This window comes from Corynebacterium gottingense (assembly GCF_007559235.1).
Lineage (GTDB): Bacteria > Actinomycetota > Actinomycetes > Mycobacteriales > Mycobacteriaceae > Corynebacterium > Corynebacterium gottingense.
Map to the genome: position 1 here is coordinate 228,537 of NZ_VMHH01000001.1, position 349,153 is coordinate 577,689.

The window sequence follows — 349,153 nt, forward strand, 5'->3', positions numbered from 1 at the left end:
TCATCGACGACTTCAGCACCGGCAACCGCGACGCCGTCCCCTCCGGGGCGACGTTGGTAGAGGGCCATATTTCCGACGTCATCGACCGCGTCCTGTCCGCCGGCGACGTCGACGGCGTGCTCCACTTCGCCGCCCGCTCGCTGGTCGGCGAATCCATGGAGGTTCCCGCCGAGTACTGGCGCGACAACCTCGAGGTCTCACTCACCTTGCTCAACGCGATGCGCGCACACGGCGTGCGCTCGCTCGTGTTCTCCTCCACCGCCGCCACCTATGGCGAGCCGGAGGCAGTGCCCATCACCGAGGACGCCCCAACCCGCCCCACCAACACCTACGGGGCAACGAAGCTGTCCATCGATTACGCCATCACCTCCTACTGCCAGGCCTACGGCATCGGCGCGACGAGTCTTCGGTACTTCAACGTTGCCGGCGCGTACGGCGACTACGGCGAGCGCCACCGCACCGAGACGCACCTCATCCCCATCGTGCTGCAGGTCGCCCTCGGCCAGCGCGACGCCATCAAGATGTACGGCGACGACTGGCCCACCACCGACGGCACCTGCGTGCGCGATTACATCCACGTGAGGGATCTTGCCGACGCCCACGTGCTCGCACTCGAGGCGAATACCTCAGGCACCCACGAGATCTACAACCTTGGCTCCGGCGACGGCTACTCCGTCCGCCAGGTCGTCGAGATGTGCAGGGAGGTCACCGGCCACGAGATCCCGGCCGAGGTCGCGCCTCGCCGCGCCGGCGACCCGGCCGTGCTCATCGCCTCTTCGGACAAGATCAAGCGCCAGCTGGGCTGGAACCCCACGCGCACCGACCTGCGCACCATCGTCCAAGACGCGTGGGACTTCACCTCCGCCCGCCACGGGGGTGCTTGAGTCACGCCGCCTGCTCGCGGAGCAGGTCGTCCCACGACTCGCGGCACCCGGCGAGTGCCGTGTTGACCATCCCCTGCCCCTCGCCGATCGTCATCAGCTGGCGCTGCACCGCGGACAGCGAATGGCCCGGCACCTCGTCCTGGGCCGCCCGCAGCGCCGCGAACGCCCACGGCTCCAGGTCCGACGCCGTCGCTGCGAGCGCCCACAAGCTCAGCGCATTCGCACGGATGACACCCGTAAAGTTTCGCGCGATGAGCAGCAGCGTCTGAGCGGCCGTCGCGGAGTGCTCGAGGACGTCCTCGACGAGACAATCGCGCAGCTTGCTGCGGGACAGCAGCGAGGCCAGCAGGACAATCTCCTCGTCGTCGCGGAAGCAGTCGCTCAACTGCAGCGGTCGGCGTGACGTCCCCGCCGGAAACTCCGGGTTGCCCGCGCCGCCATGGATGAGGGTCACGCAGCCGTCCTCGATCAGGTTGATGGCGTCCCACCTGTCGCCGCAGCCCTCGTCGGCGCCTGCCGGGTGCGGCGCAAGTTGTTGGACGAGGCGGCGACCGGAGTGATACGCGGCGTCGTAAAGCGCGCGGCATCGGCGCAGGTCACCGGAATTGTCGGATTCGAAGAAGAGGTGCATGTCCTCGCGACGAAGCTCTGGAAGCATGCCATTGTCGAGCAGTCCCCGCATGGTTGGCGCGTGCACGATCGACGGCACGGTGCCGGAGAAGTAGGAGGCGGGGGCGGCGGTGCGCTCGTGGTGTGCGGGGAAGAGTTGAGGGCTGGTGGCGTCGAAAAGCAGGGTGTAGGGCGTGCCCGCGGCGATCTCGGAGACGTGCCAGCACGCGGCGAGCGGCGGGAGGTCGAGTTGGGTATCCAGAGACTGCAGGAAGTAGGCGGTTTCCATCGCCAAATCCGAGTTCGGGATGCGGGTGATGATGACGGCGAGGTGGAGGTCCTGGTGGGCGTCGAAAAGCGCGCGTAGCCCGAACGCGATCTGCTCCTCACTCGCCAGATCGGCGCGCACGATCGGACCAACCGTGTACGAGGTGGCATCCTCGTCGGCGTGGCTCAGACCGATGAGGACGAGGGATTCTTGCGGGTAGAAGCCGAGCGCGCCTGGGATGCAGGCGATGAGTTCGGCGGGGCCGTACGGCGGGTTGTAAGGGCGGTGGTCATTGGCGTCAAAGTTTCGTGATTGCTTCATACATATTGGACGCAAAAAGCACCGCCTCGGTTCCCTCGTACGGGAAACTTCTTTGCTGCGGTATCATTATTGCCACCTTGGCGCGGGACGCGTGGAATAGTTTCACCCCTGGCGTAGTTGTCTTTGATAATGCGAAAAGGTACGCCACCCGGCATTTGTCCGGGCAATGTGGCGTACCGCGAGATCAATTGGGAGGAAGCACATGTCTGATACGTCTCGCATGTATGAACTGGAATACCCGGCGCCCTCGGTCGGCGAAGAATCCGCGAACGGCCCGGCGCTCGTGGTGGCAATGCAGGGTTACGCCGACGCCGGCCACGCCGTCGAGGGAGCCGCCGAGCACCTCAAGGCTGCACTGGACTCCCGCACGCTCGCCACGTTTAGCAACGACGAGCTCATTGACTACCGCTCGCGGCGCCCCGCGGTGACCATTGCGCAGCACGAGATCACGGACATCGATGACCTGCAGCTGGACCTGCGTGTACTTCGTGACGAAGCAGGGCGCTCCTTCCTTCTCCTGTCCGGCCCCGAGCCCGACTTGCGGTGGGAGGCGTTCAGCGAGGCCGTGAGCGACCTGGCGCAGCGCTTCGGCGTCGCGCAGACGATTTGCCTCTACGCGGCGCCGATGGGCGCCCCGCACACCCGCCCGCTGGTCGTCTCGGCGCACGGCAACAGCAGCGAGCTGGTGGGCAACATGTACACCTTCGACGGCATGGTCACGGTGCCCGGCTCTGCTTCGATCCTCATTGAGCGCGCCCTGCACAAGCGCGGCAAGCCCGTCGCCGGGTTTACGGCGCACGTGCCCCACTACGTGGCGTCGTCCCCGTACCCGCACGCGACGTTCCAGCTGCTCCAGTCCATCGAGGATGCGACCAAGCTGAAGTTCCCGCTGCGCGCGCTGGAGTCGGACATCACGCGGGTGTCGCAGCAGCTGGCCGAGCAGATGGCCGGTTCCGACGAGATCGCCCACGTGGTCCACGCGCTGGAGGAGCACTACGACAAGGAGATCAGTGACTACCGCGAGCGCCACCCGCAGGCCATGATGCCGGGCGAGGCGCAAGTACCCAGCGGCGAGGAGATCAGCGACGCGTTTGAGAACTACCTCACCGCCATCGAGGACCGCGACCGCGTGCTCGGGCAGGACGAACAGCAGCTGAGCCTGCCGTTCGGCGACGACGAAAACAATTTGCTGATGGACCACTTCCTCATCGACCCTGAAGACACGGACGACGACGAGTAGGTTTCGCCCCTCGGCTACGGTGGTGAGCGTGACTTTATCTGACATGCTCGCCGATCTCGCCGACGTCCCCGCACCGCTTCTCGACGAAGCCGCGTGGGACTCCTTCCTCTCCTGGACCTCGTCCCGCGGTATTTCGCTCTACCCGGCTCAGGAAGAAGCGTCGCTCGCGCTGCTCGCCGGTGACAACGTCATCCTCGCCACCCCCACCGGCTCCGGCAAGTCCATGGTGGCCAACGCGGCGCACTTCATCGCCCTAACCCGCGGGCAGCGCACGTTCTACACCGCGCCGATCAAGGCGCTGGTCAGCGAGAAGTTCTTCGCGCTGTGTGAGATCTTCGGCGCCGAAAACGTCGGCATGATGACCGGCGACGCGACGGTCAACGGGTCCGCGCCGATTATCGCGGCAACGGCGGAGATCGTCGCAAATATTGCCCTGCGCGAGGGCAAGGACGCGAAGATCGACCAGGTGGTCATGGACGAGTTCCACTACTACTCCGAGCCCGACCGCGGCTGGGCCTGGCAGGTACCGCTTCTTGAGCTGCCGAAGGCGCAGTTCCTGCTGATGTCTGCCACCCTCGGCGACACCGCTTGGCTGGAGAAAGACCTCACCGAGCGCACGGGCCGCCAGACCACCTATGTCGGCGGGTCCGAGCGCCCCGTCCCGCTCGATTTCCACTACGTGTTCACCCCGGTCCACGAGACGATCGAGCAGCTTCTCGACGATGGCAAGGCCCCCATCTACGTCGTCCACTTCTCCCAGCGCGAAGCTACCGAGCGCGCCCAGGCGCTGACCAGCCTGAAGATCATCACCGACGAGGAGAAGCGGCGCATCGCCGAAGAGATCGGCTCGTTCCGCTTCACCACAACCTTTGGCAAGACGCTGTCCAAGCTGGTGCGGCGCGGCATCGGTATCCACCACGCCGGTATGCTGCCCAAGTACCGCCGCTTGGTGGAGCGGCTCTCACAAACCGGCCTGCTCAAGGTGATCTGCGGTACCGACACGCTGGGCGTGGGCATCAACGTGCCGATCCGCACCGTGGTGATGACCGGCCTGGCCAAGTACGACGGGACGCGCCAACGCATCCTCAAATCCCGCGAGTTCCACCAGATTGCCGGCCGGGCCGGGCGCGCCGGCTACGACACGGAGGGCACCGTCGTCGTGGAGGCGCCGGAGCACGAGATTGAGAACGTAAAGCTGCGCAGGAAGGCCGGCGACGACCCGAAGAAGCGCAAGAAGCTGCGGAAGAAGTCCGCCCGCGACGGCGAGGTCTCCTGGTCCGAGGACACGTTCAACCGGCTCACCACCGCAGAGCCGGAAGAGCTGACCAGTCAGTTCAGCGTGTCCAACTCGATGCTGCTCAACGTGGTGGCCCGCCCGGGCGACGGCTATGAGCACATGCGACACCTGCTGCGCACCAACCACGACTCGCGAGCGAAGCAGAACCGAGACATCCTTACCGCGGTCGACTTGTTCCGCGGGCTGATCAACGCGGGCGTCGTCGAGCGCACGCCCGACTCGCCCGCATTCCGCCCCTACACGCTCACCCGGGAACTGGACCGCGACTTTGCGCTCAACCAGCCGCTGTCACCGTTCGCGCTCGCGTTCCTCACCATCTTGGACCCCGAGTCCGACACCTACGCGCTCGACGTCATCTCGACGTTTGAAGCAATTCTCGACGACCCCCGACAGCTCCTCCAGGCGCAGCAATCCGCCGCCCGCGGCGAGGAAATCGCCGCGCTCAAGGCGGACGGCGTGGACTACACCGAGCGAATGGCGCTCATCGAGGACGTCACCTATCCGAAGCCGCTTGCTGACGAACTCGACGAGGCATTCGACACATTTTGCCAGGGCAACCCGTGGGCGAAAGAGTTCGAGCTCGCACCGAAGTCCGTCGTGCGCGACATGATCGAGCACGCCATGACGTTTTCCGACCTCATCGCCACGTACGGCCTCGCGCGCAGCGAGGGAGTGGTGCTGCGCTACCTCACCGACGCGTGGCGCACGCTGTCCCATTCCATCCCCGAAGCCAACATGAACGAGGAGCTCGAGGACATCATCGTGTGGCTCGGGGAATTGATCCGCCAGGTGGACTCGTCGCTTATCGACGAATGGGCGCACATGGCCGACGAAGACTCCCCCATCGACCAGGCGACGCTGGACCGCGAACTGGCGTTCGGCGTCGAGGACCCGAACGCCCTCACCGCCAACCGGCGCGCCTTCACCATCATGGTCCGCAACGCCTTCTTCCGCCTCGCCGAGCTTTTCGCGCTGGAGAAGGAGCGCGAGCTGGATGAAATGTTCGACTACCTTGACCCGGACGCGCGCCCCGACTTCCCCGCCGGGATGGACGACTACTTCGACGAGTACGACGACGTGGACACCGGTCCCGACGCTCGCGGGCCCGAGTACTTCCGGCTTGGCGACACCACCGGGCGCACCTGGGAGGTCACCCAGATCCTCAAGGACCCGGAGGGCGACAACGCGTTCCAATTCCACGGCGTGGTGGACTTGGACGCCTCCGATGAGGCGGGAGAAGTCCGGCTCCGATCTTTGGAATTGCGGGAGGGGTAGCTCTTTTGGGGGTAGCGTGGCGTCGATAAGCATGCCCCTTTTCTGTGGATAGACAGGTACGTGAGCTCGGCCTTTCTTGCGCGCCGCTGCATAACTTGAACAATATGCAGTGCGTAAAATTCATTCAGCGAACGTGAAGTTCGCCTCACTAGCGTGCGGTACATTGTTGTTCCAAACACAATCCGATAATTTGTGAGGAGTAACACAATTGACTCGTGCGCTCGTGATCGGCGCAGGCATGACAGGCCTGTCCACCGCATGGTTCCTGCAGGAATACGGGTACGACGTTGAGGTCGTAGACAAGATCGGCGTCGCGGGCGGCTCCTCGTGGGGCAATGCCGGTTGGCTCGCGCCCGGCAAGACGATCCCGTTGTCCAACTCCAGCCTCTGGGCATACGGGCCGACCGCGCTCTTCGACCGCAACGCCGCGCTCTCTGTTCCCGTGCGCGTCGCCCCGAAGCTGTGGGCGTTCTGCGCACAGTTCATGGCGCACGCCACGCAGCGCGCATGGGACAAGACCATGGCCGGCCTGACCCCCGCCGACATGGCCTCGCTCGCCGCCTTCGACGACCTCGAAGCGGGCGGCGTGACCTCCAAGTCCTACCGCTCGCCGTACATTATCGGCTTCGAGTCGCAGTCACAGGCCAAGGGCTTCCTCAAGGAGGTCGACGGGGCCATCCGTCACGGCCAGGAAATCCCGTTCGAGCCGATTTCGCTTGACGACGCCCGCGAGCACGCCCCCATGCTCACCGACAATGTCAAGGCCATCTACCGCATGCAAGGCCAACGCTTCATCGAGCCGGGCCCCTACTGCCAGGCCATCGCCGACTCGTTCACCGCGCGCGGGGGCACCATCACCACTGGCGCCGAAGTGACCAAGGTGACCTCCACCCGCAAACCTGCCGTGCAGCTGTCCACCGGCGAATGGAAGCCTGCCGACGTCGTCGTGATCGCCACCGGCGCGTGGATGCCCGCACTGGCGCGCGAGCTGGGCGTCACCACCATGGTGCAGGCGGGGCGCGGCTACTCGTTCAGCGTGGAGACGCAGACCGTGCCCGAATGCCCCGTCTACCTGCCGGAGCAGAAGATCGCCTGCACGCCGTACCAGGGCCGCCTGCGCGTGGCGGGCACGATGGAGTTCCGCGGCCCCGACGAGGCGTTCCAGCCGGGCCGCGTCGCCTCCATGATCCACGCGACGAAGCCGATGTTCCGCGGCATCGACTGGGACGACCGCCAGGACGAGTGGGTCGGCTCGCGCCCCGTCACCCCGGACGGCCTGCCGCTCGTCGGCGCGACCAAGGTGCCCAACGTGTACACCAACGGCGGCCACGGCATGTGGGGCATCGTCCTCGGCCCGGTGTCGGGCAAGATGCTGGCAAAGCAGATCGCCACCGGCGAGGTGGACCGCACCATCGAACCGTTCGACCCGCTGCGCAGCCCGTTCGCCGGCCTGTAGGCCAAACCCTGCGGGCATGCGTGCTGGCGCCAGGGGCGCTGGCGCTCGCGGTGGCTAGTGCGTGGGTCTTCGGTGCGGCGCGCGGGCGGTGTGGTCGGTGCCGGTTGGGGTGGCGTTTCCGTATGGTGAGACGTAGTAGATTCTTCCGTCCCGCCGTTCGGTGTGGCCCCGGGCACCGGTCGCGGCTTGCGAGTTGTGGTACTGGCACAACCAACCAAGGTTGGCGGGTGTGGTATCGCCGCCGTGGCGGTGTTCGCTCATGTGGTGGGCGTGGCAGCGTGTGGCTGGTACGGTGCAGTCTTTCCAGGTGCACGTGGTGGCGTCGGCAAGCATGATCTCGCGGTGTTTCGCCGAGGCGAAGCGCGCTTGATAGGCGTTGACGGGCCCGTCCATCGCGCCGATGAGGATGATGCTGCCGAGCCCTTCGAGTTGCATGCGCACGAATTCTTCCCCGGTGGTGATCACCCCGTTGGCGAAGTGGACCTCGACGTCGTCGCCGGTGCCGGTGATGATGCGTTGGTAGTCGCCGAGGTCCAGGTTGGCGGTAACCCGCACGAGGTAGTCGGCTTTGGGGCAGTCGTTTGCCAGCCAGCCGGTGATGTTGTCTTTTGCTGCGTCGTAGACGCCTTGGATGGCCAGGGCGGGACCGGTGATGCGCAGGGTGGCCATGCCGTCGCCGTGGTGGGTCACGCGCGCGGTTTCGGGGCGCGGGGGTGCGGGTTGGAGTTCGGCTTTCAGTTCGTTGGCAACGCGGGTGATGTGGGTCAGGTCGCCGGGAGTGTTGCACAGGGTGTCGATGTAGGTCCAGCGTGCGGTGGTGTCGGTGATGGTGCGGGCGCTGCGGGCGATGTAGGCGAGGGTGTCCAGGCGGTGCTGGTGGTGCTCGGCGCCGGTGTGGGCGCGGCGTTGGTAGGAGGTGTGGCTGGTTGTGCCACACAGTACGGTTGCGGCGGTGTGGAGTTGGCGGGCGCGGTCGCGTGGCAGGCCGAGGGCGGTGAGGTCCTCGAGGGGCATGCCAGCGGCCGCCGCGACAAGTTGCATGCCGCGGCGGTCGATGGATACGAGGTCTGCCAGTGCGTTCATGGCAGCCACGTTACCGGCTCTGAGCTGGGGAAACAACGGGTTGTGAGGTTTTACCCATTTTCGGCCTGGGAGGGAACCGCGGGCCGGTTTGGTGCGTCTAAATAGGGTTGGGGGTTTGCGTAGCGTCGATAAGCGAGCTGCTAGCGCGCTGCCTCGATCTCGATGGCCTGGGCAACGGCTTGCACGACGGCGCCGACCTTGACGCCCTCCCAGATCTGCTCCTTGGTCAGGCCCTCCTCGCGCAGCGTGTTCGCGTGGGCGACACTGCAATGCTCGCAGCCGTTGATCGCGGAAACGGTGAGGGACCACAGCTCGAAGTCGGCCTTCTCCACGCCCGGCTTGGAGATGATGTTCATGCGGAGGCCGAACTTAACCTGCGCATAGTCGTCGCCAAGCCAGCCCTTGGCGCGGTAGCCGACGTTGTTCATCGCCATCACGGTGGCGGCGCCGAACGCGGCGTTGAGGGCCTCCTCGGAGAGGTGCTCCTTCGCCTCGTCGGTAATTTCGGAGATGACGGTCGCGTTGCGGGTCGCGGCGGCGGCGGCGACGAGCGCACCCCACAGCTGCTGCTCGCTCAGCTCGGTCGAGCGGGTCAGCGAGCCGAGGTTCAGCTTCTGGTCCTTGGCGTACTCCGGCAGAGCGCCGCGCAGGTTATCAATAGACATTGGGTGTCCTTTCGGGTGATTGGTGGTGAGTAGACGAGCGCCCCGCCACTCCAGCGGTGCGGAGCGCGGGGCGGCTTCGTGCGAAGAATCGCGCTACTTCAGGGCGTCCTGAACCACGGCCATCTTGTCGATGTTCTTGGTCGGATCGTTCTTCTGCCAGTCGCAGGCGCAAACCTCCTCGGACTGCAGCGCGTCGAGGACGCGCAGGACCTCGTCGACGTTGCGGCCGACAGCGTCCGGGGTGACGGACACGAACTGGACGATGCCATCCGGGTCGATGATGAAGGTCGCGCGGTCGCACACGCCGTCAGCGTTCTCGACGCCGAGAGCGCGGATCAGGTCGTGGCGGACGTCGGCGAACATCGGGAACGGGATGTCCAGCAGATCCTCGTGCGTTGCGCGCCAGTTGAAGTGGGAGAACTCGTTGTCCGTGGAGCCGCCGAGCACCTGGGTGTCGCGGTCCTCAAACTCCTCGTTGAGCTTGCCAAAGGCGGCAATCTCGGTCGGGCATACGAAGGTGAAGTCCTTGGGGTAGAAGAAGACAATCTTCCACTTGCCCTCGTACTTGTCCAGGGAGACCTGCTCGAAGTAGTCGTCCGGGGAGGACGCGTCGGCTTCCTTGAGGTTGCCGCCCTTGAGCGCGGTCAGGTTGAACTCCGGGAAACGCTCCCCAACAGTCATGATCGGCATAGTGATTCCTCCATATAACTAGGGTGAATATGCGTACTGTGACGCAGTGAGTCACGAACACGTTCTCACGTCTTCTGCCACCCGAGTATGCCACAGCCCACCCGGAAGCTCAACAACAAAACCTATAAAGGTGCGGTATGGTGATAGGCATGAGCAATAAGGAATATAAACCGACGCTCGCGCAGCTGCGCACCTTTGTCACGATCGCGGAGCACAAGCACTTCGGCACCGCCGCGGCCAAGCTCGGTATCTCGCAGCCGTCGTTGTCGCAGGCCCTCGTCGCGCTCGAGGGCGGGCTGGGTATCCAGCTCATCGAGCGTTCGACGCGCAAGGTCATCGTCACCGCCGCCGGCGAGGAGCTCCTCCCCTACGCCACAACGACCCTCGAGGCCGCCGATTCCTTCGTCGCCCACGCGCAGGGTGCCCACGGCGTACTCAACGGCCCGTTGACCATCGGGATGATCCCCACGGTCGCCCCGTACCTTCTGGCGGATCTCCTGCCGCGTCTGCGGTCCGAGTATGAGAACCTGCAACCGCGCATCGTGGAGGAACAGACCGAGCGTTTGCTTGAGCAGCTTCGCGACGGCCGCATCGACCTCGCCATCCTCGCCCTCCCCACCGAGACTCCCACGCTCACCGAACTGCCACTTTACGACGAGAAATTCGTCGCCGTCACCCACGAGGATGACGCGCTCGCGGGACGTCGCGACCTGCCGCTCGCAGCCCTTGAGGAGCTCGACCTGCTGTTGCTTGACGACGGCCACTGCCTCCGCGAACAAATCGTCGACCTGTGCAAGCTGGCGAATGTGTCTCACCCCGCCGCCAACCAGTCGGTGACGCGGGCGGCGTCGCTCACCACGATCATGCAGCTCGTCGGAGCTGGTTTCGGCGCAACGCTGGTGCCCAAGTCCGCCGTCGCGAGCGAGTGCACCCGCCCCGGTATCGGGCTGGCGACCTTCGCCACCGGCGTTGGGGCGCAGCGGACCATAGGGCTTGCGTACCGGGCGTCGTCAAGCCGCGCTGAAGAGTTCGAGGCCCTGGGCGAACTAGTGAAAGCCGCGTACGCCGAGGCCGCCGCGCGCGGAGATGCAGCGCTCACGCAATGAGCTACTAAGCTGGTCCAGCAGTGATGAAGAAGGATCCAGACAATACGGACGCGCCAAGCCCACTGAGCCCACTGAGCAAGGACGAGCTGTACCGCCAGCTCGACTCGGTGCCGATCAACCAGGAGCGCCGGTTCCGGCGGCGGCTTTCCAAGGCCAAGGCGCCGCAGGCGCTCGCCGCGATCGGGGCGGACATTGCGGAGGCGGCGCGTGGCGTCGAGAAGCGAAATGCCCTCGTGCCCGCCATCGAGTACCCTGACCAGCTGCCCGTTTCCGCGCGGCGCGACGACATCATGGAGCTGATCCGCGACAACCAGGTCGTGATCATCGCTGGCGAGACGGGCTCGGGCAAGACCACGCAGATTCCGAAAATGCTGCTGGAGATGGGGCGCGGGCGACGCGGGCTGATCGGACACACGCAGCCGCGCAGGATCGCGGCGCGCACGGTGGCCGAGCGCATCGCCGACGAGCTGGGGCAAACGATTGGCCAAACCGTCGGCTACGCCATCCGCTTCGACGACAAGGTGTCGGACTCTACCGCCGTGAAGCTGATGACGGACGGCATCCTCCTCGCGGAGATGCAGCGCGACCGTTTTCTCAACGCCTACGACACGATCATCATCGATGAGGCCCACGAGCGCAGCCTGAACATCGATTTCCTCCTCGGATACCTCAAGCGGCTCCTGCCGAAGCGGCCGGACCTCAAAGTCATTGTCACCTCGGCGACGATCGACCCGGAGCGCTTCGCCGCGCACTTCGCGGCCGCAGACGGCACGCCCGCGCCAATCATCGAGGTCTCGGGCCGCACCTACCCGGTGGAGATCCGTTACCGGCCGCTCGTCGAGCAAGTGGAGACGAAGTCGGGCACGAAAGACGTGGACATCGACATGATTGACGGCGTCGTCGATGCCTGCAAGGAGCTCATGGGCGAGGGCAAGGGCGACATCCTCTGCTTCTTCTCATCAGAGCGCGACATCCGCGACTGCATGGAGGCGCTGGAGAAGCAGCACTGGCGCGGCGTGGAGGTCGTGCCGCTGTTCGGGCGCCTCTCCAACGCGGAGCAACACCGCGTGTTTTCCCCGCACTCCGGCCGCCGCATCGTGCTGGCCACCAACATCGCGGAGACCTCGCTGACCGTGCCGGGGATCCACTACGTGGTGGATACCGGGCTGGCCCGTATCTCTCGCTACTCCACCCGCACGAAGGTACAGCGCCTGCCCATCGAGGAGGTTTCGCAGGCCAGCGCGAACCAGCGATCGGGCCGCTCCGGACGTACCGCCGACGGCATTGCCATCCGCCTGTACTCGGAGGAAAACTTCGAGGCGCGGCCCGAGTTCACCGACCCGGAAATCCTGCGCACCAACCTGGCCAGCGTCATCCTGCAAATGATTTTGCTGCGCCTCGGCGACATTTCCGAGTTCCCGTTTATCCAGCCGCCGGACCACAAGGCAGTGCGCGACGGTCTCCTGCTCCTCCACGAGCTGGGTGCGATCACCGACAAGGAGCGCGGCGGCGCACCCGTCTTGACGGACATCGGCCGCGACCTCGCGCGCATCCCCGTCGACCCGCGCATGGCGCGCATGCTCGTCGAGGCCAACACCCTCGGCGTACTCGATCGCGTCACCGTGATCGTCGCCGGCATGACCATCCAGGACGTGCGCGAACGCCCCCTGGAGTACCAAGCACAGGCTGATCAGGCGCACGCACGCTTCAAGGACAAGACGTCCGACTTCCTCTCCGTGCTCAAGCTCTGGGACTACATCAACGAGTCCCGCGACGAGCTGTCGGGCAACGCGTTCCGCAAACGGATGAAGCGCGAGTTCCTGCACTACATGCGCATCCGCGAGTGGTATGACCTGGTGCGGCAGCTGCGGGATGTGGAAAAGCAGTTGGGGTGGATTGTGCGGGCGTCGCAAAGCACTCAAGCCGACGGCGAAGCAGACGCAGACGCCGTGCACAAATCGCTGCTCACGGGCCTGCTGTCAAACATTGGCGCGCGCGACGGCAACTCAAAGGAGTTCCAGGGCGCGCGCGGCACCCGCTTCCTCGTCTTCCCCGGCTCGAGCCTGAGCAAGAAGCCGCCGGAGTTCCTCATGGCCGCGGAACTGGTGGAGACCTCGCGGCTGTGGGCCCGCGACGTGGCCAAGATCGAGCCGCAGTGGGTGGAACGCGCCGCGAAAGACCTGCTCAAACACAGCTATTCCGAACCGGTGTGGTCGCGCAAGCGCTCCGCGGCGATGGTGCACCAGAAGTCAATGCTTTACGGCGTCACGATTGTGCGCGACCGGCTCGTTCCGTACCACAAGGTGGATCCGGAGGCGGCGCGCAGCATGTTCATCCGGCACGCGCTGCTGGAGGGCGATTGGAACCGCCACCACACGTTCATCGAGCACAACGACGCCCTGCTCGCGGAAGCCTCCGAGGTAGAGGAAAAGGTCCGCCGCCGTGGCCTCGTGGTCGATGAGGACACGCTGTTCGAGTTTTACAACGCCAAGCTGCCCGCCGACGTGACCACCGCGCGGCACTTCGACTCCTGGTGGAAGAAGCAGCGCCGCACAGACAAGCACTTCCTCGACTTCGACCCGGAAACGCTGCTTGACGACACCGGCACCGACACCTCAGCCACCGCCTTCCCCGAGACCTGGCGACAGGGATCGATCAACTACGACCTGCGCTACAAGTTCGAGCCCGGCGACCCGTTCGATGGCGTCACGGTCGAGGTCCCGGTCCCGCTGCTCGCAGGCCTGAGCCCGGACGGCTTCGATTGGCTTGTGCCGGGGCTGCGCGAGGAGCTCATCACCGAGCTCATCCGCTCGCTCCCCAAGGCCATTCGCACCACCGTCGTCCCCGCGCCTGACTTCGCGCAGCGCGCCCTGCCCCTCCTCGAGGACGGGCAGCCGCTTGTCGACGCCCTCGCGTCCGCCCTCCAGTCACTGGGGGCCTCCGGGGTCAACGGGACAGACTTCTCGCCGACTCGACTCCCGGCGCACCTGATTATGACGTATGCCGCGATTGACAAGCGCGGCAAGGTCGTCGACCACGACAAGGACCTTGCCGCGCTGAAGAAGCGACAGGCGGGTAAGATCCGCTCGTCTGTGTCGAAGGCGAGCCGGGCAGCGGAGTCCAAAGCCGTGGCGAAGTGGACGGCGGACTCCCTGGGCGAGGTGCCGGCGACGGTGCAAACCACCATTGATGGCAATAGCGTCGACGCGTTCCCCGCGCTGGAGGCTACCCGCGACGGCGTGCGCGTCACGGTCTTCCCAACGAAGGCTGCCGCGGACGCGTCGATGATCACCGCGACCCTCACGCTGCTGATCCGCGAGATTTCGGTGTCTGCGCAGCAGATGACCAAGGGGTTGCCGCTGCGGCAGAAGGTGGCGGTGGACCAGTACCCGCACGGTGGCGCGAAGGGGCTCGTGGAGGATGCGCGGGTGGCCGCGATTCGCGACCTGATGATGCAGCACGGCGGCCCCGTGCGTACTCCGGAGGAGTTTTCGGCGCTCGTGGCCAAGGTGTCGCCAGAAGTTCCTGGCGCGGTGCGGCGCATGGTGGTGGGCATCGCCCCTGGGCTCGTCGCGTACGCGAACATGGCGCAGGAGCTGTCGCAATGGGAAGGTCCCGCGATTGATGACATGCGTTCGCAGCTCGAGTTTTACCTCCCCCGCAACGCGTTGACCAGGCACGGACTGACCCACCTCCAGCACATGCCGCGCTACATCGAGGCTATCCGGATTCGCCTTGAGGACATGCGCGTGGATCCCGACCGCGATGCGGACCGGCAGGCAATTGTCGACGGCGCGAAGTCGTACCTTGCCGCCAAGTTGGCCAAGCTCCCCGCCGGGCGGGAAAAGACTCGCGCCTACAAGGACGTGTTGTGGAGGATTGAGGAACTGCGCGTGAGCGTCTTCGCGCAGCGCCTTGGCACGCCGAAGCCGGTCAGCGCGCGGCGCATTGAGAAGATGGTAGACAAGCTGACCTAGCGGCGTGAGCTACAGACTCAACCGGCTCAGAAGTCCTCTTTGTCGCGCCGTCGCATCAGACGAATCTCTGATTCGAAGTCGTCGGCGCTCTCGAACGACTTGTACACGGACGCGAAGCGCAGGTAGGCGACCTCGTCAAGCGCGCGGAGCGGTTCGAGCACCGCGAGGCCGATTTCGTGCGCGGGGATCTGTGAGCTGCCGTGGGAGCGCACGATCTCCTCGACCTGTTGCGCGAGTCGTTTGAGCGCGTCGTCCGACACGTCGCGCCCCTGGCAGGCACGCCGCACGCCGACGATGAGCTTGTCACGGTCAAACGGCTCGCTGATCCCGTTGCGCTTCACCACCGTCAGCACTGCCTTTTCCACGGTGGTGAATCGCCCCCCACATTCGGTGCACTCACGACGCCGGCGGATTGCTGATCCTCCTTCAATGATGCGGGAGTCCATCACGCGCGAATGATCGTTGTGGCAAAACGGACAGTACATTGCAGGCTCCCGCTCCTCGCTGTTCTGGGTACGCCCCGGGGACGTGCTCCCGGGCTTGCCTCCTCAATGTACCGTCCCCCGTGCCGCCTCCCTTAGCGGGCGCCAGCGACGTATTGGGCGGAGACTTGGTGGCTCATCGACGCGGTGTCGTCCGAGAACGCACCGCCCACGATCGACCCGATCACCAGCGCGGCGCTCAAGCCCAGTCCCACGAGCACGCTCTCGCGCTTTTCGCGGTGGGATTCGAACCGATCGTCCGCTCGGTCTGGCCACTGCGCCGGATCACCCCTCCCCACATCAACGGCCATTATCGAACTACTGAGCGTTCGAACATGCTCAGCCCCACACCGCCGAACACCACGGGTTTCAATGTCCCACTCGTCAGCACGAGCCGGCATGGAAGCCACCTCGAAGCGAGTAGTAGAAGCACCGTAAGTACCATTTTGCATCATCGTCATGAGTTCATTCCTTTCACGTTCACCGCAATCTTACGAACCGAACCAACACTGTCGAACGGAATACCGTTCAGGCGTTCGATGTCGGCCGCATGTTCGATTTATAGCAGCCGCACCAGTACTTGTCTAGCGGGCGGGTTAGGAACTCGAACATGTTTGCCCGATCTGGTAGGTTGTGCAGTGCGTAGTTAGCGCGAATACACTCACACACAGTCACCACCAAAGGAGCACCTCATGGCCCGCAAGAAGGCTGATGCCAAGGATTTGGACATCTCGACACTGTCTGATCGTCAGCGGCGAATTTTGGAAGTAATTCGGGACGCCGTCGTCCTTCGCGGCTACCCGCCAAGCATTCGCGAGATCGGCGACGCAGCTGGGTTGCAGTCCACCTCGTCCGTCGCCTACCAGCTCAAAGAGCTTGAAAAGAAGGGCTTCCTGCGCCGCGACCCGAACAAGCCTCGCGCGGTCGACTTGCGCCATCTCCCCGACGCACCCGGCAAGAAGCCGAAGCCGAGCACGGACACAAACGTGCCGGAGGATGCGTCGACTCCGCGCTACATCCCAGTGGTCGGCCAGATTGCCGCCGGGTCGCCGATCCTCGCAGAGGAGAACGTGACGAGCTACTACCCGATGCCGGAGGATCTTCTCGGCGACGGCGACCTGTTCATGTTGCAGGTCGTCGGCGAGTCGATGCGCGATGCCGGCATCCTCCCCGGCGACTGGGTCGTCGTTCGCTCCCAGCCCGTGGCAGAGGAGGGAGAGTTCGTCGCAGCCCTGCTCGACGGCGAGGCGACGGTGAAGGAGTTCCACAAGGATTCCAGCGGCGTGTGGCTCCTCCCCCACAACGATGCCTACTCGCCTATTGACGGCACCAATGCGGAAATCATGGGACGCGTCGTCTCCGTGTTCCGCACCATGTAGCACCTCCACCCTGAACACACGCCCGCAGCGATCCCTCGCGCGGGCGTTTTGCTTGTTTGTAGCTCACCTCCGCTTATCACCTTCAACCACTGTGACGATTTCCGGATATGTGGCGGGTGCTGCCCCCGCTTCGGGGGAGTCGGGCACAACAACAACCAATCGGGCACCAATCAATGCGACAATGACAGGTATACGTTTTCCCGTCTTACATCCCGACATACTGAAGGAGCGCCGTGTACGCAGAAGAACGCCGGCGACAAATTGCCTCCCTCACTGCGGTTGAAGGTCGAGTCAATGTCACTGAGCTGGCCGAAAAGTTTGGAGTCACCGCGGAGACGATCCGTCGCGACCTGGCTGTGCTCAATGATGAGGGCATTGTCCACCGCGTGCACGGTGGCGCCGTAGCGAGCCAATCCTTTCTCACCACCGAGTTTCCGCTTGAAGCCCGCTATCGCGCCGCGTCCACGGCCAAGATGGCGATCGCCCGTGCAGCGCTCCAATTCCTCCCGGACCGGCCGGACCGATCTCTCTTCCTCGACTCTGGCACAACCATCAATGGTCTGGCCGAGATTATTGCCAAGCACCCCTCGGCCAAAGATTGGCACATCGTGACCAACTCGCTGCCCACCTCCCTCGACCTGGCAAGCGCGGGTTTGGAAAATGTGCAGCTACTGGGTGGAACCGTTCGTGCGATCACCCAAGCGGTCGTCGGAGACATCGCGCTTCGCTCCATCGCCATTCTGCGCGCCGACGTCGCCTTCATTGGCACCAACGCATTGACCATTGATCACGGGCTCTCCACGGCCGACCCCCAAGAGGCCGCGATCAAGAAGGCGATGGTCACAAACGCGCACAAGGTGGTGGCGATGTGCGACTCGACCAAGCTCGGAAACGACTACCTGGTGAGCTTCGCCCGCCTGAGCGAAGTCGATGTGCTGGTGACCGACTCGGAGGCGCCAAAGTCCTTCATCGATGAACTCGTCGCACACGGCGTCGACGTCATTACCGCGTCCGAGTAAGCCCGTTTTCCCCCTCACTCGTGTGAGATCGCTTCCGAATGGTTGAAAAATCACACCCATTCGGACATACTTGGGGGGTGGCGCTTAGTGCCCGGCATCGCCAACAGACTCGCTGCGTAGGGGCGCTCTCGTGCCTCACCCCACTACATCAACAGTAGGGAGCGAATCCATGATCATCACGTTAACGCCGAACCCGAGCATCGACGCCACACTCAACGTCGATGCCGTGGCGCGCGGCGAAGTGGTCCGCGCCACCGATGCCAGACGCGAAGCCGGGGGTAAAGGCATCAACGTCGCCAACGCTGTTGCGCTGACTGGCAAGGACACCCTCGCGATCGCGCCGTGTGGACCACACGACCCATTCATCAGCGCTGTCGAGCGCGCGCGCATCCCGTTCGCACCAGTGCCCATCCAGGGCAACGTGCGCACGAACACTGCGCTCACCGAGCCGGACGGCACCACCACCAAGATCAACGAGCGTGGTGCCGAGTTGTCGGGCGAGGAGCAGCGTGGCGTCGAAAAGCAACTGCTCAACCACGCACGAAACGCCGACGCTGCAGTGCTGGCTGGTTCGCTGCCGCCTGGTGCGGCGCCGGACTGGTACGCCGAGCTTGTCGCTTCCCTGCGCAAGGCTTCGCCGGATCTTGTCATTGCTGTGGACACGTCGGATGCGCCGCTGCAGGCGCTCGGGCGCAAGCTCGACGGTGCGGCACCGACCATCATGAAACCGAATTCGTTCGAGCTGGCCCAGCTCACCGGCGCGGACGGGCACGAGCTCGAGGCCGCCGCCGAGCGCGGCGAGTACGATGCCATCATCGCCGCAGCGCGCGCCCTCGTGAAACGAGGTGTGCAGGAGGTGCTGGTCACGCTCGGTGGCGCCGGCGCGTGCCTGGTCACGGCCAACGGCGCGTGGGCGGCCTCCGCTCCCCCGATCACCGTTCGCTCCACCGTTGGCGCGGGCGACAGCTCGCTCGCCGGCTACGTGATGGCGCGAGTCGAGGGCCTCGAGCCCGCGGATTGCCTCCGCCGGGCCGTGGCCTACGGCTCGGCCGCTGCCTCGATGCCGGGCACGGGGATTCCTTCCCCGTCCGACCTGGACGTCGAGCGCACCAAAGTCTTCAGTCTTTCCAACTAATTCAATACCCATATCCTTCGCTACAGAGTAGGAACTCCTATGAACTCCCCACTCATCACACCTGACCTGGTCAGGCTGGACGTGGACTTCGGCTCCTCGCCCGCGGACGTCATCCAACACCTTGCCGGGCTCATAGAAGCCACCGGGCGCGCGACCGACGCAGGCCCCATCGCTGAAGCGGCGACTGCCCGCGAAGCGAAGGCCGGCACCGGTGTCAACGGCCGTGTGGCCATCCCGCACTGCCGCGTCGCTACGGTCAACGAGCCCACCCTTGCCTTCGCGCGCCTGTCCAATCCGGTTGATTTCTCCGGCCCCGACGGCGATGCCGAGCTGGTCTTCCTCATCGGCGCCCCCGAGGGCGGCGGCAAGGAACACCTGAAAATCCTGTCCAAGCTGGCCCGCGCGCTGGTCCGCGGTGACTTTGTGGAGAAGCTTCGCAACGCCAGCACCGGGCAGGAGCTTGTTGACGCAGTGCTGGAGGTCGTCAACGCCGAACCGAAAAAGAAGAAGCCGAAACCGGCCACGACCGATGGCGCCGCAGCCGCCGGCAGCACGGCCGTCACCGCGGGCGCTGCAGGTACCTCGGACGATTCCGGCGCGAAGCAGGACGTCATCCGCATCGCTGCGGTCACCTCGTGTGCGACCGGCATTGCCCACACCTACATGGCGGCTGACGCGCTCACCCAGGCAGCCGAAAAGCGCGATAACGTCGAGCTCATTGTGGAGCCGCAGGGGTCGTCCGGCGGGGACCCGCTCGAGCAGTCCTTCATTGATAGCGCCGACGCAGTCATCTTTGCCCACGACGTGGCCGTGCGAAACAAGGGCCGCTTTGCCGGCAAGCCGGTCGTGGACTCCCCGGTCAAGCGCGGCGTGAACGAACCGGACGCGATGATCGACGAGGCCATCGCCGCGGCGAAGGACCCGAAGGCCCCTCGCGTCGCGGCTGCCTCCGAGTCAGCCGGCGAGGACTCCGCAACCGGTTCCTCCGGCGAAAGCTGGCCGAAGCGCCTGCAGCAGGCGATCATGACCGGCGTGTCCTACATGGTGCCGTTCGTCGCCGCGGGCGGTCTCCTGCTCGCGCTCGGCTTCCTGCTCGGCGGCTACGACATGGCCAACGGCTGGCAGGCGCTGGTCACCCAGTTCACGCCGTGGGATCTGCCGGGCCACGAGGTGACGGTTGACGGTGTCACGGCAACCTTTGAGCGCTCCGGGTGGGCGCTCTACCTCGGCGCCGTGCTCTATGCCACGGGCCAGATGGGCATGCAGTTCGTCGTGCCGGCCCTCTCCGGCTACATCGGCTACGGCTTGGCCGGGCGCCCCGGTATCGCACCGGGCTTCATCGGCGGCGCCATCTCCGTCATGGTCGGTGCCGGCTTCATCGGCGGCCTGGTCACCGGCCTGCTCGCCGGCGTGATCGCGTACTGGATCCAGACCTGGAAGGTGCCGCGCTGGCTCGGCTCGCTCATGCCGGTGGTGATCATCCCGCTGCTCACCTCCCTCATCGTCGGCCTGTTGATGTTCCTCCTGCTGGGTCGCCCGCTCGAGGCGCTCATGCTGGGGCTGACCGACTGGCTGTCGTCCATGACGGGGTCGTCGGCAGTACTGCTTGGCATCATCATCGGCCTGATGATGTGCTTTGACCTTGGTGGCCCGGTGAACAAGGCGGCGTACCTGTTCGGTACCGCGGGCCTGTCCGCGGGCACGGACGCCAGCTTCGAGATCATGGCGACCGTCATGATCGCCGGCATGGTGCCGCCAATCGCGCTGTCCATCGCGACCTTCCTGCGCAAGGAGCTGTTCACTCCGGCCGAGCAGGAGAACGGCAAGTCCGCGTGGCTCCTGGGCCTGTCCTTCGTCTCGGAGGGCGCGATCCCGTTCGCAGCAGCTGACCCGTTCCGCGTCATCCCCGCGATGATGCTGGGTGGCGCTACCGCGGGCGCGGTCTCCATGGGCCTGGGCGTGGGATGCCAGGCGCCGCACGGCGGCGTGTTTGTCATCTTCGCCTACGACCCGTGGTGGGGCATGGTGATCGCGCTGGCCGCGGGCGTACTCGTGGCCACGTTGGCCGTAATTGCCATCAAGCGTTTCTGGCCCAACAAGGAAATCCAGAAGGCCGCTGTTGACAAGGCTGCGCAGGAAAACACCGCTTCGGCGGGCGCGCAGCAGGTAGCGGCATAACCAACCCGGTGCCTACACTGGTACCCAATAAATCAGCACTCAACCAAAGTATTTTCGAAAGGACCTCATTATGGCTTCCAAGACCGTCAAGGTTGGCTCCACCGTCGGACTGCACGCACGCCCGGCAACGATCATCTCCGACGCCGCAGGCGAGTTTGATGACGAGATCATCCTGACCCTCGTCGGTGGCGACGAGGACGACGAGACCGACGCCGCGTCCTCCCTCATGATTATGGCGATGGGCGCGGAGCACGGCGACGAGGTCACCGTCACCTCCGACAACGCCGACGCCGTTGAGAAGATCGCCGCGCTGATCGAGCAGAACCTCGACGAGGAGTAGCCTCCCCGCGATCGCACAACTTAAGGCCCCTGGCACCTTCCCAGTGAAGGTCCAGGGGCTCTTTCGTGCTTATCGACGCCCCCGTAATCCCCTCCTTACCGGTACTGGCCCTCCCCGACCGAGTTGTACAGCCACCGCATGAGTGGGTAGCCGACGATGATGCCCACAGACCCGATGGCGATCCCCTCGAGCGTCACGGAGCCGACGGTGAAGGACAGGTTGCCAATGCCCACGATCAGCGCGACCGCGGCGGCAGTGAGGTTGACCGGGTTGGTGAAGTCCACGTTGTTGTCCTGCCAGATGCGCACGCCCAGCATGCCGATGAGCCCATACAGGACCAGGCACGCGCCGCCGAGAACGCCGACGGGAATCGTGAAGATGATGGCGCCGAACTTGGGCACGAACGCCAGTGCGATGGCAAAGCACGCTGCCACCCAGTACGCCGCCGTGGAGTACACCTTCGTCGCCGCCATCACGCCGATGTTTTCCGCGTACGTGGTCGTTCCGGAGCCGCCGAAACCGCCGGCGAGGGTGGTGGCAATGCCGTCGCCGATAAGTGCCCTGCCCTGCAGGTCATCCAGGTCTCGGTGGGTCATCTCGGAGACCGCCTTGACGTGCCCGACGTTTTCGGCGATGAGCACCACCATCACGGGCAGCGTGACCAGGATGGCAGAAAGGTGGAATTCCGGCGAGTGGAACTGCGGCAGGCCGATAAGGGGCGCGGCGGCGATGGTGTCCAGGGCGTCGTCGGCAAGCCCGCCCGTGGCTGCGGCGTAGGCCCAGCCCACGATCACGCCGATCAGGATGCTCAGGCGCGAGATCATCCCGCGGGTCGCCACGGTGATCAGCACGATCGCCGCGAGGGTCACGCCAGCGACGGCCGGCTGTGCTTGGACGTTGCTCACCGCGGTCGGCGCGAGGTTGAAGCCGATGAGGGCGACGATAGCGCCGGTGACGGTGGGCGGCATGACCGCGTCGATCACGCGCTTGCCGGCCACGTGCACGACCGCGCCGACGGCGATGAGGAGCAAGCCTGTCACCAGCACCCCGCCCAGCTGCGCGCCGATGCCGTACTGCTGGGAGGCGGACAGCGGCGCGATGAAGGCGAACGAGGAGCCAAGGTAGCTGGGCAGCCTGTTCTGGGTGATGAGCAGGAAGAGGATCGTGCCCAAACCTGAAAAGAGCAGTGTCGTGTTGACGGGGAACCCGGTCAGGGTCGGCACGAGCAGGGTCGCGCCGAACATGGCCACGACGTGTTGCATGCCGATGCCGATGGTGCGCGGCCAGCTCAGCCGTTCGTCGGGTGCGACGACGGCACCGGGTTTCACGGTGCGGCCGTCGCCGTGCAGGGACCAACCGTATGAAGTATTCACGCCTGGCAGTCTAGGCAGGTGTACCTAGCTGGTTCCAATCGTTTACGCAGGCACTCGCCCGCTTACGCGACTACGAATTCCGCGTACTGGTCGGCGAGCACCTGGGGCAGACGGACGTCGATACGCGTGCCCTGCTCCTCGTACTCCTCGCGGCGCACGGTGCCCTCCTCGTGGACGTGCGAGACGACGTCGCCGCGGGTGTACGGGACGAGCATCTCCACGTGGGCGTCGAGGGTGTTGAGGAACAGCTCGACCTTGCCTTCCAGCTCGGGGATGCCCTCTCCAGTAAGAGCGGAGACGAAGACAACATCGTGGCCGGAGGAATCGAAGGCGTGGCGCAGCTCTGCAAGCACGAGCGGATCAGCCTCGTCGATCTTGTTCACCACGACGATCTCCGGCGGGATTTCCTCGCCGGATTCGCGAGTGATCTCTGCCAGGACCTCGTTGACCGCCTTGATCTGCTTCAGCGGGAATGGGTCCGAGCCGTCCACCACGTGCAGCAAGAGATCCGCGTTCGTGACCTCTTCCAGCGTGGACTTGAACGCCTCGACCAGCTGCGTGGGCAGGTGGCGCACGAAACCGACGGTATCGGTGAGGACAACATTGCGGCCGTCCGCCAGCTGGGCGCGCCGCGTCGAGGGGTCCAGGGTGGCAAACAGCGCGTCCTCCACCAGCACACCCGCGTCCGTCATCGCGTTAATCAGCGAGGACTTACCCGCGTTGGTGTAGCCAGCGATGGCAATCTTGGGCGTGGTGGAACGCTGGCGCCGCGCGCGCTTTACCTCGCGCGCCGTCTTCATCCCCTTCAGCTCGTGGCGCAGGCGCGCCATGTCCGCGCGCAGGCGGCGACGGTCTGCCTCAATACGAGTCTCACCAGGTCCGCGGAGGCCCACGCCCCCGTTGGAGCCGGCGCGGCCGCCCGCCTGGCGGGACAGGTTGCCGCCCCAACCACGGGTGCGCGAGAACAGGTACTCCATCTGCGCCAGCGAGACCTGTGCCTTACCTTCTCGGCTCTTCGCGTGCTGGGCGAAGATGTCCAGGATGAGCATGGTGCGGTCGATGACTTTGGTCTTCAGTGCCTCCTCCAGCGCCACGATCTGCGAGGGCGAGAGCTCACCGTCAAAGACCACCGTGTCCGCGCCGGATGCCTGCACGATCTCGCGCAGCTCCCCGACCTTGCCGGCACCGATGTAGGTGCCCGGGTCCGGCTTGTCGCGCTTTTGGTAAATCATCTCCACGACTTCCGCGCCCGCCGTCTCCGACAGCGCGGCGAGCTCGCGCATGTTCGCTTCCATCTCCGCGGTCGTGCCCTCGAGCCACGCGCCAACGAGGATCACTCGCTCAAGGCGCAGCTTGCGGTACTCAACTTCGTAGTCGTCTTCGAGCTCGTCAGTACGAATCTCGGTGTGCTGTGTCACCCTGCGGAACGAGTTGCGCTCCTCCAAGTCGAGCGCGCCGGTGGTCGGAGCGTCAGCGCCGGGCTGCGGCGAGTTGTGCCGGAACGCCCGCTCGAGCAGCGCATCACGCGCCGCATCCTGGTCGCTCTGGTCGTCCTGTGCTCCCTGAGCACCCTGGGTGTAGAACGTTGAGGTCATTCAGTCCTTCTGGTCAGAACTTCCGGGCCGCGTGGGTTCGCGCGCCCAGCGCATTCCGAGGAATGCTTACGTTGTAGTTTACGTGTTTCCTCCAACGCCGTGTGCATGCGGATCATTCCGTGCGCACATTGCTTTTCGACGCCACCGTGACCCCGCAGTTCTCACCCCGGTGCATACGCCGACTAGGCTGTGCTTCATGAGCGAAACTCTGAGTACCCGAGCCCAAGCGGCCACCGCGAGCAACGGTGCCCACCAGGACCTTGCTGCGATCGGCCTCGGTTTTTCCAAGTGGCAGGAAGCAGTCGAGCAGGCAATCGCCACCAACCGCCTCGCAGTCACGGGCGAGGTCCGTGGCGGGCAACTGATTCAGTACGGCGACCCGTCGGGCGCGCAGCTCAACATCCTGGCTGTTGAGCCGTTTGCCACCTTCGCTGGCTTTGCGTCGCAAACACGCACGTTTGCGCACATCACCCCGCTCAACGACGTCGTCGCACTGGCCGACGTTGTTGATCCGCACGGTAACACCATTTCCTCCGTCACCGTGAATCTGGCACAGGGCCCGCTGATCGTCGACGAGCCGACGCTTCAATGGCAGGAGCTGGGCATCACCGCACTGATGTTGGACCAGCAGCGTTTCGATTCCACCGACGCGTACCTGGCGGCCAACCCAGGTGCAGTCCTCGGCGCCGTGACCTCCCCTGGTGCGGAAGCCGTGGGCAACGGCGCGGCCACCACCCCTGACGCAGCGGCGCAGCTTTCCGCACGCGTCCTCGACGCGGAATACCGCACCTCCGAGCTGACCGGCCAGCGCTTCATCCACGCATCCGTGGATGGTGCCTTCCCGTTCGACGTGTGCCTGCCGGACGGCGAGCTCCCGCAACGCGACTCCGTCATCGCCGGTACCGCGGTGCTCGCCGGTTCCATCCCCGCTCCGAGCGGCGGCGGGTGTGGCGGCTGTGGCGGTTCCTGTGGCTGCGGTGGGCACTAGGGATACAGACATTCGGTCCCGGCGACCCCGTTGACCCCGTTGACCCCGTTGACATGGTCCCCACACGCCGATCGAGGAGGTGACCGCACATGGATCCATCACGAAAAGACTTGCTCCGCGCCTTGTGGGGCGCGCTGTTGTTCGCAGTGGCAGTCCTGCTGGTGATCTTCCTCCGGCTCCCAGGGCTCATGCTCACGCTGCTCCTCATCCCGCTCGCGCTCGCGATACACCGCCGGTACGACACGAATCCGGAGATCGCGTCGCTGAAGGCGTCGCTGCGCATCGCGCGCGACGACATGGAGGAGATCCTCCAAAGCTACGACGATCTCAAGTACGGCACGTCCACGCAGTCCGTCGCAGATCGCACGCTGCACTACCCGGCGCTGGCCAACGGCGACGTCTCGCAGCACGCCATCAGCGAGTTCCTGCTGCGCACCTCCTCGGCGCGCCGCTTCATCGCGCGCATTGACGGCTACCTGGAATCCCCGGACATTGACCGCTTCCAGCTAGAAAAGCTCATTGGCATTGCCGACGAGCGCGCGCTCGAGCTTTCCGAAGCGTGGGACGACGCCCGGCGCGTCGCGCGCCAAATCGGGCCCGCGTAGCGCTGCGAGCGCAACCCCCTACAGCAACTGCTGCAGCTGCGACGGCAGTGTGATGCCCAGCCGAGGCGCGACTGCGACTGCGCCGCCGACGAGGAGCCCGAGCGCGGCGAGCACCCCAAGTGCGATGGCAACTGCCTTTCCCGCCGAGCTGGCCTGCTCCGTGTTTTCTGCTCTCGCCGGGACCGCTGGGGGCGCCGCGGTGTCGGCCAGGGGCTCACCTGCGGGTGAAGGGCCGTCGCCGTGACGCGTGCCGACGCCTCCTTGCTGGTTCACGTCCGCTTCCGTGGGGAAGCTGACCGTTACGTTGCCGCCCTGCGCGCACGCCTTGTCTGCCTGCTTCGTCGCGGCGACGTTTGCGCGCTCGTAGGCGATGGCTGCGGGGAGGTCGACGACGCGCGGTGCTTCCTCGTTAAACCTCCTGATCTGGTCCTGCGTCAGGTCCAGCTGTTCATTGGCGGAGAAAACCTTGCCCGGGTTCTGGGCGAACTCATCCCATCCTTCGTAGCCCATTTCGGCCCACGCTGCGTTTGCGGTCTCTCCCGGGAAGAGCTCAAACTCCCAGGAATTCGCCCTCCCGGACTCCACACGTTGCAGGTACGCGTCGGTTCGGGCTTGCGCTGCGACGATGTCCGTGATTGTTCCGGCCGTATCGGGGCCGTATGCGTCCTCGAGCGACGCAACTTCGCGTTCGTACTCTGCTTCGACGTCTGGGGCGACGTCGGTAAAGTTTTCGTAGCTGATCAAGGTCTCTACCACGGACTCGTTTGCTGCTAACGCATCGAGGCGCTTGAGTTGTTCGGGTGTGAGCGTGGTTTTACTCGCAACGATGAAGAGTCGCTCCAGCGCCACGGTGTCATACAGCGCGTACGCCTTGGCCTCGTCTTCGGTGAGGCTGACAAAGCAAGACTGCGCGCCCAGTAGCCCCGAGTCTTCCAGCGGGCCGACATCGGCGGCGTTGGCGGGTGGCGCCACTGCGGCCACTGCAACCACTACGGCCATCGGGGCGGCCACGCTGGCGAGCCGCCGGGAACTGGGTCGCTTGGTGTCCCGGTGATCGTCGTGAAGCGGACGTGCAAACGAGGCTGCGAGGTGCATTGCGGCTACTTTCAAGGAGCTTCTACTGCGCGCCGGAGGGAGAAACGGCGTCCGCAGCGGGACCGGGAAGGATGAGATCTCCGTGCGCCACGATACGCGAGGGGCCCGTCATGCGCGCGGTTTGCTCCGAATTTACTGAGTCTTCGCTGATTGCAACTTCCACCGCACCGCCGGGGACGCGCACAGTGACGGTCCCAGCCGCCTCGCCTGCGGCACGCAGCGCGGCGGCCGCGGCGGCGACGGTGCCAGTCCCGCAGGAGCGGGTCTCTCCTACGCCACGCTCCCAGACGCGCATGGAACACTGCCCGTCGCGCGCCTCGGTGAGGAGCTCCACGTTGACGCCCTCCGGGAACACGGCAGCGTCAAACTCGGGGGCGGACAGCTCCATGGCTGCGAGCTCCTCAGCGGTCATGCCGGGCACGACCGCGGCGAGGTGCGGGTTCCCCACATCGACGGCGACGCCTTCAAAGGTGCGCGATCCGATAGTCGCCCAAGAGTCAGCCCCAACCCGCACGGCGCCCATGCCCACGGCAACGACGGCGTCGCGCTCGTCAAAGCGCTCGACGTGGATCCGCTTCACTCCTGCGCGGGTGTGCACGTCAAAGTCGTCGGCGGGTTCGAGGCCCTCGGCCTTGAGCACGTGGGCGAATGCGCGGATGCCGTTGCCGCACATCTCAGCGATCGAGCCGTCGGCGTTGCGGTAGTCCATGAACCAGGTGCCGTCGATACGCACGACGCGCAGCAGGCCGTCGCCGCCGATCCCGGCGCGGCGGTTGCACAGCCAGGCAACCTGTTCGGGGGCGAGGTCGAGCTGATTGTCGACGTCTACGAGTACGACAAAGTCATTTTCTGTCGCGTGGGCTTTGATGAACTGTTGCGGCTGAGTCATGGTTGCGAGTCTAGACGCAGCGCGCCCAGCGCCTGGTCGAGCGTCTCTCCCGACGCGGCGTCGAGCCACGCGATGCGGTGGTCCCGGTTGAACCACGAGCGCTGGCGGCGCACGTAGCGGCGCGTGCCGGTCACCGTGCGCTCGACGGCCTCGTCGCGGGAAAGCTTGCCTGCCATCATGTCAAGAACCTGGGCGTAGCCGATGGCGCGCCCGGCGGTGGAGTCGCGGACGAGCCCGTCACCGATGAGCGATTCAACCTCGTCGATGAGGCCGCGCTCGAACATGAGGTGCGCGCGTTGTTCCACGCGCGGGTTGAGCCACTCGGCGTTCGTGCGCAGCCCCACGATGCGTGTCCCCCAGCGCGGCGGCGCGTCCTTTGGCGGCTGGGACGCCTGGAAGGGCTTCCCGGTCAGCTCGATGACCTCGAGCGCGCGCACCGTGCGTCGCGGGTCCTTGTCCTCGATGACGCGGGCGGCTTCGGGGTCGATCGCGGCGAGCTCGTCGTGCAGCGCGTCGGTGCCGATGGCGAGCCTGCGGTCCTCGTACTTTTGGCGAACTGCGGGGTCGGTGGGCGGGAACGTCCAGGCGTCGATAAGCGACTGCACGTACAGCATCGAACCGCCGACGAGGACGGGGACCTTGCCGCGCGCCATGATCTCCTCAACGGTGGCGACGGCGAGTGCCTGATACTCGGCCACGGACGCGGTCTTGGTGACGGGCCAGATGTCCAGCAAGTGGTGCGGGATGCCGCCGCGCTCTTCGGGGGCGAGCTTGGCGGTGCCGATGTCCATACCCCGGTAGAGCTGCATGGAGTCGACGTTGACCACCTCCCCGCCGACGTGCGAAGCGAGCGCGATGCCCAGGTCGGACTTTCCGGACGCCGTGGGGCCAACGACAGCGATCGGGCTGACCGAGCTCTCGGGGGCGTGAGTCATGCCACCTCCCACAGCGCAACGTAGCGGCCGACGCCAAGCGACGCGTCCGAATCAACCAACTGGCTGCTCACCCGGTTGAGCCGGGCGAGTTCGAACCACAGCACCGGCTCGAGCACGCCGAGCTCCTCCAAGTTCTCGGGCAGCGCGACATCCTCGCCGTCGGCGAAACGCCCCATTGCGCGGTGCAGTTCCGGAGCTCCGTAGATGAGCGCGAGCGGCGCGCGCTCGGTCAGGCCCGCCGACCCGTCCGCCACGACGATGGTGAGCACGCCTGGGTCAGGTGCTCCCACGTGGCTGCGCACCTCACGCACGCGGGTGCTTCGGCCGGCCAGCGAGGGTTGCGCGAGCGCGTAGCGGGCGACGAGCTCCGGCAGGTAGTTTCCCTCGCCGACGCTAACCTGTGGTGCGCCCCACGCGGCGAAGGAGCCAGTATGGGCGGTGTAGTGCTGCTGGTTGCGCGGGCAGACAATGTCAATGGTCGCCGCTGTTTCTCGGGCACCTGAGGCGCCGAGGGCGTCTACCGCCTGCCCAACCGCCGTGCCGATCGCGCCGAGCAGCCGCCGGGAAGGTTCGTGGGCCGCGGCGAGGGCGTCAACCAAGGCCGGCGACCCCGGCATGATGAGGACCTGTGCGCTGTGTTTCACCCGCACCACTCTAGTTGGCGTGCTCGGCGCGCAACCGGGTGGGAGGTCCGCTCCCGGAGCAAGGTTTGGCCGCGCAGCTGCCGGTACCCCTGTAAAGTTTGAGGAAGCACTCGCCACGCGGCGCCCTGCAACGGACGCCGCGTGGCACTGGCAGCCGCGTCGCGCGGCACTTTGAACGTAGGGAAAGGACCTGCAATGACCTCATCGGACCAGACACCGAAGCCAGCTCCGAAGCCCGGGGCGACCCCCGCTCCGAAGCCGGGCGTGAAACCTTCACCGGCCGCGATGCCGAACCGCTCGCCCAAGCCCGGTCCCGTGCCTGGTTCCGCAAACCCGCAGGCTGCCACCCCGTCCCCCGTCCCGCCGAAGACGCCTGCGGTGCCCACCGCTGACCCGTCCAAGTTTGGTCGCATCGATGAGCACGGCGCGGTCTTTGTCACGCGCGGTGGCACGGAGCGCCAGATCGGCTCCTGGAAGGCAGGGACACCGGAGGAAGGCCTGGCGCACTACGGCCAGCGCTTCGACGACCTGGTCACCGAGGTCGAGCTGATCGAATCCCGCCTGGCAGCCCACCCGGACGACGCCGCGCAGCTTCGCCAGCGGGCCGAGGCACTGAAGTCGACGCTGGACGAGCAGGCGGTCATCGGCGACCTGGACGCCCTGGACGCGCGACTGGACGCGGTCATCGCGGCATCGGACGTCGCCGGCCAACAGGCCCAGGAGGCGAAGGCGCAGCGCCGCGCCGACGCCATCGCCAGGAAGGAGGCGCTCGCGGCGGAGGCGGAGGAGCTCGCCGAAAGCTCCAATGAGTGGAAGGCCGCGGGCGATCGCATCCGCGCCATCCTCGAAGAGTGGCGCACCATTCGCGGCATCGACCACAAGACGGACGACCAGCTGTGGAAGCGCTACTCACGCGCCCGCGACGCGTTCAACCGTCGCCGCGGCTCCCACTTCGCCGAGCTGGACCGCAACCGCGCCGCCGCCAAGCGCGCCAAGGAGGAGCTGGTCGTGCGCGCCGAGGCCCTGCAGGACTCCACCGATTGGAACGAGACCGCGCGCGCGTACCGCGACCTCATGAAGGAGTGGAAGGCGGCCGGCCGCGCCCCGCGCGACGCCGACGACAAGCTGTGGGCCAAGTTCCGGGCGGCACAAGATAAGTTCTTCGGCGCCCGCGACGCCGTCAACGCCGAACGCGACCGCGAGTTCGAAGCGAACGCGCAAGCCAAGGACGCGCTGATCGCAGAGTACGAGCCGCTCATTGACCCGTCGAAGGGCCTCGGCGGCGCAAAGGCGAAGCTGCGCGAGCTGCAGGACAAGTGGGATGAGATTGGCTACGTCCCCCGCGGAAAGGTCCGCGAGTACGAGGACAAGATCAGCGCGCTCGAGCGCCGCGTCGCAGATGCAGAGGAATCCCGCTGGCGCAAGACCGACCCGGCAGCACAGGCCAAGGCTAACCAGTTCCAGGTCAAGGCAGATGACCTGACCAAGCAGGCTGAGGCTGCAGAACAACAGGGCAACGCGAAAAAGGCCACAGAGCTGCGCGAGCAGGCCGCCCAATGGCAGGAGTTCGCCGACGTGGCGTCCAAGGCGGTCAGCGACAACTAGGACAACTAGTGCTCACCCCGCAACTCTTCGCGCCCCGGCCCGACTCCTCCGCACCACACGCTGCCGCAGACGACGCGGCACACGACGCGGCGGCCGCCGTCGTCGGGGCGTACGCCTTTTCCGCCACCCTTGCCATCCAGGACATCACTGGCATGGCCACCTCAGGCGTCACCGCGTCGCACATTGCGAAACGCTTAGAGCCGTCAGCTGAGTCGACTGCGTACCTCTTCGCGCTCACGGATGCGCGCGCACCGCGCCCCGTCACCGACCTCGGATACCCCGAGTTGTTCGCAGCCGACCTCGAGCACGTCCAGGCGTGGGTCTTCGTCTCCCTGCCGCTCCTCGAGGACCTCACCGTCATCGAGGCAAACATCACCCTCGACGCCGCGATCGCACCCCTACCAGGAGAACCCGTCCCGGACGAACCTTGGCGTGCCGCACTTTCGCTTGTCGACGCCCTGTCGACCCAACTCGAGCGCCCCACCCGACACATCTGGGTAACCCACGCGCCAGGCGAATTTACCCCACCGGCCGCCGAGGAGTTCGGCTACGCGCCCGCGTTCCGCGAGGATCAGGCGACGTTTCCGGTCGAGCACATCTCGGCACTCCCCGCTCCGGCCGGTGACATCCAGGTCGTGGAGGGCCCCGGCTTCCGCACGAACCGCACCGGCGCGCCGGGCGAGGCGCAGCAATTCGGCCGGTTGCTTACCGCAGCCTCACGCGACTACCCGCGCGGCGACCTGCGCCTGGACACCATCGAGTGGGACCTCCAGCGCATCACAGACGCGGGCGCCAGGCTGACCGACCGCGGCGGTTTGCAGCTCACCGGGATCGTCCGTGTCGCGGGCGAGATCGCCGGTCTGTGCGAGGTTGTCCGCTACCTTTCTGATGACCCGAAGGTCTGTGAGCTTGGGCTCGTCTACGTGCTGCCCGAGCATCGCGGTCGCGGTCTCGGCGCGGGGCTCATTCGCGCCACGCTCGAGCACGCGCGGGATGTGTGGGAGGGCCTGGAGACCGCCTACTGCTCGTACCCCGACGGTTCCGCAGCTGCGGAATCCATCATGAGGGCGCTCTCTGCCGAGTCTGCCTCCGCCACGACAGCGTGGCAAAAGCTCGAGGAGACGGATTAGCTGCGCGGCCGGTAGAGTGCGTTCGCGGCGGACGACGTTGCCGCCGAGCCGACCAGCACCAGAATGGTGTAGAGGATGCCGGTGATGCCCAGCATCTGCAACAGCCACCCGAAGAAGAGGGCACCGACGACGGCGCCGCCGATCGAAACAACCCAACGCATACACAAGTCCTTCCATGTGGGGAACAGGTAAAGTCTGGCCCTCCACCGTACCGATTCTCCGCTCCGCGCGGGTCGCCCCCGGTCAGTCCACCTAGTCCGAGGGGTGCTGGCGGTGGCGTTCGGCGGCCCGGGCGCGGCGATCGTCGATAAGCAGCGGGTTCTCGCTGTATCCCTGGGCCTGGCGGGTGGCTTCCTGCTGGGCCTTGGCCACGTCGTCGGTGTCGTCGAGCAGCGCGCGGCGCTCACCGGCCGCCCGCTGGGCTGCGTCGCGGCGGGTGATCACCGGGATGAAGGCGAACGTGGCCACTGCAACCGCGAGGATGGCCAGGTAGCTGCCCGGGCCGTGGTGAAATCCCTGGTCAAACGCATCGCTTGTGCGGCGAAGCCACAGCGCGAGCACAGACGCAAACAGTGCGACCGTCGTGAGCATCCACGCGGGCGCGGCGAAGACGAAGCGGCGGGTGGCCAGCGCCACCGTCGTGAGCACGCCCAGCCCGGCCAGCGACAGCCACAGGAACACGGTCTCCGTGAGCTTCGCCTGAACGCTTGCCGACGCCTCCGTAACCCCCACGAACTGCCAGCCGCTCACCCCGCCCGCAAACGGGAGGAAGAGTGCAATGAGGTACACCACGACGCAGCCGGCAAGCACCCAGAACCCCGCGTTGACCGGGATGGTCGCGCCAGCCGCCTTCTCGGCGCGCGCGGCCTGCTTGGCATCGCCGCCCTTGTAGGTGTGGGCGGCCGCGCTCTGCTCCGCGAGCCGATTGTCCTCCGGGTGTGGTGCCTGCGCCATGGTGGCCTCCAATGAGTGTGCGTGGAAGTGGTTCGGGCAGTGAGTCTAGTTGCAGCCGCACGCGCCGCCCGCTGCGGCGGTGCCGGTTGCGGGGTCCGCGTTAGTGGCGGGGCGGCCGATCGTCGGCAAGCCCAAGCCCACCCCGACCGGCGCCGTGGTGGGCACCTCACCTGCGGCCGAGTTATCGCCCGCCTTGGTGCGGCGGTGCGAGCGCACACCCGAATCCGCGATGAGGAAGTGGGGCTTGGAGTCAGTCACGGTCACGTGGACGATGTCTCCCGGGCGGATCTCGCCGTCGATGTTGCCCTCGGGTGTGAAGTGCACGAGTCGTCCGTCACGGGCACGGCCGGACATGCGGTGGGTCCGGTCGTTTTTGCGACCCCCGTCGGCCTGGACAAGCAACTCCTGGTCGGTGCCCACCAGCTTGGCGTTCTCCTCCTCACTAATACGCTCCTGCAAGGCGACGAGGCGCTCGAACCGGTCCTGCACGACCTCTTTCGGCACCTGGTCCTCCATCTCCGCGGCCGGGGTCCCGGGGCGCGGCGAGTACTGGAAAGTAAACGCCGAGCTGAAGCGCGCCTGCTCCACCACGTCGAGGGTGCCCTGGAAGTCCTCTTCGGTCTCGCCGGGGAAGCCGACGATGATGTCAGTGGTGATCGCCGCGTGCGGGAGCTTTTCACGCACCTCGTCGAGAATGCCGAGGAACTTCTTGGTGCGGTAGGAGCGGCGCATGTCCTTGAGCACCTTGTCCGAGCCGGACTGCAGAGGCATGTGCAGCTGCGGGCACACGTTCGGCGTCTCCGCCATCGCGTCGATGACATCAGAGGTGAACTCGGCTGGGTGCGGAGAGGTGAAGCGCACGCGCTCGAGCCCCTCAATGTCGCCGCAGGCGCGCAGGAGCTTGGAAAACGCGGAACGGTCGCGCTCCAGGTCCTCATCAACAAAGTTCACGCCGTACGCATTCACGTTCTGGCCCAGGAGCGTAATTTCGGACACCCCCTGGTCCACCAGCGCCTGGACCTCTGCCAGGATGTCGCCGGGTCGGCGGTCCGCTTCCTTGCCGCGCAGGCTCGGCACGATACAGAAGGTGCACGTGTTGTTGCAGCCGACGGACACGGACACCCAGCCCGCGTACGAGGACTCGCGCTTCGCCGGCAGTACCGACGGGAAGACCTCGAGGGACTCGACGATCTCCACCTGCGCCTCGTCTTCCACACGAGCGCGGTCCAGCAGCGCGGGCAGCGCCGACAGGTTGTGGGTGCCAAACACGGCATCGACCCAGGGGGCCTTTTCCAGGACCGTGTCCCGATCCTTTTGCGCCAGGCAGCCACCGACAGCGATCTGCATGCCGGGGTGCGCTTCCTTGGTCTTCTTCAACTGGCCGAGTGTGCCGTAGAGGCGCTTGTCCGCGTTTTCGCGCACCGCGCACGTGTTGAACACCACGAGGTCGGCTTCGGTCTCCTGCTCCGCGGCGACGTATCCGGCGCGTTCAAGCATGCCGGAAAGTCGCTCCGAGTCATGCACGTTCATCTGGCAGCCGAAGGTGCGCACCTCGTAGGTGCGGCCGGCTCCACCGCTGGTCACTTCTTGCCCCTGAAGATTCTGTTGCTGCGTCACGGTTGCACAGTGTATCGCCGCCAACGCCCGCAGCATAACCGGGAATTCCACCACCCGCGCCGCTCGAGTTACCCACAGTTTGGGGGAGGTTTACACAAAGTTTCACAAAAGCATGTCACAGATCACTTGGATCAGCTAAATGTTATATGCATGACACAGGCTACTGAACCCATGATTCTCATGGAGGGCGTGCAGAAGTATTTCGGTGACTTCCACGCCCTGACTGACATCAATCTCACCGTTCCCAGAGGCGAGGTTGTCGTTGTGCTTGGCCCATCCGGGTCCGGCAAGTCAACCCTGTGTCGCACGATCAACCGCCTCGAAACCATCGAGGAAGGCTCGATCCACATCGACGGCAAGCTCCTTCCTGAGGAAGGGAAAGACCTTGCCAAGCTGCGCGCCGACGTGGGCATGGTGTTCCAACAGTTCAACCTGTTCCCGCACCTGACCATCCGTGACAACGTCACGCTCGGCCCCATCAAGGTGCGCAAGCACAGCAAATCGGACGCAGTCAACCGCGCGAACGAGTTGCTCGACCGGGTTGGCATTGGCAACCAGTCAGGCAAGTACCCGGCGCAGCTTTCCGGCGGTCAGCAGCAGCGCGTCGCTATCGCGCGTGCCCTGGCCATGGACCCGAAGGTCATGCTTTTCGACGAACCCACGTCCGCCCTCGACCCCGAGATGGTGGGAGAAGTCCTGGACGTCATGAGCGAACTCGCCGCATCCGGCATGACCATGGTCGTAGTCACACACGAAATGGGCTTCGCCCGCAAAGTGGCGGACCGGATCCTCTTCATGGCTGACGGCGAGATTGTGGAGGACTCCGACCCAGAATCCTTCTTTACCAACCCGCAGTCGGATCGTGCCAAGGACTTCCTGGCCAAAATCCTTCCGCATTAACCCCCTACGCCCTTCCCTTCCCCTCATCCCAATCCCAAAGGAGACCACTTATGAACCGCATCTTCCGCGCCCTGGCAACCACGTCCATCGCAGCGCTCACCGCCACCATGCTCGTCGCGTGCGGCGGCACCTCGAGCGAGAGCGGCGACGGCCTACTCGCCCAAATTGAGGCGGGCAACGTCACCCTGGGCACCAAGTATGACCAGCCGGGCCTCGGCCTGCGCGAAGCAGACGGCTCCATGACCGGCCTGGACGTGGAAATCATGACCTACGTGGTCAATTCCATCGCCGATGCGAACGGCTGGGAGCACCCTGAAATCACCTGGCGCGAAACCCCATCAGCGCAGCGCGAAACCCTGATCCAAAACGGCGAGGTCGCCGCCATCGGCGCAACCTACTCCATTAACTCTTCTCGCGCAGAGGCCGTGAGCTTCGGCGGCCCCTACCTGCTCACCCACCAGGGGCTGCTCGTGCGCAGCGAGGGTAATGACATCAACGGCCTGGATGACCTTGACGGCCGCATCCTGTGCTCCGTCACCGGCTCCACCCCGGCGCAGAAGGTCAAGGACGCGCTCCCCGGAGTGCAGCTCCAGGAGTACGACACTTACTCCTCGTGCGTCGAGGCGCTGCGCAACGGCAACGTCGACGCGCTGACCACAGACAACACTATTTTGGGCGGCTACGCGGCCCAGTCCCCGGGCGACTTCAAGGTCGTGGAGCTGGAAAAGGACGGCGAGCCGTTTACCAACGAGCACTACGGCATCGGCGTGACCAAGGACGACACCGAAACCGTCGACGCCATCAATACCGCGCTCGAGGCTATGTACGAGGACGGCTCCTTTGACACGTTCGTCAACGAAAACCTCGAGGGCGGCGTAGGTGTCGAGCAGGACAAGCCGGGCGACCTGTCCTTCCTGGAGCAGTAGGCGCTCCCCACGCGCCCGCGCGCCCCGCACCAGCCCCCAATCTACTCACCGCACTGCACCGAGGAGTCAACTATGGACGCCCTATGGGCCGACCTGCTGCCAAAGCTTTGGCCCGCATTTTTCACCACAATCCGGCTCACCGTCTATTCGGCCATCGGCGCGATGCTCTTAGGCACGCTGCTGACGGCAATGCGCGTCTCGCCGGTCGGTGTGTTGCGCGGGCTCGCCACCACCTACATCGAAACGGTGCGAAACACCCCACTCACCCTGGTTGTGCTCTTCTGCTCGTTCGGTCTGTACCAAAACCTCGGGCTTGAACTGGCCAGCAGGGACTCCTCGACGTTCATCGCGGACCAGAACTTCCGCCTGGCGGTGCTCGGCTTCATCCTGTACACCAGCTGTTTCGTCGCCGAGTCGCTCCGAAGCGGCATCAACACCGTCCACTTCGGCCAGGCCGAAGCTGCCCGCTCATTGGGCTTGAGCTTCGGGCAAATATTCTCGCTCATTATTTTCCCGCAGGCCGTCCGCGCGGCGATCGTGCCACTGGGCAACACGCTGATCGCGCTGACCAAGAATACGACCATCGCGTCAGTTATCGGTGTCGCCGAGGCATCGCTGCTGATGAAGTCCACGATCGAGTTCCACGCCAACGAGCTCTTCGTCGTCTTCGGCGTCTTCGCCGCCGGGTTCCTCATCCTCACCCTGCCGATGGGCCTCGCCCTCGGCTGGCTTTCTGACCGATTGGCGGTGAAGCGCTAATGTCCGTACGCGCAACAGTTCTTTACGACGCCCCCGGCCCCAACGCCGTCAAACGCAACTACATCTACACCGCTGTCACCATCGCCGTCCTCGCTGCGGCCGCGTGGTGGGTGATGAGCACGCTCGCCGGCAACGGCCAGCTCGAGGCCGCAAAGTGGACCCCCTTTGTCCAGGCCAACACCTGGACCACCTACATCTTGCCTGGACTCCTCGGCACACTGAAAGCAGCTGCGCTCTCCATCGTCTTCGCCATCGTCTTCGGCGTGATCTTCGGCCTCGGCCGACTCGCCCAAACCAAGGTGGTGCGCTGGTTGTGCGGCGTGATCATTGAGTTCTTCCGCGCCATCCCAGTGCTCATGCTCATGATCTTCCTGTACCAGCTCTTCGCGGTATTCAAGATCGTTCCTCCGAAAGGGCTCGCGTTCTGGGCCGTCGTCATCGCGCTGACGCTCTACAACGGCGCCGTCATCGCCGAGATCCTTCGCGCCGGCATCAAGTCGCTCCCGCGCGGGCAGTCGGAGGCAGCGCAGGCCTTGGGCATGTCGCACTGGCAGACCATGTGGCAGATCCTGCTCCCCCAGTCCGTCGCCGCAATGCTGCCGGCGCTCATCTCTCAGATGGTCATTGCGCTGAAGGACTCGGCACTGGGCTACCAGATCGGCTACATCGAAGTTGTCCGTTCGGGCACTCAGGTCGCGTCCGCAAACAAGAACTACATCCCTGCGCTCATCGTCGTGGCCATCATCATGATCGCCATCAACTTCCTGCTCACCCGCTTGGCGTCACGCGTTGAACACCAGCTTCGCGCAGGTCGCGCGCGCCGCAACCCCTTTGCCAAAGTTCCCAAGCAGCACAACCAGGGCCTGGAAACCAAAGACAACGTCAACGTGGACTGGCACAACCCCAACTACACCAAGGTTGCCAACCCCGACGAGTAGACGCGGGGCATCGCCTCTCGACGCCACGCCCACGTCACTCACTCTCCATCGAGCTCCGCGAGGCGCTGCTCAAGCACCTCGCGGCCCAGACGCAGCGCCATCCCCTCGGGGAAGCCGCGGCGCGCCATCGCGCCGACGATGCGTCGCAACACCTTGTCGTACTCGGCCCGCCCGTCGGGGCGGTGCCTCACCTGGCGGGCCTTCTTCTCTGCCACCGCCCGCGCGGTGGCCTCCTCGTCTGCTTCACTGAGCTGCGCTAGGGCCTCGGCCCGATCGGCCTGAGCCACGCCCTTTTGCTGCAGCTCCCTGTCCAGGAACCGCGATGACTTCCCGCGCCGTTTCGCGCGCTGCCGCACCCACTCGTGGGCGAACGCGGCGTCGTTGAGCAGCCCGGAACCTTGTAACTGGTCAAGAACGTCCTCAACGAGCTGTGGCTCGAACTCCGCGCGCAGGAGGCGGGAGCGCAGCTCGTCGCGGGAGCGCGCCCGCTGGTCGAGCAGCCCCAGCGCCCGCTTTCGCACTGGGGCCAGGGCCTCCTCCCGGGTGCGGTCGAAGAGCTGGTTGCTCCCCTCGCCGCGTTCGTAGGCCTCGACGGCCTCCTTGAGCTGCTCAAGTTTTTCCGGGTCAGGCTGGGCCGCCCCCCGATCGCGTGGGCCTGCCACTACTTCGCGTCAGCGGCGGACGCACCGGCCGGGGCACCGTCGCCGACCTCGTCGTCGTCAAAGTCGACGTTGGGGACCATGTCCACTGGATCGTCGCTAAGCTCATCGCCCTCGCTGTTGTTGGACTTGGCGTACGCGCCGACGCCGAGGGCCTGGAAGATCTTGTCCTCGATCTCGTTGGCCAGGTCCGGGTTGTCCTTGAGGAAGTTGCGGGCCTTCTCCTTGCCCTGGCCGAGCTGGTCGCCCTCATAGGTAAACCAGGAGCCGGACTTCTTGACGATGCCGTTGTCGACGCCGAGGTCAATGATGGAGGACTCGCGGGAGATGCCCTCGCCGTACATGATGTCGAACTCGGCGATCTTGAACGGCGGCGAGACCTTGTTCTTCACAATCTTCATCTTGGTGCGGTTACCAATGGAATCCTGGCCGTCCTTCAGGGTCTGGATTCGGCGCACGTCACAACGCACGGAGGCGTAGAACTTCAGCGCCTTACCGCCGGTGGTAGTCTCCGGCGAGCCGAACATCACACCGATCTTCTCGCGCAGCTGGTTAATAAAGATCGCGGTGGTGCCGGAGTTGTACAGCGCACCGGTCATCTTGCGCAGCGCCTGCGACATCAGGCGGGCCTGGAGGCCGACGTGGGAGTCGCCCATCTCGCCCTCGATTTCCGCCTTCGGCGTCAGCGCTGCGACGGAGTCAATCACGATGATGTCGATGGCGCCGGAGCGCACCAGCATGTCCGCAATCTCCAGGGCCTGCTCACCGGTATCCGGTTGGGACACCAGCAGGTTATCGGTGTCCACACCGAGCTTGCGCGCGTACTCCGGGTCAAGCGCGTGCTCCGCGTCAATGAACGCGGCAATACCGCCGGCGCGCTGGGCGGAGGCGATTGCGTGCAGTGCCACCGTCGTTTTACCGGAAGATTCCGGCCCGTAGATCTCTACGACACGGCCGCGGGGCCAGCCTCCGATACCGAGGGCGACGTCAATCGCAGTATTGCCCGAAGAAATGGACTGGATTGGCGGACGGTTATCGTCTCCAAGACGCATAATGGCGCCCTTGCCAAAGTCCTTCTCAATCCGAGCCATCGCCGCATCGAGCGCGTTTTGACGTTCGTTGCCGCTATTCGCGGCAGCCTTCTTCTTCGCAGCCATGTTGTTCTCCTTTATGTCTTTCGTAGGTTCGCACGCGGCACCGTGGCCGCCCTTTATCTAATTAGACGCACGACCATAGGGGTGCGGTTCCCTCTGCCACCAATCTTTTTCTCCTGTGGCGCTGACTGGCACTCTACGGCAGGGCGCGGACACGCAACGACTATACACGCATAGGTGTTCGAGTACACGTCGCGACACCCAAGTGGGCCCACCCCCTCCACGGCGCACCGCCGACAAAGGGCCGCGCGCTACCTCCCAGGCCGGTCTACGCCCAGGCGGCGCTCCTGCGGCACGTCAAAGGAGTCACACAGTCGCTCCCACGCCGCCTTTGGATCGACCCCGCTTTCGATCATCTCTGCAGCCGTTTCGCCCTCCGCGGAAATCACCTGGGACTGGATAATCCAACCGGCGCGATCCGAGCCGAATTCGTCTTCCACCAACTGCCGAAATTCCGTCAAACGCATGCCGTCTAACCTACACGCGCGCCGCTCCCTCCCCGCATCGCACGAGTTGAACAGCGTTCACTAAGGTTTCACCCATGAGTACACACACCACCCCGGCAGCCAATGCGGGGTCCAAGCCCGGTATCACCGCCGTCGACATTGCCTACATCGCCGTCTTCGCGGCCATCTTCTGGATCCTCGGTTTTGTCTCCATCCCCGTCGGCACCGCCGGCGTACCGATCGTCCTGCAAAACGCCGCCGCAATCCTTACCGGCCTGGTCCTCGGCGCTCGCCGCGGCACCGCCTCCGTCGTCCTCATCCTGCTCATCGGGCTCGCGTTCCCGGTCCTCGCGGGCGGTCGCACGACCCTCTACGCGCTCGGATCCCCCACCGCGGGCTACCTCGTCGGCTACATCATCTCCGCGGCCGTCGCCGGGGCGATCGCCTACTCCGCGCTCCGCTCGTCCAAAGCCGGACGAGTCATCCCCTTCCTCGTCGCCGGCTACCTCGGTCTCGCCCTGCAGTACCTCTTCGGCGTCTTCGGCCTCATGCTCCGTGCCGATCTCATCTTCGGTGCCGCCTGGCTCGCCCAGGTCCCCTTCTTGCCCGCCGACGCCGCGAAGATCGCCGTCATGGTCATCATCGCGCTCGCCGTCCACGCCGCGTTCCCCGACATGCGCCGCCGCTAATGCCCACTATCGAATTTCGCGGCGCCGCCGTCTCCTACGACGGCCGCACAGTGCTCGCGCCCCTCAACCTCACGCTCACGGAGCGCCGCATCGGCATCATTGGCTCCAACGGATCCGGCAAATCCACCACCGTCCGCCTCATCAACGGCCTCATCACGCCGTCCGAGGGGCAGGTGCTTTTCGACGCCATGTCACCCTCCACCGACGGCAAAACCATTCGCAAACGCGTGGGCTTTGTGTTCTCTGACGCGGAGTCGCAGATCGTCATGCCGCGCGTGCGCGACGACGTCGCGTTTTCCCTTCGCCGCTTCAAACTTCCCCGGCAAGAAGTGCGCGACCGCGTCGACGCAGCGCTCAAACGATTCGGTCTAAGTGACAAGGCTGAGTCGTCCCCGCACACACTTTCCGGCGGCGAAAAACAGCTTCTCGCACTGGCCTCGGTCTTGGTAATCCGCCCGGAGACGATCATCGCCGACGAGCCAACGACCCTCCTGGACCTGCGGAACCGACGCCGCATCATCAGGGAGCTCGACGCGCTGGACCAGCAGCTGATCGTCGTCACCCACGACCTGGACATGCTGCGCGGCTTCGACCGAGTCATTTGCATCAATGACGGCGAGCTGGCGTACGACGGGAACCCCGACGAAGCGATCGCTTTCTACACCGAGCTCATGGAGCAGACATCGTGATCCGTACGCTCCCCCTCGGCGTCTACGTCCCCGGCGACTCGGTGCTGCACTGCGCGCATCCGACGGCGAAGTTCGTCACGCTGCTGGTCTTCATCATCGCCGTCACATTGCTCCCCACGCGCCCGTGGCACGCACTCGCCGCGCTCGGGCTTGTGGTCACCCTCTACGCCGTGGCGGCCATCCCGCCGCGCATTGCAGCGGAGCAGGCGCTGCCAGTGCTCCCCCTGTTGGCGTTCCTCTCCGCGTTCCTCTGGTGGCAAAACGGTCTCGCCTCAGCTGCCGCTACGTTCTTCGGGCTCTTGTCCACAATCGCCGCAGCGAATCTACTCACGCTCACCACCACGGTGGAGGCGCTTTTAGACGCGCTTGATCGCAACCTTGCGCCACTCCAGCGTTTCGGGGTTCCCGTAAACACAATCAGCCTCGCCATCGCCTTGACGATCAGGCTCGTCCCACTCATGCTGGCAACAGCCAATGAGGTTCTGGAAGCGCGCAAGGCGCGTGGGCTCGGGCTCTCCGTCACCGCGTTTGGCATTCCTCTGGTGATTCGTGCCGTCTTGCGAGCGCGCATGATCGGAGAAGCACTGATGGCCCGCGGCGCGGCAGATTAACCGCGCCGCGGGCCATCAATGGGGACGTTTGCGCCACGCTCTCGCGCCGGCGCCCTCCTTAGTTCTCGCCGCGAAGCTCACGCATGCGCTGCGCGACAGCGTCGTCGCTGACGTTCGCGCCGTTACCGGCTGCACCCTGCGCGTTGCCGACCGCACCCTGCGCGTTCTGCTCGATGGCAGGCTTGGAACCGGAAGACAGCTCGCCGGACATCTCCGCGCGGATCTGCTCGAGGCGGCCGTGGCCCGCCATCTGGATGCCGGCGCGCTCGACCTCGGCCATACGGCCCTGGACTGAGTTCTCTGCCAGCTCGGCGGAGCCGAGTGCCTTTGCGTAGCGGCGCTCGATCTTGTCGCGCACCTGATCCAGGTTCGGTCCGGAGGCGGTGATGGAGTTCATGGACTGCATGGTCTCCGAGACCTTCTCCTGCATCTTCGCCTGCTCCAGCTGGCTGAGCAGCTTGGAGCGCTCTGCCACCTGCTGCTGCAGGTGCGCAGCGTTGCGCTCAACGGCCTGCTTTGCCTGGGTGGCCTGCTGCAGCGCCTGGTCGTGCAGCTGCTTCGTTTCCTCGATGCTCTGCTCCGCGGTGACGAGCTGCGCTGCGAAGGCCTCGGCCGCATTCTCGTACTCCTGGGCCTTCTGGGCGTCTCCACCCTCGCGAGCCTTGTCCGCCAGCTGCAGTGCCTGCTTGGTGTTCGCCTGCAGCTTCTCCACCTCTTCCAGGCGGCGGTTCAGCTGCATCTCGATCTGGCGCTGGTTACCAATCACCGCCGCAGCCTGCTGCGACAGGGCCTGGTGCTGGCGCTGCGCCTCACCGATAGCCTGCTCGATCTGCACCTTCGGATCGGCGTTCTCCTCGATCTTGTTGTCAAAGAGCGCCATGAGGTAGTTCCAGAACTTCGCAAACGGGTTAGCCATAGTACTTCAAGAACCTTTCGTTACCTGTCAGTCACACTAATAATCCAACACTCTAGTGTGCTGGGCCGAGTTATGCTTCCGCTGCGGCCGGTGAAGTTGTTGCCAATTCCTCCTGAATGGAGTGCAGCGACATGTTCGCCACGACCTCCATCAGCAGCTCCGCCACCGATGTATCCAACGCGGTGCAGATTGCCGCGAGCAGCTCAGAAGAGACCTCCTTGCGGCCGCGCTCCAGCTCGGAGAGGTAGCCAGAGGACACACGCGCCTGTTTTGCCAGCTCGCGCAGCGTCACGCCCTTATCGGCGCGGTAGGCGCGCAGCGACATGCCGAGGGCCTCGCGCAGCAGCGGCTCGCGCTCCTGCGCTTCCGGGGCGAGGGAGCGCCCCGCCGCGCCGTCGAGCGCGGCGGGCTGGATCATCGGTGATTCATGTACGAGAGTTGTAGTTGCCATCACGAGTACTAACGGTCCTCCCCTTGTGTTTGTTCCCGGACTTCGTTGTACAGGGCCGACAGCGCCGCGCCCACCGCCGCCTCGCGGATGTCCTGGCGCGATCCCCGCAGCGGCTCGGTGCCACCCGCGGCCAGGGCGAAGCTCCGTCGCGGACCCGCGACGCCGACCCACACCTCACCAACCGGGTGCCCGTCCTGCGGGTCGGGTCCGGCAACGCCAGTCAGCGCGACGCCGTAGTCCGAACCACAGACTCGGCGCGCGCCTTCGGCCATGGCGCGCGCCGTAACGGGGCTAACGGGGCCGTTCGCTTCCAGCACCGCGTGCGGTACCCCAGCCAGCGACTCCTTCAGGTCCGTCGCGTAGGTGACCAGGCCACCCCGCAGCACTGCTGAAGCGCCCGGCACCTGCGCCACGGTCGCGGCCGCGAGGCCTGCGGTGAGGGATTCACAGAAGGCGAGGGTGGCGGGGGCGTCGATAAGCAATGCGACGAGCTCACGCTCCATTGTTGGCCTTTCGCGCGTCCACGAGATACTGCACGCCCGTGACCACGGTCACCACGACGGCGATGAGCATGACCGTAAGCGTCGGGATGTCCATCCATCCGGGCAGCGGGCACAGGTACATGCCCACGCCGACGGTCTGCAGCACCGTCTTGAGCTTGCCGCCCTTGGAAGCTGGAACGACGTGGCCCTGGCGCAGCATCCACATGCGCCAGAACGTGATGCCCAGCTCGCGGACGATGATGACCACCGTGATCCAGACGGGCAAGGAGCTCGCGATGTTGAGCGTCACCAGCGCAGTGATCATCAGCGCCTTGTCCGCGATCGGGTCCGCGATCTTGCCAAAATCGGTGACAATATTGCGCGCGCGGGCGATGTCACCGTCGAGCTTGTCCGTGATCATGAGCGCCACGAACAGGCCAAAGGCCCACCACCAGTGTTGCGTGAGCACAAGCCACGCGAACACGGGGATAAACAGAATTCGCAGCGACGTCAGAGCGTTCGGCAGATTCCAATTGGACTGAGTCTTCACAAAAACCAGCCTACCTACCCATTCGCCGTGGCCTAGACTGCCACCCATGAAGTATTTTGCGTTTACCTATACCTACGGCGAGGACACGGCGCTTGTCGACGCCACCCGCCCCGCCCACCGCGAATTCATCGCCAGCCAGCTGTCGCTGGGACGGATCGTCGGCTCCGGCCCGTACGCGGGCGGCGAGCAGGCACTCATCATCCTGCAGCTGCCGGACACCGCCACGGTCGCGGACGCCGAGGAAATCATGGACACGGACCCCTACACCGAGAAGTCCGCGCTCGCGTCCCGCGAGGTCCACGAGTGGAACCCGGTGAGCAATATCTTCGCCGGGAAGTAAGCCGGCGTTTCGGCCGGGACGCCCCTCGTCCCTACTTCTTACCGCCGCGGGCGACGTGCAGGTGATCCGTCTCCCGCGAACCCGTGGCGGTGTGATCGCCCTTGCCGGAGGTAGCCGGATCATCGACCCACTCGATGTGGTGACCGTGCTTGTCCACCTTGCGGCGGTTGCCATGGTCGTCATAGTCGATGTGGTAGCTCGTCTCGTTCGGATCCACCTTGCCGGCCTTCACGTCGGCCCGATCCTTAAGCATCGACGCCACCGCAGTGACCACGAGTACGCCCACAATCACCACCAGCGAGGCCACAGTGCCAACCTCCGGTACGGCCAGGCCCTCGCCCCCGTTAATGAACGGCAAGTTGTTCTCGTGCAGTGCATGTAGCAGCAGCTTCGCGCCGATGAAGCCCAGGATGATCGCGAGCCCGTACGGCAAGTACACGAGCTTGTCCAGCAGGCCGTTGAGCAAGAAGTACAGCTGACGCAAGCCCAGCAGCGCGAAGGCGTTTGCGGTGAAGACCAGGAACGACTCCTGGGTGATACCGAAGATAGCCGGAATGGAGTCGAACGCGAACATCACGTCGATAAACCCGATGGACAGCAGCGCCACAAACAGTGGGGTCACTGCCTTTTTCCCCGCCTCAGTCTTCGACATGAGTCGGTCGCCGTGATATGACTTGGTCACCGGAATGACCTTACGCAGCGTCTTCACCACGAACATGTCATTCGGGTCTTCGTCGGGTTGGTCTGTCGCCTCGTCGTAGACGAGTTTGATCGCCGTATAGATCAGGAAGGCCGCGAACAGGTAGAACACGTCCGACCAGGCCTCGATGATCACCGCACCCAGCAGGATGAACAGGAGGCGGAAGACCAGCGCCATGACGATGCCGATCAGCAGCACCTTTTGCTGGTACGCCCGAGGGATTTTAAACGCGCCCATAATCAAGGCGAACACGAACAGGTTATCCACCGACAGTGAAAGCTCGGTGATGTAGCCCGTGAAGAACTGTACGCCGTGCTCGGCGTCCCAGAGCCACCAAACGATGCCGCCAAAGATTGCGGCCATCGTCATGTAGAAGGCGGCCCAACCTCCGGACTCTTTCATCGTGGGCTCGTGCGCATTTCGCACGTGCGAGACGAAGTCAAAGACGAAGAAGCCGAGAATCACCGCTGAGGTGATGAGCCAGATATACAGGGGCACATGCATAGAAATATCCTCCGGTCAGAGTTCGAACAAAGATGACCGGAGGTCTCCCCCACCCAGCGCGGGGCGGCCCAGACCGGGGCAATCGCTTACCGACGCTTCCGTGTTGACGGTCCAGGCGCTTACGGGGTACTCCCCTCCAAGCTCGTCCAACAATACACCACCCTGTGCACCGCGCGAGTCACGGCTACACAGCGAACGGGTCCTCGTCAGCGTCAAGGTTCAGGCGGAGCTCGATAGCGGAAGCAACCTCGCGCGCCACATCCACTCCACACTCGGCTGCGACGAATGCCGCCGCCATATCCGTCCCGGCCGACACTCCGGAAGACGTCCACCGATCGCGGTCATGCACCCACCGGGCAGATTTGCGCCAGTCGATGTCGCACCCGAAGCCAGTGGCCCATGCAAATGCCCGCTTGTTACTGGTTGCCGCATATCCCTCAAGGAGTCCCGCTGCGGCGAGCAGGGCCGAGCCCGTACACACCGACATGAGCACGCTCGCGCCATTCGCCATCGAGGTGAGACTTCGAAGAAATTCTTCGTCATGGGCAAGCGTTCGCGTCCCGAGCCCTCCGGGGATAAGGAGCACGTCGCCGCTTTTCTGCGCGTAGGAGCCATCGACCTCGAATCGCACACCCTGGGACGCGCCCACCGGTCTCCCATCCGGCGAGAGTAGCTCGGTGTCCCACCCTTCAACCTTGGACAATATCTCCAACGGCCCGGCCACATCGAGTAGTTCGAATTCCTCAAACAGGACGATCGAGAATCTCCTCGAGCTACGGTGCGACATCTAGAACGCCCCGCCAGTCGGGTTGTAGGTCGCCTCCACCGTGCGGGTGTCGTCGCCCGATGCGTCTGGGGCGTCGCTTGGCGACGGCGCGTCGTCGTCAAGCGACTGCTCCTTGGGTGCCTCCGCGGGGTCCGCGCCCTTGATCATCCAAATGATGGTCTCCAGTTCCTCGGGCTTGACCAACACTTCGCGGGCCTTCGAGCCCTCGGACGGGCCAACGACGCCGCGGGACTCCATGAGGTCCATGAGGCGGCCCGCCTTGGCAAAGCCGATGCGCAGCTTGCGCTGCAGCATCGACGTCGAGCCGAGCTGGGAGGTGACAACCAGCTCGACGGCCTCGAGCAGGTCGTCGAGGTCCTTTCCAATGTCGTCGTCGATGACCTTCTTCTCTGCCTGCTTCTCCTCGGTGACACCCTCGACGTAGTCGGGCTCGTCCTGGGACTTCGCGGCGTCGACCACTGCCTGAATTTCCTCGTCGGTGACGAAGGCGCCCTGCATGCGTTGCGGCTTGCCGGCACCCTGCGGGATAAACAGGCCGTCGCCCATACCGATGAGCTTCTCGGCGCCGCCCTGGTCCAGGATGACGCGGGAGTCAGTCAGCGAGGAGGTGGCGAACGCGAGGCGCGAAGGCACGTTGGTCTTGATCAGGCCGGTGACGACGTCCACGGACGGACGCTGCGTTGCCAGCACGAGGTGAATGCCTGCCGCACGCGCCTTCTGCGTGATGCGCACGATCGACTCCTCGATCTCCTTCGGCGCGGTCATCATCAGGTCGGCGAGCTCATCGACCACGCACACGATGAACGGGTACGGGCGCATCTCGCGCTCCGAGCCGGGTGGTGCCTGGATGTCGCCGCTGCGGACCTTCCGGTTGAAGTCCTTGATGTGGCGCACGCGCGCCTGCTTCATGTCCAGGTAACGCTGCTCCATCTCCTCGACCAGCCACTGGAGCGCCGCCGCGGCCTTCTTCGGCTGCGTGATGATCGGGGTGATCAGGTGCGGGATGCCCTCGTAAGGAGTCAGCTCGACCATCTTGGGATCCACGAGGATCAGGCGGACGTCCTCCGGGGTCGCGCGAGTCAACAGCGAGACCAGCATGGAGTTGACGAAGGCGGACTTACCGGAACCGGTCGAGCCGGCCACCAGCAGGTGCGGCATCTTCTGCACCGAGGACGCGATGAAGTCGCCCTCGATGTCCTTGCCCAGGCCGATAAGCATCGGGTCCTCGTCGGTGGCCACCTTCGGCGCGTCGAGCACGTCGCGCAGTCGGACCATCTCGCGGTCGCGGTTCGGCACCTCGATGCCCACGGCGGACTTGCCCGGGATCGGGGTGAGGAGGCGTACGTTGTCCGTGGCCACGGCGTACGCAAGGTTGGACTGCAGGTTGGTAATCTTTGACACCTTCACGCCTGGGCCGAGCTCGACCTCGTAGCGCGTCACTGTCGGGCCGCGCGAAAATCCGGTGACCTGGGCGTTGACCTTGAACTCCTCGAAGACGTCAGTAATCGCCTCGATCATGCGGTCATTCGCCTCGGTCCGCGTCTTCGGAGCGCTGCCCTGGATGAGCAAGTCTGTCGACGGCAGCGCGTAGTCCGAGTTGCGCTGAATCTTGCGCGCACGCTGCTGCGCCGGGTCGACGCTTGCTGCCTCCACCTCGGACTTCGGGGTTGAGGCCGGAACCGCGGACGCGTCGACACCGGAGCGAGCGACGATCGCCTTGCGCACGGCTTCGCGGGAGCTGCTCACTGCGTCACCGGCTGCCTCAGCGGCGGCACCCGCCACGGAAGCGCCCGCGCCAGCAGCAGCGCCCGCCGCCGCAGTGGAACCTGCGGCCCCTGCAGCCTTCGCCGCGCCTGCGGCCCCGGCTGCAGCGCCTGCAACGCCGCCCGCGGCTTCCGCGGTGCGCTTCAGGACCTTGGTCTCCCCGTCGTCACTGTGTTTGCGTGCGCGGGTGGTGCCGCGCTTCGAAGACGCCGGGGAAGGATCGTCGTGTACCTCGGGCTCGGCAGGAGCGTCGAAGGCCTCCGTGACCGGTTCGCCGAAGTCGTCCACCCGCTGTCGGTCGAACGCCTCGGTCGGATCGGAGTGCTGCTCGTCCGTCGGGTAGTTGTCCATCGGCGTGCGGCGGCGCGGGCGGGTTCGGCGCAGACGCTCTCGGCGCGCCTCCTCGCGGTCGGACCGGTCAGCGCGGTCAGATCGGGCGGGGCGTTCCCGTCGCTGCGCGGGCCGACGGTTGTAGCGGCGCTCGCGTCCTTCGGCGATGTCGTCCAGGTCCCGTTCGACGTGGCCGTACAAATCGTCGTCCAAGCCGTCAGCGTCCTCATCGTCAACGTCGTCATCGCTTGGGTTTCTGGTGGCGTCGAAAAGCTCGGAAATGCGCGCGACGACGTAGTCGTACGCCTGGCGCACGGTAATACCGGTGGTTTTCAGCGCGCCGTACACGATCACGAGTGCGAGGAGCGGGATCGCAACGTACGAGGAGAAGCCCTTGGCCAAAAGGCCGCCGGTGTATGCGCCGATGACACCTCCGGCGATGCGGCGCGTCTCCCAATCTGCGGGGTTGCCGGCGAAGACGTGGACGAGTCCGAGCATGGCCACCGCGATAATGCCCAGGCCCAGCGAGACCCGGTTGCGGACGTCCCGCGGCGTGCGCACATTGAGCATCAACGCGATGGCGATCCCGACGAGGAGGACCGGCAGGATGAGCGCGCCAGCGCCGATTACCCAGTGGGTCACTGTGGCGATGAGCTCGCCGATCGGACCGGCAATGTCCAGCCACACCGATGCACCGATGACCGCAGCAAGGCCGATAAGGAGTAGCCCCCACGCATCCGCGTGCTCGGCTATGCTGTCACGACCGCGCCGCGGGAGGCCCCTGCCGTCGTCGCCGAGTTCGGCCTGCTCGCCACGATCGTCATAATCGTCGTAGTCGTTGTGGTCGGCGTAGTCGTTATGGTCGTCGCCGCGGCGGGCGGATCGCTTTGCGCTCCTCGTACGGGTGCGTTGTTGCACGTGCTCCTCTTCATCATCAAACGGGTCAAAGCTGTCGTCGAGTTCTTCGTCGGTGGCGTACCGGCCACCGCGACCACCGCGACCATCACGGCCACCGCTGACGCGACGGGACAGGCCCCCGAACACGCCCCTCACCCCGCGCGCCGCAGAGCTTGCTGCCGCGCCGATGGAGCGACCGACCACGCTGGTGGCCGAGCCGACGCGCTCGTCGGCAGTTTCCGCGGCCACCATTGATGATGTCGGCGGGTGCGTCAGCGACACGGGGCCATTGCGCCGCGTCGACGACCCGCTCGAGCGGGGACGCGTTGAGCGTGGTGCGGAATTTTTGACAGACATGGCTGTCACTCTAATACCTCGAGTCACATACTTCCCATAGGCAACTCGGGGTGGCGCGGAAAAACCTCGCCGCATCGAGGGGAGCCACTCCCCCATTGGCCCCTTAAGAAACCGACTATCCGACGGACATCTCGTAGCCCTCGAGCAGTTCCTCGTTGTCCACCCGCACCTTTGCCACTGCGGCACGGCCGACGACCCACAGCAGTAGCTCGCTCGGGTCACCGAAGACGCGGACGACACGATCGCCCTGGTCCGAGACACCGGACTTGTCGCCAAGCGTGACGGGCGGCAGGTGCTCCGGCGTGAGAATCACCGGGACCGGCGCCTTGCGCAGCGTCACCTTGCCGTAGCTGGTCGCGGAATTGAGCAGGCGCTCCTGCGCGGCGGCGCTGAGCTCCCTCGGTTGCACATCGGTGCCCTGCGCGCGGCGGACGTCCTCGTGGTGGACAAAGTTTTCGCCCGTGTTCAGCGGCGCAAAAAAGGGCGCGGCGAATTTGCTCGGACCTGCGAGCCAATCCTTGATGTTGTCCTCGTACGGGCGGTTCCTGGCCTTGTCCATCTCCTTGCCCAGCCTCTTGGCCAACGGCGAGAAGAAGTTGCCAAACCCCCACGGAAGGCGGTGTTCACGCACGTACAGGTGCGCAGCAAGGTCGCGGGTGGTCCAGCCATCGAGCAGCGTCGGAGCGTCTGGACCCAACTGCAGAAGGAGGGCACCAAGATTTTCACGTTCACGAGAAGCTAACGACATGGTGCCCACCCTAGCGTTCTTTTAGCTCGCAGAACTAGAGAGCCGGTGCTCGAGGCTGGCGAACGCCTGAATGATGGGAGTAAACGGTGCGATCTTGGCGTCAGCGGTAACGAGTTTGCCGCCCTTGGCCCAGCCCAAGTCGGTCACCTGCTGGCCGTCGACGTAGCAGGACCCCACACCACCTTTGAAGTTCATGGAGCACAGCATCTGGTCCGCATCAAAGTCACCGATGACGCGCACTCCCCGGACCTCGCTGTTGCGGAAATTCGGGTCCCCGAACTTGATCACGTCGTACATCCTCCAGGCCGAGCCATACCCCGGCTCGTGCGGCGCCTCGGTGCCTTCAGGCAGCGGGTGTCCGCCGGTCCAGTCGGTGTCGTCGTCTGTGTCGTCAGCGTGGGCAGCGGGCGCGAACAGAATTGTGGCGGCGATCATTACAGCGGTGGTCTTTGTGAAGGTCGTCATAGACCATTTTTTATACACACCTGTCAGGAACGCCGCAACCCCCTCGGTCCGAACTTGCAGGCCGAGGGGGTTGGCGTCGCTAAGCGAATTGCGGCTACAGCGACTCGCGGGTGAGCTCGATGTCGTCGTCCTCAACCGGCAGGTTATCCGCGGCCATCGGCACAACGGTCGGCAGAATGACCGGCTCGCGCTTGTACTTCTGCTCAATCGCGCGGGAGACCTTGCGACGCAGCTGCTGCACCATACGGTACGGGTCGTTCTCGCCCTCTGCGGCGAGGTCGCCCATCACGCCCTCGACACGCTCGACGAGCTTCTTGTTGAAGTCGCGGTCGTCGTCGGAGAAACCGGTGGTGGACACGCGCGGGGCCTCCAGCAGCTGACCGGTGCGGTCATCGATTACACAGGTGATGGACACAACGCCGCCGGATGCGAGCGAGCTGCGGTCTGCCAGCACGTCCGGGTCGACGTCGCCCATGGTCTCGCCGTCAACGTAGAGCTGACCGACCTGGTACTGGCCGACCACCTTGATCTTGCCGGCGTGCATGTCCACCACCACGCCGTTCTGCGCGAGCGCGGTGTGCTCCGGTCGGACGCCGGTGGAGATCGCGAGCTCCTTGTTTGCGCGCATGTGGCGCCACTCGCCGTGTACCGGCATCGCGTTCTTCGGCCGCGCCGCATTGTAGAGCTGCAGGAGCTCACCGGCGTAGCCGTGACCGGACGCGTGGACGTGCGCCTCGCTGTTGGTGATCACCTTCGCGCCAATCTGCGCAAGGTTGTTGATCACGGCAAATACGGCTTCCTCGTTGCCCGGGATCAGAGAGGAGGACAGGATGATCGTGTCGCCGTCGCGGACCGTGATCTGACGGTGCTCGCGGCGCGACATGCGCGACAGCGCAGCCATCGGCTCGCCCTGCGTGCCGGTGGTGATGAGCACCGTCTTGTGCGGCGCCATCTTGGCGGCCTCTTCGATCGGGATGATGGTCCCCTTCGGGGCCTTGAGCAGGCTCATCTTCTCCGCGATCTCCATGTTGCGCAGCATGGAGCGGCCGTTGAACGCGACCTTGCGGTTGTTCGCCACGGCGGCGTTGACCGCCATCTGCACGCGCGACACGTTGGACGCGAAGGACGCGATGACCACGCGCTGTTTCGCCTGCGCAACGAGGCGGGTCAGGGTGTCCTCGATGCCGGCCTCCGAAGCGGAGATACCCGGGATCGTGGCGTTGGTGGAGTCGCAGAGGAAGAGGTCCACGCCTTCGTCGCCAAGCCTCGACAGCGCGGGGATGTCGGTGGGCTTGCCGTCGTACGGGGTCTGGTCCACCTTGACGTCGCCGGTCATGACGACGTGGCCGGCGCCGGTCTTGATGGACACGCCCAGGCACTCCGGGATGGAGTGGCCGACGTGCCAGAAACGCAGGCGGAACTGGCCGAGGGTCACCTCGGAGTCCTTGTTCACCTCGTGCAGCTTCGGGCGCTGGCGGTGCTCCTTCGTCTTCGCGGCGATGAGCGCGTTGGTAAATCGCGAGGAGTAGATCGGGATGTCCGGGCGCAGCTTGAGCAGCCACGGGATGGCGCCGATGTGGTCCTCGTGCCCGTGCGTGACCACGAGGCCCTCGACCTTGTCCAGCTTGTTTTCGATGGGGCCGAAGTCCGGCAGGACAAGGTCCACACCCGGTTCGCCGGAATTGGGGAAGAGCACGCCACAGTCCACGATGAGCAGCTTGCCGTTGTACTCAAAGACCGTCATGTTGCGGCCGATCTCAGAAATGCCGCCAAGCGCGTAGATGCGCAGCGTGTCCTTCGCCGGCTTCGGCGGGGCGGGCAGGCGCTTCGTCAGATCCGCGCCCTGCATGGACTTCACCGGGTTGCGGCGGCCACCGCCACCGCCGCCACCGCGGCCGCGACGGCGCCTGCCGCGGCCGTTGCCGCCACGGCCGTTGCCCTGGTTGCCATTGCCGTTGCCATTGCCGCCGTTCTTGGCGTGGCCACCGTTGCGACCACCGCCGTTCTTGCCGTTGCCGCTTCCGTGGTCGGCGTCGTTGTGACCGTCGCCGTGGGACTCGTTGTTGGGGGTCTGCTGGGACGGCGCCTTGAACGCGGGCTGCTGCTCAGCAGGCTCCGGCGGGCCCGCCTTGCGGGTCACCTTGCGGGAGCGATTACGGGGTTCGTTCATACTTAGAGAACTCCAGCCTTTTCCATATCTTCACGGAGCGCCTCAAGCTGCGCCTGGGTTGCGTCAACCACCGGCAGGCGCGGCGCCCCTACGTTGATGCCCTGCAGTCGCAGGGCTGCCTTTGCAAATGTTGCACCGCCGAGCGCTGCTTGCTGTCGAGCAAGCACGGTCAGGGTGTTGGCGTTGATTTCCCGCGCGCGGGCGAGGTCGCCTTCCTCGAAGCTTGTCACCATGTCACGCATTGCCTGCGGAGCCGCGTGCGCCACGACGGAGATCATTCCGGTCGCGCCAACGGACAGCCAGGGCAGGTTGAGCGGGTCGTCCCCGGAGTACCAGGCCAGGCCCGTGCTCTGAATGAGCGGAGCGGCCTCAAAGAAGTTGCCTTTCGCGTCCTTTACCGCCTGCACTGTCTCGAGTTCAGCCAGCTTAGCAATGGTCTCCCCAGCAATGGGGATTCCGGAGCGGCCGGGAATGTCGTACAGGCAGATCGGCAGGTCGGTCGCTTTGGCCACGGCGGTGAAGTGGGCCTTTACGCCTGCTTGGGAGGGCTTGGAGTAGTACGGGGTGACTACCAGCAGTGCGTCCGCCCCGGCATCGCGCGAGGCCTGCGCCAGCGCGATCGAGGTTTTCGTGTTGTTTGTGCCGGCTCCCGCAATCAGCGTTGCGGAGTCACCCACCTCTTCCTTGACCGCCTTGAGCAGGGCCAGCTTTTCCTCCACCGTGGTGGTCGGGGATTCGCCGGTTGTGCCTGCGAGGACAAGCGAGTCGATTCCATGATCTACAAGGTGGGCTGCCAACTTTCGGCCTGCATCACAGTCAAGTTCTCCGTTGGAATCAAACGGCGTGACCATTGCGACGCAGACGGTGCCAAAGACTTCTGCACCGAGGTTAGCTTTCATAGATGTGCCCATGAGCACACAGACTACCCTCTTCGTTAACGCAAGTGCTTATCGACGCCCCTCTGCAACCCCGCCCCTACCGCACGTAGGGGCTGGTGGCCATCCGCGTGCCGTCGGCAAGCTCACTGATCAAAAAGTCACTGAACAACACTGGTGCCTGGCCGCGCAGCAGCTCCAGGCACTCGACGGCGAGCGTGCGGATCTCCACGTCTGCATGCTCGGACGCCCGTGAGGCGATGAACCCGCGCCACGCGCGGTAGTTTCCGGTGACGACGAACCTGGTTTCGGTCGCGTTGGGCAGGATCGCGCGCGCGGCTTGGCGGGCCTTCTTCTTGCGCAGCAACGCGTTCGGCTCCGAGGCCATGTTTTCTTCCAGGGCCTGCAGCAGCTCGTCGTATACAAAGCGTGAGTCGTCCACCGCGCGCAGGAACATGCGCGAAAGTTCCTCGTCGTCCGCGATGATGTCGGGGACGACAACCTCGTTGTCGTCGCTGTGCACGAAGCGCTGCGACAGCTGGGAGAAAGAGAAGTGCCGGTGGCGGAGCAGCTCGTTGCCCGCCGCGCGCGACAGTCCGCGGATGTACAGGGTCGCGGTGGCGTGTTCGAGCAGCGCGTCGTGCCCGACGTCTAGGATGTGGTGCAGGTAGGCGTCGTTCGCCGCCGTGTGCGGGTTGGGCCGGTCAAAGGTCTCGTAGCAGGCCCGGCCCGCGAATTCTACGAGCGATTCCGCGTCGGTGGCCGTGGGGTCGGCCTCCCACGCCACACCCGCGGGGGCGCGGAACTGGGAGGCAGCGATGAGTTGGACGTCCAGGTGCGAGGAAACGGCCATGTCGCTACAGCCCCAGGTAGTCGTCCAGACCGATGGTCAGACCGGGACGGTCTGCGACGCCACGCACGCCGGTAAGCACGCCAGGCACGAAGGATTCGCGCCCGTAGGAGTCCTGGCGGATGGTCAGCGACTGATCGGTCGTGCCGAAAATGACTTCCTCGTGCGCGACCATGCCCTGCATGCGCACCGCGTGGACCTTCACGCCATCGACGTCGGCGCCGCGGGCACCGTCGAGCTGTTGCTCGGTGGCGTCCGGCATGGCACCCAGACCGGCGTCGCGGCGGGCATCGGCAATGCCCTGCGCCGTCTTCAGCGCAGTGCCGGACGGCGCGTCGAGTTTGTTCGGGTGGTGCAGCTCGACGACCTCGGCCGAATCGAAGAACCGGGCCGCCTGTCGAGCGAACGCCATGGTCAGCACCGCGGAAATTGCAAAGTTGGGCGCAACGAGCACGCCCACCTCCGGGTTGTCGGCGCACCAGGCGCGGACCTGGTCGTACCGGGCTTCATCGAACCCGGTCGTGCCCACCACGCAGTGGATGCCGTGAGTGATGCAGTACTCCAGGTTGTCCATCACGGACGCAGGCGTGGTGAAGTCCACGATGACCTCCGCGCCACGCTCGGCGAGGACCTCGAGCGAGTCGCCGCTGCCGACCTCTGCAACCAGCTCCAGGTCCTCAGCCTTGTTCACGCCGGCCACCACAGCGGTACCCACGCGCCCCTTCGCTCCGAGCACTCCGACCTTGATCACCTTGTCCGCCATGCTGGCCTCCTCGTTTCCGCTTGCATTGTTCCCTCGCAACTCTAGCCCGCGCGGCCAAGCCCGGGCACACTGGCGGGTATGCGTATTTCAGTCCTTGCTCGCTGTGTTCAGGACCAGCAGCGCGCGCTCGAGTTCTACCGCGACGGCCTGCCCTTTACCCGGTTCAACGTGGATGATGTCGCCGCCGATGGGCGAGGTCAAAGCCGCAGTGTTCGACGACCAGAACGGCCACTACATCCAGCTCGTCGAGGGCGCGTAGCAATTCGCTTCTCGACGCCCACACCCTCCCCTTCCCCATATACTGGCACCATGCAACAGTCACGTCAGCACCACGCGCCCCATGTCTCCCACGCCGCCGCAGTCGCCAGCGCCGCCCTCGCCTGCACTCTCGCGCTGACCGCCTGCTCGCCGGAGTCATCCGATGAGGCTCCCACCCCCTCGAGCGCAGCCACTCCGACGTCTGCGGCGGAGGTTGCTTCCAGCGAACGCCCGGAGGGGGACGCGGGGGCGTCGGTAAGCGCTGTGCCTGAGACGCAGCCTGAAACTCGGGCTGAGACTCGGGCGCAAAAGCTGTCCGCGGCGAGCGATGGCGGGCAGTTCAGCACGGAGCAAGTCCGGGTCACGCAGCCGCAGCCGGCTGACTTACAACTGCAGGATGTGCGCGCGGGCTCCCACGGCGATATTGACCGCGTCGTCTTTGAGTACGCGGGGACGGGCTTGCCGAGCTACGTGGCGGGGTACGTCGATACGCCGCGGCAACAGGCCTCTGGGAACGTGATGGAGGTGCCGGGCGCGGCGCACCTCGAAGTGAATGTGCAGGGCACGGCCGGGGATATGATGCGCACCGACGCGCCGATCACGGTGATGGGGAGTAAGGGCGTCGCGGCGGGCAACATTGCGGACGTGTACCTGGGCTCGATCTTTGAGGCCGATTCCCAGTTCTTTATCGGGTTGGACGGCCAGCGCGAGTACAAGATCTACACGCTTGAGAACCCGACGCGCGTCGTGGTCGATATTGCCCGGTAAGCGGGGCGGGGGCGCTACAGGAAGCAAATACTGGCAGTTATGTCATCGTTTCCTATCATTCGCCTGCCTACACGCTCGGCACGCGGAACCGTCGCGGGCATTGCCGCGACTTCCCTCCTACTCGCCGGTTGCGCCAACGAGGGTGACAGCGGCTCGGAGACCGTTACCATCCAATCGACGACACAGGTCACGGAGGACTCGGATGCGCAGACCCACGATCCCGACGCGAGTGTGGTGGCTACAACCGGCAGGCCCGGCGACAAGGTAGCGCTTGCGCCGCTGACCAAAGCGCTGGTCACACCGTCAGCCGTGGCACCGGTGCACCAGCCCGCCCAGGCGGCCGGCGGAGGCATTCCGGGAAGTGAGTACTGGAACCCGGGCATGCCCGAGGTCCTCCTCCGTGACGTTCGAGCGGCAGAGCACGAGGGGTTCGACCGGCTGGTCTTTGAGTTTTCGGGGGACCCAGAGGTCGTCGAGAAAGCTATGACGTATAAAGATGCCCCGGACCAGCAAGGCACCGGAGACATTGAACCCGTCAAGGGAAATGCGTTCCTTCCAGTTGTGCTGCGACGGGTGGCAGTGGTTGATACACCCGAGGGGCGCCAGTTTGTTGGTCACGGCAGTTTAGGCGTGGCAGCCGGCAACATTCTTGATGTATTCAACTCTGGTGGCACGGAAGGCGATTCGCTCTTCTACGTGGGTCTGGACTCCGAGCGCGACTTCACGTTCCAAATGCTTGAGAACCCGACGCGCGTAGTGCTCGACTTTCCCAAGTAGGCGCAACCCCTCTTCATCCGCGGGCACCCCTCCATCGGGTGCCCGCTTTTGCATGTGCACTGTTGGTAGTCGGGCGAGGGGAGGTCGCCTGAGTTATCTGCAACACACTTTTTCTTGCGAGAGAGCGCTATTACCCCGTATCGTTCTGTATGATCTAGAACAATTCCATGAATCGATCTTCTCGTTGGCGCATACATCGCCAGCTGTGAAAGGCACCCAACAATGTTTGATCCCTACAGACGCCCCACAGTGGCCGTCATCGGCGCCGGCCCTGCTGGCGCTACCGCTGCCGCAGAATGCGCATTCTCCGGCTTTGACACCACCCTCTTTGACAAGCGCGAAGCAATCGGCGGCCACCTGGCGGCGCCCGATGCGGAACCTGTGTCCAAGCGTCTCCACTACCGCACGCCGTACCTCAAGGTGACCAAGGTGGACGGTTCTGCTGCTGCCGCCGCGCGCCACCTCGCCGCGGCAGTGCAGGCGGGCGGCGCGGAATTCCGCCCGCACACCACGGTCACCGGTGCTGCGTTTGATGAAGGCGAAGGCCAGTGGGAGGTGACCTTCATCGATGCACAAGGCGGCGAGCACACTGAGCGCTTTGACATTCTCGTCCGCGCCACCGGCGAGGCATCGCCGTGGATCGCAGTCCCCGGCCGCCCAAACATCTCGGTCGATGACCTCTACCTGCACCACGGCGTGGAAGTTGTCGGTCTGCCGAACGCGCTGTTTGTCGACGGCCCCTACCCCACCGATTCCAGCCTCAAGCGACACCCCTTGGCCGTGCTCGAAGCGCGCGGCGATTACGCCCGCCGCTACGCCCGACAGCTAGAAATCCGCGGGCCCGGTGCGCTGACCGTCAAGCGCGACAAGTGGCTCGTGCAACCTGGCGCCGTTCGCGGCATTCGCTCGAAGCTGTCCGAGTTCGATGCGACCGTCCACGAGTTCAAGCGCGCATCTCACTATGCCGACGACGCCCGCCGAACCGCCCGAGCCACCGCAGCGGCACACTAACCAAGCCCGAAGGAGACACCATGACTACCGTCCACCCGTCGACGAAGAACGAGTCCGCTGCCGACGCGGGGCTCAACGCAGCGCAGGAAGCGGCTCAGGGCCACGTCGCCGAGCCGCAACCCGGCCTGCCCGAGCTCGGCCCGGATTCCATCCTTTGGGATCGTTTTGGCGACTGGCGCTCCGCATTCGTCGCCCTGGCCGCAGGCGTGCTGCAGATCGCGCACCGAGACATCAGCCGTTCCCTGGTCCAGCAATCCAACGTGTTTGATAACGAGGTCGCGCGCCTGGTCCGCTCCGCATTCCCAATCATCCGCGCAGTGTACGAAGGGCCCGAGGTTGGCTCAATGATCCGCGACTTCCACAAGGACATTAAGGGCACCCATCCGGATGGCTCGCGTTACCACTCGCTGAACCCGGAGGTCTACTACTGGGCACACGCGACGTTTGCCGCGATGCCGTACCAGCTTGCCGGCAACTTCATGCCGGATATGACCAAGGCGGAGAAGGATCAGCTCTTCCAGGAGTGTCGCACCTGGTACAGCTTCTACGGTGTCGCCGAACCCGAAAGCGCACCGAAGACGTACGACGAGTATGTCGAATACATGGACCGCATGATCGACGAGCTCGGCCCCAGTGAGACGATCGAGCGCTCCCGCATCATCAATGGTCTGACGCTCGACACACCGGACCCGTCGGTGCCGAAATGGGCGTGGAAGCCGGTTGCCCCCTTCGCCTCCAAGCTCCTCCTCTGGGTGGCTATCGGCATGATCCCCGACAAGCTTCGTGACAAGCTCGGCTGGGAGTGGACCAAGAAAGATGCCCGTCGCCTCAAGCTGCTTTCTACGGGCACACGCGCTGTATTCTCAGTCCTCCCGCGCAAGGCGCGCATGGTACCGATCGCATCCCGCGCGTACGAGAAAGCCGAAGCCGAGGGCGGCTTCCACTACTAACGGCTTCCACCGCGACGAGAGTGCGCCAGGTTTCGTCCCGAGACCCGGCGCTTTCTTTATGCACTGCGCCCCGACGTGAGCATTATCACCATGTATCCGTGTGGTGGCTCAACGTATGGCCGAAGTTCCGCACAGGCGGAAAAACCGGCAGACCAAAAGTTCCGTACAAGTGGAAAAGCCGGGCTCCAAAAGTTCCGCACAAGCGGAAAAACTTGGCCTCCAAAAAATTCCGCACAGACGGAAAACTCGGCCTCAAAAAATTCCGCACAGGCGGAAAAGCTGGGCCCGAAAAATTCCGCACAAGCGGAAAAGCCGGGCCCGAAGAATTCCGCACACGCGGGAAAGCCGGGCCCGAAAAATTCCACACACGCGGAAAAGCTGGGCCCGGTCTTCCCAACCTCGTGTACTCCGTGCGATCAAAAATTCCGCACAGGCGGAATAGCTGGGCCCCAAAAAGTTCCGCACAGGCGGAAAATTCAGAGCCCAGTCAAAACTCTCTGCTCGCCCAATCTACGGAACTGTCAGGCGAACCGACGGCGCATTAAACCCTTGTCCGTAGAGCGTCACCATCTGCATGGTCACGTTGTTCAGCGAAATCTCATTCATTAACATGTCGGGCACTTCTACATTGGGAACGGGACGCTTCTCGGGTACACCGAGCTGATCGAGGACCGAGTTGAGGTCACCGCTGAGATCGACCGTCACTGGGATGGTCGGAAGATCACGCACAGCGGGCGTCGCAGTCAAGCCTGTAGCCACGACTTTCACCGGCCCATTCGTTACTGTCGTATCAACGTTTCCCGTGGTCAGGTTCCCACCACCCATGCCGGGAATCTTAAGACCCAGGTTGTGCCCAACCAGCCGATCGCCGCTCAGCACCAGCGCTCGTTGCTGCTGTCCTCCCACGTTGACATAGTCCAGCGTCGCGTGCACATTACCGGTCAGCGTGACTTTGTCCGCAGTCACAGTACTCGGCGCCGCGGCCGGGGCCAGCCCCGAGGGAATTGCGCTCGTACCTATCGACGCCCCCTCGCCCACCCCCGGAGCCGCCGGGGCCGCAGGGGCCGAACTCTCCGGTGCGGGCTGCGTCGGCGCCGGCAGGCCCGGAACATTGGGGACCGACGGCGCTGGCAATTTCGGAATCTCCGGCAACTGGAGCTCCGGGGCCGGAAGCTTTGGAAGCTCCACCTGCGGGAGCTGCGGCGCTGCGGGGGCCGCCGGTTCCTGCGCAGATACGACCCCAGTGTCGCTGAGCAGCAGTGCGAGGACCGCGCTCGTAGCAGCGACGGCCACGACCGAATTCAGCGTGGAACCTCCGCTCCACTTCGAGCTTCCCCCGCGCTGTTCGGTCTCGGATTCCTCGGGTTCGGACTCATCGAAGGCGTCCTCGGCGAACGGATCGAAGTCCTCCGGCTGCTCCGGTGCGTCGGCAGCCGACGCACGTTTCGTGTGCTTCCCTTTGCGCTTCTTCGCGCTCTTCTCGCCCGGCTCCCAGCCCAGCGCAAGGGCGCCGCCGACAATGCCAAACAGCGCGCCCACAACGAAGCCGCCGAGGTTCGAGGTCGGCAATGAGATCACAGACACGATGATGGCCAGCACACCCAGGTACACCGCGGTGGCGGGCTGCAACCAGCACCCGAGGCCGAACATGAACATCAGCACGCCGATGAGCAGGGTGGATACGCCGGAGACGGTGGAGATCATCACCAGGATGTCGGAGACCTCAACCGTGATGTATGCCGGCGCCGCGATGACGAAGCCGGAGATCATCATGAGCAGGCCCGGAATGAACGGGCGATTCTTCCGCCACTGATTGAAGCGGTGTGCCAGTCCCGGTGTGTCGTGGGTGGCGGTGTCGTGGTCGTCGATAAGCATGTGCTCCTCGTCGCTACTTGAGGCCGCAGGCATTGTCACTCCCCTTCACCACGGTCACACCAACGCCTGACGCGGAGAGGTACTCGGCGCCGATGGACGTAGTGGTGATGTCGTCGGCGCTGAGCGAGACCTTGTTGGAGTGCAGGCCCCAGGTCCCAGGCGCGGCCTGCGCGTTAACCTGCTGGGCGTCGATGCCGACGCTTGCGTCGGTGAGCTGGAGTGCGCCCTTAATGTCGTTGGCACCCACGACGAGGTTGCGGACCTCGACGCTGTTGTCGCCGTTGGCGCGAAGAGCGAGCGTGCCCTCGCCGACCATCGGGAGATCCGGCAGCGTGGCGGAAAGGCACAGGTTGGAAGCGTACGCGTGGCCAAACTTCAGGCGGGCGACCGGAATGGTGTCATCTTCCTTCATCGGCTCACTATCCACAAACAGCGAGAAGTCCTCGCCGTCCAGGTGCGTCATGCTGACCTTGAAAAAGGTGCCCGATAGCGCCAGGTTTGCGGTCAGGCCTCCCTGCGCGACAGCGACGCCAGTGGCCCCGAACGCCAAGAGACCGGTGGTCAGGGCGACCGCGGTCTTCTTCCAGTTGAATTTCCCCATGGGGGCAACCTTTCATCGTTGTGCAACCGTTTTAACCAATGCACCCTCAGGTGCTGCGGGGAGTGCTGAGGTTGGGCCTGAGACTTCCGCCAAAACGACACGCTCTTGTATGAGTTGCCACACATTAACACGGCTGCGGTGGCCCAGACCAAACCGAATCTCATGACGTCCGCCACATACACCCAAAGTTGAAAATACCGGACACCCCCGCGGTCGCACTGCGAACCACTACCCGCACATAAGGTAGGTGCCCACACCAGATCCTCGCCGTCACAGCCCCAGAACGCCCGCAGAACGCCCACGTTTCAGCCGGCGCCTCGACACGGCAAAATCCTTAGGGCCGGAAAATTATGTGATCCCCACCCGGCCAACCGTGCTCCTGTGCTACCGTTCACATATCAATCGAGATGTCTACAAGCACATGAAATGAGGCAACTGATGTCCACGCCAGTTTCCGCCAACTCCTCAAAGAGCGGTAAGCGCGAGCTCCGCCGCTCCCCACTCGGCCCGGACTCGCTCCTGTGGAAGTGGGGTTCTGACCAGCGCATCCAGCTCCTTCGCGGGTACACCGGCGTCATGCAGAACATGCACCCAGCCATCGGCCAGTCGCTGCTGGACCACTCCAAGTTTTTCGACGAGCCGTTCGCCCGCCTGGAGCGCTCCACCCCGCAGATCATCATGTCCATCTACGACGACGGAGACCTGGGCAAGCAGATCCGCGACTACCACACCACCATCAAGGGCACCCTGCGCAACGGCGAGCGCTACCACTCCATGAACCCCGAAACCTTCTGGTGGGCGCACGCTACGTTTGTCTACCGCGTCATCTACGCCCAGGAGCTCTTCGGTACCCCCTTCACCCACGAGGAGAAGGACCAGATCGTGCGCGAGGGCGTGACCTGGTGGGACCACTACGGCATGTCTGAGCGCCCGGTCATCGACAACTACGACGACCTCGTGGCGTACATGGACGAGATGGCCGACACCGTCCTCGAGCGCAACGAAACCGTCGACTTCGCCCTGCGAACCGCCCGCGACGAGATGATCACCCCGCCGGAAGGCGTCTCCCCGAAGGTGTGGAAGATCATTTGGAAGCCGATCATGCGCAGCGTCATCTGGCTCACCTACGGCACGATCCCCGCAAAGGAGCGCGCCATCCTCGAGCTCGACTGGTCCGCAAAGGACCAAAAGCGCTTCGACCGCATTGCCAAGCTGGTGAAGAAGGTCTTTGACATCCTCCCGGAGGACAAGCGCTACATGGAGCCGGGCCGGTCCCAGATGATCAAGCACGGCATGATCTCCGGCGAGTACAAGGAGCCGAAGGACATCCGCCCGTACCAGGGCAACGGCGACGAGGACCCAGAAGCAGAGCTCAAGGCCGCAGACGGCCTCACCGTCTCCGCACGCAAGCAGCGCAGCACGCTTGACGACGATGCCGACGCCGTCGCCGCCCGCCGCGCAGCCGGCTGCCCGTTCTAACCAGGAGTGAGCGCAAACTTCATGCCAATTCATCGTTTGAAGGAACAGCCGCTCCCGGAACATTTCCTGGAAATGCTGCTCAACTTGACCACCAACCGCGCGACGGGCTCGCTCGACGCCAGCGAGCGCCAAGATGTCACGTCCCCCTTCGTCGACCAGCCCATCGGCTGGGTCGGGGCCGGCACCGCCGCGGACGTCGATGAGGCGTTCCGCCGCGCCCGCACCGCCCAACGGGAGTGGGCCGCGCGCGACATCGCAGACCGGGTCGCTGTGCTCGAGCGCTTCCACGACCTGGTGTACCGCGAGCGGGAGCTGCTCGCGGACATCGTCCAGCTTGAAACCGGCAAGGACCGCACCGCCGCGTTCGACGAAGTCCTCGACGTCATGAACAACGCCCGCTACTACGCCAACACTGCGGAGCGCCTGCTCACCACTTCGAGCCGGGCGGGAGCGTTCCCCCTGATTACCAAGACGGCCGAGCAGCGCGTGCCCAAAGGCGTCGTCGGCCAAATCAGCCCGTGGAACTACCCGCTCGCGCTCGGCGTCTCAGACGCGGTGGCCGCCCTCATCGCCGGCAACGGCGTCGTGGCAAAGCCGGACTGGCAGACCCCGTTCTCCAACCTCATCTCGCTCCACCTGCTCATCCAGGCGGGCCTGCCGCGCGACCTCTTCCAGATCGTCACCGGATCCGGCGAAGAGGTCGGCGGCGCGATCGCCGCGCAGTGCGACTACCTCATGTTCACCGGCTCCACCAAGACCGGCAAGCTGCTTGGCAGGACGGTCGGCGAGCGCCTCGTCGGGTTCTCGGCAGAGCTCGGGGGCAAGAATCCGATGCTAATTGCCCCGGACGCTGACGTCGATAAGCATATTGACACGATCGCCACCGCCTGCTTTTCTAACTCCGGCCAGCTTTGCGTGTCTATTGAGCGCATCTACGTGCCCGACGCGCTCTTCGACCGCTTCATCGCCGCATTCCGGCGCGCCGCGGAGTCCATCACCCTGGGCAAGGGGCTGAACTGGGATTACGAGATGGGCTCGCTCATCAACCAGGCCCAGCTCGACCGCGTGCAAGCATTCGTGGACGATGCGTTGGCCAAAGGCGCAACCGTAGTGACCGGTGGCAGGGCGCGCCCGGACATCGGTCCCTTCCACTTCGAACCAACCATCCTCACCGGCCTCGGCGAGGGCACCGACCTGGCCACCCAGGAAGTCTTCGGCCCGGTCGTATACGTCCAGCGCGTGCGCGACATGGACGAGGCCGTCAAGCTGTCCAACGCAACCTCCTACGGCCTGAACGCCTCCGTCTTCGGCGCGCCGAAGACGGCGTGGGCCCTCGCCCAACGCATCGAGTCCGGCAGCGTGACCATCAACGACGGTTACGCCTCCACCTGGGCCTCCATCTCCACCCCGCTCGGCGGTGTGAAAGAATCCGGCCTAGCCCGCCGCCACGGCCCCGAGGGCCTGACCAAGTACACGGAACCAAAGAACATCTCCCAGCAGCGAATCATGCCGATGCGAGGCCCCGCGCAGCTCCCCCGCCGCTACTACGGCACGCTGCTCACTACGGCGCTCAACCTGGGCAAGAAGCTGCGGTTCCTCCCCTAGCGTTCGCATTCGCTTATCGACGCAACAACGCCTCCCCACCAGCGCGCAGCCGGTTCGGGGAGGCGTTTGCCGTCGCGGGGTCGACCTACTCCTCGACGGGGACCAGGGAGATCTTGCCGCGGTTGTCAATGTCGCGGATCTCCACCTCAACCTTGTCGCCGACGTTGATCACGTCTTCAACATTCTCAATGCGGGTGTTGCCACCCAGGTTGGAGATGTGGATCAGGCCGTCGGTGCCCGGCAGGATGGACACGAAAGCGCCGAAGGCAACCGTCTTCACCACGGTGCCCAGGTAGCGCTCGCCCACCTTCGGCATCTGCGGGTTCGCAATCGCGTTGATCTTCTCAATTGCGGCGTCGGCAGCCGAGCCCTCGGTCGCAGACACGTAGATGGTGCCGTCGTCCTCGATGGTGATCTCCGCGCCGGTTTCCTCCGTGATGGAGTTGATCGTCTTACCCTTCGGCCCAATGACCTCGCCGATCTTCTTCACCGGAACGGTCACCGTCGTGATCTTCGGGGCCAGCGGGTTCATCTCGTCGGGGCCCTCGATGACCTCGGACATGGTGTCCAGGATGGTCTCGCGGGCCTCGTAGGCCTGCTCCAGCGCGCCGGCGAGGACGTCAGACGGGATGCCGTCCAGCTTGGTGTCCAGCTGCAGGGCGGTGATGAACTCGCTGGTGCCGGCGACCTTGAAGTCCATGTCGCCGAACGCATCCTCTGCACCCAGGATGTCCGTCAGGGTGACGTACTCGGTCTCGCCGTCAACCTCGCCGGACACCAGGCCCATGGCGATGCCTGCCACCGGCGCCGCCAGCGGCACGCCCGCGTTGTACAGCGACAGGGTCGACGCGCACACGGAGCCCATCGACGTCGAGCCGTTGGAGCCCAGCGCCTCGGAGACCTGGCGAATCGTGTACGGGAAGTCATCCTTGGACGGGATGACCGGCAGCAGCGCGCGCTCGGCCAGCGCACCGTGGCCGATCTCGCGGCGCTTCGGGGAGCCGACGCGGCCCGTTTCGCCCGTGGAGTACGGCGGGAAGTTGTAGTGGTGGATGTAGCGCTTCGTATCCTCCGGGTGCAGCGAGTCGATGTGCTGCTCCATCTTCAGCATGTCCAGCGTGGTCACGCCGAGGATCTGGGTCTCGCCGCGCTCGAACAGTGCGGAGCCGTGTGCGCGCGGCACCAGCTCGACTTCCACCTCGAGGTCGCGGATGTCGGTGACCCCGCGGCCGTCGATACGGAAGCCCTCGGTGAGGATCTTCTCGCGCACAATCTTCTTCTGCACTGCGTTGTACGCGGCGCGGATCTCCTTGGACATGGCGGTGACCTCAGCGTCATCGTCGTCCACGTCAAACTTATCCAGGAGCGTCTCCTCGATCTCCTCCATGTACTCGTTGGAGGCGTCCTCGCGCTCGGCCTTGGACTTGATGGTCATGATCTTGGCCAGCTTCTTCGCGGCCTTCTTCTCCACCTGCTCGTAAACCTTGTCGGTGTACGGCGGGAAAAGCGGGAACTCCTTGGTCTCCTTGCCCACTTCCTGAGCCAGGTCGGCCTGCGCCTTCGCCAGCGTCTGAATGTACGGCTTCGCAGCCTCGAGGCCCTCAGCAACCGTGGACTCCTTGGGCGCCGGGTAGCCGTCCTTGACCAGCTGCACGACGTTCACGCCAGCGCCGGCCTCCACCATCATGATGGCAACGTCTTCCTCGGTCTTCTTACCGCGCTTGCGCTCCACCATGCGGCCTGCCACGACCATCTCAAACAGCGCGCGCTCGTGCTGCGCAGCGTTGGGGAAGGCGACCCACTGTCCCTCCGGGTGCTTATCATCCGCAATCAGCGCCATGCGCACACCGCCGACGGCGCCGGAGACCGGCAGCCCGGACAGCTGCGTAGCCGCGGAGGCACCGTTGATGGCCACCACGTCGTAGTACTCGTCAGGCGCCATGGACATGACAGTGATCACGCACTGCACTTCGTTGCGCAGCCCCTTGGCAAACGTCGGGCGCAGCGGGCGGTCGATCAGGCGGCAAGCCAGGATCGCCTGTGTGGTCGGGCGGCCCTCGCGGCGGAAGAACGAGCCCGGGATACGGCCGGCGGCGTACATGCGCTCCTCCACGTCGACCGTCAGGGGGAAGAAGTCGAAGCCCTCGCGCGGCTGGTTCGACGCGGTGGTGGTGGCCAGCATCATCGTGTCATCGTCCAGGTAGGTGGTCACCGACCCGTCCGCCTGGCGGGCGAGCTGACCGGTCTCAAAACGAATGGTGCGGGAGCCAAAGTCGCCATTGTCCAGCGTGGCAACCGCCTCAGTAATCCCGAACTCCTCGTCCACGTGAATGTCGTACGAGTTCTTGGGCGTAAAGGTGCTCAAAAGATCTCTCTCCTCGAGTCTCGTCGTGGCGGTCATCGGTGCCGCCGGTTCGTATGCGTTCATCTACAACGGCAAACATCATACCAGCTCGACCGTGCAAGGCACGCTTCTCTGCACCTCCCCACCGCGCACAAAACCCGCCGCCTCGTCCCGGGAACGTGTCGGCGGACAGCGTCCCGATTCGAAAGCGGCGGGTTGGTGCGTCTCCGCCCGGTAACACCGGGCGGGCTCTCAGCTGTGCTTAGCGGCGCAGGCCCAGGCGAGCAATGAGGTCGCGGTAGCGCTCAACGTTGTTCTCGCGCAGGTACTTCAGCAGACTGCGGCGACGGCCGACCAGCAGCAGCAGACCACGGCGGGAGTGGTGATCGTGCTTGTGATCCTTCAGGTGCTCGGTCAGGTTGTTGATGCGCTCGGTCAGCAGCGCAACCTGCGCCTCCGGGGAACCGGTGTCGGTCTCGTGGACGCCGTACTCCTTGAGGATTTCGGCCTTCTTCTCAGTGGACAGTGCCATGAGTATGCTCCTTATATTTCAGTCCGCATTCTTCGGTGTTCTCATGCCCTGCGGGACTGCTGCGAACCACAGTCTGTGCCCCGGAACGCTCCGGTGACAGGGCCAGCGGAACATACTACCGGAGCGCTACCGCCCTCCCCAAATCGCGCTACTTCGCGGCCGCGTCACGCCCCGGGGTCCGCTGTGCAAGCCCGGTCAACCGGCGCATGAACTCGGCGAGGAAGCGCTCGACGTCCACGCCCACCGCCACGTGCCCGGTCTTCGCCGCGTCATTGAGCCGGGCTTCGTCGCCAATCGTGCGCCCCCGCGTCTCGCCCTCCGTGTCCGTCTTCAGGTTGATGTCCAACGTCTCCACCAGGTTCGGGTCCGCCGCCACCGCCACGGCGAGCGGGTCGTGGAGTCCGCACCCACCCAGGTACGGCGCGGTGGTCTCATAGGCCTTGATGTAGTAGTCCGTCGCGGTGGCCAGGAAGTCGCCGCCGGTCGTGCCCAGCGCCTTCCACTCCGCGGTCTCCTTGGATGTCAGCAGCGTTTGCAGCGTCACATCCAGGCCAACCATCGTAATGTCCTTCGCGTTGCGGAACACTAGGTCAGCGGCCTCGGGGTCCTGGTTAATGTTGGCCTCGGACCACTGCGTCACGTTGCCGGGCACGGTGAGCGCTCCACCCATGATCACGATGTGCGCGTTGTCCGCAAACGTCGGGTCCGCCTCCATCGCCGCGGCCACCGTGGTGAGAGGACCCACAGGCACAATCACCAGCTCGTCGCCGTACTGGCGCACAGACTCCACCATGAACTCCACGGCGGACTGCTCCTCCACCGCACGCGAGGCGTCCGGAATCTGTGCCTCGCCGATACCGTTCTTGCCATGGATGAACTCGGAGATCTCCATGACCTCGAAGGAATCGCGGGCGCGCGCGTGGTCCGGCCCCGCGTAGACCGGGATGTCGGTGCGGCCGAACAGCTCCAGGATGGCAAGCGAATTCCTCGTTCCGGTGGGGACCAGCACATTGCCGTAGGTCCCCGTCACGCCGATGAGGTCCAGGTCCTCGGAGCCGAGTGCGTACGCAATCGCCAGCGCATCGTCGATGCCGGTGTCCACGTCCAGGATGAGCTTGCGTGCCATGGTTGGGTCCTTTCGCTGCGAAGACTGTCGTGCCCCCGACAATAGCGCGCCCCTACTCCGCGGCGAGGATCTCCCGGGTACGCGCGACGTCGCGAGCCATACTCTCCAGCAGCTCGTCCACCGAGTTGAACTTCACCATGTCGCGGACCTTGTCCACAAACTCCACGCGCGCCATCCGTCCGTACAGATCGGCGTCGCGATCCAGAATGTAGGACTCGACGCTGCGGCGGGTATCACCAAAGGTCGGGTTCGTGCCCACCGAGATCGCCGCCGGGTAGCGCACCCCGGGCTCGATGTCGCCGTCAATGGGGGCGTCATCAATGATGGTGACCCAACCGGCGTAGACACCATCCCCGGGCAGCGCCGACATCTCCTCGACGTACTGATTCGCCGTGGGGTACCCCAGCTCGCGCCCACCCCGGCCCGCGCCGCGCTCGATGACGGAGATCACCGAGAACGGCCGGCCCATGTAGTCCGTCGCCAAGCCGATATTCCCGGCCGTGAGCTCGTCGCGGATGGCGGTCGAGCAGATGCGCACGTCGCCGTCGTTGAGCAACTGCACGATGGTCACCTCGAGGCCGTGGCGCTCGCCCAGCTGCGCCATCGTCTGCGCGGTGCCGGCGGCGTCCTTGCCAAAGGTGAAGTTTTCGCCCACGACCACCTCGAGGGCGCCGAGCCGCCCCTGCAGCACCTCGGTGACGTAGTGCTCAGGACTGTCGCCTGCCAGCTCCTCGCGGAAGTCGATGACCAGGAGGTAGTCCACGCCGAGCTCCGCGATCTGCCGGGCACGCTCCTCAATGGGAAGCAAGGCGACGGGGGCACGATCGGGGGCGAAAATACTCACCGGGTGCGGGTCGAACGTCATCACCACGCACGGCACGCCACGCTCGCGCGCCCTGTCCACGGCGGTGCTGATGAGCAGCTGGTGCCCGCGGTGCACGCCGTCGAACACGCCGATGGTGACCACGCAACCGCCGTCCGCCTTCAGATGTGCTGGGACGCTTCCAAGCCCGTGCAAAATATCCACGCGCAATAGCGTACGGCATACTGGAAAACCATGACCGATCCCCTCGCAACCTCTGGAATCGTCGTGGTAGACAAGCCCGCGGGCATGACAAGCCACGATGTTGTAGCGAAGCTGCGCCGCGCATTTTCCACCCGCAAGGTGGGGCACGCCGGCACGCTCGACCCGATGGCCACCGGCGTGCTTGTCGCCGGGATCGAGCGCGGCACCAAGCTGCTCGCCCACCTCGTCGCGCACGACAAGCGCTACGAGGCCACCATCAGGCTCGGCCAGTCCACCACCACCGATGACGCGGAGGGCGAGCTCACTGCGGAGCATGACGCAGCAGCCATCACCGACGGGCAGATTGCCGCCGAGATCACTGCCCTGACCGGCGACATCATGCAAAAACCCACCGCGGTCTCCGCCATCAAAATCAACGGCAAGCGCGCGCACGAGCTGGTCCGCGAGGGCAAAGACGTGGACATCCCCGCCCGCCCGGTCACCATCTTCGCCTTCGACACCCACGAGGTCAGCAGGCAGGGCTCGCTTATCGACGTCACCGTGACCGTCCACTGCTCCTCCGGCACCTACATCCGCGCTCTCGCCCGCGACCTGGGCGCCGCGCTCGGCGTCGGCGGTCACCTCACGCAACTCCGCCGCACCAGCGTTGGCGCATTTTCGCTTGCCGACGCCACGCCGCTCCCCGTCCTCCAAGACTCCCCCGCTCTTTCGCTCACCCTGGACGAGGCGCTCACTCGCGCCTGGCCGGTGCTCCCGGTCAGCGACGACGAGTACCAGGCACTCGCGCTGGGGAAATGGCTCGAACCGCGCGGGCTGCAGGGCGTGCACGCCGCCCAGGGGCCGGACGGACGCGTCGTGGCCCTGGTCAAGGAGAAGGGCAAGCGCCTGTCCACGGAGTTCGTGGCTCGCCCGGCAACCCTGGGCTAAATCGCCTACTCCACGAAGACGGAGGCGATGATGTAGCCGTCGCCAGCTACCCAGCGCCCCTCAAACAGCGGTGCCGGGGTGGGCCGGGCCAGGATGTAGGACGAAAACGTGCCGTCGGTGCGCAGCACGATGTCGGCGTCCTCGAATCCGAGCCAGCGGCGCGTCATGGGAAACCAGCACTTGTACGTCGCCTCTTTGGCGCAGAAGAGGAGCTTGCTGGCCCACTCGAAGCCTTCTTCCTCCAGCTCGCGCAGCATCGCCCGCTCGGTGGGCCTGGCGATGCGGGGCACCACCTCGCTCGGCAGCGGGACCGCGGGCTCGACGTCGAGTCCCATGGACCGTACGTGCCGTGTCGGTGCCGCCACCGCCGCGCGAAAGCCGGTTGTATGCGTGAGCGACCCGGTGTAGCCGTGCGGCCACAGCGGCATCCCGCGCTCGCCGCGCAGAATCACGCCCGCGTCGCTGCAGCCCAGCTCCTTGAGCGCCTCGTGGGCGCACCAGCGCGCGTCGCCGAACTCGCCCTTGCGCTTGTCCACGGCGCGGCTGACAAGCTCTTGTTCACTGGGGTGGAGATCCTCGTAGTGGGTCAGGTCTCTGCGCTCATTCGTACGCAGGTACACAAACCGGGCCTCGGGGGGAAACAATGCCAGGTTCTGCATCTAGGCCCCCAGTTCCATGACCGGGTACGGGAACTGCACCCCTGCAGGGTGGCGCTGCCACTCGCGCGGGTACCCGAGCGAGACCTCGATGTGGTCCACGCCGTCCACCTCCACGACGCCGGGCATGTGCAGGTGCCCGTACACCACTGCGCGGGCGTTGTAGCGCTTTGGCCAAGATCGCGTATGCCTCGTCCCGCACCACAGCGCAATCTCGGACCACTGCATCCGCAGCGTCGGCTCCTGCACCAGCGGCCAGTGGTTCACCATGATGGTGGGCCCGCTGATTCGTGAGAGCCGCTTCGTGGTGTACGCGAGACGATCCCAGCACCACGCGCGCACGTCCACAAACGGGGCGATGGCGTACTGGTCCGTCATCACGATGTTCTTTTCCTTCGCCGCCTCGATGGCCTCCTCGACCGTCATTCCGGGGCCACGGAATGAGTAGTCGTACAGCGTGAACAACGGGGCGACGGTAACGCCACCGAAGACGGGGAACTGGTCCTCTGGGGTGACCACACCCAGCTCGCGCATGGACTGCACCAGTGCGGTGTACTTATCGCGGCCGCGGTAGCGGTCCGCGCTGCGGGCGAACAGCTCGTGGTTGCCCGGCACCCAGATCACCGTGTCGAACCTTCCGGCCATCTCCGCCATCACCTGCACGATCAACTCGTGGCGTTCCGCCACGTCTCCGGCCACAATCAGCCAGTCCGACGGGTCCGCGGGCTGGATCTGGGCGATCTTCGGCCCGTTCCGCTTCACCGCTGCGTGCAGGTCGCTCACTGCCCAGAGGGTGGTGGTCATGCGCTCGCCTTTCGGGTCTTGCGCTCTGCTCCTGTCTGTGCCCATTCGTCGCCCCGGAAGCGGATGACCACGCCGACCAGGCGCAGCAGCACCGAGGCGAGGTGCCCGGCCCAGATGCCGACCAGGCCCCACCCGAACGCCACCGACAGCAGCGTGAGCGGGAGGAAGGCGCCAAGTACGGAGGCGATGGTGATGTTGCGAAGGTACGCCGCGTCGCCGGCCCCGAGCAGCACCCCGTCCAGGGCGAAGACGACGCCGCCGGTGACAATCATGGCGATGAGCAACCACCACGGGATGGTGAGGGCGTCGTGGACGGCTGGGTCCTGGGTGAAAATGGACTGCAGGGGGGCGTCGAAAAGCGTGAAGACCAACGCCAAGACCACGCCGAAGCCGACGGAGAACCGGGTGGCCTGCGCGCCGACGGAGCGTGCCTCAGCGACGCGCCCCTTGCCCAGCGAAGCCCCGGTGAGCGTTTGCGCGGCGATGGCCATCGAGTCGAGGACGAGCGTGAGGAAGTTCCACAGCTGCAGGAGGATCTGGTGCGCGGCAAGCGTCGCGACGCCAAACCGGCCGGCCACCGCCGCCGCGGCGAGGAACGAGATTTGGAAGGACAGGGAGCGCAGGATCAGGTCGCGCCCCAAGACGAGCTGCTCACGCATCACGCGCCAGCGCGGCCCCCAGCTGCCGGCGTGCTCGCGGAGCAGCATGGTGAGGAAGAGCGCGGCCGTGATGCCCATGCCCAGCAGGTTGGCCATCGCGGAGCCGATCAGGCCGAACTTTCCCACCAAGATGGGCAGCGCGATCGCGCCCGGAATGAGTCCGCACAGTGTGAGGAGGAACGGAAGCCGCGTGTTTTGCACACCTCGCATCCAGCCGTTGCCCGCCATGATGATGAGCGTGAGCGGGATGGCAAACGCGGAGACATGCATCCACCGCGCGGACTCCTGGGCCGTGGCCGCGTCATTGGTGAGCGCCAGCGCGATCGGCTGCGCGAACAACCAGATGATGGTGGCGAGCGCGAAGCCGACGCCGAGCGCCACCCACGTGGCCTGCACGCCTTCCGCCACGGCGGCCTCGCGCTTCCCCGCGCCGAACAGGCGGGAGCTGCGCGCGGTCGTACCGTAGGACAAGAACGTGAGCTGGGTGGTCACCGTGGACTGGATCGTGGTGCCTGCGGCGAGGGCCGCCAGCTCCGCGGTGCCCAGCCGACCGACCACGGCGGTGTCCAGCAGCAGGTAGAGGGGGTTGGCCGCCAGCACACCCAGTGCCGGCAGGGCCAGGGCGAGAATCTTGCCAGGGGTGACCGTCGCGTCGTTGCGTTGCGCCATCACGGCAGCGTGCACTCTCCTTATCGGTTAGCGTTCGGGAAGTTTTGGGCTGCTGGCTCGTGTTGGGAGGCAGCGCGCTCTTCGCGCGTAGGCAGCGCAGCGATCAGGTCCCGCACAACCATGTCCTGCGATCCGTACGCCGTGTACCCCGCGGCCGGGATGTGCCCGCCGCCCCCAAGGGCCTGGGCCAGCTTGGATACGTCGATCACAGTCGAGCGCAGCGACACCGCCCAGTGCTTCGGGCCGTTCTGCTTGAGCACCATACCCACGTCGGAGCCTTCCAGCACGCGGGCGTAATCAATGATGGTTTCCACCGTGGTTTGGCTCATGCGAGCCAGCGCCTCCGCCGGAATGGTGAACACGCTGACAACGAGCCCCTCCTGGCGGAAATTCTGCAAATCCGCCAGCACTCCGCCCATGATCTGCAGGTCGCGGGGGCTTGCTTTGTCGATCAAGTCCATGGTGAGTTGCCGGGTGTCCAGGCCGTATTCCATGAGCTCGGCGGCAAGCGTGTGCATTCGCGGTGTCCCCCAGCGGAAGCTGCCCGTGTCGGTGACCAGCCCGGCGTACAGGCAGTACGCGATCTCAGAATCCAGCTCCACGCCAAGGTGCGTGAACAGCTCGCGGATAATGGTCGTGGTGGACTCAGCATCTGCGATGAGGTTGTGGGCACCGAAACCCGGGTTGGTCTCGTGGTGGTCGATCACCACGACCCGGTCGCGCTCGGCGTCGATCTGCTCGCGCAGCAGGCCGGTGCGGTCCACGGACGCGCAGTCCACGGTGACGATGAGGCCGTCTGCGGGCAGGTGCGACCCGTAGGTGATGTCGTCCACACCAGGCACAGTTCGCAGGTTGCCCGGGTGCGGATAGGTCTGCCCGATGTAGACACGGGCGTCCTTGCCCAGCTTGCGCAGCCCCGCCGCCAGGCCGCACGCGGAGCCGACTGCGTCGGCATCCGGCTTGATGTGCGCTACGACGGAGATGCGCTCCGCGCCGCGCAGCACTTCGGCGACCTGCCCCAGCTGCTCCCCGACTGCCGGGGTGTCCGCGAACAGTCCGCCCATTACTGCCCGGACTCTGCGTCGCCGCTGATCTTGTACGGGTTACCGTCTCCGGCCGGAGTCGCGTTGGCGCGCAGACGCGCGGTCTCCGCGTCGCGGGCGCGCGCCCGGTTCAACAGCTCCTCCATGCGCGCGGAGGCCTCCGGCACGGTGTCGAGCTCGAACGCGAGCGTCGGCGTGAAGCGCACGGCGAGCTGGTCGCCGACCTTCTTGCGCAGCTGGCCGCGGGCGCGGTGGAGCGCCTGCGCCGCCCCGTCGAAGTCCGGCTCTTCGTCGATGTCGCGACCACGCACTGTGTAGTACACAGTCGCGTCGTGCAGGTCGCCGGTGACGCGAACGTCGGTGATGGTGACCAGCTCCAGACGCCGGTCTTTGACCTCTCGCTCAATCGCAGACGCCACGATCGCGTGAATCTGCTTGGCAAGGCGCTGTGCGCGCGGGTTTTCAGCCATGTCATCATCTCCTTCTTCGCGTAAGCGTCTCTAGTCTAGACGCTCGCATGTGCTTATCGACGCCACGCTGCCCGCACCCCAGCGTCATGCCGGGGCCGGGCAGCGTGCTTCCCTCTTTCTGCGCGTTATGCGCTAGTCGCGGGGAACCTCGACCATCTCGTAGACCTGGATCTGGTCGTCCACCTGGATGTCCGGGTAGGACAGGACCATACCGCATTCGTAGCCCTTGGCCACCTCGGTGACATCGTCCTTCTCGCGACGCAGCGACTCGATCGTTGCATCCGGGGTGATGACGTTGCCGTCGCGCACGAGGCGCAGCTTCGCGCCGCGCTTGACGTGGCCCTCGGTGACCATGCAGCCGGCGATGAGGCCGACGGAGGATGCCTTGAAGATCTGGCGGATCTCCGCGGCACCAACCTCGCGTTCCTCGTAGATCGGCTTGAGCATGCCCTTGAGTGCGGCCTCCACCTGGTCGATGACCTCGTAGATCACCGAGTAGTAGCGGATCTCCACGCCCTCGTTGTTGGCCTCCTCGGTCGCCTTGCCCTCAGCGCGAACGTTGAAGGCGACGATGACCGCGTCGGAAGCGGCAGCCAGGACCACGTTGGTCTGGGTGACGGCACCAACACCGCGGTCGATGATGTTCACCTCGACCTCGTCGTCCACCTCGATCTTGAGCAACGCCTCCTCCAGGGCTTCCACCGAACCGGCGTTGTCGCCCTTGAGGATGAGGTTGAGCTGGCTCGTCTCCTTGAGCGCCTGGTCCAGGTTCTCCAGGGAGACACGCTTCTTCGTGCGCGCCTGCATCGCTGCGCGGTGGCGGGCGTCGCGCTGCGCCGCAATCTGGCGCGCCACGCGGTCGTCCTCCACCACGAGCAGGTTGTCGCCCGGGCCGGGAACGCCGTTGAGACCCTGCACCTGCACCGGACGGGACGGCTCGGCTTCCTGCACGTCGTTGCCCCACTCGTCGACCATGCGGCGCACGCGGCCGAAGTTGCCGCCGACGACGATGGAGTCGCCGACGCGCAACGTACCGCGCTGCACGATCACGGTGGACACCGGGCCGCGTCCGCGGTCCAGGTGGGACTCGATGGCCACGCCCTGCGCGTCCATGTCCGGGTTCGCGGTCAGCTCCAGCGCAGCGTCGGCGGTGAGCAGGACGGCCTCCAGGAGGTCGTCGATACCCGTGCCCTGCTTCGCAGAGATGTCGATGAACATGGTGTCGCCGCCGTACTCCTCGGGGATGAGGCCGTACTCGGTGAGCTGGCCGCGGATCTTATCCGGCTGTGCCTCCGGCTTATCCACCTTGTTCACGGCAACCACGATGGGCAGGTCCGCCGCCTTGGCGTGGTTGATCGCCTCAACGGTCTGCGGCATGACGCCGTCATCCGCAGCGACGACCAGGATGGCCAAGTCGGTCGACTTCGCACCGCGGGCACGCATGGCGGTAAACGCCTCGTGACCAGGGGTATCCAGGAACGTGATCTTGCGCGGCTCGTCCTCGAGGGTGACCTCGGTCTGGTACGCGCCGATGCCCTGGGTGATGCCGCCTGCCTCGCCGCGGCCCACGTTCGCCTTGCGGATCGAGTCCAGCAAGCGAGTCTTACCGTGGTCGACGTGGCCCATCACGGACACGACCGGAGGACGCTGCTGGAGATCCTCGTCGTCGCCTTCGTCCTCGCCGAACTGCAGGTCGAAGGACTCGAGCAGCTCGCGGTCCTCGTCCTCAGGCGAGACGATCTTCACCTCGTAGTTGATCTCCGCGCCCAGGAGCTGGAGGGTCTCCTCCGGCACCGACTGGGTCGCCGTGACCATCTCACCGAGGTTGAACAGCGCCTGCACGAGTGCCGACGCCTCCGCGTTGATCTTCTCCGCAAAGTCGGACAGGGTTGCGCCCTGGCGCAGGCGCACGGTCTTGCCGTCGCCGTCCGGGAGACGAACGCCACCGATGACGTTCGGCTTGTGCATCTCCTCGTATTCGGCCCTCTTCTGGCCCTTGGACTTGCGACGACGCCCCGGTGCGCCACCCGGACGCCCGAATGCGCCCGCGGTGCCACCGCGACGACCGCCGCGTCCGCGGAAGCCACCGCCGCCGCCACGGTTCGGGCCGCCCGGGCCACCACCGCGTCCGCGACCGCCGCCACCGTTGCCGCGTCCACCGCGGGTACCGGCAGCCTTCGCCGGCATCTGCTTCGGCGACGGAGCTGCAGCCATATCAGCGGGCGACGGACGACGGCCGCCACCAGCACGAGTTCCGCCCTGGCGCTGACCGCCTTGGCCCTGGCCACCCTGACCCGGGCGCTGTCCGCCCTGGCCGCGACCACGGCCACCACCTTGGTTGCCCTGGCCCTGGCCGCCACGGCCGCCACCGGGGCGCGGCGCCGGGCGCGGAGCGGAGGTGTTGGACGAGAACGGGTTGTTCGCCACCTTCGGACGACCGCCAGGCTTTGCCACCGGTCGCGGCATCGAGCCCGGCGTCGGCGCAGCGCCCTGGCCCGGCTTCTTCGCCGCAGGCTTCGGCGCGCCAGGCTTCGGGGCGCCAGGCTTGTTCGCCGCAGGCTTCGGTGCACCAGGCTTGGGAGCGCCCGGCTTCGGGGTGCCACCCTGCGCAGCCGCAGCGCCCTGGCCCGGCTTCTTCGCCGCAGGCTTCGGCGCACCCGGTTTCGGGGCGCCAGGCTTGTTCGCCGCAGGCTTCGCGGCCCCCGGCTTCGGGGCACCGCCCTGCGCAGCCGGAGCGCCCTGGCCCGGCTTTTTCGGCGCACCCGGCTTCGGGGCACCAGGCTTCTTTGCGGCAGGCTTCGCGGCCCCCGGCTTGGGGGCACCGGGCTTCGGAGCGGCCTTCGCACCGCTGTCGCCCTCGGCCTTCCCACCGGATTCCTTCTCCTGGTAGTAGGCCGTCATCTTCTTCACCACTGGCGACTCAATGGTCGACGAAGCGGTCTTTACAAACTCGCCTTGTTCCTTCAACGTGGCGAGCAGTTCCTTGCTAGTAACGCCAAGCTTCTTGGCAAGCTCGTGTACGCGTAACTTTCCGGGCACGTGTCTCCTTGTTGTTGTGCTAGGAGACGGTGCCCGCCGAACCCGTGGCTCGTGCGGCTACCGACCCCTAGACGTGGTCATTGACTTTCATCGCTGATGCTGCTTCACGGTTGTGTACTCATCAGTGTTCGGTCTTCCTTACTTGCGTTGGGTCGTTCGCCAGATTGGCGAGGTACGTGTGTACATGACCTAGGTCCGCCGGAGCGGACAGACGGAACGCCCTGCCGAAGGCACGGCGTTGCTCCGCCAGCTCGACTGCTTCCCGCGTCGGCGTGATCCACGCTCCCCTGCCGGGCAATGACCGGCGTGGGTCGGCGAGGATCCGGCCGGGCGCCTCGGGGTCCTGAACGAGTCGCAGTAGCTCGGTGTCGGGCAGCACGTCGCGGGTAGCAATGCAGGTACGAGTACGGATGGGACGCTTGCGCGTAACGCTCATCCACAACCCTTCCTGTTGCTCGACGTACAGTCCTGCCCACACCCAACTACTGCGACCGGGAACGCGACACGTCTCGGCGCACGGGAAATAAGCCGCGTCCTAGCCTACGCCATTGCGGCGCTAAACAATACTTACGGCGGTCAGCAGGGTTCCTGCCGGCCCCGGGGCATTGCTTCTCGACGCTCATGCGCTCCCCAGCTACGCCCCGCTACTCCGCGGCTGCGTCCGTATCGGCGTCGGAGTGGATGTCAATCTTCCACCCCGTGAGTCGCGCTGCCAGACGGGCGTTCTGGCCCTCCTTGCCGATGGCCAGCGACAGCTGGTAGTCCGGCACGGTCACCCGAGCCATCTGCGCGTCGCGGTCCAGGATGTCCACCTTGACCACTTTGGACGGCGCCAGCGAGTTGCCCACATAGGTGGCCGGGTTCTCGGAGTAGTCGATGATGTCGATCTTTTCCCCGCCCAGTTCCTTCATGATGTTGGACACACGCGCGCCGCGCGGGCCGATGCAGGCACCCTTTGCGTTGACGCCCTTGACGGTGGCACGCACCGCGACCTTGGAGCGGTGGCCGGCCTCGCGAGCGATCGCGATGATCTCCACGGAACCGTCCTCTACCTCGGGCACCTCGAGCGCAAACAGGCCGCGCACCAGCTCCGGGTGCGTGCGCGACAGGTTGACCTGCACATTGCGCTCACTCTTGTTCACGCCCACCACATACGCCTTGACGCGGTCGCCGTGGGTGAGGCGCTCGCCCGGAATCTGCTCAGCGGGCAGGAGAATGCCGTCCTGCGGATCCGCCTCGGTGCCCAGCTGGACGATGGTCAGGCCGCGTGCCTCCGCGTTGGCGTCGCGCTGCACCACGCCGGAGACGACGTGGCCCTCGAACTCTGAGTAGGCGGTGTAGACACGCCCTGCCTCCGCTTCGCGCAAGCGACGCTTGATGGCGTCGCGCACCGCGGGAGCGCCGATACGGGAGAAGTTGACCGGCGTGCTGTCGTACTCAGAGACGACCTCGCCGTCCTCGTCCAACTCGCTGACCATGACGTGCACATCGCCGGTGTCTGGGTCGATGTCCACGCGAGACTTGGTGTTTTCGTCCGGCTTCCCGTCACGGTAATCCAGGTACGCAAACAAAAGCGCGCTCGCGATGGTGGTGAGCAGGTCGTCGACAGCGATGCCCTGCTTGTCCTCAATCACTTTGAGCGCGTTCAAGTCAATATTCACTTGTTGTTCCTTCCAGGTAAGCCGGGTGAGCCCCGGAGCTTACTCGTCTCCTACTTCTTCGTACGCAGCGTCGACCAGCTCCTGCTCGGCAGCCGGTGGCGCTTTGAACTCAATTTCTACCACTGCCTTCGGCATTTCGGAAACCAGGCGGGTTTCCACGCGCGGCTGCTTGGCGCCGCGCTCGATGAGCACGACACGATCCTCAGCATCGTTGAGCGCACCGATGCGCCACGTCTCCTTCTTTCCGTCGGCGTCCAGCAGGGCGACGGCTCGGCCGCGGTTCCGGCGCCAGTGCCGCGGCGCGGTCAGCGGCATGTCCACCCCGGGCGTGGTCACTTCGAGGGTGTAGCCGGCGCCGAAGTTGAGGTCCCCGGCGGACTCGTGGGCGTCGAAAAGCTCACTGAGCTCGTTGGAAACGACCTCCAGCTCGTCCAACGTGGGGTGCTCGTCGCCGTCGAGGGCGACGACCACCTGTGATTTCTTGCCGGCGCGCACGGCGCGGATCTGCTCAACATCCAGGTCGTGGTTGCGCGCGATGGGGGTGACAATGTCCTCGAGCTGCTCGGGTGTAGGAAAAGCCATGGCCCCCACCCTATCGTGTACGGTTTTGCGGGTGAAGAAACTCGTCGCCCTTGCTATGTCCGCCCCCGTCGCGCTTTCGCTCGCATCCTGCGACGCGCTCGATGTGGTCGGGCCGCGCCCCAACGCCGACCTCGTCGCGCTCGCCCAGCAGGCAGTCGCCGATGAGCAGGCGCTTGGCGACGCCCCGCTCGCCCACACCCGCGCCATGCAGGCGCAGCAGCTGTTCGACGAGGTTGAGCGCCTCTGCGGCACCACCGAGTCCGGCGAGTTGCCGAGCACCTGCAAGGTGGAACGCACGCCCGGCGAGTCGGCGGGCAACCCCGACGAGGTGTCCGCGGCCGACCACGCGGCGGACGCGCTTACGGAGGCAGCCGCAGACGTGCCGGAGGAATCCGTCGCGCTGGTGACTGCCCAGGCGATCGATCTGCGCGTGGCAGCTGGAGCGGAGCCCGCTGCAGACGCAGACAGCGCAGACTCCGAGATCACCAACGAGGCCGACCTGGACGCCGCCCGCGAGATGCTGCGCCGGGAGTACGCGGCGCAGTACGGCTTTTCCATGGCCACTGCGTACGCGGACGACGCGCTTGACCAGCGACTCGAGGCGCTGCGCGACGCCTCCGACGAGCGTGTGCGCGCCCTCGTCACCGCGCTCGAGCCCAGCGGCGACGTCCCGGAGGCCGCCCCGGGCTACGTATTCGAGGGCGTCCCGGCGCCTGCCGACGTCGCCTCCGCCGGCGCCTACGCGCAGACCCAGCAGCAGGCGCTCACTGACCAGTGGCGCGCCACCGCCGCCAACGCCGAGGGCCCCCAGTTCCGTCGCCTGGCTATTCAGCTCGCCGCAGAGTCGCAGGGGGCGTAGCCCAGCCAGGTTGGCAGGGCGGGGGTGGCCGCCCCGGGCGCTACTGCGCCAGCTGCTCCGCGACCAGCTCGCGGACCTTCTCCACGACCTCGTCGGCCGGCACCTCGAGCGTTTCGCCACCACGGATACGCAGCTCCACGTTTCCGTCCGCGAACGCGCGACCCAGGATCACAATGAACGGCATGCCGAGGAGCTCGGCATCCTTGAACTTTACGCCTGGGGAAACCTTCGGGCGGTCGTCGAAAAGCACCTCGAGCCCGGCATCTGAGAGCTCAGCGGCGATCTGATCGCCAGCCTCGAGCGCTGCCTTGTCCTTGTTGGCCACCGCCACGTGGACCTGGTACGGCGCGATCGCGACCGGCCAGACCAGCCCCTTGTCATCGTGGCGTTGCTCGGCCACCACCGCCATCATGCGAGAGACACCGATGCCGTAGGAGCCCATCGTCGGCACGGCGCGCTTGCCGTTCTCGTCCAGGATCTGCACGTCCATGGCCTCGGTGTACTTGCGGCCCAGCTGGAAGATGTGGCCCAGCTCGATACCGCGCGCCAGCTGCACAGTGCCGTTGCCCTCGGGCGCCGGGTCGCCCTCGCGGACCTCGGCGGCCTCGACGAAGGCGTCGACGGTGAAGTCGCGGCCGGCGACCAGGCCCACCATGTGCTTCTGCGGGGCGTCCGCGCCGGTGATCCAGCTGGAGCCCTCGACCACGCGCGGGTCCGCGAGCACCCGCACGCCGTTGGCCTGCAACGCGCGCGGGCCGACGTAGCCCTTGACCAGGAAGTCGGTGTTCTTGAAGTCTTCGTCGCTGGCCAGCTCGAAGGTCGCCGGCTCGAGCGCTGCCTCCAGGCGCTTCTCGTCCAGTTCGCGATCGCCTGGCAGCAAGACCCCGGTCAGCTGCGGGCCGACCTTGTTGCCGTCCTCGTCCACCGCGCGCGGGTCGTCGACCTTGATCACCATGCACTTGAGGGTGTCGGAGGCCTGGACGGGCGCGCCGTCAACAAGCACCTGCTCCTTGTTGGCCCACTCCACGAGCGCATCGATGGTCTCGGAGGCCGCGGTGTCGTACTCCTGCGCCTCCGGCTGACCCTCGATCGGGGTCGCGGCCGGCGGGACCGTGACAACGGCTTCCACGTTTGCGGCGTAGTCGCCCTCGGAGGAGACGACGAAGGTGTCCTCGCCGTTTTCGCTGTACGCGAGGAACTCCTCGGAGGCCGAGCCGCCCATCGCGCCGGAGGTGGCCTTACAGATCTCGTAGCGGATGCCCACGCGGCCGAAAATGCGCTGGTAGGTCGCGCGGTGCTTCGCGTACGACGCGTCCAGGCCCTCGTCCGACATGTCGAAGGAGTAGCTGTCCTTCATCACAAACTCGCGGCCGCGCAGGATGCCCGCGCGCGGACGCGCCTCGTCGCGGTACTTGGTCTGAATCTGGTACAGCGTGACCGGGAAGTCCTTGTAGCTGGAGTACAGATCCTTCACCGTCTGCGTGAACATTTCCTCGTGCGTGGGGCCGAGCAGCATGTCGGCGCCCTTGCGGTCCTTGAGGCGGAACAGGTCGTCGCCGTACTCGTCCCAGCGGTTGGTCGCCTCGTACGGCTCCTTCGGCAGCAGCGCGGGGAAGAGCAGCTCCTGGCCGCCCATCGCGTCCATCTCCTCGCGCACAACGCCCTCAATCTTGCGCATCGTGCGCAGACCAAGCGGCAGCCACGAGTACACGCCCGGCGCGGCACGGCGGATGTAGCCGGCGCGAACGAGCAGCTTGTGGCTGGGGACTTCGGCGTCGGCGGGGTCTTCGCGCAGGGTGCGCAGGAACAGCTGAGAGAGGCGTGTAATCATGCGCACAATCCTAGCGCTAAGGTTGTGAGCCATGCTGATCGTCCTCCCACCTTCCGAGACCAAGGCGCCCGGCGGCCAGGACGCACCGATGAGCGTGTCCTTTCCCGCGCTCGACCCGATCCGCACCGGCCTCATTCGCGACCTCACGGCGCTGCCCGTCGAGGAGATGATGGCCGAGCTGAAGATCCCCGCTTCCAAGCGCGCGGAGGCGGAGGAAAACCTGCACCTGGCTCAGGCCCCGGTGATGCCTGCCATCTTCCGCTACACGGGCGTGCTTTTCGACGCCCTGTCCGCCCCCACCCTCCCCACTGCCTGCCTGGAGCGCTTAGCGGTCGGCTCCGCGCTCTTTGGTGTCGTGCGCGCCGGCGATATGATCCCCCGTTACCGGCTCTCCGGCGGTGCCCGCCTCGGCGGCGCCACGCTGAAGTCCCGCTGGGGCACCGCGATTACCGACGTCCTCGCAGACTTCCCCTTCGTCGTCGACCTCCGCTCCGGCACGTACCAAAAGCTCGGCCCCGTCCCCGGCGCGGCCACCGTGCGCGTCGAATCCGTGCAGCCCGACGGGTCGCGCAAGGTGGTCAGCCACTTCAACAAGCAGTACAAGGGTGAGCTTGCCCGGGCCCTCGCGCTTGGCGACGCCACCGTGACCTCCCCCGACGATGTCGCCCACGTCGCCCACGCCGCCGGCTTGACCGCGGAAGTGCACGGCACCCAGGTCACGCTGGTCGTGTGAGGTGCATTTCCGTGAGGTCGAGCATGCGGGTGACGGCGGTGAGGAACGCGTGGGCGTCGGCAAGCAACTGCTCCGGCGACACGCGAACCACGACATAACCGGCGTTCTGGAGGTGCTTCTCGCGCTCCCGTTCCTCGCGGATCGCTGCGTCGGTCGGGGCGAAGGTGGTGCCGTCGTATTTTTGCGCGCCGTCGATCTCCACGATGAGGCGACCGCGCAGCAGGTCCGCCATGTACAGGTTGGGCGGGACGGCAATGCGCGCGTTGACCTGCCAGTCGCCGATGCCTGCCTGTAGCAGCAGCGCGCGGGCGTAGGACTCGTAGGGCGACAGGGAATTGTCCACCGCGTGCGCGATCACCCGGCGTAGCGTCTCGATGCCCCGGATACGACCCAGCCTGGCTGCATGCTCCTCGACCCGGTGCCGTGGTATGCCCTCGCGGAGAAGCCAGTCCATCGCGACGAGTCCTTCTGCGAAGCCATGACGCAAAGCGATCTCGAACACGGTGGTCAGCGGATCCGTCGTGCGGAGACGATCGAAGCTGCGCGGTGCAGTATTTCCTGGCGACCTATCCCGGTACACCACACCCGGCGGCCACTGCTTCCGAGACGGCGCCTTCCCTCGCTGTGCTACTAGCTCCACTGGTTCCGGTGTCGTGGCAATTACCCAGATATCGAGGAGTCGTGCCGCCGATCGCCCGGACAACACGGCTTTCGGCACTGTGCAACCGACCGAGTACGCCTCCAGCCACCGCTTCTCGTGGTATCGCAACTCCTTCCATTCCGTCACGCTGATGAAAAACCGTGTTGACACCTTATGGAACGCCACCGGGTGCCTCCGGTATGCGAGCCAATCGTGTTCACGCTTCCTGTCCATGAGCTTGTTCGCCAGCTCTCGCTTCCTCCCCGAATCCATACTGGTGTTTCTATCAGATGTCGTCTGTTTCGTCTATCTGTCGGGGGCTCTTCTTCCATAACAAGGGTGCAAATGGCGCTAGCTCCGTTTGGCCGTCGGGTGGAATCACGACCTGGGGTTTCTCGCCGCGACGTTTTGCAAATGGCGCTAGCTCCATTTGGAGTTCGCGCCAACTCACGAACTGGGGTTTCTCGCCGCGACGTCTTGCAAACGGCGCTAGCTCCGTTTGAAGTTCGCGCCAACTCGCGACCTGGGGTTTTCCACACGCCCGGCGCACAAATGGAGCTAGCTCCGTTTGTCAGCCGCACCGCCTCCCGCCTACGCTCACCTCATGCAAGCCCGCAAGTACTACGCCGCCACGGTCTTCGTCTACCTCGCCACGCTGGCGTACATACTGCTGCGTTGGGACTCCATCCCGGACCCGATCCCGGTGCATTTCGACATCGCGGGCAACCCCGACCAGTACACGCCAAAGACGTTTTTCGGCGCGACCGCCTTACTCTGGATCGGCGCAGTCATCTCAACCGCAGTCGCCTGCTGCGTGCCGCCACGCGCCATGGTTCGCCGCACCACGGATGTACCGAGCACCTCCCCGATCCCGTTTTCGGAGGCCAACGCGGCACGTGTCGAACTACTCACCGATAAGACGGCCACCTTCGTCTCCCAAACCATCTTTGGCATGGCGGTGTGCATGTGCCTGAGCGCGCTCTCGTCAGCTCACCTCACTCCGTTCAACTGGCTGCTCCCCGCAGTCTGGATCGTGTTCACCATCGGCGTCGTGGTGCTCGCTATCGCGTTGACGCTCAACACCGGCAAGCAGGTCCTGGCGCTGCCCACAGACGAGGACGAGCAGATCCGCAACGAGCACTTCCGCTACGCCGGCGGCATGGGCGTCTACAGCGAGTCGCAGGACCCGGCGCCGATCGCGGTATTCCCGTCCAACCCAGGCAAACTCCAGATCAACACCGCGCACGAGCAGGGTCGCCGCTACCTGTGGCGGGCTGGCATCGCGATCACAGCGTCCGCAGTGGCCTGCATCGTCTTCGCCGCCGTCATGTAAGCGAGACTGATATGCGCCCGTTCCACCTCCTCGTCTCCATGCTCGCTGCCGTGGCCCTGTCCGCCTGCCAGTTTCCCGGACAGGACCAGCCGACGGTGACCAAGATCGTCGACGGCGACACCCTCGACGTTGACCGCGACGGGGAGACCGTGCGCGTCCGCCTGCTCAACATCGACACTCCTGAACGGGGTGAGTGCCTCTACCAGGAGGCCACAGACCGGCTTACCGAGCTCGCCCCGCCGGGCACCCGCGTGCACCTCGAGCACGACGAGGAGCGCCAGGACCGCTACGGCCGCGAGCTTGCCGCTGTCTTCGCCGGCGACGTATTCGTCAACGAGCAGCTCGCCACCGAGGGTTTGGCCCGCGCAGTCACCTACGAGCCGAATCACGCCTACACCTCGCGCATGGAGTCCGCCCAGGCCCGCGCCCGTACTACCCACCTTGGTATCCACGCCGTGCCGACCGAGTGTTTGCTCCCCACCGATACTGCCCGTCGCGCGTACGAGCTCCACGCCGAGGACGCGCAGCACCAGGCGTTTTACCGCGACGCTGCCAACGCCGCCCCCAACTTCACGTACAAAGACCAGGCCCTGGAGTTCATCGACGGCCTAGACTAGGGCCATGGAGCAATTGCTTATCGACGCCCACGAGATCCTCACAAACGCCAACCACGTCGAAGTGTTTACCGGCGCCGGCATGAGTGCCGACAGTGGCATCGCCACGTACCGGGATGCGGAGACTGGGGTGTGGGAGCGTGTGGATCCGGTGGCGATGGCGTCGATAAGCGCATGGCACGACGACCCGGAGACGATGTACGCCTGGTACCTCTGGCGGGCTCAGCTGTCGCAGCGCGCCGAGCCGAACGCCGGGCACCGGGCAATTGCGGCATCGCGCGGGATGACGGTGACGACGCAGAACATCGACAACCTGCACGAACGCGCGGGCAGCGAGGATGTCGTGCACCTACACGGCTCACTATTCGCCTTCCGTTGCACCGACTGCGACACCCCGTACGAGGAGCCGATCGCGCTGCCGGAGGAGCCGGTTGAGCGGATCGCGCCGCCGGAGTGCCCGGTGTGCGGCGGGCTCGTGCGCCCGGGCGTGGTCTGGTTCGGCGAAGCGCTGCCGCAGGACGAGTGGGCCGAGGCAGAACGCCGCATGAAGACTGCGGATGCGCTGCTTATCGTCGGCACCTCTGGCGTGGTCTACCCCGCCGCGGGCCTGCCACTAATGGCGCACGCGCGAGAGATCCCGATCGTGGAGGTCACGCCGCAACCGACGGACCTCTCGCACCTGGCCGACGTGGTCGTGCCTGCCACCGCGGCGGAGGCGCTGCCGCGGATCCTGCAGGGGCGGATCAATAGTGGTAGCGAGCTTGCAGAATAATGAGCGTTTCGCCTTCAAGGATGTAAACCAATCGGTGCTCTTCGGTGATGCGCCGTGACCAGGCTCCGGCAATACCGTATTTCAGCGGCTCCGGCTTACCAATCCCCTCGAATGGATCACGCATCATGTCTTTGAGCAGTTGATTCACCCGTTTCAGGATCTTCCGATCCTTCTGCTGCCAGTAGAGGTATTCCTCCCAAGTGTATGGCGTTCAGGCGAGCTGCATTCATGCATCCAGGTCGATGTCATGCGTGACGGCTTGACCACTACGCGCCTGTTCGTTGGATTCCAAGAGCCGACGCGCGTTCGCTGGAGAGCGGAAGAGATTCGCGGTCTCCACCCAGGAGGAATAGTCCTCCGCGGACATCAGCACCGCGTTACCGCTACGGGAAACGATCTCGACCGTGTCCCGGTCTTGGTTCACCTTCTCAATGAGAGGGAGCAGGGTTCGGCGCGCCTCCGAAGCACTGATAGTCATTTGCTACCTCCAGATCGTTGTACCACCCATGATTCGCCCTACCGAGCCCGCAGCACAGTAAACGTCGCGTCGCGAGCGACCTGCTCCACCTCGCCGAAACGGCGCTCCACCTCCCCGCGGTAGCGCAGGTGCGAGTTATGCACCACGTACAGATCGCCGCCGGTGGCGAGCAGGCGCGCGGCGGCGTCGAGGAGGTGCTGGACGAGCGTGGCGTCGATGGTCGTGCCCGCGTGGAAGGGCGGGTTCAGCGCAATGGTGTCGAAGGACGCGTCCGGCAGCTGCGAGCCGGCATCGTCCCAGGTGGCCTCCAGGCCGATGACGCGGGCAGAAAGGACCGCGTCTGCGTCCGAATCTGTGGCGATCGCACCTTCGAAACCCCTGCTCACCGAACCGTTGCCGCACCCGAGGTCCAGCAGGCGACCAGGCTCCTGGGGCAGGCACGAGCGCAGCAGCTCGCCGCCGCGGTCCGGCTTGGCGCCGGAGAAGACGCCGCCGATGGCTACCAACCCCCGCTGCGAAACTGGCTCGTACGTGACCTCGCGCGCCCCCGACGCCACCAGGCACCGGAACTTGCCGCGCCCCCGCGATCCGTGGACGTCATTGAAGGAATCTGCCAGCACCGAGTTCATGCCGCGAGAAAGGTGCTTGTTGTTCGCCCCGAGAACCAGGCGCGCCTCCGCGAATCCGGCGCCGGCGATGGAGCGGGCAAGGTAGTCGAGCCGGGCCAGGGACTTCGTCATCTCGCCGAGCCCGACCGCGACGCCAGCACCGGAACCCAGGCCGGCGAGCAGCTCGTCCAACCGCACGTCGCCTGCAATCTCCGCGCCGAGCGCCAACGCGGCCTGACTACGCGCATAGTCCGGGTCCAGAAACAGCACGCAAGCACCCGTCGCCACGGCCTGACGCGTCAGATCCAAGGTCGGGTCGTAGCAAACGAGCAAGGTATCCGGCACCCCACCGTCAACTGCGGTGTCCCAGATCAGGCTATCCAGCGCTCGCAAGACCAGCGACCTCCCCAATCACGTACACGGCGGGCGAGGCGATCCCTTCGGACTCCATCGTATCGGCCAGCGTCGACGCGGTTGCGCGCACGACGCGCTGCGAGGCAGTCTCGCCTTCCTGCACGGCCACTGCCGGCGTCGAAGGGGGAAGCCCTGCGCTCACCAGCGTCGAGGCGATTTCGCGGACGTGGCGCACGCCCATGATCACGCAGATGGACCCGCCAACCCGCGCGAGCGCCTCCCAATCCACCAGCGACTCCGGGTTCGACGGCGCAAGATGCCCGGAAACCACCGTGAAGGAGTGCGTCACCCCGCGCTGGGTCACGGGCACACCCGCCGCTGCGGGTACTGAGATCGCGCTGGTCACGCCCGGCACCACTCGGCACGGCACCCCGGCGGCCGCGCACACCTGCAGCTCCTCGAAACCGCGGCCAAACACGTACGGGTCCCCGCCTTTCAGGCGAACGACGCGCTTGCCCGCCAGCGCGTGTTCCACCAGCAGTTCATTGGTGCGTTCCTGGGCGACCTGTTTGCCGTAGGGGAGCTTGGAGACGTCGATAAGCTCCTTGCTCGACACGTCCAGGAACTCCTCAAGCTGGCTGGCGGGGCCGAGGTGATCGGTGAGGATCACGTCGGCGGCTTCGAGCGCGCGCAGGCCGCGGATGGTCAGGAGGTCCCATTCGCCCGGGCCCCCTCCGACGAGTGTGACTTCTCCGATGCTCATAGGCTCCCAGTCTAGGCTGGGACCATGCATCAACCCACGCTTGCCCACACGTTCGCCGACGCGCTGCCGGACATGGCGGTGCCGCTGCCTGGCACGCAGGTTCCGGGCGCGGAGCTCATCGTGCTCAACGAGCCGCTCGCCCGCGAGCTCGGCCTCGACCCCGAGTGGCTGCGCAGCCCAGAGGGCGTGGCGTGGCTCGCCGGATCCGCAGGCGGGCACGCCACCGCGTATTCGGGCCATCAGTTCGGCCAGTTCGTGCCAGTGCTTGGCGACGGCCGCGCGCTCCTCCTCGGCGACACCAATGGACGCGAAATCCAGCTCAAGGGATCGGGGCTCACCCCGTTTTCCCGCCCCGGCTCCGACGGGCTCGGCGCCATCGGCCCGATGCTGCGCGAGTACCTGATCAGCGAGTTCATGCACGCCATCGGCATCCCCACCACGCGCTCGCTCGCGGTGCTTCGCACCGGCGAAACGGTCGTCCGCCAGCAAGGCCCGGTGCCCGCGGGCATCGTCGTGCGCGTCGCCACCTCCCACCTGCGCGTCGGTTCCCTGCAGTACGCGGCGCAGCAGTCGCGCGACCTGGTCGGCGACGTCATTGCCGCCGCAGGCTTCGACGGGCCCGCGGAGCTGCTGGATACCGTGATCGACCGCCAGATCGATCTGGTCAACCGGTGGATGCGCGTCGGCTTCGTGCACGGCGTGATGAATACGGACAACGTGGCACTGTCCGGCGAGACGATCGACTACGGGCCGTGTGCGTTCACGCAGCGGTTCGACGGCGCGGCGTCGTTCTCTTCCATCGACGCGCAGGGCCGCTACGCCTTTGGCAACCAGCCGGGCATCCTGGCGTGGAACATGGTCCGCCTCGCGGAGACGCTGCTGCCAGAGCTGGGCCAGGAGCGGGCCCAGGAGATCCTGTCCACGCTGCAGGCGCGGTGGGACAAGACCTGGAGCCACTACGTCGGCGCGCACGCGGAGGGTTTGATGCTCGCGCAGGACATCACCACGTACAACCGGGAACACGGAATGCCTTTCGGCGGCACCGAGCCCAACAAGGACGGCACGTATCCGGGCCCCATCTATATTCCCCGCAACCACATGCTGGACGCGGCGATCACGGCGGCGGAACGCGACGGGGACGTCGCTGCCTACCTCGCGCTGCTGCAGGCGGTGACGCATCCTTACGACGAGGCCGCCGGCGAGGAGTGGATGGCCCTACCGGAAAAGCCGGGGCCGTTCCGTACCTTCTGCGGTACGTAAACGGCCCCGGCCTGGTCACGCCGGTGGGGTGACTACTTCTTGTCCTCGAGCTTCAGCGTCTTCTCGGTCCAGGCCCACTGCTTGTCGTAGGCCTCCTTGTTGTCCTTGAGGGACTTGCCGTAGGTGGGGAACATCTCGTGGAGCTCCTCGCGCCACTCGATCATCCGCTCACCGAAGCAGCGCTCGAGCAGCTCGAGCATCGCGGACGGGGTGATGGATGCGCCCGGGGACGCACCGAGAATGCCGGCGATGGAGCCGGACTGGTCGTTGACCAGCGCCGTGCCAAACTCGAGGGAGCCGAAGGACGGTGCCGGCGCGGGCTTGATCACCTGCACGCGCTGACCCGCGACGACAACCTCCCAGTCCTTCGGATCGGCCTCCGGGTAGTACTCGTGCAGGACGTCCATCTTGCCGTCGAAGTCGCGGAAGACCTCCTCCACCAGGTACTTGACCAGGCCGAAGTTGGTGGCCGCAACGCCCAGGTAGGACGGGATGTTGTCCGGGCGGATGGACTTGAACAGGTCCAGGTACGAGCCCTTCTTCAGGAACTTCGGGGTCCAGCCGCCGTACGGGCCGAAGAGCAGAGACTCCTCGCCGTCGATGACGCGCAGGTCCAGGTGCGGCACGGACATCGGCGGGGCACCGACCTTCGCCTTGCCGTAGACCTTTGCCTTGTGCTGGGCGACGAGCTCCTGGTTGGTGGTGCGCAGCCACATGCCAGAGATGGGGAAGCCGGCGTAGCCGCGGACCTCGGGCACGCCCGCCTTGCGCAGCAGGTCCAGGGCGTATCCGCCCGCGCCGACGAAGACGAAGCGCGCGCGGGTGACCTTCTTGTCACCCGTGTGCACGTTGCGCACGGTGACCTTCCAGAAGTTGCCCTCGCGCTTGAGGTTGGTCACATCGTGACCGTAGCGGATTTCGGTGCCCGCCTGGGTGGCTGCGTCGAAGAACTGGTTACACAGCGCGCCGTAGTTGATGTCCGTACCCGCGTCGGTCCAGGAGATCGCGACGGGCTCGGCATCAAAGTCGCGGCCCTTGGCCATCAGCGGCAGTTTCTCGGCGAACACGTCCTGGTCGTCGGTGAACTGCATGTTGGGGAACATGTGGTTTGCAGATAGCGCGTCGTAGCGGCGACGCAGGTAGTCAATCTGGTCGTCGCCCTGCGCGAAGGAGACGTGCGGGACCGGGTTGATGAACTCGCTCGGATCGCCCAGCACGCCGTGCTCGATCTGGTGGGACCAGAACTGGCGGGAGACCTGGAACTTCTCATTAATCGCCATCGCCTTGGAGACGTCGATGCGGCCGTTCTTCTCCGGCGTGTAGTTCAGCTCGCACAGCGCGGAGTGTCCGGTGCCGGCGTTGTTCAGCGCGTAGGAGGACTCCTGCGCAGGCCCCTCGAGGCGCTCGTAGATCACCTGGGTCCAGTTTGGCTCGAGCTGGCGGAGCATAGCGCCGAGTGTCGCGGACATGATACCGGCGCCGATGAGGAGGACGTCCACCTCATCGTCGTAGCGGTTGGCTGCTGTATCAGACATCGTGATTTCCCTCATTCACTGTGTATTCATTGCGAGTGCACCTCGCCTTCACGTCACCCATCCACAATACGCCAGTTGCCTCCGCCATTGTCCACCCATACCCCCGGATAATGGTACGATGTTTGGCCTGCGTGGCACGGCTTTCACGCTTCTCGACGCCACCGTGCACCCCACCCCCTTCGCTAGGATCAGTGACATGACAAAGACCCCGGAGAACACCCCCGCAGGCGCTTGGGACGGCGTGACGTCGACAAGCATGAGCCCCGACTGGTACCCCGACGTGCTCGGTGACGGATTTGAATCCGCGTTCCTCCCGCAGGGCAAGGACCCTGATACCGGGAAGGGCACGCGCGCCACCATTGTGCGAACGAGCCTCAATGCGGACGCGATTGATCCGACAAAACCCGCGATCCTCTGGGTACACGGGATGAGCGACTACTTCTTCCAGACTCACGTCGCCGAGGAATTCACCGCCGCCGGGTACGCCTTTTACGCCATCGACCTGCGCAGGTGCGGGCGCTCGCGGCAGAACGGCGAGTACTGGCACTACACCGAGGACCTTGCCAACTACTTCCCCGAGCTCACGGACGCGCTGCATGTCATCGCCGCCGAGCGCGGCGAGGGCGCGAAGGTCGTCCCGCTCGCGCACTCCGCCGGCGGGCTCATCACCTCGCTGTGGGCGGACTGGCTGCGCCGGGAGCGGCCCGCGGACCACGCGCGGCTGGCGGGCCTGATGCTCAACAGCCCATGGATCGACATGCAGTTCTCTCCCCTGCTGGTCAAGACGGTCAAGCCGGTCCTCAAGGTGGGCGGCGGCATGCTCCCGCGCGTGCCTTTGCCGGGAGGGTCCCTCTCCACCTACGGCGAGTCGCTGCACGTGGACCACAACGGCGAGTGGGACTTCAATACGAAGTGGAAGCCGTTAGGCGGGCACACGAAGTACGCGGGCTGGCTCAAGGCGATTGTGGATGGCCAGGAACGGATCCACTGCGACGACGTGGATACCGGAGTCCCGCTGCTCACCCTCGTGTCCTCCCACTCCTACCTGGGCAAGGAGTACTCCCCCGCCGCGGACACTGCCGATACGGTGCTGGACGTCGACCAGATCCGCACGTGGGCGCCGCACCTTGCTCAGGACTGCGTGATCGCCACCATCGACGGCGCGCGCCACGACGTCTTCTTGTCCGGGAAATACGCTCGCGAGTCCGCGTTCAAGGCGTGTACCTCCTGGTTGGACGAGCTGCCGCACCACTAAGCCGCCCCAAAACGCCTCTCAAATCCCAATTGTCCCAAACTCAACATAGACGTATATATAGAGGAGTCATCGCATGACCGATCAGCACACCGAGCACACTGAGCACACCGAGCACACCGAGCACTATGACCTCATCATCGTCGGCGCCGGCTCCGGCAACAGCGTGCTCACGCCGGACTTCGACGACAAAAAAGTCGCCATCGTGGAAGAGGGCACGTTTGGTGGCACCTGCCTCAACGTCGGCTGCATTCCGACGAAGATGTTCGTCCTTGCCGCCGATACTGCACTCCAGGCCCGCGAGGCCGAGCGGCTCAACGTAGATCTGGAATATCGCGGTGCCGACTGGAAGGCCATCCAGCAGCGCGTCTTCGGGGATCGCGTGGACCAGATCGCGGCCGGCGGCGAGGCATACCGACGCGGCGACGAGTGTCCGAACGTGACCGTGTACGACATGCACGCACGGTTCGTGGGGCCGAAGACGTTGGTGACGGGGCAAGGGGGCGCCGAGAAGCAAATCAGCGCCGACACAATCATCCTGGCCGTCGGCGCGCGTCCATTCATTCCCGAGTGGGCCGAGGGCGTGCCGTTCCACACGAACGAGGACATCATGCGCCTGCCGGATCTGCCGAAGTCGCTCACGATCGTGGGCGGTGGCTTCATCGCCATGGAGTTCGCGCACATCTTTGACGCGCTTGGCTGCGAGGTGACCATCGTGAATCGCTCACCGCTCATGCGCGCACTCGACGCCGACATCCACGAGCGCTTCAACGCACTTGCCACCGAGCGCTTCACCACCCACATCGGCCGTACCGTCACGTCCGCGCGCGGCGACGAGCACTCGGTGGAGCTCACGCTTGACGACGCCACCGTCATCACCTCCGAGGCCCTCCTCATCGCCACCGGACGTGTGCCCAACGGTGACCGACTCGACGCCGCCGCCGGTGGCGTCGAGCTCCGCGAGGACGGGCGCATCACGGTTGACGAGTACGGCCATACCACCGCCGACGGCGTCTGGGCTCTCGGCGATGCCTCTTCCCCGTACCAGCTCAAGCACGTGGCCAACGCGGAGCAGCGCGCGGTGACCCACAACGTCATTGCAGCGATGAAGGATTCCGACGACTTCGTGCCGATGCCGCACCAGCACGTACCTTACGCCGTGTTCACACACCCGCAGATCGCGTCGGTGGGCCTGACCGAGCAGGAAGCTCGCGACGCCGGCCACGACGTCACCATCAAGGTCCAGAATTACGGCGATGTGGCCTACGGCTGGGCGCTCGAGGACACGACTGGTGTGGTGAAGCTCGTTGCCGACCGCCAGTCTGGCAAACTCCTGGGAGCTCACCTCATCGGACCGCAGGCCTCCACCCTGATCCAGCAATTGGTCACCATCATGGCGTTTGACCTGGACTTGCGTGAAATTCCGCGCCGCCAGTACTGGATCCACCCGGCGTTGCCGGAAGTGGTGGAGAATGCGCTTTTGGGCCTCGACCTGGACTTTTGCGAATTCTAGACCCTTCGGCCACCCCCGTTGTGGGGGATGTATCGCTTTCCAGGAAAAACATAGAATCAGGCAGCAAAAACCCACGTCAGATAATGGTTGTGTAACAGGAACCCCAAAAGCCACGATACGAAAGACCTCGTTTTCACGATTCTTGAACTTTTTTCGCGGTTCACTTGTGCATTCCTGCCGGCAATCCATTAGTGTGGTTTTTCGACACCGGGATCCGAGTCCATCGGGCTTGTCATTCGGTCCTAGGAGCTTCGGCCCCTGGATTTTCTCCGTTAATCCCCGGACGTCTTGCAAGTACTATCAGAGAAGGATTTCGTTTCATGCGTAATTTCCGTAAGGCAGCCCTCGCAGGCGCAACCGCAGTCGCCCTGGCTTTCGGCTCCACCACCATTGCCGCAGCTGAAGAGACTGCCGCCCCGGAGACCACCACCCAGACCCCGGCCGACGCTAAGAAGCCGTCCGCTTCCACCAAGATCGGCGCTTCCCTCGACGCCTACGACAAGAACGGCAACGCTACCGGCGCTGACGGCGAGGCCATCTTCGGCTCCGAAAAGCCCGGCTTCGGCGAGCAGCCGGGTTGGGCAAAGGCTTTCTACGCCACGACCATCTTCGCCGCTGTCTCCGCACTGGTCGGCCTGGTCGTCGGCCCGGCCTACAACTTCGTTGTCCACGGCCTCCCGAACATGTAAGTCGCGGAATTCCGCACACAACAACTAACGACTTTCTCGAAAGAAGGAACATCAATGCGTAACTTCCGCACCGCAGCAGTTGCATCCGCAACCGCACTGACCGTCGCTTTCGGTGGCGTCGCCGTCGCGTCCGCTGAGACCACGGAGACCCCGGCCACCACCGAGGCTTCCTACGAAAAGCCGGCGAACCGTCCGAAGGCCGAGACCGAGAACAAGGACAACTCCGTCGCATTCAAGGGCTTCGACGGCCGCGAGGGCGACAAGTCCTTCAACGAGTCCATCTCCGACGGCACCGAGGGCCTCTTCAACGGCAAGGGTTCCTCCCACTACGTCAACGATGCGGATAAGCCGTTCTACGGCGTTGACGCATTCGGCAAGGAGAAGAACGCCGAGGCTCTCCCGCAGTGGGCTCGCATCTGGATCGACGGCACCATCGTCTCCGCGATCGGCGCTCTCGTTGGCCTGGTCATCGCAGGCTTCAACTTCGCTTCCTACAACGGCCTGATCAAGCTGTAAGAAGCACTGCTCAGGACTTCTGAGTCCTAGCAAAGAATTACCTCCCCACCGTCTCGGTGCGGGAGGTTTTTTCGTGTGCTTTGGGGGGTTGTCTCAGCTGCCTGGAACACGAACGTTTTGTCCGCTCCCGTGCATGGCGCTAGCTCCAAGTACGAACTACCGCGGAGGAAACCCCAGGTCGTGGTGTTCCCGCCGACCACATGGAGCTAGCGCCATGTGCAAGGCCACGCCGTCAAGGCGAAGACACAGCCCCGGAGAAGAACCAACCTAGCTCCCCAGCATGAGCTGACCGGCGGCGTACTGCTCGTCCGGGATGGTGAGGATCTCGTTGCCGTCGTCGGTGATCACCAGGGTGTGCTCGAACTGCGCCGTGAATTCCCCGTCTCGGTTCTGCACCGTCCAGCCGTCGTCCCAGATGTCGTATTCGAGCCCTCCGAGGTTGATCATCGGCTCCACGGTGAGCGTCATTCCCGGCTCCAGCACATCACGGTACGTATCGGAGTCGTAGTGCAGCACAACCAGACCGTTGTGGAAGGTAGTGCCCACACCGTGACCGGTAAAGTCCGTGACCACGTTGTAGCCGAAGCGCTGCGCGTAGGACTCGATCACGCGGCCGATCACGTTGATCTCGCGGCCAGGCTTTGCCGCCTTGATGCCGCGCATCGTCGCCTTGTACGTGCGCTCGACCAGGTCCCGGTGTTCCTGCGACACGTCACCAGCGAGGAAGGTCGCATTCGTATCCCCGTGCACTCCGTTCTTGTACGCCGTGACATCGATGTTAACGATGTCGCCTTCCTCAATCACCGTCGTATCCGGAATCCCGTGGCACACGATCTCATTCAGCGACACGCAGCAGGACTTGGTGAATCCGCGGTACCCCAGCGTCGACGGGTACGCGCCGTGGTCGCACATGAACTCGTGCGCAATACGATCGATCTCATCGGTAGTCACACCGGGCTTTACCGCCGCGCCGGCCACAGCAAGCGCGTTTGCCGCAATTTTCGACGCCTCGCGCATACGCTCCACAGTCTCAGCCGTCTGCACGAGCGGCTCGCCGACGTTCTCCTGAACGTCGTCCTTCCACGCGTACTCCGGACGCTCGATGTCCTTGGGCACCTTCCGGATCGGTGTCTGCTTTCCTGGCTTCAACTTTCCTCTTGCACTCATGCGCCCCATGGTAGTCCCCAAGTGCGCAAACCCCGATTCGCGCCAAACCGCGCTACGGGTTGAGGTTGTGCAACATCCGGTCGGTCACCGCGACCGCCGCTTCGGAGCCTCCTCCAAGCACAATGAGGGTGGCAAAGGCGATGTCATCATCAGCCCTGTACCCGGCGAACCAGGAGTGTGAGCCGCCATTGATCTCCGCCTCACCGGTCTTCCCGCGTATATCCCCGCCGGCGGTCATCCCCGTCGCCGTACCGCCCGGGGCCGTCACGGCCGCCATCATCTGCTGTAGCTGAGCGGCGACTTCCGGAGTCATCGGCCCCACCTGGCCGTCCACTTCCGTCTCCTTTCCCTGGATAAGGAACGGGACCGGCATCTGGCCGTGTGCAGCCGTGGCCGCGACCAGAGCCATGCCGAAGGGGCTCGCCAGATCCAAGCCCTGGCCGTAGCCGGACTCGGTGCGGTCCAACGGCTCCTCGCCCTCGGGGATCGACCCGGTGATGGTGTCCAGCCCCGGAATGTTCATGTCCAGCCCGAGCCCGAACTGCTTGCCCGTCTCCTGCAGCTCTCCGGGGGCAAGCTGGGTCGAAATATCGGCAAACGAGGTGTTACAGGAGTGCGCGAACGCAGACTCCAACGAGACGTTGCCCAGGCTGAACCCGGCGTAGTTGGTCACGGTCCTCCCGAACAGGTTCATCGTGCCCGGGCACGGAACCGTTGAACCGGGATTCAGACCCTGCCGCTCCATCCCCGCGGCCGCAGTAATGATCTTGAACGCCGAACCCGGCGGGTACTGCCCCATCGTCGCGACGTTACCGTCCGCGTCGGCAGCGGGAGTCTGAGCCACAGCCAGGATGCCGCCGGTGGACGGGCGGATAGCCACGATCATCGCCTGCTGGCCCGCAACCGGCTCCAGCGCAGACTCGGCTGCCTGCTGCACCCGGTGGTCCAGGCTGATGTGCACGGCGGGCGCAGGCGCGGCGTCTTCGCGCTCCAGCTCCTCATAGGCCGCCCCGTTCTCGTTCACCACGCTCACGTTCCAACCCGCGTCGCCCTCAAGGTCATCGCGGACCAGCTGGCCGACCCGCGCCATGATGTCCGGGGCGAACGCGGGGTCGGCGTTGACCATCGACGCCTCTTCGTTCAGCCGCACCCCAGGGATGCCGTTGAGCTCGTGCTCCACGACCCCCTTCGCGGCCTGGGAGATCATGGCGGCGGAGTAGACGCCACCTGCGCCTTCGAGTTCGTTGGTGAGCTCGCCGGCGTCGCGAAGCGGCACCGCGCGATCCGCCTCGTGGCCCGCAGTGAGGGCCTGAGAGATCTTGAACGCGGTGTCCGGCACGGAGCCGATCGCGTCCTTGTCCACCAAGAGGCGGTAGGCAACGCCGGGGCGCAGGAGCTCGACGCCGTCGGCAGACACGACGCTCGCCTCCTTCGGCGTGATCGAGCGCAGCTCCAGGTGCTGGTGGGCGCCAAGGCGCGGGTGAAGGACGCTCGGCTGCCAACGCACCTGCCAGTTCTCACCCGACTGCGTGAGCGTCATCTGGCCGTCGTAGTTGAGCTCGCGGCCGCGGGGCAGCTTCCAGTTCATGGAGTAGTTGGCCGTGGCGAGGTTTTCCGTCTGGTTCACGCTGGTTATCCGGGCGTCGAGCGCCTCGGCCTGGAGGCCGTCCCAATTCTCGTTGATGGAGGTGGCGGCGGTCGAGGGGTCGTCGACAAGCGCATCGAGCTCCCCCACCTCGCGGGACGCGATCGCTTCAAGCATCTCCTGTGCCACGGGTTGCGCATCGTTGGGGCGCGGGGTGCATGCGGCGAGCGCGGTGGTAAGTACAGCCGCGCCCGTGAGCAGGGCGAGGAGTCGTTGCATGGGATAAAAATAGCAGCGCCGGGCACTCGCCCGACGCTGCCACGCTCACAGCACGCTTCGGTCTAGTTCGTGACCTTGACCTCGGCGCCGCCGTCGCCCTTCTCCATGCCTTCTTCCTCCGCGATTCGGTTCGCGTGGCGGATCAGGGTCTCCACGATGTCGGCCTCGGGGACGGTCTCCACGACCTCGCCCTTGACAAAGATCTGGCCCTTGCCGTTGCCGGAGGCGACGCCCAGGTCGGCGTCGCGAGCCTCACCCGGACCGTTGACAACGCACCCCATCACGGCGACGCGCAGCGGGTACTCCAGGTTCTCCAGACCCGCGGTGACCTCCTCGGCAAGCTTGTACACGTCCACCTGCGCGCGGCCGCACGACGGGCAGGACACGATCTCCAGCTTGCGGGGGCGCAGGTTGAGCGACTGCAGGATCTGGTCGCCCACCTTGATCTCCTCTACCGGGTCAGCGGAGAGGGACACACGAATGGTGTCGCCGATGCCCTGCGAGAGCAGCGCGCCGAACGCGACGGAGGACTTGATGGTGCCCATGAACTTCGGGCCTGCCTCGGTCACGCCGAGGTGCAACGGGTAATCGGTCTTCTCCGCCAGCTGACGGTACGCCTCCACCATCAGCACCGGGTCGGAGTGCTTGACAGAGATGGCGATGTCGCCGAAACCGTACTCCTCGAACAGACCGGCCTCGTAAATCGCCGACTCGACGAGCGCCTCCGGGGTAGCCTTGCCGTACTTCTCCAGCAGGCGCTTGTCCAGCGAACCGCCGTTAACACCGATGCGGATCGGAATCCCGGCCTCGCCCGCTGCCTTCGCCACCTCCTTCACACGGCCGTCGAACTCCTTGATGTTGCCCGGGTTCACGCGGACCGCAGCGCAGCCGGCATCAATGGCGGCGAAAATGTACTTGGGCTGGAAGTGGATGTCCGCGATCACCGGGATTGGGGACTTCGCCGCAATGGCCGGCAGCGCGTCCGCGTCCACCGTCTTCGGGCACGCCACGCGGACGATGTCACAACCGGTGGTGGTCAGCTGCGCGATCTGCTGCAGCGTCGCGTTAATGTCGTGCGTCTTCGTCGTGGTCATGGACTGCACCGAGATCGGGTGCTCGGAGCCCACGCCCACGTTCCCCACCATCAGCTGGCGGGTCTTGCGTCGCTCCGCCAGGGTCGGTGGCGGGCCTTCAGGAATACCTAATCCGATGGGGAGATTCATAGTGCCCAACTCTAGCACCGCACGCGAGCTCAGCCAGCGAGGCGGATCGGGTTCACCACGTCCGCAGCCATAACAAAGAGACCCACCACAAGCAGCGCCGCAGCCATGGCGTACGTCACTGGCATCAGCTTCTGGTAATCCGCCGGACCGCCGGGTCCGAGCCCGCGCAGCCTGCGGACGAGGTCGCGCACCTTTTCATACAGCACCACCGCGATATGCCCGCCGTCCAGCGGAGGCAGCGGCACGAGGTTAAACAGGGCGAGGAAGAAGTTCATGCTGGCCAACATCATCCAGAACATGGACCACAGGTCCTGCTGGACCAGCTCACCGCCAGCGCGGGAGGCGCCGATCACGCTGACTGGGCCGTTGACGTCGCGCTCCGCGCCGAAGATGGATGCCACGACGCCCGGGATCTTGCTCGGGAACGCGAGAATGCCATCGACGGTTGCGTGCAACATTTGACCGGTAAATTTCGCGGTCGCCGGGACCGCCTCAAGCGGCCCGAACTGGCGCATCGCGTCCGCGACCGGCGCACTCGTCACACCGATAGCACCCGCGTCGAACTCCTGCCCACTGGCGGGGTCGATGCGCTTCACGCGCGCAACGGGCACGTCGACGGTGAGCTCCGCGCCGTCGCGGAGGACGTCGAGCGCCACCGTTTCGCCCGGTCGCTCCAAGACGTAATCGCGCACTTCCGTAAACGCGACGATGTCCTGGCCGTTGACAGCCAGCAGCTTGTCCCCCGGGCGGAGGCCGGCTTGCGCGGCGGGGCAGTCGCCCTCACACGGGGCGAGTGTCTCCGCGTCGATCTGGTCGGAGGTGCACGACAGCTCACCCACCGTGGGCGTGCGATCCGCATACGGGTTCGGGATGGCGGCGAGAACGGCCACGAAGTAGGTGATGATGACGCCGATGAACAGGTTCATTACGATGCCGCCGGCCATCACCGCCACACGCTGCCACCACGGCTTTTTGTACATGGCCAGCGGGGCCTCGTCCGGGGCTAGCTCGTCCTGCGCGGTCATGCCGGCGATGTCGCAAAAGCCGCCGAACGGCAGGGCGGCTACGCCGTACTCAGTGTGCCCGCGGGTGACCGACCACACCGTCGGCCCGAAACCGATGAAGTAGCGGCGCACGCGCATTCCGAAGCCGCGGGCCACCGCCATATGCCCCGCCTCATGAAGCGCAATCGACACAGCAATGCCGAGCGCAAACAGGACGACACCAATGATGCCCATGGGCGTTCCCTCTTACTGTTTGCGCGCAAGCGCGTCCGCGGTTTCCGCCGCGCTCCGGCGAGCCTGCGCATCCACCTCGAGGATCTCCTCGACGCTCGTCGGGGTGTGCGCATAGCTGCCCGCGGCGTCAAGCACGGCGTCGATCGTGTCCACGATCTGCGGGAAGCGGATCCTCCCATCAAAGAACGCGTCGACGGCCACCTCGTTCGCGGCGTTGTAGATCGCCGGGTACGGGTCGCCGGCGCTCGCCACCTGGCGCGCAAGCTCCACTGCCGGGAACGCCTCGTTGTTCAGCGGCTCGAAGGTCCACTCCGACGCGGTTGTGAAGTCCAGCGAGGGCTGCGCGCCCGCGACGCGGCCGGGCCACGCGAGGGCGTGCGCGATCGGCATCTTCATCGACGGCGGCGAGGCTTGCGCGATCGTCGCGCCGTCGATGAAGGTGACCATGGAGTGGACGATGGATTGGGGGTGGACGGTGACGTCGATAAGCGATGGCTCCACGTCAAAGAGCAGGGACGCCTCGATGAGCTCGAGCCCTTTGTTCACCATGGTTGCGGAATTGATCGTGTTCATCGTGCCCATCGACCAGGTGGGGTGGGTGACGGCCTGTTCCGGCGTGACGCCCCACATCTGCTCGCGAGTCTGGCCGCGGAACGGGCCGCCGGATGCTGTGAGCACGAAACGGGCGACCTCGTCTCGGCGGCCCGCGCGCAGTGCCTGCGCCATCGCGGAGTGCTCCGAATCCACCGGCACCAGCGCGCCCGGCTTCGCCTCCCGCAGCACGACCTGGCCGCCGGCCACGAGCGATTCCTTGTTTGCCAACGCCAGCACGGCGTCGCTGCGCAGGGCAGCGATTGTCGACGCCAACCCCGCCGCCCCAACAAGCGCGTTGAGCACCACGTCCGCGGCTTGTGATTCGGTGAGCTGCCGGGCCGCGTCCTCACCGCTCAGCACGGCTCCGCCGAGGACCTGACCAACCTGCGCCGCGGCGTCCTCGCGCTGGACAGCGACTTGGCCGGGCTGGAGCCCAAACTCCTTCGCCTGCGTGATGATCGCCTGCGGGTCGCGTCCGCCGGCGGCGATGCCGACCACCTGGAAGGCGTCGCGGTTGTCCTGAATAACCTCGCACGCCTGGGTGCCAATTGATCCGGTTGAGCCGAGAATGACAATTCGTTTCACCCCGCCATTGTTGCACGCCCCGGTGCCGCCGCTCGACGGGTGGACCGACGGCAGGCGGATCGGACGAAAGTTTGCACCTATTAGGGGTACAAAGTCACCGATTGCCACGGAAGTATGACAATATAGTCCACAGAATTGTTTCCTGCTCCGGCTGCGATTCCGTTTGCGCTGCACAAAGCGCACTGCGGAAGGGCACGGGCCGAAGCATTTAGCGCTGACTTGAAGGAGTATGGCAGTGGCCCACGCGAACGAAAAGGCACCTGAGGTGTACAACGGCGTTTCCGAGGCAGACGTCCCGTCTGCACGCTTCGGTTGGAGCGAGCAGAGCCGCGGCACGATCCAGGCCGCCGGTTGGGTGTCCGTTCTGGTGCTCATCGCCTACAACTTTGGTAACCACAAGGGCCACGTTGAGACCATCTGGCTCATCGCCATTGCCGTCCTCATCGCCCTGGGTCTGATCCTGCACGCGACGCAGCCGAAGCTGAACCAGAAGCGCACTGTCACCGCCCACAACAAGCCGCAGGGCCACGTCGAACCGGACTGGTGCTACGACCAGAAGACCCTATCCGGCGCGTACGCCAACCTGGACGAGCGCCAGCTGCGCGCCCTGAACATCGACCCGGCCCGCATCCAGCACCTGCGCGCACCGCAGCAGGCCGTTGCCGCCGGTGACCGCCACGCCACCACGGTCGGCTCCGCAGCCGTGCGCAAGGACGGCGCCGTCCACGTGAACCGCGCAGACCACGACGTCGAGGTCGTCGAGGTCACCCCGCGCGGCAAGCACGCCGCGCAGTAGCCGCAGCAAGGCAAAAGGCCGATCCCGGGAGACGGGATCGGCCTTTTTATGCTCGGGTTGCGGGCGGTCAGTTTCCCCGCGTATTCGCCGTCACACGCGTGCGGGCCCGGCCTACCCCGCCTGCTCGTCGGCAGCGAGCTGGCCGCAGGCTGCGGCGATCTCCTGGCCCTTCGTGTCGCGCACGGTACAGGTGACGCCCTGGGCGATCACGCGGCGGACAAACTCGTCCTGCCGGTCGCGCGGGGACGCGTCCCACTTGGAACCCGGCGTCGGGTTCAATGGGATCAGGTTCACGTGGACGCGGGACCCGAGGGCGTTGTGCAGCTTCTTGCCCAACATGTCGGCGCGGAAGTCCTGATCGTTGATGTCCCGGATCAGCGCGTACTCGATGGAGACGCGGCGACCGGTCTGATCCGCGTAGTAGGACGCGGCGTCAAGCACCTCGGAGACGGCAAAGCGGTTGTTGATGGGCACGAGGGTGTCACGCAGCTCGTCGTCAGGCGTGTGCAGCGACACGGCGAGAGTGACGGAGAGGCCCTCGTCGGCAAGGCGACGGATCTGCGGCGCGAGCCCGACGGTGGAGATGGTGATGTTGCGCTGCGAGATGCCAAACCCATCCGGGCTGGGCTGGGTGATCTGGCGGACTGCGGAGAGCAGGCGGTTGTAGTTGGCCAGCGGCTCGCCCATGCCCATGAAGACGATGTTGGACAGCCGCGAGCCCTCCGCCGCCATCATCGCAGCGGCTGCGCGGACCTGGTCAACAATCTCCGCGGTGGACAGGTTGCGGTCCAGACCGCCCTGGCCGGTGGCGCAGAACGGACACGCCATGCCGCAGCCCGCCTGGGAGGAAATGCACAGTGTGGCGCGGTCCGGGTATCGCATGAGCACAGACTCCAGCAGGATCCCGTCGTGCAGGCGCCACAAGGTCTTGGTGGTGTCGCCCTCGTCGGTTTCCACGGTGCGCACGGGGTTGAGCAGGGTTGGGAACAGCGCGTCCTTGACCAGTTGGCGCTGGGCCTCGGGGAGGTCCGTCATGGTCAGCGGGTCCGCCTCGAACTTGCCGTAGTAGTGGCGCGCGATCTGGTCCGCGCGGAACTTCGGCAGCCCGAGCTCCTTGAGGGCCTCGACGCGTTCCTCTTTGGTTAGGTCCGCAAAGTGCTTCGGCGGCATGCCGCGCTTCGGGGAAAGGAGTTGGATCTTGGATACGTCGCTCATAGTGTGCCCTATTTTGGCACGTAACCCGCGTCTTGACTAATCTACGCGGCCCGTTCGCTGCCAGGGCCGCTAGAGCGGGTTCATGATCGCCGCGGCGTTGAGCAGCATGTAGGTCGCGCTGGCGGCAGGCAGCATCCCGTCCAAGCGGTCCATCAGCCCGCCGTGGCCGGGAAGCAAGTTCGACATGTCCTTGATTCCCAGCTCGCGCTTGAACTGGCTCTCCACGAGGTCGCCCATGGTGGCGCAGAGGACAAGCGCAACGCCCCACACCACGCCCATCCACCAGGGTCCCTGGATGAGGAAGTGCACCACGGCTATGCCGGTGAGCACGCCAAACACCACGGAGCCGGCGAAGCCCTCCCACGACTTGTTTGGGCTGATCGCGGGCGCCATCGGGTGCGAGCCGAACATGACGCCCGCGGCGTAGCCGCCGACGTCGTTGGCTACGACGCAGAGCATGAATGCGGCGATGAAGCGGCTGGCGGGGAGGGCACCTTCGTCGATAAGCGAGATCATCGCGGCGAAACTCCCGAAGAGCGGGATCCACACGAGGACGAAGATGCCCACACCGGTATCGCGCAGGTAGTTCTCGGGCTTGGTGTGGCGGCCGTTGGGGAATAGCCGGTAGAACATGAGGAAGAGGACCGTGAACGCGAACCCCGTGACCAGGCCGGCCGTCTCGTACGTGGCGGAGGCCCACAGCATGATCTGCCCCAGGATGACCAGGAGCGTGCGCGGCTGCTGGTACCCGGCTTCGCGCAGGCGCGTGAGCACTTCCCACATGGCCAGCGCCACCGCCACGGCAACAAGCGGGTACCAGGCCAACGGGCCCACCAACAGCGCACCGATTACCAGCGAGCCGAGCACCACCGCCGTCGTGATCGCGGCGGTCAGGTCGCGCCCCGCATTGTTCTTCGGCGTGGGTGCCTTGAGCCTTAACGACGGCCACCTGGACCTCTCCGCAACCCTCCGGTTGTCAAGATCGCTCTGCTCGTTGCGGTGTGGTTGCACTGGCTCCTCGCTTCGGTCTCGTCCGGCGCCACGGCGCGATGTCCACGGCGTGCCTCAATTGGCGGATAGTTGCGCGACTGTGCGGGAGGTTAGACCTCCATCAGCTCGTCTTCCTTGCGCTGCACCAGCTCATCAATCTGCGCGACGTAGCCCTGCGTGGTCTTGTCCAGGGACTGCTCGGCGGTCTTGACCTCGTCCTCGCCGGCGTCGCCGTCCTTCTGGATCTTCTTCAGCTGGTCCATGCCCTGGCGGCGGACGTTGCGGATGGCAATCTTGCCTTCCTCGCCCTTCTGCTTCGCGTGCTTGACCAGGTCCTTGCGGCGCTCCTCGGTGAGCTGCGGCACCGTGACGCGGATGACCTGGCCGTCATCGGTCGGGTTCACGCCCAGGTCGGAGTTGCGGATCGCGTTCTCAATCTCCTGGAGGGTAGACATGTCGTAGGGCTTGATCAGCAGCATGCGCGGCTCCGGCACGGAGATGGTGGCCATCTGGTTGATCGGGGTCGGCGCACCGTAGAACTCCGCCATGACGCCGTTGAACATTGCGGGGTTGGCGCGGCCGGTACGGATGGTGACCAGCTCCTCGCGGGTGTGCTCCACCGAGGAAGTCATGCGCTCTTCTGCGTCCAACAGGACATCATCAATCATGGTTTACCTACCTTTTGCTCGTTAACGTTCCCCACTAATCTACCAGCGCTCGCCCCGCCTACACTGTTGCCATGCAGCAATCGGCGTTCTCCTTCCGCGCTCCCCTGGCGCCCCCGCCCGTCGACGCCGCTGCCGCTCCGTCCCGCACCAGACTCGCGGGCTGGGACATCCCGGTAAAGGACTCCGTTGACGTCGCCGGCTGGCCCACCACCAACGGCAACCCCGCCCGCAGCTACGTGGCGCGCCGCACGGACGCCATCGTGCCCATGCTTCTCGACGCCGGCGCGACCATCCCCGGCAAAACACTCACTTCCGAGCTGGGCGCCACCTGTTACGCCGAGCGCCCCGGCGTCCCGGTGCTCGAGTCCCCAGCGTTCGCCGGCCGCACGCCCGGCGGCTCCTCTACCGGCGCCGCGGTTGCGGTGGCGGAAGGCCAAGTCCGCGCGGCGCACGGAACGGACGCCGGCGGTTCGCTGCGCGTGCCCGCCGCGGCGTGCGACATCGTCGGCTTCAAGCCCGCCTCGCCCCACGTCGCCGCGCACGGCTTCCTTACCCGCACCGTCGCCGACCAGTGCACGATCTACGGCATGCGCCCCACGCATCCGCGACGCTTGCGGGTCGGGGTGCTTCTCGACGCCCTCCTCGCCCCCTCCCATCTCTCACCCTCCCGCGCGGACGCGGTGGACCAGCTGGCGGGGGCGCTCTCCCTCCACCACGACGTCGTCCCGTTGCGCGCCTACGCCCAGGCGGGCGACACCTTCGCGCACTTCTCCCGCCGCATCAAGCGCTCCTTCACCAGCGTCGACCCGCTGGACAGCGAGTACCTCCAGTGGCTCACGCAGGAGGGGGCGCGCGTCACCCGCGCCCAGATGCGCGGCGTCCGCGAGCACCTGGACGTGCTCCCGCACCTGCTTGCCCGGCAGTGGGACGTCGACGTAGTCCTCTCTCCCACCCTGGCCTTCGACCCGCCGCGATTGGGGTACTTCCCGTCCTTGTCTCCCGAGGAGAGCTTCTACCAGCAGACGGTCTGGTCGCCATGGTGCTCGGTGTTCAACGTCACCGGCAGCGCCGCGATCGCGATCGGAGGCATCCACCTGGGTGTACTCGGGAGCGCGGCGCGCCCCGCCGTCAACGCGACGGAGCTGCTCAACCTCGCCTGGCAGGTGGAAGGGCTCCTGGGTCGCGAGGGGTAAGTGGTGATCCTGGGGCGGCGCGCACATGACGAGAGTGCGTAAAATTTCCCCACTCACCGAAGGGACGCCTAGGCCACCAGGGTCCCAATCTGTTCACCGGCAACGGCGCGGGCGATGTTGCCCTCCTTGAGCAAGTTAAACACCAGGATCGGCATGTTGTTGTCCATGCAGAGGGAGAACGCGGTGGCGTCCGCCACCTTGAGGCCCTGCTCAAGCACCTCGCGCGGCGAGACCTCGGTAAGCAGGTTGGCGTCCGGGTTGGTGCGTGGGTCGTCGTCGTAGACGCCGTCGACGCCCTTGGCCATCAGTAGGACCTCGCACCCGATCTCCAGCGCGCGCTGCGCCGCGGTGGTGTCGGTAGAGAAGTATGGCATGCCCATGCCGGCGCCGAAGATGACCACGCGCCCCTTCTCCAGGTGGCGGGCGGCGCGCAGCGGCAGGTACGGCTCAGCGATCTGCGCCATGTTGATGGAGGTCTGCACGCGGCAGTCCACGCCCTTCTGCTGCAAAAAGTCCTGCAGCGCCAGGCAATTCATGACGGTGCCGAGCATGCCCATGTAGTCAGAACGCGCGCGGTCCAGGCCGCGCTTCTGCAGCTCCGCTCCGCGGAAGAAGTTGCCGCCGCCGATGACCACGGCGACCTCGGTGCCCGCCTTGGCCACCTCGGCGATCTGGGAGGCGACGCTGTCCACCACGTCCGGGTCGATGCCGACCTTGCCGCCGCCGAACATCTCACCGCCAAGCTTGAGCATGACGCGTTTGAATCCGTTGCGGTTGAGGGCGAAATCAGTCACGGTGTGACACTCCTTATGCACAAATGCCGGGTGGTGAATCGAAAGCTTGCGTATTCGCCACCGATTCTAACCAGTTCCCCCGTAAGCAGGTAAACGCACTGCAAAGAACGCGAAAGCGCCCCGCCCCGGTTTCCCGGGGGCAGGGCGCTAGAGCGGAACAGGCTCGACGGGGCTCACGGCATCGTCGATAAGCAAATTGCTTACGCCTGGCCGACCTCGAAGCGCACGAAGTCGGTGACCTCGATGCCGCTCTCCTCCGTGAACTGCTTCACGGTCTTCTTGGAGTCTGCGAGGGACGGCTGGTCCAGCAGGACGACGTCCTTGTAGAAGCCGCCCATGCGGCCCTGGACGATCTTCTCGATGGCAGCTTCGGGCTTGCCCTCGTTGCGGGTGATCTCCTCCTGCACGGCGCGCTCCTTCTCCACGACCTCGGCCGGGATGTCCTCCTGCTTGAGGAAGCGAGCCTTCATCGCGGCGATCTGCAGAGCGACCTGGTGAGCAGCCTCCTCGTTGTCACCGGTGTAGGCAACGAGCACGCCCACGGCCGGCGGCAGGTCCGCGGAGCGCTGGTGCAGGTACTTCGCAACGTTGTCGCCCTCGACGGTGGCGGCGCGGCGCAGCTCGAGCTTCTCGCCGATCTTCGCGGACAGGACCTGCAGCGCCTCGTGCGCGGTCTGGCCGTCCACGTCAGCGTTTGCCAGCTCCTCCTGGGAGTTCGCCTTCACAGCGGCAGCGGCGTCGGCGATCTTAGCGGCGAGGTCCTTGAACTCCTGGTTCTTGGCCACGAAGTCGGTCTCTGCGTTGATCTCCACGATGGTGTTGCCGGAAACTGCAACGAGGCCCTCGAGGGCGTTGCGCTCAGCGCGCTTGCCCACGTCCTTTGCGCCCTTGATGCGCAGGTTCTCAACGGCCTTCTCAAAGTCGCCGTCGGTCTCCTGGAGTGCCTTCTTGCAGTCCATCATGCCGGAGCCGGTGATCTCGCGGAGCTTCTTCACGTCTGCTGCAGTGTAGTTCGCCATGTTGGGGCGATCCTCCTCGTAAGGTTTGTGCAATTTTGGGCAGCTTATCGACGCCCACGCGCCCACAAGCAACCAAAATTGGCTGTGATAAGTAATCGTGTAAAGGGTAGCCGACTTTGCGTGAGTCGGCACGCTAGAAAATGCTAGCAGCCCTTGGATGCACTACACCCCGCGCTTCGCTCGCGTCCCGGCCCAGTGAAGTGGGGCGGACGTGAACCGAAGACGCGGGGTGCATGTGTCAGGGGTGCCGGTTCGGCTTAGGACTCCTTCTCGGAGTTCTCCTCCTGCTCAGCCTTCTTGGCCTTCTCAGCCTCGGCTGCCTGCTCAGCGGCGCGCACTGCGTGCGGCTGCTCAACCGGTGCGACCTCCTGCGGCGCTGCTGCCTCGGCGGCAGCGGCGGCCTTGGCCGCGTCGGCAGCGGAGACATCGTCGGAGGACGCTGCGTTCGCAGCAGCCTCGGATGCCTCGGCCTGCAGCTTGGCGTCGTTGTCGCCTGCTGCGTCGCGGGCGGCTGCCAGCTGGCGCTCCTCGCGCTGCTGCTTACCGGCCACAACTGCCTCGCCCACGATGTGGGTGAGCAGCTTCACGGCGCCGATGGCGTCGTCGTTGCCCGGGATCGGGAAGTCAACCAGGTCCGGATCACAGTTGGTGTCCAGCACAGCGACAACGGGGATACGCAGCTTCTGTGCCTCGTTGACGGCGATGTGCTCCTTGTTGGTATCCACAATCCACAGCGCGGACGGCGTCTTGGTCATCTCAGAGATGCCGCCGAGGACGCGCTCGAGCTTGGTGCGCTCGCGGGTGAGCATGAGGATTTCCTTCTTACCGCGGCCGGCGTAGCCGTCCTCGGCTGCGTCCATCGCCTGCAGTTCCTTCATGCGGGCGATTCGCTTGGACACGGTCTGGAAGTTGGTGAGCATGCCACCGAGCCAGCGGTGGGTCACGTACGGCATGCCGACGCGCTCTGCCTCTTCCTGGATCGGCTCCTGTGCCTGCTTCTTGGTACCGACGAACAGAAGGGTGCCGCCGTGCGCGACGGTCTCCTTGACAAACTCGTATGCCTCGTCGATGTAGGTCAGCGTCTGCTGCAGGTCGATGACGTAGATGCCGTTGCGGTCGGTGAAGATGAAGCGACGCATCTTCGGGTTCCAACGACGCGTCTGGTGGCCAAAGTGCACACCTGCGTCGAGGAGTTCGCGCATGGTTACAACTGCCATGGGAATGTCTCCTTTGGAGAAAATAGTTCGGTTAATACTGGTCAAACGTGCGGGTTTTTATCCCGCACCCTGGCACCGTGCCCGCCTCGCACCCATTTCAGGGACCGTTGCTCGACTGGCGTTTGCCGGCGCGCGGAGTCAGCCTCGCGCAAGGCGCGGACTGCCCGAGTGAGTATACGCACCTCAGGCGCAAAATCCTAATTGCGCTGTGCGGTTGTGGATAACCTCCAGCACCTATCCACAGATTTTTCGTTTAGGATTTCTTTGCACCGTTTGTTGTGATGTAACTGAGGCATGTATCGCTTCACGACGCCACCCCCACCCCTCACCGCCCTCATCCTCGCCACCCTCACGCTCCTCATCTCCTGCCCGCCGGCCCTCGCGTGGGTGGACCCCACCACCGGCACCTCGCACGCTTCCCGTGTGACCCGCCCCGCGGACATCCCGGAGAAGAACTGGCAACCCGGCCACCGCGGCGTCGACCTTGCCGTCCGCCCCGGCGACCCCGTCCTCGCCGCCGGCGACGGCACCGTCCACTACGTGGGCACGATTGCAGGCACACCTGTCGTCTCCATCGCCCACGCGGATGGAATCCGCACAACCTACCAACCCGTACGCACCGAGCTACGCAAGGGGGACCCCGTCGGCGAGGGCGACATCATCGGCGCGCTCGCCTACTCCCCCGCCAACGCGCCCAACCGGCACGACGGCCTGCATTGGGGCGCGATCGTGGGTAAGGAGCGCTACATCGACCCGCTTTCGCTCCTCTCGGCCCCGTTGATCCGGCTCAAACCCGTCCCCTAAACCAACCCCCTACGCCCGTGGATGCGCCTGCTCGTAGACCTTGCGCAGCCGTTGGGCGGAGACGTGGGTGTAGATCTGCGTGGTCTGCAGGCTAGAGTGCCCCAACATCTCCTGCACCACACGCAGGTCCGCGCCGCCCTCCAGGATGTGGGTGGCCGCGGTGTGGCGAAGCGTGTGGGGTGAGACGTCCGCGATCCCGGCGCGCTCGGCAGCCCGCTCGACGATGCGCCGGACCTGACGCTGGTCAATCCGCCCGCCGCGGCTGCCCACGAAGAGCGCGTCGGTGTCGGCGGCGAGCTCTCCACGCCCCTGTGCAAGCCAGTCCTGCACGGCCAGGCTGGCCCGCTCACCAAAGGGCACGGTGCGCTGCTTGTTGCCCTTACCAGTGACCTTTGCCGTCTGTCGGGCGAAGTCGACGTCCGCGGTGTTCAAGCCGGTGAGTTCGCCGACGCGGATGCCGGTGGCGTAGAGCAATTCGAGGATGGCGTGGTCGCGCAGCGCCTCGGCGGGGTGCGTGTCGTCGGCTGTGTCGGCCTCGACGAGGTCACCAGCGCGCGTGGCGCTCACCACCGTGGGCAGTGGCCGCTGGGATTGGGAGGTGACCAGGCGCGCCGCGACGTCGCGCGGGAGCAACCCCTGTTTGGTCGCCCACGTGGAGAAGCTGCGGGCGGTGGCGGTGCGCCGGGCGAGCGTGGAGCGTGCTTTGCCGGCGCGGGAGGCGTCGGCAAGCCAGGTGCGCAACGTCTCCAGCGTGAATTCGTCCAAGGTGGTGACGTAGCTGGACAGGCTGCGCAGGTCCGCCTCGTAGGCCTTCACGGTGTTGCCGGAGCGGTTGCGCACGTCGCGGGCGTAGTCGGCAAAATCCGCGACGGCGGCAAGGAACTGCGACTCGGCACTGAAGTCACTCATGCCCCAGGAGTTTACGCATTCTCCTTGCTGCGCACTGCGCGGGACCACTGCCTGCGCTCACGCTGGACCAGGCCACGCCGCTCGAGTTCCATGAGGAGGTGGACGGTGAGACCCGTGCTCAACCCGGCGTCGGCGGCAATGCGCTCGGCGTCGCGCCCCGGTGAGGCGGCGGGCGGGGTGGCATCAAACACGCGGAGTTCGTTGTGGCTGAGCTGCTGGATTGGGTCTGCCTGAAACTGCATCTCAAGCTGCCCCTCCGCATCGATCTGGCCAATGTGACCGCACTGCTCGTGGATCTGGTCTCCGCTGAGCACCATCGTGGCGTTCCCGGCGCGAATTGCCAGGTTGGTGCCGAGCGAGTTGGGTCCGAGTATTGACCCCGGCACCGCCATCGCCTGCCGGTTGTAGTAGCGCGCCCACTTCAGCGTATTCAGCGCGCCGGAGCGAAAGGCCGCCTCAACCACCACGCTGCCCTGCGTCAGCCCGGCGACGAGCCGGTTGCGCGTGAGAAAGCGGTGCCGATCCGGCGTCACCCCCGGCGGGTATTCCGTCACCAGCGCGCCTCCCGCGGCGACGATGCGCCGGAAGAGCTTTTCGTTGCGCTTCGGGTACACCACCCCGGGCCCGCACGCAGCCACCGCGATGGTCGGCGTGCCCGCCGCGAGTGCGGTCTCGTGCGCCACCGTGTCGATGCCGATCGCCCCGCCAGAGACAACGGTGTAGCGCTGCTTGGCCACCGAGCCCACGAGGTCTTGCGTGGCTTGATGCCCATAGCTACTCGACGCTCGCGTGCCCACAAAGGCCACCGACTGCGCGATCAGCGCCGCCAGGTCGGTCGCACCGCGCACCCACAGAGCGTGCGGGGCCGACCCGTCCGCGATGGCGAAGTCCATGTTTTCCCGGCTGTGCAATGCTCCCGCGACAAAGGACTCCTCGATGCGCTCGCTCGGCCACCCCGCGTGTTCCGGGGTGAGCAGGCTGTAGCCGTGCTCGTGCGCTGTCTCCAGGTCTGCCGCCGGGTGGTCCCAGTCGTACCGGCGCTCCGTCGTGCCAGCCAGTGGGCCGAGCCAGCTCGCCCGGGTGCGGATGCCGTGGGCGATCTCGTTGGCGTCGCGGCCGGCGCGCAGCATCTCCTGGAGGTGGCGGGAGGGGCCCTCGATCACGCGGGAGAGGTAGGCCCAGGACTCAAGGTTGCTGGGCGTCATGCTGCCTCCTCCTCTGGCGCGGGCGCGTGCATCTCCGCAGCCCGCGCGACGTGGTCGATGTCAGGGGTGTCGGCAGCCTCGAGGTCGGCGAGCGTCCACGCCAGCTTGAGCACCTTGTCCACGCCTCGCTGCGTCAGCTCGCCGTGCCCGAGTTTGTTGGAGAGGAAGATCATGCCGGTCTCATCGGCCGGGTAGTGCCTCCGGATCAGTGTCGACGCCACCGCGCCGTTGGTCGCGGCCTCCTCCCCACCGACCCCGGCCTGAGCCCACCGGCTGGCTGCGCGTTCCCGCGCCGCGGCGACGCGGTCGGCGATGACGGCGGACGGCTCGGCATCCTCCGGGCTGAGCACCGCCGATTGCGCCGTCGTGCGCACGTACAGGTCCAGCCTGTCGCGCAGCGGGCCGGAGATGTTGGCAAGGTGCCGCGCCCGCTCCCCCGGTGTGCAGCGGCACCGCGTTGCCTCCCCGCCGCAGGGGCACGGGTTCGCGGCCAGGATCAGCTGGAAGGCGGCCGGGTACCGCACGGTCCGGCGCCCGCGCTGGAGCTGCACCTCCCGCTGCTCCAGCGGAATGCGCAGCGCGTCCAGAACGCGGGCGGGAATCTCGGAGGCTTCGTCGAGGAAAAGCACGCCGTGGTGAGCCTGGCTCACCGCTCCTGGCAGCGGGATGTGCGCCCCGCCGCCCAGCAGCGCCGCCTTGGTCAACGACGGGTGCGGCGCGATAAACGGCCGCTCCTGCACAAGCGCGCCTTTGGCGATCCCCGCGGCCTGGTGCAGCGCCGTGCACTCGATCCGTTCGGCGTCGGTGAGCGGGGGCATGATCGACGGCAGCCGCTCCGCCAGCATCGACTTCCCGGACCCGGGCGGCCCCACCATCATCAGGTGATGGCCGCCGGCGGCGGCGACTTCCATCGCGCGCCGCTCGAGGACCTGGCCGGCGATGTCCACGAAGTCGAGCGCAGCCGCCCCGCTCCCCGAGCGCGCTGAGGTGCCGGGGGCAACGGGGGCGACGGGGTGGAGCGGCGTGGCGTCGAGAAGCCAGCTCCATACGTGCGTGAGCGAATCGGCGGTGAACGTGCGGGGATCGGCGATGAGTGCTGCCTCGTCAGCGTTGGCCGTGGGGACGACGATGGTGTCGATGTCGGTGCGGCTGCGTGCTTGCAGGAGCATCGGCAGGATCGCTTCGACCCTGCGCAGGGTACCGTCGAGGGCGAGCTCACCGAGGAAGAGTGTGCGTCCGATGGTGCGCTGGGTGCGCGGGTCCATGCTGCCCAGTACCGCCAGGGCGACTGGCAGGTCGAAATGCGATCCGGCTTTGGGCAGGTGCGCCGGCGAGAGGGAGACCATGATCTTGGTGCGCGGCCACGGCAGCGATGCGTTGGCGACAGCGGTGCGGATGCGCTCGCGGGATTCCTTCACGGCGGCGTCGCCAAGCCCGACCATGTGGACGCCGGGTAGCCCAGGGCCCACGTTGGCCTCCACGGTGACCGGGTGGGCGACGACGCCCTCAACCGTTGCGGTTTGGGTGCTAGCAAGCGCCATCTTCGATCCCCTCGAAGCGGTGGAAGTGCAGCTGCGTGCCGTCGAAGACCGCCTCAACCACGTCGAAGCGCGCCCACCGTGCCCCAGGCAGGTGATGCTGGCTCAGCCACTGCCCGGCGCAGCGCCGCATCGTGGCGAGCTTGCGGGGTGTGACCGACTCCGCCGCGCCGAACGCTGTGCCGCGGCGCGTTTTGACCTCAAGGAACACGACGGTCCCGTCCGGCGCGCGCAGCACCGCGTCAATCTCGCCCGCCTTCACGCGGGCGCGGTGCGCGAGCAGCTGGTAGCCCAGCTCCTCGTACCACGCGATCGCGCCCGCCTCCCCCGCGTACCCCAGCTCGTACTGGTCATTCAGGCCGATCGGCGGCCCGGAACGCTGGTGCGGGTCGTGGTGTGATGTGCGATGGTGCATGGCCCCTCCTGAGAGTCCGTGTCTGACGGTGTCTTACCGTGTCTTAACGAGCATTGTTTTCAGTGCGGGGGTAAAACCCCGTACTTAGTTAGACTCCGGAAAAGTGGCCGCGGTTCCATCACAAACGAAAAAAGTGGCGCAGGATACTGCGCCACAGGTGTTGCTTCCCGGTCGTCGCCGCCCGATGAGGGAAGCGATCAACCGTGGTGTTTAGCGGTCTGGGAAGGTCAGGTCGGGCTTATCCAGCTCCTCAATGTTCACGTCCTTGTAGGTGATAACGCGGACGTAGCGCACGAAACGCACGGCGCGGTACATGTCCCACACCCAGCAGTCGGACATGCGGACCTCGTAATACACGTCCTTGCCCTCGGTGTGCGGGATCAGCTCGACCGCGTTGGCCAGGTAGAAACGGCGGTCCGTTTCCACCACGTAGGAGAACTGGCTGGCTACGTCGCGGTACTCCCGGTACAGCGACAGCTCCACCTCAGACTCGTAGTTGTCCAGTTCCTCAGCGCTCATGCAAGCACCCCTTTTTCGTAACACTCGATCGCCTGCTTGACGTTTGCATAACTATAGCGGTGTTCCGGGGTCGCGCCGTGGCGGCGCACCGCATCCATGTGCGCCTTCGTGCCGTAGCCCTTGTGCCCCTCCAACCCGTAACCGGGATACTGCTGCGCCATCTGTGTGATGAGACGATCGCGGCTCACCTTGGCCAAGATGCTCGCCGCCGCAATGCACCGCGCCGCGGCGTCCCCGCCGACCACGGGAAGTTGCGCGGCCGGCATACCGGGCACGCGGAAGCCGTCCATGAGCACGTAGCCAGGCTGGATCTCTAGTTGGGCGACGGCGCGGCGCGCGCCGTCCAGGTTGGCGGCCTGGATGCCGCGGTGGTCAATCTCCGCGGCCGGGATATGCACGATCCCGTACGCCAAACTGCACTCGCGAATGGGGTCGAAGAGCAGCTCGCGGCGGCGCGCCGTAAGCCGCTTCGAGTCGGTCAGTCCCTCGAGCTCCCTTACCGGGCGTGTCGGGAGCACGCACGCGGCGATCGTAATCGGGCCAAAGCAGGCACCCCGTCCTGCTTCGTCCACACCGGCTACCGGGCCCAGCCCGGCGTTGTTCAGCGCTACCTCGTAGGTGCGCAGCTGTTTGAGCCTGCGGACACGAGCCATCGACAGCGAACCAGCCTACTGCTGGATGTCCGGGCTCTCCACGCCGCCGAAACGGTTCAGCGGGAAGACGATGCCGAGGACCTTGCCGCGGATGTTCTCACGCGGAATCGTCCCCTCTTCGCCGTCGCCCATGTGGTAGCGAGAGTCGGAGGAATTCGTGCGGTTGTCGCCCATCATGAAATAGTGGTCTTCCGGCACTTCGAGCGGGCCAAAGTACTGTCCACCGCACGCGTCGGAGCCGGTCGACGGGTCCACCGGGTAGTACGAGGGCGTCATGATGTAGTCCTGCTGGATCGGCTGGCCGTCCACCATGACGGCCGGGTCGCCCTCCTGGCAGGACACGGTCTGCCCACCCTCGGCGATGATTCGCTTGACCAGCGTGTTCTCGTCCTTGGGTACGAGGCCCACCCACGAGCCAACTTCCTGCACGCCGCGGATCACCGGGTTGTCGGAGCGGTTGGTCTCAAACCCGGTGTTCCACGAGTCCGTGCCCTTGAAAACGATCACGTCGCCGGGCTCCGGGTCGTCAAAGGCGTAGGTGAGCTTCTCCACGAAGATGCGGTCCCCCGACCCGTTCTCGCCGTGCAGGGTCGGCTCCATTGACCCGGACGGGATCACGTACAGGCGCCCGATGAAGGTCTGGATGAGGAAGATGAACACAAGCGTCAGCACGATGACCATGGGGATTTCCACGTACCACGGCATCTCCTTGGACTCCGAGGATTCCGGCGAATCCAACGAGCCAGACTTCCCTGGCTTGCCCGCCTTCCCCTGAGCGGCACGGTCTTCCGCCCCGGCGCGCGCGCCTGAACCGGCCGGCACAGAGGGCACCGTCGTGTCACGCGGGTACTCCGACTCTCCCCTGCCTGGGTTCGAGCCGCTTACTGGTCCATTCACGTTCGTCACCTCGCATACTCTAGCAGCGCCGGTCGGCCGGTCATACAAAAACGCCCCGCCCACCGAATCGTGTCAGTGGGCGGGGCGCCGGTGCCGCAAACTAGCGACGCTCCTTGATGCGGGCTGCCTTACCGCGCAGATCGCGCATGTAGTACAGCTTCGCACGGCGAACGTCACCCTTGCGAACGACCTCGATCTTCTCGATGTTCGGGGAGTGCACCGGGAAGGTACGCTCAACGCCGATACCGAAGGAGACCTTACGCACGGTGAAGGTCTCGCGGATGCCGCCACCCTGGCGACGCACAACGAAGCCGGTGAAGACCTGGGTACGGGTGACCGAACCCTCGATCACCTTCACGTGCACGTCAAGCGTGTCGCCGGCGCGGAAGTCCGGGATGTCATCGCGCAGCTGACCTGCGTCTACAAGATCAATAATGCCGTTGCTCATATGAAGCAATCCTTTACGTTTAAGGACAGAGGACCCTAGCGGCTTCTCCCAAACGGGCGCTCGGCTGGTTCATGTCGCCTACAACAACTCGAGAAAGCTTACATAAGCCCGGGTCATTTACCAAATCCCGCTCGCTTCAGTGCGTCCGCCATCGACCCGCCTTGAGCCCCTCGCTTATCGACGCCACCGCGCCCCTTCCCGCCGCGACGCTGCTTCCCGCCCCGCTGCTGCTTGCCGCCGGGCTTTCCGGCGGGCTTGCCGCCGCCGCGCTTGGGGTCCTGCCCGGGTTCGTCGTCAAGCCTCAAGCTCAGGCCGATGCGCTGACGCTCAACGTCGACCTCCACGACCTTCACCTTGACCACCTCGCCGGAGCGCACCACGTCGTGCGGGTCCGAGACGAACTGCTTGCTCATCGCGGAGACGTGGACCAGGCCGTCCTGGTGCACCCCGACGTCAACGAACGCGCCAAACGCGGCGACGTTGGTCACGGTGCCCTCGAGGATCATGCCCGGGGTCAAGTCGCTGACCTTGTTCACGCCTTCCTTAAACGTGGCCGTCTTGAACTCCGGGCGCGGGTCGCGGCCCGGCTTATCCAGCTCGGCGATGATGTCGGTCACGGTGGGCACGCCGAAGGTCTCGTCGGCGAAGTCGGCGGGCTTGAGCTTGGTCAGCACGGCACTGTTGCCGATGAGCCCCTTGGTGTCCAGCCCCGTCGCCGCGGCAATCCGCTCAACCACGGGGTACGCCTCGGGGTGCACCGCCGACGCGTCGAGGGGGTTCGCGGCGCCCTGCACGCGCAAAAAGCCAGCGGACTGCTCGAACGCCTTCGGGCCCAGGCGCGGCACCTTGCCGAGCTCCTTGCGCGAGGTGAAGGAGCCGTGCTCGTCACGGTAGGCCACAATGTTCTTCGCAATGGTGGCGCTCACCCCCGCCACGCGCTCGAGCAGCGGTGCGGATGCCGTGTTGAGATCCACGCCGACCGAGTTCACCGCGTCCTCGACCACCGCGTCCAGCGTGCGGGCGAGCGCAGCCTGGTTCACGTCGTGCTGGTACTGGCCCACGCCGATGGACTTCGGGTCGACCTTCACCAGCTCCGCGAGCGGGTCCTGCAGGCGCCGCGCGATGGAGACGGCAGAGCGCAGGGAAACGTCCATGTCCGGGAACTCCTCAGCCGCAATCGGGCTCGCAGAGTAGACGGACGCGCCGGACTCGGAGACCACGACCGGGGTCGGGCGCTGCCCGCCCGCCTGGGCGATAAGATCCGCGACCTCGCCGGCGAGCTTTTCCGACTCGCGGCTCGCGGTGCCGTTGCCCACCGCGATGAGCTCCACACCGTGTTGCGCACACAGCGTGGACAGGGTCTGCACCGCCTGCTGCCACTGGTTCTGCGGCTGGTGCGGGTAGACGATCGTGGTATCCAGGACCTTGCCGGTGCCGTCGATGACCGCGCACTTCACGCCGTTGCGATACCCCGGGTCCAGGGCGAGGGTGGACCGCTGGCCCGCCGGGGCGGCCAGCAGCACGTCGCGCAGGTTCGTCTTGAAGATCTCGAGGGCACCCTCTTCCGCTTTCTCCTTCAAACGCACGCGGGTATCCAGGTTTGCGGAGACCTGCAGTTTCGTGCGCCACCCCCACTTCACTGCCTTGGCCAGCCACTCGCTGTCTTTCACCGGCAGGTCGAAGCGCTCGGCGATCATGCCCTCGTAGACGGACTCGTCGCCCGCATCCAGATCCAGTGTGAGCACGCCTTCGTTCTCGCCGCGCAGCAGCGCCAGGATGCGGTGTGAGGGCAAGGACTCGAACGGCTCGTTGAAGTCGAAGTAGTCCTTAAACTTAGCGCCTTCGGCTTCTTTGCCTTCCACGACGCCAGAGCGCATCGTGCCTGTGGTGTAGAGGCGCTCGCGTACCTCGCCGACCAGGTCCGCGTCGGTGGCAAACCTGTCCACCAGGATTGCGCGGGCCCCGTCGAGGGCCGATTTCGTGTCCTCGAAGCCCTCACAGAGGAACTTTTCGGCCAGGATTGCGGGGTCGGACGTGGGAGCGTCGATAAGCAATTGCTCGAGCTCCTCGAGTCCTGCCTCGCGCGCGATGTCCGCCTTCGTCTTCCGGCGCTTCTTGTACGGGAGGTAGAGGTCCTCCACGCGGGCCTTCGTGTCGGCGTCGAGGATGGCGCGCTTGAGCTCGTCGGTGAGCTTGCTCTGCTCCTCGATCGCCTCGATGACCGCCTGCTTGCGCTCCTCAAGCTCCACGAGGTACGTGTGACGCTCCTCGATGTGGCGCAGCTGCGCGTCGTCGAGGCCGCCCGTTGCCTCCTTGCGGTAGCGGGCAATGAACGGGACCGTGTTGCCTTCGGCGAGCAGCTTCAGCGCCGCCTCGACCTGGGATGGTTGTACGTTGAGTTCTGTCGCGATGGTCGCTGCGAGAGATGTCATTCGTGTGAGTTTAGCGACCGCGTCGTGCCCACCCACTGGGTACCCCGCGGCAGCGCGGCCACCACGGCCTTAGTCGCCTCAGCGTTGCTCAGCGTGGTGCGCCCGGTGATCTCGAGCTGGCACAGCGGCTCTGCGGGCGCGCGCCCGTGCTCCTGCTCGTAGACCTGCTCGAGCATCGACGGCTCGAAGCAAACGGGACCTTTCCGCTCGGTGAGCGTGGCGTTGTCAATGCGGTAGCCGACCTTGGCGAGCTCGCGGCGCAACCGCTTGCGCACCTTCGACCAGCTGCGGGGGTCGAGGAGGACATCGAGGCCGGTGATCACTGGGCGGGAATCGAGGTAAAAGGTGTCCTCGTCGGTGAGCTCGTCGCGCTCGCGTGCGCGGGCGACAAGGTCCGGGCGTACCGCCTGCGTGCGGGAGAGCGATGCTTGCCGACGCCACCGCTCCACCTTGCCGTGATCGCCGGAAAAAAGGACCTCCGGGGCATCAATCCCGCGCCAGCTGCGCGGCTTGGTGTAGCTGGGGGCCTCGAGCAGCCCGTCGGAAAAGCTGTCGTCCTCGTGGCTTTGCGTATTGCCCAGCACGCCCGGGATGAGCCGGGTGACCGCTTCCGCGATCACAAGCGTGGCGACCTCGCCACCGATGAGCACGTAGTCTCCGATGGACACCTCTCGCACGCGGTAGCGCTGCGCCGCGTCCTCAAAGACGCGCTGGTCTATCCCCTCGTAGCGCCCGCACGCGATGACGATATGCCGCTCGCGCGACCACGCCTGAGCATCCGCCTGCGAAAACGGCGCGCCCGCGGGGGTGGGCACGAGCAACAGCGGGGCGTCTGGGTCCTCGCCGTCGCGGATGTCGCGCGCGTCGTAGGGCCGCGGGGCGACCTCGTTGCGTTGGTCGTGACGCACCTTATCGTTCCTGTGCGCCGCGGCGGTCGTGAGCTCGACCATATCGGAGGTGCCCGCGGCGACCGCGTCAAGCGCCGGGCCCCACACGTCCGGCTTCATCACCATGCCGGGACCGCCGCCGAGCGGCGGGGCGTCCACGGACTTGTGATTTCCCTCGCCCCACTGCCGCAAGTCGTGCACACCGACCTCCAGAATCCCCTGCTCAATCGCCTTGCCCAGCAACGCATGCCGCAGCGGCTCCAGGTATTCGGGGAAGATGGTGACGACGTCGAGGCGGAGCTGGGGTGTGCTAGACATCGAGCAGCCCCTCCGGCGGGGTGATAGTCAGGTAGCCCTGCTCCAGGTCCACCTCCGGGACGATGTCCATGACGAAGGGAATGAGCACTTCCCTGCCCTGGTAGTCCACTTCGAGGATCTTGCGGTTCGGGGTGTCCATGACACCGGTGACCTCGCCAATGCGTGCCTTATCCATGCGCACTTCGAGGCCTATGAGCTCGTGGTCGTAGTAGCCGTCCTCCTCCGCGTCACGCTCTAGTGGCTCGGCATAAAACTTCATGCCGCGAAGGCTGTCGGCGGCAGTGCGGTCGGGGATCTCCTCGAAGCTAACCAAGAGGCGCTTTTGATGTGGACGCACCGTCTTCACTGTCAGCCGCTGCTCTTTACCAGCTTGGCGGCCTGTGAGCACTGCCCCGGCAACAATGTGGTCTTCGGATTCCTCCGTCAACAACTCCACGGCAACCTCACCCCGAATACCGTGGGATTTCACTACGCGACCGATAAGCATTTCCATGAAGCACAAGGCTACCAGCGGCGAATGGGGCGACTCCGCCGAGATCAAGCAACGTGGGCTGCCTCTTGTGGCTCCAGGATGTGCGACATAGCGAAGCCATTGAAGGTATACGTAATCTGTGTCACGATGCCGGGCAAGAAGCTGCCGCCGCACCAACCTCGACCGCTTAAGGACGCAACGTGAACTACTTTGAGCAACTCTCCAAAGAGCAAGCCGACAAAGATCATTGGATGACCGTCAAGTGGTGGTGCCCCGGCATGACCTTGGAAGAAGCCTACGAGACGATTCGCGCCCTCCCGATCGACCCCAATTATCTCATCGAGAACCCAACGCAGCCCGAGCAAGAGGGCTGGAACCAATTCAGAGGTGACACATTCATCCAGATTCGCCTGCGCGAGCTGTTTGAGGGCTACGCGATCGAGCACGGCGACCCATACTTTATTGGGTTGATGGGGCAGGCCGGCTTCGAGCGCGACTTTCTCCTCTGGCACGACGCCGAGCTCCGGGAAGCACTCATTTGGCCCCTCTTTTCCCTCGGCGGCACCCAGGAAGTCAGCTTCACCACCATGGAGAAGAAATACTGGCCCGGCTGGGCAAAATCGCTTGCTGCGCTGGTAAGCGAAGGAATGCTGGACCGCGACCGGTTGCTCGATGAGATGCTCAAAGCACTGAACCGAGGGTTTCCCGCCCACCGCGTTCGCTGGTTTACCCAGCATTACGAGGATTTCGCACCGAGCGAGGAGGAAACCACGAAGCGCCAACACCTGCTGATCGCTGCGATGGGTTCGGGCGTGGGCTCTACAACTACGTTCGCAGTCAAACAGCTCTCTCACCTATCGGAGTTGGATGCAGACGGGTTTGTTGCCGCCGCTGCCCACGCCCTGAGTGGTTCAAAGGCGACTGCCATCACGGCGCTGAAAATGCTGGAGAAGATCTCGGCCGAGCGTGAAGACCTGGCCGCGGGGATCGCCATCGCTGCGCAAACCGGCCTCTACCATGCGAAGGACGAGGTCGTACGCCGCAGCGCCGCACTCCTTCGCACGCTGGACAGGGCTGAGCTTATCGACGCCGTCCGTGACACCCTGTCCCCAGTTATGGCACTCGAATTGTTCGGGCCCCAGGACACCAGCAGCGCAGAAGACCCCGGAGTGCCTTCCGCATCGTTAGCGCAGCGCGTTGAGGCACAGCCTGTCACCCCGTGGACGGACGAGGACGCCCTGTTTCGCACCCGCGAGTTGCTCGCCACGCCCGACGCGGTGGGCTTTGCGCTACTCCTTGCCTGGCTGGCTGAAACCGGGCCGCGGGCGTTGGAGATTCTCAAACCGGTGCTGCCGAACAACGGCCCCGCGTCTTTTGTCACCGATGCGCGATGGCTGTTGGCACAATGCCGCTGCTCTCCTGCCGAGGTGAAAGAAGCCAACGCGTTTAGGCTGAAAACTGATCTGAGTAGGGAATCGCTGTTGCGAGTCGTTGCCATCGTGCATGGGCTCCGGCCCACGCGCACGTTGCTCTCGACGCCGACGGACACTTTCGGTCGCGTAGACAACACGGAATTCGCCCGCCGACTTGCCACATACCCAAACCGCGATGACATCTGGCACGACGATGCGCTCCTCGCTCACTTGCGATTGGTGGACTACCAGGACGACAACACCGGTTACGTGCCTGTGCAGGGAGTGCGAGCTGGCTGCGACTGCATCCTGTGGACTCCGCCTGAAGACCGATGCACCCATTGCGGCGCAAGCCGCGTGTGGGTACGCACCGAACAAGGGTGGAAAGACCGGAGCGCAAAGCGCGAGGAGGCGCTGCCGTTTCTGGTTTCCAGCCCGTACAGCGCAACCCACTTACCGGCCGAACGCGCAATCGTCGCCCCGAGCTGTGTGGATGCCTACACCCACGACATGGAGGAAGACCTTGATGGAGGGTTATCGAGCCACCCAGAGAAGCAAGACCCCGGCATCGTTGACGTACTGACCTGGCACCCAGGCACATGGTCTCGGCACACCGCCAGGTTCCTGGGCAAGGCCATGGCGAATGTTGATCCCGAAATGCGCGCAATCGCGGCGGAGCTTGTGGCAACGAGGCTCCCGGAAGCCATCGAGGCGGACACCACTGCGCGCGAATGGGCACAGATAGACAACGTCATCCTTGGCCGTTGGGCTGCCTCGCTTGCCGACGCTGCAACGCTCAACCCAACCTACGTCCGTGGCGTCCTTGCACACCTCCTGCCCCAGCTGGACCATAAGACACGCGACCTCAGCAAGCTCATCGAGCTTTTCCGTAACGTGCGACTCGACACCGGCCCGCGAGAACTCGACGCTGCGCTGTGCGAATGGCTTGACGCCTTCAGCGGCAAATCAAAGGCAGCGCAGGCAGCGGCGGCGCTGCGCAAGGAGGCATAGATGCACTACACGTACACCCGCCCATCCGCCATGACTGACCAGGGCCTCGAGCTTGCCACCAGTGGCGGCACGCGTTTCCACGCAGACGAGCCGCACTTCTTCAGCGGGTTCGTGGAAAACCCGCATATCGTCGCCCGCGGGGTGCTTACCGTCGCAGACTACGCCGCAAAACGCTTCTACACGCCCGTGAATACCGCGGCGATCGCCGCACTTGACCCGGTGGTCACCTCCACCCCAGAAGGTCTGCGGTTCGAATCTTTCTCCGGCTGCTGCAGCGCTTATGCCCGCTTGGATGTCACAGATCTTGACGCACAATCCCACCAGTCGGGCGTGACCAACGTGGACATCAACACCCCGCTGCGCGAAGCGCTTGCGACTGTCACACCGGGCTCGCCACTCCACCTCACCATTGCCGATGACGCACTGCACGTCACAACGATGGACAACGCCCTGGAGGAGAAAAAGGTCAATCTACCGTTGCGGTGGGTGAAAGGGCTTGCAGAATCTCAGCGTCTGAGCTCCACCATGACGTTGCAGCAGGAGCTTACGGGACCGGAGGCAACAAAGTTCATCGCCTCACTGCCGGGGACATCTACACCGAAGTCCGTGCCGTGGGCTACACCAGCCTTACGGGGCTTGCGCCTGGCATCGAGGCCGTCGAAGGGCGCGGTGTGTTTGCCAGGACCGGAACGTTTGAAATCACTCGTCCCCATTCTGCCGTATGTGACCAAACTGTCGGCATACAGCACCGAGAGTGACGGCTCTTCGCAGCCGAGGTCTTCCGCATGGGTTGTTGAGCTGCCCGGTGCGCGGTTCACAGTCGTGCTCAGCCCGATGAAAACCCGCAGCTTTTCCGGTGAGGGCTCATTACTGATGTCCCTGAGCAGCCGACGCGCAGCCGATGATGCTGACCTTATTTCCGCGGTTCTGGCGTTCGATCCCCACATTGACATCTCCCACCTCGCGGCGGAAACCGGACTCACCCCAGACCGAATTGAAGACGCACTCCAATTCCTTGCATCAACCGGTCAGGTTGGCTACGACCTCAGCCTGGGCGCATATTTTCACCGCCCGCTGCCGCTTGACCCGAATGTGGTGGGTAAGCTCAACACTCGCCTTAGCCATGCCGAGGAGCTCTTGGCCGGCAACGCAGTTACCCCTCTCGACGGGCACAACGACGAATTCGCGGTGTGCTCCGGACCCAATACATACACGGTGAGGCTCGATGACGACGCCTCTGCGTTTGCGTGCACCTGTTTCTGGTTTGCGAAGCACAAAGACAGCCGCGGCCCGTGCAAACACGTGCTGGCCGCGCGGGCGTTTCGTGATAGTGCTCGTGAGTAACCATAGATAAGCAAGTTGTCCCGGAGCACCGCAGCTGTCAGTGTGATTTCGGCTGCGGTTTCGTGCCCCTTGCCAAACGCCCGAGAGTAGAGGCGCATACTGCGACGCAGTTGGTTGGAAAAGAGTGTTGCCCCGCATCCCCTGAGGCGGGGCAACGTCGGGCTCATGATGAGCCCCTAGTTAGGCCGCAAGGATTGGCTTACTTCTTTTCAGAGGAGCCTTCCTGCTGCTTCGAGGAGCTGTCGCCCTTCGAGGAACCAGCGTTATCCTGCTCCTAGTTCGAAGAACCAGCGTAGGTATTACCAGAAGATCCTTTTCAGCTCCAAATCCTTGACAGAGCTACCACCATCAGGCGAGCAGTTGTCGTAAATCAGCGTACCGGCCAGGATGCCAGCGGCAATCAGTGTTGCGCGGGGGTATCTAGTAACACCGTGGTGACTATCCAGTAACGGGATGGTGAGTATCGAGTAACGCTTTGGGAGAAGATTCTTCTGACCGCGTGACAAAAGGACACGCGGCATCATCAGAGGAGTCCGATCGTGGCTGATTACCGGACCGTGATGGATCTTGTCTTACAAGGCTGGTCCGTCCGCCAAATCTGCTCGACTGTGCGATGCTCGCATACCACAGTCCAAAACGCCCGCCACACAATGGCGGAACACCAGATCACAACCCGTGCACAACTCGCCGGTATTACTGACGAAGAGATGGCCACATGGTTTTGCTTGGCAATGGTTAGGGCCTCACCGCAGCGTTAGCATTTCCGTCATCTGGTTCCTTGATGGCTCGGCCCAAATTCACGAGAATGACCGTCAGTCCCACGGTGATAAAGAAGTGGCCGAGGCCAACAATGCCAGAAAACATCTCCTTCGATGTAGCCGCCATTGTCATCAAAGATGGAATCCTTCAGCCCGAAAAGCTCGAAGGGGATCGGCAACGATTCCGTCCCCAGAACTCCGTGCCGTAACTCATTGACCAGCCCCAGAAGACGTAGTTAATGCTGACCACGACGAAAAAGCCGGAGGACATCAGCATCATGTTGAGCACGTCCCTGCGTTCAGCCATGCCTCCATAAAAGTGCCAGCACTGGCGTCATCAGCAGCACTAAAGCTCCGCTTATGAGGATCCAACTGGCATTACCTGCAGTCACCGGATCCATTACGTCTCCTTGTAGATTGTCCAAAACTTTCTTTTTATAGCGGTAGACCTACAGGTATTTAACACCTATTAGAGTACAGCTATTTCCTCAATCCAAGGTTAGGATAACCCTCTGCACTGCAGGTTTACACCCCGCAAGGTGGCGAACGCTGCGCGAAAGGCTGGGGCCTGCCCCAGGCTCGAAAGGCTCACCCCCACCAGAGGTGGTTGTATCAACCCGACATAGAAGGAAGCCGTCGCCCCGAACCTGCACCTTACCCCCAAAAAATGAAAATTATTGCTGGGATGTGCACACCGTATTACCGTACTTAACGGTTCAAGAATAACATTCTTCACTTCGGACACTTTGTGCCCATATACTAACCGTCTACTACGTATAAGGAACGCGTACATGTCCGCATCCAGCTCTCCCCCAGCCAGCCCCGCAGAAGAACGGGATATCAAAACCGTGGCCGAACAGGCATCAGCAAGCCCAGAAGAGCTCACCAAAAAGCGCCGCTTTAGCGATGGCTGGAAGCTTTTTATCTGCATTGTGATCGTTGTCGTTGGTGCCTTAGGCTCCTCGCTGGTACAGACCAACGGCGGCAATATTCAGGTCACCGATCTCAAAATCGCCGGCAAGCACGGCGCCACCGTGACCGCGGATCTTTTCCGCCCCAAGGACGCGACACCGGAGAATAAAGCACCGATGGTCATCGTTTCGCCCGGTTTCCAGCGCACCAAGGAAACCCAGGTGTCCAACTCGCTAGAGCTGGCCCGCCGCGGCTTTGTCACCCTAGTTGTTGACCCGTATAACCAGGGGGAGTCGAGTTCGCAGGACCCGGATGATGACGATACCGCCGTGGTCACCGCCATTGATTACGTCACAAATCACCTGGATACGTTCAATTACGTCGATGAGGATCGCATCGGCATTACTGGCCACTCTGCCGGCGGTACCGCGGTGCGCACCGCAGCCAATAAGTACGGCAAAAAGGTCGATGATGCGCTCGAGGCCGCCAAGGATCCGAATAGCGAAGGTGGCACCACCATCACAGACGGTGAGCGCAAGCGCGCCGAGGACCTGGATAAGATCTCCGCGGTCTTTATCTCCGGCTGGCTCAAGAACTTAGACGATAAGAAGTTCGCCCACGTGCACTCCAATATGGCGCTGGGCTATGCCCGCTACGATGAGGGTGGCTACCGCAATATCAACGGCGATGGCGATCTGCGCGATGCCCCAGAGGCTCTCTCCATGGTCAACTCTGGGTTGAAGAAACAAGACCAGGTAGACCGCATTGAGATTGGTCACGGCTACGGGGACATCGATAAGGGCACCTATCGCATTGCCTATAACGATGAAACGCTGCACCCGCTGCAACCGCTGACCCCCAGTGCCATTGCCAGCATCCTCGAATTCTTTGATGACACCCTGGATGCGCCGGTGAAGATGGATTCCGGCAACCAGACGTGGTGGCTCAAAGAAGTCTTTAACCTGGTATCCCTCATCGGCGCCATCGCCATGCTCTTCCCGCTGACCCGCATCCTCTTGCGTACCCGCTATTTTGCCCGAGTGGCGCAAGCGCTTCCGGCGGTACCAAAGCGCCCACGGGGCAAAGAGGCCGCAAAGTTCTGGGCCTTCTTCGTACTTTCAGCAGCCATCGCATTCTTCACGTTCATGCCGCTGGCAAACCTATCGCAGGACGTGTTCTATGATGCCGCGAATAAGGTGAGCACCTGGTTCTTCCCAGCGCGCATGGTCAATTCGGTGGTCTTGTGGGCCATCGTCAACGGCATCGTGGGGCTTATCTTGTTCTATATCACCCGGGATAAGTCCACCTATGCCCGCGGCGAGCGCGCCCGCGCCTGGGGAATCACCATGGATTGGCGCACCTTTGGACGCACGCTATTGCTGGCTTTCACGTTGCTGTTTATCTACTTTTCCATCCTGTCCATCGTCTACCTCGCCTTCCACAGCGATTACCGCTTCCTGGTCGTGGCCTCCCGCCCGCTGACGCTGCGCTGGTTCCTAGTGGCGCTGATGTATGTGCCGGCGATGTTCATCTTCTATCTGGCCAACTCCATTCGCGCCGGCGTGGGCACGCGCTATAGCGATACTCCGAAGTGGCAGACCTATCTCATTGCGGCGCTGGCTAACTCCGTAGGTTTGGCGATGATCTTCGTCATCCAATATTCGGTCTTCGCCGCCACCGGCACGGTGTACTGGACCGATGACTGGCTGTATGTTAATATGCTGCAGTCCATCTTGCCCATGATGATCCTGCTGCCCATCTTGAACAAGATGTTTTATGCCAATACCGGCCGCGTATGGCTTGGCCCCCTTGTTATCGCGCCCATTTTTATCACCATGTCCTTGGGCGGCAGCGTGGCCTATATTCCGAGCCTCGCGTAAGCTTTAAGCCATAGGTGAAATCATCAAGCAGTATTCTGTTGGCTTCACCCGAGTTAAAAATTCGGTCTATCGCGCCGCAAATGCGGAAGGCGCCAGCGTCGAATTTGACCGCGGGGAAGGCCTATTATCACCGATAGAACTTACTGGCCGCCGTCCCCGGACGTACCGCGGCAGACGTGGACGTGGTGACCTCTCGGCGCACCGAGCCGGGGTCTTTTCAGGCGCGCGCAGAAGGCGACCGCGTCAATGAGGACGGCGCCTCCTTGAGCCCCGCCTTCCTTTCCACCCCGGACGGCGTTACCGCCCGCGGGCTCGTGAATAACCTTATCCGCATTTCCCAGGGAAAGACTGCACAGTATCGCGCACCATGGAACACGCCATGATGACGCAGCACGCATGGAGTTTCTTCAAGACCTGCACCTGGCAGACGTCCTCGTGCTTGATGACTTCCTAACAACCCCGATTGATGCTGCCACAGCACACCAGCTGCTCTACATTCTTGCTGAGCGTGAACACCGCGGGTCAACGATTGTCACCTCCCAGTTCACGCCCGACGAGTGGTACAAGTCCATCCCGGATGCTGTCATTGCCGAGTCGATACTGAATCGGCTTGTCGTTGGCGCTGAGATCATCACGCTGGAAGGACCGAACATGCGCCTAGAAGCCAATACGGAGTAACTGCTTACGGTCGACGCCTGGGTGTTATTCGATACTCACCCGGGCGTTACTGGTTGCTCACCACAGCGTTACTAAATCCGTGGTCCTAACAATCAGCGCCAGACCACTAGCAACAGTAGCCAGATCAGCACCAAACTTACCCAGCTGCTGATTGACAGCATCAACCTGCGCAGCCGACTGCGGGTTGAACAGACCAGCTTGCTGCTGGATCTGCGTATTGGCAGCCTGGATCTGGGCGTTCGCCTGAGCAGTAAGGTCAGACAAGCCCGGGATCTGCATCTGAGTAGCCCAACAAATTGGGATCAGCGCCAGCAGCGGCAGGCTAAAGCCACAGCCGTCGCAGCACGCCTACCAGCATTAATACCAATCTTCGCGGTCGCCTCGTTACCAGCACCATCAGTTGCAGTCACCGCATCACCCGGATACATCACATACAGCGCATGAGAAACCCCGCTGCATCACCATTTATGCCAGTACAGCGGGGTTTGCTCGCGGTAGAGGAAAGTTTAGTTCTCCTCGGACTCCTCAGCCTTCTCCTCGGAGGACTCGGAAGCTTCCTCGGACTCAGCCTTCTCGGCAGCCTCGGCGGCGGCAGCGGCCTCAGCCTCGGCAGCAGCCTTGGCCTCTTCCTCTTCCTTGGCCTTCTTACGCTTCTCGGTGATGGCCTCGGCGGTCGGGCCGTTGTTGGCCTCCTCGAGTGCCTCGTTGAACAGCTCGAGCTTGGTCTTCTTCTCCGGAGCGACCTTCAGGGTGCCCTCGGCGCCCTCTTCGCCCTTGTGCTTCTGCCAGTCACCGGTGACCTTCAGCAGTGCAGCAACCGGCTCGGTCGGCTGTGCGCCGACGCCCAGCCAGTACTGTGCGCGCTCGGAGTCGATGCGGATGAGCGACGGCTCTTCCTTCGGGTGGTAGATACCAATGTTCTCGATTACGCGACCGTCGCGACGGGTACGGGAGTCAGCGACGACGACGCGGTACTGTGCGTTGCGGATCTTGCCCACACGCTGCAGCTTAATCTTGACAGCCATGAAAATACTTCCTTTTCGGTCACTGGGCAGTGCAGTCACCCGCCGTGTGCTGGCGGGCCGGTTCAACCCTTCTTCTTTAGCCTGCGCGTGACTGGCCGGTCGACCGCCGCGCTCCCGACCTTCCGGGGCGCGGACCAGACGGGTCCGGCGCGTACGCAGATTGTGCTGTCCCCTGGGGCGGCAAACCACCAGGCAACCCCGCATACATTACCCGGTTGAGCCACATACACCAAAACGAAGTACCACGCCCAACGGGGCCAAGTTTTTTCAAATCGGGCGGTTGAGCCGGTAATGTCTTCAGCGAATTGAACCGGATAGTACCAAAATTTTCATGATGTTGTAGGGGTTTTACGGGCTTATGGGCGAAGGAACGGCGCAGCAGTCACTTACGGCGCGGCAGGCGCAGCAGTCTCCTGGCGCGCACCCCCGCCCGCGCCCCTCGTCCTACCGCGTGGACATCGACGGCCTTCGCGGATACGCAATTGCGCTCGTCGTGCTTTTCCACGTCTTCGTCGGCCGCGTATCCGGCGGCGTGGACGTGTTCCTCCTGCTCTCCGGCTACTTCTTCTTGGGCGGCCAGCTGCGCTACGCGCTGCGTCCGAACCCCAACCTCAATCCTTGGTGGCCGCTCTGGCGCACCATTCGTAGGTTGGTCCCCGCGCTCGTCGTCGTCATCCTGACGGTCCTTATCGCGGTGCATTACCTCACCCCGGAGCTCATGAGCGACGAGCTCGCGGCCCAGTTCACCGCGTCGATGCTCTACTACCAGAACTGGGAGCTTATGGCGCAGGACGCGGACTACGCGGCCGCCAGCCAGGACACGTCGCCGCTGCAGCATTTGTGGTCAATGGCAGTCCAAGGCCAGTTCTACCTTTTTGGCATCCTGTTCGGCACGCTCATCGCTGTCTTGATTACCAAGTGCAAGCTGCCACGCACGCTCGCCCGCCGCGGCGCAGTGATCGTACTCGCACTCATCACCGTCGCCTCCTTCGCGTGGGCGTCCCGCTTCGGGTTTATCGGCACCGGCGCGAACTACTACTCCACGTTCTCCCGCGCCTGGGAGCTCTCGCTCGGCGCGCTCCTCGCGTTCGTCCCGCGCTCGCGCTTCTTCCCGCAGCGCTTCGCCTGGTTGACGTCGGCGCTTGGCGTCGTGTGCATCACGATTACGGGCGCCGTGGTTGCCAATTCGCTCGCGTTCCCGGGCCCAGTCGCGCTGCTCCCCCTCGTGGGCGCCGCGCTGGTGATTCTCAGCGGCAATGACAACCCGATTTCCGCGGTCCTCGCGTCCAAGCCGATGACCTGGCTGGGCGGCATCGCCTACTCGCTGTATCTCTGGCACTGGCCGCTGCTCATCATCGTCACCGTCATCGGCGGCTTTGGCACCCCGCCGGCCTGGGTGGGCACGATTGTCATCATCGTCTCTCTCGCCCTCGCGCACGTCACCCACGAGCTGCTTGAGGAGCCGCTCCGTCAGCACCGGAAGCGCCCGACCGCCACGGACACGCCGCTTCTCGACGCCCGCAGGTCACTCCGCACCCCCGCCGGTGCAGCCCGCGCCGTCGGTGGCGTGATTGTCACCTGCTTGGTCGCCGCTACCTTTACGATTCAACCGCTGTGGAACCAGAAGGTCCAGGAGGCGGAAAAGCCGCTCAATGACACCTTCTACCCCGGCGCCTTGGCGCTGGCGGGGGCGAACGTTCCTGACGTGCCCCCACAGCCGGACCCGAACCTCATCTCCGGTGTCTACCCGCCCGCCGGTACCGACGGCTGCATGGTGTTCCAGAACCAGGACGCCGACACCATGCCGCGCCCCGACTGCGTGTACGGCGACCCAGAGGCGAACACGACGGTAGTCATGGTGGGCGGCTCCCACATCGAGCCGTACGTGATCCCCTTTGACCGCCTGGGCAAGGAACACGGATTCAAGGTGATCCCGTACGTCCGTCAGACGTGCCCGCTCATCCTGGACGCCGCGGAGAGCGGCGAGCTCGTCTCCCAGGTCTGCCAGGAGTGGAGCGTCAACGCGTTCAACGAGATCGTAAACCTGGACCCGGATCTGGTGGTCTCCACCTCGACGCGCCCGGAAGGCCACGCGGGAGACGTGACGGTGTCCGTGGACCACGTCCCGGACTCCTACCTCAACCTGTGGGACGAGCTCGCCGCCAACGACCTTCCCTTCTTGGGATTCCGCGACAATCCGTGGATCTTCGACATTTTCGGGGAGATCATGGACCCGAACGTCTGCGTTGTCGCCGGTCACACTGAGGAGGAGTGCTCCATGGCCACCAAGGACGTCTACGCCCCCGTCGACCCGGCTGCCGAGTACCTCGATGGCTCGCGCAATCAGTTCAGCGTGGACACCGCCGGGTGGTTCTGCGACGCCGAACTGTGCCGCCCCCAGATCGGCAACGTGTACGTCTACCGCGACCAGAACCATATCTCGAACGCGTACATGGCCACGCTGACGCCGCTGGTGTGGCAGGAGCTGCGCCGGGTCTTTGACACGCTGGACATCGCCTACACGCAGCCCGAGCCGGGGCAAGACGGCGAGGGCGCAGCAGGCGCGCCACCCACGGAGTACGTCATCCCGCCGCTGTTCCCCGACCCAAACGCACACGTCCCCGTCGGCGACGGGGAGGCACCGGAGGTGCCGATGGTGGGGCGCGAGTAGGCGTCGATAAGCAGCCCGCTCGGGGCGTTAGCGCACTTTACGACGCTTCCACCCCAGCGCCACAAACGCCTGGCGATCGCCCGCAACGTAATGCTCGGCGAGCGCGAGGGCCTCGGCGAGGCTGCTCGTCTTGCGCTGGAAATTCTCAATCTGCCCGAAGTCGTGTCCCCATCCGACCACGAACCGGCTGCGAAGCGCGCCGCTGTCATTGATCACCAAGACGTAGTCGCCCTCCACAGCGGAATCCATCACTTGGATGAAGTCGCCCTTTGTGGGCAACTCCACCCGGCGCAGCGCGTCCAGGTTATCCGGGTCGAGAGACACGGGCTCGAAGAGGTTTGACTGCATCTGGAAGCGGGAAGGCGCATCCGATGCCCGCTTGGCGCTGTGCCACTGGGCCGCTTCGACCACCGCAGCCGGCGACCGCGCCATTGTGGCGTAGAGGTGCAGCACATCCGGTTCAGCGAGTCCCTCGACCGAGTACACAATGCTGCCTGGGATTTCGTACGTGGCCGAATAGCCGCCCGGGGCCTCACGGATGGTGAGCCAGTAGTACTGCAGGTCCGGCTCCGAACGGCCCGAGTCGAGCGTAATGCTGGCCGCGACCACGAGCTCGTCCGCGCGGGACAAAAGCTGCAACCCCTGCGCGAACGCGGGCACGGTGGCGTCGACCCAGAACTGGGCGATCGTGTTGTTCGCGCCGAGCGTCAATCCGCTGAACGGCGTCTCCTCGCCTCCGGTGGCGTTGTAGAAGACGTGCGCCCCGTTGAGCACGACCGAGACCCCGTACAGGGGTGCAAGGCGCACGATGTTCGCGAGGACCCCGTCGAGCGCGGCCTTGGGCACCCACACACGCGTCATCGCGCGGAGCCCGACCTCGTTGCCGGCGCGCCCGCGGAACGCACCGGGTGCCGGCTGTGCTTGCTGCAGCTCGGAGAAGAAGGCCTTGAGCTCGGCGGGTGCGTCCTCGGCGGTGTCCGCGTGCATCCGGTGGAAGTGCCGGACCGATGCATCGGTCCATGCCTGGGCTCGCTGCGGGAGGATCATGGCAGAGATCTCCGTGAGCTCGTTGTCCCACAGCGACCGTGTTCGAACCGGGGCGTCCTGGCCGAAGAGCGCTTCTGCCTGCGCGTCATCCGCCGTCAGGTAGGTGTGGACGAACGCCACCAGGTCGGCGCCGCTGGAAAACTCACGGGTCACAGTTGAAAGCGGTGCGGTTTCCAGCGTGGCTACCCATCGGCCGTTGCCGGCGCGCCCGTATTCCAGGGCGCCACCTGGGCCGTCGTGGAGCCGCACGAGTGTGCCCTCCGGCAGATGAAGCACCGCGTCGAACCGACGCAGAGGGAGCTCGCCGCGCTCCCCAGCGCTCGTGACAAAGTGGGCGTCTGCCGGCGCAGCCTCGCCCCATGCGAGGCGGCCAAGCAGCGGACTCCGGTCCGCAAACGCCAGGAGCAACTCCCGCGCCTGAGCGTAGCCTGCCACTCGGCAAGTGAGGAAACGATACTGTCCGGCATCTTCCCCGTTCACGTGGCGCCAACGGAGGGTCCACGAGCCGTCGGCGTCGAGGCGTGCAGCCATCGCTTCCGGGCCCTCGGCGTACACCTCGACCCACGCGCCGATGGGGTCGGGCGCACGCAGCGCGTCCTCAAAGGCCACATCAATAGTGCGCTCGCACACCTGGTGCCACAGAGTACCGATGCTATTGCGCAGCCCCGCGAAGCCAACCTCGTGCATTTCCGCCCCGGATCCGTTGACCAGCAACCCGGAGTCGGCCTGAAACACCAGGGCGCGATGCTGAAATGCTAGGTCGACGACACGGTTAAACACCTGGGGATCGTCCATCTGCGCATCAATGGTGAGCACGCGCTGCGCCTTCACGTCGTGCCCCAGCAGGTGCGCAAGCGCACCCGCGAGACCCTCCATCGATGCGTCCTGTTCCTCGAACTGCTCCTGGTCCGCGAAAAACTCCTGCACGTGCCGATGGTGGTGTGCGAGCACGCTGGTCGATGGACGGAGCACGTACAGGCGCTCCGGCGCCCCGTACCGTTGCCCGCCTGGCGCCCCTTCGTCCCCCACGATCCAGTCAAGGGCGCGCATGAGCTCCCGGTTATCCTCCACGTACATCCGGAAGACTTCGTACGCGCGGTCGAGGTCGCGGGTGAGCACGTGCCCGCGCTCGACGGCGCCATTGTTATACCCCCACTCCACTCGGTACCAACCATGGGCATCGTGGCGGAACACGCGGCAATAGTCCTCGGGGCTACGGTTGTCAGTCACTCCGATCCAGTCGCCGACGCCCGCTGTGGCAAACGCTTCCTGGTAGGTGGCCAACGCCTCGTCGCTGTACAACGTCGTCGAGTCACCGGAGTTGAAGCCGAGCATGTACGGACGCCGCGGCAAGGCCAGGTCCGCGGTCCGCACCGATTCCCAGTGCACTGAGTCAATAATGTCGTGTGGAGACTCCGCGGCGTTCAAGAACACGACCGCGACATCGTATTGCGAAAGCCCTGCGACGGCCCGCATGCTCCAACCGGGCCCGTAGGCCTTCAGCAGAAACGAGCCATGATCCGCGTCCTGAGGGATCGCGAGGAGCACCAGCCGCTGGTCGGGGCGCTCGAGCGACTCGACGGTCAGTCGCAGCTGCCAATCGCTGAAGTGCACCATCAACGCTTCCATGAAGGCAACCGGTGACACCGATACCCACCGATGCACGCACTTGTCGCCGTCAAACAGCTCAAGGGTGCACCGCACATCGCCTCCAGCTGCGGCGCCTGAGGGGTTGACCACCACATGTACACCGTCAAGCACCAGCGACACCCCGTAGCGCTGCGCGAGGTTGCCCAGCCGGTCGAGGGTCCGCACCGAGCCACGCCGGCGGACAGAAATCGTCGATAAGGCACGCGCTTCCACGCTGTTTTGCTCAAGCGCGAGCGTATGCGGTGCCTGCTGATTCACCTGCGCAATGAATGCCGCCATCGCTCCCTCTGCCACACCGTTGTGTGTGTCCCGCACGCGGTGCATCTCGCGTATCGACGAATTCGCCCACCTCGCCGCGCGTTCCGGAAGCACCATCGCCGTCACGGTGAGAGCGGCGGGCAATGCCATTTCAGACGACTCCGGGAAGTACTCGAGCAACGCCCCGAGCTCGTTGTTGACATAGGCTTCCGCAACCTCGAGGAGCTCGCCGGCGGTGTCGAAGGTGCGGCTCATACCGCCGTTCAAGGCGTGGCGCATCGTCGCGCGCCACTGCCCGTCGTGGTCCCGCCCAAATTCCAAAGAGAAATTGAGCCGGTCGTGCAGGCGCACCATGACGCCCGCCGGCAGGTCGCGGATCGCCCCGAACCGGCGCAACCTGTACTGGGAGCGTTGCACGAGGTCGCAGGTAGAGAGACGCGGGACGAAGTCGACGTTGGTCCACTCGTACTCACTGAGGGTCGAACAATGATCCGCAAACGCGAGCAGGACGGCGCGGGCTTCCTCGTAAGTCGCAACCGTCAGGGTCCGTAGGTCGGAATTGTCCTCGCGAACGGTCCACACGATTGTGAAACGGCCGTCGTCCAGGAGGTGCATGCGCATCCGGACACCAAACTCGGCGGTGCCATCGCCGAAGTTGTGCACTTGCACCCAGGTGTCCATGTCGGACGGCGCTCGAAGTGCATCCTCAAACGCGCGGTCCAGAGTGTGCTCGCTCACCTGGCACCAGGCTGTTGCGATCGAGTTTGTCACCGCCGAAAATTCGGCGGTCGCACCATCGACGCCAGTGGCGTCGATGTACAGATCCGATTCCCCAATAAACGCCGAGACGCGATGCTTCAAGCACACGACAAAGAGGAAATTCAGCGAGTGGGCATCGAGACCGTTCACCGAGGCCGTTATGAGGCGAGTCGGCGCGAACTCCTGCCGCAGCCCACGCGAAAGATCACGCGCAAACGCCTCCATCTCTGGATCGGGGAGCCGGCGTAGCGCTTCAACATCCGCACCCTTGAGAACCTTCGCCAGTTGGTCGAAGCGAGACGTGACGACGCTATTTGTTCGCAGGAAGTGGAATGGGAACTCCATACCGCACAACCTACAGTGATATAGCGCACACCGCAGGGGGCGAGTGTTACTTCTTCTTCCCCATGCGCTTCATCGCTTCGCCGAAGTCGAGGTTGTCCAGGTCCATGCCGTCCATCCCCGGAGGAAGCTGCTCCTGCAGCTTCTTCAGCTCCTTCATGTCCGGCATGCCGCCGCCCATACCTGGCATCCCGGGCATACCCGGCATCCCTGGCATCCCGCCGCCACCACGGCGCTTCGGCGGCTTACGCTTGCCGTTCTTGCCCTTGCGGCCCTTCGGCTTCTTCTTTGTTGCCGAGCGGCCACCCGGCATCCCCGGCATACCGGGCATGCCACCGCCCATGCCGAACTGGCCGGCCATCTTGCCCATCATCTTCTTCGCCTCAAAGAAGCGCTCCACCAGCTGGTTCACGTCGGAGACCTCGACACCGGAGCCTTTGGCAATACGCTTGCGTCGCGAAGCATTCAGGATCTTCGGGTCCTCGCGCTCCGCCGGCGTCATGCCGCGGATGATGGCCTGGATACGGTCGAGCTGCTTCTCGTCCACCATGTCGGCCATCTGGTTCATCTGCTTGCCGCCCGGCATCATCTTCAGCAGGTTGCCAATCGGCCCCATGCGCCGGATCATGAGCAGCTGGTTGAGGAAGTCCTCGAGTGTGAGCTCGCCGGAAGCCAACTTGGTCGCCGCTTCCTCGGCGTCTTGCTCGTTATAGGTCTGCTCGGCCTGCTCGATCAGCGAGAGCAGGTCACCCATGCCGAGGATCCGGCTGGACATGCGGTCCGGGTGGAAGACGTCAAAGTCGTCGAGCTTTTCGCCTGTCGACGCGAACAGGATCGGCTTGCCGGTCACCTCGCGGATCGAGAGCGCGGCACCGCCACGCGCGTCGCCGTCCAGCTTGGTCAGGACCACGCCGGTGAAATCAACGCCGTCGGCGAAGGCCTGCGCGGTGCTCACCGCGTCCTGGCCGATCATCGCGTCGATGACGAAGAGGACTTCGTCCGGGTTCACGGCGTCGCGAATGTTGCGCGCCTGCGTCATCAAGGTCTCGTCGATACCCAGGCGACCCGCGGTATCGATGATGACTACGTCGTGCTTGGTCTGCTTCGCGTGCTCGATACCCTGCTGCGCCACCGCGACCGGGTCGCCATGGGAGGAGCCCATCTCGTGCTCGTAGGAGTCGATGGACGTACCCGGGTCCGGTGCGAAGGTCTGCACGCCGGCGCGCTCGCCGACGATCTGCAGCTGCTGAACTGCGCCGGGGCGCTGCAGATCACACGCCACCAGCATTGGGGTGTGCCCCTGCTTCGAGAGGTGGTTGGCCAGCTTACCGGCGAGGGTGGTCTTGCCCGCACCCTGAAGGCCTGCGAGCATGATGACGGTCGGCGGGTTCTTCGCCAGGTTCAGGCGACGGGTCTCTCCGCCCAGGATCGAGGTGAGCTCCTCATCAACGATCTTGACAACCTGCTGCGCGGGGTTGAGCGCCTCGGACACGTCCGCACCGAGCGCGCGCTCCTTCACCCGCTTGATAAAGGCCTTGACGACGGTCAGGGAGACGTCCGCCTCGAGCAGGGCGAGGCGAATCTCACGCGTGGTCGCCTTAATGTCGTCCTCGGTGAGCTTGCCTTTTCCGCGCAAGCCACCGAGGGCATCTTGGAGGCGGTCGGACAGTGACTCGAACACGTCAGTACTCCTGTTCGCTTCGTCGATAAGCGTGCTAAAAGCGCTTGCTAAAAATGAACTCGTTCTAGCCTAGTGCCTGGGCGCGAAAGCCCAGAACTCAGCCGGTCTAGCCCAGCAGCGCGTCGACGAAGCTTTCCACCTCAAACGGCGCGAGGTCGTCCGCGCCCTCGCCCAGGCCGACGAGCTTGACGGGCACGCCGAGCTCCTCCTGGACCTGGAAGACGATGCCGCCCTTCGCCGTGCCGTCGAGCTTGGTCAAGACGACGCCGGTGATGTCGACGACCTCGCGGAACACGCGCGCCTGCGCGATACCGTTTTGGCCAACAGTGGCATCGAGCACGAGCAGCACCTCGTCGACGTTGCTCTTCTTCTCCACCACACGCTTGACCTTGCCCAGCTGGTCCATAAGGTCGGTGGAGGTGTGCAGGCGTCCGGCGGTGTCAATGAGCACCACGTCCGCGCCCTCCTGCACGCCGGTCGCGACCGCGTCGAAGGCGACGGACGCCGGGTCCGCGCCCTCCTTGCCGCGCACGGTGGAGGCACCGACGCGGCGGCCCCAGGTCTCGAGCTGGTCGGCTGCGGCGGCGCGGAACGTATCGGCGGCGCCCAGGACCACGGAGTGGCCCATGGACACGAGCACGCGCGCGAGTTTGCCGGTGGTGGTGGTCTTGCCGGTGCCGTTCACGCCCGCAACGAGGATGACGGCGGGCTTGCCCTCGTTCGGCATCGCCTTGATGGAGCGGTCCATGTCCGGACGCGCGGCCTCGATGAGCGTCTCGCGCAGCATCGCGCGGGCCTCGGCCTCCGTGGACACGCCACGCTCCGCGATCTTTTCGCGCAGGTTCTCGGTGACCTTCATGGTCAGGTTCGCGCCGAGGTCCGCCATGATCAGCGTGTCCTCGATCTCCTCCCATGCGTCCTCGTCCAGGTCGCCGGCGGTGAGAATTCCCAGCAGACCCTGGCCGATCGCGTTCTGCGAACGCGACAGGCGCCCGCGCAGCTTGCCAATGCGCCCGGTCGCCGGCTCGATCTCGTCGATGTCTTCAGTGGGCTCGTCATGCTTCTCGACGACCACCTCATCACTCGGCTCCGCGCCCTCCTCACGGGCAGCGTCAGCGCTCTCGGCGGTCACAGCAGCGGCTTCGGCTGCCTCGGTGGCTTCGGTTTCTTGCTCGGTTGGCTCGGCGGGCTCGGTCGGCGCGACGTCCTCCGGGGCCACGACGGCCTCGGAGGCCTCCGGCTCGTCAGTATTCAGCATGACCGTCTCGTCGGTGTCGCTGGGGTCGCTGGGGTCGCTGGGATTGCTGGTGTCGCGGTCGGCGGCTTCCACCGGCGCCTCATTCTGTGCGGGCTCCTCCACCGGCTCCGCAACCGGCTCCGCAACCGGCTCCTCCACCGGCTCCGCGACAGGCTCCGGGGTGGGAGCCGCTGCAGCCTTCGGCTCTTCCTTGGCTTCTGGGGCCGCTGGCTCGTCGCGAAGCACTGGCTCCTTGACCGGCTCCTTCGCGGGCGCGTCGGGGGCGGCGGCGGGCGCAAAATTAAAACCACCCTTGGCCTGGTAATTGCCGGATTTCTCCTGCTGGGTGAGCTCCTTCGGCTCCTCCGTCTTTTCAAAGGAGACAGTCTTTTCTTCTTTCCTGCGGCGCCCGACCACGACGATGCCCACGATGATGAGGACAACGACGATGAGCGCGACGATGATCCACAGCAGTGGCGAGTTCATTGCAAGTTCCATATCCATGGCACCCATAGTGCCAGGCGCGGCGGAGCTAGTCAGCCGCAGGCTGCATACGCTGCGACAGGACGCGCGTCACGCCGTCGCCGCGCATAGTCACGCCGTAGAGCACGTTCGCCACATCCATGGTCGGCTTCTGGTGCGTGATCACGATCAGTTGCGAGTCCTCCCGCAGCTCCTTGAGCAGGGCGATGAGGCGGCGGAGGTTGACGTCATCAAGCGCTGCCTCGACCTCATCCAGCACGTAGAACGGGCTGGGGCGGGCGCGGAAGATGGCCACCAGGAACGCGAGCGCGGTGAGCGACTTCTCGCCGCCAGAGAGCAAGGACAAGCGCTTGACCTTCTTGCCCGGCGGGCGCGCCTCGATCTCGATTCCGGTGGCGAGCATGTCGTCAGGCTCGGTGAGCACGAGCCGCGCCTCGCCGCCCGGGAACAAGGTGTGGAAGACGCGCGGGAACTCGTCCTCGACATCTTTCCACGCATCGGTAAACAGGCGCAGGATCTGCGCGTCGACGTCATTGATCACGCCGGTGAGATCTTCGCGCGCCTGAATCACGTCATCCAGCTGCGTGGACAGGAACGAGTAACGCTCCTCGAGCGCCTTGAACTCCTCGAGTGCCAGCGGGTTCACCTTGCCCAGCGCGCGCAGATCCTTCTCGGCCTGCTTTAGCCGCGCCTGTTCGGCGGCCTCATCGAAATCCTCTCCCGGAGTGTAATCGCGCAGGAGGTCCGGGATGGCAACGCCGAGGGACTCGGTAATCTTCTTCTCGGCTTCGTCGATACGCACCTGCGCCTGCGACTGCGCAATCTCGGAATTGTGCGCGCTGTCGGTGAGCCGCTTGAGCTGCTGCCGGGCCGCCGAGACCTGGCTGCGGGCCTGCTGCAGTCGCGCCTGCAGCTTGACGACGCTCCCCTGCCACCGGTCGCGCTCCTCCGCCGCACGGGACAACGCGTCCTGGATCCGGGCGATCAGGTCGCGGCCCTGCTCGGAGACGGTGCGGACGAGCTCCGCCTGCGCGCGACGCTTCTGCATCGCCGCGTCGTGGCGTGCCTTCGCCTGCTTCTCGTGCTCCGCCTGCCGGCGCAGGGCGTCGCCGCGCCCCGCGCGCTGCTCCGCCTCGGCCTGCGCGGAACGGGAGGCGAGCGTGGCCTCCATCTCCATCGCCTTGACCTGGTTCAGTTCCTGCTGCGCCGCGTCGCGCTGGGCGGACGACGGTTCCTCGCTGGGCGTGTCTTCATCGTTGACGCGGGCGAGCCGGTCGCGGGTCTGCGCCAAGTCCTCGCGGCGGGCGGCGAGCCGGGCCTCTGCCTCCGTGGCGCGCTGCGCAGCACGCTCATGTTCGTGTTTGTTCGCCTGCCACTGCTTTTCCAGCCGCTCGTGGTCACGCTGCTGGCGCTCGGACTCCGCGTCGTATTCGCGCAGTGCCGCCTTCGCGCTCGCGGCGGTCACGCGCGCGTCCTCCGCGGCCAGCTTCGCGCCCTCCAACGTGCCCGAGAGCTCCTCGAGTTGAGCCTGGGCCACGTCGAGTTCCTCGCGGGCGCGTTCGATCTGGGCACTCACTTCCACCGAGGTGGTGGCACCTGTGCCGGCGGCGACCCAACCCTCGCCGACAACGACGCCGTCGCGCGTGACGGCGCGAAGCCGGGGGTCGTCGTCCACCAGCTGGCGGGCGGTGGGGAGGTCGTCGGTGAGTGCGACGTCGACAAGCAAACGCGTTACCGGCCCCAGCACCGACGCGTCGATGCGCAGATGGTCAAGCAGCCAGTCCACCGGGGATTCCGCGTCGAGGCGCCACGCGCTGCCTCCGCTGCGGTCGATCACCACGGTGCGGGCCGCATCCGCGAGGAGCTCGACCGTTTCCGCGGTAACGTCGCCGGCCAATGCCTCCGCGTACTGGCCGAGCGCGGCGGACAGCGCCCGGTCCACGCCCGGTTCCGCGGTAACCATCCCCGCGAGCGGGGCCGCCTCGCTGATGACCTCCGCGGCCGGCTGCTTCGGCGCCTGCTCCTGCAGCGTGGAGATGCGCGATTCCAGGGTGAACACGGCCCGCTCGCGCTCGCGCTGCTGGGCGCGCAGTTGCTCGAGGCGCTTGTCGGCGGCGTCGGACTCCGTGTAGGCGCGCACATGGGCCTCGTCCAGCGGGGCGCGCTGCGTATCCACGTTCGCTACCTGCTCGGCGGCCTCGCGAGCCTCCTTTTCCGCCGCGCGGGCGCGGGTGCGCGTCTCCTCGAGCAGCTCGGTCAGGCGCGCCACGTCCTCCTCGGCCGCGGTGATCGCGCTCTGCTGCGATTCCTCCTGCGCGAGCAGCCGCACCACACCTTCGCGCCGGTCCGCGATCGCGCGCACCTGCGCCATGTGCTCGCGTTCGGCGGCGTCGAACGCTTCCTGCTTCTCCGCGACCTCCTCGCGCAGCGTCTCGAGCCTCTCGGCGGCCTCCTCCGCAGCTTCGAGCGCCTCCGCGTAGTCCTCGTCGGCGAATGCTGCGCGGCGCAGCAGGTCCTCCGGGTCTTGGCCCGCGTAGGGCACCTGCGCGCCCGCGTTCTGTGCGCGCTCAGTGGCGATGCGGACTGTCGCATTAGCACGCTCCGCCAGGGTGGACAGCGTGAACCACACCTGCTGAGCCTGCTCCGCCTGCGGCTGCGCCTCCTCCTGCTCGAACTCGATCTCCGCCTGAGTCTGCTCCGCTTCTTCCAGTGCGGCGGTCGCGGTCTCGACCTGCTCGGCGAGGAGTTCGGCGGCGCGGGTGGCGTCGAGAAGCGTGCTGCGCAGCGTCACCACCTGGTGGCCAGCGAGCGACATGCGGGCCTCGCGCAACGTGGACTGCACGGTGGCGGCACGCTTCGCGGCCTCGGCCTGGCGGGCCAGTGGCTTGAGCTGTTTGCCCAGCTCCTCTGTCAGATCGGTGAGGCGGTCGAGGTTCGCCTGCATGCCGGTGAGCTTACGCTGCGCCTTCTCCTTGCGGCGCCGGTGCTTGAGCACACCCGCCGCTTCCTCGATATAGGCGCGGCGCTCCTCGGGGCGCGACTCCAGGATTTCGGAGAGCTTGCCCTGGCCGACGATGATGTGCATCTCGCGGCCGATACCTGAATCCGACAGCAGCTCCTGGATGTCCATCAGCCGGGCCTTGGACCCGTTGATCTCGTACTCGGACGCACCGTCGCGGAACATGCGGCGCGTAATCGCCACCTCGGTGTACTCGATGGGCAGGTGCTTGTCCGAGTTATCAAAGGTGAGGGTGACTTCCGCGCGGCCGAGCGGCTTGCGGTCACCGGCGCCGGCGAAGATCACGTCCTGCATCTTCCCGCCGCGCAGGTTCTTCGCGCCTTGCTCCCCCATCACCCACGCGAGCGCGTCCACGACGTTCGACTTGCCGGAGCCGTTCGGCCCCACCACGGCGCAAATCCCGGGCTCGAATTTCATCGTGGTCGCTGAAGCGAAGGACTTGAATCCTTTGAGCGTCAGCGATTTCAGGTGCATTGGCGTCAGTGTACCTGCCCAGGCCGCAGCCCGTCCTTAGCGCTCCTCAAAGCCGGAAAGCCCCTTCGGCTCGCCATACTGCACGCCGACAAACTCCACGCGCCCCGGGCGCTTCGCCGTCGACGATTCCTCGTTCAGCAGCGCAAAAAGCTTGTCGACGCTCCCTCGCTCCCCCTCCGCAACAACCTCGACACGCTCGTCGGCGAGGTTCTTCGCGTACCCGCGCAGCCCCAGCTCCAGGGCACGGGACCGGGTCCACCAACGAAAACCCACACCCTGGACGTGTCCATGGACGTGGGCTGTCATTCTCACAAGCTGTTCAGTCATGCCACCACATTAGCCGCGGCTACTGCTCCGGATGATCCGCCACCTTCAGGTCCTCCGCGCTGCGGCGGGTGACGGGGTCGGAGCCATCCCAGTACTCCACGCTCTTCAGCTCCGGGAGCATGTCGCGGTGGAAGACCGGGTCGACACCCTTGGCGCGCTGCTCGTTGTAGTTCTTCAGCAGCTTGAAGGCCACCCCACCGAGCGGGACGATAGCGATGATGTTGATGATTGCCATGGTGCCCGCCATGGTGTCGCCCAGCGCCCACACGAGCGGCAGCGAGCCGAAGGCGCCGAAGATGACAAAGCCGATCACACCGAGGCGGAACAGCAGCATGACGAGCTTCGAGTCAGTGAGGTACTCCACGTTGGCCTGCGCCAAATAGTAATTGCCAATCACGGAGGAGAAGGCGAGGAAGAACAGGATGAAGGTGACGGCGTGGGTGCCCCACGCGCCGACGCTGTCCGCCAGCGCGGACTGGGTCAGCGACGCGCCCTGGATGTCATCGTTGCCGTAGGAAACAGCTGGGCCGAGCAGCACGATGAAGGCGGTGATGGTGCAGACCACGAGGGTGTCAAAGTACACGCCGAGCGTTTGCACCAGGCCCTGCTTGACCGGGTGCGACACGGTCGCGGTCGCCGCCGCGTTCGGCGCGGAGCCCTGGCCGGCCTCGTTGGAGAACAAACCGCGGCGCATGCCCTGGGCGAACGCGACGCCCAGCCCGGCGCCGGCGACCTGCTTGAGGCCGAGGGCGTGTCCGACGATGAGGGCGAACATCCCGGGCACCTCGGTGATGTTCATGATGATCACGAGCAGGCCGATCAGGATGTACGCGATGGCCATGAACGGCACGATGATCTGCGTCACGCTCGCGATGCGGGTCACGCCGCCGAAGATGATCATCGCCGTCAGCGCCGCAACCGCCGCGGCGACGATGCACTTCATGGCGACGGAGTCGGTGTTGAACGAGCCGCCGACTGCCTCCACGATTGAGTTGGTCTGAATGGCGTTGTACACAAAACCGTAGGTCAGCGACAGCGCGACGGCGAAGATGACGGCCAGCGGCTTCCAGTTCAGCCCGCGCGTCATGTAGTAGGCCGGGCCGCCGTGGTAGTTCCCGTCCTCGTCCTTGGTCTTCCACAGCTGCGCGAGCGTGGACTCGACGAACGCGGTAGCGCCGCCGACCAGGGCGATGATCCACATCCAGAACACGGCGCCCGGCCCGCCGACGGAGATGGCCAGCGCAACGCCGGCGATGTTGCCGGTGCCCACGCGGGACGCTGCGGAGATAGTGAAGGCCTTGAACGCGGAGATGCCACCGTATTCCTCATCAAGGTCGCGGCCCTCGCGGTCCTTGCCCTTTGGTGTCTCGGTGACCGCCTTGAGCATTTCAGGCAGGAGTCGGATCTGCACAAAGATGGTGCGGAGGCCGAAGTAGATACCGGCTGCCAGGAGCAGCCAAGGAACGACGTTCCAGATGATGCCATTGAGCGAGTCGTTCACAAACGACGTTGCGGATTCCATGGCGGGAATCTTAATGGGTGATATGAGGAAACTCGCAACGACGATGTACGCTTCCCCACATTCGTGGGCGGGCAGTTAGCCGCGTTGGCACTGGGGGCAGTAGAAGCTGGAGCGCCCGCCCACCACCATCCGTTCGATGGGGGTCCCGCAACGGGCGCACGGTGCGCCCGCTTGCCCGTATGCGTTTAACGAGCGCGAGAAGTACCCCGAGGCGCCGTTGACGTTGACGTAGAGGGAATCGAAACTGGTGCCGCCCTGCTCGAGGGCGCGTGCCATCACGTCCCGCGCGTGGTCCAACAGCGCGATGGTGTCGCGTTGGCACAGCGAGCGGGCGCTTTTCGACGGCCTCACGCCCGCCGCCCACATCGCCTCATCGGCATAAATCGACCCGATCCCGCTCACCACCTCTTGGTTGAGCAACACCGTCTTAATCGCCGAGCGTTTCGTGCGAATCAGGCGCGCCGTTGCGACCGCGTCAAAGTCGTCCTCGAACGGGTCCGGGGCAATGTGCGCGACTGGTTCGGGCACATCGCCGGAAAACGGGGCGTACTGCCACAGCCCGAAGGTGCGCTGGTCCACGAAGTCCAGCTCGAGCGGCTCCCCTGCCACTGCGCTATCGCGGCCGGAACCGCCAAGCAGGGCCCGAATGCGCAGGTGCGGGCTGTCAACGCTGCCCGGAGCGCCGACGAGCATCTGCCCGCTCATGCGGAGGTGGATGACAAGGGCGTCGGCGCAATCCAGCGTGAGCCACATGAACTTGCCGCGCCGCCCGGTGCCGGTAATGGTTGTTCCGGGCAGGACAGCTGCGAGGTCGTGGGTGTTCCCGCGGACCGCGCGGGGGTGCAGCACCTCGACCGCGGTGAACGTGCGGCCGACCACGTGGCGATCGAGCCCGCGGCGGACCACCTCCACCTCTGGCAGTTCGGGCACTTAGTGCTCCTTGGCGGTGCCCGCCACGGCCTCGGGGTGGTCGCGGAGGAACCGGACCGCGTTGCGCGCCGCTTCTTGCTCCGCCAGCTTCTTGCTCGGGCCGACACCGCGGCCACGGGACTCCTCGCCGACGAAGACGTCGGAAGTAAAGGTCTTGTCGTGGTCGGGGCCCACCGAGGTGGCGCGGTACTCCGCCAACGGGGCCTTCAGCTCTGCGAGGCGCTCCTGCAGTTCGGTCTTCCAGTCCTTGTGCTTGCCGGAGACGGTGGCGTGCTGCAGCTTGTCGTCGAACAACCGGAGCACGACGTCCCGTGCCGCGGTGAAGCCGTGCTGCCGGTAGATCGCGCCAAACAGGGCCTCGGTCGTATCGGCCAAGATCGAGTCCTTCTTCCGGCCGCCCGTGGCCTCTTCGCCTTTGCCCAACAGGATGTGCGGGCCCAGGTCAATCTCGCGGGCGATGTCCGCCAGCCCGTAGCGCGACACGATGGCCGCACGCATCGGAGACAGATCGGACTCCGGCCGTGACGGATAGAGCTCGAACAGTTTCGTGGCCACCGACAGCCCCAGCACGGCGTCGCCGAGGAACTCAAGGCGCTCGTTGTTTGGGAGGTGACCGTGCTCGTTGGCAAAGGAGCGGTGCGTCAGGGCGAGGCGCAGGTAATCGTCGTCAAGCTGCACGCCGATGCGCTCGAGCAGCGGCGAGTGGTCCACTGCGGCGAAGGCTTGCGCAAGGGCTTCCTCGCCGGAGAGTTTGTGTTTGCGGGAACGGCTCACAGGAACTTCTCCAAACCGGCCCAACGCGGGTCGACCAGGTTGTTTTCCTCCCCTGACACGCCGTCCGGGTCGGGGACCTCGGTGTCGCCGTCGCACTCTGGCTCGCAAACCGGGTTGAACGGCAGGGTCAGGCCCGCCTCGTCCACAAACGCCTGCTCAAGGTCAACCGTTTCGTCCTCAATCCGGCGGATCTCATCGCCCGAGCCCTGGTCCTCCTCGGCCTCAGCATCGCCGACGATGAAGCCGTTGTCGCCTTCAAACACCTGCGAGATCTGCAGTGTCTTCGTGGGCGTCAGCGTCTTCAAGCAGCGGACGCACTCGCCCTTGAACTGAGCGGTCAGGCTGGCGTCCACGAGCACGCCCGAGCCGAGCGGGGTGATGGTCGCATCCACGTCCACTTCCTGGCCCTCCGGGAGGGCAATCATCTCCGGCCCCACCCTCGACGGGCTCGGGCCGGACAGGTGGACGGTGACTGGCATTCCGTCGCCATGGAGTGCGTCGGCGACATCAACAATGAAAGGATTCTTAGCCATAACAGCCAGTATCCTACTCACGGTTTCCGCGGTCAGCTCGCTGGCTCCGGCCGCTGCGCGGGTAGCCGCGAGGCTCGTAATGGTCCGTCCTTACGTCTCCCCTGCTGTCACCGCGGTCGCGCGACGTACCGGCTGCACCGGCGCCACGGCGCAGCGCGGAACGGTCCGAGGACACAGTGCGCAGGACGGAGGACAACGACTCCTCGAACTCCGCCAGCTTGGAATCCACGTAGTCGTCGCACTCGCCGCGCAGTCGGGACGACTCGGAGTGCGCCTGTTCGACCAAGCGGTGCGCCTCCTCGTCGGCGCGGCGCATGACCTCGGACTCGGAGATGAGGTGCTCCTGCTGCGCAAGGCCCTCGTCGATGGAGCGCTGATACTGCTGCTTCCCGTCCTCCACGAGGCGCTCGGCCTCGGTGTGGGCGCTATCGAGCGCGTAGTCCGCTTCCTCCTGGGCGCGCGAAGTGATGCTCTCCGCGTCCTGCTCGGCGCGGGCGACCAGCGAGGTGGCCTGCGCCTGCGCGTCGCTCAACATGGATTCGGACTGGGACTGTGCGTCCCCGAGGATGTGGTCTGCCTCCGCCTTCGCGTCTCCCACGAGCTGGTCCGCGCGGTTTTCGGCACCAATAAGGATCTCGTCCTGCTTATCCAGGACGTCCTGCGCATCATCGATCTCCTTGGGGAGGGACTCCCGGATGTCGTCGAGAAGCGTGAGCATCTCGTTGCGCGGAACCATGCAGTTGGCGGTCATTGGCACGCCGTATGCACCCTCAACAGTCTTGACAAGCTCGTCCAGTGCTTCAAATACGCGATACATAGCTCAATAGCCTACTGGAATCCGCCCCGCGCGAAGCGAAGGCGGAACCAGTGTCCAACAACAACTACAACAACTGAGGCGGTTAGATGACGCCCTGCGCCAGCATCGCGTCTGCGACCTTCTTAAAGCCCGCGATGTTCGCACCGATGACGTAGTCGCCAGCATGGTCGTACTCCTCCGCGGTGTTCGCCGTGACGTTGAAGATGCCGGACATGATCTGGTGCAGGCGGCCGTCGGTGTAGTCGAAGGTCCAGGAGTCACGCGACGCGTTCTGCTGCATCTCCAGTGCCGAGGTCGCCACGCCACCGGCGTTGGCGGCCTTGCCCGGGCCGAAAGAGATCTTCTTTGCGCGGAAGACCTCCACTGCCTCTGCGGTGGACGGCATGTTTGCGCCCTCCGCCACGTACTTCACGCCGTTGGAGATGAGCTTCTTCGCGTGCTCACCGTCCAGCTCGTTCTGGGTCGCGCACGGCAGGGCAACATCCGCCTTGAGGTCCCAGATGGAGCCGTCCTCGTGGTAGGTCGCGCCCTCCGTCTCCTTTGCGTAGTCACTGATGCGTGCGCGGCGAACCTCCTTGACGTCACGCAGCAGCTCAACGTCGACGCCGTTCGGGGTCTCGACCCAGCCGGAGGAGTCGGACATGCCGACGACCGTGGCGCCGAGCTCCTGTGCCTTCTGCGCTGCATAGATGGCCACGTTGCCGGAACCGGAGACGATGACCTTCGCGCCGTCGAGGGACTCGCCCTTTGCCTTCATCATCTCCTGCGTGAAGTACACGCAGCCGTAACCGGTTGCCTCGGTGCGGACGAGGGAGCCGCCCCAGGTCAGACCCTTCCCTGTCAGGACACCAGACTCGTGCTGGTTTGCCAGGCGGCGGTATTGGCCGAAGAGGAATCCGATCTCGCGGCCGCCCACGCCAATGTCGCCGGCGGGGACGTCGCGGTACTCGCCGATGTGGCGCCACAGCTCAGTCATAAAGGACTGGCAGAAGCGCATGACCTCGCCCTCGGACTTGCCCTTCGGGTCAAAGTCGGAACCGCCCTTGCCGCCGCCGATGGGAAGGCCGGTCAGAGAGTTCTTGAAGATCTGCTCGAAGCCAAGGAACTTGATGATGCCCAGGTTCACGGACGGGTGGAAGCGCAGGCCGCCCTTGTAGGGGCCAAGCGCCGAGTTGAACTGGACGCGGAAGCCGCGGTTGACGCGGATCTCGTTATTGTCATCCATCCAGGGGACGCGGAAGATGATCTGGCGCTCCGGCTCGCACAGACGCTCAATAAGCCCGTAGTCCGCGTAGTGCGGGTCCTTGCCCAGGACGATCTTCAGGGAGTCGAGCACTTCGGCGACGGCCTGGTGGAATTCCGGCTCACCGGCGTTACGCTGGAGCAGCTTGTCGTAGTAGCCAGCGACCTCTTGTTCGATCGAGCTCATGAGCTTTCCTTTCAATACCTGTTAGGCAGTAGGTTTCAGGATCGCGGTTCAGCCTACAGTAGGTTTCGGTCTCGCGATAGAAAACTGCCGAATTTTCATTCTTGGCAGCCAGCTACAATGCCCTCAACATCCCAGCACGCACGGAAAAAGGGGAAATTATGAGCTTGATCACAAATGACGTCGACGGTGTTGAAGCGCCCTCCGCGCGCATCGTTATTGCACCAGACTCGTTCAAGGGCACCGCCACTGCGGAACAAGCCGCACAGTGGCTCGGCGAGGGCGTCCGCAGCGTCATCCGCGACGCCGACATCACCCTCGCACCCATGGCCGATGGCGGCGAGGGCACCTCCTCCATTTTTGCTGGTGAGCGCATCACTCTCCCCACCACGGACGCCGCCGGGCGTCTCACCGAGGCGACCTACACCTACGACGCGGCCACCGAGACCGCCTACATCGACGTCGCCGCAGCCTCCGGCCTCCCCGCCGTCGCTGACCACCCGGTACCGCTCACCGGCGACACCTATGGCACCGGCGTGCTCATCGCGGATGCGGAAACGCGCGGCGCGAAGCGTATCGTCCTGGGCCTTGGCGGCACCGCCACGATCGACGGCGGCACCGGCATCCTCGTCGCGCTCGGCGCGAACCCCATCGACCAGGCCGGCTACCAGCTCAAACCGGGCGGTGGCTCCCTCACACAGCTCGCCGACCTGGACACCGCCAAAGTCAATGTCCCCGCCGGCGCGCTCGAGTGGCTGTTGCTTACCGACGTCACCTCGCCGGCCACCGGCCCCTCCGGTGCAGCCGCAGTGTTCGGCCCGCAGAAGGGCGCGTCTGCCGAGGACGTCGAGCTCCTCGACGCGGGCCTGACCCGTCTGTGCGAGGTGGCTGGGATCGACCCCGCCACGCCGGGGATGGGCGCCGCGGGCGGCCTGGGCATCGGCATCACGTGGCTCTCCACGCTGCTGCACGGCGACGCCAGCCACGTCCACATCACGCCCGGCGCGCGAGCCGTCGCCGACGCGAACGGCGTAGCGGACCTGATCGGAGCTGCCTCCCTTGTGATCACCGGAGAGGGCCGCTTCGACTCGCAGACCGCGAGCGGCAAGGTCGTCGGCGCGATCTGTGAGATGGCTCGCGAGGCAGGAGCAGGCTCCCCCACCGTCGCAGTGGCGGCGGGAAGCTTTGAGGGCGAGCCCGACGGGGGCGTGCTGGCTGTGCAGCTGGAGGATATTGCCGATACCCGCGAGCAGCTCGTCCGCGCGGGCGCGCAGATCGCGGTCGCGTACCTCAACGACGGCGCTACTGGCGCCGAGTAGCCGAGGCATCAGCGAGGGGGCGGCGAAGGGTCAGCGCAGGATCGTGACCATCCACGGGAAGAGCGCGGGCACCTCGAAGCGGTCCTGCTGCTCAAGCGCGACCGGGTCGCGCGGCAGGTCCGCCTTCGGGGTAAGGATGCGCGAGAGGCCCATGGCCAGGCGGTTGTAGCTGTCCACGCCCTCGGCGCTGATGAGGTACCGGTGCACCTCGGCCCCGTCGGCGGCGGGGTCGGTGCCGCGCTCTTCTTCGTAGGCGCGCGTGAAAACGTCGAGCACGGGGGCGTCGAGAAGCACTGGGCCCTGGGCCTCGAGCGATGCGGCGCTGAGCTTGCCACGACGAACGAGAATGTCCAGCGCACGCTGGAACGCATCGCCGATTTCGCCAGCGTGGGCGGACGGGACAAAGACATCGAACTGGATGTGAGGCATGCGATAAGCCTAACCAAGGGGTTACGCTGGGTCGCATGAGCTTTCCGCTGCCCTCGCATCGCGACGCACTGTCCACCATGGCCGACGGGACGATCAAGCAGGTCAACCCGTTTTCCGGTACCCAAGTGTGGACCGTGCCGGGGCGCGGGAACCGGCCGCTGTCCACACCCGCGGCCGACCCGAAGCCGGTCTCCGGGGACGACTTCACCCACGCGTGCAACTTCTGCGAGGCGAAGCAACTGGCCACGCCACCGGAGAAGTCGCGGATGGTGCGCGACGGCGAGGAGTGGCGCATCCTGCGTAACCAAATGCCGCACGAGCTGGAGCAAACACGTGCCGAATTCAGGCGCGTACCCAACCTCTTCGAAATCGTCTCCTACCAGTACTGGAAGGAGAACTACGGCTACGAGATCACCGAGGCCCAGCGCTCGCGTATGGATGGCTACCTGGCAGACCACGAGGGCCGCGAGCACATCTACAACATTGTCCGCACGCGGCTGAAGGCCTCCGGGCACCAGGGCGAGCCGGACGAGGCGACCCTCATGGAGTACGTGCCCGCATATTTTGCGGGCGGGCATGACGTGATCATCGGGCGCAGGCACTACGTTGACGGCGCGGAGAATGACTCACAGCTCGCTGGCTCGGGCACGCTCACGCCGGAGGAACACTTCGGCTTCATCACCTTCACCATCGACGCGCTCGCGGACCTGCTCGACCAGAACCGCTACGCGCCCTACGTGGTGGTGTTTCAAAACTGGCTTGCCCCCGCGGGCGCGTCGTTCAATCACCTGCACAAGCAGCTGGTGGCTATCGACGAGCGCGGGGTCCAAGCCGAGCTGGAGATCAGCAAGTTGCGCCAGAACGTGAACATGTACAACGAGTGGGGCGCGAACTACGCCAGCTACCACAACCTCGTCATCGCGGAGAACGAGCACGCCATTGTGCTCGTCGGCATCGGGCACCGCTACCCCACCGTGAGCGTCTACTCCAAGTCCCCGACCTGCGAGCCGTGGAAGCAGACCCCGGACGAGGTCCGTGGCATGTCCAACCTGCTGCACGCCGTCCACGCAGCGACGGGACCGGAGGTGTCGACGAACGAGGAGTGGCACTACAAGCCGGTGGACCTGGACCTGCCTATGCCGTGGCGGATCAACATCAAGTGGCGTATCTCCACGCTCGCGGGGTTCGAGGGCGGTACGAAGATCTACGTCAACACGCTCTCCCCGTTTGATATTCGCGACCGTGTGGTGACCAACATGTACCGGCTGCGCGAGGAAGGCGCGATCGACCCGGGCATCCGGATTGCGACGGAGTGCGCACCGGCGCGCAACGCGCTGCGCTACAACCCCGCGGTTGGGTGAACGCGGGGCGCACGCGATCGCTCGAGCGCCGCGCAAGGTGGTAAACAGGTAAATACACCCAAACCATCGAGCGTGTGGGTTGACCACACGGAGGAGCAACCTTGAGCGACACGAGCAATATCGCGTCCATAATTGAATCCTACGAGATCGATCCGGCCTGGCAGCGCAGGCTCTACGAGCTGCTGCACGCCAACCCGGAACTCTCGCTGCAGGAGGAGGAAACGCACCAACGCCTCCTGTTGGAACTGAGCTTCCTTGACTGCGAGGTCATCGCGCCGATTGGCAAGTACGGCATCTGCGCTATCTTCCGCAACGGCGAGGGCAGCACGGTCTTGCACCGTGCGGACTTCGACGGCCTGCCCGTGACCGAGCAGACCGGCGTCCCCTACGCGTCGCACAAGCGCGTCACCACGAAGGACGGCGAAGTAGTAGGGACCATGCACGCCTGCGGCCACGACATTCATACCGCCGCACTGATGGGCATGTGCCACTTCCTGGACAACACGCGCGACAAGTGGTCGGGCACGTTTATCGCCCTGTTCCAGCCTGGTGAGGAGATCGGCGCAGGCGCAGAAGCGATGGTGGACGATGGATTGGTGGACCGTATCCCCTTCCCCGAAGTCTGCTTCGGCCAGCACGTCATGCCCGGGCGCGCGGGGCAGGTCATGTCCAAGTCCGGCCCCCAGTTTGCTGCCTGCGACTCCATCCGCATCCGCATCCCCGGCCGCAGCGCGCACGGCTCGATGCCGCACAACTCCATCGACCCCACATACACTGCCGCGATGATCATCTCCCGCATGCAGGCACTGGTGGGCCGCGAGGTGGATCCGAACGACTTCGCCGTGGTCACCGTGGCCAGCATGCACGCGGGAACGACCAACAACATTATCCCGGGCCACGCGGAACTGGTGTTGAACTGCCGCTTCTACAGCGAGCGCACCAAGGCCCGCATCTACGCCTCGATCGAGCGCGTCGTCCACGCCGAGGTGCTCGCCTCCGGCTCCACCGAGGCGCCCACGATCGAGTACTTCGCGCACGGCGAGCTGATGAGCAACGACGCGGTGGTGTACAACAAGGTCCGCGCCACGTTTAATGATGTCTTTGGCACCGATTCCGTCAACGCCGCGCGCAAGACCGTTTCCGAGGACTTCCCGGTGCTGCCGCAGGCCTTCGGCGTGCCGTACTTCTTCTGGCTCATCGGCTGCACCCCGCGCGAGCAGTGGGACAAGGCCGTCGCGGCGGACCGCGTGGAACAGGACGTACCTGTCAACCACATGGCCACGTTCCTCCCCGAATACGAGCCAACGATCAAGGCAGCAACCAACGCCGGTTTGGCCGCGGTGCTGACCTATTTGGCCACTGACGCGCCCGCGAAGAGCCGGTAGGCTCGGGCAACGGAAACTCATTTTGCAAAAGTTCTGGAAGGCAAAGCATGAACAACCCCGCACACGCCCCGTCGCTCGAGACCGCGCTCGGCGGCCACGTCCGCGCGTTCTCCGGTAGCACGCCGGAAAACGCCACGAACAAGAAGTTCTGGACCGGCTTGTCCTCCGCCGTGATGGAGCAGCTGGCGGACAACTGGGATGCCACCCGCTCCAAGTACGCCGCGGGCCGCCAGGCCGCGTACTTTTCCGCCGAGTTCCTGCAGGGCCGCGCACTGCTCAACAACCTGACCAACCTGGGTCTGGTCGACGAGGCACAGCGCGTGGCGCGTGAGAACGGTCACGAGCTGTCGGACGTGCTCGAGGCCGAGCACGACGCGGCACTGGGCAACGGCGGCCTTGGCCGCCTCGCCGCCTGCTTCCTCGACTCTGCAGTCACCCAGGACTACCCGCTAACCGGCTACGGCCTGCTCTACCGCTACGGTCTGTTCCGCCAGGAGTTCGTCGACGGGTTCCAGAAGGAGCACCCGGACGCCTGGAAGGAGTCCTTCTACCCGTTCATCGTGCGACGCGGCTCGGAGCAGCGCATCATCAAGTTTGATGACATGCACGTGCGCGCCATCCCGTTCGACATGCCGATCACCGGATACGGCACCGACAATGTGGGCACCTTGCGTCTGTGGGACGCGTCGCCGATGCACGAGTTCGACTACGACGCCTTCAACCACCAGCGCTTCACCGACGCGATCATGGAGCGCGAAGCGGTCCACGACATCACCCGCGTGCTCTACCCCAACGACTCCAGCTACGCGGGCAAGGTGCTGCGCGTGCGTCAGCAGTACTTCTTCGTCTCCGCGTCCCTGCAGGAGCTGGTAGACAACTACGTCGAGCACCACGGCGAGGACCTCAGCGAGTTCCACAAGTACAACTCCATCCAGCTCAATGACACCCACCCGGTCCTAGGCATCCCCGAGCTGATGCGCTTGCTTATGGACGAGCACGGCATGGGCTGGGAGGACGCCTGGGAGGTCACCTCCAACACCTTCGCCTACACCAACCACACCGTGCTGCAGGAAGCGCTGGAGACCTGGGAAGAGTCCATCTTCAAGCAGCTGTTCTGGCGCATCTGGGAAATCGTGCAGGAGATTGACCGTCGCTACCGCATCGACATGGAACAGCGCGGCATCGGCCCGGAGGAAGCGCACCACTACTCCCCCGTGCACGACGGTTCCATCCACATGGCGTGGATCGCCTGCTACGCGTCGTATTCCGTCAACGGCGTGGCCGCGCTGCACACCGAGATTCTCAAGCGTGACACGCTCGCCTACTGGTACGGCATGAACCCGGAGCGGTTCAACAACAAGACCAACGGTGTGACCCCGCGCCGCTGGCTGCGCATGTGCAACCCGCGCCTGTCCGCGCTGCTGGACCGCCTTGCAGGCAGCGACGCCTGGGTGACCGACCTGTCCAAGCTGCAGGAACTGAGCCGCTACGCCGACGACCCGGCCGTGCTCAAGGAGCTGCGCGAGATCAAGGTCGACAACAAGCGCGACTTCGCCGAGTGGATCGCGGAGCGCCAAGGCGCCGAGATCGACCCGGACTCCGTCTTTGATACCCAGATCAAGCGCCTCCACGAGTACAAGCGCCAGCTGATGAACGCGCTGTACATCCTGGACCTGTACTTCCGCATCACGCAGGACGGCGAGCGTGACATCCCGAAGCGCACCTTCGTCTTCGGCGCCAAGGCAGCTCCGGGCTACACCATGGCCAAGGGCATTATCAAGCTCATCAACACCATTGCCGAGCTGGTGAACAATGACCCGGAGGCCTCGAAGTACATCACGGTCGTGTTCGTGGAGAACTACAACGTCTCCCCCGCCGAGCACATCATCCCGGCGACCGACGTGTCCGAGCAGATTTCCACGGCCGGCAAGGAGGCCTCGGGCACCTCGAACATGAAGTTCATGATGAATGGCGCGCTGACCCTGGGCACCATGGACGGCGCCAACGTGGAGATTGCCGAGGCAGTGGGCGAGGAGAACGCCTACATCTTCGGCGCCCGCGAGGAGCAGCTTCCCGAGCTGAAGCGCAACTACGACCCGAAGCAGGTCGCTGCCGACACCCCGGGGTTGATGCGCGTGCTCGATGCGCTTGTCGACGGCACCCTGGACGACAACGGCAGCGGAGCCTTCCACGACATTCGCACCTCCCTGCTCGACGGCTTCGGCTTCGACGACCCGGACGTCTACTACACGCTCGGCGACTTCGCGGACTACCGCGACACCCGCGACCGCATGGCCGCCGAGTACTACGCAGACCCGGATCACTGGGCGAAGATGTGCTGGATCAACATCTGCGCGTCCGGCCGCTTCTCCTCCGACCGCACCATCCGCGACTACGCGGAGGAAGTCTGGAAGATCGAGCCGCGCCCGGTCAACGCGGAGCACAACGCGTCCACCGCAAACTAGGAGGCGCACACCCCAGCGGTAAGATCATCCGCACCATGATCTTGCTGCTGGACAACCGCGATTCCTACACCTACAACCTCGCCCACCTCGTGGCGAAGGTGACCGGCAGCGAACCCCTGGTGGTCCGCTGCGACGCCCCAGAGGCACCGGAACTCCCCGCGCGCATCCGCGCCGGGGAGTTCTCCCATATCATCATCTCCCCCGGCCCCGGCACCCCGGAGAGCGACGAGGATTTCGGGGCCTCCCGGCGCGCCATCGAGGCCGCAGCGGAGGCCAAACTTCCGCTGCTCGGGGTGTGCCTCGGACACCAGGGACTCGGGCTTTTCGCCGGTGCGCCGATCCACCGCGCCGCACCTCAGCACGGCATGCTGTCCACCCTCACCCATTCCGGCGAGGGCATCTTCGCGGGCCTCCCGCAGGGCATGCACGTGGTGCGCTACCACTCGCTGTGCGTCGTTGATCCCGCAGCCAGCAACCCGCGTTTGGAAGTCCACGCCCGCGCTGAGGACGGCACGGTCCAAGCGCTCAAGGTCGCGGGCCTGAACCACTGGGGTGTGCAATTCCACCCCGAATCGATCCTCACCGAGCACGGCGAGGCGCTCATGCGTAACTTCCTTGGCCTGCCCGGTCCGTGGCGCGTGGCGCGCACACGGCTCGAGGGCGCGCTCGACACCGAGGCGCTCTTCCGCGCGCTGCGCTCCACCCTGCCTGCGACGGAGGTGTTTTGGCTCGACTCCGCTACCGGCGACGGCACCACCATCATGGGCACTTCCGCCGGGAGTCTCGCTGCGGTGTTTGGCGGTGCGGGGAGCGTCGATAAGCTTTCTGCCCAGCTGCAACGCGGGGCAGTCGGGCCGATCCCTGGCGGGCTCGTGGGCTACTGCGCCTACGCGCGCACACCCGGCGCGGGCTGGTGGCTGCGCCCGCACGCGTTTGTGGTCTACCACCACGATGGCGCCGTGGTGGAGTGCTGCGTGCTCGTCGACGAGCACGAGACACCCGAGACCGAACGCTTGATGCAGCAGCTTATCCACGCCGTCCGCACCACCCAGGCGACCCCCACCCCGCGACCGCACGAGGCGGGACCGATCGAACTCGGGACCGGGGCGTGGCGGATGGACAAAGACACGTACCTCGGGCGCATCGCGGACATCAAGGAGGCGCTCGCACGCGGCGATTCCTACGAGGTCTGCCTCACCGACACGTGGGAAACCACAATCACCGGGAGCGGTCTCGACGCGTACTGCCGGCTACGCCGCGCCAACCCCGCGCCGTACGCTGCGTACCTGGACACGGGCACGGAGGAGATCCTCTGTTCCTCGCCCGAGCGGTTCCTCCGCCTCCGCGGGGGCATCGTGTCCTCCAAGCCGATCAAAGGCACGATCGCACGCGAGGAAGACCCGGCGTTCCTGCGACAGGACGCGAAGACGCGGGCGGAAAACCTCATGATCGTGGACCTGCTGCGCAACGACCTGTCCCGGGTGTGCGAGCCCGGGTCGGTCGAGGTACCCAGTCTGATGGCCGTGGAGACGTACGCGACGGTCCACCAGTTGGTCTCTACGGTGACGGGGCGGCTGCGCCCCGGAGTCACCGCGGCGGAGCTATTGCGGGCCACGTTCCCCGGGGGCTCGATGACGGGCGCGCCGAAGGAGCGCACCCTAGAGATCATCGAAAGCCTGGAGGCCGGCGAGCGCGGCATCTATTCCGGCACGATCGGGTACTTTGCGTTCGACGGGACGGCGGACCTGAACATTGTGATCCGCACCGCGGTCAAACGTGGCGAGCAGCTCACTGTGGGCGCCGGAGGGGCAATCGTCTGGGATTCTGATCCCGTGGCAGAGTGGGATGAAAAGCAGTTGAAGGCCGATGCAGTAGTGGAGGCGTTGCAGTGTCCGAAAAGTTCGCGGAGTTCCCGTTAACGGAATACGTCTGGGAGGACGGTTTCCGCCCTCGCCGCTGGCAACCCGGCTCCTACGTGGACAGGTACACCGTCGCTGATTCGTGGCGCCATTCTCGTGGCCGTACGAACCGCCTTGACCTCCACCTCGACCGATTCGAGGAGACCGCGGGACCGCTCCCGGAAGGGTTCGTGGAGGAGATGGTCGCCATGGCCTCCGAGGGCGAGCTGTTCCCCCGCATCGCGTTGTACAAGGGTGAACTCATTTTGCAGCTCCGGTTCGCGCCGCTGCCCCGCGACACCACGAGTCTCACCTACGCAGACGCGCCGGACCCGCGGAAGCACCCGCTAGTGAAGGGTCCCGACTTCATCCCACTTCGCTTGCACCGGCGCGAGTACATGGATACACAAACCGATGACATCGCCATCACCGACAGCTCCGACGCGATGGTTGAAGCATCAAACGGCGCGCTCGTCGCGTGGGACGGTGACACGCTTGTCACCCCAGAGGGTATCTACCTCCCCAGCATCACGCTGCGGCAGGTGACGGAGCGCGCCCGCTGGTTGGGCGTTCCCGTGCGGAAGGAGGCGCTCACCGTGGAGTCGTGCTGCGACCGCCCGCTGTGGTACCTCAATTCACTCCACGGGATTAGCCCGGTGAGCGAGATCCGGACAGCGCAGGGCACGATCATCCCGCCCGCGCACTCGGCGACTGAGCAATGGCGGGAGTGGTGGTGGTCCGGCTTTACGCCCGCGACCGCAGTGCTTCACCGGTAGGCGTATCCAGGCCTGCGAGCTTAGCGGGCGTTGCATCCGCGACGATCTGGCCGCCCTCGGCACCTGCGCCCGGCCCCATCTCCACGATGCGGTCCGCCTGGGCCATCATCGACAGATCGTGCTCGACCACCACGACGGTCTGCCCGGCATCAACCAGCTTGTGCAGCTCCGCGTTGAGCAGTGCGATGTCGGCCGGGTGCAGGCCGGTGGTCGGCTCGTCCAGAATGTAGACGGTGTGGCCGCGGCGCGAATTGCGGGAGCGCTGCAGCTCGGTGGCGAGCTTAATGCGCTGGGCCTCGCCGCCGGAGAGCTCGGGCGCGCCCTGCCCCAGCCGCAAGTATCCAAGGCCGACGGCCTGGAGCGTTTCCACCGCGCGCAGGATCTTCGGCTCGTCGGCGAAGACCGTGGCGGCGTCGTCGACAGTCAGCTCCAGCACCTCGGCGATTGTGCGACCCTCCCACTGGACCTCAAGCGTCTCGTCGTTGTAGCGGGCACCGCCGCAGTCCGGGCAGGTGGTGTACGAACCCGGCAGGAACACGAGCTCCACCTCGATCTTGCCCGCGCCGCCGCAGGTCGGGCACTGGCCTTGCTTCACGTTGTAGGAGAAGCGGGAGACGGTCCACTTGCGGCGCTTCGCCTCGTCAGTGGAGGCGAAGAGCTTGCGCACGTTGTCAAAGAGACCGGTGTAGGTGGCCAGCGTGGAGCGCGGTGTGCGCCCGATCGGCTTCTGCGTAATTTGCACGACGCGGCTGACGCGCTCGAGGCCTTCCGCATGGTCGACGGACCACCCACGCTCCTCGGCAGGGCTGTCCTCGTCGGTCACCATCGTCGCGTTGCGGCGCAGCAGCCCCGCGAGCACGGTGCTGATCAGCGTGGATTTGCCGGATCCGGAGACGCCAGCCACCGCGGTGAACTGGCCAAGGTGCAAGGTGAAGTCCAACGCGTCGATGCTGCGGGCGCGAACACCGGAGAGCACGAGGTCGCCGGCAGGCTCGGTCGGCTCCACCTTCAGCTCAAGTGTCCTATTGCGCAGGGCGCGCGCGGTGGGGGTGTCAGCGTCGTAGTCCGCAACCGGGCCAGAGTAGACCACGTCGCCGCCGCGCTGTCCGGCGAGCGGGCCGACGTCTACAAGCCAATCGGCCTGCGCAACCAGGTCCATGTCGTGCTCGACCAGGAGGACGGAGTTGCCGGCGTCGATGAAGCGACGGCAGATGTCCAACACCGCTCCCCGCTCGGCCGGGTGGAGGCCGGCGGACGGCTCGTCGAGCACGTACGCCACGCCGAACAGGCCGGAGCGCAGTTGCGCCGCCAGGCGGATACGCTGCAGCTCGCCGCCGGAAAGCGTCTGCGCCGGTCGGTCCAAGCTGAGGTGCCCCAGCCCGAGCTCCAGGGCGGAGGTCAGCGAGGGCAGAATCTGCTTGAGCAGGAGCGCCTCTGCGGAGCTGGGGTCCTCCGGGTGCTGCTGCGCCAACAGCTCGTGGGCGCGGTCGAGCGGGAGGGCGCCGAGCTCGTCGATAGGCAACCCTGCGTAGGTGACCTCGAGGGCGCGCTGGTTCAGTCGGCGGCCGTTGCAGGTTTCGCACGTCCGCGACTCCATGAAGGACAGGGTGCGCTTGCGCAGCGAGTCGGACTGCGTCTCCGCGAGCGTCTTGCGCAGGTAGCTCGCCACCGAGCGCCAGGTGCCCTCGTAATTGCGCTGGATCTGGTCCTTACCGCGCAGGGGCTTGACGGTGACCACCGGGCGCTCGTCGGTAAACAGGATCCACTCGCGGTCCTCCTGCGGCAGGTCCTCCCACGGTGAGTCCAGGTCGTAGCCGAGTGCCTGGAGAATGTCATGGAAGTTCTTGCCTGCCCACGCGCCGGGCCACGCCTTGATCGCGCCGTCCTCAATGGACAGCGACGGGTCGGGGACCATCGTTGCCTCCGTCGGCTCGTGGACCACGCCCGTGCCGTGACAGGTGGGGCACATGCCCTCCGGCGTATTCGGGGAGAAAGAGTCGGAGTACAGGCCGTGCGGGTTGTCGCCCGCGCGGGAGTACAGGAGGCGGATGCTGTTGGACAGCGCGGAGATCGTGCCCACGGTCGAGCGCGTGCCGCCGGAGGTGGTGGACTGCTGCAGTGCGACGGTGGGCGGCAGGCCCTCGACCTGGCTCACTTGGGGGTCCACGGCGGAGCCGATGAGGCGGCGCGCGAAGGGTGCGACTGACTCGAGGTAGCGGCGCTGGCCCTCGCCGTGGATGGTGCCGAATGCGAGTGAGGACTTGCCCGACCCGGACACGCCCGTGACCGCCACGAGCTTTCCCCGGGGCATGTCGACGTCGACATTGTTGAGGTTGTGCAGGTGGGCGTCGCGGACAGAGATACTAGACATGCTGCCACCATACGTGCCCCCCGGAAACGCGACATCGCCCCCGGCTAAACGCACGTTTAGGTGCGTCAGCCGGGGCGATGTGGCAGCAGTTCGCGCGGAAGTCTTAGCGCGGGCTGCGGGTATCCTCGCCCAGCTGGTGGACGTGGATGGTGTTAGTGTTGCCGGAGATTCCCGGCGGGGTACCAGCGACAACCACCATGGTGTCGCCTTCGTCGTAGCGGTCCATGCCCAGCAGGATCTCGTCGACGACCTCGATCATCTCGTCCGTGGAGTGGACGTCGCGGCAGAGGAAGGTCTCCGCGCCCCAGGACACGGCGAGCTGCGAGCGCACCTGCGGGTGCGGCGTGAACACTAGAATGGGCAGGTCCGGGCGCAGGCGGGCCACGCGGCGGGCGGTGTCGCCGGAGGTGGTGAAGGTGACAATCGCGCGGGCGTGCAGGTTCTGAGCAATGTCCTTGGCCGAGTACGCCACCACGCCGCGCTTGGTGCGCGGGACGTGCTGGAGCTTCGGCACCTCGCCGGTGCCCTCTGCGGAGCGGACGATGCGGCTCATGGTGCGGACCACGTTATGTGGGTCGACGCCGACGGAGGTCTCGCCGGAGAGCATGACCGCATCCGCGCCGTCCAGCACGGCGTTTGCAACGTCGGAAGCCTCTGCACGGGTCGGGCGGGAGTTCTCAATCATGGAGTCCAGCATCTGGGTTGCCACGATGACCGGCTTCGCGTTCTCGCGGGCGATCTGGACCACGCGCTTCTGCACGGCCGGGACCTCCTCGAGCGGGATCTCCACGCCGAGGTCGCCACGGGCAACCATGACGGCGTCGAATGCGAGGATGATCGACTCAATGGCGTCAACCGCTTCCGGCTTCTCCAGCTTCGCAATCACCGGGACGCGGCGGCCGACCTCGTCCATGATCTCGTGGACCAGGTCGACGTCCGCCGGAGAGCGGACGAAGGACAGCGCGATCATGTCCACGCCCATATTCAAGGCGAAACGCAGGTCGGCCTTGTCCTTCTCGCTCAGGGCCGGCACGGAGATGTTCATGCCGGGCAGCGACACACCCTTGTTGTTGGACACCGGGCCACCCTCTGTCACGCGGCACACGACGTCGTTGCCGTCGACCTCGACGCACACCAGGCCGACCTTGCCGTCGTCCACAAGCAGGCGGTCGCCCGGCTGCGCGTCGTTGGCCAGGCCCTTGTAGGTGGTAGAGACGCGGTCGTGCGTACCCTGCACATCATCGATCGTGATGCGGACGGTCTCGCCGGTCTCCCAGTAGGTCTTTTCGTCCTTGAAGCGGCCCAGGCGGATCTTCGGGCCCTGCAGGTCGGCCAGGATGCCGACGGCGTGACCGGTCTCGTCGGTCGCCTCGCGGACCCAGTCGTAGTTCTTCTGGTGATCAGGGTAATCACCGTGCGAGAAGTTCAGGCGGGCGACGTCCATGCCGTCCTTGACCAGCCCGAGGATGCCCTCCTTGGAAGCCACAGCCGGACCCAGCGTACAAACGATCTTTGTTCTTCTATCCACGATCTCCAACCTATCTGGATGTTGACGAACTCTTCAGGGCGACGACCCCGCCTCAGCCTTCATGACCGGGGCGATTGCCGGGCCCTGCTTCCGGTTTCCAACGGTACTCCTTTTCGTCTTCCGATGACCGTTCGGACACAATCGGACATTCCGCCGTATCTCCCTGCGCTTCCCCGCCGACCGGGCCAGATCCCCTATTCGACTGCACCTGAGCTGCGGTTTCACGTCCCTTGGGCAAGCGCAGGAACAGGACAACCGCGATCAAAAACACAATTGCAGAAACCCAGGTGTTGACTCTCTGCCCGAAAATCATCGTCGCCTCGTCGCTTCGCATGAGCTCTACAAAGAAGCGACCGAACGTGTACCCCGCCACGTAGAGCCAGAACACGCGGCCGTGCCCGAGGCGGAACCGGCGGTCCGCCCACAGCAGCAGCGCGCAGACGAGCAGGTTCCAGACCAGCTCATAGAGAAACGTCGGGTGCACACTGGTCAAGACCTCGCCGGTCGAATGCCCGGTCAGTGGCGCGAACTTCCCGGACTCGTCGACCCGGTAGTAGATGTCCAGCGCCCACGGCACATCCGTCTCCGCGCCGTAGAGCTCCTGGTTGAACCAGTTCCCCAGTCGCCCGATGCCCTGTGCGAGCACAACGCCGGGCGCGAGGGCGTCGGCAAGCGGCGCAAACGGCACCTTGCGGTACCGCATGAGGGCCCACACCGCGAGCGTGCCAAGCGCAACCGCCCCCCATATGCCCAGGCCACCGGCGGTAACGTTGAGCGCCTGCAGAGGGTCCTTGCCGGGGCCGAAATATTTCTCATGGTCCGTGATGACGTGGTAGAGACGGCCGCCGACGATACCCGCCGGGATCGCCACGATGGCCGCGTCCCACACCACGTCCGGGTCGCCGCCGCGCGCCTTGTAGCGCCGCACGCCGAGCCACATCGCCGCGAGGATACCGGTGATGATGCACAGGGCGTAGGCGCGGATCGGCACCGGCCCGAGGTGCCACACTCCTTGCGGCGGCGACGGAATATTTGCCAAATAAAAGGTTTCCACGACACACAGTGTGCCTGAGAGTGCCCCGAATCTCGAACAGGGCCTCGTGCTTATCGACGCTACCTCCGCGACGGGCAGGCCGGGTGCTGCCCAGCTGCCGCAAGCTTCCTGGTTGCCGCCAAGATGTCTCCCCCGTTCATGATCGCCTCGGCGGCCAGCACCGCGTCCGCCCCGCACGCGGCAGCCGCCATCAAGTCCTTCGCGGTCGCGACGCCACCAAGGCTGATCTTGATCACCTCGCTGGGCAGACCCGGCGCGATTTCCGCGAACGCGTCGCGGTTGAGCGAGTTCGTCTCAAACGACCACGAATTCACCGCGATGACGCTCGCCCCGGCCTGAAGCGCGCGGTCCGCCTCCTCTGGGGTGCGCACCTCCGCCATGACCACCATGCCGAGCGACTCCGCGCGATCCAGCAGCGCGGTGAGCCTCGCCTGCTCCAGGATCTCCACCTGGAGGGGAAGCACATCCGCGCCGTAGCAGCGCGCCTCGTGGATCTGGTAGGGGTCAACGATCACGTCCCTGCACACCATGGGCAGCTCCACCGCTTCCCTGGCGGCCGCCATGTCCGCTAGGGAACCGTCGAAACGCAGGCGCTCCGTCTGACACGCGATGAGGTGCGCCCCGCCCTGCTCGATGGCGTGCGCCACCTCCTCGATGGACTGGTAGGTGGCGGCGGTCGGTCCGAACACCGGAGAGTTGCGCTTAATCTCCGCAACCACCCCGCACCCGTGGCGCAGCAGCGCGGCTTTGGCGTCCCGAGTTGGCGCCATGGCGCGGGAGCGGGCCTTAATGTCCTGGAAGGAAACGACAGATTCGCGCTTGGCAACGTCGCGCAGGACGCTGGCGACAACGGTGTTGACCTTGTCGGGCGCGTCAGCCGTGTGCGGTGCCAACATGACTACCTCCAGGAGACTTGACTCTTGTCCATAGAATAGACGGATTGGCCGCTGCGCACGAAATCTCCCCTGGTTACTGGTCCCCTCGGCGCACTGAGTGCTCCGGGCGCACTGGGCGCTCCGGGCGCACTGGGCGCTCCGGCTGGCCTAACTGTTCGGTCGGATCGATGTCTGCGTCCAGCGCGTCCCACAGGACGCGACCCGAGTCCGGACGTGCCTCGAGGTCCTCATGGATCTTCTCGCGGCGCACCGTCTCCTGCTCGTACTTGTTCAGCTTCGCAGAATCCTGTCCCGGCTTGGCCGCCAGCAGCACGCCGCCGACCACCGCAACGAGGCAGCCGAGCAGCGCACCGATCGGCCCGAGCGGTGCCACCGTCGTGGCTGTAATGTCGGCCCATTCCGCAATCACAGCCCCCGATGACTGGGATTGTTGCGCGGTCTGCGCGGTGTCGGACCCCACGCTGAGCAGCGTGTGCACCCGCTCAGGGTCGATCGTGCCGAACAGCGTCGTCGCCGGCGAAATCGCGCCGCCGACGCCCGCGAGCGCGCCGACGATGCCCACCGCGCGCCGACCCCAGCGCCGCAGGGCAACGCCTGCGATCATGCCGACGATGAGCAGCAACGCAACCGCCGTCGTCTCCGTGGACCACTCCGCCCCGCGGATGGCTACGCTGCCTCCGCCGGAGAGGTCGTCCTGGTAGTCCACCTGGATCCATTCCATGCGTGCGAAGGCCCACAGCGCGGCGCCGCCCACTCCGAGCGCGATCGCGCCCGCGCGGGACCAGCCCTTCGTCGGTTGGCTCATGTTCTGCTCCTTTGTAGTCGTGCGCGTCAGAGTAGCTGGTCCGCGTCAAAGCAGGTGCGATCGCCCGTGTGGCAGGCCCCTCCGGTCTGTTCCACCGTGACAAGGAGGGTGTCGCCGTCGCAGTCCAGACGCACCCCCGTCACGCGCTGCACGTTCCCGCTGGTCAGTCCCTTAATCCAGTAGTCTTTGCGGGAACGCGAGTAGTAGGTCCCGCGCCGCGTGGCCAGCGTGTAGGCGAGCGCGTGGTCATCCATCCACGCCATCATGAGCACCTCGCGGGTGTCCGCCGCCTGCACCACTGCCGGAACGAGCCCCGCATCGTTGCGCTTCAGGCGCTGCGCGATCTCCGGGTCGAGCGCGTACTCGGCGGGATTATCGCTGTGCTGGGTGTCCACTTACCGGACCTCCTTGCCGGCTTCCCGCAGCGCGTCCTTCACCGCGGCGATGGAGACCTCGCCAAAGTGGAAGATCGATGCGGCAAGCACCGCGTCGGCGCCTGCATCGACCGCGGGCGGGAAGTGCTCCGCTTTACCGGCGCCGCCGGAGGCGACCACCGGGATCGTCACGGACTCTCGCACCGCGCGCAGCAGATCCAGGTCAAACCCCTCCTTCGTGCCGTCACCGTCCATGGAGTTTAAGAGGATTTCACCCACGCCCAGGTCTTGACCGGTGCGGGCCCACTCCACCGCGTCGATACCCGCCGAGCGCGTGCCGCCGTGGGTGGTGACCTCGAACCCGGACGGCTGTTCCGCGCCGCCGTCGGGGACGCGTCGCGCATCGACGGACAGCACGATGCACTGGGCACCGAACTCCTCGCTGAGTTCACGCAGCAGCGACGGGTTCGCGATGGCTGCGGTGTTCACGCTCACCTTGTCCGCTCCCGCGCGGAGGAGCTCGCGGACGTCGTCAGCAGAGCGCACTCCCCCGCCGACGGTGAGGGGAATGAACACCTGCTCCGCGGTGCGGCGCACGACATCCAACATGGTGCCGCGGCCCTCCTTCGACGCGGAGACGTCGAGGAACGTCAGCTCGTCGGCGCCTGCCTCCCCGTACTTCTTGGCCAGTTCGACCGGGTCGCCGGCGTCACGGAGGTTGGCAAAGTTGACCCCCTTGACCACCCGGCCCTCGTCCACGTCGAGACACGGGATCACACGAATTGCAACGGGCATGAGCGGGCACGTCCTTTCGGGCAGGGCTACAAAGCTATCTACACAATGGACTTCATCGTACTCAGGGTCCGTGCGTGCGCCTCCGGGGTGCCGAGCAGGGCACCGACGGAGCGCATGTGCCAGGGCTTGCCCACGGCGTCGGTCACGCGCGCCCCGGCGCAGCGCGCCAGGCACACGCCCGCCGCGTTGTCCCAGATGTGCGGCGAGAAGCTCACGGCCGCCTGGTAGATGCCCTGCGCCACGAACGCCAGGTCCACCCCGACGGAGCCGGAAATGCGGGGGCGCAGCTCCGTCTCCGCGAGCGCCCCGACAAGTCCCAGGCGCATCCGGGCGGGGAACCGCTGCCGGTCGTCCGAGCCGACGGAGCCTACGCCAACCTGCCACGCGGACGCCGTCCGGCTGTTCACCGGTGGCAATGCCTCCCCGTTGAGCATGACCGGGCCGCCCGCGACGGCGCTCAGCTGCATGTCCATCAGCGGGATGTCTGTCAGCGCGAGGACCGGCTCGCCGCCGACCACTAGCGAGACCAGAATCGCGCAGTTGGGGTTGCCGGACGAGTAGTTCGACGTGCCGTCGATGGGGTCCACGACCCAGCACGCGTGCTCGTTGAGCTCCCCGCCCTGCTCCTCCCCGAAGACGGGCACGCCGGTTTCGGACTCGAGGCGGCGCCGCAGGAGCGCCTCGATGGCTAGGTCCGCTTCGGTGGCGAAGTCCCCCTTCCCCTTATCCAACGCCGGCGCCGCCCCGAGGTGCGCGGTGAAGAGCTCGCGAGCTTGCGCTACCACGTCGCGCGCGGCGTCCATGCACCCGGGAATGTCGACGCCTGTCCCCGCCACATCGGTGTTGGAATTGGGCTGGTGCAACTCGCTCACGTGCGGTGCCCCTTCTCCTTCGTCTCGCAGTTAGTCCTGGGACGCGGGCGTGGCGTGTGCCACCGCGTCGAGCGCTTCGGTCAGCGTGAACTTCTGCTCGTAGAGCGCCTTGCCAATGATGGCCGAGTCGATGCCTTCCTCCGCATAGCTGGCCAGCTCCCGCACGTGGTCGAGTGCGGCGATACCCCCGGAGGCGGTCACCGCAGCGTCGCTCGCCGCCGAGACCTCCCGCAGCAGTTCGATGTTCGGGCCGGTCAAGGTGCCGTCCTTGCTGACGTCGGTAAGCACAACTCGCGCGCACCCCGCCGCATCGAAGTACTCCAGGACCTCCCAGAGATCGCCCCCGTCCGAGGTCCAGCCGTTGCCCTTCGTGCGCCACTCGCCGGCTTCCTCGCGCACCGCCAGATCCACCGCGATCTTGTCACCAAAACGCGCGATGACATCGGCCGCCCACTGCGGGTTCTCCAGCGCTGCAGTACCGATGTTCACGCGACGAGCACCGGTGGCCAGGGCGCGCTCAAGCGAAGCGTCGTCCCGAATCCCCCCGGTCAGCTCCACCTGCACATCAAGCTTGCCGACGATGTCCGCCATCATCTCGTGATTCGACCCCCGCCCAAAGGCAGCGTCCAGGTCAACGAAGTGGAGCCACTGCGCACCCTGCTCCTGCCAGCGAAGGGCAGCCTCCAACGGGTCGCCGTAGCTCTTCTCCGTCCCGGCCTCGCCCTGCTCGAGGCGGACGGCCTGGCCATCAACAACGTCTACGGCGGGCAGCAGTGTGAAATCCATGCACACATGGTAGCAGCGCCGCAGCGCATTTAGCGCAGCGTGTTCACCCAGTTCTCCAGCAGCGCCAGGCCCGCGTCTCCAGACTTCTCCGGGTGGAACTGCGTGGCCCACAGCGGGCCGTTCTCCACCGCAGCGACGAATCGGCAGTCGCCGTGCGTCGCCCAGGTGACCTTGGGGTACGCGATGTAGTCGTCGGCGGACAGCGCGAAGTCGCGCACCCCGTAGGAGTGCACGAAGTAAAAGCGCTTCTGCGGGTCCAGGCCGGCGAACATCTCACTGTTGTCCGCGATGTCGACGGTGTTCCAGCCCATGTGCGGCAGTACCGGCGCCTCGAGCTTCTCCACCACCCCGGGCCACTCGCCGAGCCCCTTGGTATCCACGCCGTGCTCCACGCCACGGTCAAACAGCACCTGCAGGCCGACGCAAATGCCCAACACCGGGCGCGAACCGGCAAGCCGCTGGCCAATGACGCGGCCGCCGTTGAGCCGGTTAATGCCGCGCATGCACGCGTCGAACGCGCCCACCCCAGGAACGAGCAGGCCATCAGCCTCCACCGCAACGTGCGGGTCCTGTGTGACGGTCACCTGCGCGCCGACGTGCTCGAGGGCGCGCTGCGCGGAGCGGATATTGCCCGCCCCGTAATCGAGCAGGGCGACGCTGGGGGCACTGCTCGGCGTCGTCGCGTGGTCCGGGCGCTCAGGAGTGGGGTTCATGGTGGCTCATCTTACCGGTCGCGGCGTCGGTAGCGGCGCGGTGCCTGCACCGACTGGAGCCGGGCGGCGAGGTTGTTCACCTCAACCACGCGGTTGCGGCCCAGCTGGCGGTCCAGCAACGTCACCACCAGGCCGATCATGATGACCGCCGCGGAAATACCGAACATGGGCGAAAACGCCATCGTGGTCAGCAGCATGCCGTAGAAGGTTGAGCCGAGCCCGGTGCCGCCGTCGTAGGCGACGTTCCAAATCGCCGCGGCTTCTGAGGTCTTGGACCGGGGCAGCCGGTAGAACATCATGGTCAGCGCCTCGTTCTGTACGGCGCCGAAGCCGAGTCCGTACAGCAGCGCCGCGAGCACCATCCACCACACAGACAGCTGGAACACCAGGATCACGGCGATGAGGAAGACGCCGAGGGCGGCGGTGATCTGAAAACGAATCATCACGGTACCCGGATACCCCACGCGGTCCATGACGCGGCCCGCGTAGTAGCGCGAGAGCATGGAGGCAAAGTTCATGAACCCGAGCATGAGCCCGCCCAGGGTTGCGCCGGCGACAGGGTCGAGCTCGCGCATCGACGCCGGCAGGAAGTTCGTAATCGCACCGTATGCGGTGGTGACGAACATGAGCGCGAGCGCAGGGACGAGCACCAACCGCCAGATCGGCACGTAAATGTGGTCCGTCTCCGACGTTTCCTTCTCCGGCGGCGGGATGGGCGGGATGCCTTGGCAGGCCACGAGCGCGAGCAGGCCGACACCGCCTGCAATCAAGTAGACAGCGTCGTACCCGATGCGCTGGACCAGGGCCATGCCAGTGGGCAGCGCGATCATCTGTGCCAGGCCAATCATGATGCCCACCACGCCGGTCGCGCGGCCCAGCAGGCGGATGGGTACCAGCTCCGCGACGATCGCCGCCTCAGCTACCGTCAGCGCGCCGAAGCCCACGCCGCGGATCGCGGAAATGGTGAGCACCTCGGGCGCCTCCATCCCGAGGAGGTACCCCACCGCGGGGAAGCCCAGGAGGAACGCGGAGACCGACATCACGGTGGTGTAGCCGAACTTTCGCAGCAGCCGCGGAGTAAACACCTGTGTGGTGACGGTAAAGAGCATGAACACACCGGTCGTGGTGCCGGCGAGTGTCTCGCCCCCGCCAGCGTCAAGGACGGCAGTGGGAACGACGGGCAGGAGCAGGGCCCACGCGCCGAACGCGCACGCCATGGCCACGAAGACCGCTTTGAGACCGCGTGCCTGCCACACGCTTGTTAGGGAATTGATCTCTTCCGTAGTCACAGGACGACGGGAAAAGAAGGACACCTCACACCACCTTTGCCATGTTGAACAGCGCGAACACGAATGCCAGCGCAGCGAGTAGAGCTAATACGATTGTGACGGCCTTTGAGCCGTGTTGATACGCCGACCACACTCCCCCAGCGAGCAGCCCGGCAAGCAGGAAGAGGACGACAACCCACATTCCGGCAGCGACGTTAAACACCTACAGCGCCCCCTTCGTCGACGGCACCCCCGAGATACGGGGGTCGCGCTCCACCGCCTGGCGCAGGCTGCGGGCCACCGCCTTGTACTCCGCCTCCGTGATGTGGTGCGGGTCGCGCCCGTAGCGCACGTTGAGGTGGAGCGTGAGGCGCGCGTTGTACGCCAGCGTCTCGAAGAAGTGGCGGTTGATCACGGTGGCGTAGTGCCCGCCGATGACCTGCCAGTCCATGTGCTCGGGCTCGCCGTGCATGACAAAGTAGGGCCGCCCGGACAGGTCGACGACACCTTCCACCAAGGTCTCGTCCATGGGCAGCAGCATCGATCCGAACCGGCGGATGCCGCGCTTGTCACCGATGGCGTCGATAAGCGCCCAGCCCAGCGTGATGGCGGTGTCCTCGACGGTGTGGTGGGCGTCGATGTGCGTATCGCCCTGGGCACGCACGGAGAGGTCAAACGCGCCGTGGGTGCCAAACGCGGTGAGCATGTGGTCAAAAAACGGCAGGCCGGTGTCAACCTCGACTTGGCCCGTGCCGTCAAGGTTGATCTGCACCGTAATGTCGGACTCGCTGGTCGTGCGGGTCGCGGTGCCGATGCGCTGCGCGGCTGTCGCCGGAGACTCAGCCATGGAAAACCTCCTTCGCTGCGGTGAGAAATGCGTCATTTTCGTGCGGCAGACCGATGGTCGCGCGGAGGTGGCCGGCCACCCCGACGTCGCGAATCAGCACGCCGCGATCGAGGAACTCCTGCCACGCGGCGGGCGCGTTGGCAAACGGCCCGAAGAAAACGAAGTTCGACTCGCTCGGCACGACATCGTAGCCCATCTCCTCCAGCGCCGCCTGGACTCGGTCACGCTCCTGCGCGAGCTTCTCCACGGTTTCCAGGGTCTGCCCCGCGAACCGAAGCGCCACGCGCGCGGCTGCCTGCGCAAGCACCGAGAGGTGGTACGGCAGCCGCACGAGCATCACTGCCTGGATAAACGCCGGCGCCGCCACGAAGTAGCCGAGCCGCCCGCCCGCAAAATCGAAGGCCTTGGACATGGTCCGCGACACCACGAGCTTCTCCGGGTACCGCTCCAGCAGCGTCACCGCCGAAGCGCTCGGCGAGAATTCGGCGTACGCCTCGTCCACGATCACGATGCCCGGCGCGGCTTGGATGAGCCGCTCGATGTCGTCCAGGGTCGTTACGTCGCCAGTCGGGTTGTTCGGCGTGGTGATAAAGATGACGTCGGGCGCATGCTTATCGACGCCCACCAGCGCCGCCTCAAGATCAATCCGGAAGTCCTCACCGCGCGGGACCGCGATGAACTCCGTTTGCGTGCCCGCAGACAGAATCGGGTGCATGGAGTAGCTGGGGATAAACCCCATCGCACTGCGGCCGGGGCCGGCGAAGGCCTGCAGCAGCTGCTGGAGGATTTCGTTCGAGCCGTTGGCCGCCCAGACGTTGTCGCGGGTGACGCGGACGCCGGTTTGGCCGCTGATGTAGGCGGCGAGGTCGCTACGAAGCGCGAGCGCGTCGCGGTCCGGGTAGCGGTTGAGGTTGCCGGCGACGGCGGCAACTTCCTGCACGAGGGCGTCGATAAGCTCCTGCGATGGCGGGTACGGGTTCTCATTGGTATTCAGCGCGACCGGGACCTTGAGCTGCGGCGCGCCGTACGCGGACTTGCCGCGCAGTTCATCGCGCAGCGGCAGCCCGGCGAGCTCGGTGGACGCGGCGAGTGTGCCGTCCTGAAACTGCATGGTTAGCGGCCTCCTTCGAGTCGTGCGCGGATGGATTCGCCGTGGGCGGGCAGCTGCTCCTCGGCGGCCAGGGTGATGATCGCCTGGCCGATCTCCGCCAGCGCGGCCTGGTCGTACTCGATGAGGTTGACCGGCTTGAGAAAGGTGTGGGTGGACAGTCCTGCGGAGAAGCGCGCGGTGCCGGACGTGGGCAGGACGTGGTTGGATCCGGCGGCGTAGTCGCCAAGCGGCACCGGCGAGTACGGGCCGACGAAAATCGCGCCGGCGTTGGTCACGCGCTCCGCGAGTTCCCGGGCGTTCGCGGTGTGGACCTCGAGGTGCTCCGGGGCGTAGGCGTCGGCCACGGCGACCGCGGCGTCCATGTCGCCCACCAGCACGATGCCGGATTGCGCCCCGCCCAGCGCGCTGCGGGCACGCTCGGCATTGAGCGTGGACGTGGAGTGCTGCTCCACCAGCTCGTCGACGCGGCGCGCGAACGCTTCCGAGTCAGTGATGAGGACACTGGCCGCCTGCTCGTCGTGCTCCGCCTGGGAAATGAGGTCCAGCGCGACGTACTCGGCGTTGGCGTGCTCGTCCGCGATCACCGCGATCTCGCTGGGTCCCGCCTCCGCGTCGATACCTACCACGCCGTTGACCAGGCGTTTGGCGGCAGCGACGAAAATGTTGCCGGGCCCGGTGACCATGTCCACCGGCTCGAGCTCGGCTGCGTCGTCGCCGTACGCCATGAGCGCCACGGCCTGTGCGCCACCGACCGCCCAGACCTCGGTGATGCCGAGCAAGGAGCAGGCGGCGAGCGTGGTCGGGTGCGGCCAGCCGCCGAACTCCTCCTGGGGTGGTGTGCACACCACCATGGAGGTGGCACCCGCCTCCTGCGCCGGGATGACGTTCATGAGCACGCTCGACGGGTAGACCGCCTTGCCACCGGGGACGTAGAGGCCCACGCGGTTGATGGGGACGAACTTCTCGGTGATGTGCGCCGACGCCGCCAGCCGCGTCGTGTGCGCCGCTGGCTTCTGCTCCGCGTGGACGCGGCGGATGCGCTGGATGGCCAGCTCAAGCGCGTCACGCACCGCGGGGTCAAGGTCGGCGACGGCCTGCTCGATGACCTCGGCGGGCACGCGCACCGACGCGGGGCGGATCCGGTCAAACTGTTCGCCGTACTCCAGGGCTTTCGCAGCTCCTCCGGTGCGTACGGCCTCCACCATCGGCGCCACGGTGGGCAGGACCGCGTTCACGTCGGTCCCGCCGCGCGGTAGGGCGCGACGCAGCTCGGATGTCGTCGGCGTGGTGTCCCGGAGGTCAGTGACGTGCAGCATGGAAACTCCCAACATCGCTCGCGTTGCTTTGAGGTACGGGGCGCGGCCTTTGCGTGGCTGCGCCCCAGGACGTTTCCAGTGTAGGGGTCGGGACCGCTGCGCGCGGCAAGTTCGTCAGTCAGTTGGCAGCTCGTCCCGCTCCACGACGAGGGACAACGCGTTGGAGGTCCAGTAGATCAGGGAGGAGAAAAATGGGCCGACCAACCATGCAGCGCCGAGTTTGGCGGGAGGCACCATCTCGATCTGCTGGCCGTCGGCCAGGTTCGCGTGGTCCAGCGGGTGCAGCGCGGCGGCGAGCACGTCGCCGGTAACGGCCACCGTCAGGACCGCGGAGACCGCGCAGGCGATGAGCCAACACAGCGAGCCGAGGCCTCCACGGGTGCGTCGAGAAGCGAACTGGCGCAACGCGACGACGGCCAGGACGACGCCGATGGCCAGAGTGATCAGGCTGAACCAGCCGGTCGCGGCGAACTCCACGTTCGCCGGGCTGGCCACCTGGTCGATGGCGAGCCTCCCGTCATCCGCCGTGCCCACGTACGCCGGGCGCAGCCAGCCCCACACGAGGCCGCCGCCAATACCAAGCAGCAGCGCGCACACTACAAGGCCCGCGTCCGCCCCGATCCGGGCTGGGAACCTCGGGATGCGGGGCCGCGACGCGGGCTGGGGTGTTTCTAATGCAGTACTCAATGAGGGGCGCTGACTAGTTGCAGAGCTTCCAGCGGCCATCCTCGCGCTCGAAGAGCTGGGTCTGGGTATCCTCGCCGGAATCATTCTTGGCCGTCACGGACGCGGAGGCGCGGTCGCCGTCAACACGAACGTCCGCCAGGGAGATCTCGGACTTCGGCAGGTCCATGGTCATGCCGGCATCTTCCTGCATTCGCGCCGCTTCCTCGACGGAGTCCAGGGTCATGCCCTGGCGCTCAAGCTCCTCCATCGCCGGGTCGCGCACGGCCTTGCAGGAGTTATCCAGGATGGTGCGGGTCCAGGTGGCGAGCGACTCCGGGTTGGAGACGGCCTCGACGACCTTGGTCATCTCATCGATGTCGCCCTGCGACGCATCCTGGCCACCGGCGATCGGCTCGTGGGTGACCTGCTCGTACTCACCGTCCGCAAACGGGTTAGCAATGGTGGGCACATCACCGTTCTCGCCCTGGTTGTCGGAGCCGGAATCCTTCTCGCCGGAGTGCTTGGCATCCTTCTCCGAGGTCTTCTTCGCGGCGTCCCCACCCTTGGAGTCCTGAGCCTCCTGGCCGTCCTTCTGGTCCTTGTCGTCCCCGGACTTCTTTTCCGATTCCTTCGCGGCGCCGTCGACAGACTCGGTGTTGTCGGCCCCGCTGTCCCCGGCGGCCTCTGCTGCTGTGGACAGACCGCCGCCGTTGGTTTCCTCCCCTGAGCCACACGCAGACAGTGTCAAGGTCAGGGCGATTGCCGTGACGCCTGCTACAGCAGCTTTCGTCGTCTTGGTGGAAAACCTCACGAATTACCTCTCTTCATCTCCCAGACAGTCGGACCGTCCGGGGTCGTATCACTCTTGGACGCGCGAACGCACGCTCGAGATACTTGTAAGTTGTCTCGACCATCCTAACAACACCCAGCTGGGGCAGTCGTCGAGTTGAGGTGACAACATTCTGGGCGCTTCCTGTGAGCAATCGGGGCAACGAACCTTCCGTGCCCAGGCGGCGCCACAGTTACGATGGAGCATTATGCAGTTGACCCGGGACACCATTACCGCATCCGCGCTGCGCATTTTGGCAGAGTACGGGCTCGCGGACGTCTCAATGCGCCGCGTGGCCACCTCACTCGGCGTTGCCCCGGGGGCATTGTATTGGCACATCGAGAACAAGCAGGAATTCATCTCCTGCCTTGCAGCGGAGATTGTGCGCCCAGTTGCAGCCGGCGCCGCGGGGGAGGCGACCGCGCCGGAACAGCTCGCGCGCGCCCTCCGGGAGACTGTCCTGGGCATCCGCGATGGCGCCGAGGTCGTGCTCGCGGCAATGAGCCAGCCGGGGGCGCGCATCCGCGGGGAGCTTTCCACCGTCTTTGAGGAGGCAGTGCGGGGAGTCGCGAACGAGGGCGCTCCGGCAAGTGTCCTTCGCTCGGCGGCGGCGGGCCTGATCACCATGACGCTTGGCGCGGCGACGGTGTATCAATCAGGCGCGCAGCTGGCCGAAGCCACCGGGGAGCCGCCGGTGGTCAACGCCGAGGAAGCGACGCGCGAGCACGAGGAAGGCGTCGCGCTCCTCATGGCGGGGTTGCGCGCGGGAGGCACGGCGGGCGAGGCGGGCGCGTAGCCGGACCGGGCGCGCAAATTTGGCTAGGATCGGGCGACATGACTGAACCTACTGCACCTTCTGATGCACCCACCACCTCCGAGGCACCGATCGTGTGGCCAGGATCCGCATACCCGCTTGGCTCCACCTACGACGGAGCCGGCACGAACTTCGCACTGTTCTCGGGCGTCGCCGATGCCGTCGAGCTGTGCCTGATTGACGACGACGGAGCCGAAACGCGCGTCCCACTCGAAGAGATGGACAACCACATCTGGCACGGCTACCTCCCCGGCATCGCCCCCGGCCAGCGCTACGGCTACCGCGTCCACGGGCCGTGGGACCCGGCTGACGGCAAGCGCTGCGACCCGAGCAAGCTGCTCATCGACCCCTACGCGCGCGCATTCGACGGCTCCTTTGACACCCACTCCGCGCTGTTTTCCTACGACCCGGACGCCGAGGAACCCGGCACCGGCCGCAACGAGGAAGACTCCCTGGGTCACACCATGCTTTCGGTGGTGATCAACCCGTTTTTTGACTGGGGCGACGACCGCAGCCCGCGCATCCCCGACGAGGAAACGGTGATCTATGAGTGCCACGTCAAGGGCATGACGCAGTCACACCCGGACATCCCGGAAAATCTGCGCGGCACCTACGCCGGTATGGCACACCCCGCAATGGTGGAATACCTCAAGGACCTCGGTGTCACCTCCGTCGAGCTGCTGCCGATCCACCAGTTCTTCCAGGACGACCGCCTGAAGGAAATGGGGCTTCGCAACTACTGGGGTTACAACACCTTCGGCTTCTTTGCCCCGGAGCACGACTACGCCTCCACCTCCAACCCCGGCGACGCCGTGGCCGAGTTCAAGCACCTGGTGCGCGCCTACCACGAGGCGGGCATGGAGATCATCCTGGACGTGGTGTACAACCACACCGCGGAGGGCAACCACATGGGCCCGACGATTGCGTTCCGCGGCATTGATAATGAGGCGTACTACCGCCTGGTGGACGATGACAAGTACCACTACATGGACTACACGGGGACGGGCAACTCCTTTAACGTGCGCGACCCGCACTCTCTGCAGCTGATTATGGACAGCCTCCGCTACTGGGTCACTGAGATGCACGTCGACGGTTTCCGCTTCGACCTCGCCTCCACCCTCGCCCGCGAGTTCTCCGATGTGGACCGCCTGGCCACCTTCTTCGACCTCGTGCAGCAGGACCCGGTTGTCAGCCAGGTCAAGCTCATCGCGGAGCCGTGGGACGTCGGCGAGGGCGGCTACCAGGTGGGCAACTTCCCGTCGCTGTGGAGCGAGTGGAACGGCAAGTACCGCGACACCATGCGCGACTTCTGGCGCGGCGAGGCCTCCACCCTGGGCGAGTTCGCGTCCCGCCTCACCGGCTCCTCGGACCTGTACCAACACAACGATCGCCGCCCGACCGCGTCGATCAACTTCATCACCGCGCACGACGGCTTCACGCTCAATGACCTGGTGAGCTACAACGAGAAGCACAACGAAGCCAACGGCGAGGACAACCGCGACGGCGAGAGCCACAACCGCTCCTGGAACTGTGGCGTGGAGGGCCCGACGGACGATCCGGAGGTGCGCCAGCTCCGCGCCCAGCAGCGCCGCAACTTCCTCACCACGCTCCTGTTGTCCCAGGGCACGCCCATGATCGCGCACGGTGACGAGTTCGCGCGCACCCAGGGCGGCAACAACAACGTCTACTGCCAGGACAACGAGATCGCCTGGATGAACTGGGACCGCCTGGACGAGGCGAACGAGCTTCACGACTTCACCAAACGCCTCATTGCCATCCGTAAGGCCCACCCCGTGTTCCGCCGCCGTCGCTTCCTCTCCGGAGGCGCGCTGGGCGAGGACGTGCTGGACCGCGAGATCGCCTGGCTCGTCCCGGACGGGCAGCAAATGGAGCAAGAGGACTGGGACTTCGCCTTTGGCAAGGCGCTCATGGTCTACCTCAACGGCGACGCGATCTCCGAGCCCGACTCGCGCGGCCGCCGCATCACAGACGACTCCTTCGTGCTCATGTTCAACGCCCACTACGAGGACATCGAGTTCCGCATCCCGCCGCAGAAGTTCGGCGCGAAGTGGGAGGTGCTCATCGACACGACCGAGCCCCTGGGCTACCCCGTGGGCTTCGATCCCGCCGACGCGGAGGGCACCCTGACCGTGCCCGCCCGCTCCACCATGGTGCTCAAGCAGATCGAGCCGCCGGTGATGCCGGAGGACTAAGGGGCAGGTGCTTATCGACGCCCCACCGCCCCGGTAGACTAGTGCGAACCCGCATTTGCCTGTGATTGGAGAGTAGTTCACGTGATTTCCGCCCACGGCGCCCTGGTAACGGTGACCAACTCGAAGGTGGTGTGGCGCCCCTCGCCGCTCGCCGCCGCCCTCGCGGGCGAGTCCGACGAGCACAGCGTGGACGTCGCGGACATCACCGAGGTGACCACCGAGCCCGGGGACGGGTGGCAAGAAGGCCGCCTCACCATCACGCTCGGGGCTGGGGACACCAAGGTGGTGCGCTTCGCGCCCGGCGAGGCGTCGCAGGTAGAAGCGCTCGCGTCGCTGGTGGCTGCGGCGCGCCGGGGCGAAGCCCCGGACGTCGATAATGCGGAGGCTTCTGGCGCGATCCCCGGCTTCGATTTCGTGGGGTTCGACGTAGAGACCGCTAACCCAAACTGGGGTTCGATTTGCCAGATCGGGCTGGTCAAGTTCGTGGACGGCGAAGAGGTCGACCGCGTCTCCTGGTTATGCCAACCCCCTGAGAGCTGCAACCAGTTCGAACCGGGCAACGTGGCCATCCACGGCATTACCGCCGATGATGTGGCTGACGCGCCCGGCGTGGCTGATCGCATCGACGCGATGATTGACTTCGTCGGCGATTTGCCGTTGGTCGCGCACAACGCGCAGTTTGACGCCTCGGCGCTGCACAGCGCGTGCGTGGCTACGGGTCACCCGGTTCCGCCCATGCTGTTCGCGTGCACGCTCGCGCAGTCGCGCGCGGAGCGCCTTGACGTGCGCAACCACCGACTGCCCACGCTTTCGGAGTACTTCAGTGTGGGCCTGGACAACCACCACGACGCGTGCGCCGACGCGGCCGCGTGCGCCGGCATCATGCTCGGCCTGGCACGCCGGGCGCACCACACAGGCTCCCTGGCCAGCTTCGTACACAGCAGCGGCTTTGTGCTGGGCACCATCGAGCAGGCGAAGGTCACGCCGGTGACGCGGGACCGCTCCGGGACGCGGAGTGCCGCGCAAGCGGAGCTGCTCGCCGCCGGCGGCGTGCAGGCTGTCGTGGAGGCTGCCGCCGCGCCGCGCGGCAGTAACCAGGCCGGGCCGAAGCGCGGTGGGCAATCCGGCTCGGGCAAGGGTTCGGGGGCCTCGAGCGACGGGCAGCGCGGCCCGGCTCCCTGGCAGTCTGTGGCCACGCCCGACAAGGTCCCCGAGCCGAACGTGGACGCCAGCCCGGATTCGCCGCTGTATGGCCAGCACGTCACGCTTACCGGCGAGTTCGAGCCCTTTGACAAGGGCACGCTCTGGAACGGCATCGCCGAGCACGGCGGCCAGGTGGGCAAGAACGTGACCAAGAAGACGACGCTCCTGGTCGTCGGTGCCTGGAACAGCGTCACCTCGAAAGAAAAGCGCGCCAAGGAACTGCAGGAAAACGGCCAGGAGATCCAGATCTGGCAGGCGGATCGCCTGCTTTCGGTGCTCGGGCTTGACGACGAACCACCGTTCTGACCTACCAATTCCCCCCTCCGTTAAAAAACTTTTCAACTTTTTTGGCAACGCATGGAACCGGGGCGGCAGTTTTTGCGTCTAATAGTGCATGACGCATTTTTCTGACACCCTGGCTCCCCGCGCCCCGGAGCTGCCTGCCTTGCTCATCCCCCGCCTCGCCCGGCGAGACGAGCGTTATTCCACCGGCCCGTACGCGTGGCTCACGCCCGGGCTGTGCTCGTCAACTGCGTACGTCGGCCTGTCGCCCGGCCTGGCGTGCGTGTTTGACACCCCGGCAACGGCCGCGCTCACGCACCAGCAAGTGGGCATGTTGGGCTTTTCGGAGCACCAAGCGTGGAAGCACGCTGCCGCGCGCCTGCTCCGCTTCGCCGAGGAGCGCGGCCCGGAGGAGGCGTTTTGGGTCCGAGACGCGTCGATCGCGCTCGGTGGTGCACCAGGCTCGCTCCCGCGCGGCGTTGAGGTCCAAGCGCTTGGGTGGACGGCCGCGGGGTGGGTGACGCACCCGACAACCTTCGACGTGCTGCACTCGCACTTCACGGAAGTGCTGCGCCCGGAGCACGAATTGCTGTACCACGTTGCTGATGACAACAAGTTGTTCGTCTTCGACGCACCACCGAGGGACGTCGCCGGTGTCATCGGTTGGGAGCGCCTGATGCGGTACTCACTCGGCTTCCCGCTCCTGCTGTGCCGTCCGCGCAAGATACGCCGCTTTTACTAGCCACCTCGCTATGGTGAATGGGGTGTCCCTGTGTCCCCGTTCATTCCAGCTCAAGGAGCAGCACGACCATGCGTCGACCCATCACTTCCACCTACCGCCTCCAGCTGCGCGGCCCGGGGGCCGACCCGGCGGGCCGGGCGTTCGGGTTTGCTGAGGCGCAGGCGCAGATCCCCTACCTGCGCGACCTCGGGGTATCGCACCTCTATCTCTCCCCCATCTTTACCGCCATGCCGGAGTCCAATCACGGCTACGACGTCATCGATCCGACCGAGGTCAACCCCAAGCTGGGTGGCATCGAGGGCCTGCGCGAGCTCGCCCGGGCAGCACACGACGCCGGTCTCGGCATCGTGCTGGACATCGTGCCAAACCACGTGGGCGTGGAGGTCCCGCACCGCAACCGCTGGTGGTGGGACGTGCTCAAGCTTGGCGCGGACTCCGAGTTTGCCACCTACTTTGATATTGACTGGCACGAGGACAACGGCGCCGGCGGCAAGCTCGGGCTCCCGGTGCTTGGCAAGGAGGGCGACGAGGAGCAGCTCCGCCTCACCCACCTGGCCGAGGATGAATTCCCCGCAGGCGCTGCCCCGGGCGGGGAAGATGTCCTGGCCTACTACGACAACTACTTTCCCCTCGCGCCGGGGTCGTACGGCGGTCTCGACGACGACCCGCTCGAGGTCTACCAGCGCCAGCCGTACAAGCTGATGTACTGGCGCGACGGCGTAATCTCGTACCGCCGCTTCTTCTCCGTCGATGGGCTCGCAGGGGTGCGCCAGGAAGACCCACTCGTCTTCGAGCACACGCACCGACTCCTTCGCCAGTTGATCGCAGAAGAGCTTATCGACGGCGTACGTGTCGACCACCCCGACGGGTTGACCAATCCCTTCGCGTACCTCTCCCGCCTGCGGGACCTCGTCGGGCACGACCGGTGGCTCGTGGTGGAAAAGATCCTTGGCGTCAACGAGCCGCTCGACCCGCGCCTGCACGTCGACGGCACCACCGGGTACGACGCGCTGCGGGAACTCGACGGCATCTTTCTCAACCGCTCGGCCGAGGACACGTTAAGCATGCTCGCCCTGCAGCAATCCGGCTCGACCTGGGACGAGGAGGCCATCGCGGCGAGCGAGCAGCAGCTCAAGCACGACGTCGCCTCCTCCGAGCTGGGCGCCGAGGTACGCAGGCTCGTCCGCGCCATCCGCCGCGACAACTTCTCCGCGGTGACCGCGGAAGTCTCGGATGAGCAATTGGCGTCGACAGTGATCGAGCTGGTCGCGGCGATGCCCGTCTACCGCGCCGACTACCGGTCGCTCTCGCGCATCACGTCCAGCGTCATCTCGGACATGGCCAAGCGCTTCCCCTCTCGCCGCAACGCGCTCGACCTCATCGCGGCTGCCTTCCTCGCGTCCGGCGAGGCGAAGAACCGCTTCGCCCAAGTCTGCGGTGCCGTCATGGCCAAGGGCGTCGAGGACACGCTGTTCTACCGCGCGAGCAGGCTCGTGGCGCTGCAGGAAGTCGGCGGAGCGCCGGGGCGCTTCGGCGTCGGGGCGGCGGAGTTCCACTTGCTGCAGGACGAGCGCGCCGGGCTGTGGCCGCACGCGATGACATCGCTGTCCACGCACGACACAAAACGCAGCGAGGACACCCGTGCGCGGATCATCGAGCTCACCGAGGTGCCGAACGACTTCGCCGAGCTGGTGCGGCAGGTTGTTGCGCTGGTGCCGCCGCCGGACAGCGCGACCGGCCACTTCCTCCTGCAGAACATCATCGGCGTCTGGCCGGAGGACGGAGCGGTGACGGACGCACTGCGGGAGCGCCTGCACGGTTATGCCACGAAGGCGGTGCGCGAGGCAGCACTCCACACCACCTGGGTGGACCCGGATGCGCGCTACGAACAGCGGGTGCTGGACTGGGTGGACGCTGTCCTGTACGGACCGGCCGCCGCGCGGGTGAGCGCGTTCGTCCGGCAGCTGCACATCGGGGCGGTCCAGGTGTCGCTGGGCCGCAAGCTGCTCCAGCTGGTCGGGCCGGGCATTCCAGATACGTATCAAGGCCAGGAGTTCGTGGAACTTGCGCTCGTGGACCCGGACAACAGGGCCTTCGTGGACTACACGGCCCGGGCGCAAACGCTCGCGCAGTACGACGCCGCCCGCAGCGGTGAGTCATTCGACGTGGCTCGGTTCCTGTACGGCGAGGTTCCGCCGACCCCCGAGGCGCTGGCGGAGCGCGGCAACCACGCGAAGCAGGCGGTCACGGCGGAGGCGCTGCGGCTGCGCCACGAGCGGCCGGAGGTATTTTCGGAGGGCTCGTACCGGGCCGTGTTCGCGCTGGGTCCCGCGCAGCACCACCTCGTCGGCATGGCGCGCGGTATGCAGGGCGAGGACGCGCAGGTGATTGGGCTCGCCACCCGGGAGCCGCTCAAGCTGGCCAGGACCGGCGGCTGGGGCGAAACGACGGTGGACCTGCCGGAGGGCACGTGGGTCGAGCGCCTGAGCAGGCGGGAGTTTCGCGGGACTGTGCAGGTCGCCGACGTGTTCTCCGCGCTGCCGGTGGCGCTGTTCGTGCGTGCGGGGGCGTGAGGATGGGACTGTGGGGGCGTCGATAAGCATGCAGCGGGGTATGCTGTAGCTTCTGATGAGCAACGAGCAGGAGAAGCGCGCCCGGGCGGGCAAGGGGGCGCGGAAGGCTGAGGCGAGGGTTCCCGACGCGACCATCGCCCGGCTCGGCTCTACCTATTTCAACTGGCTCAATGCGCACGAGGACCCGGCGACGGCGTTCCGCCACGCGCTACACGAGCTGATGCGCGATGCCGCCGTGAACTTCGACCGGGTGGACGTGCGGATCAAGACGTGGCCCTCGCTGAAGGAAAAGGCGCGCAAGATGCGCGACGGCGAACCCGTCTACCCGGAACCGTGGACGGACATTAAGGACATCATCGGGGCGCGCATTACGGTGCTGCACTCCACTGAGATCCCCGCGGTGCAAACGCTGCTGGCGGATGAGTTTGAGGTCCTGCGCAGCGTGGATAAGGCGGAGGAGACGCGCGTGGCCGGCGGATTCGGCTACGGCTCGCACCACCTGGTGCTGCGGGTGCAGGAGAGGTCCGAGGGGCTCGAGGAGTATGTGGGGACTGCCTTCGAGGTGCAGATCCGCACGGTGCTTCAGCATGCTTGGGCCGAGTTCGAGCACGACGTGCGCTACAAACGGGCTGTTGAGGACGTCGACCCGCAGGTGGACCGTGCGTTCACGCTCGCTGCCGGGCTCATTGAGCTGGCCGATCAGCAGTTTGACCAGATCGCCAGGATCACGGATGTGCAACCTACGGAGGGGGCGGACGTGGAGGCGCAGATCGCGCCGGAGACGCTGCCCGGCATCCTCACGGTGCTGCTCGGTTCGCGCTACCCACTCTCGCGGGCGGCGGACTACCGGTTCCTCAACGAGCTGCTGCGCGCGCACGGCCTCGAGCGGGTCTCGCAGGTCGCGGAGCTGCTCAACCCGGCGGACCTTGAGGCGGTAACCAACGGATTGCGCTACTCATTCGTGCCCGGGCAGGTCAGGCTTGTCGACGACCTCCTGCTCAACCGCTACGGCACCGACCACATCGAGCGAACCTGGGACGCCGGCAACCGGCCGAAGGTGCGCCGGGCGCGGCTGACCAAGCGGCTTGCGCAGCTCCGGGCGGCGAACTAGCGGCGCCGACCCAGCAGGCGGTCGGTCTCGCGCCGCTCCTTCTTCGTCGGACGCCCCGCCCCCCGCTCGCGCTTGGGCATCGTGGCGAAAATGTCCATCGGAGGCGGTGGCGGCGAGTGGTCGAGGTAGCACTGCTTGGCCACGGGCGCCCCGACGCGCTTGCGCACGGTTGCCGTGACCTCCAGGTCGCGGTAGCGGTGGTCCTTCCACACGCGCACCGCGTCGCCGGGCACGACCTGCGCGGCAGGTTTCACCGATTGCTCGTTCAGTTTGACGTGCCCGGCGCGCACGGCCTCCGCGGCCTGGGTGCGGGTCTTGAAGATGCGGACGGCCCACAGCCAGGCGTCGATCCGCACTGCCCTCCCATCGGGCCTCCCATCGGGTTGGGTCATTCGCCCGCGCCTTTAGTACTCGTCTTTATGGTTCACGATCTTCTGCACCTTCATCCAGTTGGCCACGCCGCCGACCACGGCGACGACAAAACCGAGGATGAGCAGCGACCATGAGCCTGCGATGAGGCCGAGGGCGACACCGCCGACCACTCCGCCGCCGGCCCAGAGGACGGCGTTCCGGCTGTACTTGCGCACAGCTTCCTTGCGGCGCGCGATGGGGTTATTGAGGCGAGGCTTCATCGTCATGCTGCACAGTCTATCGCGGGATCACGCGCAGCCGGCGTTTGCCGCGGATCAGTCGGTCGTTTCCACCCACCGGTGCCCGGCTTCCTTCGACTCGACGGTGCCTTGGGTGGACGCTGCCAGGTGGGCGTCGACAAGCTCACGCTCCCCCGGGGCGAACCCGAGCGTGTACGTGGCCAGTGACCCGTAGGCGATGTCTACGACCTCGATGCCCGCGTTGCGCAGTTCCGACTCGATGCGTCCGGCCTCGGCGTGCGGCAGGTTGACGGTGATGAGCTCGCGGAGGTTGCGGGTGGCGCGCGCCAGGTCCTCGAGGGCGCCGGTCACCGCGTGCGTGTACGCGCTGACGAGCCCGCCGGTGCCCAGCTTGGTGCCGCCGAAGTAGCGGATGACCACGGCGCATACGTTGACCAGGCCTGAGCCTTTGAGCACCTCGAGCATGGGCGTGCCCGCGGTGCCGGACGGCTCGCCGTCGTCGGACGAGCGCTCGATGGGCTGCGCGCCGTCGACGTGGACGATGAACGCCGAGCAGTGGTGGCGCGCATCCGGGAACGCCTCGCGCGCTGCGTGGATGAACTCGCGCGCCTCGTCCTCCGATTCGACGCGTCCCACCCAGGTGATGAACCGGGAACGTTTAGTTTCAAGTTCGTGGGTGGTCGGCGCGCCCGCGGCGGGCAGCTCGTAGGTGCTCAGCATAGGGGTGAAGTCTACCGGCAGGGGACGTCATTGCAGTGCTCGAGTCGCCTCCTTAGGCTGGGGAACATGAGTGAATCACACAGCACAAACACTGCGAATAATGCTGCGTCCCACACCACCCCGACCCAGTTCGAGGTATGGGCCCCGAAGGGCCAGCAGGTGCGCGTGACCGTCGACGGCGAGGACCACGACATGCAGCCCGACACGGAGCGCGCAGGCTGGTGGGCGCTCGACCCCGCCACCATCGCCCCGCAGCCGGGTCAGCACTACACCTTCTCGCTCTTCGACGGCACCCAGTGGTCCATCCCCATGCCGGATCCGCGCACGCGCCTCCAGCCCGAGGGCGTGCATGGCCCGTCCGAGGTCGTGAGCACCGACTTCGCGTGGAACGATGACAACTGGTCCGGCATCCCCACCAAGGACATGGTGATTTACGAGCTCCACGTGGGCACCTTTTCCCCCTCCGGCACCTTCGCCGGCGTGATTGAGAAGCTGGACTACCTCGCCGAGCTGGGCGTCAACACCATCGAACTCATGCCGCTGCAGCCCTTCGCCGGAACCCGAAACTGGGGCTACGACGGCGTCGACTGGTTTGCCATCCATGAGACGTACGGCGGCCCGCAGGGGCTCAAGGAGCTTATCGACGCCGCGCATACCCGCGGCATCGCCGTCCTCCTCGACGTGGTGTACAACCACTTCGGCCCGGAGGGCAACTACAACGACGAGTTCGGCCCGTACCTGACGGACGGGCTCACCGCCTGGGGCGAGGTCATCAACATCTCCGGCCCCGGCTCAGACGAGGTCCGCGCCTACATCCTGGATGCGGTGCGCCAGTGGCTCGGCGAGTTTCACGCTGACGGGCTGCGCCTGGACGCGGTGCAGACCTACGACGACCGCCTCGCCTTCTCCATCATGGAAGAAATCGCCCGCATCGGCGACGACCTCGCTGCGGACACCGGCGTGCCTCGCACCGTGATCGGCGAGTCCGACCAGAACGACCCGCGCCTGATCAGCGCCCCCGAGCGCGGCGGCTACGGGCTCGAGGGGCACTGGCTCGACGACCTCCACCACGGGATCCACACGCTGCTGACCGGAGAGAAGCAGGGCTACTACGCGGACTACGGCACCACCGAGATCCTCGCGGATACGCTGCGAAACGGCTACCGGTTCCGCAACTCCTTCTCGCAGTACCGCGCCCGCACGCACGGCCGCGAGCTGGACCTCTCCCACGTCGCTCCGTGGCACCTGGTGTCCTACACCACCAACCACGACCAGACCGGCAACCGCGCTGCGGGCGACCGCCCGAGCCAAAACCTCACCCCGACCCAGCAGGTGCTCAAGGCTGCGGTGCTGCTGCACTCCCCGTTTACCCCGATGCTGTTCATGGGCGAAGAGTTCAGCGCGGACACCCCGTTCCCCTTCTTCGTCTCCCACTCCAATGAGCAGATTCTGGAGGGCACCCGCCAGGGTCGCCTCCACGAGTTCTCCCGCCAGGGCTGGGACCACGACGAAGTGCCGGACCCGGGCAACGAGGAGACCTACACGTCCGCGAAGCTGAACTGGACCTTTACCGACGAGCAGCAGCAGGTCCACGACGCCTACAAGCGCCTGATCCAGCTGCGCCGCGAGCACGGCTGCAACCGCGAGGACCTGCGCACGCTGCAGGTGGACAACGGCGAGAAGTGGCTGACCATGGCGGACGGTAGCGCTGACGGAACGGTCGTGCTGGCTGCGAACTTCAGCGACGAGCCGGTCACCGTGCCGGTCGGCGGTACCCTGCTGTACTCGTTCACCCACCCGCAGGTCGGCGATGACGAGACGGTGCTGGACCCCTGGGGCATCGCCTACATCCAGCGCTAGGCAGCGCCCGCTTGGCCCGCTGGGCTAGCTCGGCCCACTGGGCTTGCTCGGCTAGCTGGAGACGATGAACTCGTACTCAGGCGTGCCGGGCGTGAGCTGGCGGCACTCGATGACGGAGTCATCCATGCGCTCCAGCAGCGGCTCCAGGTCGCTCGCGCGGGTGAGCTCCAGGCCGACCAGCGCCGCGCCGGTCTCGCGGTTGTTCTTCTTCAGGTACTCGAACAGGACGATGTCATCGTCCGGGCCGAGGATGTCGGTGAGGAAGGTACGCAGCTGTCCCGGCTCCTGCGGGAAGTTCACCAGGAAGTAGTGCTTGAGCCCGCGGTGCACCAGGGAGCGCTCCATGACCTCCGCGTAACGCAGCACGTCGTTGTTGCCGCCGGAGATGACGCATACGACGGTGGACCCCGGCTGGACCTTCATCCCGGCCAGTCCCGCCACCGACAGCGCGCCCGCGGGCTCGGCGATGATGCCCTCGTTTTGATACAGCGCCAGCATCTCGGTGCACACCGCGCCCTCGTCCGCGCGCAAAAGGTGCGTGCGCCCTTGGTTGTGCTCGATCACCTCGAACGGGAACGCGCCGATGCGCTTGACCGCCGCACCGTCGACGAACGGGTCAATGTCCGTCAGCGTCACCGGACCCCCGTGCTCGAGCGCTGCGGCGAGCGACGCCGCGCCGCGCGGTTCCACCCCCACCACGGCCGTGCGCGGCGACATGTCTGCCACGTACGACACGATCCCGCCGAGCAGGCCGCCGCCGCCGACGGGCACCATGATGGTGTCCAGCTCCCGGCCAAGCCCCGTCAGCTGAGCGAGGATCTCGGCGGCAACCGTGCCCTGCCCGATGACGGTATCGCGGGCGTCGAAAGGCTCGATGATTGTTGCCCCGCGCTCGCGGGCGTCGGCACGAGCCGCCTCCGCCGCCTCGTCGAACGTATTGCCCGTCACGACGAGCTCGACGTTGTCGCCGCCGTGGACCATAATCCGATCGCGCTTCTGCTTCGGTGTGGGCTTGGGCACGAAGATCTTGCCCTGGATCCCTAGCGCACGGCAGGCGTACGCGACGCCCTGCGCATGATTGCCAGCCGACGCCGCGACCACCCCCGCTGCGCGCTGCTCAGCGGACAGGCGAGAGATGTTGTAGTAAGCGCCGCGAATCTTGTAGGAGCGCACGTCCTGCAAATCCTCACGCTTGAGGTACACATCTGCGCCGTACTGCTGCGACAGCCGCGGGCAGTACTGCAGCGGGGTCGGCTCAATCACCGAGGAAATTTTCGCCTGAGCAGCTTGAATGTCGGCAGCGTGGACCGGTTGGTAGTTGCTCGTTGACTGTTCATTGTGCTCGGTGGCTGCGTTCATGGTGGACAAGTCTATCCGTGAACAGGTATTCGCGCGGGCTATCGCCGCCAGTTTTCATTCACCCGCACGGTTCACCAAGTGTTCACCACGCGTTCTCCTTGGAACTACCTGCCCACTTTAGGATGCCCATTACGTTGTTAGCAGTTCCACCCCAGGGCACCGAAGATTCATAACCTGTCCGCCCGATTGGGCGGGCTATGTTTACTTCCGTTCCCTCCGTCTGAAAGGACAGGGGAACTAGTCACTGGCTTCGGTATGGCTTATTCCTGTCCCTGTCTGAAAATGATCCGGGGGGGGTGATGTCGCCGAAGACAGTGACATACTCAAACTGCTAATAGGAACCTGACCCAGCCCAGGTGGTATGAGGTCTCACAGTAATGTGGGTGCCAGTCCAAGTATGTCCGACCAACCCCAGTGATGAAGCTTAAATAGTCCAACTTCTCATTCATCGCTAGGAGGCACACACCCATGGCCTATGACTTCGTCATTGGCGTAGACGTCGGCAAATACTTCCACCACGCCTGCGTCCTCGATCCCCAAGGCAGGCAAGTCCTATCCAAACGCATCAACCAGCATGAAGGCTCACTACGCAAGCTCTTCGGCAAATTCCTCACCGACAACGCCTCGGTCCTGGTCATTGTCGATCAACCCAACAACATCGGCCGATTAACCGTCGCAGTCGCCCAAGACATGGGGGCAGATGTTCGCTATCTACCAGGGCTTGCGATGCGACAGCTCTCTCGCATCCACGTCGGCAACTCCAAAACCGATGTACGCGACGCCTACGTCATCGCCCATGCCGGTCTTAACCTTCCAGATTCCTTGCGCAGTGTCGACCGCGTTGAGGAAGTCTTTATCCAGCTGAAAGTACTCAACGGTATTGACGAAGATCTCGCCCGGGCCTACACACGCCTGATTAACCAGATGCGATCCGCGCTCGTAGGAACCTATCCTGCATTCGAACATGTTCTGCGCGGACAGATGATTCACCGAAAATGGATCCTCCACCTACTTGCGAAATACGGTGACCCCACCAAGATTCGACGCATCGGTAAAACACGCCTAGCAGCCTTTGCGCGCAGTCACAAAGCGCGCAATCCCGAGCCTGTCATCGATGCCATGCTTGCTGCCATCCACGGACAGACCGTGTCCATTGCCGGCGCAGAATACGCCGAACTTGGCGTAGCAATGTCCGCCAAAGACGCACTGGCCAAACTAGAGCATCGCAAGGAAATAGAAGCACAGGTACTCAAGCTCATTCAAGACATTCCTCAAACCGAGATTCTTTTATCCATGCCCGACATCGGCCCACGTAGCGCAGCACAGATCCTCATGACCGTTGGCGATATGTCCGACTTCCCCGATGCAGCGCACCTAGCGTCCTATGCAGGCCTATCACCACGGACAAATCAATCAGGAACGTCCATTATGTCGAATTCGCCCAACCGCGCTGGCAACAAAAATTAAAGAACGCCCTATGGCAATCGTCTTTTGCATCGATCAGATTCCACGAGCGTTCCCGGCAATTCTATGAACGAAAACGCAAAGAAGGCAAAAGACACAACGCCGCAGTCGTCGCACTCGCACGCCGACGCCTCAACGTCCTCTTCGCCATGATGCGAAACGGCGAGCTCTACCGAGACATCCCCACAATCCAGGAGGCCGCAGCAGCCTAAAGCCACCAGACCCCCATCCAAGCCGATTGCACAGCAAGCCCAATCGGCTCCTCAAGGTACCCAAAACAACATCTACGAGACGAAGCAGAAGCCGTTCACACCCCCCAACAAGCCCACCCGCGGAGTTGACAACCTATATAGGAACACCCCCCGACGAGGTGACGAGAATCCCCTCGTCGCTGTCGGACGGCGGTTTCCCGACCGGTGGCCCGGCCGCCGGCAAACCTCACCCGCGGCCGCCCGGGCCCTGTCCATGGCCAAGCCCGGTCTGGTGCCCCCGGCGCCAACGACTTCCGGTGCCGCCCCGGGACGGTGAATTGCCCGTCATCCTCATTCCCGGGACCGGGTCGTCGAACAGCTCATCGGTACCGGGCCTCGAACCACGGGCCCCGGGCGCACAGCGCAGCCGATCGCTTTGACGTCCACCCCGAGATGCGCCACGGATACTCCCGAAACGCCGGCAAAACGAACGCGCTTGCCTGGGAACAGCAGATCTCCGGTTCCATGCTGCTGAATGAGCTGACCATCGGCGACATCACTCGACCGGGCGTTCGGTACACCTTCCTGGGCACGCGGCACGACAATGCCGTGCTCCCCCACTAAAACTCCTTCGTGCGGGAACCCGGCGTCACCAACATCACCGTCCAAGACGTGTGCCCCGCCCACCGCACCGAGCACTACGGCTTCAATTACGACCCTGTCGCCCAGGGCATCGTCGAGGACCCGCTGACCGGGACGGCGTGGCGGGACCACTGCACCGGTACCGGACCGGAGCGATAGTCCTCGACGGACGAGGATCAGGCGCCCGGGGAGCCTCCCGTCCGGCACGTCCACGACTCGGCGTAGCGGCCGCCTTTCGCCAGCAATTCATCGTGCGTGCCCCGTTCTGCGACCGTCCCGTCCTCCGAAAGCACGACGATGAGGTCGGCATCGCGGACGGTGTGCAGGCGATGGGCGACGACGATCACGGTGTGATCGCCGCGCAACGCTTCCATCGTGCCGACAATCGCCCGCTCAGTGGCCGCATCCAGCGAGGACGTCGGCTCGTCGAAAAGCACCACCGGGGAATCCTTCAGAAGCGCCCGGGCGATGGCGACGCGCTGCCGCTCGCCTCCCGACAGCAGCGTCCCCTCCTCCCCCACCGGGTTATCCCACCCGGAAGGCAGCAGCTCCACGATGCGGTCCACCCCGGATCGCCGGGCGGCCTCGCGCAAGCGGTCTCCGTCGCCGGGCCTGGAACCGAATCCGGGGTCGGCGAAGACCACGTTGTCCCGCACGGACGCGTCGAAGAGGAACGTCTCCTGGAACACCGGGGTCACCAGCGAGTTCACGCCGTCGGTGCCGATCCGAGGCAAGGGCACCCCGCCAATGAGGATCTCCCCCGAGTCCGGATCATGAAACCGCGACAGCAGCCGCATGACCGTCGTCTTGCCCGCCCCCGAAGGTCCCACTATGGCGACCAGCACTCCCTGAGGTGCACGGAAGCTGACGCCGTCGAGGACCTTCTTCTCCCCGTACCCGAAGCTCACGCCGCGGAACTCCACGTCATGCCCGTCGGGCAGCTCCGGTGCGGCCGGTTCGGGAAGGGCGGGGATCGCCCGCAGGTCACGCAGCGCAGCCAACGTGTTGCGGCCCGCGCCGAAACCGCCGGACAACGCTCCCGCCGTGGTGATCGGTCCGGTGAACTGGACGACCACAATGAGCATCGACGCCAAATGCGCCGGTGACATCCCGCCCGTCGCGGCGACCGCCACGGCGACGACCACCGCCGCCGTGAACACCGCATGGACGACCGAGCCCAACCGTCCGATGGCCGCGCCTTGCGTCGACGTCGCCTTCGCGAACGCATCGTGTTGGGCCTGGATCGCCTCATCCACCATCGCGTCCGCCGCCGAACCGTCGCCCGCGGCGCGAATCACCTGCTGGCCGCGGGTGAACTCGATCAGCCTGCCGGAGACGGCAGCGACGGCGTCAGCATGCGCTTCGTCCGACTCCCCGCCGACTCGGCCAATGGCCCGGTAGGCGAAGAAGAGCACCGGCGCCGACGCGACGAGAACCAACCCGACGCGCCAATCCACCGCCAGAATTCCGAGAGCGATGACGGTCGGCGCAACCACAGCAGCGATGACGGGCCGCAGGATCACGTGCGGCACGGACGCCGCGAACGCCATGCCCGAAGACGCCATCTCCGAAAAGCGGCCGGCCGTGGACTTGGTGACGTACCCGAGTGGCAACGTCAGCACGCGTTCGCCCAGGGAACGCAGCAGGGACGACAGCACCGCTGCGGAATTCGCCCTGCCGACCGTCCCCGCGGCGAGGGACAGCACCGCATGGGCGGCCGCGAGGCCGGCGATAACGCCGGTGAAACGCCACGCCGTCGCATCATCTCCCACGGCCAGAGCCGACAGCAGCGGCAGCAGCGCGACGAACGCCGCTCCCTGTGCCAGCGCGGCAAGCGCGGCCAACGCAATGAGCCACGCCAGCGTCATCTTCGAGCGCCGATCCGTCATCGACCACAAGTCCCGGATCATCGGTTCCCTGCCTTTTCATCGTCTGCTTCAGTGCCCCGCGGGGCGGATGGTTCGTCGTCGAGCGCGAACGCGCGCCACAGATCCCGGTAACGGCCACCGCGCGCAAGCAACTCGTCGTGGGTGCCCGCCTCCGCGACCGCTCCCCCATCGAGAACGAGGATGCGGTCGGCGTTGCGGATCGTGCTCAATCTGTGCGCAATCACGATCACCGTCCGCGAACGAGCCAAACGCTCGATTGCGGACTGAATGAGGGCCTCGGAAGCCGGATCCGCGTAAGCGGTTGCCTCGTCGAAGATGAGCACCGGCGCGTCCGTGACAATCGACCTCGCGATGGCCACGCGCTGCGCCTCACCACCGGAAAAGGTCACGTCGACGTTGACCACCGAATCCAGGCCCTTCGGCAGCGCCGCGATGACCGTATCGAGGTTCGCGAGCTTCGCGGCCGCCATGATTTCGCCGTCGGTGGCGTCTCTCCTGGCCAGCCGGATGTTCTCCCGCAAGGGCAGCGTGAGCAACTGCGGATCCTGGAACACCACCGACACCGAACGGTGCACGTCGCGCACGGCGATGTCGCGAAGATCGTCGCCGCCCAGCAGCACCGAGCCTTCGACAGGGTCGTGGAAACGCGCCAACAGCCGGGCGACGGTGGACTTTCCGGAACCGGAGGACCCCACCAGCGCCGTGAGGGTCCCCGGTTCGAACGTCGCGGACATCCCGTCGAGGACCCGCGGCCCATCCCCGTAGGAGAAGACCAGGTTCCGAACCTCGAGCGCGCCTCCGTGCACGGGCACCGGCTCGACGGACTCGGTGATCGGCGGCGTGCCCAGCACCTCCGCGATGGACTTCAGGGCGGCGATCCCCGCGATGATGGGTTCGGAGTTCATAGCCACCCTCACGATCGCCGCGGAGAGTCCAAGGCCGAGAACCAGCCCGGCGACGAGACCCTCCGGTTTGCCGCCCGCAGTGTCCCTCAAAGCGAGGCCGGCGCCGCACATCACTGCGAGGACCGTGATCGGGGACGTCACCACGTCGATGAGCCCGAGATAGATGTTCGACTGCCGGGACCAGGCGGACCACGCGCGGACGAACGACGACGCCGCGGCATCGTAGCGGCCCGCGCCCTGGCTGGCGCGTCCGAAGGACTTCATCACCGGGATGCCGCGCACCAACTCGATGACCGCAGCCGTCACTTTTTCAGAGGCTCGTTCGTAGTCGCGCTGAAGACCGGCTCCGCGCGAAATCATCACGCCCATCAGGGCGAAGGTGACCAGCACCGGGACGACCGCCACCGCCGCGATCCGCCAATCGACCGCGACGAGCGCGATGAGGGAAAGCAGGGGAACCAGCACCGCCACCACGGTCTCACCGACGGTGTGGCCCATGAGCTGGTGGACAGCCGCGACGTCCTTCTCAACCGACTCGATGATTCCCGACGAGCGCCGGGCGTCCAGCCAGCCCAACGGCAACTTCCGGATGTGGGCGACCAGCCGGCACCGGAGGTGGAGCTGCAGGTCATTATCCGCCCGGTGCGAGAGCATGCCGGCGGCGCCGTCCGCGGCCATGCGCACCGTTGCGGCGACGACGATGACAGCCACGGCCAACCACGTCCGATGCTCCGGGGCCTCCGGGTACGTCATCGCGATGTCGATGATGCCGACCAGCGAAGCGACGGTAGCCACCGACGACAGGACGGATAACGCGACCACCGCACGCATCCGGGTCCGAATCGGGGCGAGCAGCGACCACGGGCCTACGGTCCCGTCCACGGCGCTCACTTGCCCGCCTCCCCGATCGCGCTTTTCTTCGTGAGAGTGCAGAAATACACCATGCCGGCGCGTGAGACTCCGTCCAGCTTCAGCCCGTTGGCTTCGGCGAGGTCCTCGAGCTCGCTGCCCCGGAACACCCGGTGGCCCGTCTTCTCCATGACGGCCATGTCGACCCGCTCGTTCACGTCGGGATCCTCGACGAACGTCTGCACGTAAGCGATGCCGCCGTCGGCGAGCAGCCCGGAGACCCTGCCGAGCGCGGCTCCCGCATCCTTCATTTGGTGGAGCGCGCCACACACCCAGATTTCACAGGCCCCGCCGGGCTCTCCCGCGAGCGGCGTGAGGATGTCGGCAACGTGGAATTCCGTCCGGGCCCCGAGCCCGTCGGCGGCGGCGCGTTCGCGGGCGATGCGGATCGCATTGGGCGACAGGTCGTAGCCGACGATGTTCGCCCTGCGATAGCGAGACTCAGCGGCGAGCGTGCGGGCGAGCCACCCGGTTCCACAACCGAGGTCGAGGACCCGGGCCGGCGCATCCGGCCCGGGATCCAGCGCACGGAGCTTCCGGTACACGGCAGCGGCGTCCATCGGTTCGCGCGCATAGCGGCTTAGGAACCTCGGCTGGACCTTGTCCTCGTAGGCCGCGAGGAGCCTGCGGTTGTTCTGGACGATCTGGGCGATCGACTTCATTTGGTTCTGTCTCCGGGTGTGTGGGCCGCGTCCACGCGGCGGTTTCGGGTTAGATGCTCGGATTCGCGGGCCGTCATGCAGACTCCCCCGGCCTCGTTTTCACGGCGATGCCCCACGCCGCGAGCACAGCGATACCAAAGAACCAGGCCGCGCAGACCACCAGACCCGCAGCCCCGGTGCCGTTGACGGCCTCGCCGGCCGCGGATACGGGGGTGTGCCCGGCGATTCCGCGCAGGAGGGGACGGAAGTGGTCGGCGGGCATGAGCACCGTGTTGACGAACATCGCAACGATGATTAACGGGATGAGGGCCACGGATCCCTGGGGGCTGGTGATGGAGAACGCGATGTACGTGCCGGTGCATGCGGCCGCCGCGGCAACCATCGCGCCGGTCACCGTGATCCTCCACCACCAGGACACCTCAGGGGGGCTGTCGGAAAGCAAGGCGGCCACCGCCGCGACGACGACCGTCATCGCCATGATCCGGATAAACTCGGCGATGATCCGTGCGGTCGGCACGGCCGCGTACGGTGCCGGCATGGTGATCAACCGCTCGTGGAGGCCATTGCTGCGTTCAACGAACACAGTGGACGATCCCGTGATGGCCAAGATGAACGCCCACGTCGTCACGACCAGGATGACCGCGTTCGGGAGTTCGAACTCTCCGGTGAGCTGCCTGACCAGGCCACCGAACATGCGGTTGACGATGAACAGGTACACGAGCGGAGCAATGAACGTCATGAACCAGAAGTCAGGGCGCCGCAGCCAAGTGTGGACGATGCGCCGCAGATGCACGAAAATGGCGTCGATCATGATTCGCTCCTCAAGGTGAACCGGCGGATGAACAAGACGATTCCGGCGACCGCCGCGACACCGAGCCACAGGGCGGCCTCTTCCCCGGCACTATCCGGGAAGGCATCCGGGGACGCCGCCCTGATCACCTCGATGATCGGCGAAAACGGCATGTGACGTACGACGTCGCGCAGGGAGCCGTCCAAAGCGGTCGCCGGAATGAACGCGGTGGAGAACATGAGCAGCAGCATTTCCAGCGCCTGGATCGATGAGGCTGTCGACACCGGGGCGGGCACCATCAGGATCACCCCGTCCGTGACCAGGGACAGGACCGCGGCGGCGAGCAGTGACCACAGGACTGTCCACGCGACGTCACCGAGAGCCATGTCGAGGCCGCAGGACCACGCGACGACCAGCAGCGCCGCGATCGACGCGGACATCCGCAGCACATCGGTGGCGAGCCTGCCGGCGACATAGCCGCCTGTGGCCCCGGGCAACACGCGCACGCGGTCAACGAGCCCGGATTCGACGTCCTGTCCCACCGCCATCGCCGACGCCGCGGCGGTGAACATCGCCGCCTGGAACAGGCAGCCGCCGAGCACGAAACGCAGGTACCCGAAGCCGGATTGCCCTGCCGAGTACCCAAACACCGCGTACAGGCACAGCAGGAAGAGGGGAGGAACGACGAACATGGAGATCAGCGACGCGGTGTTGCGTCGCAACAGCAGCAGATCCCGACGGAGGAACGCCGCGACCGACGTCGCACTCATCGCGCCGCACCCCCTGCGTTCATCGATATGAATACCTCGTTGAGGGTGGGCGGCGACACGCTCAGCGAATCCGGCAACGCGTCCGAGGCCTCCATCGCCTGCGCCACCGCCTCGAGGACCTGCGGTCCGGGGTCGACGTCGAGGGACACCGACTTCCCCGCGACGCGGGCGCCGTCCAGGCACGTTCCTCCGAGGCAGCGGGCGAACGCCTCCGCCTCGGCGGTGGTGGCAAAGGACACGCGGAGCACGTGCGATCCGAAGTCGCGGCGCAATTCCTCCGGCGTTCCGCTGGCGACGATGCGGCGGTCCTTGAGCAGATGGACGTGGTCTGCCAGCGCCTCCGCCTCTTCCAGGTACTGGGTGGTCAGCACCAGGGTCATTCCGTCGTCCCGCAGTTGCCGGATGAAGCCCCACAACTCTTCGCGGCTGACCGGGTCCAGCCCCGTCGTGGGTTCGTCGAGGAACAGCAACCTGGGCACGACGCACAGCGACGCGGCGATGTCGAGGCGGCGCCGCATGCCACCCGAATAGGCCGACGCCAGCGTCGAGGCACTGTCCGCGAGCGAGAATTGCGCGAGCAGTTCCGTCGCGCGGGCGGCCGCGTCGGCGCGGTCGAGTCCGCGCAGACGCCCGAAGAACTCCAGGTTCTCCCGGCCGGTGAGGTTCTCGTCGATCGCCGCGAATTGGCCGGTGGTGGCAATGTCGGCGCGCACGCCCGCCGGATCCTCTTTCACATCGCGCGAGAAGATGCTCACCTCGCCGGAGTCTGCGGTGATGAGCGTCGACAGGATTCGGATGAGGGTGGTCTTGCCTGCGCCGTTGTGGCCGAGGAACGACACGATCGACCCGGCGGGCACGGTGAAACTCACGCCGTCGAGCACATGCTTGCGCATCCGGGCGCCGCGCTTTCCCTTGCGCCCGCCGTCCGGCGGAGCACCTGCCCCGCCTTCGGGCGCGGTGCCGGCTGTGCCCGCAATCGGGTAGCTCTTCGTGAGGTCGCGGACGACGATCGCCGCACCCCGTTCAGCTTGATCCGTCATCGTTTCTCCTTTTCTTTGGTGTCGCAGTGGGCCGCTGCCGGCAGTGGCCCCGTGGTCGGGTTGTCATGCGGCGTTTCGATATGGATGCCTGCATCGCGGGCGAAGGCGAGGACCGGTTCGAGGAGCCGGGGGTGGCTGACGAGATCCCGGCACCCCGGCGCGACTGGCTTCCCCGCGACCGACGCAACGGTGGCGGCGGCAATGGCCGCGGTCATTTTGTAGGAACCCGGGCCAGTTGCCCGGACGACGGTTGTCTCGGCCGCCGACCCCGCATCGCCCGCGCCGGCGGAGGACAGTGCGATGACCAGCTCGGCGGGTTGCGGAGTGCCGTTCGCCCGCGCCTTCCGCGACGTCACGGCCGCCCCGAGACGGGCGAGCAGACCGGAGACGACGGGCATCGCGTACAGTCTCGACGTGCGGATCTTCTCCACCGACTCATCGGGGAGAGCATCGAAGGCGACGTGGTAGGAAAATCCGAGGATCGAGGGGCACACCCCGCGTACGACGTCGATGTCCGGGCATTCGTAGCCGATTCCGCTTTGCGACGACACCAGGTTGCGCCGCACTTCGACGATGGCGCCGCCGAGCATCGCGCGGTATCCGCCGCGAATGGTCCGGAACATCGACTCGACCGACGCGGCCCCGGATTCCTGGTCGGCGCCAATTCGCAGATCGACCCGCACATCGCGGACCTCTTCGGCCCCCGCAGCGCAGGCCCCGAGCATCAACAGGGCCGTCGACAAGCCCGGGCACAGGCCGAACCCGGTGAGCACGGGAACCCCCTCCCGCCGAGCATCCCCGTCGAGGGCCATGATTGCGCGGCGGGCGTCGATCGAATCGTTGACGTCGATGTACCCGGTGCCTGAGTCGATGCAAGCACGGGCGAGTGAGTCTGCATGCACCTCGAACGGGCCGATGTCGGCTTCGGCCAACCGAGTCGCAGCCGCCACCGCCTCCGCATGGACCCGGCCGTACGGGACGAGGACGTCCCGCCAATTCTCGACGAAGGTGATCCCCTTCTTCGTCTCATCGGCCTTGTCCCGAAGCACGTCGCTGATGGTCCGGATCGTGTTCACTGGTACCTCTTTCGGTTGTCGGCGCCATGCCGGTGCCGGGCGGACCGGGCCCGCATGGCGCGACCCGGAGGATGTGTCTGAAGGGTTGAAGCAACTGGGTGGGGCGCGTCTCCGTACAGGCTCGGAAACGCTCGCGGGCTCGGGGCCCGCCGGTTCCGGGTGCCCGTCAAGTCACTGCGGACACCAGGGCGGCAACGAAGGCCGCGGCGGACGCTGCGGCCGCGAAACCGTCACGCACTCGCCAGGGGTGATCGGTGCGGAAGGTACGCCGCGGATGGCGGCCGAAGTTGCGCATCACCAGGGTCAGGGACAGCTTTTCGGCGCAGCGCACGGCGCTGACGAACAGGGGAAAGGCGATGCGCGCGGGCGTCGTCGCGCGAATGAAGCCGGAGCGGAAAGACTGCCCCGGTCGCATCGAGCGCAATCTAATTGCCCATGTCAGCTGGGGGATTTCGCTGCGCAGGAACGCCGCGATGCTCACCCCGGAAATCGCTATGGTGCACCATGTGTAGGGCACCCGGAGGCGTTGCACCATGGCGTCGAAAAGCTCCTCGACGCGCATACACGCGGAGACCAGGACCGTCCCCGCAAACACGGCCGTCAGTAGCAGTCCGTGATGGATGCCGTGGCGGACAGCCTCCGCCGGATCCCCACTGCCGTAGAACTCGGAGCGCCACCCGAGCAGGCCGAAGAACACCCCGATCAACAGGACGAGGAGGACCTTCCCCGCCGTCGCCCGAACGTCGCGTTCCGCGATCGCAGCGAGTGCGAGGAACGCGACCCCCGTCAGAGCGAGAACGGCGTCTCCGCCGGAGAGCAGCCCGGCGACGAGGACGAGCATCACCGCCGCGACAATCGTGATGGCGTTCAACCCCGCGCGCCTTCGAGCGGCGGATCCACTGGTCCAGGGGCTTTCGTCCAAGGACGTCCGTGCGCCGGCCGCGGGCAGTGCGCGATCCCGCCGGGACGACTCCGGGGAAGCCGGCACGTCGGCTGCGGGACCGGACCAGGCGACCTTCCCTTCGGCGACGATGCTCGCCCGATCCGCCCACGTTCGCGCAGCACGGCGGTCGTGGCACGTGAACACAACGGTTCCGCCGGCCCCTGCGTATTCCGCTAGGGCATCCAGTACGATGCGCGAGCTCGGCGAATCCAGATGCGCCAACGGCTCGTCGAGAAGCAGCAAACGGCGATTGGCCGCCACCGCCAGGAAGATGCCCAACCGTCTTTTCTGTCCGCCCGACAGGACGAACGGCGAGACGGGGTCAAGTGCCCGGGGGCACAAGGCTTCCCGCAGTTTCCGCAGCTCATCGGCGCCGAGTGGTCCGTGCGGGTCCGTGCCGGCCAGCGCGGAGTCGATTTCCGCGGCGACGGTCGCGCGGGTGAACTGGTGCTCGGGGTTCTGGAACGCCAACGACGCGAAGGCGTCGGGGACGCGCCGGGCGGACGCGCCGTCAATCCGGAGGTCCGCTCCCGCCTTCATCTGGCCCGACAGCACCGCCAGCAAGGTGGACTTACCGGCTCCGTTGGCACCGACTAGGGCATGAATCTCGCCCCGTTCCAGTGTCAGATCGGCCCCGTTCAGGATCCTCTCCCCGCCTCGGGCCACGTGGGTTCCGGTCAAGGCCAGCAGTGGAACGGCCTCCGCCTCCGATTCCGGATTGGGACGGTCCGGCACCCCCGTGCCCGGCGTACTGGCGTCCGGCGTTCCGGCGGTCGCGGCCGTCGTCGCAATGCCTTTCACCGCGATGCCATCCGGCGCTCCGTGGGCGGCGACGCTCCCGTCCACATCGAGGATCGTCACCGTGTCGACCCACCCGTCGAACGGGCGGAGGTCGTGCTCGATGAGCAGGATGACGCGCCCCGGGGCCCGCAAATCACGGATAGCGGCGAACAGTGACCGGCGACCATCCTCGTCGACGTGGGCCGCGGGCTCGTCGAAGATCATGACCTCCGGCGCACTGGCCATCGCGCCGGCGATGGCCATCCGCTGGCGTTGCCCGCCCGACAAAGCCCACGGATCCTTCTCCGCGAGCTCTGACAGCCCGAGCTCTGATAGGGCCGCGGCTGATCGCTTGGCGACGATGTCGGCTTCCACGAGGGAAAACTCGAGGGCCATGGATACGTCATCGACGACTCGAAGCGTGAGCACCTGCGTCGCCGGGTCTTGCCCGACGAAGGTGACCCGGTCCCCGTCCACGGGGCATTCGGTGCCGTCGACATCAACGATATGCACGGATCCGGCATGGTCGATGGGGATGTGCGAGGGGATCAGTCCAGCGATGAGGTGGGCCAGGCTCGTCTTTCCGCATCCCACGGGTCCCGTGATGACATTGATCATACCGAAGTCGAAGGAGAGATCCACCATGTCGGGTGCCCATCGCCCATCGGCGTGCCGCACGCCAGCGCCACTGACCCGTAACCGGGCCGGGGCCGTCCCGCGTGTCGCACCGGCGCACGCGGGTGCTCCGCCGGTCACCGGGTGACCCCGCGGCTGCGAAGCCCCTTTGCGACGGCAAAGCCCAGGACCAAAAACACCAAGCTCGATGCCAAGGCTACGGCGAAGCTGATCAGGGTCATGGGCGTGGTCGGCGAGTCGACGCCAACTGCGCGCGGGGCCATCGTTCCCATCAGCGCGGAGAACAACATCGCCGACGCCACGAACTGGGTACGCGTCCACCGCCGGTACAGGGTGACCATGAATGGAAGCTCGATGAGCAATCCTTCCATGATCAGCGCCCCGATCGCGGCGACGCCGAACGGGGTGGTCGCCGCGGACACGACGCCCATGGCAAGGCACGCAATGAGGCTCGCGCCAGGCTTGCGGACGACGATGAGGGGAACGACGCACTGCAGGAACCACAACCCGAGCGTCGCCGCGACGAGATAAACGTGGGCGATGCCGGCGAACACCTGCAGGTAGGTCAAGGGCACGACGACGAGAGACCCCGCGACGCCGATCGCGGCGGCGACGAGCATATCGCGGGTGGATGGTCGGCCACCCGCTGCGACCGGTGCGACGTGTACCAACCGCCCGTCGTCCGTCTGCGACGCCACCGCGTCGCCGTCGCCCGTCCCGTCCGGGCCCGCGTCCCCGACTCCCCCTCCGGAGAGGGGTTCTCTGGTCGATCCACGTTTTCTGTTCATCGTCGCCGCCTCGCTTCCGTTGCCGATTCCCGATCGGGAACCTAACTTGAAACAGTATTAGGTTAGGCAATCCTTAGCCACTTATGCCAGACTCGAATTATTGACTTTGCCCCCGCTCCCCCCCCCATTACGTTGTTAGCCGTTTCACCTCAGGGCACCGAAGATTCATAACCTGTCCGCCCGATTGGGCGGGCTATGTTTACTTCCGTTCCCTCCGTCTGAAAGGACAGTGGAACTAGTCGCTGGCTTCGGTATGGCTTATTCCTGTCCCTGTCTGAAAATGATCCGGGGGTGATGCCGCCGAAGACAGTGACATACTCAAACTGCTAATAGGAACCTGACCCAGCCCAGGTGGTATGAGGTCTCACAGTAATGTGGATGCCAGCGCAAGCATGTCCGACAACCCCAGCGATGAAGCTTAAATAGTCCAACTTCTCATTCATCGCTAGGAGGCATACCCCCATGGCCTATGACTTCGTCATTGGCGTAGACGTCGGCAAATACTTCCACCACGCCTGCGTCCTCGATCCCCAAGGCAGGCAAGTCCTGTCCAAACGCATCAATCAGCATGAAGGCTCGCTACGCAAGCTCTTCGGCCAATTCCTCGCCGACAACGGCTCGGTCCTTGTTATTCCCAACAACATCGGCCGGTTGACCGTCGCAGTCGCCCAAGACATGGGGGCAGATGTTCGCTATCTACCAGGGCTTGCGATGCGGCAGCTCTCTCGCATCCACGTCGGCAACTCCAAAACCGATGTGCGCGACGCCTACGTCATCGCCCATGCCGGTCTTAACCTTCCAGATTCCTTGCGCAGTGTCGACCGCGTTGAGGAAGTCTTTACCCAGCTGAAAGTACTCAACGGTATTGACGAAGATCTCGCCCGGGCCTACACACGCCTGATTAACCAGATGCGATCCGCGCTCGTAGGAACCTATCCTGCATTCGAACATGTTCTGCGCGGACAGATGATTCACCGAAAATGGATCCTCCACCTACTTGCGAAATACGGTGACCCCACCAAGATTCGACGCATCGGTAAAACACGCCTAGCAGCCTTTGCGCGCAGTCACAAAGCGCGCAATCCCGAGCCTGTCATCGATGCCATGCTTGCTGCCATCCACGGACAGACCGTGTCCATTGCCGGCGCAGAATACGCCGAACTTGGCGTAGCAATGTCCGCCAAAGACGCACTGGCCAAACTAGAGCATCGCAAGGAAATAGAAGCACAGGTACTCAAGCTCATTCAAGACATTCCTCAAACCGAGATTCTTTTATCCATGCCCGACATCGGCCCACGTAGCGCAGCACAGATCCTCATGACCGTTGGCGATATGTCCGACTTCCCCGATGCAGCGCACCTAGCGTCCTATGCAGGCCTATCACCACGGACAAATCAATCAGGAACGTCCATTATGTCGAATTCGCCCAACCGCGCTGGCAACAAAAATTAAAGAACGCCCTATGGCAATCGTCTTTTGCATCGATCAGATTCCACGAGCGTTCCCGGCAATTCTATGAACGAAAACGCAAAGAAGGCAAAAGACACAACGCCGCAGTCGTCGCACTCGCACGCCGACGCCTCAACGTCCTCTTCGCCATGATGCGAAACGGCGAGCTCTACCGAGACATCCCCACAATCCAGGAGGCCGCAGCAGCCTAAAGCCACCAGACCCCCATCCAAGCCGATTGCACAGCAAGCCCAATCGGCTCCTCAAGGTACCCAAAACAACATCTACGAGACGAAGCAGAAGCCGTTCACACCCCCAACAAGCCCACCCGCGGAGTTGACAACCTATATAGGAACACCCCCCCAACCGCAGACCACGCTTTTGACAGGCGAACCCAAAGCCGGTCCGAAGCCAGCTCCAAGAAAGGCCTACGCATGTTCCCTTCGCTCCGCCGTCCCCGCTCCCGCGCCCTGCTCGCGTTGCCGGCTACTGCCGCGCTCTCCGCATCGCTGATTGCTGTTGCCCCGGCGGGCGCGGTGGTCGTCGATAAGCCTGTGTACGACCAGGCTAAGGATGCTTCCGCGACAATCTCCCCGATCGGCTCGTACGATGCTGGCGTCTTCGACGAGTCCGGCGCGGAGATCGTGGCCTACCACAAGGCCTCGAAGCGCGTGCTCACCGTGAATGCGAACTCGGGCAAGATCGACGTGCTCGACATCGCCGACCCGACGGCACCCAACAAGGTGGGCGAAGTTCACGGCGGCGACGACACCACGATCAACTCCGTCGCCGTGCGCGAGGACGGCCTGGCGGTCGCTACCGTGGAGCCGGACGAGGACAAGACGAAGCCCGGCGAAGTCATCTTCTTCGACGCCGGCGCGGACACGCCGGGCGAGGTGCTCGGCCGCGTCGGCGTGGGCTCCCTGCCGGATATGGTGACCCTGACCCCCAACGGCCGCTACGCCCTGGTGGCAAACGAGGGCGAACCGGCCGAGGACTACTCGGTTGACCCGGAGGGTTCCATCTCCCTCATCCGCCTCGAGCACGACGTTGCTGCACCGACGCAGGACAAGGTCCGTACCGCCGACTTTTCGGCGTTCGAGGGCACGTTGGCGGACAAGGGCGTGCGCATCTTTGGCCAGGTCGGCGCCTCAAAGACTGAGGCGCAGAACCTGGAGCCAGAGTACATCGCCGTCGACGGCAACAAGGCGTATGTGACCCTGCAGGAGAACAACGCGATCGCTGTCGTGGACATCACCTCCGGCAAGGTCGAGGACGTCTGGCCGCTCGGTGTCACCGACCGCCGCGAGGTGCCTTTCGACGCCTCCGACAAGGACGGCACGACCAACATCTCCAAGTGGCCGATGAAATCCCTCCTGCAGCCGGACTCCATCGCTGCCTACAACGTCGGCGGCGAAACCTACCTGGTTCTGGCCAACGAGGGCGACTCGCGCGACTGGGACGGCTATTCCGAAGAGGCGCGCTTGAAGAAGTTTGGCAAGAAGGACGTCGCCCCGATCTGCGAGGGCTACGCCGGTCTCTCCGCGGACCAGCTCGAGGAGCTGCAGTCCGACGAGCAGCTGGGGCGCCTGAACATGACCACCTCCATGGGCCTCAACGAGGAGAAGGGCTGCTACGACGACCTGCACAACCTGGGCGGGCGCAGCTTCTCCATCTTCACCGCGGATGGCAAGCGCGTCTTCGACTCCGGCTCACAGTTCGAGGAAATCACCTCCCGCATCCTGCCCGAGTACTTCAACTCAAACCACACCGAAACCTCCTTTGACACCCGCTCCGACGACAAGGGCCCGGAGCCGGAGGGCGTCACCGTCGGCGAGGTCAACGACCGCACCTACGCGTTCATCGGCTTTGAGCGCCTCGGCGGCGTGATGGTCTACGACATCACCGACCCGAGCGCTCCGAAGTACCAGGCCTACGTGAACAACCGCGATTTCTCGATCAACATGGAGGCGCTTGCCGACGAGGGCGAGGAGCAGCTTCGCGACGGCCTGTCCAAGGTCGGCGACCTCGGCGCCGAGGGACTTACATTCATCCCGGCCGAGGACTCCCCGAACGGCGAAGCGCTCCTGGCCGTGGGCAACGAGGTCTCCGGCACCACCACGCTCTTCCAGGTGGAATCCCTGCTGGACAAGGCGGAGGAGCCGGAGGAGACGCCGGGTGAGGAGCCTGGCCAGACGCCGGAAGAAAAGCCGGATTCCCCGGATCAGCAGACTGGTGACGAGCAGGAGGGCTCTTCCACCGCAGGCAAGGTTGTCGCTGCGGTCGCAGGCGTGCTCGCTGCCCTGGCGGCGCTCGTTGCCGGAGGCGTTTCCCTGGGCCTGATCCAGAACCCGGTTGACCAGCTGCTCGGTCAGATTCCGGGCGCACCCAAGCTTCCCTTCTAATGGGATTCCGCGAACGTTTGCCCGCGACCAAGTAGTTTTGCGAAGCAAACCCAGCTAAGCTGGAGCTCGTTTTGAACAAATGGATGGTGTGGCACCCTGCACTATCCATTTCGTAAGAAACCTGATACTTTCTCTAACGACATCGCTGTAACCGAGCTGTAATCTCTCAGCCCGATTTCGGCGCAGGACCAAAACTCTCACGAGGAGCTAGAAACTAATGAAGCGTATTTCCACCGCTGCCGTCGCAGCTGCAACCGCACTGGCCATCACGGCAGGACCGGCACTGGCTGAGGACGCGACCACCACCCAGACTGCTACGGTTACCGCTACCCCGACCGAGAAGCCCACCACCGAGGGCACCGAGGACACCGCAACCACCGAGCCGACCGCCGAGGCTCCCGCAGGCACCGAGGGCACTGAGACCGCTCAGCCGACCACCCCGACCCAGCCGGCTCCGCAGCCGAACAACGGTGGCTCGAAGTCTTCCGGCTCCTCCAACGGCCACATCCTCGGCTTCGTGTCCGGCACCCTGGCTGCAGTCCTGACCACCACTCTGATCGTTGCTTCCGACCCGACCGGCGCAAACAAGATCATCGACATGGTCAACGCGCAGTTCCACCTCGGCATCCCGCACCTGAACATTCCGAAGGTATTCTAAGACGCGGCACTTCGGCGGGGCTTTCACTCGAAGGCCCCGCCGATTTTTTCTCTCTACTCCCACTGGAAGGACACAAAGTGAAGGCGACCTACCCCGTTGCTGCTGCCACCGTCGTTGCACTCGCCGTAGCAGGTCTGAGCCCCGTTTCTGCGAAGAGCACTGCCCCAAGCACGACCGAAACTTCCGCGACCACCGATGCGGCTCCGGCAGGCACGGCTGCCACGCCCAGCCCGTCTGCAACCGCGGCACCGAGCCCCTCTGCGTCAGCAACCGGATCCGCCACACCGTCGCCCTCCCAAGACGGTCCTACGCCGGTGACGGTGACGGTGACTGCACCGGCTGTGACCGCAACCCCCACCCCGTTCCGCGCAACGGGTCCGAGCTCGGAGTGGATCAACAAGGGCATTCTTGATGAGCGCGGCAAGGAGATCTTTACCTACATCAACTTCGCCATCACGATGCTTGCTGGCCTGCTCCAAGCACTTTCCCTGGTCGTGGCGTCGAACCCGCGGATGCAGGAGCAACTGAAGGCAATGCTCGCCCAGGCAGGTATCAAGTCCTAGGAGCTGGACGGCCGCGCGGTTTTTTGCGGGGGCGCTGCGGTTGTCGGCGTAGTGGTTATCGGCGTAGTGGCTGCGGGCGTGGTGGTTCTGAGCGCGGCGGGTCGGTGCTCAACGGAGCTAGCTCCATTTGCAGCTGACAGCGCCGCGCGACCAGGCAATTCACCACCCCGCCACCGCCAAACAGAGCTAGCTCCATCCACAACCGACCAACCGGTCCCGGCCGGCGGAGCACAGCTACCCCAAAATCCCCATTCCCATCGTGGCCTTGAGGTCCCCCATGAGGCTTGCTGAGCGCTCCACACGAAGGTGATCGCCCAGGACCATCATCTGGCTGTGGTCCCCGTTCACTAGGTTGAGGAACACATCGGAATCGCCGGGGTTGTTCAGCAGCACGTCTTTGAGTCGCGCGATATTCTCAACCGTGCACTGGTCGGTACGCAACGTCAGACGCAGCGGCAGGCCGGCGCCGTGGCCGGGCCCAAGCTCGGGAACCTTGACGTCGTCGCCGAAGAGGCTCATGCGCTCGTCGCGAATGGTCACGCGGGCCTTGACCAGGATGATGTTGTCCTCAACGATTTGGGGCGCAACGAGGGAGTACACCTTGTTGAACAGGAGAACGTCGACCTGAGCGCCGTGATGGTCCTCAATGGTCACAATCGCCCACGGGGAACCGTCCTTCTTGGAGAAGCGGCGGTCCACACTAGAGATGAGGCCGCCGAGCGTGACCTCCGTGCCGTGGCGCAGCTCGCCCGACAAGACCGTGGTCAGCTCGGTGTCGGTCTGCGCAGCAATCGCCTCCTCGAACCCGTCGAGCGGGTGGCCAGAGACGTACAGGCCGAGCATCTCGCGTTCCAGCGCGAGCTTGTGCTTTTTGTCCCACTCGTCGTCCGGAATGTCCATGGTGAACACGGCCGAGCCACTCTCCTGCCCGTCGTCTCCGCCGAAGCCGGCGAATAGGTCGAACTGACCCTTGTCCGCCGCCTTCTTCGTGGTCAGCACGGAGTCGACCATGTCCTCCTGCACGAGCATGAGCCCCTTGCGAGGGTGCTCGAGCGAGTCGAACGCGCCGGATTTGATTAGCGATTCCGTGATTCGCTTGTTGCAGGCCAACAGATCGATCTTGTCCAAGTAGTCGGAGAAGCTCGTGAAGTGGCCCTTCGTGCGGCGGGTTTCCTTGATTGACTCCACCACCTCGGCACCGACGTTGCGCACCGCGGCGAGGCCGTAGCGGATGTCCTCGCCAACAGCCATGAAGTTCTCTTCCGACTCATTAATATCCGGCTGCAACACCGAAATGCCAAGGTGACGGCAGTCCGACAGGTAGATCGCGGACTTGTCTTTCTTGTCGCCGACCGACGTCAGCAGCGCCGCCATGTACTCAGCGGTGTAATTCGCCTTCATGTAGGCCGTCCAGTACGACACCAGCGCGTAGCCAGCGGCGTGCGACTTGTTAAACGCGTAGGACGCGAACGGCTCGATCGTGCCCCACAGCGCGTCCATCGCTGCCTTGGAGTACCCGTTCTCCTGCATGCCGCCCCAGAACTTGTCGTACTGTTGGGCGAGCACCTCGGGTTTCTTCTTACCCATCGCTTTACGGAAGCCGTCTGCCTCGCCAGCCGTGTAATTTGCCACCTTTTGAGAGATACGCATGATCTGCTCCTGGTACACGATAAGGCCATAGGTCTCGTCGAGAATTTCGCGCAGCGGCTCGTCCAGCTCCGGGTGGATCGGAGTGATGGGTTTACGCCCGTTCTTACGGTCCGCGTAGTCCCAGTGCGCGTTCACACCCATCGGACCCGGGCGGTAGAGCGCCAGCGACGCCACGATGTCCTTGAAGCCGGTCGGCTTCATGCGTTTGAGCAGCTCCTGCATGCCGCCGGAGTCCAGCTGGAACACGCCGAGGGTCTCGCCGCGGGAGAGCAGCTCGTACACGGCTGTGTCGTCTGTATCCAGCGTTTCCAGGTCGAGCGTTTCGCCGCGGTTCTTCTTCACGTTCTCCAGGGCGTCGCCAAGCACCGTAAGGTTGCGCAGGCCCAGGAAGTCCATCTTCAGCAGGCCGATGGCCTCGCAGGCCGGGTAGTCCCAGCCGGTGATGATCGCGCCGTCCGCCGGGCGCTTCCACATCGGGATGTGGTCCATGAGCGGCACGGACGCCATGATCACCGCGCAGGCGTGCACGCCGGCCTGGCGCACGACGCCCTCGAGGCCGCGGGCCGTCTCGTAGATTTTGGCCACATCCGGGTCCGTCTCGATCAGGGATCGCACCTCGGCTGCCTCGGTGTAGCGGGCGTGCTCCGGATCCGTGATGCCGACGAGCGGGATGTCTTTCGCCATGATCGCTGGGGGCAGGGCCGCGTTGATGCGGTCTGCCATCTGGAAGCCGGGCTGGCCGAAGTTCACCTTCGCCGAGTCCTTGATCGCCTGCTTCGTCTTCACGGTGCCGAACGTGATCACCTGGGCGATCTTGTCCTCACCCCAGCGCTCGGCGGCGTAGGTGATCATCTCGCCGCGGCGGCGGTCGTCAAAGTCAATATCAATATCGGGTGCGGACGGGCGCTCCGGGTTGAGGAATCGCTCGAAGAGCAGGCCGTGTTCCATCGGGTCGATGTTGGTGATGGTCAGCGCGTACGCCACAAGCGCACCAGCTGCCGAGCCACGGCCCGGCCCGACGCGGATGCCCACCTCACGCGCGTGCTTAATCAGCTCCGCGACGATGAGGAAGTAGGACGGGTAGCCCTTCATGTCGATGACGTCGATCTCGTATTCAGCGCGCTTGAGGTACTCCTCTGGGACCTCGCTGCCGTCGAAACGCGCCTCAAGCCCGCGCTGGACCTCCTTGCGCAGCCAGCTCGTCGGCGTCTCGCCCTCCGGCACGTCCGCGATTGGCATGCGATCGTGCGGGTGGTCCTCCCAGAGCTCGCCGTAATCGCCGACGCGCTCGGCAATCCACAGCGTGTTGTCGCAGCCGTCCGGCACGGTGGAGTCCCAAATCTCGCGCATCTGCTCCGCGGACTTGATGTAGTAGCCCGTGCCATCGAACTTGAAGCGATCCGGGTCCATCATCGTCTTACCGGTCTGCACGCACAGCATCGCCTCGTGCGCGGGCGCCTGAGATTCCAGGACGTAGTGGCAGTCGTTGGTCACCAGCGGGGGCAGGTCCAGTGCTTTGCCGATGCGCAGCAGGTCATCGCGGACACGGCGCTCGATGTGGAGCCCGTGGTCCATGAGCTCAAGGAAGAAATTGTCCCGCCCGTAGATGTCCTGCCACATCGCGGCAGCCTCCAGGGCCTCGTCGTATTGGCCCAGGCGCAGGCGCGTCTGCACGTCGCCGGACGGGCAGCCAGTGGTGGCGATAATGCCGTCCGCGTGCTCGGCGATGAGCTCGGCGTCCATGCGGGGCCACTTGCCCAGCTGTCCCTCGTAGGAGGCAAGGGACGACAGCTTGAACAGGTTGTGCAGTCCCGTGGCGTTTTCCGCCAGCATAGTCTGGTGGAGGTAGGCGCCGGACGCGGAGACGTCGTCGCGCTTCTGATCCGGGGTCCCCCACAGCTGGCGCTTCTTGTTAAAGCGAGAGGCCGGGGCCATGTAGGCCTCGATGCCGATGATCGGCTTCACGCCAGCGTCGACCATGCGTCGGTAGAAGGCGTTGGAGCCGAACATGTTGCCATGGTCCGTCATGCCCACAGCAGGCATGCCCTGGCGCACCACTTCATCGGCCAGCAGGTCCACCTTGGCCATGCCGTCCAGCATGGAAAACTCGGTGTGGTTGTGGAGGTGGACGAAGGAGGAGTTTTTGGCCATGCGGGTCATCTTAACCCGACTCAAGAAACGGCAAAACCCCCGTGATTACGGGGGTGTGATTCGCCGCGACGGCGCCGTCTACTCGTAACGGAGCGCCTCGATGGGCTGCATCTTCGCCGCCTTCGACGCCGGATAGGCGCCGAAGAACACGCCGGTGGCAAGTGAGAACAGCAGCGAAAGCAACACTGCACCGACCGGGGGCCACACGAATGCGTCGAACGCCGCGGTGGCGATCATGCCGATTGCCCCGCCGAGGATAACGCCGATGACGCCGCCGACCAGGCAGACCAGCATCGCCTCGACGATGAACTGCGTGCGGATGTCGCCGTGGGTCGCGCCGAGCGCCTTGCGCACGCCGATCTCGCGGGTGCGCTCCGTGACCGTAATCAGCATGATGTTCATCACGCCGATGCCGCCGACCAGCAGGGAGATGCCGCCGATTGCGGAAAGCACCGAGGACATGATGCGGAACACGCTGGTCAGTTCCTGCAGCGACGAGGACAGGTCGATGACCTCGGCCTCGTAAGTTTCATTGCCGCGGTACTGCCGGTCCAGGTAGTCCTGCAGATCCTTCTGGAACGTGGCCGCCTCCTCCTCGCCGGAGCTGCGCACCGAGATGGACGTGAACCAATCCCCGTTGAGCCCGATGCGGTCGGCCGCGGTGACGGGAATGTACGCCTCGGCGTAGGACTGCATCCCGCCGAACGCTCCGCCGCCGCCGGCGCCATCCGTCTTGCCGCCGAGCACGCCGATGATGGTGAAAACGGCCGGTTGGCCTTCTTGCACCAGATCGATGCGTTCGCCCAAGGCGGAGGCGGGGTCACCGTCAAACATGGCGTCGACAAGCTCTGGGCTCACCACGGCCACCGGGCGCTGGCCCTGCATGTCCTTATCGGAGATGCCGCGGCCGAACTCGACTTCGCCGCCGCGCATGTCGATGGAGTCCATGAGCGCCGGGTTGATCGTGGTGCTCACTGGGTCCTTGTCGCCGTTTTCAATCTCGCCCATGCCGGAGAGTTCGACGTCGATGCCGGTGATGCGGTCGCCGAACGCGTCGCGCATATCCTGCAGGTCCTGCAGCGTCAGCGAGTCTCGCTCGTCCGTCGGCTGCGCCTGCGACATGGCCGCAAACGGGTCGTCGGACTGTTCCTCTTCGTCGGGGCGCTCGTGCACCACGACCGGGTGCGTCGTCGTGCCCACGCCCTGCAATCCGGACATGACCTGGTTCTCCAGGCCGCGACCGAGGGTCATAATGATCACCACGGCCATGATGCCGATGATGATGCCCAGCAGCGTCAGCAGCGAGCGCAGTTTGTTCTTGTTCAGGCTGGAGACGGCCAGCCGGAGCGATTCTTGGATATTCACGGTGTGTCGTCTCCTTCCTTACATTCCCAGCCCGGCGGGCGTGCGCACGTTGGCAACCCGCCCATCCATCATTTCCACAACGCGCTCCGTTTCTTCCGCGAGCTCCGGGTTGTGCGTAATAAACACCACCGACTTGCCCAGGTCCTTGTGCAACTTGTGGAACAGGTCCATCACCATGCGGCCGGTCTTTGAATCGAGTGCGCCGGTTGGCTCGTCGGCAAGCAGCAGGTCCGGATCGTTGGCCAGGCTGCGCGCAATAGCCACGCGCTGCTTCTGGCCACCGGACAGCTCGTTCGGGTTGTGGTGAATGCGGTCACCCATCCCCATCATCTCCAGCAGCTCCGCGGCGCGCTCCTCGCGCTCCTTCCGTTCCACGCCCGCATACATCATGGGCATGGCCACGTTTTGCAACGCGTCGATGCGGCCGATGAGGTTGAAGTTTTGAAAGATGAAGCCGATGTTTTTGCTGCGGTACGACGCGAGCTCCTTATCTTCCTTGGCGTAGACCGGCTGGCCGTTGAACGCGTACGCACCCTTGGACGGCCGATCCAGCATGCCAATCAGGTTCATCAGCGTCGACTTACCGCAGCCGGATGGGCCAACGATGGACACGAACTCGCTCGGTTTTGCGTGAAAGTCAATGCCGTGCAGCACGGTCAGCTCGCTCGGCTCACCCTCGTTGTACGTCTTCACCACCCCGCGCATGTCAATGAGTAGGCCCGAGTTTGCCATCGGGTTCGCAGGAGCAGGACGCTTATCGACGCCCCCACGTTCCCCACCAACGATCACCGAGCTCCCGCCCCGCTGTTCCCTGGGCTGCGCTTTCGGCGGCTCCTTCGTGGTGGAAACGGCCGGCTGTTCGCCGGTGGCCTCCTCCGCGCCGAAGAAAAACGGGTCGTCGTCCTCTCCGGCCCCGGCCGGTTGGCCGGGCGCTGCTTGCGCAGTGTCGAGTGCGTTGTCGTCGTCTCTGCGGGCGTGTTTTCCTTTTCGGGAGAACTTCTTCAACGGCGCGCTCCCCTACTTTTCCTCGCCGCCCTCGGCGGCGTCCTTCTGCTCAGACTTCGGCGCTTCAGAGGACTTTGTCCCGTCCTTGTCATTCGCACTGTCATTCGCGCTGTCCTTGGCGCCGTCTTTGGCATCGCGTACCTGCTGCGGGTCGAACTTCGGATCGGAGATGTCCACGGTCTCGCCGATTTTGTCGGAGTACTCGTCCGGCCAGTTGATGACGATGTCGCCCGGCTTGAGGTCGCCCCCGGTGATGGCAATGTCCACGTCGTTGGTAGCGCCCGTCTTCACGCTGCGCTCCTCCACCTTGCCGGACTTCGCGTCGTCGCCATCGGTGGCGAGCACCAGGACCTTCTTGTCATTATCGTCGCCGTACACGGCGTCGACAGGCACGTTGAGGGCGTCCGGGGACTCTTCGGTGATGATCTCCGCGCGCACCGTACCGCCGAGCAGGAGTCCCTTCTTGTCGCCGGTGACCTCGATCTCCACGGGGAAGGTCACGCTGCTGGACTGGTCGTTGGCTCCGCCGGCCGCGTTCACGCCTCCGGCCATGCCACCTGCCATGCCGCTGCTCATGCTGCCCGACGCGCTCGGGTCAGCGGCCGGGGCGATGCGCTTTACACGCCCCTTGAATTTCTTGTCGCCGGTTGCGGTCGACGTGAACTCGACGCGGTTGCCCTGCGCGATGTTCGGCACGTCGGCCTCGCGAACCTCGGACTTGATGATCAGGCTGGAATCATCTGCCAAGCTGAGCAGCTTGCCCTGCGGGATGTCGCCTTCCTGCACGTCCACCGCGGTCACGATGCCGGCGAGCGGCGAGTACAGCGTCGCCTCCTGCAGCTGGTACTCCAGCGTGCCGTCGCTCTCAGAGATGCCGGCGCTTTCCGCCTGTCGACGCGCACTGTCCACCTGCCCCTGCAGCTGCTCCCGCTCCTGCTGCGCCTGGGTCTGCGCGGCCGCGAGCGCCGCCTGGGCGTCCTGCAGCGCTGCATACGCTTCATCGACGCTCATCGGCGCACTCGCCGCAGCGTCGGCCCCAGCCGCGCCTGCAGCACCCGCGCCCTGGGCGCCTGCCATGCTGGCGAGGTCCTCCGGGGAGACCGCACCGGCGCCTGCCGCGCCGTCTGCGCCGGCAGCGCCCGGTACGGCTACCGCGCCCGCGCCAGGTGCAGCTGGCGCAGCGGGGGCTGCGGGTGCTGCCGGTGCAGCGGGTGCCGGAGCCTCCGGGGCGCCGCCGCTCGAGCTACCCGGCAGGTGCGAGGAGAGGTTGCCCGCCATCTGGGAAAATACGTCGGCCACTCGGGTTGCGGAACGACCGCCGTTTGCGGCGAGCGCCGCGTTGTATGCAGCCTGCGCCTGATCCACCTGAGCCTGTGCCTGGCGGATGGCCTGGTTCGTGCCGTCGTTAATGGCCTGGTCGTGGGCGTTGAGCTGGGATTCTGCCTGCTGCAGCGCCTGGGTGGCGTCGGCCTGAGCGTTCGCCTGCTGGCGCTCCTGCGCGGCAAGCTGCCGGTCCAGCTGCTCGGTGTCCATAGAGACCAAGAACTGGTCCTTTTGCACGCGGTCACCGGGCTGGACGGCGATCTTTTGCACCTCGGACTGCACCGACGTGGTGATGTTCATTGCCCGAACCGGAGCAATGCTGCCGTTGACCACAACGCTGTCGGAGACGTCTTCCGCCGACGCCACGGTGTAGTCGCCCGGCTGCAAGCCGTCCGCGTCCTTGCTGTTGTCTCCTCCACCGAAGCCGCAGGCAGATGCAAACAGCGACACGGTGGTGATTACCGCGACGGAGCGCAGCTTCAGCGACCGGCGGCGGTTGGTGGTGGCGTGCGGGGTGGCAATTCCGGATTCGGAAACCAAAACTTCTCCTCACAAACGGGCGCGCCAACGGCGTCTTCGGCAAAGCCAACTGAAGAGTCCGGGCGCTTAGGCGTGCAACTTCGTTGAACTATACACGGGCCCGGACCACTTCGGGCCAGCGCATTCCCCCGCTTGGGACCCGAACGACGAGCCTGGATTCTGCCTACGAACCCGCTGAATACACACCCGGGTTCCGCACAGCGATTGCGCCCCACACCGCGTCGGCGGGCAATACCTCGACTGAGCGCACGTGCGACGATTCCGCGAGGCGCGACAGCGTTGCAACGTCCGCGGTCACCACCGCGCCAGCGAGGAGCACAGAAGCCTGCGCCCAGTCCGGCCCAGCGCCTGGCTCGCGCTGAACGGCCCGGCGCGCCTCGCGCTCGCACACCTCGCCCCTTCCTGCGCTCGTCTCCCCGACTGGCTCCGGGGTGTCCTTCGGCGGCAGGCCCTCCGGCACGATCGCGTTGACGCGCGGCACGTCTCGGTACGCAGCTGCCGCCGCGTCGCAGGACTGCGGCGCGTCGAACGCGACCAGGGCGAGGTGGGAGTCGCCCGGCGCGCTCTTCCTCCGCGCGGAGTCAAGCGTCGCCGCGGCGCGTTGCGAGTACTCCTCCGCTGACTCTCCCGAATCGGGGCCGAGCGCGTCGCCTTGCAGCGTCGGTGTGGCGGGCGCGTGAGACATCCCGACGGCGTACAACGCGACGATGAGCAGCGCACACGCCCCGAACACGGCGGCTGCCGTGGCAAGCGGATGGCGCATGCTAGCCCGCCCTCAGCACATCCAGCGCGTGTTGAAGGTCGGCTGGGTACGAGGACTCGACCGTCATGTACTCACCGGTGCGCGGGTGCGTGAACCCGAGCGATTTGGCGTGCAGCCATTGGCGGATCAGCCCGAGGCGCTTGGACAGGTTAGGGTCAGAGCCGTACATGGGGTCGCCCACGCACGGGTGGCCCAGCGCGGACATGTGCACGCGGATTTGGTGGGTGCGCCCCGTCTCCAGGTGCACCTCGAGCAGACTTGCACGGCGGAAGGCCTCGATGACGGAGTAGTGCGTCACGCTCGGTCGGCCGTCGTCAGTCACGGCGAACTTCCAGCCCGACGACGGGTGCCGGCCAATGGGCGCGTCGACGGTGCCCACGATGGGGTCCGGCAAGCCCTGGACGACGGCGTGGTAGGTCTTGTCCACCGTACGTTCCTTGAAGGCACGCTTGAGCACCGAGTAGCCCTGGACGCTCGCGGCGACCACCATCACCCCGGAGGTGCCAACATCCAGGCGCTGCACGATGCCCTTGCGCTCCGGGGGACCCGCGTCCGGCAGCGTGAAGCCCATCGCCTGCAGGCCGCCGAGGACGGTGGGGCCGTCCCACCCCAGGGTCGGGTGCGCGGCAACGCCGACGGGCTTGTCCACCGCGATGACGTCGGCGTCGTCGTAGAGGATCTCCAGGCCCTCGACGTGCTCCGCCACCGGTTCCGGCGCGCGTTTGGGTTCCGGGAGGGTGGCCTCGATGAGGGCGCCGGGGATGACGCGGTCGGATTTTTGGGGCGGTGTGGCGTCGATAAGCACCTGCTCCTGCGCGATCATCTCGGCGGCGACGCTGCGGGAGATGCCGAAGAGTTTGGCCAGCGCGGCGTCGACGCGCATGCCGGCCAGGCCTTCGGGGACGGGGAGGCTGCGGAAGTCACCCGGCATGCGGTGCCTCCTTGCGGTCGGAGGTCAACACCGCCAACGCAAACAGGGCGGTGCCGACGGTGATGCAGGCGTCCGCGAGGTTGAAGACCGCAAACGAGCCCACGGAGATGTAATCCACGACGTGGCCGAACCAGAAGCCGGGGTCGCGGAACAGGCGGTCAATGAGGTTGCCCAGGGCGCCGCCCGCGATCATGGCCAGGCCGATGGCCTCGAAACGCGAGGTCAGGCGCGGGGCGTAGAGCAGCGCACCAACGACGAAAGCGAGCTGGATCGTGGTGAACAGCCAGGTCGAGTTCTGGCCCATGGAGAAGGCCGCGCCCGGGTTGAACAGCAGGTAGAACCGAAACCAATCACCAATCAGCGGGACCTGGTCCCCCGGCTCGAGCCACGAGACCATCAGCTGTTTGATGGCCTGATCCGCCACCGCGATGAACAGCATGACGGCGGCGACGAGCGGCAGGTACCTCCCCCGGCGCGGGCCGCGAGGCGCGGACGCCGGGTCCTGCGTATTGGTGTGACTGTTGTTGTGTTGCATCGCCTGTCAACTGTAGCGGGTCCGGCTCCGCGCGGGCGCACTATCGCCCGGTCTCGGCATGCAGCCGTGGTTGCTTCCGGGTCGTCGCGGTGCGGTAGTTTCAAAGTGTGATGTTTCTGCCTCCCCGAACGCGCTCGGCGCGTCCTGCTCGCCCAGCTCAACGACCCCGTTTCGCCGCCGCCTGCCTGGTGCTCAGCGCAACGCTGCTCCCGCTGACTGCTTGCGGCACCGCGGACGAGGACCCGCTCAAGGGGATTCCGGCGTTTGCCATGGACACCCCGGCCGTGGAGGTCGTTGCCGCGGGCGAGTCCCCGCAGCAGCTCTCCTACCGGCTGAGTGGCGAAGGCGACGCCGCCTGGGACACCACCGTCGCGGTGTCCTCCGGCATCAGCCAGGACGTGCTGTCCGCGGACCAGGCGCACGAGGACCCCGGCCTGCCGAACGTGAGCAGCGTCGACGTCTCCACCACCACCCTCCCGCTCGCAGTCACGGCGGGCAGCGCCCCGGAGCCGGGCGAGGACGAGTCCCCGGCGGACGCTGCGGTGGAGTTCACCGTGGGCAAAGGCAAGCACTCCGACCTGCCGCTGAGCCAGGAGGTCGCGTCCGCGGAGGGGTTCCTCATGCGCTGGCGGGCGCAGTCGACCGGCGCCATCTCCACGCTGAAGCTTATGGCGCCGAACGAGTCCCAGGAACGGGGGCGCCAAGCGGTGGAGCAGTCGCTGCTGGCCATGGCGTCGATGAACGTGGTGCTGCCGGACGAACCGGTCGGCGTGGGCGGCTCATGGACCGTGCGCAACCGCGTCACCGGGACCTCGAACATGCTGCGCACCGCAACCTATACGGTGACCCGGCTCAAGGGCGATGCCGTCGACCTTGACGTCCACGTGGAGGAACGCCCCACCCAGCAGTCGCTGCAGATTGACAACTCTGTCGCCGGGGACCTGGACGGGCAGACGCTCGACGTGGAGAGCACGTCCACGACCTCACAGGGCAGTATTACGCTGGACTTGAAGCACCCGCTGCCCACGTCCGGACAGGTCGCGTCCACCACCCGCCTGGTCTACTCGGGCGAGGACGCCGCCTACCGCGTGGTGCAGGACGTCACGGAGGCCGTGACCTACGGGTCCGACGACGCGTAGCGCTCACCCCAGAGTTTTCAAGGAGTTTCCCATGGTCGCACCGCTGCACATCGGCCTCGATGGCATCTCATTTACTTACCCCGGCGGCAAGCGAGTGCTCACCGACATCTCCTTCGCCGTCCCCTCCGGCTCCGTCACGGGCCTGATCGGCGAGAACGGTGCCGGCAAATCCACCCTGCTCGGCGTCATCTCCGGCGAGCTCACCGCCGATACCGGCCAGCTCATCACCCCGCCAACCACCGGCTTCATCGCCCAGGAAACGTCCCTGCCGTTCACCGAGCCTGCAAGCAAGCTTATCGACGCCGCCGTGGCCGAACTCCGCGACGTCGAAGCCGACATCACCCGCCTGGGGGAGGCCATGGCCACGGAGCAGGACGACGCCGCGTCCGCCGCACTCGCCGCCGACTTCGACCGCGCACTCGCGCGCGCCGAGCAGTCCGGCGTGTGGGAGTTGGATGCGCGCATCGCCACCGTGCTCGCCGGCCTCGGCCTGGCCAACGTTCCCCTTTCCACCCCGCTGGGCGAGATGAGCGGCGGGCAGCGGCGCCGCTTCGCGCTCGCCGCTCTCCTGTTGCGCCCGGTCGAGGCTATGGCGCTCGACGAGCCAACAAACCACCTCGACGACGAGGCCGTGGACTTCCTCATCGGCGAGCTCGAGGCGTTTAAGGGCCCCGTGCTCGTGGCCTCCCACAGCCGCTACTTCCTCGACCGCGCCTGCGACGGGATCGTCGACCTGGATCCCGGCCTTGGCGCGGAAGGCGGGTTCGGCGAGGAGACCCGCCAGGGCGCCCGCTTTTCCGGCGCGTTTTCGGACTACCTGAAGGCCCGCGAGGACCGCCGTCGACGCTGGGAGACCGACTACGCCGCCCAAGAGCACGAACGGGCCCGCTTGGAAAAGGCCGCAGAGCAGGGCGAGGACGACGTCTTCCACTCCCACGAGAACAAGACGGAGACGCGCAGTGCGGCGAAGTTCTACGCCGATAAGGCAGCGAAGACGGTGGGCAACCGGCGCCGCTCCGCGCGACTGCGCCTGGAGGCCTTGGAGCGTGAGGCGATCCCTGCACCTCCCGCGCGCCTGGAGTTTCGCGGGGTGCCGGAGCACACGGCGACGTCGATAGGCGTGCCCGCCGTGGTGACCCGCGGCCTCGCGGTGCCGGATCGCCTCGCCCCGCTGGACCTGAAGCTGCAGCCCGGCCAGCAGCTGCTGGTGGAGGGGCCGAACGGGTCCGGCAAGTCGACGCTGCTGAAGATCCTGGACGGCACGCTCACCGAGTATTCCGGCGAGTGCCTCATCCCGGAGGAGTACAGCGTGGGCCGCCTTGAGCAGGACGACTCGTGGCGCGACCTGACGGTTACCGCGGCCGAGGCGTTTGCCATCCGTACCGGTGGCGGCTCCCCGGACCTCGTGGAGATGGGACTGATGACCGAGGCGCAAGCCGCAACGAAGCTGGAGGACCTCTCGCTGGGCCAGCGCCGCAGGGTTTCCCTCGGCGTGATCCTTTCCACTCCCCCGGACCTGCTGCTGTTGGACGAGCCCACCAACCACCTCTCGCTCGCCCTGGCGGAAGAGCTCGAGCACGCCTTGCTGGGCTTCGCGGGCACCGTGATCATCACCAGCCACGACCGGTGGGTGCGCCGCCAGTGGCGCGAGCGGATCCGCACAAACGACGAACGCGCCAGGATCCTCACCCTGTCCACGATGTGGACCGGCGAGGTATGGCGCGACGAGGTGGACTAGCGGACTACAGGGCCGGGGCCTCCTGGTAATCGCCCTCCGGTGCCTGCTCAGCCGGGGCATCCGCGGCCGGGGCATCTGCGACCGGCGCGTCGGCCGGGGCCTGGTCCCCGGGCACGGTCGGCGCGGCGCCGGCGGTGCACATTGGCGGCACCTGCTCCGGCGGCAGCGTATTCGTCACCAGGGTGCAGGCCCACTCCTGGGACAGCTTCCACTGCCCGTCCTCGAAGACGAACTCCACGTCCTCCGCCTGCTGCGCGGACTGCTGCTCCGGCTGGGTGAAGTTCACGGTAGCCAGGACCGTATTCGGGCCGTAGCCCGGCAGGATGGGGTCCACGACCTGGAAGTTTGCCCCGGACTGCTGCTGGGACTGCGCCATGACGTCGAAAAGCTCGGGCACGCTGTCGCCGCCCTGGACGGTGTTGACGCGCTCGCCGATCGGCAGGGCGGAGTCGGTCGCGCGGGTCAGCACGGCGTTGAGCTCCTCGGCGGTCGGCAGCTCGGCCACCGGGGCGGCCTGCTGGGCGGAGGTCTGCTCGTTGCTGGCGGACCCGCTGGTGTCCGCGCCGGACTCGCCATCATCGGAGCAGGCGGCGAGGCCCGCAGTCAGCCCGAGTGCGGCAACGGCGACGATGAGTTTGTGTGCGTTCACTGATTCTCCTTGCGGCAGCATTTGCTTCGTAGGTTCTCGTTTGCACTTTATTCCACTCAGCGTATCGCCCCGGTATCACCACACCAACAACAACATCTGGCACGCTAGGACTCATGGAACACTTCGTCCTCGTCATCTCCACCGGCGGCACCATCGCCTCCACCACCGACGCCTCCGGCGCGCGTGTCCCCACCCTGACCTGCGAGGAGCTCGTCTCCCGCAGCGGCACCACCGAGCCAGTGCGCACCTACGACGCCGCGAGCCTGGACTCCTCCTCAGTCACTCTCGCCGAGGTCGATACCTTAAGGTCGCTCGTGCGCAAAGCGCTTGACGACGCCTCCGTGACCGGAATCGTCATCACCCACGGCACCGACTCCATGGCCGATACCGCGCTCGCGCTCGACCTTGTCCACGACGACGCCCGGCCCGTCGTGCTCACCGGCGCGCAGCGCCCCGCCGACGCCGACGCGCCCGACGGGCCCGACAACCTGCGCCGCGCCATCGACACCGCCGCCGACCCGCTGCGCCGCGGCCAGGGCGTGCTCGTCCACTTCGGCGGCGACACCCTGCCGGCCCGCGGCCTGTACAAGGCCGACACCGGCGAGCTGCGCGCCTTCGCGCTCGCCTCCGACCGGCCGCTGCCCCGCCCCACTGCCGCTCCCCTAGCCCAACTTGCCGGGTGCAACGTTCCCGTCATCGCCGCGTGGCCCGGTGCGGACGACGCGCTTGTAGACGCCGTTGCCGCCTCCCGCCCGGACGGCATCGTCGTCGCCGCGCTGGGGGCGGGCAACGTCTCCGAGCAGATGGGCACCGCCCTTGCCCGCGCCCTGGACGCCGGGATCCCGGTGGTCATTTCCACCTCCGTGCCGCGCGGCGAGGTCGCGTTTGCCTACGGCGGTGCCGGCGGCGGCAGCACACTCGGCGCGAAGGGCGCGCTGCCGGCGGGCTTCCTGCGCCCGGGCCAGGCCCGCATGGCGCTCGCGACGGCGCTGGCCGCGGGCGTCGACCCGGCGCCGCTGCTCGGCGCGCGCTAGCTAGCCGTCGCGCTCCTCGGCGTCGCGTTCCTCCTCGAACCAGTCGTCCCAGTCCAGCGAGTCGAGCGGGTCCGCAGGCTGCAGCTGTTCGTCCGTCTCGCGCAGGCTCTTGATGCGCCCCGGCCCCGTCGAGCGGGTTTCAAAGCGGACTGTCACCCACCCCTTGCCCGCGCCCTGCACCCAGCCGTGGCCGTACTCGGGGTGGAACACGTCCTGCGTAGCCTGCCAGATTCCCTGCTCGTGCCCGGCCTGCGTATCCACGTCGATCTGCTCCTGGGCCACGTGGTCGCTCACCCCGGTCTCGTAGTCCGTGTCCGCCGAAGCGGGCTTCACGATCGCCTGGTCTAGCTCCGGGAAGAGCACGTCCTGGAGCGAGTGCTCGAGGCCCGAGTAGGAGACGCCGACGAGCCGGATCGGCCCGACCTCGTCCGGGTAGCGCACCAGTTTGAAGGCCGTGGCGAGCAAGGTGCCAGCGTCATCGGTGGCGTATGGGAGCGTGGCTGAGCGCGACTCGATGCGGAAATCCGCCATGCGCAGCTTGACCGTGACGGTGCGCGCCCCGCGGCCGGCGCGAAGCAAGCGTCGGTGCGAGCCCGCTGCCGCCCGCTCGAGCGCGGCGTCAACCTCCGCCTGCGTGGTGAGGTCCTGCGGGTATGTGTGCTCCGACGAGATTTGCTTAGATTTCGCCCGCTGCGCGACCGGTCGGTCATCGATGCCGCGCGCCAGCGTCCACAGCTGCTTCGCCACGACGCCGCCGAGCGAGATGTCCACTTCCTTCTCGCTCAACGCGGCGAAGTCTCCGATCGTCTCGATGCCGGCCGCCGCGAGCTTCCCCTCCGTGACCGGGCCGACGCCCCACAGCTGGCTCACCGGGAGCGGGTGCAAGATGTCCAACTGCTCGTCGTGCGGGATGACAAAAACGCCGTCCGGTTTGGCCAAGCCGGAACCGATCTTGGCGTACTGCTTCCCGCTGCCGGCCCCGATGGAGCTGGGCAAACCGGTCTCTTGCTTGATCGCGTCGCGCAGGTCGTTGGCCCAAGCGCGGACGTGGTCCGGCGTGGCGTCGACAAGCTCCTCTGGCTCTAAGAACGCCTCGTCGATGGAGAGCTGCTCCATCACGTCCACGCGGCGGCGGATGATGTCAAAGACGCGTCGCGACGCCGCGCTATAGACCGGGCGACGCGGCGTAACCAGCACCGCCTGCGGGCCAATGAGGCGGGCGGCACGGTGGGTGGGCATGGCCGAGCGCGCGCCAAACTTACGCGCCTCGTAGCTGGCGCCTGCGACCACGCCGCGCCCGGTGACCCCGGCGACCAGGACCGGGCGGCCTTTGAGGGTGGGCCGGGTGAGCTGCTCGCAGGACGCGAAGAAGGCATCCATGTCGATGTGCAGCACCCAGCGAGTCATGCCCCAAGTCTGCCAATCATCGCTCACAAGTTCCAAATGGCAGGTTGGGGTGGGCACAGCGGTGAGGGCTAGGCGTTCTTGCGCACCCGCGCCGTCACGCCGTCGATCACCTCGTGCACGGTCTGCTCGCCGGACAGTGCGTCGGTGGTGACGGAGAAATCGGTAGCCAGGGTCTCGCCGGCGATGTGCTCGGCGTGGCGCTTGGCCCACCCCTCCTTCTCCGCCGGCACGGAGAGCACCACGGCGATGCGGTCGGAGACCTCGAGGCCCTCGCGCTTACGCGCGTCCTGCAGACCGCGGATTACATCGGCGGCCCAGCCCTCAGCCTCCAGTTCCTCGGTGACCTCGGTGTCTAGGACGACCAGGCCGGCGACACCGTCGTTGGCGTCCACGCGCGCGGTGCTCTCCGGGTTTTCGGCCACGAGGCGCTCCGTGTAGAGCTCCGGGGTAAGCACAATGTCGCCGTCGACCACCACGTCGTCGCCGCGACGCTCGTAGTTGCCCGCCTTCACATTCTTGATGGCACGCTGCACGTCCTTGCCTAGCTTCGGGCCAGCGACCTTCGCGTTCACGACGACCTCGAAGGAACCCGCCGAATCTACGTCCTCGGTCAGCTCGACGGCCTTGACGTTGACCTCGTCACGGATGACCGGGGCGAAGTCGGCCAGGTCATTCGCGTTCGGCAGTGCCACGGTGAGCTTGGGCAGCGGCAGACGGTTGCGCAGCTTGCGGGACTTGCGCACCGAGGAAGCCGCGGAGCACACCGCACGGGTGGCGTCCATCGTCGCCACGAGTGCGTCGTCGGACGGGATGGTGTCCGCCCGCGGATAGTCCGTGAGGTGCACAGAGCGCCCGCCGGTCAGGCCACGCCAGATGACCTCGGAGATGTACGGCAGCAGCGGCGCGGTGACGCGGGTGAGGATCTCCAGCACCGTGTAGAGGGTGTTGAAGGCCTCCGGGTGCGCCTCCTGGCCCTCCCAGAACCGGTCGCGGGAGCGGCGCACGTACCAGTTGGTCAGGGTGTCGGCGAAGCGGCGAACCTCGTCGCAGGCGTCGGCGATGCGGGTGTCTGCAAGCGCGGTGTCCACAGCCGCGACCAGGTCGTGCGTCTTGGCCAGAATGTAGCGGTCGAGCACGTCGGTGGAGTCCAGCGACCAGGTCGCCTCGTGCGAGCTGTAGAGCTGCAGGAACGAGTACGCGTTCCAGATTGGCAGGAGCGCCTGGCGCACGCCGTCGCGGATGCCTTGCTCTGTGACGATGAGGTTGCCGCCGCGCAGAATGGCGCTGGACATGAGGAACCAGCGCATCGCATCCGAGCCGTCACGGTCAAAGACCTCGTTGACGTCCGGGTAGTTGCCCTTGGACTTGGACATCTTCAGGCCGTCGTCGCCGAGCACGATGCCGTGAGCCACGACCTTTTTGAACGCCGGGCGGTCGAACAGCGCGGTGGACATCACGTGCTGGAGGTAGAACCAGCCGCGAGTCTGACCGGAGTACTCCACGATGAAGTCGGCCGGCTGGCGCGTTTCAAACTCCTCCACGTTCTCAAACGGGTAGTGGTACTGCGCGAACGGCATCGAGCCGGACTCGAACCAGCAGTCCAGCACGTCCGGCACGCGGCGCATCATGGACTTGCCGGTCGGATCGTCCGGGTTGGGGCGCACCAGCTCGTCGATGTGCGGGCGGTGCAACGATTCGGGGCGCCGGCCGAAGTCGCGCTCGAGCTCGTCGAGGGAGCCGTATACGTCGACGCGTGGGTACTCCGGGTTGTCCGACACCCACGCCGGCACCGGGGAGCCCCAGTAGCGGGTACGCGAGATGTTCCAGTCGCGCGCGCCCTCCAGCCACTTGCCAAACTGGCCGTCGCGGATGTGCGACGGGATCCAGTCGATCTGCTGGTTCAGCTCAACCATGCGGTCGCGGAACTCGGTGACCTTGACAAACCATGCCGGCAACGCCATGTAGATGAGCGGCTCGCCGGAGCGCCAGGAGTGTGGGTAGGAGTGGACGATAGTCTGGTCGCGCACCACGCGGCCCGCGGCCTTGAGCTCGCGGATGATGTCGCGGTTCGCGTCAAACACCAGCTTGCCCTCGTACTCGGGGACGAGGCTGGTGAACTTGCCGTCGGCGTCGACCGGGATGACCAAGTCGATGTCGTACTTTTCGGTGGTGAGCATATCGTCCTCACCAAAGGCGGGCGCCTGGTGGACCACACCGGTACCGTCCTCGGTGGTGACGTAGTCCGCCAGCAGGATCATGAACGCGTTCTTCGTGTCCTTGAAGTAGTCGAAGACCGGCTCGTACTCTAGACCCTCCAGCTGCGCGCCGGTGAAGGTGGCGACGACCTCCGGGTCCGTGCCCAGCTCCTTGGCGTAGGCGCCCATGAGGTCGGTGGCCAGCAGCAGCTTCGCTCCGGCGAAGCCCTCGACACCGTCCTCGGCAACGCGGACCAGTGAGTACTCCACCTCCGGGTGGACCGCCAAGGCCAGGTTGGACGGGAGGGTCCAGGGGGTGGTGGTCCAGGCGATCGCGGCTGCGTCGTGAAGCTCCGGGTGCTCCTCCCACGTGGTTGCGGCGGCGAAGCCCTCGCGGCCACCGGTGAACGGCATGGTCACCGTCACCGTGGGGTCCTGGCGCTCGCGGTAGGAATCGTCCAGGCGGGTCTCCTGGTTGGACAGCGGGGTGTGCTCCGCCCACGAGTACGGCAGGACGCGGAAGCCCTGGTAGATCAAGCCTTTGTCGTAGAGCTCCTTGAACGCCCACATGACGGACTCCATGAACTCCGGGTCCATCGTCTTGTAGCCGTTTTCAAAGTCCACCCAGCGCGCCTGGCGCGTGACGTAGTTTTCCCACTCGTCCGCGTAGTGCATGACGGACTTTGCACAGTACTCGTTGAAGCGCTCGAGGCCCATGTCCTCGATCTCCGCTTTGTCCTTGATGCCCAGCTGCTTCTCCGCCTCCAGCTCGGCGGGCAAGCCGTGGCAATCCCAACCAAACACGCGCGGCACGTGGTAGCCGGACATCGTGCGGTAGCGCGGGACGATGTCCTTGACGTAGCCAGTGAGCAGGTGGCCGTAGTGCGGCAGGCCGTTGGCAAAAGGCGGGCCGTCGTTGAACACGTACTCTTCGGCGTCTTCACGGTTTTTCAGCGAGGCCTGAAAGGTCCCGTCGCTGTTCCAGTAGTCCAGCACGACCCGTTCCATGTCCGGGAACCGGCTGCTGCCACCAGTCATGTCTACCTTGGGGTAGACGCCACCTACCTCGGTCATCATTCCTCCACGCACGTTGCGGTTCTCGTGCAGGGACGCGGCAAGCCGCGCGGTACCACCCTGCTTGAAGCCAACCGCAGGGCCAGCTCCCGCTTCATTTGTGGTGAAGGAAGTGACGTCTCCCCTTGTTCACGTCCGGTTCTACTTGCCACGGCCCTGCAGCCGCGGGGTTCTTCCGAAAACGCTCCCCGGTGATGGCCGGATCAGCACGTGCGCTGTTGAAGTGCCCCGCCAGTATAACGCACCCCTGGCCGCTGCGGTGCGGAGCATGCTTATCGACGCCAACGCCCCGCCCACGAACCTCATCCCAGGTCCGTGCGCGGGGCGGTGTGAGCGCGTGCTCCGCTACTTCGCGCCGGCGTCGCCGCTCGGTGCGGAGGTTCCGCGGGTCTCCAGCTCCTCAAGCTGGGACTGCAGCAGGGTCTTCAGGCGAGTGCGGTACTCGCGCTCGAAAGTGCGGAGCTCGGCAATACGGTTCTCCAGCGCGGTCTGCTGCTGCTTGACCGTGTTCATGATCTCCGTGTGCTTGCGCTCTGCATCGGCCTGCAGCTTGTGCGCCTGCTCCTCGGCCTGACGGATCTGCGCCTCGGCACGGAAGTTTGCGTCGCTGGTGGTCTCCTGTGCCTTCTTCTCGGCGTCCGCCACGAGCTGCTTCGCGCGGGTCTCCGCATCGGCCAGCTGCTTCTTCGCCTTGGTGTCTGCGTCCGAAAGCTGGCGCTCGGCGGCACCGCGTGCCTCATCCAGCATGGAGCGGGCCTCAGCCTGCGCGTCGCTGGTCAGGCGGTCCGCCATCTCCTGTGCCAGGCCAAGGACCTTGGCGGCCTGGACGTGGGTATCGGCGGAGGCAGCCTCAGCGGATGCCCCGGCAGCCGCAGCTGCGGCAGGCGCGGCGATGGAGGAGCCCTGCGTGGTGCTCTTGGCTGCGGACTCTGCGGAGCGCTTCGCCTCAGCAACACGCTTGTCGGCGTCCTGCTTTGCGGCCTCGGCCTGCTTGCGGGCCTTTTCTACCTCGCTCTTCGCGGTGCGGGCCTCGGCCTCTGCCTTGTCCGTGGCGGTCTTCGCGTCACGCAGCTTCTTCTCGTACTCAGCGCGGAGCTCCTGCTCGACCTGCTTGCGCACAGCAGCCTCGTCGACTGCAGAGGACTGCGACGCGGACGCAGCGGCAGCGCCGCCGGTCGCGGCGCCGCCAGCGGCAAGCTCGTCCACGCGGGCGCGCAGATCATCGTTCTCGTCCTGCAGTTGGGCGAGCGTGTCCTCAACGAGGTCCAGGAACTGGTCGACCTCATCCTCGTTGTAGCCCCGCTTGCCAATCGGAGGCTTACTGAAAGCGACATTGTGCACGTCTGCTGGAGTCAGCGGCATGGGCGTTCCCTTCGAAGTCAGTGACGTACCCGGTTACCCGGGCACAGGATTTCCTCCCACGTTACGGGAAAGCAATCCGTGTTTCTAATAATTTGTAACGCTTTTACCCGACGATTCTAGCCGATACGGAGAGCTCCGCCACGTCGAGTCAATCTATTTATACACGTGAACACGCGGTCTGTGTCGAGTGAAGCGCAAAAAGCGGGGTAAAACCGCACTTATTCAAGGATCTCTACCTCCGGTTGAACTGCAGGTTTCTGCTCTCAGACGAACGGAGTAATGAGGGTGGCGCGAATTACCATCTGCACCACGACGAGGACGACAAACAGCACGATCACGCTGAGGTCAAAACCGATGCCGTTGGACATCCGCAACGGCGGGATCATTCTCCGCAGTGCCTTCACCGGGGGATCCGTCACCACAAAGATCGCCTCCCCAGCGACCATGAACCAGTGGGGCGGGTCAAAGTGCCGGGAAAAGCTTTCCACCATTTCAATGATGACGCGCAGGATCACCACGAACGAATAGAGGCCAACGAGGGCGTACAGTATTGCTCCGAAAATTGCCACGGGAGCCACCATACCTATAGCAAAACGCGCGGGGTGCAACCGCTACCCCGCGCGTGTCACCTCTTCCCGACTAGATGAGGTGCGCTCGACGCTGCAAGTCCTGCTCATCAACGTCAACCCCATCGGGCACGATGGCAAAGACGCGACGGTCGACGTCAAGACGCGACGTCAGGTTGTGCATCGTGCCCCGCAGCGCCATGCACAGGCCGGAGGAGAAGTCGATGAACGCCTTCGCCTGCACCTTGCTCAGGCTGGTCAGGTCCATGATCACAATGTTGCCATCGCGGAAGGGCTCGCCCACCTGCTTCGCGTCCTGGTACGAGTGCAGCATCGGGATCACGACCTGGGCTTCGCGACGCACGCGCGGCTCGGCATAGTCGCGGCCGGCTGCGGAGGAGTAACGGTGCGCACGCGACGGCTCAACATCGCGAACGTCCCGGACCTCATGCGCAGCGTGGGCGGACTGACCCCGGCGGTCACCGCGATCGTCGCGCATGTCCGTACCAACACGGTCATCACGGTCGTATGCGTCATCGTAGTAGGCGTCGTCCTCGCCGTAGGGGCCGAGGCCGAGGAATTCCTTCGCGCTGTCAAAAATAGACATTGATCGTGCTCCTTGATTGCGGTGCTTAAAGTGCCCCTTGTACTGCCCAATGCTGCTCAGATCAAGGCCAGACCGGGACGAAGACCGGACAAATACCGGGCGTGTTATTTGTAAGGTTCGCGCTTAGCCTACGGGCCGCGGACCAACCACAGCTGTTCCGACACGCACCACGTCTGAGCCGTGCGCAATAGCGAGCTCGAAGTCGCCGGACATCCCTGCCGACATCCGCAGCGTACGCCCCAGCTTGGCCGACCACTCGTCCGTCAACTGGCGGACAAGCGCGAACACTTCGCCTGGTTCCGCGTCCAGCGGCGGCACGACCATGAAACCGTCAAAGACGAGGTGTTCCGCGCCCTCGACGGCCCCGACGACGTCCGAGACCGTCTCCTCCGCGGTGACGCCGCCGAATGACGCGTCATCCAGCGCGACGCCGCCGCGGCTGGTGTCGCCGTCTGCAGACACCTGCACCAAACAGCGCAGCACGTTTCCGGCACCGTCCCGGCGGTCGCCGCGCTCGATCGCGAGCGCCATCCCGCGGTCGAGCCCCCGGGCGAGCTTGACGGAGTCCACCGAGTGGACCTCGGACGCCCATCGGGACACGGAGTTGGCCTTCTTGGATTGGATTTGGCCGATCATGGCTATCCCACAGTCCACGCCGTCGGTGGCGAGAGTTTCCGCCTTCGCGCGCGCCTCCTGCTCACGGTTCTCCCCCACCAGGTGGACTCCAGCAGCGGCGAGCGCTTCGACTGTTCCAGCGCCGTGGAACTTGGTCACCGGGAGGAGGGCCACGCTTCCCGGTTCGCGGTGAGCGGCGCGTTCCGCAGCGCGAATCCGGTCTTGCACCGCCTCGAGGTTTGCACGCAGCTGCGCGACGCTGAGGTCGCCGTGCTGTTGCTCGGCATGTTGCTCAGTCATTTATTTCGCCCCCGTCAGCCAAATCACGCCGGCCTGACGCCCCGTCGTGCCCTCGCGGCGGTGAGAGAAGAAGGACTCGTCCGTAATGGTGTCGCGCGGGTCGGCGTCGATGTGCGTCACACCCAGCGAGAGCAGCTGGCGCACGATACCGGCGCGGATGTCCAGGCCCGCCGTCCCCTTGTTCGTGGCGCAGCGGGAACCCGGCAGGTGCGCTTCCACGTCGTCCGCCATCTCCGCGGGGACCTCGTAGGACTCGCCCGCCGCGGCCGGCCCCAAAAGCGCTTGGATGTTGGCCGGCTTCGCCCCCAGCTCCACCATCTGCTGCACGGTGCGCGCCACGATGCCATTGCGCGCGCCCAACCGGCCCGCGTGGACGGCGGCGATGACGCCTGCGTCGTGGTCCGAAAGCAGCACCGGAGTGCAGTCCGCGACCAGCACGCACAACGCAAGTCCGGTCTGGGTGGTGACGAGGGCGTCGGTCGCTTCGACGGGCTCCTCCTGGGGGACGTCGACCACGGTGACGGTGTTGGTGTGGAGCTGTTCCATCCACACGAAGTGCTCTTCGGGGAGGTCGAGGATGGTGGCGAGGCGGCGTCGATTAGCGTGCACCTGCGCTTCGTCGTCCCCGACGTGGAGCGCGAGGTTGAAGCTGTCGTACGGGGACGCAGAAGCCCCGCCGGCACGGGAGGTAAACACCATGCGGACGGGGCGGGTTGTCAGGTTTTCCATGCCAACCAGGCTACCCGGCCCACGCGGCCGGGCGAGCGGTGGTAGTTAGCGCAGGAAATCGGGGACGTCGAGATCGAAATCGTCGTCGCCGCGGTTGTCGCGATCGTCGCGACGGACCTCGCCGCGGTCGCTGTAGCTACGGTCGGAGCTGGTGAACAGGCCACCTCGCTGCGAATCGTAGCTGTGGCGCGGCTGGCGGTCCTCGTAGGCACGCTGGCTGGGCGCGGGCTGGTTGGTCTCCACCGCGCGGTCGTCGAATAGCGAGCCGCGGGACGGGGCCGGGGTGGCCGAGGACGCGCCGTCGATCTGTGCCGCGCTGGAGCCGGACTGCGCCTGGGCAGTCTGGATCTGCGGCTCGCCCTGGCGGGCGGCCTCGGCACGCACGTTGGCCTTCTCATCAAAGCCGGTGGCGATGATGGTCACGCGGACCTCGTCGCCCAGATTGTCGTCGATGATCGTGCCGAAGATGATGTTCGCGTCCTCGTCGGCCTTGCCCTCGACGATGGAAGCCGCGTTGTTCACCTCCATCAGGCCGAGGTCCGAGCCGCCGGCGACGGAGATCAGCACGCCCTTAGCGCCTTCCATGGTGGCTTCGAGCAGCGGGGAGTTGATGGCCTGCTCGGTCGCCGTCATCACGCGGTTGTCGCCGCGCGCGGAGCCGACGCCCATGAGCGCCGAGCCGGCGTCGGCCATGACGGAGCGCACGTCGGCGAAGTCGACGTTGATCATGCCCGGAATGGTGATCAGGTTGGTAATACCCTGCACACCGTTGTAGAGCACCTCATCGGCGGCGCGGAACGCGTCCATCATGGACAGCTCCGCCTCGCCCAGCTGCAGCAGGCGGTCGTTCGGGATGACGATGACGGTGTCGCAGACCTCCTTGAGCGCCTCGATACCCTCGAGTGCCTGGCGGGTGCGGCGCTTGCCCTCAAAGGTGAACGGGCGGGTGACCACGCCGATGGTCAGGGCGCCCATCTTCTTGGCAATGCCGGCGACGACCGGGGCCGCACCGGTGCCGGTGCCGCCGCCCTCGCCGGCGGTCACGAACACCATGTCGGAGCCCTTCAGCGACTCCTCGATCTCCTGCTTGTGGTCCTCCGCGGAAGTACGGCCAACCTCCGGGTTCGCGCCCGCGCCGAGGCCACGGGTGGCTTCGCGGCCGATGTCCAGCTTCGTATCGGCATCCGTAAACAGCAACGCCTGCGAGTCGGTGTTAATGGCGACGAATTCGACGCCCTTCAGGCCTTCTTCGATCATGCGGTTGACGGCGTTGACGCCACCGCCGCCGACACCGACAACGCGGATCATGGCGAGGTAGTTCGCGGGAGAGGTCATGGTGTGGTGACTCGCCTTTCAAACAGTGAGGAGTGGTTTCTTTCTAACGCGTTCCATCATGAATGACACAACGGAGATTTTTGTTTTCTCCCCCGGCGTGTCACGACCCTCAACCTCTACTTTAGAGTTTTGACCTGGGCTTTTACCGCGACGTGACGAGTTCCGGGTTCGAGATATTGAACTCCGTGCCCTCCAGCTGCAGCACGGTCTCAAGCGCGAGCGCCTTATTCATGTTGTCCTCCGCAGCACCCCACGTCACTTGCCGCCCGCCGGCTACGTGCAGCACGTACTCGTACGGCCCGCGCGCCTCCAGAGACTCGACCTCGCCACGGGTTTTATCGCTTATCGACGCCGCGATCTCCACCGCGTGCCGCTTCCCCTCCTCATCACCGATTCCGGGCCCAACCAGCTCCATCGCGCCCGCCGGGGGCTCGGCGACAATGAAGTCCTTGCCTTCGTCGTCGATCAAGTGCGCGCCGTCATCCTCGGTGACAAACGCGACCGGCTTGTGCTCGTCCACCACGACGTCGATGGCGCTCGGCCAGTCGCGCTTGACCGTCACGGAGCTCACCCACGGGTTCCCGGCGACGCGCTGCGCGGCACCCTGCACGTCCACCCGGCCCATCGGCGTCTCCGGCTCGATCCCGGTGAGGTCCTGGACCTCGCCGGTGCTGAGGTTCTGGGTGCCGTCCACATTGATCCCGTGGACCGGCATCATCGGGGTAAACGGCATGATCGCGCCCACGACGCCGATGACCACAACGGCGAGGGCCACGGAGCCGATGGCGCGACGACGCCTCCGCATACGCTTGGCGCGCGACGCCGCGTCGTCGACCGGTGCCAGAGGCTCCTCGGCTGCCGCTTCGGCGCGCGGCGCAGCGGTCGTCTCTTGGGCACGCGCGTGTACGTGGCTGGATGTCTCACCCGGCTCGGGCTCCGGCTCCGGCTCGGGCTCGTCCCACTCCTCCGGGTCGAGCTCACCCTCGTCCGCGGGGTCGACGGCGACGTCAACGGCTCCGTCGACCTCCGGGGTCTGCGGCTCCTCGCGCGAGTCGTCTAATTCTTGCGAGTCTTGCGGATCTTGGGTGTCTTGGATGTGTTGAGCGTCTTGGGGCTCCTCCGGGTTCGGGGTGCCGGAACTGCCGATCGCGGTGGACATTTAGGCCTCCGCGCCCGGCGTCGCGTTGCCCGAGAGCTCGCGGAGGATCTCCGGCGCGAGCAGCGTCACACTGCCGGCGCCCATCGTCAGCACGAGGTCGCCCGGCTTTGTCAGGGACGCCACCGTCCGCGGCACTGCGGAAAAGTCGGGCTCCAGGCGGACCTCGGTCCCGTCCGCGATACGGTCGGTGATGATCCGCGAGGTCACCCCCTCCACGGGGGTTTCGCGCGCGCCGTAGATGTCGAGGACGACGCAGGCGTCGGCAAGCGAAAGGGCCTGGGCGAACTCCTCGGCGAAGGCTTCGGTGCGGGAGTAGAGGTGCGGCTGGAAGCAGACAACGACGCGCGCGCCGTTGCCCTCGGTAGTGACCTTGTCGCGCGCGGCGGTGAGCACCGCGTTGACCTCGGTCGGGTGGTGGGCGTAGTCGTCGTAGACGCGCACGCCGTCGAAGTCGCCGCCCTCGACCTGGCCGCGGAACTCGAAGCGACGGCGCACGCCGGAAAAGTCGGTGAGCCCCTCCCCCAGCTTCTCCGGGTCGGCGCCGGCAAGCACGCCTGCGAGCAGCGCGGCCGCGGAGTTGAGCACCATGTGGCGGCCCGGGACACTGAGCTGATAGCGCACCGTGGCGGTGTGTTCGGGCACGTTCAGCTCCACAGTCGTCGTGACGTAGGAGCCTTCCACCGTTTCCTCGGTGATCACGGCGCCGGCGGGGACGTCGGGATGGGCCGCGACGGCCTCCGCGGTGCCGTAGCCGAGCACGTTGACGCCCCGGGCGGCGGCGCGCTCACCGCACTCGGCGGCGTGCGGGTCGTCCAGGCAGACCACGAGGTGGCCGCCGGGCTGGACGCGGTCGGCGAAGTCGTCGAAGACCTGGAAGTACGCCTCGTGGGTCTTGAAGAAGTCGAGGTGGTCGGGCTCGATGTTGGTAATCACCGCGACGTTCGGCTTGTAGCGAAGCAGCGACGCGTCCGACTCGTCCGCCTCGGCCACGAACACGTCGCCCGCTCCGTGGTGGGCGTTCGTGCCGGCGCGGTTGAGCTGACCACCAATGGCAAAGGAGGGGTCCACCCCGGCCGCCTGCAGCGCCACCACCGCCATGGACGTGGTGGACGTCTTGCCGTGCGTCCCGGCAAGGAGCACCTGGGTGTAGCCCTCCATGAGCTCGCCCAGCAGGTCGGAGCGGCGGATCACCGGGATTCCCTCCTCGGCAGCACGCACCAGCTCCGGGTTGTCCTTGGGGATCGCGGCGAAGCTGGTCACCACGACGGTCGGGAGCTCACCGGAAAGCTCGAGGTTTTCGCGCGCGTGGCCGATGGCCACCTCCGCGCCCTGCAGGCGCAGCGCGCGGACCGGGCGGGACTCCTTCACGTCCGAACCGGTGACCACGGAGCCGCGGTCGAGCAGGATGTGGGCCACGCCGGACATACCGGCGCCGCCGATGCCGATGAGGTGGACGCGGGAGAGGTCGATTGTGGTCTCGGCCGGGTCGGAAGCGCCCGGGGTAGTCGTCGGCGTCATTGGGGGTCTCCTTCTAATCGGGTGAATCGGCGGGGGGCTACTGGTGCGCGCTGCGGGCGGCGGCCTTGGTGATGCGCCGTGCGAGTTCCTCGGCCACGTTGCCAGCGCCCGAGGTTTCGAGGGCGCTGCGCATCTCTTGGTAGCGGTCCGGGCTACCCAGGATGCCCAGGACTCCTTCGGCGAGGGCGTCGGGGGTGAGCGACGCGTCGTCAATACGCACTGCGGCCCCGGTGGCAACAAGGTGCGCGGAGTTGAGCCCCTGCTCGCCGTTGCCGTGCGGCAGCGGGATGTAGATCGCGGGCAGTCCTGCGGCGGAGTTCTCTGCCACGGTCATGGCGCCGGAGCGGCAGACCACGAGGTCCGCGACAGCGTACGCGGCCTCCATATCGTCGATGTACGGCACGGCCGTGTAGCCGTCCATGGTCGTGGGGGCGTCGTTCTTGCGGCCGTACGCGTGCAGAACCTGGAACCCCGCGCCGGTGATCCGCTCCACCGCGCCGGCAAGCGCGCGGTTAATGTTCACCGCGCCCTGGGACCCGCCGGTGACCAGGACCGTCTTCGTGTTGGGGTCAAGGTCCCACATCTTGTATCCGCGCTCGGCCTTCGCCCCGTCCGGGTCGTCACCCACGCCCGGGCGCACGGGGATCCCGACGACGTCGCCGGCCATGCCCGAGTTCGGCACGGCGGTGAGCCCAATGCCACCGAGTCGCACGCCGAGCTTGTTCGCCATACCAGCCAGCGCGTTGGTCTCCAGGACAAAGAACGGCAGTCGCAGCTGGCGCGCGGCCAGGTACGCGGGACCGGCGACGTATCCGCCGGTGCCGAAGACCACGTCCGCGCCGCTCTCCTTCATGATGTCCGCGGTTTGACGCACCGCGCGGCGCAGCTTCAGCGGGATGCCCGCCCACTTCAGCGGCTGCTTGCGGGGCATCGGCACCGGGTCAATGAGCTCGAGCTCGAATCCTCGCGCGGGCACGATGGTCGTCTCCAACCCCTTCTCCGTGCCCAGAGCGACGACGCGCGCGCCATAGGTGTCGCGCAGGACCTCGCCGACCGCGAGCGCGGGCTCGATGTGGCCCGCGGTGCCGCCTCCGGCTACCACCACATTGAGCTGGGTGTTGAGCTCGGTACCGTCTCCGTCGTGCGTTTCAGCCATTGCCGTATTTCCGCCTTTCACGTCGCTGACCGGCAGCGTTAGCCGGCCCGGTGCTCGCCCCTGCGAGCGCTGTTTCGTGGTTCATCGTAGCGTGCCTGCTCGCGGCGCCTGCTCGGGCGACCTCGTTCGTCGTCGGTGCGGCGACCGGCCCCCGCTGCGCCGCGCGCCGTGACGGGTGTGCCGAAGCGCGCGTCGCGCTGGTTCGGTCGAACGACGCGCCCCGAGCGCGACCCTTCGCGCTTCCGCGATGCGGTCTTCGGGCGCGGGGTGCCTTGCTTATCGACGGGCCGCGGCTCCCCAATCAACAACAGTTGGTCAAAGAGCGGACGCCCGTAGTTCTGCATCGCAGAGACCGCATCCGGCTCGTGGCGGGCCACCGAGGCGAGCACACCCATAGCGCCGAACGTGATGACCGCGGACGTGCCGCCCGCGGAGAGCATCGGCAGCTGGATGCCGGTCACAGGCAGCAGGCCGACAACGTAGCCGATGTTGATGAACGCCTGGGAAACCACAGCAGCCGCCAGCGAGGCAGCCATGAGCCGCTGCTCCTGCGTCTGCGCGCGGCGCGCGGCCCGCAGGCCGAAGTAGCCGAGCATGGCGAACAGGCAGATCACCAGCGCGCCGCCCCACAAGCCAAGCTCCTCACCGATGACGGCGAAGATGAAGTCATTTTGCGCCTCCGGGAGGTAGAACCACTTGGCGCGAGATTGGCCGAGTCCGACGCCGAAGAGGGCACCGTCGGCAAGCGAAAGAAAGCCCTGGTGCGACTGGAACGCGATGCCGCGCGTGTCCTCGAAGTGACCGAGGAGCGCGTCGAAGTAGACGTGGAAGCGGTTGGAACGGAAGCCGCCCGCCGCAAACTGGCTGAAGAGGAAGATCGCGCCGATGCCGGCGAAGATGCCGATCGTGCGCCACGAGATGCCCGCGAAGAGCAGGATGAACGCGACGACAAGTGCGAACGAGACCGCCATGCCGAAGTCGCCCTGCGCAGCGATCAGCGCCAGGCAGATGACCGAGACGACGGTGAAACGCAGCGTTCCGGTTCCGGCCTGCAGCGGGCGCGTCGCGTCCTTGTTGGCCACCTCTTGTGCGCCCCAGATTGCAATGGCGATGCGGGCGAGCTCCGAGGGCTGCAAGCGCAGCGGCCCGAGCTCGAGCCAGGACTGCGAGCCCACCGATTCCTTACCCGTGCCCAGCGGCGTAAGCACCGCGATGAGCAGGAGAACCGCCAACCACATAAGCACGACGCTGAGCTTGTGCAAACGGGACGGCGGGATCTTCAGCGCGGCCCAAAAAGCGATCAGGCCGCCGATGACCATGAGGAGCTGGCGCAGTGCGATGCTCCACGGCGCCTGGTTGTTCGCCACCGACATGGCCATGGATGAGCTGAGCACCATCACGACGCCGAGGCCGGCGAGGACGAGCACCACAGTGCGGATCATGGTGTAGTCCAGCAGGGGGCGCGAATCCATGAACTCGCCCAGGCGACGCGAGGCGTTGCCCAGCCGGGACTCCTGTCGGACCGCGGCGCTGGAACGCTCGGCGGGGCGGCGCCCGCGAGTCGCCCCGGCCGGGCGCTCCGACCTCCTGTGATTGTCTGGTTTCAGCGTCATCGAATGCGTCCTGTGGCCTTTCGTCGTCTCAACCAGCGTGGTTCGTGTTACTCGTGTTAGCAGTGTCTCATTGCTGCGGCGCGAAATTCGTCGCCACGCGCTGACATTCCGGAATACATATCCAAACTTGCAGCAGCCGGTGCTAATAACACAGAATCCCCAGGCTGCGCTACGGAAGCTGCGAACTCAACCACGTTGTCCATCGCTTCGGCCGGGTCGGTGCTCTCCGTGACAAATATGGGCACCTGCGGGGCGAGCCGCTTCAGCGCGTCGCGCAGGATTTCGCGGTCTGTCCCCATCAGCGCCACAGCGCGGAACTGTGCAGAGTGCTCGTGGATGAGCTCGTCCACGCCTGCGCCCTTGAGCTGTCCGCCCGCGACCCACACCACGGTGCCCGCGCCCGAGAGCGCGGAGTGGGCGGCGTGTGGGTTGGTGGCCTTGGAGTTGTCCACCCAATCCACGCCCCCACTACTGTGGACGATGGCGCCGCGGTGGTCGGCCACGCGGTACGCGTCCAACCCGTCCTGGATGTGAGTGGGCGTCGCACCCTGGGTGAGCGCCATCGCCGCCGCGGCGGCGGCGTCGAGCACGCCCGCGGCCCCCGGGGGCTGGATGCGCGTGGCGGAAGCGAGGTCCACGGGATCGTCGCTCTTCCAGCGAGAGACCAGCCGACCGCCCTCCACGCCGACCTGGCCGGGCTCGGGGGCGCGCAGCGTGAAGCCGATGACGTCGTCGCGGCCGGTTGCCGCCACCAGTTTGGTCACTTCCGGGTCGTCTGCGCCGGCGACCGCGCTGGGCGCGCGCAGCACTTTCGCCTTGTCGGACGCGTAGTTGGCAAAGGAGCCGTGCCAATCCAGGTGGTCGTCCGCGAGGTTGAGCAGCACGCCCGCATCGGGGACGAGCTGGCTGGACCAGTGCAGCTGGAAGCTGGAGAGCTCCGCCACCAGCACGTCGACGCGTTCCTCGGCCAGCAGCGCGTCTGCGACGGCCACGCCGATGTTGCCGCAGGCCTGTGCGCGCTTGCCGGTGTCGTTCCCGTACTGCGCCATGATGGAGGCGAGCATGCCGGTGGTGGTGGTCTTACCGTTCGTGCCGGTAACCACCAGCCACTCGCGCGGCGCGCCGAACGCGCCCGCGCGGTCGAGCCGGAAGCACAGTTCCACATCCCCGATGACTTCGAGGCCGGCCTGTGCGGCCTCCACCAGGAGCGGGGTGTCCGGGCGCCAGCCGGGGGACGTCACCAAGGTGGCAAAGTCGGCGAAGCGCTCGGCCGCCTCCGCGGTCGTGATGACGGGAGCGCCGGTGGCATCGCGGACCGCGTCGCGGCCAGCCGCGCTGTCGTCTGCGACCGTGTACTCCACCCGGAGGGCGGAGAGCATGCGGGCCGCGCCGAGGCCGGAGACGCCGGCTCCGGCGACGAGCACGGGGGCGTCGATAAGCATGTGCCCCTGCATCTGGGAGGCCATTTACGCGCTCACCCCGTCTTGCGTGAGCCACTCGCCGTAGAACAGCGCGAGGCCGAGCGCGACGGCCATGGCGGAGATGATCCAGAAGCGAACCACCACGGTGGTCTCGGCCCAGCCGCCGTTTTCAAAGTGGTGGTGGAACGGCGCCATGCGGAACACGCGCTTGCCGGTCGTCTTGTACGACGCGACCTGGATGACCACGGAACCTGCCTCCATGACAAACAGCGCGCCGACCACGATCATGAGCAGCTCGGTGCGCGAGGCCACGGAGAGCCCGGCGACCAATCCGCCGAGCGCGAGCGATCCGGTGTCACCCATGAAGATCTTGGCCGGCGCCGCGTTCCACCACAGGAAGCCGATGCAGGCGCCAAAGCCGGCGGCGGCGAGGATGGCCAGGTCGAGGGGGTCGCGGACCGCGTAGCAGCCGGGGGTTGCGGACAGGGAGCAGGAGTTGCGGAACTGCCAGAACGTGATGGCCACATACGCGGACATCACCAGCGCGGTCGTGCCCGATGCGAGGCCGTCGAGGCCGTCGGTGAGGTTGACCGCGTTGGACCAGGCCGCGAGCAGGATGTAGATGAACACGAGGAAGACAAGCGTGCCGAGGATGCCGCCGCCGACCGCCAGGTCGATCGTTTCAATGTCTCGGACGAAGCTCAACGCGGTTGAGCCGGGGGTCAGCCCCTCGTTGTCGGGGAATTGCAAGATGAGAATGCCAAAGGCGAGCGCGATGGCCAGCTGCGCTACCAGCTTCGCGGTCTTATTCAGACCCAGGTTGCGGTGCATGAACAGCTTGATCCCGTCGTCCGCAAACCCAACGAGGCCGAGCGACAGGGTCAGTCCAAGCACGATGAGGCCGCTGGCGGTGAACGCTTCGTGCCCGGTAAACAGCGCGATCAGCGAGCTGAGAATGTAGCTGACGGTAATCGCGACGAGGATCGCGATACCGCCCATCGTCGGCGTGCCGCGCTTGCGCGCGTGGGACTGCGGGCCGTCCTCGCGGATCTCCTGCCCCATGGCCCGCCGGTGGAAATACCGAATGAGCACGGGCGTCAGGAAAATGGCCACGAGGAAGCTGATAATCCCTGCGCTTAAGACTTGAACCATTGAAGTGCTACCTTGCTAGAAATTTTTACTGTTGAGTTGTTGAGCGCTGGGCGCATGCTTATCGACGCCCACCCGCCACCTACGGCGACGGAGACAGATCAGCTATGAGGATAATTGCGTTGGTCGTCCCTTAAGTGATGACCCGCCAGAAGTTCCTCGGCGACCCTCCACAACTTGACCGCGTTGGAGGCCTTCACCAGCACCACGTCGCGGTCGGTACGGTGTTCCCAGCCCGACTCGCCCGGCGGCGCGGCGGACAAGAGCCGGCGCACGGCGGCGGTGGCCTCCTTGGCATCCTCGACCAGTTGGGTCTGGATGCCGTGTTCTTGCGCCCCGCGCAGCAGCGCCTCCATCGGCGCAGTGTGTCCGACGGCGATGAGGTGGGTGACGTGGTAGCGTCCGAGTTCCTCGGCGAGGGCGGCGTGGGCGGCGACCGCGTCGCTGCCCAACTCCCCCATCTCGCCGAGCACCGCGACGGAGCGCACCCCGGGGCGGGCGGCAGCTGTGTAGCCCAGCGCCGCGATGCCGGCGCGCATGGATTCTGGGTTGGCGTTGTAGGCATCATTGATCACGGTGACGCCGTCCTCGCGCGTGTTCACGTCCATGCGGTTGACCGACACGGAGCGGGCGGCGCTGAGTGCCTCGGCCACTTGGGCCGCGTCGAGCCCGGCCTGGACGCCGACCGCCGCGGCGGCCAGCGCGTTGGACACCTGGTGGGCACCGAAGACCCCGAGCGAGACGCGCTGGGGTTCCGCGTCCGGGCAGTGCAGGACGAAAGACGCGCGAGCGATGGCGTCAAGGGTGATGTCGGTGGCGTAGAAATCGCCGCCGCGCGGGTGCGTGGAAAAGGTGACGACTCGCGCGTTGGTGCGCGACGCCATGGCGGAGACCAGGTCGTCGTCCGCGTTGAGGACCGCCACGCCGCCTTCTTCCGCCGACGGCAGCGCCTCCACGAGCTCGCCCTTGGCCAGGGCGATGTTCTCGCGCGATCCGAACTCGCCAATGTGGGCGGAGCCGACGTTGAGCACCACGCCGATCTGTGGCGGGGCGATCTTGGCCAGGTGGGCAATGTGCCCGATGCCGCGTGCGGACATCTCCGCGACCAAGAAGTCCGTGTCCTCGGTGCAGCGCAGCACCGTGTAGGGGTGACCGATCTCATTATTAAACGATCCCGGGGGCGCTACCGTCTCTCCAGCGCGCGTGAGCAGCGTGGCCATGAGGTCCTTGGTCGACGTCTTGCCGGCGGAACCAGTCACCCCGGCGATGGTCAGGTTGTGTGTCGCGCTCAACTCCCGCGCCACGTAGGCGGCGAGCTTGCTCATGCCCTGGACGACGCCCGCGGTGGATCCGTCCGGGTCGCCTGCAGCCAAGTCCGAGTTGTCGCCCTCTCGGGGCGGGACCTTCGGCACGATGATGGCGGGGACGCCAACCTCGCGCGCGGTGAGTGCGGCGACCGCACCGTCGCGCACCGCGGCCTCGGCGAAGTCGTGGCCGTCCACCCGCGCGCCCCGGAGCGCAACGAACAGGCCACCGGGGACCAGCTTGCGCGAGTCGAACTCCACGTTGCCGGTGACCACTGCGTCCGGGTCGGCCTCCGGGCTCAGCCTCCCGCCGGTAATGTCAGCGATTGTTGCCAGGCTCAGCGGTATCATGCGTGCTCCTTCTCGGCTCCCGCCGCGTAGCCGTGCTCGGCCAGCGCGCGGCGCATCTCTTCCCTGTCATCAAAGTGGTGGGTCGTGGTTCCCACAATCTGGCCGACCTCGTGGCCCTTGCCAACCACCACGATCGCGTCGCCGGGCTGCGCCCAGGCGACCAGCTCGTCGATGGCACCGGCGCGCGAGTCGTTCTCCCGGATCTCGGTGTCTGCTCCGGCGGCGTCCTCCGCGCCCTTGCGCACCGCCGCGCGAATCGTGGCCGGGTCTTCCGTGCGCGGGTTATCATCCGCCACCACGACAAAGTCCGCGCCGCGTGCGGCCTCCGCGCCCATAATCGCGCGCTTGGACGAATCACGGTCGCCGCCCGCGCCGACGACAATGCCCACGCGGCCGTCAACTTGCTTGCGCAGTGTCTGCAGCACCGCGGCGATCGCGGCGGGCTTGTGCGCGTAGTCCACGACCGCGACAAAGTCCTGGCCGGCGTCGATGCGTTCCATACGGCCGGGCACCGCGGCGTTAGCGAGCCCCTGGATGAACGGCTCGGCGTCCACGCCGCAGGTGGTGGCCATCCCCACCGCCAGCGCGGCGTTGGCCACGTTGAACGCGCCCGGCATGGGCAGTCGGAACTCGTAGTCGCGCCCGTCGTGGGTCAGCGCGATGTGCTGCGCTCCGCTTTCCTCCACGGAGACCTGGCGGGCCTGCACGTCGAGGCCCTCCTGGCCGTGGGTCCCCACGGTGACGGGGTGCACGGCGCGCTCGGCCATCCGCTCGCCCCACTCATCGTCCACGCACACCACGCTCTTCGCCGCCGCGACTGGCGACGCCGGGTCGAAGAACAGCGCCTTCGCCTCGAAGTAGTCCTCCATCGTCGGGTGGAAGTCGAGGTGGTCCTGGCTCAGGTTGGTAAACCCGGCGACGTCGAAATCAGTGCCGCCGACTCGGCCGAGCATCAGCGCGTGCGAGGACACCTCCATCACCACGTGGGTCACACCTTCGTCCCGCATCCGCGCAAACAGCGCCTGCAGCGCCGGCGCCTCCGGGGTGGTCAGCTTCGACGGGACATCGCGCCCCGCAATCCTCGTGCCCGTCGTACCGATCAGCCCGACCTTGTGCCCCGCGGCGCTTAGGCCGCGTTCGAGCAAATACGTCGTTGTCGTCTTGCCAGAGGTCCCGGTCACGCCAAGCAGGAGCATGCTTTTCGACGGCCACCCGTAGACCTCTGCCGACACCTCGCCGAGCACGGCGCGGACGTCCTCGACGACCAGCACGGGCCGCTCGTCTCCGGTGGCGGCGATGATGTCCAGGCCGGCGACGTCGGTAAGCATTGCCCCCGCCTGCGAGCCCTCGGCGAACGACGCGCCGTGGACGCGGGTGCCGGGCAGCGCCGCGAACAGCCCGCCCGGCTCGATCGCGGTGGAGTCGAGACTGATCGAGGCGATCTGTGTGTCGTCAGCGGGCGGGTTGACCACGCGCGCCCCGGCGATCTGCGCGAGGTGCTGCAGCGTGGGTGCTTCGGTGTTCATGTGGCCTCCTTGTGTTGGCGGTTGCTGCTGGTTATTAAGTTGTGTCGTGACTGGGCACTAGGCACTGGGCACTGCACCACGCACCTTACTGCTGCTGCAGCACATACGGCTTTGCCTCCGGGCTCGGCGGGATGTTCTCGTGGTTGAGCAGCCAGGCGGCGATGTCCTTGAACACCGGCGCGGCGGACTGGCCGCCGGCGCCGCCTTCGAGGGGGCCGCGCGTCGGCTCATCAAGCATGATGGCGACGACGAAGCGCGGATCGTCGGCAGGCGCGATGCCCGCGAACGTGATCCAGTACTGGCTCTGCGAGTACGCGCCCGTGTCCGGGTCGACCTTCTGCGCCGTGCCTGTCTTGCCGGAGAGCTGGTAGCCCTCGATCTCGTTGCCCTGAGCAGTGCCGTTCTGCACACCGGCGGGGTCGGACTGGAAGGTGGACCGGAACATATCCACGACGGTGCGCGCGGTTTCTTCGCTGACCACGCGGTTGGTCGCTGGTGCGGGCTGCTCGATCTGCTCGCCGTCCGGGCCGGTGATCTGCTTGATCACGCGCGGTTCGACGCGCTCGCCGCCGTTGGCCAGGGTCTGGAACACGCTGGCCATTTGCAGCGCGGTCCAGCTCATTCCCTGGCCGATCGGGAGGTTGGCAAACGTGCCGCCGGACCACTGCTCCAGGACGGGGACGATGCCTGCGGACTCGTTGGGCAGCTCGACGCCCGTGGTCTTGCCCAGGCCGAAGCGCTGCAGGTAGTCCCAGTAGCGCTCCTCGCCGAGGCGCTGCGCGAGCTGCAGGGTGCCCACGTTGGAGGACTTACCAAATATGCCGGCGGTGGTGTACGGCATGACGTCGTGCTGCCAAGCGTCTGCGACCGTCACCCCTGCCATGTCGATGGAGCCCGGGACCTGGTGGACCTCCTCCGGGTTGGTCGTACCCTCCTCGATCGAGGCAGCAGCTGTGATGATCTTGGCCACCGAGCCCGGCTCGAATGGGTGCGAGACCGCGTTGTTCTCAAAGTCGCGTCCCTCCTTGAGCTGCTTGTTCAAGTCGCCGTTCGGGTCGATCGTGTCGGTGTTGGCCATCGCCAGGACCTCGCCGGTGTGGGCGTCGAGCACGACGGCCTGCGCGTCCTTTGCCTCGGAGTTGCGCTTCGCTTGCTCGAGGGTCTGCTGCACGTAGGTCTGCAGGTCCAGGTCCACGGTGAGCTCGACGCGCGCGCCGTCGACGGCGGGGACGACATCTCGCAACGTGCCCGGGATTGCGGTGCCGCCGGCGGCGACATCCTCTGTGGAACGGCCGTTGATGCCGGTCAGCGCGGCGTCGCTCGATGCCTCGAGGCCGAACTGACCCTGGCCGTCCATGGAGACCTTGCCAATAATGTTCTCGCCAATCGCGCCGTTTGGGTATTGGCGGATGTCCTGGTTGTCCGCGGCAAGGCCATGGAACGTGCGGGCGAGCGCGCCGGCAACATCTGGGTCGACGTTGCGGACGAGCACCTCATAGTTGGAGTCCGAGTGCAGCTTGTCCAGGATGTCCTTCGGCTTGACCGAACTTTCTTGGGCATCCGGCCCCACCCCTTCGGAGGGGTTCTGGTTTCCGCCCTTTGCAGTGGGCTTCGCGCCGGTGGACTTCGGCAGCTCGAGGCCGTCCAGGTCGCTCAGCACGTCAAGCGATTCCTCTCCCTCCTCCGGCTCGCGGAGCACGACGCGGTGCTCAATGGCCAGCGGAATCGAGTTTGCCATCTGGCGCAGCCGGTCCTCGACGCGAGCGTCGAGCTGCTGCTCGATGTCGGATTCGGAGACGTCTGCCTGACGCATCTTATACGTCTCCAACTCCGCCAGCTCCTGGCGCAACACCACCGGCGACACCGTTAGGGAGCGCGCCTGCATGGTGTAAGCGAGTTGGTTGCCCTCGCGATCAACGACGTCACCGCGGCGGGCCGGGTCGACGTAGACGCGGGCGCGCTGTGTCTGCGCCTGCTCGCGCAGCTCCGGTCCCCACTTGAGCTGGACCCACGCGAGTCGAGCGACGAGCACGGCCGCGACGATAAGGAATACGGTCACCACGAGACTGACGCGAGCATTGGTCAGCTTGCGCTGATCCATTGCGCTCCGCGGCAGCTTCACGCTTCCCCCTCCCCGGCGCTTGCCGGAGCCCTTTCGCTGAGGCTGTCGAGCAGCTGAGCCACGTGGCCGTCGCGACCCCGATTCCACCACGTGTCCTCCTTGTGTTTGCAGAGCCCTCCAGGCTCTCCGGCGTTTTTACCGATGAGCTGGCCGGTGCAGGTACCTCATCTTAGAAGTTTGATGCGACGTTTGGTTGGTACGGCGCGACGTTATCAATCTGCGCGTGAGCCGGGGGCGACGACTGTCCTGCCTGCCCCTGCTGTGCCGGTGCCGCCGACGGGCGCTGGCCGGCGTTGCGGCTGCCACCCGGGGTTGCGGTGAGCGCGTCGCCGATCTCTGCGGTGGCCTTCTTGTCACTGGAAGCGCGGCCAGCGGGCGCGTTCTCGCTGTTGACGTCGATGACCTTCGCGTTTTTCTCCGGGTCGAACTCGCGGCGGGTATTGGCCTTGCCGTCCGCCGCGACGTCGACAATGCCCGGCTCGGAGGCGACGAGCATGCCCTGATCCGCCGCGTTTTGCGCCAGCTCCGCAGAAGAACGGCGCTGCTCGAGGTCGCGGTTGAGGGTTTCCACCGAACTCTTCAGATCGCGCTCCTGCGACTGCAGCTTCTCGATCACGAAGGACTGGCTGGTGGCCAGACCTGACAGCACCATCGCGATGATGACGCCGACGATGAGCAGCGGCAACCCCACCGAAGACACGACGGAGAAGCGGCGCTTCGCTGCGTCGGCCGGCGCCGCGACGCGGCGGCCGCGCACCGTAACCACCTGCTGCGAGCCGAGGCGGCCGCGCGACTTGGTGTGCGGAACGTGCGGCTTGACCGGGCGCCCGCTCGGCTTCACGCGCGAGCCCGCGCGTCCTCGCGCGGCGGATCCACCGGCGCGGCTTGGTCGTTCAAGCGTGTCGGTCGATCCTGTTGCGGTGAAGTCTCGTGCTCCCATGTTTCGATTCCTTTTCGGCCTTGTCCAGTCGAGTCAGCTACTGGTTGGGAAGTTGGTGGTTGGGAAGTTGGTGTGCAGGGCGTTGCAATGACGGATCCTGCGGTGCTGAATCGTTCGGTGCGGAGACAGGTGCGGCGTTGTCCGCACACAGTCTCTCTATTCCTCGCACTCGAACGGGAGCGGCGCGCGGGTTACGCTCTATTTCTTCTTCGGAAGCCTTCTCCGCACCGTGGGTAATCGGCGCGAACTCCGCGGCGGTACCAGGCAAATCCATCGGCAGCCCGGGCGGGGTTTTCGAAGTGGTCAAATCACGGAACGCAGCTTTGATGATCTTGTCCTCGTGGGACTGGTAGCTCATAAACACCACGCGACCACCAGGCGCAAGCAGGTCCGTGACCACGGGGATCACGCCGCGGATCGCATCCAGCTCTCCGTTGACCTCGACGCGAAGCGCCTGGAAGGTGCGCTTTGCCGGGTGGCCACCGGTGCGCCGGGTCGCCGCCGGAATCGTGTTGTACAGCAACTCCACCAGTCGGGCGCTGGTGGTGAACGGCTCCCGCTCACGCTCTTTAAGCACCGCGGAGGCGATCTTGCCCGCGAAGCGCTCGTCCCCGTAGGTCTTGAGCACCCGCGCCAGGTCACCGTGGCTGTACGTGTTCAGCACGTCAGCGGCAGTAATGCCGTGCGAGGGGTCCATCCGCATATCCAGTGGCGCGTCCACGCGGTACGCAAACCCGCGCTCCTCCTGGTCCAGCTGCATCGATGACACGCCCAGGTCAAAGAGGGCACCGGCCACGCCGACCTCACGGACGAGGTCAAAGGCGGAGCCGGCAGCGCCAGCGATTTCCGCACCCATGTCGTCGAAGCGCGCCTGCACGGGGGCGAAGCGATCACCGAACGGGGCGAGCCGCTCTGCCGCCTGCGCCAGCGCGTTCGGATCACGGTCTACACCGATCACGTGCGCATCAGGGAACGTGCGGAGGAAGTGTTCGGTGTGTCCGCCGGCGCCGAGTGTGGCGTCGATAAGCACTGCCTTCGCACCAAGCTTTTCGACGCCCGGCGCCAGCAGTTCGGCCATACGATCGCGCATCACCGGCACGTGCCCGTGATTTGCCGCGACGGAGTAATCCATCGCCGAAAGGTTGTCATTCATCCGAGGATCCTCCCTCCGTCTCACTTGCCGCTTTCGTATCGCCCAAATCCCACGAATGGGGAGCGCATAGAGCCCTGCCCGAGGCGGCAGTTCTGATGTCGGGGAAGTACACCAGAACGCTTCACGCCCCGGACAGAGTCCGTACACGCTCTCCGTCAGTAGTCACACGCCTACTGCCGGGTAGTCAGCCCTACAGCAGACCGGAGAGAATGTCGTCATCGTCCGCCGCTGAGAAGGCGGCTTCAGTCTCTTCTTGGTACTGAGCCCAAGACTCAGCGTCCCAAATCTCGAGAAAATCCACCGAGCCGATGACCACGCACTCCTTCGTCAGGGAGGCGTACTCCCGGTGCGCCGGCGACAACGTGATGCGACCGGAACCGTCGAGCGTCTGCTCATCCGCGCTGGCAGCCAGGTTACGAATGAACGCGCGCGCCTTCGGGTTCGTCCGGGACGCCGCCGCAGCCTTTCTGGCCCTGGCGGTGAACTCCTCCCGCGGATACACCGCGAGCGAATGATCCTGCCCCTTGGTCACCATCAACCCGTCCGCGAGCCCCTCTCGGAACTTTGCGGGCAGCGTCAGGCGCCCCTTGTCGTCCAGCTTGGGAGTGTAGGTTCCCAGAAACATCCGGCGACCCACCTCTCCTTCACCTTCGGAATCGGCTCTGAAATTTTCTCTGCGCCAATTCGTGCCGCACACGTAGTCAAGATGCACGCCACTCCTTCACGCATGGCCCACTTTAACCCACTTTCCCCCACTGACGCCACACCACGCGGGAAAATTCTTTTCACGTCGCGCATTTTTCCTGTACATCAGGCACGTTTGGCGGTGGGGCGCGGACCCCGGCCAGTGAAGATCCGGCGCCACATTGGTCGCTTTTCGACGCCCCTACCCCACCATCACCACACGCTCCTCCAGCCCCTCCACGCGCCCGAAGTGCAAAAGCGCAGGAAAATCGCTGAGCCCGAGGGTGCGCAGGCACCTCGAACGGCGACTGCGGTGGGGACAAGTGGCGGAGTGGGAGAAAGTGGGGCGTCGCGGTGGGGCAAAGTGGGTGGCCCACAGAGCGTGCGGGAACACCGGTGATGCGTTACGGGGGGAAGAAGTCTGGTCGGCTCGGCGCGTTGCCGGAGGCATTTTGCCTGTTTGACGAGATCTCCATGACGAAGATACGAGGATTTCCTAACGACTTCGTCACGGTGATCTCGTCATCTGGGCGTCGAAATCGTTGTCAGAGCGGACGAGGCGTCCTGGCTCATGGCCGGCCGGCGCCAATGGTGGGGCGGTGCTGACCGCCCGGGGCCGGAAAGAGCCTGAGAATCCGTAGTGAGTGTTGGCATAAAAAAGCGCACCCCAGAACGGGGTGCGCTGAGCAAATCTGCGGGGCAACAATTCCCCGGGCAGTGCCTACCGGCTGTCTACTGTCGATCCTCGAAACGGCGGCGGAAACTCTCCTCCATCGACGCGCCACGGCGCGACTGCGGTGCCGCGTTCGCCTGCTGCGGGCGGAGGTGCGGGGACGGGGTTGCGGGCGTACGCAACGCCATGACGCCACCGAACATCATCACGCCGAAGCCCACGATACTGATGAGCACCATCCACACGCTGACGGTTGCGAGCGCGACACCGCCGAGCAGGAGCACGAGGCCCAAAACCATCAGCGCGACGCTACGGAGGGTGATCTTGCCGGACGGCTGACGGCCTGCATAGTCAGCGTCTTGCGCGACCGAGCTCCCGAACTGCGGGTCCTCGGCGAGAAGCGACTGCTCGATCTCTCGGAGGGCGCGCTGTTCCTGTTCAGAAAGAGACAATGGCTTCACTCCCCAGCTATACGGCGTGTTGACCGCACTCAATCGGTGGTTGAATCGCCCCGGCGGCGAATCATCTTATGGGTACAACGGTCATCCTACTCAGATTGTTCCCGCCGGAGAATCGGTTCAGCGAACCGTGCTGATTTGCCGTTCGTCCACAGCGCACCCCGCCCCCATGCCGCCGTACTAGGCCACCAGTGGCGGTTCCGCACCAAACTCCGGCAGGGACGCCAGATAGAACTGCTCCGCCTCGTCCAGCAGCGCCGTCACCTTGTCCATCTCGGGGCGCTGCTGGATGCCAGAGGCCACGCGACCACGCAGCGCCGAGTAACCACGAAACGTCGCCGCCCACCGCTTGCCGCCCGGGCCGGTGAGCGCCAGCTTGTCCCACGCGCTACTTGGCAGCCGCTTTCGCCGGCGTATCTCCGGCGCGGTGGCGCACACCGCTCCCGCAGTACGCAGCGCAGCCAGGTACGCCTGCTCAAGAGCGAGCGCCTCATCCCCCGCCTCGAGCTCCTCGTGGGCCTGCGCCAAGAAGGCGTCCGCGGCGGCAAGGAAGCGGTCGCGCTTGGCGGTGGAGGACGCGGAGCGGGTCGTTGCGGAGATCACGCTGGCAGTGGTGGTGGTCATCGGTCAGTCCTTTTCTATTGGGATGTCGTTGGTGTTGACCTTAAGGTGCGGGGCGAACACAGTGGCGTCGATAGTCGCTCAACTGTTCGAAGTTGTGGCTTTTTCCACGGTGGAAGTATCGGCATGGTTCGATGGAGACGTGACCGTAGACATTCGCCCCCTGAGCAACGCTGAATTCGCGTACCTTGCACCGCAGCTCGTGGACATTTACCTCGACGCGATGGAGTACCCGCGCTCGATCCGTCCCGAGCGGATCCACGTCTGGCGCGGCGAAGTCACCACCCCCGGGTTTGTCGCTTTCGCCGCCAGCAGCGGCGAGCACATTCTCGGCGTGGCTTACGGATTTCTGGGCAGCCGCGAGCGTTGGTGGGACCGACAGCTCGTCCGCGCGATGCGGGAAAACGGCGGGCCGACCAACCACGACCGCGCGATCCTGCGCAACTACTTCGAGGTTGCGGAGGTCCACGTCTCCCCCAGCGCCCAGGGGCAAGGCATCGGCGCGCAACTCCTGCGCGCGCTCCTCAAGGCGACACCTGCACCCCACGCGCTGCTGTCCACCCCGGAGGTCGAGCAGGAGGCCAACGCCGCCTTCCGGCTCTACCGCAGGTTCGGGTTCACCGACGTCGCCCGCGGCTTCTACTACTCGGGAGACCCGCGCCCGTTCGCAATCTTGGGACGCACCCTGCCGCTGCCGTCCGACGGGTAGGTAATCTTGCGGTAGCACGACGCCCCCACACTCATGAGATACAAGGAGTCCACACCGTGGCCGATAGGAGCACCCCGCTAGACCAGATCCCCGCGGCTGTGGAAGCACAACTCCGTCAGTTCTTTGACCAGCAGCGCGAACCGGTCGCCCGCATCGGCGAGCCCGTCACCAACGCGGTAGCGCACCTGGAGCGATTCGTCCTGGGCGGCGGAAAGCGCATCCGCCCGCTGTACGGTTGGGCAGGCTTCGTCGGAGGCGGAGGGCTCGAGCGCGGCGGCTCGGCACCCGCGGAGGACCCGGAAGCAGTCCTGCGCGCCGTCAGCGCGCTCGAGTTCATCCAAGCCTGCGCTCTGGTCCACGATGACATCATTGATGCCTCCGACACCCGGCGCAGTAACCCGACGGTCCACCGCGCCGTGGAGGCCGAACACCGGGCCGCCGGCAGGCGCGGCGACGCCGCCGCCTTCGGCGAACACGCCGCCATCCTCATCGGAGACCTCGCCCTGGTGTGGGCCGAGGACATGTGGCGCTCTTCGGGCCTGAGCGACGCCGCCCTCGAGCGCGCCGCAGCGCCCTGGCGCGGGATGCGCACCGAGGTCATCGGCGGCCAGTTGCTCGACATCATGCTCGAGGCGCAGGGCAGCGAGTCCATCGAGCTTGCGGACCGCGTCAACCGCTTCAAAACCGCCGCCTACACCATCGAGCGACCGCTCCACCTCGGCGCCGCCATCGCGGGCGCGCCTGCCGACACCATTGAGGCGTTCCGCGGCTACGGCCACGACATCGGCATCGCCTACCAGCTCCGCGACGACGTCCTTGGCGTCTTCGGGGACTCCGCCGTCACCGGCAAGCCGGCCGGCGACGACCTCCGCGAGGGCAAGCGCACCGTCCTCTTCGCCACCGCGCTCCAGCTGCTCGATGAGTCCGACCCGTCCGCCGCGGCCGAGTTACGCGCCGGCATCGGCACCGCCACGGCGCCTGAGGATCTGGCCCGGCTGGCGGAGCTGATTGCGGAAAGTGGGGCGCTGGAGGGCGTCGAAAAGCGAATTGAGGCCCTTACTACCTCGGGGCTCGCGCACCTGGAGACCGCCAACATCGACGACACCGTGGCCGACACCCTGCGGCAACTGGCCATCAAGTCCACGGAACGGCGCGCCTGATGCAGCGCACGCTCTGGCTTGGCGTCGCCGCCAGCGTGTGCATCGCGCTTGGCTCCTACGGCGCGGGCGCAACGCGCAACCGCAGCGGGCTGATGCGGGAACTGGGCCTCGACGCGCTGACCTACGGCCACGGCCGCGGACTCATGGACGGCCTACTCACCGTGGGCATCCTGGGTCTTCTCGTGGCCTGGCTGCTGCTCGGCCGCGCCCGCCCCGGCCTGCGCGCGACGCGACTGGCCACCTGCGCCTGGACCGCACCGCTCGTGCTCAGCGGGCCGGTGCTGTCGCGCGACGTCTACTCCTACCTCATGCAGGGGGCAATGCTTCGCGACGGCTACGACCCCTACACCGAGGGCGCAGCTGTCAACCCGGGACCGTACCTCTGGGAGGTCAGCCACGACTGGCGCAACACCACCACACCGTACGGCCCGCTCCACCTCGGGCTGGGCAAGGCGATTACCTCGGTGGTCGACGACGACGTCACCGCCGGGCTGGTGGCTTACAAGCTCATCTCGCTCGCCGGCTTCGCCCTCATCGTGTGGGCGGTACCGCGGATCGCCTGCGAGCTCGGCGGGAACGCGGAGTTTGCGCTGTGGATCGGCGCCACAAACCCGGTCATGCTGCTCCACCTCGTCGGCGGCATGCACAACGAATCCGTCATGGTCGGCCTCGTCTCGGCCGGCTTGCTCGCGTGCATCGCGCCGGAGCGACGCCGATTTGCCTGGTCCACCGCAGGCATCGCGCTCATCGCGCTCGCCGTATCCCTGAAGGCCACCGCGGCGATCGCGCTCCCCTTCGTCGTCTGGATCCTCCTCGCGCGCTACGCCGGCGGCGCGCACACCAGCTGGCCGCGCCGCGTGGGCGTGTTCACCGGCAGCGGTGCGTGGACCGTCGCCGTCACGGCCGCGGTGGTCAACCTCGTCACCGTGCTTTCCGGATCGTCGTGGGGCTGGGTCGAGGAGATCTCCGGCAACTCCAAGGTGGTCAACCCGTTGGCCGGGCCGACGCTGCTCGCCGAGCTCATCACGCCGATCGCGCAGCTGATCAACGAGGACTTCCACTACAACAGCGCCCTCGCCGCCACCCGCGCGGCCAGCGGGATCCTCATGCTCGCCGGGCTCGTCGTCGTGTGGTGGTACTTCCGCCCCAAGGACAGGACGCTTGCCGACGCCACCGCCGTCGCCGGCACCGCCGCCGCCTACGCCGTCGCCTTCGTCGCCAACTCGGTGACGCTGCCTTGGTATTACGCGTCGCTCATCTCACTGGTGGGCACGTTCCGAGCCCCGGCGTGGGTCAAGCGGGTCGCGGTGGGCGGCTCCGTCGTCATCGCGCTCGCGTTCACGGGCAGCGGCAACCACCGCTTCTACGACCCGTGGTTCCTCGTGGTCGCGCCGTTCGCGGCACTTTTGTCGGTGGTGCTGGTGTGGCCGCGCGGTGGCGTCGATAAGCAGATCGGCGCTAGAACGCCATCGCCTGCGCGCGCCTGATCACCTCGCGCGCGCCGTGGCCGTGCAGGGCGTCGATCGGGCGGCCCGGGAGTGAATCGTCCGGGGTAAACAGGTAGGCGAGGATCTCCTCCTCGGAAAATCCGCCGTCGTAGAGCACCGTGATCGCACCGGTGATGAACTTGCTCATCTCGCCGTCGCTGAACAGCACGGCCGGGATGTACTTCTTACCGTCCTTGCGGTAGACCACGAGCTTCTTGCCGTTCACGTAGTCATGCACCTTGGTCACGGGGATGCCGAGCATCTCCGCAACGTCGGGCATGGTGAGCAGTTCTTCGCCAGCGAGAAGATCATCAAGAGTATTCACGGAACCGTAGTTTAGCGCCGAGCGGCGGGTGTGCACCATACTGGTCAGCATGCGTGGAGGAGACTACCTGGACAACCGATACGTGATCGACAGGCCGATCGCGCGTGGCGGCATGGCCACCGTGTACCGCTGCGTGGATACCCGGCTCGGGCGCGAGGTCGCCGCAAAAGTCATGCACGAGCAGTACGTTCATGACCCAGTGTTCCTCGACAGGTTCCGCCGCGAGGCCCGCGCCATGGCGCAGCTGTCGCACCCAAACCTGGTCAACGTCTACGACTTTTCCGCGCAGGGCGACACCATCTTCCTCATCATGGAGCTCATCACCGGCGGCACGCTTCGCGAGCTCCTCGCCGAGCGCGGCCCGATGCCGCCGCACGCGGCCACCAGCGTGCTCCGCGGCCTGCTCACCGGGCTCGGGGTCGCGCACGCCAAGGGCCTTGTCCACCGCGACATCAAGCCCGACAACGTGCTCATCAGCGCCGACCACCAGGTCAAACTCGCCGACTTCGGGCTCGTGCGCGCCGCCGCTGAGTCGCCGCAATCTACCGACCAGATCGTGGGCACCGTGTCCTACCTCTCGCCGGAGCAGGTCAACGGCTCCGCGATCACGCCCGCCTCAGACGTCTACTCCGCCGGCATTGTCCTTTTCGAGCTCCTCACCGGCCGCACCCCGTTCACCGGCGACACGCCGCTCGCCCACGCCTACGCACGCTTGCAGGATGATGTGCCGCCGCCGTCGCAGCTTATCGACGGAGTGCCCATGCTCTTCGACGAACTCGTCACCACCGCGACAGCCCGGACCCCCTCCGAGCGGTTCCGCGACGCCGGGGAGTTCCTCGATGCACTCGACGACGTCGCGCGCGACCTGCGCCTTCCTGCCTACACCGTGCCGGCCCCAAAAAACTCGGCCGCAAACCGCGCCGCCGCGCACCCCACGCGCTTCGGCTCCCGGCCGCGCCCTCCTCGCACTCAGCGCCCCAACGGAGCAGGATCCACGCGCGCCGTCCCGCAGGCCGAGCGGCGCCTGTTCCCGGATGCCCCGGGCGCTGGGGCCGCGGCTGCAGTCCCGCAACCCGCCCCGCAACCGGTGCCCGTGCCGACGCGGCAGGCTCCCGTCGCGCCGCCACCCACGCAGCGGCGGCCAGCACCGGCGGCACCGCCAGCCGCGCGCGGACCGCGCCCCAAGGTGCGGCGCGTGTCCAACCGATCAGGCCTGGGGATTGTGGTGTACGTGCTGTTCGCGGTTGCGGTCACCGCAGCCGTCGCCGTCGGCGGTTGGTGGTTCGGCTCGGGCCTCTACGGCGAAATCCCTCCCCTGCTCAGTTCCGCGCTGGGCGGGTGAGGAAGGGAGGGATCGCGCGGGGGCGTCGAGAAGCGAATGGCGCTTAGTAGCGCAGCATCTCCGCGACGAGGAAGGCCAGCTCGAGGGCCTGCTCGGTGTTCAGACGAGGGTCGCATGCCGACTCGTAGCGGCCCGGCAAGTCCACGTCGCTGATGTCCTGCGCGCCGCCGAGGCACTCAGTGACGTTCTCCCCGGTGAGCTCGATGTGCACGCCGCCCGGGTGCGTGCCCAGTTCGCGGTGGACCTCAAAGAAGCCCTGGACCTCATCAATAATCTTGTCAAAGTGGCGCGTCTTGTAGCCGTTGGACGAGGTGAACGTGTTGCCGTGCATCGGGTCCGACTGCCAGACGACCTTGTGGCCGGACGCCTCGACCGCCTTGACAATGCCGGGCAGGACCGTGCGGACGTTGTCGTGACCCATGCGGATCACCATGGTCAGGCGGCCCGGCTCGCGGTTCGGGTCGAGCTTGTCCGCGTAGGCGACAGCCTCCTCCGGGGTCACCTTCGGGCCGAGCTTGATGCCGATCGGGTTATCAATGAGCGCCGCGAAGTTGACGTGGAAGTCATCCATCCCGCGGGTGCGTTCGCCAATCCACAGCTGGTGCGCGGACAGATCGTAGAGGTGCTGCTTGCCGTCCTCGCCGTCAGCCAGGCGCAGCATCGCGCGCTCGTAATCAACCAGCAGCGCCTCGTGGGACGCGAAAATCTCGGAGGTGCGCAGGTTGTAGTCGTTGACACCGCAGGCGTCCATGAACGCGAGCGAGCGAGAGATCTCGCGGCCGAGCGCCTCGTAGCGCGCACCCGCCGGCGAGTTGGTCACGAACTCGCGGTTCCAATCATTGATGTTGTGCAGGTCAGCGGTGCCAGAGGCGACCAGAGCGCGCACCAGGTTCATCGCTGCGGACGAGTTTGCGTACGCGCGGACCATGCGGGCCGGGTCGTGGCGGCGGGACTCCTCGGTCGGTTCCACGCCGTTGACAATGTCGCCGCGGTAGTTCGGCAGACCGTTCGCGTCCAGATCGGACGAGCGCGGCTTGGCGTACTGTCCCGCAATGCGGCCGAGCTTGACCACCGGCATCGACGCGCCGTACGTCAGCACCGCCGCCATCTGCAGCAGCGTGCGCACGTTTGCCCGGATGTGCGGCTCCGTGTTGGACTCAAAGGTCTCGGCGCAATCGCCGCCCTGCAGCAGAAACGCCTTGCCCAGCGCGACGTTCCTAAGGTGCGACTTCAGCTGGTGTATCTCCGGCGCGAGGACCACAGGCGGAACGGACTCGAGGATCTTGCGCACGTTGCGGGCCTGATCTGGGTCCCAGCTCGGCTGCTGCTTCGCGTCGCGCGACACCGCGTCCTGAAACTGCTCGTTCAGGTCCCCCGGCAGCGGCGGAAGATCGGGCAAAACGTCTTTAGGGATGTCAATAGTCCAACTCACGTTCTCATTCTTAGCACACCGGTGAGGGGCACAAAATGAATTTGCGGACTTTTATGCGTGGCCAAGAGAGGGGTCACGGAACGCGGTGACCCGGCCCTTTGCGTCCAACGGCAGCACTTCCGCGCAGGCGCGGTACTTCTTGACGTTATGGCGGGCGTCGACAAGCGCATCGTGGCTCCCCTTCGGAACCCGCGGAAGCTTCGGCCGGCCGGCCATCTCCCAATACTGCTTCAGCTCGTGGGTGAAGTGCGGCAGCTCGCGCGGGTACGCGCTCATGTCGCCCCACATCTGCGCGAACAGCACGTGGTCATAGCCGCCAACCCACGCCCAGAGGTGCGGCGTGGAGGAGTCAGCGGTGAGGAAGTCGAAGACCTCATCGCGGATCGTGCGCAGCGGCTTCCACCGCGGGTCGCTCTCCGGTGGCAGCTTACGCAGCACATTGCGGACGACCCAGTCGCCGGCGCGGGAGGCGTCGAAGTCGCGAGAAACCGCGTAGTACTCGCGGCCATCCTCGGCGACGATGCCGATGGACACCAGCTCGATCGTCGAGCCGTCCTCAATGAACTCCGTATCGTAGAAGTACTTCACCTGCGCACACAGGCCTTCCTAGTTTCAGGGTGTAAACATTTGCTACTCGCTCGGGCGATCATCCAAGCGGATCGGCAGGCGCTCCTCACGCCGAGCGCGACTGCGCGGCCAGAACATCACGACCGCGACGATGGCGACGGCGATCGGTGCGGCAATCGTCGTGTGAAAGCCGGTTTGCGACGCAACAATGTAGAGCGCCACCGTGACTACCACCAGCACGATGCGGGTGAGGAGATCCTTGTCCATGCTCTTCATGCTCACCTACTTTCCCTCCGTCGTTGTTTCCGGCTCGGTGCCCGGCGGGTACGACCCCGTCGCGGCGAGGGACTCCTTGACCTCGCTGGCGTAGACGTCAACATAGTCGTAGCCCGTCAGCTCGGCGAGCCGGCGCATGAGGTAATCCGTAAACGGTCGGGCCACGTCGCGCGACGCCGGGTCGAACCCGTTCTCCGCGGCCCACGCGTGCGGGTCGATCTGCTCACTGATCTCAATGTGCACCTTCGCCGGGCGCGGGAAGTTGGTGCCGATCGGGTTGGCGTTGCGGGTGCCCACCATGCCGGTCAGCACAACGGGCGCTCCCGTTTCCATCGCGATGCGCGCAACGCCCGTGCGCCCCTTGTACACCCGGCCGTCCGGCGAGCGGGTGCCCTCCGGGTAAATACCAAAGAGCTCTCCGCTGTCCAGCACCCGCGTCGCGGCGTTGAGCAGGGCATCGCCCGCATCCGCGCTCTGGCGATCCAGCGGGACCTGCCCCACCGAGGAGAAGAACCACTTCTGCACCGCGCCTTTCACGCCGGGCGTGGTGAAGTACTCGCTCTTCGCCGGGAACGTGAGCTGCCGGCGCACCATCAGCGGCAGGTAAAACGAGTCCATGACGGCCTGGTGGTTGGACACCATGATCGCCGGGCCGCGCTCCGGAATGTTGTCCGCGCCGTTGATCGTCGGGCGATTCCACACAATGAGGAACGGGCCGAGCACGGCCTTAAACAGTGAATACCACCGGTTTGTCATTGCGTTTGCTCCCTCATCAAGATTTCAGTGCTCGCCGCGCAGCATCTCGCGCGCGAGGTCAGCCACACCGATCATACCGGCCTGGGGGCCGAGTTCCGCGCACTGGATGTCCGCCACCGGGCGGTACCCAGACCCGACCATCGTGTTCACCATCGTTTCCCGAGCAGTGTCAATGAACAGGTCGGCGTCCTCCGACACCCCGCCGCCCAACACGATGAGGGCGGGGTCGAGCACGTCAGCGACGATTGACAGTCCGCGCCCCAGCCACGTGGCAAAGCTGTCCACGGCGGCCTGCCCCAGCTCGTCGCCGGCGCGCGCCGCGGCCATCACGTCACGCCCCGTTGCACGCTTGTCCACCACCTTGCGGTACAGGCCACAGCGCTTGTAGCAGCCCTTCGCCGCGCTCTCTATCGCGCAGTCCACCAGCGAGCTCCCCGACGCGTAGCGCTCGAGGCACCCTTGCTTGCCGCAGGAGCAGACCCGCCCGTCCGGGACGACGGTGATGTGGCCAAACTCCGGGGCGGTGCCGAAGGACCCGCGGTAGATCTCGCCGTGGTGCATCAGTGTCGCGCCGATTCCCGTGCCCACGGCGAACAGCACCCACGTGTCGGCCGACTTCGCGGCGCCGAAGCGGTACTCGCCCCAGGCCGCCGAGTTCGCGTCGTGCTCCAAACGCACCGGCAGGCCAAGGGCGTCACTGAGCTCGCGTCGCAGCGGGTGGTCGTCGCGCCACGGCAGGTGCGGGGCGAACCGCACGATCTCGCAGTCGGGGTCGAGGAAGCCGGCAATCGCCAGGCCGACAGCACCGATGTCGTACGTCTCGCGTAACTGGTTGACCAGCTGCACGATCCCCTGCGTCATTTCAGGTCCGGTTTGTGGCGTCTGCGTCTGCGCCGAGTCAAGAATCCGCCCCGCCGAATCCACGACGGCGGCGCGCAAGTTCGTTCCGCCGATGTCAAAACCGAGCGTGAGCGTTTCGTCCGTTGCCATAGCCCATCATCGTAGTTACTTCAGCTGTGCAGCCAATCTGCGGGTCAGCACGTCCCAGGCAAAGTGCTTCTCGACGCGCACCCGCCCCGCCTCCCCCATCCGCTTGGACGCGGCGGGATCACTGAGGAGGGTGATGGTGGCGTCGGCAAGCATGCTCACGCTCGTTCCGTCAACGACGACGCCGGTTGCCGGCGTGACGGTTTCGGGCGCGCCGCCGGAGTCGCCGGCGATGACGGGGACGCCACAGGCCTGCGCCTCGAGGTAGACGATGCCGAGGCCCTCCACGTCGAGGCCGCCGCCGCGGGTGCGCGCGGGCATGGCAAAGACGTCGGCTGAGGCGATGGTGTCGCGCAACGTCTCACGGTCGACTGCGCCGGTGAAGGTGACGCCTGCGGTGCCGCGGGCGAGGGTGCGGAGCCGGCGCTCGTCTGGACCGGACCCGACGATCACAAGCTGCGTGCCCGGCACTGCTGCGCGGATCGCGGGCAGCGCGCGGATGAGCTGGTCCTGCCCTTTTCTGGGGACGAGCCGGGACGCGCACACGATGCGTGGTTCGCGATCGGCATGGGCGGGCCCGGCCGGCCGGAAGAAGTCCGTGTCCACCCCGGACGGCAGCGCGACGTACTCGGGATGTGTGCCGAATGCGGGGGCGATGCGGCGGCGCGTGTAGTCGGAGATGTAGGTGAGCACGTCGGCGTTGCGGCCGATGTTGCGCAGAACCTGGCGCGCGCCCGGGAGCATCGACCAGCCAACCTCGTGCCCGTGGGTCGTGGCCACGACGCGGCGCGCACCAGCCCGCTTAGCGGCGCCGCCGAGGACGGCCAGTGGGGCGGCTGCGCCGAACCACACCGTGGTCGCACCGTGGCGGCGGATCAGCTGCGCCATTGCCGCCCGGACGCGCGGGGTGGGCAGCATGACCCGGTGCGGCCACCGCACGATGGTGTAGGGCTGCGCGGCGTCCCATTCGCGCGCAGCCGCCGCGTCCTGCGTGGAGGCAAACACGACCACCGAGTCGGGCCCGTTCAGCGCAACGAGGTGGGAGACGAAGTCCCGCAGATACGACTGAATCCCGCCGAGGGTCGGCGGGAAATCGTTGGTGACAAGCAGCGTCGGGGTCATGGCCTGCCAGCGTACGCGGTCAGTAGCGCACTGCGCCCTGGGCCGGCATGGAGTTGACCGGCACCACCTGGACCGGAATGCCGTAGTCGGACGCGTGGACCACCATGCCGTCTCCGATGTACATGGCCACGTGGGTTACGCCCGGGTAGTAGCCGATGATGTCTCCCGGCTGCAGCTGGTCCATGGAGACGGGCGTGCCGCCGGCCAGCTGGGCCTGCGACGTACGCGGGATGCCCTTGCCGTTCTGGCCGTAGGCCCACACCATGAGGCCGGAGCAGTCGAATGCGTCCGGGCCGGTCGCGCCCCAACCGTAGGGCTTGCCAATCTGCGCGAGCGCTGCGGCGACCACGCCAGAATCCGCTGCCGGCACGTTGGCACCGAGGTCGATCGGGCCGTCCTTGGCAATCCAGCGCTGGCGATCTTCCTCGTTCAGACTGTCTACCTGGTCTTCGATGTCACGGATCTGGTCATCCAGCTCGTCGCGCTCGCGGTGGAGCGCGTCCAGCTGCGCGGCGAGTTGGTTGCGGTTGTACTCCGCTTCCGCCTTCGCAATGTTCGCGCTCCGGGCGCGGGACGCTGCCTCTTCGTTGGCGGTGTTCAAGCCGTCAATGGTCGTCTGCGCGTTGCGGGACAGCGAGTTGAGGTACGCGGCCCGGTCGATCGCCGCCTGCGGACTGCCCGACTCGAGCGTGGTGAGCAGCACCTCGGAATCCGACTTGCGGTACTTCGACTGCGCAATGTCGTTGACGTTGCGCTGGTAGCTCGTCTTTGCGCCGTTGGCCTCCGCAGCGGCAGTGCGCGCCGCGGCAGCCTTCTCGTCCGCCTCCGCGATCTTGCGTTCGGACGCAGCGACCTGGTCCTCGAGGGACTTGATCTCCTCCGATTTTGCCGTGGCCTGGTGCGAGACGTCCTCGAGCCTGTCAATCAACTCATCAACGTCGTCCGCACCAGCCGGCACCTGCAGCGTGCCGACCGCCGCCGAAGAGAGCGCACCGACCGCGATGACCATCGCGCCTCGACGTGCTGAACGGCGCGCGCCGCGCGCGTGGAGAGAGTGTTTGCCCACGACAAATCCCCTTGAGCTTTCAAGCCGAGTACGCCACTCGGAAAACCAATACCGCCCGTGATCCAACTGACCGCAAGCCTTTACAAAACTGTAACTACTATAGCCAGATCAGCCGTCCAACAAAAGCACACCCGGCCAATCAGCAACGATTGACACGGGTGTGAAAGTTGGTGCGCAGCGAGTGCGCGAATCCGCAAGTTAGAAGCGGACCACGGAGTGGACCGGCATCATGCTCAGCGGGCGCTCACCGACCGGAACACCGTCGTTCAGGGCGTCGATGATCATGCCGTTGCCAGCGTAGATAGCAACGTGGGAGGCGCCGCTGTAGTACACGACAATGTCACCCGGCTGGATGTTATCCAGAGAGACCGGGGTGCCTGCGGAGGCCTGCGCCTGCGAGGTACGCGGGATGGACTTACCAGCCTGGGCGTAGACCCAGGAGGTAAAGCCGGAGCAGTCGAACGCGTTCGGGCCTGCTGCGCCGTAGACGTACGGCGAACCGATCTTGGTGCGGGCGATGTCGACGATGCGCTCGCCCTGGGTCTTCTCCTGCACCACCGGCGCCGGCGCGGTCACCGGAGCGGAGTACTGCTGAGCGACGGCCGGTGCCGGGGTCTCCGGCAGGACCTGTGCTTCGACGTTGGCGATGAACTGGTTGAAGCCCGGGACGTTGGCAATCCCCGGCAGCGCCTTCACCTGAGACAGGGCCTGACGGTACTGGCCGCCATCGGCCTTGCCCGCCAGGGACGGGACCCAAGCCTCGATGCCCGGGATGTTTGCAACACCCGGAATGTTCTCAATGCCCGGGATCTGCGCAGCAACCGGGGTGTTCGGGACGCGGACCTCAGCGGCGGAAGCCTGGGTCGGGACCATCAGAGTCGCGCCTGCGACGACGGCCGTGGCAGCTGCGACGGTGCGCACTGCGGAATTGTTCTGGCGACGGTGCTTAGCCATTGTAAGTTTCTCCATATCTTCTCTTCGCCTACCGGGTTGCCTGTCGGGCTGGGCCCTGAGAATGCGCCCTGACGTACCTCTGCACGCCATCCGCCCTTGTAGGAAAGTGCGGTTTCCCGGTTCCACATCGCTCGTGAATCTCACTCGGTCCGCGGTATTCGGCTCATATGTTCTGTTTTCGTACCTTGCAAGCAACGGCTGTTGTCGCAATGTCTCGATCAGATTACGAAACGGCAACAAGTTTGTCCAATACTGAGAGTGTTACTAATCCGTTATTGAATCTTTGCAAAGGCTTTGCCCGCTTATCGACGCCACCACTCCCCTCAATTCGCGCCGCCCTTACCCCGATTTGCACCCATTGACCTGCACTAAACCGACAATCGCGGAAATTCCACTGATTGACTACAGCTGTACACTGCACCACCCCATGAGATATTGTGACGTTAGACACAGGGGCATTTTTGGCAGGTGTAACGGGGGGCAGAAGGGCGTCGGCAAGCATGCTCCTCGCCGTAAAATTGGGTCTATACCGATACCCCCTACTGGAAGGACCGCCCGATGAAAGCGCTGACTTATTACGGTGCGAACGACGTACGCATCGAAGACCGCCCCACCCCCACGATCCTGGAACCGACTGACGCCATCATTCGCGTGGACACCACGACGATCTGTGGCACAGACCTCGGCATCTTCCACGGGAAGAACCCGGAGATTGAGTCCACCGAGCGCGAGCGCACAGGCGAATGGAACGGGCGCATCCTTGGTCACGAAGGCATCGGCACGGTTGAGGCCGTCGGCGACGCCGTGAAGAACTTTAAGCCAGGCGACAAGGTCCTCATCTCTTGTGTGTCGCGATGCGGCACGTGCGAGAACTGTCAGAAGCAGCTGTACAGCCACTGCCGCAACGGCGGGTCCTGGATCCTGGGCTACATGATTGACGGCACGCTCGCGGAGTACGTGCGCACCCCGTTCGCGGACAACTCGCTCTACCACCTGCCGGAGCCACTGGACAAGGAGGTGGCGGTCTTCCTGTCTGATGCGCTGCCCACGGGCCACGAGATCGGCGTGCAAAATGGTGCCGTCGCGCCTGGCAAGGACGTCCTCATCGTCGGCGCGGGACCGGTAGGGATGGGCGTGCTGCTCACGTCGCAGTTCTACTCCCCCGCATCAATCACAGTGGTGGATATGGACGACAACCGTTTGGCCAAGGCCAAGGAGATGGGTGCGACGTACACGGTGAACCCGGCAAAGGAGGACGTCGCGGCCCACGTCGCCTCCATCACGGGTGGCTACGGCGTGGACACTGCCATCGAGGCGGTCGGACTACCGGCAACGTGGGCAACGTGCGCTGAAAACGTCAAAGAGGGCGGCCACATCGCCGTCGTCGGTGTGCACGGAAAGCCGGTCGACTTTGAGCTGCAGAAGATGTGGATTAAAAACCTCACCGTCACCACCGGACTCGTGAACACCAACACGACGGGCATGCTGCTCAAGGCGGTCCAGAATTCGGACCTGCCGATCAGCTCGCTGGCCACCCACCACTTCACGTTCGCAGAACTGGATCAGGCGTGGGAGACGTTCGCGCACGCCGAGGAGCACCAGGCGATGAAGGTCATCATCGACAACGCGTAGCAGCGCACGACGAAGGCCCCTTTCCCCATGAACTGGCCCCCGAAAGTTGGACTGGTTTAACTCTAGGTGGTTAGGGCTTCAAGGGTCTGATTTCGATATTGCATCGGGGTCAGGCCCTTGAGTCGTTGTTGGATGCGTTCGGTGTTGTACCACTGGATGTAGTCGTCGATCGCCTGGTTGAACTCTGCGACGGTGTCGAAGACTTCTCCGTGGTACATCTCGGTTTTCAAGTGGCCGAAGAAGTTCTCCATGACCGCGTTGTCGTAGCAGTTGGCTTTACGCGACATCGACTGAACACCGCCGTTGTCATAAATGAGGTTTCGCCAGGACGAATGCTGGTACTGGAAACCTTGATCGGTGTGCATCATCCACCCAGTCTCAGGTGCACACCCCACAATCGCTTTGGCCAACGAGGCGGAGGTAAACGCTGTCGACGGCGAGGTGGCCACGGTGTGGGCAACGATTGTGCGGTCGAACAGATCCATCACCGGTGACAGATATACCTTGCGACCTGCGACTCTGAACTCGGTGACATCACTGACAAAAACGGTGTTTGGCTTGTCCGGGGTGAAGTTGCGGTCAAGTGTGTTATCAGCAATGCGGTTGACGGTGCCGCCGCATGAAACATAGGGCCTGCGCTGGCGGATCTTGGCGCGAAGACCCATCTCGCGCATGAGTTTAAAGACAAGTTTGTGGTTTACTTCCCAGCCCTGGTTGCGTAGGTCAAGCAGGACTCGCCTGTAGCCGTAGCGGTGCTTATTGCGTTCGAAGCTTTCCCGGATCGCGTCTTTGAGCGCAGCGTGCTTGTCCGGCTCGCTGAGTCGTTTCTGGTGGTAGAAGAATGTCGACCGGGCCATACCTGCTGCCTCAAGCAGGTATTCCAGGCGGTGTTGTGACTTGAGGATGACAATCGCCTGGACTTTCAGGCGCGTCCCTGACTCCTCAAGTTCCGCAATTTTTTTTAAGTAAGCGTTTTCCGCTTCCAACCGTGCGATCTGGCGACGCAGCTTCTCTTCCTCCGACAGCGGCTTGAGCGCGGCCGAACCTTTAGGCCTGCCTTTCGGCTTCGGTTTTAACGCGTCATCGCCACCTTTACGCCATTTCCACGACCACTGGCTGACTAGCTGCTCTGATGACAGGCCAAATTCACGCGCGAGATCCATCGCTGTCTCACCAGCAAGGTGGCGTTGGACAACGTCCTTCTTGATTTCGAACGAATACTGCTGCTTAGTCGGTTTCTCCACAAGACATAGCCTGCCATGTAGCGTAAACCGACGATAGAGCATACGGACGGCGTATTTGGAGACACCAAGAGCAGTGGCAGCAGCCTTAAAGCCCATGCCTTGCTCAAATAGTGCAACCAACTGCTCGCGCTGATGCTCACTCAGCGAACTTCGAGCTCTCAATGAAAACTACTCCCCACTAGTCGGTAGCTGATTTTCTCAGTCCAACTAATGGGGAGCAGTTCACCATTCTGGGAAAGGGGCCTTTCAGCGACCGCGAGTTACTGTGGCGAAGCCTAATGGCTCGGCTCGTCGGTGGCGTTGCGGTCGGAGAGGTGTTTCGTCTCTTCGAGCTTGCGCAACGTCTCGATCTCCTCGTGGTGCTTCTGCGCCTCCGCGTCGCGAACGCGCTCGGTGACACCGAGCTCGGAGGACTTGAAGGTACCAACCGTCTCGGAGTCGGCGAAGCCAAGCTGGTTGAGCTGCTTCGGAACCGGGGCACCGGCGTACTCGAGCGGGACCGGGTGGCCGTGCTCGTCTACCGGGCCGAGCGGCTGGTGGATCTCCACGAACGCGCCGTTCGGCAGCTTCTTGATCACGCCGGTCTCGATGCCGTGCTCCAGGACCTCTCGGTCGGAGCGCTGCAGGCCGATGCACAGGCGGTAGGTGATGAAGTAAGCCAGCGGCGGCAGGATGATCAAACCGATGCGGCCGAACCAGGTCATCGCGTTCAGCGAGATCTGGAAGAAGTGGGCCACGTGGTCGTTACCACCGGAGATGGTCAGCAGCAGGAAGAACACGAGCGCCATGACACCGATGGAGGTGCGCACTGGAACGTCGCGCGGACGCTGCAGCAGGTTGTGGTGCGCATCGTCGCCGGTGATCTTCTTCTCGATGAAGGGGTACGTGATCAGCAGGACCACGAGCAGACCACAGAGCAGGGCGACCCAGAAGGCACCCGGGATGGTGTAGTTGCCCAGGTAGAGCTCCCATGCCGGCATGACACGCGCGGCACCGTCCGTCCACAGCATGTAGACGTCAGGCTGCGAACCTGCGGAGACCTGCGACGGGTTGTAGGGGCCAAGCATCCAGATGCTGTTGATGGTGGTCAGACCAGCCATCGCTGCGAGGACGCCAAAGACGAACATCATGAAGCCGATTGCCTTGACGGCGAAGACCGGCATGATGCGGATACCAATGACGTTGTTCTCGGTACGGCCCGGGCCCGGGAACTGGGTGTGCTTCTGGAACCAGACGAGCAGCAGGTGAGCTGCGATCAGCGCGAGGATGATGCCCGGCACGATCAGCACGTGCAGGATGTAGAAGCGATCCAGCATGAGGTCCGACGGGAAGTCGCCGCCGAAGATGGCCCAGTGCATCCAGGTACCGATGATCGGAATACCGACGATGATGGCGGACATAATGCGCAGACCGACGCCGGAAAGCAGGTCGTCCGGCAGGGAGTACCCCATGAAGCCTTCGATCATGCCGAGGAGCACCAGGGTGACACCGATGATCCAGTTCGCCTCACGCGGGCGACGGAACGCGCCGGTGAAGAAGATGCGCATCATGTGGGCGAACATCGACATCATGAACATCAGCGCTGCCCAGTGGTGCATCTGGCGGACGAACAGGCCGCCGCGGACCTCGAACGAGATGTTCAGTGCGGTTGCGTATGCGCGTGACATCTCCACACCGTTAAGCGGGAGGTACGCGCCGTCGTAGATGACCTTGGTAATAGACGGGTCGAAGAACAGCGCCAGGTAGACACCGGTCAACAACAGAATGATGAAGCTGTACAGGGCCATCTCGCCGAGCATGAAGGACCAGTGGCTCGGGAAGACCTTGTTCAGCTGGGGCCGCAGGAACCCGGCGACTGTGTAGCGCGAGTCTACGTTGTCCGCGGCTTGTGCAAGTTTAGTGCTCATTAGGATCGACGCTCCCAGAATGCCGGGCCGACGGGCTCGATGAAGTTGCCGTTGGCGATGAGGTAACCTTCTTCGTCAACAGTCACAGGAAGCTGCGGCAGCGCACGGGCGGCCGGGCCGAAGACCGGCTTGCCGTAGTGCAGTGCGTCGAACTGCGACTGGTGGCACGGACACAGGATGCGGTTCGTCTGGGCCTCGTACAGCGAGGTCGGGCAACCGATGTGCGTGCAAATCTTCGAGTATGCGTAGTAGTCGCCGTAGTGGAAGTCCTCCTGGCCTTCGCGCTCGACGGCGCGCTGAGCGTCCTGCGAGCGCAGGCGGATCAGCATGACGGAGTTACGCGGACCGTGCAGCGAGTGCATGTGGTTCTCGTACACGTCGCGGTTCGGGTCGTACTCCTTGCCGTCGTTGACGTCCTCCTCGTAAAGGGGGAAGACCGTTTCCATGGACGCGGCAGCCAGGTCCTCCGGGCGCATGCGCACCAGGCGGGACACGCCGGCGGTGCTGTAGTGCGAACCGGCCTCGCCCTCGTGCAGCTCGGCGATAGCTCCGGTGTCACGTCCGAGGTAGACCTTCACGCCCTGGTCCTGGATGGTCCAACCGTGGGTCCACAGCGTGCCGTCGCCCATGTAACCGAGCTCAGTGCGCGGACGCCACGGGTTCTTGATCAGGCCGGCCAGCGGGGCGATGACCATGAGACCGGCCAGCACGCCGGCACCGCCGAGGAGGCCCTGCATGGCCTTACGGCGGCCAAAGGTCGAGGTTTCCCACGCGTCGTTCAGCAGCGCAGTCGTGGTGCGGCGGTCCAGCTCGCTGGAACGGCCGTCGTGGCGGCGCTGTACGGAGATCTCCTCGGGGATGAACTTCTTGACGTACTGGATGATCGCAATGCCCAGCGTGACAAAGCCAAGACCGGAGGTCAGGCCGAGCAGCGGGGTGTACAGGGTGTAGACCCACAGATCCTCGTCGCCGTGGAACTTCGGCTCCCAGGGCCAGAAAAGGTAAACGCCGAGGAACGCGATGCCACACAGGACGGAAATCAGCAGCCAGGCGTTGATGCCTGCGGCGGCGGACTTCTCGCGCGGGTCGCCCTCGACCGGGAAACGCTCCTTGCGGTAGGCAACGGTGACGTCGTCAAGCTCGGTGCCCAGCGCGGCCAGTTCCGCATTGCTCATGCGGTCCAGCTCTTCGTTTGTGTAGTTCTTCTTTACATCACTCATGAACGCGATCCAATCCAGATAGCAGCGGCGGCGACCAAGGTCACGCCAATCATCCACATAGCCATACCCTCAGAGACCGGGCCAAGACCGCCCAGTGCGTAGCCGCCGGGGCTCGGGGTCTCCTTAGCCGACTTGATGTAGGCGATGATGTCCCTCTTCTCATCAGCGGAGAGCTGACGGTCAGAGAACTTCGGCATGTTCTGCGGGCCGGTCAGCATCGCTTGGTAGATCTCCTGCTCGTTGGCGGGATCCAGTGCGGGCGCGTACTTACCCGACGACAGCGAGCCGCCGCGGCCGGTGAAGTTGTGGCAAGACGCGCAGTTCAGGCGGAAGAGCTCGGAACCGCGGGCAACGTCGGCGGCCTGAATGTTGCCGTCGTAGTCCTTACCGCGCAGCGACTCCATCGCGACGCTGCCGTCCTTGTCGTACACGAGCTCGGGGCCGCCACCGTTCGCCGCGACGTACGCAGCGAGGGCGAGTGCCTGGGACTCGGTGTAGCGCGGGCGCTTGCGCTCAGCCTGCGCGTCGTTGGACATCATCGGCATGCGGCCGGAGTGCACCTGGAAGTACACGGCGCCTTCGCCGGTACCGATCAGGGACGGGCCGCGGTCCTCGACGCCCTGCAGGTTGGCGCCGTGGCAGGTGATACACGCGACGTCGTAGATGTCCTTGCCTTCTTGGATCATCGCCTGCTCGTCTCGCTCGGCGTTAGCAACCTGAGCGTTCGGGGCCAGTGCGGATGCCAAGAGGCCGGCGCCGGAGAGGCCGAGCGTGAGCGCGGCAGCACCAGCGACCGTGCGCCTGGTCTTGCGACCAACGCGCTTCTTCTTTGGTGTGTTTTCCATCTTGTTTCCTTTTAGCGACTATTCAAACGGTTACTAGGCCGGCTACTGGACGAGGTAGATCGTGGTGAACACGCCGATCCACACGACGTCCACGAAGTGCCAGTAGTAGGAGGTCACCATTGCGGCCGTAGCCTGCGCCGGGGTGAACTTCGACTTGGAAACGCGGAGCAGCACCACGATGAACGCGAGGATGCCCGCGGTCACGTGCGCCATGTGGAATCCGGTGATGATGTAGAACACCGAGCCGTAGACGCTCGCCTGCGGCGTCACGCCCTCGTGCACCATCTCAGTCCACTCAAACGCGACGAGGCCCAGGAAGACCACGCCGAGCAGAATGGTCACGGAGAACCACTTGCGAAGCCCGAATACGTCACCCCTTTCTGCAGCAAATACGCCCACCTGGGACGTCACCGAGGAAGCCAGCAGAACGATAGTAATGATGAGGCCAAAAATAACGTTCAGGTTTTCCGTCTGGTGCGCCCAGTCTCCGGCGGCCAGGCCGTTTGCGCGCGACGTGAAGTACATCGCGAACAAGCCGGCAAAGAACATCAACTCTTGGGCGAGGAACGCCATCGTGCCAACGCTGACCATGTTGGGTCGGTTCAGCACTGGGACACGATTCTGCGGTGTCGCCATACCTTGATTAGTAATTGCGGTCGTCACGCATGTGATTATGGCGCGTTTCCGCCTTAAAGTCACCTCGAATACCCCCGGACTTTCTCTGACAGGCATGCCCCAACCTGCCGTTTCAGCGCGAACAACGGTTGCGGAAAAGCTTTTTGAAAAACTCGGGAACTTTTCGCCCGCGCTTTACGACGCGCATCGTCCCTGGTCACACCAACACGACACAAGCGAGCGCCGCCGGGCATCGATTTCCACAACCCCGCGCCCCTCCCCGACCGACGGATCCACGGTCGCACTGCTGGTTCCCCAAGTTCCCGAATGTGTCACTTATCACATTTTCTCCCAGGGAATTTGGCGCGCGGACCTACTTTCGGTTGACCCCTGGGCGGGTGGGCGTCGAAAAGCGAAAAGCCCCGGCACCGAAGTGCCGAGGCTTACGGACCCGCGAAGGCAGCGGGGCGGAGCAGTTAGTGCTTCTCGCGCGGGATGCCGTACTGCAGGTTGAGTTGGGTGGTGGTCCAGATGAGGAACACTGCACCGAAGGCGATCAGCCACAGTTGGTAGAAGGCGATACCCAGGCCGAGGAAGAGCACGGCGCCGGACATTGCGAACGGCCAGATGGAGTGCGGGGAGAAGAAACCGAGCACGCCCGCACCGTCTTCAATCTCCGCCTCTTCCCAGTCCTCGGGGACGACGTCCATACGTCGCTCGGTGAAGTCGAGGTACACACCCATCATGAAGCACAGGGCGGTTGCCAGAACGAGGGCAACACCGCCGACCCATTCGAGGCCGAACAGGTAAGCATCTTCACCAATCCAGCTCGTGGCGAAGATGTAGATCACCGCCATCAGACCCAAGAAGGTGCCAATTGCGTAGAAAACTTTTGCGCCAGGACCCATAGTTCTACACTTCCTCTTTCTTAGTTGTTGGCAGCGACAACGGCGTTATCGCCGTCGCGGGTTGCAGTGCGGTCAGTGACAAACGGGTGGGTGGTCGTTGCGAACGGCTCCTCGCCGATAGCCTTCAGCGCGTCCGAGTTCGGCGCCTCCGGGTTCGCTTCGCGGAACTCCATGTAGTCCTTGAACTTCTCCGGCGAGACGGCGCGGAGCTCGAAGTTCATCATCGAGTGGTAGGTACCGCACATCTCAGCACAGCGGCCGACGAATGCGCCTTCCTTCTCAATGCGCTCGATCTGGAAGCTGCGCTGCTGCTGGTTTGCCTCCGGGTGTGCGTAGACATCGCGCTTGAACAGGAACTCCGGAATCCAGAACGCGTGGGAGACGTCGCCGGACGCGAGACGGAACTCGATCGGCGTGTCGGTCGGCAGCACCAGCACCGGGATTTCCTCGGTGGAACCGATGGTCTCGATCTTGTTGAAGTTCAGGTACGACTGGTCACCCTGGGACATACCGTGAATCGGGTTCGCGTTCGGCATGTCTTCCGGATCGTGCTTGGTCTCCTCGGCGAGCGCCTGGCGCTCCTTGTCCACGCCCTCGTACTGCTGGCCGTTGTTGGTGAACTCGCCGTCAAGCTCGGCGTAGCCGAACTTCCAGTTCCACTGGAACGCGGTGACGTCCACGGTCACCTTCGGATCCTTGTCCAGCGCGGTGACCTTGGTCTGCGACTGCACGGTGAAGAAGAACAGGACCATGACGATGACGATCGGCACGATGGTCAGCGCAAGCTCCAGCGGGACGTTGTACTGCAGCTGCTTCGGGAACTCACCCTCGCCCTTCTTTTCCTTCGCCTTGCGGTTCCACTTGAACACAGCGGTGAGGAACAGACCCCACATGATGATGCCGACGATCCAGGCGGCAACCCAGACCCACACCCAGAAGTTGTACAGCTCCGTACCCTCCGGCGTAATCGGGTCCGGCCAGCCCATATCCAGCACGTTAGCGAGGGCCTCCGGGGGAGCAACACTGCAGCCAGCGAGCGCGAAGCCACCGAGCAGGAGCGAGCCTGCTACACCGAGCTTCCGGGCAAAGCTGCGCTTTGTTTCCTTTTCCACGTGTGTCTGCCTTCCTGTCCACACTTCAATTCGTTAAAAACGATGAACGTCCATAGAAATGCCAGAGCATTCCTACCCATTCCTACCCAGTCAGAATAGTTCATCCAGCGGGCAGGCACGGAATTGCAGATTGGAGCCGCGAAGCACCGTGCTTTCGCTTCTCGACGCACACCCGCCACCCTTGGCTTTTCCCCATCACCCACTCGCCACGTGGCCTGCGTCACCCAAAAACCGGATTTTTCGGCAAAAAGTTCATCCGAAAGTTGGCCCCCAATCGGGGACGGGCTAAAGGTTGAACCACCGTGGCCACGTCTGGTTCGCCGTTCCAGCCCTCGAAACCTTATCCTGTTACACATCATGACGCGCCCCGGCCGATGCTTGCGGCGCACCGTATATATAAGGAGAAGGTTCAACTTACGATGTGTGGCCTGCTTGCAATGCTTACCGCCGGATCCAACGCCAGCACCTTCGTCCCCGCCGTGGACGACGCGCTGCCGTGCATGTACCACCGTGGCCCGGACGCCGCCGGCACCTGGCACGACGACGACGCAGTGTTCGGCTTCAACCGCCTGGCCATCATTGACCTCGAGCACTCCCATCAGCCGCTGCGCTGGGGCCCGGCCGAGAACCCCGAGCGCTACGCCATGACGTTCAACGGTGAGATTTACAACTACATCGAGCTGCGCGAAGAGCTCCAGGCCGCCGGCTACACGTTCAATACTTCCGGCGACGGCGAGCCGATTGTGGTGGGCTACCACCACTGGGGCAAGGATGTGGTCAAGCACCTGCGCGGCATGTTCGGCATCGTGATTTGGGATACCGAGACCAAGACGATGTTTGCCGCCCGCGACCAGTTTGGCATCAAGCCGCTGTTCTACGCCACGACCAAAGCCGGTACCGTCTTCGCCTCCGAGAAGAAGTCCATCCTGAACATGTCCAAGCAGTTGGGCCTCGACCTCTCCGGTCAAGACAACAGCCTGGACCGTCGCGCCATCGAGCATTACGTGGACCTGCAGTACGTCCCTGAGCCGGAGACGCTGCACGCCGGAATTCGCCGCGTAGAGTCCGGCTGCACCGTCACCCTGACCCCGGGCGGCGAGGTCCACGCGGAGCGTTACTTCAAGCCTGAGTTTCGCACCACCCCGGTGACCAAAGACAAGGAGCAAGACCTCTACGACCGCATCGCAGCAGCGCTTGAGGACTCGGTGGCGAAGCACATGCGTGCGGACGTTACCGTCGGCTCCTTCCTCTCCGGCGGAATCGACTCCACCGCAATCGCCGCGCTGGCAAAGCGCCACAACCCGGACCTGCTCACCTTCACCACTGGCTTTGAGCGCGAAGGCTACTCCGAGGTCGACGTGGCGGCCGAGTCCGCCGAAGCGATCGGCGTAGAGCACATCGTGAAGATCGTCTCCCCCGAGGAGTACGCCGACGCCATCCCGAAGATCATGTGGTACCTCGACGACCCCGTCGCCGACCCGTCGCTCGTGCCCCTGTTCTTCGTGGCCCAGGAGGCCCGCAAGCACGTCAAGGTAGTGCTGTCCGGCGAGGGCGCCGACGAGCTGTTCGGCGGCTACACCATCTACAAGGAGCCGCTGTCGCTCGCTCCGTTTGAGAAGCTCCCCTCTCCCCTGCTGCGCGGGCTGAACAGGCTCGGGCAAGTCCTGCCGGAAGGCATGAAGGGCAAGAGCCTGCTCGAGCGCGGCACCACACCGATGGAAGACCGCTATTACGGCAACGCCCGGTCCTTCAACTTCCAGCAGCTGGAGCGGGTGCTGCCCTGGGCGAAGCGCGAGTGGGACCACCGCGAGGTCACGGCGCCGATTTACGCGGCGTCGACAAGCATGGACCCGGTGGCGCGCATGCAGAACCTTGACCTCTTTACCTGGATGCGTGGCGACATCCTGGTGAAGGCGGACAAGATGAACATGGCGAACTCGCTCGAGCTGCGCGTGCCGTTCCTGGACAAGGAGGTGTTCGAGGTTGCGCAGACGATCCCGCATGAGCAGAAGATTGCGAACGGGACGACCAAGTACGCGCTGCGGCGCGCCATGGAGCAGATCGTGCCCGCGCACGTGCTCAACCGCCGCAAGCTCGGCTTCCCGGTGCCGATGCGCCACTGGCTCGCCGGCGAGGAACTGTACGGCTGGGCGCAGGACACTATCAACGAGTCGCAGACCGAGCACATCTTTGACAAGAAGGCCGTGCTCGAGATGCTCAAGGAGCACCGCGACGGCATCTCGGATCACTCGCGACGCCTGTGGACCGTGCTGGCGTTTATGGTGTGGCACGGCATCTTTGTCGAGCAGCGCATTGACCCGCAGATCGAGCACAAGGAGTACCCGGTCAAGCTGTAACCGGGCGGCCGCGTTTGGGGGTCCTGCGTGGGCTGGTGGTTCCGGTGGGCACGCGGGGGCTGGGCCACGTCCGTCGAGATGGAGCTAGCTCCATTCGCACCAGGCAGCACCAGCCGGCAGCGAAGTAGCCGCGCGAGCTCAAGGGGTAGCGCTAACTCTACCTAAAGACTCCGCTTACCACCATTGTTCGAAGCCCGCCGCCACGGTGGAATGGACACCATGAGTACAGCAAAGAAAATTCTTCTCGTCCTCGGCGGCGTCGTTGTCGCCATTGCCCTGGCCCTCGCGGCCGCCTGCTACGTCTGGGGGCCGACGCTCTCCGCGCAGATGACCGGCCAGGCAAAGTTCCTGGGCAAGGATTCTCCGCAGCGCTACGCCCGCACGGTGCTCGACCTGTCTGAGTCCATGGGGCTTTACGGAGACTCGGAGGAGTTCGCCGCCGCTCGAGCCAAGGCAGAGGAGGCTGCGAAGGGCGCGGAGCACCAGGCCGAGCTCCTGGACGTGCTCGACCAGGCTGTCCACTCCGCCGGCGGCAAGCACTCCAGGCTCATTCCGGCGGAAACCCAACAGCCCGACGCCGAAGAAGGCAGCCCTACTGCCCAGGTCGGAGTGACAACGGTGGGAAACGTCGCGGTCGCAACTGTGCCGGGCATCGGGAGGCACGATGACATCCAACAATACGCGGACACCCTCACCAGTGGACTGCTCGAGGCCCGGGACGGCGGGGCGTGCGGCGCAATCGTTGATCTCCGGGGCAACGACGGCGGCGACATGGGCCCCATGATCGCCGGCCTGTCCCCGCTCCTGCCCGACGGGACGGCGCTCGAGTTCGTCAGCCGCGTCAACACGTCCCAGGTCACGGTCGACGGCAACGCGGTCAGCGGCGGCGGCACCCCGCTGGAAACTGCAGGCGGTAAGTGGGAAGCGCCCACCGCAGTGCTTGTCGACGCCACCACCGCCTCCTCCGGCGAGGCGACCATGCTCGCTTTCCGCGGCCTGGACACCGCACGTTCCTTCGGCACGCCGACCGCCGGCTTTGCCTCGGCCAACATGGTGTATGACTTCCCAGACGGCAGCGAGCTGATGCTTACCGTCGCAAAGGACAAGGCCCGCACAGGCGAGGAGTTCGCCGAGGATCCGGTCGCGCCGGACACTCCCACGGACACCGGTGATGCGGCGCTCGACGAGGCGAAGGCGTGGCTCCACGCCGAGCACGGTTGCGAGGCGTAGCCGGCCAGAAGAATACCCCGTCCGCTGCGGAAAGGATCCACACAGCGGGCGGGGTATCGGTCGCGTTGCGACTTAGTTGAAGGAGTCGCCGCAAGCGCAGGAGCCACCGGCGTTCGGGTTGTCGATGGTGAAGCCCTGCTGCTCAATCGTGTCTGCAAAGTCGATGGTGGCGCCCATGAGGTACGGCACGCTCATCTTGTCCACCACGAGGCGCACACCGCCGACCTCGTCGGCCTTGTCACCGTCCAGGTCGCGGTCGTCAAAGTACAGCTGGTAGCGCAGACCAGCGCAGCCACCCGGCTGCACGGCGATGCGCAGGGACAGGTCGGTGCGGCCTTCCTGGTCCAGCAGCGCCTTGGCCTTCGCGGCGGCGGCCTCGGTCAGGTTCACACCAGTTGCAGAGGTAGGTGCAGTCATTGAAATCTCTCCTTATATATGTTGCCGGAGTTTGCCCCATCATACTGCCCGCGCAGCATCGGTGTCGCCGGTGGGGTTTACTCACGCCTCGCAACGCGGGACCGTGGGCGAATATTCCCGGCAGCGTATTGCTCCATTCCGGGTGGTGCCTTGTAGCCTAGAGTGCGTGAAACTCCCATGGCAGAAATCTGAGCAACAGTCCGAGCAGCGGGCCGAGGGCGGTTCGACCGCCATCTCCGCCGCGGAGATCGGTGGGGCGTCCGGTGGGGACAAGGGGGCGTCGATAAGCGATGCACACGACGAGCCCAAGTACCCGAAGGGCTACACGCCGCCGAAGGGGCGGCCGACCCCGAAGCGCCACGACCAGGAGGTCAAGCGTGGCGTCGTGCGCGACCCTGACAACATGACGCAGGCGCAGCGCGCGCAGAAGAACAAGGAGCTCAAGGCCTCCATGTCGAAGGAGGAGTGGAAGGCCTACAAGAAGGAGCAGCGCGCGGAGAACCGGCGGGCGAACAAGGAGATTCAGGCGCGCATCGACGCTGGCGACGAGCGCTACCTCATGGACCGCGACAAGGGCGAGGTGCGCCGCTACGTGCGCGACTGGGTCGACGCGCGACGCTTCTTCAACAACTACGTGATGCCGGTCGCGCTTGTGCTCGTGGTGGTCCTGCTCATTGGCACGTGGCTGCCCGAGGTGTCCACGGTGCTCTCCGGGCTGACCATGCTGTTTATCCTGGCCATCTTCATCGAGGCCTTCGTGATTGGCAAGCGCGTGAACAACGCGGTGCGTGCCAAGTTCCCGGGTACCACCGAGACCGGCTTCGGCCTGGGTATGTACGCGTTTTCTCGCGCGTCGCAGCCGCGCAACTGGCGCTCGCCCAAACCGCAGGTGAGCATCGGCGAGAAGGTCTAAGCCATGATCGAGCCCCATCTGGCCGGCGTCGAATTCGTGCCCGTGCAATCCCCCGATCTCGGCCGCGCGCGGAACGTGGCGCGCCTCCTCGCGCGCTCCGTGCCGGGGCGAAACCTGGGCCGGTTGGCCGACATCGGCGCGTGGGTCGCGGGGGTGCAGGGGGCGTCGACGCCCGCGCCGTTCGCCCACCCGCGCGCGGTCGTCGTTGCCGCTCGCCACGGCGTAGCCCAGCGCGGCGTGTCCGCGTGGGAGCCGGACGCAGGCGCGACGCTGCTGGAACAGCTTGAGGCCGGCGCGGGTCCGGCGCACATCGCGGCGCGCGCCGCGGGGGCGTCGGTGCGCGTGGTAGACGAGTTCGACGAGGTCACCGGCGCGATCGACGTGGAGCCCGCGATGAGTGCGCAGCAATGCGCCGCCGCCATCGCGCGGGGTATGGAGGTGGCCGACCACGAGGTGGATTCCGGCACCGACCTCATCATCCCCGGCAACGTGGGCGTCGGCGATACCACGGTCGCCGCCGCGGTGTACGGCACGCTCACGCGCACCGAGCCGGTTAAGGCGATCGGCCGCGGCTCCGGGATCAACGACGAGGTGTGGAAGGTTAAAGTCGCCGCGATCCGCGATGCGATGTTCCGCGCCCGCACCATCGCCGACGACGTCGAGCGCGTGCTCGCGGAGATCTCCGGCCCCGACATGGCCTTCCTCGTAGGCCTCATCGCCCAGTCCGCGGCGCGCAGGACGCCAGTGCTTATCGACGCCGCGCTCCCCTCCGTCGCCGCCTACGCAGCCGAGCGACTCGCCCCCGGCACAAAGCGCTGGTGCATCGCCGGCGGGGTAAGCCCAGAGCCGGCGCACATCGGCTGCCTCCAGGCGCTCGAGCTGACCCCGGTGCTTGCCCTGGATATGACCACGGGCCAGGCGGCGGGCGCGCTGGCCGCGCTTCCGCAGGTCAACATGGCTGCGGAGATGGCGGCCGAGGCGCTCACGCAGCTGCGCGCCACGAGCCGGCCGGAGCCGCGCTAGCCCGGGTGAGGCGCGTTACGCCTCAACCAGCGTGACGTTCCACCCGTGGGTGTCCTCCACGCTGCCGTTCTGGATTCCCCGCAGGCGCTCGCGCAGCGACATCGTGATCGGGCCGGCCTCGTTGTTGTTGATGGTGAACTCGCCGTCCGCGCTGCGCACGCGCCCCACCGGGGTGAGCACGGCAGCGGTGCCGCACGCCAGCGTCTCCGTGATCGTGCCGTTTTCCACCCCCTCGCGCCACTGTTCCACGGTGATCCTGCGCTCCTCGGTGCCCAAGCCGGCGTCTTCCGCGACCTGAAGCAGCGACTTGCGGGTGATGCCAGCGAGCAGCGAACCGGACAGCGCCGGAGTGATCAGCTTGGCGTCGTCCCCGGAACCCTCGACGAACATGAGGTTCATGCCGCCCATCTCCTCGATGTACTTGCGCTCGATCGCATCGAGCCAGACCACCTGGTCGCAGCCCTTCTCCTGGGCCTCCGCTTGTGCGAGCAGCGAGCCCGCGTAGTTGCCGGCGAACTTCGCGTCGCCGGTGCCGCCCGGCGCGGCGCGGACGTACTCCTTGGACACCCACACGGAGACCGGCTTCACGCCGCCGGAGAAGTACGCGCCCGCGGGCGACGCAATGACGTAGAACGTGTACGAATGGGAGGGCTTGACGCCCAGGGTCTTCTCGGTGCCGATCATGAAGGGCCGCAGGTACAGCGCGGCCTCGCCGCCCGCCTCGGGCACCCACGCCTTATCGATGCTCACCAGCTGGCGCAGCGACTCGATAAACAACTCCTCCGGCAGCTCCGGCATGGCCAGACGATGGGCGGAGTGCTGCATACGCTTCGCGTTCTGCTCCGGCCGGAAGGTGCTGATGGAACCGTCGGCGTGGCGGTACGCCTTCAGGCCCTCAAAAATGGCCTGCCCGTAGTGGAAGACGTTGGTCGCGGGGTCCAGGGAGACGGGCCCGTACGGGCGCACCTGCGCGTCGTGCCAGCCCTTCTCTTCGGTCCACTCGATGGAAACCATGTGGTCGGTGAACTCTTGCCCGAACGCCGGGTCGGCCAAGATGGCTTCGCGCTCCGCGTCGGTTGCGGGGTTCGGGTGCTGCGAAATGGAGAAGTCTAGCGTTGTCATGCGCCCCACCCTACTCGGGCGGTACCCCGCCGGAGCCCGAGTACGCTGAATAGGGCTGGAATTTATTCAGCAGAGCTTATCGACGATTCCCTGATCGAAAGGTAACCCAACATGACTTTCACTTGCGCACTCCCCGCCCGCGGCACCACCGCGGCGCTGACGTTGGCGGATTCCACCCCGTTGCAGGCCGCGCGCCTGATCCCGGTCGCTGCGGGCCAGGACGGCGTCGAGCTGCCCGTGACCGCGCTGACTGCGGACGGCGTCCTCGACGCCCTGGCGAAGGTGGGCGCGAAGGGCGCGGCCAGCGAGCTGCACCGCGTCGTGGTCGGCGGCACCCTGTTTATCGCTTACGGCTTGGGCGCTGCCGACGAGGTTGACGAGGAGTCCGTGCGTCGCGGCGTCGGCACGGCGGCGCGCAGCCTCTCCGGCCTCGAGGAGGTCGCGGTGAGCACGGAGTTTGGCATGGGACCGATCGTGGAGGGCCTGCTGCTGGGCTCCTATTCCTACCAGGGCTTGAAGTCCGCGGAGGAGGACGCCCCCGCCCCGGTCGCGGTGACGGTCGTCGCGGGCGAGGAGGAGCGTGCAGCGTTCGACCGCGCGCGCATCATCGCAGAGTCCGTCAACCTGGCGCGCGACTTGGTCAACACGCCGGCGAACTACCTCTACCCCGAGGCGTACGCGGAGATCATGCGCGAGGTCGGCGAGCAGGTCAGGCTAAGCGTCGAGGTCTTTGACGAGCAGTACCTGGAGGACCACGGCTTCGGCGGCATCACCGCTGTGGGCAAGGGCTCGGCCCGCCCGCCGCGCCTGGTGCACCTGTCCTGGGCTCCGTCAACCGCGCAGGACGGCGAGGCGGCAAGCGCCGCGTTGGTGGGCAAGGGCATCACCTTTGATACCGGCGGTATCTCCCTGAAGCCGGGCGCGCACATGGAGGACATGATCAGCGATATGGGCGGCTCCGCGGCCCAGCTGGCGTCCATCGTCGCCGCGGCACGCCTCGAGCTGGCCATGCCTATCGACGCCTGGCTACCCCTCGCCGAGAACATGCCGTCCGGCTCCGCCACCCGGCCGGGCGACGTGATCACCCACTACGGCGGGCTGACCTCGGAGATCCTCAACACCGACGCGGAGGGCCGCCTGGTGCTGGCCGACGCTATGGCGCGCGCAGCGGAGGACAAGCCCACCTACCTCATCGAGACGGCCACGCTCACCGGCGCGCAGATGGTGGCGCTCGGTACCCGCACCGCCGGTGTGATGGGCACGGAGGAGCTGCGCGACCGCATCGCGGAGAACGGCCGCGCCGTCGGCGAGCCTGCCTGGTCCATGCCGCTGCTCGAGGAGCAGGAGGCGCAGCTGAAGTCCCCGATCGCGGACATCCGCAACACCCACAACGCGCGCACCGGTGGCATGCTGTTCGCCGGCCTGTACCTCTCCAAGTTCTCCGGGGAGGACAACGGCACGCAGTGGGCGCATATCGACGTCGCGGGCCCGGCCTTCAACACCGACTCGCCATTCGGCTACACCCCAAAGAGGGCAACCGGCGCGCCGGTTCGCACCATTGTGGAGACGCTCACGCAGCTTGCGGGTGAGTAGGTGTGGCCGGGGGCGGTGGCGTCGATAAGCGATGAGCCCCTAGCTGTAGGGGTCCTCGCCGCGCTCGAACTTGGCGCGGCGCTGCCGCTGCTCCTCGCGCTTGCGCAGAATGCGCTCCTGCTCCATCTTCTTGCGCATGCGGTCGGGGTAGCCGGTCTCTTCGACGTCGTAGAGCGAGATGCTCAGCAGCTTGGCCACCTGGTCGATGCCTTTCGGCCCGCCGATGCGGCGACGGGTGTAGTTGCCCAGCTCATCGACGAGCACGACCGACATCTCATTGACCATGGTCTCCGGCTCAATGTAGCCCTCGACAAACTTGCGGCCACGCACCCACTGCTTCAGGTACTCGGCGTCGTCCGGGCGAATCGTTCCGCCTGGCGCGCGCGGGGGTTTGAAGCTGGAGGACTGTTTCCGTTTGCCGAAAAGGTTAAACACGCGCCTTATCTTACGGAACCGGCGCACGGGCGAGGCGATGCCGCCCGGCTGAGGCCCCACCGATGGTGCCCCCAAACGCGACGAATACGGGAGAATACGGGTAGCCTGTTTTCTGTATAGCTTCCGTTACAACCTTGAACTACGAGGAGACTGAGAAAACATGGCGCACTCCGTAGAGATGCCCGAGCTGGGCGAGTCTGTCACCGAAGGCACGATCACCACGTGGCTGAAGGAAGTCGGCGATACCGTCGAGGTAGACGAGCCCCTGCTCGAGGTCTCAACCGATAAGGTCGACACCGAAATTCCGTCTCCAGTCGCCGGCGTCCTCATTGAGGTCAAGGCTGAGGAAGACGACACCGTCGAGGTCGGCGAGGTCATCGCCATCATCGGCGAGGAGGGAGAGGAAGCCACTGGCTCCGCCGACTCCGCCGACAAGGCTGAGGAAAAGGACGAGGCGAAGGACGAGGCCGCAGAGGAAAAGCCGGCCGAGAAGCAGGAAGCCAAGTCCGCACCGAAGGCATCCGGCTCCGCGACCGACGTCGAGATGCCTGAGCTCGGCGAGTCCGTCACCGAGGGCACCATCACCACCTGGCTCAAGGAGGTCGGCGACGAAGTCGAGGTCGACGAGCCGCTGCTCGAGGTCTCCACCGACAAGGTTGACACCGAAATCCCGTCCCCGGTCGCCGGCACCCTGGTTGAGGTCCTGGCCGATGAGGACGACACCGTCGAGGTCGGCGAGGTCATCGCCCGCATCGGCGACGCGGACGCCGCTGCTGCTGGCGCGGACGACGCAGCCGACGAGACCGAGGCTGAGGAAGAAGCTCCGGCCAAGGCAGACGAGCCGAAGCAGGACGCTCCGAAGCAGGAGAAGAAGTCCTCCGGCTCGGGCGCTGGCACCAAGATTGAGATGCCGGAGCTCGGCGAGTCCGTCACCGAGGGCACCATCACCACCTGGCTCAAGGAGGTCGGCGACGAAGTCGAGGTCGACGAGCCGCTGCTCGAGGTCTCCACCGACAAGGTCGACACCGAGATCCCGTCCCCGGTCGCCGGCACCCTGCTGGAGATCCTGGCTGAAGAGGACGACACCGTCGAGGTCGGCGGCGCCATCGCCGTTGTCGGCGACGCAGACGCCGCTGCCGCTGGCGCGGACGACGCAGCCGACGAGACCGAGGCTGAGGAAGAGGCTCCGGCCAAGGCAGAGGAGCCGAAGCAGGAAGCTCCGAAGGCTGCCCCGAAGCAGGAGGCACCCAAGAAGGAGGCCCCGAAGGCGGGCGCTTCCGAGAAGCTGGCAAACCGCGGTGGCGACATCCCGTACGTCACCCCGCTGGTGCGCAAGCTGGCCGACAAGCATGGCGTTGACCTCAGCACCGTTGAGGGCACCGGCGTTGGCGGCCGCATCCGCAAGCAGGACGTGCTGGCTGCCGCCAACGGCGAGTCCGCAGCTGACAAGGGCGCTTCCGCAACTGACAAGGGCGCGGCCGAGAAGCCGGCCGCCAAGGGTGCTCGCGCAAACTGGTCCACCAAGTCCGTGGACCCGGAGAAGCAGAAGCTCATCGGCACCACGCAGAAGGTCAACCGCATCCGCGAGATCACCGCTGCGAAGATGGTCGAGTCCCTGCAGACCACCGCCCAGCTCACCCACGTGCAGGAGGTCGACGTCACCCGCGTCGCAGAGCTGCGCAAGAAGGTCAAGCCGGCCTTCGTGGAGAAGCACGGCACGAACATCACCTACCTCGCCTTCTTCATCAAGGCGACGGCCGAGGCGCTAGTCTCCCACCCGAACGTCAACGCGTCCTACAACGCGGAGACCAAGGAGATCACCTACCACTCCGACGTGAACATCGGCATTGCTGTGGACACCCCGCAGGGCCTGCTCGTGCCGGTGATCAAGAAGGCGCAGGACATGGACCTCGCCGAGATTGCCAAGGCCATCAAGGACCTCGCCGAGCGCGCCCGCAACAAGAAGCTGCGCCCGGACGACCTGACCGGCGCCACCTTCACGGTGACCAACATCGGCTCCGAGGGCGCCATGCTGGACACCCCGATCCTCACCCCGCCGCAGGCCGGCATCCTGGGCACGGCGACGATTGAGAAGCGCCCGGTCATCGTCACCGAGGACGGCATCGACTCCATCGCGATCCGCCAGATGTGCTACCTGCCGTTCAGCTACGACCACCAGCTGGTCGACGGCGCAGACGCAGGTCGCTTCATTACCACGATCAAGGACCGCATCGAGGTCGGCGACTTCGAGGCAGACCTCGCCCTGTAGTTTCGCCGACTGATCCAGCGCTGGATCAACGGCACAGCGACACAGCGGCCCGGTCCCCCACGAACGGGGGCCGGGCCGCTGTGTGCGTTCTGGGACTCCCCCACAGTTCGAGTCACCTAAGGCCCAGACCGTATACTGACAGTGTTTGGCACCACTTTCGACCAAGGAGCACCTGTTGGATTACATCTCCCGTCATATTGGCCCCGACCAGAGCGAGCAGCGGCAAATGCTGGACGCGCTGGGTTACGAGTCGCTGGACGCCCTGATCAGTGCGGCGGTGCCGAAGGGCATCCTCGCTGACGGGCCGCTGCAGCTGCCGCAGGCGCTCACGGAGTACGAGGCGCAGGACCGCCTGCGCGAGATCGCAAGCCAGAACACCGTGCTCAAGGCCTTCTACGGCCAGGGCTACAACTCCACGCTCACCCCGCCAGTGATCCGCCGCGGCGTGATCGAGGACGCCGGTTGGTACACCGCCTACACCCCGTACCAGCCGGAAATCTCCCAGGGCCGCCTGGAGGCGCTGCTCAACTTCCAGACCATGGTGCAGGACCTCACCGGCCTGGACATTGCCAACGCTTCGCTGCTGGACGAGGCCTCCGCCGCCGCCGAGGCCGTCGGCCTCATGTCGCGCGCGGTGCGCAAGGGACGCAGGGTGCTTCTCGACGCCCGCCTGCACCCCCAGGTCATCACCGTCGCCAGCGAGCGCGCCCGCGCCATCGACCTTGAGGTCGAGGTCGCGGACCTGTCGCAGGGGGTCGTCGGCGAAGACCTCGTCGGCGCCGTGCTGGCCTACCCGGGCACCGAGGGCGACATCGCGGACCCGCGCCCGGTCATCGAGGCGATCCACGAGCGCGGCGGCCTGGTCACCGTCGACGCCGACATCCTCGCCCTGACCGTCCTGGAGTCGCCGGGCGAGCTCGGCGCGGACATCGCGATCGGCTCCTCTCAGCGCTTCGGCGTCCCGCTGTTCTACGGTGGCCCGCACGCTGCCTTCATGGCGGTGCCGGAGAAGCTCAAGCGCCAGCTGCCGGGCCGCCTGGTCGGCGTGTCCAAGGACGCCGAGGGCTTCCCCGCCTACCGCCTCGCACTGCAGACGCGCGAGCAGCACATCCGCCGCGAGCGCGCCACCTCCAACATTTGCACCGCCCAGGCGCTGCTCGCCGTAGCGGCCTCCATGTACGCCGTCTACCACGGGCCTAAAGGCCTGACCGAGATCGCGCGCACCGTCCACGACTTCGCCGCGAGATTCGCTGCGGGTGTGGAGGCCGCCGGCGCGCGCGTCAAGCACGCGCACTTCTTCGACACGGTGGCGGTTGAGGTTGGGGACGCGCAGGGGGTCGTCGATAAGCTTGCGCAGGCTGGTTACCTTGTGCGCGCCATCAATGCGACCACCGTGGGCGTGTCCTTCGGCGAGGACACCTCCGAGGCCGACCTCGCCGCACTCCTCGACGCCTTCGGCGCCACCGCGCCCGAGGACGCCGAAGCGCGCCTGCCCGAGGCGCTGGAGCGCCGCACGGAGTTCCTCACCCACGAGACGTTCAACGCGATCCACTCCGAGACCCAAATGATGCGCTACATCCGCACCCTTGGCGACAAGGACCTCGCGCTGGACCGCACGATGATCCCCCTCGGCTCCTGCACGATGAAGCTCAACCCCACCGCGGGCCTCGAGACCATCACCTGGCCCGAGTTCGCCAACGTGCACCCCTTCACCCCGGCCGAATACACCAAGGGCTGGGCCACGCTTATCGACGACCTGCGCACCTGGCTCATCAGCATCACCGGCTACGCCGAGGTCTCCCTGCAGCCCAACTCGGGCGCGACCGGTGAGCTCGCAGGCCTGCTCGCGATCCGCCGCTACCACGTGGCCAACGGCGACACCGAGCGCGACATTTGCCTGATCCCGGCGTCGGCACACGGGACGAACGCGGCGTCGGCAAGCTTGGCCAACCTGCGAGTCGTGGTGATCAAGACCGCCGACGACGGTTCGATCGACCTGAACGACCTCGACGCGCAGCTGGAGAAGCACGGCGAGCACGTCGCCGCCATCATGCTCACTTACCCGTCCACCCACGGTGTGTACGAGGACACCGTGCGCACCGTGGCCGACAAGGTCCACGCGGCCGGCGGCCAGGTATACATCGACGGCGCGAACATGAACGCGCTGACCGGCATCGCGCGCCCCGGCGACTTCGGCGGCGACGTGAGCCACCTCAACCTGCACAAGACCTTCACCATCCCGCACGGCGGCGGCGGCCCGGGCGTGGGCCCGATCGGCGTGGGCGAGCACCTCATTCCGTTCCTACCGGGCGACGCAAACGTCTCGCTCGAGCAGGCCTCGGCGCCTGTGCCTGGCGACGCCGGCGTCCCCGTCGCCGCGAGCCTCTACGGCTCCGCGGGCGTGCTGCAGATCTCGTGGGCCTACATCGCCATGAGCGGCGCGGACGGGCTGAAGGCCGCGACCCAGCACGCGGTGCTCGGCGCGAACTACCTGGCGCACCAGCTCAACGAATACTTCCCGGTGCTCTACACCGGCGACAACGGCATGGTGGGCCACGAGTGCATCCTGGATCTGCGCGAGCTGACCGACAAGTCCGGCGTGACCGCCGCGGACGTGGCGAAACGCCTGGTGGATTACGGCTTCCACGCGCCGACGCTGTCTTTCCCGGTCGCTGGCACCCTCATGGTCGAGCCGACCGAGTCCGAGGACCTGGCCGAGCTGGACCGCTTCGTCGAGGCGATGCGCTCCATCCACGGCGAGATCCAGGAAATCATCGACGGCCGCGTCGCCTACGAATCCTCCGTGCTGCACCACGCGCCGTTTACCGCCCACTCCGTGGTGCGCTCCGACTGGCCGTACGAGTTCAGCCGCGAGCAGGCGGCCTACCCGGTCGACCGGCTCGTGCACGCGAAGTACTTCCCGCCGGTGCGCCGCATCGACGAGGCGTACGGCGACCGCAACCTCGTCTGTGCATGCCCGCCGCCGGAAGCCTTTGGCATCAACACCGGCGAATAGTCCCCTCCCACTGAAAGCGAGAACCCTCATGGCTACCTCTCCCCTGCACGCGGCCCACGAGAAGCTGGGCGCCACGTTTACCGATTTCGGCGGCTGGAACATGCCGCTGAAGTACGGCAACGAGCTCGACGAGCACCGCGCGGTTCGCAGCGCCGTCGGCATCTTCGACCTCTCCCACATGGGCGAGATCGACGTCAAGGGCCCCGACGCCGCCGCGTTTTTGGACTACGCCCTGATTTCCAACATGTCCATCCTCAAGGTGGGCAAGGCGAAGTACTCCATGATCGTCGCCGAGGACGGCGGCATCCTGGACGACCTGATCACCTACAAGATGGCCGACGATCACTTCATGGTCGTGCCCAACGCCGCCAACACCGCCACCGTGTGGGCCGCCTTTGAGGCCCGCAAGGGTGACTTCGACGTTGAGCTGCGCAACGACTCCGAGGCCGTGGCGCTCGTCGCAGTCCAGGGCCCGAATGCGCTCAAGGTCCTCGAGCCTTTGCTAAGCGACGACGCCGACACCCTCGCCTACTACTCCGGCGCCTGGATGACCCTGCACCCGGCAGGCGGCGGGTCCGTCGAGGTGTTCGTCGCCCGCACCGGCTACACCGGCGAGGACGGCTTCGAGCTGTTCTGCGCCAACGCAGACGCCCAAGCGGTGTGGGACGCCGTGATCGGTTCCGGCACCCCGTGCGGGCTCGCCTCGCGCGACTCGCTGCGCCTCGAAGCGTCGATGCCGCTCTACGGCCACGAACTCACCACCAACATCACCCCGGTCGAGGCCGGGATGGGCCGCGCCTTTGCCAAGAAGGAAGCGGACTTTGTGGGCAAGGACGCGCTGACCGGCCGCGAGCCGTCTGTAGTCATCGCCGGTCTGACCTCCGAGCAGCGCCGCGCCGCGCGCGAGGGCGCGGAGGTGTTCCTGCCGGGCGCGGAGGACCGCATCGGTGTGGTCACCTCCGGCCAGCCTTCGCCGACGCTGGGCTACCCTGTTGCTCTGGCGCACATCGCGCCCGAGCACGCAGCGGTTGGCACGGCTGTGGAAATTGACATCCGTGGACGTCGCTATCCGTTTACTATCGTAGAGACCCCGTTTTACTCCCGAAAGGACGCCTAACATGGCACTGCAGAAGGACTTCTACTACTCCGAGGACCACGAGTGGATCAACGCCACCCCGGACACCGCCGTCGGCGCCACCGTGCGCGTGGGTATTACCAACGTGGCCGCTGATCGCCTGGGCGAGATCGTCTTCGCCGAGCTGCCGCAGGTGGGCGACACCGTCACCGCCGGCGAGCACTGCGGCGAGGTCGAGTCCACCAAGTCCGTCTCCGACCTGTTCTCCCCGGTCACCGGCACCGTGACCGCCGTCAACGAGGACATCGACGGCGCGTACGAGGCCATCAACAATGACCCGTACGGCGACGGCTGGCTCTTCGAGGTCGAGGTCGAGTCCGTCGGCGAGCTCATGACCGCCGACGAGTACGCCGCAGAGAACGGCGTCGAGGGCTAAACAGGGCTCAGCAGGGCTAAACACCCACCACTTCACGCGGGGCTAGAATGCAAAAGCATGACTGCCCCGCGTGACCCATTTTTCCCAGCCGACAAATCCATCCGCGCCGACGCCGCCACCCCGCTCGAGGTGCGCGACCTCGGCGTCGTGCCGTACCAGGAGGCGTGGGACCTGCAGGCGGAGCTCGCGGCGAAGCGCGCCGCGGGCGAGGTCGGCGACACCGTGCTCGTCCTCGAGCACCCCTCCACATTCACTGCGGGCAAGCGCACGCAGCCCGAGGACATGCCCGACGCCGACTACCCCGTCCCCGTGGTCAACGTGGACCGCGGCGGGCGCATCACGTGGCACGGCGAAGGCCAGCTGGTGGTCTACCCCATCATCAAACTCGCCGAGCCCGTCGACGTGGTCGACTACGTCCGCCGCCTGGAAGAGGCGCTCATTGAGACGGTCCGCGAGGCGGGCGTGACCACCGCCGGGCGCATCGACGGGCGCTCCGGCGTCTGGGTCCCCCACACCACGCGCGCCGCCGACCAGGCCGCCCCGACGCGCGACCGCAAGATCGCGGCCCTGGGAATTCGCATCACCCGCAGCGTCACCATGCACGGGCTGAGCCTCAATTGTGACAACACGCTCGCCCACTACGCGCACATCGTCGCCTGCGGCATTGACGACGCCGACGTGACCACCATGAGTCTGGAGTTGGGAAGGGACACGCGGGCGTCGGCAATCGCCCCAAGGCTCCTCCACCACCTCGACCGCGCGCTGTCCGGCGAGCTCACGGTGGCAAACCACACCTTCGCTTCGGCGCCCGACCCCACGAAGGGGCTGAAGAAGCGACCGCGGTAACGCAGTTCTTGACACGTCCGTTAACGTAGGGGGCGTGACTGTAGCACCAGAAGGCAGAAAGCTCCTCCGTATTGAAAAGCGCAACGCGGAGACTCCGATCGAGTCGAAACCGCGCTGGATCCGCAACCAGGTCAAAACGGGACCTGAGTACGAGGACATGAAACAAAAGGTCAAGGGCGCGGGCTTGCACACCGTGTGCCAGGAGGCCGGCTGCCCCAACATTCACGAATGCTGGGAATCCCGCGAGGCGACCTTCCTCATCGGCGGCTCCCGCTGCTCCCGCCGCTGCGATTTCTGCGACATCGCCTCCGGCAAGCCCGACCCGCTGGACCGCGACGAGCCGCGCCGCGTGGCCGAAGAGGTCCGCGGCATGAACCTCAACTACTCCACCATCACCGGCGTGACCCGCGACGACCTTGAGGACGAAGGCGCGTGGCTCTACGCCGAGGTCGTGCGCAAGATCCACGAGCTCAACCCGCACACCGGTGTGGAGAACCTCACCCCGGACTTCTCCGGCAAGCCGGACCTGCTCCAGGAGGTCTTCGAGGCCCGCCCCGAGGTCTTCGCGCACAACGTGGAGACCGTGCCGCGCATCTTCAAGCGCATCCGCCCGGCGTTCCGCTACGACCGTTCGCTGGACGTGATCCGCCAGGCGCGCGACTTCGGGCTGATCACCAAGTCCAACCTCATCCTCGGCATGGGCGAGACCCGCGAGGAGATCCTCGAGGCGTTGGCAGATCTGCAGGACGCCGGCACCGACATCATCACCATCACCCAGTACCTGCGTCCCGGCCCGACGTACCACCCGATCGACCGGTGGGTGAAGCCGGAGGAGTTCATCGAATACCGCGACGCCGCCTACGACATGGGCTTCGCCGCCGTCATGTCCGGCCCGCTCGTGCGTTCCTCCTACCGCGCCGGCAAGCTCTACGTCCAGGCGATGGAGCACCACGGCCGCGAGCTGCCCGAGAACCTCAAGCACCTCAAGGAGACCTCGCAGGGCGAAACGACGCAGGAGGCATCGACCCTGCTGAAGAAGTACGGCCCGTCGCAGGACCACCCCGTGGTCACTCGCTAAGCACTGCTTCACGCCCGCCTCAGCGGCGGGCGTTTCTTTTTGCTTGCCCGGGGCGTGCCATTAACATTGGCGACATGGCGAAGCAGGATGACAAGGCCGCAGCGAAGGCCGCGAAGAAGGAAGAGCGCGCCGCGAAGCGCGCGAAGAGCAAGCAGACGCGCAGCCAGGTGTGGCAGGCGTTCAAGATGCAAAAGGAGCGCGACAAGGCGCTCATCCCCATCATGCTGGGTTCGGTGCTCGGCGTGGGCCTGCTGTTCTTCCTCATCGGTCTGCTCTGGGGCGGGGAGTGGTTCATGCTGGTCATCGGCCTGCTGCTTGGTGCTGTGTTGGCGATGTGGCTGTTCTCCCGCCGCCTGGAGAAGTCCATGTACGATGAGGTCGGCGACACCCCGGGTGCCGCAGGCTGGACCCTGGAAAACATGCGCAACACTATGGGCATCGTCTGGCTGACCAAGAACGGCGTCCAGGCCAACACCCACATGGACACCATCCACCGCGTCGTGGGCAACCCCGGCGTCGTGCTGGTTGGAGAGGGCAATCCGAACCGCCTCAAGCCGATGATGGCGAAGGAACACAAGCGCGTCGACCGCCTCCTGGCCGGCGTGCCGATCCACGAGGTCTACGCCGGCGACGGCGAGGACCAGGTTCCCGTTCGTGACCTGCAGAAGCACCTGCTGAAGTTGCCGAAAAACTACAAGAAGGACGAGGTCTACTCCCTCAACGCCAAGCTCGAGGCGATGGACACCCGCAAAGGCCCCGGCCAGGTCGCCGGCATGCCGGGCGGCCCAATGCCGCGTCAGGCACAGAACATGGCGGGCATGAACCGCCGCATGCGCCGCATGCAGCAGCGCAAGGGTAAGTAGAGCGACCGGGCGGCTACCGGAGACGACGATGCGAATCGACCACACGCACCACGGCAGCGACGAGCACTTCGGCATGGGCGTAGAAGCCAGCACGGCGCTGCGCTTCGGCTCAATGCTGCTCACCTCCGGCGCGCCCGCCTACCGAGTCATCCGCGCCGTGAAGCGGTGCGCCCGCGCGCTCGGCTTCGACCACGCGGACGTCATCGTCGGGCTCGACACGCTCACCTGCACGTTCCACCGCGGCGAGCGGTTCCGCACCCTCGCCGCCGTGCTCCCGGTGCCCGGCGTGAACGCCTCGCGCATTGAGGCGCTGGAAAACTTTAGCCGCCACGAGCTGCACCACTACGCCACCGCCGAGGAAGTCAACGCGCTTCTCGACGACATCGAGCACATCCACACCCCTCGCTGGAGCCCCCTCGTGGCGTCGCTCGCCGCGGGCCTGGCGTGCGGCGGATTCGCGATCCTCAACCGCTTCTCCCTGCTCACCGCAGTGCTGGTGGTGATCGCTGCGGGCGTCGGCCAGTTCGTGCGCCAACGCCTGGCGCACAAGCGATTCCTCCAGCTCGGCGTGGTGATGATCGCCGGCGCCGTCTCCACCATCCTCTTCCTGCTGTTGTCGCTCCTCGTGCCGGGCGCGGACACGCAGCTCTCCGCCGGTTTCGTCGCCGCGATCCTCTACCTCATCCCCGGCTTCCCGCTGTTCGTGGCGCTCAATGACCTGTCGCGCTTCGACTTCAGCGCCGGCATCCCCCGGCTGTTCTACGCGCTCGAAGTGATCGTGGCCATGATGCTCACCGTCGCCGTGATCGCCATGATCACCAATGCTCCCCCGCCGCCGCACATCGCCGCGGAGCCGGAGCTCGGGTTCTACCTCGCCGCAGCCGTCGCCAGCTTCTTCAGTATCGGCGGCTTTGCCATCATCTTCAACGCCTCACGGCGCATGGCGCTCCTCGCCGCGACGCTCGGCACGGTCGCTAACATCCTGCGACTCGTCCTCCTCCACGCCGACATGCGGTACTTCCTCGCGTGCTTCCTCGGCACGCTCACCATCGGCATTCTCGGCCGCTGGCTCGGCCAGCACTTCCACGTCCCGCGCTCCACGGTCACCATCCCCGCGACCGTCGTGATGATCCCCGGCACCACGATCTACGCCGCGATGCAGGAGCTGACCAGCGGCGACGTCACCGGCGGCATCAGCGCCACCACCGAGGTCGTCCTCGCGGTGCTCTTCCTCTCCGGCGGGCTTACCGTCGCCCGCCTCATCACGGACCGCAATTGGGCGTTCCAGCACCACATCGACTTCCGCGAAAACCTCGGCGGCACGCCGGGCTAGTCGCTTATCGACGCCCCCCACTTCCCCCTTCTCAGCCGCGGATCACCGTCGTGTTCGTCGCCCGGTCGTGCATACCGCGGCCGTCCGCGTCCACGATCGCGGCCGGGAATACGAACCCGGTCAGGACGGTGCGCAGCGCGGCGCGCCAGAGGCCGACGGGCTCGGTGGCGTCGACACGCGCGACGCCCATGCCCAGCATGGCCATCCCGGGCGTGCGGGCCATGAGCCATCCGGTGAGGATGCCCAGGACGATCCAGACGAGGTAAGTCAGTGTGGCGGTGTCTCCCAGCGCATCCGTGGTGGCGGTAATCAGCGTCGCGATCGCCCACGCGAGGACCCAGTCGATGAGGACGCCGCCCGCGCGCCGCATTACCGACGCCTGCGAGCCCGGCCCCTCCGCCGGCAGCCCCAACGTCTGCCCTGGGTACTCCGGTGTGCCGCCGAACTGGTTCGGCATTTCCGGGCCTTCGCGCCAACTCTTCGATCCTGCCATGGTGACCAAGCCTAGCCGCGCCGCGCGAGCCACGAAAATGGGCGGGGTCCACGACCGCGGCGGGGCATTCGACTAAACTTGGTGTGGTTCACATTGTCGCCGTAAGGAGATAGCACGTGTCTTTCGAAAATATCGAGGACGTAACAAAATTCATCAAAGACGAGGAAGTCGAATTCGTCGACGTCAGGTTCACCGACGTTCCCGGCCGCGAACACCACTTCTCCATCCCGGCGTCCATGTTTGATGAGGATGTCATGGAAGAGGGCCTCGCATTCGACGGCTCCTCCATCCGCGGCTTCACCACCATTGAAGAGTCGGACATGACGCTCATGCCGGACCTGGCCACCGCGAAGCTTGACCAGTTCCGCGAGGCGAAGACCCTGAACGTGAAGTTCTTTGTCAACGACCCGTTCACCCACGAGGCCTTCTCGCGTGACCCGCGTAACGTGGCGCGCAAGGCGGAGGACTACCTGGCGTCGACAGGCATTGCGGACACCTGCAGCTTCGGTGCCGAGGCCGAGTTCTACCTCTTCGACTCCATCCGCTACGAGGCCGAGGGCCACCGCGCGTTCTACGAGATCGACGCGGAAGAGGGCTGGTGGAACCGCGGCAAGGAATCCGACGCCGACGGCAACCCGAACCTGGGCTACAAGAACCGCTACAAGGGCGGCTACTTCCCGGTCCCGCCGTACGACAAGACCGTCGACGTGCGCGACGCGATGGTCCGCAACCTCGACCAGGCCGGCTTCCACATCGAGCGTTTCCACCGCGAGGTGGGCAACGGCGGCCAGCAGGAGATCAACTACCGCTTCAACACCCTGCTGCACGCAGCCGATGACCTGCAAGACTTCAAGTACATTGTGAAGAACACGGCGACCCAGTTTGGCAAGACGGCGACGTTCATGCCGAAGCCGCTGGCCGGCGACAATGGTTCGGGCATGCACGCCCACCAGTCGCTGTGGAAGGACGGCGAGCCGCTGTTCTACGACGAGTCCGGCTACGGCGGCCTGTCCGACCTGGCACGCTGGTACATCGGGGGCATCCTCGAGCACGCCGGCGCCGTGCTCGCGTTTACCAACCCAACGCTGAACTCCTACCACCGCCTGGTCCCGGGCTTCGAGGCGCCGATCAACCTGGTGTACTCCCAGCGCAACCGCTCTGCCGCGATCCGCATCCCGATCACCGGCACCAACCCGAAGGCGAAGCGCATTGAGTTCCGCGCGCCGGACCCGTCGGGCAACCCCTACTTCGGCTTCGCCGCGATGATGATGGCGGGTATCGACGGCATCAAGAACCGCATCGAGCCGCACGCCCCGGTGGACAAGGACCTCTACGAGCTCCCGCCGGAGGAGGCGAAGGAGATCCCGCAGGCCCCGACCTCGCTCGAGGCCTCGCTCGCCGCCCTCGAGGCGGACCACGACTTCCTCACCGAAGGTGACGTCTTCACCGACGACCTGATCCAGACCTACCTCACGCTCAAGCGCGAGGACGAGATCGCGCCGGCCCAGCTGCGCCCGACGCCGCTCGAGTTCGAAATGTACTTCGACTGCTAGCTCGCGCGCGTAAGTCAAAACCCCGAGGGTGTTCCCTCGGGGTTTGCTTATGCCCGGATGCCTAGGTCGAAGTCGTCAACTCCGGAGAGGCTTCGCGGGTTAAGTCGTGTGGTGATGCCGATCCGATTCCAGGCGTTGATCGCCACGACCGCCATGAGCAGGTTTCTCGCGCCCTTCTCCCCGTGCAGGCGTTCAGCCCGCTCCCAGAGCTCGTCCGGCACGGACTCCTCCCCGTGGATTCGGGTCACGGCGTCGGTGAGCTCGAGCGCTGCGCACTCTTCGTCAGAGAATTGCTCCTTGTAGTCGGTCCAGCGCTCAGTGCTGCTGATCTTTTCTTCGCTCCAGCCGTCTTTCTTCGCGTCGCGCCGGTGCATGGCCAGGCAGTACACGCACTGGTTGAGCGCGGAAGCCCGCAGCTGCACCAGGTGCGAATAGCGTTTGTCCACACGTGCTCGGACGTACGTTTCCAGCCCGAGCATGGGCGCGTAGGCGACTTTCGGTATGGGCTTTCTCGTTGCGGACATGTGACAATGCTACACGGCCCGGACCAAAGTGGCCCGGGCCGCAAGCACATCGTTTCTAGTGCGTCGTGCTTTAGCCTTCCTGCGGCTCGATGGTGGTAGCCTTCGCCTCCACAAACTCAATGCCGTGGCCCTGGCTGCCCAGGGCAATGGTCTCTCGGTCGATGAGGTAGACCGCCGGGTTGGCCTGCAGAATCGTCTTCAGGTCCTTGGCGGCAGCCTCTGCCGCCGGGTCGCACAGCGCCTGGGTCTGTGCAAGATCGCCGACGTGCAGCTTGCCCTGCTCATCGAAGTGATAGGTCCCGTTGCCTGAGTTGCATCCGTCGCCGTAGGAGAAGGTGCCATCCGGGCTGAATTCGATGGTCACGTTCTCGTTGGCCTTCGCCTGCAGCGGGCGCTCGACGGAAGAAGCCCACAGGTGCTCGGGAGCCTGCTGCGCGTACTCGGGCAGCGCGGTGATCAGGCCGCCCTGCTCGGCCGGAGCACCCGGCTGCTGAGCGCTGGAGCCCGGCAGCTGCGGTGCGCCGCCGAGCAGGGTAGAGCTCAACCCGACTGCGGTCTCGACGATCGCAGGGTCAGACGACAGGCCCTGCGGCAGCTCCTGTGCGTGGGCGGTGCCGGTAGCGCCACCCATCAGGGCGACGGCAATGGTTGCGGTGGACAGTTTCTTCATGATCTTGGAAACCATGTCCCTCAACCTACCGAGCAAAACCGCCAAATCAACCACCTTGAGGGAACTAGAACGGTATCTCCAGGGCGCTCCTAAACGCGGCGGTCGAAGCTGAGAGTCACATGAAAATTAACGCGAACAGTTGACAATCCGTTGTGTTTATACAACACTCTGAGTCATGTCCCCAAAGAAAAGACCTGTGGATCCGATCTTCAACCGTATCCGCGTGCTGCGCACCGAACGGGACATGTCGCGTGGACAGCTCGCGGAAGCGGTTGAAGTCAATCCACAAACCATCGGAGCGCTCGAGCGCGGCGACCACTACCCCAGCCTCGACCTCGCATTCAAAATCTGCGACGTCTTCGGGCTGCCTGTGGAAGCCGTGTTCTCCCGTACCGAGTTCACGCCAATGTCAACCGAGATCTACCGCACACCCTAAAACCCCGAAAGGACTCCCCATGGCACCGAAAGATGTTCACGCGATCGTCGTGAAGCGAAAGCGACTCACTCTGGCCACCGACGTCGGAATCGCGATCGTACTGCTCGCTGCGGTCCTCCAACTTTTCAACCCCACCGTGTCCACTGCGCTGTGGCTCGGCGGGGGTGCGCTCGCCGCGGTCGGAATCTTGCTGCTTCGCAAGTCCATCGGCGGGGCCGACATGCCGCGCGCCGAGCTCGACGAGTACGAGACCCAGCGGCACATCGAGGCACGCGACGAGGGACTAAGCTGGTCCATCTTCTCCTCGACCGCCATGTTTGTCCTAGCAGGATTCTTGGCGCTCGCGACGCGCCTCGGATTCGAACCGTCGAACGTTGACGTGGCGCTGTTCTTTGCCAAACTACTCTTCTGCCAGATGCTCTGGATCCCGTTCGTGGTGGCGCGCTCGCTGGCGGGCAAGATCAACCGCGACGCGCTCATCGCCGCCGAGTAACTACTGCGCGGCGGCCTTGGTGAACTCGATCGCCTTCGCCTGGCTCCCGAGCGCGACGCCACCGTTAACCTGGTACACGGCCGGGGTGGACTGCAGCACCGACTTCAGCGCGGCGGCGTTGTTCATCGTCGCGGAATCGCACATGACGCGGGTCTCCGAAAGGCCGCTGACGTGCAGCGCGCCGGCGTCGTCGATGGTGTACAGGCCGTTGCCGGAGTTGCAGCCGTCGCTGTAGGTGAGCGTGCCGTCGGCGCGCAGCTCCACGGTCATCGCCTGGCTCTGCTTCGCCTCAAGCAGCCCGGTCACCGCGCGCTGCGCCTGCGACTTGGGCAGCGGCTGCGCGTCGGCGGGCAGGGTGGTCACGACGGAAGACTGTGACGCGCGCTGCTCCGCCGCCTTCCCGCTCGCGCCGCCAAGTACGGTGGCGTTGAGCTCGCCAAGGCGGTCGGTATCGACGTAGTCGGTCGCGTCCAGGCTTGCGACGCTCGGCACAGACGACAGGTCCTGCGCCCCCGCCGTACCGACGCCGCTGAGCGCCAGCGCGCCGATCGCCGCCGCGGCAGCCGTCTTGGTGGTCAATTTCCGTACGATCTGGTTAGCCATGCGGACCAACGTACCGGCGCCCCGGCGCGATCTCCCGCGAAACGAACACGTCTTATGAAAGCGTTACAGAACTGCCACCGCACACCAAGGTCGAGTGTGTGGTGTCCTTTGCTACGCTTGAGGGACTTTTACGCTACGTCGATAAGGAGCCCCCATGCCGTTCCGTTTCCGCCGCTCCAAGAAGTTCGGGCCGTTCCGATTCACCCTGTCCGGCTCCGGCCTCTCCGCGTCCGTCGGCTCCGGGCCGTTCCGCTACACGTTCAACTCCAACGGCGGCCGCACGCGCACGATGCGCACCGGTATTCCGGGCTTGCGCTACGAGGAGCGCGACACCCCGAACCAGGTGCGCAGGAAGAAGCGCGCGAAGCAGCAGCGCAAGCAGGTTGGCAAGGAGCAGGCTAGCTTCGACGAGATTTCGCAGCAGTACCGCTAGCCACCAGCCACCAAATCGCGGCGGTGGCAAGCACGGTCGCGCCTATCGACGCCACCGCATCCCCCACCGTCGCCTCAGCCAAGCCCGCAACGGGCACGTGGAAGGGATCCGGTAGGATCGCGAGCGTGTTCGCCACGGCGTGCACTGCCAACGACGCCTCCAGCCCGCCCGTTGCCCACGTGAGGAACGCGCCGCAGAGCGCGAACGTCGCGACGCTGAGCTGGCCTCGCCAGCCGTAGTCGTGGACGGAGACGAACATCAACGCGGGGACGAGGTAGGCCACCCACGGCGAGCGGGTCCACTGCCCTACTGCCTGCACCAGCGAGCCGCGAAACACCAGCTCTTCCGACAGCGCCTGCAGCGGGATGAGCGCGACGAGGATGCACAACGCACCGAAGTTCTCTGCGGTGAACGCACCGTCCGCGGGTTCGCTCCGCCACAGCAAGTACCCTAGCTCCGCACCGAACGCGACGAGCGCCGGCACCAGCGCGATGCCAAAGATGCGCCACCGGAAGCGGCGCTCCACCGACCACAGCGCGGACGGGCGCCGGCCCCGCAACCACGCGGCGATGAACGCCGCAGGGATCGTCGCGGCCTCTATTGACCCCGCCGCGAGCGCGAGCCAAGGCGTGTCCACGAACTCGAACTCGCCCATCGCTTTGACCGACGGGGCGAAGAACTGATCCGCCGCGCTGAAGAGCGCGAGCATCGCGGCGAAGATGCCGAAGAAGAGTACGAGGACGACGACGAACTCGAGAAGCGGACGCCACCAGGCAACGCGCGGCGCCCCGTCGCGGCCGAGCATATGATAGGAACCCATAACTTCATGATACGCCGCTGGGGTGGGGTAACGTGGCGTCGTGAAGCAATAGGGATTACCATAAGCCCGTGACTGACAAATTTCGCCAACTCCCGCCCCCGGGCCCCGCGTGGGGCGGGAGCCTCATGGGCACCTCGATCGTCGCGCGCCTGCTCGTCGAGGAAGACCTCCTTTTCCTCGCCGGCGTCTTCGCCGCCATCGCGTGCGTGATCCTGGTCGTGCTCACCGTAGGCTTTGCGCGCTACCGCCAGCCCAGCTTCGAGCGCACCACGATGGCCGAGTGGTCGATGTACTTTATCGGCATCCTCGCGCTCGGCGCCGCGCTGTCCGGGCTTACCGGCGACGGCGTGTACAGGCTCATCGGCTTCTGGATCGGCGGCCCAGTCACCGTCATCACCTGGGCGATCCAGCTCACGCGATTCGACGGCGAGCCCCGGTTCACCTGGGGCCTGCCGCTGGTCGGGCCGATGATTTCCGCGTCCGTCTCCGGCTGGCTCGCGCACGACTACGGCCCGCTCTACCGCGTGATGGGCACCGCCCTGTTTGTCATGTCGCTGCTTACCGCGGTGCCGACATTCGCCCGCGTCTACTGGGCCGCCTGGCACGGGCGCGTTGACTTCGAGGGCGCGAAGTCCGCCACCGCGTGGGTGCCACTCGGCGTGGTCGGGCAATCCACCACCGCGATGCAGATCCTCTTCCCAGGCACGGTCTCCATCTACTACGGCCTGGTCGCGCTGATCATCGCGATCCCGCTCGCGATCTACGCCATGATCACCTTCTACCCCAACGCCGCGCGCTGGGTGCCGTACTCGCCGGCGTGGTGGTCGTGCACCTTCCCGCCGGGCACCGTCAGCATGGGCGGACACCAGATGGCGATGGTCAGCGGGTCGCAGTGGCTGGACGCGATCGCACTGAGCATCCCGGTGCTGCTCGTCGCGCACTGGGCGCTGTGCTCGAGCCGGTTCGTCAGTTGGGTGGCGGAGGGGCGCACGAGCTAGGCGCGCACCGCGAGCACCGCGTAGGTGTAATCCAGCAGCGGGGTGGGCACGCCCGCGGCGGCGGCCTGCCGGCGGATCGCGCCGACCTGCGCGTCAAGCTCGCTCGGCAGTCCGTCCGCGATGTCGCGCTGCATCGAGCTCGTCGCGCCCGCGTATTGCTGGTCCGCAAACGCGAGGGTTTGCGAGACCGCGTCCGCCGGCAGCCGCACGCCAAGCCCGCGGGCTGCGGCCTCGACTTCTTTCATCAGGGCGCGGAGTTGGGGGCGCAAAGCGTCGCGAAGCACGCCCATCGGCACGTCGGCCACCGCGCCGAGCGCGCCCGTGGTGGTGACAAACATGGCTTTTGACCACACGTCCGTAAGCACGTTGCCCGGCGCGTACAGCTCGCCGCCGATCCCCGCCTCATCCAGCGCCGCGCGGAACTCCCGGGCAGTTTCGCTTATCGACGCCCCCGCTACCGGCCCAAAGCTCAACGCCAAAGGCCCGGGATTGAGCACGATCTCTGCCGGGCCGACGCGCGTGGCGTAGCAGCGGGCCACCCCGGCGAGGACCCGGTCGGCGCCGAAAATGCGTGCGGCGGTGTCGTGGACTTCGACCGAGTTCTGGGTCGTAACGACGGGCACGCCGCCAAGCTGCCGCGCGTCCGCGAGGTCCGCGAACGTCGGGTTATCCGGCAGCGCCTTCGTAGCGACAACCACGATGTCCGCCCCGCCCATCAGGTCCGCGGCCTCCCCTGCGTGCTCCGCCGCGTGGACCCGGACGGCGCGCGCCGGCTCGTCGCCGCGGCTGAGCAGCACGCCGCGCTGCCTGAGCGCCGCGAGCGTCTTCCCGCGCGCGACAAACGACACCTCGTGACCAGCCTCTGCGAGCACGCCGCCGAAGTACCCACCGATCGCGCCCGCACCAATGCACACCACCTTCATGGTGCACAGTCTATCCGCGCGCACGCCGCCGCGTGCGCCTTTACTCCGGTGGCGACGGACCCGCGTAGGTGGGTTCACCGGCCGGCGCGCCCTGGGCCGGCCCGCCGATCACTGCGCCGGTATCGGCGTAGGCCCGGCCGGTGAAGCGCGGCGCGGCGTACTTCGGACCGACCCACGCGATGCGCCCGTTGATGCGGGTCATGCGGCCGCGCTTCGGGTCGCCGTTGACGGCATTGTGGTGCGGGCACAGCCAGCACATGTTCGCCGGGGTGGTCTCTCCCCCGTGCGCGTACTCGGTGAGGTGGTGGGCCTGGCACTTGGAAATCGGCGCGTTGCAGTCGGGCCAGCAGCACGTCGGCGAGTCCACCTCCAGCGCGAGCCGCTGCACCCGGGATGCGAGGCGCATGCGGTGGGTGTTGATCGGGCCAAGGTGCTCCGCGGCGAGCGTGATGTAGCCGTCCGGCAGGATCCGGCGCTTGAGCAACTGGCTGGTGGTCATGCGGACCCCGGTGTTGGTGACGACGACCGGCTCGGTGTCGTCGCTGTCGTCAGTGCCGGCGAGCACGTGATCGATGTCCTTGTCGGTGACAATCGCGTGCACCGCCACCGGTGCCTGGACGATGCGCCGGTTGTTGACAATCCAGTCAATCGCATCGATAGGCTTGCCCCGCTCGTCGGGCGTCTCAAAAGTGGTGACCACGTCCTGCAGCCGGTTGGTAGGGCCGGTGAGCCGGATGATGAACTTGTCGTTTTTCATGTCGCGCTGGATCCGCACCCCGTCCTCGGGCACGCGCGGCGCGATGAAGTCCTTGCGCAGCCGGGCGGCTTTCTTCGCGATGGTGGCGGTATCCCCCTGCGCGGCGCACAGCTCGGCGGTGTATTCCCAACGCTTGGTCGGGTTGCTGATGCGGCGAGCGGTGCGCTCGATCAGCTCCAGCGTTTCAATGCAGTGACTGTTGGCTTCCGCCGCGGAGCGTGCTTCGGCCTGGTAGCGCGAGTGGTTGGTCGGCCGAAAGAACCGCCGCGCGAGCCGCACCAGCGTGTCCGCGTAGTCATCGGCCGCACCCATCCCCACAAGCGCGGGCGCGTCGAGCCCGGCCTCGTGGACGAGCCGGAGCGCGGCAATACCCCCAGCGCGGAAGGCCAAAAAGGCCCGTAGTTGTTCCTCCCCCATAGGCCCACAACCTAGCCCACCCCCACGCACCCCGCAACCGCAAGGTTGAGATCCACCGTGATCCCACCGACGCGCCCGCGGGACGTGAACTGCCACATCTGCGGTGCCGGGAACCCGAGCGGCCGCGGCCACGGCCCGAGGCGCGCGGGCTCGGTCACCGAGTTGTCGCCCCACTGCGCCAACCACAGCGCGCCGAACTCCGCCGGGTCGGCCAGGAGCATGTGCCGCCGCCAGTAGCGGGCGGTGGTGTAGATACCGGCGACGGGGACGTCGGCGGCGCGGAAGGCGGTGGCGGCGGCGCGGACGTCGGCAAGCGAAAGCCCCGCGGGTGACTCCACGTCGAGCCACATCGGCAGCCGCCTCCCACCCAACACGTCGAGGGCGGCGCCGACCTGCTCGGCGACGGTCGTGCCCTCCGACGGGCTGCGCAGGTAGTGGTAGGTGGACAGGGAGCAGTGGGACGAGTGGGCGTCGAGAAGCAATTGCTCAAAGCACGGGTCCTGGTAGGTGCCGTCGGTGGTGCGCAGGACCGCGAAGTCGAAGCCGGCGAAGTCGAGGCCGACCTGGTATTCGGAGCAGTCGACGCCGAGCCTCACCGCTTGGACAGCCCCATCCGCGGAGTGAACGACGCCGGGTGGCGGCGCTGGGCGGCTGCGTCCGCGATGGTCAGGCGCCACTTCGGGTCCGTGACGGGCATGCGCGAGATGGGGAACCAGCCGACCTCGGTCGACTCGTCGTCGCCCACCACCGGCTCCGCGGCGGGGTCGGCCGGCTCGAGGCGCAGCTGCACCGACATGTAGCTGGCCTGGTCGCCGTTGGCGTGCACGAGAGGGCCGACGGACCCCGCGCCAAGGATCGCGGCGGGCGTGGCCTCGATGCCGGTCTCCTCGCGCACCTCGCGCACCGCCGCGTCGTGCGGCTGCTCGCCCGGCTCTGCGATCCCGGTCACCGGGGTCCACTCGCCGTTGTCCGCGCGGCGCACGAGCAGCACGTCCGGCACCGCCCAGGCGGACTGGTCGGCGGAATCGCGCAGCACGATCGCGGCGACCGACGGCAGCCAGAGCGGGTCGTGGCCGATCTTCTCGCGGATCTGCACGATAAATTCCGGGATTGGCACGGCGTGTCCTTTCGTTCGTCGTTCGCGTGCCCACGAGTCTACGTCGGCTAGGATGAGCTGCGATGCACACCCTGAAGCGCCTCCCCAAAGCCGTATTTATCACCGTCTACGGCGCGGTGCTGATCGCGCTCGTGGTCATGATCGCGGCGCTGACCAGCTACCAGACCAACGCGCGCACCACGCAGACGACGCCGGCGCCGCCGGTTACCGCCTGGAACCCCGCGCCTGCCGACGCCCCCAACGTCGCCGCCAGCGTCCGCCCCAACGTCATCGCCGACGCGCAGGTAGGCGCCACGAAGACCGGTGTGATGCTGCGCGGTGACCTCACCCCCACCGCCATGGTGAGTACGGAGACTGCCGGCCACATCTCGCGCCTGCTCGAGCAGAACTGCCTGGACACGCTCACCCTCGAGACACCCGACAACATGCGCTTCGAGCTGCTGGGCTTTTGCTTCACGACGCTCCCGCCCCAGACCATCGCCGACCTCCTCCACTTCGGCGACGAGCACGGTGCCAACTCGGTCACGGTGACCAACAACCTGGAGCGCCAGGGGGGCGGCCAACTCGCGCAGCTGTACTGGCTCGACGCGACGCACGAGCAGGTGGAGGCGCTGCAGCCGGCATGGGAGGAGTTCGGCCTGCGCCCGTACCTGGACCGCGCGACTTTCGAGGCGTTCACGGACGACGAGCTCACCATCATGGAGGCGAATCCCTCGCGGCCGCACACCTACAAGCACGAACCGACCGGCGCGGCGCTGCGCGAGAAGTGGGGCATGCCGGAGCCTGGCGAATCCTGGTAGCTTCGCAGCGCTACCAGCGTTGCGTCTCCCACTGCGCGTCCGGCACGACCTGGTCGATCACGGTCATCATCTGCTCGACGTTTGAGTAGGACATGAGCTTGGGGTTCTCCATCCCCTCCCAGCAGTCCTCGCCGCTGCGGCCGGCCTCCGTGCCGGAGACGATACCGATGATTACGGCGCGGCCGTTGACGTGGGTGAACACCGGGCCGCCCGAGTCGCCGGCGGCGGCGCAGACTGCGGCGATGTCGCCGAAGGTTTCGCGGTCTTCGTCGTCACCCGCGTTCACGATCTGCACCCGCTGCGTGTCCTCGAACTCGCCGCAGGTGTAGCCGGTCGTGGCGCCGGTTTTGCAGACGTGCCCCACCGGCGGGACTTCGTCGGCGATGCCGGTGGGGATTGGGTCGCCAATCACGTCCATGTAGCGGTCCGGGTCGGTGATCTTGATAATGCCAACGTCGATGCCGTCGGAGGCGCTGGCGTCGTGAGCAAACAGCCCCGAGTAGACGAACTGGCCGACCTCGTGCGCGTAGTCGAAGGCGCGCGAGGCGTTCGTGGGCCACACGAGGTCGCCGGCGTGGCCGCAGTGCCCCGCGGTGACGGCGTAGTGCTGGCCCGCCGCGTCGCTGAAGCTGAACGCGACGGTGCACGACTGCGCCGTGAAGCTCTCGCCGGGCTGCGGCTGGTGGTCCGTCGTCTGGATGCGCGTGCCGGGCGCCCACAGCGCGAACGCTGGCACGCGGACCTGGTTGGCCTGGCCGTCAGACTCGGCGGCCTCCGTCTCCAGCGGGGTCTGCACCGCCTCGCGCGCCTGGCGCTCCTCGACGGAGCCGGTGGGCAGCTGCGAGGTGGTCAAGCCGAGCCACACCACGGAGGCGACGAACAGGGCGACCGCGACGATGCAGACCACCCAGCTCACGGTGCGTGCCGTGGTGCTGTGCGGGGCAGGTGCGGCGCGGTGCTGCGGCGCGGGCTCCGGGAACGTCCAGCGCTCGCCGTAGGTCGGCTGGTACTTCCTGGCGTGGTTGCCGGTCGATGAATCGTTTGGGTGGGTCACGCTACTCGGCGTCCGAGTGCTCCTCCTCGTCGTTTTCCGACTCAGCGTCGCCGGATGCCTGGATCTTCAGGTCGCGGATGAACTTCTCCGGGTCGAACTCGGTGAAGTAGTCGGGGCCGGCGAACTGTTCCTGTGCCATGGTGTGCTCCTTTTTCGTGCTGGGGCTTACTGCCCGAGGGTATCGACGATGAACTGCTTGACGCGCTCCGCGTCGTTGGGCAGGTCCGTGACGTGGCGGTCGGCGGCCAAGATGGAGGCGAAACGCTCCGGCACTTCCGGCTCGCGGCCGGTTGCCTCGACGATTGTGTCGGCGAACTTGACCGGCAGCGCGGTCTCCAGGACCACGATGCGAGTGTCGGTCTCACTGGCAAGGCCGCGGGCGACGTGGATGCCGTCGGCGGTGTGCGGGTCCACCATCACGCCGTGCTCCTCCCACGTCTGCTTGATCGTGGCGAGTCGGTCGGCATGGGTGGACGAGCCCGAGACGAAGCCGAAGTCGTTCCGGATGCGGTCCAGGACCTCCTGGCCGCCCAGATCGTCCAGGTCGAAGCCGCCCTCCTTCACCTTGGTGCCGAAGAGGCGCTTGGTGGCGGAGGCGTCGCGCTGGAGGGCGTCGAAAAGCATGCGCTCGAAATTGGAAGCCTTCGAGATGTCCATGGACGGCGAGGAGGTGGCCTGGGTTTCCGCCGAGGAACGCGGGCGGTAGTTGCCGGTGCGGAAAAACTCGTCGAGCACGTCGTTTTCGTTCGTGGCCACGATAAGGCGGTCGATGGGCAGGCCCATGCGCTTGACGACGTAGCCCGCGCACACGTCGCCAAAGTTGCCGGTCGGGACAGCGAACGAGAGGGCTTCGTCGTTCGACTCGGTCACGCGCAGGTAGGTCGAAATGTAGTAGACGGTCTGCGCGAGCAGGCGCGCCCAGTTGATGGAGTTCACCGCACCAATGGAGTACTTGGCCTTGAAGGCGGCGTCCGCGTTGACCTCCTTGACCACGTCCTGGCAGTCGTCGAAGACGCCGTCGAGGGCGATGTTGTGGATGTTCGGGTCGTCGAGCCCGAACATCTGCGCCTGCTGGAACGGGGTCATGCGGCCGGCTGGGGTGAGCATGAAGACGCGGATGTTGTCGCGGCCGCGCATCGCGTACTCGGCCGAGGAGCCGGTGTCGCCCGAGGTTGCGCCCAAGACGGCGAGCGCCTCGCCGCGGCGGGCCAGCTCGTACTCGAACAGCTCGCCGAGCAGCTGCATCGCCATGTCCTTGAACGCGGCGGTGGGGCCCTCGGACAGGTGGGCGATGGAGAGCGTTTCGTCCAGCTCCGTGACCGGCACGATGTCCGGGTGGGCGAACTTGGGAGTGCTGTAGGCCTTGGCGGTGAGTTCCTCGATCACCGCTGTCGGGATGTCGTCCACGAACAGCTTCACAACCTCGGCCGCGAGGGCTGCGTACCCCTCGGTGGCGAGGAGGTCACGCCAGCCGTCGAGAAGCGAAGGCTCCAGGCGCGGATACGTGGCCGGCATGAACAGGCCGCCGTCGGCGCTCAATCCCCCGAGCAGGATGTCGGTGAACTTGTGCGGTGAGGCGGTCGTATCGCGAGTTGAAATGTAATCCACGGGCGTCGAGTTTACGGGACCGGGTTGAGATTCGTAGATATTTTTGCGGCGCATCCGGCTGTGCAACGCGCACGAGTTCCCTCAAAGGTAATCTCAATTAAACATTACGGGCGTTAGGGTACTACCATTCATTGCCATGGCAAACAATCATCCACGCGAACAACTGACAACCAAAGCCCTCATCGTGTGGTTCGGCGCAGTCGCTGTGTATGCCGTAGCCATCCTCGGCCGCACCTCTTTCGGTGTGGCAAGCGTGGAAGCTATCGACAGATTCAACGTCGACGCATCACGAATCGCAGTGTTCACCGCAGTCCAGGTCGGCGTCTACGCCTTCGCGCAGATCCCCACCGGGCTGCTCATCGACAGGCTCGGCCCCCGCTTCATGCTCGTCGCCGGCGCCATCATCATGGCCGTGGGGCAGATCGTCCTCGGCCTGACCACGTCGTACGGCGTGGCCATCTTCGCCCGCGTCCTCATCGGCGCCGGCGACGCCACCGCGTTCCTGTCCGGCATGCGCATCCTGCCTTACTGGTTCCCGCCGCGGAAGACCCCGCTGTTCACCCAGCTCACCGCGGCGCTCGGCCAGCTCGGCCAGTTCCTCTCCGCGGTCCCCTTCCTCGCCCTGCTCACCGCCAAGGGCTGGACCGTCTCCTTCGTCTCCCTCGGCGCGCTCGGCCTGCTCATCGCGCTCCTCGCCGCGATCGCAGTCGCCGACACCCCGGAATGGGCCGAGATGACGCCCGGCCAGCGCCGCGAGATCAAGCAGCAGCGCCAGGACGATCGCACCCCGATGAGGGAGGTGCTCGGCGTGGTCCTTCGCTCCCCCATCGCCTGGGAGGCATTCTTCATCCATGGCTGGGTCATCTTCTGGATGTTCAGCTTCTGCCTCCTGTGGGGCCTGCCGCTCATGACGCTCGGCATGGGCCTTACCGAAAGCCAGGCCGGCACCGTGCTCATCCTGTTCACAGTGGTCAATATCGCCTCGGCGCCGTTCGTCGGCGCGGTCTCCGCCCGCATGGGCTCGAGCCGCGACCTCGGCGCCCTCATCCTCGGCGGCGTCACCCCGCTGGCGTGGATCATCTTCTTCCTGCCCAGCGAGCCGCGCAGCTACGCGGCCATCCTCACTATGGCCATCATCATGGGCCTGTGCGTGCCCACCTCGAACTTCGGCTTCGACGCCGTGCGCGAAAACCTGCCCACCAACATGGTCGCCACCGGCACCGGCCTGGGCAACATGGGCGGGTTCGTCGCGACCATGATCGGCGCGCAGACCGTCGGCGTGCTGCTCGACCACTCCTCGCACGGGCAGACCTACCAGTGGCACGACTTCCAGCTCGCCTGGATCGCCTTCTACGTCACGGCCGCGGTGTTGCTCATCGGCCTGCTCGTGTCGCGCCGCAAGGCACAGCGCCTCACCGCGGCACCGCACGTCAGGATCGTCAATGAGGCGCCCGCCGAGCGGCAGAAGCTGCAGCAGGCGTAGCCCCTACCGTCGGGGCGGCTCCTGGCGCCCGGTCAGGATGTCCACGACGGAGCGGATGGCGGCGTCGCCAAGCTGCGGCAGCTGCCCGCCCGTCGCCGGCGCGTGCTCGCCCCGCGTGGCGCCTCGCTCGGGGCGCACTTCGGGCTCAACCTCGAGCGACAGCGTCGTATCTTCAAGGTGCAGCGCGGCACGCTTATCGACGCCCGCCACACGCGCCCCCTCCACCAGCGCCACCAGGTCGGCGTAGGTCGCATCGGTCAGATCAATGGAAAAGTGAACAGCCATGCCCCCACTCTACGGGCGCGAGCGGGAGGCGGCGCTAATCAAACTCGCGGGTGGGCTTTTCTCCCCAGAACACCTCTTCAATCACCTGGTGAGCCCGGCGCGTAATGCGCAGGTAGTCCTCCAAGAACTGCTGCTGGTCGTCCGGGTCGTAGCCGGCTGAGCCCGCCACCTGCGCCAGGTGCGGACCCGGCGCGGGCAGCTGGTCGGTGCGCTTGCCCGCGACCAGCACGAGCGCGCTGCGGGCGCGCGTGGCCGTGAGCCACGCGGTCCGGAGGATCTCCGCCTTCGACGCGGCCAGCACCTCCGGGTCGTCTAACTCCGCGAGGAAGTCCAGCGCGTCCAAGGTGGACGTGGTGTGGAGCCCTTGGTGCTCGTGGGCGTGCATCATGGTGAGGAGCTGGACGGTCCATTCGACGTCGGCAAGCGCCCCGCGCCCCAGCTTGGTGTGGGTGGCGCGGTCGGCGCCGCGCGGGAGGCGCTCGTTGTCCACGCGAGCTTTGATGCGGCGGATCTCGCGGATGTCGGCCCTGCTCGCCCCGCCCTTGGGGTAGCGGAACTGGTCAATCATGTGCAGGAATTGCTCGCCGAGCGGCGCGTGGCCGGCCACTCCGGTGGCGCGCAGCAGCGCCTGCTTTTCCCATACCTCGCCCCACTCGCGGTAGTAGCGCTCGTAGGAGGCGATCGTGCGCGCGACGGCGCCGGAGCGCCCCTCGGGGCGCAGCCCCAGGTCCACCTCGAGCGGCGGGTCACCGGACGGCTTGGCCAGGCGTTTGCGCATCTGGTCCACGATGCGCGCCGCCCACGCGGTGGCGTCGGCCTCGGAGGTCTCCCCCACGGGCTCGGCAACCACCATGACGTCGGCGTCGGAGCCGTAGCCCAGCTCCGCGCCGCCGAGGCGGCCCATGCCGATGAAAGCGATGCGCGCCGGCTGCTCGGCCAGCTCCTGGTCCTGCAGGTCGGCGTAAATTTCAGATTCCAGCGCCGCCTGGAGCACCGCCTCCCACACGATGGTCAGCTCGGTGCACACCTGGCGCACCTCCATCAGGCCCAGCAGGTCCGCAGACGCGATGCGCGCCAGCTCCGCGCGGCGCAGGGAGCGCGCCACCGCGACGGCCTTGTCGGGGTTGCCCCGGTGCCGGTTGGCGGAGTTGATGATCGCCTTGTACACCTGGTCCGGCGCGGGCTCGAGCAGGCGCGGCCCGCTGGAGCCGTCGCCGAGCAGCTTGACCACGTCGGGGGCGGAGATGATGAGGTCGGAGGTGTACGGCGAGTTGCCCAGGATGTGCATGAGGCGCATGCCGACGACGCTTTCGTCGCGAAGCATGCGCAGAAACCAGCTGCGATCCAGCGCGGCGTCCGAGAGTTTGCGGTAGTTGAGCAAGCCCGCGCCCGGGTCGGCAGTGCCGGCGAGCCAGTGCATGAGCGTGGGCAGGAGGATCGCCTGCAGCTTCGCCTTGCGCGAGGTGCCCTTGACCAGCGCGTTGAGGTGGTCGTAGGCGCGGGCGGGGTGGCGGTAGCCCAGCGCGGCCAGCTGCGCCTTGACCGCGTCGGCGGAGAAGGTCGCCTCGCCGATGGACAGGTCTACGACGGCCTCCAGCAGCGGGCGGTAGAAGAGGCGCTCGTGCAGGTTGGACACCACCTGGCGCAGCTGCGACAGCGCCCGCTGCATCTCCTCGACCGCGGTGCGGCGCGCGGTGGCCTGAAACCCGGCGGCGCGGGCGAGCCAGCGCAGCCGCTTCTCGTCGTCCGCGTCGGGCAGCTGGTGGGTCCGCTTGAAGCGCTGCAGCTGCAGGCGGTGCTCCAGGAGTCGGAGGAACTCGTAGGCGCGGATGAGTTTGCTCGTGTCTTCGCGGCCGACGTAGCCGCCGTCGCGAAGCGATTCGAGCGCCGCGACCGTGTTGGGGTTGCGCAGGTCGGCGTCGATGCGCCCGTGCACAAGCTGCAGCAGCTGCACGGCGAACTCCACGTCGCGCAGGCCTCCCTCCCCCAGCTTCAGCTCGCGCTGCCGCAGCGACTCGGGCACGTTGGCCAGCACGCGCCGCCGCATCGCCTGCACGTCCTCCACGAAGGATTCGCGCTGGGAGGCCTCCCACACGAGCGGAGCAAGCTTATCCACATAGCACTGCCCCAACTCCAGCGACCCCGTCAGCGGCCGCGCCTTGAGCAGGGCCTGGAACTCCCACGTCTCGGCCCACCGCTTGTAGTACGCCACGTGGCTGTCCAGGGTGCGCACGAGCGCGCCGGCCTTGCCCTCGGGGCGCAGGTTGCCGTCCACCTCGAAGAAGCAGGCGGTGCCCAGCTGCATGAACTCGCTGGCGGTGCGGGTCGCCTTGGCGGTGGCGTCGTCGGCGACGAAGATGACGTCCACGTCGGAGATGTAGTTCAGCTCGCGGGCGCCGCACTTGCCCATGGCGACGACGGCGAGCCGTGTATCCGGTTCCTCGTCGCCGTAGACGTGGCGGACGGCGACGGCGAGGGCGGCGGTGAGGGCGGCGTCGGCAAGCGCGGTCAGCGTCTCGGTGGTGCGGGTGTAGCCGAGCGGTTCCGTCCCGCCGTGGCCTTTCACCGGGGCGAACGTGCCCGCCAGGTCCGCGGCGGCGACCCGCATCATGAGCGTGCGGTACGCGTCGCGCAGCGCCTCCTTCGCGGCGTGCTTGTCGTCGAAGCGCGCGCCGGCGCGGTACGTCGCCTCCGCGATCGGCGCGGCGTCCACGGCGGCGAGCATCGCCTCACGCATCTCCTCGGCGGTGGGCAACTCGCCCGCCAGCGCGCGCCACTGCCCCGGGTTGGCCACCAGGTGGTCCGCCAGCGCCGTCGAGCCGCCGAGCAGCGCGAAGAAGCGCGTGCAAAACGCCGGATCGGCCGCCAGCTGGTCGCGCACCTCGGCCCACTCGCCCGGCGCGTGCTCCTGCAGCGCCCCGGCGAAACGGTGCGTGTTGTTCAGGGCCAGGTCGGGGTCACCGGTGCCGGCGAGGGTCCAGAGCGAGGGGGCGTCGACAAGCGAAAGCTCCTCGATGTCCTCCGCGGCGCGCGGCGAGACGAGGCCGAGTTTTGCTGGGGTGGGAAGCGCCATATTAAAGGTCCATCCCGCTCTCCAACTCCCACGGGGTGACCTGGCAGGTGTAGTCGTGCCACTCGTCCCACTTGGCGCGCAGGAAGTACTCGAAGACCTGCTCGCCGAGCACCTCGGCCATGAACTCGGACTGCTCGAGGTAGCGCAGCGCCTGGTCGAGCGAGTTGGGCAGGTCGCGGTAGCCCATCGCGCGGCGCTCGCGGCGGGTGAGCGAGAAGACGTCGTCGCGGGCGGGCTCGTCCAGCTCGTAGCCCTGCTCGATCCCGCGCAGGCCGGCGGCCAGGACCGCCGCGTAGGCCAGGTAGGGGTTCGCGGCGGAGTCCAGCGAGCGGACCTCCACGCGGCGCGACTCCGCCTTGTGCAGCCGGTAGGTGGGCACGCGGACCATCGCGGAGCGGTTAGACACGCCCCAGGTCGCGGCGGTGGGCGCCTCGGAGCCGAACTGGAGGCGCTTGTAGGAATTGACGTACTGGTTGGTCAGGGCGGAGATCTCGTTGGCGTGCTCGATGATGCCGGCGATGAACTGGCGGCCGGTGCGCGACAGGCTGATCTCGTCGTCCGGGTCGTGGAAGGCGTTCTCGTCGCCCTCGAACAGGGAGAAGTGCGTGTGCATGGCGGAGCCGTCCATGTCCCGGAACGGCTTGGGCATAAACGTCGCGTGCACGCCGTTCGCTTCGGCGACCGTCTTTACGATGTAGCGGAACGTCACCACGTTGTCCGCCATGGTCAGCGCGTCGGTGTGGCGCAGGTCGATCTCCTGCTGGCCGGCGCTGGCCTCGTGGTGCGAAAACTCGGTGACGATGCCCATGTACTCCAGGGCGCTGATCGCCTGCCGGCGCAGCTTCGGCGCCTCGTTGCGCTTGGCCTGGTCGAAGTAGCCGCCCTTGTCGGCCGGCCGCGGATGCTCGCCCGGTTCGAAGGGCTTGACCACGTAGAACTCGATCTCGGGGCTGGCCAGGAACTCAAAGCCCATGTCGCGGGCGTTCTGGATCTGGCGGCGCAGCACCTGCCGCGGGTCCGCGTAGAGCGGATCGCCGTCCGGCATGGTGATGTCGCAGAACATGCGCGCGGTCTGCAGCCCGGAGTTCTCGTCGAACGGCAGCGCCTGGTACGTCGACGGGTCCGGCTTCAGCAGCGTGTCGGACTCGGAGATACGGGTGAAGCCCTCAATGGAGGAGCCATCAAACCCCGCGCCCTCGTCAAACGCGGATTCCAGCTCCGCGGGAGACATCATGACCGTCTTCAGCGAGCCGAAGATGTCGGTGAACCAGAGCCGCAGAAACGCGATGTCCTGCTGCTCTACCTTGCGCAGGACCTCTTCCTGTTGAGTGTTCATACGGCCCACTGTAGCCGGGCTAGACTCTATGCCAGCCGAAGTGAGGAGAGGAACGCATGCCACAACCACAGGAATTTCTGGAACTCGAGGTCAAGCTCGCCGTCGACGCCGAGACTAAGCCACCCAGGCTTTCGCTTATCGACGCCACACTGTCCCCCATCTCCACCACCACCCACGAACTTTCCGCCATCTACTTCGATACTGCGGACCTGCGCCTGACGCGCTCCAAGATCACCCTGCGCCGCCGCACCGGCGGCAAGGACGCAGGCTGGCACGTCAAGCTGCCCGGCGAGTCCGGCGGGCGCCGCGAGCTGCAACACCCGCTGTCGGACGGCACCGGTACGAACAGCGATGCCGACACCGTCCCCGAGCCGCTGCTGGACGCGGTGCGCGACGTTCTCGGCCCCGTCCACCCGCCGCTGAAGCCGATCGCGCGCGTGGACAACCGACGCGTGGAAACCGTGATCGGCGTGCGCTACCCGGACCCGGCCGACTCGCTCGCGGTGGCGGAGTTCTGCGACGACCACGTCTCCGCCGAGTCCTATCTGCCCGGCGGCACGGCCTCCGAGTGGCGCGAGTGGGAGCTTGAGCTCACCGACGCCATCGCCGGCACCCCCGCCGGCGAGCGCCTGCTCAGCCGCGCCACCGAGGCGATGCTGGCCGCGGGCGCCCGCCACTCGGACTCGCCGTCCAAGCTGGCCACGGCGCTTGGCGACAGCTTCAACAACGCGCCCTTGCCGTCCGCGGGCACCGGCGACGCGGCCGCCGACGCGGTGTACGCCTCCCTGCGCGACAAGCGCGACGCCATCCTGAGCTGGGAGCCGCGCGTGCGCGCCGACGAGTACGACTCGGTCCACCAGATGCGCGTGGCCACCCGCGAGCTGCGCTCCCTGCTGGAGACCTTCGACGGCGTCATCACCGCCGGCGACCTCGCCCACCTCGAGGCGGAGCTCAAGCACGCCGCGGCGGTCCTCGGCATGGCCCGCGACGCCGAGGTGGTCGAGCAGCGCTTCCACGACCTGCTGGCCAGCGACCAGTCCGACATGATCGACGTGATCACCGCCGCGCACATCAACCGCGACATGCGCGGCGTCTACGAGGAGGCCCACGCCGACATCGTCGACATGTTCGACTCGGAGCGCTTCACCGCTCTGCTCGGCGAGGTCGACGCGTTACTTCACGACGCCCACACGCCCCACCTCCCCGGTGAGGTTGATGAGGATGAGGGTGGCGCGGACAAGCAAGAGCCCGAGGAGCCCGCCGACGCGGTGCTCTACGCGCACCTGCGGGCGGCGTACAAGAAGCTGAAGAAGCGCAACGCGAAGGTGGAAAAGTACTACGGCGACACCTCCCTGCCACTGCTGCAGCGCGAGTCGTACGTGCACGACGTGCGCAAGACGGCGAAGAAGCTGCGCTACGCCGCGGTGGCCGCCAAGGACGCGGGCCTGAAGACGGGGCCGCTAGCCAAGGCGTGCAAGCGGCTGCAGACCATCCTCGGCGATTTCCAGGACGCGGTGACCGCGCGCGAGCACATCGAGCGCCTCGCCCGGGCGGCGCGCGACCGCGGCGAGGACACCTTCGCGTACGGCATCCTCTACCAGCGGGAACTGGAGATCGGGCGTGCGGCGCTCGAGGGCTACCCGAAGGCGATCAAGGACATCAAGAAGGCATTCAAGCAGGTGTAGAGCCGGGGGGCTCGCGTCCTAGTCCTCCCAGGCCTCGTCCTGGTCGTCTGCGACCTGGTTGCGCTGCGCCGCGGTCTCCAGGGCGCGCTCCGCCTCCTCGCGGGTGTCGTACGGTCCCATGCGGTTGTCCCAGGACGCAACCTTGCCCTGGGTGACCTCGCCGGTGGACGGGTTGAAGTAGAACTTTTCGTCTGCCATGATCGGCTCCTTCGTGTATTCCGGGGGTTCGCGGTGAGCCGCGAACGGTGGACATTTTGGCCCACCATACCCGCCAACGGCGGTTGGTAGTCTGGAGTTTCCTCGTATAAATCCCCCTTTGTGCAGAGTGGAGAACGCTTTATGTCTTTGTGGCCTGCCCCCGACGCCCAACCATCCGGCCTGGTGGAACGCGCTCGCGAGGAGCACGAACGGCGCGTGGGCGCGCAGCCGGCACACGTCGCCTCCGCCCCGGCGACGTGGATCCTCGCCGGGGAAAACGTGGACCACTTCGGCGGCGCCACGCTCATCGGGCTCGGCGGGCTGCGCGCCGCGGTGGCGGTAAGCCCGCGCGACGACCACAAGCTCCGCTTCGCGGCCTCCGCGCCGGGCTCGGAGCCGGTCCTGACCACCGCCCCGCTCGGCGACCCCAACGGCGCCGACCACCCCCTGGGCAAGCGGTGGGCCGGCCTGGTCCACCAGCTGATCCAGCGACAGGTGCTCTCGCGCGACACGGCGGGCCTGGACGTGACGGTCGTTTCCGACATCCCGCTCGGAGCCGGGCTTGGGGCGCTGTGGGCCGCGGACTCGGCCATGTGCCTCGCCCTCGCCGCCGGACACGGCGACATCAACGACGCGCCCTTCCGCGCCCGCCTCGCCGACATCGCCGCCCACGCGGTGGAGACGTACTCGTCGCTCAACGGCCTGCGCTCCCGCCACACCGCGGCCCTGCGCGCCACCGGCAACGGCATCGCCGTGATCGATTACGCGGACGGCTCGCTCACCGAGGCCCCGCACCCGACCCGCGAGGGCGTGCGCATCTTCTCCGTCGCGGAAGCGTTCGGTGAGGCGGACGCGGGCCAGGTGGAGGGCATCGCCACGCACCGCGCGTTCATCAGCGCGGCGTGCGCCAACTTCGGCGTCCACTCGCTGCGCAAGCTGCCCGACGCCATCGAGCGCGTCGTCGAATGGGTCCAGGCGCGCCACACCGTCGGCGACACCACCGCGCCGGCGCCGGAGACGGCGCGGGCGTGGGTTCACTTCTGCGAAGCGGAGACGCTGCGCAGCATGGCCATAGCCAGGGCGCTGCGCTCTCGCCACACCAATGACCTGTTCGCCCTGGTGAACTCGCCGACCGAACTGCGCGGACTCAATATCCCCGCCGAGCTCGTGGCCCTGTGTCGCGAGCGGGGCGCGCTCGCGGCACGGCCCGCGGCCACCGGCACCTCCAGGGCGGTGCTCGCGATCGTGCCGCGCCGGGACGCGGACGAATTCGCCCGCCGCATGGCCGAGCAGTTCGACGTCGTCGAGATCACGCCGGGCGCCACCGCGCGCCTCGAGGACGCCCCTGCGTCCTAGTCGGCAGACCTAGTCGGCGGGCCAGGCGAAGGAGACTTCGCGCTGGGTGGCGTCGGCAAGCACGAGCGAAAACTTCGTCTCCGTGCCCTCCCCCGGCGCGCCGACGGACGGAGCGAGCACCGGCGGGTCGGCGATGAAGATGCGGGCGCGGTCCTCCTCGTTGACCGTGAGCGTCACGCCCTCGAAGTTGTGGCCGACCCACGGCTCGAGCACAGTCGCCTCGGTCAGGTTCAGGCACGCCTTGTCCACGGTGTTGGCCAGCTGGGAGGTCCGCCCCATCGTCTTCATCACCCTTGGTGCGTCCTCGCGCACCCACTCCGGCACCTCTGTGCCCGCACAGATAGCCAGGCAGACCTCGGTGGCGTAGCGGTCGACCAGCCGTCGCAGCGGCGCGGTGACGTGACTGTAGTAGCCGCCGATGCCCGCGTGTACCTCCGGCTCCTTCTCCGACAGGTCCACGTAGCCCGCGCCGCGCAGCAGCTTCTGCGCCTCGCGCATCATGGCCATCCCGCGCGGGGTGTCCGCGTCGATCCCGGCGAGGAACTCGCCGATGTTGCCGCCGACCTCGTAGCCCAGGTTCGACGCCTCGCGCCGGAACTCGGCCTCCGCCTCACCGGTCGCTGGCCCGAGCGTGCGCAGGAACCCGACGCCAGCCTCCACCATCATCCTGCCCGCCACCATGCCGGTGAGCAGGGAGATCTCCGAGTTGTAGTCCATGACGGGGTGGCGCGGCTCGATGACTAGCTCGAAGGTCCCGCCCTCGCCGACCACGCGCACGCTGGGCAGCCGCAGGTTGATCGCCTCGCGCCGCAGCGAGCTGCGCTGCCGCAGCTGGCCGACCTCGGGGAGCAAGCGTATCGACGCGTGCGGCTCCCCCCGCGCGAAGTCCTCGTGCACCCCGTCGTAGTCCAGCCGGGCCACCGAGCGCACCAGGGCGCGCTCGACGTGAGCGCTGTCCACCTCGCCCTCCTGGTCCAGCTCGAACGTCCACAACACCGCCGGCCGGTCCACGTCCGGCAGCAGCGAGGCGGAACCCTCGCTCAGGCTCGGCGGGTGCAGGCGGGCCGGCTCGTCGGGAAGGTAGATGGTCTGGCCGCGCTGCAGCGACTCGTCCTTCACCGCCCCGCCCGGCTCCACAAAGGCGGCGACGTCCGCGATCGCGTACGTGACGGTGTAGCCGCCGCCTCCTCCTTCGCCGCGCTCGGCGATGTGCACCGCCTGGTCCAGGTCGCGGGAGCCGACTGGGTCGATGGTGACGAGGGGGATCGAGCGGGCGTCGATACGCTGCCCGGCGAACCGATCGGTGAGCTGCGTCGCTTCCTCGAGCACCTGCGGAGGGAAGTCGGTAGGGACGGAAAATTCGCTCGCGATAGCGCGAAAGTTCAGCGGCGCGGCATACAGTTTCATACCCCGCCATCGTGCCAGAGTCTGCGGGAGCGCGCAGTGCGAATGAGCCGGCCTATGAGCCGGATTCTGTGCCCCGGACGGGGCGGTGACCATCCATCTGGGCCACCCATCGCTGGGCGCCTCAAGCAGCTACCTTCGAACATGGGCGGGCAGCCTCATCGCGTCCGACGACCCCTGCGCACGCGCAGCGGTTCTTGCCTTGCTCCCGGTGGGGTTTACCTGGCCGCCGATGTCACCACCAGCGCCGGTGCGCTCTTACCGCACCCTTTCACCCTTACCCCGCGACAAGCGCGAGGCGGTCTACTTTCTGTTGCACTTTCCCGCGGATCACTCCGGGTTGCCGTTAGCAACCACCGTGCCCTGTGGAGTCCGGACTTTCCTCGTCCACCCGCCAGCCCGCATGCGCGGCGGTTCGGGCGGCCGCGGTCACCCGGCCGACTCATTCGCAAGCCGTCATTGTACCTTACCTATGGTGCGCGACATCGTTGACGCAGCGTACGACACCAAAATCGTCGTAGAAATCCACCACGGACACGCTGGCCAGGTCCAGGTAGGTGTGCTTGAACACCTCCGCCCCGGCGCCGAGCCCCTGCCGGATCACGCTCTTGATCGGCATCATGTGGCTGACCACCAGGATGGTCTGCCCGGCGCGCTCCTCCTGCAGCTTCAGCCGCGCGCGGGTCACCCGTCGGTGCAGCGCGGCGAGCGATTCGCCCCGCGGCGGGGCCTTGCTTACCGACGCCTCCCATTCCCCAAACTCATGCGGAAACTTCCCCCGGGCCTCGTCCTTCGTCAGTCCCTCGAAGTCGCCGAAGTTGATCTCCCGGAATCCGTCGTTGGTTGCAAACGCGTCGAACCCGAGCGCATCGGCCGCAGCTTCCGCGGTCTGCTGGGCGCGCGCCTGCGGCGAGGCGACGATCGCGTCGATGGGCCCAAACTGCGACTCCTGCGCCAGCGCGGTGAGCGCCCCGGCGGCCCGGCGCGCCTGCGCGCGGCCCAGCTCGGTCAGCTCCGGGTTGGAGGTGCCGGAGAGGCGGTGCTCCGCGGAGTGCGCGGTCTGCCCGTGGCGCAGCAGGATGAAGCGGGTGCGGGTTGCGCCGCTGTTGCCGTAGACCAGCGCGCCGGGGTGGCCGGCCGCTGCCCGGTCGTTCGGAGCTTTGGCGGTGGCGCGGGCGGGCGGCCCGCTGTGCAGGCTTGCTTCCTCCACGATGCGGGGCGTGCCGTCCTTCGTCGCGGCGTCCATCGCCTTGTTGGACAGCTCGTCGGCCTTCTTGTTCTTCGCGCGCGGCACCCAGGTGTAGGTGACGCGGTTGAAGCCGCCGGCGAGCTTGCGGGCCTGCACGGCGAGCTTCTGCATGTCAGGGTGCTTGATCTTCCAGCGGCCGTTCATCTGCTCGACAACGAGCTTGGAATCCATGGACACCGCCACCTCGGTGGCTCCCAGCTCGGCGGCGGCCTCGAGGCCGCGCAACAGGCCGTGGTATTCGGCGACGTTGTTGGAGGACTTCGCGCCCACCACGTAGACGATCTCGGCGAGGGTCTCCCCGCCCTCGCCGTAGACAACTGCGCCGGAGCCGGCCACGCCGGGATTGCCGCGCGAGCCGCCGTCAGTAAAGACGCTGACCTTCATCGGCTCCCCTACTCCTCGATGGTCAGGCCGGTGCGGGCCGCAGCCTCGTCTGGGGTGAGGCGCACGCGCACGAGCAAGGCGCCGCAGTTCGGGCAGGTGGGAATCTCGTCGGCGGGCGTGCCCATCACCGCGGCGCGCTCGGAGGCGGGCAGCTGGATGAAGCAGGCGTTGCAGGTGCGGCCGTTGAACGCGGCGGCGCCCATTTCGTCGTAGACCTCGAGGACGTCGTCGGGGAGCTTGTGGCGCAGCGCGGCGGTGTCCACCTGCTCGCGGTCCGGCAGCGCCTCGACGGCGCGGCGGGCGGCCTCCACCTTGCGGTCCGCCTCGTCCAGGCGCGCGCCGTGGTTGTCGCGGTTGTTGCGCAGCGCGGCGATCTCGTTGTGCGCCTCCTTGAGCTCGGAGAGCAGGTCCGCGATGCGCGACTTCGCCGCGTAGCGGTCGTGCTCCAGGTCCTTGCGACGCTCCGGGTTGGTCTCGGCGCCGAGCTGGCGCTTGTCATCAATCTCGCGCTTCTTCAGCTTGCGCTCGTCCTCCTGGATGCGCAGGATCTCCAGCTCCATGTCGTCCACGGCCATCTGCGCGGCGGCCGACGCCGCCTGCAGGTCCTTGCGCTCCTTGAGCAGCCTCTCCAGCTCCTGCTCCTCCGGCCGCGCCGAGTCCGGGTGCGCGGCCACGCGGTCCGCCTTGGCCAACTCGAGCAGGATCGGCTGCTCCTCTGCGGAAAGCTTCACGGGTACTCCTCCCTTGTTTTACTTCTCTGCCCCGGGGTGTCCGGGGTGTGCAGACACCGTCCACGGGTCGGTGCGGATGTCCAGCACCTGCGTCTGCACGCCTAGCGGCTCAACGATACTCGCCGCCTGCTCCGTCCACGGAAACTCGCTCGCCCAGTGCGCCGTATCAATCACGGCGGGCCCGCCCGCGCGCAGGTGTTCGTCCACCGGGTGGTGCCGCAGGTCCGAGGTCACATATACGTCAACGCCAAGCTTTGCGACGTCACCGAGGAACCCATCCCCCGCCCCCGAGGACACCGCGACGCGCCGCACCAGCAGGTCCGGGTCCCCCGCAGCGCGCACGCCCCACACCGTTTCCGGCAGCGCGTCGGCCACCTGCTGCGTGAACTCGCGCAGCGTCATCGGCTCGGGCAGCTCGCCCACACGGCCGAGCCCGTAGGCGTTCTCCAGCTCGCGCGTGCCTGCGGGCTGCGCCATCTGGACGATGTCGAAGGCGGGTTCCTCGTAGGGGTGGGAGGCGCGGAGGGCGTCGGTAAGCGAGGCGCGCAGGCGCGTGGGGGCGACGAACTCGATGCGGACCTCGGGCGCGGTGAAGTGCGCGCCCACCTCGCCGTCGGTGGGGTCGGCGCCCTCGACGGGGGTGAACTCGCCGGTGCCGTCGTGGCTGAACGCGCACTCGCGGTAGTTGCCAATCGCGCCGGCGCCGGCATCGAACAGCGCGCGCTTAACGCTGTCGGCATCGGCGGGCGGCACGTGGACGCCCCAGTGGTCGGTGCCGTCGAGGAAGCTGGGCTTGATCGGGCGGCCCGGGGTAATGCCCACCAGCTCGGCGAGCTTGTCGGACACGCCAGGCCGGGCGGAATCCGCATTCGTGTGCGCGGCGAACAGGGCGCACCCGCCCGCGATCAGGGTGTGGACCACCTTGCCCTTCGGGGTGTTCGCCGCCACCGAGCTCACCCCGCGCAGCAGCAGCGGGTGGTGGACCACGAGGAGTTGCGCGCCCGCGTCCACCGCGGCCTGCGCGACCTCCAGCGTGCAGTCGAGGGCGAAGGCCACCTTGGTCACCTCCGCGTCCGGGTCCCCGCAGACCAGCCCCACCTTGTCCCAGCTCTCGGCCAGCTGCGGCGGGTAGGCGGTCTCCAGGGCGCGGACAACATCAGCTACAACAGTCATGGCACCAAGCCTACAAATTTGCCAAGCTGGGGTCCGTGATTGATACAGCAAACAACGGCGGGCAGGACACCATCCTGCTCGACGTGGACGGCACCATCATCGATTCCTATCCCGGCATCCGCGAAGGATTCCTCCGCGGGCTCGACGCGGTGGGCGCGACGCGCCCCGCCGAGGACTTCATCCGCCGCATCCCCGGTCCGCCGATGCGCGACTCCATGGCGGCAGCAGGCCTGGGACCCGACCAGGTCGAGCGCGCCATGCAGGCGTACTCCGACTACATGAGCAGCGAGGGCTGGCAGCGCTTCACCGTCTTCGACGGCATGGCGGAGCTCATCGGCCGGTGGAAGGACGAGGGGTGGAAGGTGTGCACGGCGACGTCGAAAAGCGAGCACTTCGCGCGGCTGGCGCTGGAGCGCGCGGGCGTGCTTGAGCACATCGACTTCCTCGGCGCGGCGAACTGGGACGCCGGGCGCAGCACGAAAATCGAGGTCATCCAGTACGTGCTGGACAACGCGGACCCGTACCACCCGGTGATGGTGGGCGACCGGATTCACGACTTCGCCGGCGCGGCCGAGTTCGGCCTGCCGTCCATAGCCGTGACCTGGGGCTACGGCGCCGAAGAAGAATGGGAACAGGCCACCTACGTGGCGCACACTTCGACTGAACTGGAGGACATTGTCCGTGAGTACTGCTAACCCCTTGCACATCGACTTCGTCTGCACCGGCAACATCTGCCGCTCGCCGATGGCCGAGGTCATCGTACGCGACGCGCTCACCGCAGCGGGACTGGGTGGCGATGTCCGCGTCACCTCCTCCGGCATCGGCGGCTGGCACGTCGGCGGCCCGGCCGACGAGCGCGCGCAAGCCGAGCTCGCCGCACACGGCTATGACGGCTCGCAGCACAAGGCCGCGCAGTTCGGTGGCGACCGCTTCGACGCGGACCTCATCGTCGCCCTGGATACCAACCACGTCTCCGAGCTCGTCGCACGCGGCGTACCGGAGCAGCGCGTGCGCCTGATCCGCTCCTTCGACCCCGCCGCGCCCGAGGGCGCCGGGGTGGCCGACCCCTACTACGGCGGCCCGGCCGGCTTCACCACCACGCGCGAGCAGATCGAGGCCGCCGCCGACGGCATCGTCGCCTGGGTCCGCAACCGGGTTCAGTCCCAGCCCCGCACCGACTAAACTAGGCCAGCGTGAAGGGCGAACAGGAACGAGAACAGAAACGAGACAGCACGCGCGGAACCGCCGAGAAGCGGTGGTGGAAAACCTTTCTCAACCCGGGCTGGATCATCGCCGCGATCCTGATCGCCCTGTTCTCCTACTACGCGTTCACCTTCCTGGCCCCCTGGCAGCTGGGGAAGAACGAGGCGCTCGAGCAGCGCAACGAGCACATCAGCGAGGCGTTCGACCACGACCCGGTCCCGCTTTCTGACCTACTCGGCGCGGACGGCACCATCAGCCAGGACAGCGAGTGGGCCCGCGTCACCGCCACCGGCCACTATCTGGACCGCACCGTGCTGCTGCGCCTGCGCCCCGTGGACCGCAACCCCGCCTTCCAGGTCCTCACCCCCTTCGCGCTGGACAACGGCCCCACCATCCTGATCAACCGCGGGTGGGTCCCCGCCGAGAACTCCACCCAGGTGCCCGACATCGCGCCCGCCCCCACCGGCGACGTCACGCTGGAAGCCATGCTCCTGGCGGGCGAGCCCACGCACCCCAAGGCGCCGATGCACGACCAGGGCTACGACATGGTCTACTCCATCGACCCCGCCCAGGTTGGCGAGCTCACCGGCACCGAGCCGGTCGCCCCCTACCTGCAGCTGCTCTCCGGCCAGCCCGGCGAGCTCACCGCCATCCCGCTGCCGGTGCTCGAGACCGGCAACCACCTCTCCTACGGCCTGCAGTGGATCGCGTTCGGCATCATGGCGCCGGCGGGCCTCATCTACTTCATCGTCGCCGAGACCCGCGAGCGCCGCCGCTTCCGCGAGGAGCAGGAGCAAATGCTTCTCGACGCCCCCGCCTCCGGCCCCGGGCCCGACCCCGAGTCTGCGGATGGAGAGGGTGAGGGTGGCGTCAAAAAGCATGCCCCAATGCCCCCGGCCCCCGCGCGGTCGCGGGCGCGCTACGGCGACGGTCGGCGCAACCCGTGGCAGCGCGCCTACGATAGGCAGGAGGAACGCTGACCCCGGCGCAGGAAGGATCCCGATGCCACCGCAACTGACCGTCACCGACCACGACATTCTCGCCGCCCACCTGGACCTTTTCCGCCGCGCCGGGCTGACGCTCGCCCCCGGCATCGAGATCGCCGACGTTGAGGACGGCGTCTGCGACGACCTCGAGGGCTTCCGCGTCGCCCCCGCGACAACGGTGCTCTCGCTTATCGACGCCGACGCCCACCCCTTCTTCACCTCCATCACCTTCTCCGACGGCCTCGACGCTCCCCGCATCCCCACCACGCACGCGCAGCTGCCGGCCTACGTCCACGCGATCTGCGACCCCGCCGGCACCGACCTGCGCGACGTCGCCGTCGTGTCCGACCCGGGCTCCGCCACCGCCGGCACGCTGCGCCTCCAGTTCGGCGAGTGGGACGTGGTCGACGTCTCCTACGACCTTGCGAACGGCGGCTGGGAGCCGGACCGCGTGAACGGGTCGCGCGGGCTGGTCCCCGACCTCATCGCCGCCGCACTGCCGACGGGCGGGGAGGCCGCCCTCTTCGCCACCGCCGACGGCGACACCGCGATCATCTACCTCACGCCGGAGACCGGTACGGATGCGGGCGTTGCGCACGGCCGTCCCGCGCCGCACACCTCCCCGGATGCGAAGAAGCCGGTCACCGCCGCGGCTGCGCGGGCGGCAGAGCGCAACACGGCGATTGACAACCTGCTCACGGTCCTGGCTGCGGAGTCCGAAGCCGAGGCGTAGGGTTGGTGACATGACAATCACCAGCAAAGTCCTGCAGAAAGCCAGCCCCGACGCACCGTTCAAGGTCGTCGAGATCGAGCGCCGCGACCCGCGCGAAGACGACGTGGTCATTGACATCAAGGCCGCGGGCATCTGCCACTCCGACATCCACACGATCCGCAACGAGTGGGGCGAGGCCCACTTCCCGCTCACCGTGGGCCACGAGATCGCGGGCGTGGTCGAGGCGGTGGGCAGCAAGGTGACCAAGTTCAAGGTCGGCGACCGCGTGGGCGTCGGCTGCCTGGTCAACTCCTGCGGCGAGTGCGAGCAGTGCAAGAACGGCCAGGAGCAGAACTGTCTCAACGGCAACGTGGGCACCTACAACTCCGAGGACGTCGACGGCACCATCACCCAGGGCGGCTACGCCGAAAAGGTCGTCGTGAACGAGAACTTCGTCTGCACGATCCCGGATGGGCTGGATTTCGACGTCGCCGCGCCCCTCCTCTGCGCTGGCATCACCACCTACGGGCCGCTCGCCCGCTGGAACGTGAAGGAAGGCGACAAGGTGGCCATCGTCGGGCTCGGCGGGCTCGGGCACATGGGCGTGCAAATCGCCGCCGCGAAGGGCGCCGAGGTCACCGTGATCTCGCGCTCGCTGCGCAAGGAGAAGGAGGCGTACGAGCTCGGCGCCCACCACGTGCTGGCCACCGGCGAGGACGAGGACTTCTTTGCCAACCACCGCGGCGAGTTCGACGTGATCCTGTCCACCATCTCCGCGCACTACTCGCTTGATGACTACCTGCAGCTCCTCAAGCCGCGCGGCATCATGTCCGTCGTCGGCCTGCCGCCGGAGCAGCTGGGCGTACACATGGGCAGCCTGGTCGGCGGCGGCAAGGTTCTGACCGGCAACAACATCGGTGGCATCGCCGAGACCCAGGAGATGCTCGACTTCTGCGCGGAACACGGCATCGGCGCGGTGATTGAGAAGATCGGCGTGGACGACGTCGACGCCGCCTACGAGCGAGTCGTGGCGGGCGACGTGAAGTTCCGCTTCGTCATCGACACCGCGACGTTCGCGGGGGCTACTTCCGCAGCAGTTTAATCACGGCGACGATCCCGGACAGGATCGTGCTGAGCGCCGCCCCCATGAACACGAGCGCGACCGTAATCGCGACCGGGTGCTCGCCCGGCATTCCCAGCCCGGCACCGAGCACGATGATCAGCACGGCGGTCACGGCCATCGTGATCGCCGACCACTTGCACACCCGCGCAGCGCCGTTCCGCTTCTTCGCCGGCGGCGCCTCGTCCGGCACGGTCACCGCGCTAGGCGGGGCGCTCGCCGGGGTGCGTGACGGCGCCAACGGGTCTTCAAACAACTCATCCGCAGCCGAGTACGCGTACGGACTCCCCGGCACCGGGGTGGCCACCGGGCGCGGGAGCGGCTCCGGCGCTGGCTCTTTCATCGCTTCAGGCGCCGCCGGCTCGGGCGCGCCGTCGGCGGCGAGCTCCACGACGAGCTCCACGAGCTTGTTGCAGCGCTTCTCCCCCACGCCGCGCAGCTGAAGCAGGTCGGCGGCGCTGGCCTTGAGCATCAGCGGATGCTGCTCGCGCCAGGCATCGAGGTATTTGTCAATCCCAGTGCCCGTCGCCTCGGGCCGGTGCTCCGGGCGGAGGTGGTCGGACATCTCGTACAGCTGGCGTTCGGGGTTGCGTGCGATCCACAGCGCCGCGATCTGCGCCGGCGACGCGCCCGTCCGTTGCGTGTCCTCGGGGGTGAGCCAGGAGAAGGGGGCGGTGGCGGTGGCGTCGATAATCGCCCCCGCACCGCCTGAGTCCATTGCGGCAATGAGCTGGGCAAACCTCGCCTCCTTCACGATGGGCACGCCGTACTCGCGAGCCTTGCGCGCCTTGCCGCTCATGGAGTCGGGGTTTGCGGCGACGAGCACCGCGCACTTCTTGGTCACCCCGCCCACGTCCAGGCCCGCGGCGGTGGCGCGCTTGGTCCATGCGTCGCGCGGGATGTCCAGCGCGCCGGTGAGCGCGACCCGGTCGCCGGGCTTGAGCACAACGCCGTCGTCGTCAGATTGCGGGTCTTCGAGCAGGCCGGCTGTGTTCACGCCCAGGGCTTCGGCGACCGCGAGCAGCTCCGCGCGCTCATCGTCGGTGATCACCCCATCGGCCCAGGCCTCGATGACGAGCTGCCGGGTGAACTCCTCGTTGATCGCCTCGACATCCTCCGCCGCCAACCCGGTCGCGGCGGCCTCGAGCAGGCGCGCTTCGGCGCGGGTGATCTCCTTATCCTTGAGCGCGTGCGCCAGCCTGCGCCGATACGTCTCCTCGCCCCACTCGCCGCTCGACGGCAGCGCACACGAAAGCTGCGCAATCCGCGTGCCCGCCTGCCGCGCCTGCTGGCTGTAGAAGTACCGCAGCAGCTCCGCCGTGGCCTCGGCGTCCGCCAACGCGGAGTGCGCCCGCTTGTTCGTGATGTTCGCCAGCGCGAGAGCTTCGCTCAGCTTTCCGACGCCCATATACTCCCTGGCCAGCCGCATCGTATCGACCCACGCCTCCGACACCCAGTTGGCCATCCCCGCCCTGGCCAGCTCGGTCTGCAGGAACCGCTTCTCAAACGACGCGTTGTGGGCGACCGGCGTGCGCCCCTGCAGCAGGCCGCGCAATTCGTCCGCGACCTGGTCGAACGTCGGCGCGTCAACCACATCGGTCGCGGAAATGCCGTGGATGTGCGTGTTGGGGATGTCACGCATGGGCTGCACCAGCGTCCGCCACGTCCGCTCCACCGACAGGTCCGGCCCCAATTGGACGACACCGATCTCCACGATCCGGTCGAACTTGCCAAACCCCGTGGTCTCGAGGTCGATGACCGCATACCCGCTGTCCTGGCCCATCGCTGACATCCTCCTCCGCGTCGCGCGACTGTTCCCTCCAGGCTAGTGGGCGGCCCGAGCGCGGAGCGCTCGTGGTCCAGGTGGGGCCGCCGGCGCGCGCCTGGTTCGCCCGGGAGGCCCCCGGGGGTGCTCCGGATGCGCCCCCGCTTCGCCAAATACCGATACCAGCATGACGAGAACGCAGCTCTAGAGCAGCGAAATCGGGGTCTTACTATCGGTATCTGCAAAACTGAGCGCCCCGAGGACCTGACCGCACCGCCCCCGCGCCCACCGGCACGACGAAAGCCGCCTCCCGGCCCCTGGATGGGGTGGAAGGCGGCTTCCAGGCTGTGCGCCATGAGGGGCTCGAACCCCCGACCTACTGGGTGTAAACCAGTTGCTCTTCCAGCTGAGCTAACGGCGCGCTAGCGGTAGAGGCTAGCAGAACTTGTCCCCGACCACCTAACGCGCAGGTCAAGGCGCGCCGCGACGCTACTTCTTGGTGCCCGCGGGGGTGAGGCAGGAGCCCTGCCACTCGCCGAAGCGGTCGGCCTTGGTCTGCATCAGGCCGGCGAGCTGGGCGGACTCGGAGATCTCGCCGGGGTGGACGCCGCCGGGCTTGGAGGCACCCGGCGTCATGAGCCAGACGCGGCCGGAGTCGCCGAGGTTGCGGATGGCGTCCATGAGCGCGTCGACGAGGTCGCCATCGTCGGAGCGGAACCAGAGCAGGACGACGTCGCAGAGCTCGTCGGTGGACTCGTCCAGAAGCTGTTCGCCGACCGCGTCCTCGATGGCCTCCGAGATGGAGGAATCGGCGTCTTCGTCCCAGCCGATCTCCTGCACGATGTCGTCGGCGTGAATACCCAAGCGGTCTGCGTACGTGTTGACACCTGCGGCGCCCAAAATCTTGTTTCCTCCATGTTTGGTAATGAACGACAGTGCAATAGAGCTTACATCTGTTGTGATGGGAGTGAGGGGTGAAAGGGGAAATGGGGGCGTCGATAAGCAACTGCCCCCGCGCAGGGGCAAAAACAAAAAACCAAGTAATGTGGGAGGAAACATTGCCCAACCATTTAGGGAGGATTTCTCGTGGCTGAGAAAGACAAGGCCAAAGCGTCAAACATCGAGCTGATTCGCGACGGTGTGGCGTCTTACCTACACGACAGCGACCCGGAAGAGACCCAAGAGTGGATGGACTCGCTCGACGGCCTGCTCGAGGAATCTGACCCCGAGCGCGCGCGTTACCTCATGCTGCGCCTGCTTGAACGGGCGAATGCCAAGCGCGTCCACCTGCCCGCACTGTCCTCGACCGACTTCGTCAACACCATCCCCACCACCATGGAGCCCGAGTTCCCGGGCGACGAGCAGATTGAGAAGCGCTACCGCCGTTGGATGCGCTGGAACGCCGCCATCATGGTGCACCGCGCGCAGCGCCCGGGCGTGAAGGTCGGCGGCCACATCTCCACCTACGCCTCTGCAGCCGCACTCTACGAGGTCGGCTTCAACCACTTCTTCCACGGCAAGGACGCGGAGCAGCGCGGCGACCAGGTCTTCTTCCAGGGCCACGCCTCCCCGGGCATGTACTCCCGCGCGTTCCTCGAAGGCCGCCTGAGCGAGGACGACCTGGACGGCTTCCGCCAGGAACACTCCCGCCCGCAGGGCGGCATGCCGTCCTACCCGCACCCGCACGGCATGCCCGAGTTCTGGGAGTACCCGACCGTGTCCATGGGCCTTGGCCCGATGAACGCGATCTACCAGGCACGCTTTAACAAGTACCTGCAGGACCGCGGCATCAAGGACACCGACGAGCAGCATGTTTGGGCATTCCTCGGCGACGGCGAGATGGACGAGCCGGAGTCCCGCGGCCTGCTCCAGATGGCGTCGCTGTATGAGCTGGACAACCTCACCTTCGTGATCAACTGCAACCTGCAGCGTCTCGACGGCCCGGTGCGCGGCAACGGCCAGATCATCCAAGAGCTGGAAACCTTCTTCATCGGCGCTGGCTGGAACGTCATCAAGGTCGTGTGGGGCCGCGAGTGGGACGAGCTGCTGGAGAAGGACGAGGACGGCGCGCTGGTCAACATCATGAACACCACGAAGGATGGTGACTACCAGACCTTCAAGGCCAACGATGGCGCCTACGTCCGCGAGCACTTCTTCGGCCGCGACGAGCGCACGAAGAAGCTCGTCGAGGACATGACCGACGAGGAGATCTGGGCGCTGCGCCGCGGCGGTCACGACTACCGCAAGGTCTACGCCGCCTACAAACGCGCGCTGGAGACCAAGGGCAAGCCGACCGTCATCCTCGCGCACACCATCAAGGGCTACGGGCTCGGCCACAACTTCGAGGGCCGCAATGCGACCCACCAGATGAAGAACCTCACGCTCGAGGACCTCAAGCAGTTCCGCGACAAGCAGGAAATCCCGATCTCCGACGAAGAGCTGGAGAAGGATCCCTACATGCCGCCCTACTACCACCCGGGCGAGGACGCAGAAGAGATCAAGTACCTCAAGGAGCGTCGCAAGGAGCTCGGCGGCTTCCTGCCGGAGCGCCGCGAGCAGTACACGCCGCTTGAGCAGGCCGACTTTGAAAAGACCTACAAGGCCATGTTCAAGGACTCGGGCAAGCAGAAGGTCGCGACCACCATGGCGCTTGTACGTACCTTCAAGGCCATGATGCGCGACAAGGAGCTGGGCAAGCGCGTCGTCCCGATCATCCCGGACGAGGCCCGCACCTTCGGCCTGGACTCCTGGTTCCCGGTGCAGAAGATCTACAATCCGAAGGGCCAGAACTACGTGCCGGTCGACCACGACCTGCAGCTGTCCTACCGCGAGTCGCCGCAGGGCCAGATCCTGCACGAGGGCATCAACGAGGACGGCTCCTCCGCGTCCTTCATCGCCGCCGGTACGTCCTACGCCACCCACGGCGAGCCGATGATCCCGATGTACATCTTCTACTCCATGTTCGGCTTCCAGCGCACCGGCGATAACTTCTGGGCTGCTGGTGACCAGATGGCCCGTGGCTTCATCATCGGCGCCACTGCAGGCCGCACCACCCTGACCGGCGAGGGCCTGCAGCACATGGACGGCCACTCCCCTGTCCTGGCCTCCACCAACCCGGCCGTGGTCACCTACGACCCGGCGTTCGCCTACGAGATGCCGTACCTGGTGTCCAAGGGCATCGAGCGCATGTACGGTAAGGGCTCCGGCGAGGACGAGAACGTGATGTACTACATCACCGTCTACAACGAGCCGACCCACCAGCCGGCCCGCCCGGAGAACCTGGACGTCGATGGCCTGCACAAGGGCATCTACCTGTACGACGAGGGCGAGAAGAAGGAGCACAACGTCTCCCTGCTCGCCTCCGGCGTGGGCATGCAGCAGGCGCTGCGCGCACAGGAAATCCTGCAGGAGCAGTACAACGTCGGTGCCGCGATCTACTCCGTCACCTCGTGGGTCGAGCTGGCCCGCGACGGCGCGCGCGTTGCCAAGGAGCAGCTGCTCCACCCGGGTGAGGACGCCGGCGAGGCGTTCGCCACCACGCAGCTGAAGCAGACCGAGGGCCCGTACATCGCCACCTCGGACTTCACCACCAGCCTGCAGGAGCAGATCCGCGCCTACGTTCCGGGCCAGTACATCGTGCTCGGCGCGGACGGCTTCGGCTTCGCGGACACCCGCGAGGGCGCCCGTCGCTACTTCAACATCGACGCGGAGTCTATGGCCGTCGCCGCCCTCCTCGGCCTGGCCAACGAGGGCAAGATTGACAAGTCCGTCGCCGCCCAGGCAGCGAAGGACCTGCACATCGACGACCCGACCGAGCCGAACCCGAATGGCGGCACCCACTAAGGGCTCCCCGCTTATCGACGCCACGCCCCCGCCGCGCCACGCGCGGCGGGGGCGTCCCGCGTTTTGAGGAAACAGCGCGCGCATCAGGCGCGCCGCAGGTGCACACCCTACGCCGAGCGCGTGGGGACGGTGATGCCGTCGCCAAAGATGTCCGCAAGCTGCGGGAGCAGGAACGCGACGGCGCCACCGATGGCGGCAATCAGCCCGATGACCAGGGCCGCCACCTGCGCGTTAGAGGAACCCGCCTGCGCAGTGCCGGTGTGCCCGGGCCCCGCCGGCTTCCCGGTGCCAGCAGTGCCTGCAGCACCCGTGCCCGTGCTCACGCCCTTGCCGGTATTGCTCACCACGAACTTCGTGTTGTCGGTGGTCCCGTCCGCGTAGGTCGTGGTGACGGCGAACTCGGAGCCCCACACCGTGTCCTTGGGGATCGTCGTGGTGACGGTCCCGTGCTCGTCCACGTGCACGTCCCACTTCTCCGAGGACTCGACGTGCCACCTGTTCACGTCGCTGCCAAGCGGCGTCTCGTACAGGTTGAACGGCGAGATGGTCAGCTTCTGGCCGGGGTCGCCCTCGACCGAGTCATACAGCGGCTCGTAGAGGTACTCGCTGGTGGGCGTAAGCTTCGGGGTCACCTGCACGATCTCAGTCGAGCCGTCCGGGTAGTTGATGCGGATGTCCACCTTGTCCGAGGTGTTCGGCCCGGCGTGCACCAGGGTGGGGCGCGAATGGGTGAGGTTGACCTGCAGCTGGTCCTTCTCCCGCTTGGTCATCAGCGGCTTGGTCAGGTTGTCCTGCGCGATCAGCTTCCAGGTCGCCCCGTCGGGCATGCCCTCGAGGTCGAAAAAGGCCGAGGTGCTGATCCACTGCCCCGGGACGGTGCGCACCACCTGCGGCTCGGCGGAGACGTAGGGCTGGTAGGCGTCTTTCATCGCCTCGGCGGCCTGTGCTGCGGGCGCGACGACGGCGCTCGCGGCCACGGCGAGGGCAACGGCGCAAGTGACCGAGGTGGGGGCGATTCGCAGCACGGCTAGGCTCCTTGGATCAGGCGGACGATGGCGGTGGTGACGGCACCGGGTGCGTCGAGCGGAGGCATGTGCCCGGAGTCCGGCAACACCTGCATGTACGCGCGCGGCCAGATTTCGTGCAACTTCTCCGACTGGGTGACGGGGGTGACATCATCACGGTCTCCCACCAGGATATACCCAGGGATCTCAGAAAGGACTATACCTGCTTGCAGCTCGGAGTGAGAAAGCAGGTCTTGGAAGTAGCCGGCGTAGGTCTCCAGGGGTGTTTCGCGGATCATGGCGGCGTGGAAGTCCACGATGTCGTACGGCATCGGCCGGAAGTAGAACGCGAGCGCGAGGACTGGAGAGATCGTGTCCGTGACGATCTCGCGCACACCCTCGGCAAACCCCGGCGTGTAGCGCACTGCCTTCTCCAGCACTCCGCCGATCGGCCCCGCGAGCACCTGCAGCAGGCCCTGCATGGTGAACGGCTCGACGGCGCTGGACACCTGCACACTGCCGGCCCAGGTGAACTCGTCCGCGTAGCGGCGCAGCATGGACAGCGACACCGGCCCGCCGAGCGAGTGCCCCACCACAATCACGGGGCCTGTGGCGCCGCGCTCGCGGAGGACGGCGGCGCAGGCGTCGGCGGCGTGGTCAATGGTCAGCGTCGCGGGTGCCGCGGTCGCGTTCTGCCCGTGGCCAGGCAGGTCCACGAGGAGCTGACGCACCTCGGGGCACCGCTCGCGCACGCCCCGGACCTGCATGTAAAAGGTCTCCGCGGAGATGTTGAAGCCGTGGACATAGATGACGGTGGGCGCCGCGGGGTCGGTCGGGCCGACTTCGTACCAGTGGACGCGGGGGTGGTGGGCGGTGGCGTCGATAGGCGTGGTGCCCGAGCGCTCGTAGCTGAGGCCGTAGGTGCCGTCGGCGTCGTGCAGCTTGGCGCGCGTGTCCAGCAGGTTGCGGCGCGCGGCGGGCGTGAGGGTGCGAAGGTACGCGAGCGGATGCAGCATGTTTACACCTTATTATGAGGGTATGGAACTCTCACAACGCCTCAATCTCGGGGACTTGGGCAAGCTTGTCGACGCCCCCTCGACCGACACCTCCACCGAATCCGAAGGCACCGACGCGTTCTCCCGGCTCGCCGCGTTGATCGAGCGCATCACCGGCGAGAAGGACGGCGTGCACCGCGAATCGCGGCTGTCGGACGTGGACGTGTCCTCACTGGACCGGGTCGAGCTGGCCATCCGGATCGAGGACGAGTTCGGCGCGCGCGTGACCGAGCAGATCTACGATGAATACGAGACTGTTGGCCAACTCGCAGAGTACTTGGAGGAACACGAGTGAGCATCGCGTACTTAACCGACATGGACGGTGTCCTGCACCGCGAGGGCGACATGATCCCGGGCGCGGACCAATTCATCGCGCGGCTGCGCGAGGAGGACATCCCGTTCATGGTGCTCACGAACAATTCGATGCAGACCCCGCGGGATCTGTCCGCGAAGCTGACGCGGATGGGCCTGCGCATTGAGCCGGAGCGGATCTGGACCTCCGCCACGGCGACGGCGAAGTTCCTCTCCCAGCAGGCCGGCGAGGCCTCTGCCTACGTGATCGGCGAGGCCGGGCTGACCACCGCGCTGCACGAGATGGGCTGGATCCTCACCGAGGCGGACCCGGACTTCGTGGTGCTGGGCGAGACCCGCACCTATTCTTTCGAAGCGCTGACCACGGCCTGCAACCTGATCCGCGGCGGCGCCCGCTTCATCGCAACCAACCCGGACCTCACCGGCCCTGGGCCCAGCGGCGTTATTCCGGCGACGGGCGCGGTCGCCGCCATGATCACCGCGGTGACCGGCCGCGAGCCCTACTACGTGGGCAAACCGAACCCGGTGATGATGCGCTCGGCGCTGAACAACATTGGCGCCCACTCCGAGCACACCGTGATGATCGGCGACCGCATGGACACCGACGTGAAATCCGGCATGGAGGCCGGCATGCGCACCGTACTCGTACGCACCGGGATCAGCGATGATGCGGAGATCGCCCGCTACCCGTACCGCCCCACCCAGATCGTGGACTCGGTCGCGGACCTGGTCAACCGGATCCGCGACCCGTTCGGGGACTAGTCAGCGACGTAGAAGCGCTGCTTGTTCACAAACTCGTCCATGCCGAGCGTGCCGAGCTCGCGGCCGAAGCCGGAGTTCTTCACGCCGCCGAACGGCAGCTCGGGTCCGCGCGCCTGCGGGATGTTGACGTGGATCATCCCGGTGACCACGCGGTTGGCCACCTTCTTCGCGCGCTCCTCGTCCTGGGAGAAGACCGCGCCGCCCAGGCCGTAGTTGGAGTCGTTGGCCAGCTTGACCGCCTCGTCGTCGCTTGCAACCTTGTAGATCTCGGCGACGGGTCCGAAGAACTCGGCGTAGTAGGACTCGGAGCCGACGGGGACGTCGGTAAGCACGGCGGGGGTGAAGTAGGCACCGTCGCCGGTGAGCTCGCCACCGACGTGCAGCGTCGCACCTTCCTCGACGGCCTTCTTGACCTGCTCGTCCAGGATCTCTGCGGCGTCGCGGGAGGACAGCGGGTAGAAGTGGCCCTCTTGCGGGTCCAGCGGGTCGCCCTGGGCAAACGCCTTCGCACGGCGCACCATTGCGTCGACGAAGTCGTCGTAGATGTCCTCCATGACGATGATGCGCTTGTTCGACGTGCAAGCCTGGCCCGTGTTGGCGATGCGCTTGCCCCACGCGGTGTCGGCGGCGGCCTCCACGTCGTCGGTGTCCAGGACGATGTAGGCGTCGGTGCCGCCGAGCTCCAGCAACGCCTTCTTCAGGTGCTGGCCGGCGGTCGCGGCGACGGCGCGCCCGGCGCGCTCGGAACCGGTGAGCGACACGCCCTGGACGCGCATGTCGGCGATAAGGTCCGCGACCTGGTCGTGGGTGGCGCGGACGTTGGTGTACAGGTGGGCAGGCGCGCCGGTAACCTGGATTGCTTCGTCGATAATCGCCTGGATGGCCTCCGCGGAACGGGGGCAGATCTCGGCATGCTTGAGCAGCACGGTGTTGCCCGCCATAAGCGTCGGGGCAGCGAAGCGTGCGACCTGGTAGTACGGGAAGTTCCACGGCATGACGCCGACGATCACGCCGGTGGGGACCTTGCGGATCACAGCCTCGCCGCCGGTGTGCTCGATCGGCTCGTCGGCACCCAGCTCGGCACCGTGGTCCGCGTAGTAGTTGAAGATGTTGACCACGTCGTTGAGCTCGGCCTCGCCCTGGTCGAGCGGCTTGCCCATCTCTTCGGCGATGATGCGGGTGAGTTCGGGGCGCTTGGCGTCGAAAAGCTCGGCGATCTTGTGCAGCAGGGCCGCGCGGTCTTCAAAGCTAACCTCGCGCCACTGTGCAAAGGCGGCGTCGGCGCAGTCGAGGGCGGTGCCGAGGTCCTCGTCGGAGATGAAGTCGAAGATCTCGACGACCTGGTTGTTTACGGGATTTTGTACGCGATACTGATCAGACATGCGCCCCATCGTACGACCGTGGCGTGACGCTCGCTACAAACCCATGCGATTTTGCGTATGCGTCCAACTTCTCGGCGAACGTGGCCAGCGCCTCTGCAGGCGCGCGCAAGGTTTCGCGGCACTCGTAGGTGCCGTCGGCTGCGCGGCGCCAGCGGGTAAACCAGATCGCGTCGTCCTCGCGCGTGGTTGGGGCTTCCGGGAGCTCGCAGAGCAGCTTCTCGACGTCACGCCTCCGCCGCCCCTCCATCCCCGCCACCGTGAGCGTGGCCGCGGCTGTGCTGTGCTGGCGGGTGTGGGTGACTTCGCGCGCAGTCAACGAGGTGTACGGCGCGACCAATGTCGTAGTCATGGTGTGGGGGACCTTCCGTGGATTGCTTCGCGGTTTCGGTGAACAACACCCCACACCCGGTGACTAGGCGGGTTCCGACGCGGTAACTAGGCGCGCCGGCGGGGTGTAAGACGAGAGGTTCGTCTTCCCCAACGGCCTCTGGCTTAACGCGACCAATCTTGCGCCACACACATTCACTCCGGCAACCCTAAACCCCAGGTTGATCCCCCTATTTACTCAAGCTGAGGTAGAGGGTGAGCGCCCCGAACACGGGCGAAGCCACACCGCGGTCCACCACATCCACCCCTTTATGTGGGCTACGTCTCCCACGAGGGTCTAGTGTGTGTAGAAACACCCTAACCCATCACTTCGGAAAGGTATCCCATGACTGAGACCCTGCAGGCCAACGCGGAACACGTGAGCGAAAACGACCAGTTGCGCGACGCTGCACAGCAATGGCTCGCCGACCTGGAAGCGGCGACGGCAACAGCCGACCCAGACGCAGCGGGCCAGGCTGCCGCCGACCTCTTCGAGCCGGAGGGGTTCTGGCGCGACCTCATCGGCATGACCTGGAACCTCTACACCGCTGAGGGACGGGAAGAGATCGCGCGCATGGTCGCCGCGACGCACCCGGACAGCACGATCACCAACACGGAGCTCACGGACGTCGAGGACGAGGGCGACGGCGTCACGCGCCTGCACTTCACCTGCGATACGGGCCATTTCCACTGCCGCGGCATCGCCAGGTTGCGTGGCGGCAAGGCGTGGACCCTGCTCATCTCCGGCCGCGAGCTGAAAGACTTCCCGGAGAAGAAAGGGCGCAACCGCGAGCTCGGCGCGCAACATGGTCCTCAGCAGGATCCGGAGAACTGGGCCGACCGCAGGGAGAAGCGCCGCGCCACCCTCGGCGTTTCGGAGCAGCCGTACGTGCTCATCATCGGCGGCGGCCAAGGCGGCATCGCCCTGGGAGCGCGGCTGAAGCGTCAGGGGGTGCCCGCGCTGATCGTCGATAAGGCGGACCGCCCCGGCGACCAGTGGCGCGGCCGCTACCACTCCCTGTGCCTGCACGACCCGGTGTGGTACGACCACATGCCCTACCTGCCGTTCCCCGACGATTGGCCGGTATTTACCCCGAAGGACAAGATGGGCGACTGGCTCGAGCACTACGTGGGCATCATGGACCTGGACTATTGGACCAACGCCGAGGTCAAGCACGCCGAGTTTGACGAGGCCCAGCAGCGCTGGGACGTGCGCCTGACCCGCGACGGCAACGAGATGACGCTGCACCCGACCCAGCTCGTCTTTGCCACCGGCATGTCCGGTGTGCCGAACCGGCCGCAGCTGAAGGGCCAGGAAAACTTCGCCGGCGAGATCCGCCACTCCTCCGAGCACCCGGGCGGTGACGTGGACGCGGGCAAGGACGTGGTGATCCTCGGCGCGAACAACTCCGCCCACGACATCGCCGCGGACCTGGTGCACAACGGCGCGCGCCCGGTGATGATCCAGCGCTCGTCGACGCACATCTCGCAGTCGGATTCGCTGATGAAGTACGTCTTCGGCCCGCTGTACTCGGAGGACGCGGTTGAGGCCGGCATTGATACTGATACCGCTGACTTGCTGTTCGCCTCCTGGCCGTACAAGGTGCTCCCCGACGCGCAACGCCCCGCCTTCGACCAGATCCGCAAGGACGACGCCGAGTTCTACGACTCGCTCGCCGACCGCGGCTTCATGGTGGACTTCGGCGACGACGATTCCGGCCTCTTCCTCAAGTACCTGCGCCGCGGCTCTGGCTACTACATCAACGTCGGCGCCTCCGAGCTCGTCGCGGACGGCTCGATCCCCGTCCACTCCCCCACCACGATCGCCGAGGTCAAGGAGCGCTCAGTCGTGCTCGACGACGGCACCGAACTCCCCGCCGATGTCATCGTGCTCGCCACCGGCTACGGCTCTATGAACGGCTGGGTCGAGCGCCTCATTGACAAGGAGACCGCCGACCGCGTTGGCCGCGTCTGGGGCCTCGGCTCCGACACCACCAAGGACCCGGGCCCGTGGGAGCGCGAGCTGCGCAACATGTGGAAGCCCACCCAGGTGGAGCAGCTCTGGTTCCACGGCGGCAACCTCCACCAGTCCCGCCACTATTCGCGCTACCTCTCCCTGCAGCTCAAAGCCCGCTACGAGGGCATGGACACCCCGGTCTATGAGCTCGCGGAGGTCCACCACACCTCCTAGCAGTTTGCTTATCGACGCCACCGCGCCCCCCTACAGCAGCCGCACCGCCAGCACGCCGGCGATGATGACTGCGAGGCCGAGGGCGCGTGTGGCGTCGATAGGCGTCTTGCGCGCGCCAAACGCCCCCACCGACTCCATGACCTGGCCGCCCACGATCGTGCCCGCGTTGAACGCGATGACCGTCGTGGCGGTGCCCAGGACGGGCACGAGCGTGGCGCCGCCGATGACGAAGATCGCGCCCACCACGCCGCCGAGCCACATCCACCACGGCCCCGGCTCTACCTTGCGGGTCAGCTGTTTCGGGCTGGTCACGAGCACCGTAGCCAGCAGTAGCACCGCGCCGACGGCCAGGTTGATCTCGGCCGCGTGCAGCGACGAGCCCGCGATCGTACCCAGGTACCCGTTGACCGCAGCCTGGATCGACGAGCACATCCCCACGCCCACACCGATGAGCCGGTAGAGCCAGACTTCCGCACCCTCGGCGTCGCCGACCACGGTTTTGCGCCCCATGCCGAGCGTGACCACAATGCCCGCCAGCACCACCACAGCACCCAGAATCCGGAGCGCGCCAACCTGCGTCTGCGGCGAGTGGAACAGGCCGAAGTGGTCGATACTCAAACCCATGATGATCTGGCCCAGGATCGGAAGCACCACAGTCTGTACCGCCCCCAACTTGGGAAACAGCAAGATGTTTCCCAAGACGAAGAAGCTACCCATCAGGCCGCCGAGCCAGACCCACCATGGCGCATGGGTGCCCGGTGCGAACTGCGGCAGCGGGTTCCCGGTCAGCACGGTCGTGGCCAGGATGGAGAGAAGCAGCGCGATGCTAAATGAGATCAGCGCCGGGACGACCGGCTTGTTGTTCACGCTCAGGCGCAGGCGCGAGTTCGCGGCGGTTTGAATCGGGATGATCGCGCCGATTGCCAGCGCTATCGGAAGGTGCAACATAGGCGACCATGCTATCCGGTGGTGTCACTGGTCGCGCGCTGTGGGCGGGGTTGGATCCGCGGCCTGCGCCGGGTTGCTTGCCCGAAGGAGCGTGACAATAACGACCACCCTATAACAGCTAGACATTTACTACCAGCATAAACAGTATATAGTCTGGCTATGCATGTCGGATTTGTCACGCTCTAGGGCCAGACCGGGACATGGCAGGCTGGTTTGGGCGCTGAAGGCTAGCCCCCGGCTCGCACCCGAACCCAAAACCCACGACCCCCAGCCCCTCTTACCCCAGGTTTTCGGCGGCGCGCACGACCAGGTCCCAGAACCGGTCGGCGTCCAGCTCGGTGGCTACCGAGGTGTGGCAGTCGGCGGGGGCGGGGGCTCGGAAATCGGCGACGGTGCGGCCGGCGGTGAGCGCGCCGGAGAGCTCCACGTCCACCGGCACGGGCACGGTTTTCACCACCGACGGGTCGATGAGGTAGGCGATGCAGCAGGGGTCGTGGACCGGTGGGTTGTCAAAGCCCTGGTTGTCTTTGTAGTTGGTGCGGAACGCGTCGAAAAGCCCGACGACCAGGTCGCCCACAGGCGTGCCGAGCGCGGCAAACCGCTGCTCCACCTCGGGCGTAGCCAGGGCCTGGTGGGTAAGATCCAGGCCGACCATGACCACGGGCCAGGACTCGTTGAACACGATGTGGGCCGCCTCGGGGTCGGCGACCACGTTGAACTCGGCGGACGCGGTCCAGTTGCCGGTGCCGTAGGCCCCGCCCATGAGCACGACCTCGCGGACGCGCTCCACGATGCGGGGCTCCAGGCGGGCGGCGAGGGCGATGTTGGTCAGTGGGCCCGTGGGCACGAGGGTGACGGTGCCGGGTTCCTCGGCCATGACGGTGTCGATGATCGCGCGCACCGCGTGCCCCTCCTGGACCGCAACCTCCGGTTCCGGAAGGTCGAAGCCGTGGATCTCCATGCCGGAGTCGCCGTGGATGGCCTCGGCGGTTTCCACCGGGCGCACCAGGGGGCGGTGCGCGCCGCGGTAGACGGGCACGTCGGTGCGGCCGGCCACCGTGAGCACCTGGGCTGCGTTACGGGTGACCTTGTCGATGGTGTGGTTGCCGCCGATCGTCGTTAAGCACAACAGCTCGATCGAGGGGTCGCCGAGGGCGAGGAGAATGGCTACCGCATCGTCGTGGCCCGGGTCGCAATCCAGGATGATCTTACGCACGCGCGGCCTCCTCAGCGGCGATCGTGTCGGGGAGGTCCTGCGGGCGCGGGATGAGGAACGAGGTGCAGAACGCGGCGATGAGCAGCACCAGACCGGCGATCATGCCGGCGCGGTAGCCGCCGCCGTTGTCCGCAAACGAGGTGACCACGGCGAAGATGACGGTGAAGGAGATCCCGGCGCCCAGGTTGAACGCGCCCGCGTTCAGGCCCGGCAGGTAGCCCTGGTTGGACTTCGGCGCGAGCACGACGTGGAGCGAGCCGAGCATGATGTTGGCAATGCCTGCGTAGGTGACGCCGGCGGCGATGGAGACGAGCAGCAGCAGCCACGGCGTCGGGTTGCCCACCACGAACACGCCGAGCAGGACGGACAGGGCCGCGCCGCCGATGCCGATCTTGAGGACCGTGGTGTAGCCGAGGCGGCCCGCCATGTAGCCGGCGATGGGGCCGAAGATGAGGCCGGCGATGGCGTAGGGGGTGAGCGTCCAGAAGGAGACCGTGCCGGCGGACAGGCCCGGGCCGTTCGTCGCGTCCTGCGCCAGGTTGGGCACCAGGCCGTTCATGACGGCGAAGATGCCGGTCATGGTGAGCGTGGTGGTGGTCAGCAGCGCCCAAGTGCGGCGCTGGGTGAGCAGCTCGGGCTGGACCAGCGGGTGCGAGCTCGAATTTTCGGCGCGCCAGAAGAAGAACAGCGCGACCGCGCCGATGATGAGCAGCACGATGACCAGGAACCAGTTGGCCTCCGCGAGCGCGCCGGCCTCGTTGAACGCGGTGAGGATCGTGCCGATGGCCACCACCAGGAGGGCCACGCCCAGCCAGTCCATGCGCTGGGTCTCGCTGGACTTCGTCTCCGCCACTCCGAAGCGGATGGTAAAGACGGCCGCGAGCGCGAACGCGCCGATGACCCAGAACAGGGAGCGGAAGCCGAAGGCGGAGGTGAGCCAGCCGCCGAGCAGAGCGTCCACGCCGGCGATACCACCGTTAATGGAGGTCAGCACGCCAACCAGCAGGGCGAACTGCTTCTCATCGCGCACGGCCTGGCGCAGCATGACAGACGTCAGCGCCACCGTCGGGCCGGACACGCCCTGCACCACGCGCCCCAGGAACAGCATTGGCACGTTGGTGGACAGGGCGGCGATGATGGAGCCGATCACGGTCACGCACATCATGGCCACGAGCACCTTGCGGCGCCCAATCAGGTCGCCCCAACGGGGCATGAACAGGGAGAACAGCGCCGCGGCGGTAAAGAACGCGGTCTGCGTCATGCCGATCTGGTTGGTGGTAGCGTTAAGCTCCACCTCCATGGTCGCCAGCGCCGGGGCGAGCATGGATGCGTTGAGCTGGAACGCAAAAATAGCGGTGAGCAGGGCCAGCATGAGCGGCCAGACCTGCGAGGACGGAAGTTTGTGCCCGGCCGCGCCGGACGCCTGGTTGGGTTGCATACCCATCAGCCTAGGGCATGCGCTGGAAAATCACTTCCCCAGCGCTGCCCAGATCGCGGTGTTGGTCTCCTGCCACAGGGGTTTGGCCCAGTCGCCAAACTCGCGGTCCGTCAGCGCCACCATCGCCTGCCCATCGGCGACCCACAGGTAGGTGCCTGCCATGCCGAAGTGTCCGACCGTGTCTGCAGGCATCCCGTCGCCCGTCCAGTGCGGCGCCTTCTCCCCCTTGATCTCAAAACCCAGCCCCCACGGGCACGGCTTCTGCATCCCGTAGCCCGGCACGATGCCGCGCAGGTCCCCGAACTGGTTGCTGAACGCCTCGCGCAGCGTCTCCTCGCTCAAAAGCTTCGGCGCCATAAGCTCCTGCGCGAACAGGGCGAGATCGCTTATCGACGCCCTCCCGCCATGCCCCGCCGACCCATACACTTCAGCCGTACGCATCCCCAGGGGCTCGAAAACCCCCTCTCGCATGTAGTCCGCGAAGGCGAACCCAGTCTCTTGTTCCAGGTAGTCCGCGAGGATCTCGTAGCCGGCCGACGAGTAGATGCGTCGCTCCCCCACCGGCTTCTGCGGCTCGCGGGAGGCGAAGCCGACGCCGGAGGCGTGCGCGAGGAGGTGGCGGACGGTCGCGCCTTCGGGCCCGCAGGCGCTCTCAAGCGAGAACGCTCCTTCCTCGACGGCGAGGAGGAACCCGTAGGCCGAGAGCAGCTTGGTCACGCTGGCGAGCTCGTAGACGCGCTCGGCGTCGCCGTAGGTGGCGGTGCGCGTGCCGATCAGGGCGGCGCTGACGTTGTCGGCGGGCCAGGTGTCGAGGTAGTCGTCGAGGCGGAAATCCATGGTGCCGAGCGTACCTGCGCTCCGCTGATGTGGACGTGACACACGTGGCGTGTAAGCTAGCTCTCACCTATGTGCCTCCGGGCCACGGGTCACCGGCCGAACGGCCTTCATAACTGCACGCAGCCTGCGCGGAGACCCGGGCAGGCCCCAACGAGCACGAGAGGGAGAATCGATGACCGGTTCCTCCAAAGTCACGCCCGGTTCCGCGGGCACAAAGACGAAACCCGACAAGCGCGACGACCGCGCGCACGACACGCACGGCGAGGGCGCTGGCTTCCTCGGCATCATTGAAAAGATCGGCAACAAGCTGCCGGACCCATTCTGGCTGTTTGTCATCCTCGCGGGTGTCGTAGCCGTCACGTCCTGGATCGGCCACAAGGCTGGCATGTCCGCAGTAGACCCCGGCACGGGCGAGACGATCGAGGTCCAATCCCTGCTGACCACCGAGAACATCTCGCGCATGGTGACCGACGCGGTGGAAAACTTCATCGCCTTCCCGCCGCTCGGCGTGGTGCTGTCGGTGATGCTGGGCGTGGCCGTGGCGGAGCAGACCGGCTTCCTCGGCGCGCTGGTGCGCGCGATGGTGGCCAAGGTCGGCCCCGGCACGCTCACCTTCATGGTGGCGCTGGCCGGCGTGACCGGCTCGGTCGCCTCCGACGCGATCTACGTCATCATCATCCCGCTGGGCGCGCTGGCGTTCCACGCGCTCGGCCGCTCGCCTGTGGTGGGCGCGATGGTGGCGTTCGCGGCGTCGTCGGCAGGCTTCAACGCGTCCCTGATCCTGAACATCACGGACCTCCTGCTGGCCGGTATCTCCACCTCCGCCGCCAATATTGTCGACGAGGCCTACGAGGTCTCACCGCTGGCCAACATCTACTTCGTCATCCCGTCCGCAATCGTGCTCGCGCTGGTGATCACCGCCGTGACCGAGTTCTACGTGGACAAGAAGGCGCAGGCGCTGGTCAACCACGACCACATCGAGACCGAGGAGCTCTCCTTTGACAAGATTGAGAGCCGCGAGCACGCCAAGGCGCTGAAAGAGGCCGAGTCCGGCGACCCGCTGCTGGAGGAGGCCGCCGGCAAGACCAAGGAGAAGGCCGCCGCCGAGAACGCGGCGGCCCAAGGTCGCCCCGACGACTACCAGGAGGGCGAGCTCACCGAGGACCAGCTCAAGCTCTCCCCCATCGAGTGGAAGGGCATGGTGTGGTCCACGATCGCGCTGGTGCTGTTCCTGATCGCGTACTTCTGCCTGCTGTTCATCCCTGGCTCGCCGTTCGCGCGCCCCGAGGAGGGCTTCATGGAGTCTCCGCTGATCCGCGCGATCGCGGTCCCGATTTCCCTGGCGTTCTTCCTCATGGGCCTGGTCTACGGCCTCATTGTCGGCACGATCACCTCCGCCGCTGACATCCCCGAGTTCATGGCCCGCGGCCTGAAGACGCTGCTGCCCATGCTGGTGCTCTTCTTCGCCGTCTCCCAGTTCCTAGCCTGGTTCAGCTGGTCCAACCTGGGTGCGTGGACCGCGATTAACGGCGCGGAGCTGCTGCAGCGCTGGAACCTGCCAAACGTGCTGCTCTTCCTGGGGTTCGTACTCATGGTCACGCTGATCAACCTGTTCATCACGTCCGGCTCCGCGCAGTGGGCGCTCATGGCCCCGGTGGTCGTCCCGATGATGATGTACGTAGGCGTTTCCCCAGAGGTGACCCAGATGCTCTACCGTATCGGCGATTCCCCGTCCAACATCATCACCCCGATGTCGCCATACTTCGCCCTCGCGCTGACGTTCCTGCAGCGCTACTACAAGAAGGCCGGCGTGGGCACGCTCATGTCACTGGCCCTGCCGTACACGATTGTGATGCTGGCGGGCTGGTTCATCTTCTTCCTCATCTGGTACTACGTGGGCATCCCGCTCGGCCCGGGCTCGCCGATGCACTACCAGGTCTAAGTCAACGACACGTTTCGGCCCCGCGCTTTCTCCGTTCCGGGAGAGCGCGGGGCCTCGGTGTTTTTTGGGCGTTTACTTCGACGTCGACGGGATGATCCCAGGCAACGGGTTGGGCACCATCCCCTGGAGCACCATATAGTAGCCGGTCGACCCGGCCGCGAACGCGCCGAGGAGCGCGGTGAGCACGATGTCGGTGCGGCTCGCGTTGCGCACCACCGCGGAAAGACTGCCCGCGGCGATGGCGTCCTCGAAGCTGGAGCCGACGGCGCGCTCGTAGCTGTTCTTTACCGAGCTGCCGGAGTTGACCGCTACGGTAGCGTCTCGCTGGAACTCATCGTAGCTCGGGCGACTCGGGGTGGCTGCGTGGGAAGAAATTGGGGAGATTGACATGGTGGCCACGGCAATTGCGGTGGCGACGACGGGGACTCGATGTTGCATGCCCCTCACGGTAACACTTTTTTGTATCGTTTTGGCGGGGTAGCTGTTTTGGGTTCGGGTCTTGCCTGGGGGACCCGCCGCGACATGCGGATTTGGCCGACCGTTCCGCAGATACCGTTAGTAAGATACCGACAACACGCTCCTGAGCAGCGTCTTCGGGTTCTTAATATCGGTATCTATACGCGGGACGACAGGAGAGGCACTGCCCCAGTGGCCGGGCTACCCACCAGGGCGCGTGCGGCACCCCAGGCTTGAAAAATTATCCGATTTCACTGTGCACACACTGGAAAAACGTGCTTTCATAAACACGTCATTGCTTCCCCCTCTGCTACGAAAGGAAGACTTCCCGTGCCAAACGCTCGTGAACTCACCCGGATGCTCAACGACGTCCAGCAGCTTGTCCCCGCCATCGTCGGCGCAATCGTTGCGATCGCAACCGCTATCGGTGTCCTCGTCCCGAGCCTGGAAGATGGCTCCAGCAGCAACGCACTTGGCGGCAACGCCGGTACGAGCAACAGCCGCCCGACCGACTCGAAGGGTGGGTTCTCGAAGCCAGAGACCACCGTGAGCAACTACCTGGTCGACCAAAAGAAGTTTGACCCGCGTCGGCTCAAATCGAACGTGTCCGTCACGGTGGACGGTAAGGACTATGCGAAATCCCTGATCTCGACGGATAATGATGCATACTTGAGCTTCCAGCAGTTCACCGTGCCAGCAGGGTACGAAAGCCTGAATTTCACCGCTGCATGGTCGGACACTGTTCCTAATTCCGGTGGCGTAGGAATCGTCACAGTCACTCTCGACAACGGCGAACGTGGCAAGGTTTACGTCAAGCAGGGTGAGTCAAAGCCTCAAAAGATCGACGTCCGCGGCGGGGGTCGAGTCGAGATCTCCTTTAACGCTGTGAACAACCGCAACGAGAACAAAGGTGTCGCGGCTAACGGCCTCGCAGTGCTTTCCCCAGTGCTGAAGTAATTCGGCTCGCTCGTCTGAGCTTTATGGAGCGGTCCCAGATTTCGATTTGGGACCGCTCCTTCGTATGTCAGGCCGGGTTACTCCAAGTCATCAGCGTCCACGCCCTCACCGACCGACACATCGCCGTCCATGCCTGCCTCCTGCTCCGCGATCATCGCTTCCTGCGCGGGCCACATTTGCGACGCACACTGCTGCGTCCAACCGCTCGTCCCGTCAGTGAAAAACGTGGTCCCGGTTTCGTGGATGCTCGGGTCGCCGCACGAGGCAATCTGCTTGTCCATCACGTGAGGCGCCTCGTTGCCCGGCGCCTCCGTAAAGCCGATGACGGGTTCAGCGGGCTCAGCCTCGGCCGGCGGAAGCGTCTGCTCAGTCACCACAGTTGCGGAAGTCTCCGATGCAGGCGCGTCCGCCGACTCCGTAGCCTGCGTCGCCGGCGAGGCGTGGGTGGCACTGCCCTTTTCCACTTCCGCTAGGTCGAATTTCGCGCCCTCGATCCCCAGCGTCACCGCGCCCTCCGGGACCGCAAACGCCCCATAGACGCGCACCTTCTCTCCATCCGAAGCGCCAGTCAGCCACGGCTCGTACCCCGAAGGTCGCTCACACGTATCCGCAGGCTTGCCCGTGTTCTTGTAGTTCTCCTTATCCCACACCACCGGCGTATCCAGGTGGACGTCGCCGTCTTCAGCGCTGAGCACGCCACGCACCTGCACGAGCTCCTCCCCCACAGCCACGTTAGCCTCTCCACCAGCCACACACTGCCCGCCAAGCAGGATCTCCTCGACCTCGAGGCTGCCCTGGCATTCCCCACCGTCGCAGCCAACGGGCAGGGTATCCCCAACCGCCGCGAACTCCGGCACGGACGTTGTCGACGTCACCGTCGTCGACTCCGCCTCCCCCGGTCCGGCCCCAGAACCCGAACAGCCCGAAAGCACCAGCACGCACGCCGCACCGAGCGCTACCATCACACGATTCACTTTGGCTCAAACCCCTTTGTACAGCGGGAAACAATGACACATCTCACTGTAGCGAGCCGCAAACTCACCGCTCCGGAAACAGCGCAATCCCCCACACGCCCGCGGCAATGGCAACTGCCACGAGCACCCACCACAGCACCCCGCGCGGCCGCGCAAACCACACATCCGCAGCGAGCCACACAGCGCTCGGCACCGCCAGCGCCAGGCCCAGGAACGTGAGTGCTCGCCAATCGGGCAACTCCCGGACGCTGAGCAGCATCACCACGCCTAGCGCGAGCAGCCCTCCCGCCAACGCGCGTGGCCGCGGCCATCCAAGCGGAATAATCATGGGCCCGATGCTACCCACGCACGCCACACACGCACCCGCAAACTACGCTTATGCACCATGACCGGCCACTACCTCGACACTTACGACGCCGCCTGCAACCGCGCAGCCGCGCAGGTCATGGCGCATTACTCCACGAGTTTCTCGCTGGCCACCAAGCTTTTGCCCCAGCCCATGCGCACCGACATCCGCAACCTTTACGCGGTCGTGCGCATCGCCGACGAGATCGTCGACGGCGCCACCGCCCAGGCCCACGAGTGTCCCGAAACCGCCATCGACGCCTACGAGGCCGCCGTCCTCCACGCGCCCACGCACCGCTTCCACGCCGATCCCGTCCTGCACGCCTTCGCCGCCACGGCCCGCGCGTGCCGCTTCCCCGCGGCCGAGCTGCGCGCCTTCTTCGCCTCCATGCGCTCGGACTTGCCCGACCAGCCGGACCTTCCGCTCGAGGACTACATCTACGGCTCCGCCGAAGCCATCGGCCTGCTCTGCCTGCGCGTGTTCTTCCGCGGCGACGAAGCCGCGCTCACCCCCGACCTCGCCGCCGGCGCCCGCGCGCTCGGCTCCGCGTTCCAAAAAATCAACTTCCTCCGCGACGTCGCCGAGGACTCGGCCCTCGGTCGCAGCTACACCGAGCACTCGCTTATCGACGCTCCCACCC

At 65.9% G+C, this 349,153-nt stretch carries 307 protein-coding genes, 1 tRNA gene, 1 other RNA gene and 6 pseudogenes (1 of these 315 running past the window's edge); 111 read left to right on the top strand and 204 right to left on the bottom strand.

The genetic code is table 11. The features are described 5' to 3' along the window. A protein-coding gene (galE, locus tag FPH17_RS01125; RefSeq protein WP_154878364.1) for a UDP-glucose 4-epimerase GalE crosses the window boundary here: on the top strand, positions 1-884 show its 3' portion. Its footprint begins 85 nt before the window's first position; only the last 884 of its 969 coding nucleotides appear in the window; its start codon lies off the left edge, out of view; it ends in the stop codon at positions 882-884. A 1-nt stretch (position 885) separates the two neighbouring features. On the opposite strand, the gene FPH17_RS01130 is transcribed toward galE, so the two are convergent. Continuing rightward, on the bottom strand, positions 886-2,082 hold the full coding sequence (locus FPH17_RS01130; RefSeq protein WP_154878365.1) for a DUF4192 domain-containing protein: 1,197 nt from the start codon (positions 2,080-2,082) through the stop codon (positions 886-888). A gap of 202 nt (positions 2,083-2,284) precedes the next feature. Between FPH17_RS01130 and FPH17_RS01135 the strand changes: the two genes are divergently transcribed. From FPH17_RS01135 to FPH17_RS01145, 3 genes are all read left to right on the top strand, one after another. Beyond that, positions 2,285-3,322 carry a PAC2 family protein gene (locus FPH17_RS01135; RefSeq protein ID WP_154878366.1) on the top strand — a complete coding sequence of 346 codons (1,038 nt, stop codon included), beginning with the start codon at positions 2,285-2,287 and terminating at the stop codon, positions 3,320-3,322. 43 nt (positions 3,323-3,365) lie between these two features. Further along, complete coding sequence (locus FPH17_RS01140) at positions 3,366-5,894, top strand: DEAD/DEAH box helicase (protein ID WP_154878582.1); 2,529 nt, start codon at positions 3,366-3,368, stop codon at positions 5,892-5,894. Positions 5,895-6,132: 238 nt separating this feature from the next. Then, positions 6,133-7,350, top strand: coding sequence for an NAD(P)/FAD-dependent oxidoreductase (locus FPH17_RS01145; RefSeq protein WP_167496756.1), 1,218 nt, complete (start codon positions 6,133-6,135; stop codon positions 7,348-7,350). Between the two features lie 54 nt (positions 7,351-7,404). On the opposite strand, the gene FPH17_RS01150 is transcribed toward FPH17_RS01145, so the two are convergent. The 3 genes from FPH17_RS01150 to FPH17_RS01160 all read right to left on the bottom strand — a co-directional run bounded on the left by FPH17_RS01150 (position 7,405) and on the right by FPH17_RS01160 (position 9,788). Continuing rightward, entirely contained in the window at positions 7,405-8,433 is a 1,029-nt protein-coding gene (locus FPH17_RS01150) for an HNH endonuclease signature motif containing protein (protein WP_154878368.1), read from the bottom strand. Positions 8,434-8,573: 140 nt separating this feature from the next. Then, positions 8,574-9,098: an alkylhydroperoxidase, AhpD family gene (gene ahpD / locus FPH17_RS01155; protein WP_095277227.1), complete on the bottom strand. Its 525-nt coding sequence runs from the start codon at positions 9,096-9,098 to the stop codon at positions 8,574-8,576. Positions 9,099-9,191: 93 nt separating this feature from the next. Further along, positions 9,192-9,788, bottom strand: coding sequence for a peroxiredoxin (locus FPH17_RS01160; protein WP_095277230.1), 597 nt, complete (start codon positions 9,786-9,788; stop codon positions 9,192-9,194). A 149-nt stretch (positions 9,789-9,937) separates the two neighbouring features. Here FPH17_RS01160 and FPH17_RS01165 point away from each other — a divergent pair, with 149 nt between their 5' ends. Further along, positions 9,938-10,894 carry a hydrogen peroxide-inducible genes activator gene (locus tag FPH17_RS01165; RefSeq protein ID WP_154878369.1) on the top strand — a complete coding sequence of 319 codons (957 nt, stop codon included), beginning with the start codon at positions 9,938-9,940 and terminating at the stop codon, positions 10,892-10,894. Between the two features lie 23 nt (positions 10,895-10,917). Beyond that, positions 10,918-14,871, top strand: coding sequence for an ATP-dependent RNA helicase HrpA (hrpA, locus tag FPH17_RS01170; protein ID WP_154878370.1), 3,954 nt, complete (start codon positions 10,918-10,920; stop codon positions 14,869-14,871). A 26-nt stretch (positions 14,872-14,897) separates the two neighbouring features. On the opposite strand, the gene nrdR is transcribed toward hrpA, so the two are convergent. After that, positions 14,898-15,356: a transcriptional regulator NrdR gene (gene nrdR, locus FPH17_RS01175; protein ID WP_095277238.1), complete on the bottom strand. Its 459-nt coding sequence runs from the start codon at positions 15,354-15,356 to the stop codon at positions 14,898-14,900. A gap of 92 nt (positions 15,357-15,448) precedes the next feature. Continuing rightward, entirely contained in the window at positions 15,449-15,664 is a 216-nt protein-coding gene (locus tag FPH17_RS01180; RefSeq protein ID WP_133063988.1) for a hypothetical protein, read from the bottom strand. Between the two features lie 381 nt (positions 15,665-16,045). On the opposite strand from FPH17_RS01180, the gene lexA reads away from it, so the two are divergent. The 5 genes from lexA (at position 16,046) to FPH17_RS01205 (ending at position 21,404) form a co-directional block, all read left to right on the top strand. Beyond that, the gene (gene lexA / locus FPH17_RS01185) at positions 16,046-16,732 is read left to right on the top strand and encodes a transcriptional repressor LexA (RefSeq protein ID WP_095277243.1); all 687 of its coding nucleotides are present in this window, start codon (positions 16,046-16,048) and stop codon (positions 16,730-16,732) included. A 233-nt stretch (positions 16,733-16,965) separates the two neighbouring features. Beyond that, the gene (locus FPH17_RS01190) at positions 16,966-17,751 is read left to right on the top strand and encodes a transcriptional regulator SugR (RefSeq protein ID WP_095277246.1); all 786 of its coding nucleotides are present in this window, start codon (positions 16,966-16,968) and stop codon (positions 17,749-17,751) included. A 169-nt stretch (positions 17,752-17,920) separates the two neighbouring features. Beyond that, positions 17,921-18,886, top strand: a complete 966-nt coding sequence (locus FPH17_RS01195; RefSeq protein ID WP_154878371.1) for a 1-phosphofructokinase family hexose kinase — start codon at positions 17,921-17,923, stop codon at positions 18,884-18,886. 39 nt (positions 18,887-18,925) lie between these two features. Continuing rightward, positions 18,926-21,064, top strand: a complete 2,139-nt coding sequence (locus FPH17_RS01200) for a PTS fructose transporter subunit IIABC (RefSeq protein WP_154878372.1) — start codon at positions 18,926-18,928, stop codon at positions 21,062-21,064. A 70-nt stretch (positions 21,065-21,134) separates the two neighbouring features. Further along, positions 21,135-21,404, top strand: coding sequence for an HPr family phosphocarrier protein (locus FPH17_RS01205; RefSeq protein ID WP_144717199.1), 270 nt, complete (start codon positions 21,135-21,137; stop codon positions 21,402-21,404). A gap of 95 nt (positions 21,405-21,499) precedes the next feature. On the opposite strand, the gene FPH17_RS01210 is transcribed toward FPH17_RS01205, so the two are convergent. Both FPH17_RS01210 and hflX read right to left on the bottom strand, forming a co-directional pair. Beyond that, the gene (locus FPH17_RS01210) at positions 21,500-22,777 is read right to left on the bottom strand and encodes a uracil-xanthine permease family protein (RefSeq protein WP_095547131.1); all 1,278 of its coding nucleotides are present in this window, start codon (positions 22,775-22,777) and stop codon (positions 21,500-21,502) included. Between the two features lie 62 nt (positions 22,778-22,839). After that, positions 22,840-24,372 (bottom strand): GTPase HflX, encoded by a 1,533-nt coding sequence (hflX, locus tag FPH17_RS01215; RefSeq protein WP_095277259.1) that lies wholly within the window; start codon positions 24,370-24,372, stop codon positions 22,840-22,842. 196 nt (positions 24,373-24,568) lie between these two features. On the opposite strand from hflX, the gene FPH17_RS01220 reads away from it, so the two are divergent. Then, positions 24,569-25,360 (top strand): hypothetical protein, encoded by a 792-nt coding sequence (locus FPH17_RS01220; RefSeq protein WP_154878373.1) that lies wholly within the window; start codon positions 24,569-24,571, stop codon positions 25,358-25,360. Between the two features lie 89 nt (positions 25,361-25,449). Further along, positions 25,450-25,965 carry a hypothetical protein gene (locus tag FPH17_RS01225; RefSeq protein ID WP_095277264.1) on the top strand — a complete coding sequence of 172 codons (516 nt, stop codon included), beginning with the start codon at positions 25,450-25,452 and terminating at the stop codon, positions 25,963-25,965. A gap of 18 nt (positions 25,966-25,983) precedes the next feature. On the opposite strand, the gene FPH17_RS01230 is transcribed toward FPH17_RS01225, so the two are convergent. The 4 genes from FPH17_RS01230 to FPH17_RS01245 are packed head-to-tail and all read right to left on the bottom strand — an operon-like array spanning position 25,984 to position 29,528. Next, positions 25,984-27,060, bottom strand: a complete 1,077-nt coding sequence (locus FPH17_RS01230; RefSeq protein WP_154878374.1) for a hypothetical protein — start codon at positions 27,058-27,060, stop codon at positions 25,984-25,986. Between the two features lie 22 nt (positions 27,061-27,082). After that, positions 27,083-27,949, bottom strand: a complete 867-nt coding sequence (gene dapF, locus FPH17_RS01235; RefSeq protein WP_144717197.1) for a diaminopimelate epimerase — start codon at positions 27,947-27,949, stop codon at positions 27,083-27,085. Continuing rightward, a complete protein-coding gene (miaA, locus tag FPH17_RS01240; RefSeq protein ID WP_154878375.1) occupies positions 27,946-28,884 on the bottom strand; it encodes a tRNA (adenosine(37)-N6)-dimethylallyltransferase MiaA in 939 nt (312 codons plus the stop codon). The genes dapF and miaA overlap by 4 nt, the downstream gene beginning before the upstream one ends. After that, on the bottom strand, positions 28,881-29,528 hold the full coding sequence (locus FPH17_RS01245; RefSeq protein WP_244288037.1) for a hypothetical protein: 648 nt from the start codon (positions 29,526-29,528) through the stop codon (positions 28,881-28,883). Before FPH17_RS01245 ends, miaA begins: the two co-directional genes overlap by 4 nt. Positions 29,529-29,723: 195 nt before the next feature. On the opposite strand from FPH17_RS01245, the gene FPH17_RS01250 reads away from it, so the two are divergent. Beyond that, complete coding sequence (locus tag FPH17_RS01250; protein ID WP_167496751.1) at positions 29,724-31,133, top strand: DUF349 domain-containing protein; 1,410 nt, start codon at positions 29,724-29,726, stop codon at positions 31,131-31,133. A gap of 8 nt (positions 31,134-31,141) precedes the next feature. Then, complete coding sequence (locus tag FPH17_RS01255; RefSeq protein ID WP_244288038.1) at positions 31,142-32,263, top strand: GNAT family N-acetyltransferase; 1,122 nt, start codon at positions 31,142-31,144, stop codon at positions 32,261-32,263. Here FPH17_RS01255 and FPH17_RS01260 read toward each other — a convergent pair. The 3 genes from FPH17_RS01260 to miaB all read right to left on the bottom strand — a co-directional run bounded on the left by FPH17_RS01260 (position 32,260) and on the right by miaB (position 34,870). Further along, a complete protein-coding gene (locus FPH17_RS01260) occupies positions 32,260-32,424 on the bottom strand; it encodes a glycerol dehydrogenase (protein ID WP_095277275.1) in 165 nt (54 codons plus the stop codon). The genes FPH17_RS01255 and FPH17_RS01260 overlap by 4 nt on opposite strands. 91 nt (positions 32,425-32,515) lie before the next feature. Beyond that, positions 32,516-33,217, bottom strand: coding sequence for an Rv2732c family membrane protein (locus FPH17_RS01265; RefSeq protein ID WP_238397086.1), 702 nt, complete (start codon positions 33,215-33,217; stop codon positions 32,516-32,518). Positions 33,218-33,262: 45 nt separating this feature from the next. Further along, positions 33,263-34,870, bottom strand: coding sequence for a tRNA (N6-isopentenyl adenosine(37)-C2)-methylthiotransferase MiaB (gene miaB / locus FPH17_RS01270; protein ID WP_154878377.1), 1,608 nt, complete (start codon positions 34,868-34,870; stop codon positions 33,263-33,265). Positions 34,871-35,005: 135 nt separating this feature from the next. On the opposite strand from miaB, the gene gluA reads away from it, so the two are divergent. From gluA to FPH17_RS01290, 4 genes are all read left to right on the top strand, one after another. Beyond that, on the top strand, positions 35,006-35,734 hold the full coding sequence (gluA, locus tag FPH17_RS01275; protein ID WP_165765357.1) for a glutamate ABC transporter ATP-binding protein GluA: 729 nt from the start codon (positions 35,006-35,008) through the stop codon (positions 35,732-35,734). Positions 35,735-35,784: 50 nt separating this feature from the next. After that, positions 35,785-36,660 (top strand): glutamate ABC transporter substrate-binding protein, encoded by an 876-nt coding sequence (locus tag FPH17_RS01280; protein ID WP_095547140.1) that lies wholly within the window; start codon positions 35,785-35,787, stop codon positions 36,658-36,660. A gap of 72 nt (positions 36,661-36,732) precedes the next feature. After that, a complete protein-coding gene (gluC, locus tag FPH17_RS01285; protein WP_095534755.1) occupies positions 36,733-37,419 on the top strand; it encodes a glutamate ABC transporter permease GluC in 687 nt (228 codons plus the stop codon). After that, positions 37,419-38,357: an amino acid ABC transporter permease gene (locus FPH17_RS01290; protein ID WP_154878378.1), complete on the top strand. Its 939-nt coding sequence runs from the start codon at positions 37,419-37,421 to the stop codon at positions 38,355-38,357. The genes gluC and FPH17_RS01290 overlap by 1 nt, the downstream gene beginning before the upstream one ends. A gap of 38 nt (positions 38,358-38,395) precedes the next feature. Here FPH17_RS01290 and recX read toward each other — a convergent pair whose 3' ends face one another. From recX to FPH17_RS01305, 3 genes are all read right to left on the bottom strand, one after another. Next, positions 38,396-39,019, bottom strand: a complete 624-nt coding sequence (gene recX, locus FPH17_RS01295) for a recombination regulator RecX (protein WP_154878379.1) — start codon at positions 39,017-39,019, stop codon at positions 38,396-38,398. After that, positions 39,019-40,173 carry a recombinase RecA gene (gene recA, locus FPH17_RS01300; protein WP_095277290.1) on the bottom strand — a complete coding sequence of 385 codons (1,155 nt, stop codon included), beginning with the start codon at positions 40,171-40,173 and terminating at the stop codon, positions 39,019-39,021. Before recA ends, recX begins: the two co-directional genes overlap by 1 nt. Positions 40,174-40,421: 248 nt before the next feature. Further along, entirely contained in the window at positions 40,422-40,637 is a 216-nt protein-coding gene (locus FPH17_RS01305; protein WP_154878380.1) for a DUF3046 domain-containing protein, read from the bottom strand. Positions 40,638-40,711: 74 nt separating this feature from the next. On the opposite strand from FPH17_RS01305, the gene FPH17_RS01310 reads away from it, so the two are divergent. Genes FPH17_RS01310 through FPH17_RS01320 form a run of 3 tightly spaced genes read left to right on the top strand, consistent with a single transcriptional unit; the run spans position 40,712 to position 42,605 of the window. After that, a complete protein-coding gene (locus FPH17_RS01310; protein WP_154878381.1) occupies positions 40,712-41,305 on the top strand; it encodes a biotin transporter BioY in 594 nt (197 codons plus the stop codon). Beyond that, positions 41,305-41,994 (top strand): energy-coupling factor ABC transporter ATP-binding protein, encoded by a 690-nt coding sequence (locus FPH17_RS01315; protein ID WP_154878382.1) that lies wholly within the window; start codon positions 41,305-41,307, stop codon positions 41,992-41,994. The genes FPH17_RS01310 and FPH17_RS01315 overlap by 1 nt, the downstream gene beginning before the upstream one ends. Further along, positions 41,994-42,605, top strand: coding sequence for an energy-coupling factor transporter transmembrane component T family protein (locus tag FPH17_RS01320; RefSeq protein ID WP_203085528.1), 612 nt, complete (start codon positions 41,994-41,996; stop codon positions 42,603-42,605). Before FPH17_RS01315 ends, FPH17_RS01320 begins: the two co-directional genes overlap by 1 nt. Before the next feature lie 58 nt (positions 42,606-42,663). Here FPH17_RS01320 and FPH17_RS01325 read toward each other — a convergent pair whose 3' ends face one another. The 4 genes from FPH17_RS01325 to pgsA form a co-directional block, all read right to left on the bottom strand. Continuing rightward, the gene (locus tag FPH17_RS01325) at positions 42,664-43,521 is read right to left on the bottom strand and encodes a PspA/IM30 family protein (RefSeq protein ID WP_154878384.1); all 858 of its coding nucleotides are present in this window, start codon (positions 43,519-43,521) and stop codon (positions 42,664-42,666) included. A 70-nt stretch (positions 43,522-43,591) separates the two neighbouring features. Then, positions 43,592-43,972, bottom strand: coding sequence for a helix-turn-helix domain-containing protein (locus FPH17_RS01330; protein ID WP_154878385.1), 381 nt, complete (start codon positions 43,970-43,972; stop codon positions 43,592-43,594). An 8-nt stretch (positions 43,973-43,980) separates the two neighbouring features. Beyond that, positions 43,981-44,475: a CinA family protein gene (locus tag FPH17_RS01335; protein ID WP_154878386.1), complete on the bottom strand. Its 495-nt coding sequence runs from the start codon at positions 44,473-44,475 to the stop codon at positions 43,981-43,983. After that, positions 44,465-45,004, bottom strand: coding sequence for a CDP-diacylglycerol--glycerol-3-phosphate 3-phosphatidyltransferase (pgsA, locus tag FPH17_RS01340; protein WP_244288040.1), 540 nt, complete (start codon positions 45,002-45,004; stop codon positions 44,465-44,467). Before pgsA ends, FPH17_RS01335 begins: the two co-directional genes overlap by 11 nt. 46 nt (positions 45,005-45,050) lie before the next feature. Here pgsA and FPH17_RS01345 point away from each other — a divergent pair, with 46 nt between their 5' ends. Further along, positions 45,051-45,344 carry a YciI family protein gene (locus FPH17_RS01345; RefSeq protein WP_154878388.1) on the top strand — a complete coding sequence of 98 codons (294 nt, stop codon included), beginning with the start codon at positions 45,051-45,053 and terminating at the stop codon, positions 45,342-45,344. Positions 45,345-45,375: 31 nt separating this feature from the next. Here FPH17_RS01345 and FPH17_RS01350 read toward each other — a convergent pair whose 3' ends face one another. The 9 genes from FPH17_RS01350 to dapB all read right to left on the bottom strand — a co-directional run bounded on the left by FPH17_RS01350 (position 45,376) and on the right by dapB (position 56,554). After that, positions 45,376-46,548 carry a TerC family protein gene (locus tag FPH17_RS01350; RefSeq protein ID WP_154878389.1) on the bottom strand — a complete coding sequence of 391 codons (1,173 nt, stop codon included), beginning with the start codon at positions 46,546-46,548 and terminating at the stop codon, positions 45,376-45,378. Positions 46,549-46,732: 184 nt separating this feature from the next. Further along, the gene (locus FPH17_RS01355; RefSeq protein WP_154878390.1) at positions 46,733-47,335 is read right to left on the bottom strand and encodes a DJ-1/PfpI family protein; all 603 of its coding nucleotides are present in this window, start codon (positions 47,333-47,335) and stop codon (positions 46,733-46,735) included. Then, a complete protein-coding gene (locus FPH17_RS01360) occupies positions 47,336-50,683 on the bottom strand; it encodes an FtsK/SpoIIIE family DNA translocase (RefSeq protein WP_154878391.1) in 3,348 nt (1,115 codons plus the stop codon). 115 nt (positions 50,684-50,798) lie between these two features. Continuing rightward, entirely contained in the window at positions 50,799-51,431 is a 633-nt protein-coding gene (locus tag FPH17_RS01365) for a TIGR03085 family metal-binding protein (RefSeq protein ID WP_154878392.1), read from the bottom strand. A gap of 21 nt (positions 51,432-51,452) precedes the next feature. Further along, positions 51,453-51,896: a hypothetical protein gene (locus FPH17_RS01370; RefSeq protein ID WP_154878393.1), complete on the bottom strand. Its 444-nt coding sequence runs from the start codon at positions 51,894-51,896 to the stop codon at positions 51,453-51,455. Positions 51,897-51,990: 94 nt separating this feature from the next. Further along, positions 51,991-54,066: a ribonuclease J gene (locus tag FPH17_RS01375; RefSeq protein ID WP_095536720.1), complete on the bottom strand. Its 2,076-nt coding sequence runs from the start codon at positions 54,064-54,066 to the stop codon at positions 51,991-51,993. Positions 54,067-54,068: 2 nt separating this feature from the next. After that, positions 54,069-54,977, bottom strand: a complete 909-nt coding sequence (dapA, locus tag FPH17_RS01380; protein ID WP_154878394.1) for a 4-hydroxy-tetrahydrodipicolinate synthase — start codon at positions 54,975-54,977, stop codon at positions 54,069-54,071. Between the two features lie 64 nt (positions 54,978-55,041). After that, positions 55,042-55,794, bottom strand: coding sequence for an FAD-dependent thymidylate synthase (gene thyX / locus FPH17_RS01385; RefSeq protein ID WP_095545854.1), 753 nt, complete (start codon positions 55,792-55,794; stop codon positions 55,042-55,044). Between the two features lie 4 nt (positions 55,795-55,798). Then, positions 55,799-56,554 carry a 4-hydroxy-tetrahydrodipicolinate reductase gene (gene dapB, locus FPH17_RS01390; protein ID WP_154878395.1) on the bottom strand — a complete coding sequence of 252 codons (756 nt, stop codon included), beginning with the start codon at positions 56,552-56,554 and terminating at the stop codon, positions 55,799-55,801. Between the two features lie 309 nt (positions 56,555-56,863). On the opposite strand from dapB, the gene FPH17_RS01395 reads away from it, so the two are divergent. The 4 genes from FPH17_RS01395 (at position 56,864) to FPH17_RS01410 (ending at position 60,318) form a co-directional block, all read left to right on the top strand. Beyond that, entirely contained in the window at positions 56,864-57,580 is a 717-nt protein-coding gene (locus FPH17_RS01395; protein WP_154878396.1) for an AMIN-like domain-containing (lipo)protein, read from the top strand. A gap of 39 nt (positions 57,581-57,619) precedes the next feature. After that, a complete protein-coding gene (locus FPH17_RS01400; protein ID WP_154878397.1) occupies positions 57,620-58,357 on the top strand; it encodes an AMIN-like domain-containing (lipo)protein in 738 nt (245 codons plus the stop codon). 222 nt (positions 58,358-58,579) lie between these two features. Then, complete coding sequence (locus FPH17_RS01405) at positions 58,580-59,368, top strand: NAD(P)-binding protein (protein ID WP_095536723.1); 789 nt, start codon at positions 58,580-58,582, stop codon at positions 59,366-59,368. Between the two features lie 20 nt (positions 59,369-59,388). Continuing rightward, complete coding sequence (locus tag FPH17_RS01410) at positions 59,389-60,318, top strand: oxygenase MpaB family protein (RefSeq protein ID WP_095277342.1); 930 nt, start codon at positions 59,389-59,391, stop codon at positions 60,316-60,318. Positions 60,319-60,828: 510 nt separating this feature from the next. On the opposite strand, the gene FPH17_RS01415 is transcribed toward FPH17_RS01410, so the two are convergent. Together FPH17_RS01415 and FPH17_RS01420 are read right to left on the bottom strand one after the other, a co-directional pair. Next, positions 60,829-62,226 carry a DUF6114 domain-containing protein gene (locus tag FPH17_RS01415; RefSeq protein WP_154878398.1) on the bottom strand — a complete coding sequence of 466 codons (1,398 nt, stop codon included), beginning with the start codon at positions 62,224-62,226 and terminating at the stop codon, positions 60,829-60,831. Next, positions 62,207-62,794 carry a DUF6230 family protein gene (locus FPH17_RS01420; protein ID WP_095277348.1) on the bottom strand — a complete coding sequence of 196 codons (588 nt, stop codon included), beginning with the start codon at positions 62,792-62,794 and terminating at the stop codon, positions 62,207-62,209. Before FPH17_RS01420 ends, FPH17_RS01415 begins: the two co-directional genes overlap by 20 nt. A gap of 438 nt (positions 62,795-63,232) precedes the next feature. On the opposite strand from FPH17_RS01420, the gene FPH17_RS01425 reads away from it, so the two are divergent. Beyond that, entirely contained in the window at positions 63,233-64,273 is a 1,041-nt protein-coding gene (locus tag FPH17_RS01425; RefSeq protein WP_238397088.1) for an oxygenase MpaB family protein, read from the top strand. 21 nt (positions 64,274-64,294) lie between these two features. Continuing rightward, positions 64,295-65,878, top strand: coding sequence for a succinic semialdehyde dehydrogenase (locus tag FPH17_RS01430; RefSeq protein ID WP_154878400.1), 1,584 nt, complete (start codon positions 64,295-64,297; stop codon positions 65,876-65,878). A gap of 85 nt (positions 65,879-65,963) precedes the next feature. Here FPH17_RS01430 and FPH17_RS01435 read toward each other — a convergent pair whose 3' ends face one another. The 4 genes from FPH17_RS01435 to FPH17_RS01450 all read right to left on the bottom strand — a co-directional run bounded on the left by FPH17_RS01435 (position 65,964) and on the right by FPH17_RS01450 (position 70,907). Then, complete coding sequence (locus FPH17_RS01435; protein ID WP_095534964.1) at positions 65,964-68,279, bottom strand: polyribonucleotide nucleotidyltransferase; 2,316 nt, start codon at positions 68,277-68,279, stop codon at positions 65,964-65,966. 205 nt (positions 68,280-68,484) lie between these two features. Continuing rightward, entirely contained in the window at positions 68,485-68,754 is a 270-nt protein-coding gene (rpsO, locus tag FPH17_RS01440) for a 30S ribosomal protein S15 (protein ID WP_095277357.1), read from the bottom strand. A gap of 148 nt (positions 68,755-68,902) precedes the next feature. Continuing rightward, complete coding sequence (locus FPH17_RS01445; RefSeq protein WP_154878401.1) at positions 68,903-69,880, bottom strand: nucleoside hydrolase; 978 nt, start codon at positions 69,878-69,880, stop codon at positions 68,903-68,905. Positions 69,881-69,932: 52 nt separating this feature from the next. After that, positions 69,933-70,907: a bifunctional riboflavin kinase/FAD synthetase gene (locus FPH17_RS01450; RefSeq protein ID WP_154878402.1), complete on the bottom strand. Its 975-nt coding sequence runs from the start codon at positions 70,905-70,907 to the stop codon at positions 69,933-69,935. Between the two features lie 30 nt (positions 70,908-70,937). Here FPH17_RS01450 and truB point away from each other — a divergent pair, with 30 nt between their 5' ends. Next, positions 70,938-71,834: a tRNA pseudouridine(55) synthase TruB gene (gene truB, locus FPH17_RS01455; RefSeq protein WP_095545864.1), complete on the top strand. Its 897-nt coding sequence runs from the start codon at positions 70,938-70,940 to the stop codon at positions 71,832-71,834. Between the two features lie 5 nt (positions 71,835-71,839). Here truB and FPH17_RS01460 read toward each other — a convergent pair whose 3' ends face one another. The 9 genes from FPH17_RS01460 to rimP form a co-directional block, all read right to left on the bottom strand. Further along, positions 71,840-72,493 (bottom strand): 4'-phosphopantetheinyl transferase family protein, encoded by a 654-nt coding sequence (locus FPH17_RS01460; RefSeq protein ID WP_154878403.1) that lies wholly within the window; start codon positions 72,491-72,493, stop codon positions 71,840-71,842. Continuing rightward, positions 72,494-73,294, bottom strand: a complete 801-nt coding sequence (locus FPH17_RS01465) for a metallophosphoesterase family protein (protein ID WP_095277369.1) — start codon at positions 73,292-73,294, stop codon at positions 72,494-72,496. It abuts the gene before it with no gap. Continuing rightward, positions 73,291-74,622: an MATE family efflux transporter gene (locus FPH17_RS01470; RefSeq protein WP_095545866.1), complete on the bottom strand. Its 1,332-nt coding sequence runs from the start codon at positions 74,620-74,622 to the stop codon at positions 73,291-73,293. Before FPH17_RS01470 ends, FPH17_RS01465 begins: the two co-directional genes overlap by 4 nt. A 20-nt stretch (positions 74,623-74,642) precedes the next feature. After that, positions 74,643-75,686, bottom strand: coding sequence for a DHH family phosphoesterase (locus tag FPH17_RS01475; RefSeq protein ID WP_154878404.1), 1,044 nt, complete (start codon positions 75,684-75,686; stop codon positions 74,643-74,645). After that, positions 75,686-76,135, bottom strand: coding sequence for a 30S ribosome-binding factor RbfA (rbfA, locus tag FPH17_RS01480; RefSeq protein WP_154878405.1), 450 nt, complete (start codon positions 76,133-76,135; stop codon positions 75,686-75,688). Before rbfA ends, FPH17_RS01475 begins: the two co-directional genes overlap by 1 nt. Positions 76,136-76,267: 132 nt before the next feature. Beyond that, positions 76,268-79,174 carry a translation initiation factor IF-2 gene (infB, locus tag FPH17_RS01485; protein WP_154878406.1) on the bottom strand — a complete coding sequence of 969 codons (2,907 nt, stop codon included), beginning with the start codon at positions 79,172-79,174 and terminating at the stop codon, positions 76,268-76,270. Between the two features lie 121 nt (positions 79,175-79,295). After that, positions 79,296-79,610, bottom strand: a complete 315-nt coding sequence (locus tag FPH17_RS01490) for a YlxR family protein (RefSeq protein ID WP_095277380.1) — start codon at positions 79,608-79,610, stop codon at positions 79,296-79,298. A gap of 208 nt (positions 79,611-79,818) precedes the next feature. Then, the gene (gene nusA, locus FPH17_RS01495; RefSeq protein ID WP_154878407.1) at positions 79,819-80,835 is read right to left on the bottom strand and encodes a transcription termination factor NusA; all 1,017 of its coding nucleotides are present in this window, start codon (positions 80,833-80,835) and stop codon (positions 79,819-79,821) included. A gap of 39 nt (positions 80,836-80,874) precedes the next feature. After that, the gene (gene rimP, locus FPH17_RS01500; protein ID WP_154878408.1) at positions 80,875-81,417 is read right to left on the bottom strand and encodes a ribosome maturation factor RimP; all 543 of its coding nucleotides are present in this window, start codon (positions 81,415-81,417) and stop codon (positions 80,875-80,877) included. A gap of 31 nt (positions 81,418-81,448) precedes the next feature. On the opposite strand from rimP, the gene FPH17_RS01505 reads away from it, so the two are divergent. Beyond that, positions 81,449-82,276 (top strand): hypothetical protein, encoded by an 828-nt coding sequence (locus FPH17_RS01505; RefSeq protein WP_154878409.1) that lies wholly within the window; start codon positions 81,449-81,451, stop codon positions 82,274-82,276. Positions 82,277-82,316: 40 nt separating this feature from the next. Here the strand turns inward: FPH17_RS01505 and FPH17_RS01510 are convergent, their stop codons facing one another. After that, complete coding sequence (locus tag FPH17_RS01510) at positions 82,317-84,107, bottom strand: proline--tRNA ligase (RefSeq protein ID WP_154878410.1); 1,791 nt, start codon at positions 84,105-84,107, stop codon at positions 82,317-82,319. Positions 84,108-84,138: 31 nt separating this feature from the next. On the opposite strand from FPH17_RS01510, the gene FPH17_RS01515 reads away from it, so the two are divergent. Then, complete coding sequence (locus FPH17_RS01515; protein ID WP_154878411.1) at positions 84,139-84,840, top strand: YaaA family protein; 702 nt, start codon at positions 84,139-84,141, stop codon at positions 84,838-84,840. Here FPH17_RS01515 and FPH17_RS11835 read toward each other — a convergent pair. Further along, positions 84,824-85,294, bottom strand: coding sequence for a DUF559 domain-containing protein (locus FPH17_RS11835; protein ID WP_167496752.1), 471 nt, complete (start codon positions 85,292-85,294; stop codon positions 84,824-84,826). The two genes, FPH17_RS01515 and FPH17_RS11835, sit on opposite strands and share 17 nt — an antisense overlap. 790 nt (positions 85,295-86,084) lie before the next feature. Between FPH17_RS11835 and FPH17_RS01525 the strand changes: the two genes are divergently transcribed. Genes FPH17_RS01525 through FPH17_RS01535 form a run of 3 tightly spaced genes read left to right on the top strand, consistent with a single transcriptional unit; the run spans position 86,085 to position 88,199 of the window. Further along, entirely contained in the window at positions 86,085-86,813 is a 729-nt protein-coding gene (locus tag FPH17_RS01525) for a DUF1648 domain-containing protein (protein ID WP_154878413.1), read from the top strand. Between the two features lie 11 nt (positions 86,814-86,824). Continuing rightward, entirely contained in the window at positions 86,825-87,430 is a 606-nt protein-coding gene (locus FPH17_RS01530; protein ID WP_154878414.1) for a thermonuclease family protein, read from the top strand. Between the two features lie 4 nt (positions 87,431-87,434). Next, positions 87,435-88,199: an NAD-dependent deacylase gene (locus tag FPH17_RS01535; protein WP_154878415.1), complete on the top strand. Its 765-nt coding sequence runs from the start codon at positions 87,435-87,437 to the stop codon at positions 88,197-88,199. Here FPH17_RS01535 and FPH17_RS01540 read toward each other — a convergent pair. The 4 genes and pseudogenes from FPH17_RS01540 to cobA all read right to left on the bottom strand — a co-directional run. Then, positions 88,171-88,398: pseudogene (locus FPH17_RS01540) on the bottom strand (Txe/YoeB family addiction module toxin); the annotation flags it as partial. The gene FPH17_RS01535 and the pseudogene FPH17_RS01540 overlap by 29 nt on opposite strands. Positions 88,399-88,425: 27 nt before the next feature. Next, the gene (locus tag FPH17_RS01545; protein WP_154878416.1) at positions 88,426-88,677 is read right to left on the bottom strand and encodes a type II toxin-antitoxin system Phd/YefM family antitoxin; all 252 of its coding nucleotides are present in this window, start codon (positions 88,675-88,677) and stop codon (positions 88,426-88,428) included. 38 nt (positions 88,678-88,715) lie between these two features. Then, the gene (locus tag FPH17_RS01550) at positions 88,716-89,678 is read right to left on the bottom strand and encodes a class I SAM-dependent methyltransferase (RefSeq protein WP_154878417.1); all 963 of its coding nucleotides are present in this window, start codon (positions 89,676-89,678) and stop codon (positions 88,716-88,718) included. After that, positions 89,662-90,402 carry a uroporphyrinogen-III C-methyltransferase gene (gene cobA / locus FPH17_RS01555; protein ID WP_095555190.1) on the bottom strand — a complete coding sequence of 247 codons (741 nt, stop codon included), beginning with the start codon at positions 90,400-90,402 and terminating at the stop codon, positions 89,662-89,664. Before cobA ends, FPH17_RS01550 begins: the two co-directional genes overlap by 17 nt. 24 nt (positions 90,403-90,426) lie before the next feature. Between cobA and FPH17_RS01560 the strand changes: the two genes are divergently transcribed. Beyond that, positions 90,427-91,662, top strand: a complete 1,236-nt coding sequence (locus FPH17_RS01560) for a protein adenylyltransferase SelO family protein (protein ID WP_154878418.1) — start codon at positions 90,427-90,429, stop codon at positions 91,660-91,662. Between the two features lie 32 nt (positions 91,663-91,694). Here FPH17_RS01560 and mqo read toward each other — a convergent pair whose 3' ends face one another. Further along, positions 91,695-93,197 (bottom strand): malate dehydrogenase (quinone), encoded by a 1,503-nt coding sequence (gene mqo, locus FPH17_RS01565; protein ID WP_154878419.1) that lies wholly within the window; start codon positions 93,195-93,197, stop codon positions 91,695-91,697. A gap of 196 nt (positions 93,198-93,393) precedes the next feature. Between mqo and FPH17_RS01570 the strand changes: the two genes are divergently transcribed. From FPH17_RS01570 to FPH17_RS01585, 4 genes are all read left to right on the top strand, one after another. After that, on the top strand, positions 93,394-94,452 hold the full coding sequence (locus FPH17_RS01570) for an alpha/beta hydrolase (RefSeq protein ID WP_238397090.1): 1,059 nt from the start codon (positions 93,394-93,396) through the stop codon (positions 94,450-94,452). Positions 94,453-94,525: 73 nt separating this feature from the next. Then, positions 94,526-95,962 (top strand): mycothione reductase, encoded by a 1,437-nt coding sequence (mtr, locus tag FPH17_RS01575; RefSeq protein ID WP_154878420.1) that lies wholly within the window; start codon positions 94,526-94,528, stop codon positions 95,960-95,962. A 320-nt stretch (positions 95,963-96,282) separates the two neighbouring features. Then, positions 96,283-96,651, top strand: a complete 369-nt coding sequence (locus FPH17_RS01580; protein WP_154878421.1) for a hypothetical protein — start codon at positions 96,283-96,285, stop codon at positions 96,649-96,651. A gap of 54 nt (positions 96,652-96,705) precedes the next feature. Beyond that, positions 96,706-97,167: a hypothetical protein gene (locus FPH17_RS01585; RefSeq protein WP_122086664.1), complete on the top strand. Its 462-nt coding sequence runs from the start codon at positions 96,706-96,708 to the stop codon at positions 97,165-97,167. Positions 97,168-97,434: 267 nt separating this feature from the next. Here the strand turns inward: FPH17_RS01585 and map are convergent, their stop codons facing one another. The 5 genes from map to dxr form a co-directional block, all read right to left on the bottom strand. Continuing rightward, the gene (gene map / locus FPH17_RS01590) at positions 97,435-98,334 is read right to left on the bottom strand and encodes a type I methionyl aminopeptidase (RefSeq protein ID WP_154878422.1); all 900 of its coding nucleotides are present in this window, start codon (positions 98,332-98,334) and stop codon (positions 97,435-97,437) included. A gap of 52 nt (positions 98,335-98,386) precedes the next feature. Next, complete coding sequence (locus FPH17_RS01595) at positions 98,387-100,198, bottom strand: penicillin-binding transpeptidase domain-containing protein (protein ID WP_154878423.1); 1,812 nt, start codon at positions 100,196-100,198, stop codon at positions 98,387-98,389. Between the two features lie 62 nt (positions 100,199-100,260). After that, complete coding sequence (ispG, locus tag FPH17_RS01600; protein WP_095277430.1) at positions 100,261-101,421, bottom strand: flavodoxin-dependent (E)-4-hydroxy-3-methylbut-2-enyl-diphosphate synthase; 1,161 nt, start codon at positions 101,419-101,421, stop codon at positions 100,261-100,263. Positions 101,422-101,450: 29 nt separating this feature from the next. Next, entirely contained in the window at positions 101,451-102,659 is a 1,209-nt protein-coding gene (locus FPH17_RS01605; protein WP_154878424.1) for a M50 family metallopeptidase, read from the bottom strand. Positions 102,660-102,671: 12 nt separating this feature from the next. After that, positions 102,672-103,838, bottom strand: coding sequence for a 1-deoxy-D-xylulose-5-phosphate reductoisomerase (gene dxr / locus FPH17_RS01610; RefSeq protein WP_154878425.1), 1,167 nt, complete (start codon positions 103,836-103,838; stop codon positions 102,672-102,674). 229 nt (positions 103,839-104,067) lie between these two features. On the opposite strand from dxr, the gene FPH17_RS01615 reads away from it, so the two are divergent. After that, positions 104,068-104,634, top strand: coding sequence for a DUF2631 domain-containing protein (locus tag FPH17_RS01615; RefSeq protein WP_154878426.1), 567 nt, complete (start codon positions 104,068-104,070; stop codon positions 104,632-104,634). Between the two features lie 111 nt (positions 104,635-104,745). Here the strand turns inward: FPH17_RS01615 and rlmN are convergent, their stop codons facing one another. The 3 genes from rlmN to frr all read right to left on the bottom strand — a co-directional run bounded on the left by rlmN (position 104,746) and on the right by frr (position 107,507). Beyond that, positions 104,746-105,849, bottom strand: a complete 1,104-nt coding sequence (gene rlmN / locus FPH17_RS01620; RefSeq protein ID WP_154878427.1) for a dual-specificity RNA methyltransferase RlmN — start codon at positions 105,847-105,849, stop codon at positions 104,746-104,748. Between the two features lie 69 nt (positions 105,850-105,918). Next, the gene (locus FPH17_RS01625) at positions 105,919-106,743 is read right to left on the bottom strand and encodes a phosphatidate cytidylyltransferase (RefSeq protein WP_238397302.1); all 825 of its coding nucleotides are present in this window, start codon (positions 106,741-106,743) and stop codon (positions 105,919-105,921) included. Positions 106,744-106,949: 206 nt separating this feature from the next. Then, positions 106,950-107,507, bottom strand: coding sequence for a ribosome recycling factor (frr, locus tag FPH17_RS01630; protein ID WP_095277445.1), 558 nt, complete (start codon positions 107,505-107,507; stop codon positions 106,950-106,952). A gap of 71 nt (positions 107,508-107,578) precedes the next feature. Between frr and FPH17_RS01635 the strand changes: the two genes are divergently transcribed. Then, positions 107,579-108,700, top strand: a complete 1,122-nt coding sequence (locus tag FPH17_RS01635; protein ID WP_154878428.1) for an amidase family protein — start codon at positions 107,579-107,581, stop codon at positions 108,698-108,700. Positions 108,701-108,768: 68 nt separating this feature from the next. Here the strand turns inward: FPH17_RS01635 and pyrH are convergent, their stop codons facing one another. From pyrH to rpsB, 3 genes are all read right to left on the bottom strand, one after another. Continuing rightward, complete coding sequence (gene pyrH / locus FPH17_RS01640) at positions 108,769-109,452, bottom strand: UMP kinase (protein ID WP_238397303.1); 684 nt, start codon at positions 109,450-109,452, stop codon at positions 108,769-108,771. 242 nt (positions 109,453-109,694) lie between these two features. After that, positions 109,695-110,513, bottom strand: a complete 819-nt coding sequence (gene tsf / locus FPH17_RS01645) for a translation elongation factor Ts (RefSeq protein ID WP_095277453.1) — start codon at positions 110,511-110,513, stop codon at positions 109,695-109,697. A gap of 257 nt (positions 110,514-110,770) precedes the next feature. Then, positions 110,771-111,730 carry a 30S ribosomal protein S2 gene (gene rpsB, locus FPH17_RS01650; RefSeq protein ID WP_095277456.1) on the bottom strand — a complete coding sequence of 320 codons (960 nt, stop codon included), beginning with the start codon at positions 111,728-111,730 and terminating at the stop codon, positions 110,771-110,773. Positions 111,731-112,024: 294 nt separating this feature from the next. Between rpsB and FPH17_RS01655 the strand changes: the two genes are divergently transcribed. Beyond that, positions 112,025-112,534: a M23 family metallopeptidase gene (locus FPH17_RS01655; RefSeq protein ID WP_154878430.1), complete on the top strand. Its 510-nt coding sequence runs from the start codon at positions 112,025-112,027 to the stop codon at positions 112,532-112,534. 9 nt (positions 112,535-112,543) lie between these two features. Here FPH17_RS01655 and FPH17_RS01660 read toward each other — a convergent pair whose 3' ends face one another. From FPH17_RS01660 to rimM, 11 genes are all read right to left on the bottom strand, one after another. Next, positions 112,544-113,443: a tyrosine recombinase XerC gene (locus tag FPH17_RS01660; RefSeq protein WP_095277461.1), complete on the bottom strand. Its 900-nt coding sequence runs from the start codon at positions 113,441-113,443 to the stop codon at positions 112,544-112,546. An 11-nt stretch (positions 113,444-113,454) separates the two neighbouring features. After that, positions 113,455-114,648, bottom strand: coding sequence for a DNA-processing protein DprA (locus FPH17_RS01665; protein WP_154878431.1), 1,194 nt, complete (start codon positions 114,646-114,648; stop codon positions 113,455-113,457). Next, positions 114,645-116,189 (bottom strand): YifB family Mg chelatase-like AAA ATPase, encoded by a 1,545-nt coding sequence (locus FPH17_RS01670; RefSeq protein WP_154878432.1) that lies wholly within the window; start codon positions 116,187-116,189, stop codon positions 114,645-114,647. Before FPH17_RS01670 ends, FPH17_RS01665 begins: the two co-directional genes overlap by 4 nt. Then, positions 116,176-116,601 (bottom strand): YraN family protein, encoded by a 426-nt coding sequence (locus FPH17_RS01675; protein WP_154878433.1) that lies wholly within the window; start codon positions 116,599-116,601, stop codon positions 116,176-116,178. The genes FPH17_RS01670 and FPH17_RS01675 overlap by 14 nt, the downstream gene beginning before the upstream one ends. A 210-nt stretch (positions 116,602-116,811) precedes the next feature. Beyond that, positions 116,812-117,120 carry a DUF2469 domain-containing protein gene (locus FPH17_RS01680; protein WP_095277469.1) on the bottom strand — a complete coding sequence of 103 codons (309 nt, stop codon included), beginning with the start codon at positions 117,118-117,120 and terminating at the stop codon, positions 116,812-116,814. Next, positions 117,117-117,773, bottom strand: coding sequence for a ribonuclease HII (locus FPH17_RS01685; protein WP_154878434.1), 657 nt, complete (start codon positions 117,771-117,773; stop codon positions 117,117-117,119). Before FPH17_RS01685 ends, FPH17_RS01680 begins: the two co-directional genes overlap by 4 nt. A gap of 15 nt (positions 117,774-117,788) precedes the next feature. Then, positions 117,789-118,478 (bottom strand): signal peptidase I, encoded by a 690-nt coding sequence (lepB, locus tag FPH17_RS01690; protein ID WP_095277473.1) that lies wholly within the window; start codon positions 118,476-118,478, stop codon positions 117,789-117,791. A 292-nt stretch (positions 118,479-118,770) separates the two neighbouring features. Further along, positions 118,771-119,118, bottom strand: coding sequence for a 50S ribosomal protein L19 (rplS, locus tag FPH17_RS01695; RefSeq protein WP_095277476.1), 348 nt, complete (start codon positions 119,116-119,118; stop codon positions 118,771-118,773). A 113-nt stretch (positions 119,119-119,231) separates the two neighbouring features. Beyond that, positions 119,232-121,550: a Tex family protein gene (locus FPH17_RS01700; protein ID WP_154878435.1), complete on the bottom strand. Its 2,319-nt coding sequence runs from the start codon at positions 121,548-121,550 to the stop codon at positions 119,232-119,234. After that, positions 121,547-122,755 (bottom strand): tRNA (guanosine(37)-N1)-methyltransferase TrmD, encoded by a 1,209-nt coding sequence (gene trmD / locus FPH17_RS01705; protein WP_154878436.1) that lies wholly within the window; start codon positions 122,753-122,755, stop codon positions 121,547-121,549. The genes FPH17_RS01700 and trmD overlap by 4 nt, the downstream gene beginning before the upstream one ends. Next, complete coding sequence (gene rimM, locus FPH17_RS01710) at positions 122,748-123,248, bottom strand: ribosome maturation factor RimM (RefSeq protein ID WP_154878437.1); 501 nt, start codon at positions 123,246-123,248, stop codon at positions 122,748-122,750. The genes trmD and rimM overlap by 8 nt, the downstream gene beginning before the upstream one ends. A gap of 179 nt (positions 123,249-123,427) precedes the next feature. On the opposite strand from rimM, the gene FPH17_RS01715 reads away from it, so the two are divergent. From FPH17_RS01715 to FPH17_RS12185, 3 genes are all read left to right on the top strand, one after another. Beyond that, positions 123,428-125,650 (top strand): DUF6493 family protein, encoded by a 2,223-nt coding sequence (locus FPH17_RS01715; protein WP_154878438.1) that lies wholly within the window; start codon positions 123,428-123,430, stop codon positions 125,648-125,650. Continuing rightward, positions 125,651-126,994, top strand: coding sequence for an SWIM zinc finger family protein (locus tag FPH17_RS01720; RefSeq protein WP_154878439.1), 1,344 nt, complete (start codon positions 125,651-125,653; stop codon positions 126,992-126,994). It begins immediately after the preceding gene. A gap of 560 nt (positions 126,995-127,554) precedes the next feature. Next, positions 127,555-127,752: a helix-turn-helix domain-containing protein gene (locus tag FPH17_RS12185; protein WP_414437255.1), complete on the top strand. Its 198-nt coding sequence runs from the start codon at positions 127,555-127,557 to the stop codon at positions 127,750-127,752. Positions 127,753-127,859: 107 nt separating this feature from the next. Here FPH17_RS12185 and FPH17_RS01730 read toward each other — a convergent pair. Then, positions 127,860-128,153 (bottom strand): annotated as a pseudogene (locus tag FPH17_RS01730) (ammonium transporter); the annotation flags it as partial. Positions 128,154-128,543: 390 nt separating this feature from the next. Between FPH17_RS01730 and FPH17_RS01735 the strand changes: the two are divergent. Both FPH17_RS01735 and FPH17_RS01745 read left to right on the top strand, forming a co-directional pair. Continuing rightward, positions 128,544-130,544 (top strand): alpha/beta hydrolase family protein, encoded by a 2,001-nt coding sequence (locus FPH17_RS01735; protein ID WP_203085493.1) that lies wholly within the window; start codon positions 128,544-128,546, stop codon positions 130,542-130,544. Between the two features lie 396 nt (positions 130,545-130,940). Next, the gene (locus FPH17_RS01745) at positions 130,941-131,222 is read left to right on the top strand and encodes an ATP-binding protein (protein ID WP_238397091.1); all 282 of its coding nucleotides are present in this window, start codon (positions 130,941-130,943) and stop codon (positions 131,220-131,222) included. Positions 131,223-131,279: 57 nt separating this feature from the next. Here FPH17_RS01745 and FPH17_RS01750 read toward each other — a convergent pair whose 3' ends face one another. Continuing rightward, positions 131,280-131,501, bottom strand: coding sequence for a hypothetical protein (locus FPH17_RS01750; protein WP_154878441.1), 222 nt, complete (start codon positions 131,499-131,501; stop codon positions 131,280-131,282). Positions 131,502-131,728: 227 nt separating this feature from the next. Then, positions 131,729-132,247 (bottom strand): 30S ribosomal protein S16, encoded by a 519-nt coding sequence (gene rpsP / locus FPH17_RS01755; RefSeq protein ID WP_154878442.1) that lies wholly within the window; start codon positions 132,245-132,247, stop codon positions 131,729-131,731. A 358-nt stretch (positions 132,248-132,605) separates the two neighbouring features. On the opposite strand from rpsP, the gene FPH17_RS01760 reads away from it, so the two are divergent. Beyond that, positions 132,606-134,918, top strand: a complete 2,313-nt coding sequence (locus tag FPH17_RS01760; protein ID WP_154878443.1) for an acyltransferase family protein — start codon at positions 132,606-132,608, stop codon at positions 134,916-134,918. Between the two features lie 27 nt (positions 134,919-134,945). Here the strand turns inward: FPH17_RS01760 and FPH17_RS01765 are convergent, their stop codons facing one another. From FPH17_RS01765 to gdhA, 11 genes are all read right to left on the bottom strand, one after another. Next, positions 134,946-138,977 (bottom strand): hypothetical protein, encoded by a 4,032-nt coding sequence (locus FPH17_RS01765; protein WP_154878444.1) that lies wholly within the window; start codon positions 138,975-138,977, stop codon positions 134,946-134,948. Positions 138,978-139,023: 46 nt separating this feature from the next. Next, positions 139,024-140,655: a signal recognition particle protein gene (gene ffh, locus FPH17_RS01770; RefSeq protein WP_095277497.1), complete on the bottom strand. Its 1,632-nt coding sequence runs from the start codon at positions 140,653-140,655 to the stop codon at positions 139,024-139,026. A 106-nt stretch (positions 140,656-140,761) separates the two neighbouring features. Further along, positions 140,762-142,396, bottom strand: coding sequence for a signal recognition particle-docking protein FtsY (gene ftsY, locus FPH17_RS01775; protein ID WP_414437232.1), 1,635 nt, complete (start codon positions 142,394-142,396; stop codon positions 140,762-140,764). 28 nt (positions 142,397-142,424) lie between these two features. Next, the gene (smc, locus tag FPH17_RS01780; RefSeq protein ID WP_154878445.1) at positions 142,425-145,868 is read right to left on the bottom strand and encodes a chromosome segregation protein SMC; all 3,444 of its coding nucleotides are present in this window, start codon (positions 145,866-145,868) and stop codon (positions 142,425-142,427) included. 36 nt (positions 145,869-145,904) lie between these two features. Beyond that, positions 145,905-146,195, bottom strand: coding sequence for an acylphosphatase (locus FPH17_RS01785; RefSeq protein WP_154878446.1), 291 nt, complete (start codon positions 146,193-146,195; stop codon positions 145,905-145,907). A 19-nt stretch (positions 146,196-146,214) separates the two neighbouring features. Next, positions 146,215-147,717: an alanine/glycine:cation symporter family protein gene (locus FPH17_RS01790; RefSeq protein ID WP_154878447.1), complete on the bottom strand. Its 1,503-nt coding sequence runs from the start codon at positions 147,715-147,717 to the stop codon at positions 146,215-146,217. Between the two features lie 75 nt (positions 147,718-147,792). Beyond that, complete coding sequence (mutM, locus tag FPH17_RS01795) at positions 147,793-148,647, bottom strand: bifunctional DNA-formamidopyrimidine glycosylase/DNA-(apurinic or apyrimidinic site) lyase (RefSeq protein WP_154878448.1); 855 nt, start codon at positions 148,645-148,647, stop codon at positions 147,793-147,795. Next, positions 148,648-149,421, bottom strand: a complete 774-nt coding sequence (gene rnc, locus FPH17_RS01800) for a ribonuclease III (RefSeq protein WP_095277509.1) — start codon at positions 149,419-149,421, stop codon at positions 148,648-148,650. Next, on the bottom strand, positions 149,418-149,954 hold the full coding sequence (locus FPH17_RS01805; protein WP_154878449.1) for a YceD family protein: 537 nt from the start codon (positions 149,952-149,954) through the stop codon (positions 149,418-149,420). The genes rnc and FPH17_RS01805 overlap by 4 nt, the downstream gene beginning before the upstream one ends. A 13-nt stretch (positions 149,955-149,967) precedes the next feature. Further along, positions 149,968-150,771 (bottom strand): DivIVA domain-containing protein, encoded by an 804-nt coding sequence (locus FPH17_RS01810; RefSeq protein WP_095534830.1) that lies wholly within the window; start codon positions 150,769-150,771, stop codon positions 149,968-149,970. Between the two features lie 82 nt (positions 150,772-150,853). Continuing rightward, the gene (gene gdhA / locus FPH17_RS01815; RefSeq protein WP_122086121.1) at positions 150,854-152,200 is read right to left on the bottom strand and encodes an NADP-specific glutamate dehydrogenase; all 1,347 of its coding nucleotides are present in this window, start codon (positions 152,198-152,200) and stop codon (positions 150,854-150,856) included. Between the two features lie 158 nt (positions 152,201-152,358). Between gdhA and FPH17_RS01820 the strand changes: the two genes are divergently transcribed. Further along, positions 152,359-153,516 carry a glycerate kinase family protein gene (locus FPH17_RS01820; RefSeq protein ID WP_154878450.1) on the top strand — a complete coding sequence of 386 codons (1,158 nt, stop codon included), beginning with the start codon at positions 152,359-152,361 and terminating at the stop codon, positions 153,514-153,516. A gap of 30 nt (positions 153,517-153,546) precedes the next feature. Here the strand turns inward: FPH17_RS01820 and FPH17_RS01825 are convergent, their stop codons facing one another. After that, positions 153,547-153,945: a hypothetical protein gene (locus FPH17_RS01825; RefSeq protein WP_154878451.1), complete on the bottom strand. Its 399-nt coding sequence runs from the start codon at positions 153,943-153,945 to the stop codon at positions 153,547-153,549. A gap of 35 nt (positions 153,946-153,980) precedes the next feature. Between FPH17_RS01825 and FPH17_RS01830 the strand changes: the two genes are divergently transcribed. The 5 genes from FPH17_RS01830 to FPH17_RS01850 all read left to right on the top strand — a co-directional run bounded on the left by FPH17_RS01830 (position 153,981) and on the right by FPH17_RS01850 (position 161,830). Further along, entirely contained in the window at positions 153,981-155,306 is a 1,326-nt protein-coding gene (locus FPH17_RS01830; protein ID WP_203085494.1) for a DUF4921 family protein, read from the top strand. A gap of 101 nt (positions 155,307-155,407) precedes the next feature. Next, positions 155,408-156,691: an amidohydrolase gene (locus FPH17_RS01835; protein ID WP_095553949.1), complete on the top strand. Its 1,284-nt coding sequence runs from the start codon at positions 155,408-155,410 to the stop codon at positions 156,689-156,691. A 47-nt stretch (positions 156,692-156,738) separates the two neighbouring features. Continuing rightward, positions 156,739-159,156 (top strand): glycogen/starch/alpha-glucan phosphorylase, encoded by a 2,418-nt coding sequence (locus FPH17_RS01840; RefSeq protein WP_154878452.1) that lies wholly within the window; start codon positions 156,739-156,741, stop codon positions 159,154-159,156. A gap of 35 nt (positions 159,157-159,191) precedes the next feature. Beyond that, positions 159,192-161,075 (top strand): aminodeoxychorismate synthase component I, encoded by a 1,884-nt coding sequence (gene pabB, locus FPH17_RS01845; RefSeq protein WP_154878453.1) that lies wholly within the window; start codon positions 159,192-159,194, stop codon positions 161,073-161,075. Further along, positions 161,045-161,830, top strand: coding sequence for an aminotransferase class IV (locus FPH17_RS01850; protein WP_154878454.1), 786 nt, complete (start codon positions 161,045-161,047; stop codon positions 161,828-161,830). The genes pabB and FPH17_RS01850 overlap by 31 nt, the downstream gene beginning before the upstream one ends. Here FPH17_RS01850 and FPH17_RS01855 read toward each other — a convergent pair. The 17 genes from FPH17_RS01855 to FPH17_RS01930 all read right to left on the bottom strand — a co-directional run bounded on the left by FPH17_RS01855 (position 161,799) and on the right by FPH17_RS01930 (position 178,043). Next, the gene (locus FPH17_RS01855) at positions 161,799-164,201 is read right to left on the bottom strand and encodes an ATP-binding cassette domain-containing protein (protein ID WP_154878455.1); all 2,403 of its coding nucleotides are present in this window, start codon (positions 164,199-164,201) and stop codon (positions 161,799-161,801) included. The genes FPH17_RS01850 and FPH17_RS01855 overlap by 32 nt on opposite strands. A gap of 103 nt (positions 164,202-164,304) precedes the next feature. After that, the gene (pyk, locus tag FPH17_RS01860) at positions 164,305-165,729 is read right to left on the bottom strand and encodes a pyruvate kinase (RefSeq protein WP_095534968.1); all 1,425 of its coding nucleotides are present in this window, start codon (positions 165,727-165,729) and stop codon (positions 164,305-164,307) included. Between the two features lie 52 nt (positions 165,730-165,781). Beyond that, positions 165,782-166,783, bottom strand: a complete 1,002-nt coding sequence (lgt, locus tag FPH17_RS01865) for a prolipoprotein diacylglyceryl transferase (protein ID WP_154878456.1) — start codon at positions 166,781-166,783, stop codon at positions 165,782-165,784. 59 nt (positions 166,784-166,842) lie between these two features. After that, complete coding sequence (locus FPH17_RS01870; protein WP_095536792.1) at positions 166,843-167,679, bottom strand: indole-3-glycerol phosphate synthase TrpC; 837 nt, start codon at positions 167,677-167,679, stop codon at positions 166,843-166,845. A gap of 73 nt (positions 167,680-167,752) precedes the next feature. After that, complete coding sequence (locus FPH17_RS01875; RefSeq protein ID WP_154878457.1) at positions 167,753-168,484, bottom strand: TIGR02234 family membrane protein; 732 nt, start codon at positions 168,482-168,484, stop codon at positions 167,753-167,755. Positions 168,485-168,510: 26 nt separating this feature from the next. Beyond that, positions 168,511-168,879, bottom strand: a complete 369-nt coding sequence (gene hisI, locus FPH17_RS01880) for a phosphoribosyl-AMP cyclohydrolase (protein ID WP_154878458.1) — start codon at positions 168,877-168,879, stop codon at positions 168,511-168,513. Further along, a complete protein-coding gene (gene hisF / locus FPH17_RS01885; RefSeq protein WP_154878459.1) occupies positions 168,880-169,653 on the bottom strand; it encodes an imidazole glycerol phosphate synthase subunit HisF in 774 nt (257 codons plus the stop codon). A 38-nt stretch (positions 169,654-169,691) separates the two neighbouring features. After that, entirely contained in the window at positions 169,692-170,525 is an 834-nt protein-coding gene (locus FPH17_RS01890; protein ID WP_331252968.1) for an inositol monophosphatase family protein, read from the bottom strand. Between the two features lie 30 nt (positions 170,526-170,555). Then, on the bottom strand, positions 170,556-171,311 hold the full coding sequence (gene priA, locus FPH17_RS01895) for a bifunctional 1-(5-phosphoribosyl)-5-((5-phosphoribosylamino)methylideneamino)imidazole-4-carboxamide isomerase/phosphoribosylanthranilate isomerase PriA (protein WP_154878460.1): 756 nt from the start codon (positions 171,309-171,311) through the stop codon (positions 170,556-170,558). 29 nt (positions 171,312-171,340) lie between these two features. Beyond that, positions 171,341-172,024: an imidazole glycerol phosphate synthase subunit HisH gene (gene hisH / locus FPH17_RS01900; RefSeq protein ID WP_154878461.1), complete on the bottom strand. Its 684-nt coding sequence runs from the start codon at positions 172,022-172,024 to the stop codon at positions 171,341-171,343. An 11-nt stretch (positions 172,025-172,035) separates the two neighbouring features. Further along, positions 172,036-173,337, bottom strand: coding sequence for an MFS transporter (locus FPH17_RS01905; RefSeq protein ID WP_244288041.1), 1,302 nt, complete (start codon positions 173,335-173,337; stop codon positions 172,036-172,038). A gap of 1 nt (position 173,338) precedes the next feature. Next, the gene (locus FPH17_RS11840; protein WP_158221631.1) at positions 173,339-173,515 is read right to left on the bottom strand and encodes a CG2302 family histidine operon protein; all 177 of its coding nucleotides are present in this window, start codon (positions 173,513-173,515) and stop codon (positions 173,339-173,341) included. Then, positions 173,516-174,139, bottom strand: a complete 624-nt coding sequence (gene hisB, locus FPH17_RS01910; RefSeq protein WP_154878462.1) for an imidazoleglycerol-phosphate dehydratase HisB — start codon at positions 174,137-174,139, stop codon at positions 173,516-173,518. Further along, positions 174,132-175,250: a histidinol-phosphate transaminase gene (locus tag FPH17_RS01915; RefSeq protein ID WP_154878463.1), complete on the bottom strand. Its 1,119-nt coding sequence runs from the start codon at positions 175,248-175,250 to the stop codon at positions 174,132-174,134. Before FPH17_RS01915 ends, hisB begins: the two co-directional genes overlap by 8 nt. A gap of 2 nt (positions 175,251-175,252) precedes the next feature. After that, positions 175,253-176,566, bottom strand: a complete 1,314-nt coding sequence (gene hisD, locus FPH17_RS01920) for a histidinol dehydrogenase (protein WP_154878464.1) — start codon at positions 176,564-176,566, stop codon at positions 175,253-175,255. 114 nt (positions 176,567-176,680) lie between these two features. Continuing rightward, positions 176,681-177,253 carry a hypothetical protein gene (locus FPH17_RS01925; protein WP_154878465.1) on the bottom strand — a complete coding sequence of 191 codons (573 nt, stop codon included), beginning with the start codon at positions 177,251-177,253 and terminating at the stop codon, positions 176,681-176,683. 13 nt (positions 177,254-177,266) lie between these two features. Then, on the bottom strand, positions 177,267-178,043 hold the full coding sequence (locus tag FPH17_RS01930; protein ID WP_154878466.1) for a hypothetical protein: 777 nt from the start codon (positions 178,041-178,043) through the stop codon (positions 177,267-177,269). Between the two features lie 226 nt (positions 178,044-178,269). Here FPH17_RS01930 and FPH17_RS01935 point away from each other — a divergent pair, with 226 nt between their 5' ends. From FPH17_RS01935 to FPH17_RS01960, 6 genes are all read left to right on the top strand, one after another. Next, positions 178,270-178,857 carry a TetR/AcrR family transcriptional regulator gene (locus tag FPH17_RS01935; protein ID WP_154878467.1) on the top strand — a complete coding sequence of 196 codons (588 nt, stop codon included), beginning with the start codon at positions 178,270-178,272 and terminating at the stop codon, positions 178,855-178,857. A gap of 38 nt (positions 178,858-178,895) precedes the next feature. Then, entirely contained in the window at positions 178,896-181,088 is a 2,193-nt protein-coding gene (gene glgX, locus FPH17_RS01940) for a glycogen debranching protein GlgX (RefSeq protein ID WP_154878468.1), read from the top strand. 81 nt (positions 181,089-181,169) lie between these two features. Next, on the top strand, positions 181,170-182,597 hold the full coding sequence (locus FPH17_RS01945; protein ID WP_154878469.1) for an exonuclease domain-containing protein: 1,428 nt from the start codon (positions 181,170-181,172) through the stop codon (positions 182,595-182,597). A gap of 88 nt (positions 182,598-182,685) precedes the next feature. Further along, positions 182,686-183,315, top strand: coding sequence for a hypothetical protein (locus FPH17_RS01950; protein WP_154878470.1), 630 nt, complete (start codon positions 182,686-182,688; stop codon positions 183,313-183,315). Between the two features lie 68 nt (positions 183,316-183,383). Beyond that, positions 183,384-185,888 (top strand): malto-oligosyltrehalose synthase, encoded by a 2,505-nt coding sequence (gene treY / locus FPH17_RS01955; protein WP_154878471.1) that lies wholly within the window; start codon positions 183,384-183,386, stop codon positions 185,886-185,888. A gap of 55 nt (positions 185,889-185,943) precedes the next feature. Beyond that, positions 185,944-186,999 (top strand): GTP pyrophosphokinase, encoded by a 1,056-nt coding sequence (locus FPH17_RS01960; protein ID WP_095547227.1) that lies wholly within the window; start codon positions 185,944-185,946, stop codon positions 186,997-186,999. On the opposite strand, the gene FPH17_RS01965 is transcribed toward FPH17_RS01960, so the two are convergent. From FPH17_RS01965 to FPH17_RS01975, 3 genes are read right to left on the bottom strand one after another with little or no spacing between them, the layout of a single operon-like run. After that, positions 186,996-187,391 (bottom strand): Hsp15 family ribosome-associated heat shock protein, encoded by a 396-nt coding sequence (locus FPH17_RS01965; protein WP_095277583.1) that lies wholly within the window; start codon positions 187,389-187,391, stop codon positions 186,996-186,998. The genes FPH17_RS01960 and FPH17_RS01965 overlap by 4 nt on opposite strands. A 12-nt stretch (positions 187,392-187,403) precedes the next feature. Further along, on the bottom strand, positions 187,404-187,637 hold the full coding sequence (locus FPH17_RS01970) for a hypothetical protein (RefSeq protein WP_095534855.1): 234 nt from the start codon (positions 187,635-187,637) through the stop codon (positions 187,404-187,406). Positions 187,638-187,685: 48 nt separating this feature from the next. Continuing rightward, positions 187,686-188,330 (bottom strand): IMPACT family protein, encoded by a 645-nt coding sequence (locus tag FPH17_RS01975; protein ID WP_154878472.1) that lies wholly within the window; start codon positions 188,328-188,330, stop codon positions 187,686-187,688. 66 nt (positions 188,331-188,396) lie between these two features. Here FPH17_RS01975 and treZ point away from each other — a divergent pair, with 66 nt between their 5' ends. Continuing rightward, positions 188,397-190,190 carry a malto-oligosyltrehalose trehalohydrolase gene (treZ, locus tag FPH17_RS01980; RefSeq protein WP_154878473.1) on the top strand — a complete coding sequence of 598 codons (1,794 nt, stop codon included), beginning with the start codon at positions 188,397-188,399 and terminating at the stop codon, positions 190,188-190,190. A gap of 51 nt (positions 190,191-190,241) precedes the next feature. Here the strand turns inward: treZ and ilvA are convergent, their stop codons facing one another. Next, complete coding sequence (ilvA, locus tag FPH17_RS01985) at positions 190,242-191,549, bottom strand: threonine ammonia-lyase IlvA (RefSeq protein ID WP_095545935.1); 1,308 nt, start codon at positions 191,547-191,549, stop codon at positions 190,242-190,244. Positions 191,550-192,017: 468 nt separating this feature from the next. Between ilvA and FPH17_RS01990 the strand changes: the two are divergent. The 3 genes and pseudogenes from FPH17_RS01990 (at position 192,018) to FPH17_RS11850 (ending at position 194,005) form a co-directional block, all read left to right on the top strand. Then, positions 192,018-193,225 (top strand): annotated as a pseudogene (locus FPH17_RS01990) (IS110 family RNA-guided transposase). A gap of 432 nt (positions 193,226-193,657) precedes the next feature. Continuing rightward, complete coding sequence (locus FPH17_RS11845) at positions 193,658-193,828, top strand: hypothetical protein (protein WP_154762578.1); 171 nt, start codon at positions 193,658-193,660, stop codon at positions 193,826-193,828. A 9-nt stretch (positions 193,829-193,837) separates the two neighbouring features. Beyond that, a complete protein-coding gene (locus FPH17_RS11850) occupies positions 193,838-194,005 on the top strand; it encodes a hypothetical protein (protein ID WP_154762579.1) in 168 nt (55 codons plus the stop codon). A 17-nt stretch (positions 194,006-194,022) separates the two neighbouring features. Here FPH17_RS11850 and FPH17_RS01995 read toward each other — a convergent pair whose 3' ends face one another. The 9 genes from FPH17_RS01995 to FPH17_RS02035 form a co-directional block, all read right to left on the bottom strand. Next, on the bottom strand, positions 194,023-195,756 hold the full coding sequence (locus tag FPH17_RS01995; RefSeq protein ID WP_005329286.1) for an ABC transporter ATP-binding protein: 1,734 nt from the start codon (positions 195,754-195,756) through the stop codon (positions 194,023-194,025). Then, complete coding sequence (locus tag FPH17_RS02000; RefSeq protein WP_154878474.1) at positions 195,753-197,531, bottom strand: ABC transporter ATP-binding protein; 1,779 nt, start codon at positions 197,529-197,531, stop codon at positions 195,753-195,755. Before FPH17_RS02000 ends, FPH17_RS01995 begins: the two co-directional genes overlap by 4 nt. Beyond that, on the bottom strand, positions 197,528-198,211 hold the full coding sequence (locus FPH17_RS02005; protein WP_095279054.1) for a class I SAM-dependent methyltransferase: 684 nt from the start codon (positions 198,209-198,211) through the stop codon (positions 197,528-197,530). Before FPH17_RS02005 ends, FPH17_RS02000 begins: the two co-directional genes overlap by 4 nt. Positions 198,212-198,284: 73 nt before the next feature. After that, positions 198,285-199,022, bottom strand: a complete 738-nt coding sequence (locus FPH17_RS02010) for an ABC transporter permease (protein ID WP_095534860.1) — start codon at positions 199,020-199,022, stop codon at positions 198,285-198,287. Then, the gene (locus FPH17_RS02015; RefSeq protein ID WP_095279056.1) at positions 199,019-199,771 is read right to left on the bottom strand and encodes an ABC transporter permease; all 753 of its coding nucleotides are present in this window, start codon (positions 199,769-199,771) and stop codon (positions 199,019-199,021) included. The genes FPH17_RS02010 and FPH17_RS02015 overlap by 4 nt, the downstream gene beginning before the upstream one ends. Beyond that, positions 199,768-200,811 carry an ABC transporter ATP-binding protein gene (locus FPH17_RS02020; protein ID WP_095534861.1) on the bottom strand — a complete coding sequence of 348 codons (1,044 nt, stop codon included), beginning with the start codon at positions 200,809-200,811 and terminating at the stop codon, positions 199,768-199,770. Before FPH17_RS02020 ends, FPH17_RS02015 begins: the two co-directional genes overlap by 4 nt. Further along, positions 200,808-201,887: a saccharopine dehydrogenase family protein gene (locus FPH17_RS02025; protein WP_238397095.1), complete on the bottom strand. Its 1,080-nt coding sequence runs from the start codon at positions 201,885-201,887 to the stop codon at positions 200,808-200,810. The genes FPH17_RS02020 and FPH17_RS02025 overlap by 4 nt, the downstream gene beginning before the upstream one ends. Positions 201,888-202,053: 166 nt before the next feature. Beyond that, positions 202,054-204,255: an ATP-binding cassette domain-containing protein gene (locus FPH17_RS02030; RefSeq protein WP_238397096.1), complete on the bottom strand. Its 2,202-nt coding sequence runs from the start codon at positions 204,253-204,255 to the stop codon at positions 202,054-202,056. A gap of 107 nt (positions 204,256-204,362) precedes the next feature. Further along, on the bottom strand, positions 204,363-205,034 hold the full coding sequence (locus FPH17_RS02035; RefSeq protein ID WP_083299167.1) for an ECF transporter S component: 672 nt from the start codon (positions 205,032-205,034) through the stop codon (positions 204,363-204,365). A 462-nt stretch (positions 205,035-205,496) separates the two neighbouring features. On the opposite strand from FPH17_RS02035, the pseudogene FPH17_RS02040 reads away from it, so the two are divergent. From FPH17_RS02040 to FPH17_RS02055, 4 genes and pseudogenes are all read left to right on the top strand, one after another. Further along, a pseudogene (locus tag FPH17_RS02040) lies at positions 205,497-206,695 on the top strand (IS110 family RNA-guided transposase). 222 nt (positions 206,696-206,917) lie between these two features. Next, positions 206,918-208,888 carry a choice-of-anchor I family protein gene (locus FPH17_RS02045; protein WP_203085495.1) on the top strand — a complete coding sequence of 657 codons (1,971 nt, stop codon included), beginning with the start codon at positions 206,918-206,920 and terminating at the stop codon, positions 208,886-208,888. Between the two features lie 217 nt (positions 208,889-209,105). Then, a complete protein-coding gene (locus tag FPH17_RS02050; protein ID WP_154878476.1) occupies positions 209,106-209,546 on the top strand; it encodes a hypothetical protein in 441 nt (146 codons plus the stop codon). 77 nt (positions 209,547-209,623) lie between these two features. After that, on the top strand, positions 209,624-210,109 hold the full coding sequence (locus FPH17_RS02055) for a hypothetical protein (RefSeq protein ID WP_154878477.1): 486 nt from the start codon (positions 209,624-209,626) through the stop codon (positions 210,107-210,109). A 234-nt stretch (positions 210,110-210,343) separates the two neighbouring features. Here the strand turns inward: FPH17_RS02055 and dnaE are convergent, their stop codons facing one another. The 7 genes from dnaE to lspA all read right to left on the bottom strand — a co-directional run bounded on the left by dnaE (position 210,344) and on the right by lspA (position 220,372). Continuing rightward, a complete protein-coding gene (dnaE, locus tag FPH17_RS02060) occupies positions 210,344-213,910 on the bottom strand; it encodes a DNA polymerase III subunit alpha (protein WP_095534972.1) in 3,567 nt (1,188 codons plus the stop codon). 78 nt (positions 213,911-213,988) lie between these two features. Then, positions 213,989-215,275 (bottom strand): ABC transporter permease, encoded by a 1,287-nt coding sequence (locus FPH17_RS02065; protein WP_154878478.1) that lies wholly within the window; start codon positions 215,273-215,275, stop codon positions 213,989-213,991. Positions 215,276-215,293: 18 nt separating this feature from the next. After that, on the bottom strand, positions 215,294-216,007 hold the full coding sequence (locus FPH17_RS02070; protein ID WP_154878592.1) for an ABC transporter ATP-binding protein: 714 nt from the start codon (positions 216,005-216,007) through the stop codon (positions 215,294-215,296). 285 nt (positions 216,008-216,292) lie between these two features. Further along, a complete protein-coding gene (locus tag FPH17_RS02075) occupies positions 216,293-218,143 on the bottom strand; it encodes an efflux RND transporter periplasmic adaptor subunit (RefSeq protein ID WP_154878479.1) in 1,851 nt (616 codons plus the stop codon). 163 nt (positions 218,144-218,306) lie between these two features. Continuing rightward, positions 218,307-218,906, bottom strand: coding sequence for a hypothetical protein (locus FPH17_RS02080; RefSeq protein ID WP_154878480.1), 600 nt, complete (start codon positions 218,904-218,906; stop codon positions 218,307-218,309). 1 nt (position 218,907) lies between these two features. Next, positions 218,908-219,837, bottom strand: coding sequence for an RluA family pseudouridine synthase (locus tag FPH17_RS02085; protein WP_154878481.1), 930 nt, complete (start codon positions 219,835-219,837; stop codon positions 218,908-218,910). Continuing rightward, positions 219,827-220,372: a signal peptidase II gene (gene lspA / locus FPH17_RS02090; protein ID WP_154878482.1), complete on the bottom strand. Its 546-nt coding sequence runs from the start codon at positions 220,370-220,372 to the stop codon at positions 219,827-219,829. Before lspA ends, FPH17_RS02085 begins: the two co-directional genes overlap by 11 nt. A 188-nt stretch (positions 220,373-220,560) precedes the next feature. Here lspA and FPH17_RS02095 point away from each other — a divergent pair, with 188 nt between their 5' ends. Then, positions 220,561-221,511, top strand: coding sequence for a DUF6263 family protein (locus FPH17_RS02095; protein WP_154878483.1), 951 nt, complete (start codon positions 220,561-220,563; stop codon positions 221,509-221,511). A gap of 31 nt (positions 221,512-221,542) precedes the next feature. Further along, positions 221,543-223,249, top strand: coding sequence for an ABC-F family ATP-binding cassette domain-containing protein (locus FPH17_RS02100; RefSeq protein WP_154878484.1), 1,707 nt, complete (start codon positions 221,543-221,545; stop codon positions 223,247-223,249). Positions 223,250-223,253: 4 nt separating this feature from the next. On the opposite strand, the gene FPH17_RS02105 is transcribed toward FPH17_RS02100, so the two are convergent. Beyond that, on the bottom strand, positions 223,254-223,898 hold the full coding sequence (locus tag FPH17_RS02105; protein ID WP_154878485.1) for a WKL family lipoprotein: 645 nt from the start codon (positions 223,896-223,898) through the stop codon (positions 223,254-223,256). Between the two features lie 113 nt (positions 223,899-224,011). On the opposite strand from FPH17_RS02105, the gene FPH17_RS02110 reads away from it, so the two are divergent. Continuing rightward, on the top strand, positions 224,012-224,932 hold the full coding sequence (locus tag FPH17_RS02110) for an asparaginase (RefSeq protein WP_154878486.1): 921 nt from the start codon (positions 224,012-224,014) through the stop codon (positions 224,930-224,932). Here FPH17_RS02110 and FPH17_RS02115 read toward each other — a convergent pair whose 3' ends face one another. The 22 genes and pseudogenes from FPH17_RS02115 to FPH17_RS02220 all read right to left on the bottom strand — a co-directional run bounded on the left by FPH17_RS02115 (position 224,933) and on the right by FPH17_RS02220 (position 252,973). Beyond that, the gene (locus tag FPH17_RS02115) at positions 224,933-226,339 is read right to left on the bottom strand and encodes a DNA polymerase IV (protein WP_154878487.1); all 1,407 of its coding nucleotides are present in this window, start codon (positions 226,337-226,339) and stop codon (positions 224,933-224,935) included. Positions 226,340-226,407: 68 nt separating this feature from the next. Further along, on the bottom strand, positions 226,408-229,611 hold the full coding sequence (gene ileS, locus FPH17_RS02120) for an isoleucine--tRNA ligase (RefSeq protein WP_154878488.1): 3,204 nt from the start codon (positions 229,609-229,611) through the stop codon (positions 226,408-226,410). Positions 229,612-229,953: 342 nt separating this feature from the next. Further along, positions 229,954-230,970: a DivIVA domain-containing protein gene (locus FPH17_RS02125; RefSeq protein WP_154878489.1), complete on the bottom strand. Its 1,017-nt coding sequence runs from the start codon at positions 230,968-230,970 to the stop codon at positions 229,954-229,956. 263 nt (positions 230,971-231,233) lie between these two features. Next, positions 231,234-231,539, bottom strand: coding sequence for a YggT family protein (locus FPH17_RS02130; RefSeq protein WP_095278043.1), 306 nt, complete (start codon positions 231,537-231,539; stop codon positions 231,234-231,236). A 70-nt stretch (positions 231,540-231,609) separates the two neighbouring features. After that, positions 231,610-232,143 (bottom strand): cell division protein SepF, encoded by a 534-nt coding sequence (gene sepF / locus FPH17_RS02135; protein ID WP_154878490.1) that lies wholly within the window; start codon positions 232,141-232,143, stop codon positions 231,610-231,612. A 123-nt stretch (positions 232,144-232,266) separates the two neighbouring features. Continuing rightward, positions 232,267-233,058 carry a YggS family pyridoxal phosphate-dependent enzyme gene (locus tag FPH17_RS02140; protein WP_154878491.1) on the bottom strand — a complete coding sequence of 264 codons (792 nt, stop codon included), beginning with the start codon at positions 233,056-233,058 and terminating at the stop codon, positions 232,267-232,269. After that, positions 233,059-233,787: a peptidoglycan editing factor PgeF gene (gene pgeF, locus FPH17_RS02145; RefSeq protein ID WP_238397098.1), complete on the bottom strand. Its 729-nt coding sequence runs from the start codon at positions 233,785-233,787 to the stop codon at positions 233,059-233,061. It abuts the gene before it with no gap. Between the two features lie 45 nt (positions 233,788-233,832). Continuing rightward, positions 233,833-235,122: a cell division protein FtsZ gene (gene ftsZ / locus FPH17_RS02150; protein WP_154878492.1), complete on the bottom strand. Its 1,290-nt coding sequence runs from the start codon at positions 235,120-235,122 to the stop codon at positions 233,833-233,835. 142 nt (positions 235,123-235,264) lie between these two features. Further along, positions 235,265-236,281, bottom strand: a complete 1,017-nt coding sequence (locus tag FPH17_RS02155) for a cell division protein FtsQ/DivIB (protein WP_154878493.1) — start codon at positions 236,279-236,281, stop codon at positions 235,265-235,267. Continuing rightward, a complete protein-coding gene (gene murC, locus FPH17_RS02160; protein ID WP_154878494.1) occupies positions 236,282-237,799 on the bottom strand; it encodes a UDP-N-acetylmuramate--L-alanine ligase in 1,518 nt (505 codons plus the stop codon). It abuts the gene before it with no gap. Between the two features lie 37 nt (positions 237,800-237,836). Continuing rightward, positions 237,837-238,955 (bottom strand): UDP-N-acetylglucosamine--N-acetylmuramyl-(pentapeptide) pyrophosphoryl-undecaprenol N-acetylglucosamine transferase, encoded by a 1,119-nt coding sequence (locus tag FPH17_RS02165; protein WP_154878495.1) that lies wholly within the window; start codon positions 238,953-238,955, stop codon positions 237,837-237,839. A 38-nt stretch (positions 238,956-238,993) separates the two neighbouring features. Next, complete coding sequence (locus FPH17_RS02170; RefSeq protein ID WP_203085496.1) at positions 238,994-240,568, bottom strand: FtsW/RodA/SpoVE family cell cycle protein; 1,575 nt, start codon at positions 240,566-240,568, stop codon at positions 238,994-238,996. A 56-nt stretch (positions 240,569-240,624) separates the two neighbouring features. Next, complete coding sequence (gene murD / locus FPH17_RS02175) at positions 240,625-242,034, bottom strand: UDP-N-acetylmuramoyl-L-alanine--D-glutamate ligase (RefSeq protein ID WP_154878496.1); 1,410 nt, start codon at positions 242,032-242,034, stop codon at positions 240,625-240,627. Beyond that, positions 242,035-243,141, bottom strand: a complete 1,107-nt coding sequence (mraY, locus tag FPH17_RS02180) for a phospho-N-acetylmuramoyl-pentapeptide-transferase (protein WP_154878497.1) — start codon at positions 243,139-243,141, stop codon at positions 242,035-242,037. Positions 243,142-243,239: 98 nt separating this feature from the next. Continuing rightward, complete coding sequence (locus FPH17_RS02185) at positions 243,240-244,793, bottom strand: UDP-N-acetylmuramoyl-tripeptide--D-alanyl-D-alanine ligase (protein ID WP_154878498.1); 1,554 nt, start codon at positions 244,791-244,793, stop codon at positions 243,240-243,242. After that, positions 244,790-246,319 (bottom strand): UDP-N-acetylmuramoyl-L-alanyl-D-glutamate--2,6-diaminopimelate ligase, encoded by a 1,530-nt coding sequence (locus tag FPH17_RS02190; protein ID WP_154878499.1) that lies wholly within the window; start codon positions 246,317-246,319, stop codon positions 244,790-244,792. Before FPH17_RS02190 ends, FPH17_RS02185 begins: the two co-directional genes overlap by 4 nt. 85 nt (positions 246,320-246,404) lie before the next feature. Then, positions 246,405-248,420: a peptidoglycan D,D-transpeptidase FtsI family protein gene (locus tag FPH17_RS02195; protein ID WP_154878500.1), complete on the bottom strand. Its 2,016-nt coding sequence runs from the start codon at positions 248,418-248,420 to the stop codon at positions 246,405-246,407. A gap of 190 nt (positions 248,421-248,610) precedes the next feature. Next, on the bottom strand, positions 248,611-249,381 hold the full coding sequence (gene ftsL, locus FPH17_RS02200) for a cell division protein FtsL (RefSeq protein ID WP_203085497.1): 771 nt from the start codon (positions 249,379-249,381) through the stop codon (positions 248,611-248,613). A gap of 148 nt (positions 249,382-249,529) precedes the next feature. After that, positions 249,530-250,513 (bottom strand): annotated as a pseudogene (gene rsmH, locus FPH17_RS02205) (16S rRNA (cytosine(1402)-N(4))-methyltransferase RsmH); the annotation flags it as partial. Positions 250,514-250,724: 211 nt separating this feature from the next. Continuing rightward, positions 250,725-251,159 (bottom strand): division/cell wall cluster transcriptional repressor MraZ, encoded by a 435-nt coding sequence (mraZ, locus tag FPH17_RS02210; RefSeq protein WP_038591497.1) that lies wholly within the window; start codon positions 251,157-251,159, stop codon positions 250,725-250,727. 791 nt (positions 251,160-251,950) lie between these two features. Continuing rightward, positions 251,951-252,343, bottom strand: a complete 393-nt coding sequence (locus FPH17_RS02215; RefSeq protein ID WP_095534976.1) for a DUF3040 domain-containing protein — start codon at positions 252,341-252,343, stop codon at positions 251,951-251,953. A 186-nt stretch (positions 252,344-252,529) separates the two neighbouring features. Beyond that, positions 252,530-252,973, bottom strand: coding sequence for an SAV_6107 family HEPN domain-containing protein (locus FPH17_RS02220; protein ID WP_095534888.1), 444 nt, complete (start codon positions 252,971-252,973; stop codon positions 252,530-252,532). A gap of 139 nt (positions 252,974-253,112) precedes the next feature. Between FPH17_RS02220 and FPH17_RS02225 the strand changes: the two genes are divergently transcribed. From FPH17_RS02225 to FPH17_RS02235, 3 genes are read left to right on the top strand one after another with little or no spacing between them, the layout of a single operon-like run. Next, positions 253,113-253,679 (top strand): GNAT family N-acetyltransferase, encoded by a 567-nt coding sequence (locus tag FPH17_RS02225; RefSeq protein WP_154878501.1) that lies wholly within the window; start codon positions 253,113-253,115, stop codon positions 253,677-253,679. Positions 253,680-253,735: 56 nt separating this feature from the next. Then, entirely contained in the window at positions 253,736-254,839 is a 1,104-nt protein-coding gene (locus FPH17_RS02230) for a polyprenyl synthetase family protein (protein ID WP_154878502.1), read from the top strand. Next, the gene (locus FPH17_RS02235; protein WP_154878503.1) at positions 254,839-256,326 is read left to right on the top strand and encodes an alpha-(1->6)-mannopyranosyltransferase A; all 1,488 of its coding nucleotides are present in this window, start codon (positions 254,839-254,841) and stop codon (positions 256,324-256,326) included. The genes FPH17_RS02230 and FPH17_RS02235 overlap by 1 nt, the downstream gene beginning before the upstream one ends. On the opposite strand, the gene FPH17_RS02240 is transcribed toward FPH17_RS02235, so the two are convergent. Further along, positions 256,298-256,690 (bottom strand): Rv2175c family DNA-binding protein, encoded by a 393-nt coding sequence (locus FPH17_RS02240; protein WP_095534892.1) that lies wholly within the window; start codon positions 256,688-256,690, stop codon positions 256,298-256,300. The two genes, FPH17_RS02235 and FPH17_RS02240, sit on opposite strands and share 29 nt — an antisense overlap. Before the next feature lies 1 nt (position 256,691). On the opposite strand from FPH17_RS02240, the pseudogene FPH17_RS02245 reads away from it, so the two are divergent. Then, positions 256,692-257,972 (top strand): annotated as a pseudogene (locus tag FPH17_RS02245) (protein kinase domain-containing protein); the annotation flags it as partial. Positions 257,973-258,036: 64 nt separating this feature from the next. On the opposite strand, the gene FPH17_RS02250 reads toward FPH17_RS02245, so the two are convergent. The 8 genes from FPH17_RS02250 to FPH17_RS02285 all read right to left on the bottom strand — a co-directional run bounded on the left by FPH17_RS02250 (position 258,037) and on the right by FPH17_RS02285 (position 265,153). Then, positions 258,037-259,425 carry a class II 3-deoxy-7-phosphoheptulonate synthase gene (locus FPH17_RS02250; protein WP_154878505.1) on the bottom strand — a complete coding sequence of 463 codons (1,389 nt, stop codon included), beginning with the start codon at positions 259,423-259,425 and terminating at the stop codon, positions 258,037-258,039. Between the two features lie 51 nt (positions 259,426-259,476). After that, the gene (locus FPH17_RS02255) at positions 259,477-260,013 is read right to left on the bottom strand and encodes a polyadenylate-specific 3'-exoribonuclease AS (protein ID WP_154878506.1); all 537 of its coding nucleotides are present in this window, start codon (positions 260,011-260,013) and stop codon (positions 259,477-259,479) included. A 42-nt stretch (positions 260,014-260,055) separates the two neighbouring features. Next, positions 260,056-260,274, bottom strand: a complete 219-nt coding sequence (locus tag FPH17_RS02260) for a hypothetical protein (RefSeq protein ID WP_133065241.1) — start codon at positions 260,272-260,274, stop codon at positions 260,056-260,058. After that, positions 260,275-261,024 (bottom strand): lysophospholipid acyltransferase family protein, encoded by a 750-nt coding sequence (locus FPH17_RS02265; protein WP_154878507.1) that lies wholly within the window; start codon positions 261,022-261,024, stop codon positions 260,275-260,277. Between the two features lie 24 nt (positions 261,025-261,048). Further along, positions 261,049-262,014, bottom strand: coding sequence for an ROK family protein (locus FPH17_RS02270; RefSeq protein WP_154878508.1), 966 nt, complete (start codon positions 262,012-262,014; stop codon positions 261,049-261,051). Positions 262,015-262,029: 15 nt separating this feature from the next. Beyond that, positions 262,030-263,133 (bottom strand): glycosyltransferase family 4 protein, encoded by a 1,104-nt coding sequence (locus FPH17_RS02275; protein ID WP_154878509.1) that lies wholly within the window; start codon positions 263,131-263,133, stop codon positions 262,030-262,032. Between the two features lie 19 nt (positions 263,134-263,152). Further along, positions 263,153-264,199, bottom strand: coding sequence for a C40 family peptidase (locus FPH17_RS02280; RefSeq protein ID WP_244288042.1), 1,047 nt, complete (start codon positions 264,197-264,199; stop codon positions 263,153-263,155). Positions 264,200-264,397: 198 nt separating this feature from the next. After that, the gene (locus FPH17_RS02285; protein ID WP_095278110.1) at positions 264,398-265,153 is read right to left on the bottom strand and encodes a C40 family peptidase; all 756 of its coding nucleotides are present in this window, start codon (positions 265,151-265,153) and stop codon (positions 264,398-264,400) included. Positions 265,154-265,711: 558 nt separating this feature from the next. Between FPH17_RS02285 and FPH17_RS02290 the strand changes: the two genes are divergently transcribed. Then, positions 265,712-266,785: a zinc-dependent alcohol dehydrogenase family protein gene (locus FPH17_RS02290; RefSeq protein WP_154878510.1), complete on the top strand. Its 1,074-nt coding sequence runs from the start codon at positions 265,712-265,714 to the stop codon at positions 266,783-266,785. A gap of 62 nt (positions 266,786-266,847) precedes the next feature. Here the strand turns inward: FPH17_RS02290 and FPH17_RS02295 are convergent. The 7 genes from FPH17_RS02295 to ctaC form a co-directional block, all read right to left on the bottom strand. After that, positions 266,848-268,145, bottom strand: a protein-coding gene (locus FPH17_RS02295; RefSeq protein ID WP_414437256.1) for an IS3 family transposase whose coding sequence is annotated in 2 segments (ribosomal slippage) — positions 266,848-268,037 and positions 268,037-268,145 — 1,299 coding nt in all. Because the reading frame shifts where the segments join, the coding sequence is not laid out codon by codon here. Between the two features lie 159 nt (positions 268,146-268,304). After that, a complete protein-coding gene (gene qcrB, locus FPH17_RS02300; protein WP_095534900.1) occupies positions 268,305-269,936 on the bottom strand; it encodes a cytochrome bc1 complex cytochrome b subunit in 1,632 nt (543 codons plus the stop codon). Next, entirely contained in the window at positions 269,936-271,156 is a 1,221-nt protein-coding gene (qcrA, locus tag FPH17_RS02305) for a cytochrome bc1 complex Rieske iron-sulfur subunit (protein WP_154878512.1), read from the bottom strand. The genes qcrB and qcrA overlap by 1 nt, the downstream gene beginning before the upstream one ends. Then, positions 271,153-272,001, bottom strand: a complete 849-nt coding sequence (gene qcrC, locus FPH17_RS02310; RefSeq protein WP_095278122.1) for a cytochrome bc1 complex diheme cytochrome c subunit — start codon at positions 271,999-272,001, stop codon at positions 271,153-271,155. Before qcrC ends, qcrA begins: the two co-directional genes overlap by 4 nt. 42 nt (positions 272,002-272,043) lie before the next feature. Then, the gene (gene ctaE / locus FPH17_RS02315; protein WP_173783230.1) at positions 272,044-272,664 is read right to left on the bottom strand and encodes an aa3-type cytochrome oxidase subunit III; all 621 of its coding nucleotides are present in this window, start codon (positions 272,662-272,664) and stop codon (positions 272,044-272,046) included. Positions 272,665-273,092: 428 nt separating this feature from the next. Beyond that, the gene (gene ctaF / locus FPH17_RS02320; RefSeq protein WP_095278124.1) at positions 273,093-273,524 is read right to left on the bottom strand and encodes an aa3-type cytochrome oxidase subunit IV; all 432 of its coding nucleotides are present in this window, start codon (positions 273,522-273,524) and stop codon (positions 273,093-273,095) included. A 20-nt stretch (positions 273,525-273,544) separates the two neighbouring features. After that, complete coding sequence (gene ctaC, locus FPH17_RS02325; RefSeq protein ID WP_154878513.1) at positions 273,545-274,636, bottom strand: aa3-type cytochrome oxidase subunit II; 1,092 nt, start codon at positions 274,634-274,636, stop codon at positions 273,545-273,547. Positions 274,637-275,055: 419 nt separating this feature from the next. Between ctaC and asnB the strand changes: the two genes are divergently transcribed. Then, a complete protein-coding gene (gene asnB / locus FPH17_RS02330) occupies positions 275,056-276,993 on the top strand; it encodes an asparagine synthase (glutamine-hydrolyzing) (RefSeq protein WP_154878514.1) in 1,938 nt (645 codons plus the stop codon). 219 nt (positions 276,994-277,212) lie between these two features. Beyond that, a complete protein-coding gene (locus FPH17_RS02335) occupies positions 277,213-278,223 on the top strand; it encodes a S41 family peptidase (protein WP_154878515.1) in 1,011 nt (336 codons plus the stop codon). Positions 278,224-278,295: 72 nt separating this feature from the next. On the opposite strand, the gene FPH17_RS02340 is transcribed toward FPH17_RS02335, so the two are convergent. Continuing rightward, entirely contained in the window at positions 278,296-278,640 is a 345-nt protein-coding gene (locus tag FPH17_RS02340; RefSeq protein ID WP_095278134.1) for a HesB/IscA family protein, read from the bottom strand. A gap of 166 nt (positions 278,641-278,806) precedes the next feature. Between FPH17_RS02340 and FPH17_RS02345 the strand changes: the two genes are divergently transcribed. Together FPH17_RS02345 and FPH17_RS02350 are read left to right on the top strand one after the other, a co-directional pair. Next, positions 278,807-279,553 (top strand): DUF3043 domain-containing protein, encoded by a 747-nt coding sequence (locus FPH17_RS02345; protein ID WP_244288043.1) that lies wholly within the window; start codon positions 278,807-278,809, stop codon positions 279,551-279,553. Positions 279,554-279,556: 3 nt separating this feature from the next. Beyond that, positions 279,557-280,576, top strand: coding sequence for a nicotinate-nucleotide--dimethylbenzimidazole phosphoribosyltransferase (locus tag FPH17_RS02350; protein WP_154878517.1), 1,020 nt, complete (start codon positions 279,557-279,559; stop codon positions 280,574-280,576). 15 nt (positions 280,577-280,591) lie between these two features. Here the strand turns inward: FPH17_RS02350 and FPH17_RS02355 are convergent, their stop codons facing one another. Next, on the bottom strand, positions 280,592-281,698 hold the full coding sequence (locus FPH17_RS02355; RefSeq protein WP_095278139.1) for a branched-chain amino acid aminotransferase: 1,107 nt from the start codon (positions 281,696-281,698) through the stop codon (positions 280,592-280,594). Between the two features lie 111 nt (positions 281,699-281,809). On the opposite strand from FPH17_RS02355, the gene FPH17_RS02360 reads away from it, so the two are divergent. Further along, entirely contained in the window at positions 281,810-283,291 is a 1,482-nt protein-coding gene (locus tag FPH17_RS02360; protein ID WP_154878518.1) for a leucyl aminopeptidase, read from the top strand. A gap of 39 nt (positions 283,292-283,330) precedes the next feature. Here FPH17_RS02360 and FPH17_RS02365 read toward each other — a convergent pair whose 3' ends face one another. Then, positions 283,331-283,726 (bottom strand): oxidoreductase, encoded by a 396-nt coding sequence (locus tag FPH17_RS02365; protein ID WP_095278143.1) that lies wholly within the window; start codon positions 283,724-283,726, stop codon positions 283,331-283,333. 160 nt (positions 283,727-283,886) lie between these two features. Here FPH17_RS02365 and sucB point away from each other — a divergent pair, with 160 nt between their 5' ends. The 8 genes from sucB (at position 283,887) to FPH17_RS02405 (ending at position 294,642) form a co-directional block, all read left to right on the top strand. After that, positions 283,887-285,995 (top strand): 2-oxoglutarate dehydrogenase, E2 component, dihydrolipoamide succinyltransferase, encoded by a 2,109-nt coding sequence (gene sucB / locus FPH17_RS02370; protein WP_154878519.1) that lies wholly within the window; start codon positions 283,887-283,889, stop codon positions 285,993-285,995. Positions 285,996-286,170: 175 nt separating this feature from the next. Next, the gene (gene gcvP / locus FPH17_RS02375; RefSeq protein ID WP_154878597.1) at positions 286,171-289,011 is read left to right on the top strand and encodes an aminomethyl-transferring glycine dehydrogenase; all 2,841 of its coding nucleotides are present in this window, start codon (positions 286,171-286,173) and stop codon (positions 289,009-289,011) included. A gap of 28 nt (positions 289,012-289,039) precedes the next feature. Beyond that, positions 289,040-290,128 (top strand): glycine cleavage system aminomethyltransferase GcvT, encoded by a 1,089-nt coding sequence (gene gcvT, locus FPH17_RS02380; RefSeq protein WP_154878520.1) that lies wholly within the window; start codon positions 289,040-289,042, stop codon positions 290,126-290,128. 1 nt (position 290,129) lies between these two features. Then, positions 290,130-290,522, top strand: a complete 393-nt coding sequence (gene gcvH, locus FPH17_RS02385) for a glycine cleavage system protein GcvH (protein WP_095278151.1) — start codon at positions 290,130-290,132, stop codon at positions 290,520-290,522. A gap of 57 nt (positions 290,523-290,579) precedes the next feature. After that, on the top strand, positions 290,580-291,368 hold the full coding sequence (lipB, locus tag FPH17_RS02390) for a lipoyl(octanoyl) transferase LipB (RefSeq protein ID WP_154878521.1): 789 nt from the start codon (positions 290,580-290,582) through the stop codon (positions 291,366-291,368). A 34-nt stretch (positions 291,369-291,402) separates the two neighbouring features. Beyond that, entirely contained in the window at positions 291,403-292,446 is a 1,044-nt protein-coding gene (gene lipA, locus FPH17_RS02395; protein ID WP_154878522.1) for a lipoyl synthase, read from the top strand. 74 nt (positions 292,447-292,520) lie between these two features. Next, on the top strand, positions 292,521-293,309 hold the full coding sequence (locus FPH17_RS02400) for a DUF4191 domain-containing protein (protein WP_095555411.1): 789 nt from the start codon (positions 292,521-292,523) through the stop codon (positions 293,307-293,309). A gap of 28 nt (positions 293,310-293,337) precedes the next feature. Then, positions 293,338-294,642, top strand: coding sequence for a threonine/serine exporter family protein (locus tag FPH17_RS02405; protein ID WP_095534917.1), 1,305 nt, complete (start codon positions 293,338-293,340; stop codon positions 294,640-294,642). Between the two features lie 31 nt (positions 294,643-294,673). On the opposite strand, the gene FPH17_RS02410 is transcribed toward FPH17_RS02405, so the two are convergent. Beyond that, the gene (locus tag FPH17_RS02410; protein ID WP_095534918.1) at positions 294,674-295,135 is read right to left on the bottom strand and encodes an RDD family protein; all 462 of its coding nucleotides are present in this window, start codon (positions 295,133-295,135) and stop codon (positions 294,674-294,676) included. 116 nt (positions 295,136-295,251) lie between these two features. Here FPH17_RS02410 and glnA (FPH17_RS02415) point away from each other — a divergent pair, with 116 nt between their 5' ends. After that, positions 295,252-296,688 carry a type I glutamate--ammonia ligase gene (gene glnA, locus FPH17_RS02415; protein WP_095278165.1) on the top strand — a complete coding sequence of 479 codons (1,437 nt, stop codon included), beginning with the start codon at positions 295,252-295,254 and terminating at the stop codon, positions 296,686-296,688. A gap of 47 nt (positions 296,689-296,735) precedes the next feature. On the opposite strand, the gene FPH17_RS02420 is transcribed toward glnA (FPH17_RS02415), so the two are convergent. Together FPH17_RS02420 and FPH17_RS02425 are read right to left on the bottom strand one after the other, a co-directional pair. Further along, positions 296,736-297,212: a carboxymuconolactone decarboxylase family protein gene (locus FPH17_RS02420; RefSeq protein ID WP_154878523.1), complete on the bottom strand. Its 477-nt coding sequence runs from the start codon at positions 297,210-297,212 to the stop codon at positions 296,736-296,738. 70 nt (positions 297,213-297,282) lie between these two features. Continuing rightward, positions 297,283-297,897: an META domain-containing protein gene (locus tag FPH17_RS02425; RefSeq protein ID WP_154878524.1), complete on the bottom strand. Its 615-nt coding sequence runs from the start codon at positions 297,895-297,897 to the stop codon at positions 297,283-297,285. A gap of 160 nt (positions 297,898-298,057) precedes the next feature. Here FPH17_RS02425 and FPH17_RS02430 point away from each other — a divergent pair, with 160 nt between their 5' ends. Both FPH17_RS02430 and FPH17_RS02435 read left to right on the top strand, forming a co-directional pair. Beyond that, positions 298,058-298,318: a helix-turn-helix transcriptional regulator gene (locus FPH17_RS02430; RefSeq protein ID WP_095278171.1), complete on the top strand. Its 261-nt coding sequence runs from the start codon at positions 298,058-298,060 to the stop codon at positions 298,316-298,318. A gap of 19 nt (positions 298,319-298,337) precedes the next feature. Further along, complete coding sequence (locus FPH17_RS02435) at positions 298,338-298,811, top strand: hypothetical protein (protein WP_095534922.1); 474 nt, start codon at positions 298,338-298,340, stop codon at positions 298,809-298,811. On the opposite strand, the gene FPH17_RS02440 is transcribed toward FPH17_RS02435, so the two are convergent. Then, the gene (locus FPH17_RS02440) at positions 298,812-299,414 is read right to left on the bottom strand and encodes an META domain-containing protein (RefSeq protein ID WP_154878525.1); all 603 of its coding nucleotides are present in this window, start codon (positions 299,412-299,414) and stop codon (positions 298,812-298,814) included. 154 nt (positions 299,415-299,568) lie between these two features. On the opposite strand from FPH17_RS02440, the gene FPH17_RS02445 reads away from it, so the two are divergent. Further along, the gene (locus FPH17_RS02445; protein WP_154878526.1) at positions 299,569-299,847 is read left to right on the top strand and encodes a DUF4236 domain-containing protein; all 279 of its coding nucleotides are present in this window, start codon (positions 299,569-299,571) and stop codon (positions 299,845-299,847) included. On the opposite strand, the gene FPH17_RS02450 is transcribed toward FPH17_RS02445, so the two are convergent. Continuing rightward, positions 299,813-300,667, bottom strand: a complete 855-nt coding sequence (locus FPH17_RS02450; RefSeq protein WP_154878527.1) for a CPBP family intramembrane glutamic endopeptidase — start codon at positions 300,665-300,667, stop codon at positions 299,813-299,815. The two genes, FPH17_RS02445 and FPH17_RS02450, sit on opposite strands and share 35 nt — an antisense overlap. Before the next feature lie 68 nt (positions 300,668-300,735). On the opposite strand from FPH17_RS02450, the gene FPH17_RS02455 reads away from it, so the two are divergent. Further along, positions 300,736-301,665: a TDT family transporter gene (locus FPH17_RS02455; RefSeq protein ID WP_154878528.1), complete on the top strand. Its 930-nt coding sequence runs from the start codon at positions 300,736-300,738 to the stop codon at positions 301,663-301,665. Here FPH17_RS02455 and FPH17_RS02460 read toward each other — a convergent pair. Genes FPH17_RS02460 through FPH17_RS02475 form a run of 4 tightly spaced genes read right to left on the bottom strand, consistent with a single transcriptional unit; the run spans position 301,662 to position 304,879 of the window. Then, positions 301,662-302,588, bottom strand: coding sequence for a 2-dehydropantoate 2-reductase (locus FPH17_RS02460; protein WP_154878529.1), 927 nt, complete (start codon positions 302,586-302,588; stop codon positions 301,662-301,664). The two genes, FPH17_RS02455 and FPH17_RS02460, sit on opposite strands and share 4 nt — an antisense overlap. 40 nt (positions 302,589-302,628) lie before the next feature. Continuing rightward, positions 302,629-303,762 (bottom strand): HNH endonuclease signature motif containing protein, encoded by a 1,134-nt coding sequence (locus FPH17_RS02465; protein ID WP_154878530.1) that lies wholly within the window; start codon positions 303,760-303,762, stop codon positions 302,629-302,631. Positions 303,763-303,773: 11 nt separating this feature from the next. Then, entirely contained in the window at positions 303,774-304,358 is a 585-nt protein-coding gene (locus FPH17_RS02470; protein ID WP_154878531.1) for a GH25 family lysozyme, read from the bottom strand. Further along, positions 304,355-304,879, bottom strand: a complete 525-nt coding sequence (locus FPH17_RS02475; RefSeq protein ID WP_154878532.1) for an NUDIX hydrolase — start codon at positions 304,877-304,879, stop codon at positions 304,355-304,357. Before FPH17_RS02475 ends, FPH17_RS02470 begins: the two co-directional genes overlap by 4 nt. Positions 304,880-304,941: 62 nt before the next feature. Here FPH17_RS02475 and FPH17_RS02480 point away from each other — a divergent pair, with 62 nt between their 5' ends. Continuing rightward, entirely contained in the window at positions 304,942-305,679 is a 738-nt protein-coding gene (locus FPH17_RS02480) for a hypothetical protein (RefSeq protein WP_154878533.1), read from the top strand. 10 nt (positions 305,680-305,689) lie between these two features. On the opposite strand, the gene FPH17_RS02485 is transcribed toward FPH17_RS02480, so the two are convergent. The 3 genes from FPH17_RS02485 to thrC are packed head-to-tail and all read right to left on the bottom strand — an operon-like array spanning position 305,690 to position 308,341. Beyond that, positions 305,690-306,733 (bottom strand): S1 family peptidase, encoded by a 1,044-nt coding sequence (locus FPH17_RS02485; RefSeq protein ID WP_244288044.1) that lies wholly within the window; start codon positions 306,731-306,733, stop codon positions 305,690-305,692. Position 306,734: 1 nt separating this feature from the next. Further along, entirely contained in the window at positions 306,735-306,872 is a 138-nt protein-coding gene (locus FPH17_RS11855; protein WP_165765497.1) for a hypothetical protein, read from the bottom strand. A gap of 26 nt (positions 306,873-306,898) precedes the next feature. Further along, the gene (gene thrC, locus FPH17_RS02490; RefSeq protein WP_154878534.1) at positions 306,899-308,341 is read right to left on the bottom strand and encodes a threonine synthase; all 1,443 of its coding nucleotides are present in this window, start codon (positions 308,339-308,341) and stop codon (positions 306,899-306,901) included. Positions 308,342-308,477: 136 nt separating this feature from the next. Between thrC and FPH17_RS02495 the strand changes: the two genes are divergently transcribed. Then, positions 308,478-309,824 carry an MFS transporter gene (locus tag FPH17_RS02495; RefSeq protein ID WP_154878535.1) on the top strand — a complete coding sequence of 449 codons (1,347 nt, stop codon included), beginning with the start codon at positions 308,478-308,480 and terminating at the stop codon, positions 309,822-309,824. Positions 309,825-309,827: 3 nt separating this feature from the next. Here FPH17_RS02495 and FPH17_RS02500 read toward each other — a convergent pair whose 3' ends face one another. Genes FPH17_RS02500 through glnA (FPH17_RS02510) form a run of 3 tightly spaced genes read right to left on the bottom strand, consistent with a single transcriptional unit; the run spans position 309,828 to position 314,518 of the window. After that, a complete protein-coding gene (locus FPH17_RS02500) occupies positions 309,828-310,109 on the bottom strand; it encodes a Cgl2226 family protein (RefSeq protein WP_154878536.1) in 282 nt (93 codons plus the stop codon). 34 nt (positions 310,110-310,143) lie between these two features. Next, entirely contained in the window at positions 310,144-313,182 is a 3,039-nt protein-coding gene (locus FPH17_RS02505; protein WP_154878537.1) for a bifunctional [glutamine synthetase] adenylyltransferase/[glutamine synthetase]-adenylyl-L-tyrosine phosphorylase, read from the bottom strand. Between the two features lies 1 nt (position 313,183). Continuing rightward, complete coding sequence (gene glnA / locus FPH17_RS02510; protein ID WP_154878538.1) at positions 313,184-314,518, bottom strand: type I glutamate--ammonia ligase; 1,335 nt, start codon at positions 314,516-314,518, stop codon at positions 313,184-313,186. A 56-nt stretch (positions 314,519-314,574) separates the two neighbouring features. Here glnA (FPH17_RS02510) and FPH17_RS02515 point away from each other — a divergent pair, with 56 nt between their 5' ends. Continuing rightward, positions 314,575-316,203, top strand: a complete 1,629-nt coding sequence (locus FPH17_RS02515; RefSeq protein ID WP_154878539.1) for a CYTH and CHAD domain-containing protein — start codon at positions 314,575-314,577, stop codon at positions 316,201-316,203. Positions 316,204-316,221: 18 nt separating this feature from the next. Here FPH17_RS02515 and FPH17_RS02520 read toward each other — a convergent pair whose 3' ends face one another. Next, positions 316,222-316,401 carry a hypothetical protein gene (locus FPH17_RS02520; protein ID WP_095278206.1) on the bottom strand — a complete coding sequence of 60 codons (180 nt, stop codon included), beginning with the start codon at positions 316,399-316,401 and terminating at the stop codon, positions 316,222-316,224. Between the two features lie 141 nt (positions 316,402-316,542). Between FPH17_RS02520 and FPH17_RS11860 the strand changes: the two genes are divergently transcribed. Then, positions 316,543-317,757 (top strand): galactokinase family protein, encoded by a 1,215-nt coding sequence (locus tag FPH17_RS11860; protein WP_167496753.1) that lies wholly within the window; start codon positions 316,543-316,545, stop codon positions 317,755-317,757. Between the two features lie 9 nt (positions 317,758-317,766). Here FPH17_RS11860 and FPH17_RS02530 read toward each other — a convergent pair whose 3' ends face one another. From FPH17_RS02530 to FPH17_RS02550, 5 genes are all read right to left on the bottom strand, one after another. After that, positions 317,767-319,164 carry an RNB domain-containing ribonuclease gene (locus FPH17_RS02530; RefSeq protein WP_095278210.1) on the bottom strand — a complete coding sequence of 466 codons (1,398 nt, stop codon included), beginning with the start codon at positions 319,162-319,164 and terminating at the stop codon, positions 317,767-317,769. Between the two features lie 39 nt (positions 319,165-319,203). Then, positions 319,204-319,606, bottom strand: an RNA gene (gene rnpB / locus FPH17_RS02535) — RNase P RNA component class A. Between the two features lie 21 nt (positions 319,607-319,627). After that, positions 319,628-320,794, bottom strand: coding sequence for a bifunctional RNase H/acid phosphatase (locus FPH17_RS02540; RefSeq protein WP_154878540.1), 1,167 nt, complete (start codon positions 320,792-320,794; stop codon positions 319,628-319,630). A gap of 8 nt (positions 320,795-320,802) precedes the next feature. Further along, positions 320,803-321,525, bottom strand: coding sequence for a zinc ribbon domain-containing protein (locus FPH17_RS02545; RefSeq protein WP_144717458.1), 723 nt, complete (start codon positions 321,523-321,525; stop codon positions 320,803-320,805). Positions 321,526-321,543: 18 nt separating this feature from the next. Beyond that, positions 321,544-322,698 (bottom strand): Nif3-like dinuclear metal center hexameric protein, encoded by a 1,155-nt coding sequence (locus FPH17_RS02550; protein WP_154878541.1) that lies wholly within the window; start codon positions 322,696-322,698, stop codon positions 321,544-321,546. A 35-nt stretch (positions 322,699-322,733) separates the two neighbouring features. Here FPH17_RS02550 and FPH17_RS02555 point away from each other — a divergent pair, with 35 nt between their 5' ends. From FPH17_RS02555 to FPH17_RS02575, 5 genes are read left to right on the top strand one after another with little or no spacing between them, the layout of a single operon-like run. Then, the gene (locus tag FPH17_RS02555; protein WP_244288045.1) at positions 322,734-323,393 is read left to right on the top strand and encodes an HAD-IA family hydrolase; all 660 of its coding nucleotides are present in this window, start codon (positions 322,734-322,736) and stop codon (positions 323,391-323,393) included. Next, positions 323,380-323,880 carry a low molecular weight protein-tyrosine-phosphatase gene (locus tag FPH17_RS02560; RefSeq protein WP_280114034.1) on the top strand — a complete coding sequence of 167 codons (501 nt, stop codon included), beginning with the start codon at positions 323,380-323,382 and terminating at the stop codon, positions 323,878-323,880. The genes FPH17_RS02555 and FPH17_RS02560 overlap by 14 nt, the downstream gene beginning before the upstream one ends. An 11-nt stretch (positions 323,881-323,891) precedes the next feature. Next, positions 323,892-324,881, top strand: a complete 990-nt coding sequence (locus FPH17_RS02565) for an SURF1 family cytochrome oxidase biogenesis protein (protein ID WP_203085498.1) — start codon at positions 323,892-323,894, stop codon at positions 324,879-324,881. A gap of 22 nt (positions 324,882-324,903) precedes the next feature. Next, positions 324,904-325,620, top strand: a complete 717-nt coding sequence (locus FPH17_RS02570; RefSeq protein ID WP_154878542.1) for a hypothetical protein — start codon at positions 324,904-324,906, stop codon at positions 325,618-325,620. A 10-nt stretch (positions 325,621-325,630) separates the two neighbouring features. After that, entirely contained in the window at positions 325,631-326,701 is a 1,071-nt protein-coding gene (locus FPH17_RS02575) for an NAD(P)-dependent alcohol dehydrogenase (RefSeq protein ID WP_154878543.1), read from the top strand. Here the strand turns inward: FPH17_RS02575 and FPH17_RS02580 are convergent. The 3 genes from FPH17_RS02580 to FPH17_RS02590 form a co-directional block, all read right to left on the bottom strand. Next, positions 326,682-328,502: an exonuclease domain-containing protein gene (locus tag FPH17_RS02580; RefSeq protein ID WP_167496754.1), complete on the bottom strand. Its 1,821-nt coding sequence runs from the start codon at positions 328,500-328,502 to the stop codon at positions 326,682-326,684. The two genes, FPH17_RS02575 and FPH17_RS02580, sit on opposite strands and share 20 nt — an antisense overlap. Before the next feature lie 330 nt (positions 328,503-328,832). Then, positions 328,833-328,905, bottom strand: a tRNA-Val gene (locus FPH17_RS02585). A 68-nt stretch (positions 328,906-328,973) separates the two neighbouring features. Continuing rightward, the gene (locus tag FPH17_RS02590) at positions 328,974-329,384 is read right to left on the bottom strand and encodes a DUF3052 domain-containing protein (RefSeq protein WP_095546598.1); all 411 of its coding nucleotides are present in this window, start codon (positions 329,382-329,384) and stop codon (positions 328,974-328,976) included. Positions 329,385-329,570: 186 nt separating this feature from the next. Between FPH17_RS02590 and aceE the strand changes: the two genes are divergently transcribed. After that, on the top strand, positions 329,571-332,327 hold the full coding sequence (aceE, locus tag FPH17_RS02595; RefSeq protein ID WP_154878546.1) for a pyruvate dehydrogenase (acetyl-transferring), homodimeric type: 2,757 nt from the start codon (positions 329,571-329,573) through the stop codon (positions 332,325-332,327). Between the two features lie 107 nt (positions 332,328-332,434). On the opposite strand, the gene FPH17_RS02600 is transcribed toward aceE, so the two are convergent. Both FPH17_RS02600 and FPH17_RS02605 read right to left on the bottom strand, forming a co-directional pair. After that, the gene (locus FPH17_RS02600) at positions 332,435-333,352 is read right to left on the bottom strand and encodes a YPDG domain-containing protein (RefSeq protein ID WP_154878547.1); all 918 of its coding nucleotides are present in this window, start codon (positions 333,350-333,352) and stop codon (positions 332,435-332,437) included. 2 nt (positions 333,353-333,354) lie between these two features. Further along, complete coding sequence (locus FPH17_RS02605) at positions 333,355-334,347, bottom strand: alpha/beta fold hydrolase (protein ID WP_154878548.1); 993 nt, start codon at positions 334,345-334,347, stop codon at positions 333,355-333,357. A gap of 22 nt (positions 334,348-334,369) precedes the next feature. On the opposite strand from FPH17_RS02605, the gene FPH17_RS02610 reads away from it, so the two are divergent. Together FPH17_RS02610 and FPH17_RS02615 are read left to right on the top strand one after the other, a co-directional pair. After that, a complete protein-coding gene (locus FPH17_RS02610) occupies positions 334,370-334,681 on the top strand; it encodes an acyl carrier protein (RefSeq protein WP_154878549.1) in 312 nt (103 codons plus the stop codon). Positions 334,682-334,701: 20 nt separating this feature from the next. Next, the gene (locus FPH17_RS02615; protein WP_154878602.1) at positions 334,702-335,460 is read left to right on the top strand and encodes an HAD-IIA family hydrolase; all 759 of its coding nucleotides are present in this window, start codon (positions 334,702-334,704) and stop codon (positions 335,458-335,460) included. On the opposite strand, the gene FPH17_RS02620 is transcribed toward FPH17_RS02615, so the two are convergent. Next, positions 335,457-336,842, bottom strand: a complete 1,386-nt coding sequence (locus tag FPH17_RS02620) for an NAD-dependent succinate-semialdehyde dehydrogenase (protein WP_154878550.1) — start codon at positions 336,840-336,842, stop codon at positions 335,457-335,459. The genes FPH17_RS02615 and FPH17_RS02620 overlap by 4 nt on opposite strands. Beyond that, positions 336,835-337,191 carry a hypothetical protein gene (locus FPH17_RS02625; RefSeq protein WP_238397101.1) on the bottom strand — a complete coding sequence of 119 codons (357 nt, stop codon included), beginning with the start codon at positions 337,189-337,191 and terminating at the stop codon, positions 336,835-336,837. Before FPH17_RS02625 ends, FPH17_RS02620 begins: the two co-directional genes overlap by 8 nt. Positions 337,192-337,554: 363 nt before the next feature. Between FPH17_RS02625 and FPH17_RS02630 the strand changes: the two genes are divergently transcribed. Beyond that, positions 337,555-339,399, top strand: coding sequence for a flavin-containing monooxygenase (locus FPH17_RS02630; RefSeq protein ID WP_154878551.1), 1,845 nt, complete (start codon positions 337,555-337,557; stop codon positions 339,397-339,399). A 30-nt stretch (positions 339,400-339,429) separates the two neighbouring features. On the opposite strand, the gene FPH17_RS02635 is transcribed toward FPH17_RS02630, so the two are convergent. From FPH17_RS02635 to FPH17_RS02650, 4 genes are all read right to left on the bottom strand, one after another. After that, positions 339,430-340,347, bottom strand: coding sequence for a DMT family transporter (locus tag FPH17_RS02635; RefSeq protein WP_154878552.1), 918 nt, complete (start codon positions 340,345-340,347; stop codon positions 339,430-339,432). Between the two features lie 277 nt (positions 340,348-340,624). After that, positions 340,625-341,563 carry a uridine-preferring nucleoside hydrolase UriH gene (uriH, locus tag FPH17_RS02640; RefSeq protein WP_154878553.1) on the bottom strand — a complete coding sequence of 313 codons (939 nt, stop codon included), beginning with the start codon at positions 341,561-341,563 and terminating at the stop codon, positions 340,625-340,627. Continuing rightward, positions 341,556-343,001, bottom strand: a complete 1,446-nt coding sequence (uriT, locus tag FPH17_RS02645) for a uridine transporter UriT (protein WP_154878554.1) — start codon at positions 342,999-343,001, stop codon at positions 341,556-341,558. Before uriT ends, uriH begins: the two co-directional genes overlap by 8 nt. Positions 343,002-343,031: 30 nt before the next feature. Beyond that, positions 343,032-343,838, bottom strand: coding sequence for a serine hydrolase domain-containing protein (locus FPH17_RS02650; protein ID WP_154878555.1), 807 nt, complete (start codon positions 343,836-343,838; stop codon positions 343,032-343,034). Positions 343,839-344,010: 172 nt separating this feature from the next. Here FPH17_RS02650 and FPH17_RS02655 point away from each other — a divergent pair, with 172 nt between their 5' ends. Continuing rightward, positions 344,011-345,780 (top strand): AbgT family transporter, encoded by a 1,770-nt coding sequence (locus FPH17_RS02655; protein WP_154878556.1) that lies wholly within the window; start codon positions 344,011-344,013, stop codon positions 345,778-345,780. A 72-nt stretch (positions 345,781-345,852) separates the two neighbouring features. On the opposite strand, the gene FPH17_RS02660 is transcribed toward FPH17_RS02655, so the two are convergent. Further along, positions 345,853-346,218 carry a hypothetical protein gene (locus FPH17_RS02660; RefSeq protein WP_154878557.1) on the bottom strand — a complete coding sequence of 122 codons (366 nt, stop codon included), beginning with the start codon at positions 346,216-346,218 and terminating at the stop codon, positions 345,853-345,855. Positions 346,219-346,593: 375 nt separating this feature from the next. Between FPH17_RS02660 and FPH17_RS02665 the strand changes: the two genes are divergently transcribed. After that, positions 346,594-347,193 (top strand): hypothetical protein, encoded by a 600-nt coding sequence (locus FPH17_RS02665; RefSeq protein WP_154878558.1) that lies wholly within the window; start codon positions 346,594-346,596, stop codon positions 347,191-347,193. 77 nt (positions 347,194-347,270) lie between these two features. On the opposite strand, the gene FPH17_RS02670 is transcribed toward FPH17_RS02665, so the two are convergent. Both FPH17_RS02670 and FPH17_RS02675 read right to left on the bottom strand, forming a co-directional pair. Then, positions 347,271-348,158 carry a hypothetical protein gene (locus FPH17_RS02670; protein WP_154878559.1) on the bottom strand — a complete coding sequence of 296 codons (888 nt, stop codon included), beginning with the start codon at positions 348,156-348,158 and terminating at the stop codon, positions 347,271-347,273. 73 nt (positions 348,159-348,231) lie between these two features. Further along, positions 348,232-348,495 (bottom strand): hypothetical protein, encoded by a 264-nt coding sequence (locus tag FPH17_RS02675; RefSeq protein WP_154878560.1) that lies wholly within the window; start codon positions 348,493-348,495, stop codon positions 348,232-348,234. A 57-nt stretch (positions 348,496-348,552) separates the two neighbouring features. On the opposite strand from FPH17_RS02675, the gene FPH17_RS02680 reads away from it, so the two are divergent. Continuing rightward, a partial coding sequence (locus tag FPH17_RS02680; protein ID WP_154878561.1) for a phytoene/squalene synthase family protein occupies positions 348,553-349,153 on the top strand: 601 nt, incomplete at its 3' end.

Coding starts and splice junctions, on each gene's coding strand:
- FPH17_RS01220 (WP_154878373.1), top strand. CDS start 24,569: ATGAGCGAAACTCTGAGTACCCGAGCCCAAGCGGCCACCGCGAGCAAC.
- nrdR (WP_095277238.1), bottom strand. CDS start 15,356: ATGTACTGTCCGTTTTGCCACAACGATCATTCGCGCGTGATGGACTCC.
- FPH17_RS02265 (WP_154878507.1), bottom strand. CDS start 261,024: ATGACAAACCGGTGGTATTCACTGTTTAAGGCCGTGCTCGGCCCGTTC.
- FPH17_RS02625 (WP_238397101.1), bottom strand. CDS start 337,191: ATGACTACGACATTGGTCGCGCCGTACACCTCGTTGACTGCGCGCGAA.
- FPH17_RS01785 (WP_154878446.1), bottom strand. CDS start 146,195: ATGACTGAACAGCTTGTGAGAATGACAGCCCACGTCCATGGACACGTC.
- FPH17_RS01415 (WP_154878398.1), bottom strand. CDS start 62,226: ATGCCTGCGGCCTCAAGTAGCGACGAGGAGCACATGCTTATCGACGAC.
- rplS (WP_095277476.1), bottom strand. CDS start 119,118: ATGAGCAACGGCATTATTGATCTTGTAGACGCAGGTCAGCTGCGCGAT.
- qcrA (WP_154878512.1), bottom strand. CDS start 271,156: ATGAGTGATGTAAAGAAGAACTACACAAACGAAGAGCTGGACCGCATG.
- FPH17_RS01400 (WP_154878397.1), top strand. CDS start 57,620: ATGTCATCGTTTCCTATCATTCGCCTGCCTACACGCTCGGCACGCGGA.
- FPH17_RS01490 (WP_095277380.1), bottom strand. CDS start 79,610: ATGAGCGTTACGCGCAAGCGTCCCATCCGTACTCGTACCTGCATTGCT.
- FPH17_RS01720 (WP_154878439.1), top strand. CDS start 125,651: ATGCACTACACGTACACCCGCCCATCCGCCATGACTGACCAGGGCCTC.
- FPH17_RS11845 (WP_154762578.1), top strand. CDS start 193,658: ATGCGCCACGGATACTCCCGAAACGCCGGCAAAACGAACGCGCTTGCC.
- FPH17_RS02140 (WP_154878491.1), bottom strand. CDS start 233,058: ATGACTGAGCAACATGCCGAGCAACAGCACGGCGACCTCAGCGTCGCG.
- mraZ (WP_038591497.1), bottom strand. CDS start 251,159: ATGTTTCTGGGAACCTACACTCCCAAGCTGGACGACAAGGGGCGCCTG.
- cobA (WP_095555190.1), bottom strand. CDS start 90,402: ATGAGCATCGGAGAAGTCACACTCGTCGGAGGGGGCCCGGGCGAATGG.
- FPH17_RS01685 (WP_154878434.1), bottom strand. CDS start 117,773: ATGGCTCGTGTCCGCAGGCTCAAACAGCTGCGCACCTACGAGGTAGCG.
- FPH17_RS01935 (WP_154878467.1), top strand. CDS start 178,270: ATGCAGTTGACCCGGGACACCATTACCGCATCCGCGCTGCGCATTTTG.
- FPH17_RS02575 (WP_154878543.1), top strand. CDS start 325,631: ATGACAATCACCAGCAAAGTCCTGCAGAAAGCCAGCCCCGACGCACCG.
- FPH17_RS02275 (WP_154878509.1), bottom strand. CDS start 263,133: ATGACCCCGACGCTGCTTGTCACCAACGATTTCCCGCCGACCCTCGGC.
- miaA (WP_154878375.1), bottom strand. CDS start 28,884: ATGACTCACGCCCCCGAGAGCTCGGTCAGCCCGATCGCTGTCGTTGGC.
- FPH17_RS02015 (WP_095279056.1), bottom strand. CDS start 199,771: ATGAGTGCGACGTCGGTCGCGGCGTTCCTCCGTCGGGATCTGCTGCTG.
- FPH17_RS01530 (WP_154878414.1), top strand. CDS start 86,825: ATGCGCCCGTTCCACCTCCTCGTCTCCATGCTCGCTGCCGTGGCCCTG.
- sepF (WP_154878490.1), bottom strand. CDS start 232,143: ATGTCTATTTTTGACAGCGCGAAGGAATTCCTCGGCCTCGGCCCCTAC.
- FPH17_RS01735 (WP_203085493.1), top strand. CDS start 128,544: ATGTCCGCATCCAGCTCTCCCCCAGCCAGCCCCGCAGAAGAACGGGAT.
- FPH17_RS02425 (WP_154878524.1), bottom strand. CDS start 297,897: ATGGTTTCCAAGATCATGAAGAAACTGTCCACCGCAACCATTGCCGTC.
- FPH17_RS01525 (WP_154878413.1), top strand. CDS start 86,085: ATGCAAGCCCGCAAGTACTACGCCGCCACGGTCTTCGTCTACCTCGCC.
- rimP (WP_154878408.1), bottom strand. CDS start 81,417: ATGGCTTTTCCTACACCCGAGCAGCTCGAGGACATTGTCACCCCCATC.
- FPH17_RS01870 (WP_095536792.1), bottom strand. CDS start 167,679: ATGTTGGCACCGCACACGGCTGACGCGCCCGACAAGGTCAACACCGTT.
- FPH17_RS01150 (WP_154878368.1), bottom strand. CDS start 8,433: ATGAACGCACTGGCAGACCTCGTATCCATCGACCGCCGCGGCATGCAA.
- FPH17_RS01360 (WP_154878391.1), bottom strand. CDS start 50,683: ATGTCTGTCAAAAATTCCGCACCACGCTCAACGCGTCCCCGCTCGAGC.
- gcvH (WP_095278151.1), top strand. CDS start 290,130: ATGGCACTGCAGAAGGACTTCTACTACTCCGAGGACCACGAGTGGATC.
- murD (WP_154878496.1), bottom strand. CDS start 242,034: ATGGCCTCCCAGATGCAGGGGCACATGCTTATCGACGCCCCCGTGCTC.
- ispG (WP_095277430.1), bottom strand. CDS start 101,421: ATGAATCTCCCCATCGGATTAGGTATTCCTGAAGGCCCGCCACCGACC.
- gcvT (WP_154878520.1), top strand. CDS start 289,040: ATGGCTACCTCTCCCCTGCACGCGGCCCACGAGAAGCTGGGCGCCACG.
- FPH17_RS01410 (WP_095277342.1), top strand. CDS start 59,389: ATGACTACCGTCCACCCGTCGACGAAGAACGAGTCCGCTGCCGACGCG.
- qcrB (WP_095534900.1), bottom strand. CDS start 269,936: ATGAGCACTAAACTTGCACAAGCCGCGGACAACGTAGACTCGCGCTAC.
- FPH17_RS01655 (WP_154878430.1), top strand. CDS start 112,025: ATGTATCGCTTCACGACGCCACCCCCACCCCTCACCGCCCTCATCCTC.
- FPH17_RS01260 (WP_095277275.1), bottom strand. CDS start 32,424: ATGCGTTGGGTTGTTTCGATCGGCGGCGCCGTCGTCGGTGCCCTCTTC.
- FPH17_RS01460 (WP_154878403.1), bottom strand. CDS start 72,493: ATGCAGAACCTGGCATTGTTTCCCCCCGAGGCCCGGTTTGTGTACCTG.
- FPH17_RS02430 (WP_095278171.1), top strand. CDS start 298,058: ATGTCCCCAAAGAAAAGACCTGTGGATCCGATCTTCAACCGTATCCGC.
- FPH17_RS11835 (WP_167496752.1), bottom strand. CDS start 85,294: ATGGACTGGCTTCTCCGCGAGGGCATACCACGGCACCGGGTCGAGGAG.
- treZ (WP_154878473.1), top strand. CDS start 188,397: ATGAGTGAATCACACAGCACAAACACTGCGAATAATGCTGCGTCCCAC.
- sucB (WP_154878519.1), top strand. CDS start 283,887: ATGGCGCACTCCGTAGAGATGCCCGAGCTGGGCGAGTCTGTCACCGAA.
- FPH17_RS01580 (WP_154878421.1), top strand. CDS start 96,283: ATGCGTAATTTCCGTAAGGCAGCCCTCGCAGGCGCAACCGCAGTCGCC.
- glgX (WP_154878468.1), top strand. CDS start 178,896: ATGACTGAACCTACTGCACCTTCTGATGCACCCACCACCTCCGAGGCA.
- FPH17_RS01595 (WP_154878423.1), bottom strand. CDS start 100,198: ATGCAACGACTCCTCGCCCTGCTCACGGGCGCGGCTGTACTTACCACC.
- FPH17_RS02445 (WP_154878526.1), top strand. CDS start 299,569: ATGCCGTTCCGTTTCCGCCGCTCCAAGAAGTTCGGGCCGTTCCGATTC.
- FPH17_RS02530 (WP_095278210.1), bottom strand. CDS start 319,164: ATGAAACTGTATGCCGCGCCGCTGAACTTTCGCGCTATCGCGAGCGAA.
- FPH17_RS02240 (WP_095534892.1), bottom strand. CDS start 256,690: ATGGTGCACACCCGCCGCTCGGCGCTAAACTACGGTTCCGTGAATACT.
- ftsY (WP_414437232.1), bottom strand. CDS start 142,396: ATGGATATGGAACTTGCAATGAACTCGCCACTGCTGTGGATCATCGTC.
- asnB (WP_154878514.1), top strand. CDS start 275,056: ATGTGTGGCCTGCTTGCAATGCTTACCGCCGGATCCAACGCCAGCACC.
- FPH17_RS01165 (WP_154878369.1), top strand. CDS start 9,938: ATGAGCAATAAGGAATATAAACCGACGCTCGCGCAGCTGCGCACCTTT.
- FPH17_RS01875 (WP_154878457.1), bottom strand. CDS start 168,484: ATGAGCCAACCGACGAAGGGCTGGTCCCGCGCGGGCGCGATCGCGCTC.
- FPH17_RS01915 (WP_154878463.1), bottom strand. CDS start 175,250: ATGCAGTTTCAGGACGGCACACTCGCCGCGTCCACCGAGCTCGCCGGG.
- FPH17_RS01840 (WP_154878452.1), top strand. CDS start 156,739: ATGAACAACCCCGCACACGCCCCGTCGCTCGAGACCGCGCTCGGCGGC.
- dapA (WP_154878394.1), bottom strand. CDS start 54,977: ATGGGCACATCTATGAAAGCTAACCTCGGTGCAGAAGTCTTTGGCACC.
- FPH17_RS02270 (WP_154878508.1), bottom strand. CDS start 262,014: ATGGCAACGGACGAAACGCTCACGCTCGGTTTTGACATCGGCGGAACG.
- FPH17_RS01445 (WP_154878401.1), bottom strand. CDS start 69,880: ATGGCACGCAAGCTCATCCTGGACGTGGACACCGGCATCGACGATGCG.
- FPH17_RS01290 (WP_154878378.1), top strand. CDS start 37,419: ATGTCCGTACGCGCAACAGTTCTTTACGACGCCCCCGGCCCCAACGCC.
- rlmN (WP_154878427.1), bottom strand. CDS start 105,849: ATGAGCGACGTATCCAAGATCCAACTCCTTTCCCCGAAGCGCGGCATG.
- FPH17_RS02185 (WP_154878498.1), bottom strand. CDS start 244,793: ATGATACCGCTGAGCCTGGCAACAATCGCTGACATTACCGGCGGGAGG.
- FPH17_RS02195 (WP_154878500.1), bottom strand. CDS start 248,420: ATGGATCAGCGCAAGCTGACCAATGCTCGCGTCAGTCTCGTGGTGACC.
- FPH17_RS01790 (WP_154878447.1), bottom strand. CDS start 147,717: ATGGAATCCGCAACGTCGTTTGTGAACGACTCGCTCAATGGCATCATC.
- FPH17_RS02550 (WP_154878541.1), bottom strand. CDS start 322,698: ATGACTGTTGTAGCTGATGTTGTCCGCGCCCTGGAGACCGCCTACCCG.
- FPH17_RS02400 (WP_095555411.1), top strand. CDS start 292,521: ATGGCGAAGCAGGATGACAAGGCCGCAGCGAAGGCCGCGAAGAAGGAA.
- FPH17_RS01325 (WP_154878384.1), bottom strand. CDS start 43,521: ATGGCTAACCCGTTTGCGAAGTTCTGGAACTACCTCATGGCGCTCTTT.
- FPH17_RS01855 (WP_154878455.1), bottom strand. CDS start 164,201: ATGTCTAGTATCTCTGTCCGCGACGCCCACCTGCACAACCTCAACAAT.
- FPH17_RS01700 (WP_154878435.1), bottom strand. CDS start 121,550: ATGACATCTCTCGCAGCGACCATCGCGACAGAACTCAACGTACAACCA.
- mqo (WP_154878419.1), bottom strand. CDS start 93,197: ATGTCTGATACAGCAGCCAACCGCTACGACGATGAGGTGGACGTCCTC.
- FPH17_RS02630 (WP_154878551.1), top strand. CDS start 337,555: ATGACTGAGACCCTGCAGGCCAACGCGGAACACGTGAGCGAAAACGAC.
- smc (WP_154878445.1), bottom strand. CDS start 145,868: ATGCACCTGAAATCGCTGACGCTCAAAGGATTCAAGTCCTTCGCTTCA.
- FPH17_RS02350 (WP_154878517.1), top strand. CDS start 279,557: ATGATCGAGCCCCATCTGGCCGGCGTCGAATTCGTGCCCGTGCAATCC.
- FPH17_RS02580 (WP_167496754.1), bottom strand. CDS start 328,502: ATGGGCCAGGACAGCGGGTATGCGGTCATCGACCTCGAGACCACGGGG.
- mraY (WP_154878497.1), bottom strand. CDS start 243,141: ATGGTTCAAGTCTTAAGCGCAGGGATTATCAGCTTCCTCGTGGCCATT.
- FPH17_RS02655 (WP_154878556.1), top strand. CDS start 344,011: ATGACCGGTTCCTCCAAAGTCACGCCCGGTTCCGCGGGCACAAAGACG.
- FPH17_RS01280 (WP_095547140.1), top strand. CDS start 35,785: ATGAACCGCATCTTCCGCGCCCTGGCAACCACGTCCATCGCAGCGCTC.
- FPH17_RS01195 (WP_154878371.1), top strand. CDS start 17,921: ATGATCATCACGTTAACGCCGAACCCGAGCATCGACGCCACACTCAAC.
- FPH17_RS01765 (WP_154878444.1), bottom strand. CDS start 138,977: ATGGAGTTCCCATTCCACTTCCTGCGAACAAATAGCGTCGTCACGTCT.
- FPH17_RS02465 (WP_154878530.1), bottom strand. CDS start 303,762: ATGGGGGAGGAACAACTACGGGCCTTTTTGGCCTTCCGCGCTGGGGGT.
- FPH17_RS02125 (WP_154878489.1), bottom strand. CDS start 230,970: ATGCCGCTGACTCCAGCAGACGTGCACAATGTCGCTTTCAGTAAGCCT.
- recA (WP_095277290.1), bottom strand. CDS start 40,173: ATGGCTGCGAAGAAGAAGGCTGCCGCGAATAGCGGCAACGAACGTCAA.
- FPH17_RS02675 (WP_154878560.1), bottom strand. CDS start 348,495: ATGATTATTCCGCTTGGATGGCCGCGGCCACGCGCGTTGGCGGGAGGG.
- FPH17_RS02080 (WP_154878480.1), bottom strand. CDS start 218,906: ATGCGCCATCCGCTTGCCACGGCAGCCGCCGTGTTCGGGGCGTGTGCG.
- FPH17_RS01265 (WP_238397086.1), bottom strand. CDS start 33,217: ATGGCGCAGGCACCACACCCGGAGGACAATCGGCTCGCGGAGCAGAGC.
- FPH17_RS02635 (WP_154878552.1), bottom strand. CDS start 340,347: ATGTTGCACCTTCCGATAGCGCTGGCAATCGGCGCGATCATCCCGATT.
- FPH17_RS02155 (WP_154878493.1), bottom strand. CDS start 236,281: ATGTCCACCGCGATCGGCAGTTCCGGCACCCCGAACCCGGAGGAGCCC.
- FPH17_RS02220 (WP_095534888.1), bottom strand. CDS start 252,973: ATGACCACCACCACTGCCAGCGTGATCTCCGCAACGACCCGCTCCGCG.
- FPH17_RS02610 (WP_154878549.1), top strand. CDS start 334,370: ATGGAACTCTCACAACGCCTCAATCTCGGGGACTTGGGCAAGCTTGTC.
- FPH17_RS02285 (WP_095278110.1), bottom strand. CDS start 265,153: ATGGCTAAGCACCGTCGCCAGAACAATTCCGCAGTGCGCACCGTCGCA.
- FPH17_RS02110 (WP_154878486.1), top strand. CDS start 224,012: ATGGAACACTTCGTCCTCGTCATCTCCACCGGCGGCACCATCGCCTCC.
- FPH17_RS01405 (WP_095536723.1), top strand. CDS start 58,580: ATGTTTGATCCCTACAGACGCCCCACAGTGGCCGTCATCGGCGCCGGC.
- FPH17_RS01180 (WP_133063988.1), bottom strand. CDS start 15,664: ATGGCCGTTGATGTGGGGAGGGGTGATCCGGCGCAGTGGCCAGACCGA.
- FPH17_RS01250 (WP_167496751.1), top strand. CDS start 29,724: ATGACCTCATCGGACCAGACACCGAAGCCAGCTCCGAAGCCCGGGGCG.
- FPH17_RS11855 (WP_165765497.1), bottom strand. CDS start 306,872: ATGGCACAGGAACAGTTCGCCGGCCCCGACTACTTCACCGAGTTCGAC.
- FPH17_RS01130 (WP_154878365.1), bottom strand. CDS start 2,082: ATGAAGCAATCACGAAACTTTGACGCCAATGACCACCGCCCTTACAAC.
- FPH17_RS02500 (WP_154878536.1), bottom strand. CDS start 310,109: ATGGCTGTTCACTTTTCCATTGATCTGACCGATGCGACCTACGCCGAC.
- FPH17_RS01635 (WP_154878428.1), top strand. CDS start 107,579: ATGCAGCAATCGGCGTTCTCCTTCCGCGCTCCCCTGGCGCCCCCGCCC.
- FPH17_RS01225 (WP_095277264.1), top strand. CDS start 25,450: ATGGATCCATCACGAAAAGACTTGCTCCGCGCCTTGTGGGGCGCGCTG.
- uriT (WP_154878554.1), bottom strand. CDS start 343,001: ATGCAACCCAACCAGGCGTCCGGCGCGGCCGGGCACAAACTTCCGTCC.
- FPH17_RS02235 (WP_154878503.1), top strand. CDS start 254,839: ATGCAGCGCACGCTCTGGCTTGGCGTCGCCGCCAGCGTGTGCATCGCG.
- FPH17_RS02460 (WP_154878529.1), bottom strand. CDS start 302,588: ATGAAGGTGGTGTGCATTGGTGCGGGCGCGATCGGTGGGTACTTCGGC.
- FPH17_RS01615 (WP_154878426.1), top strand. CDS start 104,068: ATGGCAGTGGCCCACGCGAACGAAAAGGCACCTGAGGTGTACAACGGC.
- FPH17_RS01200 (WP_154878372.1), top strand. CDS start 18,926: ATGAACTCCCCACTCATCACACCTGACCTGGTCAGGCTGGACGTGGAC.
- FPH17_RS01350 (WP_154878389.1), bottom strand. CDS start 46,548: ATGCATGTGCCCCTGTATATCTGGCTCATCACCTCAGCGGTGATTCTC.
- rpsP (WP_154878442.1), bottom strand. CDS start 132,247: ATGGCTGTCAAGATTAAGCTGCAGCGTGTGGGCAAGATCCGCAACGCA.
- FPH17_RS01470 (WP_095545866.1), bottom strand. CDS start 74,622: ATGGCGCAACGCAACGACGCGACGGTCACCCCTGGCAAGATTCTCGCC.
- FPH17_RS01760 (WP_154878443.1), top strand. CDS start 132,606: ATGGGCGAAGGAACGGCGCAGCAGTCACTTACGGCGCGGCAGGCGCAG.
- treY (WP_154878471.1), top strand. CDS start 183,384: ATGCGTCGACCCATCACTTCCACCTACCGCCTCCAGCTGCGCGGCCCG.
- FPH17_RS02045 (WP_203085495.1), top strand. CDS start 206,918: ATGTTCCCTTCGCTCCGCCGTCCCCGCTCCCGCGCCCTGCTCGCGTTG.
- FPH17_RS01970 (WP_095534855.1), bottom strand. CDS start 187,637: ATGACGATGAAGCCTCGCCTCAATAACCCCATCGCGCGCCGCAAGGAA.
- lexA (WP_095277243.1), top strand. CDS start 16,046: ATGGCCCGCAAGAAGGCTGATGCCAAGGATTTGGACATCTCGACACTG.
- FPH17_RS02540 (WP_154878540.1), bottom strand. CDS start 320,794: ATGAAGGTCAGCGTCTTTACTGACGGCGGCTCGCGCGGCAATCCCGGC.
- FPH17_RS02570 (WP_154878542.1), top strand. CDS start 324,904: ATGCCACCGCAACTGACCGTCACCGACCACGACATTCTCGCCGCCCAC.
- FPH17_RS01810 (WP_095534830.1), bottom strand. CDS start 150,771: ATGTATCGCGTATTTGAAGCACTGGACGAGCTTGTCAAGACTGTTGAG.
- FPH17_RS02405 (WP_095534917.1), top strand. CDS start 293,338: ATGCGAATCGACCACACGCACCACGGCAGCGACGAGCACTTCGGCATG.
- FPH17_RS01680 (WP_095277469.1), bottom strand. CDS start 117,120: ATGAGCGCTGAGGAACTGGACAACTACGAGTCTGAGGTGGAGCTGTCG.
- FPH17_RS02520 (WP_095278206.1), bottom strand. CDS start 316,401: ATGGCAGACGAAAAGTTCTACTTCAACCCGTCCACCGGCGAGGTCACC.
- tsf (WP_095277453.1), bottom strand. CDS start 110,513: ATGGCGAACTACACTGCAGCAGACGTGAAGAAGCTCCGCGAGATCACC.
- FPH17_RS02005 (WP_095279054.1), bottom strand. CDS start 198,211: ATGAAGTCGATCGCCCAGATCGTCCAGAACAACCGCAGGCTCCTCGCG.
- FPH17_RS01665 (WP_154878431.1), bottom strand. CDS start 114,648: ATGACGCCCAGCAACCTTGAGTCCTGGGCCTACCTCTCCCGCGTGATC.
- FPH17_RS01230 (WP_154878374.1), bottom strand. CDS start 27,060: ATGCACCTCGCAGCCTCGTTTGCACGTCCGCTTCACGACGATCACCGG.
- ctaF (WP_095278124.1), bottom strand. CDS start 273,524: ATGGGTCCTGGCGCAAAAGTTTTCTACGCAATTGGCACCTTCTTGGGT.
- FPH17_RS02650 (WP_154878555.1), bottom strand. CDS start 343,838: ATGGATTTCCGCCTCGACGACTACCTCGACACCTGGCCCGCCGACAAC.
- miaB (WP_154878377.1), bottom strand. CDS start 34,870: ATGCTGCGGGCGTTGGCGGCGATACACTGTGCAACCGTGACGCAGCAA.
- FPH17_RS01510 (WP_154878410.1), bottom strand. CDS start 84,107: ATGATTACACGCCTCTCTCAGCTGTTCCTGCGCACCCTGCGCGAAGAC.
- FPH17_RS01330 (WP_154878385.1), bottom strand. CDS start 43,972: ATGGCAACTACAACTCTCGTACATGAATCACCGATGATCCAGCCCGCC.
- pabB (WP_154878453.1), top strand. CDS start 159,192: ATGATCTTGCTGCTGGACAACCGCGATTCCTACACCTACAACCTCGCC.
- gluC (WP_095534755.1), top strand. CDS start 36,733: ATGGACGCCCTATGGGCCGACCTGCTGCCAAAGCTTTGGCCCGCATTT.
- FPH17_RS01475 (WP_154878404.1), bottom strand. CDS start 75,686: ATGGGCGGACTGTTCGCGGACACCCCGGCAGTCGGGGAGCAGCTGGGG.
- FPH17_RS01315 (WP_154878382.1), top strand. CDS start 41,305: ATGCCCACTATCGAATTTCGCGGCGCCGCCGTCTCCTACGACGGCCGC.
- rpsO (WP_095277357.1), bottom strand. CDS start 68,754: ATGGCACTGTCCACTGAGAAGAAGGCCGAAATCCTCAAGGAGTACGGC.
- FPH17_RS02605 (WP_154878548.1), bottom strand. CDS start 334,347: ATGCTGCATCCGCTCGCGTACCTTCGCACCCTCACGCCCGCCGCGCGC.
- ileS (WP_154878488.1), bottom strand. CDS start 229,611: ATGATGACCGAGGTAGGTGGCGTCTACCCCAAGGTAGACATGACTGGT.
- ilvA (WP_095545935.1), bottom strand. CDS start 191,549: ATGAACGCAGCCACCGAGCACAATGAACAGTCAACGAGCAACTACCAA.
- hisF (WP_154878459.1), bottom strand. CDS start 169,653: ATGCCCGTTGCAATTCGTGTGATCCCGTGTCTCGACGTGGACGAGGGC.
- FPH17_RS11860 (WP_167496753.1), top strand. CDS start 316,543: ATGTCTTTGTGGCCTGCCCCCGACGCCCAACCATCCGGCCTGGTGGAA.
- FPH17_RS02100 (WP_154878484.1), top strand. CDS start 221,543: ATGGTCGCACCGCTGCACATCGGCCTCGATGGCATCTCATTTACTTAC.
- FPH17_RS01745 (WP_238397091.1), top strand. CDS start 130,941: ATGGAGTTTCTTCAAGACCTGCACCTGGCAGACGTCCTCGTGCTTGAT.
- FPH17_RS02010 (WP_095534860.1), bottom strand. CDS start 199,022: ATGATCGACGCCATTTTCGTGCATCTGCGGCGCATCGTCCACACTTGG.
- FPH17_RS01820 (WP_154878450.1), top strand. CDS start 152,359: ATGAGCTTGATCACAAATGACGTCGACGGTGTTGAAGCGCCCTCCGCG.
- gluA (WP_165765357.1), top strand. CDS start 35,006: ATGATTCTCATGGAGGGCGTGCAGAAGTATTTCGGTGACTTCCACGCC.
- FPH17_RS01950 (WP_154878470.1), top strand. CDS start 182,686: ATGACGCATTTTTCTGACACCCTGGCTCCCCGCGCCCCGGAGCTGCCT.
- ftsL (WP_203085497.1), bottom strand. CDS start 249,381: ATGGGAGCACGAGACTTCACCGCAACAGGATCGACCGACACGCTTGAA.
- rimM (WP_154878437.1), bottom strand. CDS start 123,248: ATGGAAATGCTTATCGGTCGCGTAGTGAAATCCCACGGTATTCGGGGT.
- ahpD (WP_095277227.1), bottom strand. CDS start 9,098: ATGTCTATTGATAACCTGCGCGGCGCTCTGCCGGAGTACGCCAAGGAC.
- FPH17_RS02480 (WP_154878533.1), top strand. CDS start 304,942: ATGCACACCCTGAAGCGCCTCCCCAAAGCCGTATTTATCACCGTCTAC.
- murC (WP_154878494.1), bottom strand. CDS start 237,799: ATGACGCCGACGACTACCCCGGGCGCTTCCGACCCGGCCGAGACCACA.
- FPH17_RS01370 (WP_154878393.1), bottom strand. CDS start 51,896: ATGACGACCTTCACAAAGACCACCGCTGTAATGATCGCCGCCACAATT.
- FPH17_RS01585 (WP_122086664.1), top strand. CDS start 96,706: ATGCGTAACTTCCGCACCGCAGCAGTTGCATCCGCAACCGCACTGACC.
- FPH17_RS02020 (WP_095534861.1), bottom strand. CDS start 200,811: ATGACGGATCAAGCTGAACGGGGTGCGGCGATCGTCGTCCGCGACCTC.
- FPH17_RS02515 (WP_154878539.1), top strand. CDS start 314,575: ATGCCACAACCACAGGAATTTCTGGAACTCGAGGTCAAGCTCGCCGTC.
- trmD (WP_154878436.1), bottom strand. CDS start 122,755: ATGTCTAGCACACCCCAGCTCCGCCTCGACGTCGTCACCATCTTCCCC.
- FPH17_RS01375 (WP_095536720.1), bottom strand. CDS start 54,066: ATGAACGAACCCCGTAATCGCTCCCGCAAGGTGACCCGCAAGGCGGGC.
- rbfA (WP_154878405.1), bottom strand. CDS start 76,135: ATGGCTGAAAACCCGCGCGCACAGCGCCTTGCCAAGCAGATTCACGCG.
- FPH17_RS01515 (WP_154878411.1), top strand. CDS start 84,139: ATGCTGATCGTCCTCCCACCTTCCGAGACCAAGGCGCCCGGCGGCCAG.
- FPH17_RS02355 (WP_095278139.1), bottom strand. CDS start 281,698: ATGACAACGCTAGACTTCTCCATTTCGCAGCACCCGAACCCCGCAACC.
- FPH17_RS02410 (WP_095534918.1), bottom strand. CDS start 295,135: ATGGCAGGATCGAAGAGTTGGCGCGAAGGCCCGGAAATGCCGAACCAG.
- pgeF (WP_238397098.1), bottom strand. CDS start 233,787: ATGGAAAACCTGACAACCCGCCCCGTCCGCATGGTGTTTACCTCCCGT.
- qcrC (WP_095278122.1), bottom strand. CDS start 272,001: ATGGAAAACACACCAAAGAAGAAGCGCGTTGGTCGCAAGACCAGGCGC.
- FPH17_RS01365 (WP_154878392.1), bottom strand. CDS start 51,431: ATGTCGTTAGCTTCTCGTGAACGTGAAAATCTTGGTGCCCTCCTTCTG.
- FPH17_RS01545 (WP_154878416.1), bottom strand. CDS start 88,677: ATGACTATCAGTGCTTCGGAGGCGCGCCGAACCCTGCTCCCTCTCATT.
- rpsB (WP_095277456.1), bottom strand. CDS start 111,730: ATGGCAGTTGTAACCATGCGCGAACTCCTCGACGCAGGTGTGCACTTT.
- FPH17_RS01160 (WP_095277230.1), bottom strand. CDS start 9,788: ATGCCGATCATGACTGTTGGGGAGCGTTTCCCGGAGTTCAACCTGACC.
- truB (WP_095545864.1), top strand. CDS start 70,938: ATGACCGATCCCCTCGCAACCTCTGGAATCGTCGTGGTAGACAAGCCC.
- FPH17_RS02660 (WP_154878557.1), bottom strand. CDS start 346,218: ATGCAACATCGAGTCCCCGTCGTCGCCACCGCAATTGCCGTGGCCACC.
- FPH17_RS01535 (WP_154878415.1), top strand. CDS start 87,435: ATGGAGCAATTGCTTATCGACGCCCACGAGATCCTCACAAACGCCAAC.
- FPH17_RS02335 (WP_154878515.1), top strand. CDS start 277,213: ATGAGTACAGCAAAGAAAATTCTTCTCGTCCTCGGCGGCGTCGTTGTC.
- FPH17_RS01310 (WP_154878381.1), top strand. CDS start 40,712: ATGAGTACACACACCACCCCGGCAGCCAATGCGGGGTCCAAGCCCGGT.
- dapB (WP_154878395.1), bottom strand. CDS start 56,554: ATGGCGGACAAGGTGATCAAGGTCGGAGTGCTCGGAGCGAAGGGGCGC.
- FPH17_RS02620 (WP_154878550.1), bottom strand. CDS start 336,842: ATGTCTGATCAGTATCGCGTACAAAATCCCGTAAACAACCAGGTCGTC.
- FPH17_RS01830 (WP_203085494.1), top strand. CDS start 153,981: ATGAGCTTTCCGCTGCCCTCGCATCGCGACGCACTGTCCACCATGGCC.
- FPH17_RS02420 (WP_154878523.1), bottom strand. CDS start 297,212: ATGTCCGCAACGAGAAAGCCCATACCGAAAGTCGCCTACGCGCCCATG.
- dnaE (WP_095534972.1), bottom strand. CDS start 213,910: ATGGCCAAAAACTCCTCCTTCGTCCACCTCCACAACCACACCGAGTTT.
- FPH17_RS01305 (WP_154878380.1), bottom strand. CDS start 40,637: ATGCGTTTGACGGAATTTCGGCAGTTGGTGGAAGACGAATTCGGCTCG.
- mtr (WP_154878420.1), top strand. CDS start 94,526: ATGACCGATCAGCACACCGAGCACACTGAGCACACCGAGCACACCGAG.
- FPH17_RS01995 (WP_005329286.1), bottom strand. CDS start 195,756: ATGATCCGGGACTTGTGGTCGATGACGGATCGGCGCTCGAAGATGACG.
- FPH17_RS02665 (WP_154878558.1), top strand. CDS start 346,594: ATGCTCAACGACGTCCAGCAGCTTGTCCCCGCCATCGTCGGCGCAATC.
- FPH17_RS02115 (WP_154878487.1), bottom strand. CDS start 226,339: ATGACTCGCTGGGTGCTGCACATCGACATGGATGCCTTCTTCGCGTCC.
- hflX (WP_095277259.1), bottom strand. CDS start 24,372: ATGACCTCAACGTTCTACACCCAGGGTGCTCAGGGAGCACAGGACGAC.
- gdhA (WP_122086121.1), bottom strand. CDS start 152,200: ATGAGCTCGATCGAACAAGAGGTCGCTGGCTACTACGACAAGCTGCTC.
- FPH17_RS01345 (WP_154878388.1), top strand. CDS start 45,051: ATGAAGTATTTTGCGTTTACCTATACCTACGGCGAGGACACGGCGCTT.
- FPH17_RS01135 (WP_154878366.1), top strand. CDS start 2,285: ATGTCTGATACGTCTCGCATGTATGAACTGGAATACCCGGCGCCCTCG.
- hisD (WP_154878464.1), bottom strand. CDS start 176,566: ATGCTGCACGTCACTGACCTCCGGGACACCACGCCGACGACATCCGAG.
- FPH17_RS02615 (WP_154878602.1), top strand. CDS start 334,702: ATGGACGGTGTCCTGCACCGCGAGGGCGACATGATCCCGGGCGCGGAC.
- priA (WP_154878460.1), bottom strand. CDS start 171,311: ATGGATTTCACACTGCTGCCCGCCGTAGACGTTGTTGATGGCCAGGCC.
- FPH17_RS01605 (WP_154878424.1), bottom strand. CDS start 102,659: ATGGGCATCATTGGTGTCGTCCTGTTTGCGCTCGGCATTGCTGTGTCG.
- FPH17_RS01670 (WP_154878432.1), bottom strand. CDS start 116,189: ATGGCGCTTGCTAGCACCCAAACCGCAACGGTTGAGGGCGTCGTCGCC.
- ftsZ (WP_154878492.1), bottom strand. CDS start 235,122: ATGACCTCTCCCGCGAACTACCTCGCCATGATCCGCGTTGTCGGTGTC.
- hisB (WP_154878462.1), bottom strand. CDS start 174,139: ATGGCTGAGTCTCCGGCGACAGCCGCGCAGCGCATCGGCACCGCGACC.
- FPH17_RS01805 (WP_154878449.1), bottom strand. CDS start 149,954: ATGGCTAAGAATCCTTTCATTGTTGATGTCGCCGACGCACTCCATGGC.
- lipB (WP_154878521.1), top strand. CDS start 290,580: ATGACTGCCCCGCGTGACCCATTTTTCCCAGCCGACAAATCCATCCGC.
- FPH17_RS02440 (WP_154878525.1), bottom strand. CDS start 299,414: ATGGCTAACCAGATCGTACGGAAATTGACCACCAAGACGGCTGCCGCG.
- FPH17_RS01435 (WP_095534964.1), bottom strand. CDS start 68,279: ATGACCGCCACGACGAGACTCGAGGAGAGAGATCTTTTGAGCACCTTT.
- map (WP_154878422.1), bottom strand. CDS start 98,334: ATGAGTGCAAGAGGAAAGTTGAAGCCAGGAAAGCAGACACCGATCCGG.
- FPH17_RS01965 (WP_095277583.1), bottom strand. CDS start 187,391: ATGACCCAACCCGATGGGAGGCCCGATGGGAGGGCAGTGCGGATCGAC.
- frr (WP_095277445.1), bottom strand. CDS start 107,507: ATGATTGATGATGTCCTGTTGGACGCAGAAGAGCGCATGACTTCCTCG.
- FPH17_RS01975 (WP_154878472.1), bottom strand. CDS start 188,330: ATGCTGAGCACCTACGAGCTGCCCGCCGCGGGCGCGCCGACCACCCAC.
- FPH17_RS01465 (WP_095277369.1), bottom strand. CDS start 73,294: ATGACCACCACCCTCTGGGCAGTGAGCGACCTGCACGCAGCGGTGAAG.
- FPH17_RS01430 (WP_154878400.1), top strand. CDS start 64,295: ATGCCAATTCATCGTTTGAAGGAACAGCCGCTCCCGGAACATTTCCTG.
- FPH17_RS01140 (WP_154878582.1), top strand. CDS start 3,366: ATGCTCGCCGATCTCGCCGACGTCCCCGCACCGCTTCTCGACGAAGCC.
- FPH17_RS02450 (WP_154878527.1), bottom strand. CDS start 300,667: ATGGGTTCCTATCATATGCTCGGCCGCGACGGGGCGCCGCGCGTTGCC.
- FPH17_RS01355 (WP_154878390.1), bottom strand. CDS start 47,335: ATGTCGCACCGTAGCTCGAGGAGATTCTCGATCGTCCTGTTTGAGGAA.
- FPH17_RS01395 (WP_154878396.1), top strand. CDS start 56,864: ATGCAACAGTCACGTCAGCACCACGCGCCCCATGTCTCCCACGCCGCC.
- FPH17_RS01750 (WP_154878441.1), bottom strand. CDS start 131,501: ATGCAGATCCCGGGCTTGTCTGACCTTACTGCTCAGGCGAACGCCCAG.
- FPH17_RS02290 (WP_154878510.1), top strand. CDS start 265,712: ATGAAAGCGCTGACTTATTACGGTGCGAACGACGTACGCATCGAAGAC.
- FPH17_RS02165 (WP_154878495.1), bottom strand. CDS start 238,955: ATGGCTGAAACGCACGACGGAGACGGTACCGAGCTCAACACCCAGCTC.
- lepB (WP_095277473.1), bottom strand. CDS start 118,478: ATGCCGTGGTACGTGGAAATCCCCATGGTCATCGTGCTGACGCTTGTG.
- FPH17_RS01205 (WP_144717199.1), top strand. CDS start 21,135: ATGGCTTCCAAGACCGTCAAGGTTGGCTCCACCGTCGGACTGCACGCA.
- FPH17_RS01560 (WP_154878418.1), top strand. CDS start 90,427: ATGCATCAACCCACGCTTGCCCACACGTTCGCCGACGCGCTGCCGGAC.
- FPH17_RS02030 (WP_238397096.1), bottom strand. CDS start 204,255: ATGGTGGATCTCTCCTTCGACTTCGGTATGATCAATGTCATCACGGGA.
- glnA (WP_154878538.1), bottom strand. CDS start 314,518: ATGAACACTCAACAGGAAGAGGTCCTGCGCAAGGTAGAGCAGCAGGAC.
- thyX (WP_095545854.1), bottom strand. CDS start 55,794: ATGGCCGTTTCCTCGCACCTGGACGTCCAACTCATCGCTGCCTCCCAG.
- dapF (WP_144717197.1), bottom strand. CDS start 27,949: ATGACTCAGCCGCAACAGTTCATCAAAGCCCACGCGACAGAAAATGAC.
- FPH17_RS02050 (WP_154878476.1), top strand. CDS start 209,106: ATGAAGCGTATTTCCACCGCTGCCGTCGCAGCTGCAACCGCACTGGCC.
- FPH17_RS02070 (WP_154878592.1), bottom strand. CDS start 216,007: ATGGCAAACTCGGGCCTACTCATTGACATGCGCGGGGTGGTGAAGACG.
- FPH17_RS01960 (WP_095547227.1), top strand. CDS start 185,944: ATGAGCAACGAGCAGGAGAAGCGCGCCCGGGCGGGCAAGGGGGCGCGG.
- pyrH (WP_238397303.1), bottom strand. CDS start 109,452: ATGCTCAAGCTTGGCGGTGAGATGTTCGGCGGCGGCAAGGTCGGCATC.
- FPH17_RS02360 (WP_154878518.1), top strand. CDS start 281,810: ATGACTTTCACTTGCGCACTCCCCGCCCGCGGCACCACCGCGGCGCTG.
- FPH17_RS01145 (WP_167496756.1), top strand. CDS start 6,133: ATGACAGGCCTGTCCACCGCATGGTTCCTGCAGGAATACGGGTACGAC.
- FPH17_RS01660 (WP_095277461.1), bottom strand. CDS start 113,443: ATGAGTGACTTCAGTGCCGAGTCGCAGTTCCTTGCCGCCGTCGCGGAT.
- FPH17_RS02035 (WP_083299167.1), bottom strand. CDS start 205,034: ATGAACAGAAAACGTGGATCGACCAGAGAACCCCTCTCCGGAGGGGGA.
- FPH17_RS01335 (WP_154878386.1), bottom strand. CDS start 44,475: ATGGAGCGTGAGCTCGTCGCATTGCTTATCGACGCCCCCGCCACCCTC.
- lspA (WP_154878482.1), bottom strand. CDS start 220,372: ATGCAACACAACAACAGTCACACCAATACGCAGGACCCGGCGTCCGCG.
- FPH17_RS02340 (WP_095278134.1), bottom strand. CDS start 278,640: ATGACTGCACCTACCTCTGCAACTGGTGTGAACCTGACCGAGGCCGCC.
- FPH17_RS01675 (WP_154878433.1), bottom strand. CDS start 116,601: ATGCACCATCGCACATCACACCACGACCCGCACCAGCGTTCCGGGCCG.
- hisH (WP_154878461.1), bottom strand. CDS start 172,024: ATGAACCCCACTCCTGAGCGCCCGGACCACGCGACGACGCCGAGCAGT.
- FPH17_RS02495 (WP_154878535.1), top strand. CDS start 308,478: ATGGCAAACAATCATCCACGCGAACAACTGACAACCAAAGCCCTCATC.
- FPH17_RS01425 (WP_238397088.1), top strand. CDS start 63,233: ATGTCCACGCCAGTTTCCGCCAACTCCTCAAAGAGCGGTAAGCGCGAG.
- FPH17_RS02505 (WP_154878537.1), bottom strand. CDS start 313,182: ATGGCGCTTCCCACCCCAGCAAAACTCGGCCTCGTCTCGCCGCGCGCC.
- FPH17_RS02085 (WP_154878481.1), bottom strand. CDS start 219,837: ATGCCGGGTGACTTCCGCAGCCTCCCCGTCCCCGAAGGCCTGGCCGGC.
- FPH17_RS01825 (WP_154878451.1), bottom strand. CDS start 153,945: ATGCCTCACATCCAGTTCGATGTCTTTGTCCCGTCCGCCCACGCTGGC.
- FPH17_RS01420 (WP_095277348.1), bottom strand. CDS start 62,794: ATGGGGAAATTCAACTGGAAGAAGACCGCGGTCGCCCTGACCACCGGT.
- hrpA (WP_154878370.1), top strand. CDS start 10,918: ATGAAGAAGGATCCAGACAATACGGACGCGCCAAGCCCACTGAGCCCA.
- FPH17_RS12185 (WP_414437255.1), top strand. CDS start 127,555: ATGGATCTTGTCTTACAAGGCTGGTCCGTCCGCCAAATCTGCTCGACT.
- FPH17_RS02190 (WP_154878499.1), bottom strand. CDS start 246,319: ATGAACACCGAAGCACCCACGCTGCAGCACCTCGCGCAGATCGCCGGG.
- FPH17_RS02435 (WP_095534922.1), top strand. CDS start 298,338: ATGGCACCGAAAGATGTTCACGCGATCGTCGTGAAGCGAAAGCGACTC.
- FPH17_RS02170 (WP_203085496.1), bottom strand. CDS start 240,568: ATGACGCTGAAACCAGACAATCACAGGAGGTCGGAGCGCCCGGCCGGG.
- FPH17_RS01570 (WP_238397090.1), top strand. CDS start 93,394: ATGACAAAGACCCCGGAGAACACCCCCGCAGGCGCTTGGGACGGCGTG.